This is a genomic window from Virgibacillus sp. Bac332 (assembly GCF_003667785.1).
GTDB lineage: Bacteria > Bacillota > Bacilli > Bacillales > Amphibacillaceae > Virgibacillus > Virgibacillus salarius.
On record NZ_CP033046.1, the window covers coordinates 1,671,399 to 2,132,771 of the forward strand.

The window sequence follows — 461,373 nt, forward strand, 5'->3', positions numbered from 1 at the left end:
TGTAGACTTTTTATCTTTATTCGAATACGGGAAAATGCTTTCGAAAAATTGAAATGCTTGATCCGATATTCTATCCGTATAACGGCGGAGCTCCGTGCATCCCTACTTCTGTTCAGGAGGCCTCTTGTAAGTCCATTCAGCACAGTTCCACATACTAGCATCCCACCACCGCTAGCTCTCTTTAATGCTTTTACAATGCTTACTTCTCTTACGCAACGATTTCCATTCTATTTACTTTTCAACAGCAGTTTTCCATTTTAAATGCAAAAAGTCCCTCATCCGACAAAGGACGAGGGACCGTGGTACCACCTTTATTAGCTGAAATACAGCTCACTTTAGCAATATCAAGCTTTACGTAGCTTCATATATGTATCTCAGATAACGATGAGATTAATTCGCCAAAGCCTACTGCACGTATGGTTCGGTTTGGAAGCTCAGAAGTCCATTCATCTAATGAAGCACACTGATTCTCACCAGCCATCAGCTCTCTCCTGTGTTCGATTAGATTACTACTCTTCATCATTGCTAGTATTCATGGAATTATTTATTGGAATTAATATTAAGAGAAATTAGGTTGGAAGTCAACCCTTATTTTATACAATAGATGAATCGGTGACACTATTTTGTCACCGATTCTGTTGGATGACTAGTTTTTATTAGCCTCCTCCATTACCATTTGGTGGTGTTGGTAGCATAAATGATGGAGGAGTAGCTGTTTTCTCGCAGCGATTAGGATCTACATCACAGAAGTTCCCCTCCGGATCTTTGATGACCTGGCGTGTAACGGTAATCGTTGTACGTAATACAATCTTTACTAATATACCTTCGATAAGTCCTGTACCAGTGGCATCGACAACTTCAACTCCTGGTTGCGTGAAGATGCCTTCGACTTCAAGTGGCGTTTCCTGTAGCATATCCTGTGGACAAGCTCCTGGGAAGTCCGTATGCGCTTGGAATGGGATAGTTGTAGTAAGAACGTCAGGTAAAGCTACACCGGCAATCGAGACAGAAATAGTTGCTGGTACAACGCCAATATTTACTACTTTATCCTTGATTATTCTAGCGTTTTGCGTAATATTATCTAAATCTGGTACAACAGTAATTGACACAATATCACCTATAACAGGTAAGTTAGGGAATAATGTGATCGGAAGTGTTGTCTCTGCTACCTTCTGAACGGTTTTTGAACCTACCAAGGAATTCACTACGAAACAATCACTGTTTAGTTTAGTTACTTTAGGTTCTGGTTTCTTGAAATTACATTTACAAGTTTCACGTTTACAGCATGAATGATGTTTTTGTGGTTTGTGCTTTTTCTTTTTGTCAACCACTACAACGTTTTTGAAACATTTAGAGGACATTACATCCCCCCTCCTTTCACGAATTCTGTTTCGAAAATAAAATATTATTTTCAAGATTATACTATTAGCTAAAGGTGCTTTGTGATTGGACTTTTTAATTATTAAGTCATCTCCCCAGCATACATATAATTCGAGGACTTGGAACATAGGTGGTTGTATGATGTACTGCAGATCTTTTGGTCTATTTATCCCACCTATAACTGGCAGTAAGACCCCCGCTTCAGGCAATAAAGGAAAACCACTATTGGTAAGTGGAGGGTCGACTGCCAGTACATGTCCGATTGGTTCAAAGGCCTTTAGGTCATACCCTTTTGGTACGAACAATCCGTGGGGGATAAATAAAACCCCCACGGATGGAGGGTTCACTTTATTTATCACATTAGCGGTTATGTTAAAGGGGCTGTCCAAAGTTATGATTTCCTGTAATCAACATATGGTCTAACTGGAGAATTCTTTGGAGTCTTGTTAATAATAACCACGGATGTTTTAGTTATGTAGATAAGGAGCGGACTTTTAGACCAGCTCCACTTTTTTAAGCTCATGTTTTCGGAGAGGTATATATAATAGGCATTTGATAAATCTGTCTTTGCTGTTTCAAAAGAGTGATTTGGGTTATGAAAATATAAAGAAGGAGGCTCCTTAGAGAAATAGGGTTATCGTCTAATCGTGTATATAGATAAATAATAAGTAGGTACTATATACATTTCAATGTACTATAACCCTAGTTTCCAATAAGGTAGCCTCTAGAAATAAGTGTTATTTAAATGAGTGTAAAATCTTTATTCTAGACCGTTCTTATAACCTATTCGGAGGATGTAATAGGTTTTCTCGTAAATTTATTTTATTTTACCGCAACAGCCGCCTCTTCGAAACATTCCTCTTTTAATTGATGAAGATGAATTTAATACAATTGGCTTCGTTGGCGTCTTTAATTTTTTATAGCTGCTTTTTGCTTTCTTTATTTCTTTTGCCTTCAACATATCTCAACTCCTTAGGTTTTATAATGTATTATAGTATTATTTTGTGGGAATGGTCGGGCTATCGTGAGGATTCTATGCGAAAAAGGCATTCTTCATAGTTCGTATCACGTATTCGATACCATCTCACAGTGGGAGAACCTCTTTTAAAGGATATAATGATCATTTTTATATCGGTATCGGGGTGGTTAATAATATCTAATGTGGAAGGTATTGGTGCTGTAAAAGGGTGAGAATGATAGATAGCTAAAACATCTTGCTTTTCTTCATTAATTCTGTTCAACGTACGTTCAACATTATGCTTACTTACAAAAAAACGTCTATCAGACTTACATTCATTTTTTAATTGCCAAATAGATTGAACGTTCGTCTGATTTCCTGCTAACAAGCCACATGCCTCATAGGGTAAGGTTGAGACGCCGTGTTCAACCATTTGATTGTGTATGGATAGTGGGATAATGATCTGCTTACAGTTCATCTCACCCTCTTTTGAAAATGGAAAGAAGTGAAGTGAAGTCTGATTTTTTAGTTGATTCGGCTGATTGCTCTGAGTTACTTTTCGTTGCCTCTATTGGCATTTCTTCACTGGATTCTGTAATACTTTCTAGTGGCTCTTTTTCTATTTCCGTACTTGGTATATTTTCTTCTGTTACGTTATTTTCAATGGATAGATTATTTTCAACAGGAGTAGTGTCTTCAGTAGTAGGTAAGGTGCTGTCTGTATCGAGGCTTTCTTCTTTTTGCTCTTGTGATTTATTTTTGGGAGTTACTGTGCGAGTAATAATATTTTTATTTAATTCGTATTGAGCATTTCGGTACGTCTTCTTTGCCTTACTCATGGATATTGTTTCAGATTCCTGTGAGTTAGCATGTGTATAATAAGATTTTTCGTTGTTTGGTTTTGTACGACTATAGTGCTGTCTATTTACTTGGTTATTTTTTTTTTTGTTTAAGGGTTGCTCGACATTGTTGGGGAATTGTAGTATGCCCTGTAATTGTTTGTAGTCTGACCTCTTAGTTGAACGATTATTTTTAGCAGTATTATCCTCCTTAGGCTTCAATAATTCTTTGATTTGCGAGATTTCTTCTTTCAAACGTTCCAGTTCTATTTTCTGTTCCATGGCATTTGTGTTTTGGTTACTTATTAATTGATTTATCTTTTCCGAAAGCTCGACAAATGGCAGTTGTTCAAATTGCTGTTTAATCAGTCGTGCGTCTTGCCTTAATTGCTGTAAGAAATCAGTAATAGATGTAAGCTGGTTAGTGAGATGCTGCTCTTCCATTTGATGATTGGAAATTTCTTCTTGATAATTATTTTCCATAGCCTTCATGTCTCCTTCTAATTCAAAAATTTTCATCTTTAAATCGTAAAAGTCATCTTTCGTTTTAAAATAATCTTCAAATAATTTTCCCTCTGTCATGGCTCTAACTGTTTGTTTGTAGGCATCGAGCTCCTTTTTTAATTGATCAATATCATCAACATTATACAGTTCATATCGATACATTTTCATTCACCCTTTTACAGCACATTAATATACTATTTATGAAACATCAATATGTGACAAATGTGCATTTTTGAAATAGCAGAACATAATTGTTTTGACATACTCATTTTATGCACAACTTTCACGATTTAAGCTAAATACAGTCACATTTGATGTTTAAATTGTACGGATGCCGTTATGATTATGACATTTACCTAAATCCACGATTATCATGACAATTCCGCTATATCACTATACCGTTTGGGGGCTTTATTCATAGGCTACCAGTGAAAGAAATTAATCTTATTCGGAGGTGTTTGCAATAATGCAAGCAAATAATTTATCTGGAGGTCAGGAACTCCTATGTATTAATACAGAGAAGGTATATGACTGGATTCTTAATGAAGCAACATTTGATTTAAACCTAATGGATTTGGAATTGCCGCATAATCCAAATACTGGGGAGCAATTAACATGTGAGGATATCGATATCGATACAGTAACATGTACAGTTACGCCTGCTGCTATGGAGCCAATTGTCATTTTGGATCGAGTAGATCAGGAGTTAGTCATTGATGGCACGGAGGTAACCTTACAACTGGTAAACATTCGTAAAAACTTTGAAGTAACTGTTTTTGTTGATCTAATACCAGAACTTGGAGGAGGGACAGTAGAGGTAACGGAGGCAGAATTCACTCGTTGTGAACAAGTGATTCTTTGTGCACCAGAAGGAACAGATATTGATGTAAGTTACACAGATTTAGATTGCTTTGTATGTACAGCTTGTTGTGACGATACAATGCATCCTAATGAGCTTGATGTCACGCTTACTGTTCGTTTATGTCAAAGCATTCAATCAACATTTGATGTGACACTTGAAATTGTTGCTGAATTCTGTGAACCGAGAGATATGCTTCCAATTCCTCCATGCCCTGCACCAACAATTCCGCCGCAGTGTCCAGTAGTGTTTCCAAACAATGATGATGGTGATAACGATTAAGTTTCCAGCATAGTTATAAAGAGAGGAGCAGCTCCTCTCTTTAACTTTTTTGGAGGTGATCGGATTGGGGAGCATAGAAGAAGTAAGGCAGCTGATTACGGAATGGAAAGAAATGAATCATTCATACATGAAGGAAATAAAATGGTTGGCTTCCGAGGCAAAGAAAAATGTAGACTTGCGCGTTATTAGTTATTTTACCTATTCCTTAAATGTTCAACATGAAATGGGATTCGATAATTTTGCACTTGGGTCGTATCATATTCAAAATGTGGGAGAGAAACCGTTAACTAATCTCTATATTTGTCTAAAGGTATCTCCTAATAATGTGTTTGACTTTTCAGGAAAATATGTATATAAGGACTCAAAGCAGAAAATGAAATTAGCCAATGCATGGGAGCGAATAAATGACCCTACCGATAAACAAGAATTTTGGCTTAAGCCGATTCAATCACAAGCATTAAATCCAACAGAGACGCTGTCATTCGCAAATTTTCAAGTGAAGTGGAATCCGCAATCCTCCTACACAGGAAGTATGATGGGATTCACTTATGGTGATGAAATCGAAGGTGGGATGGAGGCTCTTAACCATATAAATATTAGTGGTAAGGTAGAAGGGGATGATGAAAGTGAATAATCAAGAAATGCATACACATTTTAAACGATTTCTTCAACAGTATATAAAAGAGAACATGGAAGAGTTAAGTGTAAACAGGGAGGATCAGAATAATAGCTTTATTTTTTTAGAAGATCGTACACTTCAATTGATCATAACGTATATGTTCATGAAACTAGATAGTGGCCTGTATAGGGGCGATAGGAATGAGAAAGTTGAATCAGCCAAGATCGATGAGATCATTTCCGAGCTTGATGTAGGATTGGCGGAAAGTAGAGAGGGGTTTGAAGAAGTTATTCGCGTTTTAAGGGAAGGGAGTTCATGAGAATGAGAGAGTTTTGTGTAATGGTAGATTTTACGATGAATACCTAACTTTTCTCCGTAAACGATCATTCATTTATTATATAACTAGCAGTAAAACCCCCACAGATTGAAGTTTCACTTTATTCATCTTCCATTCTACCCCGTGTAGGTAACTACATACTTCAAATAAAGCAAAGCCAATACTATTTTCAATTGAAATACAAAATGCTATGGAATCCAGATCTATAGAGAAGTAATAGCAATGGTGAACAGCTAAAGATGAATTTTAAGCAATCCAATTCTGCAACACTTAAGGAAACGTACTTGTTTAATGAATACGATTAGTAAAGGCATAAACAATAAATCCGTATTGCGATTTAATACAATTTTAGTAGTAAAACTTCTTATCCAAGCTAATTTGTGCTATTTTTATTATATCGCTATAATCCTAGTATATGATAGAATTATTGACCATATCCCTTACCTCCAAAGCAACATTTTGAAATTGAAGGGATAGCTGTCAGTAATTAATTTAGTTTATTCAAGTCTACATGGATTTAGGTTATAAAGGCGTTGCCACCGATGTGGTGAAGTTTTTATCCCGCATATAACTGGCAGTAAGACACCACACTCCAAGCAAAAAGTGAAACCAATATGAGTAGATGTAGGGTCGACTGCCAGTAAATGTCCGATTGGTTCTAGGGCCTTTAGCTCATACCCTTGTGGTACTAACAATCAGTGGGGAATAAACAAAACCCCACAGATTGAAGTTTCACTTTATTTAAAGTTTTGTATGCAGGAAAGGACGGAGGAGAATGGTAAAGAAAAAGGTAGGTATCATATTTGGCGGAAAGTCTGCTGAACATGAAGTATCCCTTCAATCAGCTAAAAATATTGTTGAGGCAATTGATAAAGATAAGTATGACGTAGTGCTAATTGGGATTGATAAAGAAGGGAAATGGCATTTAAATGATCAGTCATCCTATTTACTTCACGAAGAAAATCCAAAGCTTATTCAATTAAATAAATCGAACGATACCGTGGCTATAGTTCCTGGTGAACGAGATAACCAATTGATTCACGCATCAAATGCAATCCAAATTGATCAACTCGATGCAGTTTTTCCAATCGTTCACGGTACTTTAGGTGAAGATGGTAGTCTACAAGGAATGCTGAGATTAGCTAATATTCCTTTTGTTGGTTCCAGTGTATTAGGTTCTTCCGTTTGTATGGACAAGGATATAGCAAAGCGCCTTTTAAAGGCTGTAGGAATAAATGTAGCTAAAGGGCTTGTTTATTCCAAAGCTAAGAAACAGCAAATCTCTTATTCATATGCAGTAGAACAATTGAGTACGCCAATTTTCATCAAACCGGCTAATCAAGGTTCGTCTGTTGGAGTAAGTAAAGTAACAACAGAGGAAGAGTTTTATAAAGGGATCGAAGAAGCCTTCCAGTATGATCATAAAGTGATCTTGGAAGAAAATATTATTGGCAGGGAAATTGAATGCTCTGTCTTAGGAAATGCAGAACCAAAGGCTTCATTGCTAGGAGAAATCTTACCGCAATCCGAATTCTATTCCTATGAATCAAAATATATCGATGAAAAAGGGGCAGAATTAGCCATTCCTGCTGATGTATCTAAGGAAACGACAGAACGTGTGCAGGAAGTGGCGATAAGGGCATTTGAGGCACTGGCTTGTGAAGGATTGGCTAGAGTTGATTTCTTCATAACCGAGGATGAAGAAATTTATGTGAATGAGGTGAATACATTACCAGGTTTCACGAAAATAAGTATGTATCCAAAGCTTTGGGAAGTAAGTGGGCTTCCATATAAGGAGTTAATTCATACATTAATTGAGCTTGCCATTGAACGGCATGAGCAGGATAACCAATTAAAGAGTACGAAATGGGATTAATAGGATGGTAGATGGGGATATCAAAAAAAGATATCTTAATATAGGCACTTCTTGTGGAGAGCAATGTATGAAGACACTGGAATAGCAGGATATTGCTCACGACAAGGGGAGGCTGAACCATTGTCGGTGAAACAAGCTGTATAGAAAAAAGGGCTGTCTTTTGCGACTGCCCTTTTTATGTTAGTATGTGGTGAATTTTTCTGCTATCGGTGTTCGTTCTTTGATAGCTGGTTTTTCATCAAAATAACCTAAATGAAGGAATCCGATGATCTTTTCATTTTCTTTCAGTTTTAATATATCCTTAACAGCTGGATCATAGATATGTGGGTTGGTTTTCCAAACGACGCCGAGCTGTTTTTCCCAAGCTAATAACCAAAAGTTCTGGATCATACAAGCAACGGCACCATAATTCTCTTCCCATTGCTTCTGTATTTCTGCTTCTTCCATGACAACCACCAAAATTGCATTTGGTTCATTCAAATAATCTTCCCGATTTTGTTGTTTTTCTTCAGGATAAGTGGAAGCAACTTTTTTTGCAAAGTCAGGCCGCCTATCTTGTCCAACAAAGATAAAGCGCCATGGCTGCCGCATGCCGTGGTTTGGAGCCCAGATAGCATCTTGGAGCAAAGCAAATACCGTTTCTTCTTTTACTTCTTCATGGTTATAGCCTTTTTTAACTGCGCGACGCTCCCGAATAATTTTGGCAAGCTGCGATTTAGTTGCAGTAAATTCCATGGTTTACATCTCCTTATAGTTGTGTTGCATTATTCTCAGTTAATTGATAATTATTTTCAGTTAAATTGTAGCCGATTAAAAGAAGAAAATCAAATTAGCTCAAAAATTGCAGTATTTTGTTCAGTAATCAGTTTATCCCGCATATAACTGGAGACCTCCACTCCAAGCAAAAGAAACCAATGAAGTTCCACTTTATGAAGCCATCTTTTATACTTCAATGCGAAATAGGGCATGAACAATCATTATCATTTCTATTGATTTTTCTTTAAATAAAACATTTTTGCTCAGTCCTATTAGCTTTGTTTTCTAATCTGTTGTTTCGTTGCTAGAATATTTCTACTTGATACGAGAAACGTTTAACGCAATAATAGATAGTGAATTAAACAGCAAAGCTGTCGTTCATTGGAAAATATGTGAATTAATTCACAAAAATGGGAGGTCAGCATGAAAAATTTTCTGACGCGTAAAGGGGTTTCGCTATCTGGAAAAACGTATTTTATAACAGCGTTAAGTTATATGGCATTAGGTTTGTTTTCGTCTCTAATTATTGGGCTCATTATAAAAACATCAGGAGAAAAGATTATTATTTTGGCTTCTCCTGATTTGGCAAATGCACTAATTGAGATGGGTAATTTTGCAATGGATACGAAAGTAATGGGAGGTGCTATAGGGGTAGCGATCGCCTATGGATTGAAAGCGCCACCGCTTGTTTTGTTCTCAGCATTATTCGCAGGTGCCTTTGGTGCCGAATTAGGAGGACCAGCTGGGAGTTATGTTACTGCGCTAATAGCTACAGAGTTTGGTAAAATGGTATATCAAGAAACGCGTGTAGATATTATAATAACACCTTTGGTAACAATTATATCTGGCTTTGCAGTTGGTACATTTATTGGTCCTGCTATCAATAAATTTATGGTAGGATTTGGCGAGATGATAAACTGGTCCACAGAACAGCAGCCGTTCATTATGGGAATCTTAGTAGCTGTGCTAATGGGACTTGCCTTAACGGCGCCCATATCATCAGCGGCGATTGCAATTATGCTATCTTTGGATGGTGTAGCGGCTGGAGCGGCAACGATTGGTTGCTCTGCCCAGATGGTCGGTTTTGCAATTGCTAGTTATCGGGATAACGGTTTTGGCGGAGTTATAGCTCAAGGAATTGGAACATCGATGCTGCAAGTTGCTAATATTTTAAAAAAACCAATTATCCTGTTGCCACCAACAATTGCTGGGGCAATACTCGCACCATTTGCTACGGTATGGTTAGAATTAACGAATAATCCTTCTGGAGCAGGGATGGGTACAAGCGGCTTTGTAGGTCAGATGATGACTTTTGAATCCATGGGCTTCTCCATGCATGTGGTTTGGAGTGTCATTGTTTTACATATTATAGCCCCAGCTTTTATCAGTCTACTGAGTGCTGAATACCTAAGAAAGAAGGGTTTGATTAAACCTGGTGATATGAAGATTACGTATGAATAGATTCAAAGAATAAATAGGTTTTAGAGGCTAGTTATTGTAATTCAAGCTTGTTTTGGCTATTAAATTTATCGCCACATATGACTGGCAGTAAGCCCCCGGTCAAGCAATAAAGAGAAACCGAAATGGGAAGTGTGGAGCAACTGCCAGTAAATGTCCGATTGGTTCGGGCCTACATGGAAGTAGGTCACAAAGGCGTTGCCACAGGACGTGGCGAATGAAGCCTTTGTACGTATTTGTTTCAGTAAAAACCGGATGGAAGCTTCACTAAACATGAGATTTGATAAATCACATGTTTAGTTTTACACAACGTTTTTGCAAAGGGGGATTACAATGAATCCATTATTGAAAGAGGCAGTGAAACAAGCAGGAGATGAAAGTTCTATCTATAAGATTAAGCGCGTAGCAGGTGGGTCTATCAATGAGAGCTATTTTGTAAAAACAGATCGAAACAACTATTTTATTAAATATCATCCAAATGCCCCAAACCGTTTTTTTGAGCTGGAAGCCAAGGGTCTTCAATTGATAAAGGATACAAATACCATTGATGTACCAAAAGTAATTGCTTATTCCGATCAACAAGAGAGAGCATACTTAGTATTGGAGTGGGTTAGTGGGCAAGAACATAAGGATACGGAAAGACTATTGGGTGAACGATTAGCAAGCATGCATTGTCATAAAGGAGACAAGCATGGGTTCTCTAGTAATACTTATGTGGGAACATTCTCGCAAGTAAATGGCCTTTATACAAGTTGGCAAGCGTATTATCGAGAATGCCGTTTATATAGCCAACTAGAACTGGGGATACAGCGAAATCAAATTACCGGTAAACGAAGAAGACAGTTGAATAAATTAATAGATAAATTAGATTTGTTTGTTCCCGATCATGTTACTCCATCTTATTTACACGGTGATTTATGGGGAGGGAATTGGATTGTAGGAAGTAATGGAGCTCCATTCTTAATTGACCCTTCGTTCTTATTTGGGGACAGGCATTTTGAATTAGCATTTACTGAGCTATTCGGCGGGTTTACGAATTCATTTTACCAAGCTTACGAGGAAAGATTCCCAGTGAGTAGTTATTATGAGGATTGTAAAGCCATTTATCAGCTTTATTATTTACTTGTTCATTTAAATATTTTTGGAGAAATGTATGGTCCTCATGTAGATACGATCTTAAACAAATTCGTTGGTTGATTTGGAGGAGCTGCTTCATGACATTTTATGATGTTCTTGTATTTATTCATGTTTTTCTGCTATTTTAGGTTTAGGTCCTAGTTTTTTTAAAAGTTAAGAAAGTATAAAATCAGTGCAATGACTGCGTTAAGCCAAGTAGTTATTTTGAAATGTTTGATGTCTATTGGCAATGCTCCGACTAATTACTTCGCTTTCCGCGGGCACGGCCTCAACTAACTTTGCAAAGAAGAACACGTTGCAAAATGGATTTTCGGCTCGCGCTAATCCCGCAGGAGTCTACGTAATTCGTCTCCGCTATGAGAAGGTGCAACAATTCTTGTCATAAGTAATAGGTTGACTTTTTTTACAATGGGTAAAGTGAAAATCGTTATCCGTGAGTATAAAAGTAGCTGTGTTACTTCATGCTAGCGTTGTAGAGCCTGATAATAGCGAAGGCCGGCCACTTCAACTCCTGTGGGAAATGTTTGACCTGAAGATCCACTTTTTTGAGCGGGTTTTGCTAAAAAAGTTAGCTGAAGGACAAACCCCACAGAAAGGGAAGTGGGCAGCCGGAGTGGTGGTCAAGCAGTAGCTATTATTCCATAATAGCTACTAGAGGAAGCGTAAATCTGAGCATGTAGTGATAAGGACTGAGCGAATTTTACTCCGTTTTTCTAATGATATCGGTTGTTTCAAGGGCAAAGACCATGGAAGAGCTACGCCATGCCTATGAAATTAGAAGTATGTTGCATCGGTTCGTGATGATAGGCGGTACGCTTTTGTTAATAACAGGCCTCATAATGGGAGTAATTAGGCCATATTTATTTTCGCAAAGCTGGTATGTGTTGAGCCTTGTTCTTTTTATAGTTGGATTAGCATTTGGACCGCTTGTATTATCTCCTTGCTCTAAACCAATTAAAGCATTGCTGGATACATATGTGGGTGTAGCTATACCTCCTGTGTATCAAGAGCTATCGAGAAAGTTATTTTTCTTTGAAAGAATCGAAAATATCTTTTTTCTACTAATCATTGTCCTGATGATTGTAAAACCATTCTAAATCGAACATGGCAACATCAGCTCGGAGAGAGAAACGAATCTTTCTTCTAGAAGAAAAGGATATTTGCTTTCTATGGAAACATTTCAGCTTCCTCAGGAGTAAAACCTGCTCGTTGTGCGAGCTAACGCTGTTGCTGTAACTGGTTTAAGTCGACAGTTCATTCCCACATATAACAGGAAGCAAGACCCCCACTGATTGAAGTTTCAATGTATAGGTGGCTTAACAAGCTTTGATAGGCAAATAATGAAAAAGGCTGAAAATCGTAAAGACCGGGTGAAGCAGGTGTTAAGATATGTTTAAGAATTGAAAAAAAGGGAAATATCTATTGCAAAGTGTAGGTAATTTATGCTATATTCAATAAAATTTATCCTGCATGCTTATTTATAAAAGGTGGGGATAGATTCAAATAAATTTAGAAAGGAGAATGATCTAATGAGAAATGTCACATTAGAAGATGTATTTACACACCCCGTAACACAAAGATATTTAAAACGATCAGGTATCGCTCATGCTATTTCCGTAGCGGAATATGCATTTATGCTTGCTAAAAAACATGATGTGAATCCTGATCACGCAACAAAAGCGGCTTTACTACATGATATTGGTCATTACACGTGGTATCGTGAGGGGAAATGGGATTATGAGCTTTATAAGGAAAATGATATTCATGCTATCAAAGGTGCAAGTCGTGCGCATAAGCTTTTAATTCGAATTGGGGAAGATCGCCAAGCAGCAAAAGAGATTGCTGTAGCTATATTACTTCATACGGATTCGTATCTTCCTAAAGGGGAGTTGCAATTAAAACCACTACAGCAAGTAGTGAACATGGCTGATGAAGCAGATGAAGAAATTGGTGGTAATCATCACTATAAGGTGATAGAGGACCACGTTGCATTAGAACGTATCCGTGTTTTAGATATGCAAATAGATGAATATGTAAATAAAAACCAGACAAAAGAAATTGTCTGATTTTCTCTTTAATTCCTCATTACAATCTTCGTGCAACCCTTCCTTGGGAGTCCTTCCTTCCCCTGCAACCTTGATTAATTTGATAAATATTCCTCTAAAGTTAAGTCATTATTCATTATGTCTTCGGCTGCTTTTTTGCCTACATAACGAATGTGCCATGGCTCGTATTGGTAGTGGGTTATTGCTTCTTTACCTTCTGGATAACGAATAATAAACCCAAAGTGAGCAGCATGTTCTTTTAGCCACTTGCCTTCATCTGTTTCTCCGAATTCGATGATCAATTGATAGTTTACATCAGGACTTGTTACATCCATTGTTAAACCAGTTTGATGTTCACTTTCACCAGGACGAGCACTGAAATTATTAGCAGCTTCTTCACCATGTTCATTCACATTTGCTGTAAAAATCGACACTTGTCTATCATAGGAACGATATCCTGATTGGGCAAATAAATCAAGTCCTGCTTTATCAGCGGCGTGGAATAGCTTCTCTAAAGAAGATGCAGCAATTTCACGCATCTGCTTCTTGGGTAGGTCTTCTGTAAATGGGAATCGAACATCCGGAATCACGAGATCTTCAGGTATATAATCTTCGGGGAGGGCATGTTCTTTATTTACTAATGCCAGTTGTTCATAAGGATTAGCTAATATTTCTGAACCATGCTTTGTTGCTGCAGGCTCTGCTTTAAATGGCAACCCTTCTCCCGGAACATATTCCTTCGAATCTTGCAGAAGCGAATGAACAACTTCAGCTGTATCCTCTGAATAAATACCAGTTATAGGTAATGATTCATGCTGTAATTGGATATCTGTAATTGCCCATATCGTAGATTCATCAAATTTTCCAGTATTTTTAATATCATAGCCGATGGCACTTAAGACTTTTTGTAAAGCTTTAACAGACTCACCGCTGTCTTTCTTTTGCATTTCAGTTTTTGGAACCTGTAAAGTTCCACTATCGGATTTCTTCGGTTGCTCCTTAGCCTGTGTCGCTGTATCTTCTTCATTTGATTTCTCTTTGTCATCATTAGTACATGCTGTAATTACTAACGATATAATTAGCAGTGCACTAATAATTATAAATGTCTTTCGTTTCATGATGCTTTTCTCTCCCTGCATGATAGTTTACTGCTTGTTCTAAAACAAGGCAATAGCCTTGAGGTTGTCTCATAAGGATGGTCTATAGATTAATTACAATAACGCTTTTTATACCGATGGTACGAAAGGAATTATTCCATTTTCATATTGTACAACTTTGCAATTTAACTAACCTATATTTTCTCATAAATGATAAGAAATCGCCAATACAAATAATAATATATTCATAGAATGCAAATAGGCACAATATACAACAGACTTTCATATAAATACATGAGGTGAAGAGGAAAGCGAGCGTACTATCATGAAAGATCTACTTGTTTCAACAGCAACAAGATATTATTTATATACCATGATCTTATTTTGGTGTGCACTGATCGTCGTTTCTAGTGTGTATGTCAGTACCCCACTATCGCATACATTTTCCATGTATTTTCATATTTTATTAAGTGAGGCAGCGTGGATAAGTAGTAGTTTTTCTATGTTTTATGCAATCGGCTTCTTGTTTTTTACACCTTTTACGAATCGAATTGGTGAAAAACAAATGATTGTCTTTGGTTTAGTTATGCTTACAATATGTACAGTATCGATTGGTTATAGCGATAATTTTCAAACACTCTTAGTTCTTAGAGCTTTACAGGGATTCTTTGCAGCTACGTTTGCGCCAACAGCACTTTCTTATGTCTTTGAAGTTTTTCCACCAAGCAAACGGATAATGGTTATTGGTTATATTAGTTTTGGATATGTACTAGCTGGAATTATTGGACAATCGTTATCTGATGTTATTAATCAAACGCTTGATTGGCATGCTGTATTCTATTTTTTTGCTTGTATTTATGGTCTAAGTGCAATACTGGTAGCTTGGTTACTGCCTGCAACGTCTCCATCCAAAAAAGACGGTATGATGAAGAAATATATCAAGCAGCTATCACGTATTTTTAGGCGGAAGCAATTATTATATTGTTACTTGATAACAATTATGCTGCTACTAACATTTCTGGGTATGTATACCGTATTAGGAGACTATTTACGGTCCTCTCCTTATCATCTCACTACTCAGGAGGTATTTTATGTGCGGGTACTTGGTGTGATTGGTATGCTATGCTCTCCATTTGCTGTTAAGGCTGTAAAAATTATTGGGGAACTAGCTATGTTACGCTGTAGCTTAGCAATGGCCAGCTCGGGATTACTGTTGTTGTCTCTTAGTAACCATTTGATAGTAACTATATTAACAAGTATCTGGTATGTTGCTGGAATATCTTTTACCTTCCCTATAATTATGATGATTATCGGGAACCTTGGTGGGAAGGAACGTGCAGCTGCTTCTTCGATGTATGCTTTTATCCTATTTGTAGGTGCTTCGCTAGGTCCCATCATTTCACTAAAGTTATTAGAGATAGGCGGATATATACTTACATTCCTTATACTGTCGTGCTGCTTACTTATTGCATTAGGTGCGGGATTTCTATTGAAAATATCAAGACCAAAAGCGTAAGCACCCGATTAGAAACGTAGCGACTGTCAACGGAGATAAAGGAAGCATGGGCTAATTTTATAATTTCCTAGACTATAAAAAAAGCCAGTTACCATGTAATGGACCTGGCTAATTATCGCTATCGTTTAACGTTGTTCGAAAAGTTTACAGATTTCAATAATCGTTTTTGTTGATTGAACCATATTATCCACTGAAACATATTCAAATTTCCCATGGAAATTCTCTCCTCCAGTAAAGATATTTGGTGTAGGTAAACCCATGTAGGATAGCTGAGATCCATCGGTACCTCCACGGATTGGTTCCACAATTGGTTTAATGTTAAGGTTTTCCATTGCCTGGTAGGCAATATCAACAATTTCTTTGACAGGTTCAATTTTTTCTCGCATATTATAATATTGGTCTTCCATCTCTATAGTAATGCATGCTTGACCATATTTTTTCTTCATTTCCTTCGTGAACGTTCTGACCATATCTTTTCTTTGTTGAAATTTTTCTTTATCAAAATCTCGTATAATATAAGTTACTTCTGCTGCTTCAACATCACCATTGACTGCAATGAGATGAAAGAAGCCTTCATAGTTTTCGGTGTGTTCAGGTGCCTCTGCCTCTGGGAACTTACTTATAAATTCAGCGGCCATTTTTCCGGCGTTTTTCATTTTATCTTTAGCTGTTCCTGGATGAACACTATTGCCTTTGAAGGTAATTCGTGCTTCAGCAGCATGAAAGCTTTCATATTGTAATTCGCCTAAAGGACCACCATCTATCGTATAGGCATAGGTTGCGTCAAATCGTTCAACATCGAATTTTTCTGGTCCCTTGCCAATCTCTTCATCAGGAGTAAACCCTACACGGATTCTACCGTGTTTGATTTCAGGATGTTGAATCAGATAATCCATCGCAGTCATAATTTCTGCAATTCCTGCTTTATTATCAGCACCTAATAACGTAGTACCGTCTGTCGTAATGATAGTATGTCCCTTGTAGTTAGGAAGCTCAGAGAAATCTTTTGCAGATAATACAATATCTAGTTCTGGATTTAATAAAATGTCTTTACCATCAAAGGATTCAATTACTTGTGGGTTCACATTTTTTCCAGTGAAGTCAGTAGCAGTATCTATATGTGCTAGGAAGCCAATCGTAGGAATATCTTTATCAGTGTTTGCTGGTAATGTAGCCATTACATATCCGAAATCATCAACCATTACGTCAACCATTCCGATCTGTCTAAGCTCTTCGACTAATTGTTTTGCAAGTACCAACTGTCCTGGAGTAGAAGGTGTTTGACCCGTCCCCGCTTTAGATTGTGTATCCATTTTTACATAGGTTGTAAAACGTTGTATTAACTCTTCCTTCATCTCGAATTTTCATCTCCTATTTAACAAGATAACCAAAGCTAATGTCGAAATATGGTTGTTCTAATTAGTGTTCTTATTATTATAGCTTATTCAATAATTTTTTCTAAATAAAAACTTTTTTGATTATGTGCTAAAGGAGAGTATATCACCGTTAGAAAGGGATATGGACGATAGTTGCTTTACGGAAATAATGGGTAGGAATACAAAGTAAGATCGTTTAAAATAAAAATAATACGTGGTAATTTATCCCGCATATAACTGGCAGTAAGCTCCCACTTCAAGCAATAAGGTGAAGCCAATATGGATAAGTGGGGCTCAACTGCCAGTAAATGTCCGATTGGTTCGGGCCTACATGGAAGTAGGTCACAAAGGCGTTGCCACAGGACGTGGCGAATGAAGCCTTTGTACGCATTTGTTTTAGTAAAAACGGATGGAAGTTTCACTTTATTCTATGCTTACAATTAAAATACATCTTATTTCAGAATGGAGGGTCTAGAGTTGTCTTATGTAATCAGTATCCAGCGTTTGAAACATCGTTTGAATAATAGTCAGGATAATACCGTAATTATTGACACACGTTTTGATCTAATGAATTCGGATGCAGGTAGAAAAGCTTACTTAACTGATCATATTCCTGAAGCAGTGTATATGGATTTGGAGAAGGATCTATCTGGAAAAAAACAAAAGCATGGTGGAAATCATCCGCTGCCAGATGTTGAGATGTTGTCAGCTAAAATTGGGAAAATTGGTATCGATCATACGACGACAGTTATTATTTATGATCAGAAAAATGATATGTTTGCTGCTAGAGCATGGTGGTTATTTCATTATTTGGGACATGAAAAAGTGTATGTGTTAGATGGTGGTTATGAGCGATGGAAGGAAGAAGGAAATGAGACGACAGATGTTATCCCTCAGTTAACGGAAAAACAGTTTATCCCTAACATTCGATCTGACCAAACAGTTGATATGGAAACGGTGAAAGAAAAAGTGATGAGTAAATCAACCGTGCTTATCGACTCACGTTCTAAAGATCGTTATTTAGGTGATAGTGAACCTCTCTATGCAAGAGCAGGGCATATTCCTGGAGCAGAGAACTATTTTTGGAAGGATGTGCTTTCGGCAGATGGAAAATGGAAAAATAAAGAAAGCTTAGAAAAGCAATTTGCCAATATAGCAAAGGGCGAAGAAGTAATAGTTTCTTGTGGGTCGGGAGTATCCGCTTGTCCAAACATACTTGCCTTGAAATCGCTTGGTTATAAAAATGTAAAATTGTATCCAGGAAGCTTCAGTGATTGGATATCATATGAAAAAAATGAAGTTGCGATAGGAGAAGAATCATGAACAAATGTCGTTGTGAATGGGTAACCGATGATGATATATATATCCACTATCATGATAATGAATGGGGCAAGCCAGTATATGATGATAAAAAATTATTTGAGATGCTTAGTTTAGAGGGGGCACAGGCTGGCTTAAGTTGGATAACTATATTAAAAAGGCGTAAAAATTACTTGGCAGCATTCGATGAGTTTGATCCTGTCAAAGTAAGTGCGTATAATGAATCGAAAATAAATGATTTAATAGAGAATGAAGGCATTATTAGGAATAAGCGAAAAGTTAATTCGGTTGTAACAAATGCCCAAGCTTTTCTTGAAGTGCAAAAAGAGTTTGGAAGTTTTAGTAACTATATTTGGTCATTTGTTCAAGGTGAGCCTTTAATAAATAACTGGAAAGAACATAAAGATGTTCCTGCTACTACGAGGGAATCGGAACAAATGAGTAAAGACTTAAAACGTCGTGGCTTCAGCTTTGTAGGTCCAACTATTTGTTATGCCTTCATGCAAGCAACTGGGATGGTAAATGATCATACGAAGGATTGCTTTCTTTATCAAGGGAAGTAAATAAAATGCAACAAAAAATCGCTTCAACCTTTACTGAAGCGATTTTTTATAGTTTTAGCGTGTTGAGCCGTGTCCAGTTCCAGCACCCAGAAACTAGGCGACTTCACGAATCGCCCTAAGCTAAGTCATCATCGGCTCGCAAGCTCACCGTGATTCCTTTCTCTCGCTCTAGTTGCTACGTTTCTAATCGGGCGCTTGCGCTTTGTTCTAAGTTAAGAAAGTATAAAATCAGTGCAATGACTGCGTTAAGCCAAGTAGTTATTTTGAAATGTTTGATGTCTATTGGCAATGCTCCGACTAATTACTTCGCTTTCCGCGGGCACGGCCCATAGCCGTCAAGCTAAGAAAAAAGAAGTACGGTGCAATGTAAATATAAACATATTTTTCCAGTTTAATCCGTATTCTTTTATGGGTACTTGTTTTTCTTTTTTACACTGTTACTTACGCGGCACGGAAATGTACTTTATACGCAATGTTTAAGACATCAAAAGGACTTTTATGCTGACAACGATGATCTTTCCTTCCATGCCGGTATATGTTCTGGTAAATATTATCGATGAGAGCTTTCAAAGAAGAAAGGTGATAGAGTGAATACCCCTTCGTCTCTACTATTGCGTTTCTCGCATGGTTGATACATTTGTACTCACTTCCTTCTAGTTGATACTTTTCGTAAAGGCAGTAACGGCACTGAAAAGCAATCATCGAAGAAAGAAGAATATGAATTAAAGTCCCATACAAATGACAGTAAAAGCGGTCGGTATTCATTGCCTGCACATCATCAATTTCAAATAACGATTTCCATGTTTTAAAGAGAATCTCCACTTGCCAACGCAAGGAATAGATAGGATACAAGGTTTGCTCATCCATTTCTTCTTGTGTTATATTGGTAGCAAGAATTTGGATATGATTCTTCTTGTTGGCGGATTGGGTATGCCCCCCTTTCCGTCTTCTTTCTTTTAAATAGGTGTCTCTCTGTTTTTGTTGCTCTTCGGTTAATCGTTGTACGACTACACGTGCATGAAATGTATTTTTTCCCTTAACTCCTAATTGAATGAACCCATAATCCTGTATCTCTCCTGGAGCTAGATGCATGGCATCTTCTTCAGGCTTTATTTGGATTCTTCGTTGCTTGTCATCCAATGTCCAATAGGTCATATTGGCAGGAACACGAGTAATATAATAGGCTCCTGCTCGATCTATTTTTTTAAAGTGATCTCCTGAGAAATAGCCGAGGTCACGCAAGATAAGGTCCTCTTCTCCTATTGTATCTGCCAATTCTTCAGCTGCATCGTGATCACTGTCTCTTGGTCCATAGAACAACGTATGCAAAAAATTCCCTTGATACAGCTCATATTCTAATTGTATTTTCACTCCATCCCAATAACTCGCGGTGTTCTTTTTTACTTGAAAGGATGTGCCATCCAAGATACGGATCCGAGAAAAAGGATAATCAGATGGAGATGGTAACGATAACATCTGTTGTTTTTCCGCTAACCGCATAAAAACTTGTTTTAAAAAAGCCACTCCTTTCTCGTCTAATCGTTGATGTAAGGCTTGTTTAGATATGGATATTTCTGATTCACGAGAAAGGGAGGCACAGAGCTGTCCTAGCCCCTCCGTACCAACTTTTTCATGTAAGAAGGCACATATACTTAAGAAATCTTCCGGCATTATCTTCTTCAATCGTTGTACAAAACCTGATTCCCGAGCAACATTGCGAAGTTCAGAAATAGATAAAATATCGTGCACACTCTTTACAAACGAGTCAAAATGATATTGCTTAGCCATACGTAATCCCTCCAAATTATTCCATTTATAATGTCAGAATAACGAATAACTTTATGGTTTTTAAAATATCCTGCTTAACTTGACGGCTATGGGGCACGGCCTCAACTAACTTTGCAAAGAAGAACACGTTGCAAAGTGGATTTTCGGCTCGCGCTATTCCTGCAGGAGTCTACGTAATTAGTCTCCGCTATGAGAAGGTGCAACAATTCTTGTCATAAGAAATAGGTTGACTTTTTTTACAATGGGTAAAGTGAAAATCGCTATCCGTGAGTATAAAAGCAGCTGTGTTACTTCATGCTAGCTTTGTAGAGCCTGATAATAGCGAAGGCCGGCCACTTCAACTCCTGTGGGAAATGTTTGACCTGAAGATCCACTTTTTTGAGCGGGTTTTGCTAAAAAAGTTAGCTGAAGGACAAACCCCACGGAAAGGGAAGTGGGCAGCCGGAGTGGTGGTCAAGCAGTAGCTATTATTCCATAATAGCTACTAGAGGAAGCGTAAATCTGAGCATGTAGTGATAAGGACTGAGCGAATTTTGCTCCGTTTTTCTTAGCTTATCCTTGTCTATCCCGCATATAATTGGCAGTAAAATCCCACTGATTGCTAGTCAAACTTTATAGTTTAAACGTATTTATTTCTTCATTTAATTTTTCAGCTAGTTCTGCTAGCTCATTTGCATTAGAAGATACTTCTTCCATAGAACTAGATGTTTGTTGGGCGGATGCGGCAGCCTGTTCCACGCCAGCAGCAGATTCTTCGGAGACAGAGGCAATCTCTTCAATTAGCTGATTCATATCTACGCTATTTGCTGCAATTTCCTTTAAATTTTCAGAAATTGTATTTATCTTATTTGTCATATCTCTCACTGCATGATTGATGGTAGTAAAGTTCTTACCAGTAGTTTCAATTTGTGTAGTTCCTTCTTTTACTTCATGATAGCCACTATTTAATGACCCAACCACTTGGGTGGTTTCTGATTGGATATTTTGAACAATCGTAGTTATCTCTCCAACTGATGATGCAACTTGCTCGGATAGCCTACGTACCTCATCAGCTACAACTGCGAATCCTTTTCCGTGTTCACCAGCTCTAGCTGCTTCTATGGCAGCGTTTAAGGATAGCAAGTTCGTTTGATCTGCAATATCTTTAATAACAAGAACTAGCTTGGAAATCTCGTTTGACTGATGATCGAGCCCTTGGACTTTTTCTACTGCTTCCGCAACAATCGAGTCTATTTGCTTCATTTGTGATACGGATTGTTTCATCAGTTCTGTACCTTCAGAAGTTAACTGTTGAACTTTCTGAGAGCTTTGCATCACTTCTTGACCATTTGCTTCTGATGATTGAACTTTTCGTACAAAATCATTCATATTTTCCGATAAATCGCCTGCACTTGTTGCCTGTGTCTCCGCACCTGAGGACAGTTCTTCCATTGTGGATGCAATTTGATTACTTCCCTCTCTTACCTCGTTAGCTGATTGAGTCAATTCCTCACTGCGAGATGAGACAGAATTGGAAGCGTTTTGAACTTTGAAAAGGATCCCTTTAATATTGTCCTTCATTTGATTAACTGACTGTGCAAGTTGCCCGATCTCGTCTTTTCCTTGATAATTCATCGATGTGGCTTGGAGGTTTCCATTTGCTACTTCTGAAGTAATTTTTACAACGTTGCTCAAATGGAGGGATGTCTTCTTACTAATTAGAATCATAAGTAAAATTCCAACGATAATAGCTGTTAAATTGGCTATCATTAATACTATTGTACTATAATTCATTGTTTCTGAAGCTTGATTCACAGATGTTTCTTGTTCTTGGCGAACGATCTTGCTTAAATCATTAACGAGCTGGATTGTTTCTGTTCGTAGTCTTGTTGAATAAGAGCGTAATGAATTTGCCATCGTATCTTCTCCACTTTGTACGGAAGCAACCATCTCATTAAAAAACGTATCATTTATACTAGCATCATTTTCTACAATCTTTTTAAATATTTCTTTTTGCTTGTTTGTTTTCATCGTGGGTTTAATTTTCTTAACAAGTGCATCAAATTCCGCTTGGTATTCTTTGAACATGTTTACATATTTATAATCCTCGGAAAGTAAATAGTCCGCAATTTGTACATCTTTTCCTTGGATCAGAGAAGATAGCTGAGTCATCTCGTTCACACGTATACTTTGCTCGCTGATTTGATCCATATTCTTTTGCCCTTTCGTTAATTGTACATAAACGATCGTGGTTGCAGCGATAAACAGAGCCGCTGTTATAAGAAAAATAGCTACATACTTTTGACCTATTTTTACATTTTTCCAGTTAATAGGGCTTTTGTTCTTTTGTTTAATTGTCTTTTCTTTCTTTTGTTTTACTTTAGGTTTTATTTTTTTGACCTTATTTTTCTTCATATATATCCCCCAGTTATATTAAGAAAAGCATTTTCTTTCATTATCGACATAAAAGAACTGAGTATGAAGTACTATTTAAAATTTTTTAACATTTGCTTCATTTAATGCGTATCATGTAAAATGTGAAATTGTGGTTTGAATTGAAATAACTATAAATACAGGTGATATATATGAACTATTCAGCTTTTTTAACCGTGGAGAAGGATAAAAATGAATTAAAGCAAGAGCTAGACTCATTAGAAGTCCAATTATTTCGCATGCAAAATAGTATAAAAGAAATAGCTAAAAAGTCTGACGTTATTAGTATTGACCAAACACAAGATGACAATTGGGTTATCATTTATGCAGATAAACAATCAAATTCTTTCCAAATTATGCTCCATGAATGTACCAAGCCTTTTCGAGGTAATTGGGATTCAGCTATTCAAGCAGAATATAAAAATACAAGTACCCTTCATATTTCAGATATAAAAGGGGAACAGAACAAGGGGTTTGGCTCTGTATTAATGAGGCATTTAAAGGAAATAGCTAGAGATGAGAATAAGCAGTACATCACTGGTGACATTGTTCAGCGGGATTTTGATCATGTAAATCGGCTGAAGCATTTTTATAGTAAACATTATTTTGATGTGAAAATAGATTATCAAGAACAATATGGTGAAATACTTTGGATTAATAATTGATGCTGTTCCGTAAAAACGGAGCAGTTTTTTTGAAATAAACACAGTTTGTAATAACAGGACAAACACCTAATGAATAAGATAGTCAATAGAAACAATGAGACTATATTCATGGGGTCTTGCTAATTTCTATGAATAGTAGTTACTTGAATTGGGAGCGTATATACAAATGCAAATTCATGTGATTAAACGAAATGATACATTATGGAACATTGCGGAGCGTTATGGTTCTGATTATCGACAAATAGCTGTATTAAATCAATTGAATAATCCAAATATATTAGTGATTGGGCAAGCACTTGTCATTCCAGATCCACGTAGAGAATATGTTGTGCAGTCTGGAGATACATTGTGGATGATAGCCCAACGATATCAAATACCTGTACAGGAGATTGCGGCAGTCAATCAAATAACAGACCCTAATTTGTTATTTGTAGGACAGATGTTAGAAATACCTTATTATCCATATATCGTACAGCTTGGAGATTCGTTATGGGAAATAGCCCAACAGACTGGTGTTACAGTTAATGAATTAATGAGGATGAATGCAATTACCAATCCATCGCTTATTTATCCAGGTCAAGTATTAAAAATTCCTCAACCATCCAGGCCGGTTAAAGAAATAAATGCATATGCTACAAAAACGGGAGCACAAGGTGCTCAGGAAATATTGGCCTATGGAAGGCTACTAACGTACGTAACACCATTTACGTATAGTATTCGATCAGATGGTACGATTACCGAGCTAAACGATTTACCTATTCTTGAAGCGGCAGAGGCAACAAATGTGCTGCCACTTTTAGTATTAACAAATTTCGTTGAAGGGGACTTTGACTCTGATTTAGCAGCAACATTATTACGGAGCCCTGAGTTACAAGAGAAGTTAATAACGATTCTATTAGAAGAAATGCAAGAAAAAGGATATCAAGGAGTAAATTTTGATTTTGAATATGTTTATCCTGAGGATCGAGAGAACTATAACAACTTTTTACGGCGTGTTGTAGCTCGCCTTCATCCTAATGGATATCTGGTTACTACGGCTCTTGCTCCCAAAATTAGAAGTGATCAAGAAGGATTGCTCTATGAGGCTCATGATTATAAAACACAGGGAGAAATTGTTGATTTTATTGTGCTCATGACTTATGAATGGGGATGGGCAGGAGGAAGACCATTAGCGATAGCGCCAATTAATGAGGTACGTAAGGTACTAGATTATGCAATTACAGTCATACCTCGTGATAAAATTATGATGGGAATACCGTTGTATGGAAGAGACTGGAGAATTCCGTGGCAAGAAGGTACTGTAGCTCGAACAGTTAGTTCACAAGAAGCCATCCAACTAGCTGCAACTTATGGAGCGGAGATCCAATATAATGATACCTATCAATCACCATACTTCCGTTATACGGATGGAGATGGTCAGCAGCATGAAGTATGGTTTGAGGATGCAAGAAGTATCCAAGCAAAATACGATATACTAAGAGATTATGATATAAGAGGGGCTAGTTACTGGGTATTAGGTATTCCATTTCCCCAAAATTGGCCTGTTTTGCAAAATAACTTTATCGTAAAAAAAGGTGACGTTTAGCATTGACACCTTTCTGAATTTTTAAGTATACTAGACATAATTAAAAAGGAGGTGGGTTAGATGAATCATACTGGTAGTGTAACGAAGATTAAAGAATATCTTTGGTTTCGTTATGCGATTTTTTCCGGAAATGTTGCTTGAGGGATAAGTATGCCCTTTTTTACTACAACATTAGGAAAAATACCAGTAAGAGACATCTACCTACAAGCGGATTCGTATGGAAAATCGTTGGCTTCCTCTGAAGTGGAATAGACTAACGCTTCCATATATCTAGTGAAAAAGGCGTGTAAGGGGAGAACTCTTTGCGTCTTTTTTTGGTGTTTTTAAAAGATTGTTCTTTATGATGTAAAAATTGAATAGCAATCTAATAAAAATACTTCTTTCTATGTGTAGTAAGTGTCTCTTCGGCAAACGGAGGAAGAGAAGATGATTATTAGCAGTTTACAGCAAGTGACGCAAATATTAGGTGCAAATATTATATTTAAGGATATTACAGTTGAAATTAAAGAAGGAGAACGAATTGGGTTAATTGGAAGGAATGGAGAAGGAAAGACAACCTTACTAGATTTATTGGCAAAGAAGTCGGAGCCAGCAGAAGGTACGATTACATGGAAAAAGAATTTATCCGTTGGTTTATTACAGCAAGCCCCATCTTTAGAAGCTGAAGCTGAGGTTGAATCACTGTTATTTCAAGTTTTTACAAAGCTTAATCGACTAAAATCACAAATGCTTGAATTGGAAGCTAGTATGTCTTCGGAAACGGAAGCTGATCAATTAATGCTTCTTATTGAAAAGTACGGAAAGCTTCAAGAGCAATTCCAGGATCAAGGTGGTTACGAAATGGATGCTCAAGTAAGGCGTGTAATGAATGGCTTACAAATGGAGCATTTAGCCAATAAGAAGTGGAAGAACCTAAGTGGTGGAGAAAGAACAAAGGTTGGTTTAGCGCAGCTATTATTAACAGCGCCAGATCTTCTGCTGTTGGATGAGCCGACGAATCATTTGGATTTCCTTGCGATTGAATGGCTAACAAATTTTATAAATCAATACCATGGAACAGTTGTCATTGTTTCTCATGACCGTTATTTTCTAGATGAAACAGTAACTACTATATTAGAGATGGACCAAGGAGAACTGTTGAAATATCATACGAATTATACGGATTATGTAAAAGAAAGAGAAACGCGTTTACTGCAAGAATTCCAGCAATACCAGGATCAACAGAAAAAAATAAAGAAGATGAAGGAAACGATTAAACGTTTAAAAGAGTGGGCAAATCAAGCAAATCCACCAAATGATGGCTTGCATCGTCGAGCCAAAAGTATGGAAAAAGCTTTAGAGAAAATGACTGTCTTGAAACGTCCGATTTTGGAGAAAAAGCGTATTATTTTGGATTTTCAAATGGAAAAACGTAGTGGGAAGGATGTTATTCTGCTGGATAATGTGTATAAGCGTTTTCCGAGTAAACCATTATTTTCGGCAGCCAATATGCATATTCGCTTTCAAGATCGTGTTGCTATTATAGGTGAAAACGGAAGTGGGAAATCAACTCTGTTAAGAATGTTATTAGGGAAAGATGAACCAGATCAGGGTGCGATCCAACTAGGAAGCAATTTATCTATTGGTTTCTTATCACAGCATATGTTAGAAATGGATGGATCTCGATCTGTTCTGGAAGAATTTCGTGATCAAGTACCTGTTACAGAGGGAGAAGCGAGGGGGATTTTAGCAAGGTTTCTTTTCTTTGGTCCGAGTGTTTTCCGTAAGGTTAAGCAATTAAGTGGTGGAGAAAAAATGCGTCTACGTTTGGCGGAACTTGTGTACCAGAATCATAATTTGCTTATTTTAGATGAGCCAACGAATCATCTTGATATTGAATCCAAAGAGGTTCTAGAAGAAGCATTAGAACAATTTGATGGAACAATTATTGCAGTATCACATGATCGATACTTTTTAGATAGACTCTTTCCTGTAACCTATTTAATTGATCAGGAACGCTTATCGAGATATGAAGGAAATTACACGTTCGCTCGGAGAAAATGGAGAGATTAAGGATGGTCATTACGAATGCATATTGATTAAATCCAATAAGCAGCTGTGATAATATAAGAATAATATTCCAAAATGAAAGGGAGTTAAAAGATGCAGTATATAACACTTAACAACGGTTTGAAAATGCCACAATTAGGATTTGGTGTTTGGCAAGTACCGGATGAAGAAGCGACCCCTGCAGTGGAAAAGGCACTAGAAATTGGTTACCGCTCTATTGATACGGCAAAAGTTTATGAAAACGAAAATGGTGTTGGTAAGGCACTAGCAAACAGTAATGTTGCACGTGAAGACCTTTTTATCACTACTAAAGTTTGGAATTCGGATCAAGGCTATGAGAATACGCTACAGGCATTTGACAAAAGCTTAGAACGATTAGGCTTAGATTATGTTGATCTTTACCTTATTCACTGGCCGACGCCTGAGTATGATGACTATGTGGAAACATATAAAGCTTTGGAAAAGCTATATAAGGATGGTCGTGTGAAAGCGATTGGTGTTTGTAACTTTAATGTGGAGCACTTGCAACGATTAATAGATGAATGTGATGTTGTTCCTGCGGTTAATCAAGTAGAGTGTCACCCATACTTGCAGCAAAAAGAAGTAAAGGAATTCTGTGAAAAACACAATATATATCTTGAAGCTTGGAGTCCATTAATGCAAGGTGGCGAAGTATTAAAAAATGATGTAATTACTAGTATTGCTGGTAGTTATAGTAAAACACCTGCTCAGGTAATTCTTCGCTGGCATCTGCAATATAATAATATTGTAATACCTAAATCAGTTACACCATCTAGAATGGAAGAGAATTTTAACGTGTTTGATTTTGAACTAACGACTGATGATATGAAAAGGATCGAAGGATTGGATCGAAATGAGCGTAAAGGCCCGGAGCCGAGCGAAATGAATATTAGATAGGCAGAGAAGCCAGACGTGTTTTTTACGTCTGGCTTTTTGCTGAATTGTACAGAAGAACTTTACTAAGTAAGTAATATAGGGTATAACTATTGTAGGTTAACACCGATAGGTCCATTTTGAAAGGAGTGATGTTTTATGAGTGCAACTGTAAAACGAAATTTATGTACGTACACATCAAACAAAATGGAGGAACGGTCGGTATAATGAGGGTGCTTTCTCCATTATAGGAGGAATTTTCATAGTGAACGATTTGGTAAAGTTAGGATGGGAGGAATCATCTTCACCATCTGTCAATTTGAATACAATTGCACGTGTTATTACGGTGCAACGGAATAGCTATCGCATATCTGATGGTCGATATGAGTATATAGCGCATGTTAGTGGGAAATTCTTTAATGAGGTTAATTCATCAATGGATTTTCCTGCTGTTGGTGATTGGGTGGTTGTGGAGAAACTAATTGATGAGAAAAAAGCAGTAATAAAGGAACTATTACCACGTAAAACTCAATTTGTTCGCCAAGCGGCTGGTGATAAGACAGAAGCGCAGTTAGTTGCTGCAAATTTGGATACTATTTTTATCGTAGGTTCGTTAAATGATGATCTTAATGTACGAAGGATGGAAAGATATATTATCTCAGCCTATGAGAGTGGAGCTTCACCAGTTATAGTGCTTACGAAAAAAGATATGTGTAAAGCTGATGAAATAGCTACGATCATGTCTGAGCTTGAAGAGGTTGCAATTGGGATTCCGATTGTTACATTGAGCAGTATAACGGGAGAAGGTATAACGGAATTTATGTCTTATTTGCCTCCACGTAAAACTGCAGCGCTTTTAGGTTCATCTGGCGTAGGAAAATCAACATTGGTAAATGTGCTACTGGAAGAACAGGTTCAACTTACAAATGCTATACGGGAGAATGATAGTAAAGGTCGTCATACAACAACACATCGTGAAATGTTTTTATTGAAAAATGGTGGATTACTTATTGATACACCTGGTATGCGTGAGCTGCAGCTTTGGGAAGGTGAACATGCTATTGATACGGCATTTGAGGATATTGAAGCCTTCGTTACCGCATGTTATTTTACCGACTGCAAGCATGATACGGAGCCTGGCTGTAGAGTGAAGGATGCCCTTAATTCAGGTGAATTGTCTGAAGCACGTTTCCAGAGCTATCTAAAATTACAGCGTGAGTTAGCTTATGAAAAGAGAAAGCAGGATCAAAAAGCACAACTCGAAGAAAAAAATAAGTGGAAGCAGCTTACCAAAAATATGAAGACAAGATATAAAAATCGTAGATATAAATAAAAGAAAGACAGCCTCCATTCCTCATTGGAAATCGGAGGCTGCTTTATTGTCTATAAAAAATGAAGTGGAAGTCGAGTAATCATCAAGAACAGTACTGTATGCGAGTCAAGGCATATAGTTGATTGCCACTCTTTCCGGAAGATTATAGTATATCCCAGATGTAACAGACAGAAAGAGCCTTACTAAAGCAATGTTTTCCTCAAGAATTCTGTGGAAAAAACACAATGGAATACTACTTTATTATTTTCCTTCAAACACTCTAGCAACAGTTTCTTCATATAATCTAAAGTAATTGGGGATTTCTTCAGAACGTAAACCATAGTACATTACTTCAACTAATGACTGATTGTACCATTTTTGCTTTTCGAAAGGAGCGTTAAAATGGTCCCAAACAATTGCACCTTGACCTCTCAAGTCCTGTTCTAAGCTTAGTAAATTATCTAGTTTATCAGCAATAATTAAATATTTTATCTCCTTTTCCGCAGATTTCAAGTTGTCAATTGTATGCTGTTTTCTTTCCTGCCAACTTAGAGATTTATTTTCTGTATTGGCTGCAACCAAATGAGCTATTGAATCACCAAATTGTTCCTTAATATCCTTAATAGTATAAGAAGTGTCTTCCGCCACATCGTGTAAATATCCAGCACTAATTAATTCATCACGAAAACCAGCTGCTGCTAACCTTGCTGCTACACGGATGGGATGAGTGATATAAGGATCATTGGAACTCTTTCTTCGTTGTCCATCATGTGCCTTTGTTGCGAACGCTTTAGCTTTTTGTCTCATTTATCCAAAACCTCCTGTTTACATAAACTCTTTAGATGATGTTGGATCACAGAGGTCATCATTTCTTTAGACAGGCTATCTGGTTGTAGCAAATGATGAATAGCAAGTCCATCAATGAGTGCATATAACCGTTCAGTTTCAATCTCAGCAGCAAACTGATCAGGTACGAATTGCAGGGAGATAAGATGATCAATAACAGCAATAATAACACGTCGTAAGTCATGATATACCTTTTGATTCAACTGCATTAAATCTGGGTCAACAAGACTTCTTGCTGAAAAACTTAACCATACCTCCATCTCTATTTTTCTGTCTTTATCTAAAGGTATAAATTCAAAAAGAACTTCCTCCATGACTTGTAGTGGTGGACCATCGAACTGTTGACTGGCCATTCTTTCTCGAGCTCTATCGGAGACTAGTTGCATGGAATAAAGCAACAACTCCGATTGGGTTGTGAAATAGTGCCTTAAAGCGCCTACTGATAAATCAGCAGCATGAGCGATATTACGAACGGTTGCTTGCTCTATTCCTTCTTCTACAATTATTTTCCATGTTGCTTCTGCTATTATAATTTTTCTTTTTTCATGATCTACTTTTTTTGGCATGTCATTATTATAACACAGTTGTATTATTTAAATAAGTAACGTATAATTTAATTAATACGATTGTACTAAAAAGAGGTGGATTCTTTGATTGGTTGGTTAATTATTGCTTGTGAGATCGGTTTTTGGATATTTGTTTTAGCTGGTTTAATCGCAAGATATGTATTTAAAAAGAGACGGCTTGGGGCTATATTACTTATCCTTACTCCAGTTGTTGACTTTATCTTGTTAATGGCAACAGTAATTGATTTGAAAAACGGGGCAATTGCCACAACAGTTCACGGTATTGCTGCTATTTATATTGGTGTAAGCATAGGCTATGGTCATAGTATGATCAAATGGGCGGATCAACAATTTGCCTATCGGTTTGCTGATGGTGAGAAGCCGTCTAAAAAGAAAAAGTATGGAAAGGAATTCGCTAAAAGCGAACGAGTTGGTTGGTATCGTCATTTGTTAGCTTGGTGCATAGGGAGTGTATTTTTAGGAGCATTCCTGTAAGGGAGAAATTTGAGGGGATATCGAAGCAGAGTCCGGATGCATAAAAAAAGCCCTCTTGGTACGATAGAGAGTGTCATCACGATGACCTCGAATTAAGTACCGAAGGAGGACTTCTACTATGGATTTTACACAAAATATGCGCATAGCGCAAATCAACGAAAACACACTGATCATTGGTGTCGACGTGGCCAAAAAGAAACATGTAGCACGGGTGATTGATGATCGGGGCAGAGACCTAGCCAAAAGGTTAGTGTTTACTAACTCTCATCAAGGTTTTTTTACGCTTCTCACCTGGGCGAGAGAGCTGGCGAATGAACATAAACGTCCGGACATCATCATCGGCATGGAGCCAACCGGTCATTATGGGCTGAACTTGGCTTATTATTTGAAAGCAGAAGGGATCCATACGGTAGGTGTTAATCCGATGAAGGTAAAACGGTTCAAGGAAATGGACGATGACTCCCCGACCAAAAATGATACGAAGGATGCCAAAGTCATCGCTCAAATCATTAAAGACGGGCGTTTTCATGAACCCACACTACCCGAGGATGTCTATGCCGAATTGAGGGAAGGCATGAAACTACATGACATCATCCAAGAGGACTTGTCTTCCATCAAAGCACAGATGCATAATGCGCTGGATCGCTATTTTCCGGAGTTCCTAGATGTCTTCAAAGACTGGACCGGGAAAGCAGCACTCCACCTACTGGAAAAGGGGTATCTTCCTGATGATATCCGACAGGCTTCGGAAGAAGACTTGATGGCCGAAGTGAAAAACGCTGCCCAACGTGCAGTGGGGATGAAACGTATCCAGGCATTAAAACAGGCAGCCGAAGATAGTATCGGCCTGACGGTCGGTTTAAGCATGGCACGCGAAGAATTCCGTTATCTTATTGACCAATACAAGGCCCTAGAAGAACGACTCGTCGCTCTTGAAGCACAACTCGAAGAACTCGTTCTTCTGGTTCCTGGGGCGGAGCAGATGATAGCCATCAAAGGTGTCAGTACCATGACAGTGGCCGGTTTCTTTGCGGAAGTCGGTGATCTATCGAATTACAGAGATCCACGCCAAATTATCAAATTAGCGGGACTCAATCTGATGATGAATCAATCCGGGAAATTCAAGGGGCAGACAACCATTACGAAACGAGGACGTAAAAGGCTGAGAAAGCTCCTGTATCAGGTGGCACGCCCCCTCTCGTTTCATAATGAAGCTTTCCGAAAGCTTCATGACCATTACCGTCATCGATCCATCAATCCCTTAACTGGGAAGCAATCGTTTATCGCGCTAAGTCGTAAACTTGTGAAAATCTTTTATGTGTTAGGGACACGCAAGTGTACCTTCAGTGAAGAACGCATGATCCGGGATATCCCCGGTGTTTCAGACTTACAGGAAACTGCCTAAACAAAAAAGATCTATTTCGTTTTGAGACCCATTGTTTGAACATTCGAAGCACGGAGAAGCCGGTCGATATTTTCACCGTTAGGGCTTTGACCCGCTTTAGGAGCATTTCCGGCATCCACCATGGTCAGGTTGAACGAAGGAATTTGCGCGCATTGACGCCGAGAGACATGGGAGGGTCCACCGCCATGCGTAACGTGGAGATCCAAGGTGCGATCATACGAACGCAAACCATTTAATGGAAAAAATCCATGGATGTTTAGTTGGTGCCATCCCTTATTTCCATAAATATCATTTATTTACAGATGAAGGAACGATCAATCCCCATTCTCTTTGAATGATATAAAGTAAACGGGAGAAAAACGGAGTAATTCTGAGATAATTTTAATTTATAGAGGGAGGTATCATTTTATATATAAATAATCCGGAACAGACAAATGCGTTATTTGAAACCTTTCGTCTCTGGTCACTAATATTGCTGATTGATTTTGTTATTAGCTTTAGTTATACATTATTTCCAAAGAAGTCTAGTTCTCACGTTTAGCACGATATTATATTTTTTTAGGTTCCTGTTGTTCCACTATATTTACACGATACAAGGATGGTCACATTAGGTAAAATAAATCAGCTATAGGTGTCCTGTTCTAGCGTTTGACAAAGGATTGTTTCATTTGAACTTTAGATATATAAAAAGGGGAGCCCTTTAGCCATTTTCCATAGCTTTTGGAACTCCCTATAATTTATTATTAATGCTTAACTACTTCTTGTCCGCGAACATTCCAAGTTAACGTAAATAATAGAATGGCTAATATGCAAGAACCAGTTAATAAAAGGAAACCTGCATTCCAGCCTGCATGTTGTACAATAAATCCCATAAGTGCATTTGCCATTACAGCACCACCAAGATAGCCAAACAAACCTGTTAGGCCAGCAGCGGTTCCGGCAGCTTTCTTTGGTACAAAGTCTAATGCTTGTAAGCCGATAAGCATAACCGGTCCATATATAAGGAAACCTATTGCTATAAGTGCTAAGTTGTCAATTAAAGGGTTTCCTGCTGGATTAAGCCAATAAACAACAACAGAGAGTAGAACTCCTACCATGAAGATGACACCTGCAGGACCACGACGCCCTTTAAATACCTTATCGGAAATATATCCACATAATAATGTCCCAGGGATTCCAGCCCACTCGTATAAGAAATAGGCTAAACTAGATTCTTCCATATTAAAGGATTTTTCTTCACTTAAATACGTCGGTGCCCAGTCAAGTACACCATAGCGCACAAAGTATACAAACACATTTGCTAATGCAATTGTCCATACCCATTTATTATTTAAAACATATTTAAACAATATTTCTTTTGTAGTTAGTTCTGTTTCGTATGTTTTTTTATCCTTGCTTTGATAATCATTACGGTACTCCTCGATCGGTGGTAAACCGACGGATTGTGGCGTATCTCTCATTAACAAGAACGCAATGATAGCAACCACGATTGCAACAAGAGCTGGTAGAATAAATATTCCTTCGTAGCCGACAAACACAGCACCAAAATAAGTAGTGCAAATGGATACACCTGCTATCGCTAGTGGTGCCATTAACCCGCCACCAACGTTGTGTGCTACATTCCAAATCGAGGTTTTCGTGCCTCTTTCACTAACGCTAAACCAGTGTACTAATATTCTTCCGGAAGGTGGCCACCCCATACCTTGTGCCCATCCATTTAAAAATAGCATTATAAACATGATAGTCACTGTTGAAGTAAAGAATGGCACGAAGCCAATTAGTAAGTTGATAATAGCTGATAATATGAGTCCAATGGTGAGGAAATATCTAGCATTACTGCGATCTGATACAGTCCCCATCACAAACTTACTTACACCATAAGCAATGGAAATTGCTGCTAAAGCAATCCCTAATTCCCCTTTGGTAAAGCCTTCCTCTGTTAAATAAGGTATCGCAAGCGAAAAGTTTTTACGAATTAAATAATATCCTGCATAGCCAATAAATATTCCTAAAAATACTTGCAACCGAAGCTTTTTATAGGAAGAGTCGATTTTTTCTTCTGGCATCCTTTCTTTATGAGGTGCAGGCTTTAAAAATTTGAACATTTGTTCTCCCTTCTTTCCCTATATTTAAGTTAAATGAGTCAAGTTTATAATGGTAGCCTAATCCGAGTGATCTTGAATGTGAATAGTGAATACAGTAAATTTCATCTACAGGCACACGCTTACCGTGAGTCATCTCATCGATTCATGCCAATTAAGTCTCATCTGAGCACTCTTCCTGTAGAGTCACCACCATATGTTACAATCGATGAAATCAGCATCTTTCAATCACGAGTTATTTTAAATTTACCCGAATAAAATCGCTAATATTCCTCCCCTGGTTGAAGCTTCCCTTTTTATAGATTGTTCGGATAAGCACTTATGAAATTGATTCCAATAGGCATGGGTGTAAATTACGAAAAAAAAAGACATGCTTAAACGCCTCTTCTATAAAAGAAAAGAGGAATAAAGCTGTCTCTCCATTATCTCCGACCCATATATTAACTTATTAATTTAATGTAAACTGTAATGCAATCGCTGTCAATATATTTTTGGAAGAAAGCATTTCTTCATGAGCCTCGTATTTGGAATTAACCACTCAGAATAAGCGATTAGCTGAGTCTGCAAAATTATTAAAGAAAGATCATTACAATACGAACAATTGGTCAAGGTATGTTATGATATGGATGGAGTTCTAAAATTGGAGGTCTATAAAATGGAAGAAGGAATTAACCGTAGAAAGACAGAGCATATTCGACTTTGTTTAACCGAAAATGTAGAAGGCATCAATAAATCAACAGGGTTAGAGGGAATTTCATTTATACATAATGCACTTCCAGAAATTAATTTTGATTCTATCGAGACAACTACTACGTTTTTACATAAATCACTGCAGGCCCCATTCTTAGTAAGTTCAATGACTGGAGGGTCTGAGCTAGCAGCACAAATTAATCAAAACTTAGCATTAGCAGCGGAAGAAAAAAAATGGGCGGTGGCACTTGGATCTACAAGGGCACTATTGGAAAGTGACTCGCATAAGGATTCTTTTTTAATACGTAAGCAAGCACCAACTGTTCCATTAATTGCTAATTTAGGTGCTGTTCAATTAAATTATGGGTATGGTGTCGAAGAAGCACAACGAATTGTAGATTTGACGGAGGCGGATTCTCTCGTTCTGCATTTAAATAGCTTACAGGAAGCAGTACAAGATGAAGGGGATCTGAATTTCAATGAACTATTGCCGAAAATCGAGAAGATATGTGAGCGTCTAGACGTTCCAGTTGGAGCGAAAGAAGTAGGATTTGGGATAGATGGTACGGTAGCTAAGCGACTATACGATGCAGGGATTTCGTACATTGATGTAGCTGGAGCTGGTGGCACATCATGGAGTCAAGTCGAAAAGCTAAGATCTCAAGATTCACTTAAGAAGGCTGCAGCAGAAGCATTTAATAACTGGGGAATACCTACAAAGGATTGTATTGTGTCCGTAAAAAGTAAGCTACCGAACATACCACTCGTAGCAAGTGGTGGTATGAAAACAGGCGTAGACGCAGCAAAAGCAATTACGATTGGAGCCGATGTGATTGGATTTGCTAGGCAATTATTGCAAGCTGCAACAGAATCAGTGGAATCTGTAATGCAAACAATGGAACAAATCGAATTGGAATTGAAAATGGTGATGTTTGGAATTGGTGTTACTTCTTTAAACGAGTTAAAAAATACAAAACGTCTAACGATTATGGGGAAATCCTTGCTTGATGAAAGCAGCTAAGCCATTAGGTTTTAGCTGTTTTTATTTTAGTCTAGGAATTATAAAATTAGCCCATGTGGATAAAAATGGGCGAGTTGAGCCGCGTCCAGCCCCAGCGCCCACAAACTGGTCGATTTCACGAATCATCTTACGATAAGTCATTATCGGCTCGCAAGCATACCATGATTCTTTTATCTCCGTTGACTCGCTCCAGTCCTAATCGGGCGCTTACGCTTTTGTTCAAAGATAAGAAAGTATAAAAATTTGGCTATACCAGAGTGTTTCTTACTGTGGTATTTTAAGTATATGGAAAAAAACATCTTGAAACGAATCTTTTTTGATAAACATCAACATTGGGAAGCATTTAAGAAGAAACATGGAGAGCGAATTCGTCCAATTGTCATTAAAGAGGTGGAAAAATTTCGTGACTGTGGAGATCCCAAAAATGGATTCAAACTCTATGTTTGTGAAGGATGCCATAACGTTCGACATGTCCCTTTTCGATGTAAAGGGCGTTTTTGTACAACGTGTTCTGTAGGAGAAAGTGAAGAATGGAGTCGCGTCCTTACAGAAGATATAGTACAAGTGAACCATCGGCATGTAATCTTTACGATAGATGAAAAATTACGGGCTATATTTCTATGGCATCGAGAGCTTTTGAAACCCCTTATGGATGAAGCTGCGAAGCTAATCACGGGTTATTTTCGAAAGAAGGCAAAAGTGAAACCGGGGATAATTGCCGGATTACATACATTTGGGTCAAGAGTGAATTTCAATCCCCATGTTCATATGTTAGTGACAATGGGAGGAGTTACGAAAAAAGGAGAATGGAAAGCGTACGACTATATACCGTTTACGATGCTTCGAAAGCAATGGCAGACGGTGGTGTTAAAATTCATTCGTAACCACTTGTCAAATAAGGAAAAGAAAAGAATTCAACCAAGATTACAACAGGCTTTTTCTAATAATGGGGAAGGCTTCTATGTGTATGCCCCAAAACAAAGAGGAAAGGTGAAGGACCAACTGCGTTATATTGGCCGCTATATTCGTCGACCAGCGATTGGGAACAATCGTATCGAGGAATATGATGGTCAACATGTGACATTCAAATATATGGATAAAGTAGACGGTAAAGAAAAACATGAGACCGTAACGGTAGAAGAATTTATTATTCGATTAATACGTCATATTCCTAATGAACAGTTCAAGACAATTCGTCACTATGGGGTGTATTCTAGAAGGAGTAAGAGCTTAAGCAAAAAGCTATTAGCTACATGGCAACAAGGTACAAGGAAATGGATAGTAAAAGTGAAGAAGACATTACGCCGCCAAACCTGGAGAGAGCGTATTATTTCTAGTGGTCAAAAAGATCCCCTTGTGTGCTCGCATTGCGACAATTACTATGAATACAAGGGAGAAGTGTGTCTAGAGAATGGGAAATTAGAAATAAAGATTGCATTAACAAAAGAAGCAAGGAATAATTTAGAAAGGTTGATTCACTATCGCACAGACCAACAAACGACGCAAAAAAGGGAAGAAGAAAAAAGGAACCGACCACTTACGTCCAAAGAAGACCTACGTCAACTATCATTGTTTCATGTGTCATGAAGAAGAAAAGATACCGTATAACGTAGTAGAAGAGTTTGATTTGATGGATGGCGGAGACCCAACTACGCCACCAAGATTCAGCTGTGAACAATGTGGAGGAGAAATGTATCCGGAGTATTATAAAGGAGTACAAGGACACGAATACAAACTATCGGATGTGCTCTAGCTATGGCAAACAGGAAAGGACCGGGCTGGTTTTTGCCCGGTTTTTCTTATATAAGTTAAGAAAGTATAAAATCAGTGCAATGACTGCGTTAAGCCAAGTAGTTATTTAGAAATGTTTGATGTATATTGGCAATGCTCCGACTAATTACTTCGCTTTCCGCGGGCACGGCCTCAACTAACTTTGCAAAGAAGAACACGTTGCAAAGTGGATTTTCGGCTCGCGCTAATCCCGCAGGAGTCTACGTAATTAGTCTCCGCTATGAGAAGGTGCAACAATTCTTGTCATAAGTAATAGGTTGACTTTTTTTACAATGGGTAAAGTGAAAATCGCTATCCGTGAGTATAAAAGTAGCTGTGTTACTTCATGCTAGCGTTGTAGAGCCTGATAATAGCGAAGGCCGGCTACTTCAACTCCTGTGGGAAATGTTTGACCTGAAGATCCACTTTTTTGAGCGGGTTTTGCTAAAAAAGTTAGCTGAAGGACAAACCCCACGGAAAGGGAAGTGGGCAGCCGGAGTGGTGGTCAAGCAGTAGCTATTATTCCATAATAGCTACTAGAGGAAGCGTAAATCTGAGCATTTAGTGATAAGGACTGAGCGAATTTTGCTCCGTTTTTCTTATTGCTTAGTCAAAAAACATGTAACTCCTGCATGAAGTTTCTAGATATGTTAAATACTATTCTTATTAATTAGCAAAGGAGTCGTGTTTAGATGGATCAAGATTTTCATCAAAAGGAACATCATAAATTCATTCCGATGACATCTATTACAAGTGGTGGTGGTATTCAAGTAAAAAGTGATGTTTATTACTATACAGATCAAATAGTTAATATTGGTTTTATCGGATATCCCGATAAGGGAGAATGGGTGCTTATAGATGCAGGATTACCCAATGCAGCTCCTGAGATAAAATCCGTTGTAGTTGATCGCTTTGGTAAGGGAAGTAAACCAATAGCAATCCTTTTAACACATGGGCATTTTGATCATGTAGGAGGGCTAGCAGATTTAGCAGAAGAGTGGGAGGTACCTATTTATACACATGCAAACGAACTACCTTTTTTACGTGGCGAAAAAAGTTATCCGGAACCAGACACAACAGTTGATAGTGGAATATTAGCCAAGATATCTTCGTTATATCCAAATGAGCCAATTGACTTAGGAGATGTAGTTCAGCCCTTACCTGATAATCATCAAGTTCCCTATTTAGATGGTTGGAGATGGATTCACACGCCAGGACATTCGCCTGGGCATGTATCCTATTTTCGTGAAAGTGATTCCCTTTTATTTTCTGGTGATGCATTCATTACAGTTCGTCAGGAATCTTTCTCTCGTGTATTTATGCAAACAGCAGAGGTGAGTGGTCCACCTAAGTACTTTACGACGGATTGGAAAGCTGCACAAGCATCTGTTGAGAAACTAGCAGCGCTTGATCCACAAGTTGTTATACCTGGACATGGTGTCGCTATGGAAGGTGAAAAACTAACAAAAGGATTACAAAAGCTTGTTGATTATTTTGAAGACATCGCTGTTCCAAATCAGGGAAGATATGTAGATACAGATCGCTCTTCACCTAAACATTAAGACATAGCTGCTACGAAACAAGCACAATTCTTCATTCCTTTAGAATAGCTATGCTACAATGTAAGGAGAAATGAGGTGTAGTTATGAAAATCGAAGTTTGGTCGGATTTTGTATGCCCTTTTTGTTATATTGGAAAAAGAAGACTAGAAAATGCAATGAAAACTTTTCCACATGAAAATCAAATAATACTTGAGTTTAAAAGCTATGAACTGGATCCAAATACCGAAGCAACTCCTAATAAATCAATTCATGAATATCTATCAGAAAAAAAAGGAATGTCGATAGAACAAGCGAAGCAAATGAATGAGAGTGTTGGAAAGCAAGCGGCTGAGGTTGGTTTAACCTATCATTTTGATACGATGCAACATACCAATACTTTTGACGCTCATCGTATTGCAAAATATGCGGAACAACAAGGAAAAGGTATAGAAATGGCAGAACGCTTGATGCATGCTTACTTTACAGAGTCAAAGTTAATTAGTGATTATGAAACATTAATTGCGCTTGCGATTGACGTGGGCTTGGATGAAAATGCGGTTACAACGTTGCTTAAAGTAGATGATTACGCGATTCATGTGCGCGCAGATGAGGAACAAGCCCGACAAATTGGTGTGCAGGGTGTACCCTTTTTTGTGTTTAATGAAAAGTACGCCCTTTCAGGAGCACAGCCACAGGAAGTATTTGCGGAAGTACTTGAACAAGTATGGGAAGAAGAGCAACAAGAAAGCAAATTAAAATCACTAAACCCTAAATCCTCAAAAACGACCTATTGCACAGACGAAGGCTGCGAGACAGAATAAGCCGTTCTCAAAGGATTATTGAGAAGTTCCTTCTTAATAATCCTTTTATCACATTCTCCATACTATAGCACACGAAGATTTTTAAATAAAAAATGTACTTTCCCACATATATAAGAAAGCGCTTCATTCTTTTGGCTTATTTGTGAATAAAATATAAACGAAAGCCTTTTTTTATTGACGTGAAGGGGAAATCTGTTATACTTATAGAAGAATCTAATTGATAATGAATATCATTATTAATTAGAACGATTCAAAAGTAAGAATAATTATTAATATAGGAAAGTTGGAAGAGAAGGTCAGTCTATGAAAATACGTTACTTAGTACTAGCACTTATACTACTTTCCTTTGTATCTTTATTTATTGGTGTTTCTGATATATCTCCATTAGATATATTTGGATTATCAGAGGATCAGGCAAAAGTATTAATGGTATCAAGAGTTCCAAGACTTATTAGTATATTAATAGCTGGAATGAGCATGAGCATATGTGGACTAATTATGCAACAGTTAAGTAGAAACAAATTTGTTTCACCTACAACTGCTGGTACATTAGATGCAGCAAGGCTTGGTATCCTCGTTTCCATGGTTGTATTTACAGCTGCCAATCCATTTCAAAAAATGCTTGTATCATTCGCATTTGCGCTTTTAGGTACATTTGCATTTATGAAGATACTGGAAAAGATAAAATTTAAAGATGCCATATTCATTCCGCTTATTGGACTGATGTTTGGAAATATCATTAGCTCCATGTCCACTTTCATCGCATACAAGTATGATTTAATTCAAAATATATCGTCATGGATGCAGGGCGATTTTTCTATGATTATGAGTGGAAACTACGAGTTAATGTATGTTAGCATTCCGATCCTGCTATTGGCTTTTTTTTATGCCAATAAATTTACCATTGCTGGAATGGGTGAGGACTTCTCCAAAAACTTGGGTTTAAATTATCGACAAGTAGTTAATTTAGGTCTAATTATAGTAGCATTAGTTACTGCATCCGTAGTCTTGGCGGTAGGTGTGATTCCATTCCTTGGTTTGATTATTCCGAATATCGTAACCATCTATCAAGGTGATCATTTAAAGAAGAGCTTGGTACATACAGCATTATTAGGGGCTTTATTCGTTCTTATATGTGATATTATTGGCAGAGTAATTATATATCCATATGAAATACCAATTAGCTTAACCGTTGGCGTGATAGGTAGTGGGTTATTTATCTATCTGCTGTTTAGGAGAAAAAAATATGGGATATAAAAAGAAAACACTCGTACTAGCCATAATTGCTGTTTTATTAACAATGCTCTATATCTTTTATGATCTAAGTGGAAATATTGGCTATATCCTACCAAGGCGAATTATGAAAGTAGTTGCTATATTACTTACAGGTGGTGCTATTGCTTTTGCAACAACCATCTTTATGACCATAACAAATAATCGCATCTTGACACCAAGTGTATTAGGACTGGATTCACTGTACTTACTTATCCAAACGTTAATTATTTTTACCATAGGTTCCAATTCATTAATAATGATGAATAGTAATGTTAACTACCTCGTGTCAATTGGAGGAATGGTTGTTTTCTCTTTATTACTCTACCAAGTACTTTTTAAAGGAGAAAGCAACAATATCTATTTTCTCTTGCTCGTTGGTATGATATTGGGAACGTTCTTTAGCAGTATCACTTCCTTTATGCAAGTTCTGATCGATCCAAATGAATTTATGGTAGCACAGGATCGTATGTTTGCAAGTATTAACAACGTAAATACCAATCTTGTTTATATCTCCATTGTGATATTTGTACTGCTTATTATTTATTTAATGCGGTATTATAAATATTTAGATGTATTGGGGTTAGGGAAGGATAATGCAATTAATTTAGGTGTGCCCTATAATCGTGTTGTTAAACATTTACTAATCATTGTTGCCATATTTATTTCCATGGCAACAGCACTAGTTGGACCCATGACGTTTCTTGGGTTGCTCGTCGTAAACTTAGCTTATGAGTTTTTAAAAACGTTCCGTCATTTTTACATTCTTATTGGTTCGATGCTAATTAGCATTATCGCATTACTAGGTGGTCAATTTATTGTGGAGAAAGTATTTACTTTCCAAACAACTATTAGTGTCATCATTAACTTTATTGGTGGTATTTACTTTATATATCTTTTGTTAAAGGAGAATAAATCATGGTAGACATAAAAAATGTATTTAAGTCGTATAACCAGAAGAAAGTGATTGAAGATGTTTCTTTAAACATTGAAAAAGGGACCATTACTTCTTTCATCGGACCGAATGGTGCTGGGAAAAGTACGTTGATCTCTATGGTTAGTCGTCTTATCGCAAAAGATAATGGAAATATATCCATTGATGGCAAAGACATTATGGAAACTAAAAACAATGAGCTGGCTAAGAAGATATCGATACTAAAACAATCTAATTCGATCAACTTAAAACTAACAGTTCGGGAGCTCGTATCATTTGGACGATTTCCTTACTCTCAAGGTAAGCTCAATAGCTATGATTGGGAAAAAGTGGATGAAGCCATTGATTATATGGAGCTTCGTGAGATGCAGGATAAGTTTTTAGATGAACTAAGTGGTGGTCAACGTCAACGTGCACATATTGCCATGGTAATTGCACAGGATACAGAGTACATTCTTTTGGATGAGCCATTAAATAATCTGGATATGCGCCATTCCGTTCAAATCATGAAGACACTAAGAAATTTAGTAGATGAGCTTGGGAAAACAATATTAATTGTTATTCATGATATTAATTTTGCGTCATGCTACTCAGATAATATTGTGGCTTTGAAGGATGGAAAGGTAGTAAAACAAGGTAAGGCTTGTGATGTCATTGATAAATGTGTCCTAAAAGATATTTATGATATGGACATTGATATTCAAGACATTGATGATAAACGTATATGTGTTTATTTTTAATCATCTACATGGCTTAATACCATTTGAAGTGATTCCAATATAAAAAATCCCCCCATCATGATGTTAGCGAAAACTAAGGTCATGATGAAGGAATGCTGACAATTTTAATTTTATCGTATGTTTTGGCACAGGTAAATAGGTTTAAGAAAAAAAGCTCTTGGAATGCTTTCATATAACGAGCCCGGTACAAAAGAGATTGGGCAAAAATGACACTGGAAATCTACTTTGAATGGTAAGAAGCGGTATGGTTAATATAAAAAATATTAAATTAAAAAGATTGGGGAGTTTATGATGAAGAAATTACTATTGTTACTATTCATGAGCATAATGGTCTTCGCATTGGCTGCTTGTGGTTCAGATGAAGAAAAAAGTAGTGATGAAGGGAATAGCGGAAGTAAGGAAAAGGAAACTGCTGAAACAGAAAATATAAAGATAACGCAAGAACTTGGCGATACAGAAGTACCGCAGAATCCTGAAAAAGTAGTTGTTTTTGATTATGGTGTACTTGATTCATTAGATAAATTAGGAGTAGAAGTAGCGGGTGTTGCCAAAGGTAATATCCCATCGTATTTAGAAAAATATGAAGGGGAAGAATATGAAAATATCGGAAGCTTAAAGGAACCAGATTTTGAGAAAATTGCTGAAATTGATCCGGATGTCATCTTTATCTCAGGGCGTCAGTCATCTGTATATGATCAGCTATCAGAATTAGCTCCTACTGTTTACTTAGGTGTTGATACTACTCGTTACATGGAATCATTTAAAGAAAACATGAGTACACTTGGTAAGATTTTTGATAAACAGTCTGAAGTAGAAGAAGAACTAGCAACAATCGATGAATCGATTGCAGGAATACAAGAAAAAGCAAAACAAGCTGATGAGAATGCATTAATCATTCTAGCAAATGATGATAAGATTAGCGCATATGGTCCTAGTTCACGTTTTGGTATTATTCACGATGTGTTTAATGTGCCTGCAGTAGATAAAGATATCGAAGCATCTACTCATGGTCAAAATGTTTCATTTGAATATGTAGTTGAAAAGAATCCTGATTTACTTTATGTTATTGATCGTAGTGCAGCAATTGGAGAAGAATCTTCTGCAAAGCAAATTGTGGAGAACGAACTAGTTCAAGGCACGAAAGCTTATGAAAATGATAATATCGTGTACCTTGATCCTGAATTCTGGTACTTATCTGGTGGCGGACTTGTATCTGTTCAGGGTATGGTTGATGAAATTCAAGCAAGCTTAGAAAAATAATTACAAAAAGCATGTCTTAGTAAATTGGTAGAGACAGAGACAAAAGAATGAAGAAACAATAAAAGACGAACGATAAGGTGGTTACCCCCAAAAGTTAGAGTTTATACTATGCAGCTGATTGGCTGGATTGCGTTCGGTACTCAACTGGACTCAGCCCAGCCAATTTTTCCTTTATTCGTTCATGATTATACCAGTAGATATATTCTTCAATCCGACTTTTTAATTCTTCATAGCTTACTAATTTTTCACCATAATACATTTCTTGTTTTAAAATGCCAAAGAAATTCTCCATTGGTGCATTGTCTGCACAGGTGGCTTTGCGCGACATGCTTTGGAATATTTTATTTTCTTTTAGTGTCCGCACCCACTGATTGTGTTGGTAATGCCAGCCTTGATCGGAGTGGATCGTAGTGCGGTAGATTGCCCGACTCTTCAGTATCTCTATTAATTCTTTTAAAGGGGTCATGACAAGGTTTAATGTTGGGCGTTTTTTGATGTCATACGTAATAATTTCTCCGTTATAAAGGTCAAGAATCGGATTTAAATATAACTTCTCTTCGCCTAGACATTTGAATTCCGTTATGTCTGTTACTAACTTTTGAAGTGGAATAGATGTGTTAAAACGGCGAGACAATCGGTTTTTTGCCACTTTTCCAACGTTCCCCTTATAGGAATTGTATTTACGGGATTTCCGCATAAATTTCACACATTTTAATCCCAATTCTCGCATAATGCGATACACTTTTTTATGGTTGATAACATATCCTAATTTCTTTAGTTCTCCTGTAATACGTTTATAGCCATAACGTTCATGGAACTTTTTAAATAAATCTGTAATGATTTCTTTTAATACTGTGTCCGAATCTTCTCTTCCAAAATTTTTCACATGATAGTGATAGGTTGCTTCAGGAATACCCACAATAGGAAAAATATCTTTTAATCGGAATCCTTCTTCTTTGAGTTCGAATGCCACCTTTGCCTGTGCTTTTCGTAGAAGGCATTCGGATTCTCCCGAAAAGCTTTTAGCTTTTTTAAGTAGGCATTCTCTAGCCTTAGTAGTTCATTCTCACGTTCTAACTCTTCTTCACGTGTTCTCTTTTTTGCTTTCTGCTTCTTCTGTTTCATGGGTTTTTTAGACATAGAAGGACGCCCCTTTTGTTTTAATTCCAGGCCTTCCTTACCTTGTTTGCGAAATTTTTTCATCCAGAGTTTAACAATGGACGAAGTGCTCAACTTAAATTGAACAGCAGTTTCTGTATAAGAAGCACCTGTCTCTAGCATAAATTGTATCGCATCTAATTTAAATTGAACAGAATACTCTTTCTTTGTATTTCTTCGTTTTAGTCCCGCCATACCGTGACGCTCATAGTTTTTCACCCATTCATATAGTGGTGTAGAGCTACTCATATGATATTTTTTGGCTAAGGAACGATATGAAAGATTTCCATCTATATACTCGGTAACAACCTTCACTTTAAATTCTTCACTATATTTAGCCACAAAAACACCCCCTGAAATTAGATTTTTTACTCTAACTTCAGGGGGTCGGTACCTTAGTAGAAAATAACTATCGTTCGTCTTTTGGTTAGAATCTTTCATTTAGCACCTGAAATAAGTGAGACTCCGGCGGGAACCATGCGTCCGAAGACCCACGTGGTAACGTGTTTTTCTTTACCAAGTTAGCTGAGGCCGTGCCTCATAGCCGTCAAGCTAATAAAAAAGAAGTACGGTGCAATGAAAATATAAACATATTTTTCCAGTTTAGTCCGTATTCTCTTATGGGTACTTGTTTTCTTTTTTACACTTTTACTTACGCGGCACGGAAATGTACTTTATACGCAATGTTTAAGACATCAAAAGGACTTTTATGCTGACAACGATGATCTTTCCTTCCATGCCGGTATATGTTCTGGTAAATATTATCGATGAGAGCTTTCAAAGAAGAAAGGTGATAGAGTGAATACCCCTTCGTCTCTACTATTGCGTTTCTCGCATGGTTGATACATTTGTACTCACTCCCTTCTAGTTGATACCTTTCGTAAAGGCAGTAACGGCACTGAAAAGCAATCATCGAAGAAAGAAGAATATGAATTAAAGTCCCATACAAATGACAGTAAAAGCGGTCGGTATTCATTGCCTGCACATCATCAATTTCAAATAACGATTTCCATGTTTTAAAGAGAATCTCCACTTGCCAACGCAAGGAATAGATAGGATACAAGGTTTGCTCATCCATTTCTTCTTGTGTTATATTGGTAGCAAGAATTTGGATATGATTCTTCTTGTTGGCGGATTGGGTATGCCCCCCTTTCCGTCTTCTTTCTTTTAAATAGGTATCTCTCTGTTTTTGTTGCTCTTCGGTTAATCGTTGTACGACTACACGTGCATGAAATGTATTTTTTCCCTTAACACCTAATTGAATGAACCCATAATCCTGTATCTCTCCTGGAGCTAGATGCATGGCATCTTCTTCAGGCTTTATTTGGATTCTTCGTTGCTTGTCATCCAATGTCCAATAGGTCATATTGGCAGGAACACGAGTAATATAATAGGCTCCTGCTCGATCTATTTTTTTAAAGTGATCTCCTGAGAAATAGCCGAGGTCACGCAAGATAAGGTCCTCTTCTCCTATTGTATCTGCCAATTCTTCAGCTGCATCGTGATCACTGTCTCTTGGTCCATAGAACAACGTATGCAAAAAATTCCCTTGATACAGCTCATATTCTAATTGTATTTTCACTCCATCCCAATAACTCGCGGTGTTCTTTTTTACTTGAAAGGATGTGCCATCCAAGATACGGATCCGAGAAAAAGGATAATCAGATGGAGATGGTAACGATAACATCTGTTGTTTTTCCGCTAACCGCATAAAAACTTGTTTTAAAAAAGCCACTCCTTTCTCGTCTAATCGTTGATGTAAGGCTTGTTTAGATATGGATATTTCTGATTCACGAGAAAGGGAGGCACAGAGCTGTCCTAGTCCCTCCGTACCAACTTTTTCATGTAAGAAGGCACATATACTTAAGAAATCTTCCGGCATTATCTTCTTCAATCGTTGTACAAAACCTGATTCTCGAGCAACATTGCGAAGTTCAGAAATAGATAAAATATCGTGCACACTCTTTACAAACGAGTCAAAATGATATTGCTTAGCCATACGTAATCCCTCCAAATTATTCCATTTATAATGTCAGAATAACGAATAACTTTTTGGTTTTTAAAATATCCTGCTTAACTTGACGGCTATGGGCCGTGCCTGCGGAAAGAGCGTATATTTTTACGGTGCGGCGATACTCCTATTGATAACTTGATTATTCGTATTTTGAGTAAAGAAGTTGTGTTTTGTACCAGCCTCTATTTAATTTCTTTTATATTAACTATTTACTTCATTAATTTGCTATAGTTGTGTTGAATATTTTGTAACGAAAATGGACTCGTTTGAAGATGGTAGCCTGCCTAAACATGAAGACGTTGCCTTCGCCTATCCAGAGTGAGTTAGCTGAAAGGCAGCGAGTACTAGGAGGTGTGGACTGAGATCGCTAATCATTCATGAATTCCATCGGTCACAATGGCAGGTGTAGGGCTTGCGACTTTAGTCTTGGGAATCTCAATCAATCACTCACACATAAATCGTGTCGAATGTGGCATAATTTAGGGAAAGTGCTGTTTATTGTTATACAATTGTAAATAGGGCTTTCATCCCTTGCTATTCTCATGTTTTTGCAGTAAACGGCACATTTGGCACTTGAAAAGGTTGTCCTAAATATGTTTGAATGAAAGGACATTCATTAAGAAATGAGGGGTCTAACGAATGAAAAAAATTATCATGCTAGGATTAGCACTAACCTTAGCAATCGTATTGGCAGCATGTGGAGATGACAATGCTGAAGGTGATAAAAAGAAAGATGAGCAAACGCAGGAAGAAGGTAATACATCAAAAGAGGGTCAGGAGCAGCAAGTAAAAGTGACCGATAAAGAGAAGGTAGAAGAAGGAACAGCTGTAGCTTCTGTCAACGGTGATGAAATAAAAGGTGAACGCTACAACCCGATCTATACACAATTAAAAACCCAAATGGCGCAATATGGACAGGATGTGAGCGATCTAGATAAACTAAAGGAACAAACCATAAACGTTTTGGTTGAGCAGCACTTAATTAGACAGGATGCTGCAAGCAAGGGTATTAAGGTTTCAGATAAAGAGGTTCAATCCGAATTTGATTCGTTAAAAGAAGAGAATGGTGACCAGTTAACTGCAGTTCTTGAACAATTTAATCTTACGGAAGATCAATTTAAACGGCAGTTAGAAGATGATTTAATTACTACCAAGTATATTGATTCACAGTTGGAGGTCAAAGTAACGGATAAAGAGGTTGAAGAATACTACAATCAGTTGAAAGAGCAAAATGAAGAGATTGGTAAATTAAAGGATTTGAAAGACCAAATCAAAAATCAAATTAAACAACAAAAAACGAATGAACAACTTCAAAAAAAAGTTGATAAATTAAAAAAGGATGCAAAGGTTGAAACATTAATCTAAGCAACGCTTAGTATGAAAGCACCCGATCATTTAGAAGCTGTCTAAATATCGGATGCTTTTTTCTTTTGACGTCGATTTCACTTTATCCCGCATATAACTGGCAGTAAGACTTCACATCAAGGTATTGGTAAATGGGTATAAACTATCAGTAAATGTCCGATTGGTTCAGAGGCCTTTAGGTCATACCCTTGTGGTACTAACCATCCGTGGGATAAACAAACTCCCCACGGTTTATGTCGATACTATTTCCTATGTTTACAAGCTCGTATGTCTGCTTAGCAGAGGACGTTTTTCTGCAATAAGGGTATCCAATTTTTCTAAGAATTGCTCCATCATTTGATCCGTACCTATTGAAATCCTTAAATATTGTGTAATTTCGTCTTTATTAAAATGTCTAACAAGAATACCTTCTATTTTTAGCTGTTGATAAAGGGATCGTGCTGCATAGCTAGGATGTGTAGCAAACAAAAAGTTTGTTGCTGATGGCAATACCTTAAATCCACGTTTTTTTAACTCTGCCGTCATCCAGTTGCGTGTGTGAATAATAGAATTTGTTGTTTCTTTAAAATAGGTAGTATCTTCAATAGCAGCCTCAGCTCCTGCAAGTGCTAATCGATCAATGGTGTAGGAGTTAAACGAATTCTTGATTCGCTGGAGTGCTTCAATTAGTTCTGGATTGCCAATAGCAAAGCCTACTCTTAAGCCAGCAAGCGAACGAGATTTTGACATCGTTTGTATGACGAGGAGATTTTCATATTGGTCAATGAGTGAAACTGCTGAAGCCGCAGCAAAGTCAATGTATGCTTCATCTATAATGACAACCCGATTAGGATTATTTTCTACAATAGCTTTTATAACGTCAAGTTCTGCTAGAATACTCGTAGGTGCATTAGGGTTTGGTAAAATAACACCACCATCCGAATCAAAAAAATCAACTTGATTTAGTGTGAAGTTCTTGTTTAAGGATACTTCTTGATACGGTATGTGAAAAAGATTGCAATAAACAGGGTAAAAACTATATGAAATTGCTGGGAAACGGATTTTTTTTTCGGGCAGAAAAAATGCCATGAACGAAAAAGCAAGCACTTCATCAGACCCATTTCCTATGAAAACATACTCTTTATTTAGATGATAGAAGTTGGCAATTTTCTCTCTTAAATTCTCTGCTGTTGGTGTAGGATAATGATTTAACTTGTTCTCTAATGCTCTGTAAATAGCTTCCTTTACTTTTGGTGAGGGAGGATATGGATTCTCATTTGTATTTAATTTTATAATGGTAGGGTCATTTAGCTGTTCACCGGGAACATAGGGCGTGCTCCGTTTAACTGCGTCACTCCAAAATCTATTCATTTCGTACGTCCTTTTTCTGATTATGTCTTTGTTGTAGCTCATTCGTTATATCATGGAAGGAGACATCAAGTAGCTCCATCAATACGAGCGTATGGTAAGTTAAATCAGCTATTTCCCAGGTTACCTCCTGTTTATTCTTATTTTTAGCTCCAATAATGACCTCACTAGCTTCCTCTCCAATTTTTTTTAATACCTTATCAAGCCCTTCTCGAAACAGATAGGCAGTATAGGAACCTACAACAGGAGAATGTTTACGTTTGGTTATTTGCTTCTTAAGCTGTTCAAGAACTTGATAAGGGGGAATAGACTCCTGATACAGCTCATGATGAAAGCAAGTATGCTTGCCTTTGTGGCAGGCTGGACCAAGCGGTCTTACCTGTAATAATAGCGCATCTTGATCACAATCTAAGAAAATCGCATGGACAGCTTGTTTATTTCCAGAAGTTTCCCCCTTGTTCCATAGTGTCTGCCGCTTTCTACTAAAAAACCAAGCTTCCTTTGTTTCGACTGTTTTGGAAAATGCCTCCTTATTCATATAAGCTAATGTTAATATTTTTCCATTCGTTGCATCCTGAACGATTACTGGCAGTAATCCATCGGTACCAAATGTTATAGCGTCCATTTCTATGTTCATATACGCTCACTCCTAATTTCTATACCCTTGTTGTATAAATGCTTCTTTAATTGTGGGATCGGTATATCATTATAATGGAAAACGGATGCTGCTAATGCTGCATCTGCAAGACCAGGTTTTAAAACTTCCAAAAAATCGTTAATACTCCCTGCACCTCCACTTGCTACAATTGGAATACTGACAGAAGAAGCGATTAAATGTATCAGGTTAAGGTCATAGCCTAATTGTTCACCATCTGTATGAATAGCATTGATCACGATCTCTCCTGCACCTAATGCTTCTCCTTGTTTTGCCCATTCTACTGCATCTAGCTTTGTATGTTTTCGTCCTCCGTTCAGATAGACATCCCATTTATACTGTTCCGTCTGTTTTGCATCAATCGATAATACGATACATTGTGATCCAAACTTTAATGCAGACTCCTTAATTAAACTTGGATTTGTGATGGCTGCGCTATTTAGAGAAACTTTGTCAGCACCTGCTCGTAAGACACGATGTATATCCTCGAGAGTTCTAATTCCTCCTCCAACGGTAAAGGGAATAGCAATTTCCGCAGCCACAGACTCAACAACATCAAGAAATATGTCTCTTCCTTCATTAGACGCTGTGATGTCATAAAATACAAGTTCGTCAGCACCAGCTTGATTGTATCGTTTAGCTAATTTTACTGGGTCAGCTACGTCCTGGATGTTTTTAAATTTTTTCCCTTTTACCACGCGCCCTCCAGCTACATCAAGGCAAGGAATAATCCGTTTAGCTAACATTTGTTATTGCCTCCAACCCTTGTTTTAATGTTAAGGATCCGTCGTATAGTGCTTTGCCGATAATTGCACCATGTAGTTTCATTTTGCTTAATGTGGTCACATCCTTCATTGTCGTTACTCCCCCAGAGGCAATAATATTCATTGATGTGGAAGCTTGCATAATTTGGAGTTCTGTAAAATTTGGTCCGCTTAGCATGCCATCTTTAAGAATGTCTGTGTAGATTAGCGTTTGTAAACCTAGTTGCTCCAACTCTTTTGCTAAATCTCTAGCTTTAACCTTGCTTATTTCCGTCCAGCCATTTGTTGCTACAAGTCCATTTCTAGCATCTATCGATACAATGGTTTGGGTAGGGTATTTAGAAATAGCCGCAGCTAAAAACGATTTGTCCTCAATAGCTGCTGTTCCAAGTATCACTTTTTTCATTCCTGCATTAAGGTAGTTCTCCATTGTCGCTAGGCTACGAATTCCACCACCAATCTGTACGGGAATGGAAATGGTATCGGCTATTTTTTTGACAATATCAATATTTTTTGACTGACCTGTTTTAGCTCCGTTAAGATCGACGAGATGTAAGTATTCAGCTCCTTGCGTTTCCCACTGTGAAGCCATATGTACAGGGTTATTACTGTATACTATTTCATTATTATAATTGCCTTGTGTAAGGCGGACACATCTACTGTCTTTAATATCAATTGCCGGAAATAAAATCATGAAATCATCTCCCCAAAATTTGCTAGAAGCTGAAGTCCAACGTTACCGCTTTTTTCTGGATGAAACTGCATGCCAATAATATGATCCTGCTGGACGATTGCTGGGATGGTACCACCATAAGCAGTGCTGGCAACCAGAGAATTATATGCATATTCTTTTACTGCATAGGAGTGGACATAATATACAAAAGCATTATTTGGAATGTTTTGGCATATGGAACTACTTCGCTGCATATGCAGTGTATTCCAACCAATGTGAGGAACTTTAACCGTGTAATTAATTCTACTAACTTTTCCTTTCAATAATCCGAAACCTTCCCATTCTCCATCTTCTTCACTTGTTTCATAGAATAATTGCATACCTAAACAAATACCTAATAAGGGTTTCCCTTTTGTAGTTTCATCTTTTATGGTATTGATTAAGTCTTTTTGCTTTAAGGTAGTCATGGCATCTTGGAAAGCGCCCACCCCTGGAAGTATCATGGCAGTGCTGTTGAGAATCTGTTTTTTTTCAGTGGTGACACAACATTCCAGGCCTTTTCTGTTTAATGCAAACTGAAGGCTTTTCATATTCCCAGCACCATAATCAATGATAGCAATCATCTTATACGTCCTTTCAATAGTACCGATTTTTTGTATACAATTGGATGGTATCATTCCTCTTTTAAAGACTTCCTTTTGTAGAGGGGATACCTATGATACGTTCGCTTTTTTGGCTTGCTTGATCGAGTGCTCGGCCAAAGCCTTTAAATATGGATTCAATCATGTGATGTGAATTTGTACCATAAACGTTATGAATGTGTAAGGTGACTTTGGCATTGCTGGTAAAAGCCTGAAAGAATTCTTCTACTAGCTCTGTATCGAAATCTCCAACTTTATCTTTTAGCCCCTCTACCTTATATACAAGATACGAACGTCCACTAATATCTAGAGATACAGTAGACAGCGCTTCGTCCATCGGTGTAGTTATACTACTGTAGCGCGTAATTCCTTGTTTGTCTCCGAGTGCTTGGTAAAAGGCCTTGCCAAAAGCAATACCAATATCTTCAATAGAATGATGCTGATCAACTTCTAAATCACCCTTACAGCTTACATTTAAATCAAGTAGTCCATGTCTAGACAATAAGGTGAGCATATGATCAAAAAATCCAACTCCTGTTTGAATCGAACTATAACCAGCTCCATCTATATTCAAGGTAAGAGAAATATCTGTTTCTGAAGTTGTTCGGTTAATTGTATGATTTCGCATTGCGGCCATCCTTTCGTAGGTTAATTGATTCTGCATGCGCTGTTAACTTTTCTGTCATTGCTAACTCAATTATTTCATCAGCTGTTTCTAGCAAGGCTGTTTTATCATAATGGATAATGCTTGATTTTTTTACGAAATCATAAACACCTAAAGGTGAAGAGAAAGCAGCAGTACCATTTGTAGGTAACGTATGATTCGGTCCTGCTAGATAGTCTCCTAATGCCTCTGGTGAATAATTGCCTATAAAGATGGCACCGGTATTATTAACGTATCTCAGATTTTCCATCGGTTCCTTTATCATAAGCTGTACATGTTCGGGTGCTAGATCATTCACAATTGTAAATGATTCATTCAAGTGCTTAACAAGAATAATGCGTCCATTTTGTTTTAGGGCTTGCTTGATAATGTGCTTTCTAGATAATAATTCTGTTTGTTTTTCGACTTCTAGTTGGATGGCAGCTGCAAGTGTACGATCCGCCGTGATGCATATCGGCTTTGCCGCCTCATCATGCTCTGCCTGTGATAATAGATCAGCAGCAATGTAAGGTGCTGGTGCTGATTCGTCGGCAACAATACAAATTTCGCTGGGACCAGCTATCATATCTATGGCTACATCCCCATAGACGCATTTTTTTGCACTAGCAACAAATGCATTACCAGGGCCAGTAATTTTTTGGACTTTTGGTACCGTTTCTGTTCCATAAGCGAAAGCAGCTATCGCTTGTGCTCCACCAATCTTATAGATGCTATCTACGCCTGCTTCTTTTGCAGCAACAAGAATATGTGGGTTAACCTTTCCATTGGCCTGTGGAGGGGTAGCTATATGTATCGACTCTACTCCAGCAATCTTGGCAGGAATAACATTCATTAATACAGTTGAAGGATATGCTGCCTTTCCACCAGGCACATAGATTCCAACCTTTTCAAGTGGTGTAATCTTTTGCCCTAATAAAATACCGGAATGACTATTTGTAAACCACGATTGTTGCATTTGTTTTGCATGAAATTGTTGGATGTTGTTTTTTGCTTTTGTAAGTGCACGAAGGAAAGCTGGACTAACCTGTTTATATGCGTCTTTAAACTCCTCTTTAGTAACCTGAAATTTAGGTAATAGTACATCATCCAATTCTTTTGTTAACTGTCTAATTGCTGCATCTCCAGATTGTTTAATCTGATTAATAATATCTAAAACCGTTTGATCAGTATTGTTATCTAATGTTCTCCTTTTTGCGATTTGGTTCTTCTCCGTCCAATATTGCGCACCTGTTATTTGTTTCACGTGTTACTCCTCCAAGCCCAATCGTAATTTTTCAATAAATGGTTGTATACTTGTGCTTTTAATAGCAAAGCTTGCTTTATTAATAATGAGCCGCGTACTAATTGGTTCTACTTCCTCTAAAACTACTAGACCATTTTCTTTTAATGTGTTACCGGTCTCCACGATATCAACGATTGCATCTGCTAATCCGATAAGGGGAGCTAGCTCAACGGAGCCATTCAACTTTACAATATGAATGGCTTTGCCTTTTTTAGAAAAGTAATTGTGAGTAATGGTTGGATACTTCGTTGCAATGGTAATTGGTTTCTCTTTATTTAAATTCTCTCCGGGTTTACCAGCTATGGCAAAAGTACATTGCCCAATTCGTAAATCGAGTATGTCATATACATCTGCCTCGGATTCAAGTACATTGTCCTTTCCTACTATACCGACATCTGCTGCGCCTCTTTCCACATAAGTCGGGACATCTACAGCTTTTACAAATAGTAACCTGATGGTTTTATCTGAATTGTAAAAAACTAATTTTCGACTTGATGATGTAAAGTTATTGAAAATAATTCCAATCTTTTTCATCAGATGTATGGTCTGGTTAGCTGTTCTACCCTTGGCTACCGCTAATGTGAAAGCTTCCAACTAAACCTCCCCCTCTTGCATAACTAATAACTCCTGTACTTCAGTTATGTCATGGAATTGATATGAATTCCCTTTATTTATGAGCGTACAAGAATCCTTCTGATAGTGGATGGTGCATGCTGAAGTAGTCAGGCTGTTTTCTTGATCAGGAAAGCTAAGTACGACATAGCCGCATTTCCGTAAATGTAACGTATCAGTTAGTGCTTTCTTTTGCATAGAGGGATGATAATAAACAATGATGTCTGATATGGTTGTTGGTGTTGCTAATAACTCATGCCGTTGTAAAGCCCTTTCTAATAACTGCAAGTCATATGCAAACCCTATTGCTGGTATAGATGCTCCAAATTGTTTTCCTAATTGATCATATCTACCACCCATGACTACCGGTTCCCCGATAAACTCAATAAACCCTTGAAAGATGATATCTGAGTAATAATCCATATCGTTAATTAAACCAAGGTTAAATATTATATAATCAGTAAGCTGATAGGCTTTTAGAATGTCATAAACATCTATGAGGTGCTGTAATTCCGCTTGCATATTTTCCTGTAATCCGTATTTCTGAATAGCATTGATTACATCACCTGGCAGACCATAAAGAAAAGGAATGTTCCTAATCAATTCTTTCAGCGGATCATCAATCTCAAGCGAATTTAGGTAGGGCTCTAATTCAGCTATATTTTTAGATTGAATAAAGTTTTGTAGATGGATTAATTCTTGCTTAGACAACCCAGCGAGCGATATTAATGCTTTGAACAATCCTGCATGACCTATTTCCATTTTAAAATCAATAAAACCCATATCTTGCAGTGTATGAATTGCCAATGCAATTACTTCTGCATCAGTAGTAGCTGATTTTTTTCCAAAGTGTTCAATTCCTGCTTGTGTTCGTTCGTTTACTTGATTTGCTTGATCATGGTAACGAAATATGTCCATGATATAAAAGTAACGATCATTTTGAGTGGTGGGATGATTGACCATAACCTGTGTAATAGGAATAGTGACGTCTGGTCGTAATACAAGTACCTTTCCTTTAGGATCCATAACTTTAACCATGTCATCTGTATTTACAATTCCATTAATGGAAGCATACATATCATAATACTCAAATGCTGGAATCTTAATTTGACGATACCCATAGGTTTTAAAACGGTGTTTTAATTTGTTTATTAATACTTCTTGCTGCTGAAAATCGTCTATAACGTTGCTATAGGAGCTATTTATTAAAAAAGGCTGCATTGTAAGTTTACTCCTTTTCACTTTATTACTTTATCGCTTTATTTAATTAAAGTTATATAGTATTCTAATAATTATAAAAGGAATTGTCAACCAAAGGGAGGGATATTTTTATGTTCGATTATCATATACATAGTAATTTTTCAGCAGATTGTGATACGCCAATGGAGGAGACAATAGAAGCCGCCTTGAAGAAGGGACTAAAGGAAGTTTGCTTCACTGAGCATATTGATGAGGATTATCCAGATCCTACGATTCATTTTGAGTTAGATTTACCTGCCTATGAAAAAAAAATCAAAGAAATGCAGTGTTTATATAAGGAGCGTATCAACATAAAAAAGGGTTTAGAAATAGGGGTACAGCCCCATTTGTTAGACAATTGCAAGCAAATGATACAGGAGGAAACATTTGATTTTATCATCTGTTCTATGCATACCACTTCTGGAATGGATTTACATTCTGGAGCTTTCTTTCAAGGTAAAACAGTGGATGAGGCATATCAAGCGTATTATCAAGAATTACTAGATTGCATTACTCATTTTAAAGACTTTCAAGTTTTAGGACATATTGATTTGATAAAAAGATATACACAGACAAGAAAAAATGAACATAGCTTTCTGAATCTGATTGAGGAGATATTTCAAGAAATCATACCAGCAGGGAAGGGAATAGAAATAAATACCTCTGGGTTCCGTTATGGTCTTAATAGTGCCATGCCTAGTAAAGATATCCTTAAGTTATACAAGGAGTGTGGTGGGGAAATCATTACAATTGGTTCTGATTCCCATCAAGCGTCTACTGTAGGTTATGGACTAGCAGAGGCGATAGAATTATTGCGATCACTAGGTTTTTCGTATATTACAACTTTTAAGGGAAAACAGCCAGTTTTCCATCATATATAATTGCTTCAACAAATGTCACTATTTCTAAAAGGAAAATACCGATGAGACATGCTATAATGAAGGGCAATAGGGGAAACCTTCTGTATCATTACCAATCCAGATCAACCGGTGATATGGTAATGGTTTAGATCACTGCCAGATAAATGAGGGAGTATTTTTGAAGAAAAAACATCTAATGAGTATTGCGTCCATATGTATAGTGATCCTAGGATTGATAGCCCTTGTATATATGCCCAATAAAACAAAGTCAGATTTTGACAAAATACGACCAACGTTGTTTGTACATGGTTATAAGGGAACTGTGAATTCATTTGGCCATATGCTAAAACGATTTGAGAGTGATTATAACTGGGGTAACAAAGCACTTGTCTATTTTGTGAAAAATAACGGAGCAATTGAAAAATATAACCTTAGTAAAGGTAAAAAAGAGCCTGTATTTGTTCAGGTTATTTTTGAAAATAACCGAGCAAGTTTTGAAGAGACAGCAGGTTGGCTAGCTGCTGTCTTAGCAGATATGAAAGCTGTTTATTCTATTGAAAATGTCAATCTTGTTGGACATTCGATGGGAGGAATCGTCTCCTTGGAGTATATGAAGCAATACCAAGGGGTGAAGTTTCCTACTGTTCGTAAATTTATAGCGATCGGTAGCCCGTTTGATGGGATCTATAGTGAAGAATATTTCCAACTAAATCGTGATCCTGCTGCTACTGATTTGCATCCCGATTCTCCTGCTTTACAATTTTTGAGAGAGCGATCATTTCCAGAATATACACAAGTATTAAGTATTGGAAGTACGGGGGATGCAATTGCTGTGCCAGAAAGTATTAAGTCGTTACGAACGATTATACCAAAGGATCAATTAGAAGAGGTTATTATTGACGATCTGCATTTAAGTCACAGTGGGTTACACGAGAGTAAGCTAGTGGACCAATACATTTATGAGTTTTTGTGGCAAGATCAGATTGAATAGCTTACAATGTAGAAGAGTATCATCAAGTATTTTGGAATAACTATTAAAGGAATGATACGTGTGGGATTGAGTCATCATATATACAATAAATTAATAGAAATTACATCCGAGAGTAATGTGATGGTGGACGAAGAATTAAAGAATCATACGTATACCCGTCTTGGCGGGAAGGCTGATTTTTTAGTAACACCTGAAACATATCATGAAGTACAGGAAATTGTAAGGTTGGCGAACGAAGAAAAGATTGCATTTACATTACTGGGGAATGGTTCTAATTTGATCGTAAAAGATGGGGGAATACGCGGAATTGTTATGAATCTTCATCGATTAACGGATATTTCCACTAACGGCTCTACAATTGTTGCTCAAAGTGGTGCGCGAATTATTGATGTTTCCCGAGAAGCACTAACTAAAACGTTATCCGGGTTGGAATTTGCCTGTGGTATACCAGGGTCAGTAGGTGGTGCATTGTATATGAACGCTGGAGCCTACGGTGGCGAAATAAAAGATGTGTTAGTAAGCACCAAGGTAGTAGATAAGGATGGAAATCTCCAAGTATTAACAGCATCTGATCTGGATCTAGCATACCGTACAAGTAACATTCCAGAAAAGGGATATATTGTTCTTGAAGCAACTTTTTCGTTGGAAAAAGGTAAATATGCAGAAATAAAAGCTATAATGGATGATTTGACGTATAAAAGAGAATCGAAGCAACCATTAGAGTATCCTTCATGTGGAAGTGTATTTAAACGACCACCAGGTTATTTTGCTGGAAAATTGATTCAAGACAGTGAATTGCAAGGAAAGCAAATTGGCGGAGCACAGGTTTCTTTAAAGCATGCTGGCTTTATTGTTAATAAGGATCATGCAACAGCTACAGAATATATTAATCTCATTCGCTATGTTCAAGATACAGTAAATGAAAAGTTTGGAGTGCGATTAGAGAGAGAAGTTAAGATAATTGGTGAAGATCCAGTTCGCTAGGTTATGGCAATCGTATATCTGACAAAAGAGGCTGAGACAAAAGAATGAAGAAACAATAAAAAACGAACGATAATTAGTTGAAAATTAATTATTGTTCGTTTTTTGGTTGGGATTATTCATTTAGCACCTGAAATAAGCGAGACTCCGGCGAGAACAATACGCGTCCGAAGATCCACTTGGTAACGTGTTTTTCTTTACCAAGTTAGCTGAGGCCGTGCCCGCAGAAAGCGAGTATAGTTCCACGGTGCGGCGATGATACTCCTATTGATAACATGATTATTCGTATTTTGAGTAAAGAAAATGGTTAGAGATTTCAATGCTATTGCTAATTCATCTCCGTTGAGGAAGATATTATGTTTTTCATTAGCTTCTAAAACGATGCAGGAAGCTTTGCAATCGTTCGTTTGTAGAATGCTCAATAACCTCGCTAGCTGTTCCCTGCTCAGCAATGACACCTTCATCAAGGAATAATACTTTGTCAGCTACGTCAAGAGCAAAATCCATTTCATGTGTAACGAGAATCATTGCCATTTCTCCCTCTTTGGCAATGTCACGAATAACTTCTAGTACTTCACCAACTAATTCTGGGTCAAGTGCAGATGTTACTTCATCAAATAGCATAACCTTTGGTCGCATCACAAGCGCTCTTGCCATAGCAACACGCTGTTTTTGTCCTCCAGAAAGTTGGCTAGGATAATTGTCCAATTTGTCACCAAGTCCAACTTTTTCAAGCATCTCAATAGAGCGCTGCTTGGCTGTAGATTTATCTTCATTTTTGACGTGGATCGGTGCCGTCATACAGTTTTCCAAAATGGTCATATGTGGGAATAAATTAAAATGTTGGAATACCATACCTATATCTCCCCGGACATTACGCAAATGCTTTTCATTTGCGTCGACCATACTCCCCTTTTTCTCCATCTTCCAAAGGTTTTTACCATCAACAATAATATCTCCTGAAGTTGGTTGCTCTAATGTCATTAGCATTCGTATAATGGTTGTTTTACCAGAACCACTTGGGCCTATGATTGCAACTTTTTCTGCAGGCTTAATATCTAGATCAATTCCTTTTAATACTTTGACATCTCCAAATGATTTATGAACATCATTAAAGGTAACAATCGGCTCTATCATTATGCTGTCGCTCCTTTACTACTATTTAATGCTTCTTTCTTATCAAAGCGGCGATTCATTTTCTTTTCCAGCTTATTAATGAGTAAAGCGGAAGGGTAACTCATTACTAAGAATAGGATAGCTACAATGGTTAATGGCTCAAGATAAGTCCAGTATTGAGCACCATAGCTATTTGCCATGTGGAGAATACCCGCCACACCAATGGTGGATGCTAGTGGAACTTCTTTAAACATAATAATTAAATAGTTACCTAACATTGGAATGGTCGGAGGAATAGCCTGTGGTAATATAATTTTAGTCCATTTTTGTCTAGTGGAAAAGTTTAACGCCCTTGCAGCCTCCCATTGTCCTTTATCTACACCATCAATGCCCGATCGGTATACTTCGCCAATATACGTGCTAAAGTGGATGCCGAGTCCAAGGATTGCACTTGTGAATGGGTCTAATGTCATTCCTACCACAGGTACCATCGGCCATGCATAAAAGATAAAGAATAGCTGAACGAGAGGTGGTGTAGAACGAATAAATTCCATAATCCAAGTTATGACCCAATGAAGCGGCTTGAAAGGAATTCTTCTAAGGAAGGTCCAGAAAAATCCAAATATCAAAGCAAATAAATAACAGGCTATTGTAAGACCTAATGTTATTCCAAGCCCCTGTACAATAACTAAAAACGCGTCAGCAAATACATCCCAGCTCCAAATATTCATTGACTAGCCACCCCTTTCTTCGAGATGTCTTCCATTTTACGAGTCAAGAAAATTAATGGAAGTGCAAGAATAAAGTAGAAGACTAATACTAATAAATAGACTGTCGGTGCTTGTGAAAGATTGGAGCTTCGTAATATATCTCCGTAGTATAAAATATCATGCATACCAATTAAGGATACAAGTGATGTAGCCTTGAGCATTTGAATTAAATAATTCCCAAATTCGGGAAGCATCATTCGTACCGCTTGCGGGAAAATAACCAGGCGCATACGTTGGAAACGTGACATATTTAACGCAGTGGCAGCCTCAGTCTGTCCTTTTGCTACAGCGAGTATAGATCCTCGTACAATTTCTGACATATAAGCCCCATAGTTTAAAGCGATTGCGATGACGCCAACCCACCAATTACTTCCAAGTTCAATTCCAAAAAGCATAGGAACTGCATAGTATAACCAGAATAATTGAACAATTAGAGAGGTTCCACGGAATATTTCTACATAGAATCCGGTGAATTTTCGAAGGATAACATTTTTGGAAAGGCGACAAAGCCCTGCAATAAACGCAAATAAATAACCAAAAAATGCAGAGGCAATTAGTACAGAGATGGTAATGGTTAGCCCCTGCGCTAACATGGGAAAAATATCTATAATTGCTTTAATAGTGATCACTCCTTATTTTTCAGTTAGATGTATGGTTTCTCAAAAAAATTATAGGGTCTGACTCCCCCTAAGGTAAGGGAAGTCGGACCCTATGGAGTCATTGGTTTACTATAGTGTACGTGTTATTTTAATTCTTATAGTTCACCGTTACAGATTTTTTCTGTAGTAATTCCGGGCTCTACCATGTTATTTGCTTCGCTAAATCCATTCTTTTCAAGAAGTTCAGCTACTGTACCATCTTCTTTTAACTCAGCTAGCTTTTCATTATAGGCATCGCGTAGATCTGTATTATCCAAATGGAATGCTGCTGCTCCATAGCTTGGAACACCTTCCACATCTGGTTGTTCAAATCCTTCAACAAATTCCAGCTTATCAGAGTTAGAGGACTCTAGTGCCATTTTAATAGTCATTTCTGTACCAGTAGTTGCATCAGCTCTTCCTGACTCTACTGCAGAAAAGGTTGCCGGGATATCATCTGCAGATTGAATTTGGTCTTCGCTTACACCTTCTGTTTTAAGGAATTCATTTTCGGTTGCTCCTGCCATCACGGAAACTTTTACATCTGGATTATCTGCAATGTCTGTATAGCTCTTTAAATTTAACGGGTTTCCTTTTTGAACAATTAATCCTTCCCCATATTTCATTTCCGGCTCACCAAAAGCTGCATTCTTACAGCGATCAGAGTTAATTGCCATGCCGGCAGTGATAACATCGAACTGACCAGCCTTTAAGCCTGGGATTAGCTGTCCAAAATCAGCAAGCTTGGCATCCATTTCATTTACGCCAAGTTCTTTAAAGACAGCAGCAGCAATATCCACAGCAGCACCTTTTAACTCCCCATTATCATCTTGGTAAGCGTACGGCTCTTCATTAGCAAAGCCTATTGTGACAGTGCCAGCTTCTTTTAATTCTTCTAGTTTACCACCGCTACCTTCAGACTCTCCGTTTCCGCCTTCCTTGCTCTCATTATTGTCAGATGAACCACACGCTGCAAGTGCAATTAGCAAGAAACCTAAAACAAACATAAGTAAAAATTTCTTCATGTAAATAATTTCCTCCCTTTTTATTTGTAAAAGTGAATAAGTAAGTAGCCAGATGACTTTATTCATAGGTGAAAATCACTGGAATAATCTTGAAAAATAGATTAAAAGAATTAGAGGAACTCAAGTTGAAGCACTTATATTAAAATGTTACAGGTTCTAGTTAAGTGACTCAAACGCAGTAAATTTAGATAATTTGGAATTTATTATGATTTAACTGAATGAATGAAGAATAAAGCATGTATACATAAATATACTATCTTATCATCTGCTAAGCTTCCGTATTATCTAAATTTGCAAATAAATCCCAGCTAATGATAAACCGAATAGACATCATTCTATTAAAAAAGTACCATAGGATTAGCGAATAGTATTTAATCATTGGATGATCTACTTTATCCCACATATAACTGGCAGTAAGATCTCCACTTCAAGCAATAAAGTGAAACCAATGTGGATAAGTTGGGGTAACTGCCAGTAAATGTCCGATTGGTTCGCACGCAGGCCTTTAGGTCATCCCCTTGTGGTACTAACCATCCGTGGGGTCTAAACAAAAACTCCCACTGATTGAAGTTTCACTTTATTAAGGATATTATTCAAAGGGGAGGCGAAAATATGCATATCGTTGTTTTAGGTGCTGGTGCGTTAGGAGGTTATTTTGGATTACGTTTTCAAGAGGCAGGAGCTAAGGTAACTTTTCTTGTGCGAGAACAGAAGGCGATACAACTGAAAGAACAAGGTGCAATGATTCATAGTATACATGGGGATTATGAAACCCATGATGCAACGATTGTTACAGATCCACAGCAGATAGAAGATCCAGAAGTAGTTTTGATAAGTGTGAAGGGCTATCACTTACAAGGTGCTATGAAGCAATTACGTGTCCTAGTAAATAAAGGAGCGTATATTCTTCCAGTATTAAATGGAATAGAGCATCTGGCTAAATTACAAAATGAACTTGGAAAAGCATCCATACTTGGGGGACTTTCATTTATCATTGCAACATTAAATGACAAGGGGCATGTGGAGCATTCAAGCGATTTCCACGAGCTCATATATGGAGCACTTGAGCCTGAACAAGAGGCAATTTGTTCTAAATTGGATAAGCTTAGTAATTCTGCTAACATGACTGGGAAGAACAGTAATAACATATTGCTTGAGCTATGGAAGAAATATATGTTTATAAATGCTTTTTCAGGTGTTACAGCTGTAGTAGATTTACCTATTGGTATGATTAGGCAACATAATGAGACCTTTCATATTATGCTACACTTGTTAAGTGAAATGAAGACCTTAGCTAATATCTATGACGTTCCAATTACTGAACAAGATGTTAAAGAAGCTTGGGATAAATTAAATAACTTACATGATCAGGCTACATCTTCGATGCATCAGGATCGTAGAAAAGGACTGACACTAGAATTGGATCACCTCCATGGTGGAGCACTTCGGTTGGCAGGAGCTAAAGGCATTGACCTTCCCTATACAAGGGCTGTTTATGGTATGCTACAACCATTTGAAAATCTAACATAAAAGTGGAGGAATCAAATTGTCTACATTGACTATTGTAATCATCGCTTGCGTTATCGTAGTCGCGATTGTTTTAGTTCTATCATTGGTAACCATTTCAAAAGGGTATGCGTATAAGCATAAGGTTGATCCGTTACCAAATGAGAGAGAGAGCAAGCAAGAATTAGAGAAGCAAAAGGGAGAGTAATAATAAAATGAAGTATGCAACCATCGGCACAAGTTGGATTACAGACGCGTTTATTGAAGCAGCTGATCAATCGAAATCTGCTCAGCTAGCTTCTGTTTATTCGAGGACTGCTTCAGCAGCCAAAGCCTTTGCTCATAAGCATGGGATTGAATGTAGCTATTCATCTATGGAGGAAATGTTAAATTCAGATGCAGACTTTGTTTATGTTGCATCCCCAAATCGTATGCATCCAGAACATATAAAGCTGTGTATAAAAAAGAGGAAGCATGTATTTTGTGAAAAACCAATGGTATATACGGTTAAGCAGTTAGAAGAACTGCAACGATTAGCTAAGGAACATGATGTGTTTATATTTGAAGGATTTCGCCACTTATTTTCCCCCAACTATGATATTTTAAAGAATAAACTCTCACACGTAGGTAAAATACGCAGTGCAATGCTGCAATATGTTAAGTATTCATCACGTTATGATGTTTTTAAAGAAGGTACGATTCCTAATGTGTTTGCAAAAGAGTTTGCAGGTGGGGCTTTGATGGATTTAGGTGTATATCCTTTAAGTATGGCTGTTGATTTATTTGGGCAGCCGAATGATGCCGCTTATTTTCCAGTTTTATTAGCTAATGGAATCGATGGAAGTGGTACGATCGTGCTAACATATGAAGATTTTAATGTAACCATTTTATGCTCTAAGATTGCAGATGCCACTATCCCCTCTGAAATTCATGGGGAAGAGGGAACATTAACAATGAATCAAATTGCACCTATTGAAAAACTACAGTTTTACAATAGAACGAATTCAGAAACAAACGAGCTTGCTGTAGAGCAAATGACTGCTGACATGATATATGAAATCCAAGCATTTATTAAGATGGTTAGTGATAATAACACGGCATTATATGAGAAGTGTTTAGAAAGAAGTCGCTATATTGCCGAAATAACAGAAAAACTAAGGAGAGATTCCGGCATTCACTTTCCTGGTGAATAAAACACATTGTGTCCCGTATATAACTGGCAGTAAGCCCCCCACATTTCAAGCAATAAAGCGAAACCAATATGAATAAGTGGGTGATCAACTGCCAGTAAATGTTCAATTGGTTCAAAGACTATTAGGTCATACCCATTGCTAACAATCAGTGAGAGATAACAAAACTCCCACTGATTGTAGCCCATGCTGTTCTTTTGTCTCAGTTTCGTTATTTTTGAAAGTAAAAAAAGCAGTTGACTACTTATTTGAGTTGGCTGTAACTATTCCATTTATTTCGTTTGTGGCAACGATTTGTTCTTGTTCCTAATCAACCTTTGGTCGAACTCCTTGTTGAAGCTGATTTATACTTAAACCAAAAGTCATTTGCAAGTGTGGATAGTCTTTGAAATTATTCCAGTCACCACCCCATTCAAATCCCAATTCTTTAGCGATTGCTGCTACTTCATACCAATCCGATTGATTGTTACCATTCCCATCGTATTGAATATCCCATATTATTTTTCCTGTATCATTTTCAAGAGCAAAATCAATGGCTAGTCCATAATTGTGATAGGATTCACCACCCTTTGCATAGGTAACAATATTCCCTTTGCGTGTTCGTCCCTGTTCATATAGTCGATTCTGCTCCTTAAAGGAGCGTACTTCCTCCGTAATGACGACATCAATATTTTTTTTCGCAGCTCTTTCAATCAGCCTGTTTTTATTCGCTTCTACTGTTGGATGTAAGTTAGATGGTAAAGGATCACCTTTATCTGATTCAGAATATTTTCCATTGTTATGATGATAGACTTGAAATAATATAACTAGGCATAGAATGATAATTATCCAAGGAAGTAATATTTGTTGTAATTTTTTCATGCTGACTGTACTCCTCATGTTTTAATGCACACAAATCTTAATCGCTATGAACGAAGGACACCAGATTTTAATTTTAGATTATGAATATTTTTTTATCCATTTTTTACGTTATAATGAGTAAAAACCAGAAAGGTGGATTTCATGATTACCGCTCTTGTTTCTATTATTGGCTATCTAGCAGGCTGTCTACATGGTTCGCAGCTTGTAAGCATGTATAAAAAGGTAGATATAAAGAATGCCGGTGTGAAAAATGCTGGAGCCTCTAACACAACCATTTTACTTGGCTGGAAGTATGGTGTTTTAGTTGCACTTATTGATATTTTTAAGGCTACATTTGCCATAGTGCTTGTATTATACATTTTAAATGAAAATGGCATTACTGGTAAAGAACAGACGTTGCTCATATATATATCGGCTTTATTTATTATTCTAGGTCATAATTACCCACTAACAATGAAATTTAGTGGTGGTAAGGGAACGGCATCGTTAGTTGGAATCCTACTCGCCATTGATTGGAAAATAGCTATTATAGGCATTGGAATTTTGCTCATATTTACAATTGCAACAGATTATTTAGTGGTTGGTGTATTATGTATGTATGTTTCCTTTTTAATTACAACATATGTATTTTTTGGTCCAGAACCAACATCTATCGTCGTTTTTTTATCTGTTTTAAGTATAGCGAAACATTTGGATAATTACCGACGTATAATTAATAAGGAAGAAACAAGACTATCAAGTATGTTTTCAAAAAAGTAAATGACGTTGGAGGATGATGGGATGCTAGATATAATTATTTGGATTTTAATTAGTGCATTATTTTTTCTAAGTTTTGTAGGAGTGATATTTCCTATCATTCCTTCTGTACTTGTACTATGGGGTGGGTTTCTTTTATACCAGTTTGTCATAGACCCAAATGAATTAACCATGTCCTTTTGGATAGGAATGGCCTTGATCACCATTGTACTGATCGCTGCAGACATCATTGCAAATAGTTACTTTGTAAAAAAATATGGAGGAAGTAAATGGGGAGAGCGTGGGGCAGCCATAGCAGTTATCGTTGGTTCATTTATTATTCCGCCATTTGGTGTTTTAATCGTTCCATTTCTAACCGTGTTTATTATTGAATCGCTTCAACAAAGGACTACACAAGAAGCCTTCCGTGCTTCGTTTGGTTCACTTATGGGATTCCTTGGCGGGGCTTTTGCTAAAGTAGTTATACAATTTGTAATGATTATTTGGTTCTTCGTTGTTATTTTATTTTAGAGAGGTAGATGTATGTGAAGAAAGCATTAATTAACATTGATTACACGAATGATTTTGTTGCCAATGATGGAAAACTAACGTGTGGTGAGCCAGGTCAAGCGATAGAATCAAAAGTCGTATCACTTACCAATGAATTTATTGAAGCAGGGGATTATGTTGTATTCGCTATCGATGCGCATGAAGCTGCAGACAGTAATCACCCGGAATTTTCCTTATTTCCTACCCATAATATCATAGGGACCTCTGGAAGAGAGCTTTATGGTAGGTTGGCAGAGGTATATCAAAAAAATAAGGAAAAGCACAATGTTTATTTTATTGATAAGACAAGGTATAGTGCCTTTGCTGGCACAGATCTAGAGATAAAGTTACGTGAACGAGCTATTGATGAACTCCATATTATTGGGGTATGTACAGATATATGCGTATTACATACAGCTGTTGATGCTTATAATAAAGGATTTAAGATGGTTATTCATCAGGATGCAGTAGCTAGCTTTAATTCAACAGGCCATGAGTGGGCTTTAGGGCATTTTGAACACACGTTGGGAAGTACGATCATATAAGAACGGAAATAACTTAATAGACAGAGGGGAAAGAGAGAGTTGTGAGATCCCAGAGCCCCATATATAAAAGCAAAATATACGAGCAAGAGGTCCTCCTATTAACACATGTAGTTTAGTAGCTATAGAACCAGTGTTTAGGGGGGAATATTGATTAAAGATAATATCTGTTTCTAGCTTAGCAGGTTATGAACAAAAACTTGCTGGGTATAGCTGATGCCAATTAACATTCCAAACAATAAACTACTCTAGCTTTGAAAATATCCATAGACTCCTTAAAAAGAAGAATGATTTTTTGCTTGAAAGTTAAGAAAGTATAAAATCAGTGCAATGACTGCGTTAAGCCAAGTAGTTATTTTGAAATGTTTGATGTATATTGGCAATGCTCCGACTAATTACTTCGCTTTCCGCGGGCACGGCCTCAACTAACTTTGCAAAGAAGAACACGTTGCAAAGTGGATTTTCGGCTCGCGCTAATCCCGCAGGAGTCTACGTAATTAGTCTCCGCTATGAGAAGGTGCAACAATTCTTGTCATAAGTAATAGGTTGACTTTTTTTACAATGGGTAAAGTGAAAATCGCTATCCGTGAGTATAAAAGCAGCTGTGTTACTTCATGCTAGCGTTGTAGAGCCTGATATAGCGAAGGCCGGCCACTTCAACTCCTGTGGGAAATGTTTGACCTGAAGATCCACTTTTTTGAGCGGGTTTTGCTAAAAAAGTTAGCTGAAGGACAAACCCCACGGAAAGGGAAGTGGGCAGCCGGAGTGGTGGTCAAGCAGTAGCTATTATTCCATAATAGCTACTAGAGGAAGCGTAAATCTGAGCATGTAGTGATAAGGACGGAGCGAATTTTGCTCAGTTTTTCTAATCCTGCTTCTTAGATGAAAAAGCATCAATAGGACTCATCAGACACCTTACCAGTGGGAAGCGAAGTATATTTCCAGAGCTACTTACACGCACAATTATTTCTAGCTGTGCGTTTTTTCTTTGCAACATACGTTTGTCCTCGTATCATTTTATAGCTGTAAGAATATATGTTTGAACGCTATCGAGCTTTTTTATCGTGAACGAGCTGGAAACGATTTGACGTTGGAGCAAACATATTCTCCGTATTTTCCTTATGGTTTATGGTACGTTTACTTTTGTATTTTTTAGCAGTAACCCCGATTTTAGCCTGTTGAACTTCCTTAATACCATTAATGATTAGTTGCATAGCAAAGATGCTTAACATAAAGGCAAGTAGGGGAAAGAGAATAAGCCAATATTGTCCACTTTTAAATGAATGTACAGTATTCCCAATTACTCCAGACCACTCGTTCGTAAGTGATTTAGGAGGCTCATTGAACATTGCCGAGCCCATAATTGTCCCGCCAAAAAATAGATCCAACATACCTAAGTGGATAAAAATAAATAAGACTTGAATAAATTGTTGCCCAAATAGAATCGTTAGTTTAGGAAATAGATGTGGCATCACGTGATGTCGCAATATATGGAATCTGCTTCCACCAAGAACACTCGCACTCGTAATAAATTCTTGCTGGAGTATGTTAGTTATATCTTTCCCTATCAGCACCGTTGTTAATGGAATAACTAGAACGGTCAAAATAATGATTTCGATAAGAATGCGTTCAGAAATCGTGTAGGATGGCTCCATTTCCCACCCTAATTGAAGAATGGGTTTCAACAAAATATAAGCAATTAATGTAAGTGGTAGAAAGTGAATAGAATCTACTATTTTAGATAACCAGCTTTGTTTACGTTTACTTATTGAAAAAGCAAACAAAATTCCACCACATAAACCGATAGCAACTCGAAGAAAAGCAATTAAAAAGCCAAAAACTAGTGTATATTTTGCTCCAATAATTAACTGATCCAGCAAATCAAATCCCTCTTTATCAGAACCCAATAAAAACGGATGACCAGGTGGATGTGGTGGAGTACTTTTTATTGTAGTACCATCTTCCTCGTAAAATATGTTTGCCTGATCAACATGATTATCCGTAATAATGGAATAGCCAATACTACCACCAATGGTTAGAATAAAGAACAGGCACCCTATTGCAAATTTATAGTTTTTTAGTTGCCTCCTTAGTGAAGCTATTGGAATTCGAGGTAGCAGCTTTTTCCAATGGATTATCTTTATATGTTTCATTACACAGCTAATTGGCTGAAAGGAAGGTATTTTTGCTAAGCCATGCGATTCAAATGTCGTTGATTCATCAACCCAAAGGTCAATTAGCTGAAAGGTAATAAAAAAAGGTGTAAATAGCAGGATAAGTGACACAGCTATGGTCATTGGTGAAAAGCTTTCGATAATGTAAAAGGTAAGCCCATTCACATTAAATATTCTCTCAATGATAAACTGACTCGAGAGTGTTGCCCAAATAATTAGCTTGGATTGGTGAAAAGCACTTGGTAGGATGTTTCTAAACACATGACGAATTAGTATAACGGTTTTGGACAGCCCTTTACTTTTTAAAAACCGTACATAGTCCTTTGAAAACTCTTCCTCAATTAAAAATAGTAGAATTTTGAAAAGAAAGATCATCGGTAAGATAGACAAGGTTATAATTGGTCCAGCGTAGGCACGGTCGTCCATGTAGGAGCCTAATGTAAAAAGTGAGACACCAGTCTTGTTATATATATAAATAACTAGCATTTGTAACAGGACAACGAAAACAAGATCAGGGATCGTTTCTAGAAATTCGAGAAACTGCTTAATACCCTGTACAACCTGTTTTGGTAGGGAGTTGACAAAGAAGGCAAGTATAAATGCGATCGCAAAAGCGGTACATATAGCACTAAACAAAATACTCATGGAGTATGTAAATGGGACCCATAACGTCTTTAAAATGGGAAATTCGCCTATGGAACCTTCTATTTGATAAGTCCATGACCCTGGTTGAATAAAATTGCCAAGGAACTTCCATAGATCATGGAAATAGAGAATGATATTAGTAATATCCCCTTTAGCAAAAAACTGTGGAAACACACTAATGCAAAGTATTCCTATAATACCGAGAAGATAAAATAACGTTACTTTTATGACTACTTTCACAATAAAACACATCTCTTCAGAAAATGGTAAGTATTTTAACAATTATGATGATATGTTAAGTATAGGTCGAAAAATTCAGCTTGTAAAGCGTTGAGCTATTCCCTACTAGAAGGGAAAATGAATATAGAATGGCTCACGCTCTAATCATCTCTCTCTTGACTTTATGAACTGCAAACTATATAGTAAAGTTACATATTTGAAGCAAGGATGGAGAATAGTATAATCTAGGTTGTCTTTTTTAGAGAGGAAATGGTTGCTGCAAATTTCTAAAGACAAAGATTAGAACCTGCTCCTGAGTTCGTCACCGGAGAGTGTGTATCACACTGTAAGGTGTACGCGGGTAAGTCCCGTTATCAATGCAGAGTGTGCAATAGTTCCTATTGTAAACAAGGGTGGTACCACCAACCTCGGTCCCTTATTGGATGGAGGATTTTTTGTGTTTTAAAATAGGTATTTGAATATAAATAATTAACTTATATAATGAGGTGTTTGCTTTGGGAAAGAAAAATAAGCAGTTTGTGGAAAAAATCACTGCAATGGAGGACGATTTTGCCCAGTGGTATACTGATGTTGTTAAGCAAGCAGAGCTAGTGGATTATGGTCAAGTACGAGGAACGATGATTATTAAACCATATGGTTATGCTATCTGGGAAAACGTAAAAAATGAGCTAGATAAAAAATTAAAAGAGACAGGTCATACAAATGTTGCTTTCCCATTATTTATTCCGGAAAGCTTACTTCAGAAGGAAAAGGACCATGTTGAAGGCTTTGCACCAGAAGTAGCTTGGGTTACGCATGGCGGAGAAGAAGAATTAGCAGAGCGTTTGGCGGTCCGCCCAACCTCCGAAGTGCTATTCTGTGATTATTACTCAAAAAATATCCATTCCTATCGCGATTTACCCAAACTATATAATCAATGGGGAAATGTGGTGCGTTGGGAAAAGACAACACGACCATTTTTACGTTCGTCGGAATTTCATTGGCAGGAAGGTCATACTGCACATGCGACAGATGAAGATGCTGCTAAAGAAACAAACCAAATGCTAGGCATTTATGCAGATGTAGTAGAGAACTATTTAGCGATCCCTGTACTGCGTGGGAAAAAGACAGACAAAGAAAAATTTGCAGGCGCAAAATATACATTAACGATCGAAAGCATGATGCATGACGGTAAAGCTTTACAATCTGGGACATCACATCATTTCGGCTCTGGTTTCGCTGAAGCCTTTGATATTACCTATCTTGATGAAAATGGGGAAAGCCAATTTGTTCATCAAACTTCATGGGGGCTTTCAACAAGAATTATGGGAGCATTAATTATGGTGCATGGTGATAATCGTGGTTTGGTGATCCCACCACGTATTGCGCCTACGCAAGCAATGATCGTTCCAATTGCTCAACATAAAGAAGGAGTACTAGATAAAGCGTATAATCTTCGAGATCAATTGAAAAATTTGATACGTGTTGAGATTGACGGTAGTGATAAAATGCCTGGCTGGAAATTTAATGAATATGAAATGAAGGGTATTCCGGTACGAATTGAAATGGGGCCTAAGGATATTGAAAAAGAGCAGGTAGTTCTTGTACGTCGTGACACAGGAGAAAAAGAATTTGTTTCATTATCTGAGCTTGAACAGCGATTACCTGCATTATTAGAGGAAATTCAGCTTCATTTATATAATAATGCCAAGAAACATCGAGATGAAAAAACAACAGTAGTGACAAATATGGAAGAGTTCGCAAAAACATTGAACGATAACCCTGGGTTTATCAAAGCAATGTGGTGTGGCGATCAAGCATGTGAAGAGAAAATCAAAGAGGATACACTTGCAACTTCTCGCTGTATTCCTTTTGAACAAGAACAAGTTTCTGATACATGTGTATGTTGTGGAAAAGCAGCAAAAGAATTAGTTTATTGGGCAAAAGCTTATTAATGATAAGCGTTAAAACATAAGTTTTTATCACAAGGGCGCAACTTTGCGCTCTTTTTTGTAAGTTAAGAAAGTATAAAATCAGTGTAATGACTGCGTTAAGCCAAGTAGTATTTTGAAATGTTTGATGTATATTGGCAATGCTCCGACTAATTACTTCGCTTTCCGCGGGCGCGGCCTCAACTAACTTTGCAAAGAAGAACACGTTGCAAAGTGGATTTTCGGCTCGCGCTAATCCCGCAGGAGTCTACGTAATTAGTCTCCGCTATGAGAAGGTGCAACAATTCTTGTCATAAGTAATAGGTTGACTTTTTTTACAATGGGTAAAGTGAAAATCGCTATCCGTGAGTATAAAAGCAGCTGTGTTACTTCATGCTAGCGTTGTAGAGCCTGATAATAGCGAAGGCCGGCCACTTCAACTCCTGTGGGAAATGTTTGACCTGAAGATCCACTTTTTTGAGCGGGTTTTGCTAAAAAAGTTAGCTGAAGGACAAACCCCACGGAAAGGGAAGTGGGCAGCCGGAGTGGCGGTCAAGCAGTAGCTATTATTCCATAATAGCTACTAGAGAAAGCGTAAATCTGAGCATTTAGTGATAAGGACTGAGCGAATTTTGCTCAGTTTTTCTAGTATACATGGGGATTAATAAGAAGCAATTGATGAATAGTGTGTGACAAACGTTTATATGTTAGTGCCCTTTAGATAAAGTAATAGGATTGGCATAAAATAACTATTGCATGAGTATACACAATATGTTATAAATATACATATTAATTAATAAATATGCATACAGGTGGGAAGCAAAATGAATGATCCATTATTTGAAAATATAACTAAAATTCATGGAGATTTATGTGAGATCAGCCGTTATCTATATGAACATCCTGAATTAGGGGACCGAGAGTATAAATCTATGAAACAATTAACAGATTTATTAGTCAGCCATGATTTTACTATTGAGACGGGTACAGCTGGTAGACCAACCGCTTTTAAAGCTGTATTTAATGGTGAGAAGCCTGGACCTGTTATTGCCTACTTAGCAGAGTATGACGCCTTACCAGAGGTAGGACACGGATGTGGTCATAATTTAATTGGAACAATGAGTGTAGGTGCAGGAATTATTCTTAGCAAGCAGGTAGCTGAAATTGGTGGGAGCGTTGTCGTTCTTGGTACACCAGCTGAAGAAACAAACGGAGCAAAGGTTCCTATGAGTGAGCAAGGTATTTTTAATGAGATCGATGTAGCAATGATGGTCCATCCAGGTGATCAATCGTATGAAAGTGGTGATTCACTGGCAATGGATGCTATTCAGTTTGCTTACTTTGGGAAATCCTCCCATGCTGCTGCTTCTCCTGAAAAAGGAATAAATGCTTTAGACAGTGTGATTCAACTATTCAATGGGATTAATGCATTACGTGAACATTTACCTGACGATGTACGAATTCATGGGATTATTGCTGAGGGAGGTAGTGCAGCAAATGTGGTACCAGATAAGGCTGTCGCTCAGTTCTATATTCGAGCAAAAGAGCGAGCTGTATTAAATGATGTCGTAACAAAAGTTATGAACATTGCTAATGCGGCTGCCATGATGACAGGTGCCAGATTAGAATCATCTAATTATGAACTCAGCTACGACAATATGATAACAAACAAGCAATTGTCTAACGTTTTCTCAAAGCATTTACAAGATATATCCGGTGTACCTGTACTTCCAGCGAAGCAGAGTTATGGATCCATTGACATGGGAAATGTTAGTCATGTCGTTCCAGCAATTCATCCTTATATCGGGTTGGATGAGCCTGGCTTAGTTGCACATACGAAGGAATTTGCTGATAAGACAATTACAGCAAAAGGGCAGCAAGTTATTGCGGATGGTGCATTAGCATTGGCTAGGACTGGCTATGAGGTCATTACAGACTCTGTCTTGTTAAAAGCAATACAAACAGAATTTCATAAATAATAACAACAGATAAAGAAAATGGGGCGAAAAACATGAAAAAAACAATAGGTATCATTTTTCTTTCTACAATAATCGTAGGTTTGTTATCAGCTTGTGGTAGTAGTGAAGATTCCACATCAAATAATTCAAAGTCTGCTGATGAGGAGGTATTGAAAATGGCAACCTCAGCTGATTTTCCTCCTTTTGAATCACGAGATCCACAAGGTAATTTTGAAGGATTCGATATTGACTTAGCGCATCTGATTGCTGATGAATTAGGGTATGAATTACAAATCGAAGATATGAAATTTGATGGATTAATTGGTGCATTACAGGCTAATAGAGTAGATATGGTTATGTCAGGGATGAGTGCTACAGAAGAACGTAAAAAAAATGTTGATTTCTCTACAGAATATCATCACTCTGGGGAAAGCTTCTTGACAGGTGCTGAATCCAATATTAAAAGCCTTGATGATTTAAAAGAAAAAACAATTGGTGTGCAGTTAGGTACGATTCAAGAAGAGGGAGCAGAAATCTTAGCAGATAAATACGATTTTGAAGTTAAAAAAGTGGATAATGCTGGTTTACTTGTACAGGAATTGAATTCGAATCGAATTGATGTTGGGTATATGGATAAAACGGTTGCCAAGGGTTATATCAACGAGCAAGGATTAAAAGGGTTTGATGATCCAACGACAAGCTCGCCTGGAATGGGCATTGCTTTCCCGAAAGGAAATGGACTTGTGGATGATGTGAATGATGTATTAAAAAAATTAGAGGAAGATGGAAAAATAAAAGAATTGGAAGAAAAATGGCTGTCAGATATGGAGTAGGCTAACGTCTATTCAATTAACCATAAGTTACAGCAAACGTTTCTATTTTGTACAAGATGCATGTAGGTAGCACGTTAGTAGTATTTGTAATTGGATAAACATCGTGGTTATCTCGATAATCGATTATTAGGATTTGCTGCCAACTACACTCTGTAATAACAACGAGAGAAAAGCGAGGTGATAAGGCATGAATTTGGATTTCAGCCAAATCGTGCCTTATATTCCTTTTATACTAGAAGGAATATGGGCTACATTAAAATTTGTTAGTGTTTCCATTGTGATAGGTTTTATCTTAGGTACAGTATTGTCATTATGTAAAATTACAAACATCCCTGTACTAAAATGGGTAGCGGATGCTTATACATCGATATTCCGCGGAACTCCCCTCATATTACAGCTTATGATTATCTATTATGCTGTACCACAATTAACTGGTTATAATATATCTGCATTTCTATCTGCTGTGTTAGCTTTTGGGCTGAATTCTGCTGCTTATATCTCAGAAATTATTCGTGGTGGTATCCTTGCAATTGATAAAGGACAGACGGAAGCTGCTGAGGCTTTAGGCGTTCCGTATAAGCCAATGATGTTAAATATTATCTTACCACAAGCTTTTAAAAATATACTGCCTGCAATGATGAATGAGTTTATCACGTTAACAAAGGAATCAGCACTTGTTTCTACAATTGGTTACTTAGATATTATGCGAAGAGCACAAATTGCTGGCGCAGATTTATACCGGAATTTTGAAGCATTATTATTTGCTGGACTAATTTATTGGGTAATGGTTTATATACTTACTTTACTAGGTAGATTGATAGAACGGAGGCTTCGTCAAAGTGATTAAAGCAAAGAATCTTACAAAAGTATTTGATAAAAATATAGTCTTAGATCAAATTTCTACAACCATTCATCAAGGAGAAGTTGTAACGATTATTGGTCCATCTGGTTCGGGAAAATCAACATTTTTGCGCTGTCTAAATTTATTGGAAGACCCAACGGAGGGGCAAATATATATAAAAGAAAAAGAGATTACGAAGCTTAAAACAAATAAATTAGAAATTCGTAAAAACATCGGGATGGTTTTTCAACATTTTCATTTATTTCCACATATGACGGTGTTAGATAACGTTAGTTATGCACCGCAAAAGGTGAAGGGTGTAGAAAAACGAGAGGCAGAAGCAGTTGCAAGAAAGTTATTAGCTAAGGTAGGGTTAACAGATAAAGAGAATACCTATCCGAATCGATTATCTGGTGGGCAGAAGCAGCGAGTGGCAATTGCTAGAGCTTTAGCAATGGAGCCAGAAATTATGTTGTTTGATGAACCTACCTCCGCATTAGATCCTGAAATGGTTAAAGAAGTACTAGATGTAATGAAGGATTTAGCAAAGACAGGGATGACGATGGTAATTGTGACACATGAAATGAATTTTGCGAAGGAAGTGGGCGATCGTGTGCTATTTTTAGATAACGGTAAGCTGGTAGAGGAGGCGGTACCGTCCGTTTTCTTTGACAAGCCTACTACAGATCGTGCGAAGGTTTTCCTAGAAAAAGTACTTTAAAAGAAGATATGGACATAAGTGTATGTTAGATAATAAAAGTCGAACAATCATTCGATACGTTTTGGTACCAACCCCGGGGAAGTTAGAGTGAAAAATCTAACTTCTGGGTGTAACCACCAATTCGTTCTTATTCGCCTAGTGAGGTTTCATGTACAATATGCACAGTCTCTGCGGATCTATAAAATATGCTGGGCTAGCTCTGATATTATCAATCCGAAAATGTCATTTAGTCGGATGACGAGGTCGAATTTCCTAATAGAGGGAATCTGGAGCTTGTATCTATTTAAAGTTGTACATAAAAAAAGATGGTTATCCTTGTAAAGCTACCTCAATATCTGTTTTGATCTGTTCTGGTTTTGTTTGTGGAGCATATCGATTAATTACTTCCCCTTGTTTGTTTACTAAGAACTTGGTGAAATTCCATTTGATCTGTTTCGTAAGAAAACCTTTAGCCTCTTCTGTTAAATAGTTAAAAAGGGGATGGGCATTTTCACCTTTAACATCAACCTTACTAAACATTGGAAAGGTAACTCCATAATTAATCTGGCAGAATTCCGAGATTTCTCCTTCTGTTCCTGGATCCTGATTATTAAACTGATTGCAAGGAAATCCAAGTACTTGAAATCCTTGATCCTTGTAAGCATTGTATACGTTTTGTAATCCTTCGAGCTGTGGAGTAAATCCACATTTGCTTGCTGTATTTACAATTAACAATACCTCACCTCGGTAATCGCTTAATGACTTTTCTTTACCACCTATCATTTTAGCTTGAAATTCATAGACACTCATAAAAAAGCCTCCTTTTAAAAAAAGGATAGCAAGTTGATGTGGGCATGTCAAAGCGGGGATTACATAGTTTTCCCCACAAAGAATAGCTTCCTAACACCAAATGTTTCTCTTTAATAGGGGGTGAATCGCTTTTGAAGATAGGAAGATTTTCTTTATTATGGAGAATATCATTATTAAAAAACTTAACAATAAGCACGCCCGATTAGAAAGATAGCGACTGGAGTGAGTCAACGGAGATAAAGGAATCACGGTGAGCTTGTAAACCGATAATGACTTAGATTAGGGCAATTCGTGAAGTCACCTCGTTTCTGGGCGCTGAGTTGGACGTGGCTCAATATGTTCATATTTATCACATAGTCAAATTTTATAATTTCCTAGACTACAAAAAAGCCCCCAATTGTTCATATGACAACAATCAGGGGCTGAATGAAAATGTTAAATTTCTTGCTTTAATGTTTCACCTAGTTTTTGCAAGCGTTCTTCTACCTCTTCTTGTGATAGCTCATGTTCTTTTACATACAAGTTCCGAGGGCTAACACGGCACTCATGCGTACAGCCTCGTAAATATTTGTGCTCATTTTCTTCTGAGCAGAGAATTTGTTTATTACATTCTGGGTTTGCACAGTTTATATATCTTTCGCACGGTTCGCCATCGAAATAATCCACGCCGACTACTACGTGTTCTTTTTGGTTTACTGGTACGGAAATACGTTCATCGAATACATAGCATTTACCATCCCATAATTCACCTTGCACCTCAGGATCCTTACCATACGTAACGATTCCACCGTGTAATTGATTAACATCTTCAAATCCTTCTTCTAACAGCCAACCAGAAAACTTCTCACAGCGGATACCACCGGTACAATAGGTTAGGACCTTTTTATCCTTAAACTGATCCTTGTGTTCACGAATCCACTCTGGTAATTCACGGAAGGTTTTTATATCTGGGCGAACTGCTCCGCGGAAATGTCCTAAATCGTATTCATAATCATTCCGTGCATCAATAACGATTGTGTTTTCATCCTGCATTGCTTCGTAAAATTCTTTCGGAGATAAATGATTACCTGTAGTTTCTAAAGGGTTTATATCATTTTCTAATCGAAATGTCACTAGCTCTTTACGAGGACGAACATGCATTTTTTTGAAGGCGTGATCTGCAGCCTCGTCAATTTTGAATACCATGTCTGCAAAACGAGGGTCCTGATGCATTGCTTCCATGTATGCTTCTGTTTGTTCGATTGTACCTGAAACAGTACCATTGATCCCTTCTTGGGCTACTAAAATTCTACCTTTTAATCCCAATTCCTTACAGAATTTCAGATGTTCCGCAGCATAACCTTCAGGGTCATCAATTTGAACATACTGATAGTACAATAATACTTGATAATTATTGTTTTTCTCCATGTTGTTTACCACCTATCATTTATATTTGCAAGATACAAATGTTTGGTAGTCGATATTCAATTTTTTCTATCTTGCAACAGATATTATACCAATGTTTCATAAGAAATTCAAAATGGGTTTTATTTAGATGCATTTCAGTTTCTTTTTGCTGTTTGAAAAGGGAAGCTCACTAGCACACTTTTGATTAATTTAGATAAATTCTTTAAAAATAGGGTCTGTTTGTAGAATATCAAGAATCTGATTTGTTACAAAAGATGTATTATTCTCCTCATTCCATAAGACGGAGGTAGAGCTGAATAATTCAATATTATTGAGTTTTAATATTTTGATTTTATTATTCTCTAGTAAACTCGTCATATCAGATGGCATTAGGGAAACACCTAAATTATTGGATACAAGATGATAAATAGATAATAATGCTGAACCAGTACATAACTTTTTTGGAGAAAACCCAGCAGTAAGACACGCTTTATCTAGTAGAAATTGTAAAGGATTCGTATGATCATCACTGTAATGAATAAATGTTTCGTTTTTTGCGTCTTGGAGGTCTACAGAATCTCTTTGGGCTAATGGGTGATTTTTTGCTACAACTAGTCGTAATGGATATTTTTTAAATTCGAACAGCCTTAAATCGTTGTTTAGGAACTCTTCTTTATAAATAGGAGTTCGAATGAAGGCAAGATGATAGTGCTTTTGTTTCATAAATTCAATAGCCTTCGCTGACGTAGTTTCATGTGTATAAACGTCGATATCTGGAAAATCGGTTAGCATTTTTATTAATAGTTTAGGGATGAAAATACTTGCTGCTGATGGCACAGCAGCAATTTTTATTTTAGCCTTAGGAATCATTTTTTGTGTAGTCATGAAATCTAATGTCATTTCAATATCGTTGAATGATGTAGATAGCTTGTTGAAGATAAAGGCCCCTTCTTCTGTTAGAGCTACTTTTCTAGTGGTACGATTTAATAGCTTAAACCCTAGTTTACGCTCGAGATCAGAAATTTGTTGGCTTAAGCCAGGTTGGGATATGTGTAAAGCCTTGGATGCCTCGCTAAAACTAAGATGCTTTGCAACTTCTATAAAGTATCGTAATGTTTGTAGACTCATGTAAGGGCTCCTCTTATATGCTTATATAAGTACTGTATTAATAACTGTTAATTATAATATTATAAAAATTATATATTTTTATAATTCTATCGTCAATATTATAATGATTGAAACTAGAGCTCTTAAAACAGGCTTTCTAATCAGGTCAAACATAATCGTATTAAGGAGTGCCAACTATGCATAATAATAAGTGGTCTATTTTTGAATCCTATGTCAATCAGCTCATGTTGGATGGGCATGTGCCGGGTGCAGCTGTCGCTGTCTCGAAAAATGGGGAAACTATATATATGAATGGTTTCGGTTATCGAGATGTGAAAAATAAAAAACCTGTTACTGTAGATACGATTTTTGGTATCGCCTCCATAACGAAATCCTTTACAGCATTAGCAATTATAAAATTGGAGTCGGAAGGAAAGCTATCAGTTGATGATCCCGTGATTAAGTATTTACCAGATTTCCAATTGAAAACGGAAGATATGTCTCAAATAAAGATACACCATTTGCTATCCCATACAGTAGGACTTCCGCCAATTGAGCGTTATCAAGAATTAAACCGCTTTCATGAGCATATCTCCTATTTAGCAACTATTCATGAACGTCCTTTAGGTAAACCGGGAGAATATTTGAGTTACTGTAACGATCTATATTTATTGTTAGGTGCCATCATTGAGAAAGTGACTGGAAGACTATTCCGGAAATACATGATCGAAGAAATTATAGCTCCACTAGAAATGCATCGTACTACATATAGTACCGAAGATATTAAAAAGTTCGGGAATGTAACGGTGCAGTATGACTATGATCCTGTTGCGAAATCATTTCAATCCAATCCTTGGGAAAACCTTGGTAATTATGAAACAAGTGGAGGGCTTCGTTCGACGGTCGTGGATTTGATAAAGTATGGAAATGTCTATGTAGATACACTTGCGTCAGAACAATCAACTTGGCAGCATATAAACTATCAAAAGATGTGGAAGCCAGTTTTTCCAATTGGTAAAAATGAATGTTATGGATATGGGGTAAGAACAGAGCAAGATTATTTTGGATATCAGCTAGTAAAGCATGGTGGGAGTTTGCCCGGTGTTTCTTCATATTTTGGTTTTATACCAGAAGAGAAAATAGTAGTAGCAGTTCTGACAAATGTTTCTGGTGGTCCGAAAATAGACATCTGGAAAGCTGCGCTACATACAGCTTTAGGGATACCAATTAAACAGAAGAAGAAGGAAGCGCCTGACTATCATCTTTCACCTAAGGAACTTCAAGCATTGGTAGGTACTTATGCGACGAACAAGAAGGGAAGCCGATTAGAAATTCGAATCATAAATAATGTACTCGTTGCTGAAACCAACGGTCATTCATCTGTTGTTAAGGCTATTGATTATCAGACTCTAGTAATAAAAGACAGTGGAAAAGTAGTGAAGTTTTTTATAGACGACAATGGTGTTGCTTGGGCAGCATTCATCAATTTAAGAATGTTGCCGCGTGTTGAAGGAGCTGCTGTCTAATACTTGGAGGAGCTAGATATGAATGTTATTGATACACATTGTGATGCATTGGTTAAAATGCAGGTTGCTAAACGGGAGAGAGATCAAATACTGAAATATAAGGATTCCAATCAATTAACTACAAATCTATTGGAGTTGCAAAAAGGAAAGGTAGTTGTACAGTTTTTCGCAATATTTATCAAACCTTATGTACCTGCTGAAAAGAAATGGGAATATGCATTAGAACAGATAGAAATCTTCCATTCCGAAATCATTGGTAAGAACCCGACGATGAAACATATTAAACATTGGCAAGATATTGATACGCTTAAGAAAGGGGAAATTGGTGCAATCCTAACATTAGAAGGCGCAGAGCCCTTTGGAAATAAACTAGATAAATTGGAATATCTGTACAGTGCTGGGATTTTATTAATTGGTTTAACATGGAACCATGCCAATCTCTGTGGAGATGGTGCAGGAGTAGCGAATGCAGGTGGTTTAACTCCGTTAGGAAAAGAAGTTATTAAACGAAATAATAAGAATGGTGTTTTTACAGATGTATCTCACGCTTCTGTAAAGGGATTCTGGGATACAATTGAAATCGCTGATTATCTCATTGCCAGCCATTCCAATGTGCGTAGTATTTGTGATCACCCTCGTAATCTATATGATGACCAAATTAAAAGTATGCTAGATTGCCAAGGGCTTATTCATGTAGTATACAATCCCCCCTTCATAAATAAAAAGCGCGTCACAACTATTGCTGATTTAATCAAGCATATTGACCATCTATGCTCACTAGGGGGTGTGAATAATATCGGGTTTGGTTCTGATTTTGATGGAGTTAAAACGTTTGTGAACAAACTTGAAAGAGCATCCCATTACCAGAATTTAATTAATGAATTGTTGAAATTTTATACAGAAGACGAAGTAAAAGGGTTTGCCTATCAAAACTTCCTACGGCATCGACCTTTACGTACAACCAACAACTTATTTGTTTGATGAATAAATTTTAAGTGAGGTGTTAATTTGTTGGAAGAATTATCGGATTATTTAAAAATAAATGGAGCTGAACAACCAAAGAAAGTACCAAATAGTAATAAAATCACTTATGTGCATCGAGGTAATGGCTTGCCGCAACTATATGAATTCGATCTTGTAACGAGAGAAGAAAGGCCGTTCGTGTTGACGGACGGAAGAGTGCTCTCCGTGAATCATTCCAAGAGCGGAATGTATACGGTTCTAGGCATAGATTATAAAGGAAACGAAAAAAAACAATTATTTCTCTATCATCAGCAAACGAAAAAATTAAAGAGACTCGTATACGCTTTAGACCATTTTCATACTTTTGGAGACTTTTCTCCTAATGAAAAGAAAATAATCTATACTTCTTATCAAGAAGAGGAGCAAGGCTATCACGTCCACATTATAGATGTAGAAACAGAGAAAGGAGATCTTCTTTTTCGTTGTGAAGGTGCATGTACCGTCGTTAAATGGATGAAGGATTGCGATCATGTAGTAGTACAACTACAGGAAACGAATATTGATTCCTCTTATTGGATAATTAATTTACAAGACTTATCTAAGGTAAGAATTGGAGTAAAAGATAAATTAGCTCGTTATCAATCCGTAGTATTTTCAAAAAATCAGGAGAAAGGCTTTTTGCTTTCAGATGTTAATAGCGAATATATGCATTTATATCAATTCTCATTATCTCATCCACAAGAGCTCATTCCTGTTATTCAATCCATTCCATGGGATATAGAGGAGATGAAACTTTCAAAGGACGAAACAAAAATAGCTCTCACTGTTAATCAAGGTGGAGTTTCACTCATCTACGTATATGACATTGCCAATAACAGCTTAAAAAAGATGGAAGAATTACCAATTGGTGTAACATCACATATCACATGGCTGGATAACCGTTCCTTCTTTTTTCTGTTAAAAGGACCACAAATGCCTGGGGAAGTACATATCTACGATCTTCTAAAGAGGACATTGACACGATTGACGGATACTGGTTATTCCGATGCATTACAGCTAAGAAAATACAATCCGGAGATGTGCGCATTTAAATCGTTTGATGAGCTGGAAATTCCCTATTTCTATTACGCAAATAGTAAAAATCCAAAAGGTGCCGTTATTTATGTTCATGGTGGGCCAGAAAATCTATCCAGAGTGGACTTTAATCCAATTCTCCAAGGACTCGTTCATATGGGGATTTCCGTATTTGTTCCAAATATACGAGGGAGTAAGGGTTTTGGGAGGAAATATTTATCCTTGGATGATCGAAGAAAGCGTTTAGATGCAGCGAAAGATATTAAGGCTCTTGCTCAGGTTGCTTTTGATAAACACGGTATTCAGAAAGACAAGCTGGGCATCATGGGAAGAAGCTACGGTGGTTTTATCGTCAATACGGTCATTGGACATTATCCGAACTTATGGTCAGCAGCAGTATCCATTGTTGGTATATCACATATTCGTACATTTTTAGAGAAAACCGGTTCTTATAGACGGTTATTAAGAGAGTACGAATATGGGTTTTTATCAGAGGACAAGTCCTTTTTTGATGAAATATCCCCTCTTTGCCATGCGAAGCAGGTGAGTGTGCCTCTTTTGATGTGTCATGGACAAAATGATAGTCGTGTCCCAGTTGAAGAATCGAAGCAATTTAAAGAGAAATTAACGAAATTGGGTAAGGATGTGACACTAATTATCTCTGAAGAGGATGGCCATCAAATGGGGGGACAGACCAGTAGTATGGCTAGTTATCAATCGATGCAATTTAAGGTGGGAGAATTTTTTGATAGATACTTAAACTAATGGGAAGTAATTTTATGTCAATATAGGGAGGAATGTTATGTACATCATTAGACGTGTCCTTACGATGTTATTAACTGTATGGGTAATTGCGACATTGACATTTATTTTGATGAAGCTGATTCCCGGAGATCCTTTTTCTACAGAAGAAGGAGCGCTACCAGAAGAGGCACTTGAAAATCTATATGCGAAGTATGGCCTTGATGACCCTTTACCAATTCAATATCTTACATATATGAAGAATTTATTGACGTTTGACTTAGGAATCTCTATGGAGGGTAGTGGAAGGTCAGTAAATGATATTATTGCTTCTGGTCTGGGGGCTTCAGCGACACTAGGACTACTAACGCTACTTATCGCCTTAGTATTTGGTGTTACGTTAGGAATTATAGCTGCTTTATACCATAATAGTATTTTTGATTATACAGCAATGGTAATAGCAACAGTTGGAATTTCAGTACCTAACTTTATACTTGCACCACTATTAATGAAATTCTTAGCCGTTGATTTACAAGTATTTCCTGTTGCGAATTGGGGAACGTGGCAGCATGCTGTGCTACCATCGATAGCTTTGGCATCTGGGCCATTAGCAATTATAGCCCGTTTTGTCCGCTCGAGTATGCTTGATGTTATAAATCAAGATTATATGAAAACTGCAGATGCAAAGGGGTTACCAACATATCGTATCCTCTTTTTGCATGGTATCCGTAATGCCATATTACCTGTTGTATCTTTTATTGGACCACTATTTGTATCTTTAATTACAGGCACACTAGTGATAGAACGCATATTCTCTGTACCGGGTATTGGACGGTACTTTGTGGATAGTATATTTAACCGAGACTACACGGTAATCATGGGAACTACTATTTTTTATAGCGTTATTCTAGTTGTTGTCTTATTTTTAATTGATGTTTCCTATCGATTTATCGATCCACGGATTACATTGACTAGTAAAGGAGGATCATAGATGAGTAAGGAAGCAAGGGAATTATTATTTGAGCCAGTTAGGCAACAAGATCGATTATCTGAAAAGATCGTTCGACCAAGCTTATCTATTTGGCAAGAAACGGCTATCAATATATTAAAAAATAAACTAGCGTTACTTGGTATAGCATTACTTCTTATCATCACGTTTTTTGCAATCGCAGGGCCGTCTATGGTTCCTTATTCCGCCTCTGAACAGGAGCTTACCAAGAATAATCTTCCTCCATCTAGTGAGCATTGGTTTGGAACAGATGATTTGGGGCGTGACGTATGGGCGCGTACTTGGCAGGGGGCAAGAGTTTCTCTAACCATAGGTTTAGTGGCTGCTTTATTAGATTTAATTATTGGTGTAACCATTGGTGGCGTATCTGGATACATGGCTGGAAAGGGGAAAAAGGGTGACCGAATAGATAATATATTAATGCGTATCGTTGAGGTGCTATATGGTATTCCATACTTACTCGTTGTTATATTGCTGATGGTAATTATGGAGCCAGGCATGCTAACAATTATTATTGCTTTGTCTGCCACGGGTTGGGTTGGCATGGCTCGAATTGTCCGCGGGCAAATCCTACAATTAAAATCCCAAGACTATGTACTAGCTGCAGAAAAGTTAGGTACGAGTCATGCCAAGATAATTAGAAAACATTTAATTCCGAATACGATGGGGATCATCATTGTTAATCTTACATTTTCAGTTCCATCCGCTATATTTTCTGAATCTTTCCTAAGTTTTCTGGGGCTGGGTGTTCAAGCTCCCTTTGCGAGCTGGGGTACGATGGCTAATGATGCCTTAGGAGTTGTTATTGGTGGACAATGGTGGAGGCTTTTCTTCCCCGCTCTTATGATCTCGTTAACGATGTTTGCATTCAATGCTTTTGGCGATGGATTGCAAGACGCTTTAGATCCAAAGGTACGCAAAAAGGGAGGAAAATAACGGTATGTCTTTATTAGAGGTGAATAATTTAAAGGTTAACTTTAAAACTTATGGTGGCACGGTTGATGCCGTAAGGGGAGTCTCCTTTAATGTTAATCACGGAGAAACAGTAGCTATTGTTGGCGAGAGTGGAAGTGGAAAAAGTGTAACTGTACAAGCAATTATGGGGTTAATAGCTCATCCAGCAGGCAATGTACAAGGAGGAAGTATTCGATTTAAAGGAAAAGAATTATTGAAATTAAATAAAAAACAAATGCGGGAAATAAAGGGAAAGCAGATGAGCATGATTTTTCAAGATTCCATGACATCATTAAACCCAACCATGCAGGTTGGCAAGCAAATTTCGGAAGGATTAATCTATCATCAAAATGTTTCCAAGCGAGAAGCAAAGGTAAGAGCGATTGAAATGCTTAAAGAGGTCGGTATTCCAAATGCTGATAAAAGGTATGAACAATATCCGCATGAGTTCAGTGGAGGAATGCGACAACGTGTAATGATTGCAATCGCGCTCGCTTGTAATCCAGATTTGTTAATAGCAGATGAGCCGACGACGGCATTGGATGTAACAATACAGGCACAAGTTCTCGAATTATTACAAGATATTCAAGAAAAAAAAGATACTTCTATTATCTTAATAACACATGATTTAGGGGTAGTGGCCGAGGGTGCGGATAAGGTGATTGTAATGTATGGTGGGATGATGGTAGAGAAATGCAGTGTCCACGAACTATTTTCCAATCCGAATCACCCTTATACATGGGGCTTATTAGAATCGATTCCAAATGTTTATCATGAAAAAAAAGAAAGACTGAAGCCAATTGAGGGATCTCCACCAGATCTATTTTCACCACCGAAAGGGTGCCCTTTTGCTCCTCGTTGTAAATATGCGATGAATATTTGTATGGAAGAAGTTCCTGATCTTTATGACATTGCCGAAGGTCACTCATCAAGATGCTTTTTAAATGATGAATTGGCTCCGAAGATAGCGGAGTTTTCAGATGCGGAGGAGCTTGTATGAATCAAGGAATTATTCAAACAATCGATATTAAAAAACACTTTGCCATAGGCAGGCAGCAGTTAGTCAAATCAGTTGATGGGATTTCCATAGAGATTTATCAAGGAGAAACATTTGGGTTAGTTGGTGAAAGTGGAAGTGGAAAATCTACATTTGGAAAAACAATTGTTGGTCTGACAAACCCTACTGAGGGAGCTGTCTATTATGAGGGTAGTAATGTAAAGGATCTATCAAAGAAGGAACAGCAACGAGTTAATCGGGAAGTTCAGATTATTTTTCAAGACCCCCAAGCCTCTTTAAATCCACGAATGCAGGTAGGGGATATCATAGCTGAAGGAATAGATGCACATGGCTTAGCAAAGGGCAAACAAAGAAAGGAGCGAATCTATGATTTATTGGAAAGAGTAGGGATGAATCCTGATGTTGTAAAGCGCTATCCCCATGAATTTAGTGGAGGACAAAGGCAGCGTATTGGAATTGCTCGAACACTGGCGGTTAAGCCTAAATTTATTGTTGCAGATGAACCAATATCTGCATTAGATGTTTCCATTCAAGCACAGGTTCTAAATTTGCTTAATGATTTAAAAGATTCTGAAGATCTAACCTACTTATTTATTGCCCATGATTTAAGTATGGTTAAGCACATCAGTGACCGAATAGGTGTTATGTATCTAGGGAGTATGATGGAATTAACAAATAGTCAGAAACTATTTAACGAACCCAAGCATCCCTATACTCAGGCACTTTTATCAGCTGTTCCTGTGCCAGACCCAACAATTTCAAGAAGAGATAGGATCGTGTTACAGGGAGATCCACCAAGTCCAGTGAACCCGCCAAATGGATGTAAATTTCGCACAAGATGCCCACATGCAATGGAAATTTGTTCTTTAAAAGCCCCGGAATGGAAGGAAATACAGTCTGACCACTGGACAGCCTGTCATCTATATTCATAGTATATTGAAGGAGAAAGAATATGATCAACTATTGAAAGAGGTACGAGTAGAACAAAATGCAGATAAACGCTTTAAGCTATTACATCAAGCAGAAGCAATATTAATGGAGGATTTACCTTTTATGCCATATTATTTCCTCTCATCAAATTATTTACATCACCAGAAATAGAGGGAATTGTTTACTATAATCATAAATCACCAGTCTTTAAATGGGCTAAAAAAAATTAATAAATGAAAGTGTCGAGGAAGCATATTAAATATGATGGAGGGGGCAGGAAAATGAAAAACAAGTTGATTGTTATTCTATTTATATGCGTAGCTATGATTATGGCAGCTTGCTCAGAAGGAGAGAATAAATCAGGAGCCGAAGGATCAGTAAAGCAAGAGCTTGTATTAAATGCTGGTTCTGAACCAGCTAGTCTTGATCCGGCACTGAATACATCCGTTACTTCTGGATGGATTTTAGATCATATGTATGAAGGTTTATATACGCGCGATCAAGATGGAAATATCACGCTCGGAGTTGCTGAGGATGTAGAGGTGTCAGAAGATGGCACTGTATATACATTTAAGATTAAAGAAGATGCAAAATGGTCCGATGGATCGGATTTAACGGCTGAAGATTTTAAGTATTCTTGGGAAAGGGTATTAAATCCAAATACAGGAGCACGATTTGCGTACTATTTATTTGTCATAAAGAATGCTGAAGCATATAACAAAGGGGAAGTAAGTGTAGATGATGTAGGAATAAAAGTAATTAATGATAAAACGTTGGAGGTAACTCTTGAGTCTCCTACTGCGTTTTTAGATAGTCTGATGACCATTTGGACTTTTTATCCTGTAAAAAAAGATATTGTTGAAGGGAATGAAAATTGGACGTTAGATGCTAAAAATTTCGTAACAAATGGTGCTTTCTATATGACGGAATGGGAGCATGACAACAAAATTATCTTATCTAAAAATGATGACTATTATAGTCAAGATGACATCACTTTAAAACAAATTACATTTGAAATGGTCGACGATGCAACAACCGCGTATCAATTATATCAAACTGGCGATCTAGATTTTATCAGTTCCATACCTACAGATCAATTATCTGCTGTTAAGGATAGTGATGAATATATTGAATTTCCATATTATTCTACAGCGATGTTCATATTTAATGTAAATAAAGAACCATTTATGAATCGAAAGGTAAGACAGGCGTTTGCCATGGCAGTTGATCGAAAGTCTCTAGTTGAAAATGTTGGACAAACTGGAGAAACACCAGCTTTTGCTATGGTTCCACCTGGGGCTGACACACCTGATGGGGATTTTCGTGAGCTTGGTGGAGATTATTTTAAAGAAGATTATGATCAAGCAAAAAGATTAATAGAGGAAGCAATGGAGGAAGAAGGCTGGTCTGAATTTCCTGAGGTGACATTAATGTTTAGTACCTCAGATAATAATAAGAGGTATGCGGAAGCAGTACAGGAAATGCTCAAGCAGAACCTAAATATAGATCTTAAGTTAGCCAATCAAGAATGGAATACGTATTTAGATACGTTAGGGCGTGGCGATTATCAAATGGGGAGAATGTCTTGGACGGGTCTCTATATTGATCCAGCAGTGAATCTAGAATACTATCTAGGTACTAGTACGAATAACCGGACGGGTTGGGTCAATGATCAATATGATCAGTTATTAAAGGATGCTCAAGTAGAACAGGATATTATGAAGCGCTTTGAACTATTGCATGAAGCTGAGGAAACATTAATGACCGATTTACCTTTTATGCCTTTATACTTCCTAACCAAAAACTATTTAACATCAACAAGCGTCAAGAATGTTGCATACTATGAAAATCGGAGCCCTGTATTTAAATGGGCTAAAAAAACGGAATAAAAGATTGATACAATGTGTGGAGCCAATGACATCCAGTTATAAGTTGATTGGCTCCTAAGGTGGTGTAAGCTTGCTGAAGCATGTTTTCTTTATATTAGCGTGGTTTTTCATTATCATCGTATTAAAGGATATTCTATTTATTACGGACATTGCTTTTATAGTCGGTCTTATTTCTTTACTAATAGTTGCTATCATTCATTTAATAAACAGTGAATTGTTTTATTTGTTTTTTAAAGGTTTTCGAATTATCTGGGAATGGGTAACTCCAGAAAATAGAGGGATGAAAAGAACGGAAGAGATGGTTAAACAAGATTATTCGTTGCAACGATTTAAAAAGAGCTTTCACCAAACGGTTCAAAAATTATTAATATGGACAGGTGTCTATTCGATAGCTATTTCTATCCTTCTTTCTATTCTCCAAGCTTATAACTAGTAAGCGGAGAGCCTAAGAAAACAGTATTGTTAACTTCTGTTTTTTGTAGTTGACAATACTGTTTTTATTGCATACAATTTCACTTATATATAAGAAGATTACAATCTAGGCTATTCAATGCAAAGGGCGGGTATTTATGCATCAGCAAAGCAGAAGGCTCCGAATCATTTTAAATTGTGCTATATTTGCTGCGTTAACAGCTATATTGGCTCAAGTGGAAATTCCATTACCACTCATTCCTATTAGTGGTCAAACGTTGGCAGTCGGTATTACAGCTACTATTCTTGGCAGTCGACAAGGTGCACTAGCAATGATTTGCTATGCGTTACTAGGTGCCTGTGGCCTACCGGTATTTGCAGGCTTTACTCAAGGAATACAGGTTTTGGCAGGTCCAACGGGAGGCTATATTTTTGGATTTATTCTCGCTGCCTATATTACAGGGTGGGTATTAGAAAAAACTAAGTTTAATTTAGCTTATGCCGTCCTTGCAAATACAATAGGTATGCTGATCACATTAATCTGTGGTACGATACAAATCAAGTATTTACTAGCTTTTGATTGGACTACTGCGTTTTTAACTGGAGCACTTCCTTTTATTGTAGTAGGCATGATTAAAGCATTATTAGCTAGTTGGATTGGAATTATAGTAAGGAGACGTTTGATACAAGCAAAGCTTATCTTAGCAAATAAGCAAAGTGCCGCATAAGACATAAACTTTTATCCCACATATAACTGGTTAGTGATCGTTATTTGTGTATAGAAAGAGAAAAATAAATGAAGGAAGAGGACACTGATGAAAGAGAATGATGACGCTCTTTACAATATGAGATAAAATGATGAAACAGCGATGTACCAATTCTTGATTGGATTATAGTACAGTTTTATTTGGAATTATTCCATTTCTAATATATTTTTTTAAAAGATACGAATGAACCTATCCTTTAGTGGAACCTTTTATTATAGAGGCTACTACTAAGGGATTTTTTTAGGTATATAGCATTCTATATGCCCGCACATAACTGGCAGTACCCCCCTCACTTCAAGCAATAAAGAGAAACCAATATGGATAAGTGAGGGAACAACTGCCAGTAAATGTCCGATTGGTTCACCTAACCACCCGTGGGATAAAACAACCCCCACGGATGGAAGCTTCACTTTATATAATTTGATGCATTTCCCTTGCACAAAATACATTAGGGGGGTATAGTATATGTGTAAGGTGAATGTGAAACTACATGTAAGGGGATGAAATAGATGGCAAATCAAAAGCATGAGCATCCAGTAACACCTAGAACAAAAGATGAGAAGTCAGCTGTTACCAATAGGCTCAAACGAATCGAGGGTCAAGTAAGAGGGATACAGAAAATGGTTGAGGAGGATCGGTACTGTATTGACATTTTAGTACAAATAAGTGCTATTAATGCAGCACTAAAAAAAGTTGGATTTTCAATTGCTGAACGACATACTAAGCATTGTGTTACCGATGCGGTTAAATCTGGGGAGGGCAATGAAGCAATTGAAGAGCTAATGGAGGTTTTAAAGCAATTCTCGAAGTGATGGAGGCGTATCCAATGCATGAAAAAGATCATATAACCATTGGGGTAACAGGAATGACCTGTGCAGCCTGTTCTTCAAGGATTGAAAAAGTGTTAAATAAAATAGATGGAGTCGAAGCACAGGTTAATTTGACTACAGAAAAAGCAAATGTGGACTTTGACCCAGAGACCGTAAGCATAGAAGATGTTACAGGGAAAATAGAGAAGCTAGGTTATGGTGTTGAGACAGAAAAATCGGAGCTGGATGTTTTAGGAATGACCTGTGCTGCATGCTCAACAAGAATTGAAAAAGCTTTAAGTAAAAAACAGGGAGTTAGGAGTGCATCCGTTAACCTAGCCAATGAGACAGCTACGATTGAATATAACCCGCTAATAGTTGAAGAACAGGATTTTATAGATGCTGTACAAAAACTTGGCTATAAAGCAAATCCTAAAGCTGGAAACGATATACAACAATCAAAAAAAGAAAAACAGCTCATGAAAATGAGATGGAAATTGATGGTTTCAGCTACATTATCCATTCCACTGTTAATTACCATGCTTGATCATTTATTCGGTTTACAGTTGCCAGCTATCTTTATGAATCCGTGGTTTCAATTTGCTTTAGCAACACCTGTTCAGTTTATAATTGGTTGGCAGTTTTATGCTGGAGCATATAAAAATCTTCGTAATAGATCTGCAAATATGGATGTACTTGTCGCTTTAGGCACAAGCGCTGCATATTTTTATAGTCTTTATGAGGTAATGAAAGCAATGGTCGATCAAAATTATATGCCTCATCTTTATTTTGAAACGAGTGCGATCTTAATTACGTTAATCTTGTTTGGGAAATATTTAGAAACAAAGGCCAAAAGTAGAACAACAATGGCAATTTCTAAATTATTAAATCTTCAAGCAAAACAAGCAAGAGTGGTTAGAAATGGCACTGAAATGATGGTACCGATAGAGGAAGTAATTCAAGGGGATCGATTAATCGTTAAACCAGGTGAAAAAATACCCGTAGACGGTGTTATTATGCGTGGAAGAACATCTGTGGATGAATCGATGCTTACCGGAGAATCACTTCCAGTTGAAAAAGATCGTGACTCAACAGTGATTGGTGCAACCATAAATAAAAATGGCACATTTGAAATGAAGGCGACAAATGTAGGGAAAGAGACTGCACTAGCTTCTATTATTAGGGCTGTAGAGGATGCACAAGGGTCTAAAGCACCGATTCAACGATTAGCTGATATCATCTCAGGTTACTTTGTGCCAATTGTTGTTGGAATTGCCTTGCTTACCTTTTTAGCCTGGATCTTGTTTGTTGTACCTGGTGAACTGGAGCCAGCGTTAGTTGCTGCTATTGCAGTACTTGTTATCGCTTGTCCATGTGCACTGGGTTTAGCTACACCTACGTCCATTATGGTAGGCACAGGAAAAGCAGCGGAACATGGGATATTGTTTAAGGGTGGGGAACACCTTGAGCGAACGCATAAGCTAGATACAATTATTTTTGATAAAACCGGAACGATTACTAAAGGGAAACCAGAAGTAACAGATTTTACTAGCGATGAGCGTGTATTACAATTGGTTGCAAGTGCAGAAAAAGGTTCAGAGCATCCCTTGGCAGAAGCTATTGTAGCTTATGCAACGGAAAAAGGATTAGATATGCTGGATGTAGAAAGCTTCAATGCTATACCCGGTCGAGGTATAGCTGCACAGATAGATGGTAATCAGGTACTTGTTGGTACCAGACTATTAATGAAGGAGAATGATATTAACTATTCAACTGATGTCGAAATGCAGCTTCACACATTTGAAGAGCATGGAAAAACAGCAATGTTGATTGCCGTAGATAAGGAGTATCAAGGCATTATCTCCGTTGCCGATACGATAAAGGATACTGCATTACAGGCAATCAAACAGTTAAAAGATCAAGGGTTGGAAGTCGTTATGTTGACAGGAGATAATGAAAGAACGGCTAAGGCAATTGCAGATCAAGCTGGAATTGACCAAGTAATTGCTGAAGTCCTACCTAAAGAAAAAGCAGCTAAGGTGAAGATGATCCAAGAGGATAAAAGAAAAGTTGCAATGGTAGGAGATGGTATTAACGATGCGCCTGCACTTGCTATTGCAGATATAGGAATTGCGATTGGAACAGGCACCGAGGTGGCCATTGAGGCAGCAGATGTAACGATTTTGGGAGGAGAACTGCTTCTCATTCCAAAAGCAATTAAAATTAGCCAAGCGACGATTAAGAATATCAGGCAAAACCTGTTCTGGGCTTTTGCCTATAATAGTGCTGGAATTCCGATAGCAGCAATGGGATTATTAGCACCCTGGATTGCTGGAGCTGCTATGGCATTTAGTTCTGTAAGTGTCGTTTCTAATTCACTTCGTTTAAAACGAGTTAAGTTATAAAGTAAGAATAGTAGGTATCCAAGATAAAGTAATACTTCAATCAGTTGGGGTTTTACTACGGATAAATAATAGTTATCTAAACAATGAAAGGAGATTTATTTATAATGCAAACAACAATCGACGTAAAAGGAATGAGCTGTGGTCATTGCGAGCAGTCTGTAAAAGGTGCACTAGAAAATTTAACGGGTGTTACAACGGTAGAGGTGCATCTAAATACTGGGAAAGTCGATATAACCTATGATGACACAAAGGTTTCTATAGCTGATATGCAAGAGGTAATTGAAGAACAAGGCTACGATGTTATCGTATAGTGCAATTATGTTAGGTGAAATTGACTAGTGACCTGGCTAATTATCATGCTTCTGACACAATTTGGATATGAAATAGCCTAATTGTGAAAAAAATGTTGCAAATATCAAGGTATCCACTTGCATTTTAACTCATAACAAGGTAAAGTTAAAGGTGCAAAAGGAAATTGAAGTTTGAATAATACTTTACGATCTCTTTATCAAAGTAGGTGTAAAAGTATTTATGATTCAATTACTTTGCACGATATTTGTATAAGGAGGTCATTTTAATGACTGGTAAAGTAAAATGGTTCAACGCTGAAAAAGGCTTCGGTTTCATCGAGCGTGAAGATGGCGACGATGTATTCGTTCATTTCTCTGCTATCCAAGCAGAAGGTTTCAAAACACTTGAAGAAGGTCAAGACGTTGAATTTGAAATCGTAGAAGGTAACCGCGGACCACAAGCAGCTAACGTTACTCGTCTATAATAGATGAAATAAAGGGTTTATCTCATTCCGTGAGGTAAACCCTTTTTTATAGGCTAGAAAATTATAAAATTTGACCTGTGGATAAATTTGGGCGTGTTGAGCCGCGTCCAGTTCCAGCGCCCAGAAACGAGGCGACTTCACGAATCGCCCTACGTTTCTAATCGGGCGCTTGCGCTTTTATGCTACAAATATCTATAATTGGATCAAAAGGAGAGAGCGGATGAAACGCTTTGATTGGAGTAAGGAAGCGGCAGTTCTGTGGGATGATCAGGCAGATTTTTGGAATAAGCGTAGCAAGAATATGTGGGAATCAGGCAGTCGTCATCAAATCGTACCTTTTATCAAAAAGCACAGTAAACCAAATTGCCAACAACTATTAGATATTGGTTGCGGTGATGGATATGGGGCATATAAGCTTTACAAAGAAGGGTACCGAGTTACAGGAATGGATTTATCCAAAAAAATGATCGACTATGCTCAATCACAGCTTCCCGATGAAATTACATTCATTCATGGAGACATAAATCAATTGCCATTTGATGATTCCGCTATGGATGGTATTATGGCAATCAATGTATTAGAGTGGACAGAAAATCCAGACAAGGCATTAGACGAATTAAAACGTGTTGTGCGGGAGGATGGATTCCTATGTGTTGGGATTTTAGGACCTACAGCAGGTCCCAGATTAAATAGCTTTCCGCGATTACATAATCAAAAATCCATTTGTAATACGATGATGCCTTGGGAGTTTCAGAAACTTTGTGAAGAGAAAGGCTTGCAATATATGGATGGATATGGTGTCTATAAACAAGGGGTAAACAAAGTCCATTATAATGACTTACCACTTGAGTTAAAACAGGCATTGTCATTTTCCTGGATATTTTTAATGAGAAATGTTGGTGAATAATGGAGCATAGAGATAAAGAAAATAAAGTTGTCAAACGATATCAGCAAGATGAACAGATGATGATACTTATTTATGCACAATGGTGTGTCAATCATAATCTAAGTCCAACCGCATTGTATAGGCAGGCATATCCTGATCAATGGGAGAATGAAGCATTAGCAGATGCTCTTTCATTAACTGTACCGAAAGAAGATGAACAGGAGATCTCCACAGACACAGTACTTCAAGTTCTGCAGTTATTTGGCAATGATGACCTTGGCTTTATCGTTCAACAGGAGGCAAATAAATTAAAAAACGATAGATCATAAAATTATGATTAAAAAGGATAATGAAAATTTTCTGAAAAACATATCTCCTCCATTAAAGTAATTTGCAAGAAGAGGTGGAGGAAAGTGCGTTTTAATCCAAGTAGAAAATCGAACAAGAAATGATGGTTCATGTAACGGAGTGCTAAGGAAATTTATGCTGCTTTCTTTAGGAGGCTGGTAAGCCTCCTAAAGTTGACCGTACTCTGAGACTTCATCGAAGCTTTCCCTCCCTTAGAAGAAGGAAGGCTTCGCCAGCAATACAGCGCACGCAGAAAAGCGCTCATCTTTTTCAAAGAGTCTACGGATATTTCAGTATCCTATCCTTACTATTCGGTTGGTTATTCAAATAGTTTAATTAGTGCCTGTGTTCCACTATCGGCTTCACCTTTTTCCTCTAGCTCCTCGTATAGTTGGAGTGATAGCTTCAACCCATGCGTTTTAAGTCCAATTTCTTCTGCGGTTTCTAAGGCAATCTTCATGTCTTTAATAAAATGTTTTACAAAGAATCCAGGAGAATAATCCTCTTTTATCATACGTGGTGCTAGGTTAGACAAAGACCAACTACCGGCTGCACCAGTAGTTATACTAGTAAGAACCCTCATTGGATCAAGACCAGCTTTTTTTGTGTATGCGACTGCTTCACATACGCCAATCATATTTGAAGCTATTGTGATTTGATTGGCAAGCTTGGTATGTTGTCCAGCGCCAGCTTTTCCTTGGAGAACTATATTTTCTCCCATAACTTGGAAAAGTTCAAATACTTTATCAAATGCCTCTGTTTCACCGCCAATCATAATAGCAAGCTTCCCATTTTTTGCTCCAATATCACCGCCTGAAACAGGAGCATCTAATGCATGGCAGTCTTTTTCCCTAGCTTCTTCGGCTATTTTTACTGCTAAAGAAGGCTTTGAAGTTGTCATGTCAATCAAGTATGTGCCTTTTGATATATAATTTAAAATGCCTTCTTTTCCAAAGTAAATAGCCTCAACATCTTTAGGATACCCTACCATCGTAATAATGATGTCGGATGATTGAGCTAGTAATGCGGGTGAATCTTGCCAAGTTGCACCAGCCTTTAGTAATTGCTCAGCCTTCGATTTGGTTCTGGTATAGATGGAAAGATTATATCCCGCTTGAATTAGATTAAGCGCCATGCTTTTTCCCATTACACCAATACCAATAAATCCAATATTCATATCTTTTGTATTCAAATTGACTTCTCCCTTCATCTTTTTCTTTATTCATCTCATTCGACAGCAACCATTCAATATCCTCTTTTAAAATACCCCATATAAAATGGAATTACGAAGTGATTTTCTAACTGACTAAAACTGTAAAAACACATTTCTGCATGAAGTATCACTCTATTTTGTGTAAAATAATATCAACCAAATGTCTGCATGATGAGGAGGAACTAGTATGCATTGGCTAAAGCGTACGTTCCATGAACTAACTAACGACGAGCTTTATCAAATCTTGAAAGCGAGAACGGATATATTTGTTGTAGAGCAAGCTTGTGCTTATCCAGAGTTGGATAATTATGATCAACACTGCGTTCATTATTGCTTAAAAACAGACGAAGGAAAGGTTATTGCTTATGCTCGGGTTTTGCCAGCGGGAAGTAAATATGCTGAGACATCCATTGGGCGGGTTCTGGTCGTTGAAGCATATCGTGGAAAAGGATATGGTAATGAGCTAATGGAGTATATAATTGGAGCTTTAGAAGAAGAAAAAACGAAAATAATTAAAATTCAAGCTCAGCTTTATTTAAAAGCATTTTATGAATCATTTAAGTTTAAACAAATATCGTCGCCATATCTTGAGGATGGAATTTGGCATATTGATATGATATGGTCAAACGATTACTAAGATCGTTGATACATAAGCTTTTTAAAGTTCCAGAAAATAGATTTTAGTTAAAAATGTCACATAAAAGTCACGAAATTTTTAAAAAAGCTATTTTTTAGAGCAAATCATCAAATTTTCCTTTGATTTTGTCAGAGGAATTTTCTTTCATCTTTTTAGTAACATGTGTATTCTTTTTTCACCAAATGAGTAATCTGATAAATAATGCAAAAGCGAATGTAAAACCCATGAACATGGGAAGTTGGCCATTTTCATCCCTTTTTCTCGATATAAAGACAGATCCTATAATTGGATGAATTTCAGATAATAGAAATTCCAAGGTTTAAGTAGAGGCTGGGGCAAAAACACAACTTCTTTACTTAAAATACGAATAATTATATTATCAATAGGAGTATCATCGCCGTACCGTGAAAATATACGCGCTTTCCACGGGAACGGCTTCAGCTAACGTGGTAAAGAAAAACACGTTACCACGTGGATCTTCGGTTTCGTGCTGTTCCCGCCGGAGTCTCGCTTATTTTAGGTGCTAAATGAATGATTCTGATCAAAAAACGAACGATAATTAGTTTAAACTAATCATCGTTCGTTTTTGATGTTTCTTCATTCGTTTGTCTCTGCCTCTAAAAGACAGTTATTTGCTTAATTTTTCAGCTGGTATTTTCCAAATTGCTTTACCAGATTTAAAAGGATCAGAAAAATGTAATTCATAACTATCTGATTCAGGAACATCAAAAGGAATTTCACCTCTTAGTGTTCCGCCCGGTTCTATAGTTCCATCAAATTGCGCTTTAACGCCTTCTGTTAATATCGTTGTTGTATATGAATAACCATCCACGTCTTTTAGTTCAACGTTCATCATAGAGGACATGGTTTGTTCTTCGTCAGTATTATTTTCAGCTGTTAGATTAACTACTACAAATTGGTCATTTTCTGGTTCGTCAAAATCTCCACCTGGTTCAATTCTTGCCTCGTTCAGAGTTATTTTCATGCCATCAAATTCAACGGCATCGCCAATTGCTAGTTCTTGTGTCTTTGGTTTTTCTTTTTTGTCTGCGGAATCATCACTAGTTTTTTCTCCGTCATCTGCGCCAGCTTCTTTGATTTCTGCCTCACCACAAGCTACTAACATAAAAATTAATACTAATGGAAACGATAACAATAAAATCTTTTTCAATATAATTGCCCCCTTTTGTTTGCTTATGCAGCCATTTTATTTTCTTTGTCTTTTTTAAATACTCCCATTAATCCGGCGATACCTATCATTATTGCTGAAACTAAATAGAACATAGAGATACTTATCAAACCGCCTATAGCGGAAATCAATAACAATATGCCCCCAACTTTAGCCTTCGATCTAACCACAACTGAACCAACAATAGCTAGTGCAGAAAATAGAAATCCTGCCCAACCTAGACCAATGACTTCGCTTGTACCAGATTCACTAAATGCGGCATCAACTCCACCGATGAATAAAGCCATAATAGATGCAATAAATCCAAAAATACCTCCAATTAGTCCTAGTACAAATTCAGTAGTACGCATGCATACTCCCCCCTTTGAGAATTTAGTTTTATATGTAATCCATACAAATGTATGCTAAATTATATACATTTGCATAGTGATTACCCTATTCATCAAACTCCTTGAATGTTTCCCATATTTTTTTTAATCGTCTTAAATCTTCTTCTTTATTTTTTGGAAGCTGTCTGTACCATCTTTCTAATGATGGGTTGTTACGGAAAGCTTTGAATGATTATCTCTTATCTAATATAACATTATTGCAGAAATAGGAAAATAAATTGCCAAATATGCATAATGTTTATCGGTATTGCGATTAATGCAATGTATATTTTAGTGAATAACTTACGAAAAAAGCAATATAAGAAGGTGTCAAAATAAAAAAATAAACCTTGAGAAAATCAAACTACTTTGTAAAGAAAACAAATTGCCTCAACGTGATATGGCAGAGTTAATCGGATTGAAAACACTATATCTTTACCGATAAGAATCAGGTCATCAATCATTTTTAGAAGAAATACACACCATTACAGAATTTTTCAATTTACCTGTTGGATATTTTTTAGTAATGACATTGCTAAACATGCAATAAAAAATTAATTAGGAGAGAATCAAATGAATTCGTCCATGTTTCTTAATTACTAAAAAAGGTTGTGACATGGTAGTCAACAGTTCTATCAGATAAAGAGCAACTCAAGGCTTTTATCAAACTATCTATTGAACACAATGAAAAGATCGAACAGCCTTATGAGCGCATTACAAACCTTGAAGAAACTATGCGTGCAGACGGAGCGCAAGAACTCACTCTTAACAAAGAAGGCAAACGAGTTGTTATAGAAGCGCTAGGTGGTAAATCATCACCTCCATATAAAAATATGGCTTTCAAAGTATTTTCAGCTAATTTCTCCCTTTTTGGCTAGTATTTACGTTTTTTTAGAAAAGTTTTTGCTTATTCCTAATATTTCAGCTTTCAGCCGTTTCAACAGTAGAAAGTAAATTCCCCAAATAGTTAGAAAGTATTCTTCATCTAGAGTGATATGGAAAAGGTTGAATGCTTAATTAATAATGCTCTATTATATCGATAACCTATGAAAGAAATCATTAGTTATTATTTAAATATTTGATAATTTAAATAATATTTAAATTTCATGGAATTTAATGTATATTTCGTAATTAATGTAATAAATTTCTAAATGAGGGTTAATAAGGTAATTTATTCGAAATAATAAATAGGAGGTAGTAGTATTATGAATAAAAAAACTTTAGAAGGCGTGGATGTAACTTCAGGATTATCAGAAAAAGCATTTGCTGAAAATGCTAATAATGCGAGACAAGGAATCATAGTTGTAGATTTAAATAAAAAATTAGATGACATAGGTTATATTTACTATGATGAACGTTTGGCAGGTACTATTCGTGATAGTATGTATACTCTTTATGACAAACCAACCAGCGTCACTACAAATTTCAATCTTGAAGTTGATCCTAACAGCGTAAGAAGCGACTTCAAATTTGAAGATGTCACCCCGTTGTATTTAGGACATAATGAATTCAACAATACAACAGACACAGAGCAATCGTTTAATACAGCCACCTATACTAAAACAGTAACAGAAACTACTAGTACTTCGATGACAAGAGGATTTTCTATCAATGGAAAAGGAAAAATTTTTAAGTTGCCATTGATTTTAAAAGAAGGTACGGAAGTAACAGGTGTGTTTAACTCTTCTGATACAAAAACTACTACAAATACAGAAACCATAACGTTGACTGCACCAGCACAAAATGTAAAGGTACCAGCTCATAAAAAGTATAAAGCAACTACTTATCTTGAACAACAGAGTTACAAAGGTCCTGTTTACTATAAAGCAGTGGGTAGTAACCTTCGAACAAATATTCACACTAAGGGTATGTGGATAGATTATAAAGGAACACCACATACGAAAAAATATCAGTTTAATGAAGATACGGGATACTGCTGGAATAGCTTATCTGATTCTGGAAAAAGTAAAGTCCAAGACATTACGATTAATGCACAGTCTAATCAGATGCATTTTGAAGGGGTATCTCAAGCAAATGGTGTTTTCGGTAGCAAATTAGTAGTAAATATTTATGATATAACAGATGGAAATAAACTCGTAGAAACCAGAAAAGTAGCATTTTGAGAACATTTAGTTAGATAATATCTTTTTCGCTGAACCAGTACGGAAGAGCTATGTAAAAAATAAACCCTCGCATTTTAGCGAGGGTTTTCCTTCTCTAATCTTCTCAATTGATCCACAAATCCATCTTTCAATTTAAACTTTGTACCGTACATATACTTTTCCATGATGTCCCTTGTCATTTCCCTTAGTTCCTGCGGCGTGAATTCAATTAATCCAGATTCGCCACGGCTTAGCCACTTATAACTTGTATTACCAACTCTTTTCACATCGACATGATACTTCGTATAAAGTTTTTTCTTTGTTTCAATTTGCACTTGTCTTAATCGATCTATCACTGCATCAATCATACTAATGTACAAATTAGCCATAGTAAAATCAGCAGCAATAAGCTTTTTATCTTGTTCATAAACTTTTATAGCCATTGGTATTACAATAAAATCCTGTATTAGCTGTTTTAATTCAGTATTCATTTAATCACCCTTAAGAACATTTGTTCTTATTTTAGCATATGATGTGACACTTTATAATATGTAACGATAATAAATAAAAAACGTAAATAAGCAAAATATATTATTACACTATGTCCGATAAAGTGTTATATATACCCAAAAAATATTGTGAAGAAAGTGAAAAACACCTATTTACTTATTGACATGATTTGGGAGCAAAAATAAAGAATGTCGTTGTCCAATCTTGTGCATAGTATAATTACATATTTATAAAAATGGAGGACGATCTTCATGATTTCGAACCAAGAATTAGCGGCATGCAAGTCGGCCTTATTAAATAGACAAACAGAACTAATTAATCATGTACAAGACCATCTCGGGATGACGTTAGAGACAGCCCAGGAATCAGTTGGGGAGCTGTCTAATTATGATAATCATCCAGGTGATACGGCATCAGAGTTATTCGAAAGATCAAAGGATCTAGCTTTAAATGAACATGCAGAGCGAGAATTAGAAGAAATAAATGCAGCCTTACATGCGATTGAAGAGGGAACATATGGAATTTGTAGCGAATGTGGGGCAGATATACCTTACGAGCGATTGGCTGCTATCCCAACTGCAGATCGTTGTATAGAGCACGCCAATAATAATGTGTTTAAACAGCATCGTACAATAGAAGAAGAGGTGTATAGTCCCAATATTAATCCCGATGATACGTCTGAGGAATTACAGGTTGAATATGACGCAGAAGATGCTTGGCAGGAGGTAAGTGTATACGGTACATCTGAAACGCCTTCTGACTTATATGGAGATAGAGAAAACTATGATGAAATGTATCCGAATAGTGATGGAGCGCCAGGTGCTGTAGAAAGTGTAGAAGAATTTCTAGCAGCTGATATTCATGGTAAGTATACACATCCAGCAGCAAATCATAATAAGTACGAAGAAGATTTGGATTAGGTATATTTGGCATACATGAAGATGTGAAACCTTTTGCTCCTCATTTCGTATTACGATATAAGGAGTGATCGAAATTGAATGAAAATAATGGATGTATTAAATGTGGAAGTACGGATGCGGATCAAAAGGAAGTTGCAATGACTGGAACGGGCTTATCAAAGATGTTTGATATGCAGCATAATCAGTTTATAGTCGTCTATTGCAAGAACTGTGGGTATTCTGAATTCTATAATAAGAAGAGCTCTACCGGTAGTAACATCTTTGATCTCTTCTTCGGATAAGTAAAAACACCCCTATTTCATATGACTTGAAAAAAGGGGTGTTATTTTTATAATTAGAAACCACTAAATATGCTATCCATGAAACCGCCAAAAAATGTTCCGACTACGTTTTGTAGTAAAAGACCGGATAGGATAAACGAAACTAAATATAATCCGATTAACACATATATTCTGTCATAGCCTTTTGCAGGTTTTTCTAACAGGATTAGTGTAGGGATAAATAAAATGGGTCCAAGTAAACTAACGAAAAAGAACGTACCTGCAAATGGTAAATTAATTAAGCTAAGTAATATACCAAGAACATAAATAAACATATATGGAACAGTATATGCACCTGTTTTGGCTAATACATCATAGATGGTTAATGATTGCGCTGTTAGCTTCGAAGCCGCAAATGTTAATCCGGAAACAATCACAAATAAAACAAGAAATTGTAAGAGTGGAAGAATAAATCCATCTAAAAAATTAACGGTCATAAACATACTACCAATTTGCATCATCACCAAATAGGTACCTAAAGCAATCAAGACGGAAAATAAAACCATTGTAATAACACCAGGCACTAATTCATGACCCGTTATGTTTTTGGCTTTGCTAGGAGCCTTTATTAATCGGATAAAAAAGGCTCCAAAATTTGCCGATTCTTTTTTTACAGTGGCTGTGAAATCATTTTCCTTCTTTTGTGATGCACCTGAATGAGCCTGCTCATGATGGATTTCCTGTTCTTTATTTTCCTCTGGCTCCGCAGATGCTGCTGGCTCATCTGCTAAGAGAGCACCACAGTTGGTACAAAACTTTCCTTTCTCTGTTTCTTGTCCACAACTTGGACATAGCATAATTAATCACTCCTTTATATGTATTTGTATGTAGTATAACTCTTCCAGAACTAACTTCGACATAATTAGTAATATTCCTTGTTTTTTCATTACTATTTTTTCATTATAAGTGAAATTAACTTCTTGCTTCAATGGATAATATCGTTTTTTCTCTGTATGCTCGGGTGAAGCATAGCGATATAAACAGTATAGCGCCCTTAATGTGAACGATGGGCTAAGCGTAATCTTTCTTTCCCATAATAAAAAACTGCCGAGAAGAGCATTTCTCGACAGTCTAGGTATGTTCATCAAGCGTTTGTTTGAATACTTATTGGTTTGTTGCGTTTTCTGTATTATTTTCTTGCGCTTGTAAGGTTAATTCTACGGTTTGTTTTTTTCCGCCGCGATAATACTCTATTTCAACTTTTTCTCCAACTGTTGCATCTGAATACAAAAATTGACGTAACTCTAGTATCGAAGTAATTTCGTTTCCATTAATTTTTGTAATGACGTCAAATTGTTGTAGCCCAGCTTTGTCTGCTGCGGAGCCATTTTGCACATCTGCTACTACCATTCCACCTTTTACATCCTCAGGTAATGCAATTTCACTGCGATATTGCGGTGGTACCTGACTAAGAGCAGCTGTACTTATTCCTATTAAAGGTCGTTTAATTTCGCCATCTTTCTCTAATTGCTCCAAAATTGGTAGTGCTGTATCTACTGGAATCGCAAAACCGATACCTTCCACTTCTTGACGGGCAATTTTCATGGAATTTATTCCGATGACCGCACCATTTTCATTTACTAATGCTCCGCCACTATTTCCTGGATTAATTGCCGCGTCTGTTTGAATAACCTCGGTTACCCAATCTGGTTGTCGATCACCATTAGTGTCAATATCGATCGAACGATTTAATCCACTTACGACACCTTTTGTAACTGTATTGGCAAACTCCATACCAAGAGGGTTACCAATAGCCATTACAGTTTCTCCAACCTTTAAATCTTTTGATGATCCCATATTTGCAACAGTCGTAATTTTATCTCCATCTACCTCCAGGACAGCTAAATCAGTTAGTTCATCCGTACCTAATACGGTAGCATTAAGGCGTTCTTCTTCATAATTAAGTGCTATCTCTACTTCCTTAGCTCCTGCAACCACATGTTGATTAGTGATAATATATGCCTTGCCGTTTTCCTTTTTATAAATAATTCCTGATCCAGTTCCGGCTTCTTGGCTTTCTGTCCAAACGCTTTGCTGTTGCATATTGATTACTCCTACCACAGCTTGTGATGTCTCTTCAATATTAGTAGCAACATTTGCATCATCGGAGGCAAGTGTTTTTATAACGTCAGCTGTTTTGTTCCCATTATCGGAAGCAGTGTTGCCATTATTACCTTGTTGATTTAATGGGATTACATTGGTTAATACTAATGCTACTATGAGCACTACAGATACGATACCACCTGACAGTCCTCCAAGGATAAAGTGTAGCGCAGATTTATTTTTAGGAGGTTTATTGCGTTCCTTGGAGGCTATATATGTTTCGGTAGTACCGGTATCTGCATTATTTTGGGATTCATCCCGTATATGTTGATTATCTGATAATGGCTGTTCGTCAATAGATTCCTGCTCATTAGAGTAACCACTAAAATCTTTGTTCTGATTTTCGTCTTTATAATCCATTTTAGCTCACCCTTTATGACAAATTTTAAACACAGGCTATCGAGACAAGCATCTACAAACGTCGAGGGGAGTAGGGGAGACGCTTATAAATACTGTCCCTTAGCCTGAATATAAGTAAACGGTCACTTCCTCACGCAGTCATGCTGCGTATGAATGAAGTTACCATTGATACATTTATTGTAGCCAAGCAGTTTGGGATTCATTTGGTATAAATGTGGAAAAAATGTGTAAAAACATTTAAGTGTTCATCATGCAGGATTTATGTGAAAATAGAAGTAATTAATTTCGGGAAAAGGTGGCAAAACATGAACTATCATATTGGCATCGTTGAAGATGACCCAAATATTCAAAATATCGTTTCTGCTTATCTTAAGAAAGAAGGATTTAACGTAACCTTATCGGAAACAGCAGAAGATGCTTGGGAGATTTGGATGAATGAACCACCAGATATGTGGATCCTAGATATTATGCTTCCTGGTATGGATGGTTACGAGTTTTGCAAAAAGATACGTAATGAAAGTGAAGTACCAATTATTATTATCTCTGCGAAAGATGAGGAAATTGATAAAATTCTTGGATTAGAACTTGGTGGTGATGATTATTTAACAAAGCCATTCAGTCCAAGGGAGCTTGTAGCTAGAGTTAAGCGATTATTTAAACGATCTGTCATCGTACAAGAACAAAAAGATATGACGCAGGAGAAAATAACTGTAGATCATTTGGTGATTGATAAAAATGAACGACGAATATTTTTTAATACGGATGAATTTGAAGTTACGACAAAAGAATTTGATATGTTGCTAATCCTAGCGGAGAATGTAAATAGGGCATTTTCACGAGAGGAACTGTTAATTAAAATTTGGGGAAATAATTATTTTGGTAGTGATCGTGCGGTCGATGACCTTGTTAAACGAATTCGAAAAAAACTACCTGATTTGCCATTGGAGACTGTTTGGGGATACGGTTATCGACTTCGCTATGAGGGAGAAGCAGAATGAAGCTACAATCCCAATTGAATGCTGCCTTTACTGCCTTATTACTCGTAGTAATGACAGTTACAGGCTATTTCATTTATTCATTAATTTTAGATATGCTTATCCAAGACGAGCAACGACAATTAAAACAAAAAGGTGACCTTCTTATTGAAGTATTAAATGAGCAATATGGAAGACCCGATATTCAAAACTTAAATAGCTTCCTTCAGGATCAGGATTTACAACTTTTTCTTTATGACCGCAATCAGAATGCAGTTTTTTATTCTACGCTATCCAATAGTGTAGCAACTGAATTCTTTAAATCCAATGATTTTGCAGATACAAGTAAATCATTATGGGAATATAAAAATGACAAGTATGTAACTTCTCGTATTCTGCTTGTACCGGAAAGTACTGGATTAGAATTAATCTTGCTAACACCATTAAGTGATATTGAGGTAGTTCAACAGAATTTTATATTTCGGTTGTTAATTGTATTTTTGATTGGTGGAGTTGCTGCAACGATCATCAGTTATTTCTTCACACGTAAATTAGTAACACCGCTCTCCCAATTAAAACGACAACTGAAGAAAATCGAAAAGCGACAATTTGATTCGATGGATCGAATTAATGCAACAGGAGAAATCAAGGAAGTGGAACAAAGCGTGTATGAAATGGCAAACGAATTACAACGATACATTAATTCACAGCAAACCTTTTTCCAAAATGCGAGTCATGAGCTCAAAACACCATTAATGACAATACAGGGATATGCAGAAGGCATTAGAGATAAAATTTTTGATGAGAAAGAGGAAGCGAAAGGTCTAGAAGTTATGGTTTCTGAAGTAAACCGGTTGAAAAAGATCATTAATGAAATGATTTTGCTTGCTAAACTAGACAGTGAACCAGATGTTTATAATCCTGAGAAACTCCAACTATCACAAATTATGGAGCAGGTAGTTGATAGAGCATTACCATTAGTAAGTGAAAAAGGAATTGAATTAGAACATGCCATCGATGGTTCTCCAGAATTGTATGCAGATGGAGAGAAACTATTACGTGCTTTAGTAAATCTGGCATTTAATGGGATTCGTCATTCGAAATCGTTAGTTCGGCTTACTATTACAAAACAAAATAAGAAGGTTGTAATTATGATTGAAGATGACGGGGATGGAGTACCAGAAGAATTAATACCGCATATTTTTCATCGATTTGTAAAAGGTAAAGGTGGCGAAACTGGACTGGGTCTAGCAATAGCCCGTGCTATTATAGAGCAATCAGGAGGGAAAATTACGGTTGCGCGTTCCGAATTAGGAGGAGCAAAATTTAAAATTGTTTTTACCGGTTGATTATTTTTAAAACTTTTACTCTATGCTGGTTATTGTGTTATAATTGAATGGTTTGAATCATCTCGTAAAGAATAGAGGAGCGTACGTATGCAATTAAGAAAAGATATTCGCAACATCGCTATTATTGCCCATGTAGACCATGGTAAAACAACATTAGTTGATCAGCTTTTAAAATATTCTGGGACTTTCCGTGAAAATGAACAGGTCAATGAACGTGCTATGGATTCCGGTGATATTGAAAGAGAACGTGGGATTACAATTTTGGCAAAGAATACAGCGATTAAATATAAAGATACAGCCATCAACATTCTAGATACACCAGGGCACGCAGATTTTGGTGGAGAAGTAGAACGTATTATGAAGATGGTGGATGGAGTTGCATTAGTTGTTGATGCTTATGAAGGGACAATGCCACAAACACGATTTGTGTTGAAGAAAGCATTAGAACAAAAACTAACACCAATTGTTGTGCTTAATAAAATTGATCGTCCTAATGCACGCCCACATGAAGTAATTGATGAAGTGCTTGATTTATTTATTGAATTAGGTGCAGATGATGAGCAATTAGAATTTCCTGTTGTATATGCTTCTGCATTAAATGGTACCTCGGGTCTTGAACCTGAGGAACAAGAGGAAACAATGGATCCAGTATTTACGACTATTCTTGAGCATATTCCAGCACCAGTAGATAATCGTGAAGATCCACTACAGTTCCAAATTACGTTACTTGACTATAATGATTACGTTGGAAGAATTGGAGTCGGTAGAGTAGTTAGAGGAAAAATAAGTGTTGGTCAGCAAGTGGTTGTCCTTAAAAAGGATGGTACTCAAAAATCATTCCGCATTACTAAACTGTTTGGATTTATTGGCTTAAAACGAATAGAAATTCAAGAAGCAGTAGCAGGCGATATAGTTGCAGTAGCAGGTATGGAGGACATTAATGTTGGTGAAACGATATGTCCGCAGGATCATCCGGAAGCATTACCTTGGCTACGAATTGATGAGCCAACACTACAAATGACTTTCCTTGTTAATAATAGTCCATTTGCTGGTAGGGAAGGTAAATATATCACTTCACGTAGGATAGAAGAGCGCTTGATGAAGCAATTAGAGACAGATGTCAGTTTACGAGTTGAACCGACAGACTCTCCAGATGCTTGGGTTGTTTCTGGTCGTGGTGAACTCCACTTATCCATTCTAATTGAGAACATGCGGCGGGAAGGCTATGAATTACAGTTGTCTAAACCACAGGTAATCATTAAAGAAATTGATGGCGTTCCGTGTGAGCCAGTAGAACGTGTACAGGTTGATGTTCCAGAAGAATATACGGGTGCAATTATGGAATCACTTGGTGCAAGAAAAGGTGAAATGCTTGATATGGTAAACCAAGGGAATGGACAAGTTCGGTTAGAATTTAAAGTTCCATCTCGTGGGTTATTAGGCTACTCTACTGAATTTATGTCACAAACACGTGGTTATGGGATTCTAAACCATACCTTTGATAATTATGAACCCGTGATTAAAGGTCAAGTTGGTGGTAGAAGAGAAGGAGTACTTGTTGCTCTTGAGAATGGTAAAGCATCTACTTATGGGATTATGCAATTAGAAGATCGTGGCGTTATTTTTGTTAATCCAGGAACAGAAGTTTATGCTGGTATGATTGTTGGTGAACATAATCGTGACAATGATTTAACTGTAAATATTACCAAAGAAAAGCACTTAACAAATGTGCGTTCTGCTACAAAAGACCAAACCGCAACCATTAGAAAAACTCGTGATATGTCTCTAGAAGAAGCTATTGAGTATTTAAATGATGATGAATATTGTGAAGTAACACCTGAGTCGGTAAGATTACGTAAAAAAATCTTAAATAAAAATGAGCGAGAGAAAGCAGCAAAGAAAAATAAGCTAGGCTAAAGGATGAAGGCACCGAAAGTAGATGGATTACTTTTGGTGTTTTTGCTTATCGTTTAGGAAATTATAAAATTTGCCCATGTGGTTAAATATGGGGAGTGTTGAGCTGCATCTAGCTCCAGCGCCCAGAAACGAGGCCACTTCACGAATCGCCCTAATCTAAGTCATCATCGGCTCGCAAGCTCATCGTGCTTCCTTTATCTCCGTTGACAGTCGCTACGTTTCTATTCGGGCGCTTGCGCTTTTGTGCTAAGTTAAGAAAGTATAAAATCAGTGCAATGACTGCGTTAAGCCAAGTAGTTGTTTTGAAATTTGATGTATATTGGCAATGCTCCGACTAATTACTTCGCTTTCCGCGGGCGCGGCCTCAACTAACTTTGCAAAGAAGAACACGTTGCAAAGTGGATTTTCGGCTCGCGCTAAGCCCACAGGAGTCTACGTAATTAGTCTCCGCTATGAGAAGGTGCAACAATTCTTGTCATAAGTAATAGGTTGACTTTTTTTACAATGGTTAAAGTGAAAATCGCTATCCGTGAGTATAAAAGCAGCTGTGTTACTTCATGCTAGCGTTGTAGAGCCTGATAATAGCGAAGGCCGGCCACTTCAACTCCTGTGGGAAATGTTTGACCTGAAGATCCACTTTTTTGAGCGGGTTTTGCTAAAAAAGTTAGCTGAAGGACAAACCCCACGGAAAGGGAAGTGGGCAGCCGGAGTGGCGGTCAAGCAGTAGCTATTATTCCATAATAGCTACTAGAGAAAGCGTAAATCTGAGCATGTAGTGATAAGGACTGAGCGAATTTTGCTCCGTTTTTCTTATATACGAATGGGAATACTAAACAAAAATAATCATATGTTGAGGTGTTAACAATCCGTAACTTCATTTTTTTTCTTATAGTACTTGTTGTAATGGTATTTTTAACGGGCTGTACGGAAGATGAAAGCGATTTTGCAGATCAAAAAAATCAACAACCTGAAAAGGAAAAAGAGAACGTAACTACCTCAAGTGATCAGCGTAGAGTACTAGCAACTAACCTACAAGAGCCATGGGAGATCGAGGTTGTAGATGATCGTATTTATATTAGTGAACGAACAGGTCATATTGTTACAGTAAAGGAAGGAAAGGTACAGCGCAAGCGAGTGGAGTTTGCTGCAGATTTATCTCAGCAATCGGAGGCTGGCTTATTAGGGCTGGCATTTCCAGAAGATTTTTCATCAACACAAACAGCATTTGCTTACTATTCCTACGAAAAAAGTGGAGCTTATTTTCAAAGAGTGGTTAAAATAGAGGAAAAAGAAAGTAACTGGATAGAGACAGAGCGTATGATCGATGAAATACCGGGTGGTGAATATCACCAAGGTGGAAGGTTAGAAATAGGACCAGATAATCGGCTATATATTACAACTGGAGATGCGACGAATCCAGAATTGGCACAAAGTAAAAATAGTTTAGCAGGAAAAATATTACGGATGGAATTAAATGGGACTGTCCCAGAAGATAATCCTTTTGGTAATTCGTATGTGTATTCTTATGGTCATCGTAATCCTCAAGGACTTGCTTGGGATGTGGAGGGGCAATTATACGCTACGGAACATGGCTCCGATGCACATGATGAAATTAATCATATAAAAGCTGGTAACAACTATGGCTGGCCAATTATTCAGGGAGATGAAGCGCAAGATGGGATGGAGCAGCCGATTGTACACTCGAACGAACAGACGTGGGCACCTTCTGGAATGGCTAATTTACATGGAAACTTCTATTTTGCATCATTAAGAGGAGAGGCACTTCGTCAATTTAACCCAATGACTGGAAGTGAAGTGGAGGTTATTTCAGATATCGGAAGAATACGTGATGTGTTTGCAGATCAACATGGGTTATATGTAATTACCAATAATACTGATGGGAGAGGGAGCCCATCACAGGAGGATGACAAGTTGATTTATATAACAATTCCAGAAAATCAGCTTCATCAATAATGGTTTTTGTTTACAATTAGAACCTCTTTGTTTCATCCTGTAGTTTTACAACTGAAATGAATAGGTCATAATGAACATCATAGGAATACAGCCTAGTATATCGTCGGCGCATTAGGAGGACAATATAGAATATATAATAGCTTTTTAAGTACAATCGGTAAATTATCGAAGACATTAGATAGAAAGAAGTGCTTTACTCATGAAAAAGGTATTAAGAAGAATACGTTTCTTATTTACATTTCCTCGTTCTGTCCCGTTTATAAAAGACTTTTTCATTGCTGAGGATATTGCAACAGCAAAGAAATTATTATTTGCAGGCTTTATCATCGGTTATTTTCTTCTACCATTCGATTTAATTCCAGATTTTTTATTAGGATTTGGCTTACTGGATGATGTGACGGTAGCAATTTTCTTACTTCAATGGATGGTGAAAATGGCACCTCAATCGTTAAAGGAGAAATATTCATTTTAATAGCGTTGGAGGGCAAAAGTGTTTAAAAAATGAACGCCTTGACAATGGTGCGTAACTGAAGAACGGGGGTTGATTTAAATAAAGACGGGCTGGTAAATATGTCTCAGCCCGATGGAGTATCTCAAAAAATAAAATGATATTGTTGGATTGTCTAATGCTTGTTACGCTCTTTCTCATTCGGAATATACTTCGTAAAATAAGCTGCAAATAAAAGGAATATAAAGGACAATCCCCAAGAAACAATTCCGTTCCATTGGAAGTTAGTTCTTAGCCCAACAACTAATATAATAGCACTCAATCCAATAAAAAATACTGTAAAGTATCGTTTCACGAAAAACACCCCGATTGCTAAGGTCAATAGTTCAATAGTATGGTATGCATCTATTATAATATGTGTTTCGTAAAATTTATATCATAATGTTTTTTCTTGGTTAGAACGAATTGTTCTAACCAAGAAAAATGGATAGAAAATTGCTGAAAACACTTTTCTATTGTCCTGCTACATCTCGTTTCGTGAAAAATAACCAAGATAAAAGGATGAATACTACATAATAAATAATTAACATTGTGATGGAAAATCCTAATGTCATGCCTTCGACCCATGGTGTTCTACCATCTGCATATTGACTTAAATCTGTATTTGCAAATAAGATATATTTTGCCCATTCCTTATCTTGGAAAAAGCCTACAATCGAATTCCCAGCCATCATGAGGAAAATGGCAGTACCAATTGCTAACGCACTATTACGGAATACGGTAGATATCATAAATGCGAAAGTTGTCATCATTACAAGGTTGACCATACTGTATCCATATTCTGAGAAAATAGTTGGTATTAATGAAATAGTCGTATAACCGCTAGCTTCGTTACTTACTATGGATGGATTCATTCCTTCCACACCAAAGAATACTGCGCCAATAATAAAGGAGAATAGAAAAACAAAAATGGATGTAAATAAGGCAAATAATAAGACAGAAATATATTTAGATAATAATATACCACTACGACTGATTGGTCGTATTAATAATAGTTTAATGGTACCCCAGCGAAATTCATTTGCAACAATTCCAGCTGCAATTATAATTGTCAATAAGCTTACTACGGAAAGTAGCAACATGTTTTCCCTTAGGAACTGCCAAGCACCGTAGGGTGTTGGTTGAATATTATTGTCTAAGTAATAATTGTTCTCCTCGATGATACTTGCGTTTAAGCTACCTACAAATTCGTCCTCTTCTCCTTCTTTCTGCAATTCTTTATTTTCCTGCTGTAGTACTTCCTGCCAATCATCACCTTGATATTGTTCACCTAATTCGCCAAAGCTATTTGTCATAACTGCCAAACCAATAATGATGACGCCTAATATAATGTACATAGCCCATGTTGATTTACGAATATATATTTTTAGTTGTTCATTATAAATAAGTTTTAACATTCTACTCAATGGTATTCTCTCCAATCAGTTCAAAGAATTGATCTTCTAGCGTCCCTTTTGTTACGCTAACTTGATAAATAGAACAATCATTTTCAACAAACGTTTTTATGATTGCAGGTATTTTTTCTTTCTCGCCTTGGAAGGAAAGGCCGTTGTCCATTACAATTGTTTCTATATCATAATGTTCCTTAAGCAAGTTCTTGGCTTTTTCCAGTGGCGTTACTTCCACTTGGATTTTGGTAAGATTATCTACGGATGCTTGTTCACCAACATCTTGAATGGATATTAATTCACCATTTTTTATAACCCCAATCCGATCACACATTTGCTCAATTTCAGATAGTAAGTGACTAGAGATAATAATTGCAACATCTTCTTCTTTTGCCAACTTCCTTATGTATTGACGGATTTCACGAATGCCAGCGGGATCTAATCCGTTTGTTGGTTCATCCAAAATTAATACGGAAGGCTTGTGAAGTAGCGCCTGAGCAATACCAAGTCGTTGTCGCATACCTAAGGAATACTTTCCAACCTTGTCATGGATGGGTTTCTCTAATCCTACTAGATTAATTACCTCATTAATTCTATCTTTTGTAACACCAGGAATCATTCTTGCATAATGCATTAAATTCTGCCATCCACTCATAAATGGGTACATTTCAGGATTTTCAACAATCGCTCCAACTTCACGCACCGCTTTTTTATAATTTGTTTTAATACTGTTACCCAAAATATGAATGTCACCATCTGTCAGTTTCATTAAACCGACCATCATACGAATAGTAGTTGTTTTTCCTGCGCCATTTGGGCCAATGAAACCGAAGACCTCTCCTTTATATATAGAAAAGGATAATCCCTTTATAATTTCTTTGTTACCAATTGACCTTTTCACATCGATTAATTCCATTGCTGCTAAAGTCATCTATACTACCTCCAATAAAATTGCTAATAACTAGTACGAAATAATAATATTATTTGTTTCAATAAAATAAAAAAATCTCCAAAATGTATGGCATATAGCTTGTACATCTTGGAGAACTCTATTTAAGGGGGGAATATGATTAAGAATGTTCAACCTGGATAACAGTCAATCCATCAGCAACCTATGCTATTTCACTAAATCTGGATTTTCATTTTTTGCTTGCTTTACACGAGGCTTACGATATCCACCAGCGATGTCGGCTTGTTTGAAATCCTTGGAATAATGGACTTCTTGTGCATCAGAAAGTTGCTTGTTTTTCGTTGGTTGATATTGTGTATTTCTCATTTAAAAAATCCTTTCTTAAAAATGGTTACATCATTTATCTACCCTGTGTGTATAAAATAAAACATTCATTTTTAATTAATACCAAGAAGTTCCCACCTTGTTAGAAGAGAATCCATTTAACTTAGTATCCCATCGAAAATTCAATTCTTTTTCAAACTTTCAGAATACAAGTTTGAAGGGTTATAATAGAAATATACATTCCAGAAGGGGGAAGGGATATGCGTGAAGTTGTAATCGTAGAGGGATGTAGGACAGCAGTTGGAAGAAGAAAGGGAGCGTTAAAGAATGATCGTTCCGATGAGCTTGCTGCCATTATTCTTGAGGAACTAGTAAAGCGAGCAGGAGTAAAAAAGGATATAATTGAAGATGTAATTTTAGGATGTGTCACTCAATGTAATGAACAAGCAGGTAATATTGCTAGAACTGCAGCTTTGATTGCTGGATTTCCAGTACATGTACCTGGAGTGACGATTGACCGTCAATGTGGTTCAAGCCAGCAGGCAGTTCATTTCGCAGCGCAAGCTATCGCTTCCGGAGACATGGAAGTAGTTATTGCAGGTGGCGTGGAAAGTATGACAAGGGCACCAATGTTTTCTAATGTTGGAGAAACAAAGCCAAGTAACAAGCTAACGGCTAATTATGAAATTGTTAATCAAGGAGTTTCCGCAGAAAAGATTGCACAGCGTTGGCATATATCGAGAAATATGCTGGATGCATACGCTTTAAGGAGTCATAAACATGCAATCCATGCAGTGGATCAGGGGCGGTTTCAAAAGGAAATTGTACCTATACATAGTGAAGAAAAGGATAGTGTGTTTGATACAGATGAAGGTCCTCGTAGGGATACTACATTAGAAGCATTGGCTAAGTTAAAAGCAGTTTTTATGGAGGAAGGAAGAATTACGGCAGGGAACTCGAGTCAAATGAGTGATGGAGCAAGTGCGGTATTACTCATGTCGAAGGAGAAAGCAGCTATGCTCGGTTTGGAACCTAGAGCAAAAATAATTGCGCGCACTGTGATTGGTTCTGATCCAACACTGATGCTGACTGGACCAATTGCTGCTACAAAGCAGGCATTAAATAAAGCAAGCCTCTCCATTGATGACATAGATCGATATGAAGTAAACGAAGCATTTGCGTCTATACCTATCGCATGGTTACATGATTTAAATGCAGATCAACGTAAATTAAATGTAAATGGAGGGGCTATCGCTTTAGGGCATCCATTAGGTGCAACTGGTACAAAGCTACTCGTTTCCCTCCTTCATGAATTAGAGCGTATTCAAGGGCAGTACGGATTAGTAGCTATTTGTGAGGGTATGGGTATGGCGAATGCTACGATTATTGAGCGACTTTAGAATTAGTTGAAAGATAAAATCTGATTCATTTTCATAAATAATAGAACTTATTCTATAAAATGTAGTTAATATTTGATATGATATTTTTATCGTTGGCTAATGATGTCCAAATTTAGCCTTACGTACTTTTTGCTAGTTAAGGAGATTATAATATGGAATGGAAAAATATTTATCGTGGAATACTGATGGGAGCAAGTGATGTTATCCCTGGTGTGAGCGGTGGAACTATTGCTGTATTATTAGGAATATATGATAGATTAATAGCTGCTATTAATGGATTCCTAAGCAAAGATTGGAAAAAACAATTAGGCTTTTTAGTACCATTAGGTATTGGTGTCGCAACAGCTATACTACTCTTAAGTCATGTCATAGAGTGGCTTTTCGAGCATTATCCTGGTCCGACACAATTCTTTTTTTTAGGCTTAATTATTGGTGTGCTGCCGTATTTATTTCGTAAAGCAGAAGCAAGGTCGACATTTAAAGGTAGGCATATTCTGTTGCTGGTTATAGGGATTATCATTGTTGGATCGATGTTTTTCTTAAATGCAGATGAGGGTGCCATTATAACCCAATTAAATACGACCACGTATATATTGTTATTTATATCTGGTTTTATTGCAAGTAGTGCCATGATCTTACCAGGAATAAGTGGTTCATTTATGTTACTGATACTTGGAGTTTATCCAACTGTCATCGGTGCAATTAGTAACTTTCAGTTAGATATTATAGTAGTCACAGGAATTGGGATTGTGATTGGAATTGTTATTATGAGTAAGATTATCAACTATTTCCTAACACATCATAAGACAGCAACATTTGCCGTAATAATTGGTATGGTTATTGGATCTGTATTTGTGGTGTTTCCTGGATGGCCTGAAACTCCGGCGTTAGTGCTTACTAGTATTGTTTCGTTTGCTGGAGGACTTTTCGTTGCTTATATATTAGGAAGAGTAGAATATTAAAATAGAGCAAACAATAAGACAAAGTTCGTAAAAATCGTTACAATGGACGTAGTAGGAAAGAGAGGGATAGACATGGAACCAATTAAATCAGAAGAAGCATTTAATGAAATTATCCAACATGAAGAGCCGGTAATTATTAAGTTTTTTGCAGACTGGTGCCCAGACTGTAAGCGAATGGATATGTTTATCGGTGATATTTTGGAGGAATTCAATAACTATAAATGGTACGAAATTAATAGTGATGAGGTTAAAGGCATCGCAGAAAAATATGATGTTATGGGAATTCCAAGTATTTTAATTTTCCAAAATGGGGAGAAAAAGGCACACCAGCATAGTGCCTATACAAAGACTCCGGAATCAGTTACGGAATTCCTTCATCAACAACTAGGATAAGAACAAAAGCGTAAGCGCCCGATTAGAAACTAGTGACTGGAGCAAGTTAACGGAGATAAAGGAATCATGATGTGCTTGCGAGCCAATGCTGACTTAGATTAGGGCCATTCGTGAAGTCGCCTCGTTTCTGGGCGTTGGAGCTTGACGTAGCATCAACATTCCCGTATTTATCCACATGGGTAAATTTTATAATTCCTAAATTTCCTAGACTATAAAAAACTGTCGAGAAGCTTTTCTCGGCAGTTTTTTGATCGCTTGTTACCGAACAGTAACAACTTAACTAGAGATGGTACCTATGCAACTGACGTCTTCATGACCTATTATAGGTATAAATGAATAATTGAAGGAAAGAGGTGCTCTATGGATAATCATCTATTTCTTTTTGGTAGCGGTCCACCATTCACTAGTAAAATGGCTAGTCTTTTTATGAAACAAAGTAATGTATTTGCCGGTTCTATATCCGTCCTCTTTATCGAGCGAAAAGGTTGGAGAGCTTATATGCCAACATATACAAATTTATTAGAGAAAGCAGGAGCTAGAAATTTTAATTATTTACCGCTTCCGAGTACTCCAGTAGAGACTGTCATAAATACTGTAAAAGAAAGCTCTGGAATTCTAATTGGCGGAGGAAATACAAACCTTTATGCTGATTACATTGTTGATTCACCCATTTCCGATGTAATTAAACATCGGTATGAGCTTGGTGCCCCTGTAGCGGGATTTTCAGCTGGGGCATTAATTAGTCCTAAATTTTGTATTATTTCGCCAAAAGATAATGTGAAAGGTATTTATCAACAAAGAGCTGGTCTAGGATTACTTTCAAAGCTTGTAATCGCCGTTCACTTCTCACAGTGGCAGGATGAGGAACATTTAAAGCAAGCTGTTCAAGCTCATATAGATTCCGATAATTACGGAATAGACGAACGAGCAGGCATTTACCTGCTTAATGGCAAATTAGAAGCAACGGAAGGCTGTGGTATTTATCAAATACAAAATGGAGATGTAGTAAAAATTCAAGCAAATGATAGGATTTCTTTTACTCATACAAAAACGAGGCTGAGACAAAAGAATGAGAAACAATTAAAAATGAATGATGATTAGTTGAAATTAATTATCGTTCGTTTTTTGATCAGAATCATTCTTTAGCACCTGAAATAAGCGAGACTCCGGCGGGAACAGCACGAGTCCGAAGATCCACGTGGTAACGTGTTTTTCTTTGCCAAGTTAGCTGAGGCCGTTGCCCGTGGAAAGCGCGTATATTTTCACGGTGCGGCGATGACCCTCCTATTGATAACATGATTATCCGTATTTTGAGTAAAGAAGTTGTGTTTTGTTCCAGCCTCGTTTGAAATTTATCCCGTATATAGCTTGCAGTAAGATCCACAGATTGAAGCTTCACTATATATTTTCATGTATTTGTGGTACGTTAGAAGGCAATTCTTATTTTGCGGTTTTTTGAAAAAGCATATAGTCAGTAGCCATATTAACGGCACTTGTTGCCTCTATATATCCCCAAAGGTCGTTGAGCACCGGTTTGGAGGTTGTTTGCAAGATACTTTTAATATCATTTGGGCTTAGATTCGGATTTGCTTCTAACATTTGTGCAATTACACCAGCACAGATAGGAGTAGCCATAGATGTTCCAGATAGTTGTAAATAATAATCATTTACAACTTGCTCAGGTACTTGTTGTTCTATTTTAGAGTTGGGTGCTAATAAGGAGATTATATCCGTACCTGGTGCATAGATATCTGGTTTAATTAGTGAGTCAATGGTTGGTCCTCTGCTAGAATAAGTAGCAATATGATCATCAGAACGTTCTTCTGTATTTTGATCCATTGTTGATCCTACGGTAATAATAAAGGGATTGATAGCAGGCGTAGTGATTGTGGTTTGTTCAGGGCCACTATTACCAGCTGCTGCACAAACGACAATCCCCTGATGCCAAGCTTCTTGTACTGCTACGGCCAATGGATCATCTCGATAAGATTCATATGCCTGTGCTCCTAATGAAAGCGAAATAATGCGAATGTTGTAGTTATGTTTATTAGTTACACACCAATCTATTCCCTCAATGATCGTGGATAATCTACCACTACCATTCTCGTCAAGTACTTTTACACCAATGATCGAAGCCTCGGGAGCGGGGCTGGTATATAACCTTTCTGATTGATGTCCATTCCCAGCAGCGTCTCCAGCACAATGGGTGCCATGTCCATTATCATCGTATGGTTCGTTCTGATTATTTATAAAATCTTTGAAGGCGATCACACGATTGGTGGGTTGTGTTAAATCAGCATGTGGATGTACGCCAGTATCAATTACTGCAATGCTAACTCCTTTTCCAGTTAGTCCGCTCTGTTCTTGGATGTCGATAGAGCCAATCTGTTTACTGGCAACATCTAATAAGGCGGTTACGGTACGATTATAAAAAATGCGTTCAACGGCATCGTGATCTTTAATCTGTTTAATCATTTGTGGGGTTAAGTCTCCACAGATTGATCTTCTGCCAATTTCTTTGTCTAATTTACTATGGTTGTCTAGTTGACAACTATGAAATAAATCTTTTTTCTTATTATCATCGGTGTCTCTAGAATAGTATACGATTACTGGTAATTTTTCATTTGTTGTTTCGTAAGGATCTTCTCTGCGTTTTATCCGTAATTGTTCTACTAAACTCGGATCGAGTCTGCGACCAGCCTCTTCAAACCAAACTTTTTTTCTGTTACTCATTTTCTTCCTCCTTGTGATTTTAATTTTTTAAAATCTACAAAATAGAGCTATAAGTAATGAGAACAAACCCGTTGGCATGGTGGATATCTCAATTATTTGGTCATCTTTAAGAAAATAAGTGTCATGTAGCTTGATTTGATAGGATAAGTCCTTGCTAATAGATTAGCATTGGATGATATTGTGAACAATATGCCGAAATTACCAATTTAAACTATTCGAGCAATAAAATATATTCAGAAATAAGAGGCGTGTTTGGGATGAACATAGACGTTGTAAGGTTAACTGTACATGCGCTGTTTGTTTACTAGTATTTTTTCTATAAAAATAGAGGGAGAAAAATAGTTCTGCTCCCTCAAGACGTTTTACTTAATCTGAAAATCAATCTCCTTTTCTTTTCTGAGGTGTAAATATGTGTTCGCTAATATAATTCCATCATTTTTAACCTGTTCTTGGTAAATATTGTTAAAATTGTCGCTTGGAAAGGGGTAAGCTACACTTTTAATTTGCTGTTTATTAAGGAATTGAGCGTTATCCGGTTTATTTATCTGGTTATCCCACTCTATTAAGAAGGGGAGATTGCTTTGCCCTTGTGGAAATAGCATTTTCCATGACAAATTAGTTCCATCAGGTTTTCTTCGATGTCCTGCGACAGGTCCAGTGTATTTCATCGAAGAGGCTTGAAATTGGTCGATAAATTTACCTAAATGATCTGTTCTTAATGCAATTTGAACAGGTAGTTCTTCATTTTGTTGAAGAGTTGTAACGAGTTGTTTAATTAGTGGATTAGACGATTGCTCTGCAACGGGCTTGTCAAAAATCCCAAGCCATTCTACATAACAATCATTTGCAAAATAGGCTAAATAATTATAAGTTCCCCAAAACTCATGTCTTCCTCCTTCCACGATTTTTATACCATGCTGTAAAGCTAATTGATGCGCTGCATGAGCTGGATCCTTACTGGCTATTACAATATGATCTAATGCTAGCATTTGATGACCTCCCTTTAAAACTTCTTTTCATTTCCTTTGTTACTCAGTATAATGGATAAAAATTAAAGATGAAGGGGAAAAGGAGCAATGCAGCAACCAATATTAAAAGAATTCCCACAAGAATTTCACACGAGAAGGCTATTTATTCGCTTACCACTACCAGGAGATGGTACAGCTGTCTATGAAGCAATTCAAGCAAGTAGAAAAGAATTAAAAAAGTGGCTTCCTTTTGCAAAAAGTGAACAGACACTTGAAGAAACAGAAATAAATATAAGAGAATCGCATGTGGATTTTTTAAAGCGGGAGGATTTACGTTTTCTTATTTTCGACCGAGTAAGTGGAGCTTTTATTGGTAGCACAGGTCTACATCGTATCGATTGGGACGTTTCGAAATTTGAAATTGGTTATTGGATTGATTCTAGATGCCAAGGAAAAGGGTATATGACGGAAGCAGTAGCGGGCCTGACTGAATTTGCATTTCAAACATTAGGAGCAAACCGGGTGGAGATCAAATGTGATGAACGAAATGAGCGAAGTAGAGCAATATGCGAGCGTCTAGGCTACACCTTGGAAGGTATTCACAGACAGGATTCTCGAGCTATAGATAGTGATGAGCTCCGTAATACGTGTATATATGCTAGGATAGAATGGTAGGGTATGTATCATTCGTCTAGACGGATAACGATACATGTTTTTAAAATTACAAATAAAGGCTGGATTTGATAGCAAGATAAGTATAAAAAAGCAGGTGATAGCATGAGTCAACCAAATATACTAATTGTTGAGGATGAACAGAAATTAAGTCGAGTTTTACAACTTGAATTAGAATATGAGCAGTATGTGACAGAAGTGGCAGCTAATGGAAAGGATGCACTACAATTAATAGAAGCTAAGGATTGGGATCTTGTACTTCTGGATATTATGCTTCCAGAGCTTAGCGGTTTAGAGGTTTTAAGAAGAGTAAGAAGATCAGATGAGAGGACACCGATTATCTTGTTAACTGCAAGAGATCAGGTGCATGATAAGGTCAGTGGCTTAGATTTAGGTGCGAATGATTATATCACGAAACCATTTCAAATTGAGGAATTACTTGCACGGATTCGCGTGCATTTAAGGACTCCGGTTAAGAAAAATGATAGTAATGGTGATACGCTATCTGTTGGGAATTTGCATATCAATCCACAAAGCAGAGAAGTGAAACGTGAGGATGAACAAATTGAATTAACACCTAGGGAATTTGACTTGCTTGTTTGTCTGTTGAAAAATAAAAACATTGTTTTATCAAGAGAGCAATTAATTGAGCAGGTTTGGGGATTTGATTATTTTGGAGATACCAATGTTGTTGATGTATATATTCGTTATTTACGCCAGAAAGTGGATAAAGGTTATGATCAAGCATACATACAAACTGTGCGAGGTGTTGGTTACACGATAAAGGATCATGTCTCATGAGGTTGCGAACAAAGATTCAATTGTTTTCAAGCTTGTTCATTCTCGTATTAATTGTATTAATTAATACGTCCATTTATGTTTTGTTTTATAAAATTTCTACCGATAGTCAATTGGAGCAGTTGGCAGAACAAACAGATACGTTGGTAAAAACGATTAAAGAACATCCTGATGTTACATCTAAAGAGCTGCTACGTTCATTTTCGCCGCAGCAAGGTATGATCCAAATCGTTGATCGGTCAGAGACAGCAATGAAAAGTTCTTCTCAATCGAGTAATTATAAGTTGGCACCTAAATTTACGAATACAGAAACACAAATGATACAAAAGCAGGCGCATGAACCCGATGTTGCAGTTGTATCTAAACCGATTATTTGGGAAACAGGAAAACATGCAGGTGAGGTAGTTACCTTACAAGTATCCAAGCACCTTGTAACCTTAGATAATACAATGACTACCTTGTTTTACGTACTGCTAGCTGCATCTGGAATCATGCTTATTCCAATTATTATCGCTGGAAATGTACTTAGTCGGTTTTTATTAAATCCAATAAAAGCTTTTATTCATACCATGCGAGAAAATATGAAAGAAGCGAGTTGGAAAAAAATTGATGTAGACAAACGATCTCGGGATGAAATTTATGAGATGGAGAAGACATTTAATGAGATGATTGATCACTTAAAGGATAATTTTGAAAAGCAGGAAATATTTGTATCTGATGCATCTCATGAATTGAAAACTCCTATATCAATAGCAAAAAGTTATGCTCAATTGTTGGAGCGGAGAGGAACGGGCAATCCATCACTAGTTAAGGAATCTATCGAGGCTATTGATTCTGAAGCAGATCGTATGAGCAAACTCGTGGAGCAAATGCTAAGCCTGGCAAAAAATAAGGAGTCAGCTGTCATGAAAAAAGTAGATATAGCTGACTTAGTAGAAGAAACAGTCACTACGTTTCGCGGCGCTTATTCCAGAGAGATACAATTTGATCAAGTACAGCGAAAATTATTGGTAAATGGTAGCCGTGATCAGTTAGAGCAGGTAATCTACATTTTAATAGATAATGCGCTTAAATATAGTAATGAAAAGATAGAAGTTAGGTTAGAAGCGAATAATAATCAGGCTGTTTTTTCGGTAAGGGATTATGGGGCTGGAATTCCTGCACAGGAGCTGGATCGGATCTTTGAAAGGTTTTATCGTGTAGACAAAGCTCGTAGTAGGGATACAGGTGGAACAGGCTTAGGTCTTGCAATAGCAAAGGCAATAGTAAAAGAACATCAAGGGAAAATAGCAGTTATAAGTGAAATGAAAGAAGGTTCAACCTTTACTGTTAGTCTTCCAATTGTTTATTCCGCATAAAAGTGACAGAACGAACACTCTATTCTTAGTAAATTTTAATGTGAATCACCGTAGCTTCTCAGATATGTTTAGTAACTTTGGGAAGTAAGGAGGGGTGAACTTGAATAAGAAAGTAAGTACCATTATAGCTAGTATTGTAGCGATTAGCCTGCTAAGCTTGGGTATATTTTATTTTAGCATTAGATCATCTGGTGCAGAAATTTCTAAATTAGAAGCAGAAAACATAATAACATCACAATATCCGGGAAGTATTCATGGTGAAGTAGAAAAAGATGAAACACATGGTTATTTTCACGCAATTATTGATCATAAAGGTAAAGCCTACGATATTCAAATAGATGAAAATACTGGAAAAGTATTAAATTTAAAAGAGCTGAGTATCTCTGTTGACGATGATTCTACCCATGAGTCTAAAGAGAAGAAAGAAAAGGAACAAAAAGCGGATTCCAATAATGATAAGGAAAATCAGCAGTCAGAAAAAGAAGTTATTATTACTAAAGCTAAAGCGCGAGCACTTGCTTTAGAGCAATTTGAAGGAACCATTGAAGAATTAGAACTTGATGAAGATGATGGTCGGATGGTTTATGAGGTGCAATTAGTTAAAGGAGAAGACGAGGCTGATATTACCATTGATGCATTTACAGGTGAAGTTATTTATAAAGATATAGAAAGAGATAATGATGATTAAGTGGATTCCGCATATAACTGACAGTAAGACCCCACTGATTGAAGTTTCACTTTGAGCTATTCAGAAACTGTCGAGGCGTTGCCTCGGCAGTTATTCTTTAAAACGCCATTACTTTTCATACACCCATGCTTTATTATTTTTGCATGAAAAGGGGAATGGAGAGCATCCTGAATCAGAAAAGACTTTCTCACCATCTTTTGTTTTTCTTAACAGATTAATGATTACATGTAATTATGTGCTACGTTAAAATAGATTTATTTTTTCTCATTAAATTCTAATGTTATTCACACGGTCTTCTTATTCTTAATGGTTATGATATAACTAACAAGAAATGAGGAGGAATAATAAAATGAAAAAAACATTTAGTATTGTAATAGGAACACTTATAGGAGCTACGATTTTTGGAACAGGCATTTATCACTCACAAGCTGATGAAGCAAATCCAAAAATAAATAGTGATCAGGTTCGTCAAATGGTTGAGGAGCAGTATTCTGGAACGATTACTGAATTAGAATTGGAAAAGGATTTGGATAAAGCGGTGTATGAAGTAGAAGTAAAAGAAAAGAATATTGAGCATGATATTAAGCTAGACGCTAACACAGGAGAAGTACTACACGAAAGCTCCACAGAAAGAAAAGACGATGATTTGCAGGATGATTCATCCGTTCAATTAGATAAGGAAGCTATCATTGGTGTTGACAAAGCGAAAGAAATTGCTAAACAAAACTTTGATGGTAACGTAATAAGCATTGAGCTAGATGAGGATGACAATCAGCTAGTATATGAAGTTGAATTAAGAAATGGTAAGAAAGAAGCAGACTTTGAACTTGATGCAAAGAACGGTGATATTATAGAAATGGACATTGATACAGAAGACGATGACGATTAAATAAAGTGAAATTTCCATCCGGCTTTTACTGAAACAAATACGTACAAAGGCTTCATTCGCCACGTCCTGTGGTAACGCCTTTGTGACCTACTTCCATGTAGGCCCGAACCAATCGGACATTTACTGGCAGTTGATTCCCTGTAACCATATAGGTTTCACTTTATTGCATAAAATGGGGATATTACTGCCAGTTATAGGCGGGATAAAAAGGGGCTGGGACAAAACCCAGTAACTGAAAAAAGTGGTACGCCAATTTAGGGCGTATCACTTTTTTTACTTTTTTCAATATTTATATACGCAAAAAGGATACCTTCTGATAAAGTTAAAGTAACTACACAAAAACTTAGAAAAGAGGTATCCTTTATGTTTAAACATTATACCATGAATCAAGTCGTTTTGCCTTTAGATTTTGAAATGAAATTACAAGAAAATGATATCGCCTATGCGGTTAACCATATTGTAGAACATATCCCAGAGGAATCATTTGTGGGATTTTTGCGTGAAACAGGTTGTCCTGCATACCATCCACGCATGATGATGAAGATTATCTTATGTGCCTATACACAGTCTGTTTTTTCTGGCAGAAAAATAGAGGGATTAATCAAAGACAGTGTACGTATGATGTGGTTAGCACAAGGCTATGAACCAAGTTATCGTACCATTAATCGTTTTCGTGTTCATTCCGAAGTAAAAGAATTATTACGTCAGTGTTTTGTCTTATTTCGTTGTCAACTTGTTGAAGAGAAGGCGATTGAAGAAGAGGCTATTTTTATTGATGGTACGAAAATAGAGGCAAATGCCAATAAGTTTACCTTTGTATGGAAAAAATCCATTGAAAAATACAGCACCGATTTAATAGAGAAGTCGAATCAAATGTATGAGGAATTACTGGAAAAAGAAATTATTCCTGAAATAGAAAGGGAAAGTTCCGATGAACTTTCAAAGGAAGAACTCAGTGAAGTGGTTAAAAAGCTAGATGAAAAAGTAGAAAAATATGATAAAGCAATCGAAGAAAGCAAAGAAGCAAAAGAACGCAAACAACTTCGTTCCGAACGAAAAGAACCCAAGCAATACCGTAAACAATTCCAAGATTTTGAAGCTCGTAAACACAAATATCAAAAAGATATGGCAATCTTAGGCGATCGCAATAGTTATTCTAAGACAGATCATGATGCCACTTTTATGCGAATGAAAGATGACTATATGAAAAATGGTCAACTTAAAGCAGGTTATAATGTACAAATTGCGACCGAAGGTCAATACACATTAGCCTACGATGTATTTCCAAATCCTACGGATACTCGCACGTTTATTCCTTTTCTCGATAGTATTGAAGATAGGTACTTTCAATTGCCCGAGCATATTGTCGCCGACGCAGGTTACGGTAGTGAACAAAATTACAGTAATGTACTTCATAGAAAAAGAACGCCACTGATTACTTATAATTCCTATCGGATGGAAAAGAAAAAGAAATATAAAACAAATCCTTTCCATGTATCCAACTGGGACTACGATTCAGACGGAGACTTTTTTACTTGTCCAAATGGAAAGAAAGTACCTTTTCAATATCTATCGAATCGAACAGATAAAGCCGGATTTAAACGAACCTTTCGTGTCTATGAATGTGAAGATTGTTCGGGATGTCCATTACGCGTTCATTGTACCAAAGCAAAAGGGAATCGAAAGATTTATTACAATGCTCAATGGGAACAGCAAAAAGCATATATAAGAGAGCAGCTTTCAAAAGAAGAAACAGGAAAAATCTATGGTAAACGAAAAATAGATGTAGAACCTGTCTTCGGATTTTTGAAGGCCAATTTGCGTTTCACTCGAATGTCGGTGAGAGGCAATTCGAAAGTGGAAAATGAATTAGGATTTGCCTTTATGGCGGTGAACTTAAGAAAGTACACCGCCATAACACAAAATTCATGTATTTATGATAATGAAAAAGATTCCAGCTATCTATTTTTGATAACTGGAATCTCTTTTTTACTTCTCCAGGCTAGTTATGTCCCAGCCCCTTTTTACTGGCTTCACTTTAAAATTATCTGTTTTCGTTGCTTTTACAGTATGATATCTTTCAAAATACTCACGAATAATTTCAACGGCATCTTTTTGAATTTCTTTTATGATCGGTTTATTGGTAAACATCGTATAATCGCCTCCACCAGATGCACGATAGTTATTGAGGACGACTGGATATTTTTTAGTATCCGCTACAGGCTGATTATGATAGGTTAGCCCTTCTATTCTTTGTCCTATAGGCATTGATACATTAATGGTATAATGGATGCCTTCCCACATATCATAGTTATAATGCTGAGGTTTTGGATGTTCAAAAACTGGATTTACAGTAACAATTCCTTGGTCATCGAGAATAAAATATTCTGCGCTTTTTTCTAGCGCTGCTTTAATATCTTTTCCAGTTAATTCTAAAACAACTAATGTATTAGGGTACATATAATTAGAAACGATATCACGCATGGTTACAGTTGATGAAAAGCCAGTGGACTCGTTATTTAATAAAGAGGTTACGGATATGTCTGCTCCACTTGCTTCCATTTGTACCTTTTGAATAAACTCTATAAATGGATGTTTGTTTATCCTAGCATGAAATGGTTCATCAATTGTCATATCACCTTCTATGTAGCCAATTGGCTGATCAAGCCATTTTTGCGTCGACTCCTCGAGAAAAGCCATGTTACTCATAATCTCTTTATCATCACGTATGTGCTCTAGCGGTCTTATAAAGGCTTTTTTATTGCGAATACACCAATGATTTGCTACTTTTTCAAGGTTTATCTCTACTTCACCATAAGCAGCTGCATTATTTCCTGGTTGAACAACAAGTACATCATTTATTCTTCCTGTTATTTTTCGATGTTGATGTCCTGTTAATAAAATATCAATACCTTCAATTTCACACATGTCATAGCCTTGATTCTCTCCTGTTAAGCTTTCAGTAGGTTCGCCAGTCTCCAAATCCTTTTCAAATCCGCCATGATAACATACGATAAGGATATCTGGTTGTTCTTTTTGCTGTATGTAGGGAACCCATTCTTTTAATGTATTAAGTGCATCCTTGAATAAAATACCTTTAATATGATCAGCAGATTCCCAGTTCGGAATATAATGTGTCGTAATTCCTATAATGGCGACTTTGATATCATTAGCAAAAGTCTTTATTGTGTATGGGGGTCCATATTTTGGGCGCCCTGTTTCTTTATCAATAATATTAGCGGAAAGCCAAGGAAAGTTGGATTGATTAATAGCATCTGCCAAGATGTTACTGCCAAAATTAAATTCATGATTGCCGATAACACCCGCATCTATATTAATCGTATTCATCGTTTTTATCATTGGGTTTTCTTTGTCGGTATGTTGTTTAACATAATGCGTCATTAGGGGGGTTCCCTGAATCAAATCGCCATTATCTAATACAATAACGTGATCTGATTTTTTTCGAGTCTGTTTTACGACAGTCGCATATTTAGCAAGTCCAAGATTTGCTTTCTCATTCGTTCCATAATGAATTGGCATAACATGTCCATGTACATCACTTGTATATAAAATGGTGAGTTTCGCTGTGTTGTTTTGCAAAGTGAGCATCCTTTCTCTATTAACTTAATTCAAATGAAAAGAAGCTGTCCCGCAGGATTCCTGAGGGACAAATACGAGCGTTTATACAATTTTTCTACGAATTCTTGCTGAAATAAAATCAATGATGGTAACGACAATGATGATAGCTAGCAAAATTAAGCCCATTTCATTCCAATTTCGATTATTAGCAGCAAAGATGATCATTGTCCCAATCCCACCAGCACCGACTATCCCTAATATGGAAGACGCACGAATATCGATTTCAAATCGATAAATCGCATAGGACAAAAATTCAGGAATAATTTGTGGGAGAACACCATAAAAAAGAATTTGAATTTTATTTGCGCCATTTGCTTCCATTGCTTCAACAACCTTCATATCAATCGCTTCAATTACTTCTGAGTACAGTTTTCCTAACATTCCGGTTGAACCAATTGCAATAGCCAGTACACCAGCAAATGCATTTGGTCCTACGGCTACTACAAACAAGATAGCGAGGATTATATCAGGGAATGCACGTACTGCCGATAGAATCCATTTTCCAATTGTTGCTAGGATTTTACTCCCTGTCATATTTTGCGCTGCTAGAAAGCCTAATGGAATGGCAAGAATTGCGGCCATAAATGATCCAGCAAATGCGATTAGCACAGTTTCCGCTATTTTTACCCCAACTTCACCAACTGCTGTCCAATCGGGGGAAAATAGCTTTGGAATAACACGATCAAAATTACTGATAACCCGTTCCAACGCACGTCCCCAATCAATATCGATCCCTACGAATGTCCAGACATATAGAGCGATGACGAAAAGCGCAATTATGATTCGTTTTAATCGTTTCCATATCGATTTTTCTTGCTTTGGAGGTAATGAATAATTTTCCATTATATCAATGCCTCCCTTAATTTATTACTTATATATTCAATGACAATAACAACAACAAATATTAAGATGATAATTGCCATGGCGTTTTGATAATTATAAAACCCTAACTGCTGATCTAGTACTAGCCCAATCCCACCAGCACCAACTAAACCTAATACTACAGATGCACGGATATTAATCTCGAACACATATAGGACGAATGAAGTGAATTGTGGTAGAACCTGTGGTACTAGTCCAAAAAAGATTACTTGATACACATTGCCTCCAGAAGCCCGCATTGCCTCTAAAGGATTCATATCAACAGATTCAATCGTTTCACTAATTAATTTCGCTAGAATGCCTAAAGAAAAAATAAATAAAGCTAAAATTCCGGGTAATACCCCAATTCCAAATAGGCCAACAAAAATTACTGCAAGTACAAGGTCAGGTATTGTTCTTAAAATATTTAATAATGTCCTAGTTAGATAATATAACGGTTTAAACGTTGTTACATTTTGAGCTGAAAGGATGGCAAGGGGGACAGTTAATATTGCCGCCGCTGTTGTAGCAATAATTGCCATCTGAATCGTTTGTGCCATTTCTCCCCAAACTTTCGGAATGACCTCTAAATTGGGAGGGAAGAATTTTTCGATGACAACAAGCATATTACCTAATGCGTCACCAAGACCACCAACCATTTCCCGTTGTGTCCAAACCATACTAAACAAGTAAAAGCCTAGAACAATAAAGAAAATAATGGTTATTTGCACTTTCGTTTTCACTGGATAAAGCGCTGGTGTCTTACCACCACCTGTTGTATTCTTTGTCACGATTGATCTGCCCCCCCACGCAAGTCATCCTCACGTATAGAGCGACCATAAATTTCTTCGAAGGTCTGCTCAGACACTTCAGAAACGGGTCCGTCAAATACTACTTCACCTGCTCGCATACCAATAATACGATCAGCATATTCCATTGCCATATCAATAAAATGCAGGTTTACAATCGTTGTAATGTTATCTTCTTTATTTATCTTCTTCAAGTATGTCATTACTTGATGAGAAGTGGGTGGATCAAGGGATGCAACAGGTTCATCTGCCAGAATATAATGTGGTTTTTGGGTAAGTACTCGGGCAATACTCACTCGCTGCTGTTGCCCCCCACTTAATTCATCTGCTCGGCTATAAATTTTTTCATCAATGTTAACCCGTTTTAGACTTTCATATGCTAATCCAATATCCTCTTTTTTATAGAGGTTCAAGATCGAACGTAACGTGCCAGTATGGCCTAGTCGACCTGCTAGGACATTTTTAAGCACATTTGTCCGTTTGACCAAGTTATAGTTTTGAAAGATCATGCCAACTTTCGTACGTAGTTGACGTAAGTCACTGCTACGGTAATCTAATATATTTTCATTATCAACCAATAATGAACCGCTAGTGGGTGTGACAAGGCGGTTTATGCTCCTTATAAATGTTGATTTCCCTGCACCTGATAGACCAACAATAACGACGAACTCACCGTCGTTAATGGTTACATTAATATTTTTCAAGCCTTTTGTACCATTTGGGTAGATAAGCCCAACGTCTTTAAATTGAATCATTGTATGTATTTCCCCCATAACAAACTTAGATTGTTCGGTAATCTTCTGAACTAGGAAAAAAAGGGAGAGATTGTGCTCCCCCTTTTTATTATTCAATTTACACTATCAATCTATAGTTCAATATCATCTTTGAATTTTTGGTATGTTTCTTTAACGATTTCATATTCTTCGTCTGTTGCCTCATCAATTGCATCCCAATTATAAACATCATTCATAATTTTTATCATTTCTTTATCTTCATTAAAGGAAAGGAAAGTTTCTTTAATTTCATGTACTAATTCATCATCTAGTTCTTTGGTGACAGAAATCGTATCGTTCGGGATTTCTTCAGTATAGTCAAGTACTTTTAATTTATCCATAACATCTGGATATTCTTCTTCTAGCTCCGTGCGTACATCATCAAAAGTTGTTGCCACATCTGCATCTCCTTCATAAACAGCGATTGCAGCACTATCGTGACCGCCGGCAGAAGTAGTTGCACTAAAGAAATCACTTTCCAGTTCAGGACCAGAAGCATAATCAAATTCTTGCATTAATTGATATGCAGGGAAAAGATATCCAGAAGTAGAGCCTTTATCTGCATATGCCCAAACTTTATTCTCTAAGTCTGCCAATGAGTTGATATCTGAATCAGAACGAACTAGATATTGTGCTTTATATGTACCGGAGCCGTATCGAATAGATTTTAAGATTACTTCCACGTCATATTGTTCATTTGCTAAAACATAGCCAAACGCTGGTATAAAGCCAATATGTACCTGATTTGCACCCATCGCTTCAACCAAAGCGTTGTAATTTGTCATTACTTCACCTTTTACTTCTATACCTAATTCTTCGCTCAAACGCTTTGCTAAAGGTTCAACGGTATCAGCAATCGTATCCGAATCCTGTGATGGAACGAACCCCATTACTAATGTCTCTGGTTTACTGTTACCTTCGCTACTTTTGTCCCCATTACTATCTTTGGATTCATCAGAGCTTCCACATGCTGCTAGTACAATTGCCAAAAATAAGACTAAAAATAGACTAAGCCACTTTTTCATCTTGACCCTCCTAAAAAATTAAAATGTACACTTTAATTAAATACTATTTAGGACAAAAATGCTAGGTTGATTTCAAAAAAATTCTACAAATTTACAAATTCATTACAAAGTGTGGTTTATCGAATGCTGTAAATAAGGATATACTTGTACCGGAATAGGTTTCTTTTATCCTAGAGAAGGTAATAAATAGGTATAGAGGAGTGGAGAAATGTCATGTCAACATTTCAAAAGGCACTATTCTTATATAATGGTAATGCTGGTGGTGATGTAATAGAAGATAAGCTAGCCCAAACCATACCTATACTATCGCAGGCAATTAAGCAGCTTACTGTTATCCAAACCAATTCTGTCGAGGATGCTAAACGCACATGTGAAATGTATGCGAAGCAAGTAGAACTTATTATTATTCTTGGAGGCGATGGTACTGTACACGCATGTATAAATAAGATTGCTTCTTTGAAGGAGCGGCCAATTCTTGCAGTCTTGCCAGGCGGTACGTCAAATGATTTTAGTAGGATGATGCTGATGCCGCAAAGTTTGGAGGAAGCAGCACAAACGATCCCTGAAGGTACAATAATGGATATTGATATCGGAAAGGCAGACGAACGTTACTTTTTGAATTTTTGGGGCGTGGGGCTAGTAACGGAGACATCAAAAAATATTGATCCAAATCAAAAGAAAAATTTTGGTGTTCTTAGTTATTTTATGAGTACAATTAAAACGGTTAGTCAGGCGAAAAGCTTCACATATAATATAACTACGAGACAAGATAGCTATAATGGGGAAGCTGTTATGATATTAGTATTAAATGGCAAGTTTATCGGAACAAGGGAACTTCCAATTACATCGATACATCCTTCTGATGGCTTACTTGATGTCTTAATTGTGAAAAACTCTAACTTAGCTTCATTTCGAGAGTTATTATCGATGAACAATCCAGAAATGGATACAGACAACTTAAGGGAAGTCACATACTTCCAAACGGATTATTTAGAGGTGTATACAGAGGAGGAAAAAGAAGTGGATACCGATGGGGAAATAGCAGCTGGTACTCCTTCAACCATTGAGGTAGTACCATCACACCTGAAAATGATATGTGGATCTGTAAAATAAAAAAATGAATTTGATTTTTACACAATTCCGAATAAGCAATTGTCAGCTTGTAGAGACACCCCTGTTTTCATAAGCTTTTTTTGATTGGGAAATTATGGTATTCGTCGTTTTCATCGAATAGACTCGCACCTAACACAACTTGAATAGGTGCAGGTAATCATCTTTATGTTTTGGCAAGCTACCCCTGAGTAATGCTTGTTCTCACATATTTTCTTCTCCGCACAAACGATAATAACGTAGCATGCAGTTCTTTTGAAAATTTCTCCTAAGAAATTGTGTTTTTTGAATCCTTTTAAGTGGATGATGCGTAGGAATAGGGAAAAATATCCAACAAACCAATCGTTATGGATAGTGTAAGTATTGTAGTGACAAAGACGTTCGCTTAATTTACAAAATGACGAAGGAACTATGCTATCATACGTTTAATTATGGATTCGGAAAGGGAGGAGAGGGAATGATCATAGATCGTACATTAAAAGAAAAAAAGGAAGACACCTCTCTAAAGTTATTCGTTGTATTATCAAAAGCGTATCGAACAATTATGGAACAAGTAGAAGCAGATATTCAACGTAGAGGGCTTAATTTAACAGATTTTGCAGTATTGGAATTACTGTATCATAAGGGAGGGCAACCATTAAAAAATATTGGCGAGAAAATATTGCTAACAAGTGGCAGTATTACATATGTTGTCAATAAATTAGAGAAGAAGAGTTATTTAAAACGAATTCCAAACCCGGATGATCGTCGCGTTACATTTGCAGAGATTACGGAGAAGGGAGCCGATTTATTGCAAACGATCTTTCCAGGACATTGGGAAAGAATCGAAGAGATAACAAATGGACTAAATGTAGCGGAGAAAGAGATAGCAATAGAGCTATTAAAAAAGCTAGGTACGTCCATTCGTACATTATAGGATTACTTTCAAGAAATAACTTATAGGGTGTGATAAATGTCACAGCCTTTAATAGAAAAATATGGTAATATTCAAATGGGATGTGGGATCCCTGCTCTTTAAAATGAATAGACAAGCGATATATGCTTGGCAATGAAGAAGCAAAATATTTATCTCAATAGAAGATATATGTTTTGCTTTTTCCCATATAGGAAACAGTATTGCTGTAACCTATATATTGTATGGATTGAAGGTTTCTAAAAGGAGATGTTGTGCGTGGAGATTAAATTAAAACCTACTACTAGGTATGTTGTAATCCTAGAAGTAGGTTTATTTTATCCCGCCTATAATCGTTTAAAAAGGGTGACTTTCTTCTATTCGAATGACAGTGTAAGAAATAGTACCTAAATTATGTAAATGAATTGTAATGTTTTTAACATAATTCAGTTTGTGTTACTCTATTGCTGGGTATTATACAATTAGAAATCTTAGTTGCTTTAAAGGAGGTTTGTGCTATGGAAGAATCAGATGTGCTCGTTTATATAAGCAGTGACTGTAAAGAATGTGAAAATCTTTTGAAACATTTAAAGGAATGGGATATCTCTTTTCGTACAAAAAATGTTAACGAGAATAGCAATTATATGAAAGAACTGCAAGAGAAGGGTATATACGGTACTCCAGCAACCTTTATTAAAGAAGAAAGTGAACCAATTTTAGGTTTCCAAAAAAATAAAATTAAATATCGTTTGGGTTTAGAAAATACAGGTATATCACATTATAGTTCCTTATTTGAGGGGTATCGAAAGTAGTATCGGTATCAGTCACACACCTTTCGTAATTGCATAAGCTATTGTAAAAGAAGAATTAGAGAAGGTGTGTGTCAAATGTATAATCGGCCTTATTTTGATCATGTATATAATCATTATGATGGCCAGCGTAATTATCCCTATCCTCAACCAACTTCCCACTATATGAACATTGATCCCGAGCAACAAAACTTTCATCAAACGATTCAGCAAAGTTTTCAATCTTATTATCCCCAAACCCCTTATGACTATTTTACTAAACCGCAACAACCTATGAGCTGGCCAGGTATTAAATCCCAAGCATCACAGCCGAATTTTCAACAAGAGATGCATAATATGCATGCTCCAGAAAACAGTGGGCAAGCACAGCAACCAGGTGAAGCAGGGCAACAATTAGACTTAGATAAAATGTTATCAACGGTAGGTCAATTAGCAAACACGTATCATCAAGTATCGCCAATCGTAAAACAGTTCGGTTCATTAATAAAGGCATTTAGATAATTGATGGCTAAAAAGCTGATGTTAGCCACATCAGCTTTTTCTGTCAACCGTTTTAAGGTCAAGCTGTAAGCTATTTTGTAGGAGTAACGAAATTGCTTTTGTTAAAAATTAGAAATCATGGGAGTAAAAATCACACGGTATCTCGAAGAAGTTTGTAATAATCTAACGAATGATCGGGTATACGAAAGGTAGGACTTGAAGAGGAGAATATAAATGATAGCATGTTTGGTTATTCATGGATATACAGGAGGTCCCTATGAGGTTGAACCTTTAGCCAACTATTTGCAAGAAAATACGAATTGGCATGTGGAGGTACCGACGTTACCAGGACATGGAAGAAAATTAAACTTAAAGAATGTTTCACATAAGAAATGGATAAAGGCAGCTGAGAATAGCTTGCTGCAGTTAAAGGCAAAGTTTGAGACGATTTACCTTATTGGTTTTTCTATGGGGGGAATGATAGCTGCTTATTTAGCAGCTAAATATAACGTCAATAAACTTGTCCTTCTAGCTACATCAGGGAAATATTTATCCTTTAAACAAATTGGATTAGACGTTGCTGGTGTATTAACAGATGCTATGAAGGGGAACTTAAGAAAAAACAAATTGTATCAAAATTATCGAAAAAAAATAGGAGCAGTGCCGTTAAAATCGAATATTGAATTTCTTAAATTGGTGAAATTTACACGTCGTTACTTAAGAAAAATTGATTCACCAGTACTTATTGCACAAGGCCAGCAGGATGGGATGGTCCCATATAAAACTGCATATTACTTAAATAAAGAAATTACTTCTAAACGAAAAGAGGTTGTCTTTTTTGAACGATCTAGGCACTTAATATGTCTAGGAGATGATAAGGATACACTGAACCAGATGGTGTTTTCTTTCCTTACGAAAGAACCAGTATCGAATGAATAGGCGGTAGTAATATCATTTTAACACTCAGTTACTTCGGACACTTTATCCACATATAACTGGCAGTAATCCCCCAATTTCAAGCAATAAAGTGAAACCACTATTGGGTAATTAGGGGGGCAACTGCCAGTAAATGTCCGATTGGTTCAAAGACCTTTTGGTCATACTCTTGTGGTACTACCAATCAGTGGCAAATCCCTCATCTTATTTTCTATTATTTATTTGTATTAAAAAAGGAGATAACTAATGCTCCTTCCCCGCCATAAGTTGAAATTAACGGACCGGTATCCATGAGATAAGCATCCTTAAAGGGATATTTACTACGTATGTCGGCAAGTACTTTTTTCGCTCTTTCTTCTGCATTACAATGAGACATAGATATTACTTTATCTTCGAAATTTTTTGTGTATTCTCCGATCTGTTCAATAAAACGTCTAATCGATTTTTTATCGCCTCTAACCTTTTCCGTTACTTCGATTGCTCCTTCTTCACTAGCTTTCATTAACAACTTTATATTAAGAGTTTTGGCAATTGTCCCCTTAACCTTATCTAGACGACCACCTAGTACTAAGTTTTCTAATGTCTTGAGCACAAATAATGTAGTTGTATGCTCGACTAGGTAATGTATGTGATCCACAAGCTCTCCAAACGAGTAATTATCTTCTATTTTATTGATTGCTTCGTGAAGTAGAAGAGCGATACCACAAGAGGCTGTTTTCGTATTAATCACTTCAATGATCCGGTCAGGCTCTTCCTCTAACAGCATATTCATTCCCATAACTGCATTTTCATACGTACTGCTTAATCCTTTAGTAAGACTAAGCATAAGTATAGGAGTTTGTTTACTTACTTGTTTATATGCCTCGTAAAAGTCATTTGGACTAGGAGCAGCAGAACGTGGAAGTTCATTCATTTCCTTTATTTTTTTATGAAAAGTTGGTAAGTCTAAATCGACATCGCTTTTGTATTGACCATCACTAAAGTGCAGGTATAACGGTACTTGAATAATCTCTGTTTTACGAAGCAAACGCTGTGGAATATCAGCTCCGCCATCTGTCATTAATTGTATGTGCATGCCTTCACCCATTTCATATAAATTAATCTTGTTGTTCTTTTTTTGCAATGGTTACCTTCTTTTTCTGGTTTGTACTTAAAATGAATAGGAACAATCCAAATAAAACGATGGTACCACCCAGTAATTGAAAGGCGGTTACCTTCTCTTCTAAAATAATATAGGCAAGTATGGAGGCTCCAACTGGTTCAAATACAATTCCCATTGAGATAGTCGCTGTGCTCAGCCATTTTAACGCCCAATTAAACAGGGTATGACCAAGAAAAGTAGGAATGATAGCTAGTGCTAAGAAAACCCACCAATGGTCTGCTGGATATCCAAAAAAAGGATGTTGAAAAGCTAAATTATATAGTATAAGTGTAATGGCGCTAACACTATATACTACAAATGTATAGCTCATCAAAGAAAGGCTTCTTCTAACTCGTTGTCCAAGTAAAAAGTATGCCGTAACCGTTATAGCACCGCCCAATGCCAATATGTCTCCATATAAAGCCATTCCACTTATTTTAAAGTCACCCCAGCTTATGATAATGCTTCCGATTAATGCAATCAACATACTTATTACTGCTCCAGATGAAAAACGTTCCTGAAAAAAGAAATACGTACCTAAAAATGCAAAAATTGGTTGTAAGGATACTAGTACGACAGAACTAGCTACGGAAGTAAAATTTAAGGATTCGAACCATAATATAAAGTGGAAGGCTAAAAAAACTCCTGCAAGAATAGATAGAAGCCAGTCTTTTCTATTTATTAACTTTAATTCATGACGATATTTTAATAAAATGATGGGAGCCATCAATAATACAGCAAATACTAATCGGTAATTGGCTATTATCGAAGCAGGTGCTTGATCAGCAAGCCTGACAAATATAGCAGACGTCGATACAGAAATTACTCCGATTACAACTGCAATGTATGGATTAAATGGAGGAAGACGCATCCCAAACCTCCTTATTTCTATCTTGTATATCTCATTCATTTTATCATGGTATTACTAAAAAATCATTTATCTAATTAGTATCCTTGTGAAAAATATGTTATGATATTGATTGCATGAGTTTACGATTGAGGCCTCTTACCATATAAGGTGAAGCCTTTTTGTACTTTAGGAAGTATAAAAATACATTCTATTAATAGAATATAAATTTTAAGTGATACGATTTGTGTAGATTCCCTTTAAATAAATTTTATAGTGTGTGTTCTTACAAAAGGGCAAGATTGGATCAAGAAGTACAGCCTTTATATGGTTAGTAATATAATGGTCTGAGGAGCAGAATACGATCTGCATACTATTTCATGGACTTTTTGAAGATCCTCTAATACGATGCTGTGAAAGCGGGGACCATAACAAGGACTAAAGTATAGAAGCAACACGGCCTCTTTTACAATAAAATTTTTACACAAAAAAGGAGTAGAGGAATAGGTGACAACATTTAAAGAACTAGGCATCTCAAATCCCATAATGAAAGCATTGGAGAGAATGGGTTTTGAAGAAGCAACCCCAATTCAAGCAGAAACAATACCATTAGCGATACAGGGTAATGACGTTATTGGACAAGCGCAGACAGGAACAGGTAAAACCGCTGCTTTTGGTATTCCTATGATCGAAAAATTGGATGCCAAAGCACGAAAAATCCAAGGGCTAGTTGTAGCCCCGACAAGAGAATTAGCAATTCAAGTAGCGGAAGAACTTAATCGACTTGGAAAATTAAAAGGGGTACGTGCATTTGCGGTATATGGTGGACAGCATATGGACCGTCAAATTCGTTCACTAAAGGATGGTCCCCAAATTGTAGTTGCAACTCCAGGTAGATTACTTGACCATATGCGTAGAAAAACGATACGTACAAATAATATTCAAACTGCTGTCTTAGATGAAGCAGATGAAATGCTAAACATGGGTTTTATTGATGATATTCGCGATATTCTAAAAGGCATACCTGAAGAAAGACAAACACTTCTATTTTCGGCTACGATGCCAAAAGAAATACGTGATATTGCAACAAATTTAATGAAGCAACCTAAAGAGATTAAGATCAAAGCGAAGGAAATGACAGTTGAAAATATTGACCAATATTTTATAGAAATTCCTGAAAAATATAAGTTTGATACGTTGAATAATCATTTAGATATTCATTCACCTGATCTAGCAATCGTATTTAGTCGTACGAAAAAGCGGGTAGATGAAATAACAGAAGGTTTACAAGCAAGAGGTTATCGCGCAGAAGGAATTCATGGTGATTTAACACAAGGGAAACGGATGTCAGTGTTAAACAAGTTTAAGAATGGGCGTGTCGATGTTTTAGTGGCTACGGATGTGGCTGCTAGAGGTCTTGATATATCCGGTGTTACCCATGTATATAATTTTGATATTCCACAGGATCCAGAGAGCTATGTACACCGTATTGGGCGTACAGGTCGTGCAGGTCGTACAGGTGAGGCTATTTCCTTTATTACTCCACGAGAAATGGCACACTTGCAGTTGATCGAGAAAGTAACGAAGAGTAAAATGAAGCGTTTAGTTCCACCGACTAATCATGATGCTCAAAAAGGTCAACAGCAGGTAGCGCTGAAGAAAATTATGGATACGATAGAGAAGAAAGATCTAAAGGATTATCATCAAACTGCTAATCAATTGTTAGAGGAGCACGATTCTGTCTCTGTAATTGCAGCAGCTCTTAAATTGCTTACAAAGGAACGAAAAGATACACCAGTCAAAATATCTTCTGTAGCCCCTGTTAGCGTGAAGAAGGCGCAGCGTTCTAAGGATAATCGTCGATCAAATAATAAACGGTTCTATGGTAAACGTGGTCAAAGCGGTCGTGGTGGCCAAGGAGGGCGCAATCAAGGTGGACGTAATAGAAAGGGAAATTACCAGAAGCGCAGGAATCGTGATTCCTAATCATATCATTACAACTTCTTCGTTGTAAGAAGCTTCAAGCTGTCGAGAAATTTTTTCTCGGCAGCTTTTTAATAACGTGCTAATTTAAATATGGTTGCCTTACAAAAGGTGATGTTTTAGGTGATGCATATGAATATCTGATTGGTTAATTTGCAATGGGATCAGGTGAAAAGGCAGGGGAATTCTATATACGCCACGTCAAGTAGCTTTATCTTCGTTAACTCGCTCCAGTCGCTACGTTTCTAATCGTGCGCTTGCAGAAGATGGTGCAATGCTTTATTTACAACTATGCTTCCACTATTAATTTTGAATTTTTTCGAAGTTTCCCCACTTATAACTGGCAGTAATACCCTCACTTCAAGCAATAAAGTGAAACCAATAGTGGTAAGTAGGTGACTCACTGCCAGTATATGTCTGATGGCTTCAAAGACCATTAGGTCATACCCTTGTGGTACTAACCATTAGTGGGGAATAAACAAAACCCCCAACTTTTTATGTTCCAGTATTAGTTTCTCTATCACGTATTTTCTAAATAGTCTGCTTACAATTTAATAGTTCATTGGGGGTAGTGAATATATAATTTGCATCTTCAAAGCCTTCTTTGGATTTTGCCCCCCAATAGGCTAACCCGAAATCAACACCAGCGGATTTTGCACATCTTAAATCATATACAGAATCACCTATATAGATTGCCTCACTTGCTTTACAATTCAATATTTTAAGTGCTAATTCTAGTGGTTCTGGATTAGGCTTGTGTTTTTCGGTATCATCTGCACAAATAACGGATTGAAAGTGATGAGCAATATTTAATTTTTCAAATCCGGCTTGCAATTCTTTCTTATTTTGAGAAGTTACGATTGCCGTATTTGGAAGTTTGGCAATGACCTCAATCATACCTTGAAATACAGGTACATGTTTCATGAAAGGTTTTTGCTTTTCTAACCAAGTATTGAGTGTGGTTGGAATATCTGCGATCTCAAGGATTTCCAAAGTTCTTAATCCAGGAATCCCGATGGAAAAACGTAACTCTTCAATATCTTTTAGAATTCCGATTTGTCGTAATGTGGATTGTAATGCCTCAAGCCCAATTCTTTCTGAATCAATAATCGTTCCATCTAAATCAAATATAAAGCTTTTATACATGCCTATTCATCTCCCATCTTATGATACATTTATGGTAGATGATGAAATGGATTTCAGGTCAATAGTCAGATTGAAGATCGCCGAATAATATTATATGGAATTTTTATTTTATCACGGGATTTTCTGATAGCAAGCTCAAAAGCCTGCTCGCCAACATGCATTAAATGATGATCTACAGTAGCTAAACCCAGTGCCACCCCTACTGGTTGGTTTTCCTGTCCGATTATTGCCAAATCTTCAGGTACTTTTAAGCCAGAAGATTGCGCATATTGATAAATTCCACCCGCAACCTCGTCGCCGTTGGCATATATAGCACTTGGTTTATTATTAAGGGCGAAGAACCTTTTGGCTGCCTGAAAGCCGTCCTCTAGACAATAGCATTGCGAAATATACGTGCCGGGTCTAAGTTCTCCGAATACTTCTTTATACGCTTGGCAAGTTTGCTGTGTACTAAGACTTTCTTCTCCCCTAGCAGTCGTAAAAGCAACAGAGGAATGCCCCAATTCCTTTAATGTTTGAAAGGCGTCTATATAGGAAGCATATCTGTCAATATAAGAACAGCCTATTTTCTTGAAGTCTGTATATTCACAAGAGATGATGGATCCATAAGTTGTAAACGGTAAGATTTCATCCCACGCATTTGCTTTTGAGGTTATGATGATACTGTCTAGTAATTTATTTTTTAGCATAGCGAGGTATTCCAATTCTTTCTTTTTATCATATTTGGTAGGAAGAACAATGACAGAAAAGTCCATTTTTACTGATCTATGAAGGATTCCTTGTAACATTTGATCAAAAGCTTGATTATTATTATAAGGTAGGATTACTCCAATTATATTTGTTTCTCCGCGAATTAGATCAATCGCATTTTTATTAGGTGTGTAGTTTAAATCGTTAATGACTTTTTGAACGGCGTTTCTTTTTTCCTCAGAAACGTATTTATAATTATTTAGCACTCTCGAAACCGTTGATACGGATACTCCGGCTATCTTTGCAATATCATTAATATTTGTCATTTTTTTCTCCTGTAATAGGTTTGTATAGTTATGAACGATAATCAGAACAGGCCAACCCGAGTACTGAGCGGGTTAGCCTTTTTTAAGATAATTATAAAATTCTACTCATTAATCCAAGAAAAACTAAAATCGCAAAAATAATCCACCAAATATGATTCTTCCATTTTGCTGGAAAGCGTTTTTTATTCCAGCGATTAGGGTCAAATTGGATCGAGTCATCTGAATGATTTCTTCTTGTGGCAACTGTAGCCCAGGGATTATACATTTTTGCGCCTGTCAGTACGATGGGGGCAATCGCGAATCCACCAATAAAACCAAAAATGTGTCCATAAATATTAATGTTTTGACGGATGAATGTCATAATAAGTCCCACGATTACGATCGTTAGTATTATTTGTGAGCTTGTTTGATCAATGAGATGTTTACGGAATGTAACCATAAATATATAAATCCCAAACAAACCAAAGATAGCACCAGATGCACCGACATGGACAAAGGAGAAATCCAATGAGCCGAAGAGATATGTCCCTAAATTGCCAATAAATCCAGCTGCTAAATAAGCAATTATAAATTTTGTTCTACCAAGCATTTGCTCAAGAGCAGGTCCGAATAATACGAGGGAGAATGAATTGAATAATGCATGTGTCAAGTTTACATGAAGGAAAATTGGTGTTATTAGACGCCAATACTCTCCTTGATGAATATAGTAATTGCTACCTGCTCCGAACTGATAGAGCGTGTCACCGAATGGTAACTGTAAAAGATCAATGATTATCCATAATCCAAGATGAATAATAACTAAAGTAGTTACAATAGGATATGCTTGCCTAAATTCTTTTATACTTCTTTCATTTCGTATAAACATTGGACTCCCCCGACTTATACTTTTTTAGAAATAGAATTACTATGGTATTCCATTCGTTATTGTTATTATTATTATTATTGTAATATACGATCATGTATAGTATGACCAATTTTATCGTACTAAAATAATAATTAAAAACATAGTAATTTGCACGAATAGACTGATGCAATAATAAGAGAAGTAATTCGATTGGATTCTTCAGGTGTATTTAACGACTTTAGCCAGTTTGAAAAGGAGTAAGATGTTCATGATCAGAGGAATAGGAATTGATCTTATTGAGTTATATCGTATAGAAAATAGTATGCAGAGAACTCCACGTATAATAGAAAGAATTTTAACTCCGATCGAAAGGGAGAGATTCTATGCTCTCCATAACAAGAGGAGGCAGGTGGAATTTTTAGCTGGTAGATTTGCAGCGAAAGAAGCATTTGCTAAAGCTGTAGGAATAGGCATCGGACGGCTTAGCTTTCAGGATATAGAGATTCAAATTGGAGAGAATGGTGCTCCAATTTTACATGCTAAAGGGTATGGAAAAGAGAAAATATTTTTGTCCATTACACATACGGCTGATTATGCTGCTGCGCAAATTGTGATTGAAGCTCTATAAGGACATGCATAATCGCTCAGGTTGTCTCATATATTTTAGTGCGGGTAGGAGGGAACACATTGTATATTGTCACCGCAAAGGAAATGTACGATATCGATCACTTTGCAATGACCGAAATTGGTTTAGATGGGAAATTGTTAATGGAGAATGCTGGACGAGCTGTTGCTGATCGTGTGACAGCAATTGTTAAGGATACGGACAAGATTTGCGTGCTTGCTGGTTCAGGTAATAATGGTGGAGATGGTTTTGTTATAGCTAGAACACTTCTAGACAAAGGTTATGCTGTTCAGGTACTACAGGTGGTTGCTAATGATAAAATCCTTGGAGATGCGTATTATCATAAACGACTATTTGAAAGGTGCGGAGGCATCATATCCTTATTTGATGGTAAATGTACATCAATGATAACTAGTAATAATGTAATCATTGATGCAATAATTGGCATTGGTTCGAAGGGGATATTACGTGAACCATTAGCATCGTTGGTTCATTATATTAACCGTGAAGCGAAAAAAGTAATTTCTGTAGATATTCCTTCGGGACTACCGGCAGATGAAGGTAAAGGGGAATTTATTTCTATTCAAGCAGACTATACTTTTGTTATAGGTGCGCCGAAGGTCAGTGCGTTTTTGAATCACACCTCTCCTTATTACGGAAAGTGGGAGCCTGTTTCCATTGGTTTACCTTCCCGTGCTTTCAAAACTAACACATCTAGATTCGTATGGGGAATAGATGATGTTCGGAATAGTTTACCTGATCGGAAACCAGATGATCATAAAGGAGAGCTCGGTAAGGGTCTGGTGATAGGAGGGAGTAAGGAGATGCCGGGTGCGCTAGCTATGAGTTTAAAAGCTTCGCTACGAGCTGGAGCGGGTCTCATTACTGGAGCAACTACCGAAGGCGTCATTCGGATGCTTTCTGCTAATTGTATAGAAGCTACCTATAAAGAATTATCTGAAACAAATGGTTTTCTTGATAACCGAACTGATGTAAGTCTAGAAGGCTATCATGCTGTCGCTATAGGAATGGGCATGGGAAGAAGAACGTGTACCGGTGATTTGGTTCGAAGCTTAGTTCATACAGCTGAATGTCCGATTGTGATAGATGCGGATGGCCTATATCATATAAAAGAGGATCTTTTAGATATAGAAAATAGGCGTTATCCAACAGTAATCACACCGCATCCTGGAGAAATGGCAATGCTTTTAGGGATTACTGTAAATGAGTTACTCCTAGAACCATTTAGGTATTCGCGTGAATTCGCTATTAAAAATAACTCCTATGTCGTTCTCAAGGGAATGATTACCATTATTACATCTCCTGAAGGTGAGCAAGTTGTGAATATGTCTGGTAATCCTGGTCTTGCCAAAGGGGGAAGTGGAGATGTGTTAACAGGCATTATCTTAGCAATGATTATGCAGGGACAAATGATTTTTCAAGCGCTGTGTAATGCTTGTTATATTCATGGAAGGTCCGCAGATGAATTAATAAGTGAAAAGCATTCCTATCATGACCTACTCGCTAGTGATGTGATCGATGGGCTTGCGAAGGTATTTCGTATTATTTCTTGAGAGGTATTAGGTGATAACGTTCCCTTTGTTTTTAACTGAGACAAGGGAGATATGTCCATGAAAAGAAAAATTGGCGGTTGGATCATTGTATTTGGCTTCGTACTATTATTATCAGCCTGTGGAGAAAAATCACAGGAGGATGTTGTTGCAGAATTAAAAGACAATTTGGATGAAATGGATGGTTACAAAGCTAAAGCAGAAATGAGTATGAATACCGGCCAGGAGCAGCAAAAGTTCAATATTGATGTTTGGCATAAAAAGGATGATCTCTATCGCGTTGCCTTATCTAACAATGAAGACGAAAAAGGAAATCAGATTATCCTAAAAAATAAAGATGGTGTATTTGTTTTAACGCCTGCATTAAGCAAAAGCTTTAAATTTCAATCAGAATGGCCAGATAATAGCAGTCAACCATATCTTTATCAATCCTTAGTTAAGGATATTGAAAAAGATAAGGAAGCAGCATTTGAAGTGAGTGACTCCCATTATATCTTTAAAACAAAAACAAATTATCAAAGCAACAATAATTTGCCATATCAAGAAATTTACTTTGATAAGAAAACCTTTCAGCCTGTTCAGGTAAATGTACTAGATAAGGATAAGAATGCATTGGTAGAAGTAAAATTTTCGAGCTTTGACAAAAAAGCTACGTTTAAAGACAATGACTTTACTATGAAGAAGAATATGGCGAGTGGAGCAGTAGCTGAGGAAGAGGTTTCTGGAGATGGTGTGGAAGATACACTTACTGTATTTTATCCTTCTTATATGGCAGGATCTGAATTAACAGAGAAAAAAGAAGCCTCAACGGAAGAAGGGGAACGTGTAATTTTGACCTTTGAGGGTGAAAAAAATTTCACGTTGGTCGAAGAAAAATCAAAGGTACAAACGACAATGATGTCTCCAAATGAAGTGAAGGGAGAAATTGTCAATCTAGGATTTGCTGTTGGAGCAATTTCAGCTAACAAGTTAGAGTGGTCTCATAATGGGGTAGACTTCATGTTAGCAAGTGATGAATTAACGAAGCAAGAACTAATTCAGGTTGCTCAATCTGTGCAAAGTAAAGAAGTGAAGTAACATGAAATTCTAACAAGCAGACTCGCAATTACTTGGGGTCTGCTTTTATTTTTGGTTATTTTTAACATAAGTGATCTGATTAAGCGAATGAATTGTAGCTATACTCAAGACGTTCGATTGTGGTTTTACTTCAGGTTTTGCAATTACTCATTATCATAATATTGACATCAACCTCCCCCCAAGAAATAATAGGGGTATTATTATTTTTATCCCTATATAACTGGCAGTAATACCTCCAATTCAAGCGCGATAAAGAGAATCCACTATTGGTAAGTGGGGGATCGACTGTCAGTAAATGTTCGAGGGTTCAATGTCCTTTAGTTCATATCCTTGTGATACGAACTATCAGTGGGGGCTAAACCAACTCACGAACTGATTGAAGTTTCAATTTATATAACCATTAACGTAAGAAACCTCGCGTTATTTGCGAAAGGAGTTAGAGCTAGTGGAATTACATAGATATACTTGGGTTGAAATAGATTTGGAGGCAATTGCATATAATATAAAACAAATAAAACAAAAGCTCCCGATAACAAGTAAAGTAATTGCTGTTGTAAAAGCGGATGGCTACGGTCATGGGAGTATTCCTGTAGCAAAAAAAGCCCTGACAGCTGGAGCGGAAGCGTTAGCTGTGGCATTGCTTGAGGAGGCAATTGAATTACGAAAGGCTCAAATAACAGCGCCGATCTTGGTATTGGGCTGGGTTCCTCCTGAATCAGCTGTTGTAGCAGCCGAACTTGATATTACATTAACCTTTTTTCAACAGGATTGGCTAGATCAAGTAAATAGTTATACACTTGCTAAACCATTAAAGCTTCATTTAAAAGTCGATTCTGGTATGGGGAGGATCGGCATAAGGTCAGAGAAAGAGCTATATTCTATTCTATATGCATTAAATAAAAATAAAAGCATATATTTAACAGGAGTATACACCCATTTTGCAACAGCAGATGAACCAGAGTCAGCTTACTTTTTACAGCAAAAGGAGCGATTTGAAATACTGTTATCGAAACTGAAGCAGCATTGGGCTGGGGAGCTTGATATTCATATAGGCAATAGTGCGAGTGCTATTCGTTTACCAGAAGATATGTACGATTATATTCGATTTGGTATTGCCATGTATGGATTATATCCTTCTAAAGCAGTAAAAGATAAGGGGGAGATAGACTTAAAGCAGGCTTTTTCGTTATACAGCAATCTAGTGCATGTCAAACAAATTGAATCTGGAGATACTGTAAGTTACGGCTGTACGTATACGGCAAATGAAAAAGAATGGATTGGTACAATACCTATTGGATATGGTGATGGGTGGCTGCGAAAAATGCAGGGTTTTTCAGTATTAATCAATGGAAAACGATTACCAATAGTCGGCAGAATTTGCATGGATCAAACCATGGTTCGACTGGACCGCGCTTACCCTGTCGGAACAAAGGTCACATTTATTGGCAGGCAAGACGACACGTTTATTGCAATGGATGAAATCTCCGAGCATGCAGAGACAATTAATTACGAGATTCCTTGTGTAATTAATAAGCGGATTCCACGAATATATAAAGGCCTTTAAGGAAAAGCTCATCATAATTAACTTAATTACATGATATACCACATTTAGAGAAAGAATAAACGACAAAACAAGATATTTTTTGAAAAAAATTAGGGAACCCTTTGCAAATGGGCGAATTCAATGATATCATTAAAAATGACTTTTACAAAGTTCGTTCAACAGTTGGCGGAGGTGTGATGGTTTTGTCAGAGAGCTTACAAGAAGTATTAGTTAAGATACCGAAAAACCTGTTAAATGAGGTGGATGGTCTAATGAAATATGAGAATAGTGATTTAAGTGATTTCATTTGTCAGGCAACTAGAAGCTATCTTCAACACAAAAGAGATGAGCATATCCAACAATTTCGTGAAACGATGCAACGAGGCTATGAAGAAATGGGCCTCATTAATTTAACAATTGCTTCAGAAGCTTTTCAAGCTGAAGAGGAGGCAAAAAATACCTTGGAACGCTCTGTGATCGGGGTGTAACCATTTGATCGTACAAAGAGGCGAAGTATATTTCGCTGACCTTTCCCCTGTTGTTGGATCAGAGCAGGGAGGCGTGCGCCCGGTATTGATCCTGCAAAATGATATCGGGAATCGTTTCAGTCCTACCGTTATTGTCGCAGCAATTACAGCACAAATTCAGAAAGCGAAGCTCCCAACGCATGTGGAGATTAACGCAAAACGTTATGGATTTGATCGGGATTCCGTTATTTTGCTAGAACAAATTAGAACGCTTGATAAACAACGATTAACAGATAAAATAACAAAGTTAGATAAAGAAATGATGAATAAGATTAACCAAGCATTAGAAATCAGTCTAGGGCTGAAAGATATGTATGGTCAATAAAAACACCCTTGTTTATAGAAGAACAAGGGTGTTTTTGCATGCAGAAATACGACATTATTCTTCATACATAATTTTGATCTGTGTTACAATTAACTTTGACAAGACAGGGTTATAAACAAAAAAATAAGTAGCAATGTCAGATGAAAAATTGTTTTATTGCGGGTTAATAGTCAATAAACGTAACTGACATAATTGTATTTAGTTAGCTATAATAAAAGTTTCGTATATTGCTTAGTAACAGTCACTTTGAAGAGAACTTTCACTTTACACCTATAACAATCATTAACAATCATTTAACCATAAATGGGGGTAATCCAATGGACGAGAAATTTAAGAAGATTGCGATTGAAAACAGTGACTCAATTGTACAAATGTGGATGGAAGAAATCAATTCATTGAAAGATGGGAATTATACTTCAAGTATTTCCGATGAATTATTTGAAAGCACCAATAGAGAGTTTGTTAATGTTATCTTTACAAGTATAAAAAATGCAGGGCCACCGAAGGCAGTTGAGAGCTTTTCCGAAAAGATTATTAATCTTGGTTGGCCATTAAGCTATATCACTGATGGTCTACAAGTATTTCGCCGAGTCACTGTAGATTATATTTTAAGTCAATCTGAACAAGTAGACTCTGCTTTTATCTCTAATGTTCTTAAAAGCGTAGATGCATGGGTGGAGCCGTTAATTAGACAATTGGTAAATGAGTATTCTGGTAGCTGGGAGAATATTGTTTCTTTACAGCGAGTCGCTCTTCAGGAACTATCAGCTCCATTAATTCCTGTTATGGATAGTATTACAATTATGCCATTAATTGGAACGATCGATACAGAGCGAGCAAAGTTAATCATGGAGAATTTGTTAGACGGCGTGATTAAGCATAACTCGGAAGTGGTGCTAATTGATATTACTGGTGTTCCTGTTGTAGATACGATGGTTGCGCATCATATTATTCAAGCTGCGGAAGCCGTTCGTTTAATCGGGTCAACATGTATTCTTGTTGGGATTCGCCCAGAAATTGCCCAAACAATTGTAAATCTTGGTATTGATTTAGGGAAGTTTCCGACAAAGAGCTCGCTGAAAAAAGGTTTTAGAAGCGCATTGGAAATAACAAACCGAAAGATAGTTGATTTAGAAACGAAAGAAGAAAGTATTGAAGAATTAATTCAGTCATTGAAAGGGGAGTGAAGGCATTGCGAATACCAATCTTAAAACTCCATAATTATTTATTGATCTCCATTCAGACAGAGATAGATGATCAAACAGCAATTCAATTTCAGGAGGATCTCTTAGATAAAATTCATAAAAGTGGTTCTTCTGGTGTAGTCATTGATTTAACATCCGTCGAAATCATTGATTCATTTATTGCTAAAGTTTTAGGTGATGTGGTTACAATGTCAGATCTTATGGGGGCGAAGGTAGTTTTAACAGGTATTCAGCCAGCAGTTGCAATGACATTAATTGATTTAGGGATTCATTTAAAAAATGTTCCAACTGCATTAAATTTAGAACAAGGCCTTATCAAACTCTACCAGGAATTGGGGGAATAGAGCCTATGAAACCTCAATCTTGCGTAAATATAAAGAAAGAGTGGGATATAGTAGGTGCCAGGCAATTAGGGAGAGATATTGCGAAGAAGGTTGGTTTCGGTATCGTTGATCAAGCGCGGATTGCTACAACAATATCTGAACTGGCTAGGAATATCTACTTATATGCGGAGCATGGACAGATATGTTTCGAAGTTATTGATAACCTTGAGCATAAAGGAATGTGTATGATAGCCATTGATGTCGGTCCAGGCATTGAAGATATTGGTCAGGTAATGGAGGATGGTTATTCTACTTCAGGTGGACTGGGGGCTGGATTACCGGGAGTAAAGCGATTAATGGACGAGTTTGATTTGCAATCAGAAGTCGGGAAAGGTACAAGAATAAAAGCAATAAAGTGGTTAAGATAGTTTTATCCCACATATAACTGGCAGTAAACCCCCATTTCATGCAATAAAGTGAAATTTATATGGAAAGTGGGAGATCGACTGCAGTAAATGTCCAATTGGTTCAAAGGCCTTGAGGTCATACCCTTAGTGTACTAACCGTCCGTGGGGGATAAGACAAAACCTCCACTAATTGAAGTTTCACTTTAATGGAACCGAGGTGTGTACATGATTAAGAAGTGCACACCCTATCTTTATATATACTGTCAAATGCTCTTGCTTTTTGTTGGATGTTAGGGGGATACGTATGGATGATACCGTTAAAATAGACGTAGAAAATTATAAAGAATTGATGAAGCGTTACATTGAAACAAAGGATGAACAATCACTTTATGAAGTAGAGCAGGTCAGTAAATCCTTTATAAAAAATCATATCCTACCAGATGAGATCGTGAATATGCACATTCAGGCTTTAGCGGAGCTGTATCCTTCTCTAAGTGAAGATATACAGTCTTCCATGAATTTTTTATTAGAAGCTATGATTGCCTATGGTATCGCACATCAGGAATACCAAATGCTACGTGAAAAGCAGTCTGAATTGAAATCCGAAATATCCGTAGCCGCTAGTATGCAGGAAACACTACTTGGAACAATAAAACCAGAAATAGAAGGACTGGATATTGGTGTTATTAGTGTACCTGCGCACCAAATGAATGGTGATTATCATCACTTTGTAAAGGGAAGTGATGGTTCATTAGGTATTGCTATGGCAGATGTTATTGGTAAAGGAATTCCAGCAGCTTTGTGTATGTCTATGATTAAATATGCCATGGATAGTTATCCTGAGGAGGCAATGGAACCAAGGGCAATTTTAAAGAATCTAAATCGTGTAGTCGAAAGAAATGTTGACCCCAGTATGTTTATTACTATGTGTTATGCACAATATATACCTTCCGAACACACACTTCGTTACGCCTCAGCTGGTCATGAGCCTGGGTTTTATTATAACGCTGAGAAGGATATATTTGAAGAGATGGAAACAAAAGGCCTCGTGCTTGGTGTGACCCCTGATGCCGATTATGGTCAATATGAATTAAACATTCATAAAAATGACTTAGTTATCATGCTTACAGATGGAGTTACAGAGTGTAGAGATGGTGATCGTTTTATTGAAAGTGAAGAAGTATTGAGTGTCATCAGACAATATGCGCATCTACCCGCTCAAGAGATGGTAAATCAGGTTTTTAAATACTTCGAACGTCTACAGAATTTTGAACTGCGAGATGACTTTACATTACTTATATTACGACGGGAAGTTTAATCGTGGTGTTATGTGGGTAAATGTTATGGAGGAGTCAAACTATAAGAAGCGATATTATACAATATGTCTTATCGTGAAGATATAGGAGGAAGCAATTATGAATTTAACCATTAATGTAGTGGAAGAGACGAAAAAGTCAATCGTCAATCTTTCGGGTGAAATAGATGCGTATACAGCACCACAATTAAAAGAGATGTTACTTCCGTTAACGCAACAACGTGGAAATATAGTCGAAGTTGATCTTAAAAATGTCACGTATATGGATAGCACTGGTTTAGGGATATTTATTAGTGCATTGAAGTCTACAAAAGAACATGAAAGTATGATGCGGCTAGTAAATATACAAGATCGTGTGCTTCGATTATTTAAAATAACAGGACTAGATGAAATTATGGATATAAATGCTGCGATTCGGGGTGGAAGCGAATAATGGAGAGATTTGATTTTATTGAATTGAAAGTTCCTGCGAAAGCAGAATATGTCGGTGTTGTTCGATTAAGTATCTCAGGCATAGCGAATAGAATGGGTTTTTCTTACGAGGATATTGAGGATTTGAAAGTCGCTATCTCTGAAGCAATTACAAATACTGTGACTCATGCTTATAATGAGCAGGATGATGGCGAAGTAACAATAGGTTTTGGAGTTTATGAGGACCGTTTAGAGGTAATGGTAGCAGACCATGGAGGAAGCTTTAACCTAAATGAAGTCAAAGATGGTATTGGACCATATAAAAATACGGAATCAATTGAAGATCTAAGAGAAGGGGGTTTTGGTCTGTTCTTAATTGATGCACTAATGGATAAAGTACAAATTAACAATAACTATGGTGTCATTGTATTGATGACTAAGTATATACACGAAACTGAGGTGGACTTTGATGACGACCAAATCTCAACCACACAATAGCGGAAGAGATGAGGTTTACCAGCTAATTGAAGCTATCCAACAAGAACCGACTGATGAAGCATTACAAGAGAAGCTAGTTCTTACTTATAAGGATCTAGTCGAGTCGATTGCACGCAAGTACTCAAGAAATAGTGTTATTCATGAAGATCTTGTTCAAGTTGGTATGATCGGGCTATTAGCTGCAGTTAGAAGGTATGATCCGTCATTTGGTAAATCCTTTGAATCTTTCGCAATACCTACTATAATCGGAGAAATTAAACGATTTATTCGCGATAAAACCTGGAGTGTCCATGTACCAAGACGAATAAAAGAACTAGGACCAAAAATAAAAAAAGCAGTAGATACACTAACGACAAACAATCAGAAATCCCCAACAGTGAGAGAAATAGCAGACTATCTAGAAGTATCGGAAGAGGATATTCTTGAGACAATGGAGATGGGAAAAAGCTATAAAGCATTATCTGTAGACAGAAAAATTGAAGCAGATTCCGATGGTAGTACGGTAGCAATTTTAGATTTGGTTGGCAATGAAGAGGCTGGATATAATACAATCGATCAACGAATGCTACTAGAAAAGATACTCCCTATTTTAACTGAGCGTGAACAGCAAATCTTGAAATATACCTATTTTGAAAACATGAGTCAAAAGGAAACTGGAGAGTTACTAGGGATTTCGCAAATGCATGTTTCTAGACTTCAGCGTCGATCCTTGCGTAAGCTAAGAGAGGCCATACAGTCAGAAAGTACGGAGGTTCTTGAATAATTATGAAACGTGTACAGGTATCTGTCTTTCAAAGAGCGAAGAAAGGTAATTATTATTGTGGGGACAGTTACTTTTACAAGGAAACAGATAAAGAATTTATTTGTGCTGTGGCAGATGGACTTGGTAGTGGTGAATTTGCAAAGGAATCGTCCCAAATTGTGATTAATATTATTCAAGATAATGCTCATACGTCAATAGAAGGTATTATAAAAAAATGTAACGAACAGTTATATGGCAAACGTGGTGTTGTAGTTGGTATTCTTAAGCTCGATTTTACTACAGGAATGTACTCTTTTTCTTCGATTGGAAACATTGGTATCCTTACCATCGTGAAAAATCAAAAGAAAAAGCGAAATATACCTAATGCTGGTTATTTGGCAGGCTATCACCGTCCCTTTAAAATCATTCAAGAAAAGCTAGAATCAAATATGATGTTTATCATGTTTTCTGATGGAGTTTCGGATAGAGATCTGTCGGAAAAATATTTTTTAAATGAAGATGTCAAGGCAATTACGCAGACGTTTGAATATGTAAGTGAATCTAATCGCCAGGATGATACTACCTTAATTGCTATGCATTATAAAAAGGACTGACAATCTTTGTCAGTTTTTTTGTTGTCTAGAAAAATTAAATTAGCCCATGTGGATAAAAATGGGCGTGTTGAGCCGTGTCTCAAGCTCCAGCGCCCAGAAACGAGGCGAATTCACGAATCGCCCTAAGCTAAGTCATCATCGGCTCGCAAGCTCACCGTGCTTCCTTTATCTCCGTTGACTCGCTCCGTTTCTATTTGTCGCTTGCGCTTTTGTTCTAAGTTAAGAAAGTATAAAATCAGTGCAATGACTGCGTTAAGCCAAGTAGTTATTTTGAAATGTTAGATGTATATTGGCAATGCTCCGACTAATTACTTCGCTTTCCGTGGGCACGGCCTCAACTAACTTTGCAAAGAAGAACACGTTGCAAAGTGGATTTTCGGCTCGCGCTAATCCCGCAGGAGTCTACGTAATTAGTCTCCGCTATGAGAAGGTGCAACAATTCTTGTCATAAGTAATAGGTTGACTTTTTTTACAATGGGTAAAGTGAAAATCGCTATCCGTGAGTATAAAAGCAGCTGTGTTACTTCATGCTAGCGTTGTAGAGCCTGATAATAGCGAAGGCCGGCCACTTCAACTCCTGTGGGAAATGTTTGACCTGAAGATCCACTTTTTTGAGCGGGTTTTGCTAAAAAAGTTAGCTGAAGGACAAACCCCACGGAAAGGGAAGTGGGCAGCCGGAGTGGTGGTCAAGCAGTAGCTATTATGGAATAATAGCTACTAGAGGGAGCGTAAATCTGAGCATTTAGTGATAAGGACTGAGCGAATTTTGCTCCGTTTTCCTTATGTAAAAAATTGTGAATGAAACCCATTGTTAGGCGCTTTACACGTTGCTTATTCATTGGGAATCGTTCTGTTCTTTGGTAAAATATATAGGAAGGTAAAGGAGGAAAACGTGTGGCAAAAGAAATAAACCAAGATCTAAGCAAATGGGTAGCTAACGAAGCAAAAGTCAATATACAAGTTGTCAATAAAGTAATTTCCTTATTAGAGGAAGGGAATACGGTTCCTTTTATTGCTCGTTATCGTAAAGAAGTGACTGGTGGCTTAGATGAGGTACAGATTAAAGCGGTTCAAGATAAATGGCATTACGCTGTCAATCTTTCGGAGCGGAAGCAAGAGGTATTACGAAGCATTGAAGAACAGGGAAAACTAACAGATGAATTAAAACAAGCTATTACAGAAGCAAAACAGCTACAGCGAGTGGAAGATTTATATCGACCGTATAAGCAAAAGCGACGTACTAGGGCAACGATTGCTAAAGAAAAAGGTTTAGAACCATTAGCATTACTTGTATGGAAGCAGGATATAGAATTAGTAGAAAGTGAAGCGAAGAAATATATTTCAGAAGATCATGAATTACTAACGATAGAAGAAGTACTAGCTGGGGTAAATGATATTATTGCGGAGTGGATTTCCGAAGAGCCAGCTTATCGTGAATTTATGCGACAAGTTACGTATAACCGAGGAAGCATTGAATCTGAGCAGAAAAATGCAGAAAAGGACGAGAAGCACGTTTATGAAATGTACTATGATTTTCATGAACCTGTGCGTTCCTTAGTGTCACATCGAATTCTAGCTTTAAATCGTGGAGAGAAAGAGGATGTTATCAAAGTCTCTATAAAGCCACCTACAGAGCGAATTCATGAGTTCTTGCGACAGCATGTAATTAAAAGTTCTGCATCTAAGCAAGTAGTAGATATTTTAGTGCATGCAATTGAAGATAGTTATAAGCGATTAATTCAACCATCTGTAGAGCGGGAAATTCGCAGTAGTTTAACCGAAAAGGCTGAGCAGCAAGCAATAGATATCTTTTCCAAAAATTTAAAGAATTTATTATTACAGCCACCTTTAAAAGGAAAGACTGTTCTTGGCGTTGATCCGGCTTTTCGTACAGGCTGTAAACTAGCTGTCATCGATGAAACGGGGAAAGTACATAGTATTGGCGTGATCTATCCAACAGCACCAAAGAATGATAAATTAGGTGCAGAAGCAAAGGTACTAGAACTAATGAAGAAATACGATGTTGAATTAATAGCAATTGGTAATGGAACAGCATCACGAGAAACAGAGCAATTTATTTCCGATGTAATTGGAAAAAATAGTCTAAATGTGCCGTATATCATCGTTAATGAGGCTGGTGCAAGTGTGTATTCTGCTTCCAAACTAGCAAGAGAGGAATTTCCTGATCTTCAAGTCGAGGAGAGAAGTGCGGTGTCGATTGCCCGACGGGTACAAGATCCGCTTGCTGAACTTGTCAAAATTGACCCGAAATCTATTGGGGTTGGACAATACCAGCATGATGTAAGTCAGAAGTCATTAAATGAATCATTATCATTTGTTGTAGAAACTGCAGTTAATCAGGTAGGCGTAAATGTAAATACAGCCTCCTCGTCATTGCTACAATATGTATCGGGACTAAGTAAAACGGTGGCAAACAACATTGTTAAGCAACGTGAGGAAGATGGGAAATTTACGAATCGGAAGCAACTAAAGAAAATTCCTCGTTTAGGAGCAAAAACGTATGAACAGGGGATTGGTTTTCTACGCATCGTTGATGGGGATAACCCACTCGATAGAACCCCTATACATCCTGAAAGCTACGCTCATACAGAAAAGCTGTTAACAATGCTGGACTGTGATCTAAGCGATATAGGCTCAGAAAAACTTCGCCAGGCCATTAGCACAATTAAAAACAGGGAGGTTGCAGAAGAGCTGGGCATAGGAGTACCAACCTTAAGTGATATTTTACAAGCACTAAGTAAACCAGAGCGCGATCCTCGTGATGATTTTCCGCAACCATTGTTAAAACAAAACGTAATGACAATGGAAGATATCAAGCCTGGAATGGAGATGCAGGGTACGGTTAGAAATGTAGTTGATTTTGGTGTGTTCGTAGATATCGGTGTGAAGCAAGATGGACTTGTCCATATTTCTAAGATGTCAAATTCATTCGTGAAGCATCCAATGGACATTGCTTCTGTTGGCGATGTAATAACTGTCTGGGTCGAGGATGTTGATATGAATAAAGGAAGAATCGCCTTATCAATGGTGAACAAAGAATATTAATTGAAAAGACATGGCTCTAATAGGAACCATGTCTTTGTTTTAGTCTAGGAAATGATAAATTAGCCAGCTGGATAAATATGGGCGTGTTAAGCGCGTCCTGCTCCGGCGCCCAGAAGCGACCTCACAAATCGCCCTAAGCTAAGTCATCATCGGCTCGCAAACTCACCGTGCTTCCTTTATCTAAGTTGAATCTTTCCAGTCGCTACGTTTCTATTCGGGAGCTTGCGCCATAGTTGTTTATTTTACGCTTTCTGGAACTTTAAGGCCAAGTCCTTCAGCGATACGCTCGCCCCATTCAGGATCTGCTTTATAGAAGTGTTCGATTTGACGTAGCTTAATTTCTTCTTTTGTAACAGGCTTCATGTGATCAACAAATGCTTTAATTAAGCGATCTTTTTCATCTGCAGTCATTAAACGATATAAATCACCGGCCTGTGTATAATGATCATCACTGTCATAGGAAACGCTATTAGCTTCGCCATAAACCTCAAACGGATTAATTTTGGTTGCCTGATCCTCAGTTGGTCCATCTACACTGTTTGGTTCGTAGTTTGGCTTGCTACCACCATTACCACTTACATTCATGAAACCATCACGTTGATAATTATTTACTTCATTTTTTGGACGGTTTACGGGAATTTGATGATGGTTTGCTCCTAAGCGATAACGATGTGCATCTGAATAACCAAATAGACGACCTTGAAGCATTTTATCTGGAGAAGCTTCAATACCAGGTACGAATTGACCAGGTGAGAAGGCAGCTTGCTCAACCTCAGCAAAGTAGTTCTCAGGATTACGGTTTAGTACCATTCGACCTACTTCAATACGTGGATAGTCTTTTTTCGACCAGATTTTTGTAACATCAAATGGATCCCATTTGTAAGTCTTGGCGTCTTCGTAAGGCATAATTTGTACGTAAAGCTTCCAAGCAGGGAAGTCACCTTGATCAATAGCATTAAAGAGATCTTCTGTGTGATAATCAGGATTTTCACCAGCGATCTTGTCAGCAAGCTCTGGATCTAAGTTTTTGACCCCTTGTTCACTTATAAAGTGATATTTAACCCAGAATGCTTCGTCTTTTGCATTTACCCATTTAAAGGTATGGCTTCCATATCCATTCATGTGACGGAACGTAGCCGGGATGCCACGATCACTATGAAGGTACGTAATTTGATGAAGTGATTCTGGTGATAATGACCAGAAGTCCCAAACCATATCTTTATCCTTTAAGTGCGTCTGCGGGTTACGTTTTTGCGTATGAATGAAGTCTGGGAACTTAATTGCATCACGAATGAAGAAAATTGGCGTGTTATTTCCAACTAAGTCATAGTTCCCTTCTTCCGTATAAAATTTAACTGCAAAACCACGTGGGTCACGTACTGTGTCTGCAGAGCCTAGTTCACCAGCAACGGTTGAGAAGCGGATAAACATGTCAGTACGCTTTCCGGCTTCGCTAAGGAAATCAGCTTTTGTGTATTTTGAAATTTCATCATTTGTTACTTCAAAGTATCCGTGTGCACCAGCACCTTTTGCATGTACGACGCGTTCAGGGATACGTTCTCTATTAAAATGAGCAAGTTTTTCTAGTAAATGAAAATCTTGAAGTAATGTAGGTCCATTATGTCCAGCTGTAATGGAGTTTTGATTGTCTCCAACTGGAGCTCCAGCGGCAGTAGTTAAGGTATTTCTTTTATTACTCAATATTAAATCTCCTCTCTTAAACTAAGTATTTATCTATCTACATCTATATTATAATATAATCCAAGTAAAAATCAATATTTATTTACAATAATTTTAAATAACGAGTAAGTTTAATTTATTTATATAATATAGGAAGTAACCCATTTCTGTACAAAGTTAATATTTATATATTAGAATATTAACATCGCTTATTGATAAGGAGATAGGTATAATGGAGCTGCTGGATGATCAGGATTTATTTAATTTGGTCAATAAATTATCTTTAACATATTTTCATAAACCCTTTTTACATGACGTAGCTTTTAATTTTCGTTTACGAACAACAGGTGGAAGATATATTCCTAATAAGAAGTTAATTGAATTGAATCCGAAGTACATGCAGGAAAGTGACATGGAAGAATTTATCGGGATTATTAAACATGAGTTATGTCATTATCATTTACATATAGAAGGAAGAGGATATAGGCATCGTGATCAGGCGTTTAAGCAACTTTTGAAAATCACCGGATCTCCAAGGCATTGTAAGCCACTTCCTTCACAAAAAAAGTATAAATATGTCTATAAGTGTACTAGTTGTAATGATGAGTTTAAACGTATGAGGAGGGTAAACACAGCTAAATTTAGATGTGGAAAATGCAAAGGGAGAATTTATTTACTATAAAAGCAAAAAAATATCGCTATAACCCATTGACGAAATATGTCATCCATGATAAATTAAATAGGCTGTCTCATACAGCACTTCAACTTACATATTTTTCGAATAGATTTTAACGGAAAAATGTTGACAATTACACTGAAATATTGTATTATATTTTTCGTTGCGATTGATTCACACTTTATTCCACAGTAGCTCAGTGGTAGAGCTATCGGCTGTTAACCGATCGGTCGTAGGTTCGAATCCTACCTGTGGAGCCATATGGAGAAGTACTCAAGTGGCTGAAGAGGCGCCCCTGCTAAGGGTGTAGGCCGTGTAAGCGGCGCGAGGGTTCAAATCCCTCCTTCTCCGCCATTTTTTAATGGCCCGTTGGTCAAGTGGTTAAGACACCGCCCTTTCACGGCGGTAACACGGGTTCGAATCCCGTACGGGTCATCTTTTTTTAAAAATAAATAGGCTGGGTCCGGTAGTTCAGTTGGTTAGAATGCCTGCCTGTCACGCAGGAGGTCGCGGGTTCGAGTCCCGTCCGGACCGCCAGATGTTGGGCTATAGCCAAGCGGTAAGGCATCGGGTTTTGATCCCGTGTACCCCAGGTTCGAATCCTGGTAGCCCAGCCATTTTTTTATTTTTCGTTTTTTTACATGAGCCATTAGCTCAGTTGGTAGAGCATCTGACTTTTAATCAGAGGGTCGGAGGTTCGAATCCTCCATGGCTCATCATTTGTATTTTTGCGGGTGTGGCGGAACTGGCAGACGCGCTAGACTTAGGATCTAGTGTCTTCGGACGTGGGGGTTCGACTCCCTCCACCCGCATTGAATTGCTGTGTTAATCCACAGCCTTTTATTTTCTGTCATTTATTGCAAAATGTGCGGTCGTGGCGGAATGGCAGACGCGCTAGGTTGAGGGCCTAGTGGGTGAATAACCCGTGGAGGTTCAAGTCCTCTCGACCGCATCGTATCCATAGAACAAGTCATACCAACACTTTTAGAGGGTTGGTATTTTTTTATACGTTCATTTCCATTAAGGATTTGAGCGTTTTTTTTATGATTTATTCACCATAAATTCACCATTTCTTAAAAGAAGTCGTCTAGCCGATCTGCTGTTTCTCGTTGTTTGTTCGGAAATAGTGACCATACACATCAATTGTAGTTTTAAAAAGAGGTAACTCACAATTTTTCTTCTTTCTAGAATTGACTCTCTCCTGTAATCCGTCAATTTGTCCTTCAAAGCTCTATGTGTCCCTTCTACGGAATTTACACTGTTGTAGTAGTCGTTTGCTCTTATACTTACAGTAATATATGATGGGGGCTATCAAAATGAAAAGATATAGTGTGTTCTTTTATTCGTATTAGGAGGATTATTTATGATCCTGAGTAATAGGATCTTTTTAATGGCGTCAGCAGCTTGGATATTTCCAATTTTATTCTTATTGCGATTGAGAAGATGTCGCTGAAAAAAGCATGTCAAAGTGCTGACAAACAATCGATATTCTTTCATTACAAAATATATTATATCGTCGTCACTTATTTTAGTGATTTATTTGATTGGTAACATATATTTTGTTGGAGTAGATGTTTTGTTCTAATTGGACTATGGCTATGCTCTTGTTGTTATGCTCCTAACTCTTCCATTAATATACTGCTTTAACAAGCGAATAATGCGATTCAATGATTTTTTGCAATTAAAAAATGTATCATGCAGGAAAGATAAATACGAAACTAACATATTGACGGTTACATATAATTGTGCCTATAAATAATTAAGAAGCACTCAAAGAGTAAAGTCACAGATTCAAAATTGCGTCCTGCAATTTAACTATAATATAGAAGTAATAGATGATAAAAATCGTCTTCTGGCTTTCGGTTTAATTGGTTTTATCCATAACATTACAGATATGACCTATGAGCTATGAAGGTAAATAATTATAAGAATTAAAAGAATTTAATTTAGGTATTGAAATAAGAACCATATTAGTGTATTATCTATAATTGTTCGCGTGATTCAGTCATCGTGAATTGAAACAAATGATAAAAATGAACATTCTTTTAAGAAGCGCCCGTAGCTCAATTGGATAGAGCGTTTGACTACGGATCAAGAGGTTAGGGGTTCGACTCCTCTCGGGCGCGCCATAATTTCCGGGAAGTAGCTCAGCTTGGTAGAGCACATGGTTTGGGACCATGGGGTCGCAGGTTCAAATCCTGTCTTCCCGACCATCGACACGAAATATTAAAATATTAATAAACGCGGGTGTAGTTTAATGGTAAAACCTCAGCCTTCCAAGCTGATGACGAGGGTTCGATTCCCTTCACCCGCTCCAATCATTACCTTTAGGGGCCTGTAGCTCAGCTGGTTAGAGCGCACGCCTGATAAGCGTGAGGTCGGTGGTTCGAGTCCACTCAGGCCCATCACTTAAAAAAGTGTTGACAAACAAATTGTCGGTATGATATATTAATAAAGTCGCCAATTTGAACAGCGAAAAAGTTAAGTGAAAAAAGTTATTGACTTGAGTTGATCAAACTGGTATAATGAAAGAGTTGCTGTCGCAAAAAGCAGCAAACTAATTTGCTCTTTGAAAACTGAACAAAACAACCAGTATGTCAAGAGAAAAACATGCAACTGTTTTTTCTTAAAAATAACCAGAAGGAAACTTCTGGAGTAAGCTAAGACATCATAATTAACGGTGTTAATTATGAACAAACTTTTTTGGAGAGTTTGATCTTGGCTCAGGACGAACGCTGGCGGCGTGCCTAATACATGCAAGTCGAGCGCGGGAAGCAGGCAGATCCTCTTCGGAGGTGACGCCTGTGGAACGAGCGGCGGACGGGTGAGTAACACGTGGGCAACCTGCCTGTAAGATTGGGATAACCCCGGGAAACCGGGGCTAATACCGGATAATACTTTTCGTTGCATAACGAGAAGTTGAAAGGCGGCTTTTAGCTGTCACTTACAGATGGGCCCGCGGCGCATTAGCTAGTTGGTAAGGTAACGGCTTACCAAGGCGACGATGCGTAGCCGACCTGAGAGGGTGATCGGCCACACTGGGACTGAGACACGGCCCAGACTCCTACGGGAGGCAGCAGTAGGGAATCTTCCGCAATGGACGAAAGTCTGACGGAGCAACGCCGCGTGAGTGATGAAGGTTTTCGGATCGTAAAACTCTGTTGTCAGGGAAGAACAAGTGCCGTTCAAATAGGGCGGCACCTTGACGGTACCTGACCAGAAAGCCCCGGCTAACTACGTGCCAGCAGCCGCGGTAATACGTAGGGGGCAAGCGTTGTCCGGAATTATTGGGCGTAAAGCGCGCGCAGGCGGTCCTTTAAGTCTGATGTGAAAGCCCACGGCTTAACCGTGGAGGGCCATTGGAAACTGGAGGACTTGAGTACAGAAGAGGAGAGTGGAATTCCACGTGTAGCGGTGAAATGCGTAGAGATGTGGAGGAACACCAGTGGCGAAGGCGACTCTCTGGTCTGTAACTGACGCTGAGGTGCGAAAGCGTGGGGAGCGAACAGGATTAGATACCCTGGTAGTCCACGCCGTAAACGATGAGTGCTAGGTGTTAGGGGGTTTCCGCCCCTTAGTGCTGAAGTTAACGCATTAAGCACTCCGCCTGGGGAGTACGGCCGCAAGGCTGAAACTCAAAAGAATTGACGGGGGCCCGCACAAGCGGTGGAGCATGTGGTTTAATTCGAAGCAACGCGAAGAACCTTACCAGGTCTTGACATCCTCTGCCAATCCTAGAGATAGGATGTTCCCTTCGGGGACAGAGTGACAGGTGGTGCATGGTTGTCGTCAGCTCGTGTCGTGAGATGTTGGGTTAAGTCCCGCAACGAGCGCAACCCTTGATCTTAGTTGCCAGCATTTAGTTGGGCACTCTAAGGTGACTGCCGGTGACAAACCGGAGGAAGGTGGGGATGACGTCAAATCATCATGCCCCTTATGACCTGGGCTACACACGTGCTACAATGGATGGAACAAAGGGCAGCGAAGCCGCGAGGTCAAGCAAATCCCATAAAACCATTCTCAGTTCGGATTGCAGGCTGCAACTCGCCTGCATGAAGCCGGAATCGCTAGTAATCGCGGATCAGCATGCCGCGGTGAATACGTTCCCGGGCCTTGTACACACCGCCCGTCACACCACGAGAGTTGGTAACACCCGAAGTCGGTGAGGTAACCTTTTGGAGCCAGCCGCCGAAGGTGGGACCAATGATTGGGGTGAAGTCGTAACAAGGTAGCCGTATCGGAAGGTGCGGCTGGATCACCTCCTTTCTAAGGATAATTACGGAACGCGAACCATTCTTTACGAATGGTTTGTAAGGACATACTTGGTTGTTTGGTTCAGTTTTGAGAGAGTAAATGATGTCTCTCAAGGGTGAAAGGATCTTCTGTTAAGATCCGTCACGTCCTGTGACGAACGCAGAAGTCACCACATCCTGTGGAAGTTTGTACCTTGAAAACTAAATAAGAGTAACAACGACATCAAACTAAAAGCGGAAGCGAATGTTTAGCGATGTACAGACTGGACTGACTCGCAGAAGATAAAGGAAACACGATAAACGTAAGTGAATCGATGTTGACTTATCGTACGAAGAGGAAGGAAGTCATGCTAATCGCTATGAGCGGAAGCTAGAAAACCAAAAGTTAAGGCGATAAATAAGTACGCTTATTCATAGAAAGCTAGTTAAGTGAATAAGGGCGCACGGTGGATGCCTTGGCACTAGGAGCCGATGAAGGACGGGACTAACACCGATATGTCCCGGGGAGTCGTAAGTAGACGTTGATCCGGGAATTTCCGAATGGGGGAACCCACTGTTCGTAATGGAACAGTACTTCTATCTGAATACATAGGGTAGAGGAGGCATACCCGGGGAACTGAAACATCTCAGTACCCGGAGGAAGAGAAAGCAAACGCGATTTCCTGAGTAGCGGCGAGCGAAACGGAATTAGCCCAAACCAGAAGGCTTGCCTTCTGGGGTTGTAGGACACTCCATTGGAGTTACCAAGAAATTCTTTAGATGAAGCGATCTGGAAAGATCCGCCATAGGAGGTAAGAGCCCTGTAATCGAAAGAGAATTTCCTCCGGAGTGGATCCTGAGTACGGCGGAACACGTGGAATTCCGTCGGAATCCGGGAGGACCATCTCCCAAGGCTAAATACTCCCTAGTGACCGATAGTGAACCAGTACCGTGAGGGAAAGGTGAAAAGCACCCCGGGAGGGGAGTGAAAGAGAACCTGAAACCGTGTGCCTACAAGTAGTCGAAGCCCGTTAATGGGTGACGGCGTACCTTTTGTAGAATGGACCGGCGAGTTACGATCGTATGCAAGGTTAAGTGGAAGACACGGAGCCGCAGCGAAAGCGAGTCTGAATAGGGCGACATAGTATGCGGTCGTAGACCCGAAACCGTGTGATCTACCCATGTCCAGGGTGAAGGTCAGGTAACACTGACTGGAGGCCCGAACCCACGTATGTTGAAAAATGCGGGGATGAGGTGTGGGTAGGGGTGAAATGCCAATCGAACACGGAGATAGCTGGTTCTCTCCGAAATAGCTTTAGGGCTAGCCTCAAGGAACGAGTACTGGAGGTAGAGCACTGATTGGACTAGGGGCCCTCACCGGGTTACCGAATTCAGTCAAACTCCGAATGCCAGCTACTTTGCCTTGGGAGTCAGACTATGGGTGATAAGGTTCATAGTCGAAAGGGAAACAGCCCAGACCGCCAGCTAAGGTCCCAAAGTATACGTTAAGTGGAAAAGGATGTGGAGTTGCTTAGACAACCAGGATGTTGGCTTAGAAGCAGCCACCATTTAAAGAGTGCGTAATAGCTCACTGGTCGAGTGACTCTGCGCCGAAAATGTACCGGGGCTAAACGTATCACCGAAGCTGCGGATTGTTCTTACGAACAATGGTAGGAGAGCGTTCTAAGTGCTGTGAAGTCAGACCGTGAGGACTGGTGGAGCGCTTAGAAGTGAGAATGCCGGTATGAGTAGCGAAAAAAGAGTGAGAATCTCTTTCACCGAATGCCTAAGGTTTCCTGAGGAAGGCTCGTCCTCTCAGGGTTAGTCGGGACCTAAGCCGAGGCCGAAAGGCGTAGGCGATGGACAACAGGTAGATATTCCTGTACCACCTCATGAGCGTTTGAACGATGGGGGGACGCAGAAGGATAAGGAAAGCGCACCGATGGATGTGTGCGCCCAAGCAGTGAGGAAGTCGAATAGGCAAATCCGTTCGACGATTTCAAGCTGTAACGGGGAGGGAAATAGAGTACCGAAGTTCCTGATTTCACACTGCCAAGAAAAGCCTCTAGTGAGTTCATAGGTGCCCGTACCGCAAACCGACACAGGTAGGCGAGGAGAGAATCCTAAGGTGAGCGGGAGAACTCTCGTTAAGGAACTCGGCAAAATGACCCCGTAACTTCGGGAGAAGGGGTGCTCCTCTGCCGAGGAGCCGCAGTGAATAGGCCCAAGCGACTGTTTAGCAAAAACACAGGTCTCTGCGAAGCCGAAAGGCGAAGTATAGGGGCTGACACCTGCCCGGTGCTGGAAGGTTAAGGGGAAGCGTTAGCACTTTTGTGCGAAGCGTAGAACCGAAGCCCCAGTAAACGGCGGCCGTAACTATAACGGTCCTAAGGTAGCGAAATTCCTTGTCGGGTAAGTTCCGACCCGCACGAAAGGTGCAACGACTTGGGCACTGTCTCAACGAGAGACCCGGTGAAATTATACTATGTGTGAAGATGCACATTACCCGCGACAGGACGGAAAGACCCCGTGGAGCTTTACTGTAGCCTGATATTGAATGTTGGTACAGCTTGTACAGGATAGGTGGGAGCCATCGAAGCGTGAGCGCTAGCTTACGTGGAGGCATCCGTGGGATACCACCCTGGCTGTACGAACCTTCTAACCCAGGACCGTGATCCGGTTCGGAGACAGTGTCAGGCGGGCAGTTTGACTGGGGCGGTCGCCTCCCAAAAGGTAACGGAGGCGCCCAAAGGTTCCCTCAGAATGGTTGGAAATCATTCGCAGAGTGTAAAGGCAGAAGGGAGCTTGACTGCGAGACCTACAAGTCGAGCAGGGACGAAAGTCGGGCTTAGTGATCCGGTGGTTCCGCATGGAAGGGCCATCGCTCAACGGATAAAAGCTACCCCGGGGATAACAGGCTTATCTCCCCCAAGAGTTCACATCGACGGGGAGGTTTGGCACCTCGATGTCGGCTCATCGCATCCTGGGGCTGTAGTCGGTCCCAAGGGTTGGGCTGTTCGCCCATTAAAGCGGTACGCGAGCTGGGTTCAGAACGTCGTGAGACAGTTCGGTCCCTATCCGTCGTGGGCGTTGGAAGTTTGAGAGGAGCTGTCCTTAGTACGAGAGGACCGGGATGGACACACCGCTGGTGTACCAGTTGTTCCGCCAGGAGCATAGCTGGGTAGCTACGTGTGGCAGGGATAAGTGCTGAAAGCATCTAAGCATGAAGCCCCCCTCAAGATGAGACTTCCCATCACTTCAAGTGAGTAAGATCCCTCAGAGATGATGAGGTTGATAGGTTCGAGGTGGAAGCGTGGTGACACGTGGAGCTGACGGATACTAATCGATCGAGGACTTAACTAACTTCTTTTGGTTGTCGTTGAATGATCTCTTATTTAGTTTTTAGGGTACAAAAAAATCCTTGCATTTTCTCAGGAAACTGCATATAATATAACTTGTCCTTAAGAAGAAGGACGTTCTGAAACAACACAGAACGATCTACACTTTTAGGTCTGGTAGCAATAGCGGAGAGGTCACACCTGTTCCCATGCCGAACACAGAAGTTAAGCTCTCCAGCGCCGATGGTAGTTGGGGCTTTGCCCCTGCAAGAGTAGGACGCCGCCAGGCCAAGTTATAATCATATCGCGGGATGGAGCAGTCTGGTAGCTCGTTGGGCTCATAACCCAAAGGTCGCAGGTTCAAATCCTGCTCCCGCAACCAAATTACATTATTAACTATATTGGTTAATTGAATATCAATAGTACTGTAAAATGTAACCAAAACGTTTCATCTAACTACACTGAATAACATTATTATAGTTGAATAAATTGGTCCGGTAGTTCAGTTGGTTAGAATGCCTGCCTGTCACGCAGGAGGTCGCGGGTTCGAGTCCCGTCCGGACCGCCACTAATATTATAAAGGTAGACACAGGATTTCATTATTGAAAATCGTGTGTTTTTTATATTTAATAGGAATTTTCATCAAGAAGCTGTCGCCCCGAATCAAGTAAAATATCCATCCTTATCTACTTCATGTTATTTCCAATCTAGTATGGTTTCCTTTTTCATTTTTCAACATTTTTTGCTATCATAAAATATAGCTTAAAAAGAAATTGGTGTGACTTGTAAATGGATGAATTTTCATTAATTGATTCAATAAAACAAACATATTATAGCCAGCCTACTTTAATCAAAGGTATTGGGGATGATGCAGCTGTTATACGTCAATCTGCATCAGATATTGTAACGGCAGTTGATACTTTTGTAGAAGGAGTCCATTTCCGAAGGGATACGATGGAGCCTTTTCATGTAGGCTTTCGGGCTTTAGCAGCAAATTTAAGTGATTTAGCTGCAATGGGAGCAACTCCTGCTTTTTATCTAGCTTCTATTGTTATTCCTAAGACTTGGACCGAAATAGAAATTGCTGAGATCTTTGCTGGCATGAAGAAAATGGCTGGGAAATACCACATGGACTTAATTGGTGGAGACACAGTATCGGGCAAAGAACTATCTTTATCTATTACTGTGATTGGTTATGTTGATCATGATAAAATTCGCTATCGTCATACTGCTAAAGCTGGAGATATTGTATTTGTAACGGGTACATTAGGTGATTCACAAGCAGGCTTTCATATTCTGACAAATCCAAGCTCCTACGATAACGCAGCGTATTTTATTAAAAGGCATCAACTACCCACACCTCAAATCGATTTTGCAGCTCATTTGCAGAAGTTTACTCGAATCACATTAAATGATGTGAGTGATGGCATTGCAAGTGAAGCAGCAGAAATTGCGGAAGCTTCAAGGGTAACTATTCAATTAGAGGATAATCGAATTCCAGTTCATGAGACATATAATCAATTTCCTTCTGATTTACAATATAACTGGAAATATTTTGGAGGGGAAGATTTTGAATTATTAGGTACTGTTCCGTCAGCGGACTGGTCGGAGTTAAAGAGCGTAGCTAAATTATTACCTGTTAGAATAACGAAAATAGGTAAAGTTATAAACGAGGATACAAGTGGAAAGGTATATATCAATAAGGATGGTAGGAATTACACTTTACCAAAGCAGGGGTACACACATTTAAAGTAGGTGGATTTATTGGATACATATCAAATTACAACTCATACAGTAGAAGAAACAATACAGCTTGCTGAAAAACTTGCGATATTACTTAAGCCAGGCGATGTTATTACGCTTGAAGGTGACCTTGGAGCTGGAAAGACAACTTTTACAAAGGGTATTGCAGTTGGACTAGGAGTAAAACGAAATGTGACAAGTCCAACATTTACGATTATTAAAGAGTATGAAGGCGAACTGCCGTTATATCATATGGACGTCTATCGATTAGAACATTCAGATGAGGACATAGGGTTTGATGAATATTTTAATGGAGACGGTATTTGTATCGTTGAATGGGCAAGATTTATTCAAAATTACTTACCACAAAATCGTCTAGAAATAACTATTTCATACATTAATGAACATTCGAGAGAATTAGCATTTACTGCATGGGGTGACCATTTTAAATACGTTCTAAATGAACTACAGTTATAATTTAGCAGAATGAGGAGTTATTTACATGAACATACTTGCTATCGATACTTCGAACCAAGTAATGAGTGTCGCTATTCAACAAAATGAGCAAATCATTGGCGAAATAAATACAAACTTAGCGAAGAATCATTCCGTACGTTTAATGCCAGCAATTGATCAATTAATGAAAGATATTGGATTAATGCCTGATCAATTAGAGCAAATTGTTGTTGCAAAAGGTCCTGGATCATTTACAGGAGTTCGAATTGGGTTGTCTACAGCAAAGACAATGGCCTGGGCACTGAATATACCAATAGTGGGCATTTCTAGTTTGGAAGTCCTTGCATATCAAGGGCGATTTTTTAATGGTCTTATTTGTCCTTTTTTTGATGCTAGAAGGGGAATGGTTTATTCCAGTACCTATCAGTGGCAAGGTACGATTATGGAAGAGATTGTACCTGAATCAAATATCTCCATGGAGGATTTATTAAACAAGCTTAAGGCTTATGACAAGCCTGTTTTGTTTTTAAGTCCTGACATGCATATTCATCAGGAAGCTATTGAACGGATAGTGGGAATAAATGCCATGATTCCAGAACCTACCTATCATCTACCTAGGGCTTCTCATTTGATATTAGCATCTAAAGATAAACCCATTGATTCTACACATACGTTGACTCCAAATTACCTCAGACTTGCAGAAGCAGAAGCGAAATGGCTTGAGCAACAAAGGGAAAAGCAAGCGAATGAGTAACGTAGCAATACGAAAAATGGAAGTAGCTGATGTTCAACAAGTAATGGAAGTGGAAAAGGCATCTTTTACCACTTCATGGACGACAGACATTTTTTATCAGGAGATTACCGATAATCCACATGCATATTATTTTGTGATGGAGCTTGACGATACTATTGTCGGTTATGTAGGTATGTGGATAGTCCTGGATGATGCACAAATTACGAATATTGCTATTATGCCATCTTTTCGAGGGAGAAGATTAGGAGAAAAACTATTCCACTATACTATTCGATATGCGATAATGAAAGGAGTCAGTCGTCTGTCTTTAGAAGTTCGTAAATCGAATATGGTAGCACAAAAATTATATCGTAAATTTGGGTTGGTATCAGGCGGCATTCGTAAAAATTATTATACAGATAATCAGGAAGATGCAATTGTAATGTGGGTGAATTTAACATGAAAAAAGACACAATACTATTAGGAATTGAAACAAGTTGTGATGAAACTGCAGTAGCCATTGTAAAAAATGGAAGAGAAATTCTTGCCAATGTCGTTGCATCACAAATTGATAGTCATAAACGATTTGGCGGAGTAGTTCCAGAAATAGCTTCCCGTCATCATGTGGAACAAATAACGTATGTACTGGAAGAAGCACGACAACAGTCAAATACGGTATGGGAAGATATTGATGGGATTGCAGTTACGGAAGGGCCAGGTTTAGTAGGTGCTTTATTAGTAGGTGTGAATGCTGCTAAAGCATTGGCTTTTGCTAAACAAAAACCGTTGATTGGTGTACATCATATAGCTGGACATATTTATGCAAATCGGTTAGAAAAGGAATTTGAATTCCCTTTGCTTGCATTAATCGTTTCTGGTGGTCATACAGAACTTGTTCTTATGAAATCACATGGAGCATATGAATTAATTGGCGAAACAAGGGATGATGCTGCAGGAGAAGCCTATGATAAAGTTGCACGTATGTTGCAATTGCCTTATCCAGGTGGCCCGCAAATTGACCGGCTGGCAGAACTAGGAGAAGAAGCAATCGATTTTCCTAGAGCTTGGTTAGAGCAAAATAGCTATGATTTTAGCTTTAGTGGGCTGAAGTCTTCTGTTATTAATACCATTCACAATGCAAAACAACGTGGAAAAGAACTTAGAAAAGAGGATATAGCAGCTAGCTTTCAAGCTAGTGTGATTGATGTATTAACTACAAAAACGGTTCGTGCAGCAAAGGAGTTTGACGTTAAACAGGTTATTATTGCAGGCGGTGTAGCAGCTAACAGAGGGTTACGTAATGCGTTGGAAGCGGAATTTGCAAAGACTAGTATTCCGTTATTAATACCTCCTTTAAACCTTTGCACGGATAATGCTGCAATGATTGCTGCTGCAGGGACAATTGCTTTTGAACAAGGTAGACGTTCAGGGCTTGAATTAAATGCAAGACCTTCGTTGCTTTTAAAGTAATCCACAGTTTGTCACAGAAATGTTCATAACTTCTTTGAAGTCTGTCAGATAGTCATGTTGAAAGTGGGTAAAATTGTGGAAAACTGCATAAAAACGTGTGGATAATGTGCATATCTTTTTATTAATAGCAATATAATGCATGTTATTCACTTTTGAGCTTGTGGATAACTATACAACATTTAATGATGTTAGAGAAATTTGGTGATTGAGCAGTGTCTAAGAAACAGTCCTTTTATATACAGAATGATTTAATTATCTTATTTATTTTGTTTGTATGTGTCAGCTTACTTGCTATTTACAACGCCCAGCAATTGGATCAATATGGTAAGAACTTTGTCTTGCAACAAATTGTTTGGTTTACAATAGGTGTTGGTATTGTAGCTGCCATACAGTATTTAGATATTGAGCAAATACAGAAGGCTAGTGTCTTCATATATGGATTTGGTGTACTTGTGCTTGCTGTGTTGTTAATTAGTCCTGAGGCGATAGCAAAGCCTGTCAATAATGCGAAAAGTTGGTTCCAGCTTCCTGGACTTTCGTTACAGCCCGCTGAGTTTACGAAAATAACGACCATTATATACATGGCTGCTGTTATCCACAGCCATAAGCAAAAATTTGAAAGACCGACCGTAAAGTCAGACATACTTATGTTAGTTAAAATTCTTGCAGTAGTTGGAGCTCCCGTCTTTTTAATTATGCAACAGCCTGATTTTGGTACGGCAATGGTGTATCTATTCATTGCAGGAATGATTATTATATTATCGGGAATTGATTGGAAAATTATTACGTTCCTAATTGTTAGTATTTCAGCGATACTTGGCGCTGTATTAGGATTTATTGTAAAGTTCCCGGATCTAGCAAAGAAAATTGTTGGAGACGATCAGGCGTACCAGATTGATCGAATTATGACGTGGTTTGATCCTACGCAACAAACAAGTGATGCTACATGGCATTTTGACCAGGCTTTTATGGCACTTGGTTCAGGGCAATTATTTGGAAAAGGGCTTGGGACACCTCAGGTTAATTTCCCAGAAGCACAAACCGATTTTATCTTTTCCATCATTGGAGAGAGCTTTGGTTTTGTCGGCAGTGCGCTTGTCATTTTTCTATATTTTATGTTGCTATATAAGTTAGTTACGATTGGGCTCGCTATTTATAAGCATTCGCCGTTTGCTGCATATATTTGTTTTGGCTACCTGAGTATGCTGTTAGTCCACGTGTTTCAAAATGTTGGGATGGCAATAGGAATTATGCCGGTTACAGGAATTCCGTTATTGTTGATAAGTTATGGAGGCAGTTCCGTATTATCCACAATGCTTGGCTTTGGCGTGATTTATCGAATAGCTGTGGAAAACTCGATTCAAAATGATTATCTATTCAAATAAATATGGTCATCTAAAAAAGCTACATGATATAAAATTGCGATCATGTAGCTTTTTATTTACAAGCAGATGTGGCATATCATCATCGAAATCTAGGATATGGGACGCTTTATGTAGACTCGAGCAATTTATCCATCTAAGGTTGACTATTCTTTCTATTTCATACTTCGGTAAACCACCTAATCATTGTATTCAAAAAATGATAAAAAACCCGAGCTATTTTTCGAAATATAACTTCGTATATTCGGAATATAGCTCGGATTTGTTTCATCTAGATTACTATGTTGGGGCGCTCTTTTAAATCGATTATTCCTCTTGTAGCTCGGCCCACTCTTCCATTAATCGTTCGATATGCTGTTTTCGATTTTGCGTCTCTTGAGTTAATTCAAGTGCCTTTTCATGATCTTGGAAAATTTCTGGCTGTGTCATTTTATCTTCTATCTGATTGATTTCTAACTCTAGTTTTTCAATTTCTTCCTCGAGTTCAGCAATTCGTCGTTGCTTCTTGCGTCTTTCACTTTTTAATTGCTTTTCTTCCTTGTAGCTCCGCTTTTTTTCAGTTGTTGACTTTTGTTTAACTACTTCAGCTTGCTGTAATCTTTGTATTTCTGCCTCTTCTGCTTTTTTCTCTAGATAATAATCATAATCCCCTAAATAAAGCATCGTATTGGATCTTTGCATTTCGATCACTTGATCAGCAATTTTGTTAATAAAATAGCGATCATGAGAAACAAAAAGTATCGTACCTGGATAATCGATTAAAGCAGCTTCAAGTACTTCCTTACTATCGATATCAAGATGGTTTGTCGGTTCATCGAGTATAAGCAGATTGGCTTTTTGCATCATCAATTTAGATAATGCCAGTCTTGCTTTTTCTCCCCCACTTAATGCATTCACTGGCTTTAAGACATCGTCTCCTGAAAATAAGAAGTTACCAAGAACGGTGCGTATATCTTTTTCATTTATCGTCGGATAATCATCCCAGAGTTCCATCAATACCGTTTTTGAAGAGTTTAAATTTGCCTGCTCTTGATCATAATAACCAATTTGAACATTTGTTCCGAGCTGAATGTTACCTTTTGCAGCCTTCAGTTTACCTAATATAACTTTTAATAACGTAGTTTTACCAACTCCATTAGGTCCTACTAAAGCAACACTTTCACCACGATTTAGGTGCAGATCTACATGGTGAAATAAGTCATTATCTTCACCATCATAACGAAAGGACAGATCATTGATTTTTAAGACATCATTTCCACTTCTTTTGTCGATATGAAATGAAAAGGAAGCAGAAGATTCTTCTCCTAAAGGTCGATCAAGCTTGTCCATTTTTTCTAACTGCTTCCGCCTACTTTGGGCACGCTTGGTTGTAGACGCACGTACAATATTTCGTTGAATAAAATCCTCCATTTTTTTAATTTCAGATTGTTGTTTTTCATATTCTTTTAGGTCTTTTTCAAAATCCAAAGCTTTTTGTTCTAAAAATTTACTATACGTACCATGATATTTTTTCGTTTTATGTCTGGAAATCTCATAAACGATGGATACGGTCTTATCTAGAAAATAACGATCGTGGGAGACGATGATGATAGCTCCAGGATAGCTTATTAGATAGTTTTCTAACCAATTTAATGTATCAATATCCAAGTGGTTTGTTGGTTCATCTAAAATAAGTAACTGTGGCTTCTTTAATAACAGTTTTCCTAGTGCCAATCTAGTTTTTTGACCACCACTTAGTGTTTCAATTGGTGTTTGGTAGTCAAAATGATGAAAATCTAGGCCAGTTAAAACAGCTTTTATATCTGCTTCATAGGTATATCCGCCATTCCTTTGAAAGACCTGTTGTAGTTTATCGTATTGATCCAATAATTTTTCATAGCTGTCAGTTGAATGGTTAGTCGTTTGTTCCATTTGCTTTTCAAGGAGACGTAGCTCTTCTTCCTGTTTTCTTAATTCCGTAAATACAGCGAGCATTTCATCCCAAATGGTTTGATTTGATTCAAGTGACATATGTTGTGATAAGTAACCGATTGTTAAATCCTTAGGCTGGAAAAGCTCACCATCATCATAGCTGAGTTCACCAGCCATTATTTTTAATAGTGTAGACTTTCCAGCTCCATTTCTACCTACAATAGCAATACGATCATTGTCTTTTACTTCCATTTTTATATTCGATAGAATCTCATCAGCACCAAATGCCTTAGAAAGTCCATTCATTTGCATAAGTATCATAGCTTTTCACCTCATCCATACTAGTGTATCTTAATTACATGAACGCAAGCAATATAATTGTGAAAACGATCACGACTTATTTCCATTTTTCTGCTAGAATAGAGATGGAGTTCAAAGCAATGGAGTTGGGCAAATGTCAGATTTTACACACTTTAATCAACAGGGTAGGGCGCATATGGTGGATATTAGTGATAAGCAAGAAACGAATCGTATGGCAATCGCTAGATCCAGTATCCTTATGAACAAACAAGTTTATGAGGCGATTATTGGAAATGCTATAAAAAAAGGGGATGTACTTGCAGTTGCACAAGTTGCAGGTATTATGGCAGCAAAGAAGACACCAGACTTTATTCCAATGTGTCATCCGTTACCATTAACGGGCGTTAATATTTCGTTTCAGTGGGATACGTCACATGATACATATGAATTAATTGTTGATGCCACTGTGAAAACGAAAGGAATTACAGGTGTTGAGATGGAAGCTCTTACTGCTGTGTCTGCTGCTACATTGACAGTATATGATATGTGCAAAGCGATTGATAAAGGGATGACCATCGGCCAGACATTTTTAATCGAAAAACAAGGTGGTAAATCTGGAGATTATTATCGTAAGGAAAGAAGGAATGACCATGGATCAAAATAAAATACCTCAAGCAACTGCTAAACGCTTGCCATTGTATTATCGATTTTTAAATAATTTGAATCACCAGGGCAAAAAAAGGGTGTCCTCCAAGGAATTAAGTGATGCGGTAAAAGTCGATTCTGCTACCATTCGCAGAGATTTTTCTTATTTTGGTGCATTGGGTAAAAAGGGATATGGCTATAATGTCGAATACCTATTGGGATTTTTTCGTAAGACGCTCGATCAGGATGAAACAACGGATGTTGCACTAATTGGCGTAGGTAATCTAGGTACTGCCTTTTTACATTATAATTTTATGAAAAATAATAATATATTAATAAAGATGGCGTTCGATAGTGATCCCGATAAGGTTGGAACTACGATTGGTGATGTACCTGTATATAATATTGCAGATTTAGAAGACAAGATAGCTGGTGTAAAGGTGGCAATCTTAACAATCCCTGCTAGTGAAGCGGATGGAATCACCGATCGACTCGTGGAGCAAGGGATTACGGGGATTTTAAATTTCACTCCAGCGAGGATTACGGTTCCAGAACATATTCGTGTTCATCATATTGATTTAGCGGTTGAGCTACAAGCACTTGTTTACTTCTTAAAACATTATCCTTTAGAAACGAATCGTCTAGAATAAGCGAAGCCTCTTGATGGTAATTAAAGCTACTGAGAAGCGTTTTTGATATGCTCTCCTTTATCTCGCTAATAACTCAGTAAGATCTTAATTCAAGCAATAATACGGATTAAGCGGGGGATCGACTGCCAGTAAATGTCCGATTGGTTTTACGAATAATCCGTGGGGATAAACAAATCCCCCACGGATTGAAGTTTTACTTTGTGTAGACAGATTAAACATTGATTCTGTATTACTTAAGGAGCGTTTTAATAGTGAAATAGCAGTATTTGATGAAGCGTCGTTTTCCATGGGCAACGCTTCAATGTATATTTTCTTTCTTGATTGGAAAAGCAAAAGTAAGTAGTTTTTTGCTCTTAAGGAAAAATGAAATCAGAAACAAGCTGGGAAACCTAGATAGGGTTTCTTTTTTTGTAAGTTAAGAAAGTATAAAATCAGTGCAATGACTGCGTTAAGCCAAGTAGTTATTTTGAAATGTTTGTGTATATTGGCAATGCTCCGACTAATTACTTCGCTTTCCGCGGGCACGGCCTCAACTAACTTTGCAAAGAAGACCACGTTGCAAAGTGGATTTTCGGCTCGCGCTAATCCCGCAGGAGTCTACGTAATTAGTCTCCGCTATGAGAATGTGCAACAATTCTTGTCATAAGTAATAGGTTGACTTTTTTTACAATGGGTAAAGTGAAAATCGTTATCCGTGAGTATAAAAGCAGCTGTGTTACTTCATGCTAGCGTTGTAGAGCCTGATAATAGCGAAGGCCGGCCACTTCAACTCCTGTGGGAAATGTTTGACCTGAAGATCCACTTTTTTGAGCGGGTTTTGCTAAAAAAGTTAGCTGAAGGACAAACCCCACGGAAAGGGAAGTGGGCAGCCGGAGTGATTCCATAATAGCTACTAGAGGAAGCGTAAATCTGAGCATGTAGTGATAAGGACTGAGCGAATTTTGCTCAGTTTTTCTTATAGTTATAAAATTAGCCCATGTAGATATAAGCGTGTTGGGTCGGCGTCTAGTTACAGCGCCCAGAAACGAGGCGACTTCACGAATCGCCCTATGCTAAGTCAACATTGGCTCGCAAGCTCACCATGATTGCTTGCTCCAGTCGTACATTTCTATTTGAACCCACTCATGAGGACAACAATGTCTACTGGTCATTAATTATAATTGTTTTATCCTACCATATAACTAGCAGCAATACCCCACTTCAAGCAATAAAGAGAAACCAATATGGATAAGTCGGGGATCGATTGGCAGTAAATGTCCGATTGATTCAAAGACCTTTAGGTCATACTCTTGTGGTACCGTGGGGAACAAAATTCTCAGTAGATAGAAGTTTCACATGATCTGTAAGGTATTATTTTTTCTTTTTTACGGTGATTTTTAGAGTAATACCCAGAAACTAAACAGGTGTTATGACATATAAATTGCATTATTTTTCCAATTTATTGTATTTTTTTGCGTCTAATTTAGGAATATATTGGTAATACATTAATTTTATAGAACCTTTAGCCTGTATTTTCAGAATATTTTTTGGGTATAAAGACGTCTGTCTTTATACATATGCATGAGCTATGCTAAGTAGGGATTCTTACTTATTACATAAATCAGGAGGTAAAATTGTATGTTGAAGAAGGTGAAATCACTACTATTTATTTTTATATTTAGCCTTATATTCATAGTCGGATGTGGTGCTAAGGACAGTAGTGATAGTGAAAAAGTTGCCAAAGCTAGTGAAGAACCAAAAGCAGAAGCTACTATTCCAGAAGATGATACCTTAAAGGCAGTTCTAGAAGAAAATATTCAAACAATGATGGATAAGGATTTACAAGGCCATATGAAAACCATTCATCCTGAGTCCCCTGGTTATGATACAACAAAGGAGCTAATAAATAGCCTACAAGCATATACATTAGATATTACATTAACGGATGTACATGTAGAAGAAAAGTCAGCAGCTGAAGCAAGGTTAGCTTATACGCAGACGAATATGAAAGTGGAAGGCCCTGATTACCAAAACAATCAAACAACAGGTGTTCATATATTGAAGCCGGATAATGGGGAATGGAAAATCTATAGCAGTGAAATCGGCGAAACGGTTAATTTGGACGAGAATGGAGAAGTAATTGAGGCTGGGGAAGCAGAGCCTGTGATGGAAGGTAACTATGTAGAAGAAATTAGAAGTTTAGAGATGCCATTTAGTGAAGATAAATGGGAGCTTGGAAACTATGCAGAGGAATCAGGGGAGGCTATTGTTGAATTTTTAGTTTCTGGAGAAACCTTTGAGAATTATACTGAATTACTGACGCTTCATTATTATGAAGATGGAAAAGATTTGATCGGAGTTAAAAACTTCATTACAAACATGGAAGGTAACTTGAGTGATATGATTGATGGAGAGCTTCAATTTGAGCAAATGGATGTAACAAACGAAGAAGGGTTCTATGAATTTGCTATTACTAATGACTCACTGCAATATGATCAAGAGGAACTTGCCCGCGTGTTTGTGAAGGATTCCGATATGTTTGTTATCCGCTATACAACGATGGAACAAAAAATAAAACAAAAAGAAGCTTGGTTGGAGAAGTTAAAGGCGGTTAAATAAAAGCACCCATGAAAAAAGAAGGAAAGCAGCATAATACACTGCTATTCCTTCTTTTTATGTTTAAGGCGAAAATGTAAGGACATTAAACGAATACTAACGCCTATTTCAAGTGTAGCAAATATTGCTAATATAATTGTGGTCACATTCCAGATGGTATCATCTGCACTCAGAATGGCAATGTACGTAAAGAATACTCCCATAATAAAATAAATAATCGCCATGGTCTTCGGTGAAATCTTCATTTATAAAGCCTCCATAATAAATCCTTACTCAACATTTCGTATTAATGTAGCATGAAAATGGTTTGTAGTTCTTCTAACTGTCTTTCTAATTCCTCTGGGTCAATGTTATATTGTATAAGTACGACTAATGAGTTCATAGCCATATGAACAATAATTGGTACAATAATACGCTTTGTCTTTACATAAAGATACGCAAACACTAAGCCCATCGAACCGTATACAAGTATATGCTCAGGCTCACCATGAATAACCGCGAAAATGAGCGCGGATAAAAGTGCTGCAATGAAGAAGTTTGTCCGTAAATACAGTCGTCCGAAAATAATTTTACGGAAGATGATTTCTTCCAGGATTGGAGCGGCAAACATAGGAATTATCATAAACAGTGGTGACATACGAGTCACATCCATAATTGCCTGTGTGTTTTCCGAATCTTGTCCAATACCTAACAGCTTCACTTCAATTGATCCGGCGATTCCCTGTGCGAAATATGCCATGAATACACCGAGAATAGACCAAAGAATCACATTTCCAGTAGAAGCAGCATCTCGTTGATTTACTCCTTGTTTCATGTCTGGTTTCATTAATTGTAAGACAATAATTACTCCTGCTATAAAGCTAATCAGCGACCAGTAAACAAACGCGTCTATCTGATTAATCGGTAACAATGCATATAGAAGTGGGATAAAAATAACTCCTGAGAATTGTACAAGTACATATGTTATGATGACCCACCAATATCGTTTTGGCAAAATACAACGACTCCTTTATCTCTAAGTTATTAAGAATGTATCCATTTTTGTTTCTTCCAATTAGTTTATGTTTGCTGAAATAAATCTATTAACGATAAAATACATATACGTGATTTTTTAGACATCATGTAAAAGTGACGTATCAGCAACATAAAAAGGTGTGTTAAGGTGATTCTATGTAAGCTATAGAACCGTATTTATTTATACTTCTCTTATTTTATCATAAAATGAAAAGCTACTTACAATAGAATGAATCATTGGCTTGGTATGACAAATTCATTATCTGTATGTTAATAAGGAAATAAAGTTGGTCTTTTTCGCCATAAGCATTAAAAGTGGGGGGCGACTGCCAGTAAATCCGCTTGGCTCAAATGCTTTAGGTCATACCCTTGTGGTACTAACAAAGCGTGGAGGATAATCAAAACTCCCACGAATTGAAGTTTCACTTTATTGTGTTCAAGGTAAAACATTATCAATGATAATACTTTTCTGTGCAGGCAGTAGACTCATTGAAGTAATTCTTTATGTTATAACAAAGGTTTTGGATATGTTGTGAAGGTAAAGACATACGAATTGATTCGAGTAAGAAAATTTTATAAAAAAATCTATTCTTCATACTTGCATTTTTAACAGGAATTATTTATCATATTAATTGGAATTAGCACTCGGTGATATAGAGTGCTAATAAATAAAATGACATGGAATTAAGGAGGCTTTCTTCATGATTAAACCACTAGGAGAACGCGTTGTTATCGAGCTTGTTGAACAAGAAGAGAAAACTGCAAGCGGTATCGTACTTCCAGACTCTGCAAAAGAAAAACCACAAGAAGGAAATGTGGTAGCTGTTGGTTCTGGAAAAATCGTAAATGGTGAAAAAGTTGCTCTAGAAGTTTCTGAAGGTGACCGCATTATCTTTTCAAAATTTGCTGGTACAGAAGTTAAATACGAAGGCAAAGAGTACTTAATTCTTCGTGAAGATGACATCTTAGCTGTCATAGGCTAATCTTAGATATACAGATACTTAATTAAAGAATTTAAGGAGGGCTTTATCAATGGCTAAAGAAATTAAATTCAGTGAAGACGCACGTCGCGCAATGCTTCGTGGTGTAGATACATTAGCAGACGCAGTTAAAGTAACATTAGGACCAAAAGGCCGTAATGTCGTTTTAGATAAAAAATTTGGTTCCCCATTAATTACAAATGATGGTGTAACCATCGCAAAAGAAATTGAACTAGAAGATCATTTCGAAAACATGGGTGCACAGCTTGTATCAGAAGTTGCATCTAAGACAAATGATGTTGCTGGTGACGGTACAACAACTGCAACTGTATTAGCTCAATCAATGATTCGTGAGGGACTTAAGAACGTTGCTTCAGGTGCTAACCCAGTTGGCGTTCGTCGTGGTATTGAGAAAGCAGTAGAGGTAGCAGTGAATGAACTTAAAACTATTTCAAATCCAATTGAAAGTAAAGAATCTATTGCCCAAGTAGCAGCCGTTTCATCTGGTGACAGTGAAGTTGGAAGCTTGATTTCTGAAGCAATGGAACGCGTTGGAAACGACGGTGTAATTACGATTGAAGAATCTAAAGGCTTTAACACGGAATTAGAAGTTGTTGAAGGTATGCAATTTGATCGTGGATATGCTTCTCCATACATGGTTACTGACCAAGATAAAATGGAAGCAATTCTTGAAGATCCATACATTCTTATTACAGATAAAAAGATTGGTAATATCCAAGAAGTACTACCTGTACTTGAGCAAGTTGTTCAGCAAAGCAAGCCACTATTAATGATCGCTGAAGATGTAGAGGGCGAAGCTCTTGCAACTTTAGTAGTTAACAAGCTTCGTGGTACGTTCAACGCTGTAGCTGTAAAAGCTCCTGGATTCGGTGATCGTCGTAAAGCAATGCTTGAAGATATTGCTACTCTAACAGGTGCAGAAGTAATTACAGAAGATCTTGGCTTAGATCTTAAGAGTGCAACAATTGAGCAATTAGGTCGTGCATCTAAAGTTGTTGTTACAAAAGAAAACACAACGATCGTAGAAGGATCTGGAAATCCTGAAGCAATTTCTTCTCGTGTAGCACAAATTCGTGCACAAGCTGAAGAAACTACTTCTGATTTCGATAAAGAAAAATTACAAGAACGCTTAGCTAAGCTAGCTGGCGGTGTAGCAGTAATTAAAGTCGGTGCTGCAACAGAAACAGAATTAAAAGAACGCAAGCTACGTATTGAAGATGCATTGAACTCTACACGTGCAGCAGTTGAAGAAGGTATTGTTGCTGGTGGAGGTACTGCACTAGTAAATATTTATAACAAAGTAAGCGAACTTAATCTTGAAGGTGACGAAGCAACTGGTGCAAACATTGTACGTCGTGCTATGGAAGAACCAGTACGTCAAATCGCACACAATGCTGGTCTAGAAGGATCTATCATTGTAGAACGTCTAAAAGGTGAAAAAGTTGGCGTTGGTTACAATGCAGCAACTGGCGAATGGGTAAACATGGTTGAAGCAGGAATTGTTGACCCAACAAAAGTTACTCGTTCTGCACTACAAAACGCAGCATCTGTAGCAGCTATGTTCCTAACTACAGAAGCAGTAGTCGCTGACAAACCAGAAGAAGATGGCGGCGCTGCAGGTGGCGGAATGCCTGACATGGGCGGCATGGGTGGAATGGGCGGCATGATGTAATTCATGCTCCAAAACTCTTGATAAATAAGGATTATTGATTTATTTGCTAACAAAATACTAACATGAAGTAACAGAGATTTCTCAATGGGTTTCAACTCTTGAGAAGTCTCTTTTTGTCTATTCACTGCTTTAAGTAGGTTGGATTTATAATTTTCTTAGAAAAAACAGTGAAAAAATTTAGAATTTAGCCGGGAACCCTTGTGACTGTAGTTGTGAAATGAATTGGCTGCGGATACGGTGTACAGATTAGATACTGAAGGTAGATTTCTGTATACCAAGTATCCGACATGATAAAAGTTTGCTAAAAAGGTTTCTTTAATGAGGGTAACTTGCTGTTTTGGTGGTGTATTGCTGAAAAGAAAATATCAAAAAAATTGAAGATGAAAGAAAAACGATATAAAAAAGAATACATGACTTTTATAGATGACTCAAACAAAGTAAAATTAATGTGAAGTCTTGTCACTAAAGAGAACAAAATAGAAGAGGGATTCAAGTAAAAAATACACACAATTATACAGGACTTATGGTAATCCTCAGAAATTATAGAATGATAAAAAGGTGTGGATATGGTGATGGCGACAAAAAAGAATTCACAAGCTTGGGAAGGGGCAAAAACACGATGTCGTTTGAATGAGACTGATATACAAATGGCCAAGGAGTTGAGGATGACACCAAAGAGCTTAATTAAAAATATCCCAGTCCCTAATCAAAAAAGGAAAGCAACTGTTAAAGTATGGATTCGTAATCTTTATGGGGAGATGTTTGGAAGGGTCCTAACAGTTAACCCAGCTCTCAGTAAAGCATTAAGAAAATCTATGAAGCAAGAAGATGCGATTGTATCTAAACGCTGGGTGGATGAGGAGGACTTACCGTTTTGAAGAAATCTAAGATTAATCGATTATCTGAGGAAGAGATAAAAGTTATATTGAGAGCATCTGATGAAATTATTGCAAAAGGAGGAAGAACACTTCTTGCTAAAATCTTAAAGGGTTCACGGGAAAAGAAAGTATTGCAACTGGGGTTGGATAGGTGTCCTGTCTATGGTTATTTTAAGTCAGAGAAACTAGATGAAATTATGAAAAAAATTGATTGGATGATTGATTATGATTTTCTAGAAATTGAGTATGACGGAAAATTTCCAATGATTGTTTTCACAGAGCGGGGTTGGTACATAGAGTCCGATCAATATGCTGATGAACTTTTAAATGAATGGAAGGAATGGGCCAAACAGGGAAAACAAAATCCTGATATGAGCTATTTAAAGGATCGGAATAGGAAAATGATTCTATTATTGCTTGAGAAGATTAAAGAGTCCGGAGATCAAGCGTTTATTCCTTATTTAGAATTATGGGAGAAAGTTGATTATAAAAAGGTAAGAGCTGAGATTCGAACAACTATAAATGTAATAAATAGAAATGAGCCGATTGATCATTCAGTTGTAAAAGAAAGGACAGAATCTATAAATGAAGCACTAGAGGGCTTAGAGCCGCATGACCTGCTTTTAAAATGCTGGATATGTGGAGTAAGATTTACTTTTACAACGGGAGAGCAACGATTTTATGAGAAAAAAGGCTTTTCATACCCGAAAAGATGTAAAAAGTGTCGTAATGAAAAGGATATCTAATTCTCTTATTAACAAGTGAGTTTAGTAAGAAATTTTTAAATGAAGAATATTCGGGTGTAATTAAAAAGTTAACATGAATCTGTTACACCTAATTGGACAAGTTAGTTAAGGGCAGATAGACTTGGCTCAAATAAAAGCCGAGGAGATTTTAAAATGCCCAAACGAGCGAGAAAATATTTTTCCAAAAAATTCAGGTGATGTAATAACGCCTGAAACCCTATGTGAAGGAGTTTGTTTGATAACCCCTGAATAACATACCTTTTGTTATTTAATAAAAAGGATTTACTTTATATTGTAGAGAGCTTCTGATTAGTTTATTGAACTTTTGAGAAGCTCCTTTTTAATTCTATAATTCTACTTATAGTTAAATGATGGAAAGTCCTAACTGTATTGTTGACATGAGTTATCATATGAAATACTATAATATTAAATGAAAATGATTATCATTATCAAAAAAAGGGGAATACATATGCTAAATAACCAATTACATAAAAAATGGGGATTACTTTTATTTGTTGTACTTATGGTTACACTGCTTGTAGCTTGTGGATCGGAAGAAACTTCTTCAGAAAACGCTTCGTCTGAGGAAGGGGAGAAGTCTTCAAGCGAGAATTCAAAAGAGCGGGAAATTGATCACGCTATGGGGACGACAACTATCAAGGGAACCCCTGAAAAAGTTGTGACGCTGTACCAAGGAGCAACGGATACCGCTATTGTATTTGGGGTGGAGCCAGTAGGAATCGTTGAGTCCTGGGTAGAGAAACCTATTTATAAGTATCTTAGAGATGATCTAGAAGGAACGAAATTAGTGGGGGAAGAGACACAGCCAAATTTAGAGGAGATTGCGAAGTTAAAACCGGATGTTATTTTTGCATCGAAACTCCGACATGAGGAAATCTATGAAAAACTAAATAAAATTGCTCCCACTGTAGCCATTGATCAAGTCTATGAATTTAAGGAAACAGTTAAATTAATGGGAGAAACGTTGAATAAGCAAGATAAATCAGATGAAATCTTGACCAATTGGGATGAACGGATTAAAGATTTCAATAAAAAAGCTGCCGAAAAGTTAGGAGATGAGTGGCCGCTAAATGTTTCTATCTTGAACTTCCGAAGTGATCATGCTCGTATTTATTTTGATAGTTTTGCCGGAATGATTCTTAGAGAAGCAGGCTTCACTAGACCAGAGAATCAACAATCAGATGAATGGGGTATGAAGCTAACCGATAAAGAAAGTATTAATGAAATGAACGCTGATGTTTTCTATGTTTTCATGAGTGATGACCCAGCGATTAAAGATAATTATAAAGAATGGACGAACCACCCTCTTTGGCAGAATCTGGACGCTGTAAACAATGACGAGGTTCATATGGTCGATGAAGTTATATGGAACATGTCAGGTGGAATTCAAGCCGCAAACTTAATGCTGGACGATTTGTATGACAGGTTTGATTTAGAAAAATAAATGACGAAAGATAGGAGGATTTCTCCTATCTTTGTTTCTTTGGGGAGAAAAATAATGAACAAATTTATAAACAATCGACATATAAGGTGGATAACGCTTCTTGTTCTATTGCTTTTATTTGTAATTGCATCTTTTTTAAGCATATTTTTAGGAAAAACCTCTATACCTCTCTCTACAGTTTGGGACGCCTTCTTCCATTATGACCCTTCCGACACAAATCAGGTCATTATTCGTACGTCGCGCTTAACCCGAACATTAATTGCTATTACCATAGGAGCAAGTCTATCCATTGCCGGAGCGCTTATGCAAGCATTGACGCGTAACCCATTAGCAGCACCTGACATCTTTGGGGTGAATGCAGGAGCACTATTTTTTATCGTCGCTTCAGCTACCTTCTTTTCAGTAGAATCCTTAAGCGGGTATATGTGGATTGGCTTTATAGGAGCTGGACTTGCGGGGGCGATCGTATATTTACTAGGTTCAATGGGAGAAGATGGCTTGTCTCCGGTTCGCATTGTCTTAGCGGGTGCCGCAATTAGCGCGCTTTTTATCTCATTCACGCAAGGGATGCTCGTTTTGGATGAACAGCGTATACAAAGCGTGTTGTTTTGGCTAGCTGGTTCTGTGGCGGGTCGGGAATTAAGCCTTCTTCTACCGGTTCTTCCTTTTATCTTAGGAGCCATTATTATTTCGTTATTGGTTGGAAAGCCACTGAACATTCTTATGTCTGGTGATGATGTGGCTAAAAATCTTGGGCTAAACACCAGTTTGGTTAAATTGGTAATCGGAATCATTATTGTGTTTTTAGCTGGAGGCTCTGTAGCTATAGCAGGGTCGATAGGGTTTATTGGCCTGGTTGTACCTCACATTGTTAAAGGAATCACAGGACCAAATTATCAATGGATTTTACCGATCAGTGGTATATTCGGGGCTACTTTGCTGTTATGTGCCGATATCGCAGCACGACTCGTCATTGCCCCTCAGGAAATGCCTATAGGAGTTATGACGGCTCTTTTCGGAACGCCATTTTTCATTTATATAGCTAGAAAAGGGGTGAAGAAAAGTGGGTGACTTTTACACAATCAGAAGTAAAAATGATAAAATTTCAATGCAATTTCATAAAAAGTCGTTGTTTATTTTGATTTGCTTATTATTGCTTACGGTAGTTTTCTTTATCATAAGCCTTTCAGCAGGAAGCAGTTATATTCCTGTGGGAGCGGTTTTTCAAGAGCTCTTTAGTGAAAGCGATTATACTTTTATACTTCATGAACTCCGAATGCCCCGTGTAATAATGGGTTTCCTTGTGGGTGCAGGGCTTGGAGTTTCCGGGTTAATTCTACAGGGGATGATTCGTAATCCTCTAGGTTCTCCGGACATTGTAGGAGTAACAGGAGGGGCGTCTGTAGGAGCGGTTTTGTTTATTGTTTTTTTACTGGGTGAGATGAGTGTCAATTGGCTTCCCTTGGCTTCGATTATTGGAGCAGCAGTTACATCAGCTATTATCTATTTATTATCATGGTCAAATGGGGTGACTCCCATGCGATTAATTCTTATTGGAATTGGCATTTCTGCATTGACCAATGCCATAGTGACCATGTTTATGGTATCAAGTGAGTCTGCCATTGCTTCTAAAGTATATCTATGGTTAACCGGAAGTCTATACGGTGCCAATTGGCAGGAAGTAATCATTCTCCTTCCCATTATCCTTACCTTGATCTTTCTCTCGCTATTTTTTACAGGGATTGTGAATGTCAAGCAATTAGGAGACGATATAGCGATCGGTATGGGTGTTCGAGTTCAATTTTTCCGCTTTCTATTACTTGCTTTGAGTGTTGCATTAGCTGGCGCTGCTGTTTCTTTTGCAGGTGGCATAGCTTTTGTTGGGCTAATCGCTCCTCATATCGCTCGGATTATATTGCATAAATCGTTTGCTAATTTAGTAGTTGGTTCTGCGCTTATCGGATCGTTAATAGTGATGGGAGCTGATATCATAGCTCGTACGGCCTTTTTGCCATCGGATATTCCTGCTGGAGTATTTACAGCTGGGATTGGGGCACCATTTTTCATTTATTTACTATATCGCAACAGAAAGGGGTTTCGTTAATGATTCCTGTTCTTGCATTAATGGAAGAGGTAAAATGTATTGAATTTTTAAATCATCAAATGCAGCGAATCTATGCTCCCAACTTAAAGGTTACTGCGTCAATGATGATGAAGAAGTACGCTCAGGTTCTTCCAGCTCAGGTATTGAATTCCATGTTATGGGAAGAACAAGCCAAAATCATTCCCCTTTCCTCTTGCACCATTAGCGAGCAGTTGGATATTAGGGTAGATGCTCTACAGGTCAAATATACTGACTCACGACAGGATTCTTGGGAGGGGCTTTTTGCTTATCATATCCTGCCATTGTTGCAGGCGTTTCACCAGGTGACAAATATTCCTCTTTTTATTTTATGGGAAAATGTAGCGGTTCGGCTCAACTCTTTCTTTAGAAAAGCAGTGGAGAAATATCCCGATCATCGCCAAAGAATTATTGAACTTGCTAGAGAGTTGAATCAATTGGATGGAAGCTATTTTGATTGTATGAATCATCCTATGAGTAGTTATCTGACTAATCCCAATTCTCTTAGTGAACAAAAAATAAGGCGTACGTGCTGCTACTTTCATAAGCTGGAAAAAAAGAAGGAAACACTCACACACTGTCTGGTGTGTCCACTTCATAATAAGAATTGTTCGTCTTAAGAAGAGTGGTGGATCGACGGCAGTAAATGTCCAATTTGTTTAACTACCATCCGTGGAGATAAACAAAAGCCAACGGATTAAAGTTTCATTTTATATAATGTTAGGCTGATTTTCATGTGATTCACCAATAGGCATACAATTTCAGCTTGTTTTTAAAAGCATAGCTAATAGGAATGACAATGGATTATATATCTTATTAATCTAAAAATTTTACAGTGTATTGACTTTGCTTGTAGAGATTACTATAATCGTGAAGTTACATGATGAGGTGTATAAATTAATAGTTGAATTTAGTGGCTTTAGAGGTTAAGAAATAGTTAATTTCTAAAGTCTTTTATTTATCCCGCATATAACTGGCAGTAAGACCCCACATCAAACAATAAAGAGAACCTAATATTGGTGAGTAGGGATCAACTGCCAGTAAATGTCCGATTGGTTCACCTAACAATCCGTGGGGGATAATACGCCACCCCACGGATTGAAGTTTCACTTTATCCCGCATATAACTGGCAGTAAGACCCCACATCAAGCAATAAAGAGAACCTAATATTGGTGAGTAGGGATCAACTGCCAGTAAATGTCCGATTGGTTCACCTAACAATCCGTGGGGGATAATACGCCACCCCACGGATTGAAGTTTCACTTTATCCCGCATATAACTGGCAGTAAGACCCCACATCAAGCAATAAAGAGAACCTAATATTGGTGAGTAGGAATCAACTGCCAGTAAATGTCCGATTGGTTCACCTAACAATCCGTGGGGGATAATACGCCACCCCACGGATTGAAGTTTCACTTTATCCCGCATATAACTGGCAGTAAGACCCCACATCAAGCAATAAAGAGAACCTAATATTGGTGAGTAGGAATCAACTGCCAGTAAATGTCCGATTGGTTCACCTAACAATCCGTGGGGGATAATACGCCACCCCACGGATTGAAGTTTCACTTTATCCCGCATATAACTGGCAGTAAGACCCCACATCAAGCAATAAAGAGAACCTAATATTGGTGAGTAGGAATCAACTGCCAGTAAATGTCCGATTGGTTCTAGGGCCTTTAGGTCATACCCTTGTGGTACTACCAAACCATGGGGATAAACAAAGCTCCCACTGATGGAAGGTTTACATTTAATTTTTTGGCTAGGGAGGTTATTTATATGAAAAACATTATAAAAGATGTGCTTCTAATTATAGTCGGATCTTTTCTGATTGCTGCATCCGTTCAATTTTTTGTTATTCCGAATAGATTAGGTGATGGAAGTACAATTGGTATGTCTCTAATTCTATACTATTTATTTCAGATCCCAACAAGTATAAGTACGTTTATCATCAATCTTATTTTTATAGCGATCGCATATAAGTTCTTAATGAAAAGAACGATATTTTATACCATATTAGGTGTTGCCATGAGTTCTTTATTTCTTGGTATCCTAAGCTTTGTTCCGTTTGGTATTGAAGATATGGTGTTAGGCATTGTATTTGGCGCATTATTACTTGGGACTGGTTTAGGTCTGATTTTCATCGCTGATGGCTCGACCGGTGGAACAACTCTTCTTGCATATTTATTAAATTACACAAAGGGATATAGCTTTTCTAAGAGTCTATTTTATATGGATAGCATCATCATAGCAGCTTTCATATTTATTATTGGAATTAATAATATGTTATATAGCTTTATATTTGTCTATTTGTGTACAAAAATAGCGGATCAAGTAATTGAAGGTTTCCATAATAAGAAAGCGATGACGATTATGTCAGATAAATATGAAGAAATTTCTAACGTAATTACAAACGAATTTGGTAATGCTGCCACGATTTATTATGGATATGGATACTACGTCAATAAAGATAAAAGAATTATCTATACGGTTATTAAAAAGACGGAGCTTTTAAAAATCAAAAAGAAGGTGCAAACCATTGATCCAAGTTCCTTTGTTGTCATTCATGAGGTGAAAGAAGTTGTTGGTGGGAAGCTAGGATTTGTCACTAGTGGAACTCGTACAAATTAAAATAAAACAAGCTTCCACGAGGGGCTTGTTTTACTTATATAATCCTAATCAATATGGTAGGGTTAGAAACTGTAAAAAGGAATTAAACCAAAAGAGAATTTTTTGTTATTAAATGTACATCTGATTTAGTTTTCATTAACAACTATCATGTATAAAAGGGTGAACGACCCACTATCGGTAGTAAAGAAAAAGACGATGGTCTAAATCGCCTTTACATTAGTTTTTTTCTATAGCATTCCATAAGTCGTTTAATCGGATTAATATTCGTTCTATTTTATGGTCCTCATTAAGATTTGCTTGCCCATCAACAACTTCAACGTCTGATTTTTCACTGCCCTCTTTTTGGTACAGTACCTCAACTGAAAAGTTATAAATAATCTCTTTAGAATCTGTTTTTTCAAATTTGATATCTTTTACTTGCAGCGTGTATTCGTTTCGTATAGGAATGATCATTAAAACTGCACCGTAACTATTTACAAATTCCATATAGGCTGTATCATTGGCAAAATATTCTTTAAAACGCTCTTTATCATATTGGATACTGTCTTCTATAGATGTATCACGATTAAATATTTGCTTCAATTCAGCATCTGGACCATTAAGAGCATTCTGTAATACAGTTTCTATTGTCTTTATCTGTTCTTCTTGAGTTGTTACAACGTCACTAGGTGTTGGTTCCGAATTAAAAGGTAATACAGCTAACCCAAGCGGAATTAAGACGGCTACACATGCAAGCGTAGCTATATACGGAAGAACTTTTGAAGGTATTCTTCTCTTCTTACGTACAGGCTGAACCTGTGTCCACATTTCTTCTTTCAATCCTGTTGGCACTCTAATCGAATCTATCTCCTTTGTTACGTGTTCCTTTAACCTTTGTTCATTCTGATTATTCTCCAACACGATTTTCACCTCCTAACGTATACTGTTCGTATAATTTTTGTTTTGCCCGAAATATTCTTGATTTCACAGTTCCTAGTTTAATAGATAGAAGGTTTGCAATTTCTTTCTCTGTTAATTCTTCCATATATTTTAAAATCAATATTTGTTTTTGTTCAGGTGGAATGTTGTCTAAATAATTTTCTAACTCATCAATTTCAACGTTAAACTCATCTGACTTTGATAGATAGTTTTCTTCTTTAAATTCATATGCTATTTGCTTTTTGTTTTTATTATAGATATCAATAGCTGTACGTGTAGCAATAGTAGTTATCCAAGTATTAATTCTTGCATGCTGGTTGATTTTGTTCAAATGTTTGAACGCTTTTATAAAAGTATCGTGTGTGGCATCTTTTGCTAGTTCTTCGTTTTTTAAAATAAAATAAGCTGTTTTGTACACCTTTTCAAAATGGCTTTCATATATTTCCTTTTCATTTAGACGGCTGATTTCAACCACCTCCCTTTATCTCACATATAACTGGCAGTAAGACCCCGATCCCAAGCAATAAAGGGAAACTAATATGGAAGTGGGGAATCGAATGCCGGTAAATGTCCGATTGGTTCCAAAGCCTATAGGTCATACCCTTGAGGTAAGAACAATCAGTGGGGGGATAAATAACTCCCACAATGGATTGAAATTTCCCTTTATATATACAGACTGAATAACATTCCGAAAAGTTCCGCTTCTTAGGAAAAAATAAATTTTAAACTGTCAATATTTTGAGCTTTTCATCCAAAGTCCAGACTAAAACAAGCGATACCTTTGAAGTATCGCTTTAGAAGATGTTCTATAGCTTATCTTCTTATCTCACATATAACTGGCAATAAGACCCCGTTCCCAAGCAATAAAGAGTAACCAATATGGAGAAGTGTGGATAAACAAAACCCCTATGGATTGAAGTTTCACTTTATGGTTAATTATGGGGGATTATAGATGGAGTCATATCTTCTTCCTTCATAAATAGCATTCAAGTTAGTTCTACATCACTAACTTTTAACGAATTAAATTCCGAGAAAAATGGACTGCCTAATAACAGTCCAAAACTCTTTCAATGAGTCTCGCATATTTCAGATGCTAAATCCTTTATTGTTTTCTTATTTACTTTTGTCCAGACTCTTCAAAATAAGACACCACTTAGCTAAGTAATATTTTTAAGCCAAGCTATGATACGAATAACTTGGAATGGTTCAAACCAAGTAATGAGAAATAAGATAATAAAAAACGAAGCGAAAGATATAAATTTCAAACTACCTTTTTCCTTTTTAAGGATAGCAATAAAACTTAACACTCCTCCTAGCAATAAAAAAATAGCTCCTATTAATACAATAGATTCAAAATAGCTCTCCATTATCCAGTTTAATCCAAAGAAAAATAAACCTAAAACGATAAATAGTATTGACCATAAACTGGATGATTTCATAATATCCACCTCGTTCTGATTTTAGCATCACGGTAATCTTGCACCGATAATTAAACGTTTCCACTTATCTCATAAGCGCAAGCTTAAGAGTTATTGTCTAACCTACCTAAAAGATTATAAGGTTTTACTTTCCAAGTTTCATAAGGGATAAAGCTTTTTGCTCTTATACAATCAATTGTACGAGACTTCATATGTGGACGGGTTATGTAATTATCGATGTTATCCTCAGTTAACTTAATGAACCTTGCATCTTTTATTTCTTCTGGTTGAATTTTTAATTCTCCACCAACATATTTTGCTTTAAACACGACTGATAATAAATGTACAGTAGCATTATAGTACACTCCTGTTATTCCAATAGGTGAGATAACTATTCCGGTTTCCTCTAATACTTCCCTACACACAGCATTATCTAAAGGTTCTCCTTCCTCCACCTGACCTCCTGGAGGTTCCCAAGTATCAGAACGCCAGTGTGTCTTAACTAATAAAGCTTCTCCATTTTCATTAGTAACGTAAGCAGAAACTGCTATTATATGCTTAGGATTTTGCATTTCCTTTTCCTTTCTTCTATGTCCTGTTTTTAGTTATAGCATTAATTTTTGATGCAATATTAATTATTTCAAAATTTCCCAATTTGATCAACTGCTTATTAAAAAAGTGTGTCAAGCTTTGATACATATGCATATTCGTAATTTTATCCCACATATAACTGGCAGTAAGACCCCACTTTATAATGAGGTACTAACTATGTATGAAGTTTTAGTAATCCAGATCATTCAAAACAACTGATTAATAAGCGTAGATTGATTATATAAGTTAATAAATGTAAAATAATGGTTAAGGGTTGTGCTTATGAAACAATGAATGTGAGTTAGCCAAGAGCTAAAGAGGAGGGGTTATACCCTTTATTGGCAACCCTGCAGGTAGAATAATAGGAGGAGGGATTGATTATGGAGAAGATCTTACTAAAAACAGGGATGTATGCCTTTATCTTTTCTTTTTTACTATTTTTCGTGGGAATTGATAGAGTAAAAAGCACAACTGATATAAATGGGATGACTTCGGGTGTTGAGATTCCCTATCCTGATTATTTCCTTATGATTACCCGCTATTCCATAATGATTTCACTTATTGCAATAAGCTTTGTGTTTGCTGTACAACGAAAAAAGATAAGAGTGGACGCGTAAGCTAAAAGATGAACTATAGCCTACCAAAGTTGCTAAAGCATCTTATTCTAGTAATTCAAAATGAAATAGCATAAATAGAAGTTGCTTGAAATCTTGATTCACGATCATTTTCCAAAATCTATGTTAAGAACAAACTTGTCGTCGTTATATTTTATAGAATACGATTCAATTAAAAATAAACACTGTTTTCATTTATATTATGTATCATACATATGATCACGATGAATACAGTGTCTTTTATTTGTATTTATGAAAGGATAGGTGAATTACAATGAAAAAGCTATATTATGGTGGAGAAATTATCACGATGGAAAAAGACAAGGAATCAGTCGAAGCTGTATTGGTAGAGAAAGGTGTCATTCAAGACCTTGGTTCGTTAGCTAAGTTTGAATCCCTATTACACAATGGCAACATTGAAAAACATAATTTACAAGGTCATACGTTGTTACCTTCCTTTATTGATCCTCATAGCCATGTTTCGATGGTTGGTCCTGTTGCAGCTTTGTGTGATTTAAGTACATGTAACAATTTCGATGAGATTGTGACCGCATTAAAGTCTTATATAGAAGAGAAGCAATTGAGAGATACCGATCCAGTTATTGGTTTTGGTTACGACCATAATGTATTACAAGAAAAGCAGCATCCAACCAAAGAAATACTTAATCAAGTGTCGATGGATAGAATGGTTATCGTCATGCATACATCTGCTCATATGGGTTGTGTCAATGACATGGCCTTACAGTTTGCTGGAATTGATGAAAATACGAAAGATCATGAAGGCGGTAAGATTGGTAGAGTAAGAGGATCACTAGAGCCCAATGGATATTTAGAAGAAGCAAGTATGATGGCTATCCGAGAAGAGGTAGTAAGTGATATTGGGACAAATTTTGCAGCGATGATGCAGCAAGGTCAAGAAATATATATTAAAAATGGGATTACGACTTGCCAGGACGGTGCTACAAGTAAAGAAATGATGCAGCTTTTCCATACCTTAGCAGATCAGAACAAGCTCATGATAGATATCGTTGCCTATCCATTAGTAATGGAAGCACCAACAGAATTGCTACAACAATACGAAAGGTATGCTAAAAAGTACAGCAATCGGTTTAAACTTGGAGGATATAAGCTTTTTTTGGACGGTTCTCCACAAGGCAAAACAGCTTGGTTAACGGAACCATATGAAGGAGAAACGGATTACAGAGGGTATGCGTGGTTCCAAGATGAAGAGGTAAAGAAATTTGTTTTAACTGCGCTTAATGATGATGTTCAATTACTGACACACTGTAATGGAGATGCCGCATCGGATCAGTTACTACGAAGCTATGAGGAAGCCTTAAAAGACGCAGCTAATCCGAATAAACACAAGCTGCGTCCAGTAATGATTCATTGTCAAACTGTACGTAGTGATCAATTGGACAAAATGGTTGAATTAAATATGATTCCGTCGATTTTCAATGTGCACACCTTCTACTGGGGAGATGTACACCTCAAAAACTTAGGGGAAGAACGAGGTAGCAGAATTAGTCCAGCAAAAACAGCCTTCGATAAAGGATTGGCTGTTAATTTTCATCAGGACTCCCCTGTTGTTAAACCTGACATGCTTCATGCCATTTGGTGTGCTGTGAATCGTAAAACTAGAAGTGGTCGGCGAATTGGAGAAGAGGAATGTGTTACTGTTTACGAAGCGTTACAAGCCGTTACCATCAATGCGGCGTATCAATATTTTGAGGAGGATACAAAAGGGAGCATTGCCGTCGGAAAATATGCAGATTTAGTAATATTGGATCAGAACCCGCTCACGATAGATAAAGAGGCGATTCATAACATTAACGTAGTAGAGACTATTAAGGAAGGAAACACGATTTATCAAAATACTGAGGCAAGCGCCTAACATGTAGGCACTATTTAATATGAGTATTAAATCTCGCAGATAGTTGGCAGTAAGACTCTCACTTCAATATAAGAAAGTGAAACCAATATGGTTAAGTGGGGGCGACTGCTGACTTCATTACTAAACAAAGATATTACCTTTCTATTTTAATATTTTAACTTTGTAGCTATTATAACAAGGTAATCAATATATTCTTTCAGCCATAAGCAGTATACAACAGAATAAGCATTATTAAGTAGTCAAACGGCTAGTCCACACGGGCAAGCCGTTTTTTTAATATAAAAATATTAAGGAGGAGATTTCTTATGCCAAAAATTATTAAAGACTTTATACCTACCTCTCAAAAGGAACAACGTCCTGGATATGCTATGGTTCCGCTCTATTTAACAATTCACAATACTGCTAATACCAGCGAAGGCGCAGATGCAGAAATGCATAATCAATACTTGCATAATGGTGCAGGTGGTCGAACTGTTGGCTGGCATTACACCGTAGATGATAAAGAAATATACCAGCATCTTCCAACGAATGAAAACGGCTGGCATGCTGGTGATGGTGAAAATGGAACTGGTAATAGACGATCCATTGCTATTGAGATTTGTGAAAATAGCGATGGCGACTTCCGTAAAGCAACAAAAAATGCACAGTGGCTAATTAAAAAATTGATGAAAGAGCATAAAATACCGATTTCAAGAATTGTTACCCATAAGCACTGGAGTGGAAAGAACTGCCCTAGAAAATTACTTGATGATTGGAAGGGGTTCATTGATGAAATTAATGGTGCATCTAACCAAGAATTAGACAACTACAACGGTCATTCCATTGTGGATTACCTTAATAGTATTGGCAAGAACGCTAGTTTTCGCGCACGCCGGCGATATGCTGCTCAATATGGCATCCGAGGTTATAGGGGAACAGCCAGTCAGAATCTTACATTGCTTCATAGCATGCGTGGCGATTCACAAAAAGCAAGCTATATCGGCAAACGAGTAGAGTCTAAACATGCAGGTCAATTAAGATTTTATAACAAGCCCAGTTGGTCGGATAAATATGTTGTTGGCTATCTTAAAAAGGGATATGGTTTTCCGACGATTGTAGCTAAGCTCAAAGTAGGCAATGGTTATCAATACAAGGTTAAAAATAGTAAAGGAAACGTTTATTATGTGACAGCTAGTAATCAGTATGTCAGAGTTGAATAAAGAAATAGTGCCTTACTCGCTAAGGAGTGGGGCACGTTCATATTAAAGTAGATATAAAAAGGTTGTTTAAACAAGATTGTTAATGGAATACTTTTCTTTTTTAGGAAGAGGTGTCATAAATCGTTTATACTGCGCTACAATCATGATGCTTATTACTACTAGTAAGTACCAGGAACTAATTTTTCCGATATGCACAAAACTCCATGAAAATTGTTGATTAGGATATTGCCATGCCCCAAAGAAAGTAGCAATATTCTCGGCAACCCAAATGAAGAAGCCGATAAGGATAAATGAGATAGACAACGGCATTTTATATGTTGTGTTCCGTACAATAAATTGTACATGAGTCTGTAAAAAGACAATAAATAATAGCAGTGTTAAAATCCAACGAAAATCTAAAATAAAATGATGCGTAAAAAAGTTTAAATAAATCATCAATCCAAGTGGTATTGTCCATATATTTTTGGGCCATTTATTCATTTTTAAATGAAATCTACGCCATGCCTGACAAATATAACTAGCGACACTTGCATACATAAAACCACTATAAAGTGGTACCCCAAGAACTTTTGACCACGCTTTTTCAGGATAAGACCACGAACCCAAATATACTTTATATACTTCTAGTAGTAATCCGATAACGTGGAAAATACATATCACTTTCCACTCTTTAAATGACTCCAAATTGGTTTTTAACATCAGATATTGCGTAATAAGACAGATTAGTAGAATAAAATCGTAGCGTGGTATGCCAGGTATAGAAATTATCTTGGACAAAGCAAGTGTCGCGAAAATAACCACTGGAAAAATGCATGATAAAGCCTGATGGTAACCGAAATAAAAAAGGTCTATGATATATTTCATGTTCTCCCCTCTTCGTATTCATAAGGGTTATAATAGCCCTTACTTACATTAAACATAAGGACTATGACTATTTGTTCTATAACGTAATGCTAATTGCTAATTCGCTTAATGAAGGAAACGATAGAAATAAGAAATATGGTGAGTACACCACTAAAAACAAATAGATAAGATAAATTAATTAAGAAGAACGGTTCAATTAAAGTACCATCAGGTTCCACACTTGAACCAATTAAGCTATAGATAACGAAACATATAGCACCCAACAAGATTGGTGTAGAAGCTAACAGATATTTCTTTTTCATCAAACATTCTCCTTTGTTATTATTTATTACAAACTAATTCTAAATCAAATATATATGTAAATCAATTAAAATTTATTGATTTACAATAAAAATTTATTATTTAAATAGATTTCTTTCTGATTGCTTAAACATAAAGAAAGGCACCTCTTTTATATTTGGAGATGCCTTTCTTATTTACAGCTTTTTATGGAAAATAGCTCGATTTTGGATGGTAAGTTAGCTAGGAGTCTAAAATAATTTACCCTATTATTATTGAACTTTTGTTGGGGGATTTGTTGTCACATACGTTTGTGCGATAAAGTCGTGAATGGCACGTCTATCTTCTCTCACTCCTACCATGAAGGCGCTTACGATTAATCCTATTCCAAACGTAAGAATGTAAATAATTCCTGCTACAATATTTCTTAATATCATTGTTCCTATGCCAATTTTTCTGCCATCAATTCTTACAATACGGTTTCCCGCCATTCTCCTCCCTAGCGTGTACCCATACCAAACAATAGGTGTTATCAGGCTATATATAAGCCCTAAATAATCAATAGGACGAATGGTTTCATTATCATAGAATACACCGTATAGAAATTGCGAAATAATTCCTGTCACTAAAAAAATAATAATAACATCTAAAACTCTTGCCAAGAATCTGTTTTGAAAACCTGCTGGATTGGTAATGTCGATAAAAACCTCTCCTCTCTATACAATAATCATACGCTTTTTTTCATTAGGATGTTATGGAGAATGACTGTTTTCGTTAAAGCTTTATCTTGTATATAACTGGCAGTAAGACCCTCATTTCAAGCAATAGAGTGAAACCAATATAGAGAAGGGGGAGGTAAATAAGCTCCTCACTGATTGAGGTTTCACTTTATTGCTGCTTTTTTGTTTGAACTTTCTTTACCAGTTAAACCTAATGAATCTGCACTTTCTCCATTTTCAAAATGTAATGGTAGCACACCCATGTTTTTGTGTTCATATCCCAGCATTATAAACCGCGGTTATCTCAGATAAAATAAAATGTCCCTTTATAGATGTAATCATATGATTTCACCCTTTATGCATGTTAGCTGAAGAATGAATCAAAGTCTTATCGCAGAAGTCCATACTTAGTTGTCTGTGTAAAATTTAGACCTTTAGCGAGCCACGGAATCCTCTAGCAGCATAGTAAGAGGATGCACCGTTGTGATACAGAAAGACATGCCCATAGCGATAATCACAAAAAAGGGCACCGCCGAGTTCTCTAATATCTGAGGGTGTTTGCACCCAACTTGACGTTTTCTTATCGAAATGTTCCAGCTGCTGTAACGCTCGATACTGTTCTTCTGTTAAAAGTTCAATGCCCATGGCAGTTGCCATATCAATTGCATTATTCTCTGGTTGATGTTTTTTTCTTGCCTCTAGTGCTTCACGGTCATAGCAAACGCTTCTGCGGCCCTTAGGGCTTTCAGCTGAACAATCATAAAAAATGTATTGGCCCTGCTCATGACCAACAACATCGGGTTCACCGCCAGTGCTTTCCATTTCATGAAGCGACCACAGTTTTTCCGCATTAGCTTCCAGCCTTGCTTGGACGTTAGCCCATTCGACACCTTGGTGACGGTGCATGTTTTTCTCAAACCGTGTTTTCAATGCTTTGAGTAATCCTTCACGTTGTTCTACTGATAACTCTTTTTCATTGCTTTTTGTCATGTTCATTTCCTCCTAACTAAAACGGTTAAGATATGTATATTTGTTTTACAATAAACTGTTTAAAGGATTGTGTAAAGTCAGTTTACATTAAATTACAAGACTAAGTAAATGTATTTCCCTACAATTTGGAATTTTTCTTGAATGACTTTAATTTTCCTACACAAATTTTATCACACATATAACTGGCAGTGAGGTGCCGACTTCAAGTAAAAAATGAAACCAATGTTGGTAAGTGGGGGATCGACTGCCAGTAAGTGTCCGAATGGTTCAAAGACCTTTAGGTCATACCCTTGTGGTACGAACAATCAGTAGAGAATAAACAAATCTCCACTGATTGATGATTCACCTTATTTGTAGCCTCGATAACGAAAGTACTATTCCGAATACTTATAAACATCCGGTCTCAGGTTTTCAAAAATAGGAATGTTTTGCTGTTGTTCTGTTACCTTCTGTATATCGATTTCTGTTGTTAAGATTGTCTCTTGATTGCCTGCTTCTTGAATAATATTTCCATTTGGATCGATGACGATGGAATGTCCTGCGTATGTGTTGCCGACATGTTTTTCGTTATTCACGACACCTACACTATTACATGCAACGACATAGACACAATTTTCTATAGCTCTTGCTTTCAATAATGTTCGCCAATGGTTTAAGTTTTTGGTGGTCCACTGGGCGACATAGAAAATGATTTTTGCTCCTTGAGACGCTGGGTAACGTGTGATTTCTGGGAAACGTAAGTCGTAACATATAATTTGAGTTGCCTTGATATCGTTAATTTCAAATACTTCTGGTGCTTCATTTCCACCTGTTAAATAAAGCTGTTCATCTAACATTGGCACGAGATGTATTTTATCTTTTTGATAAATTAGCTTACCCGTTTTTGATACCACAAAGGCGGTATTATATATATTCTTATTGCGTTTGTTTGAAACGGAACCTGCAATAATATTTACATGATGATTAGTCGCTAAATGTTGGATAAAAGGGAAACTTCTTGTTAAATCGACATCTGCATTTTCTGTTAAATGTTGTAAATCATACCCGTTATTCCACATTTCAGGTAGTATAACAACCTCTGTATCTGTTTCGAGTTTTTCTTCAAATAAGGCTTTGATACGATTTTCATTTTGTTCTACGTTGCCTTCTATAATCTCTAATTGAAATAATTGTATTTTCATTTTTATATCTCCTATTCATATGTAAATTTATAAATGGTATATAACTTGTCATTATATTTAACATCCTCACCATGTGAGGAAGATAGGATAGATGGTTTGATATCATCTATTACTCGCCCGCTATTAATATTTTCTTCCATATTAATTGTGAACTTTTTAATCGGTGGGTGTAGGGTCTTAGCATCAGAAATAAATAAGTCTCCAGTTATCAACACATTGTCATCTTTATGATGGTAAATGACATGACCTGGAGCATGACCAGGTGTTTCATATACATCGAGGGGTAACGTGTTAATGACACTATCTTGAAAAGCCTCAACCTGATGTTCAACACCTGTTGTTTCCTTTTCTACTTTATTTGGATAGGGTATTTTTCCATTAATAAACGGAAGTTCATTCTTGTGTGAGTAAATAGGAATGTTTAATTCAGCTCGTAGATACTTAGCTCCATTGATATGATCCAGATGACCATGTGTTAGTAAAATACTTTTGGGAACACCTAAGGATTTTGCTGCTTTTAGCTGTATATGTGCGTATTCTTCCATCCCGGTATCAATGATGTAAACATCTTCACCATCCACTACGTACCATGTATTAATCTTGACTGGAATACCGACAACGGTTTCGTAGGTAAGTCTATAAATATGTTTAGAAATTTGGACGAATTTCAATTCATACACCTTCTCTTATTTATTTGATATCATAAATTTAACAAGATAAAAAGGTAGTAACAAGAAGGCACAATTTTGTAACTACCCATTGAGGTGAGGAAATGTCAGACTTTAAAAGCAGTCAATATGGTACTTGTACGTTAACTGTAAAGCATGCCTGTCCAATTGAATTAACGATGCATATCATTGGTGGTAAATGGAAAGGTATCATTCTATTTTTACTGTCTCAATCACCAATGAATTACAATGCGATACGCCGTGAAATACCAGGTGTTACTCAACGCATTCTTACACTACAGCTTAGAGATATGGAGAAAGATGGTATTATTGAAAGAGAAGAAACAAGCGATTACCCTAAGAAGGTAATATATTATCTAACAGCTCTTGGTGAGGATCTTATTCCAATAATAAAATCCATAGAGAAGTGGGGGAATGCTTATATGAGGAAGGAATTTGAATGAGGTTAAAAAAACGGGGAGTTGTTATGAATTTACAAAAGCCTCATTCTTATGTACAACTTGAGAAGATACCACACCCTAAATTTAGTGATATGCTCTCTGTCAAGTAGACAATAGATAAAACTAATATTTAGGGTGTTTTTTAAGGAGTATATGAAAATTCGTCAATAACTATTTAACATCTTCGTGCGATTTGGAAACGAATAAAGATATCTATCTCGTTTAGCTTCGATTAATTTGTATGAAAAGGTCCATCTTTTCATAACGTGTATGCATAAAGCTATTAGTTGAAGTAATTTAAAATTTGGCTTTTTTATTTGACTTGATTTTTAAGGTTACAATAATACTAGCTATACTAACTAAAACTCCTAAAATGGCAATAGCGCTTAACCCAAGATTATTAGGAGAAAGAAATCCGACTGGTATAATTCCTAAAAATGAGATCACTATAAATGCTTGATACATTGCCGATATGTTTCGTACAACACGATTACTAAATAGTGATAAAAGCAAAGGCGGTAAAAAGAGTACAATGATTATACCAATAGATATCCACTAACCAGCTGGTTCATCGTATGAAACAGTATTAGGACCTGTTGGATATCTAGCAGCCAATAAAACCGCTCCAACAGCTATTAATAAAGTTAAAAAAACCATATAAAATTTTTTGAGCATAGATAGAGAACTCCTTCTCCCTTAACTAATTTTGGAATAGTAATATATTTAGCAATATGAAAAATGACTAGTTTTAGTTGAAGTCTGCCCTAGGAAACCAAGGTTATATCTAAGTGAAAGAAAGTGAACCAAATCCTGATTTAATTGCTTATCCCGCATATAATTGGCAGTAAAAACTTTTGCATGATACAAGCCCACATAGCAAACGTCCCACTGCGTACTATTGCACAATAAGATAGTTAGCAGAGGATTTTTTGCCCCCACTTCAAGCGGTGATTCCTGTACCATAAATTTGGTCATTATATCTATCTAATGGAAGTCCATTGACATTTTTCTAAGTGTTAAAATGAACTAAAATCAATTCCATTCAGCATATATGTAAGTACGGTCAGTACCAGCAAATATCCCGCCATGGTCCAATACAAATCAAACTTTGGTTTGTTGATATGTACAAGGAAAAGATAAATATGGATGACTCCATACAACATTAGTGCAAAAACGTAGGTAATTACAAACAAGTCTATCATTAGAAATCCAAAAAAGCAGATAACCAAGCAGAAAATAGCAGCAAATGGAATGTTTACGACAGCGTACTTTGTAAGTAATTCGCGGTGAGAGAATTTTGCATTCCCCAGAAACTTCAATAACATAAATAGAGAGACATAGCCTGCTGCAAAAGTAATAATCCAGGAAAGAGTCCCAGTTATTAAAAACATAATTCCAATCTCTGTAAACATACTCAATAAGCCATCGAATCCAAACTTAAAGAATAAAAAGTTACATAAACCTATGATAATTGAAAGTATTAACAGTATGAGGATACTCGTTTCAATTCCAATGATATGATTCGACTTCACTACAGAATGTGGTCTTATAATGGCATCCTTTAGTATACCTTTCGTTTCATTTAAACTCTTACCAAAGTCAAAGTTTATTTTGCTTTTTTGCTCCTCAGGTTCGTCAAAATTTTTGTCATTATCCATCGTTTCACTCCTTCTATTAATTTACATACATTCATATTAAATCAAATTTATAAAACTACCTATCTATGCTCCGCCTCCTTTGCTGCTCATTCTTATATTACGATAATTTATATGAAAGTTTCAATTTATCCCGCATGGGTTTTATGCTGAAAGGCTACTTGGCAACTACCTGTTTGCGGAAGCGCTTTTCTATTATAAATTTCGGATAATCCTTGGGCTGGTGATTAGTGTCTACGCCTCCATTAACGTAAGTTTTCCACCATGATAACAATAGTAATGTTCAGCTTGAAGACTTTTAATTTTATTCAAAGATTGTTCCGCTTTCTCAATATGTAAACAGAAGTGTGGATTAGCGATAACTAATTCTTGATTTTCTTTAACAGCTGCATCACCTGTAATGACACTTTTTAAACTCGGAATATATAATGAAATGTGACCCGAAGTATGCCCTGGCGTTGCTATTATTCGACATTTGTTATCTAAAATCATATCTCCATCCTGGACTTTTTCATCAATTGGAACATGCTTTAAATTCTTTAATTGCTGTATAAACCATTTGCCAAATTCCATCTCTTCTTCTGGCATATTTTCTAGCTTTTGTTCTGCTTGAATCAATCTCTCTGACTTCATTTCACCACTAATATATTTTGCTTCAAGGTCACTAGCTATAATGTTAATCCAAGGATATTTTTCCTTGAAATCGTATAAGGACCCTATATGATCATCATCATAATGTGTAATGATGATACGCTTTAAATGCTTCATTTCATATCCATGTTTTAAAATTTCATTTTCTATTAAACTTAAAAAGCCTGTATACCCTGTATCAATCAAGGTTAATTCATTATTTGATATAAGTAAGCTGGGATAAATATAATTGTTTTGTCCATTAAATTCAAATTTAATTGGTACTTCTTTTATCTTCATCTTTCTACCTCCGTTTGTCTTAAAAATCTAGTGAATGATTATGTTACCAAACGATTTATCCATGCTTTCTTGTTTCAAATGCTTCGGTTACTTGCACGACTGGTTCATCCCAAGGATGATTAGGGTAAATGCCTTCTTCAATTACTTTTAATAATAAATGCTTATCTCTAGGAATAGAAAATTCTAACTTAAACGACGTTACTTGCTTCCTTTCTCCTATATCTCCCTCTGTTGGCATAGAATTTTTTTGAAGAGACAAATTGCTCTATACCATCATTTGAATGCCAAGCTACGTTTTTATAGTTTCCATAAATTAAATCATCAACATGTAACACACCTTCTAATACTCTATCCAAAGATTCTGGAACCACATAAGTATGTATTCTATATATTGGCACTAATTTCACAAATTTCTTCCTCCCAATACCTTTTTTAAAATAGGAAGCTGCGATAATCAATACGCAAATTCATCATTTCTATAATCTGTGTGTATGTTTTGAAACTTTGCTTCTTTTTAGAAATAATCTAAGTCCTGTATAAGAAAAGGGCTGCTAATTACCAGCCCATTACGTCATTTAATATGAAAAATATAGTGGGTTATAGCCACTCTTTACACTCGTCAGCTAATCGCTGTAATTCGTTAAAGAATTGACTAGCGTGATATCCATCGCAAACAGCATGATGGACTTGTATTGAAATAGGTAAAAATAATTTATCTCCCTGATTAAAATACTTACCTCCTGTAATGATTGGTAGTAAGAATGTACCATCATTAAAGATATTTAAGTTAAAACCTGTAAAACTAGTCCAAGGGATGCAAGAAATAGGAATTGCGTTTTTAGGCGTTTGTTTTTTTGCGCTTATCTCCTTTACATTGCCATAAAGCTTCATATCCTGTTGATAGTTTTTATAAAAGGGATAGAAGTTTACTTCGTATGCTGTCCATATAGTAGAAAACGTTTTATCCTCGTTATGAAATATAGTATAGCTTGGTATCATCTGATCCCAAAATCCCAGTCTTCCTTTTTCATCCAAACAGGTTCTAAATTCAACTTGACAATTAACGACCTTAGTAACCATATAGATAAAAACAGGATAAAACTTAATATTCATTTCATGAGTTTTTGCTAATAACCTTGTAATATCTATATTTGCAGTCATGCTGAACGTACATCTAGTATGATTTAAAAAATGTTCAAAATAAGGTTTTCTTTCCCAAGTATTTATATCAATTACATTAAATGTCATAGTTTATATGCCTCCTAAATTTTTTGAATAAATTTAAGAGGCAATCTTCACGGTTCGCTTCATTACTCACTCACCCTTATATAATGTTATTTATTATTGGTAATATATAACAAAATTAAATAAATGTACACCCTCTAAATAAAATAGATTTATACTTTATCATTTGATGGTAGAAAAAATTAAAATAGTGTAGCGTTTGAAGCTGTACGGATACCTAGATACCTAATTTTGTTATATCAGTAAATATTCTATTGGTTTGGTATTAACTCATTCTAATTATGTTTGCTTCGTATAGTAAGTAAGTGTGATCTAACGTTCTTCAACGAATAATCTATTTGTAGAGTAGTTTTTTATTCTGAAATATACACTTAATATAATCTGTATTACTAAATATCGATCAGTTTACATTAAACCCTAAGAGGTCTATGGAAGAAATTAACGGTTAGTAGCTGTTTTTTCTTGTAATAGGCTGCTTTTTTAAAAAAGTTAAATTGATGTAAAATTAACAAAAAATTGCAGGAAAATAAGGATACGTATAGAAGTAGTATGTATATTGAAAAAAAAGGAGGTAACAAGATGTATAAAATTTTATTTTCCCTGCTGCTAGTAACTGTTATATCCGTTGTGGCTTTTGGAAACACGTCACATGCCTCTGAAGCTATTACTAAGGATGATGTAACTCTCTTGAAAACATTCGGACCATACAAGTTTAAAACAAAAGATGGTAAGTGGGACGGAAAAGTAGTAGTACCCTCTGGTGGTGCAGACGTTACGGTAACTGTAAGGAATTTGAATTTTTATGGAGAACCATTGGTGCGTTTATGTAATGCTTCATCGGGAAACTGTACAGGTTTTGGTCCATTAAGGCAGCCACTGCTAACTAGAACTTTTACTAATATGTTACCCGGAACCTATTATGGAGATGTAGTTACTGGTGTGGTAACATCTAGTGGTACCATAAGCTTTGATGTTAGATAAAAGGTGCTTGGATAGATTAAAACAAATGAAAGTTGGTTGCGGATTTATATGATTGATGTGCATTGAATATAGTGCCCTTTCCTTGGTTGGAGGGGGTGTCTTTTTTATCTTGGAATATTTTTTTCATCGTGATGGTAACACTGATATTGAGGTCAACATCTTCCTAAGATCACCAGCTGGTAACGCTCATAAATAAAAAACCCTCCATAAAAAGGAGGATGAAAGGGAAGGAAATAATAAAATGTGGAATAAATAATCTTGTACATTAGTCTACGTAAAAAGCTGAGATTGTGTTTGGGATATATTAATCATTTTTTGCAAAAAAGAATGGATGGTTGAAATGTACCGTTAGCATGGAGGCTTCTGCTTTGTCTCATATATATATGGCAGTAAGACCCCACTTCCAGCAAAAAAGTGAAACCAATATGGATAAGAGGGGATCAACTGCCAGTAAATGTCCGATTGGTTCAAAGGCCTTTAGGTCATACCCTTGTGGCACGAACAATCAGTGGGTTATAAACAAAACCCCCACGGATTGAAGTTTTACTTTATTTCTTCGTTCACCTCTATATCTCTCCAATATGTGTATGGTCCATTACTTGTTAAAATTGCATTTTTCGGTACTTGTTTAAGTATGAGTAAAAGATTAAGAATGTCGACGGACGATGCCATTGCATTTAGGATTATCAGAAATTTTAATGCTGGTGTTAGGAGTCCTAGCATACCTAATAGCAGTGGCGCAATTATGGAAATAGTGATGAACGGAGCAATGGTGATTAGGATATATCTTGATTTTACGATCTCTTCCTCTGTTATTACAAACCCCCCGAATAACGTTAAACCTAGATATGTTTTATCTGATGTAATAAAATGTGGTATGAATATCAAATGAAAGATTTCGTGAAGTATTAAAAGTAGGATTAGCATAAAAATAATAGGAACGTTAATAGTTAGTGAGATTTTGTCTGCTGTCAGTCCAAACTCATGAAAGGATATAGTGGAAAAGATATGTATGACCCCAATAGAGAGAATTGCAGCTACCATCATCAACGGAATAGATAACAAAATAGCATGGCATAAATGTTTAGGTTCTCTCATTGGAACCCATCCCTTTTTTATTAAATCTATGTGTAAATGTGGGTTGCTTTTTGGCAAGTTGTTTCTTATTTTCATTCGATTCCCTCATTTAGAATTCTTTTAATATAATAGAAGGTAAGCTTTTATGTAGCAGGTTTGCAGGAGAGATGACAGTGCTTGTCTAAGAAATATCTTTATCCCGCATATAACAGGCAGTAAGCCCTCACCTCAAGCAATAAAGTGAAACCAATATGGATAAGTGGGGGATCGCCTGCCAGTAATGTCCGATTGGTTCAAAGGCCTTTAGGTCATACTCTTGTGGTACTAACAAGCGGTGGGGGATAAACAAAACCCCCACTGCCTGAAGTTTTACTTTATGCTGTATTACGATTCCGCGGGTAGAGGTGAAGCTTCCTCCTAAGAAAAACGCTCAAAGCAGGATCTACCTTTTCTCCAGCAAGCAAGGAGTGTATAGTTCAGTTTCAGTAGCTAGATGACCTTCTAGGACAGCCCTATTGGTTTTACATGGAATCTGATTTTAGTTTAGAGTATAAATGAAGGTCGATGTACCTTTCATCATACTTTTCATATTGTCTAAGGGTACCCTCTAACGTAAAGTGAAGCTTTTCTACTAGTTTAATAGAATTATGGTTATCAGGTTCAATCTTAGCTTCGATGCGATTAAGATTAAACGAATCGAATCCAACCGTAAGCAATTTAGAGATTGCCTCTGTGGCGTAGCCCTTCCCCCAAGATTCCTTTGCTAATTCGTAGCCAATCTCCGCCTTTTCATTTTCCTGATCTAACGAATTAAAACCACATGAGCCAATAATTTGATTTGTTGCTAATTCAATAATTGTATAGCGAATAGCTTTATTATCCTCATACAGCTTATTTAGAAAATGAATCATATCTTGTGCTTGGCTTTCATCAGTAAAACTAGTTATATTCATGAATTTAGTCACTTCAGGATCGGACCAAATGTTGAATAAACTGGCTGCATCATTTGTTTCCATTTTTCGTAAACATAGTCTATCCGTGATTAAGTTGGTAATCAATACTTACCCCTCCAATTTATTTATACTATGGGCTATAAATATTGATAGCTGCGCATCATTCAGTCCCTTCTTGCGTTGAAATTAATTCGATTATACAAGGTTTAAAAAAGTAAGTAAATAGCAACATTAATATGTTGCTGCTAGATAAAACCTATTCTAGATATTTAAGCTATCGTGAGAAAAGTAAGTGAGGTCGCTTTAGAATGTTGAGGAAGTAGGCAATGGAATTAATGAAAAAAGTAAAAATAGAGTACAGTGCACATCACAACCTTGGCTTGTAAGAACAGAACAATATCCTTCACCTAACTAGGAAATTAGGTGAAAGACATTTTTTTCTAATTGCTACAGAAGGCCATTGACTCCTTAGGAGTTTTGTTGTGTCCTTAGCATACACTAAGATTTTCTCATTAGGTCAAGCGAATGAATTAATTGAATTGGAACTCAATTGCTTCATCATCCATGATGGAGTGGTAAAATAATTCATCCTTATCAAGTAGCCATTTTTTTTCTTTTTCATCATAAATGACAGTTAGCTTTCTCGTTCTAGTATAGTTTTTCTTATCTTCATCTCTGGATAACCAGCCTAAATCACCATTAGGTTCGTGATAGGTGAGCACAGCGTTTATTTGAAATATATATTGGTTTAATTGTTTATCATATTCGGTGTGTAGCAGTGACTTTTTATTGTATACTGCTTTTAATAATTCGCCTGTATACTTTGGTTCCTTGGCCTTTATTTCTTTTATTCTATCGGCTAATTGCTCTTTAAGCTTCTTCGTAGCTCCAGTTTTTAATAGGGATGCATCTTTTTTAGATAACGCTTGTCGATATTGAATCAATGTATCATTTAACTGTTTGAATAATGCTTCTTCATTCTGTTCTGATAATGGATAGATAGTGTCGAACTGAACATAATCTCCATTGATGTAATGCTCTTCACTTTTTGCAGTTCCCCATGGAAATTCTTTTTCAGCGTATAAGGAAACTGATTCATTTGTTGGGAACATACCAATTGACGTCTTGTCTGAACCGACGGTAATATCTGTTTTTTCTCCATTAATATAGAGGGTAGAATCATCATAGATGGAGGAAACTTCCACTTCAGTTGCATCAAGCTCTAATGTATGAATGAGTGTCGAATCATTGGAGTTAAACAATTCCACTTCCTCATCAATACTTGATGATATATAAGAATTCTCGAAGGTAGCAGTTACCTTATGCATACCAGGCATGTATGGTCCAAATTCTTTATGATAGCCTTCTCCAGAAGATGTCCCTACTTTCTCATCGTCAACATACAGGTCAATACCTTCCGTATCCATATATAGGTCGAGATGCATCGGAGAAACCACGATTTTATAATCATCGAAGAACATCCACTTTTTACCATCTTTTACTATATTAACAGTAGCATATGTATTATTTAAAGAAGCTTTGGCCATGGTGCCTGATGATACCGTTTCAACTTGCTCGTTTAAACGATTAATCAGCGTTTCGTGTTTTTTAGGGTGGTTTGCTAGATATTCCAAAAACTGTGAAGCATTCTCCTCTGTTACATTGAATGAGTCATTTACGGGATGAAGAATGCCTTTTAAAGCGTCGACATCTTTCTCGTTGACTGCTGTTTCAAAAGCTTGAATCTCTTTCTCTGGTGTGAATTTACTGTTTCCAACTAAGAAAAATGAAATAATAGCAGCAATCAGGATGATGGTGGAGCATATGATGGCAAGTAATTTTTTGCTATTAGTTTTATTCTTCCCAACTTTCTTCGTTGGTTCTGACAATGGATTGCCACATTCTGGACAAAAAATTTTATTCTGATTCGTTTTATAGCCACAATTTTTACATTTCATGCATGCTTTCCCTACCTTTCTAAACTTATTGCGTGGACGATTACCACAGTATACTAATCGTACCATAATGAATAAAATTGATAATGCCACTTTTTCCCTGTTTTTACCACGAAATTGATAGGACTTTTTGATAGAGGAATGAAATATGAACTATAAACGATAGAAAAATGGATGAATAGTTCCGTCTATAAATGAAGAAAAGTGGCTGTTTTAATATTACAATTTGATTACAATCCGGAAATTCTGCTTCGTCATCATTAGTTATTAAGTAATATTACCTAGTTAAAAAGAAACTTATATATGGAAAAAAATTCCATAGCTATAATATATGGATAATAAAGAATATTTAAATTACGATAGTTTTTTCAGATTATGTTTGAAAAATAGCCATAATTGTTTAATTAGGCGTATTTTATTAAGAATTTATCTATGTAACGTACGAAAAAATATCTTGAATTAAAGCTTTCGACAAAAAATACTTCGAATTTAAAGTAATTCCTGAATAACAATAGGTAAAAATAACCATTTTATGGTTTGCATCTTATTTTTATAATCGGTTTTTAGTAATATTTAGGGAGAATAAATAAAATGGTATTAAATCATTAAGTAAAGGTGATTCTAATGAATAAGATTAGTCTGGTTTTATTAACAAAGGATAGTGATTATGCTAATTATTTCTCGAACTTTCTTATTAGTTCAAATCTTAAAGAGAAATTTTCCTCCAAAATTTTCACGGAAATAGATACGTTTAAAGAGAGTACACGTAACAAGAAGCAGCACATATTACTAACAGATATGATTATTGATCATGAAAGCTCGGTTACTTTTGATAAAATAATCACACTTTCTGAAGAACAGATAAGTAAAACACATGATTCCATTGCATCTATATATAAGTATCAGCCTTTTCATGAGCTTATGTCACAGGTGTTAGCCATGTATTATGAAATGAACGGAAAGCTTGGTTCGGTAATGAATGGGAAAGAAACGGATAGCGTTATTAGCTTCTATAGTGGAAATGGTGGAGTTGGTAAGACGATCTTATCCCTTTGTTTAGCAAAGCATTTAAGTTTTAAAGAGAAGCGCGTCTTCTATCTTAGCCTGGAAGAATTACATAGTACATATTTATACTTCAAACAGGATAAACCATCCTCCGCCGAGGTGTTTTATTATTTAAAAAAAGATAAAGATCAGCTTATTGCTAATATCGAATCGTTAAAGTCAAGAGATGCTTTAACAAACATAGACTACTTCTCATTTCCAGTACTTCCAGAAGAAATGCAATTAGCAACAGAAGAAGATATTGAAACGCTTATACAGGCAATTAGAGATACACAAAATTATGATTATATTATTGTTGATCTTGATAGCTCCATTCATGTACGAAATCGTACTGCTCTCAAGAATAGTGATGAAGTATTCTGGGTTTTGTCTTCGAACGAGACTAGCTTTTCAAGTGCTAATAATGTCATGGAACATGATTTAGTTGGAATTGGGAATGATCGGTCCAATATCCACTTTATTCTAAACAATGTGGGTGAGGAATTGTTTGACGGTTTTGATGCATTTAATTTTAGTATCGAAGCGCATATCCCATTTCATGTCCATTGGCTTAACAAAAGTGAAGAAACAAAGTTACAGGAAGATATCGTTGTCGGTGAACAGCTTTTCAAATTACTAAAAGAAAATACGATTCAATCATCGGAGGTGTCTCCGCAGTGGCAATAAGTGAAACTAAGGATAAGGAATCAGCTCATCAACAGCCCACGAGCAAGGTACCAAAAACGGAGGATGAAATTACGAAGCTGTTAATCGATAAATTAAGGGAAACACTAGACTTCATGCATTCAACTACAAATGACGAGCTACTGGAACTCGTTGAAGAGACAGTGATTGAGTATGCAAGAGAGTCAAAGATTTCCTCAGTTATGATTAAACGAATCGTTGATCGAATGTATCATGCATTTAGAGGACTTGGCGTATTACAGCCAATATTGGATGATCCATCTATAACGGAGATTATGATAAATAATTATGATGAAATTTATATCGAACGAGATGGTCAAGTATCGAATGCAAATGTGAAATTTGAGAATCAACAAAAGCTTGAAGATACGATTCAAGCAATTGTTTCTAAGGTTAACCGAGTTGTTAATGAATCCAGTCCTATTGTAGATGCTAGATTAGAAGATGGCTCTAGGGTAAATGTTGTATTACCACCAGTAGCCTTAAAAGGTCCAGCAATGACAATTCGTAAATTTCCAGAAAAGCCTTTAATGATTGAAGACTTGATCCAGTTTGGTGCATTGGATGAGGACGTTGCTTATTTTCTCGAACAGTTAGTAGAAGCGAAATATAATATTTTCATTAGTGGTGGAACGGGTTCTGGTAAGACGACATTTTTAAATGTATTGTCCAATTTTATACCAACCGAGGAAAGAATTCTTACTATCGAGGATTCGGCAGAGTTACAAATACGCAAAGTTCCAAATCTAGTTAGTCTCGAAACAAGAAATGCCAATACAGAGGGTAAAGGCGAAATTACAATCAGAGATTTAATCAAGGCTTCCTTACGTATGCGACCGAACAGGATTATTGTTGGTGAGGTACGTGGCCAAGAGGCATTAGATATGCTGCAGGCGATGAACACTGGTCATGATGGGTCTCTTTCTACAGGGCACGCGAACTCCGTTTATGATATGCTAAGCCGTTTAGAAACGATGGTTTTAAGTGGTGCTGAATTACCAATTGAAGTTATCCGTAAACAAATAGGATCGGCAATTGATATCATGGTCCATTTATCGAGGCTTAGAGACCATTCGCGTCGAGTAATGGAGATTTCTGAGGTGTGTGGAGTAGAGAATGGTGAAATTATTATTAAACCATTATATGTTTTTGAAGAAACCGGAGAGGACTACAGAGGAAAAATTATCGGTAAGCTTCAAAAGACGGATCATAAGCTGGAAAATACATCAAAGCTAAAACTTACAGGAAAGAACGATGTATTGGAGCAGTTTGCCTAATAGTAGGTGTGCCTGAAGAGGAGGATGATAAATGGACACAAGAGAAATCCTTTCACTTACCGCTATTATTGTTTGTGTAGGAATATTTATTTTCCGTAGAGTCCGAAAGAAAAAGTTGGCAAACATAGAAAAAAAACTGGCAGAAAAGCATGGTGCTGAGGTCAGAAGAAGAAGTATAGAAGCAATTAAAAGAAGGACCATAGGTGGAGAAAATCTTATTGACTATGGAACCTATAAATTGTCGAAAACAGAACGAGTGAAGTATACATTATTAGCAGCTAGTATTATATTTTGTGTAGGAATAATATTTTATGACAGTATCATTGTATCAAGTATCGCTGCATGTCTTGGAATTATTTATCCTAAATTTAAGCGTAAAGATTTAATAAAAATGCGAAAAGATGAATTGGCTTTACAATTTAAGGAAGCAATTAGCTCACTTGCATCATCTCTTGCAGCAGGGCAGTCAATTGAGAATGCATTTCGTGAAACTCAAAAGGACTTAAAATTGCTTTATCCCGATAATGACACGTACATTTTGAAGGAATTAAACTTGATTAACCGGAGAGTTGAAAATGGTGAAATAATTGAACGTGCTATAGATGACTTTGCCAAGCGTTCCGATGTAGATGATATCCGTAATTTTTCAGATGTATTTATTACATGTAAACGAACTGGTGGAGACTTAGTAGAAGTAATCAAACGTACAGCTGATATTATTACAGATAAAATCGAAATACAACAGGATATTAGGGTACTAGTTTCCCAAAAGAAATTTGAGTCTAAGATTATGGCGGTGGCTCCGGTGGGAATTACGGTCATGCTGAAAGTGACTTCCCCTGATTTTGTAGCACCATTATATGAGTTTGGCACATTGGGGCCAATTGTTATGACAGTTGCGCTCGCGTGTATCATTTGTGGACTTTTAATTAGTCAAAAGATTATGGACATAGAGGTATAGGAAGGGTTAATCTATGATACTAAAAAGTATATTGATGGTGATTCTATTAATTATCATTGGCATGAACTTGAAATATAAGAAGGTATATGAATCATTTATTTCTAGTTATAAAGAAGACATTACATTACCTATCATTGCTCCTTACGCATTAGCTATCATTGATAAATTAAACTTGTATAAACGAATGCCGAAATTGATTAATTCTATTCATCAGAAAATGATCATTTTAAAAGGAAGTAAACTATCAGCCGATCATACCAAAATATATTTGGCAAAAATCATCACAACCATAACATTAGCAGTATTCTTTACAATGGTATATGTGGAATTGGACGGTGGAGGTTATACAAATTTAATATATGGATTAATATTGACGGGCATTTTAGGCTTTTACTTAGTGAAGGATTTGGATAAAAAAGTGAGGCAACGAAAGGATTCTATTGTTATTGAATTGCCCGAATTCGTTAATAAAGTCATTCTATTAGTAAATGCAGGAGATACGGTTCAAGGTGCCATAAAAAAATGTGTGGATCAGAATAAACAAAAGGTTTTTGATTCCCCATTATATTTTGAACTAAACGAAGCGGTAAATAAAATGTCAGCAAACACACCCTTTCAGGAGGTGATGAAGGACCTAAATTACAGATGTGGGATTCAGGAGGTTTCCATATTTACGACAACCGTTATGATGAATTATCGCAAAGGTGGAGCTCTCTTAGTTCAATCACTGAAAGAATTATCGGTATCATTATGGGATAAGCGAAAAACGATTACCAGAATTAAAGGGGAAGAAGCATCATCAAAATTGGTATTCCCGATAATCTTTATATTTGGTGCCGTGTTATTAATTGTTATTTACCCAGCAATAGCTATATTTTAATTATTAAATTTATATGCATAGAGGAGAGAGTTTACATGGAAAAAATCACAAATTTTTGGAAGGATTTTTGGAATGATGAAGAGGGATTAGAAACAATTGAAGTGCTTTTAATATTAGCTGTTTTAGTAGCAATTGCCCTCTTATTCAAGGAAAGGATTACAAAATGGGCAAATAATCTATTTGACAATATAGATGAACAGCTTCCAGGTGAGTGATTAGAGAAAGGGAGGGATAATAATGAAATCCTTTTTGAAGGATGACAAAGGAAGCTTTACAATTGAGGCATCTCTAGTATTTCCAGCACTTCTAGTTTTTACACTGCTTGGTGTCTTCTTTTGTATTATTATCTTTCAAATCGGCTCTGCCAATTATACAGCCCAAAAAGCAGCTGCCCAAACAGCCTATGTTTGGAATAATTCAAATAAGGATTTGACAACAGGTGAATTTGGAAAAAAGTATTATGGTGGCTTAGATAAAGGTGGAGATGGACTGTATTGGAGATTGGTAGATAATAGAATATTACAGATATTTGGTATCGATGGAGGATTTCCAGGTGAAAGCTTGAGTGGAAAAAAAACGGGTAAAGCAGAAAATGCGTTTAAAGGATCGGTAGATGTTGATATAACCTTTAACAATAATATTGCGTTTAGCTATGTTGAAGCAAAAGCTAAATCTGCTCTATATATCCCTTCTTTTGTAAAGAGTATTTTAGGGAGTGACAATGTTGAAGCAACTTCAACCCATATTGTTACAGAAAGCCCCGAGCTTATTCGGAATTTTAACTTTGCCAAATATGCATGGACAAAATCAGGAGTCGGACAGTTGTTAAGTGGAGCAATGAGTTCCATTTCCGGATTTTTTGGTGGGAATCCTGCCCCCTAGTATCGTAAGGTGTTGAGATGATGAAAAAACGAATAAAACGATTATTTATTAAAGAAAATGGTTCTGTCTCCATCTACATGATTATTATTATAATGCCAATTTTTTTATTGAATGCATTGCTTATTGATACATTAAGAATCTTGTCCGCTGAGCGGGAAATAGAGAATGCAATGGACACTGCATTGCGATCAACGATGGCAGCATTCAATACAGATTTGGCAAGTGTTGGATTATTCGCTTATGGCGGGGACGGTAATGTTAGTGAAGCATTTAATGGTTATGTGAATGACCAATTCTACGATGGTGGTTTAGGTGGCTATCAGAATCTTACTAGCCCCACAATCGAAAAAGCAACGGCTAATCCTGTCAGTGATCGGAATTTGGTAGATTTGGATGTATTTGAACACCAAATTCTCGAAAGTATGAAGTATCAAGCTCCAGCCCAAATTGGAGAAGAGCTATTTAATTTGATTGGCTCTAGTAAGTTTCAGGATTTAACCACTGAACAGGTGGAAAATGCTAAAGAGCTATCAGAAAATTTTGAGCAGATAATAGAATGGTCTAAAAAAAGGAATGAAAAGATTGATATTGCCATAAAAGAAATTAAGAACTATAGGGAGATTTTTGAGTATGATATCCCAAAAAATATAATAGGAGACCCTGTTAGAGATGATTCAAAAGAAATAAAAATTCCGTCGGGCATAGAAACCTTTGAAGAGCTAATCTTTTATCATGATCGTTTTCAGGAATTAAAGGGAATAGAAGAACGAAGTGATAGCGAACAAACTGAATTTGATAATTATAAGGGGGGAATAAATTACCATATAGCTATTGACAATTATCTACAAGTTCTTGCGGATAAAGAAATTAGAAATGCGCTAGTAGGTATGGGTGGAAGCTTAACTTCGCCAAAAGAGAAATCGGCAAAGTGGTACAATGATAAGATTAGAAAGTTATTTAATAGTACACAAGACCAGTCACTTGATTCATTAAAAACGTTATTTTTAGAACCTAAATTTTTTGAAGATATTATTACTAGTATGGATGAAATTAATAACCAACTTGATATAGAAAATAAAGTGGCATTAAAAGAAGCAACTGAAAGAATGGATTTCTCTGTGTTCACTATTAATCAATTGATTTTTGGATTCTATTTAACAATTGAGGAACATAAAAGTATTGCAAAAAAGATAATGGATACGATTAAAGCCAAAAACCAAGACATTTTTAATACTCAAATATCCGCAATAGATACGCAACTAGATGAATATTATGCTTCTAAAAAACAACTAGACTCAGAAAAATTCAATGAAGCTGAAGATGAAGCAAATACAAGTTTTAGCTCACTATTGGAAATTTTTAGTGACGCTGAAGAGTTTGGTGATGACCAAGGTGTATATGATGACCTAGGTTCAATAATGGAGAAATACGATGCCATATCTAGTGACGGGGATACGTCAGTAAATGATGACCGATTGGGATTCATTTCTGATGCGTTTAATCGTTTTAATGAATTTGTGAATTTCGTTCAAGGATTCCCTGAAAAGTTTCGAAATCAAATGTATATTAATGAATACATTTTGGCAAATTATGGTACTAAAATTTCGTATGAATTAGATGATCCAGATTCTTATCTATTCAGAACAAAGCAAGCTCAATTTATTACCTATGGTCATTTATCAACGGGTACAAATTATTTAATGTTTATAAAAGATATAGTAATTATTCTATTTGTGGTGAACTTAATTGAGCAAATAACAACAAAAGGTGGGTTTGCTGGACCAGTAGGATTTTTAAAGGCTATTAGTGTTGCATTTGGAGATACAGTTCTTCAGATTGGAGATATTACAACTGGAAACTATACATTAAAATGGACCCCGTTTAATATTCCTCCAGTTGATATGACAATGCCAATGTTTATGAGAATTGTTATGTTAATGCGCTCAACAACAGGTGAAACATATAATAACAATAAGTTAAGACGATTACAGGCGGTTGTTACAAAGGAAACAGGTGTCTACTTGAATAAGGCATCAACTTATATAGAAGGGGATATAGATAGTAAAATTAAGCTATGGTTTATCCCTGCATTAACGGAATTGTTACCAAATAATTTTGGAAATGTTAATGGAAGTTATTATGAGATAAACAAAACTAAAGTATATTCTTATTAACAGGAGTGAATTTATATGAAGAAAATATTAATCTCATTTTTATTTTTAGGATTTTTATTCTTAATAGCTGGATGTAGTGATTCCTCAGACAATGAAAATGAAAGTAAAGATACTAAAGAAACACCAAATGAAGATGTGGGAAAAGTTGAAAATAAGGAAAAGAAAATATATCAAATCGGAGAAACAGCTGAAATTAAAAGTGGACTTTATGATTTTCCTTATGAGGTAACTGTTAATAGCTTTGAATTAATTAAAGAAGAAAAAAATGGGATTAATCCTACAGAGCTCTATGGAGGCGAATTGGAACCGGAAGAGTCCATAGCTGTTGCAAATGTGACAATTAAAAATACAAGTGACAAGTCATTTATACCAAGTGAAAAAATATCAGCTCAATTCTTAATAGAAGGTAAAGCATCACAAAACTCTTTTGACCAATTTTTTACGGAAAGAAATAAGGAATTAGCACCTGGTCAAGAGATAACTGGAGATTTAGCATATTTTAATATGTATGAATCTAATAAGGATTTCCAATTAGTTTATGAGTTTAAAGATAGTCAGGAAACAAGATTTATATTACCCAATCCTAATAAATAAAATAAGAAATGAAAAATATAATTTTATTTGCAATATCAGATTGTGTTAGCGGTACACATGCTGTTAATTGAATTCTAGAATTCATTATACTAAAGAGTAAAATGAATAGACCGGAGGTCCTCTTAATGAAAAAATTATTATTTGTATTAATGCTTATTTTTGTTGTAGCAGGCTGTAGCAATTCCGATGATAACAAAGAAACTTCCAATAACAAAGATGATACTGATCAAGAGGTAAGTACTGAAGGCAAAGTATACGATTCTAGCGAAACCGCAGAAATCACAGATTTGGATAGTGGTTCCACATATGAAGTTACCTTCAACAGTGCTGAAGTCAAAGAAAAGTATAATGGTAAAACTATTCAGGAATTTACAGGAATAGAGGAACTTAAATCCAATAAATTTGTAGTGATTAACGCAACATTTAAAAATACAAGTGAAGAAACAATAAATTTAAAAGAACAAATCGATCCGCTGTTTGGTAAAACTGGTCTTGAATTTGGTGTTGTAGATAATTTTGAAGCAGAAATAAACAAAAATATGGAACCTGGTGAATCAATAACGACAGACTTACTATATAGATGGCAAGACTTTGAAGAAAATACCAAATACTATCTTACTTTCGAGAATTTTAAAGAAAATCAAACTCATATAACAGTACCTTATCCAGGATAAGATTTGTGAAAAAGAATATCTAGGGTAGCATTGCTGCCCTTAGGAATGAGATATATCAAAATATCTCATTCCTAAGCACAGCAATGAGGTGGAGGAAATATCACGGTAGATTTTTTGTTAAATGAATAGGGGGATAACGATGAAAAAACTAGTAATCTTACTTTTAATGACAGTATTAATTGCAGTAGCAGGCTGTAGTAACAATGATGAAGGAAGTAAAACAGAGAATACAGATGCTAACAAGAAGCAAACGACAGAAACAATCGATGATAAGAAAGTATACCAGATAGAGGAGACAGCAAAAATTACCAGTGATTTATATGAATTCGACTATGAGATAACCGTTGACGATTTTAAGCTTACTAGAGAGGTGGACGGAACAACTATTGAAGATTATGTCACTGGAGCTCGTGAGGAAGATAGATTCGCGGTTGTTGAATTGACCATCAAAAATATTAGTGATCGGGCCTATGTACCAAACGAAATGTTCTCAGCAAATTTTACAGAAATGGGCGCAGAAGGTGGTCATACATCAAATGATGAATTTTTTACCGTAGGAGACGAAGAATTAGCCCCTGGTGAAGAGTTAAAAGGTCATTTAGTATACCTCACAAGCGTTGATTATGCTGATACATTTGTATTAAAGTATGAAATGATGTCTGACGAAGAAACACACTTTGAATTACCGAACCCTGAAATGTAATGAACATTGCATGTATTTGAAAAGAACTGCATGCTTGATTAAAAAGTAGAAATTCAGACAAGTATCTTTATTTTCTACATAATAAAGGTGTGATGAAATACATGGCCATAGTAAAAAGAGAAAATGGAAGTATAACCCTTGAGGCTGCTATGATTATTCCGTTGTTTTTAACATTGATCTTACTGTTAACATCTTTTGTTAAGATTACAATAGCGGAAATGGCTTTAAAGGAGTCGGTTAGTGAAACGGCTCAAACAGTGGCTCATTATTCATATCTTACATTGACCGTACAGAATGTCATTGATCAAAAGAAAGATGCATTTATTGACTCAATTGCTGATGGAGCTGCGAATAAAGCAGGTAATAATATTATTGCACAGGAACTGATGTCAAAATTGGCTGAAAGTGCAAAGGGCGCTATTCCATCATCAAGTAAACTTTTAGAGGCTGTGGATGAGTCGGTTTACAAAGAAGTAGTAACCGAAAAGTATAAGCAAAAGGTTGGCAGTTCTAGCTTTTATAACGCCAATGGTATTAAAATTGTAGGCGCAAATGTACCTGTATCTACCGATAAGGATGGAGCAATGGCGAAGGTAGAGGCTGAGGTTGAATTAAACCTTGTTATTCCATTTTTTGAAAAAACGGTAAAAATAAAGAAAAAAGCAACAGAGCGTGGCTGGGTAGGGAATTAATTTAGGAAGGAGGGAGAAGAATGCCAACACATTTCTATCTATTAATTGTGTTTTTAGGGGTTGCAGCATTTTATGATATCAAATATTCCAGATTACCAAATTGGTTGAACGTTAGTGGTGCAATGGTAGGTTTATTATTTCATTTATTTTTCAATCAATTGGACGGGTTGTTAAATTCTGTATTTGGGTTATTGGCTGGTGGAGGTATTATGCTAGTCTTGTATATTTTTAAAGCTATAGGTGCTGGTGATGTGAAATTATTTGCAGCAATTGGGGCGATTTCTGGAGTTTTATTTACGCTATATTCCATTATGTATTCCATCATTTTTGCTGGATTCATTGCAATTATTATCTTATTATTTACCAAAACATTTTTAGTTAATATGACGTTAGCTTTCTATCATATTTTTGAATCGATTCGAGATAAATCGTTAACACCACTGGACGACTTTAAGAATAACATTTCTAATCGTTTTCCATTTATTTATGCTGTAATACCAGGTGTTGTAACTTCATTTTATTATATGTATTTGGCTTAAGGGGGAGAATTTCATATGAGTGAACTTTATCAGTTTCATATAACTTATGAACAAGCAAATGGAATGTATATGAAACTACGAAAAACGAAAGAAACAGGGTTTGAACAACGAGATTTTGATAGCCTGCAATTAAAAATGATTCAAGCTAATCATATTCCAAGATTGATTCCGATGAGCTTTGAAGACATCAATGGTCGTAGTACGGTATACTATCGAATTGAAGGCTTGAGAAAGTTACGGCCAATTGTGAAAGAAAAGCCATTAACAATGCAAGAGTACTATGCCTTGTTTATAAATATTATTCAGGCTTTACAAGATTCAAGCAATTATATGCTGAATGATCAGCAGTATGTTTTGCATGAAGATTTTATTTATATTGGCAATGGATATCATCAAGTGTACTTAACATATCTACCAGTGAATGAAATAGCGAATAAGCCATCGATGTATGAGGAATTGAAAAAATTAATCTTGAATATGGCTAGTGAAGTACAGGGGTTAAAAGGTGTTCAATTTAAGATGATTCTCAGCTACATCAAGGATCCCGGCTTTAGCTTGCAAGGACTTAAGCAATTATTAAGTCAATTACAAGGGACACAGCAGCAGCAATCAATAAATAATGAGAATGAAGATGCGAATGTCGAGCAAGATCAGCAGACAACGATCATGAAAAAAGTGAAAAAATTACCACCGCTTACTAGTAAGATGAAAACATATTCCATTTTAATAGGGATCTTAGCCTTGGCAGTTATATGGAAGCTATATGAAAGCAGTCCAAATTCAATTATGTTCGGAGTTTCATCCGTTTTAAGTGTAGGAGTAATTGCGGGTGTGTACGTATATTGGAAAGTTTGGCGTCCAGGTGTAGAGCCTACCATTATAGAGAAGGAAGTAAGAGTCAAAAATAAACAGCGTAAGAATAAGCCGACTATAGCGAAGAAGACGAGTGAAGCTACGTCAGAACATACGAATGATTTACCAGCACAACAAGATAGCGCTATTTCGTACAATCAGGAAGTAGTTAATCAAGTCTTTGCGCAACAGAGTGAAACTGCCTCTACGCTACATACAAATAGTGAAGCGTTAACTACGGATACGTCATCCATATCCTCTAATCAACGAGATCAAACCATGCTATTGGATGAAGAGGAGCTACACGGTAAAAAATTACCGAAAGTAAAGAATTATCTTCTTGTTAAAAGAGAAGAAGCTGAAGAAAGTATTGAATTAGAAAAGGATAACTATATTATTGGTAGAGCTGAAAAAGGTACAGATTATGTGGAAAAAAGTGTAGGTGTCTCTCGTTTACATATTGAGCTTGTTAAACTTTCAGACACGTATGGTATTAAAGATTTAGGATCAAAAAATGGTACGTATATTAATGAAGAAAAGATTATTCCATATAAAATACATGAATTAAAAAATGAAGATGAAATCCAAATTGGTAAGATAATTTATTCGTATAGGGTGTCTAAATAATGAATGCAACGAAGGGTATTGATTTTGGATTATTTACGATGAAGGGTCCAGACAAAAAAATAAATGAAGATTATATTGAATATACTTCGAGCTATCTTAACCAGAATGAAGAAGCGCATATTTTAATTGCTGCTGACGGGATGGGGGGGCATACGTTTGGAGATATAGCAAGCTTCTATGCCGCCAATTATATCTTAAAATGGTGGAGAACTAAGCTGATTAAACATGATAATTCAGAACGTTTTTTAGAAGATTGCCAAGACACAATAGCTGGTATCTTTCATGTAATTAATCAAAAGCTAATCGATATAGGTAAACGAGAAGATCATCATTTAGGAACGACATTAAGTGTGCTAATTATTGTGGATGATCAATATCTTATTTGTCATGTAGGTGATACGAGAATTTATCGAGTGCGAAAACCAATAGCTATTCGTTTAGAGGAAAGTGACGACACTATTGATTTGGAGCAGTCCAAGCGTTTTGTACAGCTTACAAAAGACCATACTTGGGCAAGAATGCAGGTGGAGAATGGGGCCTTGTCGGAAAGAGAAGCAGAGAAGGATGATAAGTCTCACTTATTAACACAGTGTATGGGAGTTAAAGGAGAAATAGATCCATTTGTCTCTATGAACGCATGTTCAGAAGAAGAACATTTTATCTTATGTACGGATGGTCTATACTCTTTGTTTACAAAGGAGGATCTCCATAAGCAATTTCAAGAGGGTTTAGAAAGAGAACATTCCTTACAAAAAATAGCGGAGCATTTTTGTAATATGGCAAGAGATGCGAACTACCATGATGATGTATCTGTTCTTATTTTGGGACGTAAAGGAAGATAGATGAGTCATGAAGGTTATCAAGAATCATCGTATTAATGGCAAATACAGAGTAAAAAGCTTTTTTCGTGAAGGCGGAACATCGCAGCTTTATGAAGTTGTAGGTCCGAAAAAACAAATAGCAGTATTAAAAGTAGTTAAACAACCTACGACATTGTTTACGAATCAAATTACCAATGAAGCGAAAATATTAGCAGCTATCGATCATACGAATGTTCCGACATTATTTGATATTGTAACGATTCAGGATCATTATAAAGCAATTATCATGGAAAAATTCAATGGTACGAATTTAGCTGATTTCATAGAACAAAGGAATAGAAGATTTCAATGGGATGAAGTACTCGAAATTGGCAGGAAGATAGCTGATATCATCCAGGTTTTCCACAGGAAGCATCCGTCTATTGTTATACGAGATATAAAGCCTTCTAATATTTTATTAACGAAGGATAATACCATTCATTTAATAGACTTTGGAACTTCCGTTTTTGAAAATGAATCACAACGGTCATCTGCTTTGGGTACAATAGGATTTGCTGCACCGGAACAATTTGAGAAAGGTGTTATTGATAAACGCTCTGATTTATTTTCTTTAGGTGCTACATTATTTTATCTCATTTCTGATGGAGAAAATATATATACCACAACGAATAAAAGTATATTAAATGAGCGCGCTCCAAAATCCTTTGTAAAGGTTATTTTGAAGTTGACAGAGACGGATGCTGAGAAACGATTTAATTCCATTGAACATGTAATAGCTGCACTAAAAAAAGTAAAATTATCTTGGAGAGAGCGGACGAAAAAGTTTGGCTAATAAGAAATAAGGGGTGATATGGTGACTGACCGATTTGAAATAAAAGATGGAAGCTTAAGGAAGACTATGGATACTGTAACCTTCGAAATAGCGAAGGAAAAGACGAATATTTTAGCAGATGAACAATTAGAAGAGTTAAAAAGAGACAGTGAATTATTTTTAACCTGCAGACAATATAATATTGAAGAATCGATGGTTCAAATCCATTATCAAATTGATCATGGATTCAAGTCCTTAACTAGTTATGTATCATCAAATAGGGAATTTAAATGTAAATTAGCACGTAGTATATTAACGGTGGACAATTTATTTGGAACACAATACACGACCTTAGTTCATCCAGATAATATTTATGCTAATAATGAGGGAAACATAAAATTTGCCCATCGAGGTATACGTTCTGTATTACCACCTGAGGAATATACATCATTCCAATTACTTCAAGATTTAAAAAATGTATTTTTGTATTTATTCACTACTGGTAATACGGCCACACATGCAATTGATCAAGATATAGTCCAGCGTATTCAAGCAGCGGCCTCAATAGAGCAATTAAGAAAGGCACTGGAACCTTCTCAGGTGAATCAACAACCTATTACGAATAAATTTGAAGATAAAGAAAAAATAGCTTCAAAAAAATTACCATCCTTAAATCGTTCTAAACTGAAGGTAGAAAGAAAATCGTTAATTATCGGTGTAACTGTTGGTATTTTATTAGGAATGCTATTTGTCTATGCTGGCAAGGTAGTACCAAGCACGAAGGCTGCTTCCGCTACGACTAGTGAACTTGATGAGCAACAGGATGAGAATAAAACATTACAAAAAGAACTAGAACAGAAAGAAGCAATAATCAAAGGATATCAGTTCGTTATTTCTGGTGAGACGGAAGAAGCCATAGCTGCATTGGAAAGTGTCCAATCACTTGATGAGAATGCTAATAAGGTACTGGCAGGACAATATATCCAATTGAATACATTAGAAAGCTTGTCCAAGGCTTTAGATTTGAACAAGTCTTATGAGGGTGAAGTAGTGGTAAAATTATTAGCCCTTAATAGTGAGGAAGCAAATCAAAAAATTCTTTCTATTAAATCGGATCAACCACAAGTTAAGATAGAGCAAGCGTGGTTAAATAAAGACTATAAGCAGGTATTGGAAATTTATAAGGAAATCGCTGATAATAACCGGGCAAAATCTTTAGCCGCTCATAGTTATATTCAAATAAATAAACCGAAAGAGGCACTTAAAATTGCCAAGGCATTAAAAAATAAAGACCTGCAAATAAAAAGTCTACAAAAAGAAAAAGAGCTGATTAAAGCTAATGACGCTTTAGATAAAGATGAGAAGAAGAGTAAAACCGAAAACATAGATAAGCAAATTAAGAAGCTGAAGTAAAAAGGTTTTATCCCATACATAACTGGCAGTAAGGCCCCATTTCAAGCAAAAAAGTGAAACCAATATGGATAAGTGAGCGATCGACTGTCAGTTAAGTGTCCGATTGTTCAAAAGCCTTTAGGTCATACCCTTGTGGTACGAACAATCAGTGGGGAAACAAAACCCCCACTGATTGAAGTTTCACGTTACGTGGTCATGTTACGGTTATGCAAGCACCAGACGAGAATGTCTTTGTGTTAGTAGGAAAATAATCTTTGCTGTAAAGAAAATAAGAAAAAAGCGTCCTTACATACTATTCTGTAGGGACGCTTTTTTCATTGTCAGTTATTTGTTAATACTTCAATATGCTTCTTCAGCTTATTCGTCATTTCGTTTAATTCCTCCGTCATTTGTGAGAAGGTTTCCGCTTCTCCTTCCTGACTTTGAACTGCTTGAGCTATATCAGATAATTGCTCAGTAGTCTGTTCAATATTTGACATGATCTCTGCTAATACATTGCTGATTTTATCGGTAGCTTCCGAGGAATCCTGAGCCATTTTCCGTATTTCTTTAGCAACGACAGAAAAGGTTTTGCCATGTTCTCCAGCTCTTGCTGCTTCAATCGCAGCGTTAAGCCCGAGTAAATTTGATTGCTCGGAGATTTTATTAATAAATCCAGTAACATCATGAATTTCACCCGAATTTTTTTCCACATTTTCCGAGTGGGCGGCTATTTGTTGGACGGTTGCGGATAATTCTTCTGTTTGTGAAAGCATCGTATGGGCTTTTCCTTGTACATTATCTGCTAGCTCTTCCAATGATTGAATAATCTCAAGAAATTCATATTCTTGATCTAAGCTAATGCCAATACCAATACAGCCAACGATTTCATTGTTATCAAAAATGGGGATACCTACGCCTTTAAATGGTGCCCCATATTCGGGTGGTGTTTTGATAACGGTTCGTTTACGATTTTTAATTACTTGACCAAACAAGTCATGTTCAAAAAAAGGATCACCAATAGCTACTTTGGCATCCAAGGTTGTGCCTGGAGCGTAGTATAAATACTTTTCTAAATCGACGATGCCGATTAGGATGTTTTCGTTTTGCAAAAGCTCTTTGATTAATGGTCCAAGCTCTACTACCTTTTTAAGGATTTCTGAATCAATTTGAATTGATGTTTGCATGATTTCACTCCATTCTATATGTTTTCTGCGATAAAGGATCGCTGCTTATAAAAATCAGAAAGACAAGCTTCTTCAAAAGCGAAGCCTGCACGGATTAATAATGGTTCTTGATGATATTCACTAACCAATTGCAGACCGATTGGTAGGTTATCAGTTGTTGTACCCACAGGAATGGATAAGGCTGGATGTCCTGTCAAACTAAATAATCGTGTAAATCGAGTCATACATGTGAAAATATCTTCCTCCAATCCATCTGTTTCAACATGTTCAATTCCGATTGGTTTAGGGCTTACAGGTAATGTTGGCGTAGCTATCAAATCAATATCCATTAATACATGATCAAGCTGATTAATAGCTTCCTTTTGTATATTTAAAGCCTTGATATAGTCAGTAGCTCCAATTGCTGTGCCATTTAGTAGGTGAGCTTTTACATCATTTCCGTAGTCATCCTGTTGTGTGTGTAGCGTAGTCTCGTGAATCGATGCACCTTCTGCTAAAGCAATGGTAAAAACGCTGTTGCTTGCAGCCTCAGCAAATGGAAGTTCAATATCAATTAAAATAGCACCAAGTTTTTCTAGCTCAAGTAAACTGTTTTGATAGGCTTTTGTAATTTCGGGTTCCACGTGGTCAGTGAAGAAATTAGTAGGTACACCAATGCGCATACCACGAATATCACTTTTACAATGTTCGCTATATCGACGGTCGGTTAATCCTTCCATGATAATGGCTAAGTCAGTTACATCTTGTGTTAATGGACCAACGTGATCCAATGACCAAGAAATACCCTTGATTCCTTTTGTGCTTATGTTATTAACGGTAGGTTTTAAGCCGACTACACCACATGCAGATGCAGGGATACGAATGGACCCACCAGTATCTGTTCCAATCGAAGCAAGACCTAAGTTAGCAGCTACAGCTACTCCTGATCCACCACTTGAACCGCCAGGGATATGATCTGTTTTCCAAGGGTTCTTTACACTGCCGTAGAATGGATTGGAAGAAGTGATACCAAAAGCATATTCGTGTAAGTTATTTTTACCCAAATTAATAGCTCCTGCGGTTTCTAATTTCTGTACAACATAAGCATCCTCTTGGGGAAAGTATGCTTTATCTATATGTGAACCGTTTGTTGTTCTAATTCCTTGTGTATTAATTAAATCTTTATAAGAAATTGGAACCCCCTGCAAAACAGATGATTGATAACCCTTCATCCAGTTTTCTTCCGCAAGTTTAGCCTGTTTTAAAGCATGTTCATCAGAAACAGTAATAAAGGCATTTAATTTCTTATTCACATGTTCGATTCTCTCTAAAAATAGCTTTGTTATTTCAGTAGGTGAGAATTCCTTATTCTTATAACCTATAAGTAATTCTGATATCTTCATTGTTTTTACCATTTAAAATCCTCCCTCGATGTCACTTACTATATCGGATCTCTATGCATAAATGTTAATTAGAAATATCTTTCATAAGCTATATAGGGGAAGCGATTTTATTGTTAAAATGCCCGATTTTATAATGATTCGGTGCAAAGTATAGACAATAGAAATTTTTGTCTTTAGTAAAGAAGGGAATAACACGTAGTGTATTTTTCCAAAAGGAGATTTCTTCCGCATTTAAAAGCCATTTAAAATAGCCATTCATGAAATGAAGGTAAAGGCGACTCGACAAATCAAGCTCAAACCCGAATACTGCCTGATGATCCTCAAGTAACTTAAAGGCATCACAAATGATATTTGTAAAAAAGCATGTTCACATTGGAGGATACTTCTGCATCGTTTAGTAGAGGACTCTGATGTATTGGTCTTTGCAGTTTAAGCAGTTTCGATACACACCCATCTAGATAGGGGATTTAACTTTTTTCTAATACGATTGATTGATCATCGACTGTCCTATCTGTTGGTGGCACCATTGGCCAAATTGCATCAAGCAGGTCTTCTCTTGTAAAGGTCTGTGATGTGTAACTTCAATCAGTGGAGATTTTGTTTATCCTCACTTCCCCATATTGGTTTCTCTTTATTGTTTGAAGTGGGGGTCTTACTGCCAGTTATATGCGGAATAAAAAATATCCCACGGAGAATTGCTCCGTGGGATGGATTGGGATTACTGAGGGTTACTTACAGTTCTCAACTACCTTCCATGGTCCCCAGTCACCAGTTGTTCCTGGTTCATCGCCTTTTGTCCACCATTTGGCTTCATATATATTGCCATTATGTTGTACACGATCTCCGCCAACGTACGTGTCTCCTCCATTCCAAGCAGGATAATCACATGTTCCTCCTTGATCACTTGTAGAGACAGTCAATGGGGCGGCTGAATAAAGCTTTCCATCCGCATCCTTTGAAGAAACGGTAATCGTATAAGAAGTACCTGACTGTAGGTTTTCTAATTTTGTAGATAATGATGCTGTTGATATTTCTTGATTATTAAATTGAATGACATATTCCACAATAGAAGAAGATTCTGTAGGAGCCTCCCATGATAGATCGATGCTAGACGCTGTTACATTACTAGCATTAACATTCTGCGGAGCTAATGCAGGTGGATTTGGATCTCCTCCATCACCTGTAAAATTTAAGTTGTTTGCCAATGTAGTCACTAGCGTTTGATTTACATCTCCACTATAGTCCCAAAACATAGCGCCTGCAAGTCCTTCAGACTTAATGAAATCTGTTTTATATCCAAAGGATTCTTCATCATCATACGTTATAAAATTTCCGTTTGAAGCATTATATAAATAAGGTACCTTTGCTTTGTCATTCCAATATCGTTGGTAACCATTCTTATTTATATAGTTATCTTCTAAATCGCTAAAGTCAAAAGTGCCATTTTCCCAAGTTCCTTCTGTTGCCGGTGAACAATTCTGATATTCTCCATTATTAGCCGCATCACAATCGCTCCAACCTCTACCATAAAACGGTGTTCCTAAAACTAACTTATTAGCTGGAACTCCATCATTTATATGTCGTGTCACAGCGCTTTGTACGTTAAAGGTATCTGCTTTAGGAAGACCTGCAGCTTCTGCGGCTGGATCAAAATAAAGAGGTGCATTATGACCGCTTTGTGTTTGCCATCCACCGTTAAAGTCATACGTCATAATATTAATCCAGTCCACAATGTCTGCAATTTGACCTAGTTCATTGTTTTCAACATATTCATTACTTGCACCCGAAGCAATAGTAAGTAAATACTCTGTTCCATCTTCTGCTTCAGCAGCATCTAATTTCTCACGAACCTCTTGGAGAAGTAATACATAGTTTTGTTTATCTTCTGGACGTGTACTATTTCCAGGTAGCCCACCACTAACAGGATATTCCCAGTCTATATCAACGCCATCAAAACCATAATTTCGAATAAAGTCAACTGCTGAATTGGCAAATTGCTCTCTTGTTACAGGGTCAGCAGCTACATCTGAAAAACGGTTCGACCAAGTCCATCCTCCAATAGAAATTAGAGTTTTTAAATGGGGATTTTGTTCTTTTAGTTTAATAAGTTGCTTGAAATTTCCTTTTAATGGGTCATCCCAATTATCACCTGGATTTGTTTTTTGGGCATCAATCCAAGGATCTCCCATTACAATAGTTCCATTAGGGGCGTCCATATTGCCATTCTCATCCTGACATGCCCATGTTTGTGGATTTGGTCCAGCAGGATCAGGGTTTCCGTGTCGACCATCCCAGCAAATATCTGCAAATGCATAGTTGATATGACTTACCTTCGAAGCATCCATATCCCATACTTGATAGTCTCTACCATATGCTGCCCATGATGGATAGTAGCCAATAATTTTGTAATCGTTTGTCTCTGCTGCTTGAATGAAACTATTCTGTGTGGGCATGCTTGTAAAGACGAGTAAACCAAAGATGAAAAAAATGAAAAACTTGTTTGCTTGTTTTAATAGATTCACTACGATAATCTCCCTCTCTTTTTAAAATACATAATGAGAAGCGCTTTCATAGTTTTGTAAAATCCAACATGCATGTTTTGGTGTATATCTATCATATTTGTTATAACAAATATTTTCAAGTTAATTAACAGAAATATCTAAATTTTGATTCAATAGACCTAAGTTAAGTTTTAACTATGATAATTGAATTAATATTTTGTCATTAACAAATGAAATAGGGGAAACTACTAAGTAAAGAATCCTAGTATTGTAAAACTGGATAATTCATTACGAGTTATTAATTGTAATATCAATTAATAACTTGTAATGATGAATCGTTTTATATATAAATTTTCGCCCTATGTATATATTCCTAAGGCAATTGTGCTATAGTTTAAATATATTGAAAATTATAAAAATAGAGGGGATGAAGTGCAGAAGTTAGGATGTGTAAATGTAAGTAAGGTTTTTAAAGGAGATGGTGTGGAAACATTTGCTCTGGAGAAAATTAATACCTGTTTTGTTGAAGGAGAGCTTGTTGCCATTGTTGGACCGTCAGGCTCTGGGAAATCGACATTACTTAGCTTGATTGGAGCACTGGATGTGCCTTCAGAAGGAGAGATAATCTATAGAAACGAATCTATTCATAAATATAGTCAAAACAGGTTAGCCGATTTTCGGTTTGAGCATATTGGCTTTATCTTTCAACAATTTCACCTATTACCTGCATTAACAGCCCTAGAAAATGTAATGTCTCCATTGTTTTCACGAAAAGTTTCCTGCAACAAAAAAGGAAGAGCAGAGTCTTTATTATCACAAGTGGGTTTAGCTGATAAGCTCCATGCTTTACCTTCACAGCTATCAGGAGGTCAGCAGCAGCGTGTAGCAATTGCCCGTGCATTAGTACATGAACCAAGTTGGTTACTAGCCGATGAACCAACAGGGAATTTAGATACGGATACAGGCGAGTTGATATTTGTTTTCAACGTCTGTGATAACACAACGATAGTTTTTGAGTAAATGCACTTCATCAATATCAATCCATTTAGGAGTTCTAATATCTGTTTGAGCTTCAAGCTCAACTACAAAGTTGTTTCGTACAGCTTTTTCGTCAACGCCTATATCGTCTGCAACATTGGTGAATGTCTTTTCAAAACTGGTTTCTTGAATCCAATTTATTAGTCTATTAGTAACGGAACGAATTACTAGGAATTTATAATCATATTTACTCTCTTTCATATCAAGAATTTTTAAGTTTGGTAGGTTAATTATATTTTCTCCTTTTAGAATACTTCATTTTTACCTATATTATAGAAAGAAATTCAAAAAGAGCTGTCGAAACAGCCCTTGGATTTCGTAAATATCATATCTTTGGTCGAATCAGATGTAAGGGAATCAAAATTTACAAATGAATACCATCCATTTGTGTTATTTGGTATTGGTTCTATTTAATACTTGACAAATAACTAGCTGCTACTTTGTTTAGAAAATAAGTGTAACCCACTTGCCATTTCTCAAGCATATCTCTATGAAAGTCGTCAACGATGAAATGCTCTGTTTGATTTAGAAAGTCTTGCGGTGTTGATGGATGATCTTGTTTTTCTAAAAAGGCTAAATGTTTCTTTACACGATCCAAAACTTTTGAATTATTCGGAGAGAAACCATCTTGTAAGAACTGAATCATATCTTCATTAAATGACTGTGCTTCCATGGCAGAGTCATTCATTGATTCCACATCAATTGTTTTATTCGACAAGTCAAAGTCATATTCTTTTTTCAAGTGTTCATTTTGGTCTTTTAAGACTTCTTGCCATTCTTCTTCAGTTTCAAAACCTTTAAACATAGTTTCCATATCTATATCGACTCCTTCTTTAGCATTTTTAAGAGAGGAATTGATTGTTTTGATTAGACCTTTAAAACGATCAATTTTTTGTTCTAGTAAATATTTTTGCTGAATCAACGTATTTTTCCTGTTGATTCCGCCATCTAATAATTGTTTAATTTCCTTGAGAGGAAAATGCAATTCTTTGTAAAAAAGTATTTGCTGTAATCGTTCTAAATCTTTTTTTTCATATAGGCGATAGCCGGCTTCTGTCGTTTGCTCCGGAATCAAAAGACCTATTTTGTGATAATGGTGTAAAGTCTTTACTGTTGTATGAGCTAGTTTTGCAACTTCATGAACGGTAAACATTTTTTCTTCTCCTTTCAATGCTCTTTATACTAAAGTATCCTCTAAGGTAAGAGTCAACACATTTATTTCACTTTTTTCTTTGAACATCATATGTGAATTTACAAAAGGAAGTAGCTATAACGACACATAAAATAATTAATAAATAGTAGCTGATTGCGGGCGAATGGTTGAAAGTGGATTGTGATGCTCTAACTACCCAGTCAACTGGATTTATTTTTGATAGAATACTTATCCACTTTGGCAATAAATTGGTCGGCATAAAGGCAGAAGACAAGAAAATCAATGGAAAAGAGAAAAACTGCATGACTGTAATCATTGTTGTGTGCTTTTTTGTCAAAGCGGCAATTCCAATTGAAATAGCTCCAATTAAACATGAGAATAATGCTGGTGTAACAAGAAAAAGAATTGGTGGAACTATTCCCATTGGGAGTCTAAATCCCATAAAATAGCTAATAATTATTAGCAAAGTGGATTGGATCAATTGAAACGTGAAAATGTAGACTAAATCACCAATGATGAAAATCAAGTTATTCTTTGGGGCGATTAAATATCGGTTAAATATTCCTTCTCTCATATCATCTAATGTACTCATTCCTAGATATATTCCGCCAAATAGAGCATTCATGATCAAAATTCCTGGTAAAATATACGATACATAATTGGATTCTTCAAACCCACTTACGGAAGATATGCTTGAAAATATCGTGCCAAACAGCACTAGGAAAATCAATGGCTGGAACATTGAAATGATAATTGCTATTGGATTTTTAATTAGCGGTGTTAGCCTCTTTTTTGCTAATAATAAAGCGAATGCCATGTTATTCATAGTTCTGCCTCCTTCTCATTAAAGTTTGCTAAATAAACGTCATTTAACGTTGCCTGCTTCAATTCACTAAATTTAATTTCGACATTACTTTGAATTAAGTATTTCAGTAATTCAGATAAAATTTGTTGTCCATGACTCGTCATAATTGTTAATAATGTTGGTTTTATTTCATGACGAACTATCTCTTTTAGGTTAGAAATATATGCTTCTATTTTATGAATGTTGGCCAAATCCAATTTGCGATAGTGGATTTCTATTTGATCAGCAGCAAGTTTATTGATCAGCTCTTTTGGCGTCCCAATATCAAGTATCTTTCCATTGTTGATTAATGCAATTTCAGTTGCTAGGTGATTAAGTTCCTCTAAATAGTGTGTCGTTACAAAAATTGTCGTTCCTTCATCTTGAGAAATTTTTGTAACTATTTGCCACAGAGTAGTTCTCGACTCTGGATCTAATCCGGCTGTGGGTTCATCTAGTAAAAGGATATCAGGGGTATGAAGTAGACTTATCGCTATATCCAATTTTCTTTTCATACCACCTGAGTAAGTATCAACCAAATCGTTGGATGCCTGAAACAAATCAAATTGCTTTAACAGGTGTTCTCCACGTTCCATTATTTTTGTAGTACTCATGCCATACATTTTTCCGGCAATCCATAAGTTTTCCCAAGCTGTTCCTGTCGAAAATACAGTTGTTTGTTGGAAAGTGACGCCAACTTTTTTTCGAACCTTATTCACCTTGGAAACAACATCTAAATTCGAAATTTCGACAGTACCCTCATTTGGCAAGGTCAAAGTAGCTAATATACTGGTCAAAGTAGATTTCCCTGCACCATTTGGACCAATCAGTCCGAAGATAGAACCTTTTCTCACTTTAAGAGATACATTATTTAAGGCTACCTTTTTGGCAAATGATTTGCTAACATTGTTTACAGTTAGTTCATACATATTCTTCCCTCCTTATTTCTTATAAAAGGAACTATAAGCTATCCTCTTAGGGGAGAGTCAACCATCAAGTATTCCTTTATAAAAGTCGAATTGGAATGAATTTAACCAAGCTGAAGAAATGATCATACCTTATTCTCATTAGTACTGGTCATGTCCAGCGTAAAAACGCCCAAGTGAAAACTTGGACGTGATTCTTTAAATTTGCAGATATTTTAATACAATTATGATTCGATAGTAAAAGGTTTCATAACGAAAACTACATTAAAAGTTAATCAGTTTCATGGATACAGAAAAAATAAATGATATTACATAATTTATGATTTTACACACAATTATCCGATTTACGATGCTATGAACATTAATTTATTTAATAGGGTTGTCAATACTATAATCCGAATACCTTAAATGATTTAATGTTCTTGCAGAAATTTAAATAAATCATCTCTATTGTTAGTTTTATAAACCTTGTCTTTTGTATCAAATACTATAAACGTAGGAGCTTCCTCTATTTCTTCCAATCTTGCATCTTCCATTGTTTTTTCTTGAGTAAAAGTCTTTACGTTATTTATATCATTTTCTTGTAGCTCCTCAAATGTAATTGCGTCATCAGAAACCACATATAAAGCATATTTCCCTTCTTCGTCAGATAAAAAACTAGCATATTCCTTGTTCTCTTCTGACTCATTACAGGCAGCAAATAAAAAGCTGATTAAAATAATTATGAAACAAAACTTTTTCATAAATAACCCCTACCAATTCCATATTAGTCATTTCATGTTTTATTTATATTCATTATTTAGAGATAAATGCCAGGAATTGCTTGGGTCAGTTCTATATATATCTACATGACTGGTTTCTCCGACGTGAGGAGCCCATGCTGAAACACCTTTCGAGTTAACAGGTTCCCAATACGAAGGAGCATCAAAACCATAACTACCTGCATAACTAATGTCACGATTTATTGTTTGATTTTCGTATAGCTCATCCCTACTCTGCTCTACGGTACCTTGGATTGTATAAGGATTTGTTAAGGTAAGACTTGAATCTTGTCTATCCCAACCACCTTCAGACCGAATCAATCTCCAATAGTCGGTACCGGAATAGGTAGATTTCTCAATATATATTGTTGAGGATGCACCAACGCCATATGAGTCATCCCATTTACTATCTCCACGAGAGCCATCGTAACTGGCGATTAAATTAACTGCATAAGTTTCAGAGTTGTCACCATTAGACATAGTTCTTTTTTCTATTAATTGCGCAGTCTTATATTTCGGTAACATCATATTCAATAATATTACCTTTTGATGTTGTAACCTCTTTGGTGTATTTGTTTACACCAATCCCTTCAACATCTAAATCAGTTTCCCCTATAGATGCTCTTTCCGTTATTTTTTCAGCATTTTTAATTTCACTAAACTTTTCTATGCTCTTTGTAGAACTAACTTCTGCACTTCCAGAGGTGGGTAATAAAAAGGTAAAACTCAAAACTAGAGCCCATGACATAATACTAAATGTATTTTTCAAATAAAACCTCTCCTTTAGTTTAGTTAGTGATTGTTCTTTTATAAAATTAGCACAAAAACAACATTTAACAAATAATGTGATATTTATGCAAATTGATGGATGAAATAAATTCCCGTTTCTTAACGTATATTTTCTGCGAAATGTTGGTGGTACCTTATATTATAATTTCCTTAACGTTGTAAATCTGGACAGCTCCTTTATTCTTGCTGCAAATGCTCAATGATTATTTATAATTCAAAAGATATAGATGAATAGAAGGAGTAATTTCCTGAATGGGGGAAAAATATAGGTCTTTTTTATCGGTGTTATTATTAGAATAATTAAAATAGACAGTTTTTTGCTAATGTTCCACTACATTTTTCCCTCTTTTATCGGTAAAACCGACAGTCTATTTCATAGTAATCCCCCGATTTACATGCTAGATTTGCAGGTGTACTCTAAGTAATAAGAAGAGCAACAAGGTGTTTCAGTTATAGAAAAGTCGGGTTAGTGTACGAAAGTATCACATTAGGCTGGAAATATGTTAAAGGTATCCCTGCTTTACAAGTAGTAACTTGTTTATCCCAGATATACTGGCAGTAAGCCTCCCACTTCCAGTAATAAAGAGAAACCAATATGGATAGTGAGGGATCAATTGTCAGTCGGTTCAAGGGCCTTTAGGTGATCCCCTTGTGGTACTACCAATCAGTGGGGCATAAGCAAGATCGAATCAAATGAGAAATAGAACAAAATAAACAACGAATGGCAGAAGTACTACAAACGGTACAAGAATATTTACGATAGTCTTGCCAATTAACTGGGATATACCTACATCGAGCAAGGAGTACAAGCTATACAGAAGTCTCAAACCAATGTGAATCAGGTGGTAGACATCTAGGAAGCTGGTCGACTCATTGAATTAGCTAAAGAAGTAATAAATCAACAAAAAACGAAGAAAAGGCTGCATCTCTCCAAAGATCTCGTGTCAATATCCAAATAATTAGTAAATCAAGGTGGTGAAATACTGTGAAGAAGTTGATACATCTGTTACGTAAATTCATGTCATGTTTGCTAATTGCTATGATCATTATCTTTGCATTTGCGGTTATAACTTCAAAAGTGAAAGGAGAAGAATCGACCATTTTTGGTTATCAAATAAAATCCGTATTATCTGGGTCGATGGAGCCAACCTTTCAAACAGGATCAATTATCGCAATCAAACCAGGAACAGAGCAATCAATGTACAAAAAAGGTGATGTTATCACGTTTAGAACAAAGGAAGAAAAAATGATTACTCACCGTATTGTCGAGGTCAAACAAGCAGAAGAACAGCAGGTATATACGACAAAGGGTGACAATAATGACGGTGTAGATGTGGAGCCTGTATTAACACAAAATATCATCGGAGAGTATACAGGGTTTACTGTTCCTTATGTAGGATATCTTTTAAACTTTGCAAAATCGAAAGTAGGTACAGCGGTATTATTAATTGTACCAGGTGTAATCCTGCTACTCTACGGACTCTTTTCCATGTTCCAAGCAATTAGAGGAATAGAAGATCCAAAGAAGGAGCAATCTACGTAAATGTTTCTCAATATTCGGTTAATACTCTTGTGTTTTACAAGCATGGGGGATTAATAAATAATAAAAGGGGAGGAAGTTTAATGAGTCTGAAGAAAAAGTTAGGCATGAGCGTGGTGACTGCATCATTGGGGCTATCATTAATTGCTGGAGGTACTTACGCATATTTTAGTGACACAGAGGTAACAGATAATACGTTTGCAGCAGGTACACTGGATTTATCTGTTGATCCAACTACGATTATTGATATTACTAATTTAAAGCCAGGAGACACGATGGTAAAGGAATTTGTACTTGGTAATGAAGGATCACTCGATATCAAAACTGTGAATCTATTAACTAATTATGAAGTGGTAGACGCTTCTGGAGATAATGGAGGCGACGATTTCGGTCAGCATATTAAAGTTAACTTTATGTGGAATTGGGATAAAGAGAGCGAGCCAATTTTTGAAACTACCTTGTATGAGTTGAAAAACATGGATCCAGATGTAGTGAAAAAGGATATATGGGATCCATTATGGGAACAGCATGGTGGTCTAGATGTGGGAGACACGAATGAGCTTTGGGTAGAATTTGAGTTTGTTGATAATGGACAGGACCAAAACATCTTCCAAGGTGATCAATTAAACCTTGAATGGACATTTAATGCTACACAAACAGATGGTGAAGAAAAGTAATTATCTTTTCATTCTATTAATCTATTAAAAGAGGAGAGGATTCGTCTTGAAAAGAAAACTGATTTCTTCAACGTTGGCTCTGACAGTTGCTTTTGGAGGATTTACGACAGCGGGAACTAATGTATTCGCACAAGAAAATGTAAAAAGTAAGATAGAATATAATGAACAATATAATACGCCTTCTTATATCATTGAAAACTGGAAAGCGCCGAATACTTTAGCTAAAGCAAAAAAACTATCTGAAAAGGAAGTTGCTTTTGCCTACCTTAAGTATCGTAGCAAGCAATTGAAATTAGAAGGGAATATGAAAGATCACTTTAAAGTGGTCGAGGAAGAGAAAGATAATGAAAATGGTACACATCACATTAAGCTTATTGAACAGCATAACGGGGTTCCAATATATGGATCTGACCATACCATTACCTTAGATGAAAATGACAATGTAAAAGCTTACTTTGGTCAAGTAGTACCTGATTTAGCAGAGAAGGACATTCCTTCAAAGGCTTCGATTTCAGGTGAGGATGCAGTCGAAATTACCAAGCAGGACATTGAGCAGGAGATTGGCAAAGTAGAACATTATGATGGAGAGGTGACAAATGAACAGTTCATTTATGAACATGATGGGAAATTTTATCTTTCGTATCTCGTAAAGGCTTCAACGTCGAAACCAGCTCCTGGATACTGGCACTACTTTATAGATGCAACGAATGGTGAGATTATAAATAAAGCAAATGCAATTGATCATGTAACTGGATTTGGTAAAGGCGTGTTTGGTGATAAGAAGAAGTTTGAGATTGCTTTAGGAGATGACGACCAATACCTTCTTTTTGATGAAACACGAGGGGATGGTGTGCATACATTTGATGCACAAAATATGGACTTCTATCTCTTCCATCTCCTATCCATATTATTAGGGTATACGGGTGAAGAAATAACTAGTGGTCATAAGTACTTTAATGATCCAGCTGCAGTCGATGCTCATGTGAATGCTGGAAAGGTATATGATTACTACTTAGAAACGTTTAGCCGTGACTCTTTTGATGGAGAGGGTGCCAAAATTATTTCCTCTGTTCACGTCGGAGAAGCTTGGAATAATGCAGCCTGGAATGGAAAGCTAATGATGTATGGCGATGGTGATGGTCGTAATTTCTTGCCTCTATCCGGTGGACTTGATGTGATTGCCCATGAGCTAACACATGCAGTTACAGATAGAACTGCTGGCTTAGTGTATGAAAACGAATCCGGTGCATTAAATGAATCTTTATCCGATATAATGGGTGCAATGGTTGATCGAGATGATTGGCAGATTGGTGAGGAAATTTACACACCAGATATTGAAGGGGATGCACTGCGTTCGATGAGTGATCCTACCTCTGTACAAAATGCAATTACTGGCCCTTATCCAGATCATTATAATGACCGTTATACTGGAGAAGAAGACAATGGGGGCGTGCATATTAATTCAAGTATAAATAATAAGGCAGCTTATTTAGTAGCCGAAGGCGGAAACCATTACGATGTAACAGTAGAAGGAATTGGTAGAGAAAAAACAGAACAAATCTACTACCGAGCACTAACGAAATATTTAACTTCTACTTCTGACTTCAGTATGATGCGTCAAGCGGCAATTCAGGCAGCATCTGATCTATATGGAGAAAACTCATCAGCAGTCGAAGCAGTGAATCGGGCTTATGATGCGGTTGGAGTAGAATAAAAGAATAAATACACTAGAAAGCACTGCATCTCTAAAATGAGAGTGTAGTGCTTTTTTACAGTCTAGGAAATTATAAAATTTGCCCATTTGATAAATAGGCGTGTTGAGCCGCGTCCAGCTCCAGCGCCCAGAAACGAGGCGACTTCACGAATTGTCCTAATCTAAGTCATTATCGGCTCGCAGGCTGACCGTGATTCCTTTTTCTCTGTTGACTCGCTCTAGTCGCTACGTTTCTAGTCGGGCGCTTGCGCTTTTGTTGCAGATTTTTAATGCTGATTACTTAACATATGATGTGCTAATTGGACTGCTTTATCTAATTGATTTGTTTTATCGTAATAAAAAAATAGCTCTTTTTCATAGACGTTTACAGAATAGACGTGTCCATAATTTCTGAAAAATGGTAAGGCGTGTTCTTCAAGATAGGAATAATATTGCTCTTGCTTTTCTTGTAATTTGTATAGTAAAAGAGTAAAAAGATAGCTATAGAGTAATTCTTTAAGTTCCTCAGATACAGCTAAACCTTCTTTCGATAATTTCACCAGTTCATCTTTCGTTAATAGATTTCCCTTTATACATGCTTGAATATATCCCTCTAGCGAGTTTAAATATTTTTTTGATTTTACTTTTTTTATTTTCATTGCATCCTTAAACAAGGTGGCAGCTAACTGATAATCCTCCATTCTAAAATAATCATTAGCCAAATTGTGTAAGACAATTGCTTTTCTTGTTACGGTATGACAAAGTTCACAACTCTTAATAAGCGACTCGTATTTTTTTAAGCGAGCTGTGAAATTTGATTGTACATGTTTATTTTGGATAACAAGTAGCAATGTCTCTGTATCTATAACTCGTAGAAAATTATTGGAGCTCTTGAAATAATGTAATGCTTTCTCGGCATAGGAATAGGCCAATAGGTCTGTATTATTAAAGTAATAAGAGATTGCTAAATGATAATAATAATCTGTGTTTTGATATGTATGACTGTTAATAGATTTTAATGCATTAATTGCTTTCAGGTATTCTTGTTTTCGGATATAATAAATGCCCCAAATGTGGTAAAGCAGTCCTGATTCATATGGCGAAAGTTTCTGATTTTGTAATTTTTTGATTATTTTCAATGTACCTGAATCATTTTCTTTGCTAAGTAAGAAACGAGCTTTCAGAAGTTTATATAAATTATTGTAATCGGAGATATAAATTAATTCACTTTCTTCTAGCTCTGCTGCTAAGCTATCTGCCTCTTCCTCTTGCTGCATAATAATAGACTCATGCCATTTCTCTAATTTTTGTTGGATGGCTTTAAATGTGCGAATTTCTTCATGCATAGATATGTTAAGTCGTTTCGCTAATAATTCCGTTATATCTTTTGAGAAATGCGTTTGTCCAAGCTCAATTTTACTAATATGGGTAGCAGAGCAGATATCTCTTCCCAGTTCCTCCTGTGTTAATCCAGTCCTTTCGCGGTAGAACTTAATAATTTTGCCTTCATACATCATACATTTCCCCTTCTTAAAGTAAAGATTATTACTATCTGACTTGTATTCTCCCTTCTTATAAAAATACGTTTATCATCGTGTAATAGTTTCTCGGTTATGAAATAATTAATGTGAAGTATTTTTCTCCCTATTGGCAGTAAACTCCCCCATTTCAAGCAAAGTGAAGCCAATATGGATATGTGGTGATTGACTGCCAGTAAATGTCCGATTGATTCAAACACCTTTAGGTATCCCCTTTTGGTGCTAACAATCAGTGGTGGAATAAACAAAGCTCCCACTGTTTGAAGTTTTACTTTATCCTATTACGTATAACATTACCAAAGCCTGAGCATGTTTTCACGTAGATTTATGGTTTTCGTTTTAATCATAAAAGTTGAAATTCCATTGGTTTCCCCTTATCTTATTATCAATACGTCGTTGAAATAGAAGGAGACGCTGTTAGATGTGTAATTCATTGCGTGAAGAAATACAATTAAAATTACAAAATGGCGAATATCATTGTGAAAAGGAACTGACACTTTCCATTTTAAGTGGGAAATGGAAGGTAGTGATTCTATGGCATTTAGGTGTGGAAGGTCCACATCGATTTAGTGATTTGCAGCGATTGTTTGAAAATATATCTCATAAAACGTTATCCAATCAGCTGAAAGAACTCATAGAGGATGGTATCGTTAGTCGTAAAGTCTATCCAGAAACTCCACCAAAAGTGGAATACTCTATGACAGAACTAGGCTATACCTTATTACCAATTGTAGAATCGATGTATGATTGGGGGAAGAAACGAATCCAACAGTTAAAAGAAGAAGGAATAATAAAATAACATAAAGCTAGGGTATTAGCTTGCTTTCAGTGTGTGATATATACGCTCTTAAATTAGACAATTTATTCCCCATATAATTGATATAACTGGCAGTAAGCCCCCATTTCAAGGAATAAAGTGAAATCAATATGGATAATGTGGGATCAACTGCCAGTAAATGTCCGATTGCTTCAAAGACCTTTAGATCATCCCCTTGTGGTACGAACAATCAGCGAGGATAAACAAAACCCCGCTGATTGAGGTTTCACTTTATACATTAAAAAACCAGTAGTCAGTATAAAAGGCTGGTTATATCAACCTTTCCTAGTAGTCTGTGAAATTATAGGAAATGATTAAATTAGACCATGTGGATAAATAGGCGCGTGTTGAGCTGCGTCCAGCTCCAACGCCCAGAAATGAGGCGACTTCTCAAATCACCCTACTCTAAGTCATCATCGGCTCACAGGCTCATTGTGATTCTTTTACTTCCATTGACTCGCTCCTACTTTTCTATTTGGGCGCTTGCGCTTTTGTTCTAAGTTAAGAAAGTATAAAATCGGTGCAATGACTGCGTTAAGCGAAGTAGTTATTTTGAAATGTTTGATGAATATTGGCAATGCTCCGACTAATTACTTCGCTTTCCGCGGGCACGGCCCATAGCCGTCAAGTTAAGCAGGATATTTTAAAAACCATAAAGTTATTCGTTATTCTGACATTATAAATGGAATAATTTGGAGGGATTACGTATGGCTAAGCAATATCATTTTGACTCGTTTGTAAAGAGTGTGCACGATATTTTATCTATTTCTGAACTTCGCAATGTTGCTCGGGAATCAGGTTTTGTACAACGATTGAAGAAGATAATGCCGGAAGATTTCTTAAGTATATGTGCCTTCTTACATGAAAAAGTTGGTACGGAGGGGCTAGGACAGCTCTGTGCCTCCCTTTCTCGTGAATCAGAAATATCCATATCTAAACAAGCCTTACATCAACGATTAGACGAGAAAGGAGTGGCTTTTTTAAAACAAGTTTTTATGCGGTTAGCGGAAAAACAACAGATGTTATCGTTACCATCTCCATCTGATTATCCTTTTTCTCGGATCCGTATCTTGGATGGCACATCCTTTCAAGTAAAAAAGAACACCGCGAGTTATTGGGATGGAGTGAAAATACAATTAGAATATGAGCTGTATCAAGGGAATTTTTTGCATACGTTGTTCTATGGACCAAGAGACAGTGATCACGATGCAGCTGAAGAATTGGCAGATACAATAGGAGAAGAGGACCTTATCTTGCGTGACCTCGGCTATTTCTCAGGAGATCACTTTAAAAAAATAGATCGAGCAGGAGCCTATTATATTACTCGTGTTCCTGCCAATATGACCTATTGGACATTGGATGACAAGCAACGAAGAATCCAAATAAAGCCTGAAGAAGATGCCATGCATCTAGCTCCAGGAGAGATACAGGATTATGGGTTCATTCAATTAGGAGTTAAGGGAAAAAATACATTTCATGCACGTGTAGTCGTACAACGATTAACCGAAGAGCAACAAAAACAGAGAGACACCTATTTAAAAGAAAGAAGACGGAAAGGGGGGCATACCCAATCCGCCAACAAGAAGAATCATATCCAAATTCTTGCTACCAATATAACACAAGAAGAAATGGATGAGCAAACCTTGTATCCTATCTATTCCTTGCGTTGGCAAGTGGAGATTCTCTTTAAAACATGGAAATCGTTATTTGAAATTGATGATGTGCAGGCAATGAATACCGACCGCTTTTACTGTCATTTGTATGGGACTTTAATTCATATTCTTCTTTCTTCGATGATTGCTTTTCAGTGCCGTTACTGCCTTTACGAAAAGTATCAACTAGAAGGAAGTGAGTACAAATGTATCAACCATGCGAGAAACGCAATAGTAGAGACGAAGGGGTATTCACTCTATCACCTTTCTTCTTTGAAAGCTCTCATCGATAATATTTACCAGAACATATACCGGCATGGAAGGAAAGATCATCGTTGTCAGCATAAAAGTCCTTTTGATGTCTTAAACATTGCGTATAAAGTACATTTCCGTGCCGCGTAAGTAACAGTGTAAAAAAGAAAAACAAGTACCCATAAAAGAATACGGATTAAACTGGAAAAATATGTTTATATTTACATTGCACCGTACTTCTTTTTTCTTAGCTTGACGGCTATGGGGCACGGCCTCAACTAACTTTGCAAAGAAGAACACGTTGCAAAGTGGATTTTCGGCTCACGCTAATCCCGCAGGAGTCTGCGTAATTAGTCTCCGCTATGAGAAGGTGCAACAATTCTTGTCATAAGAAATAGGTTGACTTTTTTTACAATGGGTAAAGTGAAAATCGCTATCCGTGAGTATAAAAACAGCTGTGTTACTTCATGCTAGCGTTGTAGAGCCTGATAATAGCGAAGGGCGGCCACTTCAACTCCTGTGGGAAATGTTTGACCTGAAGATCCACTTTTTTGAGCGGGTTTTGCTAAAAAAGTTAGCTGAAGGACAAACCCCACGGAAAGGGAAGTGGGGCAAGCCGGAGTGGTGGTCAAGCAAGCGGGGCTGGGACATAACTAGCCCTTATGAAGTTAAAAAAGATTCCAGTTATCAAAAAATGATAGCTGGAATCTTTTTTGTTATAATTTAGGCTTGTATTTTGCCTGAAGGCGGTGTACTTTCTTAAATTCACCGCCATAAAGGCGAATCCTAATTCATTTTCCACTTTCGATTTGCCTCTCACTGACATACGAGTGAAACGCAAATTAGCCTTCAAAAATCCGAAGACAGGTTCTACATCTATTTTACGTTTTCCATAGATTTCTCCCGTTTCTTCTTTTGAAAGCTGCTCTCTTATATATGCTTTTTGCTGTTCCCAATGGGCATTGTAGAAAATCTTACGATTTCCTTTTGCTTTGGTACAATGAACGCGTAATGGACATCCCGAACAATCTTCGCATTCATAAACACGAAAGGTTCGTTTAAATCCGGCTTTATCTGTTCGATTCGATAGATATTGAAAAGGTACCTTCTTTCCGTTTGGGCAAGTAAAGAAGTCGCTGTCTGAATCATAGTCCCAGTTTGACACATAAAAAAGATTTTCTTTATATTTCTTTTTCTTTTCTTTCCGATAGGTATTATACGTAATGAGTGGAGTTCTATTTCGGTGTAATACCTCACTATAATTTTGTTCACTACCATAACCGGCGTCAGCGACAATATACTTGGGTAACTTGAAGTACCTTTCTTCAATATTATTGAGAAAAGGAATAAACGTGCGAGTATCCGTAGGATTTGGAAATACATCATAAGCTAATGTGTACTGGCCTTCGGTCGCAATTTGTACATTATAACCCGCCTTAAGTTGGCCATTTTTCATATAGTCATCTTTCATTCTCATAAAAGTGGCATCATGATCCGTCTTAGAATAACTATTGCGGTTGCCAAAGATCTCCATATCATTTTGATATTTCTGTTTACGAATTACATAGTCTTGGAATTGTTTACGGTATTGCTTGGGTTCTTTTCGCATAGAACGGAGTTGTTTGCGATCTTTTGCTTTTTCACTTTCCTCGATTTCTTGATCGTATTTCTTCACTTTTTCATCTAGGTTTTTAACTACTTCATTGAGTTCCTCCGTTGAAATTTCATCAGAACTTTCTCTTTCTATTTCGGGGATAATTTCTTTTTCCAGTAGCTCCTCATACATTTGATTCGACTTCTCTATTAAATCGGAGCTGTATTTTTCAATGGATTTTTTCCATACAAAAGTGAACTTATTGGCATTCGCTTCTAATTTCGTGCCGTCAATAAAAATGGCCTCTTCTTCAATTGCCTTCTCTTCAACAAGTTGACAGCGAAATAGGACAAAACATTGGCGTAGCACCTCTTTTACTTCGGGATGAACACGGAATCGATTGATGGTACGATAGCTCGGCTCATAACCCTGTGCTAACCACATCATCCGTACACTATCTTTAAGTAAGCCTTCTATTTTTCTGCCAGAAAAAACAGATTGGGTATAGGCACATAAGATAATCTTCATCATCATGCGTGGATGGTATGCAGGACAACCTGTTTCACGCAAAAATCCCACAAATGATTCCTCTGGGATATGTTCTACAATATGGTTAACCGCATAGGGGATATCATTTTCTTGTAATTTCATTTCAAAATCTAAAGGCAAAACGACTTGATTCATGGTATAATGTTTAAACATAAAGGATACCTCTTTTCTAAGTTTTTGTGTAGTTACTTTAACTTTATCAGAAGGTATCCTTTTTGCGTATATAAATATTGAAAAAAGTAAAAAAAGTGATACGCCCTAAATTGGCGTACCACTTTTTTCAGTTACTGGGTTTTGTCCCAGCCCCATAGAAGCGTAGATCTGAGCATGTAGTGATAAGGACTGAGCGAATTTTGCTCAATTTTTCTTATAAGTTAAGAAAGTATAAAATCAGTGCAATGACTGCGTTAAGCCAAGTAGTTATTTTGAAATGTTTGATGTATATTGGCAATGCTCCGATTAATTACTTCGCTTTCTGCAGGCACGGCCTCAACTAACTTTGCAAAGAAGAACACGTTGCAAAGTGGATTTTCGGCTCACGCTAATCCCGCAGGAGTCTACGTAATTAGTCTCCGCTATGAGAATGTGCAACAATTCTTGTCATAAGAAATAGGTTGACTTTTTTTACAATGGGTAAAGTGAAAATCGCTATTCGTGAGTATAATAGCAGCTGTGTTACTTCATGCTAGCGTTGTAGAGCCTGATAATAGCGAAGGCCGGCCACTTCAACTCCTGTGGGAAATGTTTGACCTGAAGATCCACTTTTTTGAACGGGTTTTGCTAAAAAAGTTAGCTGAAGGACAAACCCCACGGAAAGGGAAGTGGGCAGCCGGAGTGGTGGTCAAGCAGTAGCTATTATTTCATAATAGCTACTAGAGGAAGCGTAAATCTGAGCATGTAGTGATAAGGACTGAGCGAATTTTGCTCCGTTTTTCTTAAATAACTAAGAACCCATAGTGTGTTAGCGAAGAAAGTAACGGTTCTTTTCTTTAGTTATACAAAAATAACTGCCGAGAAAAGTTCCTCGGCAACTATAAGTGAAGTATTAAGCATGAAGCAGTTTTAATGCTTCACGGTTAAATGCTGGAAGGTCATCGGGAGTTCGGCTAGTAACGATGTTCTGATCAACTACTACTTCTTCATCCTTGAAGTTTGCACCAGCATTTAGCAGGTCCTTACGAATTGACGTAAACCCAGTGATGTCTACATCTTTTAAAAGGTCCGTATCGATTAGAAACTGAGGTCCATGGCAAATGGCGAAGACTGGCTTTTTAGCTTCGATAAAGCTTCGGGCAAACGTGGCATTTCGCTCATCGATTCGCAATAAATCTGGTGAAAATCCACCAGGTACTAAAAGTGCATCATAGTCATCTGGCTTCACTTCATCAATTCCTTTATCTATCGTGAATGTTTTACCATTTTTACCAGTAATCTCTTTGCCAGCTTCTCCTTCGATCAAATCAACGGAATGATTTGCTTCTTTGAAATGTTGTACTGGGTCAGTTAGCTCAATCTCTTCAACCATATTAGTAACTAGTACAGCAATTTTTTTACTCATCAACACACACATCCTTTCTTCCTCTATTCTTTTTCGTTACATGAATTATTTTAAAGGAGCATAAAACAACTGTGAAGTATGCACTTTTTTGTGCGGAGGTTACTTAAAGGTTACTTTTAATGACAAAAGGAATGGTATCGAAATACGGTTCATACATGATAGAATAATAGGAGCGATATAATTTACAAGGAATGATTGGAATTGAAAAAACAAATTTTAAAGAATGATTGGGAAGTGTTGTTACAGGAGGAATTTACAAAGCCTTATTATCAACAGCTTCGAGAATTTCTAAAAAAGGAATATGCTTCTAAAATAATCTATCCAGATATGAACGACATATTTAACGCTCTTCATTATACGTCTTTTGAAAGTGTGAAAGTAGTTATTTTAGGGCAAGATCCGTATCATGGTCCGAACCAAGCGCATGGACTAAGCTTTTCTGTAAATAAAGGAGTTGCTATACCACCTTCCTTAAAGAATATCTTTAAGGAATTGCATACTGATTTAGGTCATCCAATACCAAATCACGGATCATTAGTAAACTGGGCGGAGCAAGGTGTATTATTACTAAATAATGTATTAACGGTTAGACAAGGCGAGGCGCATTCTCATCAAGGTATGGGATGGGAGCAATTTACTGATGAAGTTATTAAATCATTAAATAAAAAGCAGGAGCCTGTAATATATATACTATGGGGAGGGGCCGCCCAGAAAAAGCGTGCTTTGATTGATACGAATAAGCATTATATTATTAAATCCCCGCATCCTAGTCCATTATCTGCATATCGAGGATTTTTTGGTAGCAAGCCATTTTCTAGAGCAAATAATCTATTAAAAGAAATTGGCAGAAAGGAAATCGATTGGCGTGTGAATGATCATATGTAGTGATTTAAATGTAGCTAGGGAAGGAGATAAATAAATGAGTGGGTGGGATCAGCAATTAATTAAAACTTCTCGTGGCACATTTGAGGTGTTTTGTAAGGGGGAAGGAACTCCTTTATGTGTAACGCATTATTATTCCGAATTTAATCATTCAGGGGACTATTTTGCTGATTCTTTTACGCATAACCATAAGGTTTACCTGGTAAACTTAAGGGATGCCGGGAATTCAGTAAAGGCAAGTCTCCCCTATCAGCTTAGTATGCTTTAGATAAGAGCAGGCAGAAACCGGAATGGTGATAGATTGTATCCTTTTCTGGTTTTTATTATATTCTAGGAAATTTTAAAATTTGCTCATGTAGATAAAAATGGTCGTATTGAGCCGCGTCCAGAGCGCAAGCGCCCAGAAACTAGGCGACTTCACGAATCGCCCTAATCTAAGTCATCATCGGCTCGCAAGCCCACCGTGCTTCCTTTATCTCCGTTGACTCGCTCCAGTTACTGCGTTTCTAATCGGGCGCTTGCGCTTTTGTTATATGCACAATGCTCTGAGATGGAGGAGTAATCATAACGAATCTGATACAAAACGTGTTGCTTCAGTGGACTATCAATCTCTAATTTAGGATGTCCAAATGTTTTAATCCTTTGCATTCCAATACGCTCCATCACTTTTTCAGAGGGCTTATTTATCGTGGAGGTAAAAGCACAGATTTCATCCATGCGCAACGTCTGAAAAGCATAATCTAAACAAGTCTTAGCACCCTCAACTGCATACCCTTTTTTCCAAAACTGTTTATCTAATCGCCATGCAATCTCGATGGAAGACGACGTAACATCAGGCATATCTATGTCAGCCAGTCCAATAAAACCGATAAATTGATGATCTTTTAAGCGATCAACTGCCCAAATACCATATCCTTTTCCAGCTAAATCCTGTTCAAATTTATCTATTAACCAATCTGATCGTTCTTTCGTTAATGGTTTAGGGAAGTACTTCATAACTATAGGATCAGCATTCATGGCTGAAAATAAATCTTTGTCTGATTCCTGCCACCTTCTAAAGCCTAGTCGTTCGGATTGGAAAATATACTTGTTTTTCATGAATGATAACCCCCTTCATTTTGCAAATGTATATAGTATATCATTATTCATAAAAAAATAAATAGACATATAATTCAATATATTATCTTAACTAATGTATCTATATTTTTTAGTGGTAAATAGGTTATAGATCAACCTTATTCGAAAATAGCATAGAATAGGTCATTTGCTTTAAAGATGTTAGATATAAGGTTCCTTAGATTAAAGGTTATTGACGGTGGAAAAAAAAGGGGGGTTGATATGGCGCAATTGAATGATAGGGAAATTGATCTGGAACAACCGATATTAGAAACGCCAAGACTCATTCTTAGGAAAATAATGGCCACAGATCTTTCCGCAATTCATGCCTTTACATCATTAGATGTAGTCACGCAGTATCTTCCATTTGATACACATCAATCACACGAACAGACAAAGCTATTTATCAATTTTGTATTGGATCAATATGATAATAATCAATTAGCTCCGTGGGGGATAGAGTTAAAACCTTATAAAAAGTTGATTGGCATGATTGAATACGTTTTTTGGGAACAAGAAAATGATACGGCAGAATTGGCCTTTGTCCTAACAAATACGCATTGGGGGAAGGGGATTGTTACCGAAGCTTGTCAGGAGGTGATTAAATATGGTTTTACAACCATGAAGTTACAGCGAATCCAGGCAAGGAGTTTCGTAGAAAATATTGGCTCCCAAAAAGTATTAGAGAAATGTGGATTAAAATTAGAAGGTATATTGAAAAAACGATTGTTTATAAAAGGAAAACATCGGGATATATGTATGTACGCGATTATTAAAGATGATGATAATCGTAAAACCAACTAATTTAGTAGTCTTTCAGAAGTATCCTTACTTCATAATAAGTACTCTTGCAAGAAGAGGGTGTGATAATAGCCAACCACTATTCCTATTTATTTAGAAAAAGATTACCGATATCCAGGCTGTCTTTCTTTGTAATCAATGAAGAAACATTCATCCATGGACTCTGAGGAATTAAAACAAAGTGCAAAAGGATTAAGTAAGTTAGATGTTATCGAAAGAGTAGGCCTATGATTAGGACAGAGATGCTGTCATCAATCGCAAGCATCATAGAACTGATTATCGTGCACCTCTGTCCCTGTCTACTAGGACACGGAACCGAAATCGTATCATTTGAATCAACCGTGTACCTATCGGTAAGTATGATGGTGGTGTAAAGTTCGGGGACTAGCCATCCCCTCCTACTTGATTTTAGATTTAATTTGGCGGCACAATCATTTGATCATCAAGTCTAATATCATCAATCGCCCAGAACCAATTATTTTTCGCATTATACATTCTCCATTTCAGTTTCATTGAAGAAGCTTCTTCAGGAACGTTAATTGATTTAACTTCATACTTATTTAAAACATGGCTGTTCCCATTGTCAGAAGTGCTTTTGTTGTCATAAATAAGTACTTGCTGTTTTTCACCATTATCAAAAACTGCTGTTACTTCAGCTGTTTGTATTCCTTCTTGTTTATAATGAGAGGCAAATCCTAATGATAGGTTTTGATCACCTTTAACTTTTATAGAAGGTGACGTTAATGTACTATCAAAGTATCCGGTAGATGCTGGTGAACCATTATCATCCCACTCATCTGGGTCAGCAACGGCAATAACACCTTGTCCAAGATCAAAATCTTCACGTTCTTGTGTATCAGCTTTTGTCCAAAAATCTTTTGTAGTAAAGCTCCACCCTTGCCATTCTATTGTCCCAGCAGGCATATGGGAGCTATTGGTAATCGTCCACCCATTTGGAGTTTCGCTAGTCCAACCTAGAATTGAGTCAGGGATATCTTCATTAACTGCAGGTTTTAATGAAGACTGTAAATAATCAAAATTTTGTCCCAGCATCATGTTTACTAGAACTTGGACATCTTTTGATCCGATTTTTTGTTCACCTTCATAAGCTGTAACTGTGAATTCAGATGCACCTGAAATTGCTTCAGATGGGGTAGCTTTAACATTCAACGTCTTTTCTTCATAACCTGTAAGCTCATAAGCGATTTCATGATTTACCAATGTCCAGTCAGTAGGTGCATCAATCTTAATTTTTCCGTTTACACCTTTGCTGCCATAGTTTTTCATCTTTACTTGAATGGATGTTGATTCACCATTCGTTACTAGAGTAGGAGAAGCTTGTGTTGATACCATCTCTAAAGCTTTTGTAGTTCCTTCAGTTTTTAATTTTGTTTTACTTGTGTTTCCAAATGAGTCCAGTGCTTGTATCTCAATTTCATACGTAGTACCTGGTTGAAGACCGTTTATTGGGAATTCTAATTTCTTAGGTATAGGATCATAATAGAAATTGGAAAACGCTTTGAAATCTGCATCATATTCTCCTGATTTTAAATTTTTGGCCTTAATTTGATATGAATGTACTAGCAAGTTATCAGTTGCCTGTGGAAATTCAATAGTTAAACTTCTTAATGTTGATTTTTCTTCTATGATTGATGCATCGGCTTTTGTTGGAAATACCGGATTTATATGGTCACGGTCTTCTGTATAGTTGAATTTATTTTTCTTAGCTGGGTATTTTATCACCCAAGGATCTCCTACCCAATTATCTTTATGGAAATCACGTTTCTTAATCATGACTTCATTATTATAAACCTCTACAACCATACCTTGGCTAATATCTCGATATCCTTGTGGATGAAACCCTTGAAGTTTCCCTGGTTCCAATTCCAAATAGCTGACGGAAGAGGTACCGACAGATGTAAAATCTTTTTGATGAATCGTTCTAGGATCTTCAAGTGGGTAATGAGAATGTCCAGAGAATGTAATTACTTGGGGGTATTCCTTCAATGTATCATATAGAAGTTCTTTATTTTCTTGGGTACCCCACAAATCACTTCCGTAAACTGTGTCTTTAATATGTTGATGTAGGAACACAAAAATCGGTTCTCCCGGGTTGTCCTTTTCTGCTGCCTCCAATTGTTTTTTCAGCCAGTTAATTTGATCAACCGTATACAAACCATGAGTGGTGCTGTCTTCAGGACTTAACGCAATAAAATGATAGCCATTTACTTTTTTGTGATAATAGATCGATTCCATTGCTGTTTTTTCCAAGAAACGAGTTTGTGCATCCTTAATAGATAGACCATTCCAATAATCGTGATTACCCATTGTAAACAAGGAATTGACGCCATCTTGTTTCTTTTCATTATAAATAGAGAAAAATTTATCATACTCTGTTTCATATCCGTAATCAGTCAAATCCCCTACCACAACAAAAGCATCCTGATCAGGGGCAACTTTGTTTAGTTGGTTCATCGCTGCTTTAAATTTCTCATCATCTATTGTTGAACTATTGTCAATATGCACATCACTTATTACAGGAAAAACAAGTTCTGGCTTACGATTGTTGTTTACTAAACTTGAAGATTCCGAGAAAGCTTGTGCACTAGAAAATGAAACTGTTAGTCCTAACGTAAGGGCTGCCAAAATTACCCAAAAATTGCTCTTCGATTTCATGATAACATTCCTCCTATCACTAATTATTTTACTAGCTGGAAAATAAACTTTGCTTTATATAGTTATGATAATAAAAATTTAATAACACAATATAAAACCACTGTAAATTCAATGTAAAATAGCTGAGAGAGTATGTTTTAAGTTCGCTGTATAAGTTGATGTTTATCTCATAATACGTTGGTATTTTCACATGATGATAAAAAAGGTAAATGAAAAAGATAGCCTTATTTAAATCAAGGCTATCTTTTATCTAGTTTCTTAACTACGGGGTCCATGCAAGTTTGCTTTGGATTATACGGTTTTTGCCACTAATCCGAAACAACGCTTATAAATCCACTGATAGTCTTTTTCGGTGAGATCACGTGGATTTCCTACTGTTTGTGGATCCTTCATGGCCTCTTTTGATAAACGCTCGATCATATCAGGTGAAACACCTTGCTCTTCTAAACTAGGAATATCTAAGTCTTCTGCTAAACGATAAACTTCATTGACTGCTGCTTTTGCTGCTTCTTCAGTTGTCATATCGAATGTGTTTGCACCTAGTGCTTGTGCGATACGTGCAAATTTGTCAGGATGTCCTTTCCAATTATATTCCATCACGGGTCCCATCATCGTAGCCACACATTGTCCATGGGCAACGGGAATAATACCGCCTAATGTTTGAGACATAGCATGTGCTGCTCCAGCTGATTCACTTCCATATGAAAGTCCAGCAAGCATGGCAGCTTGTGCCATCCCGTAGCGTGCCTCAATGTCACCACCATCAGCGTATGCCCGACGAATATATTTACCTACGTACTCTATTGCCAATAGTGCAACTGCATCTGTTACCGGCTGTGCAAAATGCATCGTATAGCACTCGATTGCATGAGCAAGTGCGTCAATACCTGTCATAGCTGTTACATGTGGGGGCATGGACACATGTAATTCAGGATCAAGAATGGTTAAATGTGCCGCAATTAATGGGCCACCTGTATTAAACTTAAATTCACGTTCTTCATCTGTTATAACAGCCCATTGTGTAACTTCTGAACCTGTACCTGCAGTTGTTGGAATGGTAGTTAATGGTGGAATACGATTTTCTAAAGGTTTCTTACCTTCGGCAGCTTCGTAATCTAGTACACTACCATCGTGTGTTGCTTCAACACCAATTCCCTTTGCTGTATCCATTGAACTACCGCCACCTACGGCTACGAGTCCATTACATGATTCTTCTGTAAATACCTTAGACCCTTCAGCGATTAAACGTACAGGAGGATTCGGCTCTACTTTATTAAAGACAACAACCTCAATTCCAGCCTCTTTTAGATGTTTCTCAACAGGTTCAGTTACCCCTGCTTTATAGATACCAGGATCAGTTACGAGAAGAACTTTGGTAACACCAAGGTTTTTAACTTCTTCACCAATATGTTTAATTGCTCCGATCCCATGCTTGATCGCTGTTGGGATTTCAAATGTATGGAATTTATGCATATGTTCAACTTTCATATTTAAACTCATCGACGATTCCTCCTAAGATTGAAATTTTATATTTAGAACCAATTTATTGCTTCTGGTTTTAAGTTTTGAAAGATATGCTTCGTTTCTTGATATTCTTCTAATCCAGCTCTGCCAAGTTCTCGGCCAATTCCAGATTGTTTAAATCCGCCCCAAGGTGCATGCGGAAAATATAGATTGTATTCATTAATCCAAACCGTTCCCATGCGCATCTTTGCTACGCAACGCTCCGCCTTAGCAATATCATTTGTCCATATGCCGCCAGACAGACCGTAAATTGAATCATTGGCTAGATGAATAGCTTCTTCTTCTGATTGGAATGTTTCTACGGTAATAACAGGACCAAAACCTTCGTTTTGAACTACCTTCATATCCGTTGTACAATTTGTGAGTACGGTAGGAAGATAAAAGAAACCTTTTTGTAATTGAGGGTCACTTGGGCGATCTCCGCCAACTGCAACGGTTGCTCCCTCCTGTTTACCAGTTTCCACATAATCAATAACTTTATTTAAATGCTCCTCAGAAATTAGCGGTCCCATTTGTGTTGCCTCATTAAAACCGTTACCTAGCTTAATGTCCATAACTCGTGTAACAAGTTTGTCAATAAACGCATCATGAACGCTTTCCTCAACAATTAATCTTGTTCCGGCAGAGCAAATTTGTCCTGCGTGAAAATAGACTGCATTTAGTGCTTGATCTACCGCTGTATCAAAATCAGCATCTGCAAAAACGATATTTGGGTTTTTTCCGCCAAGTTCAAGTGCTAAATTTTTCACGTTGGAACTTGCTGCTTGCACAATTTTCTTACCAGTTGCAATACCTCCAGTAAAGGAAATAAGATCAACTTCTTTATTAGCAGAAAGTTCAGCACCTACGGAATGTCCTGGTCCAAGTACTAAATTAACGACTCCAGCTGGAACACCTGCTTCCTCCATTAATTCAAACACCTTAACGGTAGTTAGTGGTGTAATCTCACTTGGTTTCATAATAAGTGTATTTCCTGCTACTAATGCAGGAGCAAGCTTCCAAGACGCTTGTAAGAGCGGATAATTCCAAGGTGTGATTTGTCCGCATACACCAACAGGTTCATGTACGACCTTACTTATCGAATTTGGAATTGGCGAGTCGATAATTTCTCCGCCATTTTTATCTGCTAGTTCAGCATAATAGTGAAAGACACCAGCAATATCCTCCATATCTCCACGACTTTCTTCAACTGTTTTTCCAGTGTCGAGTGATTCTAGCTTAGCCAATTCCTCTTTATCTCTTTCAATGAATTGAGCAATGGTCCTAACAATTTGCCCTCTTTTTGTTGCTGGTGTTGTTGCCCATTCCCCAGAATCAAATGCCTTTCTTGCAGCTTTAATGGCTGTCTGTGTGTCAACTTCATCACTTTCCGTAACTGTAGCAATGACTTCTTGATTAAAAGGATTAATAATGTCTCGAGTAGCATTTGTCTTTGATGCTACCCATTCACCATCAATATAATTTCGTTTGCAGTCCAAAGGGAAAAACCTCCTTCATTCGTTAAGTTTGTTAAATATTTATTTAACGTTTTGAACAAAACTAATGTAACATGTTGCTTTATTGTTGTCAAAGTGAATACGTATAATTGTTAATATGAGAATTTGGTTATAGAAACTGCTGAAAATAGCAGTAATTGGTTTTTTAATGTATGGGTTTAATTCAAAAAACATTAAACTTTTCTTATTATTATTTGACATATTTCGAGGATACGTTACCATTAAATTTGTAAAATAAATTCTTAACGTATTAAATTTATTAAAAATAGGAGGTGGTGGAATGGCGGCTTCAAATGATGACATGGCTAGGGAGAAGCTGGAAGAGGCAAAGGGATATGTCATTGAAACTATCGCCGAAACGATGGATGTTTATGGTGTAACACCAGCTGCAGGAAAGCTTTATGCAACGATGTATTTTAAGGATCAAATGAATCTCGATGAAATGCGAGAGGAACTTGGGATGAGTAAGCCGAGTATGAGCACAAGTGTAAGAAAGCTACAAGAAAATGAGATGGTAAAAAAGAAATTTCAACGTGGATCTCGTAAACATACGTATGCGGCTGAAAAGAATTTCTTCCATTCGTTTATGTCTTATTTTTGTCAATTATGGGACCGAGAGGCAAAAATGAACATGGAGGCAATTAAACAGGCTGAATTTGAATTAGATCAAATTTTTGAAGATGAAAATGTATCAGCAGAGCTAGTTGATGAAGCACGTAAAATTTATGAGCTGCTTGATCAGTCAAAAATATATTACCGCTGGCTTGAACGGTTGGTAGCAAGCATACGATCAGAAGAGATATATGAGTTTTTACCAAAAGATCCAGACGATAAAAATACGTGATGGGAGAGGATTAGACAATTTATGCGTTTCATTAAAAGTAAACTTCTACTAATAGGATTAGCATTCGTCGTTGTATTAGCAGCATGTGGAGATAGTGCAGAGTCAGATAAAAAAGGTTCCGGAGATGCCAAAGAGGATGGAACTGAGAATAAAGGTACCATTGAAATGGCACAGATCAATTGGGCTGAAAATATCGCTGTAACCAATATGTGGAAAGTTATTTTGGAAGATCAGGGGTATGAAGTTAATTTGAAATTGCTTGATATGGGTACAATTATGAAAGCATTGGCAGAGGATGAATTGGATATTAATCTAGAGGTATGGCTACCAGTTCAGGATCAGGCCTATCTGCAAGAGTATAAAGATGAGGTTTTCTTTTCAGAAGAAACTTGGTATGATAACGCAAAAGTTGGTCTTGTTGTCCCAAAATACTTAGAAAACATGAATAGTATAGAGGATCTAAATAAACATGCAGACATGTTTGAAGGTGAAATTACCGGGTTTGATCCAGGGGCAGGTACGATGGAAGTAACAGAGGATTTAATTAAAGAATACGATCTTGATTATGAATTATTGCCAAGTTCTGAACCAGCTATGATAACGGAAATTGCAGAAGCTATTAAGAATGAAGAACCAATTGTTGCACCGCTTTGGAGTCCGCATCGTGTCTTCTCACAGTATGATTTAAAATACCTGGAAGACCCCAAAGAGGTTTATGGTGGCGTAGAAAAGATTCATCATGCAGCTCGTCAAGGATTTGCAGAAGATTTTCCAAAAGTTAGTAAGTGGATGAAAGATTGGAAAATGGATGATGATTCCATTGGGGAATTAATGACCTATGTCAAGGACGCTGATGAACCGATTGATGGTGCTAGGAAATGGGTCGAAGAAAATCAAGATTTAGTCAATCAATGGATAAAGGAATAGGAATAACATCCAAAGGGAGCACAAGTGTGGCTCCCTTTTTTATAAGTTAAGAAAGTATAAAATCAGTGCAATGACTGCGTTAAGCCAAGTAGTTATTTTGAAATGTTTGATGTATATTGGCAATGCTCCGACGAATTACTTCGCTTTCCGCGGGCACGGCCTCAACTAACTTTGCAAAGAAGAACACGTTGCAAAGTGGATTTTCGGCTCGCGCAATTCCCGCAGGAGTCTACGTAATTAGTCTCCGCTATGAGAAGGTGCACCAATTCTTGTCATAAGTAATAGGTTGACTTTTTTTACACTGGGTAAAGTGAAAATCGCTATCCGTGAGTATAAAAGCAGCTGTGTTACTTCATGCTAGCGTTGTAGAGCCTGATAATAGCGAAGGCCGGCCACTTCAACTCCTGTGGGAAATGTTTGACCTGAAGATCCACTTTTTTGAGCGGGTTTTGCTAAAAAAGTTAGCTGAAGGACAAACCCCACGGAAAGGGAAGTGGGCAGCTGGAGTGGTGGTCAAGCAAGCAGTAGCTATTATTCCATAATAGCTACTAGAGGAAGCGTAAATCTGAGCATGTAGTGATAAGGAATGAGCGAATTTTGCTCCGTTTTTCTTATCTCTGTAGCAGTATATATATCACGTATATAACTGGCAGTAAGCCCTCATTGATTGAAGTTTCACTTTATGGCATCTTGACTTTAAAAACAAGTTGGAATTATTCTATTATTAATTCAATTTGTTGTTTAGTAAAAATCGAGTAGGAGGGAACAGCTAATGAATCAAAAGAAAACGAATTTGCTCCGTGAGCGTTTATTGCATGGATACAATCAGGAATTAGATTATGGAGGGGTATCTGGTGAGCGAATTGCTGATCGTTTAAACGAAATAGCTACTATTGGTCGAACTGAAGATGGTGGGGCCAATCGTCCAGGGTATTCAAAAGAGGAAGTGGCTGCTCAAAATAAAGTTGCCATGTGGATGAAGAACGCAGGACTAGAGGTGAAAGAAGATGGTGCTGGGAATTTAATTGGAAGACTAGAGGGTAAAGAAGCTACACGTCCCGCTATTATGAGTGGTTCCCATGTGGACAGTGTACCAAATGGTGGCCATTTCGATGGAGTGCTTGGTGTGATTGCCGCATTAGAGGTAGTAGAGGCATGGAATACGATAGGATATCAACCAACGAAACCCTTTGAAGTAGTGGTGTTTGCTGATGAGGAGGGGGCGCGGTTTAATGGTGGGCTGAATGGAAGTGAAGCAATGATTGGAAACTTTAATATGGAAGAGAAAAAACAGTTAGTGGATAAGGAAGGATATAGCTTTGAAGAAGTTCTAAAACAGGTTCAATTAAGTGTGGAAGGCTATCAGAATGCGAAACGGGATATGAACGAGATTGAATTATTTGTAGAGGTACATATTGAGCAGGGGAAACAGTTGGAAAAAGAAGGGCTGCCATGTGGTGTTGTGACAGGAATTGCTGGGCCTTGCTGGTTGGAGCTCACATTTTTAGGAGAAGCAGGTCATGCAGGAAATACACCGATGAAAGATCGAAAGGATGCTCTTGTAGCCGCAAGTGAATTTATCTATCAAGTGAATAAGCTACCCAAAGAAATGAATGATACTGCTGTTGCTACCATTGGGAAACAACTCGTAGAACCAAATGGTGTAAATGTTATTCCGGGCAAAGTAACTTTATATGTTGATATTCGAGATATTTATCAGAATACTAGAGATGTATTAGTGGATAATGTTTTAAATCTAGCAGAAGCGATTGCCGATAAGCATCATCTTATGTTTAACTATGTAGAAAAAACGAGGGTGAAGCCAGTACCGATTATGAGTGATAAGCAGGAATTATTAGCAGAAACCATCGAGGAAATGGATATGAAACCTTATAAGTTACCAAGTGGAGCTGGACATGATGCCATGATTATTGGCGAAAAAGTTCCAGTAGCCATGCTATTTGTCCAAAGCAAGAATGGAATTAGCCATAATCCTTTAGAATGGTCTGATTTAAGTGATTGCGTGCAAACCATACATGTGTTGAAAAATTTTGTAGAAAAGATACAGTAAGCATATTTAGTGGATAACCGACAAGGGGGGAGGTAACCTTTTAATTCTGTTTCTGTATCTTCTCTGTCAAAGCGTTCCATATGATAATAATAGGTAGCTTCAGGAATACCCACAACAAGAAGAATACCTTTTAATCGGAATCCTTCTTCTTTGAGTTCGAATGCCACCTTTGCCTGTGCTTTTCGTAGAAGGCATTCGGATTCTCCCGAAAAGCTTTTAGCTTTTTTAAGTAGGCATTCTCTAGCCTTAGTAGTTCGTTCTCACGTTCTAACGCTTCTTCACGTGTTCTCTTTTTTGCTTCCTGCTTCTTCTGATTAATGGGTTTTTTAGGCATAGAAGGATGCCCCTTTCGTTTTAATTCCAGGCCTTCCTTACCTTGTCTGCGAAATTTTTTCATCCAGAGTTTAACAATGGACGAATTGCTCAACTTAAATGGAACAGCAGTTTCTGTATAAAAAGCACCTGTCTCTAACATAAATTGTATCGTATCTAATTTAAATTGAACAGCATACTCCTTCTTTTTATTTCTTCGTTTTAGTCCCGCCATACCGTGACGCTCATAGTTTTTCACCCATTCATATAGTGGTGTAGAGCTACTCATATGATATTTTTTGGCTAAGGAACGATATGAAAGATTTCCATCTATATACTCGGTGACAACCTTCCCTTTAAATTCTTCACTATATTTAGCCACAAAAACACCCCCTGAAATTAGTTTTTCACTCTAACTTCAGGGGGTCGATACCTTATCGTTCGTTTTTTATTGTATCTTCATTCTTTTGTCTCAGCGTCTCATAATAAACCATCTTGTTCGAATAGAAAATTGTATGGGATATCGATAAAAATAAATTGTTGTTCTGAGATAGGATGGGAGTATGTCCTAATTCGCTCGTCTCTCTCTATATCTGTATATAAATCAGAAAGTATTCCTTTTTTCTCCATATTCATACGTACAATATTTTCAAAGAAGTACGGGCGCCAGCTCCAGTTTTTTTGTCGTCCTTCGTTACGCAATTCCCATTCACCATCCAGATTCTTTTCCGCGTTGGAGGATAATTGAAAGCCTGCTTCATTACAAATATATACTCGAAATGTAAATGCATCACAATCCTTAGCAACGGTCAGGATTGTTTCGTCATAAGGGGCATCTGGATTTATTTTTTTCAAAGTTGTTCCTAATTGTTGATTAATTCTATTTGTCAAATCTAACTGCGCTTTCATTTTCTTATGCTCAAACGTTATAAAATGGTGGAAATCTTTCTTAACTTTATCCTTACAGTTGTCTGCTGATATAAATTCAGGGTGTATCTTTTCCAAATAGCTTCCTTGATAATAACGACCACCATTTCGCCATGCATAATTTAATTGTTGGAACGTTGTAATGCCTTTAAAGAGTAAGGTTGCGCCAATTTTACGAGAAAGCATAGATAATAAATGGTGTACATCTTGATACAATTGAGGTAGGTCATCATCTTGTAGAAATGCTACATCTACTTTTATTATATTGGGTTTAATGATAGCTAATTTATCTAGGTTACCATTACGTTGACCAACGTCATCAATTGCGATTTGTAAACCATATGTTTGTATATATGCAAATAAATGCTTTAGTTCATAGATATGATCTGTGACAAATGACTCAGAAAATTGTAGTATTAAATTTTTTAGCATCAGTCCCTTTTCAGCATAAGTATTTAATAATGCCATCATGCTATCGCCATCATCCTTGAGCAATAAATTAGCATCATAATGAATAAATAAAAATTGGGACTGATCCGTACATATATACTTATCTAATACCTTATGAAGCACCGCATTACTTAGCTCTAATCGGAATTCGCTCGGTATCGATTCATCTTTTACAAACCAACAGAGGTTATGTAATTCTTTGTCTTCTCCTTGAAAATAAGGTATAACTTCATAGCCAATAATTAATTGATTTTCTGCACTTATAATCGGATCGAAGTATGGAACGATCTGATCAAGCTTCATCATGATATCTAATGGGTCCATACGTATCAACTCCATAATTGTCCTTTATACCCCATAGTATAGCATGTATGAATACGATTTTCTCCTAACATAGCCTATTATAATAACCAAGTTTTGCTAAATGAAGAAAGTAGAGCTTCTGTATTTTCTGTAAAAATAGAATAACTATCTTAGATTTATTAGTACGATAACTTTTCATTTTCATGCATTACAATATTCTTATAGATATCTAAAAGAGGTTGGAACGAAAGAATATTTAGATATGTAAAACCCAAACTTTATCTGAAATATTTTAGATGAAGTTCGGGTTATTGTTATGGTTATAGGTAGTTCATTCATTGCTAAGTCAAAATGCTTCGCTTTTCGCGGGGACGTATTAGCTTCCTCAGAAAGTAAAGAACGCTTTCCTGTGGGATGTTCAGGCTCACGCTTTTCCCGTAGGATAAGGAAGGCTTCGGTAGCGATACATTGCACGCAGAAAAAGCGTTTTTCTTTTTCAAGGAGTCTACGAAATTTGACTGCGCTTCGTATGAACATTTATTTTATCGTTCAGCTTTGAGTTAACTATTTTAGTTTCGCTTATATATTCTAAATAACTTAAGATAATCTGTGAACTGACCAAATCGTTCCAGTTGCATCTGTACCGCCTAGATCGACATTAATAGTTAATCCATCTGCGACATATTGAATAGCAATGACATCCCCAGCATCTAATTCTACATCTCCTTCTAATGTTACTTGGCCGCTTCCTAGTATGGCCCTTAATGTTAGCAATAGAACAATGTCTACGTTTAGAACGGGAAATAACCCTGTAATTAAGTCTGTAGTAACTGGTGATATTCGTTGGACTACTAAAGCTGGATTTATTCCTGCTCCTAATGAAACAGTAATAGCTGCTGTAGTTGAGTAACTGATAACAGCTTTTATAGAATATCGTCCTGTTGCAGGAATGGTATATGTTCCAGCTACTTCGTCAAATCCTACTGCATCATAAAAAGGACTCACTACAGACCAATTGTCCAGTTGGGTATCGGCAGCTACAGTTGTAGGGACCCTGTTAGCGGAAAAGCCGATATCTGTTACAATATCTCCGGTTGCGCCAGTAACGCCAGTAGCGCCGGTAGGTCCGGTAGCGCCAGTAACGCCAGTAGCACCGGTAGGTCCGGTAGCGCCAGTAACGCCAGTAGCGCCGGTAGGTCCGGTAGCGCCAGTAACGCCAGTAGCGCCAGTAACGCCAGTAGCGCCAGTAGCGCCGGTAGCGCCAGTAACGCCAGTAGCACCGGTAGGTCCGGTAGCGCCAGTAACGCCAGTAGCGCCAGTAACGCCAGTAGCGCCAGTAGCGCCGGTAGCGCCAGTAACGCCAGTAGCGCCGGTAGGTCCGGTAGCGCCAGTAGCACCGGTAGTTCCAGTAGCCCCCGTAACGCCAGTAGCGCCAGTAACGCCAGTAACGCCAGTAGCCCCAGTAGCACCGGTAGCGCCAGTAGCACCGGTAGTTCCAGTAGCCCCCGTAACGCCAGTAGCGCCAGTAGGTCCGGTAGCGCCAGCAACGCCAGTAGGTCCGGTAGCCCCAGTAGCGCCAGTAGGTCCAGTCGGCCCAGTAGCTCCAGTAGGACCATTTTCACAACATGAAGGTAAATTAATTTCATTTATGATGTTTAAGTTACCACATCGACAGTGGTTATAGTGTTTATTACAATTAGTACAGTAGCTATGATTTATATCTTCATCGTAGCTATCAATATACTCCACATGTAATTCTTTGTTTTTGCAATATGAACAGTTATTTTTATTAGCAGGACAATTACATCTTTTATGGTAAAATTGTGGAAATTTACTGCTCGACATCTTGTTCCCTCCTCTAACAAAAGCTGGACTTCTATATTCTATTAAAAGAAAAAAATGACGGTGTAATTCAAAACCCTACTATCCGGTAAAATAATGTAAAAGTTTACATCTTATACAGGTAGGAAATACGTATGTGAGAGAGGAATTTTAGTGGAATTCAAGAAAATTAGTATATTTGTCAGGAGCTTATTATGGCAGTATAATTTCTGAATATTAAGCTTAACACTAATTTATAACAGAGATTATTAGAAAAGGGTCTTTTATAGAATGTAATATTCATTTCCAAAAAAGAAGCTTACACAGATGACCGTGTAAGCTTCTTACTAATTGTTTACATATCTACGTCCAATTTGTTTGCTTTATTTTCCTTTGCTTTTTTAAGAACAAAAAAGTAAGCATCACTGTAAATTGCACCTATTATAAATGATAGACGAAGCTCTAAACGGAAACCAATTTCCGCATTTAAGATATAAACAAAAACCATATAACTCATAAAAAATGGTTGGAATCATCGATTAAATATACATAGTTGCAATTCAAAGTGCGATTTCGGCTGTTGCTTAGTTTGCCCAAGAGAAGTATCTCCAAAGAAGATTAAAGTCAATTTTCGTTAAGGAATAAGAAGTGATAAACAACGGAACGGCTATGGCTAATCGGTTAAACACTTTTTTGTTTAAGGTAGTCAGCAATAACAGAACGAGCGGCACGAAACGCTGTATCTCCTGAGGTTATTGGCAGTACAATGGCTCCAAGAACTGCTATTGTACTAGAATATGCGCTCCTCTATTTCGAATAGATATCACCCTGTTAAATAGTCGTGTGCTGCGCCCGCAAATATGGTTATTATTATTTATTTATTTCTCAAACTAAATTCGATATGATAATATCGTTAATTATTGGATAATTTCATTATAAAGAAGTCCTTCATCAAGTTTCACTAGCTTTAACCTATTGGTTTTTTTAATATAAATTGATTTATATTTTATTTCACCATTCTTTTTAAAAAGGATAACGCGTTTATAAAGATTATCTTTTGTTATATCCCACTCCATTTCTTTCATGTCGACCACATCGCTAATAATGGGATATTCAACTAAATCTTGTAATGGATGATCTGATTGGTGAGAGAGAGGTGCTTGTTCGGTCTTCTTACTCACTAATGATTGATAGCTTCCATTACATGAAGTAAGTAATAGTAAACTAATTACCAGAACACTAATTTTCATTTTTTATCCAACTCCTTTATTAACAAAATAAGGAATTAATCTGAGATTTTGCTAAGTGTTAAATGAGAATTTGCTTAGAATATTCGCGTTCTCGAAAATATCTCTGTATTTTTTCACTAGATTCACTGCAATTAAAGGCAATACAAAGAAGTTGGGAGTGAACTAAAGAAGTTCATAACAGATCCATGTACAAATAGACACGGAACTATTGTTAGGAGTTATCAAACCACTTGTCCTTTTTGCTTTGCTTAAAATTTTTCTGTATTCGTTAGTTGTTTTTATTAATCGTTTATTTAGATATGCTATTAGGGAGCTGCGTTTTTGGACAACTACTTATTTTGCTAGTAACTAAGTAAATAAGAATGGATAATATCATTAAACAAAAGGTAATATTTTGTGATATACCAATAATGTTATTCCAACTACTCATACCATTTATATATAATTGAAAAAGCAAGCCTGCAAGTAAGATTAATAATACAAATGGTGTTTTTCTTAGGAAGAACCCAATAACACCACCAATAATCCCTCCTAGCGCAGAAGCTCCATACCACTCTACATATGTAGTAATAGGCGTTGAGATTGCATTATCATCATAAAAATAGCCAATTACAAAATAAAATGTAATTGCAACAATTGTATAAATGACTGCAAATAAAGCTGCTTCCTTCAAGCTTTTTGAAAATGTATAGCCTACAAACATTGCTAATATAAACCACATTGGCAAGGAGTTAATCATAATGGATAAATAGGAAATAACAAATTTAGTAAATGATATGTCACCAAGCAAAAATAAGTTATCAGATATAACAGAGGCAGTTCCTACAATCAAGCCTACAATGATAGTGAAAATAGTGAAATGTTTCCAGCCTCTTTTTTGAACTTGTTTGTCTACCAACAATAACTCCCCCTTTTATCATTTTATGCTTCCTTTATTCTATTATAGAAGGATTATGTGAATTATTACAATTGTTCCTATAAATTTCCTTGATCAGTACACTTTATCCCACTTCGGTATAGGAATCATCGTCTATCTATGGGTTTTAATGGCTGACTTATATTTTTTCATAACTCTAAACTTGTCTTGCACATTAGCATGTATGGTATGTTAGTATTTTAGTGAAAAGGGAGGATGGGTAATGAATATAGAACAATGGCAGAAATGGGTAAAGGATTATTATAATCATCGAGGATGGTCTAATTTAAATGTATTTATTCGAATCGGTTTTCTAGCGGAGGAAACTGGGGAAGTAGCGAGAGCGATAAGGTCACTAGAAATCGGTCGTGATCGTCCCGATGAAGCAAATAATACTTTCGAGGAAAATAAGCAAGAATTAATAGAAGAACTTGGGGATGTACTGGGCAATGTTACAGTGATTGCAAACAAATATAATATTTCGTTAGAAGAAGTATTTCAAGTACATAAGGAGAAATTGTCTAATCGCTATCTAGACGATGAAGAATAGTATATTTGTCATTACATAAAAAGTAGCTGCAGCGTTGTGGCTACTTTTTGTATTTATTCATCATACAACAAGACATGATGCAGGACGCATTTCAGTATTATTGTACATGGATTTTTTATAAGAAAGGGTAGCAGCGATAAATTTGAAAAATTTAATATGAAAGGCTAAATGAAGGGAACAGGCTATTTTCACTTGTTGGTATCACATACTGTAAAGCATCATATATTCACTCATAGTCAACTATTGATTGTCCATCTCCTCTTTTTTGAATAATTCTATTTTTAGAGAATAGAATCTATTGTAGAATCATGTGCTTTTTCAAGCATCGAAAGAGGAGGTTTACATCGTGGGAAAAGAAAGTGAACGGAAACATGAGAATAAAAAGCAAGAGCAGTTGAATGAATTTGTAAGGGATAACTATGGAAAGATTATGACTACAGAAGAAAGTGTTAAAGTTTCCAATGATGAGGATACGTTAAAAGCAGGGATTAGGGGACCGCAGCTTTTAGAAGATTTTATGATGCGTGAAAAGATGACTCACTTTGATCGCGAGCGTATACCAGAGCGTGTTGTTCATGCTCGCGGTTATGCAGCCCATGGTTATTTTCAGGTATATGAGTCTCAAGAAAAGCTAACAACGGCAAAGTTCTTGCAGGACCCATCTGTAAAGACACCTGTTTTTCTTCGTTTTTCTCAAGTAGCGGGTTCAAGAGGTGTGAATGAAACCAATCGTGATGTACGAGGGTTTGCTACAAAGTTCTACACAGAAGAGGGGAATTTTGATTTAGTAGGAAATAATATTCCTGTCTTTTTTATTCAAGATGGTATTAAGTTTCCAGATCTCATACATGCTGTAAAACCAGAGCCTCATAATGAAATACCACAAGGACAAACGGCACACGATACATTTTGGGATTTCATTGCAAATAATCAAGAATCAGCACATATGATGATGTGGATTATGTCTGATCGTACGATACCTAGAAGCTTTCGAATGATGGAAGGGTTTGGTGTACATACCTTTCGCTTCGTAAATAAAGAGGGAACATCACGGTTTGTAAAGTTTCATTGGAAACCGAAGCTAGGGGTTCATTCTTTAATTTGGGATGAAGCACAAAAGCTTGGAGGGGCTGATGCTGATTATCATAGACGAGATTTATGGGAGAACATTGAAGCAGGCAATTACCCAGAATGGGAACTAGGGATTCAAGTACTTGAAGAAGAGGATGAATTTAATTTTGATTTCGATATTTTAGATTCAACGAAAATTTGGCCAGAAGAAGATGTTCCTGTTCAAATCATTGGAAAGATGACGCTAAATAAAAATGTTGATAATGTATTTGCAGAAACGGAGCAACTAGCACTTCATCCAGGTAATATTGTTCGAGGTATTGATTTTACGAATGATCCATTGCTGCAAGGGCGTTTGTTTTCTTATACAGATACGCAGTTTTACAGAGTAGGAACCAATTTTAAAGAACTGCCAATAAATCGACCCATTTGTCCTGTTCATAATAACCAGAGAGATGGTGCTGCTAGAATTACTATCGATAAAGGGCAGGTTGCTTATCATAATAATTCCCTTGCGAATAATACACCTTATACTGTACCAGGTAGTAAAGGCGGTTATGTAACCTATCCTTCCGCAGTCGAAGGCATAAAAATTAGGGCAACAGCAAGGAGCTTTATGGATCATTTCTCACAGGCTCGTCTGTTCTGGAATAGTATGACAAAGGTTGAACGAGAGCACATCATTGATGCATTTAGTTTTGAATTAGGGAAAGTCAATAGTATATCTGTAAGACAACAGGTAGTAAATATGTTAGGACGTATCAGTAGTAAATTGGCAGCTAGTGTGGCTCGAAATGTTGGTGCAGAGATTCCAGATGTTGAAGCGTCGACGGTAACCAAGAAATCACCAGCTGTGAGCATGGCAAATACAATATTTCGTCCTGATACGTTGCGTGTAGGTGTAATTATTGGCCAAGGATTTAACGAGAGCGTAACGAGGGCAATATTGAATCAATGGAAAGCAGTAGGACTTCAGCCAGTAATGATTGCTAAAGATTTAGGAACGGTCACAGGGGAGAACGGGGAAAAGTGGAAGGTGGATAATAGCTTTTTGACGGGTTCTCCTCTTTTATATGATGGATTGTATGTTGTAGGTGGAGATCATATGGGAAATGATTTTATTTGGAAAACAAAATCCTATGTTGTAGAATCTTATAATCACTATAAACCCATTGGTGCTTCTGAGGAAGCTTCTACCATTATTGAATCTTTAGGCATAGATGGTCAGCCTGGTGTGCTAATAGAGCAGACATCAGAATTGTTTGCAGATGAATTTATTAAAGCAATGACGAAACAGCGCTTTTGGGCAAGAGGTTAGATAAAAGTCCTATTGAAAAGGATACTATAAAGTTGTGCGTGACTAAGCACCATTAATATTTGTATGATCATATGAACAAAGCTCTCCTTCAATAGAGGAAGGGTTGGACTATAATACGCCTACGGAAGAAGGACGTTCGTACACGAAAAACAAATAGTTGTAGCGTAAAAAAGAGCTTGTAGATAACCAAGAGGTTCCTCCTATAAGCTCTTTTAGTTATAAAAAAATGAATACTAGTCATCCTTTCTATACGGAACTAATGAAGCGTTCTTCCTATAGGATAAAAACGACATCTTTTAATAATTTACACCAAGTAAATTATTTGTCAATTAAACAACTTAAATGATATACTTCATCTGTAAAACAAATTCTTTTCTAAGAAGGGATGAGGAACATGGGTCGATTAGATAATAAGGTAGCGTTAATTACCGGAGCTGCCAATGGCATGGGGGCAATGGAAGCAAAGCTATTTGCTGAAGAAGGAGCAAAAATTATTGCAACTGATATTCAAACAGATCTATTAAATAAAGTAATAGATGATATAAAGGATAATGGTGGAGATGCAATAGCCTTTCAACATAATGTTACGTCAGAGGAAGAGTGGAAGCAGGTCATTGCTGAAGCGCTGAAAGCATATGGAAAAATTGATATTTTGGTAAATAACGCTGGTGTATCTAGCCCAGAGACCATTGCAACAATGGAAATGAATGAATGGAATAAAGTAATGGATATTAATTTGAATGGCTGTGTTATAGGGATGAAGTATGTCATTCCAGAAATGCAAAAACAAGGTGGAGGATCTGTCATTAATATTTCTTCTATCGGGGGAATTGTTGGAATGGCTGGGACAAGCCCATATACTGCAGCGAAAGGTGCACTTCGATCCTTATCTAAGTCAGCAGCAGTAGATTATGCAAAAGATCATATTCGCGTTAACTCATTGCATCCAGGAATTATTGAAACACCGATGACAGCACCTTCTATGAAAGATGCGATGCAATACTATCAAACATTTACACAGCTTCCTTATTTAGGCAAGCCAGAAGATGTGGCATATGGCGCGTTATTCCTTGCATCTGATGAATCTCGCTTCATGACGGGAGCTGAGTTAGTTATCGATGGTGGTTGGACCGCTTTATAGAAGTGTAGTCAATGCTTTCTAACATAAATAAAAATAACCCAGTTAGCACATTGCTGGGTTATTTTTATTTATAAGGACCTTTAACAGATAAGTGAAGTAAGATTTGTGCCATTTTTTCTTTCGAATAAGGATAGTTGTTATTTATCCACCAAACGATGACTTCAAAATAGGCAGCTGTTGTATATACAATAATAACTTCTCTTGGTGCTGCTATTGTTTCATCGTTAGGAGAGACCATCGAAAGCCCTGCTTCAATAAAATGATAGAGTTCTTTTTTGAAGCCTGTAGCGAAGGGAGATCCTGTATTTTTAGCAAGTAGTGATTCATAAAAAGCTTGATTATCGAGGATATGCTCAAACAGGCGGATAAAGATCGTATAATTATCTAGATTCATATCTTTTAGCTCTGTCTGCGATTCGTTAACCTCTAACTTCTCATGAAAGTCCTCAAGTATTAAATTAGAAACATAGTGAACAAATTGATCAAGATCATCGAATCGGAGATAGAATGTTTGTCTTGTTACTCCAGCTTTTTCACAAAGATCTTTAATGGTTATTTCATGTAACTGTTTTTCTTTCATTAAAAGAATAAGGGATTTTTTTAAAAACGCGATGGTTCTTCTTATTCTGGGATCGCCAGTTTTTTTCTTCTTCAAATTCACCCAACCTCAAATCCTAAACTGCAAAAATTCCTATAATTAGTATACTTGTTCAAGCAACATAGATCAAAGAAACAACTTGTTTAATAAACTGAATTATACAAAAATTAAAAAGGATATACATTTACCTAAAAATAATTCCGATAAAACACATATAGAGGTTGTGAAGTATCTTATTTGAAAAGGGGTTTGGGTAGATGGAAAAAATAATGAATTTTAAGCATATAAAAAATAAGCTATATGTAAGCTTTTCAATTGTTATTATTTCAAGCTGTCTCTTAGGTATATATAACTTTATTTTCGTAGGCAAAACAAATCATCAAGTGGAAGAGATGATTGAGCAAGATCTACCGTATGTTAGCGTTGCTGAAGAAATAAACGCAAATTTGGCACAGCAAACGGGGCTAGCTAGAGGATATTTACTATATAATGCAGCTGATTATAAACAGCGATATGAAGCAATAAAGGAAGAAAACAAAACGTTAGAAGAACAGCTTGCCAAAAATGGTAACAATGAAGAGATTAAAGAACTAATACATATGAAAAACCAATGGGAAGAATCGGTAGAGTCAGTATTTTCTATTTATGACGCTGGAAATAGAGAACAAGCAATGACGAAGATGACAAGCGAGGTAGAACCATTAGAAAGTGAATTTCGGTCAAGGCTAGAAGAGTCTCTTACAGTAACGAAGGAAGAAATTACGGATGACGGGCAATCGATTATAGACGATGGGAAATCTACTCATATCGTTATAATTGTAGTTACCGTGTTAGTAGCCATCATAAGTATAGCTATAGAACTATTTATTGTTCGTATTATTTCGAGGCCAATCTTTAACCTAACAAAACGAATGAAATTAATCGCAAAAGGTGAGCTTCATCATGAGCCTTTACAAACATCATTAAAGGACGAATTAGGGCAGTTAATAAATGCTACCAATGAAATGAATCAAAATACGAATCAACTTCTGGGAAGAATTGGTTCCGTTTCTGAGACGGTAGGTAATCATAGCGAGTCATTGTCACAAACAGCGAATGACGTAAAAGCTGGATCAGAGCAAGTAGCAACTACGATGCAAGAGTTGTCAGCTGGATCGGAAACACAAGCAAACAACGCGAGTGACCTTGCCTTGAACATGGATAACTTTACAACAAAGGTCCGGGAAACAAATGATAAAGGAGCACTTATACAACAAGCATCAAATGAGATTTTAACAATGACTGAAGAAGGAGATTCAATGATGAAATCTTCTTCTGCCCAAATGGTCAAAATCGATGAAATTGTTAAAGATGCTGTTCATAAAGTGAAGGATCTAGACGTACAATCACAGGAAATATCTAGTCTAGTAAATGTAATAAGAGACATTGCGGATCAGACAAATTTATTAGCATTAAATGCTGCCATCGAAGCTGCACGAGCTGGAGAACATGGTAAAGGATTTGCTGTAGTGGCAGATGAGGTAAGGAAGCTTGCTGAGCAGGTAGGGGAATCTGTAACAGATATTACCAAAATCGTTTCCAATATCCAACAGAATTCAACGCTAGTAACAGAATCTTTACAAGGAAGTTATACAGAGGTAGAAGAAGGGACATCACAGATTAAATCAACTCAAGAAACATTCAATGGAATTTCTATGTTTGTTACGGAGATGGTTCATACAATAAATAGCATGGCTGACAATTTAGCAGAAATGACTTCAAATAGTAATAAAATGAATGAATCTATTCAAGAGATTGCTTCTATTACGGAAGAGTCGTCTGCAGGTATTGAACAGACATCTGCAGCAGCTCAGCAGTCTAGTAGTTCAATGGAGGAAGTAGTGGATAGTTCACAGCAATTAGCAAAGCTTGCTGAAGACTTAAATGAACTTGTAAAAAAATTTAAACTACGATAATAGAATATATTTAATCGTCTAAAGCTCTCGAGTTATTTCTTATCACGAGAGCTTTTTAGGCATTTGCATCCGTTTTATTTTTAAGTACTTTTAGGAGTATCCATTGAATAATTCCTCCAATACCTAAGCCAATTGGTAAAAATAAGATTGGCAACCACATAGGACCGATTAAGTTCCCAAATAATGTAAGATTAGATGAAAATATTAAACCTACTGTTACAAAATATGCCGAGAACACAAGAGGAAGATATGCAAACGGCCTTTTTCCACCACCAGCATCTCGATAGGCATCCCAAATACTAAAAAAATATAGACAAGGATAGAACATCAGCCATAGATAATTCGTTGCCTCGATTGCTTCTTCGATTCTAAAGTGAAAGCTTAAAATAATAATCTGGTTAAAGTTCCCCATGATATTAATGATAAATTCTAGTCCGACTAACAATAAACCTTTTACGTACTTTTGGTTTAATAACTGGCCAAAACCTGGTAATGCAATACTCCACAGCAGCACTTCTAATTTTCTACTCTTCTTTGATAATTTCTGCTCCATACAAAGCCCTATTTCGCTAATTCTTTACGATTAGCTGCCATTGGTGGTTGCTCTAACCAACCATTTTCAATCAGGATTTTCGTTCCATCATCTGCATATTTGGCAACTTCAGCGATTAAACGGGTATATTGTACGCTCAGGTCATGACGTGGACTAGTAGAAAGTGCAACTCCATATTGTCCTATACTAGATGCGATGAGGGTGGAAACAAAGGTCATCATTAATCGATCAGAAAATGGTGGCTTTGTTGAATCCATTACTTCGGAAGTCAATAGAAGTGCTCCATCAGATAAAAATTCTTCATGTAGAATAGATGTAAATACTTCTAAATGCTTCCCTGAAATATCCCTACCTCTTTCAAAGAACTTTCTAACTTCTTTTGATTGTGCTACTTGGCTAAAACCAGTAATTACTGCATGTCCTAATGCGTTTCGCTTAGCATGAAAGACTAAATTAGTTATTTCCATACCAAGTAATGGCCTGCGGTCACCGAACCATCCGGAAATAAAGTTTTTCTTTTGGATAAATTCTATATTCGATTGTATTGGAATACGTGGAGTACGAATGTATATACCTTTTTCCTTTTCTAATTCTTTTGTTCGTTTATGGAGATCTTTAGCTAATTCAAGATTCGTCGAATAATAGTCAATAACATCATCGCGATCTGCAACGGATAGAGCCATACTATAAGAGCTCAGCATTAGAATGGTCATGTTATGTGTATATTCTAAATAAAGGTGATCAGAGAAGAGACGTGGTGCGTGAATATCAACATCCTCATCCATGAACCCATGTGGGATTGGTATACCCTCTAAATGAAATATTTCTTCAATATGAGCAATATGCTTTTCTACTAAAGTATGTGCCTCTTCGAGTATCTGTTGAATATCTGTACCCTCTACATGATTTAGAAAATATTGAAGTCCACACCTTGTTACGGTATCGCTTTGGTATGTAGTCCAAAGTGAAGATATATCAGCAGCAGAGAGAGCAATAGATTGATGATTTCCCAAAATTAAAACCCCTTCCTATCTATACATATTGAATAACTATCTTTTGTAGTTTCTGTGGAAAATGAATTATTATACAGTATTTAGGAAAAAAACAATGGGTATAAATTTGTAGGAAGTAGGGCAAAAAAAGAGGAGAAATACTCTATATTGAAGGTGATGCTGTGGCTGCTCGCTCCATATTTAAAAGGAAAAGTAAAAAAGGGATAACCGCTAATGATGAGAATTTTTCCCGGTATTTAGATGCGAAGATTGACGATAACTTGAAAAGTATAAAAGAGATGCTTGATTCTCCAAATGATTTAGTTATGAGGAGATTCCATTTAGGAGAACATAAGTGCGCGATTGTTTACATAGATGGCCTTAGTGATAAGGCTACGATAGAAGAAAATGTTCTAAAAAATTTAGAGATTATCGAAAGAAATAAAGAGCTGACAAACACAGATAAGCCAAATTTGCTTGCGATTATTCATGAAGAGCTAATCAGTTTAACAAGTATTCAAAATGTGAATACCATGGATGAACTAATGCTTTCGCTACTCTCAGGTGGTTCTGTGTTTGTCCTCGATGGCGTTGATCGTGTTTTATTATTGGATACAAAGATGTGGGAAAATCGCTCGATAGAAGAACCAGTGTCAGAATCATTAATACGAGGTCCCAGAGAGGGATTTGTTGAAAATTTACGGACAAATATGGTACTTCTTCGTCGACAAATTCGGGATCCGAATTTGCATTTTAAGACACACGAAATTGGGAGGAGATCGAAAAAGAAGCTTGTAGTGGCTTATATATCAGGGATTATTCATCCAGATATCTTAAAGGAAGTGAATCGTCGGTTAGAAGCGATTGATACAGATGATGCACTGGAATCTGGCTATATTGAACAATGGATTGAGGATAGTTTTTTATCGCCTTTTCCACAGGTAGATAATACGGAAAGACCAGATAAAGCGGCTGCTGGGTTAACACAGGGGAAATTTGTCATCCTTTTAGATGGTACGCCATTTGTATTAATTGCACCTACAACGATAGGCAATACATTTCAATCTCCGGAAGATTATTATGAGCGCTGGCTGATCGGGACATTATTGAGATGTCTGCGTTATTTAGCAGCTTTTATTACGATGTTTCTTCCGGCATTATATATTGCACTAGTATCCTTCCATCAAGGAATGATACCATCAGAGCTTGCCTTTTCCATAGCAGCTACAAGACAAGGTGTACCGTTTCCAGCTTTTATTGAAGCTGTATTGATGGGATTTACTATGGAGTTATTACGGGAAGCAGGAGCACGATTACCGAAGACAATTGGACAAACAATCGGAATTGTAGGTGGTTTGGTAATTGGTGAAGCAGCAGTTTCGGCAGGAGTGGTCAGCCCGATTATGGTAATTGTAGTTGCGTTAACGGCAGTAGCTTCGTTTACACTCCCATTGTATAGTGTAGCGATATCCTTTCGGTTAATCCGGTTTGCGTTTATGATAGCAGCTGCCTTTTTAGGATTATACGGTATTGTACTTGCGTATATTATGATTAATATTCATATTGTAAATCTGAAGAGTTTTGGTGTTCCATATTCAGCACCATTTGCGCCAACCTTCTTTAGAGATTGGGATGATCTAATCCTGCGTGTGCCGATACCTATGCTAACGAAGCGTCCGGAATATTTACAGCCTACCGATTCGAAGGCTGGAGATAAGGAGGGGAAAAAGGTTTGAAGTGGTTCGAATATGGCGATGAAACGATTAGTGATAAAGAATTATTGATAGCCGTTCCTTCTACTATTATTGGTGTTGCCATCCTTTCACTACCTAGAGAAATAGCAAAAAATACAGTTTCAGCGGATGGCTGGCTAACTATTCTTATAGTTGGCGTTTTATTTATTGGTTTTGCTTGGCTAATTGCTAAGCTTGCTTCAACGTATCCACATCAATCCTTTTTTAGCTATGCATCATCACTCGTAACACGACCGATTGCTACCGTGCTTACCATTCTACTTGCGCTGCATGGGTTTGTATTAACGGCATTTATGATACGAATTATTTCTGATATTGCGAAGGAATACTTATTTGATCAGACTCCGGTAGAAGTTATTGCGTTAACTTTTTTGTTGGTTGTTGTTTATGCAATAGCCGGATCTAGAGCAGGGCTCTTTCGGTTAAACATGATGTTTTTCCCGATTATTATCTTTATTACTATGCTTGTTGGCGGATTCGCAGTCGCTTGGTTTAGTGTGGACAATTATCTGCCTGTGTTTAAAACGGATCTATCTGGACATTTGCAGGCAATGCAAACAACTTCATTTTCTTTCACCGGTTTGTCCATATTATTTTTTTATATTTCCATCGTTCGCAAGCCCAAAAAAGCTCCGAAGATGGCGGCGATCGGCATGTCCATCGTACCTGTTCTCTACATCTTTATCTACCTACTATGTTTAGGTATGTTTGGCAATTTAACAACCGCAAACTTAAACTATCCTATTATTGAATTGGCTAAAGAAATCGAGGTTCCTGGTGGTTTTTTTGAACGTTTTGACTCGATTTTCTTTGTGATGTGGATTATGTCAATTTTTAATACAACTGCTATGTCCTTTGATGTAACCGTATTTGCCTTAGAATCTATTTCGAAATTAAAAAAGATTCAACTAGTATATATTCTGACTCCATTAATATATCTTATTGGCATGTTCCCTCAAGATCTAATAACGGTAGTTCAGCTTGGTGAATTTGTTAGTTATTACGGTATTTTAATCACCTTATTTGTTACCGTTCTGTTAGTTATCATGTCGCTTATTAAAAGGAGAAGATCAAATGCCTAAAAAAAAGCTGGTATTTCTCCTCTGTTATTGTTTGTTGACATTAGTATTAACGGGCTGCTGGGATCGGGTAGAGATTGAAGATCGAGGCTTCGCAGTTGGATCGGCTATCGATTTAGTCGAAAAGAAAGCAGATGGTTCCTATGAGTTAATGCTGACAAGTCAATTCGTTGTTCCTTCAGGCTTAGGTGCTCCGATGCAAGGAAGGGGAGGGGAACAAAAGGCGTATCTAAATATATCTGCTACAGGAGAAAGTCTTTTTCAAGCCAATCGTGAAATGGCTACATTAACTAGTCAAGTACCGTTTTATCAGCATTTAAAGGTTTTAATTGTATCTGAGGATGTAGTGAAGGAACCCCATCTGTTTGGCAGTATTATGGACTTATTTATCCGCGACCATGAAATGCGGAGAGGAATCCGTATCGTAATTGCTGAGGGGGAAGCAAGAAAGATACTAGATATTAAGCCTGACAATGAGAAAATACCTGCACTGTATTTGGATTCCTTGATGGAAAATAATTATAAGAATGCTGGATCATTAAAACCCGTTCATATTGGAGAATTACAAGAGCTACTATTAAGCGAACGGGGCTATAGCATCCCAGAGGTACATTTTGTTGCCGATAAATTTATCCAATATAAAGGAGCAGCAGTTTTTAATGGTGTGACAAACGAGATGGTTGATTCCTTAATGGGTGAGGAAGCTAAAGGTCTAGCGTTTTTAACAGAAACGAGTACAGATGGGTCCATTAAAGTAAACGTAAATGGCGAAATGGTTACAGTGGAATTAAAGAGTGTAGATCGAGGTATCCATGTGACCCCAAAAGATAAAACTGACATTGATGCAAAAATTGATATTCATGTAAATGGAAATGTAGCGGAACGGTTTGGTAAGGCAAGCGTACGTATGGATTCGTATATAAAGAAAGTGGAAAAGGCTGTAGAAGATAAAATAAAAAAAATGACTACTCAAACAAAAGATAAATTACAAAAAGAGCTAAAAGTTGATGTGATCGGTGTTGGTGATAATTTATATCAGAAACACTATTCATTTTGGAATACAGTGAAGGATGATTGGGATAAAGGAGAAAATTATTATTCTCAAAGCAAGATTAATATCAATGTGACAGTAAAGGTACAAATGGTTGGTTCATCAGATAAAGTGAAGACGACGGGAGACGATTAGCAAATGTGGCATAATCTTGTAAACAATTTACCGAGCTTCAAAACGTATATATACATGGCTTTCGCATTTCTAGTCCCGTTCGCAATTGCAAAAATGAATATGAAATTTCATAAATTAGGCGATCCGCCATGGAAGAAAAAAGACGATGCAAGCAATTATGAAAAAGAATAGATTAGATTTGGTAACTTGAACATTCAGTGATACACTAATGGCATCATGGAGAAAAGAGGTATAGCAGTGAATGTTCAAGAATACATAAAAATGGATGCTACCGCTTTAGCTGAATTAATTAGGAAAAAGGAAGTAACTCCCAAAGAATTACTAGAGGTAAGCTTTCAACAACTTGATCGTGTAAATCCTGACTTAAATGCGGTTGTTCAACATAGAAGAGAGAAGGCGCTTTCTGAAGTACAAAAAGAAATATCCTTCCAACGGCCATTTGCTGGAGTTCCAGTACTATTAAAGAATATATCACAGCGATTAGCTGGAGAAAAAATCACCTCAGGCTCCAGATTATTACAAACGTCTATTGCTAATGAGGATGCGCATTTTGTTACAGCTTTTCGAGATGCAGGTTTCCAGTTCATGGGCCATACGAATACACCCGAATTTGGGTTGAAAAATATAACAGAACCAGAGGTTGATGGGCCAACAAAGAATCCATGGGATCAAAACTACTCTCCTGGTGGATCAAGTGGTGGATCGGCAGCGGCTATCGCTTCAGGTATTGTCCCGCTTGCTGGTGCAAGCGATGGTGGTGGATCCATTCGCATCCCTGCATCATTTACGGGATTATTTGGTTTAAAACCAACGAGGGGACGAACTCCGGTAGGTCCTGGGGTTGGTCGGCAATGGCATGGTGCAGCGATAGATTTTGTACTAACTCGTTCGGTTAGAGATAGTGCGAGTATGCTGGATATATTACAAACGATCCAACCAGAAGCTGCATTTCAAGCGCAACTATTTTCAGAAGAATATAAGCTATTTATACAGCAACATTTACCGAAACAGTTGCGGATTGCTTTTACGACGAAATCGCCAGTTGGTACCCCTGTTTCACACGATGCAAAGATTGCCGTTATGGATACTGTAAATTGGTTGGAGGAACAAGGGTTTCATGTAGAGGAAGCAGAGCCCAAGGTTGATGGGAAGCAATTAATGCAAAACTATTATCTAATGAACAGTGGCGAAATAGCAACTATGATAAACAGTGTCGAGCAATCAATTGGTCGCCCGATTGATACGGATGATGTAGAGGTGGAGACATGGTTACTGAATTTTGCTGGTCAATCCGTTTCAGCAGCTGCCTTTTCTGCTAGCCTTGCATCATGGGATACTGCCGCTGAACAGATGGCTACCTTTCATCAAAGGTACGATTTTTTTATTACACCTGCATCTGCGTATACGGCACCGAAGGTAGGAGAACTCACTTGGAGCAGTGCTGAGAAGGATCGGCTAATTGAACAGATGCAATTAGCTAGAATCGAAGAGCAGCAGGACATTATTTATGATATGTTTTTACCTAGTTTAACCTATACTCCATTTACACAACTGGCTAATTTAACTGGACAGCCGGCAATGTCGATACCTGTTTATGTATCAGATAATGGTTTACCACTTGGCGTTCAAGTGATGGCTGGAAAAGGAGAGGAGCACCGCTTGTTGCAACTTGCCTATCATATGGAAAAATCCGATTTATGGATCGGACAGAAGGGAAATCCTTATTTTAAACGGTAGCTAGAGTAATGATGTGAATAGAAAAAGGGGAGAAATAGCCTCGGTGTATAGATAGGTATGTCTCAGAAGTCATCCTGTCTTAAAAGATAACCAAACTACACCGGTATTTCTTCCTTTTTTCATAAGTTAAGAAAGTATAAAATCAGTGCAATGACTGCGTTAAGCCAAGTAGTTATTTTGAAATGTTTGATGGATATTGGCAATGCTCCGACGAATTACTTCGCTTTCCGCGGGCGCGGCCTCAACTAACTTTGCAAAGAAGAACACGTTGCAAAGTGGATTTTCGGCTCGCGCTAATCCCGCAGGAGTCTACGTAATTAGTCTCCGCTATGAGAAGGTGCAACAATTCTTGTCATAAGTAATAGGTTGACTTTTTTTCCAATGGGTAAAGTGAAAATCGTTATCCGTGATTATAAAAGCAGCTGTGTTACTTCATGCTAGCGTTGTAGAGCCTGATAATAACGAAGGCCAGCCACTTCAACTCCTGTGGGAAATGTTTGACCTGAAGATCCACTTTTTTGAGCGGGTTTTGCTAAAAAAGTTAGCTGAAGGGCAAACCCCACGGAAAGGGAAGTGGACAGCCGGAGTGGTGGTCAAGCAGTAGCTATTATTCCATAATAGCTACTAGAGGGAGCGTAAATCTGAGCATTTAGTGATAAGGACTGAGCGAATTTTGCTCCGTTTTTTTTTAATCTGTCTTAAGTCTATTTATGGAGCATATATGTATCAATTGGTGAAGGTGATCATAGCGATATTAGCCTTCATGTAGTAGTATTGGCACAAATATCTTTTTTAATTGGAATAATATTGGGAAAAATATTATTATTTTTACTTATTTTGTTTCTATTTCCATTTATGGATATGCCTTATATAATGGATTACATGCGCTTACATTTTAGGTTTATTTTCAGAATATTACCCATTTGACAACAAGAGAAAGGAGAAATGATATGGGGAAGAAGAAAGGTGTATTCCAACGCTCGTTGGATGGCATTGAAGTAGTTGGAAATAAGTTACCACACCCAGTTACATTATTCGCAATATTGGCATTAATTGTATTGCTATTATCAGCAGCTCTTTCTCCTCTAGGAATTAGTGTAGAGCATCCTGGAGAAGAGGGGAAGATGGTAGAAATTAAAAATTTGCTAAATGCGGAAGGGATACAATATATTTTCACTAGCATGACGGATAACTTCATTGGGTTTGCCCCACTTGGAGTAGTATTAGTTACCATGTTAGGTATTGGAATTGCAGAACGCTCTGGTCTCATTAGTGCATTGCTTCGTGGGTTTGTCCTGTCCGTACCGAATCGTTTTATAACATTAGGTTTGGTGTTTGCTGGGATCATGTCAAGCGTAGCATCGGATGCTGGATATGTCGTATTACCACCGCTTGGTGCATTATTATTTGCGGCAATTGGTCGTCATCCATTAGCCGGTCTGGCAGCAGCTTTCGCGGGAGTATCTGGCGGATTTAGTGCAAATTTATTTTTATCGGGAACAGATGCTTTACTCGGAGAGTTAACGATAGCCGGTGCTGCTGTCATTGATCCAGCTTATGCAGAGTCAATGAGTATTGCCATGAACTGGTGGTTTATCATTGTATCCGTTTTTGTGCTTACCATTATTGGTACATGGGTTACGGAACGTGTTGTAGAGCCCCGTTTAGGAGAATACAAAGGGGAGTATCGAGAGAAGATTGAGAAGCTAACCAGTATAGAGAAAAAAGGATTAATTTGGTCTGTTGTATCGATTATTATTGCTGTCATTTTAACCGCCTTACTCATCGTACCTGAAGGAGCTCCTATGCGTGGAACAGGTGATCAGCCAATTATTGATTCACCATTTATGGATTCATTGGTACCAATTATTGCTATTCTCTTCTTTATTCCTGGTCTCGTGTACGGGAAGGTAACAAAAGCAATTAAAAATGATAAAGATGTAGCTGGGCAATTGTCAGATACAATGGCTTCCATGGGTATGTTTATCGTATTAGCTTTTACCGCGGGACAGTTTGTTGCATATTTTAATGAATCTAACATGGGGTTAGTGCTAGGCGTATATGGTGCAGAGTTTTTACAAAATATTAATTTAACAGGAATACCATTGGTGCTCGTATTTATCGTATTGGCAGCCTTTATTAATATCTTTATTGGTAGTGCCTCGGCAAAATGGGCGATGATGGCTCCGATCTTCGTACCGATTATGATGCAACTAGGCTATTCTCCAGAGTTAACACAAATGGCGTATCGGATTGCAGATTCTTCAACGAATATTATTTCTCCACTGATGACTTACTTTGCAATTATTATTGCGTTCGCACAAAAATATGATAAAAAAATGGGAATTGGTACGTTAATTTCAACGATGCTACCGTATTCCATTTTCTTCCTTATCGGATGGACGATTATGCTTGTCGTGTGGATGCTGCTTGGTATCGAGCTTGGACCAGGTGCACCAATATTGTATAACTAAGGTCTTTAAAATCGAGTATAGCCTGTTAAAGGTATATACTCGATTTTTTTATAGTTTAGGAAATTGCAAAATTTGCCCATGTGGATAAATATGCGCTTGTTGAGCTGCGTGCAACTCCAGTCGCTACGCTTCTAATCGGGCGTTTGCGCTCTTTTCTAGGTAAAAAATAGTTTTGTAAATTGGCTCTTTGTCAAATGACGTTGGTCATGAATGTTATCCTGTATAAATTTAGTGCCGACTAACTAAGAAATAGTATTCAATAGGGATGAAAAACGGCGAGCGGTATGCCCTTGTTATCTTGCGCTTCAGGCGGTACGCTTACCGCGGGCACGGTCTCAGTCTCCGCACTCGCAAAGTGCGCTCGCTTACGGGGTCTTCACCTCGTGCTTTTCCCGCTGGTGTCGACCGCCTTCCATTCCAGATAACGAAAACAGTGTCCTTTATGAATAATCTTTTTTACACGTTACTCGCACATCCAAAAGCCTTTATGCTGTTTTTGGGTGTGTTGGCGTTCGAAATTTATCCCGCATATAACTGGCAGTAAGCCCCCCTCAAGCAGTGAAGAGAAACCATTATAGCTAATTGTGGGTTCAACTGCCAGTAAATGTCCGATTGGTTCACCTAACCATCCGTGGGGGATAAACACACTCCTCACGGATGGAAGTTTCACTTTATCCCGCATATAACTGGCAGTAAGCCCCCACCTCAAGCAATGAAGAGAAACCATTATAGCTAATTGTGGGTTCAACTGCCAGTAAATGTCCGATTGGTTCACCTAACCATCCGTGGGGGATAAACACACTCCTCACGGATGGAAGTTTCACTTTATCCCGCATATAACTGGCAGTAAATCCTCACTGATTGAAGTTTCACTTTATACTAAATCGCAGCAATAGCATCCTTTAGGATGGTTACTAGATAATTAATTTCATCTCTTGATATAGAAAGCGGTGGTGACATCGTTATAATATTGTTATAGCCTGCAACCGTATCGCTTGTTTTGCCAATTATGATGCCTCTTTTTCTGCAATAGTTCACGACGCCTGCAGCTATGGTTTCATCAATTGGTTCCTTTGTTTGTTTATCTTTTACAAGCTCAATACCAGCTAATAGTCCTTTACCACGAATATCACCAACATTAGGGTGCGTATACAGTTCTTGTAATTCTGCGAGCAAATATTCCCCCAGGTTCGCAGCGTTAGTGACTAAATGTTCCTCTTCCATAATCTCTAAATTTCGTATAGCAACAGCACAAGCTGCTGGGCTGCCGCCAAATGTGTTAACATGACGGAAATGATCGTATTCCTTCGTTGAGGTTTTGAATTTTTCATATATGTCACGTTTTACAGCAGTTGCTGCTAGTGGCATATATCCACTTGTTAGTCCTTTAGCCATCGTAATTATATCTGGTTTTACATCATAATGCATAAATCCGAAGGGCTTCCCTGTTCTGCCAAACCCGTTGATAACTTCATCAGCAATTAATAAGACACCGTGCTTATCACAAATCTCACGAACTTTTTTCATATAACTATCGTGGGGAACTAATATTCCGCCGCCAGTAATAATTGGCTCCATAATAAATCCAGCAATTGTTTCTTTGATCTCCCAAGTAATTGTGCGATCTAACTCATCAGCAGCTTGGTGACAGCATTGTTCATTTTCATGCGTAAAAGGGCTCCTATAGCAATCCGGCGGTGTGATATGGACGAAGCCTGATGCTAATGGTTCGTATTTATAGGCCCGTTGATTTTGTCCACCGGCTGCTAATGTAGCTAAAGTGCTACCATGATACGAGCGATAGCGTGAAATAAATTTATAGCGATTAGGTGCATCAGTCTGTTGGTAATATTGGCGGGCAATTTTGAAGGCTGTCTCATTAGCTTCCGATCCACTATTGGAATAAAAAATAACATAATCGTCGCCTAGCCATTCATTTAATTTTTCACTTAATTTTATTCCTGGTATATGACTTTGTGTTAATGGATAATAAGGCATCTCCTTTAATTGCTGTGCACAGACGTCAGCTAGTTCATCTCGACCATAACCTACATTAACGCACCATAATCCTGCCTGTGCATCAAGAAATTTATTACCGTCGATATCCGTGATCCAGATACCATCAGCTTTGGTGCTAATCATTGTACTGCTAGGGTTATATCTTTTCATGCCATGCCAAAGATACTTCTCATCTTTTTCCAACAGGTCCTCTTTTTTTATAGTTGGTTCCAATATAACAAACTCCTTTCTATAATCGGATCAAATAAAAAAGCTGAAAGTGAAAGAAGGGAAAAGTAGCAAATGTGATATATGATGAATGAGGAATAGTTACTGTAGTGATTTCAGGTTGGCTCTCTTTGTCGTTTGTCGACAAATTCAAGTTACCAATAATTAAACACAATTAAAGAAAATAGTCAATAAATTTATAAAATACAGAAAAATAATATAGACGATTAAACATTCAATTGCTATACTATTCTCAAGTGTAGTCTGTGACAAAATAAATGGGTAGAGGCAGAGATTGCTCTGTCTGCGCCCATTTTTAAATAGCATTTTCATCATTTATTGTGTTATTACATATATTTATAGTACACATTAGAAGAAAATATAACGTATTCCATACTTTTTAATTTGTGTGCATTATTTTGTATTTAATGCCGACAATCGACAGGCATGTTCTATTAATCCCACCCTTTTACCTCGCATATAACTGGCAGTAAGCGCCCCCAATAAAGTGAACCCAATATTGGTAAGAGGGGGCACTGCTAGTAAATGTCCGATTGGTTCGGGCCTACATTAGGCCACAAAGGCGTTGCCACAGGACGTGGCGAATGAAGCCTTTGTACGTGTTTGTTTTAGTAAAAACCTAATTGAGGTTTCACTTTATTTCTAATGCCTACTGTAACTGTCTTTTCAAACGCATGGGCAGTGAAAAGTTCCTCGCCCATGATTGTTAAACTTTTCCAATCATCAAAGAAATTACAATTAACAACAATATTAATTCTTGTGATATTTATATGATCTACTTTGATGTTGGTGTTGTTCACTCAAGCAGCTTCACTTTAAATGAATGGAGGGGTTTGTATGGTGTTTTTTTCTATTTCTGAATATTATGAAAGGTTAACGAAAACAAAACACCGTATGGCTAATGAAGGAATTGAGGTTTTACTTGTCACAGATCCAGCTAATATGAATTATTTAAGTGGATATGATGCATGGTCATTCTACGTACATCAATTGCTTGTCATTTTTATTGATGAGGATCAACCTTATTGGATTGGCAGAGGGCAAGATGCTAGTGCGGCTTTCCACACATCTTGGTTAGAAGCGGATCATGTATATCCATATACAGATGATTATATCCAGTCTTCCGAAAAACATCCGATGGAGTTTGTCAGTGATTTTATTAAAGCTAAAAAGTATGACAAGAAAACGATTGCAGCTGAGTTTGATGCCTACTATTTCACAGCAAAAAATTTTATGAAGCTAAAAGAAAATCTGCCTAATGCTGTATTTAAGGACGGAACAAATTTAGTAAATTGGATACGAATTATTAAGTCTGATCAGGAAATAGAATGTATTAAAATTGCATCAAAAATCGCTGAAGGGGCGATGCAGGCTGCTTTTGATTCCATTGATGCTGGAGTAAGGCAATCCGATGCTGCTGCAGCAATTGCTCATGCCCAGATCCGGGGAACAGATGATTTTGGCGGAGATTACCCTGCAATTGTACCATTATTACCAACTGGTGATCGAACTTCAGCTTGTCATCTTACGTGGACAGATGAGCTATTCCGACAAGGTGATCCGGTAATTATTGAATTATCTGGTTGCTATAAACGATATCACTCACCTTTAGCTAGAACAATCTTTCTTGGTATGCCAGATGAAAATATTCAATATATCGCAGACGTCGTAGTAGAGGGGATAAATATAACGTTAGATGCCATTCGTCCAGGTATTACTTGTGAAGAGGTAGAGGCTGTGTGGCGCAGAGTTATAGAGAAAAGTGGAATAAAAAAAGATTCGAGGCTTGGTTACTCAATGGGATTAAACTATCCCCCAGACTGGGGAGAGCATACTGCTAGTCTAAGAGCTGGCGATCATACAATCCTTAGAGAGAACATGACTTTTCATATGATACCTGGAATATGGCTTGACCATATGGGGGTTGAAATAAGTGAATCTTTTCGCATAACAGATAAAGGCTGTGAAGTGTTAGCAGATTTTCCTCGTGAATTATTAGTAAAACCTAATATTCGTTTAGCCTAAATATAGCAAAACGGTTCGTTTAAGGCAGAACGTAAGTGACTGCCTTGAACGAAGGTGGAAATAATATCCGTACTAATTTATCCCGCATATAACTGGCAGTAAGCCCCCCTCAAGCAATGAAGAGAAATCAATATAGTTAAGTGTGGGATCAACTGCCAGTAAATGTCCGATTGGTTTAAGGGCCTTTAGGTCATACCCTTGTGGTACTAACCATCCGAGGGGATAACAGCTCCCATGGATGGAAGTTTCACTTTATTTCCATACCGTATCATTAATTAAGTTTGGTGGTTTTTGTCCACGTAAACCTGCAAGCAAATTTTCGGCAGCTAATGCTGACATTTTTAATTCCGTCTCGTGAGTCGATGAACCAATATGGGGTAAGGTGACTACATTATCCATTTTCAATAAATCATTTTTAGGATCGACAGGTTCTTGTTCAAATACGTCAAGGCCTGCACCTGCGATATTGCCGTTTTTTAACGCTTGAATTAAATCCTGTTCGACAATTGTCTTTCCGCGAGAACCGTTAATGAAAATAGCTGTTTTCTTCATCAAGTTAAATTCCCGTTGACCAATCAAATGTTTTGTTTCTTTAGTTAATGGTGTAATCAGACAAACGAAATCAGAACGTTGTAATAATTGATCTAAGCTAGCGTAGGTTGCCTGAAATTTCTCTTCAGCTTCGGGCTTTCGGGTGCGGCTATGGTAGAGAATGTTCATATCAAAACCATGATGAGCTCGTTGGGCAATGGCAAAGCCGATTCTCCCCATACCAATAATACCTACTGTTTTATGATGTACATCAGTACCATAATGTCTACTATCCAGTGATTCAACCCAATTACCTGATTTTACGAGTTGATTGAGTTCGGGGAGCCTTCTAGCTGTTGATAGTATTAAGCCAAAGACCATATCAGCGACTGTATCGGTCAGAATGCCAGGAGTATTAGTTGCCATAATCTTTCTATTAGTCAATGCTTCTAAATCTAAGTTATTGTACCCAACTGAAACATTACTAACAATTTTTAAGTTTGGAGCACGATCCAATAATTGACGATCAATCTTTAAATCGAGTCCAATAATACCATCTGCTTGTTGAAGAAAAGCTAAGAAAGCTTGATCTGAATTTGTATCCACATTCTTAAAAAATTGAACGTCATGGTTTTTTTGTAAATCATCAAGCACAGGCTTTTCGACGCGTTGATAGGCAAGAATTTTCATAATAAGCTTCCCCCATTCTGTACTATCTTAAAATTAAATTACTTTCAACATAGTAGGTTCTAATAAATAAGTCAAGGTCCATTTATCCCGCATATAACTGGCAGTAAGCCCCCTCAAGCAATGAGGAGAAACCAATATAGCTAAGTGTGGGATCAACTGCCAGTAAATGTCCGATTGGTTCGTCTAACCATCCGTGGGGATAAATAAACTTCCCCACGGATGGAAGTCTCACTTTATCCCGCATATAACTGGCAGTAAGCCCCCTCAAGCAATGAGGAGAAACCAATATAGCTAAGTGTGGGTCAACTGCCAGTAAATGTCCGATTGGTTCGGGCCTACATGGAAGTAGGTCACAAAGGCGTTACCACAGACGTGGCGAATGAAGCCTTTGTACGTATTTCTTTCAGTAAAAACCGGATGGAAGTTTCACTCTATTCCCCCTCTAACTAAATACTAATGTACTTGTCGACACATTTCTAAGAGGTAAAAAAAGGAGTTAATATCAATGAATGATAATGGCGTATTACTAAAAAAGTCTTTAGGTGAATTGATTGCTGAACAACTTTGCCAAGATATTTTAATACGGAAAATTGGATTTGGTGATCGGCTGATTGAGACGGATATTGCAGAGCGATTTGATGTCAGTCGAAGTACTGTGCGAGAGGCATTGAAGATTCTTGAACAGGAGGAGTTAGTGGTTAACAGAGCTCGTAAAGGTACATTTGTCTCTATGTTTACCAATCGTGATTTAGATGAGATGACTGAATTGCGTTTAATGATTGAAACAAACGCTTTTGTGAAAGCATTAAAACACTTGGAAAAAAAGCATTTTATACAATTGCTGTCCATTATTGAAGAAATGGAGTTGGAAGCACAAAAAGAAAATTGGGACCAGTTGTTTGGTCTAGATTTAAAATTTCATCAATATGTAATTAATAGGTGTGGTAATTCACGACTCATTAAAATATATGAATCGATAGCAGTTCAGATTCGGGTATACGTTGCTCATCTGGACAAATATTATTCAAGTCCAATCTCATATTATAAAGAACATAAGCAATTATATGAGGCATTGCTTACAAAGAACGCTAAATTAGTACAAAAACAAGTGGAACAGCATATTGCATATGTGGAAGATCAACTCTTAAGAAATAGTGACTAATAGTGAATTAAGGAAAGGGTGCGATATGAGAAAGGTTGACCTGTTGGATATTTGGAAAGCTCGCAAACGGATCGCTTCTATTGCTCAGCCTACCTCACTTGTCTATTCAAATGATTTATCGGACGTAACTGGAAAATCCGTGTATTTAAAGATGGAAAATTGGAATATAACGAATTCTTTTAAAATAAGAGGTGCAGCAAATAAGATCCTTAGTTTAACTCCAATGGAAAGAGCAAAGGGGATTACTACATTTTCCACTGGGAATTTTGGAGTTAGTGTTGGTTATGTTGCAAAACAGCTTGATATCAATGCTGTTATTTGTATTTCCAATAGAGTACCCAAAGCAAAAGTTGATGTATTAAGATCTACCGGTGCTTGTGTGGAAGTAATTGGTACATCACAGGATGACGCTGAAAAATATAGTTATCAATTGCAGCGAGAACATGGATTTACTGTTATCCATCCGTTTGATGATCCGTATGTGATAGCAGGCTATGGAACAATGGGGCTAGAATTGCTAGAAACTCTGCCTGAAGTAGATACCGTACTTGCTGGCTTATCAGGAGGTGGTATGCATTCTGGTCTTGGAGTAGCATTAAAGCAAATCAATCCGAAGCTACATCTTATTGGCGTTTCTACAGAAAGAGGAGCGGCTATGTATGAGAGTATGCAGGCGGGCAAGCCAATGGAAGTTACGGAAAATAATACGCTAGCAGATAGCCTTCTTGGTGGTATTGGTTTAAATAATCAATATACATTTTCCATGGTTCAACAATATGTAAATGACATTTTATTAGTAAACGAACAGCAAATTGCTAAAGGGATGGCTTTTATGCTCGATAAGCATCATCAAGTTATTGAAGGTGCTGCAGCGGCAAGTATTGGAGCTATACTAGAAAATAAAGCTACTCTCATTGGGTCCAACGTCGTACTTATCATTAGTGGAAATCGTGTAGATACATCGGTGGTGTTAGATCTGGCAAAGAGGTATTCTCAATAACCATTAGGAGGTCTGGCGATGAATAAAATGTTATACAATCAAACGATTATGGATAGAAGTAGACTTATTGATATAGAGGATCGAGGATATCAGTTTGGTGACGGAGTCTATGAAGTTATTGGTGTGTATGATGGGGATTTTTTTCTATTGGATGATCACTTAAGAAGATTAAAAAGAAGTGCTGAAGCAATTCAAATGATGTTACCTTGTCCTATCGACACGTTGAAGGACAACTTAAAACAACTTGTAACGATGAACCAATTAAAGGAAGGTGTTGTCTATTTACAAATATCAAGAGGAGTAGCTGAAAGATGGCATCAATATCCAAGTAACGTTTCTCCTGTATTAGTTGCTTATACAAAAGTAGAAGAAACAATGAAGGAAGAAGCGAAAAATGGAGCAAAGGCAATTATAACGGAGGATATACGTTGGTTACGTTGTGACATAAAGACATTAAACTTACTACCGAATGTTATGGCCAAACAAAAGGCAGTAGAGAATAATGCGGTAGAGGCTATTCTCCATCGAGAGGGTATTATTACAGAGGCAAGTGCTTCTAATGTGTTCATTGTAAAAGATAATTGTGTAATGACACACCCAGCGAATCATTTCATTTTAAACGGTATTACAAGAATGAAAATACTTGAATTATGCTATGAAACTGGCATTCTAGTTCGTGAGTGTGCCTTTACTATAGATGATTTACGGATGGCTGATGAAGTTTTTATTTCAGCAACCAAATTAGATATTGTACCAATTGTATTTGTAAATGATCATAAGATTGGAACAGGAGAGCCTGGTGAAATCACTCGGGAGATTATCAATTGTTTTGCTGCAGCTATTCAAGACTTAAGTGAACGGTAGCTTCATTGTAAATGGGGGTAGAAAATGTTCCAATTTGTAAATACATTAGCTGCTAGTCATACAATCGCGGAAGTTAATCTTACTGCATTTCGTCATAATATAATAATGGTAAAGAAACAATTAAAAAATTGTATGATGATGGCTGTCGTGAAAACAAATGCCTATGGTCATGGGATTGTTCCCATCGCTCAGGAAGCAATCCAAGCTGGCGCAGATCGGATAGGAGTGACCAGTGTTGAAGAAGGGTCTCTACTCCGTCAATGTGGTATCCATGTCCCAATACATATTCTACCACCTATAACCTCCTCACAAGCAAAGGATGTTGTATATCATCATTTGACAGCAACGATCAGTTCAGTAGATATAGCAGAATCGATTAGTAAGATGGCTGTTAGACAGCAAAAACGCATGCCTGTTCATCTAAAATTAAATACAGGTCTGCAACGATTTGGGATCGAACCAAATGATGCACTCTCCTTTTGTAAGGCTTGTTATCATTTACCCGGGCTGTCCTGGGAAGGGATATTCACACATTTTTCTAGTGCGGATGAAGGGGACTGGGCGACAACAGAAAACCAATTTCATTTGTTTACGCAGACGACAAAGAAGCTCCATGAAGCTGGATATTCCTTTCCCGTACACCATGTAGGTGCTTCGACAATCGCGATTGAAAGAGAGGATATGCATCTTGATATGGTACGAACTGGGATTGCCCTTTATGGATATACTCCAGATCGTAGACAGGATAAGCTGATTTCGTTAAATAGAGTATTGTCTTTAAAATCAAAGCTAATTCATATAAGGTCCTTACCGCCTGGTTCTAGTGTAGGATATGGTGGAGAATATGTAACGAAAGCGAATGAGAAGATCGGCGTTCTTCCTATCGGTCATGGTGATGGCTTTAAAAGATTACTTTCTAATAATGGCCTGGTGTTGGTAAAAGGCCAATGTGTACCGATAATTGGTACAATATCCTTGGATCAAACATTTGTAAACCTGACCGCTATTCCTAATGTTCATGAAGGAGATGAAGTTGTTATTATCGGAAGCCAGCATGAGCAGATTATCTCAGCGAGAGACATTGCCGATTGGATACATAGTAATATAGATGAAGTACTTGCTAGCTTAATGAGTCGGATTAAAAGGGTGTATGTAAACGATGGATAGAAGTAAGCTGGAGCTTTTCTAAGATACATAGAAAAGATAGAAAAAGAGTATCTACTTTTTTCTCCATCTCCTATTTCATTCGCAAAATAATGAACTAGTCTATTACTCGCTATTATCCTACATATAATTGGCAGTAACCCCCGCGAATTGAATTTTCACCTTTGTAGGTATAAGTATTGTCATAAACGTTTATATTAGTAAGGAAAACTATTTAATTGTCTGCCTTTCACTAGTAGGGCTTTTTTAGTATAGTAATAGTAGGCTAATTAGAAATAGATGTTTATTTAATTAGGTTTATCCCACATATAACTGGCAGTAACACTCTCGCTTCAAATAAAGTGAAACCAATATTGGTAAGAGAGGATCGACTGTCAGTACATGTCTGATTGGTTCAAAGGCCTTTAGGTCATCCCCTTGTGGTACTCTACCAATCAGCGGGGGATAAACCAAACTTCACGGATGGAAGTTTCACTTTATAGACTAGTTAATCTCAACTTTTAGGTGTAAATATTATAAATGTGCTTTAGCAAAATTTCGCCCAATTCTTTTTAAGTCATGACAAAGGGACTAGCAAGATATGCATGATAGTAAAGAGATAAAGGGATGGATAGTAAAGGGAATTTGCATAAAATAGGTATAAATTGAACTGAAAGAATATTTAAATTACATGAAAACAACAGTTTGGCAGAGAGGGGTAAGGGTATGCAGGGTACGGCAGTATATAACGTAAAGATTGAAAAGGTATTAACTAATATAAATAAAGTAATGATTGGAAAAGAGGATGCGGCTGTTCTTAGTTTAGTAGCACTACTAGCTCAAGGGCATGTTCTCTTGGAGGATGTACCAGGTGTTGGGAAAACAATGCTCGTAAAGACAATAGCTAAATCATTAGATTGTGATTTTCGTAGAATTCAATTTACACCAGATTTGCTCCCTTCTGATGTCACAGGAGTTTCTATTTATAATCCGAAAACATTAGAGTTCGAATTTCGTGGCGGACCTATTTTGGGCAATATTATCTTAGCTGATGAAATTAATCGTACTTCCCCTAAGACACAATCTTCCCTCCTAGAATCAATGGAAGAAAAAAATGTTACCGTAGATGGAAAAACGATTGCTCTAGCTAGTCCATTCTTTGTAATGGCAACACAGAATCCAATTGAGTATGAAGGCACGTATCCACTTCCAGAAGCACAATTAGACCGATTTATTTTAAAATTAAAGATGGGTTATCCAACGTTTGGAGAGGAGCTTGAAATGCTAGAACGGAATGCTCGTGAACAACCCATTGAATCTATTGAAGCTGTACTTACTAGAGAAGAGTTAAAAGGGATACAAGAAGAAGTAACAAATGTTTATGTGGACAAAAATGTCCAGCACTATATTATCAATTTAATTTCTAGTACACGATCTAACCCGTCTATTTATTTAGGAGTTAGTCCAAGAGGATCCATCGCCCTAATGAAAGCAGCAAAAGCATATGCATACATTATGGAGCGTGATTACGTATTACCAGATGATGTTAAATTTCTTGCTCCATATGTTTTAGCACACCGAATTATATTAACCTCAGAGGCGAAATATGATGGCGTAACAGCTGATGATATCATTTCATCCATTGTTAAAAGTACTCATGTACCTATTCGGAAGGAATTTAGTTAATGAACGCTCATGTGCGAATGATACTAAATGGGCTGTTTGTTGTCTTTTTATTCCTATTATTATTCTCTTATGCAATGTTTCAGGGTGGATTCGTAAGTTGGTTCTTATTCTTTGGATTTATTCCGATTTTTTGTTATCAGATAGGGTTTCTATTACATCCCATAAAAAATTGGAAGGTGACAAGGAAGTTTTCTAGGTCGGTTGTTGGGGCAGGTGAGAGTGTGTCCGTGACCATAACGATTCGTAGGAAATTGGCTTTCCCTTTGTACTATTGCATATGTGAAGAAGTGATTCCAAGTTCGTTACGAAAATTGGATAACAAAAATGACAAGTATCGGTATATGGATAATCCTGATAAGCTAACTATTAGTCGTACTTTAAAAAAAGTCATTTTTCCTGCATTTAGACGGGAGTTTAGTTTTACTTATCAATTGGAACATGTCCCTAGAGGTGAGCATTATTTAAATGCTGTTCGCATACGTACTGGTGATTTTTTTGGTCTCGTAAAAAAGGAGCATGTGTTTCAACTTGCTGATGTATTAGTAGTGTACCCAAATGCTCGTCCAATGGTATTTAAAGAACAGATAATTAGCTTTGAGCAAGGCGCGACTACTTCTTCCGCGCTACAATTAAATAACACAAATGTGGCAACAGGAATACGAGAATACATGCCTGGAGATCGATTTTCGTGGATTGATTGGAAGCAGACAGCTAGGAAGAACACGGTTATGACAAAGGAATTTGAGCAAGAGAAGAGTATGGATATCTTACTAGTATTAGATGGCTGCTCCGATGAGCATCTTAATGATGTTACGTTTGAGGGAATGGTAGAAGTCACCTTTTCTTTAATGGAACATGTGAAAAAGCAATCTACTCAAATAGGCTTGTTAACAGTAGGAGCTAGTACAGTATATTTTCCGATACATCATGACCCATTAAAATCAGATATGGTAAGACAGCATCTTACTAGAATGAAGCCTGGTGGCAATCAATCCTTTTCGCTACAGATGCAGCGTGAACGAATGAAGATAGCTAGTGGGAGCGTTATTTTAATTATTACTAGCCATATTGATAATAACTTTAATGAAATGACTAAAAAAGTAAACCAGCGTTCAAAGCGAGTCATTGTTTTGCTCATTCAATCGCCGAAAGAAATGTCTCTTAATCAGCATTATATTCATCAACTACAGTTTGAAGGTATTCGTATTCATGTATTGTCACAACAACAGTTGATGAAAAATCCAATAGAGGTGAAAGGAAAATGATGAATCAGGAACAACGTAATTCGATATTTTACACCTCTATTTTGTATATTTGTGGCTTCATGCTATTTCTAGAATGGTTATACCCTTTACAGGAAATAACAGATACAAATAATATCATGATATTTATACTTTATGGTATCTTTTGTTTTAGTCTTTCCTTATTTCAAATAAAATGGTGGATTTCATTTATATTGAAGGGTACTGCTTTATTTATTATTATTGACAGCTTGTTTCTAGATCCGACTTTTTTAAGCCCGATGTGGTTTGAACAGTTATTTCTTGATATCTCATATAATGTACAAGCGTTATTTGCGCAAACCTGGTACGATTTGACGCCACTTTTTAGAAGTGTTCTTTTTCTTCTATTAATTTGGCTAATGAGCTACCTGCTACATTACTGGTTTGTAGTGATGAAACGAATACTGCTATTTGTTTTACTAACATTTATTTACTTAACGATATTAGACACCTTCACGGCCTATAATGGCGGATTTGCTATATTTAGAACCTTCATTGTTGCCTTTATTGCGTTAGGTATTGCTAATTTTATGAAGGAGTTGGATCGAGAATCCATTCCATTTACTTGGGTGAAGAAATCGCCTGTTTGGATATTGCCATTAATCTTAACCGTATTATTTTCTTCTGTTGTAGGATTCGCTGCTCCAAAGTTTGATCCACAATGGCCGGACCCTGTACCATTTATTACAAGCACTGCAGAGAATGCTGGTAGCTCTGGAAATAATTCGCTCATCCAAAAAGTTGGTTATGGCGAAGATGATTCACGTTTGGGTGGATCATTTGTCCAGGATTATACACCGGTTTTTCAAGCAACGGCAGAGCAAAATCATTACTGGCGAATCGAGACAAAGGATGTTTATACGGGAAAAGGGTGGGAGTTTTCTGGTAGTCCACACTATATACCATTTGAAAAGATACCACCAATGTACGATGATTCGGTAGATTCTCAGAAGTTGCAGGCAACTGTCAAGTTTCTTGGTAATCATTCGTTTGATAAATTATTACAGCCATATGGTTTTAAAGAACTCGATCCAAAAATTGCAGAGGCTTTTGTGGACGCACGTTCCGAAGCCATTCAGCTACGTAATGATGATTATGAGCTGATGGATAACATGGAAACCTATACGATTAATTATGATTATCCAACATTTGATATTACCGCATTACGAGAAGCTTCCGGTCAAGCTGATCCTTATGATTCATATTTACAGCTCCCTGATAGCCTTCCGGAACGGGTTGGCGAACTAGCGCAAGAAATTACTGCAGATAAAGAGAATCGTTATGATAAGGCAAAGGCAATTGAACAGTATTTCTCCAGTAATGGATTTACCTATCAAACGACAGAAGTTCCTGTTCCGGAGAAACACCAAGATTATGTTGATCAATTTTTATTTGAATCGCAAGCAGGCTATTGCGATAATTTTTCTACATCGATGGTAGTGCTTCTGCGAACGCTTGATATCCCAGCGAGGTGGGCAAAGGGCTTTACTGGCGGAGAATTAATTGATAAACAGTCAGGAAATAATTTATACGAAGTGACGAATGCAAATGCACATTCATGGGTAGAGGTGTATTTCCCAGAAATAGGTTGGGTGCCTTTTGAGCCGACCCAAGGATTTTCTAACCTAGCGGATTTTCAAACGTCTATTGATAATACTGGTATGCAAACAGATGATGAACAGGAACAGCAGCAACAAGAGGAGCAGGAGCTGCCTGAACAAGAAGAGCAAGCAAAGGAGCAGCCAGAGGTAGAACCTGCAGGAGCTTCACCAGAAGAAATTAAGGTTTCGATGAGGTGGGAATATATTATTATTCCAATTCTTTTGGTTGTGATTATGGTGTATATTGGATATCGTACTAGATACCATTGGCAAACTTGGTTCTTAAAGCGAAAAGTATCAAGTAATTGGAATGCAAGGAACTATCAAATTGCCTATCATTATTTATTAAAATTATTAGCACATAATGGAAATGGCAAACTTCCAGATGAAACCTTACGAGAATATGCAATGAAAATCGATCGTAAATATGAAACAAATGAAATGCGTAAGCTGACCTATCATTATGAAGAATTGCTCTATCGAGAACAAAACGAGCAAGCTCCTAAACAAGAACTTGCGCAATTATGGAAAAATTTAATCAAACGGATATTGGCTTGACCTCCGTCATGATGGTTAGTAGAATAGGAACATAATTATAGTAATATCAATATCGCCGTTCGTATATCCTCGATAATATGGTTCGAAAGTTTCTACCGGAGCGCCGTAAATGCTCTGACTATGAAGGCAGAAGATCGGAATAATGTATATTTCTGGATTTCTGTCTTTTTGCAGATAAGGGATAGTAGTTATTAAAAGCTATCCTTTTCCGCTATTTGTAGCTGTGCGCCTCTACGTAGTATCGAATCGGATACAGCGTACAAAGCTAGCTACTGGTAGTTTTTATTTGCATGGGGTAGGAATCCAGTTTTCATTATATGGTAAAAATGTATATTTTTGCACATGGGTGTAGGCAAAGTTATAGAATAGCCTTAAAAGCTTCTTTCACTTTTTTATATTCATGTATTCCATCATAAAATCAGGAGACAACTAGTAGGCGAGCGGAGAAAAAATATAGATAGGAGCTATGCACATGGACAACAGCGAAATGATTTTAGTATTGGATTTTGGCAGTCAATATAATCAGCTCATTACTAGACGAATTAGAGAGTTAGGCGTATATAGTGAATTACATTCACATAAGCTTACAGCGGCAGAAATCAAGGAAATGAACCCAAAAGGAATTATTCTTTCTGGGGGACCGCATAGTGTGTATGATGAAAACAGTTTCCGATGTGATCCGGAATTATTTGAATTAGATATTCCTATCTTAGGAATTTGCTATGGAATGCAGCTAATGGCTCTACACTTTGGTGGTCAAGTGGAAAAGGCAGTTAATCGTGAGTATGGAAAAGCACTTATCGACTTAAATGGCGACCCTATTCTATTTAAAGATTCACCAAAGCAACAAACAGTTTGGATGAGTCATGGAGATAAAGTCAAGCAAGTGCCTGAGCAATTCACTGTTGATGCAACGAGTTCTTCTACACCAATTGCAGCAATGAGTCATCCAGAGAAGGCATTATACGGTGTTCAGTATCATCCGGAGGTACGCCATTCTGAATACGGCAATCATTTACTAAAGCAGTTTGTTTTTGATGTGTGTCAAAGTACAGGCAACTGGACAATTGAAAACTTTATTGAAATGGAAGTAGAAAAAATCCAAGAAATAGTTGGAGATCGCAATGTCTTATGTGCGTTAAGTGGTGGGGTTGATTCATCAGTCGTAGCTGCTTTAATTCACAAAGCAATTGGTGACCAGCTGACGTGTATTTTTGTAGATCATGGTCTACTTCGGAAAAATGAAGCGGATGATGTGATGAAAGTATTTGCTGATGATTTTCATATGAATATTATTAAAGTGGATGCGAAAGATCGATTCCTATCGAAGCTTGAGGGTGTAGATGATCCTGAAAAGAAACGTAAAATTATTGGTAATGAATTCATCTATGTATTTGATGATGAAGCCGCCAAGTTAAAGGATATGGACTTCCTTGCTCAAGGTACGCTTTATACAGATATTATTGAAAGTGGTACGGAAACCGCACAAACGATTAAATCACACCATAATGTTGGTGGATTACCAGAAAATATGCAATTCGAACTAATTGAGCCATTAAATACATTATTTAAAGACGAAGTTAGAGAACTAGGCTCTCAACTGGGAATTCCTGATCGTATTATTTGGCGTCAGCCTTTCCCAGGACCTGGATTAGCTATCCGTGTTTTAGGAGCAATTACAGAAGAAAAGCTAGAGATCGTCCGTGAATCAGATGCCATTCTACGAGAAGAAATTGCTAAAGCTGGATTAGATCGTGATATTTGGCAATATTTCACTGTCCTTCCTAACATCCGTAGTGTAGGTGTTATGGGTGACGCAAGAACGTATGATTACACTATTGGTATTCGTGCTGTAACCTCAATAGATGGTATGACATCTGATTGGGCACGTATTCCTTGGGACGTTCTAGAAAAAGTTTCAACAAGACTGGTTAATGATGTACAGCACATTAATCGCGTTGTGTATGATATTACTTCTAAGCCACCAGCAACCATTGAGTGGGAATAATTTTAGGAGAGCTAGAAACCTTTGTCTAACAAGGGTTTTTGGCTCTTTATATTTTATGGCACACTTTGAAAAGTGGTATTTATCTATTGGTTGCTGCTGGAATGTTCAATTTATGTATCATTGCTTGTCTTTAGATTAATAATGTTGCTTAGTTTGAGTATAGGCCTTTATGCAATTTCTTAGTTAGGGTAATATTTATGAATCTTTTTTTGCTGTGTCATTTAAGGAACCTTTTTAGTTGGAAAAACAAAGGATACATGGGTACTTATTTTATTGCAGTGTAACTAGTTGTAAGACTTCCACCTCAAGAAATAAGGAAACACTTCATTTCTAAGTGAGAGATTTAACAGCCGGTAACAGCCTATTCGATATTTGCTCGAACCTACCCAGCTACTTAAAATGGTCATTTCCAGTACTTCTTATTTAGGATTAGGTATGCATGTTATATTAGAGCATCTCCATAATGTGGAAAAAGGAAGCATAAAATTATGCTTCCTTGAATTACTACTTAGCAACAATTATTATTATTTTTCTCTTTTTTAGCTTCTGATTCATGCTCGTTTTCTTTACTGTCTTCAATTTGCACAGAGCAACATTCTTGTTGTTTCGGCTTTAATTTAGAGATTGCTTTTTTAAAGCTGCTTTTTTCCAATCTTATCACCTCCTTCTAAAGAGATTAACAATTACAAGTGGATGCACAACATTCATCATCATTGCTGATGTGGTGTTTATCTCCATCTATAAAATCAAAAAGTTGTGAGTATGGTTCCTTTTTCAATATATTAAAAGTTTTTTCACATACATAAGTTCTTTCACCTCTTTGATAAATGTGATCATCGTCATCTTCGATATGTTTAAATGGCCCTTTATAAATGACAGATTGCCCCTTATCAAGACAAGCTCCGTCTTTTCCTTTGTATGCTGTAACTGTCATGCTTCTAAAATCTATGTCTTTAATTGTTGTCCATGTTTCCATGCGTTTATCAATGGTAATACCATAAAACCCTGCATTTTCGAATGCAGTTATAAATTTCTTTTCTTCCATTGCTCCCGAATAGCAAGCACTCCATAGATTTTCATCCTCTCTCAATTCCTGTGGAACTTCCGTATTTGAAACAATATCCGATATGACAGCTTTGCCACCTTTCTTTAAAACTCTATATATTTCATTAAATAATTGCTCTTTTTCTTTAGTTGAAACAAGGTTTAACACACAATTGGAAATAACAACATCTATGCTATTATCTTTAATCATTGGAAAGCTTTCTTCTAAATGAAAGATGTAATCGTTAATTGAATTAAAATCAGTTAGACTAGCTACTGGATTTTCTTTTATATACTCATCTACCTTATTTAAGTCTAATTTCAAGTTTTGAATCTTCCCTTTATGAAAAATGACATTGTCATAACCTAGAGTATCAATTATTTCCCGTTGATATTTTTTAGCAAGGGAAAGCATATCATCATTCATATCTACACCAATGACTTTTCCAGTTTTCCCAACAATTTGAGATACGATATAAGGAACTTTTCCACCTCCACTACCTAAATCTAAAACGGTGTCTCCTTCTTTAATTTTCCCTAAAGGATCTCCACAACCATAATCTTTTCTATAATTTCCTCTGGTATAATCTTGAGGTACTTCGTATCGTATTCTACAGGACAGCAAAGATTTTGTTCATGATTAATAGCAGCATTACCATAGCGCTTTATAACTGAAAATTCCATACTCATATACTGATCACCTCTCCTTTAAAAAATTAGATTTACGATGAGACCAGTTGCCATAGCTACAATTAAAATAGCTGCTATAAATGCAACTAATAGTTTCTTTTTAAATAACTTAGATAATAAGGCAACTTCTGGGATGCTAGCCCCTGCTCCTCCAATAACTAAAGCAATAACTGTACCCATTGACATTCCTTTTGAAACAAGAGCTTCTGCTATAGGTAACATCGTTTCTGGTCTGATATACATTGGTATGCCAATAAGCGAGGCGATGAAAACAGAGAAAATGCCGTCACCACTTGCATACTTCGTAATGAACTCAGTTGGTATGAACCCATAAATAAAGGCACCTATGAAAACACCAATGAATAGATAAGGAAGCATTGGGTAAAGAAATGCCCATGCGTCATTTAATGCTTGCTTTATTCTAGATCCTTGTTTATTACTAAAGAACCCATCACCTTTTACTGTTACTCCTTTATATGAATCTAATAAATGTAATTTTGAAAATATAAATCCAGTTAATATGCTAAAAATACTTAGAACAACAATATACACAATTGTGATTTGCCATCCTATAAGAGCCCATAACATAAATACAACTACTGGATTCATTAAAGGGGACGCGATAAGGAAACTCATAGCAGGCCCAAATGGAACGCTTGCATTTAATAATCCTGCCAAAATAGGTATCGTTGAACATGAACAAAATGGTGTTATTGCACCAAAGAATGTTCCTAACACATAATTAACGGCATTGTTTGGACGATTTAATAATCTTTTTATTTTTTCTTCTGATACTACTTGTTGGATTAAACTAACAATAAAACTGACAGCTATAAACAACGCAAGCAATTCAAAGAATAGCATGAAAAATGTTTGGATAAACTCTAAAATTGTATCTGACATTCGTATAACTCCTCACTTTTATAAATCAAATAATTTTGATTAATAAATCAATAAAATTTGATTTATTGAGTAGATAAGTAAGACACTTGTTAAAAGATCTTACAACAAGTATCTTCGGTTAAAACAAGCTGTATTTGTTCTTCATTAATTCTATAATAATTCCATGTTCCATGCTTTTCTGAAATCAGTATATTGGCATTTACTAATTTTTTTAGGTGATAAGAAAGTTTAGATTGTTTTAAATCTAATTTTTCTTCTAAATCACAAACACATAAGTTTTTATGAGGACTTTTATTAATTTCGTTTAAAATCTTAAGTCTTATTCGATCAGCTAAGGCGTTAAACATATTCTCATAAAAGTCGAGAGCTTCATCATTGCTTAATTCTTTTACATTTTTAATTCGTTCCATATTTTTCACCTCGCTTATAAATCAATTTTTTTTGATGTATAAAATGTAAATCAAACTTACAAATTTGTCAATACTTAATCCTTAAAGTATTCCTAAAGCTAGTACAAGATTAGCTTTAGGAGGGGAGATTAGAGATGAAAAGACAAGAGTTAACGAAAATCATAGATTATAAATTATACTTTACATCCAACAGCAAGTAAGTCAGACATGGAGAGCTTTTTGCAACCAAACGGTTAATGGGACATCAGTTGTAATTTGGAGAGCAGCATACTTTCTGATTAAAAATAAGAAGAATCGGAGCAACGTTCAAGCAACTAGCTACGATATCATTTCCATAAAATGGTACGCAATGAATTGCGCGTTCTTGGATCATGGAATGCTCTATAAGCGCCTTTTCCAGGAAAAGAATGGAATGCAGCCTTACACTATATGAGTACAGGTCAACTAAATGTAAAACCGTTGATCTCTCATAGACTCGAACTGGAAGACGGTCCTGAAACCTTTCATCAAATAATAAATAGACTGGTTGACTTGGTAAAGGTAATCATTCAACTAGGAAAAGGCAATTGTAAATGGGGAAGTGCTAGGGAAAAAAGAGTTCAAAACTATTTCAGCTATCATTTTTTAAATACGAATGTGTATTGTATTCAAACGAAGAATGAGGCATTTACATGTTTTCTATTTCATTAACGATTTAGTTCAAATTTTCGTTTTGATTTTTCGAAGTATATGGGACATTCCACCCCAACCACGGATTAGGAGATACAAGCCTTCGTTTTATTGATATTGCTAAATATGAAAGAATACATTTATAATAGAGTGTATTAGAAGAATAAGGAATAATTAGGAAATAATGTTCGTGATAGGAGGGAAGTATTTTTAAATACAACATTGGATTTCCAATACTTTTGTTTGTTACTATAACATTAAAGCAATTCTTCTTTAATAATTATATTAATTGGATAGATAATATTGGCCTTTCCATTTTAGTATTTTTATTTTATAACTTTTGGGAATGGTCAAAAAAATCATATCAATGGCATAAAGATAAAAACTAGAATAGTAGCTTAGCTTTTAGCAAATACGTACTGGTGCAAACAGAATTGTGTCTGTATTATTTAAACTGTCCATTACACTTAATAAGTAGTATCAATGAGGTGGTAATATGAAAAATAATAGGTTAAAGAAGTTTATCTTTTTAGGTTCATTTTTAGGAATTATTGGGTTATTATTAATTTTTTTTAGTAATAGTATGGGAATGGCTTTCGGGGATGGTTGGCTGGTAAAGTCTGATTATGCTGACTCCTCTATATATAATTTTCAAGTAAAAGCAAATACAAATAAGTTTTTAGTAATAGGTGGTATCCTTTTTGGAATTGGCCTTACTACAGTTCTACCTAGTTATTACAAGGAATTACATAATAAAGAATAGAAGAAATGCTGTTTTTTTAGTACCACTATGCAGCGATCGGGCGCTTTTCAGAACACGGAAGGCGTTTTTTATAGTCTTGGAAATTATAAAATTTGCCCGTGTAGTGTTGAGTCGCGTCCAGCTCCAGGGAATCGCCCTAATCTAAGTCATCATCGGCTCGCAAGCTACCGAGATTCCTTTATTTCCGTTGACTCGCCCTAGTCACTACGTTTCTAATCGAGCGCTTACGCTTTTGTTCCTTTTTTGGTTATTTTATCGAAACATGAAACATGGATCCAAGTTAATACGTATTGTATGATGCATGCAAAAATATAAATAGCAAGGATTGATTTTATGTTATGGATAATTACACAAAATAAACAAAGCTTGATGAATGTAAAAGAAGTTACTGTCAATGGAAAAAAGATAGAAGGGATCATTGGCAGTGCGAGTTTGGATGAATGGAGTAAAGTTTTGGGGAAATATGAATCAAACGAAAGAGCTGTAGAAGTTCTTGATCAAATAGTTAGGAAACTAGAAGAAAGTAATGGTATCTCAGTGACATTTACGATGCCTAAAAATTAAACACGTATTCAAATAAAAGAGCGTAATTCTTGAAGTGAGAATAGTGCTCTTTGTGTTATGAGGACCATATTGTTAATCAAGCTTGTTAAATACTATTGGTTTTCATAATCGAATATTAGCTGAATGCGTATTCTCTAGTTAAATGTCTGATTGGTTTAAGGGCCTTGGGTCATACCCTTGTGGTACTAACAATCAGTGGGGAAAACAAAACCCCCACTGATTGAAGTTTCACTCTATATTTTAGGAGAAACTACCCTTTATACGCATTGCGATATACTTCAGTTAACTCCTTAACAAGTGGCAATTTAGGGTTAGTTATTGTACATTGATCTTCGAAAGCACGGTCTGCAAGATAGTTTACTTTTGCTTCGAAAGCATTTTTATCTACGCCATTTTCTGCGATACTCATTGGAATGTCCAATTCTTTTGCCAATTTATAAATAGCTTGAACTAGGCTTTCAACGCCTTCTTCTGTTGTGCTTGCAGGCAATCCTAATATTTTAGCAATTTCGGCATAACGTTTGTCAGCAATAAAGTATTCGTATTTAGGAAATGACACAAACTTCGTTGGTTTTTTCGCATTATAGCGAATAACATGCGGCAAAAGTATCGCATTGGCACGACCATGCGCAATATGGAATTCTGCCCCTAGTTTGTGTGCAAGACTATGGTTAATACCTAAGAATGCATTTGCAAATGCCATTCCAGCAATGGTAGAAGCGTTGTGCACTTTTTCTCTTGCTAATGCATTGTTACCATCTCGATAAGCTTGTGGTAAATAATCAAAGACAAGCTGAATGGCTTTAATTGCGAGCCCATCTGTGTAGTCATTTGCCATATTAGAAACGTAAGCTTCGATCGCGTGTGTTAAAACGTCCATCCCAGTGTCAGCTGTTACTGTTTTAGGAACAGTCATCACAAATTGTGGATCAACAATGGCTACGTCTGGTGTTAATTCATAATCTGCTAACGGATATTTTACATTGTTTTCTTTATCTGTAATAACAGAGAAAGAGGTGACTTCAGATCCAGTACCAGAAGTGGTAGGAATTGCAACAAATTGTGCACGTTGACCTAGTTCTGGATATTTGTATGCACGTTTACGGATATCTAAGAACTTTTGTTTTAAACCATTAAAGTCTGTTTCTGGATATTCATGGAATAACCACATTCCTTTGGCCGCATCCATTGCTGATCCACCACCAAGCGCAATAATTACATCTGGTTGGAAGTTATCCATTGCAGTAGCACCACGTATAACCGTGTCTTTTGATGGATCTGGTTCTACATCAGAGAAAATTTCGCAGTGTACATAATCTGAACGTTTACGTAAGTGATATAGGACTTTATCAACATATCCTAATTTAACCATCATGGGATCTGTTACGATAAATGCTTTAGAGATCCCAGGCATTTTTGCTAAATACTGTACTGCATTCTTTTCAAAATAAACTTTTGGTGGAATTTTGAACCATTGCATATTAACATTCCTTCTCGCCATTTTTTTTATGTTAATTAAATGCGTTGCCCCTACGTTTGTCGATACAGAGTTTCCGCCATAAGAACCACATCCAAGTGTTAAAGATGGCAAATAAGCATTGTAGATGTCACCAATTGCACCTTGAGAAGAAGGAGCATTGACAATAATACGTCCTGCTTTCATTCTTCTCCCAAACGCATCTATGGTTTCTTTATTTTCAGAATGAATAACTGCAGAGTGTCCTAAACCACCAAATTCAAGCATTTCTTCTGCACGTTTAAATCCTTCTTCGTTATTGTTTACTTTATAAGCTGCGAGTACTGGACTTAATTTTTCATGAGAAAGTGGATGGTCCGGTCCAACACCTGTTAATTCAGCTACAAGAATTTTTGTATCTTCAGGTACTTTAACGCCTGCCATTTCAGCAATTTTTACAGGCTCCATACCAACAATGGAAGGGTTAACGGTGCATGTGTCGTTAATAACAAGTTTTTCTACTTTTGCTTTTTCGGTAGGGCTTAAAAAGTAAACCTTGTTATCAATCATTTCTTGTTTTACTTGATTGTAGATTTCTTTATCAACAATAATTGCTTGTTCTGATGCACAAATCATACCATTGTCAAATGTTTTGGAAAGAATAACATCATTTACAGCACGTTTAACATTAACGGACTTTTCGATATAGCAAGGAACGTTACCAGGACCTACACCTAAAGCAGGTTTACCAGAGCTGTATGCTGATTTAACCATTCCAGGCCCACCTGTTGCCAAAATAGTTGCTATACCATCATGCTTCATTAATGTTTGTGTCCCCTCAATAGATGGATTTTCAACCCATTGAATACAATTTTGGGGTGCACCAGCTTTTACTGCTGCATCATACACAACCTTAGCTGCAGTGGAGCTGCATTTTTGTGCAGATGGGTGGAAAGCAAAAATAATAGGATTTCCTGTTTTAATAGAAATAATGGATTTAAATAATGTTGTTGAAGTTGGGTTAGTTACTGGTGTTATCCCAGCAATAACACCAATTGGTTCAGCGATTTCTACTATACCTTCATGGTCGTTCTCGCTAATTACACCAACTGTTTTATCATATTTTATATTATGATACACATATTCGGTTGCGAAAATATTTTTAATGATTTTATCTTCATATATACCACGTCCAGTTTCTTCAACAGCTAATTTCGCAAGTTGCATATGTTGGTCTAATCCTGCAAGCGCCATTTCCTTAACGATGTTATCAATTCGTTTTTGATCTAGATTTTTCATTTCTGTTAGTGCTTCTTGTGCATTTTTTACTAATTTGTCAATGCTCTCTGTAACAGTTGTTGCTTGTTTTTCTTCTAATGTTGTAACCATTAGAATACCTCCTAATTTTATATGTGAAATACTGAGCATGTTATCTCAAAAAAAATTAATGCATTACTGACGGATTACGGGGTACTTTGACAAAAGAAATATCTTTAAAAATACGCGTGTTTGGCTTGATTACCACAACATAATGCTTCGTCCAAATATAATTTGGTGTGTCTTGATTTTCTTCAAAACACATAGCTTCAAATGCATCACCGACTTGTTGTTCAAAGCGTTCTTGTGTGTAAGATTCAGCGTCTGTGCTAAACTCTTTCCACTCGTTTAGAATCATATTTTATCCCCCCTTCGCATTTTCTGATTTCATCATAACATCTATTTAGGATTACAAAATAACGGATTTGTGATAAAAATGTGAAAAAATCACATATAGACAGAAGGATTCTTTTTGGAAGAGGAATACAAACATGATTATGTGACATCTTTAATCGCTTCCCAGTAAAAGAATCAGTTATATTGATCCCGCATGTAACTGGCAGTAAGTCCCCACCTCAAGCAATGAGGAGAAACCAAGTATGGATAAGTGGTGGGTCCAGCTGTCAGTAAATGTCCGATTGATTCGGGCCTACACGGAAGTAGGTCACAAAGGCGTTGCTACAGGACGTGGTGAATCAAGCCTTTGTACGTATATATTTCAGTAAAAACCGGATGGAAGTTTCTCTCTATCTGTATTAGTTTTAAAGTGAGAAATATTTAAACAGTGTATTTCAGTCAATCTGCACATTAATATAAATCCTTTTGTAATTAGATTGAATCATTACTATATCAATATTTTATAGGTGTACTTATCATGTATTTTATTGGCATATTTGCTTATGCTAGAATTTGAACATTTTTAGAACTTTGATTATAACAGGTCAAAAATGTGATGTTTTTCACTTTTTTTTATGTACGAAAAGGTATAAACTTAAATTAAGATATATTTGTGAAATATTTCACAAATAGAATCAATGAGGAGGTATAGGAAATGAAAGTAGCAGAAGAAGTTACACAAAGAGTTCCTTGGGATGGCTTCCGTGAAGGTAGATGGCAAAAGGAAATTGATGTCAGAGATTTTATTTTGAAGAATTTTACGTTGTATGAAGGAAATGAAGCATTTTTAGCAGCTCCTACTGATGCTACAAAAGCATTATGGGACAAAGTAATGGAATTAACCAAAAAAGAACGCGAAAACGGGGGAGTATATGATTTAGATACGAAGATCGTATCTACCATTATTTCACATGGCGCAGGGTATCTGGACAGAGACCAAGAAAAAATAGTTGGTGTCCAAACAGATGAACCCTTCAAACGTTCTTTACAACCCTTTGGTGGTATTCGTATGGCAGTAGCTGCTGCAGAATCGTATGGATATAAAATTGATGATGAAGTAGTAAAAACATTTACCGATTACCGAAAAACGCATAATCAAGGTGTATTCGATGCATATACACCAGAAATTAGAACAGCAAGAAAAGCTGGAATTGTAACTGGTTTGCCTGATGCATATGGACGTGGACGTATCATCGGTGACTATCGTCGTGTTGCATTATATGGTGTGGATCACTTAATTGCGGAGAAGAAAAAAGAACTTGATTTAATTGGTAATGGAACCATGACAGATGATGTTATCCGTGATCGTGAAGAAACTTCAGAGCAAATTCGCGCCTTACAGGAATTAAAACAACTTGGTAAAGCATACGGTTTTGATATTGCAAAACCGGCAATAACTGCACAAGAAGCTTTCCAATGGTTATATTTTGGTTATCTTGCTGCTATTAAAGAACAGAATGGTGCTGCTATGAGTCTTGGTCGTGTATCTACATTCCTAGATATTTATATAGAGAGAGATATTAAAAATGGTGTTATAACAGAAGAAGAAGCTCAAGAATTGGTAGATCATTTTGTTATGAAGCTACGCCTGGTGAAATTTGCAAGAACACCTGAATATAATGAATTGTTCAGTGGAGATCCAACTTGGGTCACAGAGTCATTAGCAGGTATCGCGGAAGACGGTCGCCCGCTAGTTACAAAGAACTCTTATCGATTTTTACACACATTAGATAATTTAGGACCAGCACCAGAACCAAATTTAACTGTACTATGGTCTACTAAATTACCTGATAACTACAAAAAATACTGTGCTAATATGTCTATCAAAACGAGTTCCATTCAGTATGAAAATGATGATTTAATGCGCGAACATTATGGTGATGATTATGGTATAGCATGCTGTGTATCTGCTATGCGTATCGGTAAGCAAATGCAGTTTTTTGGTGCACGTGCAAATCTTGCAAAAGCACTGCTTTATGCCATTAACGGCGGAGTGGATGAAAAATTAAAAATACAAGTAGCTCCAAACTATGCACCAATCACTTCAGATTATCTTGACTATGAGGAAGTAAGAGAAAAATATGATACCATCTTAGATTGGTTATCAGGGCTATATGTAAATGCGTTAAATATCATTCACTATATGCACGATAGATATAGCTATGAACGAATTGAGATGGCACTACATGATCGCGAGGTATTACGTACGATGGCATGTGGTATTGCCGGACTTTCAGTTGTTGCTGATTCATTAAGTGCGATTAAATATGCACAAGTGAGAGCGATTCGCGATCAAGATGGTATTGTCGTTGATTACGAAATCGAAGGAGACTTCCCTAAATATGGTAACAATGATGATCGCGTAGACGAAATTGCGGTAGATGTAGTGAAAACATTTATGAACAAAATCAAAAAACATCACACCTACCGAAATTCTGTTCATACGCAGTCTATTCTTACGATTACTTCTAATGTTGTATATGGTAAGAAAACTGGAAATACACCAGATGGACGTAAAGCAGGTGAACCATTTGCGCCAGGTGCTAACCCACTTCACGGTCGCGATAAAAACGGGTCTCTCGCTTCTTTAAGCTCAGTCGCTAAAATGCCATATGAATATTCCATGGATGGAATTTCTAATACATTCTCGATCGTGCCAAAAGCATTAGGTAAAGATGAAGAAACTAGAAAAGCAAACTTAGTTGGTATGTTAGATGGTTATGCTGTAAAGCATGGTCACCACTTAAATGTTAACGTGTTTGATCGAGAAACATTACTGGCTGCAATGGAACATCCAGAAGAATATCCACAGTTAACTATCCGTGTATCTGGATACGCAGTTAACTTCATTAAATTAACAAGAGAACAACAAATGGATGTAATTCATCGTACGTTCCATGAAAGTATGTAAAATAAAGTGAGCTTCCATTATTGTAGGATTACGGATGATGGGGCTGTGGTAAAGAGGTTGGGACATAGCTGAAATGGTTCCTTAAAAGACGATCATCCAGAATATACGTAGACATCTCCGTTTGGTGAACCACTCCGTGTGATTTGCCGCCCACGGAAAGTGGCGTATATTTCTGGAGCAGTGTCGTTGCATCGAGCATCATTTCTAATTGTTCGTTCCCCCCTTCATGCGAACTTTTTGTCCCAGCCCCTTTAAAATCTAGCAAGGAGGGCGAGTAAGATGAACGGACGAATTCATTCAATAGAAACGTGTGGTACCGTTGATGGACCTGGTCTACGATATGTAATATTTACACAAGGGTGCTTATTACGTTGTAAATTTTGTCATAACCCTGACACGTGGAAAATGGGAGATGGAAAAGAAATGTCAGTAGAAGAATTAGTAAAAGACATTAAAGATTATCTCCCATTCTTCCAAGCTACTAATGGCGGAGTAACTGTAAGTGGTGGAGAGCCGTTAATTCAAGCTGACTTTTTAGTTGAATTATTTACGGAGCTAAAAAAGCTAGGAATACACACTACTATTGATAGTTCCGCTGGCTGCTTTAGTCGCTCTCCACGCTTTATAGAGACTTTAGATAAATTATTAGAGGTAACAGACTTAATTTTATTAGATTTAAAGCATATTGATCCAGTCGAGCATAAAGAATTGACTGGCATGTCAAATGAACACATTATTGATATGGCCAGATATTTAGATCAAAAGAATATTCCTGTCTGGATTCGTCATGTTTTGGTACCTGGTGGTAGTGATAATGATGAATATTTGCAGCGGTTGTCTGATTTTATTGCCACTTTAAATAATGTGGAAAAAATTGAAGTATTGCCTTACCATAAGTTAGGTGTATACAAATGGGAAAACCTTGGTCTTGCTTATCCGCTTGAAGGTGTCGAACCACCGACAGCAGAGCGGGTGAAGCATGCAGAAGATATATTAAATCGATCTTATTTAATGGTAACCAAGCAATAAAAAATAAGTTCTATCAATCTAATAGTAATAGTAGATGAGAAAATTGACATGATAGTGTTTTAACATCATCTGCATGCTTGAATTTGAATAATCGAACGAAAGATGTCTGGAATTTATTAACGTTCGCATTTTGTTGACATTTATTGAAATTGATCGTATGATTATCCTAGGTTTTAATGATAAATGCGTATAATTTCGGGGATATGGCCCAGAGTTTCTACCAGACCGCCGTAAATGGTCTGACTACGCAAAATGTTTATGAATGAAGAACTTATTCTATGATTATTTTTGTTATTTTACGAAAAACATTCATCTCATTTTGCATAGTAAAAGAGCGCTCATTTGGTCATATGACGATAGAGCGCTCTTTTGTTGTCTTCACCTTTTCATGAAACGTGTATGGTGATTGCAGGAGTGGTCTTCCCCGAATAATGTGTCAGTATATGAAGGGGGAAGAATTGTGAAGAAGTTTTTTCGTTTTGAGGAGTTACGTACGAATTATCGTACAGAATTTATGGCAGGATTAACGACTTTCTTGGCCATGGCGTATATCCTCTTTGTAAATCCCTCTACGTTAGCTCTTGTTGGGATTGAAGAATTACCTGATGGCGTAACACGTATGGATCAGGATGCTGTGTTTGCTGCTACTGCAATTGCAGCGGCAGTAGGATCGTTGTTTATGGGAATTATAGCTAAATATCCAATAGCATTAGCGCCTGGAATGGGCTTAAATGCATTCTTTGCGTATACAGTTGTTCTTGGTTATGGGGTTCCATGGGAAACTGCACTTGCGGGAGTGCTGGCATCTGGACTTATTTTTATTGTACTTACGTTAACAGGACTCCGCGAAAAAATTATTAATGCCATCCCGGCGAACTTAAAATTAGCTGTTGGAGCTGGTATAGGTTTTTTCATTGCTTTTATCGGTTTTCAAAACTCAGGTATTATAGTTGGTAATGAGGCAACCTTACTAGCATTAGGTGATTTAACTTCTCCAACCGTCTTACTGGCTGTATTTGGGATTGTCGTATCTGTAATCCTAATGGCTATTGGTATAAGAGGTGGGATCTTCTATGGAATGATTATTACAGCTATTGCTGGGATGGTTGTTGGACTGATTGCACCTCCGACGGGAATTGATGGTATCGTTGGTCATGTGCCAAGCCTTGCCCCAACGTTTGGTCAAGCCTTTGCACATTTCGGGGATATTTTTACACTACAGATGCTAGTTGTGATTTTAACGTTTCTATTTGTTGACTTTTTTGATACTGCTGGAACTTTAGTTGCTGTAGCAAATCAAGCTGGATTAATGAAGGATAATAAATTGCCACGTGCTGGTAAGGCGTTATTTGCAGATTCAGCAGCGACGGTTGTAGGAGCCACAGTTGGTACTTCAACGACTACATCTTATGTTGAGTCAACAGCAGGAGTAGGAGCTGGGGGTCGCTCTGGTTTCACAGCTGTTGTGACGGCATTATTTTTCCTATTGGCATTGTTTTTTTCGCCTTTACTAAGTGTCGTTACATCAGAGGTTACAGCACCAGCATTAATCATCGTTGGTGTGCTCATGTCTTCTGCGTTAAAGGATATTGAATGGGATCAATTTGAAATTGCAGTACCGGCATTCCTCATTGTGATTGCAATGCCGCTAACGTATAGTATCGCAACTGGTATAGCTATTGGCTTTATTTTCTATCCGATTACGATGCTTCTTAAAGGGCGTGCCAAAGAAATACATCCAGTTATGTACTTCCTATTTATTATTTTTATTCTGTATTTTATTTTCTTAAGCTAATTTATAATAAGGATAGGATTATTCAAATAAAAAATTGGAATACAAGTGAATGCTGTGGGAAGTGTAATAGCGTGAATTCGGTGTTTCTGTACGTATTTGTACAGACGGATTTTTCCACGAGGAGCGCGGGTGTATTCCAGATGTAGCTAAGGAGCTGTTCGTTTGGGACAGCTCCTTAGCTTGTAGAGAAACTCTTGTGTTTACAAGCATTACTCACTACTCACGGGTAGGTTGAGCCTGAGACAAAAGAATGAAGAAATGATAAAAAACGAATGCTAATTAGTTGTAATTAATTATCGTTCGTTTTTTGGTCGGAATCATTCGTTTAGCACCTGAAATAAGCGAGATTCCGGCGGGAACAGCACGTGTCCGAAGATCCACTTGGTAACGTGTTTTTCTTTACCAAGTTAGCTGAGGTGTGCCCGCGGAAAGTGCGTATAGTTTCACGGTGCGGCGATATTACTCCTATTGATAACATGATTATTCGTATTTTGAGTAAAGAAGTTGTGTTTTGTCCCAGTCTCAGTCTTTGTGATGAAAGATGGAGAATGATTCCTGTTGGAAAAATGGGCGATCCGATTCTCATAAGCTGTTAGTACTTTCTGTATGAACGTAAAACTATGTGTTTTTTTGCATAGAAAAGCTCCTCTTAAGACAGATTATATTTTTTATACTGTCTAAAGGGGAGCGTATCATTTCTCCAAAGCTTCTTTTTTGATTTTCAGCACAGTTCATGTAAACGTAGCATTGTGTAATGCTAACGATCTTGTTGATGAACATAGGCTTCTTTTCCAAATGGCATGATATGATAAAGTGTAATGAGAATAGTACCTATTAATGCTAGACAGCCCATTCCGAAATATAATGTTCCACCGCCTGAAGAATCGATGATGGCACCCCCAAGTAGTGAACCGATAATTCCTGATAACCCAAAGAAAGTTGCAAAAAAGACAAGGTGACCTGTAGATTGTAATAATTTTGGTATGAGCCTAGAGATATAATTAAAGGATGCTAAGTAAAAGGTACCGAACGTTAATCCATGCAAAAATTGTAGGCTGATAATCTGGATCGGGCTGTCAGCAGCACCGTAAATAAACCAACGAATGCTATATAAGATTCCTGCAATGATAACAAATACAAGTGGATGATACTTTCGGAACCAGAAGCCAGCAGTTGCGAAGACAATGGCTTCTGTCACTACTCCAACAAACCATGCTACACCAACTAATCCTTCACTACCGCCTAGCTGTTCTATATATAAACCAATGAAGCTATCATTGGAACGGTGTGTAATGCTCAAAAACATAATAAATAGAAGGAAGATAACAAAAGGCTTACTTTTGACTATTTCGCTAACATCCTTCAGTTGGATTGGATCAGATTCAACCTTTACATCAGTTAGTTTAAACGTAACGATTAATGCAACCATTCCAAAAAATAAATAAGGAATAATCATGTATTGAATTCCAACTCTAGTGAGAATTTCTCCAATAATAAGAGAAGAAGTAGCAAAACCAACTGAGCCCCACCAGCGGATCGTACCAAAGGACACTCCGAGTTCATCTGCTCTGCGCTGGGCTAAGCTATCGCCGAGCGCACCAATTGGTGTAACGAAAAAATAAAAGATTGCACCCATTAATAGAATGGCTAGTAACGTATCCATTTGAAAGAATAGAATACTGGTAACGAGCAGGCCAATAATGCAAATCTGGATAATTCGTTTAACGGTTTTGTGTTTATCACTCATATATCCCCAAAATGGCTGAGCAAAGATAGATGCTAGTGGTCCAACAGCTAATACATAACCAATTTCAGTACCGTTTAATCCCTTGTATTTTAGATATAAAGGTAAGTAACTCAAAATAATTGTATTTGTCGCATGAAAGGCAAACAATAACATTTTTAATGGTGTTAACGAATGTGAATTAGACAACGATCTCTCTCCTGACTTGAATAAAGCATAATGAATCATTTACAACGTGGACGAATTTGTTGGGGAATAAAACAATTACTTTCTCCAAACATGCTCTATAAATTCATCTCTTCCTGATTTTAAACGGTCTTCCTTATATGCAGTCTCATTTTTCCGGTTATAATCTTGGTGGTAATCTTCCGCTGCGTAAAAGCTAGATGCAGGAAGTAATTTGGTTACAATCGGTTTATTAAATTTCCCACTTTTAGATAGCTTTTGTTTCGACGCCTCCGCAGCCTTCTTTTGTTCTTCATTATGATAAAAGATAGCTGTACGATAGGAATCTCCACGATCATGAAATTGTCCTCCATCATCAGTGGGGTCAATTTGCTGCCAGTATACATCTAAAATGGTTTGATAGCTAATAATAGATGGGTCAAACGTTATTTGTACTGCTTCATAATGACCGGAATCTCCTGCCTTTACATCTTCGTATGTAGGATTAGGAAGATGACCACCTGTATAACCGGAAATTACTTGGTCAACACCTTTCCATTGATCGAATGGCTTTACCATACACCAGAAGCATCCTCCTGCAAAAGTCGCCTGTTGTTTGTTTGACATCTATATCCCTCTTTCATCATTTCTATTCCCAAGTGGACGTATTTTAAGTAGAATAAAGTTACTATACCATATTTAACAAGTGGGTGATAGAATGGAAGAACCATATATTCATAAACTTTTTACTGGAAAAGTAAGGGAGCTTGGTACCGCTGATGCTAGTAATTGGGCGGAACGATCTTGGCAGAGCGGTATGTTTAAGGAACCCATCGATCAGAAGATTTGGTTAGGAAAGACGGGATTAGCAGGAGATGAAGTCGCTGATAAGAAAAATCATGGAGGACCTGAAAAAGCTGTTTTTGCTTATCCAATTAAACATTACCAATTTTGGCAAGAGGATTTACAAATAAATACAATCGAAGCAGGTGCGATGGGAGAGAATTTTTCGGTATTGGAAATGGATGAATTTTCCGTATTTATTGGCGATACATATAAAGTAGGAGATGTTATTCTGCAAGTATCACAGCCACGTCAACCTTGCTGGAAGCCGGCGCGTCGCTTTCAAGTTAAAGATTTTGCCTTGCGAATTCAACATAGTGGGCGAACAGGCTGGTACTTTCGAGTATTGCAAGAGGGCTTTATCCAGGCTGGTAGTGATATGGAATTAATAGAACGACCATATCCACAATGGTCTATTGCAGCTTGTAATGAAATTATGCATGTATATAAAGAAGATCTACGAGCTGCGGATGATCTTGCTCAATGTGATTTACTTGCGGAAAATTGGAAGAAAACATTATATAAGCGATTAAGGGGAATACCTTCTTCCGTTGATAAACGAGTATTTGGTCCGAATCAGTAATTCATGTTGAAATGCCACACTTTTATCGGTGACTTTAATGATAAAAGTGTGGCATTTTCATGCTAAATTAGTAGAGGTAATCTTTCATTATGTGATCTAATTATCTTCCAGCACATGGACATTTACTCTGTTTTTCCTACTTGTCTCGGAAATAAGCCGATGTAGTTGGATGAATACGAGACCGTTTTTATACGTTGCTTTTATTTTATCTGAACGAACTGGAAAAGGAAGAGAGATTCTTCTTTCAAAAACGCCCTGCAGTATTTCCTCTTTTATTTTAATACCAAAGGAATTATCAATATCAATTGTTCCTCGAAGCTCTAATGTGGAGTAATCAACATAAACATCAAGCTTATCTAAGTCAACTAGCCCTGGGATGTTAGCAACACAAAATAATTCATGATCCGTTTGATAAAGGTTAATTTGTGGAATAGTAGGTTTTATAATACCTTCAAATTCATTCCAAAAGTTTTCGCCAAAAAAGTGATCCATGTTCTTTTTCCAATCCGTCATTTGTTGAAAAGGATCCATAACTTCACCTCGCTTCATGGTTAAAAAGTATGTGTAATGAAATGTCTAGCTACGTCCCAAATTACTATGCAGACGCAGCGCCCATGTTCTTACATTAGCCTATGCGGAATAATATAAATGAGTGAAACAAACATGAATGATAAAGAATGTCATATGATAAGAAAATAAGGTATGCTTAGGATATAGGTTTAGGAGGGTTTTATTTGATTAGCAATGCACTCGTAATGGTTGGAATTATATTAGTTATCAATATTGTGTATGTATCGCTTTCCACAATACGAATGATTCTAACGTTAAAAGGCAGAAGGTATATTGCTGCATTTGTAAGCATGTTTGAAGTGGTTATTTATGTATTTGGCTTGGGTCTTGTTTTAGATAATTTAAACGAAATTCAAAATCTGTTAGCCTATGCCATTGGTTTTGGGATTGGTGTAGTCTGCGGGTCAAGAATTGAAGAAAAACTAGCACTTGGATATATTACAGTCAATGTGATATCCTCCGATCCAGATATTCAATTTACGAAGCAATTAAGAGATAAAGGCTATGGGGTAACAAGCTGGTATGCTTATGGTATGGATGGAGACAGATTATCAATGCAAATCTTAACACCAAGAAAATATGAATTAAGATTGTATGAAACCATTAAACAAATAGATCCGAAAGCTTTTATCATTGCATATGAACCAAAGCAAATCTATGGTGGATTCTGGGTGAAACAGGTGCGTAAAGGTAGACTTATGAATCCGAAGAAAAAAGCAGAGAGTAGCAATGGTACTACGAAGCAAGCTACGGAAACATCCAAACCAACAGAATCAATGAGGAAAGAGTAGATCTTAAGAATAACGTATGATGTATCGTGGCGCACACATAGCATTTTTCCTTTTGGGTTGGATCGTCTATTAATAAGTCGCATAGAATAGTTGATGACAGAAGTAAAACCTCAATAACTAAGCTCACATGTCCATGTTTGAGTATAAATGAATCGTATTGTTTTAGGGAATATACTAAAAACCGAACATTAATTTAAATTATTTAATAATCGTTCGTTATTTTGTTGACATTTCCGTTTTTCCTTGTTATTCTTAAACCGACAAATCAATATCGGTTCCTCATATATACCTGAGAATAAGGCTCAGAAGTTTCTACCCAGCACCGTAAATGACTGGACTATGAGGGAAGTTGAATCGTTGTGTAAGCAATGATCTGTTTGAATGGTTGAAATTACAGGTCTATTCTTCTTCTCTCATTGGCTTGAGATGAAGATGAATAGACTTTTTTCGTAGTCAAGGAAGTTATAAAAGTTGAGCCTGTGGGTAAATCTTGGTGTGTTGAGTCGCGTCCAGCTCCAACTTCCAGAAACGAGGCGACTTTACGAATCGTCCTACGGATAAGCTGTCATCGGCTCGCGAGCTCACCTGTTCCTTTATCACCGTTGACTCGCTTCAGTCGCTTTGTTTCTAATTGGGCGCTTGCGCTTTTGTTCTAAGTTAAGAAAGTATAAAATCAGTGTAATGACTGCGTTAAGCCAAGTAGTTATTTTGAAATGTTTGATGTATATTGGCAATGCTCCGACTAATTGCTTCGCTTTCCGCGGGCACGGCCTCAACTAACTTTGCAAAGAAGAACACGTTGCAAAGTTAGCTGAAGGACAAACCCCACGGAAAGGGAAGTGGGCAGCCGGAGTGGTGGTCAAGCAAGCAGTAGCTATTATTCCATAATAGCTACTAGAGGAAGCGTAAATCTGAGCATGTAGTGATAAGGACTGAGCGAATTTTGCTCAATTTTTCTTATTAATTAGCAAAGGGTAAACTTAAACTAGGAGATAATTTGATAAACGAGGGGGATTTCACAGTAATGGTTGGCGTAATCATGGGCAGTATATCGGATTGGGAAACAATGAAGCATGCTTGTGCTATTCTAGATGAACTACAAATTCCGTATAGCAAAGATATTATTTCTGCACATCGTACACCTGATGAAATGTTTGCATATGCAAAATCAGCCAGAGAACGTGGACTAAAAGTTATTATTGCCGGCGCAGGAGGAGCAGCCCATTTACCTGGAATGGTGGCAGCTCAGACGACACTTCCTGTAATTGGTGTTCCTGTTCAAAGTAAAGCGTTGAACGGATTGGATTCACTTCTTTCGATCGTACAAATGCCAAGCGGAGTGCCTACTGCAACTGTAGCGATTGGGAAGGCAGGAGCAAAAAATGCCGGGATTCTTGCAGCACAAATCTTAGGTACATTCGATGCATACGTTGCAGCGAAGTTAGAAACGTACCGTGACCAAATGAAGGATAACGTTGGAGAAATGAGGGAAGACCTTGCGAAAAAATAACAGCATTGTGTTACCCGGACAAACAATTGGGATTATTGGTGGAGGTCAGCTAGGACGTATGATGGCAATTGCAGCAAAGTATATAGGTTATCGTGTGAATGTATTAGATCCTACCGTAGACTGTCCGGCTGCACAGGTCGCAGACCATCAAATTATTGCACCATATGAGGATATGAATGCTATCCAACAATTGACAGCTCTTAGCGATGTGGTCACATATGAATTTGAAAATGTTGATTTACAAGCTGCAGCTTACATAGAGAAAGAAGGAAAGCTGCCACAGGGTGCGTTTGCTCTCGAAATTACTCAAAATCGGGAGAAAGAGAAAAAGCTAATAAAGGCAGCTGATTTACCTGTTCCCGAATTTGCTATTGTAAACAGTGGAGCCGAATGTGAAGAAATACTAAGAGATTTTCCATTACCCGCTGTAATCAAGACGTGTCGCGGTGGTTATGACGGAAAAGGCCAACTTAAAATAGATGCTCGTTCAGACATAGCTACAGCCGTTCAATTTGCCCAGGATCATTCCCATTGCATCGTAGAAGAATGGATTACCTTTGATAAAGAAGTATCGGTTATCTTTACACGTGCACAATCTGGCGAAATTACATTTTTCCCAGTTGCTGAGAATGAACATAAAGACCATGTTTTATTCAAAACAATGGTTCCAGCGAGCATTAATGAACTACTGGAAAAAGAAGCTTTTCGGGCAGTAGAGAAGCTTGCTGAACATATGAAGATAGTAGGTACCTTTGCGGTGGAACTGTTTGTGAAAGGAGATCGTATCTATCTAAATGAAATGGCTCCTCGTCCTCATAATTCTGGGCATTATACGATTGAGGCTTGTAATGTTTCACAATTTACACAGCATATTCGTGCCATATGTGGCCTTCCTTTAATGGAAGTAAATTTACTAGAGCCAGCGGTCATGATCAATGTATTAGGTGAAGACTTGGAATCTGTTTTACAAGCGATGACAAAAAATACCTCTGGTTTTGTTCATTTATATGGAAAAGCGGAAGCTAAAACGAAACGAAAAATGGGACATATTACATTTATTGGGGCTACAATGGATAAAGTAAACAAACATATTCAGACATTTGAGGAGGCCAAACAATGATTGAGCGTTATACAAGGGAAGAAATGGGATCGATTTGGACAGAGGAAAATAAATTTAAAGCATGGCTTGAAGTTGAAATCCTAGCATGTGAGGCATGGAGTGAGCTAGGTGTTATTCCTAAAGAAGATGTGAAAAAGCTACGGGACAATGCATCCTTTGATATCCATCGAATTTATGAAATTGAAAAGGATACAAGACACGATGTTGTCGCTTTTACACGTGCTGTATCGGAAACGCTGGGTGAGGAAAGAAAATGGGTGCACTATGGACTGACATCAACGGATGTTGTTGATACAGCACTTTCGTATATCGTAAAACAGGCCAATGAAATTATTCGGAAGGACTTGCATCGGTTTATTGAGATCTTGAAAAATAAGGCTATGGAACATAAGCATACGGTGATGATGGGAAGAACCCATGGCGTACATGCAGAACCAACAACATTTGGTTTGAAGCTTGCGCTTTGGTACGAAGAAATGAAACGTAATTTAGAACGTTTCGAAGCAGCTGCTCACAATATTGAATTTGGAAAGCTATCAGGAGCAGTAGGAACATATGCAAATATTGATCCATTTGTGGAGCGATATGTTTGTGAGAAGTTAGGAATTACGCCAGCACCCGTCTCTACTCAAACATTGCAACGTGACCGTCATGCAGCTTATTTATCTGCACTTGCGCTTATCGCGACATCGGTAGAGAAATTCGCAACCGAAATTCGTGGATTGCAAAAAACAGAAACACGAGAAGTAGAAGAATTCTTCGCGAAAGGGCAAAAGGGATCATCGGCTATGCCGCATAAACGTAATCCAATCGGGTCAGAGAATATGACAGGAATGGCAAGAGTCGTACGTGGCTACATGATGACAGCCTATGAAAATGTATCATTATGGCATGAGCGAGATATTTCTCATTCTTCAGCAGAACGTGTCATTCTACCAGATGCAACAATTGCGTTAAACTATATGCTTAATCGTTTTGCAAACATCGTTAAGAATCTAACGGTGTTCCCTGAAAATATGAAACGAAACATCGATAAAACCTATGGCGTTATTTTCTCTCAACGGGTTCTCCTAGCTCTAATTGACAAAGGAATGGCGCGCGAAACTGCTTATGATATAGTACAGCCGAAGGCGATGCAGGCTTGGGAAACAGCGACTCACTTTAAACAGTTAGTAGAGGCAGATGAACAAATTACGGACGCATTATCACAAGCAGAAATTGATGATTGCTTTGACTATACGTACCATTTAAAAAATGTCGATGTTATCTTTGACCGAATCGGCTTAGCGTGAGGTGGAATTTATATGAAGGAAGCATTGTTATATGAAGGTAAGGCGAAGAAGGTTTATCAAGCAAAAGATAGAACTGGCAAGTTAGTTTTAGCCTACAAGAATGATGCTACAGCGTTTAATGGTGAAAAAAAATCGAGTTTTTCTGGTAAGGGAAGACTAAATAATGAAATTTCCTCACGAATATTTTCTTTACTTCATGATAAGGGTGTGGAGACGCACTTTATTGAACGGTTAACGGAGACAGAACAGTTGGTTCATCAAACAGAAATTATCCCATTAGAAGTAGTTGTTCGTAATGTTGCTGCAGGCAGCATTACGAAACGACTAGGGATAGAGGAAAAAACGACATTTGCTCGACCTCTTGTTGAATTGTTTTATAAGAACGACGAATTAAATGATCCATTAATCAATGATGAGCATGCCTTTATTTTATCAGATGTAACACGGACAGAGCTGCAAGAAATAAAAGAGAAGGTATTGAAAATTAATGAGGAACTAAGAAAGATATTTCGTGATATTCATATTACATTAGTGGATTTTAAAGTTGAGTTTGGAAGATTAGCGAGTGGCTGTATCGTCCTAGCTGATGAGATTTCTCCAGATACATGTCGCCTATGGGATATTACAACGCAGGAAAAGCTTGATAAGGATGTTTTTCGCCAAGGAACAGGCGATTTAATTGAGGTCTATGAAGAGATTTTACGACGACTGGAGGATAAACAATGAAAAACGTAAAGGTCCATATTACATTAAAGTCAGGGGTATTAGATCCTCAAGGAAAGGCTATACAGGAATCATTACATGCACTAGGATATCAAGAAATAGAAGAAGCTCGTGTTGGTAAAGTAATTGAATTACAGGTTCAAGATGAAGCAGATATCGAGGCACGTGTTACAGAAATGTGCGAAAAGTTGCTAGCTAATCCAGTTATTGAAGACTACCGATTTGAAGTGGAGGGGGCTGTTCAGTCGTGAATTTCGCTGTAATTATGTTTCCGGGTTCTAACTGTGATCATGATATGTATCATGCCGTTAAAGATGTACTTCAAGAAGAGGCAGATCTCGTTTGGTATGAAAATAGTGATCTAACAAACTATGATGCTATTCTACTTCCTGGTGGTTTTTCGTATGGCGATTATTTACGCTCAGGAGCTGTAGCTTCTACTTCCAATGTAATGAAGCAAATCAAAGAGCATGCTGCAAAAGGAAAACCTGTATTAGGAGTCTGTAATGGATTTCAAATATTAACAGAAGCTGGGTTATTACCAGGAGCATTACTTCGTAACAAAAAACTTTCCTTTATGTGCCATCAGGAGGAGCTACAGGTTGTTAACAATCGGACGCTATTCACTACAGAATATACGTCAGGGGAAGTAGTGCGCTTTCCGATTGCGCATGGAGAAGGAAATTACTTTTGTGATGACGCTACATTACAAGCAATGAAGGCGAATGGTCAAATTGTATTTACCTATCAAGATAATCCAAATGGTTCCGTCGCCGATATTGCTGGGATTAGTAACAAAGAAGGTAATGTATTAGGAATGATGCCACATCCGGAACGAGCTGTAGAAGCATTATTGGGTAGTGATGACGGCTTACGTTTATTCAAATCAATGGTGCTGAATTGGAGGGAATCCTATGTTGCAAACGCATGAAATTAGTCCAGAAGTGATTGAAAGCGACAAACTGTATAAAGAAACGGGATTAAGTGATGAAGAGTTCCAATTGGTTAAAACCATTTTAGGTCGACGCCCAAATTTTACAGAAACGGGCATATTTTCAGTAATGTGGTCAGAGCACTGTAGCTATAAAACATCGAAGCCATTACTAAAAAAGTTCCCGACAAAATCACCGCATGTATTACAAGGACCAGGTGAGGGGGCTGGAATCATCGATATTGGTGATAATCAGGCAGTCGTGTTTAAGATCGAAAGCCATAATCACCCTTCTGCAGTTGAACCATATCAAGGAGCTGCGACAGGTGTCGGTGGAATTATTCGTGATGTTTTTTCCATGGGAGCACGTCCAATTGCTTTATTAAATTCATTACGTTTTGGGAATCTGACTTCGGAACGCGTAAAGTATTTATTCTCCGAAGTAGTTAATGGCATCGCTGGGTATGGGAATTGTGTCGGTGTTCCAACGGTTGGTGGAGAAGTTCAATTTGATACAAGCTATGAGGACAATCCGCTCGTTAATGCAATGTGTGTAGGATTAATTAATCATGATGATATCCAAAAGGGAATAGCAAAAGGGATTGGTAATACAGTATTGTACGCCGGCGCTCCAACAGGTCGAGATGGTATTCACGGTGCCACTTTTGCTTCAGACGATTTAGGAGAAGATGCAGCAAAGGATCGTCCTGCGGTACAAGTTGGGGATCCATTTATGGAAAAATTATTAATAGAAGCTTGCTTAGAAGTCATTCATTCAGATGCACTTATTGGAATGCAGGACATGGGCGCAGCTGGTTTAACTTCTTCTGCGAGTGAAATGGCAAGTAAGGCTGGAACAGGATTAGAAATGAACTTGGATTTAGTTCCGCAGCGAGAACAGCATATGTCAGCATATGAGTTAATGCTATCTGAATCACAGGAGCGTATGCTACTAGTGGTTAAACAGGGACGTGAACAGGAAATTATCGAAGTATTCCAAAAATACGGATTGCAGGCAGTGGCTGTTGGAAAGGTAATAGAGGAAAAAATATTTCGTATTAAGCAGCACGGAGAAGTGATGGCAGACATTCCAGTGGATGCGCTTGCAGAGGAAGCCCCGGTCTACCATTTACCAGCAAAAGAAGCTAGCTACTATCAAGCATTTCAACAAATGGAAAATGCGATACCATCGATAGAAAACCATGCAGAAGTGCTGAGAAAACTATTACAGCAGCCAACAATTGCATCAAAAGAATGGGTATATGACCAGTATGATTCCATGGTTCAAACAAATACGGTTGTCACTCCAGGATCAGATGCTGCTGTTATTCGGATCAAAGGAACAAAAAAAGCATTGGCGATGACGACAGACTGTAATTCCCGTTATATTTATTTAGACCCAGAAGTGGGTGGGAAGATTGCAGTAGCAGAAGCTGCTCGAAATATTGTTTGTTCTGGTGCCAAACCCTTAGGTCTTACAGATGGGTTGAATTTTGGCAACCCAACAAACCCGGAAGTATTCTGGCAAATGGAGAAGAGTGTGGAAGGTATGAGCGAGGCTTGTCGTATCTTGAATACCCCAGTAATTAGTGGAAATGTATCGCTATATAATCAGTCCAAAGGAAAGGCTGTTTTTCCAACGCCGGTTGTCGGTATGGTCGGCTTACACGAATCTTTAGAGGATATTACGCCAAGTCATTTCCAGTCACCTGGGGACACGATTTATATGATTGGCGAAACGGATATTGCCTTCGGAGGTAGTGAACTTCAACAGCTTGTTAAAGGAACATATGAAGGAAAAGCTCCAGCCATTGACTTACAGGTGGAGGCAAGAAGACAGGAGCAATTATTAACAGCAATTCAAGAAGGGGTCATTGTATCCGCACACGATTTGACAGAAGGTGGTTTAGCTGTCGGTTTAGCTGAAAGTCTATTTAATAATACCTTTTTAGGTGCTGATATTGAGTTGACAGGGGATGCCACCGTTGCATTATTTAGTGAAACACAGTCACGCTTTATCGTGACGGTCAAGGAAGAAAATAAAGCAAGATTTCTAGACTTGGTTGAGGATGCACGAGCCATCGGTACGGTAACAGATAAGCAAACATTATCTATTTCTGTGAATGAAAAGAACGTTATAGAAGAGGAAATTCATCAATTACGAGATTTATGGAAGGGAGCTATTCCATGCTTGCTGAAATCAAAGGCATAAATGAGGAATGTGGTGTATTCGGAATTTGGGGTCATGAAAAAGCAGCAGAGCTTACCTATTATGGTTTGCATTCGATGCAGCATCGTGGTCAGGAAGGTGCTGGCGTAGTAGTAAGTGATGGCAAGAACCTTAAGGCTCATAAAGAGATGGGGCTCGTAAACGATGTATTTAAACATGCTGATTTTTCCGCTTTATCTGGAAGCGTAGCAGTAGGACATGTTCGTTATTCCACGCAAGGTGGAAAAGTCCTTGAAAATGTGCAGCCCCTATTATTTCGTTCACAAACAGAAAGTATGGCGTTAGCACATAATGGGAATATCATGAATGCCTATAAGTTACGAGGAGAGCTGGAGGCAGAGGGAAGTATTTTGCAAACCTCTTCGGATTCCGAGGTTCTTGCTCATTTAATTAAACGAAGCGGCAATAAAATAACCGAGGAAACAATCTCGAAAGCACTTAATCAAGTAGTTGGTGCATATGCCTATATTATTTTAAAGGAAGACAAAATGTTTGTAGCTTTAGATCCGACAGGTATTCGCCCGTTATCTATCGGAAGATTAGGTGATGCCTATGTTGTTGCTTCTGAAACCTGTGCATTTGGGCAAATAGGGGCTACATTTGAGCGGGAAGTGTTACCTGGCGAATTAATAACCATTAGCAATGATGGGTTATCATCTATAAGATTTGCTATGCGTCAGCAACGTAAGATGTGTGCAATGGAGTATGTTTATCTTTCCAGACCAGATAGTGATGTTAATCATGTCAATGTCCATGCTTCTCGTAAAAACATGGGAATGGAACTGGCTAAAGAGTCGCCGGTAGAAGCAGATATTGTCGTAGGTGTGCCGGACTCTAGTATTTCTGCCGCAATTGGTTATGCAGAGGAGAGCGGGCTGCCCTATGAAATGGGGATTATTAAGAATCGCTATGTTGGTAGAACATTTATTCAACCATCACAGGAACTGAGAGAGCAAGGGGTAAAAATGAAGCTTTCTCCGGTTCGCAGCATTATTGAAGGAAAGCGGGTAATTATGATTGATGATTCGATAGTTAGGGGGACCACTAGTAAACGAATTGTGCAAATGTTGAAACAAGCTGGTGCTAAAGAAGTTCATGTACGAATCGCTTCCCCGTCGATTCAAAACCCTTGCTATTACGGTATTGATATGTCGACGAGAGCTGAGCTAATTGCAGCCAATCATTCTGTTCCTGAAATTAGCAATATAATCGGCGCAGATAGTGTTGCTTATTTATCAGAAGCGGGATTAGAAAAGGCAGTTCTTAAGGATAAAACGATCCATCAAGGAATTTGTACCGCATGTATGACAGGAAAATACCCAGTTAAAGAAGAAGGGGAAAAAGAAATTGCCTATACCAGTTGTTAACTTAAACTATAGAGGAAGTGGCGTTCATGTCAGAAGTATATAAAGATGCAGGGGTAGATGTAGAAAAGGGCTATGAAGCCGTAGAAAGAATGAAAAAACATATTCAACGTACGACTCGCCCCGAGGTACTTGGTGGTATTGGTTCGTTTGGGGGTTTGTTTGACCTTACTTCTTTTGCTTACGAGGAGCCAGTTTTAGTATCAGGTACAGATGGTGTTGGAACAAAGCTAAAGCTAGCATTTGAATTAAATAAGCATGATTCTGTAGGAATAGATCTTGTCGCTATGTGTGTAAATGATATTATTGCTCAGGGTGCAAAGCCGTTATTTTTTCTTGACTATATTGCTTGTGGCAAAAACGAACCAGTTCAGATGGAACAAATAGTATCGGGGATTGCCGAAGGCTGTGTTCAGGCGAATGCTTCCTTAATTGGCGGTGAGACTGCTGAAATGCCTGGGATGTATCAAGATGGTGAGTATGACTTGGCGGGATTTGCTGTTGGTATTGCTGAAAAGTCCAAGCTCGTAACTGGAGAAGCAATTCAAGCAGATGATGTCATCATAGGTCTTCCCTCTAGCGGCATTCATTCGAATGGCTACTCATTAGTCCGTAAGCTTGTAGCCGATCTTGATTTTCATAACACCTACGGGTTGAGTTGCTCCCTAGGAGAATCATTACTGACACCAACGAGGATTTATGCTACATCAATGAAAAACGTGCTAGATTCTGGAAGGATAAAGGGTATTTCTCATATAACGGGCGGTGGTTTCTATGAAAACCTCCCACGTATGCTACCGACTGGTTTAGGTGCAGAGATAGACCGTAACACTTGGGAGCCGCCAGAAATCTTCCCATTTTTACAAGCGCAAGGGAAGATCAACGAAGAAGACATGTACGGGATATTTAATATGGGAATAGGTATGGCTATTGTTGTTGCAGCAGAGAATGTCCGTGATGTGCTCCGTTTATTGGAAATACAAGGAGAACTACCAACAGTGATTGGAAAAGTTATTCCGGAAGAAGGAGTGCATTTTTGTTCATGAGCCGTATTAAAGTAGCTGTATTTGCATCAGGTACAGGTAGTAATTTTCAAGCATTGATGGAGACAAAAAGCTTAGCCTGTGACATTGTACTTCTCGTTTGCGATAAGCATGATGCTCCAGTCATACAGAAGGCAAAGGCGAATGGAGTTGCGACATTCATTTTTGACCCAAAATCCTATTCTTCGAAGCAGGCATATGAGCAAGAAATTACGGATAGGCTAAAGGCGGCTTCTGTTAGTTGGGTATTTCTAGCTGGCTATATGCGAATTGTTGGTTCTGAGCTGCTCACTGCTTATCGTGACAAAATCGTTAATATACATCCATCGTTATTGCCGGCTTTTCCAGGTAAGGATGCTATCAAGCAAGCATTTGAAGCTGGCGTAACAAAAACAGGGGTAACGATTCATTTTGTTGATGAAGGCATTGATACAGGACCAATGATTCAACAGCAGGAAGTATATATCGATGCTACAGCTACATTAGAGGAGTTAGAAGAACGTATTCATCAGGTGGAACATCAATTATATCCACAGGTCATTAATCAACTTTTACAGAATGAGGGGTAATTATGAAAAAACGTGCATTAATTAGTGTATCGAATAAAGAAGGCATTATTGAATTTGCTAAAGGACTTCATGAAGCTGGAGTAGAAACCGTTTCTACAGGTGGGACACTTCGAGCTTTACAAGAGGCAGGCGTGCCAACAATTGCTGTAGAGCAGATTACTGGCTTCCCTGAAATATTAAATGGACGTGTTAAAACATTGCATCCGTTTATCCATGGAGGATTACTGGCAAAACGAGATAATGAAGAGCATCAAAACCAGCTGGAAGAAAACAAGATTTCTCCAATAGATTACGTCATTGTTAATCTGTATCCATTTAAACAAACATTAGAAAAACAAGGCGTAACCAAGGAAGAGATCATTGAAAATATCGATATCGGTGGTCCTACCATGCTAAGATCCGCTGCTAAAAATTATAAGGATGTGGCGGTAGTTGTTGATCCAAGTGATTATAATCAAGTATTACAGGCCATTAAACAGGATACGTTGACGGTTGACCAAAGGCAACAATTGGCTGCAAAGGTTTTCCGACACACAGCAAATTATGATGCACTTATTGCGCGTTATTTTACAGAAGAAACAGGTGAGGATTTTCCAGAAACCTATACGATTACGTATGAAAAGGCTCAGACGCTTCGTTATGGGGAAAATCCACATCAATCCGCTGCATTTTATAAACGATCGATTCCTGTTAAGGGAAGTTTAGCAACCGCAGAACAGCTTCATGGCAAGGAATTATCTTATAATAATATTCAAGATGCGAATGCCGCATTAGAAATACTTGCAGAATATACGGAACCAGCGGCAGTAGCTGTAAAACATATGAACCCCTGTGGAATAGGAGTAGCTCATACGATTGATACTGCCTTTCAACGTGCATACGACGCAGACCCAATCTCCATTTTTGGAGGAATCGTGGCATGTAACCAAGTCATCGATCAACTTACAGCAGAAAAGCTGAGCAAAATTTTCTTAGAAATTGTAATTGCTCCAGGATATACAGAGGAAGCACTTGCTTTATTAACCGTGAAAAAAAATATCCGATTGCTAAAACTCCATGTGGAGCCAGCGGAGGAAGTAGGTCATACATTTACATCTGTAAACGGTGGCATGCTTATCCAAACGAAGGATAACGGTCGTATTAATCCGGATGAACTAACGATTGCTACTACTCGTGAACCGACAGAGAAGGAGCTGGCAGACTTATTATTTGCTTGGAAGGCTGTTAAGCATGTGAAATCGAATGCGATTGTTTTAGCGAAGGAAAAACGAACAGTGGGAGTTGGAGCTGGTCAAATGAATCGAATTGGTGCAGCCAGCATTGCTATCGAACAGGCTGCTGAACATGCGCAAGGTGCAGTGATGGCTTCAGATGCATTCTTTCCAATGCCGGATACGGTGGAGGCTGCAGCAAAAGCTGGAATAACTGCAATTATTCAGCCTGGTGGTTCTAAGCGTGATCAGGACTCCATTGATGTGTGTAATGAGTACGGTATTGCAATGGTATATACAGGGATGCGCCATTTTAAACATTAAATGGAAGGGGATATTTCATGAAGATTTTAGTAGTTGGTCGAGGTGGACGTGAACATAGCATCATTATGAAAGTGGCTGAAAGTGAACGTGTTTCCGCGATTTATGCAGCCCCTGGAAACGGTGGGATTGCTGAGCAAGCAACGTGTATACCAATTGATGAGTTAGATATAGATGGACTTCTAGCATTTGCAAAAGAGGAAGCGATTGATTTAACAATCATTGGACCAGAAAATCCATTGAATGCGGGAATTGCTAACAAATTTAATGAAGCTGGTTTAGCTATTTTTGCACCGACGAAAGAAGCGGCATTATTAGAGGGAAGTAAGCAATTTGCAAAACAATTTATGCAAGCATACGACATACCAACTGCTGCCTATCAGTCCTTTACATCTGTTGAACAAGCAAAAGCCTATATCGCAGAAAAGGGAGCGCCAATTGTTATAAAGGCAGACGGCTTGGCTGCAGGGAAAGGCGTTATTGTTGCCGAAACAAAGGAGCAAGCGTTTACTGCTGTAGAAGAGATGCTTGTAGAAAAAACCTTTGATGAGGCGGGATCTACCATTGTGATAGAGGAGTTTCTTCAAGGGGAAGAATTTTCCCTAATGGCGTTTGTCCATGAAAATCAGGTATATCCAATGGTACCTGCAAGAGATCATAAGCGGGCATATGATCAGGATCACGGCCCAAATACAGGGGGGATGGGGGCTTTTTCACCAGTACCAGACCTCACTCAAGCAGATATTGATTTTTCATATACGCATATTTTACAGAAAACAGTGGACGGTTTAATAGAAGAAGGTAGAGCCTTTACGGGAATTCTTTATGCGGGTTTAATGAATACAGAAGATGGACCTAAAGTAATTGAGTTTAATACCCGGTTTGGTGATCCGGAAACACAGGTTGTACTACCATTATTAAAAAATGATCTTGTTCAAGTAGTTCTCGATGTCCTAGCAGGTAGAAACCCAGAGCTTCAATGGCATAACAAAGCTTGCGTTGGAGTTGTTTTAGCCTCTGAAGGATATCCAGGTGCTTACCAAAAAGGGGTTGAATTACCTACGCTGCATACAGAACGTGCTTTTATCGCTCATGCAGGGACAAAACAAGCAGACGGCGTGTTTGTCTCGGATGGAGGGCGTGTGCTGTTGGCTGGATCAACTGCAGCCTCGATAGAAGAAGCAGCGAGAAATGCATATACCGCATTTGCTAGCGTAAAGAAGGATGGTGGATTCTTTTATCGAACCGATATTGCAAAAATTGAAATGAAGCAAGCATAAAAACGGTACTTCCCTATATTTTTGGAGAGTATTCAGCTAGTGGATAGAAATATTGTTTGTTAAACAGCTACTCAATTGTTAGATCAAACAATTGAGGAAACCAATATGGGTAAAGTGTGGGATTGTCTGCCAGTAAATGTCCGATAGGTTTAAAGGCCTTTAGGTCATATCCGTGGTACTAAATTGGGGGATAAACAACCCCCAAACGGATTGAAGTTTCATTTTATATGACAGATGATAATATTAGGAAAACCAGCTACTCTCCTTATAGGATGGTAGCTGTTTTTTTATAGTCCGGGAAATTAAGGAAATTATAAAATTTGCCCATCTTGATAAATCTGGACGTGTGGACCCACCGTCCAGCGCCCAGAAACAAGGCGACTTCACGAATCGCCCTAATCAAAGCCATTATGGCTCCGAACCACATCGAGATTCCTTTATCTCCGTTGACTCGATCCAGTCGCTACGCTTCTAATCGGGCGCTTGCACTTTTGCTCTTGAATCCCCTTTTATCTTGGAAGGGCATGCAAGGATGCTTTTATATATGACTTACCATGAAATATTTAGTGATTATAAAAAGGTGGAACAATGAGCAATCTGAAGCAAATTAATAGTAATTGTGTTTTATGATAGCACGTGTAAAATATAAAGAAAGATAAATTGGTTTAAGGGTAATGCTAGAAGGAAAGTGGTGAATCTGACATGAACGATGCCTCAATTGTCGTTGCAGACGACGAAAAAGAGATAGCTGATTTATTAGCTATTCATTTAGAGAAGGAAGGATATAAAGTCCATAAAGTTTATAACGGAAAAGAAGCTATGAAAGTGATTGATCAGCAATCTATCGATTTAGTGATTCTAGATATTATGATGCCAGAAATGGATGGGTATGAAGTAACAAGGCTGATAAGAGAGAAACATAATATGCCTATTATTTTTTTGAGTGCCAAGACCTCTGAATTCGATAAAGTGCAGGGGCTTGTTATTGGTGGTGACGACTATATGATTAAACCATTCTCCCCAATGGAGCTTATGGCACGCGTTCAAGCACAGTTAAGAAGATACAAAAAATTAAATGAAACCAAATTAATGTCAACAGCCAATATGGAGTTTGGTGAACTAACTATTTCTAAGGAAGAGCATGTAGTTTATCTATTAAATGAAAAAGTTGAATTAACCCGTAAAGAATTTGAGATTCTATATTTATTAGCAAAGCATCCGAGAAAGGTTTATAGTGTTGACAAGATTATGCAAATCGTTTGGGGAGATACCTATTATGATGGTGCGAATACAGTGATGGTTCATATAAGAACATTACGAAAAAAGTTAAAAGAAGATAAAAGAAAGAATAAGTTTATAAAAACGGTATGGGGGGTTGGCTACACATTTGATGGTTAAATGGTTGAGAAGTTTTCGCGCAAAAATAATTGGTATGTTTGCTTTAAGTAGTTTATTATCAGGTCTTTTAACATATCTCATTATCATGCTTGCGAAGCAGTATTATTCTACAGTTGATTATGGTAGCACTGGGCATGCTATTCGTGAATTTATTCGAACGATTGGTGATGTATATGTCTTTCTTTTCATATTCATTGTGTTTTCCTTTTTGTTTTTCTATATGTTAATGAAGCCATATACAACGTATTTCAATAAAATCTCAAAAGGTATTCGGCAATTAGCTCAAGGTGATTTTGATTACCAGGTCAAGCTATCGTCTAAAGATGAATTTAATGATATAGCAAACGATATTAATCGGACTAGTGCTAGACTGAAAGAAGCAATTGAAAAGGGGGAGTTCTTAGAAAGTAGTAAGGATCATTTAATTGTGAATTTAGCACATGATCTACGAACACCGCTCACCTCTGTTTTAGGATATATAGAAATTATCTTAAAGGATAAAACACTTGGTGAAGAAGAAAAGATGCATTTCTTAAAAATTGCATTTAATAAATCGCAACGCTTAGAGAGACTGTTAGATGAATTATTTGAGATAACAAAAATGAATGACCATATGTATTCTATTGAAAAAACAAAAATTAATATATCTGCTTTACTTTATCAATTAGCAGAAGAAATGTATCCAATTTTTGAAAAAAGTTCTCTACATTTACGACAGGATATCCAATCTAATTTGATGACTTTAGGGGATGGTGATTTACTAGCTCGTGTATTTGAAAATTTACTAACAAATGCCAATCGGTATGGGTCCGATGGGGAATTTATTGATATTCGTGCTTTTCAAGAAAATCAGGAAGCTATTATCCAAGTTATTAATTATGGAAGTATCATAGCAGATGAAGATTTACCACATATATTTGATATGTTTTATACAGGAGATAAATCACGAACGATGCAAAAAAATAAAAGCGGACTGGGCTTATTTATAGCAAAGAATATAATAGAGCAACATAACGGCACAATCACTGCAAAGAGTAATTTGAAGCAAACCGTATTTGAAGTTCGTCTTACTAGCAGTGATGATGAGTAAGAAACAGAATTAGTTAAGAAATATTTAAGATTTTACCCACTTTTTTATTAAAGATATTTTCCTAAGATGTGTATAGAGAGAAGAAATCAAGGAGGGAAAGTTCTACATGAAGAAGTGGTTTTTCATATTGTTGTTTTTATCTATTGTAATAGGCATGGTATATATTACCCCTGTATCCGTATTAAATGAAGATAAACCAAATATGGTTCCAAAGGAAAATATCAATTTGGAACAATTTGATTTACAAGAAAAAGAAATAAATAAGGAAGAAATGTATCAGGGTGAATTATTATTAGTTAATGATGAATTTCCTGTAAAGGAACGATATATTAAAAAAGATATGATCCAATTAATTAACCATCGAGAATTAATCGCAAATTATGGATTGCTCCATCAAGATCTACGTTTATCCGAAAAAGTAGCTAGAAAATTCTCGGACATGGTTGAAGCTGCCCAAAAGGATAATGTGCATAACTTTTTATTAAGTAGTGCTTTTAGAGACCAAGAGGAACAAAAAGTGTTATACGAGGAAAAGGGAAAAGATTATGCTTTACCACCAGGTTATAGTGAGCATAATTTAGGATTGGCTCTAGATGTTGGATCTACGAAGGAAAGTATTAAATATGCAGCGGAGGGAGCTTGGATACAAAAAAACGCTTGGAAATTTGGGTTTGTACTTCGCTATCCTAAAGCTAAAGTGCATATTACAGGTATTGAATATGAGCCATGGCATTTACGTTATGTTGGTCTACCTCATAGTGCAATTATGTATGAAAAGAATCTCGTATTGGAAGAGTATTTAACTTATTTAAAGAAAGAAAAGCAAATAGCAACAACATACCAAGGGGAGAAATTCCTAATTTGCTTCTTTCCTGTTTCAGAAGACCATCCAAAAATATTGGTACCAGCCGATAGTGAATATACTATCTCAGGTAATAATATGGATGGAGTAATTGTGACAATAAAGCAGAATATGGATAGCGGTACTCAAATATAGCAGAATGGATAGAGATAAATTTGATACAATGGCTAAATCTAGTGTTGGTTTAGTCTTTTTAATATCCTGAAAGAATCAGTTAAACTCGAATTATATCCCGCATATAACTATTAATGAAGAATCCCTACTGAAAATTTATCTATTACTGTTTACTGTGATCGTTACCTAGAGTTAGTAACACTTGAAAAGTGCCATTCCTGTCTTCACAAAAATTTCACTTTAGTTTACAAAAACATTACAGTGAGAAAGCAAAAAATATGGTAAAATAAAGGAAAATATCGGCTTAGATCTTTTTTGTCCGCAGTAAGCCTCCCACTTTATTCAAGTAAGCTAGAGGTTTGTAAGTCATGAGTTCACTTATGCTTCCCTGCCGAACAGGGTTTAGCTAAGCAACTACGAAGGGATTTGGTTGTTACGGATAAAGTTAGCTGTTAACAGTATTTATATCTTTACAGAAGGTATACGGTTAGGAAATGAAAAAGAAATATTAAGATGGAGAGAGTTGTTTAACCATGCAAAATAACGGATATCACTGGAGAAATAGAGAAATTAGGCAACATGTTCGAGTGATTGATGAAGCGTCGTCACCGACATTAGTTTTAACAAATTGCACGTATTTAAATGCGTATACAAAACAATGGTTACAAGCGAACATTTGGATCGATGAGGATCGGATCGTATATGTTGGAGACAAAACTCCTAAAAATATGAACCGTACGGAAGTTTATGACTGTCAGGGAAAGTATGCAGTGCCAGGTTATATCGAGCCACACGCACATCCATTCCAACTGTATAATCCAGAACAATTGGCAAAACATGCTGGAAGGACTGGTACAACGACATTAGTAAATGATAACCTGTTATGGCTTTTTTTGTTGCAAAAAAAGAAAGCGTTTTCTATATTGGATGAATTTCGTAAGCTACCTGTGTCAATGTATTGGTGGGCAAGGTTTGACGCTCAAACTGAAATGCAGCAGCAAGATGATATCTTTCATACGGAAGACGTCTTAGAATGGATTAAGCATCCAGCCGTTTTACAGGGTGGCGAATTAACCGCATGGCCAGAACTATTAGCTGGGGATGATCGGCTACTTTACTGGATACAAGAGACGAAGCGACATGGAAAGCCGGTTGAAGGGCATTTTCCGGGTGCGTCTAAACGGACATTAACGAAAATGAAATTATTAGGAATTAATGCAGACCATGAATCGATGACAGGAGAAGAAGTAATCCGGCGTTTACAGCTAGGGTATCAAGTTGGTTTACGCTACTCCTCCATTCGACCAGACTTGCCAAGGATACTAGCAGAGCTGATTGCGCTTGACCTAAAGTCATTTGATCATTTAACGATGACAACGGATGGAGCTACACCTGGATTTTATGAAGATGGCTTAATGAATGTCTGTATTGATATTGCTATCAAAAAAGGTATTCCATTGGAGGAGGCATATCTGATGGGGAGCTTTAACGCTGCTAAGCATCTTCGCATGGAAGAACAATTGGGAAGTATTGCGCCTGGTCGGCTTGCTCATATTAATATCTTATATGCAAAGGATAATCCGCATCCAGAAAGTGTCCTTGCTAAAGGAAAATGGATTGTAAAAAATGGAGCGGAAGAAACCGTTCACCAAAAAATTGATTGGCAAGCATACGGACTTAAACCGTTGAATTTAGATTGGGAACTAGGAAAAAATGAACTGCAATTTTCCGTTCCAATTGGTTTAGAAATGGTGAATGATGTCATTATGAAGCCTTATCCAATTGAAATCGATATAACGGTCGATAGACTTCCTGAGCAAACAAATGAGGCCTTTTTATTAATGCTGGACAGAAAAGGAAAGTGGCGAGTTAATACAACATTACGCGGATTTACTAGTAAATTAGGTGCCCTTGCCAGCTCGTATTCAACAACTGGAGACTTTGTGTTCATTGGTAAGGATAAACAAGATATTATACTTGCGGGGAAACGGATAAAAGAAATGGGTGGAGGTATTGTCCTCGTCCATCAAGGGAAGATTCTTTTAGAAATTCCGCTTTCTCTAAGTGGTATGATGTTTGATGGAGATATGAAAGAGCTTATTGAAAAGGAGAAAGAATTAAAGGATTATTTACAGGATTTTGGCTATCCATTTCAAGATCCGGTATATTCCATCTTCTTTCTTGCGTCAACACATCTACCTTATATACGAATTACACAACAAGGAATTATCGATGTGAAGAAAAAAGAAGTTCTATTCCCGGCAACGATGTGTTAGCGTATAATATAATACTATACTAACTTTTCAAAGGTGTTGTGGAATATGAAAAAATTATTATGTATCGTTTTTCTAGCTTTTATATTTCTTGCAGCGTGTAATGATGAAAAGGAAGCTCGTGATAATGAATCGAAGGATTCTGGCTTGGAACAGAAGTCCGATTCGTTCCAAGTCCCGGAAGAATATGAAAATATGTATCCACTTACAGGAATAGGTACAGATGAAGTCGTTAATAATAGAATGGTAGGTGTAATGGTTAATAATCACACAAAAGCTAGACCACAGACAGGATTATCGAAAGCAGATATCGTATTTGAAATGCTAGCAGAAGGTAAAATCACTCGGTTTTTAGCACTCTTCCAAAGTGAAATGCCAGATGTTGTAGGACCTGTACGAAGTGCGAGAGAATACTATTTCGAACTAGCAAATGATTATAATGCAATCTATGTTTATCATGGGGCTGCTGGATTTGTAAATGATAGGATAGAACAGCGGGGAATTGACCATTTGAATGGTTCGTTTTATGATAATGATGGTGTATTATTTAAACGTGAACCTTTTAGAAAGGCACCGCATAATTCGTATTTACAGCTTGGATCTGTCTATGAAAAAGCAGAAGCGAAAGGCTATGATACGAAAGCAACGTATGAGCCCTTGCCTTTCTTATCAGAAGGTGAGCAGGTAGCTGGTGAACCTGGTAACCATGTGAAAATTGTATATTCCGATACGCCTACGGAGATTGTTGAATTTGATTATAATAAACGTTCGCAAGCATATACAAGATACAGTGATCAGGAAAAGACAATAGAGTTAGAATCCGAGGAAGCTATTCAGGCTAGTAATGTATTTATAATAGAGACTCATCATGAAGTAATTGATGATGCTGGTCGTCGGGCTATCGATTTACAATCAGGTGGAGATGCTTATCTCTTGCAAAAAGGTGTAGTTCAAGAACTTCGCTGGGAAAATAGAAATGGAAGAATTGTTCCAATGAAAGACGGGAAAGAAGTTGCATTTGCTCCAGGAAAAACGTGGATTAATGTGATTCCGACCGAACCTGGTATAAAGAGAGCCGTAACGATATCAAATGAGTAATGGAAGCAGGAGGGCTTTGGTGTGCAAATAGATAAACTACGTGGGAAACAATTGGATCAATTATTTGATGCAATCCTTTCATTAAAAGACCGGGAAGAATGCTATCGTTTTTTTGATGATATTGCAACGATGTCAGAAATCCATTCTATTTCCCAACGATTACAAGTAGCAAAAATGCTAATGGATGGAAGTACGTATAATGCAATTGAACAGGAGACAAATGCATCAACTGCTACGATATCACGAGTAAGACGGTGCATTAATTTTGGAAGTGAAGGGTATCAATTAGTACTTGATCGCATCATAGAGGACAAAGACGATTAAACAAAAAACTAGAAATGTCATCATCGACATTTCTAGTTTTTGTTTTTGAACCTCTCGAGCTATGCCAAGGGTTCTGGGAAGCTTTAATGTGGGTCAAAAAACTTCTTGGTAAGATAACGCTGGTTTCCCGACCACTATATGTGCTCTAGGAAGCTGTCCTATGAAGATCAAGAATAGATTAGCACATACAGCAAGAAACGATGAAGTTAACTTTTTGCTTAACAGTTGATAATAAATCCACTTGTTTGCAGTGTACAGCGTTTTCGTTAAAATATATGGACTCACGCATGTTTTACGTAAAAAGATTATCCTTATCTCTAAATTCCTAGAATGTTTTTTGATATAATAAACTAATGGATTATAATGATGGAGGACTATTATTTTGGATAAAACAATGAATGCTTGGCAGCATATTTTTAAGCTTGATCCTGCCAAAGAAATCTCAGATGAACATTTAGAAATGGTTTGTGAGTCAGGGACAGATGCCATAATTGTAGGTGGGACAGATAACATAACATTAGATGGCGTGCTTGATCTACTCTCAAGAATACGTAGATATACAGTACCTTGTATTTTAGAGATTTCATCCATGGATGCAATAACTCCAGGCTTTGATTATTACTATATTCCTATGGTGCTTAATTCGAAGGAAAAAAAGTGGATGATGGATATTCAACATCAAGCTATTAAAGAATTTGTTGATATGCTTGAGTATAGTGAGATATTATTTGAAGGATATTGTATATTGAATAAGGACGCAAAAGCTTTCATACATACGAACAGCTATTTACCGGATGAAGATGATGTGATTGCGTATGCTTATATGGCAGATAAGGTTTTTCACTTGCCTGTCTTTTATATGGAGTATAGTGGAACCTACGGGGACCCAGTGCTGGTCGAAAAAGTAAAAGCTCAATTGGAACATTCACTATTGTTTTACGGTGGTGGTATTGAAACAGTCCAACAGGCACGGGAAATGAAAGAACACGCGGATGTAATTATCGTTGGCAATCGTATATATACAGATATCAAGCAAGCATTAAAAACGGTAAAAGCGGTAAAAGATAGTTAATAGTTAGGCGGTGTAAAAATGAGTCAAACAAAAGATGACTTATTAAAAGGATTAAATAAACAGCAAAAAGAAGCTGTTACACATACAGACGGCCCTTTACTTATTATGGCCGGTGCAGGAAGTGGAAAGACAAGAGTATTAACCCATCGGATTGCTTACTTATTAGGAGAAAAGGACGTTTCTCCTCGTAATATTTTAGCAATTACATTTACGAATAAAGCTGCACGTGAGATGAAAGAACGCGTGCGTAAATTAGTTGGACCTGAGAGTGATCAAATGTGGGTTTCGACCTTTCACTCCATGTGTGTACGAATTTTACGAAGAGATATTGACCGAATTGGTTATAACAGTAACTTTACTATCTTGGACAGCAGTGACCAGTTGTCTGCGATTAAACAAATTTTAAAAAACCTTAATATGGATCCAAAGAAATTTGAGCCACGAGCAATGCTAGGACAAATTAGTGCTGCGAAAAATGAATTAGTTACTGCTGAAGAATTTAATAAAAAGGTAGGTAACTTCTTTGATCGTCAAGTAGGTCAAGTATATGAGGCTTATCAAAAGATGCTACAAAAAAATCAATCTCTGGACTTCGATGATTTAATTATGCAGACGATACATCTTTTTCAACGAGTACCAGAGGTATTGGAATATTATCAAAGGAGATTTCAATACATTCATGTTGATGAGTATCAAGATACAAACCATGCACAATATGCACTTGTGAAACAACTTGCAAGCAGGTATCAAAACCTTTGTGTTGTTGGTGACTCGGATCAATCGATCTATCGTTGGCGGGGAGCTGATATTACCAATATCCTTACTTTTGAGAAGGATTATCCAACATCACGGACAATTTTGTTGGAGCAGAATTACCGATCAACGAAATCAATTTTACAAGCCGCTAATAAAGTTATCGAACGCAATAGTGGAAGAAAACCAAAGAAGCTGTGGACAGAAAATCCAGAAGGTAAAAATATTCATTACTTTCAAGGTGCTACAGAACAAGAAGAGGCATTGTTTGTAACTGAAAAGATTCAAGAATTAACGCGTAGTCAAGGATATTCACCAAGTGAAGTGGCAATACTGTACAGAACAAATGCACAGTCACGTGCGATTGAGGACACATTAGTGAAGTCAAATATTTCCTATCAAATGGTAGGTGGTACTAAGTTCTATGATCGTAAGGAAATTAAAGATATGGTAGCTTACCTTCGACTTATAGCTAATCCCGATGACGACCTTAGCTTTGAACGCGTTGTTAATGTTCCAAAAAGAGGAATCGGAAAAACATCCATTGATCGATTACGTGAATATGCAGCACTCCATGATATATCCTTTCATGAAGCAGTTAAAGAGGTTGATTTTACCGGTGTTTCGAAAAAGGCCGCAAATGCTCTAGCGGAATTTGGTAATCTTATTCGTACATTATCGCAGCAGCAAGAGTTTCTTACTGCAACCGATATGGTAGAAGCCGTTTTAGAACGGACAGGCTATGAAACAATGCTGAAAAATGAACGAACGATCGAGGCGCAAAGTCGCTTGGAAAACTTGGAAGAATTTATGACTGTAACAAAGGATTTTGAAGAAACCAGTGAGGACAAGACACTTGTTGCTTTTTTAACAGATCTCGCTTTAATTGCTGACATTGATCAAGTAGATGAAGAAGAGACAGAGGCAGAGGAAAAAATTACATTAATGACATTACACGCGGCCAAAGGACTAGAATTTCCGGTTGTCTTCTTAATCGGTTTAGAAGAAAATGTTTTCCCGCACAGTCGTTCGATGTTAGATGAAGAAGAAATGGAAGAAGAACGAAGACTAGCTTATGTAGGTATTACGAGAGCGGAGAAAGAGCTTTATATGACGCATGCTAAAATGCGTACACTTTTCGGCCGGACGAACATGAACCCCGTTAGTCGATTTATTAATGAAATTCCAGAAGAATTAATTGATGGAATGGAAGAAGCGAAAATGTCTATGTTTGGTGGAAGTATCGGACAGAAATCTAAGCCAGCTCCTGCACCTATGAAACGTAAAGCGGAGCGTATGCAAAAAACGACAGGTGCAGAGAATGAGACGTGGGGACCTGGTGAGAAGGCACGCCATAAAAAATGGGGTGTTGGTACAGTTGTTAAAGTTCAAGGAGAAGGAGAGGCAATGGAGTTAGATATTGCTTTTCCAGCGCCAGTAGGTATAAAACGAGTCTTGGCTAAATTTGCGCCAATCACGAAGGAGTAAGGGAGGTGCTTGCATGGATCGACAACAGGCACAAGATAAGGTTAAGCAATTAACCGAAATTTTAAATCACTATAATTATGAATATCACGTGCTGGATAACCCTTCCGTTCCAGATGTGGTCTATGACCAGAAAATGCAGGAACTGCGAAAACTTGAAGAGGCTTTTCCAGACCTGGTAACTGCCGAATCTCCAACGCAAAGAGTGGGCGGAGAACCGTTAGACGCATTTCAAAAAGTTCAGCATAAGATTCCGATGTTAAGCTTGGGAAATGCGTTTAATGAACAGGATTTGCGAGATTTTGCACGACGCGCAAGTCAGGGAACAGATGAACCAGTTCAATTTGTCTGTGAATTAAAAATTGATGGTTTAGCTGTTTCGCTGACGTATGAAAATGGAAAATTGGTACGTGGAGCTACGCGTGGGGATGGTACGACAGGTGAGGATATTACTAGTAATCTGCGAACCATTCGTAGTATCCCACTATCCATTAAAGAAACGGAAACCATTGAAGTTCGTGGTGAAGCATTTATGCCTCATCAATCGTTTTTAGCCTTAAATAAGGAAAAAGAAGCAAATGAGGAAGAGCCCTTTGCGAATCCTCGTAATGCGGCAGCAGGTTCTTTACGGCAGCTTGACCCAAAGATTGCTGCTAAGCGAAATTTGGACATCTTTCTCTATGGGGTTGGTGTGTGGGAAAATAGTAAACTAACCACACATAGTGAGCGTTTGGAACGACTGAAGGAGTTAGGGCTGAAAACAAACCCAGAGTGGAAAAAATGCGATACCATTGATGAAGTTTTAGAGTATGTTTCCTATTGGATGAATGAACGTCCAAATTTAAATTATGAAATCGATGGGATAGTTATAAAAGTAAATAATCTCAAGCAACAAGAGGAGTTAGGTTTTACTGCGAAAAGTCCACGCTGGGCAATTGCTTATAAATTTCCAGCAGAAGAAGCAGTAACAAAATTAACGGATATTGAATTAAGTGTAGGGAGAACTGGCGTTGTCACACCAACGGCTATTCTCAACCCTGTAAAAGTAGCTGGAACTACCGTACAACGAGCTTCCTTGCACAATGAGGATCTTATCCGAGAACAGGATATCCGTATTGGCGATACCGTAGTGATTAAAAAAGCTGGTGATATTATCCCGAAAGTGGTACGAGCGATGGTCGAAGCGCGTACTGGCTCAGAGCAGGAATTCCATATGCCAGCTGAATGTCCAGCCTGTGGGAGTGAATTAGTTAGATTAGAAGAGGAAGTTGCCTTACGTTGTATTAATCCTAGTTGTCCTGCGCAATTAAAGGAAGGGCTTATTCACTTTGTTTCACGTAATGCTATGAATATTGATGGTTTAGGAGAGAAAGTAATTATTCAACTTTTTCAGGAGAACCTTGTGCATACAATAGCTGATATTTACCGTCTGAAAAAAGAAGAATTGCTTGAGTTAGAACGTATGGGCGAAAAGTCAGTTGATAATTTATTACGTGCTATTGAAGTATCAAAGGAGAATTCACTGGAGCGCCTGCTGTTTGGATTAGGTATTCGATTTGTCGGATCAAAGGCTGCAAAGACATTAGCAATGGAATTTGAAACGATGGATAACCTGCAAAAAGTAACATATGAAGACCTATTAGAAATAAATGAAATTGGAGATAAAATGGCTGATTCAATCGCGCAATATTTTCAAGAGCAGCAAGTTATTGATCTCTTAAATGAGCTAAGAGATCTGGGAATTAACATGACGTATTTAGGGACGAAGCCTTCTACACAAACAGAGGAAAGCATATTTCATGGGAAGACGATTGTATTAACAGGGAAAATGGAGTATTTTACTCGGCCTCAAGCAAAGGAAATTATTGAGGGGTTAGGTGGGTCTGTTACTGGCAGTGTTAGTAAAAAGACGGATATCCTAATCGCGGGAGAAGATGCCGGATCGAAGCTGGTGAAAGCCCAGAAGCTTGAAGTTGACGTATGGAATGAAGAACAATTTCAGCAAGCTATTGAAAATGGAGGAGTGTAAGTCATGAAAAAATTAAGTATTTGGTTACTGGGCGTGCTTTTATTCGTGACAAGCTGTGCTCCCGATGTCAATGAAGAAGAAGTTGTTCAAAACGATGAGTCTGATTCGAAGCAGGAAACAGCAATCGTACCAAGCTATCAATTATCGGAGGAAAATTATAAAATGATTCTTCCCTTTGAACCGGGGAAAGCTAGGGGAGTCATCGTTGGACAAGTGGCCAATCGACTAGATATTGATGAGATGGAGGAAGGATTACGTCGTCAATCCAAGGAAGTGTATGATCCGAAGAAATATTTATTTCAGGAAGGTCAGTATATTGATGAAGATACTGTGCTTAAGTGGATTGATAAGTTAAACCCGCCTAAAAAGGAAAAGGCCAAGAAAAAATACTTTGAGGATAATCCACGTTATCTTTCTCATATTTTAGAGCAAAATTACTTGGTAAAAAAAGAGGATAAATCTGTAGAATTAGCCGGAATATCGATTGGAATTGCAATGAAGTCCGTCTATCGCTTCCAAACGGAGCCCGGTGGTCCCTACTATTATGAATCGATTTCCAAGTCTGAAATGCTAAAGGAAGGAAATAAGATTGCCCAGAAGGTCATAAAAAGTATTCGAGAAATCGAGGGCTTAGAAAAAGTACCCGTGATGATGGCTTTATATAGGGAGGAAGATCAATCTTCCCCAGTTCCAGGAAATTTTATTGCAAAGACTAATGTTCCTAGTAATAGTGCATCCATTGGTGATTGGGATACGATTGATGAAGAATATGTTTTATTCCCTTCCGACGAGGGGAAGAAAAAATATTATGAGGATCAAGAGATCGTTACTAGCTTTGGAAAAGAAATTGCTTCATATTTTCCAAACTATGTAGGAGTCATTGGGGAAGGATTCTATATGAATGAAGAATTGCAAAAGATGACAATTGAAATCCCGATTGAATTCTACGGAAAAGGTGAAGTGGTTGGCTTCACACAGTATGCCTATGGATTAGTACAGGATATGTTTAAGGATTACTATGATTTAGAGATTAAAATTACTTCCAGTGATAAACTAGAAAGTATGATATACCGTGAGGCAGGAGCCGATAAGCCGACGGTGCATATTTTCCATTAATAAAGAAAGTAATAAGTAAAAGGATGGAGATCGTCTCCATCCTTTTACTTTATTTGGTTAGGAAAGTCAGGAAAACAAACGAGAACTAAACAATAATGTACAATTTTTCGTAAATTCTTATACGAAAGAGACAGACCAGATTACCTAAAAGTGACTTGTGTTTTTCGAAGACTTCCGAAAAGTTGTAAATTCATAATAAAATAGTCATATAAATAATTCAGGTTTCTTACCATGATTCATGTCGAACAAGGACTAATTTTCCTCTGTGAGGAAAATTGGAAAGTTTTTTTGCCTGTTTCGCCTATAAATAGTGTTCATTTCTCTATTATTTTCCCAATATGAATTATCTGAAATTATGTTATAATATGACTATACAAAATAAAGTAGCATAATAAAAAGTAGATGGTAGGTGGGAAGGTTGATAGAAATAGGTCCCTTTATCAAACTGCAGCGTACGAAGCAAGAGATGACACAAGGAGAGTTAGCAGAAGGCATCGTTTCACTATCCTATTTATCCAAGATCGAAAATAAAAAAACAGACGCGAGCCCTGAAATAATTCAATTACTATGTAATCGACTTGGTATCGAATTGAATGATGGAATTGATGAAAACATTCAGGAAAAATGCAAGCAATGGTATGCAATGCTTTATGATGTAAACGACAAAGATGAAATGGTTAGTACATACAAAGAATTACAGACAGTGATGGATAAGAGTCTTAATGATAGTTTGTTAATGTTTGAAATTCACAAGATCCGCTACTATTTGGTATTACGGCAAATTGATAAAGCGCTATCCAAAATAAATGAGCTCAGTGAAATGGTTGGTTCATTTAATAGTATTCATCATTATTACTGGTGTAAGTTTAAAGGGAATTATTATTCGCATACAGGTGAGTTTAATCAAGCCATGCGTTTATATAAAATCGCAGAGGATAAACTTAACCAAGTAGATATCGAGGAGACGGAAGTAGCTGATTTACATTATACGATTTCTGTCACAAATAGTAAGTTACGAAATACGTTGGAAGTTATTGATTATGCCAATAAAGCGATGGATGTCTTTCAACGAAACTATAATTTTATCCGTTGTGCCCAATGCCATGTACTGTTAGGGATCTCCTATCGACGAATTAAAATGTATGATAAGGCAATTAAGAATTATAATCTAGCAAAGCATTTAGGTGAGCTTAATAAAAATAACCAAGTGATCCAATTAACAAATCAAAACTTAGGATATTTATATTCAACAGTAGGTAATACAAAAGAAGCAATAAAGTTCTATCTATACGTGGTTGAAGATGAAGCAGTACATCTAAATGGAAGGCTTACCGCTATTACTTCCTTAATTCAAGAATATTATAATATTCAAAACTATGATAAAACAAAGGAAATGTTAGCTAAAGCAAGAGAGATATTGGACCTAGCTAAAGATAATCATTATTATCAACTATATTACTATATTATTCATACGTACACCTATGCATTAAATAATGAAGATGAAAAATTTAAATCATTAGTAACAGATGAATTTATACCTTATCTAAAGGAGCATGGCGATTATGGCAATTTGGTTGTCTATGCCAAAATGCTTGGTAAACACTTTGAAGAGAAAGGTAAGTATAAAGAATCTGTTAAATATTATAAGCTAGCAAATTCAACCTATAATGAATTGATTAATTTATAAAGGGGGGATGATGATGAAAAAAGTATTTGTAGCCACTGCTTTTGGTACACTTCTTTTAGCCGGATTTTTCTTCGTAAATGATCAGCCAACAGATTTAGCCATGGATTTGGAGCCAGAGGTTACGGCTATTGAACAACCAAGTTACCAATTTTAGTTATTTTTGATTTTTTCGCAAACTGGTTTTTAAATTTTTTTACCCTATTACTATATGATGGATTTTCCTGGGATGGCGTGGAACCCATTCCGGGACTTTTTTTGTAGTCTAGGAGAATATAAAATTTGAGCCTATGGAGAAATAGGGGCGTGTTGAGCCACGTCCAGCTCTAGCGCCCAGATAGGCTACTTCACGAATCGCTCTAGGATAAGTTATCATTGGCTCGCAAGCTCACCGTGATTCCTTTATCTTCGTTGATTCGCTCCAGTCGCTACGTTTCTAATCTGGCGCTTGCGCTTATGTTTCGATAAAGTGAAACTTCATTCCGTAGGAGTTTTCCACCTATTACCTACAGAATGTTCGTACCACAAGAGTATGACCCAAAGGTTCTGAACAAATTGGGTATTTAGGTGTCGTTTTCTCCCACTTAGTCCCTTTTGTACCAACACAGGCTCTTAAAGTGGAAGTCTTCCAGCACTTTAGCGGAATAATCTACAGCATATGGCTCAGATTGAAAAATTTATTGAAAAAAATTTTTATATAGAAATTTTGAGTTATTAGGAGTTATTTAAAAGGATTTGGACTATATTTACATATACGGAACTCTTATCTCTTTCATGTATGAAAATGATTATTCTTCATAACATATCACTGTATATGATAGTTCTATTTAGTAGGAAGCTTGATAGGGCGCCATTTGTGAGCCCTATGTAACTTGAAAAATAATTAATTATATGAAATCATAGTCGATGTGCTTATTTGAGAAATGAATCTCAAAATAATAATGCTATATTTTTAGAGAGAGGGGCATTGTTTGTATGGAATATGCGATTCGAGGTGCTACCTGGTTTTGGTTATTTGTTCCAATGCCAATTGTACTTTTATTATCGATCATTACTTTATTTACTGAGAGGAGAAAATAGTACGTGGATCTTACAACATTAATAACCTTTATTGTATATTTACTTGGGATGCTGGCTATCGGCGTCGTCATGTATTATCGTACCAATAACTTATCCGATTATGTCCTCGGTGGGCGAGACCTAGGACCAGGCGTTGCAGCATTAAGTGCTGGGGCATCTGATATGAGTGGATGGCTGTTACTAGGTTTACCAGGCGCAATCTATGCATCTGGAATGTCAGAAGCTTGGATGGGAATTGGTCTTGCAACAGGTGCTTATTTAAATTGGCAGTTTGTTGCCAAACGTTTACGTATTTACACCGAAGTATCAAATAACTCGATTACAATCCCTGATTTCCTTGAAAATAGATTTAAGGATAGATCACATATTCTCCGTGTTATATCTGCTTTAGTAATTTTATTATTCTTCACCTTTTACACATCTTCAGGATTAGTTGCAGGTGCAAAATTATTTGAGGCATCTTTTGGTCTTGACTATATGACAGCACTTTGGATCGGTGCGATCGTTGTTGTATCATATACGTTACTTGGAGGATTTTTGGCAGTATCTTGGACTGATTTTATACAAGGTATTCTTATGTTTCTTGCACTCATTATTGTACCAATTGTCGCGTTAAACCAAATGGGTGGATGGAGTGACGCTGTACAAGCAGTCGGAGAAATCAATCCATCACATCTTAATATGGTTCAAGGTGTTGGAATAATGGCAATTATTTCTTCACTAGCATGGGGACTTGGTTATTTTGGTCAGCCGCATATTTTAGTCCGTTTTATGGCATTGCGTTCAGCGAAAGATGTACCAAAAGCGAAATTTATTGGTACGGCGTGGATGATTTTAGGACTTTACGGTGCCATATTTACTGGTTTTATTGGATTAGCATTTATAAGTACACAAGAAGTACCGATTCTAAGCCAATTTGGAATTGAAGTGGCTAATCAAGATGGACTTCAAGTGTTGGCTGATCCAGAAAAAATCTTTATTGCATTTTCACAGATTTTATTCCACCCTGTAGTAGCTGGTGTGCTGTTAGCTGCTATTTTATCAGCAATTATGAGTACAGTAGATTCACAATTGCTCGTATCTTCATCAGCAGTAGCGGAGGATTTCTATAAAGCGATTTTCCGTAAAAAAGCATCTGCGAAGGAATTAGTGTGGGTTGGAAGAATAGCAACGGTATTGATTGCGATTGTAGCATTAATTATTGCCATGAACCCGGAAAGCTCTGTTCTTGATCTCGTTGGTTATGCATGGGCTGGTTTTGGTGCAGCGTTTGGTCCAATCATTATCCTGTCACTATTCTGGAAAGGCATTACTCGAAATGGTGCACTAGCAGGTATTATCGTTGGTGCAGTTACTGTTATTATCTGGGGAGATCTACTTTCTGGTGGAATCTTTGATTTATATGAAATTGTTCCCGGCTTCATTATGAATATGATTGTAGCAATCGTTGTGAGTCTTCTCGGCAAACCAGATCCTGAGCTAAAATCAGACTTTGACGAGACCCTAGAAAAATTGAAAGAGTAAATCACAAGTAATAAGATGTGGCTTAAACGCTGCTTCTAGTAACGAAAGAACAATAGAAAAAAGTATAAACGAATTCAAGGACTTTATCAAAGCCGCAACAAATTTTAGAACCAGCAACGCCGAACAGATTCGAATGTTAAGGTAGGTATCGCTCCCAGAAGTTAGCGTGAAAAATCTATCTTCTGGGGCAACCATTAATTCGAATAATAGTTCGGCTTTTTCTTTATTAAAATAATTTGCCTTTTTTTATCCCGCATATAACTGGCAGTAACCCCCCCATTTAAGCAATAAGGTGAATCCAATAAGGAAAAGTGTGGGGACAACTGCCAGTAAATGTCCGATTGGCTCAGAGGCCTTTAGGTCATACCCTTGTGGTACTAACCATCCGTGGAGATAAACAGCCCCCATGAATGGAAGTTTTACTTTATAAATTGTGGATGCCCTATAGAAGCATAAACGGCAAATTGCCATTTTGAATAACACTGCTTCGTACGTAAGGCATGGATGCAGTTCCTGCACCGTAAATCAAACACCTTCGCTTTTCTTTCATAGTTGATTATTGTTGGGTCGTTCTGCTATTATCAATAGTGTTACCAAAGTTTATGGATAAGCAATAGATGTATATAATATAGAAGAAACAGATTTGGAGGGAAAGCTAGTGGCAGATATATCGAAGGATCAAGTAAAGCATGTTGCTCATTTGGCTCGTTTGGAAGTTAGCGAGGAAGAAGTAGAAATGTTTACAGAGCAATTAAGCTCGATCATTACATATGCGGAGCAGCTTAACGAATTAGATACATCAGATGTTGAGCCAACGACGCACGTGTTAGACATTAAGAATGTGCTTCGTAAGGATGAGCCAAAGAAGTGGATAACGCAGGAGGAAGCAATGAAAAATGCTCCTGATCAGCAAGATGGACAGTATCGTGTACCATCTATTTTGGAGTAGGAGGGAAAAGCATGTCATTATTTGATCATACGATTAAAGAATTAGAACAAAAACTACATAATCATGAAATTACCGTTCAAGATTTAGTAGCAGCTTCTCATCAACGGATTAAAGAAGTCGATGACAAGGTTCATGCATTTCTTACATTAAATGAAGAAAATGCTAATGCCTATGCGAAAGAATTGGACGAGGCAGCAGATAAACATACCGCATTATTTGGAATGCCTAGTGGTATTAAGGATAACATTGTCACAAAGGCGTTACGCACCACATGTGCAAGTCAATTCCTCGACAATTTTAATGACCCTTTGTATAACGCTACTGTAGTTAACAAATTAAATCACCAGCAAGCAGTTACGATTGGAAAGTTGAACATGGATGAGTTTGCAATGGGTTCTTCAAATGAAAATTCCAGTTACGAACCAACTCGTAACCCTTGGAATACCGATTATGTACCAGGTGGATCTAGTGGTGGATCAGCAGCAGCCGTAGCAGCAGGAGAAGTATTATTCTCTTTAGGTTCAGATACGGGCGGCTCAATTCGTCAACCAGCTGCATTCTGTGGAGTAGTAGGCTTAAAGCCGACATATGGACGCGTATCACGTTTTGGTTTGGTTGCCTTTGCTTCATCCTTAGATCAAATCGGACCAATTACACGTAATGTAGAAGATAATGCACGTGTTCTGGAAGTAATCGCTGGACATGATCCAATGGATTCTACAAGCGCAGCTGTAGAAGTACCAGCTTATACGGAGGCACTAACCGGTGATGTGAAAGGATTGAAAATTGCCGTACCAAAGGAATACCTTGCTGAAGGTGTAGCACCAGAGGTCAAGGAATCGGTTCTGCAAGCACTTAAGGTATATGAATCATTAGGTGCAACGTGGGAGGAAGTGTCGTTACCACATTCCAAATATGCAGTGGCAACTTATTATTTACTTTCATCATCTGAAGCTTCTGCGAACCTAGCTCGGTTTGACGGTGTCCGTTATGGCGTGCGTTCGGAAAATGCTAATAATATGATTGATATGTTTAAAAAATCACGTAGTGAAGGCTTTGGAGAAGAGGTTAAGCGTCGTATTATGTTAGGAACCTTTGCGCTTAGTTCTGGCTACTATGATGCTTATTATAAAAAGGCTCAAAAAGTACGGACATTAATTAAAAATGATTTTGATAAAATCTTTGAAGACTATGATGTTGTTATTGGACCTACTACGCCTACGCCAGCATTTAAAGTTGGGGAAAAGGTGGATGATCCATTAACGATGTATGCAAATGATATCTTAACCATTCCAGTCAACCTTGCAGGCGTTCCAGGAATTTCTGTTCCTTGCGGTTTTTCTGATCAAGGCTTACCAATCGGACTGCAAATTATTGGGAAGCATTTTGATGAAAACACCGTATTCCGTGCAGCCCATGCATATGAACAAGCGACAGATCATCATAAACAACGCCCTCAATTAGGAGGTGCCAACGCATGAATTTCGAAACAATTATTGGCTTAGAGGTACATGTTGAATTAAAAACACAATCCAAAATATTCAGTCCAAGTACGAATGAATTTGGTACAGATCCAAATACCAACGTAAACCCAATTGATCTGGGATACCCTGGTGTATTACCAGTATTAAATGAGGAAGCTGTTAATTTCGCAATGAAGGCAGCGATGGCTCTTAATTGTGACATTGCTACAAATACAAAATTTGACCGTAAGAACTATTTTTATCCAGATAATCCAAAGGCGTATCAGATTTCCCAATTTGATCAGCCAATTGGCGAAAATGGCTGGATTGAAATAGAAGTAAATGGCAAGAAAAAACGGATCGGAATTACACGTCTACATTTAGAGGAAGACGCTGGTAAGCTTACCCATGGTGATGATGGATATTCGCTTGTAGACTTCAATCGTCAAGGTACGCCATTGATAGAGATTGTTTCTGAGCCAGATATGCGTTCCCCAGAGGAAGCATATGCCTACTTAGAAAAATTAAAAAATATTATTCAATATACTGGTGTATCGGATGTGAAAATGGAGGAAGGTTCGCTACGCTGTGATGCAAATATCTCTCTACGTCCACTTGGCCAAGAGGAATTTGGCACCAAAGCAGAATTGAAAAATTTAAACTCCTTTAGCTTTGTACAGAAGGGCTTAGAGTTTGAAGAAACGCGTCAGGAAAAAGTATTGCTTTCCGGAGGAGAAATCCTCCAAGAAACGCGACGCTATGATGAAAAATCAAAAGAAACGATTCTAATGCGAGTGAAGGAAGGATCAGACGATTATCGATATTTCCCTGAACCTGATTTAGTACCTCTATATATTGATGAGACGTGGAAAGAGCGAATTCGTCAAGAAATTCCTGAACTTCCGGATGCACGTAAAAAACGTTATATGGAAGAACTTGGTTTACCAGAATATGATGCTGCCGTATTGACCAATTCCAAGCAAATGGCTGATTTCTTTGAAGAAGCAATAGCTCATGATGCGGATATGAAGCAGGTGTCGAACTGGCTAATGGGAGAAATCTCTGCTTATATGAATAAGCATTACAAGGAATTGCATGAATTAGCAATTACACCAGAAGCATTAGCTAAGATGATCCAATTAATTGAAGATGGTACCATCTCTTCGAAAATTGCAAAGAAAGTCTTTGCTGAATTAGTGGAAAAGGGTGGAGACCCAGAAAAGATAGTAAAAGAAAAAGGGCTTGTGCAGATTTCCGATGAAGGGCAATTACGCGAAATTATAGCGGGTGTGCTAGATCAAAACGAACAATCGATTATCGATTATCAGAATGGTAAAAATAAAGCAGTCGGCTTCTTAGTCGGTCAAGTAATGAAGGCAACAAAAGGACAAGCAAATCCACCTATGGTAAATAAACTCCTATTAGAGGAAATAAATAAAAAATAGTGTGGAGGCAAGACTACCAATGAAAAGCATTGGTAGTCTCGTATTTGCAGTCAGTTACACATTGGAAAATAATGCATATTCACGAAACAATTCAACAATTCCCCTTTTCAAAATGATGGAAAAGGTCTATGATAGATGTTGGACTGAAAAATAAACCATGAGACCTAGTGACTTAAATAGTTGAAGGACCCTGCATATTTCATGCAATGCGGAGGGAATGAAATGAAGAAAGCACGTATTATTTATAATCCCACATCTGGCAGAGAAGCCTTTAAAAAAGAATTACCGGCAGTTCTAGAAAAGCTCGAAATCGCTGGATATGAAACATCAACCCACGCAACCACCTGTGAAGGAGATGCGATAACAGCTGCAAGGACAGCGGTTGACCGAGGATATGATCTCGTTATTGCTGCTGGAGGCGACGGCACCATTAATGAAGTGATTAATGGAATTGCCGAACAGGAACATCGGCCAAGGCTGGGGATTATACCAGTTGGTACAACCAATGATTTTGCTAGAGCATTACGCATTCCAAGAGATATAAAAAAAGCGGTTGATGTTATTGTAGATGGTCAATCGATGCTTTTAGATATCGGCAAAGTAAATGATCATTATTTTATAAATATTGCCGGTGGTGGAAAGTTAACGGAGCTAACCTACGAGGTTCCGAGTAAGCTAAAAACAATGCTTGGACAGTTAGCTTATTATATGAAGGGAATCGAGATGCTTCCGTCCTTAAAGCCAACTCGAGCAAAAATAGAGTATGATGGCAATGTTATTGATGAGGATATTATGTTATTTCTTATTTCCAATTCGAATTCTGTTGGTGGCTTTGAGAAGTTAGCACCTGAAGCAAATATGCAAGACGGATATTTTGACTTAATTATTTTGCGCAAAACGAACTTAGCAGAGTTTATTCGTATTGCCACGCTTGCATTGCGGGGAGCTCATTTAGAAGACAAGCATGTCATTTATGAAAAAGCGAAGCATGTGACAGTTACGACAGATGAGAAGATGCAATTAAATATTGATGGGGAATTTGGTGGATTGTTGCCCGGAGAATTTATAAATTTGCAGCAACATATCGACTTTTGTGTTCCAACTGAATTTATCGATAAAGAAGGGGAAGATTACTGAATGCAGTAGTCTTCTTTTTGTTCATACTATTGGTTAGAGTTATGTTAAGATAAGACCACAGACTAGCACGTAAAGGAAGATATACATGGCGAAACAAACAGCACCAGTAAAAAAGAATCAAACCATCACGCTCACTTTCGAAGATCTTACCCATGAAGGAAATGGTGTAGGCAAAATTGATGGGTATCCACTATTTGTACCTTATGGGCTACCAGGGGAGGAAGCCGAGGTAAAAGTTGTTAAAGTAAACAAAAACTTTGGATTCGGCAAACTAGTAGAGGTGAGACAAGCAAGCTCAGAGCGTGTCGAGCCCCCATGTGATGTGTATTATAAATGCGGCGGCTGTCAGCTGCAGCATATGAGCTATGCTATGCAGTTGGATATGAAACAGAATCAAGTAAAGAATGTTATGCGAAAAATAGCACATATGGAACAAGTTCCCGTACATCCTACCATTGGTATGAAGGACCCTTGGAGATATCGTAATAAAGTACAAATTCCGGTAGGGGATAAGCATGGTGAATTAATAACAGGTTTTTATCAAAAACGAAGTCACCAGATTATTGATGATATGGATACGTGCGTCATTCAGGATGATAGTAATGACCGACTTGTAGAAGCTGTTCGCAAAATTGCCGATCGATTAGGGATTAAAGCTTATGATGAAAAGCAAAACCGTGGAGTATTACGACATATTATGGTCCGAACTGGTAGAGAAACAAATGATGCGATGATCGTTATCGTTACACGAACGGAAAAGCTGCCGTATCAGGACAAGCTAATAAAGGAATTAACGGAAACGTACCCACATATAAAATCGATTGTTCACAATGTGAATAGCCAACGGACAAATGTTATCTTGGGAAAGAAAACAAAGGTAATTTGGGGCGAAACCTATATATACGATACGATAGGTGATATTCGCTTTGCTATTTCCGCTAAATCCTTTTATCAGGTGAATCCACCTCAAACAAAGGTGTTATACGATAAAGCGTTGGAATATGCAAAACTTGGAGCAAATGATATTGTTGTTGATGCCTATTGCGGAATAGGAACGATATCTTTATTTTTAGCTCAGCAGGCGAAGAAGGTGTACGGTATTGAAGTCGTTCCAGAAGCAATAAGTGATGCAAAAATGAATGCCAAATTAAACGGCATTACGAACACTGAATTTGTTGTAGGTGAAGCTGAGAAAATTATGCCGTGGTGGAAGGCTCAAGGACTTCGACCAGATGTTATTGTCGTTGATCCGCCTCGAAAAGGCTGTGAAGTAGAATTCCTTCAAGCTATGATTGAAATGGAGCCAAAGCGAATTGTCTACGTCTCTTGCAATCCTTCTACCTTAGCTCGTGATTTAAAAATATTAGATGAAGGTGGCTATGAAACGAAGGAAGTGCAGCCAGTTGATATGTTTCCACAGACCAATCATGTGGAGTGTGTTACTTGGTTGGAAAGGAAAGTGTCTAATTAAAAAGTAAATCACCTAACCAAAATAAACATTTGCGATTTCGAGGTCTTTTTCATGTTCATCCCTTGTCCTGACTCGGTTTTCTCTTCTTTCCATTACGCAACCTTTTAAAAGAACTTTAGTTTAAAACGGGAAAAAGATGAAAAAACTGACATATTAGAGGGATCTCAATCATAAAGATAGGAGAGGAGTGTGTTTGGTTTAGCTTGATCATCCGAAGCTTATAAACCACATATCGTTCCACATAAGAGGGGGGGACGGCGTGTTTTTTCACCAATCAGTCGATAAATTTGCTCTTTTTCCTATTAAATTACCTCAAGAAAGGTTAAGATACAGTTTTGCCCTTTTTTGCCCTTTGATTACACATAATACATGTGCAATCTATAAAATATATGATAAAAGAAAAACTTACTCTACTCACACATACAAGAACCACCAGAAACTATTTCAACATAAGTTTTCGGTGGTTCTTGTTTTAATAACTTTTAATTCACACACCACACCCGACACATGATCTTTTATATCTTGTGGTAGTCCCTAAATATTTATTTGAACCTTTATATACTGCATAGTCCTTTGATACTACCTTATAGTCGGTTAGAGGACTCTTACCGCTTTTGTAGATGTACAAATGCGATTTACCTACATTGGTTGGATATTGAGATGCAGCTACAAAGTTGTAGGCCATTCCAACACCCAAACTCGCCCCTACACCGGCAAGAGTTCCTCCACTAAGAGCACTAGCCATGATGGTTCCCAAAATACCGCCTAAAGCACTCGCTGTATAGGTTGAGAAGTTTCGCCTTGCATTTACATTTACCCACTTTGATGATGATAGTCTCCAAGATTTCGTTATTTGTGCTTCACCAGATTGAATAGTTTCACCATTGGATTCATTAATAGAAAGTGTTTGGTCATCCTCTGAGACATCACTTATAGTAACACCGAAGTGATTTAATTCTCCATTGATTAAGAAGTCATATTCGCCAACTTGTTCCACTACTTCAATTGTTTTGTTCGTAATAGCTACAAATGTGTTTTTATTATCCGTACTTAATATTATATTTTTTTCACCATCTTTAACATCTGCATAAACAAGATTTTTCTCCATGTTTTTTAAAGACTTAGTGGCGATTTGTTTGTTTTCTTTAGATAATTCCTTGCTGTTTTCTGTTGACTCCTTGTTGAGTTTTTTAAGGTGATTTGTGATGGACCGTTTATCGGTAGTGCTTAAATTATTCATTTTATCTGCAAGTCCATTTCCCGATTCTTGAGCAAATGCGGGTGTAGTGATATTGAATAAAAACATTACAATTGAACTCAAAACAATAGTTTTAAGTAATCTACTCACCTTCCACAACTCCTTTTATTGTACATTTCTCTTTCGAAATTAAAAACATTTAACAAGAAATTTAGCGAAAACCTCCTATTCATCATCTTTGTAAACGTTTACTAAACTTATATTATCATTTTTTTCTGTTTATTAGCAATATTTTTTTAATTATTAATTTAGCTAATTAGTTCTGATTTTCGGACATAGTAGAGATTATATTAATTATCACTTGAAAAAAATGAATATTTTGTTATTATTAAGAATAATGACAAAATATTCATTTTAATTGTAGTGGTAAATATTTTAGGTATGTATACTTCTTACCGGAGAAAGGAGAAAATTTGATGTCATCAAAAAAACTATCGAGGTGGTACCTTACTATAGCAAGTACAGGTGCCTTTGTTGTGGCAGCTGTTTTAACCTTATTATTTGATCTTAATGTATACACCACTCTAGGCTTTTTAACCGCTGCAATAATATTATTTATTACGGATGCTGTTCGTGTGATTTATACAAAAAAGAAGTCAACATAGGAAAATAAATAAAAACTATGTTTCCAATGGATATAAATAGCTTAATCTCTATATTCATTGCTCAACGAATATTCTATGAGATTTTATGGTTGAAAACTGATGGATAACAAGCAGAAAAATTAGAAAAAAGAGCGTTACATTAGAGGCCTCTGAAAAAGTTCAAAAAAGAGAGGATTCCCATCATAAACTCGGGAATCCTCTCTTTCTTTCATTACAATAAACGTATCAAGTATAAGCGGGTGGCTAAAATGATTCAAAAACAAGAGTCAATGATGTTAAGTGCATATTCGGAAATTTATGATTTAGTGGTGCCAAAGATAATTTCTTACGAAAACTTAATGAGTTAGTGGACTTTTCTTTCGTGTACGATGAATTACATGATAAATACTGTCATACAAATGGCTGGAATGCGATTAATCCGATTCGTATGTTTAAATATTTACTCCTTAAAACTATCTTTGAACTTTCAGATGTAGAAATTGTGGAACGTTCTAAATATGATATGTCTTTTAAATATTTTCTTGGTATGACTCCAGAAGAATCCGTGATGGAACCAAGTTCGTTAACCAAGTTTTGTAAATTACGGTTAAAAGACGTCAATCTGTTAGATATGTTAATCCATAAAACAGTGGAAATTGCCATAGAAAAGGAAATTATAAAAATAATTCTATCATTGTGGATGCCACCCATACGAAAGCATGTTATAATCAAAAATCACCAAAAGAAACGTACTATTCATTGTTAAGTATGGATTTTCCACAATATGAAATCTTTTTAAAAGAACCCGCTATAATGATAAGTTCATATGGAAGAAAAAATATGTTAAAACTGTTGTATTCAGGACTGACGATCCAATAAACATGGATAAGGAGATAAATTCTAATATTAAAGATTTAAGTGATGGATAAAAAGATAATTGTTCAATTAACGGGTATGTATCTTAATTAATTGGGCAGGTTAATTCAACAATTAGAAGCTAATTTACTGTGATATTAAACAGAGTAATATGGTTATAAAATGAGGGGGAGTATTATGTCAAATTTTACAGTAGACGTACTTCAAATTAGAGATAGCTCTTTTAATATTGGGTTAAAGATGGGAAGGTATATCCGAAATAAACCAATTTTGAAAGTCTTGGAATCAATAACAAAACCGAAAATTGATTTTGGAATTATGAAATCTATCTATTCAACATTCGCTCCTCATTTACTTGAGGAGATAGAGGGGTTATCTCAAGGTTTGGAGATTCCATTAAACAAAGCAAAATCTTTGTTTAGTGGTTATGATGTGCCAAAGACTGAAGCAATGGGTTGTTCAGCAATAATTACAAAAGAATTTTATGTTAGAAATTATGATTTTTCACCTGATCTGTATGATGGTCTTTTTAGTTTAGTTCAACCTATTACAGCTTTTGCAACAGCAGGATATAATCTTCAAATACTAGGGAGACACGATGGAGTTAATCAAGAAGGTCTAGTAGCAGGATTGCATTTTGTAAGTAATAATGATTATTCAAAAGGTGTCTCTGCGTGGACTGCTATAAGGATGGTATTGGATAGTTGCTCTACTACTGATGATGCAATAAATATGTTAAAAGAAATACCACATTCAGCTTGCTATAACTTTTCACTTGGAGATAAACAAGGAAATAGTGCAGTAGTTGAAGCAAGCCCAGGTAAAGTAATGGTAAGGCGTGGATCATCGCCTTTATCTTGTGTAAATCACTTTCATGATAATATGCTTAAAAATAAAAATAGAATGTCAATTGAAAACTCTGTTAAGCGAAATAACTATCTATTAAATTTCAAAGATAAAAATTATACACATAGTGAAATGTTCAATAATTTTAAAGACATAAATTCACCGGTTTTCTTTACTGATTACGATAATCTATTTGGTACTCTTCACACTATTTCATATTCCTACCAAGACTCAAGAATTCTAACCGCTATCGCTCGTAGTAATCAGGTCTTAGATATAAACTTTCAAGATTGGGTAATAGGGGAAAATATAAATGACTATATTCTCCAAGGAGTAATAGAAGAAAGTTCATAAATAGTGTTTTATTAAACTAAACTTGTTTGTGGAAGGATGTACTTAAAGTAAAGAGTGAAATACTTTAAATGCAGTGGCTAGTCCTTATTGTGCTAACGTGGCAGATTTGCTAAATATGCGAAGGAATTATCAGGATTGCAAATAAAGCCTATTATACGAGGAGGAGATTAACATAGTAGCAAAAAGTGAAAAAGAAACTTTGATACTGAATAGCGACGAAAATTTCAAATTATTGTTTAAAATAATTGAATCAGTACCAAGCAAAAAAAGAAAGATTTCTATTGAAACTCAGGACAGAGATAAGAATTTTCGTGATGTATTAGTGCACCTTTATGAATAATGGCACGCAATGCTGGAAAGATGGTATAGAGAAGGTATGGATGGGGATATTCCTTTGATGCCAGCACCTGGTTATAATTGGAGGGCTATCAAGTTACTTAATATGCAAATTTGGGAAAACTATCAAGATGTAACATTAAACCAAGCTATAAAAAAACTGAAGTTAAGCCATGAAAGAGTAATGGATCTAATTAAATTACATACAAATGAAGAAATCATGACAAAAAAATACTATAAGTGGACAAAAACAAGTAATTTATACGGATATTTTGCGGCAAACACTTCCAAGCATTATATTTGGGCTATAAAAAAATGTGAAATTATTGCAAAGTCTATAAAAGAACGGGAAAAAAGTAGTTTGTGAATTAATGTACTTAAAGTAACTTTTGCTTTAGTTGAAGGAGCCAATAATAAAAAGAGATTCCAATAAGCGGAAGAGGAGGAGAGAAGAATAGGCAAAATAATAGTATTCAGATAGTTATTCAATCGATTTTTATTTCTATATGTATTGGACACATTAATAGTGATAGTTCAAGCTCAATAGTTCACACATTCTTCTACTCTCCTTAGTAGTGCGAGAGATAATAGACTTTTATTTATCCAAATTACATGTGGGTCAGGAAGAACTCAAAAACAGAAGCAATTATTGTATAAAGAGCTATCTAATCAACTGTCTATGAAATGTAATGTTTCTACAGAAGATGTATTTGTTGTTTTGATTGAGACTGGTTTGAAAAATTGGTTTTTTGGTGAGGGACTTGCTCAGATGGTTAAATAACCGATGATATCCTTTGAAGATGGGTTGTTTACAGAGTAAGCGTCTACACTTTATTTTAGACTAAGGAAAATTTATGCACCAAATAAAATGTTGATGGATTACCATAAATAGGTTATGATGAATAATATAAAGCTATCTTGTTGTGCAAGGTAGCTTTATTAAGATAAGGTAACTTGTATTGCAATATAGTGATAAGGATGAAAATTAATGTCTTTGAGAAGTCAATTATTAAAAGGAATTTTAGAGGGATGCATTTTATCAATTATTGATAAAGAAACAGTTTATGGTTATGAATTATCACAAAAACTTCAACATTTTGGTCTGAATGAGGTTAGTGAAGGGTCTATTTATCCTATCTTGGTTCGTCTTCAAAAGGATGGATTAATCAAAGGTGAAATGCGAGCTTCTCCAACAGGTCCTAAACGAAAATACTACCAACTTACCAATTTAGGGGAAAAGGCATTATTTGAGATTCAAGAGGAATGGAAAAATATTCAGAAACCTGTTGATAAATTGTTGAATAGGAGTGTTGCTGATGAACGCTAAAGAGCTGATTCAATTAAATAACAAAAAACGTAAATTACTTACAAAAGAAAATGAAGAATATTATGATAAAATGCTAGTTTATATTCGAACCAGTTTAGCAATTTCGGAACAACAATCAGAGGAGTTATTGATGGAGATATTAGATCATATTATTGAGGCACAGAATGAAGGAAAACGTGCAGAAGATGTGTTTGGAGAGCCCCCCGCTGCTTACTGTAATGAAATAATCAAGCAGTTACCAAAAGAACCAGGGAAAAGTACAGCATTTTTTATAGGCTTTCTATTACTACAGCTAGCAGGCCTGATAGCAGTAATACATGGGATAGGAGATGTCATTATACACTATTTCAAAGATAGCAATCAGACAGTTTATATAGGAACAGCATTTGTTACTTTTTTTATAGTTGCTGTTATTATTTTCCTCGACGTTTTTCTGATCTTAAAATGGTTACAACAATCTGTATACAAGGTATCAAATAAAGTTAAAGATTTTTTCTCAATCTTTTTCATTGTGATTATCTCACTTCTAGGTATGATTCTTCTACCTAGATTTATCCCTCCCTTTGGATATGCAATCGAAGTTGGAGGTTTCGTATACCTAATACTTGGTGTAGCAACACTCATCATTTCAAAATGGTTAGATCGCAAATATCGTTTTACAAAATAGTGTTTAAAGAATAGCAAGGATGTATTATTCTATTCCAGAAAAGGGTCAGATTGTAGAGTAAAGAAATTGCAAAATGAATAGGACTAAAAAAGGAAGGAAGCCTCATTAGCTTCCTTTTTATGCTTTCACTTTTTTATTAGACCTAAATCTTCTAAATCTGCCACCTTTTTGTTAACTTTATCTGCTACTTTCCAAGTTTGGGTTGATTTATTATTAGATAGAATATAAAGGGTGTTCATTTCATTTAACTTTTTCTCTAAAACATATCCTTTGCTATGTGAGTGTTTAATATCATTTGTTATGGTTTGAATGAATTCTTTTTCTTCTTTCATTATATAGCCTGCGACACTAGTTGTGTATCCTGTCAAAGAACACACTGCTACTACTATCAAAAGGACTACTTTCTTCATATTTATCTTTTATTTTTTTAGCATTTCGCAGAGTTCGTTTTTAATACATATTGCAAAAAGCAGTAAGTAATGTCGCTGTCGATTTGAAATAAGTTTTGATAGATTATGTTAATATGCTGGAGTATTAAATTTAGCAATAGGTGGCTTTCTACAGTATCAGCAACAAAATGTTGATGTGATATACTTGTGTACATATATCCATAGATTAGCGTTTAAGGGCTAATCTATGGGCATGATTGGTCTTGAAAGGCTGAAAGGGTTGTTTAAGTGATCGTACAAGCTGATCTAATTCATACCTACCACTCCAAGTAAAGTCCTATTGTTGTAAACGTTGAAAACTATAATTACCTACTGTAGATAAGCCCAGTTTTTGAATAAAAAACCTTTAAAATATCAATTCCCATGTTCGCTCGCTGAAGTTCTTTGCGTAACTGTAATATCTCTTTTTGTTCTGGCGTACGGTTGTCTTCTTCTTTAAAAGAACCGGAATTTCGATATTGGTTAACCCAACGATCATAGGACGAAGGGTTCAGTTCCTACTCCTGGATGATTTCTTTTCGTGGCTTTCCGTTGGTCGTAAAGCTGAACGATCTGATTCTTAAATCCTTCGGTATATGTACGACGGTTTCGTTTAGTCATTTTTAGTCTCCTTAAGCGAGCATAGTTTAGTAAAGTCTAACGGACCTTAACGAAACTGTCCAACCAAGTGTAGCCTATCCATGAAAAACATACTAAGATTAGTGGGTAAGATCATCGACGAGTGATCTTACCCACTATTTCTTTTTTTAAGTTATAGTGAGGAGTGAAAGAAAACCCAGTCAAAAGCCTCAGTGATTACGAATCCGAATCATACTCTTCTCCATAAATCCCTTATATTTCCAATAGTGAAATAACTAACAATCTTATAATATTCACCGATATATGTAATGAGTATTTAGTAATGGTTCTTTAGTATGAATTTAAAAATAAACTTGTAAGGGAGGAAAAGAAATAGAGGATTATAAAAATAATTATATGTAAGCTGAAGATCCATATTTCTGTATTAATTGTGTATCAAATCCTATCTATCCAAGGTTTTAAAAGTAACTAATAGTCATTTGTAAATCATTCGATTTGCCAAATAGCATTATAATTTTACGAATAATAGCATATTCATTTTGGTTGGAAAAAGAGATTGATAAAACAAAATAGAACAGAAGAAAATCGTATTTTTAATTGTAGGCATAGATAATGATAACGTTAGTTTTCTATTCGTTGCAGCTACAAGCGTGGTAGATAGTGAAGAAATAGAGATTAAACCTGCATCAAATATTGGTGGGGTTTAAAAGGATGTGCAAGTATTAAACTTGATTACAAATGATGTCATTCGGTTTGGTTGCAATTAATCTTATACCATTATATAAACTGACAGGGGATACTAGCATGAAAAAACTACTCAAATTTAAAAGAATTAAAACAAAATTGTTATTCGGTTTTGGGTTACTTATAGCATTAGCATTTATAGTAGGAACGGTAAGCTATATTGCTATTGAAAAGTTAAATAATAATACAAAGCAAATTGTTGAAAAGGACGTTCCATACCTAATTATTAATGAAAATTTTTCTTATAATATGTCACAGAGTGCATCAATGGTTCGTGGCTATTTCCTATATAATGATAAGGAGATAAAGAAACAATTAGAGGCTAATTTGGAAAAAGGTAAAGAAATAGAGAAAGAAATGTTGACTTTAAGTGATTCAGAAAATATTAAATCCATTATAGACAAAAAAGCTAAATGGACAGATATGGTAACTAATTCAATCACCGAATATGAATCGGGTAATCGTGATAAGGCTGTTGAGATATTATTGGAAGCTAAGTCACTTTCCAATGAAATAATGGATAGTAATGAAAAATTATCTTCAAGAAGTCAAAATGATGTCAATAAACAAGGAAAACAAATTATATTGTATGGTGATTCAACAGTGTTCTTTATTTTAATCATATCAGGTTTAGTTTTAATAATTGGTATTATTATAGCTTTAATAACTGCAAAGTCTCTTACTAATCCAATCTTAATAATTATGAAACGAATGAATGATTTGGCAAAAGGCGATTTAAGTCAAGAACCGTTGAAAACCAACAACAAAGATGAGGTTGCGCAACTTGTTAAAGCAACGAATATAATGAGTGATAATAATCGGAATCTATTAAATAGAATTTCTGAAGTATCCGAATCTGTTTCAAGTCAAAGCGAAGAGCTAACGCAGGCAGCCAGTGAGGTTAAAGCAGGAGCAGACCAAGTTGCAATAACAATGGAAGAGCTTGCAACTGGGGCAGAAACACAGGCGAATAGTGCCAGTGAGTTAGCATCCATTATGGGAACGTTCACTAACAGAGCTGAAGAAGCAAATGAAAGTGGAGAACGTATTCACGAGAATTCAGGAAAAGTATTAGAGCTGACAACAAAAGGAAGTCAACTAATGAATGCTTCAACTGAGCAAATGATTAAAATTGATCGGATTGTAAAAGATGCAGTAGAAAAGATGCAAAATTTGGATAACCAATCGCAAGAAATCTCAAAACTTGTTTCGGTGATTAAAGATGTTGCAGAGCAAACAAATCTATTGGCTTTAAATGCTGCCATTGAAGCTGCAAGAGCGGGTGAGCATGGTAAGGGCTTTGCAGTTGTGGCAGATGAAGTAAGAAAGCTGGCGGAGCAGGTTGCTCTATCCGTAAATGATATTACGACAATTGTAACCACCATACAAACTGAATCCAGTGTTGTAGCTGACTCATTAAGAGATGGATATTCAGAGGTAGAACAAGGAACATCTCAAATAGAAACCACAGGTAAAACGTTTAATAATATAAGTTCTGCAGTTACAGATATGGTTCAAAGTATTCAGGCTGTATCTGAACACTTATCTGAAATTGCGGCTAATAGTCAAGAAATGAATGGTTCTATAGAGGAAATAGCCTCAGTTTCTGAAGAAGCTGCAGCGGGTGTAGAACAAACATCAGCATCAGCACAGCAATCAAGTGGATCCATGGAAGAAGTAGCAGGAAGCTCTGAGCATCTTGCTAAATTGGCTGAGGAATTAAATGAATTGGTAGGGCGGTTTAAGTTGTAATGTTACAAATCAATTTTGTATAAGTAGCAGAGTGGTCATTAATGTTTTGAATAAAGGTAAAAATGTATAACATGTTTAACAACCGATATTTCATATTGGAATTCAATTTATAGTTGTGAAATGTTACTTAGAAATAATATTTCCCCCCATAATATGATAAGAGAATAAGCTTTTCTATTAAATTGGACATGCATTCAATAGAAAACTATATAAATTAGATTTCTCCTTTTCGGTCAAGCAATATTATTCATTAACATACTCATTCACCTGAATTCACTGAAAGAATGAGGAAATTATAAAAGGATTTACGGGCTAAACTAGGTTCTATAGCATTTGAAATGAATAAGGCAGAAAAGAATGTTGAATTATAGTGAGAAGCTATTAAAGTTAATGATAGATAGTTAATGGCATTTGTTAAATTTGAAAAGTTTAATTCAATGTTAGAGTTGAGGAAGCAAATAATAATATGCAATTTTTTGCTTCATAGAATGACATACTTTACTATTCAATATTTGCGTTTTCAGAGAGTAGCGGACATGATAGCCTATTGTGAGCGGCTTATTGGAGAAGTGCCTTGAAGATAGATCGTGTCCGTAATGGGCTCTATGACAAATGATTTTAATAATGACAATGACCCCGTTTTTCGTGAAAATAATCTTTTCCGATTTTCGGGTCTTTTTCATACCTCTTGTTCATTGCTGACTTTACTCTTTTCTGGGGCTCCTTTTTTATAATTATATTTTTTATCCCTCTTTTCAAAAATAGAAATAGAATTGTCTTCACTGGCTGTTGTTTCTCTATTTTGGGACTAATTCGTCTGTAAAGTGTGAATTTGATAGGTCAATTTTTTTAACCTTGTAATGCGATGTACTATTGTGTTACGATGTAAATATAATTCGTTTGAAAGTGAGGTGTCGTTTATGGACAAAGAGATAATGAAGGGTAGTATTGATATTTTATTTTTATCTCTATTAAATAAAAGGGACATGTATGGTTATGAAATAGTAAAAACATTAAAAGAAAATAGTAATGAACTATACAACATGAGTGAAGGGACGTTATATCCCGCTTTGAAGCGATTAGAAAACAAAGAATGGCTCCAATCTTATTGGGGCAGTTCAGAGAATGGCGGGAGAAGGAAGTACTATAGGATCACACAAGATGGGAAGAAAGAGTTAGATAAGAAATTAAAGGAATGGAATCAAATAAGTAATTTAATTAAAGTATGTTCGGAGGGGATCGCATGGATAAAAAAATCGAAAATTATATTGATAAAGTTGTGAATCAATTACATTGTGACGAGGAAGAAAAGAGAGAAATAATTGATGAAATGAGAGATCATTTACATTTATTAAAAAATGAATATATAGATCAAGGTTTTACTAAGGAAGAATCAACAAAAAAGGCGTTAGAGAGTTTTGGAGAACAAAAACAATTAACGAAAGGTTTACAGGAGTCACTGTTTCCATTCTATAAAGCAACTAAGATAGGAACATGGATTTTATTTGGTCTTTACTCATTTATTATTCTATTTAAGTTACTCTTTCAACGTATCATTTTCCGAATCAACGATTACTACGTAACTGGAGGTACATTTAACAGATATGTTTTTACTCCAATGAATTCAGAAGGCTATGTTGAATTTATAAAGGTCAATTCGAATTTCATTCCGTTTAAAAATACCATCGAATACATATCTGGAGCTGACCGTTTTAATATGGATATCATCATCAATAACACATTAGGAAACATTTTAATTTTTCTGCCACTGGGAATTTTTCTTCCTTTATTAATTAAAAAATACAGTAGATTTACTAGGGTAATTGTTGCTTCAACCGTTATTAGTTTTTCAATTGAAACTTTGCAGCTGGCTTTAAAAATTGGGCAATTCGATATTGATGATGTCATTTTGAATACAATTGGCAGTATCATTGGTTTTCTGATTTTAAAGATAGCCAAAAGTGTCATCACTTTTCCAAAGGGAAGTTTCGTTCGAAGAACAACAAATTGATTCGCTTAACATTCCATACAAAGTGCAATAGATTTTTTAAAAGGTTTGTAGAAATATCGAGAATTAGGGGAATAGTGATTATGAAAATTTTATTGAAAGTAGGATTAACAGTTGTATTATGCTGTTATTTGTTCATTCTTTCAAAACTAATTCTATTCAAACACCTTGCCATTCCAGACATTATGAGCCATTTTACATTTAATTTTGATGGCTATTACTGGAATAACCACAATTTTATTCCATTTAAGACGATTACGTATTATTTGTTCTTGGCGAATGATATAAACATCAACATACGGGTTGAAAATCTAACTGGAAATATTATTGGGTTTATGCCATTCGGATTTATTCTTCCACTGTTATCAAGCAAGTTCCATAGGTTTAAAAAGATTACAATTGCAGCTCTTTCTTTAAGTTTAACATTCGAACTAATTCAACTTATTTTCGGCTTTGGTAGTTTTGATGTTGATGATGTTATTTTGAATACACTCGGAGGAATATTAGGGTATCTACCCATTAGCATATACACTAACCGCAGGCAGGGACAACAAAAGAGTGTAATGGATTAAATGAAGAAATTTATGGTAAGTTGCACGGCTTATGGGAAACCCAACCGTGCTTGTTGAAGTGTATGTAATACTTAGGTGTAGAGTGGTACAGCATGTACATCGGTTGATTTCACAGCTTACAGGCAAATTATTAGTGAAATGAGGCAAGCATTTTGAAAATGGACGTTCATCAATTAGCAGAGTATCTCGCAGACAATCCTTTTCAAGTAGAAGGAATATATCGTTATGCTAAAAACCCAGGTGTACCTGACGCTGATTATACAGACTCTTTTCCTGGATTTGTCTTTCCACTTGCAGGGAGGACACAATTTCAATTTAATGGTACACCTTATATCCTTTCCCCAGGGAAAATTATCCATGGGGGTGCAAAAATGGAACTGGCTCAAAAAATGTTTGGTGACACAAACTGGGAATATATTCTAGTTCTATATCGGATAGGTAACTCAAAACTAGAAGACACTAGCTTTTCTCAACAGCATTTTGAATTATCAACAGGGCAATCCCCTCGACTTGTCGAATTACTTATGCGCCTGTGGCAAGTATATAATCAGCGTGGAGGCATTTCAATGTTTCAGACCGAAATGCTGTTTCGCGAAGCACTGAATGAAGCCTTATTATCTGTTATTAATAGGCAAAATAGCTGTGAATCACATACTTTATTCGAACGGGTATCTAATTATATTCATGAAAACTATTATCAAAGCCTTACAATAGCATCGCTTGAAGAACAATATAACGTTAATCGAAATCGACTTTCTTACGTATTTAGAAGACATGCAGGGATGGGACCGGCAGAATATCTATTAAACTATCGAATAAAGATGGCACAAAAAATGTTATTTACAAGAAATGTGTCTATACAACAAATTGCACAAGCTGTTGGAATCACTGACCCCTTCTATTTTAGTAGAGTGTTCAAGAAGCAAGTTGGCATTTCTCCTACTAAATATCGCGAGAAGTTCATCAATAATCCATGCTAATTTCAACTAGCATCCATTCTTAACTGAAAATGAATGTACTATACTAATGGAAATCCACAGGCAACATGGTATAGGGGGAAATTAATATGCAAAAAATGAAAGGACTTCTGTTCTTAATAATATTAGTAGGCATACTAGCTGGTTGTAATAAAACGCCTACTGAAAATAATAATGGATCAGTCTCAGAAGTTGAATCTGAAACAGAAGTTAATATAGATGAAACGGAATGGCCGAGAACGTTTAAGGATGCATCTGGTAAAGAAATTATGATGGAGAAGAAACCTGAAAAATTGGCCACGCTATGGTATTTTTATCCTGAAATATTAGTTGCACTAGGTGAACCACCTACTGCTTCTACAGAAAAAGAATATCTATCTTCTCTATCTTATTTAAAAGGAAAGCTGGATTCAACTGAAGAATTAGGAGATAAACTGTCCCCTAATATTGAAAAGATTCTATCTACTGAGCCTGATTATATTATAGCCACAGAACATCATAAAGAGATACATGACTCTTTAGAAAAAATTGCGCCTGTCATTACACTAAACTCCAATGACATCTATGAAGATTGGCAATACGGTCTTCGTACAGTAGCCGAGATTATTGGAAAGGAAGACGAAGCGGAAAAAGTAATCGATCATATGATGAAAGCGATTGAAACGGGTCGTGAAGCATTAAAGGCAATTGAAGGAGAGTCAGTAGCATTTATAGTATCTTGGGATGGAAAAACGTTTAATGTTCTAGGTGAAGAAAACTCTGTCTATACACTAGCGTTTGATAAAAGTAGGGGGCTGGGGCTTACACCAGATAAGACATTTAAAGGTACTAATAATGAGTTTATTACGTTTGAAGGAATTTCAACGATTCAAGCAGATCATATTTTCCTTATAGGCGACATTACAAAAGAGGATAAATTGATGAACGAATTAGAACAAAGTAATGTATGGAACAACCTGAATGCTGTGAAGAAAAGCAATGTCTATTTAATGGATACTTCCGCTATTACTGGTGGTCCATTGGCTATCGAATATGCGTTACAAAATATAATAAATTCTTTACGTTAGTTCTAAAAGGTGGAGATAAAAGTTATTGAAATCACTCAGTTGTAACAACCGAACGACAAGGTTTGGCCTGAGCATCTTCTTTTTAAACGTAAAGAGCTTTACTAATGCATACTATTTTTTTACTCATTACTGTAACGGTATAGTGGAAGTCAAAATAAGGAGGGATTATTATCCATTACCAACCTATAAAACTAAAGGACGAGTTATCTAAAATTAACGATTATTGGTCCCCACAAGTTATTGGTGAAATGAATGACGATCAAATTGAGCTTGTTAAAATTGATGGAGATTTTATATGGCACGAGCATCCTGATACAGATAAGCTATTTATCGTGCTTGAAGGGGAGATGTTCATCGATTTTCGTGATGGGGAAGTAAAAATTTCTAAAGGCGAGATGTGTATTGTCCCAGGAGGCGTCGAGCATAAGCCTTTCGCCGAAAAGGAATCACACATCATGCTGGTGGAGCCTAAAAGGAAAATAGACTGATAATAAGCATCTAATGTCTGTTGGCAGTTAAAATAAGCGTCGAGTACTTACGTAATTCAGAATTGCGTGAGCACTTGACGCTTTTTAATAAAAAACCCTTTGTTTCGCTAAATGATGGCATACTTAAATTACTCCAATAAGAGCTTGATTACCCAGAGTACGCTTATTCCAATCTCCTAAACGCTTCTTTCTACTATTATGTAAAAAAGCAGCGGTGACGAAATAATAGGTACTCAACTCAATTATGATGCAATATAATATCCATTCTAATCCGGGGCTGGATCCAAGTGATCCAGTTTCTTTTCATAGACTAGGAAATGATGAAATTTGGCCTATATAATTATGGGCGTATTGGGCCGCGTCCAGCTCCAGCACCCAGAAACAAGGCGACTTCACGACCCCCTACGAAAAGTCATCATCGGCTCACAAGCACACCGTAATTTCGTTGTCTCCGTTGACTCGCTCTGTTTCTAATCGGGTGCTTACTTTTGTTATTCCCTAATACCCCCTCAATCCTTATCAATAGTGTTTTGGGCAGTATCCACCCATTCCAATTGCAGTCCTCACTATATCAATCTGCACGATTTTTTCAATTTATACGCAGTGTAATTCCCAACTGTAACATCATCCTAAAACTTCTACATTTAACATAATAATCTTTCTTCTTTCGTTTTCTAAGTGAAAACTTAGTACACTGACTTTAGGTTAACAATAGGGGGAATCTCTGATTAAGGAGAGATGTAGGACGATTTAGTCTGGGAAGGATCTTTTATAGTTTCCTATATCGAGACATCATTTTAATCGTAAAAGTATAATTGTCGTAAAAGTACATTGACAATCATAGTAATATGATGTATATTATAATTATAAGGAAGTGGGGCGATGATCAACGATACAACTGCCAATACACTGAAGTTAGAAGTATTGTAGGTATGGTATAGGAGGTGTGAATATGGTAAATAAGAAAGTTTCCTCGGATCTACTAAGAGGACATACCGATACAATAATTTTGAACCTGTTGATGACTGGAGATAAATATGGGTATAAAATAACCAAATTAATAGTAGAGAACTCAGCTGGGGAATATGAATTAAAAGAGGCTACCATGTATTCAAGTCTGAAAAGGCTTGAAAAAGATGGCCATATCGTGTCCTACTGGGGAGATGAGACCTCTGGTGGAAGAAGGAAATATTATAAAATTACAGAAAAAGGGAAAGACACGTATATCGAAAATATAAAGAACTGGGAGAACACTAAACGGATTTTAGATCAATTATTAGAGAAAGGTGGATATGGAAATGAATGAAAAGTTAAGTAAATATCTGGATAATGAGTTTTCACCTTATGTGGAGACAAACTCAGTTAAGGAATTAAAAGAAGAAATAATGAATAATTTGCAAGAGAAATTAAATGATTTAAGAGAACAGGGACATGATGATGAAACTGCTTTTAGCATGACGATAAAATCTATTGGGAATATATCCGAAATGTTGGATTCTAATGCAGAAAAGCAAACTATGCTCCAGCAGCAGGAAAAGGAAATGGATTTCACTAAAATGGATCTTCGTGAAGCTGATTTTAAAGGGGTAAGTTTAAAAAAAGCAGAGTTTAGCAAAAGCGATCTAAGAGATGCCGATTTTACTGAAGCCGATTTATCTTATAGCTCATTTATCGTTTGTGATTTAAGGAATGTAATATTCGATGGTGCAAATCTTACAGGAGCTAAATTATCAAAGTCGGATTTATCCAAGACAAGTTTTAAACATGCCAAGTTGAATAATACAGATTTAAGCTATTCTGATTTATCGGGTGTTCCATTCGAAAATCAAATTTTCAATGGCACGAATTTTTATAGTTCGGGATTAAAGGGTACGAATTTTAAAAATGCTGTATTTAAAAATGCTTCGTTCAAGTATGCATACGCTTGTAACAAAGCGAATTTTGATGGTGCAACAATGGATAAGGTAACATATGCAGTACTGAAGAAGAATAAAGCAGATTTGACCAATGTTACAGTAATTTAAACTAAATAAAGCATTATTAGTTGGAACGGAGTTCATTAGACCTCGTTCCTTTTCTAATGGTTGGGGATCATAAAGTGGTTACCTTATTGTTATAAACTTATCGTTGGTCTTTCATCTAGTTTTTTCTGTTAAAAAGTTGGTATAGTCTAAAGAAGAAAGAGGGAGGAAAAAGAAGAGAGTGAGCAATAGTACTTATTTAGATTCAATCCTAAAATCAATATCAATCCAAGTTGAATTTAATTGAAATGAGAAGTGTAAGGATAGATCTAGATCATAAGTAATTTTAAAATATGATAAAATAAAAAAACATAACGAAGATTGTTAAATAGTGATAACCAGATACTTCAGTAATAGGATTTAATATGTGACGGGGGTTAAATAATGGAAGCCATTGAATTAGTAGAGTTGAACAAAATAAACCAAATTCAATAGGTTACAAAAACAAAAATGAATGGCTTTCGGGAAAGTTTTAGGTAGGTTAATTTAAGAAGAGCATCTTTTTTGATAAATTAAATGTAGTCACGAGGAAGAATAATGAGAAGAAAGGTAGTATTTCAATGAAACGCAAATTCTTATTAGGCATGTTAACAGTAGTTTTAGTAATATTGACTGCTTGTGGAACCTCATCTGACGAGTCTACATTGGAAAATCAGTCACCAAATAAAAACTCTAGTCAAAATACAAATGACGATTCTGCAAGTGCAGCTTCGACAGATAATGACACAAATACCAACAATACGAACACAGATACTGGAAGTAATGGTACCGATGAAAAGGGAGATACGACAAACAATGTACCAGCAAAAGATACAGCTAGTTTGAAGGATCAGTACCTTAAGAAATTAAATGATACGAAGAATGAAGTGGAGGAGATGCGAAAAAATCCGATAGACGATACAACATATGCGTTGAAAAAAGTTGAAGGAGATGCATACGATATTTGGGATGAATTGTTAAATGAAATTTATGGAGCCCTAAAGGAGCAACTACCTAAAGAAGAGATGGATCAACTAAGGAAGGAACAGCGTGAATGGATAGCGTACCGAGATCATACTGCAAAAGAGGCATCGCTAAAATATAAAGGTGGCACGATGGAACAGTTAGAATATGTAACGGTCCAGAACAATCTTACCGAAGAAAAGTGTTTTGAATTAGTTGAAGACTATATGAAATAACCCTTCATTATTACCGTGAAGGGGAATACGTTGAAAATTATGATAATTTAAAAAATATTGTTTATTATAAAATAAATAGTTAATACTATTTATACAGAACATTAAAATGATTGAAAGAATAAAATGATATACCATAGAAAGGTTCTCAAAAATATGTAATGTGTCTGTTAAAATATTACGGTATTATGATGAAATTGACTTATTAAAGCCTTCGTAAATAGAAGTTGAAACGAATTATCGTTATTATGATTATGACAAAATTGAAGCAATTAAAATAATCTTGTTTTTAAAGCGTCTACATATTGATCGACTGTCAGTAAATGTCCTCAAAAAAAGTTATATGGAGCAATTGAAAAGAAGTTTGCCGGTTGTTGTTATGCTAACCTAGTAGTAATTTGCTAGAAGGAGGATAATTATGATAAAAAAGGCGATTCAACTGACATTGTTCGTCCATGATTTAAAAGAAGCGAAAGATTTTTACGTGAACAAGTTAGGATTTGTAGTACGGGAAGAAGAGGAGTTCGAACCAGGGTGGCGTTATCTTGCTGTTTCCCCTGAGAATGGTAACGAAACCATGATTGAACTAGCTGAAGCTAAAACTCCTAAACAAGAACAATTGATAGGCAAACAAGGCGGCGATACGGTCATGCTAATGTTTGAATCCGATCATATTGAAAGAGATGTTAGTGATTTGCAGGAGCGAGGAGTAGTTTTTCAAGGAGAGATACAAGGGGTACCAGGAGGTAAAGGGGTAGTATTTAAAGATTTATATGGGAATAATCTTGATTTATTCGAACCTAGAAAAGAATAACAAATAGACCTTTACCTTTAGTGAAAATTTGAGCTCCCCTTAATTGTTACTAAAAAACAACGAATATATCCTTGTTTACTTAGTTCAGATTAGAGACGCAAAGCCCTCTCAGCGAAAAACGAAACTAGTTAATCCTGGGGGGCTTTTTCTAATTAGACGGCGTGATTTTTTGCTGAAGAATCTTTATGTAAAGCTACTATTAAAATCATGATAATGATACAAGCTGTACCAACCCATTGGTAAATGCCAAAGGGTTGTTTTAACCAGAAAACAGTTGTTAAAACAGCTGCTAGGGGTTCAATACTACCTATAAGACTCGTTTCTTTAGGTGACAGGCTCTGTAAACTTTCTATATAAAACCAAAATGCAATCATCGTTCCGAAAATGATAACGAAGACTATATATAAATATGCTTCTAGCGTTAAGCTGCTATTGTTAAGTTCCCAAGGTGGGTGGATAAAGCTTAATGCAGTACCTCCGATAATCATAGCCCAGCCAACAATGACAAGCGAATCGTATTGCTTTAGCAAAGGAATGGCATACAACGTATAAAATGCTAAAGCTATCCCAGATAAAACACCCCAAACGATTGCTAGTAACGGTACAGATAGTTGTGAGAATGAGCCATTGGTTAATAAGAAGAAGCATCCAACGAAAGCTAGCAAAATAGTTAACACATCTTTTTTTGTTAGAACAGATTGTCTGCTTAAAATGAGATAAAGAATAATCATTACTGGTGCTAAATATTGTAATAGTGTTGCTACCGCAGCATTGCCATGTTCAATCGAAGCCATATATGTGTACTGAACAGCAAGCATACCAAGTAACCCGAAAATAAGTAAATGAATAGCGATCCTTCTGTTTTTCCAAACAGCAATTATTTGGGAACGGTCTTTTTCAAAAAATTGAACTGCTAATAGTAATAAACCAGCCAGTAGTAACCTGGTCGCAACAAGCCAATCTACATCAATAGAGAATTCTTGAAATAGCTTTTTTGCAACTGTGCCACCAATCCCCCAAAACGTTGCTCCCGTTATTACAAGAAACATTCCTTTCCCTCTATTCATGATGAATTCTCCACCTTTATGATAAAAATAGTGTTATCATATGGATAATAATAAGAGGAGAATTCTTGGAATAATACGTAAATCGAATCAAAAAGTATAATTATATTGAGGTTTTGCTATGCAAATAAAAAATTTTATCGTTGACCAAAATTTAAAAGAATTAACGGAACATCGCACGGTTGTATTACCGCTTGCATGTTACGAAACGATGATTACTAAAAACATACATGGCTTTATACCACTGCACTGGCATGATGAAATTCAATTTGTTCTCATTATAAAAGGAGAAGCAATCTTCCAAGTTAATGAAGAAAAAATAACTGTTCGAGAGGGCGAGGGACTGTTTATAAATAGTGGGTGTTTGCACATGGCAACAGATGAAAATGATTCGGGCTGTATTTATATTTGTTTAAATGTATCTCCACATTTTATTTTATCTCAAGAGCTTTATACAACCCATGTAAGTCCGTATACGCAAGCCACTAATTTGCCTTACCTTAACTTGGATACAGAGGAAGTTTGGGAGAAAAATATTTTAGCTGCTATTGTAAACATCAATCAACTGATACAACAAAAGCCCTCATGTTATGAAATCGATATTAGCATGCAGCTAACGATAATTTGGAAAAATTTAATCATAAATGGTTTTGATTTAGAGTACGAACAGGTAGAAAAGCTAAAGAGTCATCGAATGAAGCAAATGTTAAATTGGATACACACACATTATGCGGAAAAAATTCTTTTAGACGATATTGCACGTGCTGGTCAATTGAGTCGATCCGAATGTTGTAGATATTTCAAACGAATTTTAACGAAAACACCATTGAATTATGTAACCGATTATCGAATTCAAAAAAGCTTAATTTTACTACAACAAATAGAATTCAATGTCACGGATGTTGCCTATGAAGTAGGCTTTAATAGCACAAGCTATTTCATTGCTCAGTTTCGCAGATCGATGAACATGACACCATTAGCATATAAAAAATATAAAAATAGCTATTAATGACCGCGAGTGTTGAAGAACATTGATATCTTGTGTGAACGGCACTATATACCTTTTAGCAAAAATGATTGATTATCATCTTAATCTAGTATCTGAAAATGTTAATACGTGGAGGTATTTGTTATGAAAATAGCAGCAATTTATGATATTCACGGTAATAACGTTGCATTAGGAGCTGTCTTAACTGAAGTGGCAAATGAAAAGGCTGAAAAAGTTATAGTTGGTGGGGACTTAGTCTGGGGACCGCAGCCTAGAGAAGTCATGGAAACTTTAATGAGATATAAGGATACATTTTTATTTATAATGGGTAATGCAGATAGAGAGGTAGCGCATCGATATAGCATAGAAGATGGCTGTCAGGATTTTGTAGCAGAAATAAATTACTGGTGTGCAGATCAATTAACAAGGGAGCACTTGAGTTTTTTGAAAGAATTGCCTGAGAGACAACGGATGGCTATTAACGGGTTAGGCGATGTATTGTTTGTACACGGTTCTCCAAGGAATGACGAAGAAGCAATAAGAGCTGATACCGATGAACGAGAAATTAATGAGATGGTAAAGGATACTGAAGCGAATATTATAGTATGCGGCCATACGCATATTCAGTTTGACAGATTAGTAGCTGGTAGGCGAATAGTCAATGCTGGTAGTGTTGGTCTACAGAGTAAAGCTAAGGGGGCTTGTTGGCTATTTATTCATGATGATGAAATAGAACATAAGGAAACGCAGTATGACATAGAAAAAGCTGTGAAGGAAATACTCCAAGGTACCTGTCCATATAAAGAAGATTTTGCTGAACATATACGAAACCCTCCAAATATTGGTCCATAATTCAATAAGTTATTACTTTTAATTCATCTAAAATACTCAAGATGTAACTTCTCCTTATTAAAATTACAGAGGCAGAAGAGAAAAAATTCTTAACACCACTATAGAAAATGGGGAGTTTAGAAGAGATGATTAAAAAATTATTAACCTAAAGATAATCCAGTTAAAATATTTTGAATTTATGGTAAAATGTATATTTTTATTTCAAAAAGGAGCAATAATTGATATGGCAAAAACTTCAGGCTGTTTTACCATCGTTTTTAATAAAAAGGGTTACATATTGTTAGTGAAGAGAAAGGATTATCCTGTCTGGGATTTACCTGGGGGAATGTTAGAAAAAGATGAACACTTAGAGAATTGTGCTATACGAGAAGCTAAAGAGGAAACGGGGTATATCATTTCGATTAAACGAAAAATAGGAGAATATTATCAACCTCAATTTGATGATTTACAACACATATTTTTAGGGGAATTGCTAGGTGGTACGCTAATTAAAAATGGTCCTGAAACAGATAAAGTGGATTGGTTTCATCCAAAAAAATTACCTATGTTTATGATTCCCAATAGAAGAAAGCAAATTAAAAATTTTCTTAGACATAAAAATACAGTAATAAAAGATTCAATAACCGTTTCTCGATTTAAAATTTCACTATTTAAAGTGTTTTTTAAGGTGTTTGGTTAAGTTTCTGCAATTCTTAAATAAGCATGTGGATGAACGTATTAATTTTACTATTAAAATAAATTGTTTTTATTGTAAGATGCTGAAGGATGTATAAAATATATTTTATTAAAAGAGTAATTGAAGTTTACATGCTAAATATGAGATTTGCATATATACAGTGGCCGTGAAATGCTGTTGGGTGGAATATTGAGGAGAGGTTAAATTGTACCGTTGATCAAAGTAGAAATATAATTTCCTATTGTGTTTATGAATATGAAATGTAATAATAAGTTAAATATAAAAGCAATGATGAGAAGAGTAAATCATTTTTATTCCGTTACAGAGAGCTTCGTTGGCTGAAAAGAAGCATGGAATTATTTGATTGAATATGGTCTCTGAGCTGCATAGTTGAACGTTCTATTGAGCGTAAGGCTATGACGAGATTTGGCACTCGTTATAAATGTCAGGGTATAAGAACTTTATCGTTCCGTACTTATTGAGGCTAATCATGTGAGTGGTTAGCAAATTAAGGTGGTAACACGAGAATAATCTCGTCCTTAGACAGTTGTTTTGTCTTTGGACGAGGTTTTTTATTTTCAAGAGATGAAAATAGTAAGGGAGGAAATAAGATGAATGTATTTATCGGAGGAGCATGGCCTTATGCCAATGGTTCACTACATTTAGGCCACATATCTAGTTTATTATCAGGTGACGTTTTAGCCCGGTATTATAGAATGAAAGGAGAAAATGTTCTTTATGTATCAGGAAGTGATTGCAATGGAACTCCAATTACGATTAGAGCAAAGCAAGAAGATGTAACACCTAAGGAGATTGCTGATAGGTATCATAAAGAGTTTTGTGCGTGTTTTGAAAAGTTGGGTTTTACTTATGATTGCTATACAAGGACAGATAGTGCCCATCATCATAGAATTGTGCAAAATATATTTTTGCAGCTATTTGATAATGGAAAAATCTATAAAAAGGAAATTGAACAGGCGTATTGCAATAGGTGTGAACAATTTTTACCCGACCGGTTTGTCGAAGGAACTTGTCCACAATGTGGACAGGATGCTCGTGGTGACCAATGTGACCACTGCTCAAAAATATTAGAACCACTAGACCTTATAAATAAGAAATGTAAGATTTGTGGTGATTCTCCAACTACGAAACAGACAGAACATTTCTATTTTAAGTTAAGTGCATTCCAAAAAGAACTACAGCAGTACGTAACTAATGCGAAAGTGAAGAACTTATGGAGAGAAAATGCGATTCAATTATCGGAAAGATATTTAATGGAAGGATTGCCCGATCGAGGAGTTTCAAGAGATTTACCAATAGGTGTTCCAGTTCCAGTAAAGGGATATGAGGAGAAGAAGATTTATGTATGGATCGAAGCTGTTTCCGGATATTATGCAGCCAGTAAAAAAAGTTTATAAAATTTTATGTTGTATTTAACTTTAATTCGATTTATTCGATTAATTTTATCAATACAAATATTCTGAATAATGATTTATGATATAAGTAGTAGGAGAAAGGAGGGTTACATATGAAAAAAATAGCTGAATTTGTACTAGAAGGCGATGCGAAAAATGGTTCTTGCTAACTATTTTGGCAGAGAAAATGGGCACACCAAATTTATGTGGTGTGCTCATTTTATAAGGAGGACAAATGAGTTGAAGAATATATATCCAATGATCAAATCTAGTGTAGGTGTTTTTAAAGAAAAAAATACTAAAAGAATTCACTTTGTTTTTTATTCTACTTCTTGTCATAAAGTTTTTGAAATCGAGAATGAATGTATTTTGAAATCTATATTATTAATGGATGGGACTAAGCCACTTTTGGATATTTTTTTAAAGATTAATCTCAATTTTCAGCAATTTACATATAAAGAATTAGAGGAGTGTACAGAACTGTTATTAAAAGAAGGAATTATCGAAAATACCAATGATCCAATAAGAGAACAGTTTACTACTGAAGAATTAGAAAGATATTCAAGGCAAGTGGACTTATGGAGTGATTACTGTGATTTAAGTTCTCCTTGGGAATTACAAAAGAATATAAAGGAATCTACTGTAGCAATTATTGGAATTGGAGGCATAGGTAGTTGGATGGCTACTTCACTAGTAATGGCCGGAATTGGAAATATTAAATTAGTAGACTATGATCGAGTAGAGCGACATAATATAACAAGACAATTACTTTACACTACTGAAGATATAGGTAGAGAAAAAATAAAAGTTATGGAGATGAAGTTAAGAAGTATTAATCCAAACGTAAACATATTCCCTGCTCATATGGAGATAGATGAAGGTACAGATTTGTCCCATATAGTAGAAAGTTGTGATTTGGTAATTAATTGTGCAGACAATCCAGATATTAATACTACAGCTCAATGGGTATCAAAGGTGTGTTTAAAGTATAAAGTACCCCATATAGTTGGGGGCGGTTATATAGGCCATTTGGGATTAATTGGTCCCACAATTATTCCAGGAAGAACTAAATGTTGGGATTGTTACCAAATTAATTATAAAAAAAGGAGGAAAGAAGGTAAATTATTAACTAATTTATTTCCAGATAGAAAGAGACATACTGGTGCAACAGCGTCCATTTCTTCTATAGTAGCCAATTTTCAAGTTTGGGATGCAATACGTCTTCTAGGAAGAATTGGGGATCCAAATATTATAAATAAAACTGGAGAAATAGATTTAAATAATTTATCCATACGTTGGAATAACTTAAGTGAAGATGATCTATGTGAGGTTTGTTCAGAGTACTATATATAAAAAATGGGAGGAAATTAAAATGGCAGATGGTATTATGGATTTTGATATTGTAGAAAGTAATCCAACGATCTATCAAATTTTGAGAGACTATCCTTTTGAGTTTTTGTATGACTTTCTTAAAAAAGGAATGAGTTACGAGAAAAATACGAAAATGGCAGAAAGATGGAGAAAATACAATAAAGAAATGGTAGAAATAATGAGAGTATTAAAAAGGGACTCAACAGATTGTGAAATAGAAGAATTTTCTAACCGTTGGACAGATTATTTGTTCTACCGAAATTTAGATATAAATCTTATTTCAATGTATGCTACACAACAAGACTTCCTTGAAAAACATGTTAGGTTTAAAGGCCTGCATAATTTAGATCATAGCTTAAAAAAAGGGAACCCTCCTGTATTAGTATCTTTGCATATGAATGCTTACCAAGCGATCGTTCCGTTACTTGCAGCCAAAGGTTATAGATTAAGTTATTTTATGGATAAACAAACTTTGAATGTATGGAATAGGATAGGTGAATCCTTTTTAGGTGAAGTAATGAATAAACTATCACCAATTGGATTACCACAAAACTCAGCAATTAAACAAGCTCTAAGAAATTTAAAAGAAGGTAAACCTTTGCTTATGTTTCCCGATTTCACTCTAGGAGATATGCCAAATGTTGAGACTAAATTCTTAGGATATGATGTTTTTGTACCCATTGGACCAGCAAAGATTGCTACTTTACTTGAAAGTCCTATTATTCCAATCATATTAGAAAAAAGTAATAGATATCAATATACATTAAGAATTGAAGAACCACTTTTTGAACCAACAGATGTTAAAAATGTTGAGGAAATATCAATATCTATTTTTAAATGGATTGAGAAAGAAGTAAAACAGTGTCCGGAAAATTGGTGGTGTTGGTATATTTTCCGAGATAAGATACTTAAAACTAAGCAAGAGGTATGAGGCAAATAAAAGGGAAGTGACTATATGATAAAGGTTTTGAAAAACATAGAGTTTGTGAAATTATTAATTGGTAGACTTTTCTCCAATGCAGGTGACAGCTTATATGCCATAGCTTCTATGTGGTTAGTACAAGAACTAACTCACTCTACTTTTTATACTGGCTTAGTTGGTTTTTTAACATTATTTCCTCAAGCTTTAACTTTTTTGATAGGGCCCTTGGTTGACAAACTAAATTTAAAAAAAATCCTTGTTTATACTCAATTATTTCAATCTATATTAATTTCAATTATCCCTATTGCTTATTATGGAGATTTTTTGAGCGTTACTCTAGTGCTAATTATCATGCCAGTTGTTTCATTTACAAATCAATTTTTTTACCCTACACAAAATGTAGTTTTACCATATATGGTATCGAAAGATAACTTAGTACATGCTAATTCATTGTTCACTTTTACTTATCAGGGTACGGATCTTACCTTAAAAGCAGTAGGGGGGGTCCTTATTGGAATGTTTGGTGCTATTTCTATTTACATAATAGATTCAATTGCATTTTTAATTACCGCATTATTACTGTTAACTATTAAAATTCCAGAGAGGTCAATTCAGAAATCTGCTAAAAGTAGTTTTAAAGTAGAAGTAAAACATTATTTTTTATTATTAAAAGAAGGCTTTGCTTTTGTTATAAAATCTGTATTAATATGGCTCTTTGTAATATCATCCTTAGGAAATCTGATTATCGGGATGGTATTTGCTATTTTACCTTCATTTGCTGATAGATTTTCTGGTCCAGAAACTTATGGATTTATTTTAGCTTCTATGTCTTCAGGACTATTAATAGGTGCTTTAGCTGCATCTTGGCTATCTAAATACCCAATGGGATTACTTACAGTTTTTTTGTTTTTTATTGGTGGCACTTCTTGGATTATATCTGGTTTCATAAAAGATAGTGTATTAGTAATTATATTATTTGGTATAGCTTGGGTTCCTATGGGGGCTACAAATATATTACTTTTTACTTTTATTCAAAGTAACGTTCCAGAGTTGATGATTGGAAGGGTGGTTTCTTTAATAACAAGTATAAGTATGTCTTTAATGCCCCTAGGAGCTTTTTTGGGAGGGATTATTGGTGAAATTCAAAGCAGTCAATTCGTTTATACTATTAGTGGAACAAGCCTACTAATAATATCTTTATATTGTTTATTTCATCCAACAATAAGAAAAATACCAAAGATAAGCAATATTCAGCCTGAAAGATATGGATTAAATAACGTATTAAAAGAGAATGGGTAGAGTATGATTATTATTTTAATATCTGAATCAATTTCATAATTGCTGTTTTTAAAAATGCATAGAGTTGTTCCTTGATGATTTTCAAGTTTTTTTAATAAAGATCAATTTTATTTATGCAGCTTTTAGCGTCTTATGTTTCATTTCTAGTCTAATCCGATCCGCGGCTAATCTCGAGGCATTATAAACAAGCGTCACTAAATGGAAGTGAAGCCTTGATTTTTTCCCGGTTCGGTGACGGACATTATTCAGTCCAAAGAATTCTTTCAAATAGGCATTAACACGTTCGACAGCGGTACGTTCTTTGTATAGTTCATCCCATTTTTTCGATCCCCTTGCGGGATTGGTGTACTTTCGGATATCTGTAGATTGTCTGATTTTAAAGGTCTTTTGACAAAGTGAGTCGTGTTACAATGGGCACGTTGCACATTCCTTCGGACGTGTATATTTCAATGTCTTGTATTTTGGATCGAAGCTGTCGTAGCGATAGGAATGCTCTAGGACACAAGTCGGTGCGAAGTACTCGTCATAACCAACCGTCTCTCCTTCGTTACGTCGGTTATATGGAATGACAGCTTGTAGATCCTGATCGATTAATTGTTGATAGATTGGTTCATAATCGTAACCGGCATCGAAAAGGCCAGCAGTAAATAAAGACGGAAGATCGCGATTAATTTTCTTTAATAAAGGGATGGCTGCCTTTCCATCATTGAGGCTACCGGACGTCATCATCCCCGCAAGAATGTACTGGCTTTTTATGCTAACGGCTAAGTGACCTTTGTAGCCAAACTAGAAGATGTTTTTTCCATCACTGTTTTTCTTGACTCCCCATTTTGGTTCGATGGGGGCTTCATTCAACAACACTTCCACTGATTCAGAAAGCTGATGAACAATTTCTTTTTCATAAATCGGACGCGCTTCTTCCCGGCCTGTTTTTCTTTGAGCCATTGTTCACGCTCAGCTTTTGGTTTGCGTCCGCGCTTTTTCGGTGTTGTCCTTTCTTTCTTATCGGATGTATGAGCGCGATCTCTTGCCTCGAAATGAGTAGCGTCAATAGCGATGTTTTCTTCGCCGATATGCCCTTCATCGATGGCAAGAAAAATAAGCTCATCATGGATATGTTCCATCTCATCTGATTCACTGATGATAGTAACCATTCTTGAATAAGAAGCTTCAGATGGAATTTGGTCAGAGTGAAGAAATCCACAGTCATATCGAAAAATAGGATCACGTTTTAAACGCCTAATCAGGTCTTTGATTGTTACAATTCGCTCCACCACACGAGCGATTAATGAGTAGATCATGGCACCGTAATTCAGTTCTCTTGGGGCACCAACTTTATTAGGTTTATCAAATAAATTCAAGATAGGATCCAAATTGATTGTTGAAAAAACAGCTTCAAAATGATGGGTAGGTTCCATCTCATATAATTCGTGTATGTCAAACAAGCTTTGTTGTCGTATAATAGACATAGGGGCATCTCACCTCTCTGTTTATGTTTGTGTGGTAACTAACATTATACAGGGTTTGGGGAGGTGCTCTAATTTTTATGTCTTTAAAGTCTTGAGCCCCAAGGGCTCTATATTATGAAATTAACTCATCTACTTAATATTAACTTTAATAGGTGTTGAGATGTTATCTGGATAGTCAGCTTCATTTTGCTGTGTTATATATACTAGATTATTTTTAGGAAGATATATAATACTTTGTGTAAATATTATAAATAACATTAGGGAAAATATATACTTATTAATTAAATTCATGATTAAACTCCTTCCCAATTTCTAAAGCTAATTTATAGTAGTAGACTGCTTTTTTATAAAATCCTTTACTCTCAAAAATAGTAGCAGCCATTTTTAAATAAAATTTGTAGTCATCACGATCTCCATTTTTATTAAAAAATGGGATCGCTTTTTTTAATAAAAATGTAAGATTGTCTTCACTATAGAATCCGTTTTCACTGTTGATAATCAATGTTTTAAACTTTATTATATATTCTTCATTTCTTGATTTAATTGCCATATCATAAGCCATTTTAATATCTTTAGTAATTTCCATACCTAAATGTTTATAGCGTATTAAGTATAGTAAATATATAGTGTTTATAGAACTATAGTTTTTTCCTTTAATATTTAAACATCTATTCAAATAACTCACCGCTGTATTCCAATTTTTCTCTTTATACTCTAGGTAACCAAGATTATGAAGTATCCTTGCTTCATTTTTTTTATCACCCTGATTAAGTACTTCTTTTAATGAAATATTAAGGTATTCTTTAGCTAAAGTCATTTCTTTTACAAGCATATAATTGATTCCAAGTAATATATGGCAATTCATTATTTTTATTAGATCTAATTGTTCAATATATATTGCTTTTGCTTTATTTAACATTTCTATAGATCTGCAATAACATTCCATTTTACTCGATGCAATTGCAAAGAAATAGTAGAAGTCACCATCAGGTTGATACTGTTCCACATTTTTTACAGCTAATTCGAATAGTTCCATGCTTGCCGGTATCTTATTTTGCTTTAATAGAAGAATTGCCTTGTTTTTATAATAATGATAAGAATGTTTAGTTATAATAATGTCTAAGTTGTTTTCTATTTCTATTAATAATTTATTTGCCTTATATAAGTCCTTTCTTAATATGGTTAAATCAAGCAACTGATTGAGTAAAAATATGTTTTTTTGATCTTGGTTAAGAGCAAAATACTGATCAATGATTTGTTTATAGGAAATAATGGCTGATTCGGAGTTCTTATTAGTAATAGCATTAAAGTAAGTAATTAATAATTCATCTATGTATGGGTCTTTGCTTTTTTCTAATTTTTCATAAGGTATCTTTAGTTTTTTGCAAAGTAGTAATAGAATTTCTTTACTTGCAGTAATGCTATTATTTTCAACCTTACTAAGGTATGGAATAGAACATATGCCTAGACATACTTCTTCTTGAGTTAGATTAAGTCGCTTACGTTTATTTTTTATATATAGTCCTATACTCATATTACTATCCCCTTCAAATTGATCAGGTATAATGGCTTATATACATATTCTATAATGGTAGCCTAAATTCCTTCTTAATTGGAATAAAAATTTTAATATTACGAAGCAAGATAGAACCTCTTGATAAATAGATGGGTGTTTTATAAGCTAAAGTCTTTCGATCTCCGAGTCTTTTTTTATGTCAAGCTTTTTTACTATCGGTTTTAGGTAGGTTGGAAGTAGAAAAACCGCAAAATTAATCAAAACATACGGATTTCTTTTTGATATTTTAATAAAGAAAGGAGGAACATGCTATCAAATATGAGGATGTCATTAATCAAACGATTACCTATATTGAAGAACATTTGCATGAATTGTTAACAATGGAAGATATTGCGGATTGGGCAGGCTTTTCTAAATATCATTTTCATCGAATTTTTCAAACAACTGTTGGTATGACGATAACGGAATATATTCGAATGCGAAGATTAGCAAATGCATCAGTGGATCTGTTATACACAGACGAACGGATTCTAGATATCGCACTTTATTATCATTTTGAATCATAGGAGGCTTTTTCTAGGGTCTTTAAAAAGGCTTATCATTTGCCTCCTGGGAAGTATCGAAAATTAATGTCGGATGTACTGAAAAATAAGGAGGAATCTTATATGGATAATCAAGTGAAAGGTTGGTTTTTAAGTGGGTCGGACCCGTTTAATTATGAGATGGGAATGGATCGGGAGGTCGTACATTGTGGAAAATCATCAGGCTATTTAAAAGCTAAAACGGTGATTGATTCTTCAAACTTTGCTACGATGATGCAGCAATTCAAAGCAGATAAATTTATCGGAAAACGAATGAGACTATCTTGTTTTTTAAAAACAAAAGATGTAGACACTTTTTCTGGTATGTGGATGAGAGTAGATAATGCTTTTGATGATGTTTTACAGTTTGATAATATGAGTAATCGCCCTATCAAAGGGACTACGCAATGGAACCGATATACGATTGTTTTGGATGTTCCTTCTGAAAGCTCGGTCATATCATTTGGAGTTATATTAACGGGTCAAGGCATTATATGGGCAGACCAATTTCGTTTTGAAGAAGTGGATAAAAATGTGGCAACAACTAATTTGGAAATACAAACAGAATTATTGGATGAGCCAGTAAACCTATCATTCGAGGAGGAAATTAGTTAAAGCGGATGTTTTTTCTAATCGAATTCTTGGGTTCTAAACTTGACAAAAATGTGTATCAATTATAAACTATTGGAAATTTCATAAAAGGAAACACGATGATAGGGAGTATTAAGGATTATTATTGTTAAGAGAGCTGCCGGTTGGTGTAAGGTAGTCAATATAACCCCAACTCGCCCTGGAGTGGTAAGGCTGATATGTAGGTCTTAACGGTTAACTCAGTAATTGGTTAATGAAGTGGATTTGTTTTGTAAATGAATCAAAAAGAGTGGTACCACGAAAGTAAAGCCTGTCGTCTCTTATGGGATGATGGGCTTTTTTATATGATAAGGAGGGAGTACAATTGAAAATACAATATCCAACTCCCCTACAAAAAGGGGATAAAATTGCTGTTACTGCTATTTCAAGTGGTGTAGAAAGACCGTTACATATTTTATTAGAGGAAGCAAAAAGTAATATGGAATCCCTTGGGTATCAAGTGGAATTGGCAGAAACCGTATGGACTGAAGAAAAAGCAAGAAGTGCAACAAAAGAAAAAAGAGCAAAAGAATTTATGGATCTCTATATGGACCCGACAGTTAAAGCAATTATTCCACCGTGGGGTGGACAATTTTCATTAGAAATTTTTCCATTGTTAGATTGGGAGAAAATCAAGAAGATGCCTCCAAAGTGGATACTAGGATATTCCGATATTAGTACAATGAACTTTGTGTATACAACAATTACTGGCAATGCATCAGCCCATGGAATAAATTTTGTGGAGATGTCTGCACCAACTTTAGATGAAACAAGTAGTGGTTGGGAGCGTGTATTAACAGCTAATCAGAAAGAAATTGTTACACAGCAATCATCTTCTAAATTTCAGTCTTCATGGGAGAAGGTGTTTAAAAACCCGGCAACTGGCTTCTATTTGGATAGCCAAACGGAATGGAAAAGTCTCAATACGAAGGAAACTTTCTCTGGAAGATTGTTAGGTGGTGTCATTAATACACTTCAAAATATTCATGGTACACCATTTGATCAAGTGGAAAATTACCTAGATACGTATACAGAAAATGAAGGGACGATTTGGTATCTTGAAAGTGTTGATATGAGTGCAGCTGAGATTTATCGTGCTTTGTGGCAAATGAAAGCGAATGGATGGTTTAAAAATACAAATGGTGTCCTAATCGGTAGATTAAGTGGATATACTCCTACAAAGGATTATCAACTAAAGGATGTATTGATCGATATTTTCTCTAAGGAGAATATCTCATTTATTTACGATGTAGATACAGGTCTTACCTCCACAACTCACCTTAGTCAATGGTGCTTTGGCACAGGTATTCTATGAAAAAGGTGCTGGGAAAATAGATATACATTTTAAATAAAAATAAACTGGAAGCGATGACGGTAAGAGAAATGAAGGAAGGAGGAGGGAATGGGGATGAAGAGCTTATCGAGGTTCTGGCTACCTTGGGTGCTAGGTGTAATCGTAGCAGTAGTTGCAATAAGTTTGTGGAATAAAAAAGAGATAGATTGGGATCATATTATGACAATGAGTATCGCTGGATTAATTGGTATGTTGATTGCAACAGGAATAAAGATGGCTATAAAAATGGCTAATAGCAAATCTAGTGAATAGTTGTTTGCAGGCTATATTGGAATGCAAAAAGTTGTACACTATAGTTAGTAAAGAAAATGGTGCTTTTAAAGTAAAATGATTAAGATTTTGACTATCGCCAATGGTATAGCCTATTTATTAAGCTATATTGGTGATAATCATGCGGTCCTTTAGGAGGGATCGCTTTTTTATGTAACTAATCGGCTTAGGTTGACTTCTTTTAAATTACAATGTAATATATAAATTGCAAAAGTAATATATAATTTACATTGCGTAGGTGAATGTATGAAAAACAATGTGAAAATAGCAAGAATAAAATTATCGATGACGCAAGCACAATTAGCCAAAAAAGTAGGTGTAACAAGGCAGACAATAGGACTAATCGAGAAGGGAGTATATAATCCGAGTCTCCAACTTTGCATTGCCATAGCAAAAGAACTTCATAAAACGTTAGATGAATTATTCTGGGAGGTGGAAATGTAATGAAGTCATGGCTATCGTTTTTATTACCAAATGACGAATATAAAGAAAAAAAGATTCTTTACTTTTTATCAGAAGGATCCATTGTTCTACTGATAGCGTTATTTAGTATATTTATCAGTAGTCGGTACGTATTCAATTTTCAGCTCGATATAGAATTTGCTTTGTTTGCTTCTATATTCATTTTTTTAGGATATGTTCTATTAAGGTATATTATATCTGGTATGGAATATACAGATGTTGCTACAGAACATGCCTACAAGAAAGAGCTAAAGCATATTTTTAGCAGGACATGTAGTTTTGGGATTATTTATATGTTGCTCTATTTCATTTTTGTCGGTATCCCAAGTAAGCAAAATGAATGGGGAGAGCTTTTGGGATTACTTTTAAGTATTTGCCTCATTTGGTTTATTATAAATTTTATTTCCTTAAAGATCTCCTATAAAAAGAATAAAGAATTGTTATAATTCTTTACAGACTAAAAAAGAGCGAGCAGCCTACCAGTACAAAAAAAGCTTGTAGAAAACATAGGGGTTTATTTACAAGCTGGCGATTCTTCAACAGAGGAATCGTTATTTTTTTGTCTTTACCTTATTATTTGATAGCTGTTATTTTTGTAATCATTTCTCATAAGGTGAAACGTCATCCCCAATATGAGGAAGTGGGGGATCGACTGTCAGTAAATGTCCGATTAGTTCGAAGGCTTTTAGGTCATACCCTTGTGGTACGAACAATCTGTGTGGGATAAAACAAACCCCCACTGTTTGAGGTTTCACTTTAATGAGGGATGTCATTTTTTCTCTTTTATATCCAGATTTTAAAATGGGTAACATGCTATTCTATGCCTTTCTATAATTCATTTATAAATGAGAAGAAGGAAATTAGTAATAATCTATCGAATTCTAAATTATCAGCATGAAAATTTAGAAGGGGAATGTGCTATTGAAAAGATTAGTAATTATTACAGTTGGTAAAACACATAGCGGGAAAACTACATTTGCTAAAGCCCTTGAGCAACAGCTACATCATTCATTGGTGATCGACCAAGATAACCATGCTGAATTCATCAACACCTATTACAAACCCTTACTACCAAAACAAGGGCCCAATGCTATTAAATACACGATCACACAATCAATTGTTGGTTATGCTGTTCAACAAACTAAATCTCATTCTTTGTAACTCAAATCGTTCTCGCAAAGATCGTTTAGAACTGCTTTCGTATTTTCAACGTAACGGTTTTACTAGCATTCTTGTTAATTTTGATATCCCTGATCCTATTCTGCAAGAGCGAGTGATTAAAAGTCAGCGCAGTACAGCTATATTTAGGTTTGTTTCCAATTTTGAAGAAGTGCTTACGCGACAACAAGCGGAAACGGATAAGGAGGATATAAAAGCACCATTGATAGACGAAGCAGATCATTTATTTGTAATCAAAAAAGAGCCAGAAGTTCAGTCTGTTATTCAAAGAATAGTAACTTTGGAAGCAAACGTATAACCTATGTATTACCGACTTGGATTGTAGATAATTTAATCAATAATCGAGTTACGGAATCCAATTTAATAAAAACATCGGAGCTGAAAATGATGAAAAGAGAATTAGAAAAAGCGATTCACTTACGTAAAAATGGAAACCATAAAGAATCGAATGAATTGCTCATCAAACTGGTACAGCAATTTCCTGAAAATGCATCGATAAATTATCAATGTGCTTGGAGTTTTGACTTACTAGGAGTAGAAATACAAGCTGTACCTTATTATCAAAAAGCGATTCATTTAGGGTTATCGTCAGAGGAGTTGGAAGACGCATTATTGGGGCTAGGGAGTACGTATAGAACATTAGGCGAATATGAAAAGTCAAAAGATACATTTCTAAAGGCTATCGAGTTATTTCCTGATAATCGAGCCATTCAAACGTTCTATTCAATGACGTTATATAATCTAAGTGAACATAGTAAAGCAATGGAGATATTACTAAACTGTCTAGTAGATACGACAACTGACGAAAAGATAGAACGCTACAAAAAAGCAATTAATTTCTATGCTAATCAATTAGATAACATTTGGAAGTAGATTAGAACATGTAGGTTTGGAGTGATTACATGGTAATTAGGACATACGAAGATAATGATGAGAAAGGCTGGTTGCGATGTCGAGTATTATCATTCCTGGATACTGCTTATTTTGATGATGTACGAAGAGAGAAGGAAAATTATGCTCATCCATCTGTTGAACTAGTTGCAGAAGAGGGTAACCAGATTATAGGTATCATGGATATTGAATGTGAGCAGAAACCAAATACAATCTGTTCTAATGAAAATATAATTAGCGGAATGATTTGGCATATTGCAGTTCATCCAGACTTTCAAAGAAAGGGAGTTGCTACAGCACTATTAGACAAAGCCATTAAATATCTTAGAGATATGGGGATTCGTCGAATCGAAGCATGGACACGGGATGATAGATGGGTGAACAGCTGGTATGAATCAAATCATTTTATAAAAAAGGATGCTTATTTTCATGTTTATATAGAGGGGAAAGAGGTAGAAAGCACGCTGAAATCAGAAGTATTACAATTAAGGCCAGTTTCCGCATGCGCCCACTATACAGGTAACAACGAAGAAATCTTGAATAGATTTAACAGAGTCCATGAATGTAGCATGTATGAGCTAATATTAAATCATGAGCAACGCAATAATCATTAATTTTTGGTTCTATAAAGGTCGAAATTCATCAATGCCTATAAAAGTGCCAGTTCAAGACTTATCAAGAGGGATTTTCCTCCTGTTCGTAAAAAGTTATGGAAAGAAATGTTTTGGTCAAGGAGTTTTTGTTTGTTGACGACTGGCGATTCGTCAGCTACCAAAAGTGGCGATTACCCGAGAAACCCCCACTTCAAGCAACCCGTAAGGGTGGTTAGTGGTGGGAGTAGTTCACGCTTGCGAGTCATTATTGTAGGTTGGTGGAAGGGATTTCACCTTATGGGCGTATAAGACTCGTTTAACAATGGTAAAGGTGAGGGATATTTCAGATGAAACATAAAAAGGCGAAATTAAATGAGGGATATACTATATTTAAACCAATAGGAGTGAAGGTAGAATATCCTATTGTCGATTTAGAGAAAAAACAAGTAACTGGAACTGTATCATCTCATGACAAAATTTATTTAACCGTGCTTGTAGATTTAAAGGCAAATAGAGTCCATGTAAAGGGGAATGTGGAAGGATTAGAAAATAATACGATGGACAACAACGCTTATACAAGCATGATTAAAGCCGAAGCTAGATTTTTTGTTGAGAACCATATTTCTAATCCGAAAGAGTACTATAATCAGTTCAAATAATTGAAATTTCACTTTATCCCGCATATAACTTGCAGTAAGCTCCCACTTCAAGCAATAAAGTGAACCAATATGGATAAGAGGGGGGCAACTGCCAGTAAATGTCGAATTGGTTTTAGGACCTTTAGTTCATACCCTTGTGGCACGAACAATCAGTGGGGATAAACCAAACCCTTTAACTGATTGATGTTTCACTTTATCGGGTTTCTTATTGTTAATGAATTTAAGCTTGAAAATATGCTATGACTAAAACGCATAAAAAGATGACCACGAATTTATGTCGTAATCATCTTTTGAAAGTCTTGGTTTATCTGTATTTGAAAACTGAACGAAATGATGTGTGTTTTTCCGTACGTTATAGATCAAGAGTTTTGATCTATTCCATTAATGGCAATGCTGTTAATGATTTGGGCAATTTGCTGAGGTGTTTTATCCATGTTGTTGGCAAGCCAATGTTTAATGACGTGAATACTTCCGCTTATAATAAATGTACTTATGTATTCAGATACAGCCGCATCATTTTCCTGACAATCCATCCACGTAGTAATGAGAAAGCTACGTGCTACTTCCATTACTCTTCGCTCAAAAGAAGTATCCCCATTTTCATTTAAGAGGACGTTACAGATATCAGACTTTGAAACGATATACTCCAATAGTCTTTCTGTTGTTTGTAACGACTTCTCGATTTCACTAAAATTATGTTGACTTAAATAGGTGTTCATATCTGCAATGATTTCTTCTTCTATTTGTCTAAGTAAATCAAATTGATCTTTGTAGTGTGTGTAAAAGGTAGAACGGTTAATATCGGCTTGCTCACAAATTTCTTTAACGGTAATTGCTGCGATTTGCTTCGTGCTTAACAAACTAATTAAACTATCCTTCAATACCATGCGTGTATATTTCTTTCGTCGATCTAATTTCGGGTTCATACATTGTTCACACTTTCTTTACATTGATATCCAACATTTCAAAAAAATCTGTTGCTTTTTATACGTATGTTTATAAACTGTTTGTTGTTAATCCAACACGGTGTATATTATAATAATAAAAGATTTGAATTAACGATGCAAGAGAGGATGAACACTGATTGAATGGACAGCGCAGATACTAAGGCATAAAAAATCGGTTGTACTTACATTTGTGATATTGGCAGCTATTTGTGTTGTTGCCCAGTTTGCCGTATCAGTTAACTACAATATGGTAGATTATCTCCCGGAGGATGCACCGTCTACCGTTGCCATGGAAACGATGGATGCAGAATTTGATGGGGCGGTTGCAAATACCCGTGTGATGATGAAAAATGTTAGTATTCAAGAGGCTTTAGCAGTAAAAAAAGATCTAGAAGCCATTGATGGCGTCTCAGAAGTAACGTGGCTGGATGATGTAATCGATATAAAAACACCAGTAGAAATGGCAGACGAAGATACGGTGGAATCCTATTACAAGAACGGGAATGCACTGTTTTCTTTTCATATTGCTGAAGGAAAAGAAGTAGATACGACAGATGCAATCTACCAATTAATTGGTAAAGACAACGCGATGTCTGGTGAGGCACTTGATACAGCAACATCACAGAAAATGACTGGGAAAGAGACGATGTATGCTGCAGCATTGCTAATACCAATTATTATTTTAATTCTTATCCTATCCACAAGATCATGGGCTGAGCCGGTATTCTTTTTAACAGCAATTGGAGTTTCTGTACTTATTAACTTGGGTACCAATGTATTTATTTCTGAAATATCCTTTGTTACACAATCTGTTGCACCAATTTTGCAACTTGCCGTATCGCTCGATTATGCTATATTTCTGCTGCATAGTTTTTCTGATCACCGAAGGGAAGTAAATAGTCCAGAAAAAGCGATGCAACTAGCGATGAAGCAATCTTTCCCTGCAATTGCAGCAAGTGCTTCTACAACGTTCTTTGGATTTATTGCATTGACCTTTATGGATTTCGAAATCGGTGCAGATTTAGGTCTCAATTTAGTAAAAGGTATCTTACTTAGCTTCATTAGTGTAATGGTCTTTTTACCAGCACTAACCGTAATGTTTTATAAATGGATTGACAGAACACAGCATAAACAATTATTGCCGAGCATTCCTAATGTCGGGAAGTCGCTGATAAGACTACGTATTCCAGCGCTAATTATTGTCATGGTTTTGATTATCCCAGCTTTCTTAGGACAAAGTCAGACTAATTTCATGTATGGAGTTGGTGATCAGCCAGAATCGACCCGTGCGGGGAGTGATTCGATAAAAATTGAAGACAATTTTGGCAAACATACACCAATGGTTCTATTAGTTCCGAAAGGAGATCTTGCCAAAGAGGAAAAGCTGGTAGATGATTTAAATGAATTACATGCTGTAAAAAGTACTGTATCCTATGTTGATTCAGTTAGTGCTGCTATACCACCTGAATATTTAGATGAATCGGTAACAGATCAGTTCTACTCAGAAAACTATAGCCGGATTATCTTAAATTCGACTATTGATGCTGAAGGTGAAGAAACATTTGATTTTATTGATGAAGTAAAAGCAACGGCAGCAGACTATTATGGTGATGATTATCATGTGCTAGGAGAAAGTGTAACTCTGTATGACATGAAGCATATCGTAGAAAAAGATAATACAGTCGTAAACGTACTGACGGTTATGATGATAGCAATTGTCTTACTGGTTACGTTCCGGTCGATTTCACTTCCAGTAGTATTATTAGTAACGATTCAGTCGGCTGTATGGATTAATTTATCCATTCCATACTTTACAAATACATCTCTCGTATACGTAGGGTACTTGATTATTAGTACGGTACAGCTTGCGGCAACAGTTGATTACGCTATTTTATTAACGGAAGCATATAAAGAAAACCGCAAGCAAATGACCGCTAAGGATGCCATCCGAAAGACCATTAATGAAAAGATATTTTCCATTGGAGTTTCTGCTTCCATTCTTTCCAGTGTTGGATTCATTTTATGGCTTACGTCAACGAATCCGATCGTATCGTCCATTGGACTATTGCTGGGACGAGGTGCGTTATTAGCATTTGTAATGGTTGTCTTACTCCTTCCGGCATTGTTACTCGTTTTTGACCGAATAATTGAAAAAACCATATGGAAACCAAATTTTTATAAGGGGAAGTGATGAAGTGCGAACAAAAAAAGTAAGTCTTGTGATATGGAGCGCAATTCTTGTATTAGCTTCCTTTCCGCCAGTTACGCTCGCCACTGAAAAGTCAGATAAGGAAGATGCTACTACTCAAAACGATGGAGCGTTCTCTTCCAAGGATGAAGTCATATATGGAAATATGGATGCAAATGGAATGATGCAGGATTTGTATGTAGTGAATACATTTCGTGTAACAGAGCCAGGAAAAATGATAGATCATGGGGATTATACAGCTATCAGGAATTTAAGTAATTTGCACGAAATGGAAAAAAAACAGAATAATACCGTGCATTTTCAAGCAGATGAAGAAGAATTTTATTATCAGGGAAAAATGGAAAACCAGCCATTGCCATGGGATGTTTCTATCACCTATTTGCTGGATGGAAAAGAAATCGAACCAAATGATTTAGCTGGAAAAAGTGGATCTTTGGAAATCCAATTATCGACATCAAAAAATGAAGAGGTAGATCCTGTATTCTTTGAGAATTATATACTACAAATTGCCATTACACTTGATCCGGCAAAAGCGAATAACATCCAAGCTCCAGAGGGAACGGAAGCTAATGCTGGTAAAAATAAGCAAATTACCTTTTCGGTAATGCCTGAACAAGAAGAAGAGGTAATTGTATCAGCAGATGTCACCAATTTTGAAATGCAGCCAATTGAAATAAACGCAGCGCCTTATTCCATGTCTATTGAAAGTCCAGATATCGGTGGCATGACTGGGAAAATGCAGGATTTAGCTGGAGCGATTAGTGAAGTTAATTCAGGTGTTGGTGAGTTAAGTCTTGGAATTGATGAACTCAATCAAGGGGCAAAGGAAATAAGTAATGGTTCAAGTGAATATCGAAGCGGTATCAAAGAGCTAGATCAATCCTCTAGCGTATTAGTTAATGGGTCTTCTTCCATTCAGGATGCAATAAAAAAGATAAATAAATCTGTTCAAGCGAGTACTGGGAATTTAGATCTTAGTCAGCTTCAAGAATTACCAGCAGGGCTCCGTCAAGTTGCTGGAGGCTTGAAAAAAAACGCTCAAGGTATTGACACGTTAAAAGAAAACTATAGCAAAGCATATCATAAGTTGGATGAAGCAATCGCCAATGTTCCTTCCTATAATATTAGTGAAGCACAGATAAACAAGTTATATGAAAGTAATGCAAATAAGGAAGTAGTTAATCAATTAGTAGAGACATATAGAGCAGCAAATGCTGCAAAACAAACATATAATGCAGTTAAAGGCGCATTTGGAAGTGTGACAGATTCACTAAATCAATCTGCTAGCGGCACAAGGGAAATGGCAGCTAATTTAGAAGCGATGGCATCAGAATTAGAGAAGGCTCTTAAAAACATGGATGGAATGGATGCCATGGCTCAGCTTCAAGAAGGATTTTCTTCTCTATCTTCCGAATACCAATCTTTCCATAATGGGCTATTAAGCTATACAGATGGTGTAAGTAAGCTGGCATCTTCGTACGGAAAGCTAGATACTGGTATACAAGAACTGGAAAAAGGAACCGCTGCAACCAGTGATGGTGCAAATGAACTGCATAAAGGCACCAACGAGTTACAGGAGGCGACGAATGATTTACCAGGACAAATTAAACAAGAGACAGATGAGATGATGGAGGAATATGATAACTCCGATTTTGAGCCAAAGTCTTTTGTATCTGACCAAAATAAGAATGTCGAAGTTGTTCAATTTGTCTTGCAAACAGAAAGCATTAAAATTCCAGAACCTGAAACAACCGAGGCACCGGTAAAAGAGGAAAAGGGGATTTGGGAACGATTTTTAGATCTTTTTAGATAAAAGAAAATAAGCCTCCTTACTTGGAAAAGTGGGGAGGCTATTGTATCTACTGCTCTGTTCTAACATTTATCTCTCCATTAATGAAATAGTTAAGAAAAAATATACATAAAAATGACAGAGGGTTCTGCAATCTGACTGTAGAAATATATAAGAACACTAGATATAGGAGTGTTAAAATGAAAATTGCTGCTCTTTATGATATTCATGGGAATTTACCAGCACTCAATGCAGTGCTGAACGAGCTTAAAGAGGTACAACCGGATTTGATTTTCATTGGAGGAGATATTGTTTCTGGTCCTATGCCAGAAAAAACGTTAGAACGCTTGATTCAGTTGGGTGATAAGGCTCGCTACATTCGTGGGAATGGCGATCGAGAAGTGGTGATGGCCTTTGACGGTGAGTCGCTCGAACATATGTCTGAAAAAGGTAGTGAGAAGCAACAATGGGTCGCCAATCAACTAACTAGCTCCCAACGCGATTTTTTATCTAAAATGCCAACAAAGAAAACGCTTTATATTAAGGGGTTAGGTAATATTTTATTCTGTCATGCTACCCCAACTAGCGATGAAGAGATATTTACACCCCATACATCAAAGGAACGCCTCGAAGCCATTTTTAATGATGTGAACGAACCAATTGTAGTATGTGGACACACACATATACAATTTAAGGCAGAGGTTGGGGATCTATGTATTCTTAACGCGGGAAGTGTAGGAATGCCATTTGCAGATGAACGTGGTGCTTATTGGCTCTTACTCAGTTCTCAGGGATATGAATTTCGACGTACGCCATATGACGAGGAAGCAGCTGCCAAAGAGATAGGTGCTAGTAATGATCCGCAGGCTCAAGCGTTTGTTAACACATATGTTCAGAATGTAATGACAAAGAGTAAGGGAATGGAAATCTTAGAAAGCTTGGTAAAGAAACGCTGATTTTCATGCTTAGTTAAGTATGATCGTCAATGTGGTCGGCATTTCAGTAGATACAAACTGGATCTTATGGTACCTAGCTTTTTTTTAAAAAGTTAAGAAAGTATAAAATCAGTGCAATGACTGCGTTAAGCCAAGTAGTTATTTTGAAATGGTTGATGTATATTGGCAATGCTCCGACTAATTACTTCGCTTTCCGCGGGCACGGCCTCAACTAACTTTGCAAAGAAGAACACGTTGCAAAGTGGATTTTCGGCTCGCGCAATTCCCGCAGGAGTCTACGTAATTAGTCTCCGCTATGAGAAGGTGCACCAATTCTTGTCATAAGTAATAGGTTGACTTTTTTTACACTGGGTAAAGTGAAAATCGCTATCCGTGAGTATAAAAGCAGCTGTGTTACTTCATGCTAGCGTTGTAGAGCCTGATAATAGCGAAGGCCGGCCACTTCAACTCCTGTGGGAAATGTTTGACCTGAAGATCCACTTTTTTGAGCGGGTTTTGCTAAAAAAGTTAGCTGAAGGACAAACCCCACGGAAAGGGAAGTGGGTAGCCGGAGTGGTGGTCAAGCAAGCAGTAGCTATTATTCCATAATAGCTACTAGAGGAAGCGTAAATCTGAGCATTTAGTGATAAGGACTGAGCGAATTTTGCTCAGTTTTTCTTATAAGTTAAGAAAGTATAAAATCAGTGCAATGATTGCGTTAAGCCAAGTAGTTATTTTGAAATGTTTGATGTATATTGGCAATGCTCCGACTAATTACTTCGCTTTCCGCGGGCACGGCCTCAACTAACTTTGCAAAGAAGAACACGTTGCAAAGTGGACTTTTGGCTCGCGCAATTCCCGCAGGAGTCTACGTAATTAGTCTCCGCTATGAGAAGGTGCAACAATTCTTGTCATAAGTAATAGGTTGACTTTTTTTACAATGGGTAAAGTGAAAATCGCTATCCGTGAGTATAAAAGCAGCTGTGTTACTTCATGCTAGCGTTGTAGAGCCTGATAATAGCGAAGGGCGGCCACTTCAACTCCTGTGGGAAATGTTTGACCTGAAGATCCACTTTTTTGAGCGGGTTTTGCTAAAAAAGTTAGCTGAAGGACAAACCCCACGGAAAGGGAAGTGGGCAGCCGGAGTGGTGGTCAAGCAAGCAGTAGCTATTATTCCATAATAGCTACTAGAGGAAGCGTAAATCTGAGCATTTAGTGATAAGGACTGAGCGAATTTTGCTCCGTTTTTCTTAGGTATTTATGAATCAGATTGTTAAGTTTGGTTTGGGCAAAAGTAGCGGGCACCTAACCAGTTAGTAATGAGGAGGATGTTACCATCAATGATAGAGTGGTAAGTAAGTTTTTTGGCTTGATGTTAGTGGATGTATTTACTTTTGGCATTCCTTTGTACTTTCTTCATGTATTCAAAAGACCTAAAGTAACGATGATAGCATCCATGTTTATGTTTCCGATAATCTTTTTGTGTTTATGGTTGATCCTTGAACTAATGTAAAGCAGCTTCACTTGTTTTTCTAAATGATAGAGCTTCAATGGAAAATGGATATACCAAGTAGCTTGTAGCATTTCTAGTCAATTAGGAATGCTTTTATATTTATTCCATTAAATTATCCAAAATGATAAGTATTTATTGAATTACAATAAATTTTGCATTATTATGTTGTTAATGATAAATAAGTGAGGTGCTTTCATGAAGATTAAGAAAGGTACAACCATTTTTTTAAAAATAGCTGTTATCCTTATTGGAATTATTGTACTTACATTATGTGTATTTTGGCTACCTTCGTTGGCAAGTAATACCGCAGAGCAATTTCCAGCATTTCGTCATTTGCAATACCCCATTTTAGTAGGTTTGTATAGTACGGCAATACCTTTTTATTTTGCTTTGTATCAAGCTATAAAAATTTTAAACTACATTGAAATTCATCATGCCTTCTCGAAGGCATCAGTGATTTCCTTACGCTATATAAAATATTGTGCAGTGGTAATTAGTATTTTATATGTAATAGGCGCCCTATACCTTATGTCACAGCATGCTTTTCACCCTGGAGTAGCACTTATCGCATTTACAATTATTTTTGCATCCATTGTTGTATCCGTTTTTGCAGCGGTCCTGCAGCAATTATTAAGTAGTGCATTAGCGATCAAAACAGAAAATGATTTAACAGTATGAGGTGGAAATATGGCAATTATAATTAATATTGATGTGATGTTAGCGAAAAGAAAAATGAGTGTAACAGAGCTATCTAATCGAGTAGGAATTACAATGGCTAACCTTTCGATATTGAAAAATGGGAAAGCAAAAGCGATTCGTATATCCACGTTAGATGCGATTTGTAAAGCATTAGATTGTCAACCTGGTGACATTCTGGAGTATAAAATAGAGGATAGTGACCGATAAGTAAGCAATCTGGTTTGGTATTCGGTGAAACCTCTGTACCTACTATTCGTATAAGGTATAAAATGCTTTTTGCAGCATAAGGAGGTTATCGATTTGGAAAAGTGGGAGTATGCAGTTGAAACATGGACCTTAGGAATTACATCTGCAGATTGTGAGGAGTTGGAAGAGAAGTTAAATAAGTTTGGTAATGAAGGCTGGGAGCTAGTGAATATCATTCCTCAAGTGGGTGGATTCGGTGGAGAAGTATCGGTTAACTTTAACCAAATCGTATTTAAGCGAAGGGCGTAAAATTTATTAATATCGCCTTCTGTCAAAAAATCCCTGAGCATAGTAGGGGATTTTACAGTGGAAATTAAAATATTTTGATTGGTGTTTTAAAAATTCTTGGAATAACCAAGATTGAATTTGTCATTATGCATATTTTGTAAATCAAAAAAGAACAAATTGGGGGATAAATGAACTCGTATCAGATAGTATCTCCTTTTGTATTAGCTGGTGTACCCACATTTTTGGATTATCACATGATCAAGCGGAAATAGGAGCTCTTGTCTAAGGTTTTTATCATGAAATAGATATGTAAAACAATGTAAGGTATTTTTGTAGTCGATGTATTAATCCTATACACCTTAATTGATATGGTCGTTATTTCCCCTACTTATTCCAATCGTCTTTAGTAGCATGTATATCAAATATATGCCAAGGTAAGCACCAGTAATTAAAAAGAAGGGGTTTAATAAAATGGCGTGAATATCTGTCATTAATACAGTGTTATTTTTTATTACGTTATAAATAGACAATGCAAGGATATTTCCAAAAACAACTAGAGACAGCAACGCACAAAGATTAAATACAATTTCGAACCGTTTATTAGATTTTTGAGAAAAGTACAAAATAGTTGGTAAGATAGCGCTACCTAATAGAATTAGTATTTTCACAATACTACCACCTTCTTACAGTTTGTATCTTCAGTATTTACGGAAATACGAGACCCATACATATTTTTCTAACTATTACCGTTCTTTTTACTCTGGGTAAGATGAGGGGTAAATCGATAGGAAGAGAAATTCCGATGAAGGTTTCTTCCTGGAGATAGTTATTACGTTATTAGACGCTATAGAGAATGAAACATATCATTGGCTTTGGATTGGGATGGATTTTGTACAAAGAGACGTTTGAAATTAGTTAATGATCTTATGCATCAAGCCGTTTTGGGAGAAAATGAATTTACTCCAGATAAGTCTGTTCTGCTAACTACACATTGGGATAGTCATTTTCAATAATTTGTTCCAATGATAAGCATAAACTCGACAGGATTGTAAATGAATGCTGTCTAGAAAGCTTTATTGTGACAATCAAACAGATATTTATTGGAGTCTCCGACATTACCAAGAGACTGAGACAAAGAAATTAATTATCGTTCGTTTTTTGATCAGAATCATTCATTTAATAGCTGAAATAAGCGAGACTCCTTGAAAAAGAAGAATGCTTTTTCTACGTGCGATGTATTGCTGCCGAAGCCTTCCTTATCCAGCGGGAACAGCACGAGTCCGAAGACCCACGTGGTAACGTGTTTTTCTTTACCAAGTTAGCTGATGCCGCGCCCCATAGCCGTCAAGTTAAGCAGGATATTTTAAAAACCATAAAGTTATTCGTTATTCTGACATTATAAATGGAATAATTTGGAGGGATTACGTATGGCTAAGCAATATCATTTTGACTCGTTTGTAAAGAGTGTGCACGATATTTTATCTATTTCTGAACTTCGCAATGTTGCTCGGGAATCAGGTTTTGTACAACGATTGAAGAAGATAATGCCGGAAGATTTCTTAAGTATATGTGCCTTCTTACATGAAAAAGTTGGTACGGAGGGGCTAGGACAGCTCTGTGCCTCCCTTTCTCGTGAATCAGAAATATCCATATCTAAACAAGCCTTACATCAACGATTAGACGAGAAAGGAGTGGCTTTTTTAAAACAAGTTTTTATGCGGTTAGCGGAAAAACAACAGATGTTATCGTTACCATCTCCATCTGATTATCCTTTTTCTCGGATCCGTATCTTGGATGGCACATCCTTTCAAGTAAAAAAGAACACCGCGAGTTATTGGGATGGAGTGAAAATACAATTAGAATATGAGCTGTATCAAGGGAATTTTTTGCATACGTTGTTCTATGGACCAAGAGACAGTGATCACGATGCAGCTGAAGAATTGGCAGATACAATAGGAGAAGAGGACCTTATCTTGCGTGACCTCGGCTATTTCTCAGGAGATCACTTTAAAAAAATAGATCGAGCAGGAGCCTATTATATTACTCGTGTTCCTGCCAATATGACCTATTGGACATTGGATGACAAGCAACGAAGAATCCAAATAAAGCCTGAAGAAGATGCCATGCATCTAGCTCCAGGAGAGATACAGGATTATGGGTTCATTCAATTAGGAGTTAAGGGAAAAAATACATTTCATGCACGTGTAGTCGTACAACGATTAACCGAAGAGCAACAAAAACAGAGAGATACCTATTTAAAAGAAAGAAGACGGAAAGGGGGGCATACCCAATCCGCCAACAAGAAGAATCATATCCAAATTCTTGCTACCAATATAACACAAGAAGAAATGGATGAGCAAACCTTGTATCCTATCTATTCCTTGCGTTGGCAAGTGGAGATACTCTTTAAAACATGGAAATCGTTATTTGAAATTGATGATGTGCAGGCAATGAATACCGACCGCTTTTACTGTCATTTGTATGGGACTTTAATTCATATTCTTCTTTCTTTGATGATTGCTTTTCAGTGCCGTTACTGCCTTTACGAAAGGTATCAACTAGAAGGAAGTGAGTACAAATGTATCAATCATGCGAGAAACGCAATAGTAGAGACGAAAGGGTATTCACTCTATCACCTTTCTTCCTTGAAAGCTCTCATCGATAATATTTACCAGAACATATACCGGCATGGAAGGAAAGATCATCGTTGTCAGCATAAAAGTCCTTTTGATGTCTTAAACATTGCGTATAAAGTACATTTCCGTGCCGCGTAAGTAACAGTGTAAAAAAGAAAACAAGTACCCATAAAAGAATACGGATTAAACTGGAAAAATATGTTTATATTTTCATTGCACCATACTACTTTTTTATTAGCTTGACGGCTATGTGCCGTGCCCGCGGAAAGCACGTATATTTTCACGGTGCGGCGATGATACTCCTATTAATAAACCTGATCATTCGTATTTTGAGTAAAGAAGTTGTGTTTTGCCCCAGCCTCGTCGAATTTTCATCTGTTTTATTAGTAAATAAAGTTTTCCGACATAGCAATAAACTCTCTGACGGCGTAGGGCAAATATTTATGCTTTTTCCAAATCATCCCTAGCTCTAGGTGTACGATAGGGTTTGTGAAAGGAATTGCAGTAATACTACGACTATTTATTTGACCGCATATTTTACTTGGTAACAGCGCAACTCCTAATTTCGCTTCTACCATTTCAATCATGAAGTCTTTTTGTGAGCTCTCACAGACGATTGTTGGTTGAAAGCCGTGGTTACTACACGCTTCCATAATCCTGTCATGGAGAGAAAAATCATTTCGATATAAGATAAAGGGTTCTTTTTCAATAGCGGCAAAATCAATCGACGCTTCATTTGCTATTGGATTATCAGTATGAACAATAAGCATTAACGGATCCTTTAGTAGCTGAATGATTTCAAAGCTTTCATTTTTAATAGGGATATTACAAATTAAGCCAATATCAAGCTCTCCCTCTCTAACTCCTTGTTTAATGCTGTTACTGCCAACCTCATGCAACGTCATATCAAAGGTTGGGTGTGCTTCCTTATAGTTGCTAATTAGTTTGGAAAAGAAAGCAGCACCTATAATCGGAGGTATTCCAATTTTGATTTCTCCCTTTTTTAAATGAATAACGTCATTAAGTTCTGCAGTTAAGTTATCAAATGCATCAAGTACATTCATTGCATTAACAAGAAAAGCACGTCCTGCATCTGTTAGCTCAAGCTGCTTTGCCCCGCGGTCGAATAATGGAGCGCCCAGTTCATTTTCCAAATTTTTAATGGTTTTACTTAATGAAGGCTGAGATATATGAAGTACAGTAGCGGCTTTCGTGAAGTTTCGTTGTTTCGCAACCTCTGCAAAGTATTCGACATGCCTTATGTCCATCTTATCTCCCCCTTTAACCAAGAGAATGTGTTACTGTTTTTTATTATACTGCAAGCTATAGCCAAAAGGAATAATGCTCATGCAAAACATATATTTTTGTTTCTACGCTACTCCGATTAAAATAATAGCAAGGAAGAATGGAAGAGGAGGAATAGCTATGACAGAATATGTGAAAGTAGGAACCCTACAAATTTCCAAGGAACTTTATGAGTTTGTTCAATCAGAAGCGTTGCCAGAAACAGGACTTAGTGAACCAACATTTTGGAAGGACTTCGCACAACTCGTTACTGATTTAGCTCCAAAGAATAAAGCATTATTAGCGGATCGTGATGCGTTCCAAGAAAAGATCAATGCTTGGCATAAAGCTAATGATGTAGTTGACTTTCAGGCATATCAAGCGTTTTTAAAGGGAATTGAATATATAGAGAGTCCAGTTGCTGATTTTACAATTGGAACTAAAAATATCGATGATGTAATTACAAAGCAAGCTGGACCGCAGCTTGTCGTTCCAATTGATAACGCTCGTTATGCTATTAATGCAGCTAATGCCCGTTGGGGATCTCTCTATGATGCTTTATATGGAACCGATGTGATAAATGAAGAAAATGGAGCAGATCGTATAGGGGCATATAATCCGATACGTGGAGAAAAGGTAATTGCTTTTGCCAAAGATTTTTTAGATAAACAAACACCGCTTATGGATGCCTCACATAAATCAGCAACGAAATACGCTATTGTGAATGGGAAATTAAACGTATCACTTGATGACGGAACGACAACTAGCCTAAAAGACGCTACGAAGTTTGTCGGTTATCAAGGCTTTACAGAAAATCCACATGCGCTGTTATTTTGTAATAATGGCTTACATTTCGAAATTCAAATTGACCGTACACATGCTATCGGTACAGTGGATAAAGCAGGGGTGAAGGATGTACTTATCGAATCTGCAACCTCCTGTATTATGGACTGTGAAGATTCTGTTGCGGCTGTTGATGCAACAGATAAAACACTTGTTTACAGGAATTGGCTAGGATTGAATCGTGGTAACTTATCATCGACCTTCACAAAGAATGGTAAGAAAGTAACACGTACATTACATGCAGATCGTAATTATATTGGATTGAATGGAGAGGAAATTACACTTTCTGGTCGCGTACTTATGTTTGTCCGAAATGTTGGACATCTAATGACAACGAATGCAATTATTGATGAATTTGGAAAAGAAATTCCAGAGGGAATCATGGATTGCGTGTTCACAAGCTTGATGGCGAAGCATGATCTATTGGGTAATAGTCCATACCAAAACTCGCAAAAAGGGTCCGTGTATATTGTGAAGCCGAAAATGCATGGTTCCAAAGAAGTAGCATTTGCGAATGAACTATTCAATCGAGTAGAAGATATGCTTGATATGCCCCGGTATACACTAAAAATCGGTATCATGGATGAAGAACGCCGGACAACGCTTAATTTAAAAAATTGCATTTATGAAGTTAAAGATAGAATTGTGTTTATTAATACCGGCTTTCTAGATCGTACTGGAGATGAAATCCATACGTCCATGGAAGCCGGCCCCATGATTCGAAAAGGAGAAATGAAGACTTCTTCATGGTTAAATGGTTATGAAAAAAATAATGTCCATACTGGTTTAAGAACTGGAATGAAAGGAAGAGCACAAATTGGTAAAGGTATGTGGGCAATGCCAGATTTGATGGCAGATATGCTAGCGCAGAAAATTGAACATCTACAGGCTGGCGGGAATACTGCTTGGGTTCCATCACCAACGGCTGCAACGCTTCACGCGCTACATTATCATGAAATAAACGTCACGGACGTGCAGGCGGAAATTGAAAAAGAGACAAAGGATTACCAAGCTGATATTTTACAGATACCAATTGCTAAACATGAAAATTGGTCAGCTGAAGAAATACAGGAGGAGCTTGATAATAGTGCCCAAACATTACTTGGCTATGTTGTTCGTTGGGTAGAACAAGGAGTTGGCTGCTCGAAGGTTCCAGATATTAATGATGTTGCATTGATGGAAGATCGTGCAACACTCCGCATATCTAGTCAAATGCTGACGAACTGGCTTCATCATGGAATTTGCAGCAAAGAGCAACTAATTAATACGTTAAAGCGAATGGCAAGAATTGTTGATAAGCAAAATGCGAGTGATCCTGCATATCGCAATATGGCTCCTAACTTTAACGAGTCCGTTGCTTTTCAAGCAGCATGCGATCTTGTATTGCAGGGGAAATCACAGCCAAGTGGATATACAGAACCAATTCTTCATCGACGCCGACTAGAAGCAAAAGAAAAGTACCATGTGAAAAGTTGACAAGAAATGATCGATTTCCAGTTATGTTGATAGAAGGTAAACCATTGTTAGTTAACAGGAGCACCTCTGCTTGAGGTTTATCAAGTAGCAAATAGTTAATGTGATAATTACTGATATTGCTTCATTTCTATGATTGTTTAAAACCATACATTTTGGGAAAGCTATTCCTATACCTAGAAACAAAACATCTTTAGGAGGAAATCAATATGGGTTTTATTTGGTCATTAATTATTGGTGGTATTCTTGGCTGGCTGGCAAGTCTTATTGTTGGTCGTGATATCCCGGGAGGGGTTATTGGAAATATTATAGCAGGATTTATTGGCGCATGGCTTGGTTCACTAATCCTAGGTGAGTGGGGGCCAGAAATGGGCGGATTTTTCATCATCCCTGCTTTAATTGGAGCGATTGTTTTAATCTTAATCGTAAGCTTCATTATGAAAAGTATGCGACAAACATAAAAATGAATAAATATAGTAGGATAACCAAATGTTCATGTAGATAACTAATGTAACAGGAGAATAAAAGCCATCTATGAAGACTTTATAATAAGATTACGGAATCGTCTGGGTGAGGAGTATTACGTGGAAGAATACTGAGTTGTTCTTGTAATTGCAGTAAAGTTATAATGGTGGCGAGACAAAAAATGGAATACCAAACTATAATCCAAGCATACAAAGCTATGTCCGGATCGTAGTTTGGTTTTTTATCGTTCACATTTAGAACTGATGATGATTCCAACGGGAATGGATAAATACAATGCTAGTAGAAGAATCATGCGGGAATAACATGAGTCCGAGGATTTACTCTGCTAAGCCAATGTTGATTTGCAGCGTACTTGTATGATAAAAGTATTTTATATTTCATAATGGATAAAGAATTACATAATTATTTAGCTTTTGATATGATCATTCGTTTAACCTCTTTATTCTCGTTATTTGTTAGGTGTGGAATAAAAAAGTAGAAGATTAAGAAAATAGACCCATCTCCTTCATGCTATAATACGGACAAGAAATCTTACTAACCAAGGGGAATAAGAAATGAGAAAAAAACAAAGAATGAATACGCTTCAGCTTCTCCCTCTGCTCTTTTTTGCCATCATAATCGTTCTAGCTGGCTGTGGGAGTAGTGCAGATAAGGGAGAAGCAGGTAATGGCAAGGGAAGCAGTGACTATCCAAATGATGTGGAAGAAAATCCGATTGTAACGATAACGATGGAAAATGATCAAAAGATAAAGCTTGAATTATATCCTGAGATCGCGCCAAATACGGTAGCGAATTTCATAGCGTTAACAGAGGAAGGGTTTTATGATGGATTGATATTTCATCGGGTCATGCCTGATTTTATGATTCAAGGCGGCGATCCAGAAGGAACGGGAGCTGGTGGTCCAGGTTATTCCATAGAGGGAGAATTTAGTTCCAATGATTTTAAAAATGAGCTTAAACATGAGCGTGGCGTAATTTCTATGGCTAGATCGGTTGATCCTAACTCAGCAGGCTCACAATTCTTTATTACGGTTGCCGATTCGCCACATTTGGATGGTGAGTATGCAGCATTCGGTAAAGTAACAGAAGGATTGGAGGTAACAGACGAGATTGTGTCTGCAGCTGAAGAACAAAAAATGCAGAAGGTAGAAGTTGATACGAAAGGGTATGAATATCCAAAACCTGATAAAGTTGAATAATCATTTTTTGAGCTTCATCCCACATATAACTGGAAGTTAACCCCCCCACTTCTAGCAATGAAGAGAAACCAATATAGGTGAGTGTGGGATTGATTGTCAGTAAATGTCCAATTGGTTCAAAGGCCTTTAAAATCATACCCTTGTGGTACGTACAATTAGTGGAGGATACAAAGACTAGTACAATGTGATTGGGTAGGAGAAGTTCTCAAGCGCAACTACAGTTTTTATTAGCATGTTAAAAATATATTGTGATCCCCACTAATGTGTGATATGCTGATTTCAACCCTATATAAAGAGGAGATAATTACATGGTAACAGGTGTGTTCAACTAATTCAGTAACTTAATAAGGTTTTAGAGTTCAAAAATGGTCATTTGTAGACAATACGAATGTTTATTTGAAATGGGCTTCTCTAACCTTCTGAATTAGTAATGAACAACGGTTAATCATGTCTTTAGAATCCTACGTGAAGAAGTGTAAAAACCCGTGCTGTTCAAGTGCGGGTTTTTTTAATCGCTTCAATCGTGCTAGGTGATTCGTAGAATGGACTTTTATTGGAAGTTCTTATGAATCATGCTTCTTTGGTATAGGGCTAGTAGACGGCAAATGACCATGTTCATTTGCCGTCTTTTTTTTACACTGAAAAAATCTAGAAATCAGTGTGAATGCTAGCGAGGGCTATCGCCGTTAGATCTTGACGATTAGCTAAGCTTTCTAAATGAAAAGGGAGGAATAAGTAATGAATGTTTTTAAGAGTTATTTGAAGAGGAGTGAAAATAGAATGGAAATATGGAGGTATTATTATAATGGATATTATCGAACAGGTAGGTGCCAAACTTGATTTAGAAGAAGGTACAGCTGTTATCGAACAAGTAATCAGAGAATGTTATGTAGCGCCGGGGATTTCTACAAAGAATTTAGCGAGAAGGGTTCACCTTCCAGTACCAGTAACTGTCGCCGTAAAAAAAGAATTGATGAAGAAGGAAATATTAAAGCAAGATCGTGGTGTACGCTGTACAGTGAAAGGAAATATATTGGTAGAACAGGAGCTGGATTTTCAGGGATTAAACAAAACGTTATATCATAAACTTATATCGATCGAAGCTAATTGGTTAGACGAATGTCAGGACGTCCTTGCTGTGTTAAATCAATTATTTGCTGAGCGTCCGCAGGTTGACGTACAGTTAGATCAATCACAATGTACAGCTGAAACTAGTTTACGTCGAGCCATTCTCTGTCTAAAAGAGCATGCTTTAATTGGTAAACGTATCTTATGTATTGGAGATGATGATTTAGTTAGTATATCAATTGGCTTGCTATTAAAGAAATTATTTCCTGCGAAGCAAAGATTTAGAACGGTTATTCATGTAATGGATATTGATTGTCGCTTTCTTCAATTCATCAGTGATTTCACAGAAAAAGAAGGCTTACCAATCACATGTATAGAGCATGATATGCGGTACCCGTTAGGCAAAACGTATGTAGCGTCATACGATTGCTTTTTTACAGATCCACCTTATACGCTAAACGGACTGGGGTTATTCCTAGCTAGAGGTATCCAAGCATTGAAAAGTAACCAAGGACGGCAAATCTTTTTATCTTTTGCACATAAGTCACCCGAATTTATGTTAGAAATGAATCGTTTGTTTGTTCAAATGGGATTGAGTATTGTTGCCACATATCCAAATTTTAATTCCTATGTGGGTGCTCAAATGATAGCAAACCAGAGCCAAATGCTTATTTTAAAAACGACAGCAGCTACACATATTGCAGATAACTGGCGTACTTTTTATACAGATCCCATCTATACTGGAGAGTTGAAGCAGTCAGAACGTATCTATAGCTGCAAGCATTGTGGAGAAAAATATCGTGTAGGGTATACAGGGAGATACAAAACAATTGAACAGCTAAAACAGGAAGGTTGTCCGAACTGTAATTCTAGCAACGGAATATTTATTTTAAAAGGAAAGGTGACGAAGAAAAGGTAATTATGATGGGGCTGGGACAAAACCCAGTAACTGAAAAAAGTGGTACGCCAATTTAGGGCGTATCACTTTTTTTACTTTTTTCAATATTTATATACGCAAAAAGGATACCTTCTGATAAAGTTAAAGTAACTACACAAAAACTTAGAAAAGAGGTATCCTTTATGTTTAAACATTATACCATGAATCAAGTCGTTTTGCCTTTAGATTTTGAAATGAAATTACAAGAAAATGATATCGCCTATGCGGTTAACCATATTGTAGAACATATCCCAGAGGAATCATTTGTGGGATTTTTGCGTGAAACAGGTTGTCCTGCATACCATCCACGCATGATGATGAAGATTATCTTATGTGCCTATACACAGTCTGTTTTTTCTGGCAGAAAAATAGAGGGATTAATCAAAGACAGTGTACGTATGATGTGGTTAGCACAAGGCTATGAACCAAGTTATCGTACCATTAATCGTTTTCGTGTTCATTCCGAAGTAAAAGAATTATTACGTCAGTGTTTTGTCTTATTTCGTTGTCAACTTGTTGAAGAGAAGGCGATTGAAGAAGAGGCTATTTTTATTGATGGTACGAAAATAGAGGCAAATGCCAATAAGTTTACCTTTGTATGGAAAAAATCCATTGAAAAATACAGCACCGATTTAATAGAGAAGTCGAATCAAATGTATGAGGAATTACTGGAAAAAGAAATTATTCCTGAAATAGAAAGGGAAAGTTCCGATGAACTTTCAAAGGAAGAACTCAGTGAAGTGGTTAAAAAGCTAGATGAAAAAGTAGAAAAATATGATAAAGCAATCGAAGAAAGCAAAGAAGCAAAAGAACGCAAACAACTTCGTTCCGAACGAAAAGAACCCAAGCAATACCGTAAACAATTCCAAGATTTTGAAGCTCGTAAACACAAATATCAAAAAGATATGGCAATCTTAGGCGATCGCAATAGTTATTCTAAGACAGATCATGATGCCACTTTTATGCGAATGAAAGATGACTATATGAAAAATGGTCAACTTAAAGCAGGTTATAATGTACAAATTGCGACCGAAGGTCAATACACATTAGCCTACGATGTATTTCCAAATCCTACGGATACTCGCACGTTTATTCCTTTTCTCGATAGTATTGAAGATAGGTACTTTCAATTGCCCGAGCATATTGTCGCCGACGCAGGTTACGGTAGTGAACAAAATTACAGTAATGTACTTCATAGAAAAAGAACGCCACTGATTACTTATAATTCCTATCGGATGGAAAAGAAAAAGAAATATAAAACAAATCCTTTCCATGTATTCAACTGGGACTACGATTCAGACGGAGACTTTTTTACTTGTCCAAATGGAAAGAAAGTACCTTTTCAATATCTATCGAATCGAACAGATAAAGCCGGATTTAAACGAACCTTTCGTGTCTATGAATGTGAAGATTGTTCGGGATGTCCATTACGCGTTCATTGTACCAAAGCAAAAGGGAATCGAAAGATTTATTACAATGCTCAATGGGAACAGCAAAAAGCATATATAAGAGAGCAGCTTTCAAAAGAAGAAACAGGAAAAATCTATGGTAAACGAAAAATAGATGTAGAACCTGTCTTCGGATTTTTGAAGGCCAATTTGCGTTTCACTCGAATGTCGGTGAGAGGCAATTCGAAAGTGGAAAATGAATTAGGATTTGCCTTTATGGCGGTGAACTTAAGAAAGTACACCGCTATAACACAAAATTCATGTATTTATGATAATGAAAAAGATTCCAGCTATCTATTTTTGATAACTGGAATCTCTTTTTTACTTCTCCAGGCTAGTTATGTCCCAGCCCCATTCTTTTTTTGCAGATGCTTGCTACATAGAATATGATACACTAATGATAAATCAAAATACAAAAACCTGTGATTAGCTAGAATATGGGATTACAAAAATGATGAATGCAAGCAAGTTAGCACTCGATAAAAATAGGAGAATGATCGTTATATCAGATATTCACGGGAATTTACAGTTGTTGCAGAAATTATTAGATAAAATAGCATATACGCCAGAAGATTATCTGTTTATTAATGGAGATATGTGTGAAAAGGGAGCAGACAGTCTAGGCGTAATCGATTTTCTCACTTCCTTAACGGCTCAATTGGAACGTGTATATGTAACAAAAGGTAATTGTGATATATTAATAAACTATGTATTTAATGAAGTCGAAGGCATTAAAAATTATATGAAGAAGCAACCAAATTCAATCTTAAACGAAATGCTGAAAAAACAAGATAAATCACTAGCTGATTTTCATAGTCTTAAGGATCTGAGTAAATTTTATCGTACGCATTATAAAAATGAAATTGATTGGTTAGAAGCTCTTCCCATCGCTTATGAAACAGAGCATTTTATCATTATTCATGCTGGGATTGAGGATATTCCCAATTGGCAGTCTACGACTATAGAAAATGCTTTGTCTATGCCTGCTTTTTATGAAAAGGGACACCGTGCGGATAAAACAGTTATTGTTGGACATTGGCCAGTCGTGAATCACACAACGCAATCGATATGTTCAAATAATCCATTAATTGATTTAGATAAACGAATCATAGCTATTGATGGTGGGAATCAAATTAAACGCGAAGGACAGCTTAATGCTTTAGTGGTGGATGGAGAGCAAATTTCTTTTACATTTGTAGATGAACTACAAGAAATGGCAATGATTCAACAATCTCATCAAGACACAACGGCTAGAGTAGGCACTGTTACATATCCGAATTATGAGCTTGAAATAATTAAAGAGGAGCCATTCTTTACACATTGCAAAAATATAGAACTTGGAATAACACAGTGGGTAAAGAATGAGTTCATTACGAGAAATAACAATCAACTAATAAGTAATAATGATATAAGTACAACTTTTTTATCTGTTCAGCAAGGTGAAATCATAAAGGTTATCAATAATGATTGTTCAGGCTATACCTTAATTAAAAACGATAATGGAGAAATTGGCTGGATACCGAAGCAATGTTTATATTCCTGAAACGGTAAAATGAAAAAGGTTGAGGTGGGGGGGGAACGGTGTTTGAAACACAGAAAAAACCGAACCCTGTTATCGAGGAAGTATAACCTTATAGGAATCCGCTATTGGTTATGAAAAACAATCGATATAAAAGGGATGGTGACTGTAATTACTAGCTTTCATGGTATAAAAGAAGAGCTGGAAGAATCTGAGGTACTAGAAATATTGAAGGAAAGTGTATACATGCCTACCCAGGAAAAGCTAGCCGCTAGAGTACGTCGATATATAAATGAACCTACGATACTAGCATTTGGCTATAGAGACGATCGGCACATGGTGGGAGTCATTATTGTAAGCTATGATGAAGATACATGTCACGCAGTTATTAAAGATATAGCAGTTCGAGCAAATCTGCAAAAGTCTGGTATTGGCAGTACAATGATTGCTTACATGATGGAGGAATTAAAGCCGTCCATTATCACTGTAGAAACGGATGATGATGCTCTAGGCTTTTACCTCAAAAATGGTTTTGCGATTGTTAATCAGCAACAAAAATTTGCAAATATAACCAGATATAATTGCCACTATGATGTACGTAGTTAATTGGGGAAGATAGCTTAATACCTAAAGAAGTGGAACAAAAGTGTGTTCCACTTCTTTTATAGGAATATTCTTTTTTTGAAAATGTTATCGCTTAATCCATTAAATCAAACATATCCTTTACTGCTTGTGAATTTGGAGTTGCATACAAACGAGGTGTTCCAGAGGTAGATCTTCGTGATGTGACTGCGAAAACATATCCGAGGTCCTCATCTATGATTTCTCTTAACCATGGGCCACCACTTGCACCACCATTCATATCACAATTCATATAAGCATCACTACTAAACAGGCGTTTATATGTGTCACCATCACAATAATATGGTCTTTCACCATCATACGGATCCTCTGCTGGCCAGCCGAAAATACGAACATTCTGTTGTTCTGGACTATAGCCATAAGAAAGACCATTTCCTCCGACTACATGGATTAGGTTTTCTCCGTTACTCGGTCTAACAGTAACAAATGCTTGATCATAACTAAAGTTACTATCGTTTATCCAACCATTGAAAGTGCGTGCCTCTTGCCAATTCCATAGTCCATACGGTAAATCCCCATCATAATAAGCTGGAGCAAAAGCAATATTAGAATGCCAACCTTCCCCACTTCCGCCATGAACACAGTGTCCAGCAGTAATGATAAGGTTCTTGGCATCGCTATTGATTGCTGAAGCGGAACATACATAATCATTTCCTTGATAGGAAAAAAATACTTTGCCAGCTGTCGAGGGAACGACTACATTTATAGTCGCATGCTTTGGTCCAACTGGATCGGATGCATTACCAGGTTTCTCGCTTTCAGTATTATCATATTCGTTTGGGGCTGGTTTGTTTTCTTTAGGAAGCTTTTCATCTGCAGGAGTAGCATTTTTCATTTTTTCCTCTGTCCAATATCCAGCAGGATCAATTTCTGTAGATTCTTGAGTAGATGGTAAATCAGGAGCCTTTTTTGATGTAGTGTCTTTTGAAGACGTTTCATTCGAATTAGCAAATATAGTTGTAGTTCCGAGGCAAAGAACAATCACGATGCTTGTGATAAGACAAAACAGTACCCACTTCAGATTCTTCATTTTTTCATCTCCTTTTATTTACTGTAACATGAAACAGAATAGTGTAGAATCCTATGTTGAATCTTTTTCTATCTTTGGTTTTATCCCACATATAACTGGTAGTAAAATCCCTGATTCAAGCAATAAAAAACAACTATTGTTACCTGCTAGTAAATGGCTGATTGGTTCAAAGGCCTTTAGGTCATACATTTGTGGTAAGAATCATTCGTGTGAGATAAACAAAACCCCCAAGGATTGAAATTTTACTTTATTAGATAGAATGGGACAACTTTTTTCATTTCTCTAACTGTTTTTATTTCACACACTCTATACACTATGCAATATATATTGATTTAGAACAAAGAGTTTTTTACCATTCCAGGAAGAGATGGTATCATGTATAAATCTATCTCACATATAACTGGCAGCAAGCCCCCGCTCCAAGCAATATGGATAAGTGGTGGATCGACTGTCAGTAAATGTCCGATTGGTTCAAAGGCTTTTAGGTCATACCCTTGTGGTACGAACTATACGTGTGGGATAAACAAAAACCCACACGGATTAAAGTTTCACTTTATTATTCACCATTTGTTTAGGATTAGCTCCTTCTTCTGTTAATTTTATCCAGTAATTTGATAACTTCAGATAGTCCGATAAAGATGAAGCCTATGACAATAGCAGGAATAACCCGCTGTACGAAATTCCCCCAATCAATTGCATAATCACGTTTCCCGTTAGAATAGAAGGAAACGATGTGGTATGTATCCTTAAATGCCTGAAAACTTAAGAAAAAGCTGACTATAATACCTGTAGAAAATAACAGCACTCCTATCCAATTTTTTTGCTTCATGGTTACATCCTCCTTTGAGAGCTGCTTATAGTAATCGTACACGAATTGATAGTGATTTGTAAGTAGTTACTTTGTAAATGAAAATAGCTATTAAAATGGGGGGGCATCCAGAATATTTTGTAAACGCTTGAAGTATTTACATTTCATCTGTATAATAAAGTTAACTTAAATGAACGGAGGTTTTCCTTGTGTATATTATCAGACTACGTTTCCAAGCTTTGAACCGTTAACTGAATATGGTCAAAGACTCTGCTTGTGTGTGGAGTAAATGGAATGGGTCTGTCTATTTTTAAGGAAGCCTTTGTTATACGGTGTTTTTGCCAAAGAGGGGACGATTCAACCCTCTTTTTGTTGTATTAAAAAATAGTCAGTACATGCAAATTAAATAGCTTTCTTGACCTTGACTGTTCATACAATATTTACTATTGTGGGTGAATTGTATTTTTTGTGTGAAACGAGCCAATAAGGATTTATGCATTTTTTGATTCCATCCATTTACTTTTCCATCACAGGTAGAAGACCTGTGATTTTTAATTTTAAGAGAGAATGGAAGGGAATGTTAATATGAAAAAAGCAATTAATGTAGGTGTAGATATTAAAAATCAATCGGAGGGTTTTGCGTATTCTATGGAGGAATTAGCAGGACTGGCCGCTGCACGTCATATCGAAGTAGTGGGAGAGCTAACGCAGAAGTTAGCTCGTATTCATAAAGCGCATTATCTTGGGAAAGGAAAAATCGAAGAATTGCATGAACTGATCCAGAGGAAGGATGCAGAGGTGATTATTGTTAATGATGAGTTGACAGCATCTCAAATACGTGTTCTTGAGGAAAAGCTGGGAATAGTCGTTAGTGACCGTACGATGTTAATTCTAGATATTTTTGCAGAACGGGCCAAAACAAGAGAAGCACAGCTACAAGTGGAAGTGGCAAGACTTGAGTACATGCTCCCACGCCTAATTGGTCAGAATGAAGATTTAGGTAGACAAGGTGGCGGAGTGGGATTAAATAATAGAGGGTCTGGAGAAACAAAGCTTGAGCTTGACCGTCGTAAGATTGAAGAGAAAATTGCAGTGTTAAATAAAGAGCTAGAGGAGTTAGTGGCTCAGCGAGGCATACAGCGGAGGAAGCGTCAACAAAGTGGTCTTCCAGTTGTGTCCTTAGTCGGCTATACGAACGCTGGAAAATCAACTATTATGAATGCTATGGTTGAACAGTTTAACCCCTCTTCAAATAAACAGGTTTTTGAAAAAGATATGCTATTTGCGACATTGGAAACATCGGTAAGGAAGATTCCTATGCCTGCTAACAAATCCTTTCTGCTGACAGATACAGTAGGTTTTGTTAGTAAACTCCCTCATCATTTGGTAAAGGCATTCCGTTCTACTTTAGAGGAAGTGGTAGAAGCTGATTTAATTATTCATGTCGTTGATTATTCCGAACCGAATCATGAAAATTTAATGGAGGTTACGAAGCAAACACTATTGAGCTTAGGTGTTGAAAACGTTCCGATTATTTATGCTTTAAATAAAGGAGATATAATCGACGTAGACATACCAGTAGTAGAGGAGAATAAGGTATCTCTTTCAGCAAAGCAAAGGGTTGGTATTCATGAATTAATAGAAGTAATTAATCGGGAGATCTTTAAAGATTTAATCCAATGCGAGATGCTTATTCCATTTGATCAGGGGCAGGTCGTAGCAAATCTAAACGAACAGGCAAATGTGATCACTACGAACTATGAAGAAAATGGCACACGCTTAACAGTAGAATGTACGCAGGCTTATATCACGCGGTACCAGCAGTATATTATCTCGCAAAACGGTAATCCCGAACGTGTTTAAGAGAAACATATTAAGATTAAAGATGGGTAAAGTCATTTGACGATGACTTTACCTATTAATCGTAGGAAGTGGAGTAGGTTCTAGAGAACAACGAACTACGCTATCTATGGAAGTAACGCAGAATCCTTTGGTGAGATCCGATAGTGCTAGCAAGAGGAACGAACCAATCCTAAACCATAGTTAGAGCTTCCTAACTTCATTTATCGAGCATATAACTGGCAATAATACCCTCGACTTCAAGCAATAAAGTGAAACCAATATGGATAAGTGGGAGGTCGACTGCCAGTAAATGTCTAATCAATGGGTTCCGTTAACAATCGTCGGGATAAACAATATCCCCAATTGATTGAAGGTTTACTTTATTTATGGTTGCAAAATTATTTATTAGCTCGTTCATTTATATAACGAACCATTTCATCATTTGCTTTATTGGCAATATCAATGAGGTACGTTTGGTCTAATTCGCTATTCATGTTTTGTTCTGCTTTCATCATCACATTTTCGATTAGACAATCTTCTTGATGATTTAACGAGCAATGAAATAGACTTGAATGACCTTCAATTGTTCTAATGACATCGAGAAATGAGATTTCGTTTTTTGGCTTAGAAATTTTATATCCACCATTGACACCTGGAGTTGACTCGATGAGCCCACCTTTAGCAAGCTTGGTTAAGATCTTCGAAAGATAGCTCGGAGAAAGCTTTTGTATTTCTGCTAAGGGCTGAACGCCGATTGTGCTACCCCTAGGTAAGAGGAGTAAATATACGATTGTGTGTAATGCATAATTTGTAGCCTTCGAATATTTCATTGTTTCCTCCTGTGCATATTGTAGTTATTATAGAGTTTCATTATCTACAAGTGATTTTAATCGTACCATTAAAATGGATGCTCCTCAACATGCACTATTCCAAATTTATGTCACATATAACTGGCGGTAAGCCTAATAAAGTCAACCAATAAGGATAAGTGCGGGTTCGACTGCCAATAAATGTCTGATTGGTTCAAAGACCTTTAGGTCATACCCTTGTGGTACGAATAATCAGTGGAGAGATATACAAAACTCCAGCTGACTGGAGTTCCACTTTATTCTAAACATCTTTAAGATTTTAATGTTGTAGCCAAGCATTTGTTTATATAGAAAAGTAGGAATGTGTGTACCATCTTATAAAACTGAATTTTTTTGCTCAGACATTACAATATTTGTAGATGGTGTCCCATATGTCATAGATTGATCAATAAATTTTTCAAGGGTTTCTACTGATTGTGTTGCTACTTTAGCAATATAGCTGATTTCACCGGCAACTCGGTAGCATTCCAGTACATCAGGATGGTTGTAGCAAAATTGTGCCAGCCTCTTACAGTCGTTGGATTTAAATAATACAAGCGCAATAATGGAACGATTAAGCTTGTTTACATCAATCGATGTTTGATAGCCTGTAATAATTTGTTGATCTTCGAGTTTTTTAATGCGCTCAGCTACTGCAGGTGCAGATAGATGTACATGAGCAGCGACTTGTTTTGTGGTCATTTTTGCATTCTGCTCGAGCTGCTTTAAAATTTCATAATCGATGTGGTCCATAAATTCTCCTAATTATATAAAGTATTTAATTAAATTATCCACTAAAACAAAGGAAAATTCAACTAAATACCGTTCAATATCTATTTAAGTAGTCATGGAAATTAATTAAACTTAAGTGAAGAAATAAAGGAGGGACTTCTTATGAAAAAGGTATTATTATTACTTGCAGATGGCTTTGAGGCTTACGAAGCAAGTGTTTTTACAGATGTACTTGGTTGGAATCAATTAGAAGGTGATGGATCGACAGCCGTTACTTCAGTCGGGCTTCATCCAACGCTGCAAGCAACATGGAATTTTCAGGTTACACCAGAAAAGCTAGTTGAAGAAATTGATTTAACTGAATTTGATGCATTAGCAATTCCTGGAGGCTTTGAAGAAGCGAATTTTTATGTCGATGCTTTTAGTAAAACATTTCAAGAAATAATACAACATTTTAATGCACATCAAAAACCCATTGCCGCTATTTGTGTAGCTTCTTTAGCACTTGCGCATAGTGGGATTTTACACAATCGTCAGGCTACTACGTATAATTTTCCAACTAGCAAACGATTAGCGCAATTAGCTACATATGGTGTACAGGTATCCAAGGATCGAATTGTCGTTAATGAAAATATAATTACTTCATCTAATCCAGGAACTGCCATAGAGGTGGCGTTCATATTATTAGAGATGTTGACCTCTAAATCTAATGCAGCGAGAATTAAAGAACGAATGGGTTATTAATCTCTCCAGTATACAGAGAAACATATCTTTCGGGAACAGTGTATTAACATCAAGAAGCTTCTTTTCAGTTTAGGGCAGCGAATAATAGAAAACTTCTGCGGAAAAACGGGCGATTCCAGCCCCCACAGTGTGGTTTGCACGAGAAGACTTGGGCGTTCGCCTGCTCATATACAAAAAAGATTGTAGTAAACCAAGGTTTTATTTACAAGTTGAAGAGGCTGAGACAAAAGAACGAAGAAACAATAAAAAACGAAAAGATAATTTAGTTGAAATTAATTATCTTTTCGTTTTTTGATTAGAATCATTCCTTTAGCACCTGAAATAAGCGAAACTCCCGCGGGAACAGTACGAGTCCGAAGATTCACGTGGTAACGTGTTTTTCTTTACCAAGTTAGCTGTGGCCGTGCTCGTGGAAAGAGCTTTCTTTCCGGGGCACGGTTTTAGGTTCTTGGGAAAGCAAAGATCATTTCTGCGAGATCTTCAACTGGACTTTTCCCGTAGGATAAGGAAGGCCTTGAGAAGCGATCTTCTTTGTCAAAAAGTCTACGTATTTTGACTGCACCTCGTATGAACATTTATTTTATTATTCGGCTTTGGGGATAACGATTTTAATTTCATCCTAGATGAAAAATTCGTTTGCGTTTCATTTAATGGCGTGCTAGTATATAATACAAATTATAGATATTATATATCTATAATAGGTTTAATGGAGGGGGTAAAAGAAGCTGTGAACTACACAGCTAATGATCAGAAGAATTAAAGCTAAATTCGTAGCTATTTGTTTGTTGGTCAAGAAATAATCATAAAAAGGGAATGGGGATGATTTAGATGCTGTTAGACTGTATTGTTATCGGCGGAGGTCCAGCTGGGCTTAATGCCTCACTGATGCTTGGAAGGTCTAAGCGCAAAACGATTTTATTTGATGATAATAAACCGAGAAACGCCGTTACGAACGAGTCCCATGGCTTTATCACACGGGACGGTATTCATCCGTTAGAGTTCAAACAAATTGCACGAGAGGAATTAAGTAAGTATCCAAATGTTATCATCAAAAAACAACGTGTTTTACAGGTGGATAAAGATAAACAGGTATTCACAATCAAAGCAGATGACGGCGAGGTTTACAAAGCTAAAAAGATTATTTTAGCGACTGGACTGAAAGAAACCTTACCCAATATAGCTCAAGTAAATCAGTTTTATGGCACCAGTATATTTAGTTGTCCATTTTGTGATGGTTGGGAATTAAGGGATCGACCATTGGCTCTAATAGCTGAAAATAACAGAGCTTTCCATATGGCTAAAGTGGTCTTTAATTGGAGTAAAGATCTGATTGTATGTACAAATGGCAAGCAAATCCTTTCGGTGGAACAAAAAAATCAATTAAACAGCAAGGGCATTATCATATATGAGCAAGAAATTACCTCATTGCAAGGGGATCATGGGTATTTAAAAGGGATTACCTTTGCTGGTGGTGAGAGCATTACACGAGAAGGAGGATTTGTTACACCAGAATGGGAACAAGCGTCATCCATTGGTCGAGACTTAGACTGTGAATTCAACGATCAAGGAGGGATAAAAGTAGATCGCTTTGGAAGAACAAATGTGGAAGGTGTATATGCAAGCGGGGACACGTTATTAGCTGGGGCAACTCAATTAATTATTGCTGCAGCAGAAGGTAGTAAAGCTGCATTAGGAGTCAATGCAGCGTTAATGGAAGAAGACTTCTAAAGCAGCATTGTCAGCAAATTAGTTTTCTTTCACATATAACTAGCAGTAATACCCCAAAGAGAATCCAAAATTGGTAAGCGGGGGATAAACAAAAAACCAACTGGTTGACATTTCACTTTATAAGCTTTGTCAATATGGGATTGCTGATGATTTTGTATTAAGTGTTATATAAAGGAGGCTATGAATGAAGGAACACAAATGTAATTCGAAAGAAAAGGAAAATTTCACAAGAAAAATAGAATTTTTAGATGGATCTAAAAGGAGGGAGGACCTACCTCCAGAAAAGCTGTTGAATTTACTCCCAATGACGAGAACGGATACAATATTAGATTTAGGTGCAGGAACTGGATATTTAACAATTCCAGCAGCTAAAGCGGTTGACAGCCCTGTATACGCACTAGATAGAGATCCAAATATGCTAGAAATTATAAATACTAAAGCGCAAGAGGAGAACCTTACAAATATTAAGCCTATGCAAGCGGACATTGATCATATTCGACTATCAAATGATTCTATAGGCATTGTCCTTGCTTCATTAGTATTACATGAGACGAAAACGATATCCAAAACGTTGCAGGAAATAAAACGTGTCCTTAAAGAATCTGGTTATTTTGTATGTGTTGAAATAGAGAAGCTAGATCATGTTAATGATGGTCCACCGAGAATTTCCTCATCAATAATGGAACAAGAAATAACAAATGCTGGAATGGATATAATACAAAAATTCTTTCCAACAGACTCTTTATATGTCTTTATTGCCAGAAAATAACCTGCTTATATATTTTTTTGGATTAATTATAGATATTAAAGATATTTAAAGTATTTAAATAAGACATGTCCGTTAAATCGCGTCGCGTATTATGGAAGTGTGATCATTAAGTATAAATGTTCGATAGATCTTTACACGCTGATAGTAATCTTCAAAAAATCTGCCCATGGGAAAGCTTGCTTCTAGGGCAGATTTTTGTTTGGAATTTGTAAAGTATTAGGTTTGCACGCTTTGGGAATAGAGTGATGCCTTTAGGTCATACCTTTGTGGTACTACCAATCAGCGGGTAAACAAAACCCCTGCGGATTGAAGTTTCAATTTATCAGGATTCATCGTTATATAAATTTCTTTAATTGTACGATGAAGAATATAGAAACTGACCGTACTATGAATGGTACCATTCATATAATTGATGAGAGAGGGCTGGCCATTAACGCTTCTGATTTCGTAGTAATAGTCTTCTGCGGTCTTTTTTCTTATACCAATTAAAAATGCTAAAACCTTCGTACGTGTTCGAATTGGACGAACAGCGGCTTTGACTTTCCCTCCACCATCTGAATACAAGGTAACTTTATCCGATACTAGCTCAAGCAGTTCACTCGTATTTTGTATGTGGAAGGCTTTGAGAAAACGGTTGACAACGTCTTTATTTCTCTCATAATGTAAGCTTTCGTTCTCTACAATTGAGATTTTTTGCTTTGAACGGCTATATAGTTTTCTGCAGTTATCCTCCGTCTTTTCTACGATGGTAGAAATCTCTCGATAAGAAAAGTCAAATACCTCACGCAATAGTAAAACGGCTCGTTCGTGAGGAGACAGCTGTTCCATCATTCGTAAATAAGCAATACTTAATCCTTCTTTTTGTAGTAGAGCTTCTGAGGGGTGATCGTGCATGTCACTAAAAAAGAATAAAGGCTCAGGGTTCCATGGCCCAATATACACTTCTCGTCTTTTTTTTGCAGATTTTAAAAAATCCAGACAACGGTTGGTCATCATTTTACAAAGATAAGCTTTTTTGTTTTCAATCTTCTGATCTTTGATTTGATAGGCACGTAGGAAGGTTTCCTGTACAATGTCCTCCGTATCTACAACTGAACCTAGCATTCGGTAACCTAATGAAAATAACAAAGGTTGATAGAGTCGATACGCTTCATTATTAAGTTGCATGAGATGACCTTCCTTCTTTTTGCATAATTTCAATGGCTGCTTGTTTTCCACTCTCAACAGCACCCTCTGATAGTATAGAATCTGGTGATGCCCAGTCACCAGCAATAAATAACCCGGAAATATGAGTTTCAGATTGGCAGAAATTTTTCCTTTCCCCAACTTGAGGTAGACGGTAATTCACGGTTATTTGCGGTAGAAACCTACGTGCCACTTCATATTCTTGCCAGCCTGGTTGTATTTTGTTTAAGAACGCTTCAAGGTGAGTTTGCTCTTGTCTCCCAAATAACCTTTCATCTGGATGATGGTATTTAAGAACGTGAAGGATTGTACACTGTCCACTTTGGGAAAGCCTAGCATATTTTGAATGAACAGAATAATAGTAGGGGGTTGTTATTCCCATAGCAAATAATTGTTTTGGCTTAGGGAGTTTCTCTAATGCAACATCTAAAGTTGCAGCTTTTACGGGTACGATTTCTTCTAGGAAATTTCTTTGGAGATAGGGGAATGATTCGGCTATTACGTTGTTTAAATTATCTGGTGCTCCTGTATAGAGTACGTGTTTCGTTTGAAGACAATCCCCATTGGACAGCGTTAACTGAAATTGATCAGATTTATTTTTGACAATTTGCTTCATGTTTGACTTTGTTTGGATTTCCACTCCTGAGATAACTGCTTGATTATGAAGTTGATCAATCATTGTTTGCCATCCGCCATCTAAATAAGTGACACCTCCTATAGCATACTGGATATGAGAGATAACAACATATGCGCTAACTTTATGAGGAGCATGGCAGTATGTTGCTAATCTGCCTATAATATAAAGTAATGAGCGGACTTTCTCTGAATTGGTAGATTGGTGAACCCATTCGTGGAAAGTCTTGGTGTCTAATTCATCACGGTTGGAATTTTTTATTTTTATCAATATAGACACCCATTCCTTGCGCTCTTTCCAATTCAAAAAAGTGGTCTTGAAGAGTCCAAGTGGGGAGAATGGCGCTACATATTTCGTATTATTTTCAATTAAGATACCACCTAGTTTTGGCGTGTTTCCTTCAAGCGTAATGTTTAATTCCTCTAATATAGTTCGGGCCATTCCTTTTTTATAAAGAGCATGAGGGCCTAAATTAAATAATTGATGATTGATTATATCTGTTCTTGCACGTCCTCCAACCTGCTTTGCTTTCTCTAACAGTAACACGTTCAAAGGTGTTTTAGCTAAAAAATTGGCCGCTACGTAGCCTGCTAATCCTCCTCCAACAATAACAACATCCCATTTTTGAACCATGAAATAACCTCCTATTATCTCTTTTTATCCCGCATATAACTGGCAGTAAGCCTTTACTTTCAAGCAATAAAGTGAAACCAATATGGATAAGTGTGGGAACAGCTGCCAGCTAAATGTCCGATTAGTTCTAGGGCCTTTAGGCCATACCCTTGTGGTACTAACCATTCGTAGGAGATAAAAAAATTCCCACGGATTGAAGTATCACCTTATAATTCAAGACGATAATGAAGAGATATTTGTGACAGAGAGTAATTTGTTGTTTTATTCGTAAGCGGATTAGAATGATACTGCGTAGTGACAAAAAACAGATTGATTTTAAGTGTTGCAATGTAATATGGTATGAATAAGTAGTATTTAAGTAATCCATTCAAATGCTTTTTAGCTACGATGTTTGATAGCTTATCTGACTTATAATGCTTTTACATCCAGTGTTTGAATAAAACGAACAAAGGCATGAACGATGTTCAACTGTAATGTATCCTCATGATAATACATCCATGTTTTTCGAGTGATTGCTTTACCTGAAGGATGCTGTAACGGTTTGATAATTAGTTCTGGGTAGGGGCGGACAACTAAATTAGCTAAAATCGCATAGCCTAATCCATTAATAATCATTTCTTTACATGTTTCGACTTGACTAACTTGAATATTTATATTTGGCGTTTGTTTGTAATTGCTATACCACCATTGATCTACAATGCTTCTCATTTTTTCATCTGTATAATAGTCAATTCGTGGTAAATCAGGGAGATCTTTCCATGTAAAATCCCATGGTGAGGCAATACAAATTTCTTCCTCATAAAGCAGGTCTTTGTTTTCGTTCCACACATAATCACCTTTGATAAAACCAATGTGGACATCATTATTGAGGATCAGCCGATGCATTTCGCTACTCCAGCCAGTGACTACTTGAAATTCAACATTCGGATAGCTTTGCTTAAATAATCGTAGTAATTTTGGCATTTTATTTAAAGCAAAAAAGTTAGAAACGCCAACTCTAATCGTACCAGCTACTTGTTCCTTCATATTATGTAGCCGCTCTTCAATTTTTCGCTGTTCATAAAGCATTTTCTTGGCATGCTGTGCTAATTGCTCCCCTTCAGGTGTAAAGGTGATTCCTCTTTGCTTTCGAATAATTAGTTGCACACCATAATAGTTTTCGAGTTTTTTTAATCGAGATGTTAGCGTAGGCTGTGATAAGAACAGGCGATGTGCCGCTTGAGTAATATTTTCTGTAGCATATAAGGTTGCAAGCATTTCCCAATCCTGTATTTTCATTTCAGAATCTCTCCTAATTTTATGCTTGATATAGAAAAAAATTATGGCTAATAATTAAAATTATATATTTTTCTAATTTTCATTTCAATTTTATAATAGAACTATAGAATATAATGAAATTACTGAACTATTAAACAATGAATTATCTTAAAGGAGGATGTATATGAGTACGAAAGAAAAGTATGTTCCGGGTTTAGATGGGGTAATAGCTTCAGAAACTGCTATTTCCTTCCTTGATACAGAACAGGAAAAAATAATTATTCGTGGCCATGAACTGATAGAACTATCTAAGAGTAATGATTACATTGATATTGTGCATCTCCTGCTTAATGGTACGCTTCCCGATTCAACAGAGAAGTTAGTATTGGAAAAGGAATTAACAACGAATTACGATATACCGACTGATGTGATGAAGCTATTAGCTTTATTACCAAAACAAACACATCCAATGGATGGATTACGGACAGGTTTGTCAGCGCTTTCTGGGTATGATGAGGATATAGAAAATCGGTCCCTAGAAGCAAATAAGCGTAGGGCATATGCGTTATTAGGTAATCTTCCTGCGATTACTGTAAATAGTTACCGGCTAATCCATGGCCAAGAAGCAGTTCAGCCGAACCAAGAGCTTTCGTATAGTGCTAACTTCTTGTATATGATTACAGGGGAAGAACCAGAAGCTTGGGAGGCAGAGATTTTTGATCGCTCGCTTCTATTATATAGTGAGCATGAAATGCCTAATTCAACATTTACTGCAAGGGTTATAGCCTCAACAAATTCTGATTTATATGGTGCATTGACTGGTGGCGTTGCTTCTTTGAAGGGAAATCTTCACGGAGGGGCAAATGAAGCAGTTATGTACATGTTAAATGAGGCAAAGTCTGTTGGAGAATTCGAAGAACTACTACAGAAAAAGCTGATGAAAAAAGAAAAGATTATGGGATTTGGACATCGAGTATATATGAAAAAAATGGACCCAAGAGCATTAGTAATGAAGGAATCTCTAAAACAGTTATGCGATAAAAAAGGGGATTCATTGCTACTTGAAATGTGTGAAGCTGGTGAGAAGGTAATGCGAGAAGAAAAAGGGCTATACCCTAATTTGGATTACTATGCTGCCCCAGTGTATTGGATGTTAGGAATACCTATAGGGTTATATACTCCGATTTTCTTTAGTGCGCGGACGGCTGGCTTAGCTGCACATGTTATTGAACAGCATAATAATAATCGTTTATTCCGTCCTCGTGTAAATTATATTGGAGAAAGTTATTAAGAAGGTTATCGATTAATACTAGCTATCAGTGAGAGAAAGGGAGAAAATTTATGTTGAAAGTTGATGAACAGAAGAAAACGGATGCACTTTTAGAGGAAATTGCTGAATATGTATTAAATAAAGAGATTACGAGCGAGGAAGCTTATTCAACCGCTCATTATGTATTCATTGATACGATTGGTTGTGGGATCCTTGCGTTAAACTACCCAGAATGCACCAAGCATTTAGGACCTATCGTACCTGGAACAGTTGTTCCAAATGGCACAAGGGTACCAGGAACCTCTCATGTCCTTGATCCGGTTCAAGGCGCATTCAATATTGGAGCGATCATTCGTTGGTTAGATTATAATGATACATGGTTAGCAGCAGAATGGGGGCATCCTTCTGACAACTTAGGTGGAATACTTGCAGTTGCAGACTTTGTAAGTCAAGAGCGACTAGCTAAAGGACAGGAACCATTAAACGTTCATGATGTATTGGAAGCAATGATTAAAGCTCATGAAATTCAAGGCGTACTGGCATTAGAAAACAGCTTGAACCGCGTTGGACTTGACCACGTAATGTTTGTAAAGATTGCCACAACAGCGGTTGTCACGAAGATGCTTGGTGGAAATCGTGAAGAGATCATTAATGCATTATCTAATGCATGGATTGACAATTCAAGCTTACGTACTTATCGCCATGCGCCAAATACTGGTTCTCGGAAATCTTGGGCTGCAGGGGATGCAACCAGTCGAGCAGTTCGTCTAGCAATGATGGCTGTAAAGGGAGAAATGGGATATAAGACTGCTCTCAGTGCTCCTGGTTGGGGCTTTCAAGATGTGCTGTTTAATAAGCAAGAGCTAACTGTTAAACAACCATTCGATAGCTATGTGATGGAAAATGTATTATTTAAAGTATCGTATCCCGCTGAATTTCATGCCCAAACGGCGGCTGAAGCAGCTGTAAAGCTACATCCAGAAGTGAAGGGGCGCATCGACGAGATTGATCACATTACTATTACGACCCATGAATCTGCAATTCGTATAATTGACAAAAAAGGTCCTTTAAACAACCCGGCTGACCGTGACCATTGCCTTCAATATATAACTGCCATCGGTTTATTAAAAGGGAATATTGTTGCAGAAGACTATGAAGATGACGTTGCAGCTGATCCTCGAGTAGATATGTTACGTGAAAAAATGGTAGTTTCCGAGAACGAAAATTATACTAAAGATTATTTAGATCCTAACAAGCGATCCATAGCAAATGCTGTTCAAGTACATTTTAAGGATGGAACTTCGACAGAACAAGTGGATTGTGAATACCCATTAGGACATCGTTTCCGTAGAGAAGAAGCGGTGCCAAAGATTCTCGAAAAATATGCCCAAAACATGGCAACACAATATGCTAGCAAGCAATTAAAGCAGATTGAAGCTGTGAGCTATGATTATAAAAAGCTTACTGCCATGAATGTTAATGAATTTATGGAATTATTGGTGAAGTAAGAAGGAGGACATCACGTATGGCATGGATTGTCGATCAACCAAAAACACAGATAGAACTTGCTAATCAATTCAAGGAATTGATGCAAGCAGAATCGATTTTACAAATTCCTGGAGCACATGATGCAATGGCAGCACTTGTTGCTAAAGATGCTGGCTTCTCTGCCTTATACTTATCAGGAGGAGCATATACAGCAAGTAAAGGATTACCTGATCTTGGTATGGTTACTTCCACAGAGATAGCGGATAGGGCACGAGACCTCATCCGTGCTACGAATTTACCTGTACTCGTTGATATTGATACAGGATTTGGTGGTGTGTTGAATGTTGCGCGAACTGCACAAGAAATGTTTGAGGCAAATGTAGCTGCAGTTCAAATTGAAGATCAACAGTTACCCAAAAAGTGTGGTCATTTAAATGGAAAACAGCTAGTAACCAAGGAAGAAATGGAACAGAAAATACAAGCGATTAAAAAGGTAGCACCATCTTTAGTAATTGTTGCAAGGACAGATGCGCGAGCAAATGAAGGATTGGATGCAGCAATTGAAAGAGCAGAGGCTTATATTCATGCAGGTGCAGATGCGATTTTCCCTGAGGCACTACAAACAGATGAAGAATTCCGCTTGTTTGCTGAAAGAATAAGTGTACCTTTATTAGCGAATATGACCGAGTTTGGGAAAACGCCTTATATAACAGCTGATGAGTTTCAGCGTATGGGCTTTAAGATGGTGATATATCCAGTTACTTCTTTAAGGGTGGCAGCAAAGGCATATGAACGTATCTTTCAATTAATTAAAGAAGAAGGAACACAAAAAGATGGTGTGAACGACATGCAAACAAGAAAGGAATTATATGAAACCATTTCATATCATGACTTTGAAGATTTAGATAAGAAAATCGCTAAAACTGTATTAGGAGAATAATGAAACAATAGAAAAGGCTATTTGACGTGTAATAATTACTCGTTGGATAGCCTTTCATTTTTAAAATATTGTATAGCTTATATGGGTAAATATAGGTTCTGTAATTATATAAAGCAATAGAGAATGATAGCTCGTCATACAAACACTAAGGGGATTTATCCCACATATAACTGGCAGTAATCCCCCCATTTTCAGCAATAAAATGAAGCCAATATGGGTAAGTGTCAATGGACTGCCAGTAAATATCCGATTGGTTCAAAGGCCTTTAGGTCATACCTTTGTGGTACGAACAATCAGTATGGGATAAGCAAACCACTAACTGATTGAAGTTTTACTTTATATACGTAGGTATGAATTTTTTAATGTATTGCAGTATTTGCAAGCTATTTCTACTATACATACGCATTTTCTGACTATTATCACGAGATGTTACATGAGGCGATTTCTTTCGACGTTATCCCTAAATTTAGAATTTTTTAAAAAATCTTATCTTTGATACTATGAACAAGTGGCAGTCATTTTTTACTAACTGAGGGGGATTATTCATGAATAGTAGCAGACTGAAGCAACTTAGCATCCTTTTCGTAATGCTAGGGATTATTAGTTTATTAGTAGCCTGTGGCTCTTCTGAAGGAGATGCAGAAAAAGAAGGCGATAGTTCTAAAAATGCTGATGAGAGTGGTTTAAAAGATACATATACAGTAGCAAGTGATACTTCGTTCGTGCCATTTGAATTTAAGGAAGATGGTGAATATGTAGGTTTTGATATTGAACTAATTAAGGCAATTGCTGATGAAGTTGGATTTGAAATAGAATTAGAAACAACCAATTTCGATGGTATTATCCCTGGTCTACAAACTGGTTCCTTTGATATTGCAGTCGCTGGTATTAGTATAAAGGAAGACCGAAAAAAGAAGGTTGACTTTAGTGATCCATACTATCAGTCAGGTTTAGCAATTGGGGTCAGCAGTGATAATGATTCCATAAAAAGTATGGAAGACCTTGAGGGGAAAACTATAGCAACTAGACTTGGTTCTACTAGTGCTACGTATATTAATGAAAATATTAAAAATGCGAAGGCAAGTCAATTTGAACAGTTAGACCAAGCATATTTGGCGGTAGAAAATGGTAGTGCGGATGCTATTTTATATGATGCACCAAATGTTAATTATTATATCAAGACAAAGGGAGATAACCTAAAGGTTGTAGGTGATCTTTACCAAGCAGAAGATTATGGTATAGCTATTTCTAAAGGACAGGGAGAGTTAGTTACAGCGATTAATGATGCACTTGCAACGCTGAAGGAAAATGGGAAATACGATGAAATTTATGAAAAATGGTTCGGTAAAAAGCCAGAATAACTAAACAAAGAAGTAGAGAAAAACTAAGGCTTATACTTCGCTGTAGGTCTTAGTTTTTCTCTGACAGTGAGGTGAGACGAAGGTGGCAGTTGAATTTAATTGGCTTCAAGTAATCGACTTTCTCCCGGAATTAGTTACAGGGTTATATTATACATTATTGATTTCTGTTGTTGGCTTAGCCATTGGTTTTATATTGGGTGGGGTATTCGGTCTAGGTAGAATAGCTAATAATAAGGTTATAAAGGGGATATCTACTGTATATGTGGAAATCATTCGAGGTACGCCGGTATTAGTACAGGCTATTTGGATTTATTTTGCGCTTCCACTAATTATCGGATTTGAAATTGAATCTATCATTGCCGGTATTATTGTAATTGCCCTAAATTCAGGTGCATATATTGCAGAAATTGTCAGAGGTGCTGTGCAATCAATTGATAGAGGGCAGGCAGAGGCAGGACGTTCTCTCGGCTTAAATCATAGTCAAACAATGCGTTATATTATCTGGCCTCAGGCTTTCAAACGAATGATCCCACCATTAGGAAACCAATTTATTATTAGTATAAAGGATACGTCGCTCCTATCCGTCATTCTAGTTCCAGAATTAATTTTTCAAGGGAGACTGATCGCTGCGAATCATTTTAATGCCGTAGAGATATACACTACAGTTGCTGTATTTTATCTTGCTATTACACTTACATTATCCTTTATTCTAAGAGTCATTGAAAGGAGACTAGATATTCAATGATTGAGGTAAAAGATTTGCATAAAAGCTTTGGCAAAAACAAAGTATTAAAAGGGATCAATTGTGAAATCCAACCATCTGAGGTCGTCTGTGTAATTGGACCAAGTGGATCAGGAAAAAGCACCTTCCTTCGTTGTCTAAATATGCTTGAGTCAATAACGAAAGGGGACGTTATCGTTGATGGTAACCACTTAAATGACCCAAAGGTAAACATAAATCTGGTACGTACGGAAGTAGGAATGGTTTTCCAGCAATTTAATCTATTCCCTCATAAAAAAGTTATTGAGAACTTAATGCTTGCTCCTTGTAAAGTACGGCATTTAAGTACAAAAGAAGCAAGGAATCGAGCAATGAAGCTATTAGAGAAGGTTGGTTTAGCTGATAAGGCTGACCAATATCCACAGCAGTTATCTGGTGGGCAGCAACAGCGGGTTGCGATTGCTCGGGCACTAGCAATGGAGCCAAAAATGATGCTATTTGACGAACCAACTTCTGCATTAGACCCTGAATTGGTGGGAGAAGTACTAGAAGTTATGAAACAACTTGCCAAAGAAGGAATGACGATGTTCGTCGTAACACATGAAATGGGATTCGCTAGAGAAGTTGGTGATCGTGTTATCTTTATGGATGATGGTGTTATTGTCGAAGAAGGAGAACCAGACCAAATCTTTACCAATCCTCAATCTGATCGAACGAAGGAATTTTTAAATAAAATATTGTAGCATGAAAAACGTATTGAGTATTACTCAGTACGTTTTTCTCGTAGTCTAGGAAAAATTATAAAATTATCCCATGTAGATAAATATGAGCGTGTAAAGCCGCGTCAAGCGCAAGCGCCCAGAAGCTAGGCGACTTCACAGATCGCCCTAAGCTAAATTATCATCGGCTCGCAAGCTCACCGTAATTCCTTTATCTTCGTTGACTCGCTCCAGTCGCTCCGTTTCTAATCAGGCGCTTGCGCTTTTGTTCTAAGTTAAGAAAGTATAAAATCAGTGCAATGACTGCGTTAAGCCAAGTAGTTATTTTGAAATGTTTGATGTGTATTGGCAATGCTCCGACTAATTACTTCGCTTTCCGCGGGCACGGCCTCAACTAACTTTGCAAAGAAGAACACGTTGCAAAGTGGATTTTCGGCTCGCGCTAATCCCGCAGGAGTCTACGTAATTAGTCTCCGCTATGAGAATGTGCAACAATTCTTGTCATAAGTAATAGGTTGACTTTTTTTACAATGGGTAAAGTGAAAATCGTTATCCGTGAGTATAAAAGCAGCTGTGTTACTTCATGCTAGCGTTGTAGAGCCTGATAATAGCGAAGGCCGGCCACTTCAACTCCTGTGGGAAATGTTTGACCTGAAGATCCACTTTTTTGAGCGGGTTTTGCTAAAAAAGTTAGCTGAAGGACAAACCCCACGGAAAGGGAAGTGGGCAGCCGGAGTGATTCCATAATAGCTACTAGAGGAAGCGTAAATCTGAGCATGTAGTGATAAGGACTGAGCGAATTTTGCTCAGTTTTTCTTATTAATAAATAATTTGACTCCGGCAGGAACAGCACGAGTCCGAAGCTCCCTTGGTAACGTGTTTTTATTTATCGAGTTAGCTGAGACCGTGCCCGCTGAAAGCGCGTATATTTTCACGGTGCGGCGATGATCCCCCTATTGATAACATGATTATTCGTATTTTGAGTAAAGAAGTTGTGTTTTGTCCTATCCTCTCTATCTCACAGATAACTGGTAGTAATATCCCTACTTCAAGCAATTAAGTGAAATCAATATTGATAAGTGGGGGATAACAATCCCCCAACTGATTGAAGCTTTAGTTTATCACACCAAGATAGGACGCAATGCTTAACTCAAGCTCTAGAGCATATATTTATGTGAATCGGATAAGCTAAAAGAAATATCTAAGTGGAGTTGATAAATTTGAAGTTTACTGGTCAGCTTATTTCTGGTGATTTAGATCTAGAAACAAATGAATTTGAGTGGAAGCAGTTTAAACAGTTATCTACGGAATCTGTTCTCACCGAATATCAATTGAACAAGCTGCATGATTATTTGAATCAAACCAATAATGAAACTGGTCAAGTATTAACGCTATATGATCAAATGCCAATCTATTTAAAACAAGAGGATGTTAACCAGATTTTAGATGATTTAGAAAAGATTCGATCTATGTATACTACAGGGAATGAATGAAAAGTCATTCAGTTCATTCCTACAACTAACCCGACAAGATATAATTTTTTCATGCTTGTTTGCATATTTAAAAGGGAATCGAGCTGTTGGCTGCAACGGATGGTTCTGCTATCTGTTAATCCATACTTTAAACCAAGCTCAATCATCTCTCTTTTCTTACTATCAATTCTCTTACTTAAATTAGTAGATTTTGATTCAATAATTTCCATCTTCTTAAATCTTCCTTTCATCATTAACAAATTGTTAGGGCGTAAGTCTCAAACACACAAAAATAAGTATGATTATTTCCGTGATAAAATGCAATAGATTCAACAAAGAAAGTCAAAAGGTTGTGAAATTCGACAGTGTTTACACGCATTTTGGCCCACAGCAAATGAAAAATAGTTAAGAAAACAAAGGGTATTATGTACCATAATTACAATAAAATACCTTATATAGAAATAATAGGAGTATATTTTAAATGTAAGAGTATATTTTTAAAAAATAAAAATGATGGTCCGTACAACTAAGCTCTCTGTAGTGGCTGGTAAGCCCCCTCGCGTTGACACTATCTGGGTTTAACAATGTCTTTTTATGATAGGATAAGGTAACCTTCGGCAGCGATAATATCGTACGCAGAAAAAAGTGTTCTTTTTTAAAAGGAGGCTACGTATATTACCGGAGATAGCGAAGTGTATTGTTCTCCATCAGAATGGACAGAGTTTTTAGTTTATGTCCTCTATACCATCTTCTAGATTTATATATAGATGACATGATTTAGATAAGATCTTTTCAACTGTTTACGTTCCCCCTTTTTATCCCACATATAAATGGAGCTGTTTTGTTTATTGATGGACAAAACAGCTCCACGTTCCGATCGTAATTGAGTTTATCTTTATTTAGCTTCTCCTACTACTGTAAAACGCTCATTTTCATGTTGAGGATTTTCGATTTCATCCACTACACTAATGGCATAGTCTGCATAGCTAATGTAACTTTCGCCTTTATTATTTAGCATCAGCGTGTCTTTCCCTAATCGGTATGAACCAGTCCGTTGACCTTCTGGATCAAAGATGGCAGCAGGGCTAATATAGGTCCATTGAATCCCCGCTGTATTTTGTAGTTCTTTAAGGTTTTCTCCCATATTTGAAGCAGTAGGAAGGTATGCTTTCGGAAAATCAGGGGTATCTAATAAGAGCGTACTTTTATTTTCATCAGCAAATAAGCTTCCAGCTCCCCCAACCACTATTAATCGTGTATGTGGTGCTTGCTTTAGTGCGTTTATTAATACTCTACCAGCATCAATATGCTGGTGCTCCTCACCATGAGGTGCATTAAATGCATTAACTATGACATCATAAGGCTTTATATCTTCCGTTTTTATATCAAAAATATTTTTCTCGATTACGTTCACTGTATCATTCGATACTTTTTTAGCATCTCTTACGATTGCTGTTACATCGTGGTTTCTTTTTACGGCCTCCTTTAAAATAAGGCTTCCGGATTTACCGCTAGCACCAATAATTCCAATCTTCATTTATAACAACCTCCAGGAATGATTATTTGTAACTATTTATGTTACATGTAATAATATAAGTTACAAGTTTATTGTTGTCAAGCGTTAATAGCTTATTTTAATTATTTTTCCTATTAGGTTTAACGATTGTAACTCTTTTTATTACAACTTTGATCATATATAATTATAATAAATATCTATTAAAGGAATGAAACACTATGTCTATTAGTAGTCGCTTTGCTGTTGGTATTCATATATTATCTCTACTTGGAATTAACCAGGAAGATGTTAATACATCTGAATATATAGCTAAAAGTGTGAATACGAATCCCGTCGTTATAAGAAAAATTATAGGTATGCTTAAGAAAGCTCAGTTAGTAAACGTTCGCCCAGGTGTGGCTGGTGCCGAACTAGCCAAGGATTTATCTGATATCACCTTACTTGATGTATACAAGGCGGTTAATGTAGTCCAAGAAAAAGATTTATTTGGAAGACATGAAAGTCCAAACCCTTCCTGTCTTGTTGGAAGAAATATTCAAACGGCTATTGAGCCATTATTTTCATCCGCGCAGCGTGCATTAGAAAAGTCATTGGAAAATGTTACGATTCAGGATGTAGTTTCAGATATTTTAAAGCAGGAAGAATCCGTTGCTGGTCAAAATCAACGTGAGTGCTAACCAATAATCAGGTTACATTAAGGGTGAACATAGCAACGAGGAGGCGTAGAAAATGTCTCCCATATATAACTGGCAGTAAGCCCCCTGCCAGTTATATGTCCGATTGTTCAAAGGTCTCTTTAGGTCATATCCTTGTGGCATGAACAATAAGTGGGGGATAAACATGGTTATGCCACTCAAGCTGCACGATCTGTTCTGAACTACGTATTTGAAAAGCTGAAATTATAAAGAATTACCGCGACCTATCAGCCAGAAAATATGACGTCATGTACAGTGATGGAAAAGCTGGATATGCGAAGAGTAAGATTCTTTAATGCTTGTATCCCTCATGTTGATGAATGGTGAGATGAGTATTATTATGTACTTTTGAAGACAGAATGGTAAAAACCATCAAATCAAAATTGACAGTAAGCAGTAATTTAGGTATGATAACGAAAATAATAATTAATTCTGTGAAGAAGAGAGTAATTATGATAGTAACTAAAGCGAGTTAGGATATGGTGCGAGCCTAATAGTTACGTTGTAATGAACCGGACTTCTGAGAAGCCATCTTGAACATGAGTAGGGATGGACGGGTAATGATCGTTATACATTAAAGTCAGATTCTTAGGAATAATCAGGGTGGTACCGCGGGTAAATCTCGTCTCTATATGGAGGCGAGATTTTTTATTTAGATAAAAGGAGAGAGAGAAATGGAATTAAAACAAGTGTTTGCTAATGAAATTGTGAAACATTCTAATGAATTATTAACCCTATTAGACGTAAAGAAGCAAATTGAAATCCCTAAATATAATAAGCAAGGCGACTTAGCATTTCCATGTTTCGTTCTTGCCAAACATGTGAAAGAGAATCCCGCTAATACTGCTAAAAAAATCGCTATTAAAATGAAACATCCGCTTTTTGAACAAGTGGTTGCAAATGGACCTTATCTCAATTGCTTCCTAAATAAAACGGTAGTTAGTAAAAATGTAATGAATACTATATTACAGCAAGGAAGTAGATTTGGATCATTAAAAATAGGTAATGGCGAGAATATTACAATTGATTTTTCTTCTCCAAATATTGCAAAGCCTTTTTCTATGGGACATTTGCGCTCAACCGTGATAGGTAATTCCTATGCAAACATTTTAGAAAAATGTGGTTATAACCCGGTAAGAATTAATCATCTTGGTGACTGGGGTACGCAATTTGGAAAACTAATTGCTGCTTATTATTACTGGGGAGATGATGAGCAAATTGAGGTAAATCCAATTCAGGAGTTACTAAATCTTTATGTGAATTTTCATAAAGAAGCTAATAACGATCAATCCTTAGAGACTGAAGCAAGAAAGTGGTTTTTAAAATTGGAAAAAAGGGATGTTAAAGCAACAAAGTTATGGAATTGGTTTAAGGAAGAATCATTAAAAGAATTTAAAAAGATATATGACTTGCTTGACGTATACTTTGATTCCTATGATGGAGAAGCATTTTATAATGATAAAATGGATGAAACAGTAAATATATTAAAGTCTAAAGGTTTGTTAACTAAGTCCGATGGAGCAGATGTTGTTCGTCTTGATGAACATGATTTGCCACCCTGTCTTATCAAAAAATCAGATGGTGCAACACTTTATGCTACGAGAGACTTAACTGCTGCAATTTATCGTTATAACAAGTATCAATTTGCAAAATCTATTTATGTCGTAGGACACGAACAAAGCTTGCATTTTCAACAAGTGTTCCTAGTACTTAAGAAACTAGGATTAAATTGGGCAGGGAATATGCAACATTTACCTTTTGGATTTATTCTAAAAGATGGTAAGAAAATGTCTACTAGAAAAGGAAAAGTGGTTTTATTAGAGAAAGTGTTGGAAGAAGCAGTGATGTTAGCAGCAGAAAAAATAAAAGATAGAAATCCCAACCTAGAGAACCAATCAGAAATTGCCAAAGATGTTGGTATCGGTGCTGTTATATTTCATGATTTGAAAACAGATCGACAACATAATGTAGAGTTTTCTCTTGAAGAAATGCTTCGGTTTGAAGGAGCAACAGGGCCATACATTCAGTATACACATGCACGAGCATGCTCAATATTACGTAAGAGTGAAAAAGTTATGGCGGGAAATATTATAGGGTTAGAGGAAGAAAATAGCTGGTCGGTAATCAAACAGTTATATAATTTTCCATTTAATATTCAACATTGTCTTGATCAAGGAAAGCCATCTATATTAGCAAGTTATTTATTAGACCTTTGTAGAGAATTCAACAAATATTATGCTAATCAACAAATATTAACTGAAGATGAACAACAAGAGCAGAGAATTGCACTTGTCCACTGTACTGCGGTCGTAATTAAAGAAGGATTGCGCCTATTGGGAATAAAAGCACCAGAACAGATGTGACTTCTTCCATTATTAATGGTTTAGAAAACAGTTTGCTATGCCGAGGGTTCTGAGAGTTATAGTCTGGTAATGGTAAGTATCACATATCGGAGCCTATCGAGTATTTTCCTGCAGTCTACGTGTATACCCAATGATTTGCCGATACGGACCATTTCTCTAAATTCTGGATTTTTATCCCACATATCATTGGCAGTAAGATCCCCTCTTCAAGCAATAAAGAGAAACCAATATATGCATAAGAGGGGGATCGGATGTCAGTAAATGTCCGATTGGTTCAAAGGCGGCCTTTAGCTCATACCCTTGCGATACTTACAATCAGTGGGGGATAAACAAAACCCCCAACTGATTGAAGTTTCACTATATATCCAAACAGAACGGTTATTAATCCGTGTTTTTTGACAGGAAGACTGGCAAGCTGTTTACGCATATACTTCAAATGAGCAGGTTATGAAAAATATTTAACTGAAGGCGTTTTTAAGTAAAGGATTCGAAAGTGGTGTCGCGGGTAAAGAGGCTAAGACAAAAGAATGAAGAAACAATAAAAAACGAACGGTAAGTTTAAATTGGAATAATTAATTTAGTACCTGAAATAGGCGAGACTCCGGCAGGAACAGCACGAGTCCAAAGATCCACTTGGTAACGTGTTTTTCTTTACCAAGTTAGCTGACTGAGGCCGTACCCACGGAAAGCGAGTATAGTTTCACGGTGCGGCGATAATACTCCTATTGATAATATGATTATTCATTTTGAGTAAAGACGTTGTGTTTTGTCCCAGCCTTTTTTTATTACTTCTTTAAAATCCAAAGGCTCTGCCTGAGTAAAAATGAACTTTGTAGGGTTGTAAAAGAAAAATCTCCAAAGGTTATAATAGAAAATGGTCGCTAACGAGAGGAGATCAACTCTTGTTGAGTAACATTATTTATCACAACACAATGTGAAATGGTAAGTACCGTATCGTGTTTATTCTAAAGTATAGACAAAAAGTTATATACGGAAAGTTACGAAGAGATATAAGTCCAATTTTACGAAGATTATGTGAAATGAAAGATGTAGAAATTCGATCATCGATCATTTATCTCACCTTCCTGTGTATTGAATTATATAGAAGATTAAAAGAAAATACAGACTAATATTGAAATTATTAAAATGTTATAATGAAGATGAACAAGCTATCTTACATGTAATAAAATCAGAAAAATACTAATTTACACAAAATTATTTTAGGGATTAGAGATTGTGTAGAAGCATCGTTCTGTTATTTATATAAGGAAAGGAATGAGGTTATTGATCGAACTATCGGAAAGTTATCAAAAAAGGCCAATTCGTTTTCTAGAATTATGGGAGATCAACGATTGGAAAATTAAAATGTATGGCATTTCCTATAAAAATGATCTCCCGAGTCATGACTTAATTAGCAAGGCTAAAGAAATAGCACAGCAAAGCTTGCCTGTTCCTGCAATTACTGAAAATCGGTATGGAGCTGGTTTTGTCGGCGTTCACGATGGCAAGGATGCTAATTTTATATTTGTCGATTGGTGGTCAAATGAAAATGAGCTTCAACATCATGTATACATATCTACCAAGGAGGAGCCAAATATGTTTAAAGAATATACTAATACAAGCTTAATTGCATGCTGTTGGGATCTTAAGCTAATGAGCTTTGAGAGGGATAGCTGGGTGGATACGGTTCTGAATCATCCATCAGGTCAACCTAGTGTGGAGGAATATTTACAGAAGCAATTAAATGTTGATATATAAAAAAGTCTCGTGCAGCAATACATACGAAAGGTAACTCTCTCAGAAAAGTCAGGGTGGTGGTTTTATGTTAAAAAAGCCAGAAATGTTAAAAAAGGGAGATCGTATTGCTACTATAAGTCCGAGTTGGGGAGGTGCTGGTGATCCAGAATTAAGACGCCGTTATGAGCAGGGAGTCAAACGTTTGGAAGATGTATTTGGTTTAGAAGTGGTGGCTATGCCTAATAGCCTAAAAGGTTCAGATTATGTATATAAAAATCCCCAAGCCCGTGCTAATGATATAATGACAGCATTTAAGGATAAGTCAATTAAAGCAATTATTGCCAACATTGGTGGAGATGATAGTATTCGATTGCTTCCCTTTATTGATTTTGACGTAATGAAAAATAATCCAAAGATTTTACTAGGATATTCAGATGTTACAATCCCACATTTGTTCTGTTATAAAGCAGGAATAACATCATTCTATGGTCCAGCGATTTTAACTGATTTTGCCGAAAATGTAGAAATGCACGCGTATACTGTTGAATCTATTAAACAAACGTTATTTTCACGAGAGCCTATAGGTGAAATTAAGCCAGCTAAAGCATGGACGAGTGAATATTTAGATTGGGCAGTTGAATCCAATAATCAGATACAAAGAACAATGCAACATAATAATGGATATGAATTGCTTCAAGGCTCTGAAGTGGTGTCTGGTAGATTAATTGGAGGGTGTATAGAAGTTTTGGAGATTGCAAAAGGAACAGAGCTCTGGCCTGCTAAGAAGGACTGGGAAGATAGTATTATATTCTTCGAAACTTCTGAGGTCAAGTCATCCCCAGATCTCTTGAAATCTTGGTTACGCAACTATGCGGCACAGGGTATTTTGCAGGCTGCTAACGGAATCGTTTTTGGGAAACCAAAAGATGAAGCTTATTTTGCAGAATATAAAGAAGTTATTCAGTTAGTCATGCAAGAGTATCAATTAGAAGATTTACCTATCCTTTATAACTTGAATTTTGGTCATACGGAACCCAAAATCGTTCTACCATATGGGGCGATGGCTGAAATTAATTGTGATCGTCAAATATTCACCATTCTGGAAAGTGGTGTGAAATAGCATCTTTAAGAGTAACGTAAAACAAGTTCAAGATGTAATAAAAATTGATGAACGGCATTTCTTCGTCCCATTTATTACAGAAAATCAAACGTATTCAGGAAGTTACTGGGAATGGAAAAGAAATCAATGGAAATTGAATTGGGTTAAGATTAATCTCCGACCACGTGTGTTAAAAATAGAGGAGAATAATCCCGAAACGTATTATTTTGTATGGAATTTAGATCCTCGTGACCAAGTGGCAGCATTGGATTTTTTTCTGAAGAAAAAACGAGGCTATTCTGGAACTAATTATCATCCAGCCATACAGATGAAGGATAAAATATCGCTTGATACGTCTTCTTATGGTATACGTAAATTGCCAAATGATTGGAAAAGCATGATTGAGGAAATAAAAACATTCGAAGCGACTAAAGCGACGAATACATTTAATAGATTTATTTTCGAGCATCATCTAAGATTTGGCTGGGTTCCATATGATAATCATCATAAAGTGACAGATATTACTTATTCGCTCAATGGATCTGGATAATCTGTAAATAATGAAGAAAATTTTGAGCGTATGTTTCATTTTTCGTTAACAGATTTAGAAATTGCCCACTAAAAGACTCGTCATTGCTGGACTGGTAGTAACTAGTATGTAAAATAGAAACGGCACTGGCCCTTAGACTAATCCATACTATAATTGGCGTGTGAAACTCATATGGAAGTCTGACATAGCTAGTTGTGCTTTTAAAGCAGTTATTGGGACAGGTCGTTTCTATGAATATTCTACTAAAGCATTGTTAACATTACGCTTTATGTTTATTTTTAGCTTATTGCGCAGTATAGCCACCGTCTACTAATAGAGTTGTTCCAGCAATAAATGAGGCATCGTCACTTGCTAAAAACAACACGGATTTAGCAACTTCTTCTGCTTTACCCAGTCTTCCCATTGGATGGAGACTAACAAGATGGTCCTTTACTTCTGGCGAAGATTTGGCGATTAATGGAGTATCAATGTACCCTGGGCAAATAGCATTAACACGTATGCCTTCTTTGGCGTAAGCAATACCTAATGTTTGGGTAAGTAGTTTTACACCACCTTTTGCTGCGGAATAGGCGGTTACACTATCCTTCCCTACGAAGCTGTGAATGGACCCGCTATTTACAATAACTCCACCATCCTCCTGCTGCCGCATTTGCTCAATGGCGTATTTATCGGAAAGATAAACGCCTGATAAATTAATATCAATTGTTTTTTTCCACTTATCGTAGGATAGCTCATGGATATTTGCGTCATTCGCAATTCCAGCATTTGCAAACATAATGTCCACTCTGCCAAAATGTCGTACCGTTTGATTAATCATATTTTTTGTATGTTCCTCGTTGGAAACATCGGTTTTTATAAAGATGGTTTCATATCCTTTTTGATTCAGCTCATCCGAGATTTCTTGACCATGGTCTGAAAAGTCCGCTATTGCTACTTTAGCACCTTCCTGTACAAATAATCGCACAGTTGCTTCTCCAATACCGCTAGCGCCACCAGTAATAATTGCTATTTTTTCTGCTAATTTCATTTGAAAAACTCCTTTTAGTTTACTGTTGCTCCACCATCAATTACAAACTCAGCTCCTGTTGAGAAGGAAGCATCATCTGAAGCAAGAAATAGCACCATTTTAGCTACTTCTTCAGGCTTTCCCATTCTTCCAAGTGGATAGGTTTTGTCTAATTCTTCTTTGGAATGACCAGTTTGTTCAGTTGCATAGTTAGCCATTGCTGTCTCAATATAACCGGGATGGATAGAATTTACGCGCACTCCAGTATTTGCATACTCCATAGCAATATCCTTCGTCATTATACGTACAGCACCTTTGCTAGCTCCATATAGAACATGGCCTGGCGCACCGTTAAGCCCTGCTACAGAGGAAGCATTAATGACAGACCCACTTTTTTGTTTTGCCATTACTGGAACAGCATGTTTCATACCCAAGAATACACCAGTAACGTTAATCGACATAAGACGGTTCCATTCTTCTAATTCAGTTTCTACAAGTGGTTTAATAATATAGATGCCAGCATTATTAAATAACACATCAATTGTGCTGAAATGGTTTATAGTTTCATTAATTACTTGCTTCCAATCCTCTTCATTACTTACATCATGCTTAATGAAAATCCCTTCCGAACCTAACGCTTTTATTTCGTCTACTGTTTTTCTACCAGATTCTTCGTTAATATCTGTGATGACTAATTTCGCCCCTTCGTTAGCAAACAATAGGGCTGTCTTCTTACCAATTCCAGTTCCTCCTCCTGTAATGATGGCTACTTTATTCTCTAGCTTCATCACGATCGTCCTTTCTAGTTATATGAATAGGGTTTTATTATTGTTAGTAATGTATACATTACTAGTTATCTAAAGACACCTCCTTAAGAAGGGATACAAATAAAACTATAGGATGATTAGTTTAAAATTTGTACTTTCTAAATTATTTTTCTTATAATAATGGTGATTCCGTAACTCCATGATGATGTATTACGGCATTCAAGTTTTGTGACTATTTCTCGTAATTCTTTTCTTAGTATAGATAATCGACTGGTGTTCATGCGTATTTATCGAAAATGGTATACGTACGTTATATAAATTGTATATGGCATATGAAAAAAGGAATATCCTATGAATAGAGGGAAAATAGTCATAAAATACCGTTCAAATATAGGAAGTTTTGGTATAAAGGGGGTTAGAATAGAATTGACACAGCATGCTCATTTCATTCCAGAAATATCCAATGAGGATTTTAAACGATTTATCAGGACACATAAGCAACAATTGCAGGGGAATATGAACATTCATCTTCAATTAGATTCATTACTTACCAATTACGAACAAGAAGTAATAGGAATACTTGCAAATTCTTTCTTTGAAACAATTACAGGTTCCGATCAATTAAAAACAAAACTGGCGTTTCATCAATTATTAAGCATCTGGATACAACGTCATATTTCTGTATTATCTGTAAAACGGCTACATGCATTTTATTTCATTTTGGAGAAGGCATTTGTAAATTTATACGATGAAACGAAAGATGAACAGTTATTATCGGGAATATTATTCTTATCATCAACCTTTTCTAAGTTATTTCAAATATATGCCTCTGCAAACAACCGTAGTCGTGATAGACGTGGCCTAATCCCACATGATTTTCAAATATTAATAACATCTTATTTAGCAAGTTATCCTATTGGTGAACTATATTTACTACAAAATCAACAAGCCGTTTCACCGATTGTGAGCAGCTGGAAGCGGTCTGAAGTTGATGGTAGTCTTCATTTTGTACCAGACGCTTTTCAAACATCATTAAGCCCAGGTTTTCTCGATCAATTGCCGTGCTTTCCATTAGCTGATGGAGCATTGTATATAAAAGGGTCACTCGGGCTCACTATTCAAGAACAATCGTCAATTGCTAATTATATTTCCCAAATAAGTAATTTGATTACAAAGTATGATCGACAGGAGAAAGCAATTACGAAAAAATTACTTACATTAGATAGATTTAATACGATTTTATTAGATTGTGTAGGTGTAGATGATCTCGCTTATATCATGAAGCAATGTGAAGAATTACTACACTATAATCGATGTGTATTATATGCCTATATCCCTTGGTCTAAAGAATTTAAGGGGATAGTCGGTTCAGAATTATCAAAGGTTCAAGGATTTAAAGGCCCACTTTATCCGAATCAACTATTTGATCAGATACGTATTACCAAGAAACCAATGTTTATTAAAGACCCTGCTCTTTCCATTAATAAAGAAACCATTGAACTGTTTGAGCTTTCATCTTTAATTATTGTGCCAGTGTACTACGAGCATGAAATGTTAGGCTGGATTACCCTCGATCAGATGGGAAAAGAATTTGAAGTAGCTAAAGATGAGCTTGAGCTACTTGAAGAAATAGGAAAGCGAATTGGGCATTTTATTCAAAAGCACGAGGGCCAGGTACATCCACTTTACGGCATTCAACTAACAAAACGTGAATTAAACATTTTAACCCTATTAGCTGAGGGCTATGACAATAGACAAATGGGGGAAAACTTACATCTTAGTGAACACACAGTTAGAGACTATGTCAGTAGTCTTATGGGGAAACTAAAGGCAAGGAATCGCACCCAAGTTGTTTCAACTGGCTTCCGTCTAGGTCTCTTAAAATAATACAAGGAATAATATGATTTAGGGAAGAGGGTAGGATGGTAATGCGAATGACAGATAGAATGCAAATGATAATAGAATGTGCAGAAGAAGAAGCGGCAAAAACGGATAAACAAACAGTGTCCATTCTTCATTTATTAATCGCTTTTTTGAAGCAAGACGCTAGTTTTTTGGCTGAGCTTTCCTATTGGAGCTCCATTAGTATTGAAGAATTGCGTTGTGTGGATAAAAACGTTCAAACCTTTGATTATAGGCAAATGTCAAGTCCATACTTTTCTATACCTGTTGAAAAAGATGTAACAATTGTTTTTGCTTCCGCTATTGGATATATGCAAAAATTCAATCAAATATATTTGAACGAGGGTCATTTACTCAAAGCTTTGTTAAGAACAGATCAAGTGGACAAGCTACTGACGGATGATGATAAGTTTATGATGATAAGCTTAGGAGCTACAGCAAGAGATATGATTACCCATCTTGGTAATTATTCATTTCCAAATATTCCATCTTCATTCGGGATTCGACGTGTATATCATACAGATAGGAATAAGCTTGTATCATTTGTCTATGATCACTTTTCGCGGGAATGGTCATTAACAATTGAAAGGGCTTTCGTTGAAGGGAAAGATACGATCTATGTTGCTACTGATTCGCAACGTAACTATGTGGGATTTGCTGCCTTTGACATCTTTCAAAATAAAAAGAACTATTTTGGTCCAATGGGAGTAAAGTTAGACTTAAGAGGAAACGGAATTGGATTTGGTTTATTACACCATTGCTTACGAGATATGAAAGAAATTGGTTATGAATATGCAATACTTGGTGGGGCAGGCCCGATTGAATTTTATGAAAAGGCATGTAAAGCAGTCATTATTCCCATATTTTAAAGAAGATTACTCCAAACTGAATAGTTTTTTTAGTTATTATTAAAACTATCTTTACAAATTCATTTTAGAGGAGCGGTTGAATAATGGCAGCTGTAAAAAAAGGAGATCATAAATTTTATATTGGAGATGATGAACAAAATCCAGAAGCCGAAATTACGTTTGATACTTCCGATGAAGGGCATATAATCATTACTCATACCAAAGTATCGGAAGAATTACGTGGCCAAGGCGTTGCAGGGAAATTAGTTGATGAAGTGGTTAAATTTGCACGGAGAGAAGAAAAAAAGATTAAACCTGCTTGCTCCTATGCGAAAAACAAAATGGAAAGAACTCCAGAATATCGTGATATCTTGGTATAATAATCGGGGATGGGTTTAATAGTACGTGTTAGAGGTGAGTTACGTTTCCAAAATGATGAAGAAAGGAATGGAGGATGATGTATCTAACCATACCGGAAACGGCGGAGTTTTTGTCTATGGAGGAAACAAAGATTAACGCGCTTGTTCTACAAGGTAGAATACGTGCTGTTCATGATGGTGAACAGTTTCTGATTAATAAAGAGCAATTTCATACACATTTAGAGCAGGTGGAAAAATACCGTAAAATGATTTTAGATTATTTGAATGAGCCAATTCCTGAAGATATAGATGTTAAGGATGAGGATTAGAAAAAAAGCGATAAAAAAACCCGTATTACACATTTAAAGTGATACGGGTTTTTTATATGTGGATTGATCCACTAACCATCAGTGGGGGATAAAGAAAACGCTCACCAACTGATGGAAAGTTCACTCTATGCTTAACATGAAACTTATGAACTAATCTGAGTCATTTTGTCTAAAATTGTAGATTTTGGTAGACAAAGCACATAAAATAAATTAATATGAAGATAATAATTTTAGTATATTCAGATTATTAGGTAAATAGTCCTTATTTAACTAAGTCATTTGCTTCAGTAACGATACGACTCTAGCCTAAGGAATCTATTTACAAATAAGTAGGGAGGTTAGAGAGTGAAGACAACGTAGAAATAAGCTATAAACAGTAAATGTCTTCCTTTAGCACACACGTAAATTCTTTTTAATTTCTAGTAAATTTTGGCGGATGATGTTGTATCTTTGCTATAATCTAGTAATGAAAACTAACTACAGGAAAAATGAAGGAGGCTTTTTATTTAATGAAGCGGCTCATAACAGTGAGTATAAGTATGGTAATCATTCTTTTTATTAATTTATTCGAATTACCTGTTAGCGCCCAAGATGCCGAGATGTATGAGGTAGGATCAGCTAATTTAAATGTAAGGTCGTCTCCTAATCATCAAGCACCAATAATAGGTAAGCTAGATAAAGGTGATAGAGTAAAAGTTTATAAGGAGTCTTTTGGTTGGGTACAAACGTATTATGGTGGTCAAGAGGCATGGGTTGCTTCACAATATTTATTTAAACCAAGCTCGTCAGCGAAAGCGGCAGGCTATACGCAAAAAAATCTACCGAAAGCACAGAATGCAGCAACTTTAACGAGTAAAGATAAGGTATTTGCTGCAGGGACATCTAATCTAAATGTAAGATCTGGTCCTTCTCACGATGCACCGATAATAGGGCAATTACAAAACGGCGATAAAGTTAGAGTATACAAGGAATTCTTTGGCTGGGTACAAACGTATTATGATGGACAAGAAGCATGGGTAGCTTCACAATATTTATTTGAGGTCAACGAAACAAATCAAACGCAGGTGTCTAAGAAAACTAGCAAAAAAAATACAGAAAATACCCAAGCGGAAAAAGTGGAATCCACGAAGAAAGATGAACAGAAGAAAAGAGAAGCTAATACTGCTAGTACTGGATCCCTTCAAGGATATAATATTGTAATTGACCCTGGACATGGAGGGAAAGATCCGGGTTCCCTAGGCGTAAACGGTGTGTTCGAAAAAGATATAATTATGCGCACTGCCGATCACGTGGAGCAAAAGCTGCGTCAAGCCGGTGCTACGGTTATTCTGACACGCAATAGTGATTATTACATTTCTCTGAACGAGCGAGTGAGATTAAGTAATTTATATCATACACATGCATTTATTAGTCTACATTACAATGCCCATCCCTTAATGAGAATGAATGGAATTGAAACATACTACCATTCGGGTGAAAAAAACCGTGATTTAGCTAGCAATATTCAAGGTTCGCTGGAGCAAAATGTATCTTTGCAAGGTCGTGGAATTAAAGAAAGTAACTTCTATGTTTTACGTAAAAATCGTTTTCCAAGCGTATTAGTAGAATTAGGGTTCATTACTAATCCAGGTGATTTATCTATGGCACAATCTGAAGACTATCAAAATACGGTTGCAAACAGTATCGTAGAAGGCTTGATGAATTACTTTAATTAAAGAAAGAGACTAAGATAAAAGAATGAAAAAACAATAAAAAACGAATGATAATTAGGTGAAATTAATTATCGTTCGTTTTTTGATTAGAATCATTCATTTAGCACCTGAAATAAGCGAGACTCCGGCGGGAACAGCACAAGTCCGAAGATCCACGTGGTAACGTGTTTTTCTTTGCCAAGTTAGCTGAGGCCTTGCCTGCGGAAAGCGAATATATTTTCACGGTGCGGCGATGATCCTCCTATTGATAACATGATTATTCGTATTTTGAGTAAAGAAGTTGTGTTTTTTCCCAGCCTCTTTCATGTTAACAAGTTAATTCGTGAAGCTAATTAAATCAGTAATTAAATTTCTATTAACATACCAGCGCTGAAATAAATTTATCGCTAGCAAGTACTAGCTTAGAAAGGTGCCTTTTCAATGACCCTTCCTTTTCTTCCTTTCGTAGTATCTGCTTTTTTTAATGAACGAATAACACCTTCCTCAATCACTTCGACTACTGCTTGAAATAACTGATTCATAATAGGATGATCATCACGGAGATACGTCATGGCGTCGTTCATCGTACTTCGTTTATGCTCATATGTATGTGCTGTGGAAAAGGCGATTGCAATGTCGCCACTACCATTATCCAAATGACTACCAGTTCTTCCTAGTCCTGCAGCACATCGTTTGGCTAGCCGTTTCAGTTGCCTATGATACATAGGAGCATCCGTTGCAATCACCATCATAATCGATCCATCTGGTGTGTCTAAGTATATTTTATCCCAAGCAGCAAATAAAGCATCTTCTCGCTTTCCAAAATTACTTACAACAAGACAGCCGACAGTATACTTTTCATTCAGGTGGGTAACGATTCGCGATGCAGTGCCGATACCGCCTTTATAGCCGAAACATACCATTCCTTTTCCAGCACCTACTGCGCCCTCTTTTACTGGATGTATAGTTGCATTTCTAATGGCTTGGATGGCATGTTCTGGTTGAATTGCCGGGTATCGTGCTGTATGTAAATAACTATCATTGCATTCGCCAACGACCAGATTAATGGAACTAGTAGTATCTCCTATTTCTTTTGTTGTTTCAAGCATATATTGCAGCGTTCCTTGCCAAACAGAACCGACACTAAACGTATTTGTTAGCATAATTGGTGATTCTAATAAACCGAGCTCCTCCAGTTGAACAAGACCAGTTGTTTTACCAAAACCATTTAATACAGCGCTGCCAGCATGTGTTTTTTTTCGAAATAGATTACCACTGTGTGGCAATATAGCGGTTACACCAGTACAAATGGTTTGCTCCTCATTTAATTTTTCATATCGTGTTACATGGCCTACATGAACATCATGTACATCGGTAATACAGTTGTTTATCCCTTTTTGTAGTTTCATGAATAATTACTCCTTTTTTAAAGTATTATAGCAAAGTATGTTCTCCTAGCGTATGTGGAATAATAGTCCTAAATAGTATGTCAAGGAGGGCATTTATGAAGCGAGTGACGCTATACCTACCATTGTTGGTAGCTATAATTACCATTATTTATATGCTGTATATTATCGTAGAACAACCATCTACTACCAACGATACAAAGCAGGAAAGTGTGTCTGTTAGTAGTGATAACAGTCCAAGTGATATCGATGAAGGGCTTCAAGTAGGGAAACTAGCACCAGATTTTACGTTAAAAGGTCTAGATGGTAAGAAATATCGTTTATCAGATTTTCGTGGAAAAAAAGTAATGTTAAATTTCTGGGCATCATGGTGTCCACCATGTCGTGATGAAATGCCAGCAATGCAACGCTTCTATCAAGACAAAGATGTCGTATTACTTGCTGTTAATTTAACAAGTACAGAGCGGAAAAAAAGTGATGTTACTAACTTTATAAAGCAATATAAGCTGACGTTTCCAATCTTATTGGATGAAGCAGCAGAAGTCAGTGACAGATATCAAATCAAACCAATACCGACTACGTACTTAATTGATTCCAAAGGGCATATTCAATATAAAGCCTTCGGAGCAATGAGCTATGAGTTAATGATTCAGGAATTTCAGAAGTTAGAATAACATTTGGTGTTCTATAATCCAATCCGTTTACATGCCATACCGGTGAAAACCAACATTTATCGTTGTTCTGTTTTTCGTTGATTTAAACACTTTTGTCACCGTCTCGTAAATGAGTATTTCTTTTCTATGCGATCATAATAGTGATAGAATAGATGAAATAACTAAGCGAATTAGTAGGTGAAGCTATTGGACAATGTTCTATTTCATACAGATCAAATATATAATGCGATCGTACGAGAAATTAATCGTTTAATAGATGAACAGGTTATATTGACAAATGAGCAAGGTGTAATCGTTGCAAGTACAAACTCGGATCGTATTGGTAGTTTTCATGAGGGCTCCTATCTTGCTATGAAAAACAAGGAAAAGATGATTATGACAGATGACGATGTAAAGCGACTACGAGGAGTCCGCCCTGGTGTTGTACTACCTATTATTATTGAAGATAAACCGATGGGAGTTTTAGGAATAACTGGCGAACCTAGTGTTGTAGAACCATATGCAATGCTCGTACAAAAGGTTACTGAATTATTTATTCATGACTCCGTTGCTCGAATTAATCAGGAAAGTAAAACACGTGATTTGGAATTTTTTATTTTTGATTGGCTTAACCATACAGGGGATTTTTCACAATTATTAGAGCGAAGCGACTTTCTTCATATTGATATGTTTTCCTATGATCAGGTTGTTGTTTTTAAGTGTGATTATCTAAAAATAAATCTGACGTATAACCAACTTGAAATGGTAAAGAAATTATGGAGTTCAACGATAAACGCATTATTTATTCGCTGGGGACAAGAAAAAATTGTTATGCTGCTGGAAGCGGTAGAAAAGGATAGGCTAACTGAAAAGCTGCTCTCATTTATTACTCATATAAAAAAGGAAATGGATATTCAGCTATATGCAGGCGTTGGCAATAAAAACGATTCAAAAAGATTATCTTACTCGTTCCAGCAGGCGAATAAATCTAGTGAATATGCTAATTCTAAACATCCCGTTGTTTTTGAAGCAGATCTACGTTTTGAGATGTTGACACATGAATTATCCGCAGAGACAAAAGATCAGTTTGTCCTACGTTCAATAGGAGCGTTAATTCAAGAGGAAGAATTAATGCAAACACTATCAAGTTGGTTCGAGAATAATATGGCAGTGCAATTAACAGCAGATAAATTACATATTCATAAAAACACACTGCACTATCGTTTAAATCGAATTGCGGATGTAACAAAATTAAATGTGAGAAATGTAGACGATTTAATGCTTTTATATATAAGTCATCGATTTTATAATGAAAAAAGGAAAACATAACTAAAATGTGTTAAACTTTTTGTTCATATGTATAAAGGAATTCGCTTACTAAGAAAAATATTTGTGCAATCGCACATATATTTTTCTTTTATTATTTCATAAAATAGAAGTATGATGACAAATTAGGAGAATGTATATGTTACATATGAATGTAAAAGAAAAACTGGTTTCCATTGTTGGAGTGGAAAATGTGGAAGATAATAATGCTAGCTTATTAGCTTATTCCTACGATTCTACTGCAAGATATCAAGCACTTCCTGATGCTATGGTCGCTCCGCGTAATAAACAGGAGGTAGCGGCAGTTGTCAAGCTCTGTAACGAGTATAAAATCCCAATTGTACCACGTGGTTCAGGAACGAATTTATGTGCAGGTACAACCCCAACAGAGGGCGGAATCGTTTTGATATTCAAGCACATGAATCAGATCTTAGAGATTGATCAAGAAAATTTAACGATGACCGTTCAACCAGGTGTTTATACAAAAGAAATTTTGGAGGCAGCCATAGAAGTTGGATTGTTTTATCCACCCGATCCTGGTTCGATGCATATTTCTCAGATTGGTGGCAATATTAGTGAGAATTCCGGTGGTCTTCGTGGACTCAAATATGGGGTAACGAGAGATTATGTTCTTGGTCTAGAGGTTGTGCTCCCTAACGGTGAAATCATTCGAACAGGTGGAAAGCTAGCTAAGGATGTTGCTGGCTATGACTTAACCAGATTATATATAGGTGCTGAAGGAACGCTTGGTGTCATTACGGAAGCGATCCTGAAATTAATACCACAACCCGAGACAAAAAAGACAATGCTTGCACTTTATGAGGATTTAGAAGCTGCTGCAGAAACGGTTTCCGCGATTATTGCTAACCGAATTATTCCTGCAACGTTGGAATTTCTTGATCAAGCAACAGTTCAGGTAGTTGAGGATTTTGCAAAAATTGGGTTACCAACAGAAGCAAAAGCCGTTTTGTTAATTGAACAAGATGGTGCAGCAGAAGTAGTTGCTCGCGACATGGAGAAAATAGAAGCGTTATGTAAGGAAAATCGAGCGTTTGATGTTCAGGTAGCAAGGACTAATGAGGAAGCAGATCAATTAACTGCTGCAAGGAGATCAGCTTTATCAGCTTTGTCACGATTAAAGCCAACCACCATATTAGAGGATGCAACAGTCCCGCGTTCAGAAATTGCAGAAATGGTAAAAGCAATCGGTAAAATAGCAGAAAAATATCAATTAAACATCTGTACATTCGGTCACGCAGGAGATGGGAATTTACACCCGACGTGCTTAACGGATGCTCGAAATGAAGAAGAAATCGAATTAGTTGAAAAAGCATTTGCGGAAATCTTTCAAAAAGCAGTGGATCTTGGTGGGACAATTACTGGTGAGCATGGAGTAGGTATGATGAAGCTTCCATATTTACATTTGAAGGCTGGTGAGCATGGAGTGGAAGCGATGCGTAGCATTAAAAAAGCGATTGATCCAAATATGATTATGAATCCGGGTAAAATGTTTGAGGCCACTGAAAGAAAAAGAGTGGTGGTTGAACAATGATGGATAAACAGGAAAAAAAGCAAATTCAGTCAGCATTCAAAGAAAAAATGGATTACGATGAATTAATGAATTGTACCAGGTGTGGTTTCTGTTTACCAACTTGTCCAACGTATATTGAAACGGGAAGAAATGAGGTCCATTCACCTAGAGGTAGGATTGCATTAATGAAGGGGCTTGTAGATGGTGTTATTGAGCCGAGTGAAGAAGTAAAGCAATCCATTGATATGTGTCTTGGTTGTAGGGCATGTGAACCAGTTTGTCCTTCTGGTGTGAATTTTGGTAGATTGTTAGAGCAAGCTAGGGATGCGATTTATCAAAATAAAAAACAAACCGTACCTGAAAAAGTTATGAAGGGTATCTTTTTTAAAGGTATTTTTCCACATCAAAATCGAATGGTAGGGCTAACGGGATTATTGAGTTTTTATCAGAGGTCAGGTGCGCAGAAGCTAGCACAGGCAACAGGTATAATGAAGCTGTTTCCTGAAAGCATGCGTACAATGGAAAAGGTGTTGCCAAAAGTTCCGAAAAAAAGTGAAATGAAGGCTCGACCACGCCACTTACAGCCACTAGTAAAGGAACGAAAGAAGAAAGTTGCCTTTTTCTCTGGTTGTTTAATGGATACAATGTTTATGCGCACAAATGATGCCACCGTAAAATTGTTACAGTATGCAGGTTGTGAAATTGTCGTTCCTGATACGCAAGCATGCTGTGGTGCTCTACATGGTCATAGTGGGGAATTGAAACAAGCAAAAGAAATGGCAAAACGTAATATTCAGGCATTTGAAGTAGCGGGTGTTGATTTTATTATTACCAATGCGGGAGGCTGTGGTGCCTTTTTAGTAGAATATGATCATCTCCTAAAGGATGATCCTGTATGGAGTGAACGTGCGAAAAGTTTTTGTGCTAAGATTAAAGATATAACAAGTATATTAATTGAATTAGATTTTCATAAACAACCGCTTGCGCTTGAGAAAAAAATTATTACCTATCAAGACTCTTGCCATCTGAAAAATGGACAAAAGACGTTTATGGAGCCTAGACAATTACTTGAGTCTATCGAAGGTGTTCGGTATGTAGAAATGAAGGATGCAAGCCGATGCTGCGGTTCAGCAGGTATCTACAATATTGTACAATCGGAAATGTCTATGCAAATTTTAGATTACAAAATGGAGCAGGTACAGAAAACAGAGGCAAAAATGATTGTTA

The 461,373-nt window shown here is 36.8% G+C and carries 426 protein-coding genes, 14 tRNA genes, 3 rRNA genes, 14 pseudogenes, 3 riboswitches and 6 other annotated features (2 of these 466 running past the window's edge); of the genes and pseudogenes, 317 read left to right on the forward strand and 140 right to left on the reverse strand.

What is annotated here, in order from left to right:
* Positions 1–225: a binding site (T-box leader), on the reverse strand (it extends 43 nt beyond the left edge of the window).
* Between the two features lie 57 nt (positions 226–282).
* Positions 283–532: a binding site (T-box leader), on the reverse strand.
* A 124-nt stretch (positions 533–656) separates the two neighbouring features.
* The 4 genes from D9782_RS07985 to D9782_RS08000 form a co-directional block, all read right to left on the reverse strand.
* Positions 657–1,361: a hypothetical protein gene (locus D9782_RS07985; protein WP_121604462.1), complete on the reverse strand. Its 705-nt coding sequence runs from the start codon at positions 1,359–1,361 to the stop codon at positions 657–659.
* A gap of 836 nt (positions 1,362–2,197) precedes the next feature.
* Positions 2,198–2,341, reverse strand: a complete 144-nt coding sequence (locus D9782_RS22815; RefSeq protein ID WP_161629283.1) for a hypothetical protein — start codon at positions 2,339–2,341, stop codon at positions 2,198–2,200.
* A 58-nt stretch (positions 2,342–2,399) separates the two neighbouring features.
* On the reverse strand, positions 2,400–2,816 hold the full coding sequence (locus tag D9782_RS07995; RefSeq protein WP_121604464.1) for a M67 family metallopeptidase: 417 nt from the start codon (positions 2,814–2,816) through the stop codon (positions 2,400–2,402).
* 1 nt (position 2,817) lies between these two features.
* Complete coding sequence (locus D9782_RS08000; RefSeq protein WP_121604465.1) at positions 2,818–3,843, reverse strand: AAA family ATPase; 1,026 nt, start codon at positions 3,841–3,843, stop codon at positions 2,818–2,820.
* Positions 3,844–4,147: 304 nt separating this feature from the next.
* Between D9782_RS08000 and D9782_RS08005 the strand changes: the two genes are divergently transcribed.
* From D9782_RS08005 to ddlA, 4 genes are all read left to right on the forward strand, one after another.
* Positions 4,148–4,822, forward strand: coding sequence for a BMQ_0737 family morphogenetic spore coat protein (locus D9782_RS08005; RefSeq protein ID WP_121604466.1), 675 nt, complete (start codon positions 4,148–4,150; stop codon positions 4,820–4,822).
* Positions 4,823–4,886: 64 nt separating this feature from the next.
* On the forward strand, positions 4,887–5,456 hold the full coding sequence (locus D9782_RS08010; protein ID WP_121604467.1) for a hypothetical protein: 570 nt from the start codon (positions 4,887–4,889) through the stop codon (positions 5,454–5,456).
* Positions 5,449–5,760 carry a hypothetical protein gene (locus D9782_RS08015; RefSeq protein ID WP_162986353.1) on the forward strand — a complete coding sequence of 104 codons (312 nt, stop codon included), beginning with the start codon at positions 5,449–5,451 and terminating at the stop codon, positions 5,758–5,760. Before D9782_RS08010 ends, D9782_RS08015 begins: the two co-directional genes overlap by 8 nt.
* Positions 5,761–6,553: 793 nt before the next feature.
* Positions 6,554–7,654, forward strand: a complete 1,101-nt coding sequence (gene ddlA, locus D9782_RS08020; protein ID WP_121604469.1) for a D-alanine--D-alanine ligase — start codon at positions 6,554–6,556, stop codon at positions 7,652–7,654.
* 180 nt (positions 7,655–7,834) lie between these two features.
* On the opposite strand, the gene D9782_RS08025 is transcribed toward ddlA, so the two are convergent.
* The gene (locus tag D9782_RS08025; protein WP_121604470.1) at positions 7,835–8,389 is read right to left on the reverse strand and encodes a nitroreductase family protein; all 555 of its coding nucleotides are present in this window, start codon (positions 8,387–8,389) and stop codon (positions 7,835–7,837) included.
* A gap of 444 nt (positions 8,390–8,833) precedes the next feature.
* On the opposite strand from D9782_RS08025, the gene D9782_RS08030 reads away from it, so the two are divergent.
* The 5 genes from D9782_RS08030 (at position 8,834) to D9782_RS08050 (ending at position 13,071) form a co-directional block, all read left to right on the forward strand.
* Positions 8,834–9,871 carry a PTS sugar transporter subunit IIC gene (locus D9782_RS08030; RefSeq protein ID WP_121604471.1) on the forward strand — a complete coding sequence of 346 codons (1,038 nt, stop codon included), beginning with the start codon at positions 8,834–8,836 and terminating at the stop codon, positions 9,869–9,871.
* 330 nt (positions 9,872–10,201) lie between these two features.
* Positions 10,202–11,065 carry a fructosamine kinase family protein gene (locus tag D9782_RS08035; protein WP_026682404.1) on the forward strand — a complete coding sequence of 288 codons (864 nt, stop codon included), beginning with the start codon at positions 10,202–10,204 and terminating at the stop codon, positions 11,063–11,065.
* Between the two features lie 373 nt (positions 11,066–11,438).
* Positions 11,439–11,636, forward strand: coding sequence for a hypothetical protein (locus D9782_RS08040; protein WP_121604472.1), 198 nt, complete (start codon positions 11,439–11,441; stop codon positions 11,634–11,636).
* A gap of 115 nt (positions 11,637–11,751) precedes the next feature.
* Positions 11,752–12,102, forward strand: a complete 351-nt coding sequence (locus D9782_RS08045) for a DUF2269 family protein (RefSeq protein WP_240455826.1) — start codon at positions 11,752–11,754, stop codon at positions 12,100–12,102.
* A gap of 432 nt (positions 12,103–12,534) precedes the next feature.
* Complete coding sequence (locus tag D9782_RS08050) at positions 12,535–13,071, forward strand: HD domain-containing protein (RefSeq protein WP_026682405.1); 537 nt, start codon at positions 12,535–12,537, stop codon at positions 13,069–13,071.
* Positions 13,072–13,145: 74 nt separating this feature from the next.
* On the opposite strand, the gene D9782_RS08055 is transcribed toward D9782_RS08050, so the two are convergent.
* Positions 13,146–14,168 (reverse strand): D-alanyl-D-alanine carboxypeptidase family protein, encoded by a 1,023-nt coding sequence (locus D9782_RS08055; RefSeq protein WP_121604474.1) that lies wholly within the window; start codon positions 14,166–14,168, stop codon positions 13,146–13,148.
* Between the two features lie 304 nt (positions 14,169–14,472).
* On the opposite strand from D9782_RS08055, the gene D9782_RS08060 reads away from it, so the two are divergent.
* Positions 14,473–15,663 (forward strand): MFS transporter, encoded by a 1,191-nt coding sequence (locus tag D9782_RS08060; RefSeq protein WP_121604475.1) that lies wholly within the window; start codon positions 14,473–14,475, stop codon positions 15,661–15,663.
* Positions 15,664–15,788: 125 nt separating this feature from the next.
* Here the strand turns inward: D9782_RS08060 and pepT are convergent, their stop codons facing one another.
* Positions 15,789–17,018 (reverse strand): peptidase T, encoded by a 1,230-nt coding sequence (pepT, locus tag D9782_RS08065; protein WP_121604476.1) that lies wholly within the window; start codon positions 17,016–17,018, stop codon positions 15,789–15,791.
* Between the two features lie 498 nt (positions 17,019–17,516).
* On the opposite strand from pepT, the gene D9782_RS08070 reads away from it, so the two are divergent.
* Together D9782_RS08070 and D9782_RS08075 are read left to right on the forward strand one after the other, a co-directional pair.
* On the forward strand, positions 17,517–18,362 hold the full coding sequence (locus D9782_RS08070; protein ID WP_205601752.1) for a sulfurtransferase: 846 nt from the start codon (positions 17,517–17,519) through the stop codon (positions 18,360–18,362).
* Positions 18,359–18,922 (forward strand): DNA-3-methyladenine glycosylase I, encoded by a 564-nt coding sequence (locus tag D9782_RS08075; RefSeq protein ID WP_121604478.1) that lies wholly within the window; start codon positions 18,359–18,361, stop codon positions 18,920–18,922. Before D9782_RS08070 ends, D9782_RS08075 begins: the two co-directional genes overlap by 4 nt.
* A gap of 441 nt (positions 18,923–19,363) precedes the next feature.
* Here D9782_RS08075 and D9782_RS08080 read toward each other — a convergent pair whose 3' ends face one another.
* Positions 19,364–20,710 carry an IS4 family transposase gene (locus D9782_RS08080; protein ID WP_121603725.1) on the reverse strand — a complete coding sequence of 449 codons (1,347 nt, stop codon included), beginning with the start codon at positions 20,708–20,710 and terminating at the stop codon, positions 19,364–19,366.
* A 266-nt stretch (positions 20,711–20,976) separates the two neighbouring features.
* Here D9782_RS08080 and D9782_RS08085 point away from each other — a divergent pair, with 266 nt between their 5' ends.
* The gene (locus D9782_RS08085; protein WP_121603965.1) at positions 20,977–21,174 is read left to right on the forward strand and encodes a hypothetical protein; all 198 of its coding nucleotides are present in this window, start codon (positions 20,977–20,979) and stop codon (positions 21,172–21,174) included.
* 148 nt (positions 21,175–21,322) lie between these two features.
* Here the strand turns inward: D9782_RS08085 and D9782_RS08090 are convergent, their stop codons facing one another.
* Complete coding sequence (locus D9782_RS08090; RefSeq protein WP_121604479.1) at positions 21,323–23,104, reverse strand: methyl-accepting chemotaxis protein; 1,782 nt, start codon at positions 23,102–23,104, stop codon at positions 21,323–21,325.
* Between the two features lie 170 nt (positions 23,105–23,274).
* Here D9782_RS08090 and D9782_RS08095 point away from each other — a divergent pair, with 170 nt between their 5' ends.
* The 5 genes from D9782_RS08095 to rsgA all read left to right on the forward strand — a co-directional run bounded on the left by D9782_RS08095 (position 23,275) and on the right by rsgA (position 29,648).
* On the forward strand, positions 23,275–23,787 hold the full coding sequence (locus tag D9782_RS08095; protein WP_121604480.1) for a GNAT family N-acetyltransferase: 513 nt from the start codon (positions 23,275–23,277) through the stop codon (positions 23,785–23,787).
* Positions 23,788–23,953: 166 nt separating this feature from the next.
* Positions 23,954–25,372: a glycoside hydrolase family 18 protein gene (locus D9782_RS08100; RefSeq protein ID WP_121604481.1), complete on the forward strand. Its 1,419-nt coding sequence runs from the start codon at positions 23,954–23,956 to the stop codon at positions 25,370–25,372.
* Between the two features lie 426 nt (positions 25,373–25,798).
* The gene (gene abc-f, locus D9782_RS08105; protein WP_121604482.1) at positions 25,799–27,424 is read left to right on the forward strand and encodes a ribosomal protection-like ABC-F family protein; all 1,626 of its coding nucleotides are present in this window, start codon (positions 25,799–25,801) and stop codon (positions 27,422–27,424) included.
* A 90-nt stretch (positions 27,425–27,514) separates the two neighbouring features.
* A complete protein-coding gene (locus D9782_RS08110; protein WP_026680695.1) occupies positions 27,515–28,339 on the forward strand; it encodes an aldo/keto reductase in 825 nt (274 codons plus the stop codon).
* 241 nt (positions 28,340–28,580) lie between these two features.
* Positions 28,581–29,648 (forward strand): ribosome small subunit-dependent GTPase A, encoded by a 1,068-nt coding sequence (rsgA, locus tag D9782_RS08115; protein ID WP_121604483.1) that lies wholly within the window; start codon positions 28,581–28,583, stop codon positions 29,646–29,648.
* Positions 29,649–29,888: 240 nt separating this feature from the next.
* Here rsgA and D9782_RS08120 read toward each other — a convergent pair whose 3' ends face one another.
* Together D9782_RS08120 and D9782_RS08125 are read right to left on the reverse strand one after the other, a co-directional pair.
* Positions 29,889–30,434, reverse strand: coding sequence for an HD domain-containing protein (locus D9782_RS08120; protein WP_026680697.1), 546 nt, complete (start codon positions 30,432–30,434; stop codon positions 29,889–29,891).
* Positions 30,431–31,039, reverse strand: a complete 609-nt coding sequence (locus D9782_RS08125; protein WP_121604484.1) for a TetR/AcrR family transcriptional regulator — start codon at positions 31,037–31,039, stop codon at positions 30,431–30,433. The genes D9782_RS08120 and D9782_RS08125 overlap by 4 nt, the downstream gene beginning before the upstream one ends.
* 84 nt (positions 31,040–31,123) lie before the next feature.
* Between D9782_RS08125 and D9782_RS08130 the strand changes: the two genes are divergently transcribed.
* Together D9782_RS08130 and D9782_RS08135 are read left to right on the forward strand one after the other, a co-directional pair.
* Entirely contained in the window at positions 31,124–31,534 is a 411-nt protein-coding gene (locus tag D9782_RS08130) for a hypothetical protein (RefSeq protein WP_205601753.1), read from the forward strand.
* 118 nt (positions 31,535–31,652) lie between these two features.
* A complete protein-coding gene (locus tag D9782_RS08135) occupies positions 31,653–32,939 on the forward strand; it encodes an IS110 family RNA-guided transposase (RefSeq protein ID WP_121604485.1) in 1,287 nt (428 codons plus the stop codon).
* 743 nt (positions 32,940–33,682) lie between these two features.
* Here D9782_RS08135 and glpT read toward each other — a convergent pair.
* Positions 33,683–35,044: a glycerol-3-phosphate transporter gene (glpT, locus tag D9782_RS08140; RefSeq protein ID WP_026680700.1), complete on the reverse strand. Its 1,362-nt coding sequence runs from the start codon at positions 35,042–35,044 to the stop codon at positions 33,683–33,685.
* 652 nt (positions 35,045–35,696) lie between these two features.
* On the opposite strand from glpT, the gene fni reads away from it, so the two are divergent.
* The 10 genes from fni (at position 35,697) to D9782_RS08185 (ending at position 45,090) form a co-directional block, all read left to right on the forward strand.
* Positions 35,697–36,752 carry a type 2 isopentenyl-diphosphate Delta-isomerase gene (gene fni, locus D9782_RS08145; protein WP_121604486.1) on the forward strand — a complete coding sequence of 352 codons (1,056 nt, stop codon included), beginning with the start codon at positions 35,697–35,699 and terminating at the stop codon, positions 36,750–36,752.
* A 285-nt stretch (positions 36,753–37,037) separates the two neighbouring features.
* On the forward strand, positions 37,038–38,339 hold the full coding sequence (locus D9782_RS08150) for an IS91 family transposase (RefSeq protein WP_121604459.1): 1,302 nt from the start codon (positions 37,038–37,040) through the stop codon (positions 38,337–38,339).
* Positions 38,329–38,505: a hypothetical protein gene (locus D9782_RS23325; RefSeq protein WP_205388397.1), complete on the forward strand. Its 177-nt coding sequence runs from the start codon at positions 38,329–38,331 to the stop codon at positions 38,503–38,505. The genes D9782_RS08150 and D9782_RS23325 overlap by 11 nt, the downstream gene beginning before the upstream one ends.
* Positions 38,506–38,840: 335 nt before the next feature.
* A complete protein-coding gene (locus D9782_RS08155) occupies positions 38,841–39,038 on the forward strand; it encodes a hypothetical protein (RefSeq protein WP_121604487.1) in 198 nt (65 codons plus the stop codon).
* Positions 39,039–39,214: 176 nt separating this feature from the next.
* Entirely contained in the window at positions 39,215–40,084 is an 870-nt protein-coding gene (locus D9782_RS08160; protein ID WP_026683094.1) for an MBL fold metallo-hydrolase, read from the forward strand.
* Positions 40,085–40,167: 83 nt separating this feature from the next.
* Complete coding sequence (locus tag D9782_RS08165; RefSeq protein WP_026683095.1) at positions 40,168–40,884, forward strand: DsbA family oxidoreductase; 717 nt, start codon at positions 40,168–40,170, stop codon at positions 40,882–40,884.
* Between the two features lie 303 nt (positions 40,885–41,187).
* Positions 41,188–42,141: an ABC transporter permease gene (locus D9782_RS08170; protein WP_026683096.1), complete on the forward strand. Its 954-nt coding sequence runs from the start codon at positions 41,188–41,190 to the stop codon at positions 42,139–42,141.
* Positions 42,131–43,081 carry an iron chelate uptake ABC transporter family permease subunit gene (locus D9782_RS08175; RefSeq protein WP_121604488.1) on the forward strand — a complete coding sequence of 317 codons (951 nt, stop codon included), beginning with the start codon at positions 42,131–42,133 and terminating at the stop codon, positions 43,079–43,081. The genes D9782_RS08170 and D9782_RS08175 overlap by 11 nt, the downstream gene beginning before the upstream one ends.
* Entirely contained in the window at positions 43,075–43,830 is a 756-nt protein-coding gene (locus D9782_RS08180) for an iron ABC transporter ATP-binding protein (protein WP_026683098.1), read from the forward strand. The genes D9782_RS08175 and D9782_RS08180 overlap by 7 nt, the downstream gene beginning before the upstream one ends.
* 291 nt (positions 43,831–44,121) lie before the next feature.
* Complete coding sequence (locus D9782_RS08185; RefSeq protein ID WP_121604489.1) at positions 44,122–45,090, forward strand: siderophore ABC transporter substrate-binding protein; 969 nt, start codon at positions 44,122–44,124, stop codon at positions 45,088–45,090.
* A 106-nt stretch (positions 45,091–45,196) separates the two neighbouring features.
* Here D9782_RS08185 and D9782_RS08190 read toward each other — a convergent pair.
* From D9782_RS08190 to D9782_RS08200, 3 genes and pseudogenes are all read right to left on the reverse strand, one after another.
* Positions 45,197–46,069 (reverse strand): annotated as a pseudogene (locus tag D9782_RS08190) (IS3 family transposase); the annotation flags it as partial.
* A complete protein-coding gene (locus D9782_RS08195) occupies positions 46,027–46,689 on the reverse strand; it encodes a helix-turn-helix domain-containing protein (protein WP_121604491.1) in 663 nt (220 codons plus the stop codon). The gene D9782_RS08195 and the pseudogene D9782_RS08190, both read right to left, overlap by 43 nt.
* A 211-nt stretch (positions 46,690–46,900) precedes the next feature.
* The gene (locus D9782_RS08200) at positions 46,901–48,247 is read right to left on the reverse strand and encodes an IS4 family transposase (RefSeq protein ID WP_121604492.1); all 1,347 of its coding nucleotides are present in this window, start codon (positions 48,245–48,247) and stop codon (positions 46,901–46,903) included.
* A 654-nt stretch (positions 48,248–48,901) separates the two neighbouring features.
* Here D9782_RS08200 and D9782_RS08205 point away from each other — a divergent pair.
* On the forward strand, positions 48,902–49,627 hold the full coding sequence (locus D9782_RS08205; protein WP_121604493.1) for a SurA N-terminal domain-containing protein: 726 nt from the start codon (positions 48,902–48,904) through the stop codon (positions 49,625–49,627).
* 255 nt (positions 49,628–49,882) lie between these two features.
* Here D9782_RS08205 and hisC read toward each other — a convergent pair whose 3' ends face one another.
* The 9 genes from hisC to hisZ form a co-directional block, all read right to left on the reverse strand.
* Positions 49,883–50,977, reverse strand: coding sequence for a histidinol-phosphate transaminase (gene hisC / locus D9782_RS08210; RefSeq protein ID WP_121604494.1), 1,095 nt, complete (start codon positions 50,975–50,977; stop codon positions 49,883–49,885).
* Positions 50,970–51,611 carry a bifunctional phosphoribosyl-AMP cyclohydrolase/phosphoribosyl-ATP diphosphatase HisIE gene (gene hisIE / locus D9782_RS08215; protein WP_121604495.1) on the reverse strand — a complete coding sequence of 214 codons (642 nt, stop codon included), beginning with the start codon at positions 51,609–51,611 and terminating at the stop codon, positions 50,970–50,972. The genes hisC and hisIE overlap by 8 nt, the downstream gene beginning before the upstream one ends.
* On the reverse strand, positions 51,608–52,375 hold the full coding sequence (gene hisF, locus D9782_RS08220) for an imidazole glycerol phosphate synthase subunit HisF (protein ID WP_121604496.1): 768 nt from the start codon (positions 52,373–52,375) through the stop codon (positions 51,608–51,610). The genes hisIE and hisF overlap by 4 nt, the downstream gene beginning before the upstream one ends.
* Positions 52,365–53,087, reverse strand: a complete 723-nt coding sequence (gene hisA / locus D9782_RS08225) for a 1-(5-phosphoribosyl)-5-[(5-phosphoribosylamino)methylideneamino]imidazole-4-carboxamide isomerase (RefSeq protein ID WP_026683104.1) — start codon at positions 53,085–53,087, stop codon at positions 52,365–52,367. Before hisA ends, hisF begins: the two co-directional genes overlap by 11 nt.
* On the reverse strand, positions 53,084–53,689 hold the full coding sequence (hisH, locus tag D9782_RS08230) for an imidazole glycerol phosphate synthase subunit HisH (RefSeq protein ID WP_026683105.1): 606 nt from the start codon (positions 53,687–53,689) through the stop codon (positions 53,084–53,086). Before hisH ends, hisA begins: the two co-directional genes overlap by 4 nt.
* A gap of 61 nt (positions 53,690–53,750) precedes the next feature.
* On the reverse strand, positions 53,751–54,335 hold the full coding sequence (gene hisB, locus D9782_RS08235; RefSeq protein WP_121604497.1) for an imidazoleglycerol-phosphate dehydratase HisB: 585 nt from the start codon (positions 54,333–54,335) through the stop codon (positions 53,751–53,753).
* Positions 54,316–55,614, reverse strand: a complete 1,299-nt coding sequence (gene hisD, locus D9782_RS08240; RefSeq protein WP_240455827.1) for a histidinol dehydrogenase — start codon at positions 55,612–55,614, stop codon at positions 54,316–54,318. Before hisD ends, hisB begins: the two co-directional genes overlap by 20 nt.
* Before the next feature lie 3 nt (positions 55,615–55,617).
* Positions 55,618–56,247: an ATP phosphoribosyltransferase gene (gene hisG, locus D9782_RS08245; RefSeq protein WP_026683108.1), complete on the reverse strand. Its 630-nt coding sequence runs from the start codon at positions 56,245–56,247 to the stop codon at positions 55,618–55,620.
* Positions 56,248–57,486 carry an ATP phosphoribosyltransferase regulatory subunit gene (hisZ, locus tag D9782_RS08250; protein WP_121604498.1) on the reverse strand — a complete coding sequence of 413 codons (1,239 nt, stop codon included), beginning with the start codon at positions 57,484–57,486 and terminating at the stop codon, positions 56,248–56,250.
* Between the two features lie 110 nt (positions 57,487–57,596).
* Between hisZ and D9782_RS08255 the strand changes: the two genes are divergently transcribed.
* The 3 genes from D9782_RS08255 to murB all read left to right on the forward strand — a co-directional run bounded on the left by D9782_RS08255 (position 57,597) and on the right by murB (position 60,339).
* The gene (locus D9782_RS08255; RefSeq protein WP_026683110.1) at positions 57,597–58,385 is read left to right on the forward strand and encodes a histidinol-phosphatase HisJ family protein; all 789 of its coding nucleotides are present in this window, start codon (positions 57,597–57,599) and stop codon (positions 58,383–58,385) included.
* Positions 58,386–58,614: 229 nt separating this feature from the next.
* Positions 58,615–59,355 (forward strand): alpha/beta fold hydrolase, encoded by a 741-nt coding sequence (locus tag D9782_RS08260; protein ID WP_240455828.1) that lies wholly within the window; start codon positions 58,615–58,617, stop codon positions 59,353–59,355.
* Positions 59,356–59,406: 51 nt separating this feature from the next.
* The gene (murB, locus tag D9782_RS08265; protein WP_200862600.1) at positions 59,407–60,339 is read left to right on the forward strand and encodes a UDP-N-acetylmuramate dehydrogenase; all 933 of its coding nucleotides are present in this window, start codon (positions 59,407–59,409) and stop codon (positions 60,337–60,339) included.
* Between the two features lie 363 nt (positions 60,340–60,702).
* On the opposite strand, the gene ehuA is transcribed toward murB, so the two are convergent.
* The 5 genes from ehuA to D9782_RS23785 all read right to left on the reverse strand — a co-directional run bounded on the left by ehuA (position 60,703) and on the right by D9782_RS23785 (position 64,288).
* A complete protein-coding gene (ehuA, locus tag D9782_RS08270; RefSeq protein WP_026683113.1) occupies positions 60,703–61,473 on the reverse strand; it encodes an ectoine/hydroxyectoine ABC transporter ATP-binding protein EhuA in 771 nt (256 codons plus the stop codon).
* Positions 61,473–62,183 carry an ectoine/hydroxyectoine ABC transporter permease subunit EhuD gene (gene ehuD, locus D9782_RS08275; protein WP_026683114.1) on the reverse strand — a complete coding sequence of 237 codons (711 nt, stop codon included), beginning with the start codon at positions 62,181–62,183 and terminating at the stop codon, positions 61,473–61,475. The genes ehuA and ehuD overlap by 1 nt, the downstream gene beginning before the upstream one ends.
* Complete coding sequence (locus D9782_RS08280) at positions 62,180–62,815, reverse strand: amino acid ABC transporter permease (RefSeq protein WP_026683115.1); 636 nt, start codon at positions 62,813–62,815, stop codon at positions 62,180–62,182. Before D9782_RS08280 ends, ehuD begins: the two co-directional genes overlap by 4 nt.
* A gap of 161 nt (positions 62,816–62,976) precedes the next feature.
* On the reverse strand, positions 62,977–63,885 hold the full coding sequence (gene ehuB / locus D9782_RS08285) for an ectoine/hydroxyectoine ABC transporter substrate-binding protein EhuB (protein ID WP_121604500.1): 909 nt from the start codon (positions 63,883–63,885) through the stop codon (positions 62,977–62,979).
* 268 nt (positions 63,886–64,153) lie between these two features.
* Positions 64,154–64,288: a hypothetical protein gene (locus tag D9782_RS23785; protein ID WP_256365768.1), complete on the reverse strand. Its 135-nt coding sequence runs from the start codon at positions 64,286–64,288 to the stop codon at positions 64,154–64,156.
* A 209-nt stretch (positions 64,289–64,497) separates the two neighbouring features.
* Between D9782_RS23785 and D9782_RS08290 the strand changes: the two genes are divergently transcribed.
* From D9782_RS08290 to D9782_RS08300, 3 genes are read left to right on the forward strand one after another with little or no spacing between them, the layout of a single operon-like run.
* Positions 64,498–65,415 (forward strand): ketopantoate reductase family protein, encoded by a 918-nt coding sequence (locus D9782_RS08290; protein WP_121604501.1) that lies wholly within the window; start codon positions 64,498–64,500, stop codon positions 65,413–65,415.
* A 16-nt stretch (positions 65,416–65,431) separates the two neighbouring features.
* Complete coding sequence (gene ytzI / locus D9782_RS08295; protein ID WP_121604502.1) at positions 65,432–65,599, forward strand: YtzI protein; 168 nt, start codon at positions 65,432–65,434, stop codon at positions 65,597–65,599.
* Between the two features lie 7 nt (positions 65,600–65,606).
* Complete coding sequence (locus tag D9782_RS08300; protein ID WP_026683118.1) at positions 65,607–66,584, forward strand: Gfo/Idh/MocA family protein; 978 nt, start codon at positions 65,607–65,609, stop codon at positions 66,582–66,584.
* On the opposite strand, the gene D9782_RS22825 is transcribed toward D9782_RS08300, so the two are convergent.
* Positions 66,566–66,769 carry a hypothetical protein gene (locus tag D9782_RS22825; RefSeq protein ID WP_162986354.1) on the reverse strand — a complete coding sequence of 68 codons (204 nt, stop codon included), beginning with the start codon at positions 66,767–66,769 and terminating at the stop codon, positions 66,566–66,568. The genes D9782_RS08300 and D9782_RS22825 overlap by 19 nt on opposite strands.
* Before the next feature lie 118 nt (positions 66,770–66,887).
* Positions 66,888–67,442, reverse strand: coding sequence for a M15 family metallopeptidase (locus D9782_RS08305; protein ID WP_026683119.1), 555 nt, complete (start codon positions 67,440–67,442; stop codon positions 66,888–66,890).
* A gap of 141 nt (positions 67,443–67,583) precedes the next feature.
* Here D9782_RS08305 and D9782_RS08310 point away from each other — a divergent pair, with 141 nt between their 5' ends.
* Genes D9782_RS08310 through D9782_RS08320 form a run of 3 tightly spaced genes read left to right on the forward strand, consistent with a single transcriptional unit; the run spans position 67,584 to position 69,271 of the window.
* Positions 67,584–68,201: a glycerol-3-phosphate acyltransferase gene (locus D9782_RS08310; protein WP_026683120.1), complete on the forward strand. Its 618-nt coding sequence runs from the start codon at positions 67,584–67,586 to the stop codon at positions 68,199–68,201.
* Between the two features lie 21 nt (positions 68,202–68,222).
* Entirely contained in the window at positions 68,223–68,708 is a 486-nt protein-coding gene (locus D9782_RS08315; protein ID WP_026683121.1) for a DUF456 domain-containing protein, read from the forward strand.
* 8 nt (positions 68,709–68,716) lie between these two features.
* Positions 68,717–69,271 carry a cysteine hydrolase family protein gene (locus D9782_RS08320; protein ID WP_200862601.1) on the forward strand — a complete coding sequence of 185 codons (555 nt, stop codon included), beginning with the start codon at positions 68,717–68,719 and terminating at the stop codon, positions 69,269–69,271.
* Between the two features lie 1,043 nt (positions 69,272–70,314).
* On the opposite strand, the gene D9782_RS08325 is transcribed toward D9782_RS08320, so the two are convergent.
* Positions 70,315–72,327, reverse strand: a complete 2,013-nt coding sequence (locus D9782_RS08325) for an ABC transporter permease subunit (protein WP_162986355.1) — start codon at positions 72,325–72,327, stop codon at positions 70,315–70,317.
* 195 nt (positions 72,328–72,522) lie between these two features.
* Positions 72,523–72,746 (forward strand) — a binding site (T-box leader).
* 75 nt (positions 72,747–72,821) lie between these two features.
* Here D9782_RS08325 and proS point away from each other — a divergent pair.
* The 6 genes from proS (at position 72,822) to D9782_RS08355 (ending at position 78,590) form a co-directional block, all read left to right on the forward strand.
* Positions 72,822–74,261 (forward strand): proline--tRNA ligase, encoded by a 1,440-nt coding sequence (gene proS / locus D9782_RS08330; RefSeq protein ID WP_121604504.1) that lies wholly within the window; start codon positions 72,822–72,824, stop codon positions 74,259–74,261.
* Positions 74,262–74,602: 341 nt separating this feature from the next.
* The gene (locus D9782_RS08335; RefSeq protein ID WP_121604505.1) at positions 74,603–74,800 is read left to right on the forward strand and encodes a hypothetical protein; all 198 of its coding nucleotides are present in this window, start codon (positions 74,603–74,605) and stop codon (positions 74,798–74,800) included.
* Between the two features lie 261 nt (positions 74,801–75,061).
* Positions 75,062–76,216: a M20 family metallopeptidase gene (locus D9782_RS08340; protein ID WP_121604506.1), complete on the forward strand. Its 1,155-nt coding sequence runs from the start codon at positions 75,062–75,064 to the stop codon at positions 76,214–76,216.
* A 32-nt stretch (positions 76,217–76,248) separates the two neighbouring features.
* The gene (locus tag D9782_RS08345; protein WP_121604507.1) at positions 76,249–77,028 is read left to right on the forward strand and encodes an ABC transporter substrate-binding protein; all 780 of its coding nucleotides are present in this window, start codon (positions 76,249–76,251) and stop codon (positions 77,026–77,028) included.
* Between the two features lie 187 nt (positions 77,029–77,215).
* Positions 77,216–77,875, forward strand: coding sequence for an amino acid ABC transporter permease (locus D9782_RS08350; RefSeq protein WP_026682732.1), 660 nt, complete (start codon positions 77,216–77,218; stop codon positions 77,873–77,875).
* Positions 77,868–78,590, forward strand: a complete 723-nt coding sequence (locus D9782_RS08355) for an amino acid ABC transporter ATP-binding protein (protein ID WP_121604508.1) — start codon at positions 77,868–77,870, stop codon at positions 78,588–78,590. Before D9782_RS08350 ends, D9782_RS08355 begins: the two co-directional genes overlap by 8 nt.
* Before the next feature lie 309 nt (positions 78,591–78,899).
* Here D9782_RS08355 and D9782_RS08360 read toward each other — a convergent pair whose 3' ends face one another.
* The 3 genes from D9782_RS08360 to D9782_RS08370 all read right to left on the reverse strand — a co-directional run bounded on the left by D9782_RS08360 (position 78,900) and on the right by D9782_RS08370 (position 81,893).
* Entirely contained in the window at positions 78,900–79,379 is a 480-nt protein-coding gene (locus tag D9782_RS08360) for a glutathione peroxidase (protein ID WP_026682730.1), read from the reverse strand.
* A 435-nt stretch (positions 79,380–79,814) separates the two neighbouring features.
* The gene (locus D9782_RS08365) at positions 79,815–80,786 is read right to left on the reverse strand and encodes an oxygen-dependent tRNA uridine(34) hydroxylase TrhO (RefSeq protein ID WP_026682729.1); all 972 of its coding nucleotides are present in this window, start codon (positions 80,784–80,786) and stop codon (positions 79,815–79,817) included.
* Positions 80,787–80,975: 189 nt separating this feature from the next.
* A complete protein-coding gene (locus tag D9782_RS08370) occupies positions 80,976–81,893 on the reverse strand; it encodes a LysR family transcriptional regulator (RefSeq protein ID WP_051388442.1) in 918 nt (305 codons plus the stop codon).
* Between the two features lie 176 nt (positions 81,894–82,069).
* Here D9782_RS08370 and D9782_RS08375 point away from each other — a divergent pair, with 176 nt between their 5' ends.
* From D9782_RS08375 to D9782_RS08450, 17 genes are all read left to right on the forward strand, one after another.
* Positions 82,070–83,398 carry a serine hydrolase domain-containing protein gene (locus D9782_RS08375; protein ID WP_121604509.1) on the forward strand — a complete coding sequence of 443 codons (1,329 nt, stop codon included), beginning with the start codon at positions 82,070–82,072 and terminating at the stop codon, positions 83,396–83,398.
* Between the two features lie 18 nt (positions 83,399–83,416).
* The gene (locus D9782_RS08380) at positions 83,417–84,379 is read left to right on the forward strand and encodes a dipeptidase (protein WP_121604510.1); all 963 of its coding nucleotides are present in this window, start codon (positions 83,417–83,419) and stop codon (positions 84,377–84,379) included.
* A gap of 30 nt (positions 84,380–84,409) precedes the next feature.
* Entirely contained in the window at positions 84,410–86,200 is a 1,791-nt protein-coding gene (locus D9782_RS08385; protein WP_121604511.1) for a S9 family peptidase, read from the forward strand.
* Positions 86,201–86,237: 37 nt separating this feature from the next.
* Positions 86,238–87,167 carry an ABC transporter permease gene (locus D9782_RS08390; RefSeq protein WP_026682725.1) on the forward strand — a complete coding sequence of 310 codons (930 nt, stop codon included), beginning with the start codon at positions 86,238–86,240 and terminating at the stop codon, positions 87,165–87,167.
* Positions 87,168–88,121 (forward strand): ABC transporter permease, encoded by a 954-nt coding sequence (locus D9782_RS08395; protein WP_121604512.1) that lies wholly within the window; start codon positions 87,168–87,170, stop codon positions 88,119–88,121.
* A gap of 4 nt (positions 88,122–88,125) precedes the next feature.
* Positions 88,126–89,139, forward strand: a complete 1,014-nt coding sequence (locus D9782_RS08400) for an ABC transporter ATP-binding protein (protein WP_026682723.1) — start codon at positions 88,126–88,128, stop codon at positions 89,137–89,139.
* Positions 89,136–90,089, forward strand: coding sequence for an ABC transporter ATP-binding protein (locus D9782_RS08405; RefSeq protein ID WP_026682722.1), 954 nt, complete (start codon positions 89,136–89,138; stop codon positions 90,087–90,089). The genes D9782_RS08400 and D9782_RS08405 overlap by 4 nt, the downstream gene beginning before the upstream one ends.
* Before the next feature lie 4 nt (positions 90,090–90,093).
* A complete protein-coding gene (locus tag D9782_RS22830) occupies positions 90,094–90,258 on the forward strand; it encodes a hypothetical protein (protein WP_162986356.1) in 165 nt (54 codons plus the stop codon).
* Positions 90,259–90,368: 110 nt separating this feature from the next.
* Complete coding sequence (locus D9782_RS08410) at positions 90,369–91,976, forward strand: peptide ABC transporter substrate-binding protein (protein WP_121604513.1); 1,608 nt, start codon at positions 90,369–90,371, stop codon at positions 91,974–91,976.
* Between the two features lie 70 nt (positions 91,977–92,046).
* Complete coding sequence (locus tag D9782_RS08415) at positions 92,047–92,409, forward strand: DUF3899 domain-containing protein (protein WP_121604514.1); 363 nt, start codon at positions 92,047–92,049, stop codon at positions 92,407–92,409.
* A gap of 136 nt (positions 92,410–92,545) precedes the next feature.
* Entirely contained in the window at positions 92,546–93,115 is a 570-nt protein-coding gene (locus D9782_RS08420) for a biotin transporter BioY (RefSeq protein WP_026682719.1), read from the forward strand.
* A gap of 548 nt (positions 93,116–93,663) precedes the next feature.
* Positions 93,664–93,966, forward strand: coding sequence for a metal-sensing transcriptional repressor (locus tag D9782_RS08425; protein ID WP_026682718.1), 303 nt, complete (start codon positions 93,664–93,666; stop codon positions 93,964–93,966).
* A gap of 14 nt (positions 93,967–93,980) precedes the next feature.
* A complete protein-coding gene (locus D9782_RS08430) occupies positions 93,981–96,368 on the forward strand; it encodes a heavy metal translocating P-type ATPase (RefSeq protein ID WP_026682717.1) in 2,388 nt (795 codons plus the stop codon).
* Positions 96,369–96,472: 104 nt separating this feature from the next.
* Complete coding sequence (gene copZ / locus D9782_RS08435) at positions 96,473–96,679, forward strand: copper chaperone CopZ (protein WP_026682716.1); 207 nt, start codon at positions 96,473–96,475, stop codon at positions 96,677–96,679.
* A 266-nt stretch (positions 96,680–96,945) separates the two neighbouring features.
* Entirely contained in the window at positions 96,946–97,143 is a 198-nt protein-coding gene (locus D9782_RS08440) for a cold shock domain-containing protein (RefSeq protein WP_021288643.1), read from the forward strand.
* A gap of 220 nt (positions 97,144–97,363) precedes the next feature.
* Positions 97,364–98,050 carry a class I SAM-dependent methyltransferase gene (locus D9782_RS08445; RefSeq protein ID WP_121604515.1) on the forward strand — a complete coding sequence of 229 codons (687 nt, stop codon included), beginning with the start codon at positions 97,364–97,366 and terminating at the stop codon, positions 98,048–98,050.
* Positions 98,050–98,358, forward strand: coding sequence for a hypothetical protein (locus D9782_RS08450; protein ID WP_121604516.1), 309 nt, complete (start codon positions 98,050–98,052; stop codon positions 98,356–98,358). The genes D9782_RS08445 and D9782_RS08450 overlap by 1 nt, the downstream gene beginning before the upstream one ends.
* Positions 98,359–98,696: 338 nt before the next feature.
* On the opposite strand, the gene D9782_RS08455 is transcribed toward D9782_RS08450, so the two are convergent.
* On the reverse strand, positions 98,697–99,587 hold the full coding sequence (locus tag D9782_RS08455) for an NAD(P)-dependent oxidoreductase (protein WP_121604517.1): 891 nt from the start codon (positions 99,585–99,587) through the stop codon (positions 98,697–98,699).
* A gap of 190 nt (positions 99,588–99,777) precedes the next feature.
* Between D9782_RS08455 and D9782_RS08460 the strand changes: the two genes are divergently transcribed.
* Positions 99,778–100,227: a GNAT family N-acetyltransferase gene (locus tag D9782_RS08460; protein ID WP_121604518.1), complete on the forward strand. Its 450-nt coding sequence runs from the start codon at positions 99,778–99,780 to the stop codon at positions 100,225–100,227.
* A gap of 628 nt (positions 100,228–100,855) precedes the next feature.
* Here D9782_RS08460 and D9782_RS08465 read toward each other — a convergent pair.
* Complete coding sequence (locus D9782_RS08465; protein ID WP_026682711.1) at positions 100,856–101,398, reverse strand: DUF4352 domain-containing protein; 543 nt, start codon at positions 101,396–101,398, stop codon at positions 100,856–100,858.
* A 23-nt stretch (positions 101,399–101,421) separates the two neighbouring features.
* The gene (locus D9782_RS08470; RefSeq protein WP_026682710.1) at positions 101,422–101,766 is read right to left on the reverse strand and encodes a DUF4064 domain-containing protein; all 345 of its coding nucleotides are present in this window, start codon (positions 101,764–101,766) and stop codon (positions 101,422–101,424) included.
* 710 nt (positions 101,767–102,476) lie between these two features.
* On the opposite strand from D9782_RS08470, the gene D9782_RS23945 reads away from it, so the two are divergent.
* The gene (locus D9782_RS23945) at positions 102,477–102,662 is read left to right on the forward strand and encodes an ORF6C domain-containing protein (protein WP_371414011.1); all 186 of its coding nucleotides are present in this window, start codon (positions 102,477–102,479) and stop codon (positions 102,660–102,662) included.
* A 327-nt stretch (positions 102,663–102,989) separates the two neighbouring features.
* The gene (locus D9782_RS08480; RefSeq protein ID WP_051388441.1) at positions 102,990–103,907 is read left to right on the forward strand and encodes an ETX/MTX2 family pore-forming toxin; all 918 of its coding nucleotides are present in this window, start codon (positions 102,990–102,992) and stop codon (positions 103,905–103,907) included.
* Between the two features lie 74 nt (positions 103,908–103,981).
* Here D9782_RS08480 and D9782_RS08485 read toward each other — a convergent pair whose 3' ends face one another.
* On the reverse strand, positions 103,982–104,377 hold the full coding sequence (locus D9782_RS08485) for a YhjD family protein (RefSeq protein WP_026682709.1): 396 nt from the start codon (positions 104,375–104,377) through the stop codon (positions 103,982–103,984).
* Positions 104,378–104,647: 270 nt separating this feature from the next.
* Here D9782_RS08485 and D9782_RS08490 point away from each other — a divergent pair, with 270 nt between their 5' ends.
* Both D9782_RS08490 and D9782_RS08495 read left to right on the forward strand, forming a co-directional pair.
* Positions 104,648–105,316, forward strand: a complete 669-nt coding sequence (locus D9782_RS08490; RefSeq protein ID WP_026682708.1) for a TraR/DksA C4-type zinc finger protein — start codon at positions 104,648–104,650, stop codon at positions 105,314–105,316.
* Between the two features lie 137 nt (positions 105,317–105,453).
* On the forward strand, positions 105,454–105,597 hold the full coding sequence (locus D9782_RS08495; protein WP_240455849.1) for a zinc ribbon domain-containing protein: 144 nt from the start codon (positions 105,454–105,456) through the stop codon (positions 105,595–105,597).
* A gap of 53 nt (positions 105,598–105,650) precedes the next feature.
* Here the strand turns inward: D9782_RS08495 and D9782_RS08500 are convergent, their stop codons facing one another.
* Positions 105,651–106,433: a hypothetical protein gene (locus tag D9782_RS08500; RefSeq protein ID WP_121604520.1), complete on the reverse strand. Its 783-nt coding sequence runs from the start codon at positions 106,431–106,433 to the stop codon at positions 105,651–105,653.
* A 307-nt stretch (positions 106,434–106,740) separates the two neighbouring features.
* Positions 106,741–108,099: a S1C family serine protease gene (locus D9782_RS08505; protein WP_026682705.1), complete on the reverse strand. Its 1,359-nt coding sequence runs from the start codon at positions 108,097–108,099 to the stop codon at positions 106,741–106,743.
* Positions 108,100–108,404: 305 nt separating this feature from the next.
* On the opposite strand from D9782_RS08505, the gene D9782_RS08510 reads away from it, so the two are divergent.
* From D9782_RS08510 to D9782_RS08535, 6 genes are all read left to right on the forward strand, one after another.
* The gene (locus D9782_RS08510) at positions 108,405–109,097 is read left to right on the forward strand and encodes a response regulator transcription factor (protein ID WP_121604521.1); all 693 of its coding nucleotides are present in this window, start codon (positions 108,405–108,407) and stop codon (positions 109,095–109,097) included.
* Positions 109,094–110,422 carry a sensor histidine kinase gene (locus D9782_RS08515; RefSeq protein ID WP_121604522.1) on the forward strand — a complete coding sequence of 443 codons (1,329 nt, stop codon included), beginning with the start codon at positions 109,094–109,096 and terminating at the stop codon, positions 110,420–110,422. The genes D9782_RS08510 and D9782_RS08515 overlap by 4 nt, the downstream gene beginning before the upstream one ends.
* A gap of 87 nt (positions 110,423–110,509) precedes the next feature.
* Complete coding sequence (gene typA / locus D9782_RS08520) at positions 110,510–112,339, forward strand: translational GTPase TypA (RefSeq protein WP_026682702.1); 1,830 nt, start codon at positions 110,510–110,512, stop codon at positions 112,337–112,339.
* Positions 112,340–112,868: 529 nt separating this feature from the next.
* Entirely contained in the window at positions 112,869–113,066 is a 198-nt protein-coding gene (locus D9782_RS08525; protein ID WP_121604505.1) for a hypothetical protein, read from the forward strand.
* A gap of 128 nt (positions 113,067–113,194) precedes the next feature.
* Positions 113,195–114,313 carry a PQQ-dependent sugar dehydrogenase gene (locus tag D9782_RS08530; RefSeq protein ID WP_240455829.1) on the forward strand — a complete coding sequence of 373 codons (1,119 nt, stop codon included), beginning with the start codon at positions 113,195–113,197 and terminating at the stop codon, positions 114,311–114,313.
* A gap of 199 nt (positions 114,314–114,512) precedes the next feature.
* Entirely contained in the window at positions 114,513–114,785 is a 273-nt protein-coding gene (locus D9782_RS08535; protein WP_026680325.1) for a YkvA family protein, read from the forward strand.
* Between the two features lie 151 nt (positions 114,786–114,936).
* On the opposite strand, the gene D9782_RS08540 is transcribed toward D9782_RS08535, so the two are convergent.
* From D9782_RS08540 to D9782_RS08555, 4 genes are all read right to left on the reverse strand, one after another.
* A complete protein-coding gene (locus D9782_RS08540; protein WP_121604523.1) occupies positions 114,937–115,116 on the reverse strand; it encodes a hypothetical protein in 180 nt (59 codons plus the stop codon).
* Between the two features lie 157 nt (positions 115,117–115,273).
* Positions 115,274–116,218: an ABC transporter permease gene (locus D9782_RS08545; protein WP_309299800.1), complete on the reverse strand. Its 945-nt coding sequence runs from the start codon at positions 116,216–116,218 to the stop codon at positions 115,274–115,276.
* Position 116,219: 1 nt separating this feature from the next.
* Complete coding sequence (locus D9782_RS08550; RefSeq protein ID WP_026680328.1) at positions 116,220–117,140, reverse strand: ABC transporter ATP-binding protein; 921 nt, start codon at positions 117,138–117,140, stop codon at positions 116,220–116,222.
* 186 nt (positions 117,141–117,326) lie between these two features.
* Entirely contained in the window at positions 117,327–117,485 is a 159-nt protein-coding gene (locus D9782_RS08555) for a YfhE family protein (protein WP_080668632.1), read from the reverse strand.
* Positions 117,486–117,703: 218 nt separating this feature from the next.
* Between D9782_RS08555 and D9782_RS08560 the strand changes: the two genes are divergently transcribed.
* From D9782_RS08560 to D9782_RS08575, 4 genes are all read left to right on the forward strand, one after another.
* The gene (locus D9782_RS08560) at positions 117,704–118,843 is read left to right on the forward strand and encodes a thiolase family protein (protein ID WP_026680329.1); all 1,140 of its coding nucleotides are present in this window, start codon (positions 117,704–117,706) and stop codon (positions 118,841–118,843) included.
* Positions 118,844–118,995: 152 nt separating this feature from the next.
* Positions 118,996–119,805: a DUF368 domain-containing protein gene (locus tag D9782_RS08565; RefSeq protein ID WP_026680330.1), complete on the forward strand. Its 810-nt coding sequence runs from the start codon at positions 118,996–118,998 to the stop codon at positions 119,803–119,805.
* Positions 119,806–119,877: 72 nt separating this feature from the next.
* On the forward strand, positions 119,878–120,198 hold the full coding sequence (locus tag D9782_RS08570; RefSeq protein WP_026680331.1) for a thioredoxin family protein: 321 nt from the start codon (positions 119,878–119,880) through the stop codon (positions 120,196–120,198).
* A gap of 360 nt (positions 120,199–120,558) precedes the next feature.
* A complete protein-coding gene (locus D9782_RS08575) occupies positions 120,559–121,299 on the forward strand; it encodes a Type 1 glutamine amidotransferase-like domain-containing protein (RefSeq protein WP_121604524.1) in 741 nt (246 codons plus the stop codon).
* 339 nt (positions 121,300–121,638) lie between these two features.
* On the opposite strand, the gene D9782_RS08580 is transcribed toward D9782_RS08575, so the two are convergent.
* Complete coding sequence (locus tag D9782_RS08580; RefSeq protein WP_121604525.1) at positions 121,639–122,931, reverse strand: S8 family peptidase; 1,293 nt, start codon at positions 122,929–122,931, stop codon at positions 121,639–121,641.
* Positions 122,932–123,293: 362 nt separating this feature from the next.
* Positions 123,294–123,920 (reverse strand): VOC family protein, encoded by a 627-nt coding sequence (locus D9782_RS08585; RefSeq protein ID WP_121604526.1) that lies wholly within the window; start codon positions 123,918–123,920, stop codon positions 123,294–123,296.
* An 87-nt stretch (positions 123,921–124,007) separates the two neighbouring features.
* On the opposite strand from D9782_RS08585, the gene D9782_RS08590 reads away from it, so the two are divergent.
* The 6 genes from D9782_RS08590 (at position 124,008) to D9782_RS08615 (ending at position 130,545) form a co-directional block, all read left to right on the forward strand.
* Positions 124,008–124,574 carry a GNAT family N-acetyltransferase gene (locus tag D9782_RS08590; protein WP_026680333.1) on the forward strand — a complete coding sequence of 189 codons (567 nt, stop codon included), beginning with the start codon at positions 124,008–124,010 and terminating at the stop codon, positions 124,572–124,574.
* Between the two features lie 102 nt (positions 124,575–124,676).
* Complete coding sequence (locus D9782_RS08595; RefSeq protein ID WP_121604527.1) at positions 124,677–125,372, forward strand: response regulator transcription factor; 696 nt, start codon at positions 124,677–124,679, stop codon at positions 125,370–125,372.
* Positions 125,369–126,727 (forward strand): sensor histidine kinase, encoded by a 1,359-nt coding sequence (locus D9782_RS08600; protein WP_121604528.1) that lies wholly within the window; start codon positions 125,369–125,371, stop codon positions 126,725–126,727. The genes D9782_RS08595 and D9782_RS08600 overlap by 4 nt, the downstream gene beginning before the upstream one ends.
* 100 nt (positions 126,728–126,827) lie before the next feature.
* Positions 126,828–127,415 carry a PepSY domain-containing protein gene (locus tag D9782_RS08605; RefSeq protein ID WP_026680336.1) on the forward strand — a complete coding sequence of 196 codons (588 nt, stop codon included), beginning with the start codon at positions 126,828–126,830 and terminating at the stop codon, positions 127,413–127,415.
* Positions 127,416–127,764: 349 nt separating this feature from the next.
* A complete protein-coding gene (locus D9782_RS08610; protein WP_026680337.1) occupies positions 127,765–128,304 on the forward strand; it encodes a PepSY domain-containing protein in 540 nt (179 codons plus the stop codon).
* Between the two features lie 363 nt (positions 128,305–128,667).
* On the forward strand, positions 128,668–130,545 hold the full coding sequence (locus D9782_RS08615) for an IS1182 family transposase (RefSeq protein ID WP_240455830.1): 1,878 nt from the start codon (positions 128,668–128,670) through the stop codon (positions 130,543–130,545).
* Here the strand turns inward: D9782_RS08615 and D9782_RS08620 are convergent.
* The 5 genes and pseudogenes from D9782_RS08620 to phnD all read right to left on the reverse strand — a co-directional run.
* Positions 130,507–131,913 (reverse strand): annotated as a pseudogene (locus tag D9782_RS08620) (bifunctional UDP-sugar hydrolase/5'-nucleotidase); the annotation flags it as partial. The gene D9782_RS08615 and the pseudogene D9782_RS08620 overlap by 39 nt on opposite strands.
* A gap of 72 nt (positions 131,914–131,985) precedes the next feature.
* A complete protein-coding gene (gene phnE / locus D9782_RS08625) occupies positions 131,986–132,786 on the reverse strand; it encodes a phosphonate ABC transporter, permease protein PhnE (protein ID WP_121604530.1) in 801 nt (266 codons plus the stop codon).
* Positions 132,786–133,595 (reverse strand): phosphonate ABC transporter, permease protein PhnE, encoded by an 810-nt coding sequence (gene phnE, locus D9782_RS08630; protein WP_026680340.1) that lies wholly within the window; start codon positions 133,593–133,595, stop codon positions 132,786–132,788. The genes phnE (D9782_RS08625) and phnE (D9782_RS08630) overlap by 1 nt, the downstream gene beginning before the upstream one ends.
* A complete protein-coding gene (gene phnC, locus D9782_RS08635) occupies positions 133,592–134,368 on the reverse strand; it encodes a phosphonate ABC transporter ATP-binding protein (RefSeq protein ID WP_121604531.1) in 777 nt (258 codons plus the stop codon). Before phnC ends, phnE (D9782_RS08630) begins: the two co-directional genes overlap by 4 nt.
* A 110-nt stretch (positions 134,369–134,478) precedes the next feature.
* Positions 134,479–135,411 carry a phosphate/phosphite/phosphonate ABC transporter substrate-binding protein gene (phnD, locus tag D9782_RS08640; protein WP_121604532.1) on the reverse strand — a complete coding sequence of 311 codons (933 nt, stop codon included), beginning with the start codon at positions 135,409–135,411 and terminating at the stop codon, positions 134,479–134,481.
* 213 nt (positions 135,412–135,624) lie between these two features.
* Between phnD and D9782_RS08645 the strand changes: the two genes are divergently transcribed.
* The 5 genes from D9782_RS08645 (at position 135,625) to D9782_RS08665 (ending at position 139,641) form a co-directional block, all read left to right on the forward strand.
* Entirely contained in the window at positions 135,625–136,524 is a 900-nt protein-coding gene (locus tag D9782_RS08645; protein WP_121604533.1) for a diacylglycerol/lipid kinase family protein, read from the forward strand.
* A 454-nt stretch (positions 136,525–136,978) separates the two neighbouring features.
* Entirely contained in the window at positions 136,979–137,437 is a 459-nt protein-coding gene (locus tag D9782_RS08650; RefSeq protein ID WP_026680344.1) for a MarR family winged helix-turn-helix transcriptional regulator, read from the forward strand.
* A 494-nt stretch (positions 137,438–137,931) separates the two neighbouring features.
* The gene (locus tag D9782_RS08655) at positions 137,932–138,225 is read left to right on the forward strand and encodes a glutaredoxin domain-containing protein (RefSeq protein WP_026680345.1); all 294 of its coding nucleotides are present in this window, start codon (positions 137,932–137,934) and stop codon (positions 138,223–138,225) included.
* Between the two features lie 75 nt (positions 138,226–138,300).
* A complete protein-coding gene (locus tag D9782_RS08660) occupies positions 138,301–138,723 on the forward strand; it encodes a YppG family protein (protein ID WP_051388271.1) in 423 nt (140 codons plus the stop codon).
* Positions 138,724–138,936: 213 nt separating this feature from the next.
* A complete protein-coding gene (locus tag D9782_RS08665; protein WP_026680346.1) occupies positions 138,937–139,641 on the forward strand; it encodes an alpha/beta hydrolase in 705 nt (234 codons plus the stop codon).
* A 211-nt stretch (positions 139,642–139,852) separates the two neighbouring features.
* On the opposite strand, the gene D9782_RS08670 is transcribed toward D9782_RS08665, so the two are convergent.
* Both D9782_RS08670 and D9782_RS08675 read right to left on the reverse strand, forming a co-directional pair.
* Positions 139,853–140,713, reverse strand: a complete 861-nt coding sequence (locus D9782_RS08670; RefSeq protein ID WP_026680347.1) for a DegV family protein — start codon at positions 140,711–140,713, stop codon at positions 139,853–139,855.
* A 22-nt stretch (positions 140,714–140,735) separates the two neighbouring features.
* On the reverse strand, positions 140,736–141,650 hold the full coding sequence (locus tag D9782_RS08675) for a DMT family transporter (protein ID WP_026680348.1): 915 nt from the start codon (positions 141,648–141,650) through the stop codon (positions 140,736–140,738).
* 483 nt (positions 141,651–142,133) lie between these two features.
* On the opposite strand from D9782_RS08675, the gene D9782_RS08680 reads away from it, so the two are divergent.
* Entirely contained in the window at positions 142,134–143,612 is a 1,479-nt protein-coding gene (locus tag D9782_RS08680) for a degradosome RNA helicase CshA (protein WP_026680349.1), read from the forward strand.
* 528 nt (positions 143,613–144,140) lie between these two features.
* Here the strand turns inward: D9782_RS08680 and D9782_RS08690 are convergent.
* The 3 genes from D9782_RS08690 to D9782_RS08700 form a co-directional block, all read right to left on the reverse strand.
* The gene (locus D9782_RS08690; RefSeq protein ID WP_026680351.1) at positions 144,141–144,755 is read right to left on the reverse strand and encodes an HAD family hydrolase; all 615 of its coding nucleotides are present in this window, start codon (positions 144,753–144,755) and stop codon (positions 144,141–144,143) included.
* A gap of 65 nt (positions 144,756–144,820) precedes the next feature.
* The gene (locus D9782_RS08695) at positions 144,821–145,771 is read right to left on the reverse strand and encodes a LacI family DNA-binding transcriptional regulator (RefSeq protein WP_121604535.1); all 951 of its coding nucleotides are present in this window, start codon (positions 145,769–145,771) and stop codon (positions 144,821–144,823) included.
* 91 nt (positions 145,772–145,862) lie between these two features.
* Complete coding sequence (locus D9782_RS08700; protein WP_121604536.1) at positions 145,863–146,636, reverse strand: rhomboid family intramembrane serine protease; 774 nt, start codon at positions 146,634–146,636, stop codon at positions 145,863–145,865.
* A 247-nt stretch (positions 146,637–146,883) separates the two neighbouring features.
* On the opposite strand from D9782_RS08700, the gene acpS reads away from it, so the two are divergent.
* The 16 genes from acpS to D9782_RS08780 all read left to right on the forward strand — a co-directional run bounded on the left by acpS (position 146,884) and on the right by D9782_RS08780 (position 160,864).
* Entirely contained in the window at positions 146,884–147,243 is a 360-nt protein-coding gene (gene acpS, locus D9782_RS08705; protein ID WP_026680354.1) for a holo-ACP synthase, read from the forward strand.
* Positions 147,244–147,302: 59 nt separating this feature from the next.
* On the forward strand, positions 147,303–148,814 hold the full coding sequence (locus D9782_RS08710; protein WP_121604537.1) for an NAD(P)H-hydrate dehydratase: 1,512 nt from the start codon (positions 147,303–147,305) through the stop codon (positions 148,812–148,814).
* Positions 148,815–148,871: 57 nt separating this feature from the next.
* On the forward strand, positions 148,872–149,888 hold the full coding sequence (locus tag D9782_RS08715) for a LolA family protein (RefSeq protein ID WP_026680356.1): 1,017 nt from the start codon (positions 148,872–148,874) through the stop codon (positions 149,886–149,888).
* A gap of 445 nt (positions 149,889–150,333) precedes the next feature.
* Entirely contained in the window at positions 150,334–151,452 is a 1,119-nt protein-coding gene (gene alr, locus D9782_RS08720; protein WP_121604538.1) for an alanine racemase, read from the forward strand.
* Positions 151,453–151,634: 182 nt separating this feature from the next.
* On the forward strand, positions 151,635–151,919 hold the full coding sequence (locus D9782_RS08725; protein WP_121605854.1) for a CopG family ribbon-helix-helix protein: 285 nt from the start codon (positions 151,635–151,637) through the stop codon (positions 151,917–151,919).
* Between the two features lie 4 nt (positions 151,920–151,923).
* Positions 151,924–152,283: a type II toxin-antitoxin system PemK/MazF family toxin gene (locus D9782_RS08730; protein WP_026680359.1), complete on the forward strand. Its 360-nt coding sequence runs from the start codon at positions 151,924–151,926 to the stop codon at positions 152,281–152,283.
* A 317-nt stretch (positions 152,284–152,600) separates the two neighbouring features.
* Complete coding sequence (locus tag D9782_RS08735) at positions 152,601–153,470, forward strand: RsbT co-antagonist protein RsbRA (protein ID WP_026680360.1); 870 nt, start codon at positions 152,601–152,603, stop codon at positions 153,468–153,470.
* 5 nt (positions 153,471–153,475) lie between these two features.
* Complete coding sequence (locus D9782_RS08740) at positions 153,476–153,832, forward strand: STAS domain-containing protein (protein WP_026680361.1); 357 nt, start codon at positions 153,476–153,478, stop codon at positions 153,830–153,832.
* A 5-nt stretch (positions 153,833–153,837) separates the two neighbouring features.
* Positions 153,838–154,239 (forward strand): anti-sigma regulatory factor, encoded by a 402-nt coding sequence (locus tag D9782_RS08745; protein WP_026680362.1) that lies wholly within the window; start codon positions 153,838–153,840, stop codon positions 154,237–154,239.
* 283 nt (positions 154,240–154,522) lie between these two features.
* On the forward strand, positions 154,523–155,536 hold the full coding sequence (locus D9782_RS08750) for a PP2C family protein-serine/threonine phosphatase (protein ID WP_026680363.1): 1,014 nt from the start codon (positions 154,523–154,525) through the stop codon (positions 155,534–155,536).
* Between the two features lie 97 nt (positions 155,537–155,633).
* Entirely contained in the window at positions 155,634–155,966 is a 333-nt protein-coding gene (locus D9782_RS08755; protein WP_026680364.1) for an STAS domain-containing protein, read from the forward strand.
* Entirely contained in the window at positions 155,966–156,442 is a 477-nt protein-coding gene (rsbW, locus tag D9782_RS08760) for an anti-sigma B factor RsbW (RefSeq protein WP_121604539.1), read from the forward strand. Before D9782_RS08755 ends, rsbW begins: the two co-directional genes overlap by 1 nt.
* A complete protein-coding gene (gene sigB, locus D9782_RS08765) occupies positions 156,414–157,205 on the forward strand; it encodes an RNA polymerase sigma factor SigB (RefSeq protein WP_026680366.1) in 792 nt (263 codons plus the stop codon). The genes rsbW and sigB overlap by 29 nt, the downstream gene beginning before the upstream one ends.
* A 2-nt stretch (positions 157,206–157,207) precedes the next feature.
* Positions 157,208–157,798 carry a protein phosphatase 2C domain-containing protein gene (locus D9782_RS08770; protein ID WP_026680367.1) on the forward strand — a complete coding sequence of 197 codons (591 nt, stop codon included), beginning with the start codon at positions 157,208–157,210 and terminating at the stop codon, positions 157,796–157,798.
* A 499-nt stretch (positions 157,799–158,297) separates the two neighbouring features.
* Complete coding sequence (locus D9782_RS08775) at positions 158,298–158,495, forward strand: hypothetical protein (RefSeq protein ID WP_121603754.1); 198 nt, start codon at positions 158,298–158,300, stop codon at positions 158,493–158,495.
* A 197-nt stretch (positions 158,496–158,692) separates the two neighbouring features.
* On the forward strand, positions 158,693–160,864 hold the full coding sequence (locus D9782_RS08780) for a Tex family protein (RefSeq protein WP_121604540.1): 2,172 nt from the start codon (positions 158,693–158,695) through the stop codon (positions 160,862–160,864).
* A 237-nt stretch (positions 160,865–161,101) separates the two neighbouring features.
* Here the strand turns inward: D9782_RS08780 and D9782_RS08785 are convergent, their stop codons facing one another.
* Entirely contained in the window at positions 161,102–162,565 is a 1,464-nt protein-coding gene (locus D9782_RS08785; protein WP_026682895.1) for a catalase, read from the reverse strand.
* 211 nt (positions 162,566–162,776) lie between these two features.
* Here D9782_RS08785 and D9782_RS08790 point away from each other — a divergent pair, with 211 nt between their 5' ends.
* The 24 genes from D9782_RS08790 (at position 162,777) to D9782_RS08905 (ending at position 176,577) form a co-directional block, all read left to right on the forward strand.
* Positions 162,777–163,226, forward strand: coding sequence for a SprT family protein (locus D9782_RS08790; protein ID WP_121604541.1), 450 nt, complete (start codon positions 162,777–162,779; stop codon positions 163,224–163,226).
* Between the two features lie 179 nt (positions 163,227–163,405).
* A tRNA-Asn gene (locus D9782_RS08795) sits at positions 163,406–163,480 on the forward strand.
* 3 nt (positions 163,481–163,483) lie between these two features.
* Positions 163,484–163,574: transfer RNA gene (locus D9782_RS08800), tRNA-Ser, on the forward strand.
* A gap of 9 nt (positions 163,575–163,583) precedes the next feature.
* Positions 163,584–163,655: transfer RNA gene (locus D9782_RS08805), tRNA-Glu, on the forward strand.
* Between the two features lie 25 nt (positions 163,656–163,680).
* Positions 163,681–163,757: transfer RNA gene (locus D9782_RS08810), tRNA-Asp, on the forward strand.
* Positions 163,758–163,762: 5 nt separating this feature from the next.
* Positions 163,763–163,837: transfer RNA gene (locus D9782_RS08815), tRNA-Gln, on the forward strand.
* A gap of 26 nt (positions 163,838–163,863) precedes the next feature.
* Positions 163,864–163,936, forward strand: a tRNA-Lys gene (locus D9782_RS08820).
* Positions 163,937–163,950: 14 nt separating this feature from the next.
* A tRNA-Leu gene (locus tag D9782_RS08825) sits at positions 163,951–164,032 on the forward strand.
* A gap of 56 nt (positions 164,033–164,088) precedes the next feature.
* A tRNA-Leu gene (locus tag D9782_RS08830) sits at positions 164,089–164,172 on the forward strand.
* A gap of 1,100 nt (positions 164,173–165,272) precedes the next feature.
* Positions 165,273–165,349 (forward strand) — tRNA-Arg (locus tag D9782_RS08835).
* A 7-nt stretch (positions 165,350–165,356) separates the two neighbouring features.
* A tRNA-Pro gene (locus D9782_RS08840) sits at positions 165,357–165,433 on the forward strand.
* Positions 165,434–165,463: 30 nt separating this feature from the next.
* Positions 165,464–165,537, forward strand: a tRNA-Gly gene (locus D9782_RS08845).
* 14 nt (positions 165,538–165,551) lie between these two features.
* Positions 165,552–165,625 (forward strand) — tRNA-Ile (locus tag D9782_RS08850).
* 295 nt (positions 165,626–165,920) lie between these two features.
* Positions 165,921–167,486, forward strand: a 16S ribosomal RNA gene (locus D9782_RS08855).
* 410 nt (positions 167,487–167,896) lie between these two features.
* Positions 167,897–170,815: ribosomal RNA gene (locus tag D9782_RS08860) — 23S ribosomal RNA — on the forward strand.
* Between the two features lie 148 nt (positions 170,816–170,963).
* Positions 170,964–171,079 (forward strand): 5S ribosomal RNA (gene rrf, locus D9782_RS08865).
* Together the 16S, 23S and 5S rRNA genes with 6 tRNA genes alongside form the textbook arrangement of a ribosomal RNA operon.
* 16 nt (positions 171,080–171,095) lie before the next feature.
* Positions 171,096–171,172 (forward strand) — tRNA-Met (locus D9782_RS08870).
* A 109-nt stretch (positions 171,173–171,281) separates the two neighbouring features.
* Positions 171,282–171,358: transfer RNA gene (locus tag D9782_RS08875), tRNA-Asp, on the forward strand.
* 221 nt (positions 171,359–171,579) lie between these two features.
* On the forward strand, positions 171,580–172,545 hold the full coding sequence (gene thiL / locus D9782_RS08880) for a thiamine-phosphate kinase (RefSeq protein ID WP_121604542.1): 966 nt from the start codon (positions 171,580–171,582) through the stop codon (positions 172,543–172,545).
* A gap of 9 nt (positions 172,546–172,554) precedes the next feature.
* Positions 172,555–173,010, forward strand: coding sequence for a tRNA (adenosine(37)-N6)-threonylcarbamoyltransferase complex ATPase subunit type 1 TsaE (gene tsaE / locus D9782_RS08885; protein ID WP_121604543.1), 456 nt, complete (start codon positions 172,555–172,557; stop codon positions 173,008–173,010).
* A gap of 25 nt (positions 173,011–173,035) precedes the next feature.
* Complete coding sequence (gene tsaB, locus D9782_RS08890; protein WP_026680370.1) at positions 173,036–173,743, forward strand: tRNA (adenosine(37)-N6)-threonylcarbamoyltransferase complex dimerization subunit type 1 TsaB; 708 nt, start codon at positions 173,036–173,038, stop codon at positions 173,741–173,743.
* Positions 173,736–174,185, forward strand: coding sequence for a ribosomal protein S18-alanine N-acetyltransferase (gene rimI / locus D9782_RS08895; RefSeq protein ID WP_026680371.1), 450 nt, complete (start codon positions 173,736–173,738; stop codon positions 174,183–174,185). The genes tsaB and rimI overlap by 8 nt, the downstream gene beginning before the upstream one ends.
* The gene (gene tsaD / locus D9782_RS08900) at positions 174,182–175,192 is read left to right on the forward strand and encodes a tRNA (adenosine(37)-N6)-threonylcarbamoyltransferase complex transferase subunit TsaD (RefSeq protein WP_121604544.1); all 1,011 of its coding nucleotides are present in this window, start codon (positions 174,182–174,184) and stop codon (positions 175,190–175,192) included. The genes rimI and tsaD overlap by 4 nt, the downstream gene beginning before the upstream one ends.
* A gap of 212 nt (positions 175,193–175,404) precedes the next feature.
* A complete protein-coding gene (locus tag D9782_RS08905) occupies positions 175,405–176,577 on the forward strand; it encodes an FtsW/RodA/SpoVE family cell cycle protein (RefSeq protein ID WP_026680373.1) in 1,173 nt (390 codons plus the stop codon).
* A 303-nt stretch (positions 176,578–176,880) separates the two neighbouring features.
* On the opposite strand, the gene abc-f (D9782_RS08910) is transcribed toward D9782_RS08905, so the two are convergent.
* Complete coding sequence (gene abc-f, locus D9782_RS08910) at positions 176,881–178,806, reverse strand: ribosomal protection-like ABC-F family protein (protein WP_026680374.1); 1,926 nt, start codon at positions 178,804–178,806, stop codon at positions 176,881–176,883.
* Positions 178,807–178,939: 133 nt separating this feature from the next.
* On the opposite strand from abc-f (D9782_RS08910), the gene moaC reads away from it, so the two are divergent.
* The 4 genes from moaC (at position 178,940) to D9782_RS08930 (ending at position 182,678) form a co-directional block, all read left to right on the forward strand.
* Positions 178,940–179,449, forward strand: coding sequence for a cyclic pyranopterin monophosphate synthase MoaC (gene moaC, locus D9782_RS08915; RefSeq protein ID WP_121604545.1), 510 nt, complete (start codon positions 178,940–178,942; stop codon positions 179,447–179,449).
* A complete protein-coding gene (locus D9782_RS08920) occupies positions 179,430–180,080 on the forward strand; it encodes a redox-sensing transcriptional repressor Rex (protein ID WP_026680376.1) in 651 nt (216 codons plus the stop codon). The genes moaC and D9782_RS08920 overlap by 20 nt, the downstream gene beginning before the upstream one ends.
* 694 nt (positions 180,081–180,774) lie before the next feature.
* A complete protein-coding gene (locus D9782_RS08925; RefSeq protein ID WP_121604546.1) occupies positions 180,775–180,966 on the forward strand; it encodes a hypothetical protein in 192 nt (63 codons plus the stop codon).
* Positions 180,967–181,697: 731 nt separating this feature from the next.
* Entirely contained in the window at positions 181,698–182,678 is a 981-nt protein-coding gene (locus D9782_RS08930; RefSeq protein WP_026680377.1) for a hypothetical protein, read from the forward strand.
* Positions 182,679–182,719: 41 nt separating this feature from the next.
* On the opposite strand, the gene D9782_RS08935 is transcribed toward D9782_RS08930, so the two are convergent.
* Together D9782_RS08935 and D9782_RS08940 are read right to left on the reverse strand one after the other, a co-directional pair.
* Positions 182,720–182,920, reverse strand: coding sequence for a YdiK family protein (locus D9782_RS08935; RefSeq protein ID WP_026680378.1), 201 nt, complete (start codon positions 182,918–182,920; stop codon positions 182,720–182,722).
* A gap of 41 nt (positions 182,921–182,961) precedes the next feature.
* Complete coding sequence (locus D9782_RS08940; RefSeq protein ID WP_121604547.1) at positions 182,962–183,669, reverse strand: CPBP family intramembrane glutamic endopeptidase; 708 nt, start codon at positions 183,667–183,669, stop codon at positions 182,962–182,964.
* Between the two features lie 721 nt (positions 183,670–184,390).
* Here D9782_RS08940 and groES point away from each other — a divergent pair.
* The 8 genes from groES (at position 184,391) to D9782_RS08980 (ending at position 192,193) form a co-directional block, all read left to right on the forward strand.
* Positions 184,391–184,672 carry a co-chaperone GroES gene (gene groES, locus D9782_RS08945; RefSeq protein WP_026680380.1) on the forward strand — a complete coding sequence of 94 codons (282 nt, stop codon included), beginning with the start codon at positions 184,391–184,393 and terminating at the stop codon, positions 184,670–184,672.
* A gap of 49 nt (positions 184,673–184,721) precedes the next feature.
* Positions 184,722–186,362, forward strand: a complete 1,641-nt coding sequence (groL, locus tag D9782_RS08950) for a chaperonin GroEL (protein ID WP_026680381.1) — start codon at positions 184,722–184,724, stop codon at positions 186,360–186,362.
* A 572-nt stretch (positions 186,363–186,934) separates the two neighbouring features.
* A complete protein-coding gene (locus D9782_RS08955) occupies positions 186,935–187,240 on the forward strand; it encodes a hypothetical protein (protein WP_121605855.1) in 306 nt (101 codons plus the stop codon).
* Positions 187,237–187,986: an RQC-minor-1 family DNA-binding protein gene (locus tag D9782_RS08960; RefSeq protein ID WP_121604548.1), complete on the forward strand. Its 750-nt coding sequence runs from the start codon at positions 187,237–187,239 to the stop codon at positions 187,984–187,986. The genes D9782_RS08955 and D9782_RS08960 overlap by 4 nt, the downstream gene beginning before the upstream one ends.
* Before the next feature lie 469 nt (positions 187,987–188,455).
* Positions 188,456–189,451: an ABC transporter substrate-binding protein gene (locus D9782_RS08965; RefSeq protein WP_121604549.1), complete on the forward strand. Its 996-nt coding sequence runs from the start codon at positions 188,456–188,458 to the stop codon at positions 189,449–189,451.
* 54 nt (positions 189,452–189,505) lie between these two features.
* On the forward strand, positions 189,506–190,522 hold the full coding sequence (locus D9782_RS08970) for a FecCD family ABC transporter permease (RefSeq protein WP_121604550.1): 1,017 nt from the start codon (positions 189,506–189,508) through the stop codon (positions 190,520–190,522).
* Positions 190,523–190,559: 37 nt separating this feature from the next.
* Positions 190,560–191,555 carry a FecCD family ABC transporter permease gene (locus D9782_RS08975; protein ID WP_051388274.1) on the forward strand — a complete coding sequence of 332 codons (996 nt, stop codon included), beginning with the start codon at positions 190,560–190,562 and terminating at the stop codon, positions 191,553–191,555.
* Complete coding sequence (locus tag D9782_RS08980) at positions 191,555–192,193, forward strand: hypothetical protein (protein WP_121604551.1); 639 nt, start codon at positions 191,555–191,557, stop codon at positions 192,191–192,193. The genes D9782_RS08975 and D9782_RS08980 overlap by 1 nt, the downstream gene beginning before the upstream one ends.
* Positions 192,194–192,527: 334 nt before the next feature.
* Here the strand turns inward: D9782_RS08980 and D9782_RS08985 are convergent, their stop codons facing one another.
* Positions 192,528–193,280: a hypothetical protein gene (locus D9782_RS08985; RefSeq protein WP_121604552.1), complete on the reverse strand. Its 753-nt coding sequence runs from the start codon at positions 193,278–193,280 to the stop codon at positions 192,528–192,530.
* Positions 193,281–193,352: 72 nt separating this feature from the next.
* Here D9782_RS08985 and D9782_RS08990 point away from each other — a divergent pair, with 72 nt between their 5' ends.
* Complete coding sequence (locus D9782_RS08990) at positions 193,353–194,204, forward strand: YitT family protein (protein ID WP_026679786.1); 852 nt, start codon at positions 193,353–193,355, stop codon at positions 194,202–194,204.
* Between the two features lie 216 nt (positions 194,205–194,420).
* Here the strand turns inward: D9782_RS08990 and D9782_RS08995 are convergent, their stop codons facing one another.
* The 4 genes from D9782_RS08995 to D9782_RS09010 form a co-directional block, all read right to left on the reverse strand.
* Positions 194,421–195,104, reverse strand: a complete 684-nt coding sequence (locus tag D9782_RS08995) for a hypothetical protein (protein WP_026679787.1) — start codon at positions 195,102–195,104, stop codon at positions 194,421–194,423.
* Complete coding sequence (locus D9782_RS09000) at positions 195,091–195,597, reverse strand: RNA polymerase sigma factor (RefSeq protein WP_121604553.1); 507 nt, start codon at positions 195,595–195,597, stop codon at positions 195,091–195,093. The genes D9782_RS08995 and D9782_RS09000 overlap by 14 nt, the downstream gene beginning before the upstream one ends.
* A 682-nt stretch (positions 195,598–196,279) precedes the next feature.
* A complete protein-coding gene (locus D9782_RS09005; RefSeq protein WP_121604554.1) occupies positions 196,280–196,561 on the reverse strand; it encodes a hypothetical protein in 282 nt (93 codons plus the stop codon).
* Positions 196,562–196,644: 83 nt separating this feature from the next.
* A complete protein-coding gene (locus D9782_RS09010) occupies positions 196,645–197,112 on the reverse strand; it encodes an NUDIX hydrolase (protein ID WP_121604555.1) in 468 nt (155 codons plus the stop codon).
* A 399-nt stretch (positions 197,113–197,511) separates the two neighbouring features.
* Between D9782_RS09010 and D9782_RS09015 the strand changes: the two genes are divergently transcribed.
* The 3 genes from D9782_RS09015 to D9782_RS23875 all read left to right on the forward strand — a co-directional run bounded on the left by D9782_RS09015 (position 197,512) and on the right by D9782_RS23875 (position 200,838).
* Positions 197,512–197,748, forward strand: a complete 237-nt coding sequence (locus D9782_RS09015; protein WP_121604556.1) for a hypothetical protein — start codon at positions 197,512–197,514, stop codon at positions 197,746–197,748.
* Between the two features lie 271 nt (positions 197,749–198,019).
* Entirely contained in the window at positions 198,020–199,639 is a 1,620-nt protein-coding gene (locus D9782_RS09020) for an amidohydrolase (RefSeq protein ID WP_121604557.1), read from the forward strand.
* Between the two features lie 305 nt (positions 199,640–199,944).
* Positions 199,945–200,838, forward strand: a complete 894-nt coding sequence (locus D9782_RS23875) for a peptidoglycan recognition protein family protein (protein ID WP_121604558.1) — start codon at positions 199,945–199,947, stop codon at positions 200,836–200,838.
* Positions 200,839–200,904: 66 nt separating this feature from the next.
* On the opposite strand, the gene D9782_RS09030 is transcribed toward D9782_RS23875, so the two are convergent.
* The 7 genes from D9782_RS09030 to D9782_RS09055 all read right to left on the reverse strand — a co-directional run bounded on the left by D9782_RS09030 (position 200,905) and on the right by D9782_RS09055 (position 205,542).
* Entirely contained in the window at positions 200,905–201,702 is a 798-nt protein-coding gene (locus D9782_RS09030) for a DUF817 domain-containing protein (protein WP_121604559.1), read from the reverse strand.
* 89 nt (positions 201,703–201,791) lie between these two features.
* Entirely contained in the window at positions 201,792–202,004 is a 213-nt protein-coding gene (locus tag D9782_RS09035) for a DUF3955 domain-containing protein (RefSeq protein WP_026679791.1), read from the reverse strand.
* Between the two features lie 249 nt (positions 202,005–202,253).
* Positions 202,254–202,682: an RDD family protein gene (locus D9782_RS09040; protein ID WP_026679792.1), complete on the reverse strand. Its 429-nt coding sequence runs from the start codon at positions 202,680–202,682 to the stop codon at positions 202,254–202,256.
* A 182-nt stretch (positions 202,683–202,864) separates the two neighbouring features.
* Positions 202,865–202,987 carry a hypothetical protein gene (locus D9782_RS23790; protein ID WP_256365769.1) on the reverse strand — a complete coding sequence of 41 codons (123 nt, stop codon included), beginning with the start codon at positions 202,985–202,987 and terminating at the stop codon, positions 202,865–202,867.
* A gap of 139 nt (positions 202,988–203,126) precedes the next feature.
* Entirely contained in the window at positions 203,127–203,690 is a 564-nt protein-coding gene (locus D9782_RS09045; protein WP_121604560.1) for a DUF4256 domain-containing protein, read from the reverse strand.
* 374 nt (positions 203,691–204,064) lie between these two features.
* The gene (locus D9782_RS09050) at positions 204,065–204,871 is read right to left on the reverse strand and encodes a carbon-nitrogen family hydrolase (protein WP_026679794.1); all 807 of its coding nucleotides are present in this window, start codon (positions 204,869–204,871) and stop codon (positions 204,065–204,067) included.
* 11 nt (positions 204,872–204,882) lie between these two features.
* Positions 204,883–205,542: an MBL fold metallo-hydrolase gene (locus D9782_RS09055; RefSeq protein ID WP_026679795.1), complete on the reverse strand. Its 660-nt coding sequence runs from the start codon at positions 205,540–205,542 to the stop codon at positions 204,883–204,885.
* A 101-nt stretch (positions 205,543–205,643) separates the two neighbouring features.
* Here D9782_RS09055 and D9782_RS09060 point away from each other — a divergent pair, with 101 nt between their 5' ends.
* A complete protein-coding gene (locus tag D9782_RS09060; RefSeq protein ID WP_026679796.1) occupies positions 205,644–206,003 on the forward strand; it encodes a winged helix-turn-helix transcriptional regulator in 360 nt (119 codons plus the stop codon).
* 294 nt (positions 206,004–206,297) lie between these two features.
* Here D9782_RS09060 and D9782_RS09065 read toward each other — a convergent pair.
* The 5 genes and pseudogenes from D9782_RS09065 to catA form a co-directional block, all read right to left on the reverse strand.
* Positions 206,298–206,675 (reverse strand): annotated as a pseudogene (locus D9782_RS09065) (hypothetical protein).
* A 341-nt stretch (positions 206,676–207,016) separates the two neighbouring features.
* Positions 207,017–207,658 carry a hypothetical protein gene (locus tag D9782_RS09070; protein ID WP_026679797.1) on the reverse strand — a complete coding sequence of 214 codons (642 nt, stop codon included), beginning with the start codon at positions 207,656–207,658 and terminating at the stop codon, positions 207,017–207,019.
* Positions 207,659–207,889: 231 nt separating this feature from the next.
* On the reverse strand, positions 207,890–208,585 hold the full coding sequence (locus D9782_RS09075; RefSeq protein WP_121604561.1) for an MBL fold metallo-hydrolase: 696 nt from the start codon (positions 208,583–208,585) through the stop codon (positions 207,890–207,892).
* A 55-nt stretch (positions 208,586–208,640) separates the two neighbouring features.
* Positions 208,641–208,823 carry a hypothetical protein gene (locus D9782_RS09080; protein WP_162986357.1) on the reverse strand — a complete coding sequence of 61 codons (183 nt, stop codon included), beginning with the start codon at positions 208,821–208,823 and terminating at the stop codon, positions 208,641–208,643.
* 359 nt (positions 208,824–209,182) lie between these two features.
* Positions 209,183–209,833 carry a type A chloramphenicol O-acetyltransferase gene (gene catA, locus D9782_RS09085; protein WP_026683185.1) on the reverse strand — a complete coding sequence of 217 codons (651 nt, stop codon included), beginning with the start codon at positions 209,831–209,833 and terminating at the stop codon, positions 209,183–209,185.
* Between the two features lie 576 nt (positions 209,834–210,409).
* Between catA and D9782_RS09090 the strand changes: the two genes are divergently transcribed.
* Positions 210,410–210,811 carry a hypothetical protein gene (locus tag D9782_RS09090; protein ID WP_051388478.1) on the forward strand — a complete coding sequence of 134 codons (402 nt, stop codon included), beginning with the start codon at positions 210,410–210,412 and terminating at the stop codon, positions 210,809–210,811.
* A gap of 543 nt (positions 210,812–211,354) precedes the next feature.
* Here D9782_RS09090 and D9782_RS09095 read toward each other — a convergent pair.
* The 3 genes from D9782_RS09095 to D9782_RS09105 all read right to left on the reverse strand — a co-directional run bounded on the left by D9782_RS09095 (position 211,355) and on the right by D9782_RS09105 (position 214,799).
* The gene (locus tag D9782_RS09095) at positions 211,355–211,909 is read right to left on the reverse strand and encodes a DUF3267 domain-containing protein (protein ID WP_309299830.1); all 555 of its coding nucleotides are present in this window, start codon (positions 211,907–211,909) and stop codon (positions 211,355–211,357) included.
* Between the two features lie 500 nt (positions 211,910–212,409).
* Complete coding sequence (locus D9782_RS09100) at positions 212,410–212,946, reverse strand: GNAT family N-acetyltransferase (protein ID WP_026683187.1); 537 nt, start codon at positions 212,944–212,946, stop codon at positions 212,410–212,412.
* A 425-nt stretch (positions 212,947–213,371) separates the two neighbouring features.
* Complete coding sequence (locus D9782_RS09105; RefSeq protein ID WP_121604563.1) at positions 213,372–214,799, reverse strand: zinc ribbon domain-containing protein; 1,428 nt, start codon at positions 214,797–214,799, stop codon at positions 213,372–213,374.
* A gap of 621 nt (positions 214,800–215,420) precedes the next feature.
* Here D9782_RS09105 and D9782_RS09110 point away from each other — a divergent pair.
* The 16 genes from D9782_RS09110 (at position 215,421) to D9782_RS09185 (ending at position 230,445) form a co-directional block, all read left to right on the forward strand.
* On the forward strand, positions 215,421–216,527 hold the full coding sequence (locus D9782_RS09110) for an AAA family ATPase (protein WP_121604564.1): 1,107 nt from the start codon (positions 215,421–215,423) through the stop codon (positions 216,525–216,527).
* 113 nt (positions 216,528–216,640) lie between these two features.
* Positions 216,641–217,822, forward strand: a complete 1,182-nt coding sequence (locus D9782_RS09115) for a TadA family conjugal transfer-associated ATPase (protein WP_051388483.1) — start codon at positions 216,641–216,643, stop codon at positions 217,820–217,822.
* A 31-nt stretch (positions 217,823–217,853) separates the two neighbouring features.
* Positions 217,854–218,783: a type II secretion system F family protein gene (locus tag D9782_RS09120; protein ID WP_051388479.1), complete on the forward strand. Its 930-nt coding sequence runs from the start codon at positions 217,854–217,856 to the stop codon at positions 218,781–218,783.
* A 13-nt stretch (positions 218,784–218,796) separates the two neighbouring features.
* Positions 218,797–219,663 (forward strand): type II secretion system F family protein, encoded by an 867-nt coding sequence (locus tag D9782_RS09125; protein ID WP_051388480.1) that lies wholly within the window; start codon positions 218,797–218,799, stop codon positions 219,661–219,663.
* Between the two features lie 35 nt (positions 219,664–219,698).
* Positions 219,699–219,878, forward strand: a complete 180-nt coding sequence (locus tag D9782_RS09130; protein ID WP_026683192.1) for a Flp1 family type IVb pilin — start codon at positions 219,699–219,701, stop codon at positions 219,876–219,878.
* A gap of 22 nt (positions 219,879–219,900) precedes the next feature.
* A complete protein-coding gene (locus tag D9782_RS09135) occupies positions 219,901–220,545 on the forward strand; it encodes a TadE/TadG family type IV pilus assembly protein (RefSeq protein WP_121604566.1) in 645 nt (214 codons plus the stop codon).
* A gap of 20 nt (positions 220,546–220,565) precedes the next feature.
* Positions 220,566–222,719 carry a hypothetical protein gene (locus D9782_RS09140; protein WP_121604567.1) on the forward strand — a complete coding sequence of 718 codons (2,154 nt, stop codon included), beginning with the start codon at positions 220,566–220,568 and terminating at the stop codon, positions 222,717–222,719.
* A gap of 15 nt (positions 222,720–222,734) precedes the next feature.
* Positions 222,735–223,313, forward strand: coding sequence for a DUF4352 domain-containing protein (locus D9782_RS09145; RefSeq protein ID WP_121604568.1), 579 nt, complete (start codon positions 222,735–222,737; stop codon positions 223,311–223,313).
* A 125-nt stretch (positions 223,314–223,438) separates the two neighbouring features.
* Positions 223,439–223,987: a membrane lipoprotein lipid attachment site-containing protein gene (locus D9782_RS09150; protein WP_121604569.1), complete on the forward strand. Its 549-nt coding sequence runs from the start codon at positions 223,439–223,441 to the stop codon at positions 223,985–223,987.
* 139 nt (positions 223,988–224,126) lie between these two features.
* Positions 224,127–224,690, forward strand: coding sequence for a DUF4352 domain-containing protein (locus tag D9782_RS09155; RefSeq protein WP_162986358.1), 564 nt, complete (start codon positions 224,127–224,129; stop codon positions 224,688–224,690).
* Between the two features lie 101 nt (positions 224,691–224,791).
* Positions 224,792–225,382, forward strand: coding sequence for a TadE/TadG family type IV pilus assembly protein (locus tag D9782_RS09160; protein WP_162986359.1), 591 nt, complete (start codon positions 224,792–224,794; stop codon positions 225,380–225,382).
* A gap of 20 nt (positions 225,383–225,402) precedes the next feature.
* Positions 225,403–225,921 (forward strand): A24 family peptidase, encoded by a 519-nt coding sequence (locus D9782_RS09165; protein ID WP_026683201.1) that lies wholly within the window; start codon positions 225,403–225,405, stop codon positions 225,919–225,921.
* A 15-nt stretch (positions 225,922–225,936) separates the two neighbouring features.
* The gene (locus D9782_RS09170; RefSeq protein ID WP_121604572.1) at positions 225,937–227,400 is read left to right on the forward strand and encodes a DUF6382 domain-containing protein; all 1,464 of its coding nucleotides are present in this window, start codon (positions 225,937–225,939) and stop codon (positions 227,398–227,400) included.
* A complete protein-coding gene (locus tag D9782_RS09175; RefSeq protein ID WP_121604573.1) occupies positions 227,400–228,242 on the forward strand; it encodes a PP2C family protein-serine/threonine phosphatase in 843 nt (280 codons plus the stop codon). The genes D9782_RS09170 and D9782_RS09175 overlap by 1 nt, the downstream gene beginning before the upstream one ends.
* Positions 228,243–228,249: 7 nt before the next feature.
* Positions 228,250–229,053 carry a serine/threonine-protein kinase gene (locus D9782_RS09180; RefSeq protein WP_026683204.1) on the forward strand — a complete coding sequence of 268 codons (804 nt, stop codon included), beginning with the start codon at positions 228,250–228,252 and terminating at the stop codon, positions 229,051–229,053.
* Positions 229,054–229,074: 21 nt separating this feature from the next.
* Entirely contained in the window at positions 229,075–230,445 is a 1,371-nt protein-coding gene (locus D9782_RS09185; protein ID WP_162986360.1) for a type VII secretion protein EssB/YukC, read from the forward strand.
* Between the two features lie 320 nt (positions 230,446–230,765).
* On the opposite strand, the gene D9782_RS09190 is transcribed toward D9782_RS09185, so the two are convergent.
* From D9782_RS09190 to D9782_RS09200, 3 genes are all read right to left on the reverse strand, one after another.
* A complete protein-coding gene (locus D9782_RS09190; RefSeq protein WP_026683206.1) occupies positions 230,766–231,611 on the reverse strand; it encodes a methyl-accepting chemotaxis protein in 846 nt (281 codons plus the stop codon).
* A gap of 14 nt (positions 231,612–231,625) precedes the next feature.
* Positions 231,626–233,005 (reverse strand): amidase, encoded by a 1,380-nt coding sequence (locus D9782_RS09195; protein ID WP_240455831.1) that lies wholly within the window; start codon positions 233,003–233,005, stop codon positions 231,626–231,628.
* Between the two features lie 716 nt (positions 233,006–233,721).
* Positions 233,722–235,446: a glycosyl hydrolase family 18 protein gene (locus D9782_RS09200; protein WP_121605857.1), complete on the reverse strand. Its 1,725-nt coding sequence runs from the start codon at positions 235,444–235,446 to the stop codon at positions 233,722–233,724.
* 480 nt (positions 235,447–235,926) lie between these two features.
* Here D9782_RS09200 and D9782_RS09205 point away from each other — a divergent pair, with 480 nt between their 5' ends.
* Entirely contained in the window at positions 235,927–236,514 is a 588-nt protein-coding gene (locus tag D9782_RS09205) for an ABC transporter ATP-binding protein (protein ID WP_121604575.1), read from the forward strand.
* A gap of 424 nt (positions 236,515–236,938) precedes the next feature.
* Here the strand turns inward: D9782_RS09205 and D9782_RS09215 are convergent, their stop codons facing one another.
* The 6 genes from D9782_RS09215 to D9782_RS09240 all read right to left on the reverse strand — a co-directional run bounded on the left by D9782_RS09215 (position 236,939) and on the right by D9782_RS09240 (position 240,985).
* Entirely contained in the window at positions 236,939–237,703 is a 765-nt protein-coding gene (locus D9782_RS09215) for a MerR family transcriptional regulator (protein ID WP_240455832.1), read from the reverse strand.
* A gap of 49 nt (positions 237,704–237,752) precedes the next feature.
* On the reverse strand, positions 237,753–238,511 hold the full coding sequence (locus D9782_RS09220) for an ABC transporter permease (RefSeq protein WP_026683210.1): 759 nt from the start codon (positions 238,509–238,511) through the stop codon (positions 237,753–237,755).
* Complete coding sequence (locus D9782_RS09225; RefSeq protein WP_121604577.1) at positions 238,508–239,458, reverse strand: ABC transporter ATP-binding protein; 951 nt, start codon at positions 239,456–239,458, stop codon at positions 238,508–238,510. Before D9782_RS09225 ends, D9782_RS09220 begins: the two co-directional genes overlap by 4 nt.
* Before the next feature lie 410 nt (positions 239,459–239,868).
* Entirely contained in the window at positions 239,869–240,198 is a 330-nt protein-coding gene (locus D9782_RS09230) for a hypothetical protein (RefSeq protein ID WP_026683212.1), read from the reverse strand.
* A 39-nt stretch (positions 240,199–240,237) separates the two neighbouring features.
* Positions 240,238–240,741 (reverse strand): hypothetical protein, encoded by a 504-nt coding sequence (locus tag D9782_RS09235; protein ID WP_121604578.1) that lies wholly within the window; start codon positions 240,739–240,741, stop codon positions 240,238–240,240.
* Positions 240,725–240,985: a hypothetical protein gene (locus tag D9782_RS09240; protein WP_121604579.1), complete on the reverse strand. Its 261-nt coding sequence runs from the start codon at positions 240,983–240,985 to the stop codon at positions 240,725–240,727. The genes D9782_RS09235 and D9782_RS09240 overlap by 17 nt, the downstream gene beginning before the upstream one ends.
* 1,005 nt (positions 240,986–241,990) lie before the next feature.
* Here D9782_RS09240 and sipW point away from each other — a divergent pair.
* The 3 genes from sipW to D9782_RS09255 all read left to right on the forward strand — a co-directional run bounded on the left by sipW (position 241,991) and on the right by D9782_RS09255 (position 244,936).
* Positions 241,991–242,548: a signal peptidase I SipW gene (gene sipW / locus D9782_RS09245; RefSeq protein ID WP_318279823.1), complete on the forward strand. Its 558-nt coding sequence runs from the start codon at positions 241,991–241,993 to the stop codon at positions 242,546–242,548.
* 80 nt (positions 242,549–242,628) lie between these two features.
* Positions 242,629–243,222 (forward strand): CalY family protein, encoded by a 594-nt coding sequence (locus tag D9782_RS09250; RefSeq protein ID WP_026683215.1) that lies wholly within the window; start codon positions 242,629–242,631, stop codon positions 243,220–243,222.
* 46 nt (positions 243,223–243,268) lie between these two features.
* Positions 243,269–244,936, forward strand: coding sequence for a M4 family metallopeptidase (locus D9782_RS09255; RefSeq protein ID WP_121604580.1), 1,668 nt, complete (start codon positions 243,269–243,271; stop codon positions 244,934–244,936).
* A gap of 266 nt (positions 244,937–245,202) precedes the next feature.
* Here D9782_RS09255 and D9782_RS09260 read toward each other — a convergent pair whose 3' ends face one another.
* A complete protein-coding gene (locus tag D9782_RS09260; RefSeq protein WP_162986361.1) occupies positions 245,203–246,429 on the reverse strand; it encodes a helix-turn-helix domain-containing protein in 1,227 nt (408 codons plus the stop codon).
* 445 nt (positions 246,430–246,874) lie between these two features.
* On the opposite strand from D9782_RS09260, the gene D9782_RS09270 reads away from it, so the two are divergent.
* From D9782_RS09270 to D9782_RS22840, 3 genes are all read left to right on the forward strand, one after another.
* Positions 246,875–247,252, forward strand: a complete 378-nt coding sequence (locus D9782_RS09270) for a winged helix-turn-helix transcriptional regulator (protein ID WP_121604583.1) — start codon at positions 246,875–246,877, stop codon at positions 247,250–247,252.
* Between the two features lie 725 nt (positions 247,253–247,977).
* Positions 247,978–249,324: an IS4 family transposase gene (locus tag D9782_RS09275; RefSeq protein ID WP_121603725.1), complete on the forward strand. Its 1,347-nt coding sequence runs from the start codon at positions 247,978–247,980 to the stop codon at positions 249,322–249,324.
* 289 nt (positions 249,325–249,613) lie between these two features.
* The gene (locus D9782_RS22840; protein WP_162986362.1) at positions 249,614–249,901 is read left to right on the forward strand and encodes a hypothetical protein; all 288 of its coding nucleotides are present in this window, start codon (positions 249,614–249,616) and stop codon (positions 249,899–249,901) included.
* Here the strand turns inward: D9782_RS22840 and D9782_RS09280 are convergent.
* Positions 249,803–251,470, reverse strand: a complete 1,668-nt coding sequence (locus D9782_RS09280; protein WP_121604584.1) for an IS1182 family transposase — start codon at positions 251,468–251,470, stop codon at positions 249,803–249,805. The genes D9782_RS22840 and D9782_RS09280 overlap by 99 nt on opposite strands.
* A gap of 501 nt (positions 251,471–251,971) precedes the next feature.
* Between D9782_RS09280 and D9782_RS09285 the strand changes: the two genes are divergently transcribed.
* Positions 251,972–252,169, forward strand: coding sequence for a hypothetical protein (locus D9782_RS09285; protein ID WP_121604585.1), 198 nt, complete (start codon positions 251,972–251,974; stop codon positions 252,167–252,169).
* Between the two features lie 193 nt (positions 252,170–252,362).
* Here the strand turns inward: D9782_RS09285 and D9782_RS09290 are convergent, their stop codons facing one another.
* Positions 252,363–252,875 (reverse strand): type 1 glutamine amidotransferase domain-containing protein, encoded by a 513-nt coding sequence (locus tag D9782_RS09290; RefSeq protein WP_026679724.1) that lies wholly within the window; start codon positions 252,873–252,875, stop codon positions 252,363–252,365.
* A 201-nt stretch (positions 252,876–253,076) separates the two neighbouring features.
* On the opposite strand from D9782_RS09290, the gene D9782_RS09295 reads away from it, so the two are divergent.
* Both D9782_RS09295 and D9782_RS09300 read left to right on the forward strand, forming a co-directional pair.
* Positions 253,077–253,760 carry a uracil-DNA glycosylase gene (locus D9782_RS09295; protein ID WP_121604586.1) on the forward strand — a complete coding sequence of 228 codons (684 nt, stop codon included), beginning with the start codon at positions 253,077–253,079 and terminating at the stop codon, positions 253,758–253,760.
* Between the two features lie 34 nt (positions 253,761–253,794).
* Positions 253,795–254,022, forward strand: a pseudogene (locus D9782_RS09300) (alpha/beta hydrolase); the annotation flags it as partial.
* 230 nt (positions 254,023–254,252) lie between these two features.
* Here the strand turns inward: D9782_RS09300 and D9782_RS09305 are convergent.
* The gene (locus D9782_RS09305) at positions 254,253–254,855 is read right to left on the reverse strand and encodes a GNAT family N-acetyltransferase (protein WP_121604587.1); all 603 of its coding nucleotides are present in this window, start codon (positions 254,853–254,855) and stop codon (positions 254,253–254,255) included.
* Between the two features lie 240 nt (positions 254,856–255,095).
* Here D9782_RS09305 and D9782_RS09310 point away from each other — a divergent pair, with 240 nt between their 5' ends.
* The gene (locus D9782_RS09310; protein ID WP_051388227.1) at positions 255,096–255,677 is read left to right on the forward strand and encodes a GNAT family N-acetyltransferase; all 582 of its coding nucleotides are present in this window, start codon (positions 255,096–255,098) and stop codon (positions 255,675–255,677) included.
* A 411-nt stretch (positions 255,678–256,088) separates the two neighbouring features.
* Here the strand turns inward: D9782_RS09310 and D9782_RS09315 are convergent, their stop codons facing one another.
* The 3 genes from D9782_RS09315 to betB all read right to left on the reverse strand — a co-directional run bounded on the left by D9782_RS09315 (position 256,089) and on the right by betB (position 261,352).
* Positions 256,089–258,350 (reverse strand): metallophosphoesterase, encoded by a 2,262-nt coding sequence (locus tag D9782_RS09315; protein WP_121604589.1) that lies wholly within the window; start codon positions 258,348–258,350, stop codon positions 256,089–256,091.
* 291 nt (positions 258,351–258,641) lie between these two features.
* Complete coding sequence (locus tag D9782_RS09320; RefSeq protein WP_026679728.1) at positions 258,642–259,850, reverse strand: choline dehydrogenase; 1,209 nt, start codon at positions 259,848–259,850, stop codon at positions 258,642–258,644.
* A gap of 32 nt (positions 259,851–259,882) precedes the next feature.
* Positions 259,883–261,352: a betaine-aldehyde dehydrogenase gene (gene betB / locus D9782_RS09325; RefSeq protein ID WP_121604590.1), complete on the reverse strand. Its 1,470-nt coding sequence runs from the start codon at positions 261,350–261,352 to the stop codon at positions 259,883–259,885.
* Positions 261,353–261,650: 298 nt separating this feature from the next.
* On the opposite strand from betB, the gene D9782_RS09330 reads away from it, so the two are divergent.
* The 4 genes from D9782_RS09330 to D9782_RS09345 all read left to right on the forward strand — a co-directional run bounded on the left by D9782_RS09330 (position 261,651) and on the right by D9782_RS09345 (position 265,212).
* Positions 261,651–262,214, forward strand: a complete 564-nt coding sequence (locus D9782_RS09330; RefSeq protein WP_026679730.1) for a choline uptake/conversion transcriptional regulator CudC — start codon at positions 261,651–261,653, stop codon at positions 262,212–262,214.
* A 21-nt stretch (positions 262,215–262,235) separates the two neighbouring features.
* Positions 262,236–263,141 carry a glycine betaine ABC transporter substrate-binding protein gene (locus D9782_RS09335; protein WP_121604591.1) on the forward strand — a complete coding sequence of 302 codons (906 nt, stop codon included), beginning with the start codon at positions 262,236–262,238 and terminating at the stop codon, positions 263,139–263,141.
* 326 nt (positions 263,142–263,467) lie between these two features.
* On the forward strand, positions 263,468–263,683 hold the full coding sequence (locus D9782_RS09340) for a hypothetical protein (RefSeq protein ID WP_121603973.1): 216 nt from the start codon (positions 263,468–263,470) through the stop codon (positions 263,681–263,683).
* Positions 263,684–263,913: 230 nt separating this feature from the next.
* On the forward strand, positions 263,914–265,212 hold the full coding sequence (locus D9782_RS09345) for a Zn-dependent hydrolase (RefSeq protein ID WP_121604592.1): 1,299 nt from the start codon (positions 263,914–263,916) through the stop codon (positions 265,210–265,212).
* A gap of 130 nt (positions 265,213–265,342) precedes the next feature.
* Here the strand turns inward: D9782_RS09345 and D9782_RS09350 are convergent, their stop codons facing one another.
* From D9782_RS09350 to D9782_RS09370, 6 genes and pseudogenes are all read right to left on the reverse strand, one after another.
* The gene (locus D9782_RS09350; RefSeq protein WP_162986363.1) at positions 265,343–265,906 is read right to left on the reverse strand and encodes a helix-turn-helix domain-containing protein; all 564 of its coding nucleotides are present in this window, start codon (positions 265,904–265,906) and stop codon (positions 265,343–265,345) included.
* Positions 265,907–266,004: 98 nt separating this feature from the next.
* Positions 266,005–267,225, reverse strand: coding sequence for an EAL domain-containing protein (locus D9782_RS09355; RefSeq protein ID WP_121604594.1), 1,221 nt, complete (start codon positions 267,223–267,225; stop codon positions 266,005–266,007).
* A 576-nt stretch (positions 267,226–267,801) separates the two neighbouring features.
* A complete protein-coding gene (locus D9782_RS09360) occupies positions 267,802–269,049 on the reverse strand; it encodes a collagen-like triple helix repeat-containing protein (protein ID WP_371413993.1) in 1,248 nt (415 codons plus the stop codon).
* 331 nt (positions 269,050–269,380) lie between these two features.
* Positions 269,381–269,826 (reverse strand): annotated as a pseudogene (locus tag D9782_RS23545) (carbon starvation protein A); the annotation flags it as partial.
* Positions 269,827–269,942: 116 nt separating this feature from the next.
* Positions 269,943–270,275, reverse strand: coding sequence for a hypothetical protein (locus D9782_RS09365; RefSeq protein WP_121604595.1), 333 nt, complete (start codon positions 270,273–270,275; stop codon positions 269,943–269,945).
* Positions 270,276–270,564: 289 nt separating this feature from the next.
* Positions 270,565–271,173 (reverse strand): hypothetical protein, encoded by a 609-nt coding sequence (locus tag D9782_RS09370; protein ID WP_121604596.1) that lies wholly within the window; start codon positions 271,171–271,173, stop codon positions 270,565–270,567.
* A 241-nt stretch (positions 271,174–271,414) separates the two neighbouring features.
* Between D9782_RS09370 and D9782_RS09375 the strand changes: the two genes are divergently transcribed.
* From D9782_RS09375 to D9782_RS09385, 3 genes are all read left to right on the forward strand, one after another.
* On the forward strand, positions 271,415–271,741 hold the full coding sequence (locus D9782_RS09375) for a MazG nucleotide pyrophosphohydrolase domain-containing protein (protein WP_121604597.1): 327 nt from the start codon (positions 271,415–271,417) through the stop codon (positions 271,739–271,741).
* A 346-nt stretch (positions 271,742–272,087) separates the two neighbouring features.
* Positions 272,088–274,130, forward strand: coding sequence for a catalase (locus D9782_RS09380; RefSeq protein WP_240455833.1), 2,043 nt, complete (start codon positions 272,088–272,090; stop codon positions 274,128–274,130).
* 394 nt (positions 274,131–274,524) lie between these two features.
* Positions 274,525–275,271 carry an SDR family NAD(P)-dependent oxidoreductase gene (locus tag D9782_RS09385; RefSeq protein ID WP_026681851.1) on the forward strand — a complete coding sequence of 249 codons (747 nt, stop codon included), beginning with the start codon at positions 274,525–274,527 and terminating at the stop codon, positions 275,269–275,271.
* Positions 275,272–275,335: 64 nt separating this feature from the next.
* Here D9782_RS09385 and D9782_RS09390 read toward each other — a convergent pair whose 3' ends face one another.
* Entirely contained in the window at positions 275,336–275,926 is a 591-nt protein-coding gene (locus D9782_RS09390; protein ID WP_121604598.1) for a TetR/AcrR family transcriptional regulator, read from the reverse strand.
* A 200-nt stretch (positions 275,927–276,126) separates the two neighbouring features.
* On the opposite strand from D9782_RS09390, the gene D9782_RS09395 reads away from it, so the two are divergent.
* Positions 276,127–277,824 (forward strand): methyl-accepting chemotaxis protein, encoded by a 1,698-nt coding sequence (locus D9782_RS09395; protein ID WP_121604599.1) that lies wholly within the window; start codon positions 276,127–276,129, stop codon positions 277,822–277,824.
* A gap of 55 nt (positions 277,825–277,879) precedes the next feature.
* Here the strand turns inward: D9782_RS09395 and D9782_RS09400 are convergent, their stop codons facing one another.
* Both D9782_RS09400 and D9782_RS09405 read right to left on the reverse strand, forming a co-directional pair.
* Entirely contained in the window at positions 277,880–278,377 is a 498-nt protein-coding gene (locus D9782_RS09400; protein WP_121604600.1) for a hypothetical protein, read from the reverse strand.
* Positions 278,378–278,385: 8 nt separating this feature from the next.
* Positions 278,386–279,390, reverse strand: a complete 1,005-nt coding sequence (locus D9782_RS09405) for a DUF3231 family protein (protein WP_121604601.1) — start codon at positions 279,388–279,390, stop codon at positions 278,386–278,388.
* A gap of 278 nt (positions 279,391–279,668) precedes the next feature.
* Between D9782_RS09405 and D9782_RS09410 the strand changes: the two genes are divergently transcribed.
* From D9782_RS09410 to D9782_RS09435, 7 genes are all read left to right on the forward strand, one after another.
* Positions 279,669–281,105 (forward strand): spore germination protein, encoded by a 1,437-nt coding sequence (locus D9782_RS09410; RefSeq protein WP_121605861.1) that lies wholly within the window; start codon positions 279,669–279,671, stop codon positions 281,103–281,105.
* Positions 281,102–282,205, forward strand: a complete 1,104-nt coding sequence (locus D9782_RS09415) for a GerAB/ArcD/ProY family transporter (protein WP_121604602.1) — start codon at positions 281,102–281,104, stop codon at positions 282,203–282,205. The genes D9782_RS09410 and D9782_RS09415 overlap by 4 nt, the downstream gene beginning before the upstream one ends.
* A complete protein-coding gene (locus tag D9782_RS09420; protein ID WP_121604603.1) occupies positions 282,198–283,388 on the forward strand; it encodes a Ger(x)C family spore germination protein in 1,191 nt (396 codons plus the stop codon). The genes D9782_RS09415 and D9782_RS09420 overlap by 8 nt, the downstream gene beginning before the upstream one ends.
* Before the next feature lie 3 nt (positions 283,389–283,391).
* Positions 283,392–283,559: a hypothetical protein gene (locus tag D9782_RS22850; protein WP_162986287.1), complete on the forward strand. Its 168-nt coding sequence runs from the start codon at positions 283,392–283,394 to the stop codon at positions 283,557–283,559.
* Positions 283,560–283,625: 66 nt separating this feature from the next.
* Positions 283,626–285,125, forward strand: a complete 1,500-nt coding sequence (locus tag D9782_RS09425) for an amidase (RefSeq protein WP_026681859.1) — start codon at positions 283,626–283,628, stop codon at positions 285,123–285,125.
* 406 nt (positions 285,126–285,531) lie between these two features.
* Positions 285,532–285,729: a hypothetical protein gene (locus tag D9782_RS09430; RefSeq protein WP_121604604.1), complete on the forward strand. Its 198-nt coding sequence runs from the start codon at positions 285,532–285,534 to the stop codon at positions 285,727–285,729.
* Positions 285,730–286,075: 346 nt separating this feature from the next.
* The gene (locus tag D9782_RS09435; RefSeq protein ID WP_026681860.1) at positions 286,076–287,599 is read left to right on the forward strand and encodes an AbgT family transporter; all 1,524 of its coding nucleotides are present in this window, start codon (positions 286,076–286,078) and stop codon (positions 287,597–287,599) included.
* An 879-nt stretch (positions 287,600–288,478) separates the two neighbouring features.
* Here the strand turns inward: D9782_RS09435 and D9782_RS09445 are convergent.
* A complete protein-coding gene (locus D9782_RS09445; protein WP_121604606.1) occupies positions 288,479–289,831 on the reverse strand; it encodes an aspartate aminotransferase family protein in 1,353 nt (450 codons plus the stop codon).
* An 852-nt stretch (positions 289,832–290,683) separates the two neighbouring features.
* Here D9782_RS09445 and D9782_RS09450 point away from each other — a divergent pair.
* Positions 290,684–291,871 carry a M24 family metallopeptidase gene (locus tag D9782_RS09450; RefSeq protein WP_205601754.1) on the forward strand — a complete coding sequence of 396 codons (1,188 nt, stop codon included), beginning with the start codon at positions 290,684–290,686 and terminating at the stop codon, positions 291,869–291,871.
* 252 nt (positions 291,872–292,123) lie between these two features.
* On the opposite strand, the gene D9782_RS09455 is transcribed toward D9782_RS09450, so the two are convergent.
* The gene (locus D9782_RS09455) at positions 292,124–293,092 is read right to left on the reverse strand and encodes a 2-hydroxyacid dehydrogenase (protein ID WP_034678054.1); all 969 of its coding nucleotides are present in this window, start codon (positions 293,090–293,092) and stop codon (positions 292,124–292,126) included.
* A gap of 505 nt (positions 293,093–293,597) precedes the next feature.
* Here D9782_RS09455 and D9782_RS09460 point away from each other — a divergent pair.
* The 8 genes from D9782_RS09460 to guaA all read left to right on the forward strand — a co-directional run bounded on the left by D9782_RS09460 (position 293,598) and on the right by guaA (position 304,397).
* On the forward strand, positions 293,598–294,254 hold the full coding sequence (locus tag D9782_RS09460; protein ID WP_121604607.1) for a GntR family transcriptional regulator: 657 nt from the start codon (positions 293,598–293,600) through the stop codon (positions 294,252–294,254).
* Positions 294,255–294,279: 25 nt separating this feature from the next.
* The gene (locus tag D9782_RS09465) at positions 294,280–295,254 is read left to right on the forward strand and encodes a pyridoxal-phosphate dependent enzyme (protein WP_121604608.1); all 975 of its coding nucleotides are present in this window, start codon (positions 294,280–294,282) and stop codon (positions 295,252–295,254) included.
* A gap of 18 nt (positions 295,255–295,272) precedes the next feature.
* On the forward strand, positions 295,273–296,118 hold the full coding sequence (gene dat, locus D9782_RS09470; RefSeq protein WP_121604609.1) for a D-amino-acid transaminase: 846 nt from the start codon (positions 295,273–295,275) through the stop codon (positions 296,116–296,118).
* A 24-nt stretch (positions 296,119–296,142) separates the two neighbouring features.
* Positions 296,143–297,285, forward strand: a complete 1,143-nt coding sequence (alr, locus tag D9782_RS09475; protein ID WP_121604610.1) for an alanine racemase — start codon at positions 296,143–296,145, stop codon at positions 297,283–297,285.
* Between the two features lie 702 nt (positions 297,286–297,987).
* Positions 297,988–298,947 carry an AAA family ATPase gene (locus tag D9782_RS09480; RefSeq protein ID WP_026679859.1) on the forward strand — a complete coding sequence of 320 codons (960 nt, stop codon included), beginning with the start codon at positions 297,988–297,990 and terminating at the stop codon, positions 298,945–298,947.
* 17 nt (positions 298,948–298,964) lie between these two features.
* Complete coding sequence (locus D9782_RS09485) at positions 298,965–300,212, forward strand: DUF58 domain-containing protein (RefSeq protein ID WP_240455834.1); 1,248 nt, start codon at positions 298,965–298,967, stop codon at positions 300,210–300,212.
* A complete protein-coding gene (locus D9782_RS09490) occupies positions 300,209–302,389 on the forward strand; it encodes a transglutaminase TgpA family protein (RefSeq protein ID WP_121604612.1) in 2,181 nt (726 codons plus the stop codon). The genes D9782_RS09485 and D9782_RS09490 overlap by 4 nt, the downstream gene beginning before the upstream one ends.
* 39 nt (positions 302,390–302,428) lie before the next feature.
* Positions 302,429–302,530: riboswitch (purine riboswitch) on the forward strand.
* A 331-nt stretch (positions 302,531–302,861) separates the two neighbouring features.
* The gene (gene guaA, locus D9782_RS09495) at positions 302,862–304,397 is read left to right on the forward strand and encodes a glutamine-hydrolyzing GMP synthase (protein ID WP_121604613.1); all 1,536 of its coding nucleotides are present in this window, start codon (positions 302,862–302,864) and stop codon (positions 304,395–304,397) included.
* A 508-nt stretch (positions 304,398–304,905) separates the two neighbouring features.
* Here the strand turns inward: guaA and D9782_RS22855 are convergent.
* The 5 genes from D9782_RS22855 to D9782_RS09510 form a co-directional block, all read right to left on the reverse strand.
* The gene (locus tag D9782_RS22855; protein WP_162986365.1) at positions 304,906–305,049 is read right to left on the reverse strand and encodes a hypothetical protein; all 144 of its coding nucleotides are present in this window, start codon (positions 305,047–305,049) and stop codon (positions 304,906–304,908) included.
* A gap of 24 nt (positions 305,050–305,073) precedes the next feature.
* A complete protein-coding gene (locus D9782_RS09500) occupies positions 305,074–306,051 on the reverse strand; it encodes a methyltransferase domain-containing protein (protein WP_240455852.1) in 978 nt (325 codons plus the stop codon).
* The gene (locus D9782_RS23550; protein ID WP_240455870.1) at positions 305,979–306,131 is read right to left on the reverse strand and encodes a hypothetical protein; all 153 of its coding nucleotides are present in this window, start codon (positions 306,129–306,131) and stop codon (positions 305,979–305,981) included. The genes D9782_RS09500 and D9782_RS23550 overlap by 73 nt, the downstream gene beginning before the upstream one ends.
* A gap of 18 nt (positions 306,132–306,149) precedes the next feature.
* Positions 306,150–307,034: a permease gene (locus D9782_RS09505; RefSeq protein ID WP_026679871.1), complete on the reverse strand. Its 885-nt coding sequence runs from the start codon at positions 307,032–307,034 to the stop codon at positions 306,150–306,152.
* 89 nt (positions 307,035–307,123) lie between these two features.
* Positions 307,124–307,444, reverse strand: coding sequence for an ArsR/SmtB family transcription factor (locus tag D9782_RS09510; RefSeq protein WP_026679872.1), 321 nt, complete (start codon positions 307,442–307,444; stop codon positions 307,124–307,126).
* A 429-nt stretch (positions 307,445–307,873) separates the two neighbouring features.
* Here D9782_RS09510 and D9782_RS23950 point away from each other — a divergent pair, with 429 nt between their 5' ends.
* From D9782_RS23950 to D9782_RS09525, 3 genes are all read left to right on the forward strand, one after another.
* The gene (locus D9782_RS23950) at positions 307,874–308,134 is read left to right on the forward strand and encodes a hypothetical protein (protein WP_026682869.1); all 261 of its coding nucleotides are present in this window, start codon (positions 307,874–307,876) and stop codon (positions 308,132–308,134) included.
* Between the two features lie 475 nt (positions 308,135–308,609).
* Positions 308,610–308,876, forward strand: a complete 267-nt coding sequence (locus tag D9782_RS09520; RefSeq protein WP_121604614.1) for a hypothetical protein — start codon at positions 308,610–308,612, stop codon at positions 308,874–308,876.
* A 333-nt stretch (positions 308,877–309,209) separates the two neighbouring features.
* Positions 309,210–309,440 (forward strand): hypothetical protein, encoded by a 231-nt coding sequence (locus D9782_RS09525; RefSeq protein WP_026682866.1) that lies wholly within the window; start codon positions 309,210–309,212, stop codon positions 309,438–309,440.
* Positions 309,441–309,690: 250 nt separating this feature from the next.
* Here D9782_RS09525 and adhE read toward each other — a convergent pair whose 3' ends face one another.
* A complete protein-coding gene (adhE, locus tag D9782_RS09530) occupies positions 309,691–312,285 on the reverse strand; it encodes a bifunctional acetaldehyde-CoA/alcohol dehydrogenase (protein WP_121604615.1) in 2,595 nt (864 codons plus the stop codon).
* A 55-nt stretch (positions 312,286–312,340) separates the two neighbouring features.
* Positions 312,341–312,571: a hypothetical protein gene (locus tag D9782_RS09535; RefSeq protein WP_121604616.1), complete on the reverse strand. Its 231-nt coding sequence runs from the start codon at positions 312,569–312,571 to the stop codon at positions 312,341–312,343.
* 241 nt (positions 312,572–312,812) lie between these two features.
* On the opposite strand from D9782_RS09535, the gene D9782_RS23795 reads away from it, so the two are divergent.
* From D9782_RS23795 to D9782_RS09550, 4 genes are all read left to right on the forward strand, one after another.
* Positions 312,813–312,938, forward strand: coding sequence for a hypothetical protein (locus D9782_RS23795; RefSeq protein WP_255637608.1), 126 nt, complete (start codon positions 312,813–312,815; stop codon positions 312,936–312,938).
* Between the two features lie 326 nt (positions 312,939–313,264).
* Positions 313,265–315,520 (forward strand): formate C-acetyltransferase, encoded by a 2,256-nt coding sequence (gene pflB, locus D9782_RS09540; RefSeq protein WP_121604617.1) that lies wholly within the window; start codon positions 313,265–313,267, stop codon positions 315,518–315,520.
* 279 nt (positions 315,521–315,799) lie between these two features.
* The gene (gene pflA / locus D9782_RS09545; RefSeq protein WP_121604618.1) at positions 315,800–316,549 is read left to right on the forward strand and encodes a pyruvate formate-lyase-activating protein; all 750 of its coding nucleotides are present in this window, start codon (positions 315,800–315,802) and stop codon (positions 316,547–316,549) included.
* A gap of 165 nt (positions 316,550–316,714) precedes the next feature.
* Positions 316,715–316,815: riboswitch (purine riboswitch) on the forward strand.
* Positions 316,816–317,009: 194 nt separating this feature from the next.
* Positions 317,010–318,344: an NCS2 family permease gene (locus D9782_RS09550; RefSeq protein ID WP_026682861.1), complete on the forward strand. Its 1,335-nt coding sequence runs from the start codon at positions 317,010–317,012 to the stop codon at positions 318,342–318,344.
* Between the two features lie 757 nt (positions 318,345–319,101).
* On the opposite strand, the gene D9782_RS09555 is transcribed toward D9782_RS09550, so the two are convergent.
* Positions 319,102–320,277, reverse strand: coding sequence for an MFS transporter (locus D9782_RS09555; protein ID WP_121604619.1), 1,176 nt, complete (start codon positions 320,275–320,277; stop codon positions 319,102–319,104).
* 75 nt (positions 320,278–320,352) lie between these two features.
* Complete coding sequence (gene msrA, locus D9782_RS09560) at positions 320,353–320,880, reverse strand: peptide-methionine (S)-S-oxide reductase MsrA (RefSeq protein WP_121604620.1); 528 nt, start codon at positions 320,878–320,880, stop codon at positions 320,353–320,355.
* Positions 320,881–320,971: 91 nt separating this feature from the next.
* On the opposite strand from msrA, the gene D9782_RS09565 reads away from it, so the two are divergent.
* Positions 320,972–321,679, forward strand: a complete 708-nt coding sequence (locus D9782_RS09565; protein ID WP_121604621.1) for an MOSC domain-containing protein — start codon at positions 320,972–320,974, stop codon at positions 321,677–321,679.
* 96 nt (positions 321,680–321,775) lie between these two features.
* On the opposite strand, the gene D9782_RS09570 is transcribed toward D9782_RS09565, so the two are convergent.
* Positions 321,776–322,228 carry an Hsp20/alpha crystallin family protein gene (locus D9782_RS09570; protein WP_240455835.1) on the reverse strand — a complete coding sequence of 151 codons (453 nt, stop codon included), beginning with the start codon at positions 322,226–322,228 and terminating at the stop codon, positions 321,776–321,778.
* 185 nt (positions 322,229–322,413) lie between these two features.
* Here D9782_RS09570 and D9782_RS09575 point away from each other — a divergent pair, with 185 nt between their 5' ends.
* The 31 genes from D9782_RS09575 to rlmD all read left to right on the forward strand — a co-directional run bounded on the left by D9782_RS09575 (position 322,414) and on the right by rlmD (position 361,001).
* Positions 322,414–323,040, forward strand: a complete 627-nt coding sequence (locus D9782_RS09575) for a DUF2179 domain-containing protein (protein WP_026682856.1) — start codon at positions 322,414–322,416, stop codon at positions 323,038–323,040.
* 259 nt (positions 323,041–323,299) lie between these two features.
* Positions 323,300–323,400, forward strand: a riboswitch (purine riboswitch).
* 664 nt (positions 323,401–324,064) lie between these two features.
* The gene (gene purE, locus D9782_RS09580; RefSeq protein ID WP_121604622.1) at positions 324,065–324,550 is read left to right on the forward strand and encodes a 5-(carboxyamino)imidazole ribonucleotide mutase; all 486 of its coding nucleotides are present in this window, start codon (positions 324,065–324,067) and stop codon (positions 324,548–324,550) included.
* Entirely contained in the window at positions 324,537–325,670 is a 1,134-nt protein-coding gene (gene purK / locus D9782_RS09585; RefSeq protein WP_121604623.1) for a 5-(carboxyamino)imidazole ribonucleotide synthase, read from the forward strand. Before purE ends, purK begins: the two co-directional genes overlap by 14 nt.
* A complete protein-coding gene (purB, locus tag D9782_RS09590; RefSeq protein WP_121604624.1) occupies positions 325,667–326,962 on the forward strand; it encodes an adenylosuccinate lyase in 1,296 nt (431 codons plus the stop codon). The genes purK and purB overlap by 4 nt, the downstream gene beginning before the upstream one ends.
* A 12-nt stretch (positions 326,963–326,974) precedes the next feature.
* A complete protein-coding gene (gene purC / locus D9782_RS09595) occupies positions 326,975–327,688 on the forward strand; it encodes a phosphoribosylaminoimidazolesuccinocarboxamide synthase (RefSeq protein ID WP_026682852.1) in 714 nt (237 codons plus the stop codon).
* Entirely contained in the window at positions 327,685–327,936 is a 252-nt protein-coding gene (gene purS / locus D9782_RS09600; protein WP_026682851.1) for a phosphoribosylformylglycinamidine synthase subunit PurS, read from the forward strand. The genes purC and purS overlap by 4 nt, the downstream gene beginning before the upstream one ends.
* Positions 327,933–328,616 (forward strand): phosphoribosylformylglycinamidine synthase subunit PurQ, encoded by a 684-nt coding sequence (gene purQ, locus D9782_RS09605; RefSeq protein WP_026682850.1) that lies wholly within the window; start codon positions 327,933–327,935, stop codon positions 328,614–328,616. The genes purS and purQ overlap by 4 nt, the downstream gene beginning before the upstream one ends.
* Positions 328,600–330,828 (forward strand): phosphoribosylformylglycinamidine synthase subunit PurL, encoded by a 2,229-nt coding sequence (gene purL / locus D9782_RS09610; RefSeq protein WP_121604625.1) that lies wholly within the window; start codon positions 328,600–328,602, stop codon positions 330,826–330,828. The genes purQ and purL overlap by 17 nt, the downstream gene beginning before the upstream one ends.
* On the forward strand, positions 330,804–332,213 hold the full coding sequence (gene purF, locus D9782_RS09615; protein WP_121604626.1) for an amidophosphoribosyltransferase: 1,410 nt from the start codon (positions 330,804–330,806) through the stop codon (positions 332,211–332,213). The genes purL and purF overlap by 25 nt, the downstream gene beginning before the upstream one ends.
* 26 nt (positions 332,214–332,239) lie before the next feature.
* Entirely contained in the window at positions 332,240–333,256 is a 1,017-nt protein-coding gene (purM, locus tag D9782_RS09620) for a phosphoribosylformylglycinamidine cyclo-ligase (RefSeq protein WP_121604627.1), read from the forward strand.
* On the forward strand, positions 333,253–333,822 hold the full coding sequence (gene purN / locus D9782_RS09625; protein WP_121604628.1) for a phosphoribosylglycinamide formyltransferase: 570 nt from the start codon (positions 333,253–333,255) through the stop codon (positions 333,820–333,822). Before purM ends, purN begins: the two co-directional genes overlap by 4 nt.
* A gap of 2 nt (positions 333,823–333,824) precedes the next feature.
* Positions 333,825–335,357: a bifunctional phosphoribosylaminoimidazolecarboxamide formyltransferase/IMP cyclohydrolase gene (gene purH / locus D9782_RS09630; protein WP_121604629.1), complete on the forward strand. Its 1,533-nt coding sequence runs from the start codon at positions 333,825–333,827 to the stop codon at positions 335,355–335,357.
* A 17-nt stretch (positions 335,358–335,374) separates the two neighbouring features.
* On the forward strand, positions 335,375–336,634 hold the full coding sequence (gene purD, locus D9782_RS09635; protein WP_121604630.1) for a phosphoribosylamine--glycine ligase: 1,260 nt from the start codon (positions 335,375–335,377) through the stop codon (positions 336,632–336,634).
* A gap of 702 nt (positions 336,635–337,336) precedes the next feature.
* Positions 337,337–338,032, forward strand: a complete 696-nt coding sequence (locus tag D9782_RS09640) for a response regulator transcription factor (RefSeq protein WP_026682843.1) — start codon at positions 337,337–337,339, stop codon at positions 338,030–338,032.
* Positions 338,025–339,122 carry a sensor histidine kinase gene (locus tag D9782_RS09645; RefSeq protein WP_121604631.1) on the forward strand — a complete coding sequence of 366 codons (1,098 nt, stop codon included), beginning with the start codon at positions 338,025–338,027 and terminating at the stop codon, positions 339,120–339,122. Before D9782_RS09640 ends, D9782_RS09645 begins: the two co-directional genes overlap by 8 nt.
* 106 nt (positions 339,123–339,228) lie before the next feature.
* Complete coding sequence (locus D9782_RS09650; protein ID WP_121604632.1) at positions 339,229–340,119, forward strand: M15 family metallopeptidase; 891 nt, start codon at positions 339,229–339,231, stop codon at positions 340,117–340,119.
* Between the two features lie 512 nt (positions 340,120–340,631).
* The gene (locus D9782_RS09655) at positions 340,632–342,374 is read left to right on the forward strand and encodes an adenine deaminase C-terminal domain-containing protein (protein WP_121604633.1); all 1,743 of its coding nucleotides are present in this window, start codon (positions 340,632–340,634) and stop codon (positions 342,372–342,374) included.
* Between the two features lie 45 nt (positions 342,375–342,419).
* Positions 342,420–343,469 (forward strand): DUF3048 domain-containing protein, encoded by a 1,050-nt coding sequence (locus D9782_RS09660; RefSeq protein WP_121604634.1) that lies wholly within the window; start codon positions 342,420–342,422, stop codon positions 343,467–343,469.
* A 21-nt stretch (positions 343,470–343,490) separates the two neighbouring features.
* Positions 343,491–343,793: a YerC/YecD family TrpR-related protein gene (locus D9782_RS09665; protein ID WP_121604635.1), complete on the forward strand. Its 303-nt coding sequence runs from the start codon at positions 343,491–343,493 to the stop codon at positions 343,791–343,793.
* A gap of 394 nt (positions 343,794–344,187) precedes the next feature.
* Complete coding sequence (locus D9782_RS09670) at positions 344,188–344,865, forward strand: heptaprenylglyceryl phosphate synthase (RefSeq protein WP_121605863.1); 678 nt, start codon at positions 344,188–344,190, stop codon at positions 344,863–344,865.
* Positions 344,866–344,883: 18 nt separating this feature from the next.
* A complete protein-coding gene (pcrA, locus tag D9782_RS09675; RefSeq protein WP_121604636.1) occupies positions 344,884–347,106 on the forward strand; it encodes a DNA helicase PcrA in 2,223 nt (740 codons plus the stop codon).
* A 13-nt stretch (positions 347,107–347,119) separates the two neighbouring features.
* Positions 347,120–349,132 carry an NAD-dependent DNA ligase LigA gene (gene ligA, locus D9782_RS09680; protein ID WP_121604637.1) on the forward strand — a complete coding sequence of 671 codons (2,013 nt, stop codon included), beginning with the start codon at positions 347,120–347,122 and terminating at the stop codon, positions 349,130–349,132.
* A gap of 3 nt (positions 349,133–349,135) precedes the next feature.
* Positions 349,136–350,248 carry a CamS family sex pheromone protein gene (locus tag D9782_RS09685; protein WP_026682834.1) on the forward strand — a complete coding sequence of 371 codons (1,113 nt, stop codon included), beginning with the start codon at positions 349,136–349,138 and terminating at the stop codon, positions 350,246–350,248.
* Positions 350,249–350,657: 409 nt separating this feature from the next.
* Complete coding sequence (locus tag D9782_RS09690; RefSeq protein ID WP_371413994.1) at positions 350,658–351,935, forward strand: helix-turn-helix domain-containing protein; 1,278 nt, start codon at positions 350,658–350,660, stop codon at positions 351,933–351,935.
* A 13-nt stretch (positions 351,936–351,948) separates the two neighbouring features.
* A complete protein-coding gene (locus tag D9782_RS22860; protein WP_162986367.1) occupies positions 351,949–352,089 on the forward strand; it encodes a hypothetical protein in 141 nt (46 codons plus the stop codon).
* Positions 352,090–353,015: 926 nt separating this feature from the next.
* Positions 353,016–354,536, forward strand: a complete 1,521-nt coding sequence (gene putP, locus D9782_RS09695; RefSeq protein ID WP_121604638.1) for a sodium/proline symporter PutP — start codon at positions 353,016–353,018, stop codon at positions 354,534–354,536.
* Positions 354,537–355,194: 658 nt separating this feature from the next.
* Positions 355,195–355,485, forward strand: coding sequence for an Asp-tRNA(Asn)/Glu-tRNA(Gln) amidotransferase subunit GatC (gene gatC / locus D9782_RS09705; protein WP_121604640.1), 291 nt, complete (start codon positions 355,195–355,197; stop codon positions 355,483–355,485).
* A gap of 11 nt (positions 355,486–355,496) precedes the next feature.
* Positions 355,497–356,966 (forward strand): Asp-tRNA(Asn)/Glu-tRNA(Gln) amidotransferase subunit GatA, encoded by a 1,470-nt coding sequence (gene gatA, locus D9782_RS09710; protein WP_121604641.1) that lies wholly within the window; start codon positions 355,497–355,499, stop codon positions 356,964–356,966.
* Entirely contained in the window at positions 356,963–358,393 is a 1,431-nt protein-coding gene (gene gatB, locus D9782_RS09715; protein WP_121604642.1) for an Asp-tRNA(Asn)/Glu-tRNA(Gln) amidotransferase subunit GatB, read from the forward strand. Before gatA ends, gatB begins: the two co-directional genes overlap by 4 nt.
* 222 nt (positions 358,394–358,615) lie before the next feature.
* Positions 358,616–359,530 (forward strand): diacylglycerol kinase, encoded by a 915-nt coding sequence (locus D9782_RS09720; protein ID WP_026682827.1) that lies wholly within the window; start codon positions 358,616–358,618, stop codon positions 359,528–359,530.
* Between the two features lie 85 nt (positions 359,531–359,615).
* On the forward strand, positions 359,616–361,001 hold the full coding sequence (gene rlmD / locus D9782_RS09725) for a 23S rRNA (uracil(1939)-C(5))-methyltransferase RlmD (RefSeq protein ID WP_121604643.1): 1,386 nt from the start codon (positions 359,616–359,618) through the stop codon (positions 360,999–361,001).
* A gap of 487 nt (positions 361,002–361,488) precedes the next feature.
* Here rlmD and D9782_RS09730 read toward each other — a convergent pair whose 3' ends face one another.
* A complete protein-coding gene (locus D9782_RS09730) occupies positions 361,489–362,349 on the reverse strand; it encodes a hypothetical protein (protein WP_121604644.1) in 861 nt (286 codons plus the stop codon).
* Between the two features lie 326 nt (positions 362,350–362,675).
* Between D9782_RS09730 and D9782_RS09735 the strand changes: the two genes are divergently transcribed.
* The 7 genes and pseudogenes from D9782_RS09735 (at position 362,676) to D9782_RS09765 (ending at position 367,249) form a co-directional block, all read left to right on the forward strand.
* Positions 362,676–362,864, forward strand: a complete 189-nt coding sequence (locus D9782_RS09735) for a hypothetical protein (RefSeq protein ID WP_121604645.1) — start codon at positions 362,676–362,678, stop codon at positions 362,862–362,864.
* Positions 362,865–363,112: 248 nt separating this feature from the next.
* Positions 363,113–363,590: pseudogene (locus D9782_RS09740) on the forward strand (transposase); the annotation flags it as partial.
* Between the two features lie 306 nt (positions 363,591–363,896).
* Positions 363,897–364,919, forward strand: a complete 1,023-nt coding sequence (locus D9782_RS09745) for a C45 family autoproteolytic acyltransferase/hydrolase (protein ID WP_121604646.1) — start codon at positions 363,897–363,899, stop codon at positions 364,917–364,919.
* A 232-nt stretch (positions 364,920–365,151) separates the two neighbouring features.
* Positions 365,152–365,622, forward strand: a pseudogene (locus D9782_RS09750) (ClbS/DfsB family four-helix bundle protein).
* Positions 365,623–365,862: 240 nt separating this feature from the next.
* Positions 365,863–366,036, forward strand: a complete 174-nt coding sequence (locus D9782_RS09755) for a tautomerase family protein (RefSeq protein WP_240455853.1) — start codon at positions 365,863–365,865, stop codon at positions 366,034–366,036.
* A 207-nt stretch (positions 366,037–366,243) separates the two neighbouring features.
* Positions 366,244–366,582, forward strand: a complete 339-nt coding sequence (locus D9782_RS09760) for a PadR family transcriptional regulator (protein WP_121604648.1) — start codon at positions 366,244–366,246, stop codon at positions 366,580–366,582.
* Positions 366,572–367,249, forward strand: coding sequence for a DUF1129 family protein (locus tag D9782_RS09765; protein WP_121604649.1), 678 nt, complete (start codon positions 366,572–366,574; stop codon positions 367,247–367,249). The genes D9782_RS09760 and D9782_RS09765 overlap by 11 nt, the downstream gene beginning before the upstream one ends.
* 125 nt (positions 367,250–367,374) lie before the next feature.
* Here the strand turns inward: D9782_RS09765 and D9782_RS09770 are convergent, their stop codons facing one another.
* Both D9782_RS09770 and D9782_RS23555 read right to left on the reverse strand, forming a co-directional pair.
* Positions 367,375–367,659, reverse strand: a complete 285-nt coding sequence (locus D9782_RS09770; protein WP_121604650.1) for a hypothetical protein — start codon at positions 367,657–367,659, stop codon at positions 367,375–367,377.
* Between the two features lie 383 nt (positions 367,660–368,042).
* Positions 368,043–368,298, reverse strand: a pseudogene (locus D9782_RS23555) (transposase); the annotation flags it as partial.
* A gap of 783 nt (positions 368,299–369,081) precedes the next feature.
* Here D9782_RS23555 and D9782_RS09780 point away from each other — a divergent pair.
* From D9782_RS09780 to D9782_RS09835, 12 genes are all read left to right on the forward strand, one after another.
* Positions 369,082–370,773: a methyl-accepting chemotaxis protein gene (locus D9782_RS09780; protein WP_121604651.1), complete on the forward strand. Its 1,692-nt coding sequence runs from the start codon at positions 369,082–369,084 to the stop codon at positions 370,771–370,773.
* 920 nt (positions 370,774–371,693) lie between these two features.
* Positions 371,694–372,056 carry a PadR family transcriptional regulator gene (locus D9782_RS09785; protein WP_121604652.1) on the forward strand — a complete coding sequence of 121 codons (363 nt, stop codon included), beginning with the start codon at positions 371,694–371,696 and terminating at the stop codon, positions 372,054–372,056.
* Positions 372,017–372,784, forward strand: a complete 768-nt coding sequence (locus tag D9782_RS09790) for a VanZ family protein (RefSeq protein WP_121604653.1) — start codon at positions 372,017–372,019, stop codon at positions 372,782–372,784. The genes D9782_RS09785 and D9782_RS09790 overlap by 40 nt, the downstream gene beginning before the upstream one ends.
* 80 nt (positions 372,785–372,864) lie before the next feature.
* Positions 372,865–373,353 (forward strand): VanZ family protein, encoded by a 489-nt coding sequence (locus D9782_RS09795; RefSeq protein ID WP_121604654.1) that lies wholly within the window; start codon positions 372,865–372,867, stop codon positions 373,351–373,353.
* A gap of 152 nt (positions 373,354–373,505) precedes the next feature.
* The gene (locus D9782_RS09800; protein ID WP_121604655.1) at positions 373,506–374,333 is read left to right on the forward strand and encodes a helix-turn-helix transcriptional regulator; all 828 of its coding nucleotides are present in this window, start codon (positions 373,506–373,508) and stop codon (positions 374,331–374,333) included.
* An 86-nt stretch (positions 374,334–374,419) separates the two neighbouring features.
* Entirely contained in the window at positions 374,420–375,397 is a 978-nt protein-coding gene (locus D9782_RS09805) for an iron-siderophore ABC transporter substrate-binding protein (protein WP_121604656.1), read from the forward strand.
* A gap of 170 nt (positions 375,398–375,567) precedes the next feature.
* Positions 375,568–375,885 carry a cupin domain-containing protein gene (locus tag D9782_RS09810; protein ID WP_121604657.1) on the forward strand — a complete coding sequence of 106 codons (318 nt, stop codon included), beginning with the start codon at positions 375,568–375,570 and terminating at the stop codon, positions 375,883–375,885.
* 952 nt (positions 375,886–376,837) lie between these two features.
* A complete protein-coding gene (locus D9782_RS09815) occupies positions 376,838–377,191 on the forward strand; it encodes a PadR family transcriptional regulator (RefSeq protein ID WP_121604658.1) in 354 nt (117 codons plus the stop codon).
* Positions 377,184–377,909 (forward strand): pentapeptide repeat-containing protein, encoded by a 726-nt coding sequence (locus tag D9782_RS09820; protein ID WP_121604659.1) that lies wholly within the window; start codon positions 377,184–377,186, stop codon positions 377,907–377,909. The genes D9782_RS09815 and D9782_RS09820 overlap by 8 nt, the downstream gene beginning before the upstream one ends.
* 557 nt (positions 377,910–378,466) lie before the next feature.
* Positions 378,467–379,084, forward strand: a complete 618-nt coding sequence (locus D9782_RS09825) for a lysozyme inhibitor LprI family protein (protein WP_121604660.1) — start codon at positions 378,467–378,469, stop codon at positions 379,082–379,084.
* Between the two features lie 160 nt (positions 379,085–379,244).
* Positions 379,245–379,301: a hypothetical protein gene (locus tag D9782_RS23880; protein WP_305847194.1), complete on the forward strand. Its 57-nt coding sequence runs from the start codon at positions 379,245–379,247 to the stop codon at positions 379,299–379,301.
* A gap of 198 nt (positions 379,302–379,499) precedes the next feature.
* Positions 379,500–379,895: a VOC family protein gene (locus D9782_RS09835; RefSeq protein WP_026682809.1), complete on the forward strand. Its 396-nt coding sequence runs from the start codon at positions 379,500–379,502 to the stop codon at positions 379,893–379,895.
* A 152-nt stretch (positions 379,896–380,047) separates the two neighbouring features.
* Here the strand turns inward: D9782_RS09835 and D9782_RS09840 are convergent, their stop codons facing one another.
* Entirely contained in the window at positions 380,048–380,962 is a 915-nt protein-coding gene (locus D9782_RS09840) for a DMT family transporter (RefSeq protein ID WP_121604661.1), read from the reverse strand.
* A gap of 118 nt (positions 380,963–381,080) precedes the next feature.
* Here D9782_RS09840 and D9782_RS09845 point away from each other — a divergent pair, with 118 nt between their 5' ends.
* The 7 genes and pseudogenes from D9782_RS09845 (at position 381,081) to D9782_RS09875 (ending at position 388,482) form a co-directional block, all read left to right on the forward strand.
* A complete protein-coding gene (locus D9782_RS09845) occupies positions 381,081–381,968 on the forward strand; it encodes an AraC family transcriptional regulator (protein ID WP_121604662.1) in 888 nt (295 codons plus the stop codon).
* Between the two features lie 123 nt (positions 381,969–382,091).
* The gene (locus D9782_RS09850) at positions 382,092–382,799 is read left to right on the forward strand and encodes a metallophosphoesterase family protein (RefSeq protein WP_121604663.1); all 708 of its coding nucleotides are present in this window, start codon (positions 382,092–382,094) and stop codon (positions 382,797–382,799) included.
* A gap of 178 nt (positions 382,800–382,977) precedes the next feature.
* A complete protein-coding gene (locus D9782_RS09855; RefSeq protein WP_371413995.1) occupies positions 382,978–383,478 on the forward strand; it encodes an NUDIX hydrolase in 501 nt (166 codons plus the stop codon).
* 276 nt (positions 383,479–383,754) lie between these two features.
* Positions 383,755–384,019 (forward strand) — a binding site (T-box leader).
* Positions 384,020–384,086: 67 nt separating this feature from the next.
* Positions 384,087–384,881: pseudogene (locus D9782_RS09860) on the forward strand (methionine--tRNA ligase); the annotation flags it as partial.
* Between the two features lie 249 nt (positions 384,882–385,130).
* A complete protein-coding gene (locus D9782_RS09865) occupies positions 385,131–386,243 on the forward strand; it encodes a HesA/MoeB/ThiF family protein (RefSeq protein ID WP_162986368.1) in 1,113 nt (370 codons plus the stop codon).
* Between the two features lie 19 nt (positions 386,244–386,262).
* Positions 386,263–387,192 (forward strand): lysophospholipid acyltransferase family protein, encoded by a 930-nt coding sequence (locus D9782_RS09870; protein ID WP_162986369.1) that lies wholly within the window; start codon positions 386,263–386,265, stop codon positions 387,190–387,192.
* Between the two features lie 24 nt (positions 387,193–387,216).
* Positions 387,217–388,482 carry an MFS transporter gene (locus D9782_RS09875; protein WP_121604668.1) on the forward strand — a complete coding sequence of 422 codons (1,266 nt, stop codon included), beginning with the start codon at positions 387,217–387,219 and terminating at the stop codon, positions 388,480–388,482.
* A 111-nt stretch (positions 388,483–388,593) separates the two neighbouring features.
* Here the strand turns inward: D9782_RS09875 and D9782_RS09880 are convergent.
* A pseudogene (locus D9782_RS09880) lies at positions 388,594–389,951 on the reverse strand (transposase).
* 277 nt (positions 389,952–390,228) lie between these two features.
* On the reverse strand, positions 390,229–391,485 hold the full coding sequence (locus tag D9782_RS09885; RefSeq protein WP_026679732.1) for a tetratricopeptide repeat protein: 1,257 nt from the start codon (positions 391,483–391,485) through the stop codon (positions 390,229–390,231).
* 293 nt (positions 391,486–391,778) lie between these two features.
* Here D9782_RS09885 and D9782_RS09890 point away from each other — a divergent pair.
* The 10 genes and pseudogenes from D9782_RS09890 to D9782_RS09940 all read left to right on the forward strand — a co-directional run bounded on the left by D9782_RS09890 (position 391,779) and on the right by D9782_RS09940 (position 398,086).
* A pseudogene (locus tag D9782_RS09890) lies at positions 391,779–392,663 on the forward strand (helix-turn-helix transcriptional regulator).
* 86 nt (positions 392,664–392,749) lie between these two features.
* Positions 392,750–392,963: a binding site (T-box leader), on the forward strand.
* Between the two features lie 40 nt (positions 392,964–393,003).
* Positions 393,004–393,993: a S66 family peptidase gene (locus tag D9782_RS09895; protein WP_240455836.1), complete on the forward strand. Its 990-nt coding sequence runs from the start codon at positions 393,004–393,006 to the stop codon at positions 393,991–393,993.
* 93 nt (positions 393,994–394,086) lie between these two features.
* Positions 394,087–394,284, forward strand: coding sequence for a hypothetical protein (locus D9782_RS09900; protein WP_121604669.1), 198 nt, complete (start codon positions 394,087–394,089; stop codon positions 394,282–394,284).
* A gap of 264 nt (positions 394,285–394,548) precedes the next feature.
* A complete protein-coding gene (locus tag D9782_RS09905) occupies positions 394,549–394,746 on the forward strand; it encodes a helix-turn-helix transcriptional regulator (protein ID WP_026679735.1) in 198 nt (65 codons plus the stop codon).
* Positions 394,746–395,210: a DUF3278 domain-containing protein gene (locus D9782_RS09910; RefSeq protein ID WP_121604670.1), complete on the forward strand. Its 465-nt coding sequence runs from the start codon at positions 394,746–394,748 to the stop codon at positions 395,208–395,210. The genes D9782_RS09905 and D9782_RS09910 overlap by 1 nt, the downstream gene beginning before the upstream one ends.
* Positions 395,211–395,685: 475 nt before the next feature.
* Positions 395,686–396,241: pseudogene (locus D9782_RS09920) on the forward strand (ATP-binding protein).
* Positions 396,242–396,330: 89 nt separating this feature from the next.
* Positions 396,331–396,816: a tetratricopeptide repeat protein gene (locus tag D9782_RS09925; protein ID WP_121604671.1), complete on the forward strand. Its 486-nt coding sequence runs from the start codon at positions 396,331–396,333 to the stop codon at positions 396,814–396,816.
* Positions 396,817–396,845: 29 nt separating this feature from the next.
* Positions 396,846–397,448: a GNAT family N-acetyltransferase gene (locus D9782_RS09930; protein ID WP_121604672.1), complete on the forward strand. Its 603-nt coding sequence runs from the start codon at positions 396,846–396,848 to the stop codon at positions 397,446–397,448.
* A gap of 18 nt (positions 397,449–397,466) precedes the next feature.
* Positions 397,467–397,598: pseudogene (locus D9782_RS23955) on the forward strand (transposase); the annotation flags it as partial.
* 176 nt (positions 397,599–397,774) lie between these two features.
* Entirely contained in the window at positions 397,775–398,086 is a 312-nt protein-coding gene (locus D9782_RS09940) for a hypothetical protein (protein WP_121604673.1), read from the forward strand.
* A 359-nt stretch (positions 398,087–398,445) separates the two neighbouring features.
* On the opposite strand, the gene D9782_RS09945 is transcribed toward D9782_RS09940, so the two are convergent.
* Positions 398,446–399,012 carry a TetR/AcrR family transcriptional regulator gene (locus tag D9782_RS09945; protein WP_026679742.1) on the reverse strand — a complete coding sequence of 189 codons (567 nt, stop codon included), beginning with the start codon at positions 399,010–399,012 and terminating at the stop codon, positions 398,446–398,448.
* Between the two features lie 268 nt (positions 399,013–399,280).
* On the opposite strand from D9782_RS09945, the gene D9782_RS09950 reads away from it, so the two are divergent.
* From D9782_RS09950 to D9782_RS09985, 8 genes are all read left to right on the forward strand, one after another.
* Positions 399,281–401,224, forward strand: a complete 1,944-nt coding sequence (locus tag D9782_RS09950; RefSeq protein WP_240455854.1) for an efflux RND transporter permease subunit — start codon at positions 399,281–399,283, stop codon at positions 401,222–401,224.
* 4 nt (positions 401,225–401,228) lie between these two features.
* Positions 401,229–403,055 carry a YhgE/Pip domain-containing protein gene (locus tag D9782_RS09955; RefSeq protein WP_121604675.1) on the forward strand — a complete coding sequence of 609 codons (1,827 nt, stop codon included), beginning with the start codon at positions 401,229–401,231 and terminating at the stop codon, positions 403,053–403,055.
* 176 nt (positions 403,056–403,231) lie between these two features.
* Entirely contained in the window at positions 403,232–403,987 is a 756-nt protein-coding gene (locus tag D9782_RS09960; RefSeq protein WP_121604676.1) for a metallophosphoesterase family protein, read from the forward strand.
* A gap of 372 nt (positions 403,988–404,359) precedes the next feature.
* Positions 404,360–404,575, forward strand: coding sequence for a hypothetical protein (locus tag D9782_RS09965; protein WP_121604677.1), 216 nt, complete (start codon positions 404,360–404,362; stop codon positions 404,573–404,575).
* Between the two features lie 356 nt (positions 404,576–404,931).
* Positions 404,932–405,147: a hypothetical protein gene (locus D9782_RS09970; RefSeq protein WP_121603973.1), complete on the forward strand. Its 216-nt coding sequence runs from the start codon at positions 404,932–404,934 to the stop codon at positions 405,145–405,147.
* Between the two features lie 533 nt (positions 405,148–405,680).
* Complete coding sequence (locus tag D9782_RS09975; protein WP_026679991.1) at positions 405,681–406,157, forward strand: DUF2975 domain-containing protein; 477 nt, start codon at positions 405,681–405,683, stop codon at positions 406,155–406,157.
* A 9-nt stretch (positions 406,158–406,166) separates the two neighbouring features.
* Complete coding sequence (locus D9782_RS09980; protein WP_026679990.1) at positions 406,167–406,385, forward strand: helix-turn-helix domain-containing protein; 219 nt, start codon at positions 406,167–406,169, stop codon at positions 406,383–406,385.
* 93 nt (positions 406,386–406,478) lie between these two features.
* On the forward strand, positions 406,479–406,673 hold the full coding sequence (locus tag D9782_RS09985; RefSeq protein ID WP_026679989.1) for a DUF4177 domain-containing protein: 195 nt from the start codon (positions 406,479–406,481) through the stop codon (positions 406,671–406,673).
* A 338-nt stretch (positions 406,674–407,011) separates the two neighbouring features.
* Here the strand turns inward: D9782_RS09985 and D9782_RS09990 are convergent, their stop codons facing one another.
* On the reverse strand, positions 407,012–407,320 hold the full coding sequence (locus D9782_RS09990) for a hypothetical protein (protein ID WP_051388252.1): 309 nt from the start codon (positions 407,318–407,320) through the stop codon (positions 407,012–407,014).
* Positions 407,321–408,079: 759 nt separating this feature from the next.
* Here D9782_RS09990 and D9782_RS09995 point away from each other — a divergent pair.
* Complete coding sequence (locus D9782_RS09995; RefSeq protein ID WP_121604678.1) at positions 408,080–409,426, forward strand: IS4 family transposase; 1,347 nt, start codon at positions 408,080–408,082, stop codon at positions 409,424–409,426.
* A 245-nt stretch (positions 409,427–409,671) separates the two neighbouring features.
* Here the strand turns inward: D9782_RS09995 and D9782_RS10000 are convergent, their stop codons facing one another.
* On the reverse strand, positions 409,672–410,556 hold the full coding sequence (locus tag D9782_RS10000) for a LysR family transcriptional regulator (RefSeq protein WP_026679987.1): 885 nt from the start codon (positions 410,554–410,556) through the stop codon (positions 409,672–409,674).
* Between the two features lie 157 nt (positions 410,557–410,713).
* Here D9782_RS10000 and D9782_RS10005 point away from each other — a divergent pair, with 157 nt between their 5' ends.
* The 7 genes from D9782_RS10005 (at position 410,714) to D9782_RS10035 (ending at position 420,151) form a co-directional block, all read left to right on the forward strand.
* Complete coding sequence (locus D9782_RS10005; protein WP_121604679.1) at positions 410,714–412,891, forward strand: malate synthase G; 2,178 nt, start codon at positions 410,714–410,716, stop codon at positions 412,889–412,891.
* A 206-nt stretch (positions 412,892–413,097) separates the two neighbouring features.
* Entirely contained in the window at positions 413,098–413,349 is a 252-nt protein-coding gene (locus D9782_RS10010) for a GlsB/YeaQ/YmgE family stress response membrane protein (RefSeq protein ID WP_026679985.1), read from the forward strand.
* Between the two features lie 579 nt (positions 413,350–413,928).
* Positions 413,929–414,573 (forward strand): peptidylprolyl isomerase, encoded by a 645-nt coding sequence (locus tag D9782_RS10015; protein WP_026679984.1) that lies wholly within the window; start codon positions 413,929–413,931, stop codon positions 414,571–414,573.
* A gap of 805 nt (positions 414,574–415,378) precedes the next feature.
* Positions 415,379–416,560: a bis-aminopropyl spermidine synthase family protein gene (locus D9782_RS10020; protein WP_121604680.1), complete on the forward strand. Its 1,182-nt coding sequence runs from the start codon at positions 415,379–415,381 to the stop codon at positions 416,558–416,560.
* Positions 416,561–416,721: 161 nt separating this feature from the next.
* Positions 416,722–418,416, forward strand: coding sequence for an IS1182 family transposase (locus D9782_RS10025; protein ID WP_121604681.1), 1,695 nt, complete (start codon positions 416,722–416,724; stop codon positions 418,414–418,416).
* 61 nt (positions 418,417–418,477) lie between these two features.
* Positions 418,478–419,569, forward strand: coding sequence for a metallophosphoesterase (locus D9782_RS10030; RefSeq protein WP_121604682.1), 1,092 nt, complete (start codon positions 418,478–418,480; stop codon positions 419,567–419,569).
* Between the two features lie 138 nt (positions 419,570–419,707).
* Entirely contained in the window at positions 419,708–420,151 is a 444-nt protein-coding gene (locus tag D9782_RS10035; RefSeq protein ID WP_162986370.1) for a GNAT family N-acetyltransferase, read from the forward strand.
* A 91-nt stretch (positions 420,152–420,242) separates the two neighbouring features.
* On the opposite strand, the gene D9782_RS10040 is transcribed toward D9782_RS10035, so the two are convergent.
* The 3 genes from D9782_RS10040 to D9782_RS10045 all read right to left on the reverse strand — a co-directional run bounded on the left by D9782_RS10040 (position 420,243) and on the right by D9782_RS10045 (position 422,046).
* Positions 420,243–421,217 (reverse strand): trypsin-like serine peptidase, encoded by a 975-nt coding sequence (locus tag D9782_RS10040; protein ID WP_026679981.1) that lies wholly within the window; start codon positions 421,215–421,217, stop codon positions 420,243–420,245.
* A gap of 51 nt (positions 421,218–421,268) precedes the next feature.
* Positions 421,269–421,406, reverse strand: a complete 138-nt coding sequence (locus D9782_RS22865; RefSeq protein ID WP_162986371.1) for a hypothetical protein — start codon at positions 421,404–421,406, stop codon at positions 421,269–421,271.
* A gap of 388 nt (positions 421,407–421,794) precedes the next feature.
* Positions 421,795–422,046: a hypothetical protein gene (locus tag D9782_RS10045; RefSeq protein ID WP_121604684.1), complete on the reverse strand. Its 252-nt coding sequence runs from the start codon at positions 422,044–422,046 to the stop codon at positions 421,795–421,797.
* A gap of 564 nt (positions 422,047–422,610) precedes the next feature.
* Between D9782_RS10045 and hflX the strand changes: the two genes are divergently transcribed.
* Complete coding sequence (hflX, locus tag D9782_RS10050; RefSeq protein WP_371413996.1) at positions 422,611–423,888, forward strand: GTPase HflX; 1,278 nt, start codon at positions 422,611–422,613, stop codon at positions 423,886–423,888.
* 377 nt (positions 423,889–424,265) lie between these two features.
* Here the strand turns inward: hflX and D9782_RS10055 are convergent, their stop codons facing one another.
* On the reverse strand, positions 424,266–424,697 hold the full coding sequence (locus D9782_RS10055; protein WP_121604686.1) for an Rrf2 family transcriptional regulator: 432 nt from the start codon (positions 424,695–424,697) through the stop codon (positions 424,266–424,268).
* Positions 424,698–425,051: 354 nt separating this feature from the next.
* Positions 425,052–425,468 carry an Lrp/AsnC family transcriptional regulator gene (locus tag D9782_RS10060; protein WP_026679977.1) on the reverse strand — a complete coding sequence of 139 codons (417 nt, stop codon included), beginning with the start codon at positions 425,466–425,468 and terminating at the stop codon, positions 425,052–425,054.
* Between the two features lie 141 nt (positions 425,469–425,609).
* Between D9782_RS10060 and D9782_RS10065 the strand changes: the two genes are divergently transcribed.
* The 3 genes from D9782_RS10065 (at position 425,610) to D9782_RS10075 (ending at position 428,688) form a co-directional block, all read left to right on the forward strand.
* On the forward strand, positions 425,610–426,191 hold the full coding sequence (locus D9782_RS10065) for a DJ-1/PfpI family protein (RefSeq protein WP_026679976.1): 582 nt from the start codon (positions 425,610–425,612) through the stop codon (positions 426,189–426,191).
* 828 nt (positions 426,192–427,019) lie between these two features.
* A complete protein-coding gene (locus tag D9782_RS10070) occupies positions 427,020–427,919 on the forward strand; it encodes an NAD(P)/FAD-dependent oxidoreductase (RefSeq protein WP_121604687.1) in 900 nt (299 codons plus the stop codon).
* 184 nt (positions 427,920–428,103) lie between these two features.
* On the forward strand, positions 428,104–428,688 hold the full coding sequence (locus D9782_RS10075; RefSeq protein WP_121604688.1) for a class I SAM-dependent methyltransferase: 585 nt from the start codon (positions 428,104–428,106) through the stop codon (positions 428,686–428,688).
* Between the two features lie 279 nt (positions 428,689–428,967).
* Here D9782_RS10075 and D9782_RS10080 read toward each other — a convergent pair whose 3' ends face one another.
* The 3 genes from D9782_RS10080 to D9782_RS10090 all read right to left on the reverse strand — a co-directional run bounded on the left by D9782_RS10080 (position 428,968) and on the right by D9782_RS10090 (position 432,418).
* The gene (locus D9782_RS10080; protein WP_121604689.1) at positions 428,968–429,855 is read right to left on the reverse strand and encodes an RNA polymerase sigma-70 factor; all 888 of its coding nucleotides are present in this window, start codon (positions 429,853–429,855) and stop codon (positions 428,968–428,970) included.
* Positions 429,845–431,140 (reverse strand): phytoene desaturase family protein, encoded by a 1,296-nt coding sequence (locus D9782_RS10085; protein ID WP_121604690.1) that lies wholly within the window; start codon positions 431,138–431,140, stop codon positions 429,845–429,847. Before D9782_RS10085 ends, D9782_RS10080 begins: the two co-directional genes overlap by 11 nt.
* Positions 431,141–431,548: 408 nt before the next feature.
* Positions 431,549–432,418 (reverse strand): LysR family transcriptional regulator, encoded by an 870-nt coding sequence (locus tag D9782_RS10090; protein ID WP_026679971.1) that lies wholly within the window; start codon positions 432,416–432,418, stop codon positions 431,549–431,551.
* A gap of 163 nt (positions 432,419–432,581) precedes the next feature.
* On the opposite strand from D9782_RS10090, the gene mmgD reads away from it, so the two are divergent.
* The 8 genes from mmgD (at position 432,582) to D9782_RS10130 (ending at position 440,389) form a co-directional block, all read left to right on the forward strand.
* Entirely contained in the window at positions 432,582–433,688 is a 1,107-nt protein-coding gene (gene mmgD / locus D9782_RS10095; protein WP_121604691.1) for a citrate synthase, read from the forward strand.
* Between the two features lie 50 nt (positions 433,689–433,738).
* On the forward strand, positions 433,739–435,175 hold the full coding sequence (prpD, locus tag D9782_RS10100) for a 2-methylcitrate dehydratase (protein ID WP_121604692.1): 1,437 nt from the start codon (positions 433,739–433,741) through the stop codon (positions 435,173–435,175).
* Between the two features lie 17 nt (positions 435,176–435,192).
* Entirely contained in the window at positions 435,193–436,095 is a 903-nt protein-coding gene (gene prpB / locus D9782_RS10105; protein ID WP_026679968.1) for a methylisocitrate lyase, read from the forward strand.
* Between the two features lie 545 nt (positions 436,096–436,640).
* Entirely contained in the window at positions 436,641–437,456 is an 816-nt protein-coding gene (locus tag D9782_RS10110; RefSeq protein ID WP_051388250.1) for a glutamine ABC transporter substrate-binding protein, read from the forward strand.
* An 82-nt stretch (positions 437,457–437,538) separates the two neighbouring features.
* Positions 437,539–438,201, forward strand: a complete 663-nt coding sequence (locus D9782_RS10115; RefSeq protein ID WP_026679966.1) for an amino acid ABC transporter permease — start codon at positions 437,539–437,541, stop codon at positions 438,199–438,201.
* Positions 438,198–438,920 carry an amino acid ABC transporter ATP-binding protein gene (locus D9782_RS10120; RefSeq protein WP_121604693.1) on the forward strand — a complete coding sequence of 241 codons (723 nt, stop codon included), beginning with the start codon at positions 438,198–438,200 and terminating at the stop codon, positions 438,918–438,920. Before D9782_RS10115 ends, D9782_RS10120 begins: the two co-directional genes overlap by 4 nt.
* Positions 438,921–439,451: 531 nt before the next feature.
* Entirely contained in the window at positions 439,452–439,643 is a 192-nt protein-coding gene (locus D9782_RS10125; protein ID WP_121604546.1) for a hypothetical protein, read from the forward strand.
* Positions 439,644–440,116: 473 nt separating this feature from the next.
* Positions 440,117–440,389 carry a hypothetical protein gene (locus tag D9782_RS10130; RefSeq protein ID WP_121604694.1) on the forward strand — a complete coding sequence of 91 codons (273 nt, stop codon included), beginning with the start codon at positions 440,117–440,119 and terminating at the stop codon, positions 440,387–440,389.
* Between the two features lie 8 nt (positions 440,390–440,397).
* On the opposite strand, the gene D9782_RS10135 is transcribed toward D9782_RS10130, so the two are convergent.
* Together D9782_RS10135 and D9782_RS10140 are read right to left on the reverse strand one after the other, a co-directional pair.
* Entirely contained in the window at positions 440,398–440,622 is a 225-nt protein-coding gene (locus tag D9782_RS10135) for an aspartyl-phosphate phosphatase Spo0E family protein (protein WP_080668696.1), read from the reverse strand.
* A gap of 641 nt (positions 440,623–441,263) precedes the next feature.
* Positions 441,264–441,905 (reverse strand): NAD(P)-dependent oxidoreductase, encoded by a 642-nt coding sequence (locus D9782_RS10140; RefSeq protein WP_121604695.1) that lies wholly within the window; start codon positions 441,903–441,905, stop codon positions 441,264–441,266.
* Between the two features lie 197 nt (positions 441,906–442,102).
* Between D9782_RS10140 and D9782_RS10145 the strand changes: the two genes are divergently transcribed.
* The 6 genes and pseudogenes from D9782_RS10145 (at position 442,103) to D9782_RS10170 (ending at position 448,328) form a co-directional block, all read left to right on the forward strand.
* The gene (locus tag D9782_RS10145) at positions 442,103–442,561 is read left to right on the forward strand and encodes an Rrf2 family transcriptional regulator (protein WP_026681739.1); all 459 of its coding nucleotides are present in this window, start codon (positions 442,103–442,105) and stop codon (positions 442,559–442,561) included.
* 443 nt (positions 442,562–443,004) lie between these two features.
* Positions 443,005–443,212, forward strand: a binding site (T-box leader).
* 41 nt (positions 443,213–443,253) lie between these two features.
* Positions 443,254–444,942, forward strand: a complete 1,689-nt coding sequence (argS, locus tag D9782_RS10150; protein WP_121604696.1) for an arginine--tRNA ligase — start codon at positions 443,254–443,256, stop codon at positions 444,940–444,942.
* Between the two features lie 953 nt (positions 444,943–445,895).
* A pseudogene (locus D9782_RS10155) lies at positions 445,896–446,000 on the forward strand (IS200/IS605 family transposase); the annotation flags it as partial.
* Between the two features lie 217 nt (positions 446,001–446,217).
* Positions 446,218–446,700 (forward strand): isochorismatase, encoded by a 483-nt coding sequence (locus D9782_RS10160; protein ID WP_240455837.1) that lies wholly within the window; start codon positions 446,218–446,220, stop codon positions 446,698–446,700.
* Positions 446,701–446,764: 64 nt separating this feature from the next.
* On the forward strand, positions 446,765–447,799 hold the full coding sequence (locus D9782_RS10165) for a S66 family peptidase (protein ID WP_121604698.1): 1,035 nt from the start codon (positions 446,765–446,767) through the stop codon (positions 447,797–447,799).
* A gap of 133 nt (positions 447,800–447,932) precedes the next feature.
* The gene (locus D9782_RS10170; protein WP_121604699.1) at positions 447,933–448,328 is read left to right on the forward strand and encodes a hypothetical protein; all 396 of its coding nucleotides are present in this window, start codon (positions 447,933–447,935) and stop codon (positions 448,326–448,328) included.
* A 283-nt stretch (positions 448,329–448,611) separates the two neighbouring features.
* On the opposite strand, the gene D9782_RS10175 is transcribed toward D9782_RS10170, so the two are convergent.
* Positions 448,612–449,355: an SDR family NAD(P)-dependent oxidoreductase gene (locus D9782_RS10175; protein ID WP_026681734.1), complete on the reverse strand. Its 744-nt coding sequence runs from the start codon at positions 449,353–449,355 to the stop codon at positions 448,612–448,614.
* Positions 449,356–449,369: 14 nt separating this feature from the next.
* Positions 449,370–450,122, reverse strand: a complete 753-nt coding sequence (locus D9782_RS10180) for an SDR family NAD(P)-dependent oxidoreductase (protein WP_121604700.1) — start codon at positions 450,120–450,122, stop codon at positions 449,370–449,372.
* 405 nt (positions 450,123–450,527) lie between these two features.
* On the opposite strand from D9782_RS10180, the gene D9782_RS10185 reads away from it, so the two are divergent.
* The 5 genes from D9782_RS10185 (at position 450,528) to D9782_RS10205 (ending at position 455,254) form a co-directional block, all read left to right on the forward strand.
* Positions 450,528–451,988, forward strand: coding sequence for a LuxR C-terminal-related transcriptional regulator (locus D9782_RS10185; RefSeq protein WP_162986372.1), 1,461 nt, complete (start codon positions 450,528–450,530; stop codon positions 451,986–451,988).
* Between the two features lie 47 nt (positions 451,989–452,035).
* On the forward strand, positions 452,036–452,872 hold the full coding sequence (locus D9782_RS10190; RefSeq protein WP_161629275.1) for a GNAT family N-acetyltransferase: 837 nt from the start codon (positions 452,036–452,038) through the stop codon (positions 452,870–452,872).
* 83 nt (positions 452,873–452,955) lie between these two features.
* Positions 452,956–453,231, forward strand: a complete 276-nt coding sequence (locus D9782_RS10195) for a GNAT family N-acetyltransferase (RefSeq protein ID WP_026682787.1) — start codon at positions 452,956–452,958, stop codon at positions 453,229–453,231.
* Positions 453,232–453,308: 77 nt separating this feature from the next.
* On the forward strand, positions 453,309–453,539 hold the full coding sequence (locus tag D9782_RS10200) for an excisionase family DNA-binding protein (RefSeq protein ID WP_026682786.1): 231 nt from the start codon (positions 453,309–453,311) through the stop codon (positions 453,537–453,539).
* A 527-nt stretch (positions 453,540–454,066) separates the two neighbouring features.
* The gene (locus D9782_RS10205; protein ID WP_162986373.1) at positions 454,067–455,254 is read left to right on the forward strand and encodes an N-acetylmuramoyl-L-alanine amidase family protein; all 1,188 of its coding nucleotides are present in this window, start codon (positions 454,067–454,069) and stop codon (positions 455,252–455,254) included.
* Positions 455,255–455,652: 398 nt separating this feature from the next.
* On the opposite strand, the gene D9782_RS10210 is transcribed toward D9782_RS10205, so the two are convergent.
* Positions 455,653–456,639: a P1 family peptidase gene (locus D9782_RS10210; RefSeq protein WP_026682784.1), complete on the reverse strand. Its 987-nt coding sequence runs from the start codon at positions 456,637–456,639 to the stop codon at positions 455,653–455,655.
* A gap of 95 nt (positions 456,640–456,734) precedes the next feature.
* On the opposite strand from D9782_RS10210, the gene D9782_RS10215 reads away from it, so the two are divergent.
* The 4 genes from D9782_RS10215 to D9782_RS10230 form a co-directional block, all read left to right on the forward strand.
* Positions 456,735–457,310: a peroxiredoxin family protein gene (locus D9782_RS10215; protein ID WP_026682783.1), complete on the forward strand. Its 576-nt coding sequence runs from the start codon at positions 456,735–456,737 to the stop codon at positions 457,308–457,310.
* A 186-nt stretch (positions 457,311–457,496) separates the two neighbouring features.
* On the forward strand, positions 457,497–458,618 hold the full coding sequence (locus D9782_RS10220) for a CdaR family transcriptional regulator (RefSeq protein WP_026682782.1): 1,122 nt from the start codon (positions 457,497–457,499) through the stop codon (positions 458,616–458,618).
* Positions 458,619–458,754: 136 nt separating this feature from the next.
* On the forward strand, positions 458,755–460,167 hold the full coding sequence (gene glcD / locus D9782_RS10225) for a glycolate oxidase subunit GlcD (RefSeq protein ID WP_121604703.1): 1,413 nt from the start codon (positions 458,755–458,757) through the stop codon (positions 460,165–460,167).
* On the forward strand, positions 460,167–461,373 hold the 5' portion of the coding sequence (locus D9782_RS10230) for a (Fe-S)-binding protein (RefSeq protein WP_051388448.1). Its footprint extends 167 nt past the window's final position; only the first 1,207 of its 1,374 coding nucleotides appear in the window; its start codon is at positions 460,167–460,169; its stop codon lies beyond the right edge, outside the window. Before glcD ends, D9782_RS10230 begins: the two co-directional genes overlap by 1 nt.

Coding starts and splice junctions, on each gene's coding strand:
- D9782_RS09400 (WP_121604600.1), bottom strand. CDS start 278,377: ATGGAGCAGAAATTATCAAAGAAGAGTAGAAAATTAGAAGTGCTGCTG.
- D9782_RS08120 (WP_026680697.1), bottom strand. CDS start 30,434: ATGAGACAAAAAGCTAAAGCGTTCGCAACAAAGGCACATGATGGACAA.
- D9782_RS08770 (WP_026680367.1), top strand. CDS start 157,208: ATGAAACGTGTACAGGTATCTGTCTTTCAAAGAGCGAAGAAAGGTAAT.
- D9782_RS22850 (WP_162986287.1), top strand. CDS start 283,392: ATGTGGCATAATCTTGTAAACAATTTACCGAGCTTCAAAACGTATATA.
- D9782_RS08375 (WP_121604509.1), top strand. CDS start 82,070: ATGCATAATAATAAGTGGTCTATTTTTGAATCCTATGTCAATCAGCTC.
- D9782_RS09795 (WP_121604654.1), top strand. CDS start 372,865: ATGAAAATTTTATTGAAAGTAGGATTAACAGTTGTATTATGCTGTTAT.
- D9782_RS09510 (WP_026679872.1), bottom strand. CDS start 307,444: ATGGAACGAATTAAAAATGTAAAAGAATTAAGCAATGATGAAGCTCTC.
- D9782_RS09275 (WP_121603725.1), top strand. CDS start 247,978: ATGGCTAAGCAATATCATTTTGACTCGTTTGTAAAGAGTGTGCACGAT.
- purB (WP_121604624.1), top strand. CDS start 325,667: ATGATTGAGCGTTATACAAGGGAAGAAATGGGATCGATTTGGACAGAG.
- D9782_RS10195 (WP_026682787.1), top strand. CDS start 452,956: ATGGCAGCTGTAAAAAAAGGAGATCATAAATTTTATATTGGAGATGAT.
- D9782_RS09410 (WP_121605861.1), top strand. CDS start 279,669: ATGCTTGATTCTCCAAATGATTTAGTTATGAGGAGATTCCATTTAGGA.
- D9782_RS08790 (WP_121604541.1), top strand. CDS start 162,777: ATGGAGCTGCTGGATGATCAGGATTTATTTAATTTGGTCAATAAATTA.
- D9782_RS08170 (WP_026683096.1), top strand. CDS start 41,188: ATGAAAATACGTTACTTAGTACTAGCACTTATACTACTTTCCTTTGTA.
- hisIE (WP_121604495.1), bottom strand. CDS start 51,611: ATGAACATAGAAATGGACGCTATAACATTTGGTACCGATGGATTACTG.
- pcrA (WP_121604636.1), top strand. CDS start 344,884: ATGAGTCAAACAAAAGATGACTTATTAAAAGGATTAAATAAACAGCAA.
- D9782_RS08125 (WP_121604484.1), bottom strand. CDS start 31,039: ATGCCAAAAAAAGTAGATCATGAAAAAAGAAAAATTATAATAGCAGAA.
- D9782_RS08745 (WP_026680362.1), top strand. CDS start 153,838: ATGAAACCTCAATCTTGCGTAAATATAAAGAAAGAGTGGGATATAGTA.
- msrA (WP_121604620.1), bottom strand. CDS start 320,880: ATGTCAAACAAACAACAGGCGACTTTTGCAGGAGGATGCTTCTGGTGT.
- D9782_RS09520 (WP_121604614.1), top strand. CDS start 308,610: ATGAAAAATAATAGGTTAAAGAAGTTTATCTTTTTAGGTTCATTTTTA.
- D9782_RS10040 (WP_026679981.1), bottom strand. CDS start 421,217: ATGAAGAATCTGAAGTGGGTACTGTTTTGTCTTATCACAAGCATCGTG.
- D9782_RS09080 (WP_162986357.1), bottom strand. CDS start 208,823: ATGCCAACAGAGGGAGATATAGGAGAAAGGAAGCAAGTAACGTCGTTT.
- D9782_RS09200 (WP_121605857.1), bottom strand. CDS start 235,446: ATGCCCACACAGAATAGTTTCATTCAAGCAGCAGAGACAAACGATTAC.
- D9782_RS08750 (WP_026680363.1), top strand. CDS start 154,523: ATGGATGATACCGTTAAAATAGACGTAGAAAATTATAAAGAATTGATG.
- D9782_RS09485 (WP_240455834.1), top strand. CDS start 298,965: ATGATACTAAATGGGCTGTTTGTTGTCTTTTTATTCCTATTATTATTC.
- D9782_RS08320 (WP_200862601.1), top strand. CDS start 68,717: ATGTATGTGAAGAAAGCATTAATTAACATTGATTACACGAATGATTTT.
- D9782_RS10200 (WP_026682786.1), top strand. CDS start 453,309: ATGTATCTAACCATACCGGAAACGGCGGAGTTTTTGTCTATGGAGGAA.
- D9782_RS09925 (WP_121604671.1), top strand. CDS start 396,331: ATGAAAAGAGAATTAGAAAAAGCGATTCACTTACGTAAAAATGGAAAC.
- D9782_RS09885 (WP_026679732.1), bottom strand. CDS start 391,485: ATGAGTATAGGACTATATATAAAAAATAAACGTAAGCGACTTAATCTA.
- D9782_RS08920 (WP_026680376.1), top strand. CDS start 179,430: ATGACCATGGATCAAAATAAAATACCTCAAGCAACTGCTAAACGCTTG.
- D9782_RS09845 (WP_121604662.1), top strand. CDS start 381,081: ATGCAAATAAAAAATTTTATCGTTGACCAAAATTTAAAAGAATTAACG.
- D9782_RS09460 (WP_121604607.1), top strand. CDS start 293,598: ATGAATGATAATGGCGTATTACTAAAAAAGTCTTTAGGTGAATTGATT.
- purD (WP_121604630.1), top strand. CDS start 335,375: ATGAAGATTTTAGTAGTTGGTCGAGGTGGACGTGAACATAGCATCATT.
- D9782_RS09940 (WP_121604673.1), top strand. CDS start 397,775: ATGAAACATAAAAAGGCGAAATTAAATGAGGGATATACTATATTTAAA.
- D9782_RS10010 (WP_026679985.1), top strand. CDS start 413,098: ATGGGTTTTATTTGGTCATTAATTATTGGTGGTATTCTTGGCTGGCTG.
- D9782_RS08560 (WP_026680329.1), top strand. CDS start 117,704: ATGCGTGAAGTTGTAATCGTAGAGGGATGTAGGACAGCAGTTGGAAGA.
- D9782_RS08205 (WP_121604493.1), top strand. CDS start 48,902: ATGAAAAAAATTATCATGCTAGGATTAGCACTAACCTTAGCAATCGTA.
- D9782_RS08460 (WP_121604518.1), top strand. CDS start 99,778: ATGCATTGGCTAAAGCGTACGTTCCATGAACTAACTAACGACGAGCTT.
- D9782_RS09645 (WP_121604631.1), top strand. CDS start 338,025: ATGGTTAAATGGTTGAGAAGTTTTCGCGCAAAAATAATTGGTATGTTT.
- D9782_RS09835 (WP_026682809.1), top strand. CDS start 379,500: ATGATAAAAAAGGCGATTCAACTGACATTGTTCGTCCATGATTTAAAA.
- D9782_RS22860 (WP_162986367.1), top strand. CDS start 351,949: ATGAAAAAAGTATTTGTAGCCACTGCTTTTGGTACACTTCTTTTAGCC.
- D9782_RS08485 (WP_026682709.1), bottom strand. CDS start 104,377: ATGAATACTGAATTAAAACAGCTAATACAGGATTTTATTGTAATACCA.
- D9782_RS08300 (WP_026683118.1), top strand. CDS start 65,607: ATGAAGTATGCAACCATCGGCACAAGTTGGATTACAGACGCGTTTATT.
- D9782_RS09535 (WP_121604616.1), bottom strand. CDS start 312,571: ATGATTCTAAACGAGTGGAAAGAGTTTAGCACAGACGCTGAATCTTAC.
- D9782_RS09790 (WP_121604653.1), top strand. CDS start 372,017: ATGGATAAAAAAATCGAAAATTATATTGATAAAGTTGTGAATCAATTA.
- phnC (WP_121604531.1), bottom strand. CDS start 134,368: ATGATTCAATTTAAAGACGTTGGGCTTATCTACCCAAATGGTACAAAA.
- D9782_RS09720 (WP_026682827.1), top strand. CDS start 358,616: ATGAAGAAAGCACGTATTATTTATAATCCCACATCTGGCAGAGAAGCC.
- D9782_RS08095 (WP_121604480.1), top strand. CDS start 23,275: ATGAACTATTCAGCTTTTTTAACCGTGGAGAAGGATAAAAATGAATTA.
- D9782_RS09505 (WP_026679871.1), bottom strand. CDS start 307,034: ATGTCAGATACAATTTTAGAGTTTATCCAAACATTTTTCATGCTATTC.
- moaC (WP_121604545.1), top strand. CDS start 178,940: ATGTCAGATTTTACACACTTTAATCAACAGGGTAGGGCGCATATGGTG.
- D9782_RS09760 (WP_121604648.1), top strand. CDS start 366,244: ATGTCTTTGAGAAGTCAATTATTAAAAGGAATTTTAGAGGGATGCATT.
- D9782_RS08160 (WP_026683094.1), top strand. CDS start 39,215: ATGGATCAAGATTTTCATCAAAAGGAACATCATAAATTCATTCCGATG.
- purM (WP_121604627.1), top strand. CDS start 332,240: ATGTCAGAAGTATATAAAGATGCAGGGGTAGATGTAGAAAAGGGCTAT.
- prpB (WP_026679968.1), top strand. CDS start 435,193: ATGGCATGGATTGTCGATCAACCAAAAACACAGATAGAACTTGCTAAT.
- D9782_RS09345 (WP_121604592.1), top strand. CDS start 263,914: ATGAATCAAAAGAAAACGAATTTGCTCCGTGAGCGTTTATTGCATGGA.
- phnE (WP_121604530.1), bottom strand. CDS start 132,786: ATGGAAAATTATTCATTACCTCCAAAGCAAGAAAAATCGATATGGAAA.
- D9782_RS08715 (WP_026680356.1), top strand. CDS start 148,872: ATGAAAAGAAAAATTGGCGGTTGGATCATTGTATTTGGCTTCGTACTA.
- tsaD (WP_121604544.1), top strand. CDS start 174,182: ATGAAAAAAGACACAATACTATTAGGAATTGAAACAAGTTGTGATGAA.
- D9782_RS23550 (WP_240455870.1), bottom strand. CDS start 306,131: ATGAGTATGGAATTTTCAGTTATAAAGCGCTATGGTAATGCTGCTATT.
- D9782_RS08655 (WP_026680345.1), top strand. CDS start 137,932: ATGGAAGAATCAGATGTGCTCGTTTATATAAGCAGTGACTGTAAAGAA.
- D9782_RS08585 (WP_121604526.1), bottom strand. CDS start 123,920: ATGCTAGCATTAGATCATATTGTAATAGCCAGTAAGGATCCAGCTCAT.
- D9782_RS10070 (WP_121604687.1), top strand. CDS start 427,020: ATGCTGTTAGACTGTATTGTTATCGGCGGAGGTCCAGCTGGGCTTAAT.
- D9782_RS08700 (WP_121604536.1), bottom strand. CDS start 146,636: ATGTTTATACGAAATGAAAGAAGTATAAAAGAATTTAGGCAAGCATAT.
- purH (WP_121604629.1), top strand. CDS start 333,825: ATGAAAAAACGTGCATTAATTAGTGTATCGAATAAAGAAGGCATTATT.
- abc-f (WP_026680374.1), bottom strand. CDS start 178,806: ATGATACTTATGCAAATGAATGGACTTTCTAAGGCATTTGGTGCTGAT.
- D9782_RS09305 (WP_121604587.1), bottom strand. CDS start 254,855: ATGAAAAACAAGTATATTTTCCAATCCGAACGACTAGGCTTTAGAAGG.
- D9782_RS08165 (WP_026683095.1), top strand. CDS start 40,168: ATGAAAATCGAAGTTTGGTCGGATTTTGTATGCCCTTTTTGTTATATT.
- D9782_RS08980 (WP_121604551.1), top strand. CDS start 191,555: ATGATTCCTGTTCTTGCATTAATGGAAGAGGTAAAATGTATTGAATTT.
- D9782_RS08570 (WP_026680331.1), top strand. CDS start 119,878: ATGGAACCAATTAAATCAGAAGAAGCATTTAATGAAATTATCCAACAT.
- D9782_RS08735 (WP_026680360.1), top strand. CDS start 152,601: ATGGACGAGAAATTTAAGAAGATTGCGATTGAAAACAGTGACTCAATT.
- D9782_RS09225 (WP_121604577.1), bottom strand. CDS start 239,458: ATGTATGAACTAACTGTAAACAATGTTAGCAAATCATTTGCCAAAAAG.
- D9782_RS08565 (WP_026680330.1), top strand. CDS start 118,996: ATGGAATGGAAAAATATTTATCGTGGAATACTGATGGGAGCAAGTGAT.
- groL (WP_026680381.1), top strand. CDS start 184,722: ATGGCTAAAGAAATTAAATTCAGTGAAGACGCACGTCGCGCAATGCTT.
- D9782_RS08305 (WP_026683119.1), bottom strand. CDS start 67,442: ATGAAAAAATTACAACAAATATTACTTCCTTGGATAATTATCATTCTA.
- D9782_RS10180 (WP_121604700.1), bottom strand. CDS start 450,122: ATGAAGCTAGAGAATAAAGTAGCCATCATTACAGGAGGAGGAACTGGA.
- copZ (WP_026682716.1), top strand. CDS start 96,473: ATGCAAACAACAATCGACGTAAAAGGAATGAGCTGTGGTCATTGCGAG.
- D9782_RS08180 (WP_026683098.1), top strand. CDS start 43,075: ATGGTAGACATAAAAAATGTATTTAAGTCGTATAACCAGAAGAAAGTG.
- D9782_RS08645 (WP_121604533.1), top strand. CDS start 135,625: ATGTCAACATTTCAAAAGGCACTATTCTTATATAATGGTAATGCTGGT.
- D9782_RS09640 (WP_026682843.1), top strand. CDS start 337,337: ATGAACGATGCCTCAATTGTCGTTGCAGACGACGAAAAAGAGATAGCT.
- rsbW (WP_121604539.1), top strand. CDS start 155,966: ATGGAGAGATTTGATTTTATTGAATTGAAAGTTCCTGCGAAAGCAGAA.
- D9782_RS08370 (WP_051388442.1), bottom strand. CDS start 81,893: ATGAGTCTACAAACATTACGATACTTTATAGAAGTTGCAAAGCATCTT.
- D9782_RS08055 (WP_121604474.1), bottom strand. CDS start 14,168: ATGAAACGAAAGACATTTATAATTATTAGTGCACTGCTAATTATATCG.
- D9782_RS09135 (WP_121604566.1), top strand. CDS start 219,901: ATGAAATCCTTTTTGAAGGATGACAAAGGAAGCTTTACAATTGAGGCA.
- D9782_RS09770 (WP_121604650.1), bottom strand. CDS start 367,659: ATGAAGAAAGTAGTCCTTTTGATAGTAGTAGCAGTGTGTTCTTTGACA.
- guaA (WP_121604613.1), top strand. CDS start 302,862: ATGGACAACAGCGAAATGATTTTAGTATTGGATTTTGGCAGTCAATAT.
- D9782_RS09420 (WP_121604603.1), top strand. CDS start 282,198: ATGCCTAAAAAAAAGCTGGTATTTCTCCTCTGTTATTGTTTGTTGACA.
- fni (WP_121604486.1), top strand. CDS start 35,697: ATGGAAGAAGGAATTAACCGTAGAAAGACAGAGCATATTCGACTTTGT.
- D9782_RS08195 (WP_121604491.1), bottom strand. CDS start 46,689: ATGAAAGATTCTAACCAAAAGACGAACGATAGTTATTTTCTACTAAGG.
- D9782_RS09670 (WP_121605863.1), top strand. CDS start 344,188: ATGAATGCTTGGCAGCATATTTTTAAGCTTGATCCTGCCAAAGAAATC.
- D9782_RS09335 (WP_121604591.1), top strand. CDS start 262,236: ATGCGTTTCATTAAAAGTAAACTTCTACTAATAGGATTAGCATTCGTC.
- gatB (WP_121604642.1), top strand. CDS start 356,963: ATGAATTTCGAAACAATTATTGGCTTAGAGGTACATGTTGAATTAAAA.
- acpS (WP_026680354.1), top strand. CDS start 146,884: ATGATCAGAGGAATAGGAATTGATCTTATTGAGTTATATCGTATAGAA.
- D9782_RS08090 (WP_121604479.1), bottom strand. CDS start 23,104: ATGAAGAAAAATAAGGTCAAAAAAATAAAACCTAAAGTAAAACAAAAG.
- thiL (WP_121604542.1), top strand. CDS start 171,580: ATGGATGAATTTTCATTAATTGATTCAATAAAACAAACATATTATAGC.
- D9782_RS08100 (WP_121604481.1), top strand. CDS start 23,954: ATGCAAATTCATGTGATTAAACGAAATGATACATTATGGAACATTGCG.
- D9782_RS10215 (WP_026682783.1), top strand. CDS start 456,735: ATGAAGCGAGTGACGCTATACCTACCATTGTTGGTAGCTATAATTACC.
- D9782_RS09840 (WP_121604661.1), bottom strand. CDS start 380,962: ATGAATAGAGGGAAAGGAATGTTTCTTGTAATAACGGGAGCAACGTTT.
- purN (WP_121604628.1), top strand. CDS start 333,253: ATGAGCCGTATTAAAGTAGCTGTATTTGCATCAGGTACAGGTAGTAAT.
- D9782_RS09805 (WP_121604656.1), top strand. CDS start 374,420: ATGCAAAAAATGAAAGGACTTCTGTTCTTAATAATATTAGTAGGCATA.
- D9782_RS08695 (WP_121604535.1), bottom strand. CDS start 145,771: ATGACAAATATTAATGATATTGCAAAGATAGCCGGAGTATCCGTATCA.
- D9782_RS09175 (WP_121604573.1), top strand. CDS start 227,400: ATGAATGCAACGAAGGGTATTGATTTTGGATTATTTACGATGAAGGGT.
- D9782_RS08310 (WP_026683120.1), top strand. CDS start 67,584: ATGATTACCGCTCTTGTTTCTATTATTGGCTATCTAGCAGGCTGTCTA.
- D9782_RS09650 (WP_121604632.1), top strand. CDS start 339,229: ATGAAGAAGTGGTTTTTCATATTGTTGTTTTTATCTATTGTAATAGGC.
- pflA (WP_121604618.1), top strand. CDS start 315,800: ATGAACGGACGAATTCATTCAATAGAAACGTGTGGTACCGTTGATGGA.
- D9782_RS08350 (WP_026682732.1), top strand. CDS start 77,216: ATGAATTTGGATTTCAGCCAAATCGTGCCTTATATTCCTTTTATACTA.
- purF (WP_121604626.1), top strand. CDS start 330,804: ATGCTTGCTGAAATCAAAGGCATAAATGAGGAATGTGGTGTATTCGGA.
- D9782_RS23950 (WP_026682869.1), top strand. CDS start 307,874: ATGAGTACAGGTCAACTAAATGTAAAACCGTTGATCTCTCATAGACTC.
- D9782_RS09480 (WP_026679859.1), top strand. CDS start 297,988: ATGCAGGGTACGGCAGTATATAACGTAAAGATTGAAAAGGTATTAACT.
- D9782_RS09045 (WP_121604560.1), bottom strand. CDS start 203,690: ATGACAAAAAGCAATGAAAAAGAGTTATCAGTAGAACAACGTGAAGGA.
- D9782_RS10210 (WP_026682784.1), bottom strand. CDS start 456,639: ATGAAACTACAAAAAGGGATAAACAACTGTATTACCGATGTACATGAT.
- D9782_RS09820 (WP_121604659.1), top strand. CDS start 377,184: ATGAATGAAAAGTTAAGTAAATATCTGGATAATGAGTTTTCACCTTAT.
- D9782_RS10145 (WP_026681739.1), top strand. CDS start 442,103: ATGTCTATTAGTAGTCGCTTTGCTGTTGGTATTCATATATTATCTCTA.
- D9782_RS08555 (WP_080668632.1), bottom strand. CDS start 117,485: ATGAGAAATACACAATATCAACCAACGAAAAACAAGCAACTTTCTGAT.
- D9782_RS09120 (WP_051388479.1), top strand. CDS start 217,854: ATGGACACAAGAGAAATCCTTTCACTTACCGCTATTATTGTTTGTGTA.
- D9782_RS10065 (WP_026679976.1), top strand. CDS start 425,610: ATGAAAAAGGTATTATTATTACTTGCAGATGGCTTTGAGGCTTACGAA.
- D9782_RS08670 (WP_026680347.1), bottom strand. CDS start 140,713: ATGCACATACAATTAATGACAGATGGCGGAGCTGATATTCCACAGCGT.
- D9782_RS09375 (WP_121604597.1), top strand. CDS start 271,415: ATGAATATAGAACAATGGCAGAAATGGGTAAAGGATTATTATAATCAT.
- D9782_RS08185 (WP_121604489.1), top strand. CDS start 44,122: ATGAAGAAATTACTATTGTTACTATTCATGAGCATAATGGTCTTCGCA.
- D9782_RS09315 (WP_121604589.1), bottom strand. CDS start 258,350: ATGAAATCGAAGAGCAATTTTTGGGTAATTTTGGCAGCCCTTACGTTA.
- D9782_RS08955 (WP_121605855.1), top strand. CDS start 186,935: ATGGCGACAAAAAAGAATTCACAAGCTTGGGAAGGGGCAAAAACACGA.
- D9782_RS08340 (WP_121604506.1), top strand. CDS start 75,062: ATGAATGATCCATTATTTGAAAATATAACTAAAATTCATGGAGATTTA.
- D9782_RS08200 (WP_121604492.1), bottom strand. CDS start 48,247: ATGGCTAAGCAATATCATTTTGACTCGTTTGTAAAGAGTGTGCACGAT.
- sigB (WP_026680366.1), top strand. CDS start 156,414: ATGACGACCAAATCTCAACCACACAATAGCGGAAGAGATGAGGTTTAC.
- D9782_RS08650 (WP_026680344.1), top strand. CDS start 136,979: ATGATCATAGATCGTACATTAAAAGAAAAAAAGGAAGACACCTCTCTA.
- pepT (WP_121604476.1), bottom strand. CDS start 17,018: ATGAAGGAAGAGTTAATACAACGTTTTACAACCTATGTAAAAATGGAT.
- D9782_RS09855 (WP_371413995.1), top strand. CDS start 382,978: ATGGTAAAATGTATATTTTTATTTCAAAAAGGAGCAATAATTGATATG.
- D9782_RS09960 (WP_121604676.1), top strand. CDS start 403,232: ATGAAAATTGCTGCTCTTTATGATATTCATGGGAATTTACCAGCACTC.
- D9782_RS09395 (WP_121604599.1), top strand. CDS start 276,127: ATGGAAAAAATAATGAATTTTAAGCATATAAAAAATAAGCTATATGTA.
- hisC (WP_121604494.1), bottom strand. CDS start 50,977: ATGAATAGATTTTGGAGTGACGCAGTTAAACGGAGCACGCCCTATGTT.
- D9782_RS23785 (WP_256365768.1), bottom strand. CDS start 64,288: ATGTGGGATAAAGTAGATCATCCAATGATTAAATACTATTCGCTAATC.
- tsaB (WP_026680370.1), top strand. CDS start 173,036: ATGAACATACTTGCTATCGATACTTCGAACCAAGTAATGAGTGTCGCT.
- D9782_RS08045 (WP_240455826.1), top strand. CDS start 11,752: ATGGAAGAGCTACGCCATGCCTATGAAATTAGAAGTATGTTGCATCGG.
- rlmD (WP_121604643.1), top strand. CDS start 359,616: ATGGCGAAACAAACAGCACCAGTAAAAAAGAATCAAACCATCACGCTC.
- D9782_RS10090 (WP_026679971.1), bottom strand. CDS start 432,418: ATGAAAATACAGGATTGGGAAATGCTTGCAACCTTATATGCTACAGAA.
- D9782_RS08135 (WP_121604485.1), top strand. CDS start 31,653: ATGGATTTTACACAAAATATGCGCATAGCGCAAATCAACGAAAACACA.
- D9782_RS09005 (WP_121604554.1), bottom strand. CDS start 196,561: ATGAAATCATCCAGTTTATGGTCAATACTATTTATCGTTTTAGGTTTA.
- D9782_RS08970 (WP_121604550.1), top strand. CDS start 189,506: ATGAACAAATTTATAAACAATCGACATATAAGGTGGATAACGCTTCTT.
- D9782_RS09995 (WP_121604678.1), top strand. CDS start 408,080: ATGGCTAAGCAATATCATTTTGACTCGTTTGTAAAGAGTGTGCACGAT.
- D9782_RS08755 (WP_026680364.1), top strand. CDS start 155,634: ATGAATTTAACCATTAATGTAGTGGAAGAGACGAAAAAGTCAATCGTC.
- D9782_RS08550 (WP_026680328.1), bottom strand. CDS start 117,140: ATGACTTTAGCAGCAATGGAATTAATCGATGTGAAAAGGTCAATTGGT.
- D9782_RS09365 (WP_121604595.1), bottom strand. CDS start 270,275: ATGAAAATTAGTGTTCTGGTAATTAGTTTACTATTACTTACTTCATGT.
- D9782_RS22825 (WP_162986354.1), bottom strand. CDS start 66,769: ATGGGCTACAATCAGTGGGAGTTTTGTTATCTCTCACTGATTGTTAGC.
- D9782_RS08150 (WP_121604459.1), top strand. CDS start 37,038: ATGGAAAAAAACATCTTGAAACGAATCTTTTTTGATAAACATCAACAT.
- D9782_RS09330 (WP_026679730.1), top strand. CDS start 261,651: ATGGCGGCTTCAAATGATGACATGGCTAGGGAGAAGCTGGAAGAGGCA.
- D9782_RS10025 (WP_121604681.1), top strand. CDS start 416,722: ATGTTTAAACATTATACCATGAATCAAGTCGTTTTGCCTTTAGATTTT.
- D9782_RS10135 (WP_080668696.1), bottom strand. CDS start 440,622: ATGATGAAAGGAAGATTTAAGAAGATGGAAATTATTGAATCAAAATCT.
- D9782_RS09435 (WP_026681860.1), top strand. CDS start 286,076: ATGGGGAAGAAGAAAGGTGTATTCCAACGCTCGTTGGATGGCATTGAA.
- D9782_RS09250 (WP_026683215.1), top strand. CDS start 242,629: ATGAGTCTGAAGAAAAAGTTAGGCATGAGCGTGGTGACTGCATCATTG.
- D9782_RS08315 (WP_026683121.1), top strand. CDS start 68,223: ATGCTAGATATAATTATTTGGATTTTAATTAGTGCATTATTTTTTCTA.
- D9782_RS08490 (WP_026682708.1), top strand. CDS start 104,648: ATGATTTCGAACCAAGAATTAGCGGCATGCAAGTCGGCCTTATTAAAT.
- D9782_RS08000 (WP_121604465.1), bottom strand. CDS start 3,843: ATGTATCGATATGAACTGTATAATGTTGATGATATTGATCAATTAAAA.
- D9782_RS08450 (WP_121604516.1), top strand. CDS start 98,050: ATGGAGCATAGAGATAAAGAAAATAAAGTTGTCAAACGATATCAGCAA.
- hisH (WP_026683105.1), bottom strand. CDS start 53,689: ATGATTGCTATCATTGATTATGGTGCTGGGAATATGAAAAGCCTTCAG.
- D9782_RS08965 (WP_121604549.1), top strand. CDS start 188,456: ATGCTAAATAACCAATTACATAAAAAATGGGGATTACTTTTATTTGTT.
- D9782_RS09765 (WP_121604649.1), top strand. CDS start 366,572: ATGAACGCTAAAGAGCTGATTCAATTAAATAACAAAAAACGTAAATTA.
- D9782_RS08430 (WP_026682717.1), top strand. CDS start 93,981: ATGCATGAAAAAGATCATATAACCATTGGGGTAACAGGAATGACCTGT.
- D9782_RS10030 (WP_121604682.1), top strand. CDS start 418,478: ATGATGAATGCAAGCAAGTTAGCACTCGATAAAAATAGGAGAATGATC.
- D9782_RS09095 (WP_309299830.1), bottom strand. CDS start 211,909: ATGAGAGAACCTAAACATTTATGCCATGCTATTTTGTTATCTATTCCG.
- hisB (WP_121604497.1), bottom strand. CDS start 54,335: ATGCGAAATCATACAATTAACCGAACAACTTCAGAAACAGATATTTCT.
- D9782_RS08260 (WP_240455828.1), top strand. CDS start 58,615: ATGCCCAATAAAACAAAGTCAGATTTTGACAAAATACGACCAACGTTG.
- D9782_RS22815 (WP_161629283.1), bottom strand. CDS start 2,341: ATGTTGAAGGCAAAAGAAATAAAGAAAGCAAAAAGCAGCTATAAAAAA.
- D9782_RS10020 (WP_121604680.1), top strand. CDS start 415,379: ATGGATATTATCGAACAGGTAGGTGCCAAACTTGATTTAGAAGAAGGT.
- D9782_RS08380 (WP_121604510.1), top strand. CDS start 83,417: ATGAATGTTATTGATACACATTGTGATGCATTGGTTAAAATGCAGGTT.
- D9782_RS09570 (WP_240455835.1), bottom strand. CDS start 322,228: ATGAAGCGAGGTGAAGTTATGGATCCTTTTCAACAAATGACGGATTGG.
- ligA (WP_121604637.1), top strand. CDS start 347,120: ATGGATCGACAACAGGCACAAGATAAGGTTAAGCAATTAACCGAAATT.
- D9782_RS09945 (WP_026679742.1), bottom strand. CDS start 399,012: ATGAACCCGAAATTAGATCGACGAAAGAAATATACACGCATGGTATTG.
- D9782_RS09850 (WP_121604663.1), top strand. CDS start 382,092: ATGAAAATAGCAGCAATTTATGATATTCACGGTAATAACGTTGCATTA.
- D9782_RS10160 (WP_240455837.1), top strand. CDS start 446,218: ATGAGGTTATTGATCGAACTATCGGAAAGTTATCAAAAAAGGCCAATT.
- D9782_RS10175 (WP_026681734.1), bottom strand. CDS start 449,355: ATGAAATTAGCAGAAAAAATAGCAATTATTACTGGTGGCGCTAGCGGT.
- dat (WP_121604609.1), top strand. CDS start 295,273: ATGAATAAAATGTTATACAATCAAACGATTATGGATAGAAGTAGACTT.
- D9782_RS08425 (WP_026682718.1), top strand. CDS start 93,664: ATGGCAAATCAAAAGCATGAGCATCCAGTAACACCTAGAACAAAAGAT.
- D9782_RS09190 (WP_026683206.1), bottom strand. CDS start 231,611: ATGCAAACATCAATTCAAATTGATTCAGAAATCCTTAAAAAGGTAGTA.
- D9782_RS09155 (WP_162986358.1), top strand. CDS start 224,127: ATGAAAAAACTAGTAATCTTACTTTTAATGACAGTATTAATTGCAGTA.
- D9782_RS08690 (WP_026680351.1), bottom strand. CDS start 144,755: ATGTATAAAAGCTTTATATTTGATTTAGATGGAACGATTATTGATTCA.
- D9782_RS23875 (WP_121604558.1), top strand. CDS start 199,945: ATGCCAAAAATTATTAAAGACTTTATACCTACCTCTCAAAAGGAACAA.
- D9782_RS08515 (WP_121604522.1), top strand. CDS start 109,094: ATGAAGCTACAATCCCAATTGAATGCTGCCTTTACTGCCTTATTACTC.
- D9782_RS09145 (WP_121604568.1), top strand. CDS start 222,735: ATGAAGAAAATATTAATCTCATTTTTATTTTTAGGATTTTTATTCTTA.
- D9782_RS08110 (WP_026680695.1), top strand. CDS start 27,515: ATGCAGTATATAACACTTAACAACGGTTTGAAAATGCCACAATTAGGA.
- D9782_RS23795 (WP_255637608.1), top strand. CDS start 312,813: ATGGATAAGTGGTGGGTCCAGCTGTCAGTAAATGTCCGATTGATTCGG.
- D9782_RS09870 (WP_162986369.1), top strand. CDS start 386,263: ATGGCAGATGGTATTATGGATTTTGATATTGTAGAAAGTAATCCAACG.
- D9782_RS09140 (WP_121604567.1), top strand. CDS start 220,566: ATGAAAAAACGAATAAAACGATTATTTATTAAAGAAAATGGTTCTGTC.
- D9782_RS09780 (WP_121604651.1), top strand. CDS start 369,082: ATGAAAAAACTACTCAAATTTAAAAGAATTAAAACAAAATTGTTATTC.
- D9782_RS22865 (WP_162986371.1), bottom strand. CDS start 421,406: ATGTATGACCTAAAGGCCTTTGAACCAATCAGCCATTTACTAGCAGGT.
- D9782_RS09160 (WP_162986359.1), top strand. CDS start 224,792: ATGGCCATAGTAAAAAGAGAAAATGGAAGTATAACCCTTGAGGCTGCT.
- D9782_RS09465 (WP_121604608.1), top strand. CDS start 294,280: ATGAGAAAGGTTGACCTGTTGGATATTTGGAAAGCTCGCAAACGGATC.
- D9782_RS09010 (WP_121604555.1), bottom strand. CDS start 197,112: ATGCAAAATCCTAAGCATATAATAGCAGTTTCTGCTTACGTTACTAAT.
- D9782_RS10110 (WP_051388250.1), top strand. CDS start 436,641: ATGAATAGTAGCAGACTGAAGCAACTTAGCATCCTTTTCGTAATGCTA.
- D9782_RS09815 (WP_121604658.1), top strand. CDS start 376,838: ATGGTAAATAAGAAAGTTTCCTCGGATCTACTAAGAGGACATACCGAT.
- D9782_RS08445 (WP_121604515.1), top strand. CDS start 97,364: ATGAAACGCTTTGATTGGAGTAAGGAAGCGGCAGTTCTGTGGGATGAT.
- D9782_RS08030 (WP_121604471.1), top strand. CDS start 8,834: ATGAAAAATTTTCTGACGCGTAAAGGGGTTTCGCTATCTGGAAAAACG.
- D9782_RS09115 (WP_051388483.1), top strand. CDS start 216,641: ATGCATTCAACTACAAATGACGAGCTACTGGAACTCGTTGAAGAGACA.
- D9782_RS08935 (WP_026680378.1), bottom strand. CDS start 182,920: ATGAAGATTTCACCGAAGACCATGGCGATTATTTATTTTATTATGGGA.
- D9782_RS23325 (WP_205388397.1), top strand. CDS start 38,329: ATGTGTCATGAAGAAGAAAAGATACCGTATAACGTAGTAGAAGAGTTT.
- D9782_RS08510 (WP_121604521.1), top strand. CDS start 108,405: ATGAACTATCATATTGGCATCGTTGAAGATGACCCAAATATTCAAAAT.
- D9782_RS08025 (WP_121604470.1), bottom strand. CDS start 8,389: ATGGAATTTACTGCAACTAAATCGCAGCTTGCCAAAATTATTCGGGAG.
- D9782_RS08400 (WP_026682723.1), top strand. CDS start 88,126: ATGTCTTTATTAGAGGTGAATAATTTAAAGGTTAACTTTAAAACTTAT.
- D9782_RS09180 (WP_026683204.1), top strand. CDS start 228,250: ATGAAGGTTATCAAGAATCATCGTATTAATGGCAAATACAGAGTAAAA.
- D9782_RS08060 (WP_121604475.1), top strand. CDS start 14,473: ATGAAAGATCTACTTGTTTCAACAGCAACAAGATATTATTTATATACC.
- adhE (WP_121604615.1), bottom strand. CDS start 312,285: ATGGTTACAACATTAGAAGAAAAACAAGCAACAACTGTTACAGAGAGC.
- D9782_RS10055 (WP_121604686.1), bottom strand. CDS start 424,697: ATGAAATATTCGAAGGCTACAAATTATGCATTACACACAATCGTATAT.
- purL (WP_121604625.1), top strand. CDS start 328,600: ATGTTGCAAACGCATGAAATTAGTCCAGAAGTGATTGAAAGCGACAAA.
- D9782_RS09070 (WP_026679797.1), bottom strand. CDS start 207,658: ATGGATAATGACAAAAATTTTGACGAACCTGAGGAGCAAAAAAGCAAA.
- ehuD (WP_026683114.1), bottom strand. CDS start 62,183: ATGAATATTTGGAGCTGGGATGTATTTGCTGACGCGTTTTTAGTTATT.
- hisZ (WP_121604498.1), bottom strand. CDS start 57,486: ATGCAGCCTTTTTTAATAAATAGCTCCTATAGCAACGTTATAGACGAT.
- D9782_RS09020 (WP_121604557.1), top strand. CDS start 198,020: ATGAAAAAGCTATATTATGGTGGAGAAATTATCACGATGGAAAAAGAC.
- D9782_RS09360 (WP_371413993.1), bottom strand. CDS start 269,049: ATGTCGAGCAGTAAATTTCCACAATTTTACCATAAAAGATGTAATTGT.
- D9782_RS10085 (WP_121604690.1), bottom strand. CDS start 431,140: ATGGTTCAAAAATGGGATGTTGTTATTGTTGGAGGAGGATTAGCAGGC.
- D9782_RS08600 (WP_121604528.1), top strand. CDS start 125,369: ATGAGGTTGCGAACAAAGATTCAATTGTTTTCAAGCTTGTTCATTCTC.
- purC (WP_026682852.1), top strand. CDS start 326,975: ATGAAGGAAGCATTGTTATATGAAGGTAAGGCGAAGAAGGTTTATCAA.
- catA (WP_026683185.1), bottom strand. CDS start 209,833: ATGACATTTAATGTAATTGATATAAATACTTGGGAAAGAAAACCTTAT.
- D9782_RS10015 (WP_026679984.1), top strand. CDS start 413,929: ATGAGAAAAAAACAAAGAATGAATACGCTTCAGCTTCTCCCTCTGCTC.
- rimI (WP_026680371.1), top strand. CDS start 173,736: ATGAGTAACGTAGCAATACGAAAAATGGAAGTAGCTGATGTTCAACAA.
- D9782_RS09170 (WP_121604572.1), top strand. CDS start 225,937: ATGAGTGAACTTTATCAGTTTCATATAACTTATGAACAAGCAAATGGA.
- D9782_RS08255 (WP_026683110.1), top strand. CDS start 57,597: ATGTTCGATTATCATATACATAGTAATTTTTCAGCAGATTGTGATACG.
- gatA (WP_121604641.1), top strand. CDS start 355,497: ATGTCATTATTTGATCATACGATTAAAGAATTAGAACAAAAACTACAT.
- D9782_RS09220 (WP_026683210.1), bottom strand. CDS start 238,511: ATGAATAACATGGCATTCGCTTTATTATTAGCAAAAAAGAGGCTAACA.
- D9782_RS09105 (WP_121604563.1), bottom strand. CDS start 214,799: ATGAAATGTAAAAATTGTGGCTATAAAACGAATCAGAATAAAATTTTT.
- D9782_RS07985 (WP_121604462.1), bottom strand. CDS start 1,361: ATGTCCTCTAAATGTTTCAAAAACGTTGTAGTGGTTGACAAAAAGAAA.
- D9782_RS09980 (WP_026679990.1), top strand. CDS start 406,167: ATGGCAATTATAATTAATATTGATGTGATGTTAGCGAAAAGAAAAATG.
- typA (WP_026682702.1), top strand. CDS start 110,510: ATGCAATTAAGAAAAGATATTCGCAACATCGCTATTATTGCCCATGTA.
- D9782_RS08665 (WP_026680346.1), top strand. CDS start 138,937: ATGATAGCATGTTTGGTTATTCATGGATATACAGGAGGTCCCTATGAG.
- D9782_RS07995 (WP_121604464.1), bottom strand. CDS start 2,816: ATGAACTGTAAGCAGATCATTATCCCACTATCCATACACAATCAAATG.
- alr (WP_121604610.1), top strand. CDS start 296,143: ATGTTCCAATTTGTAAATACATTAGCTGCTAGTCATACAATCGCGGAA.
- D9782_RS10060 (WP_026679977.1), bottom strand. CDS start 425,468: ATGGACCACATCGATTATGAAATTTTAAAGCAGCTCGAGCAGAATGCA.
- purS (WP_026682851.1), top strand. CDS start 327,685: ATGAAAAACGTAAAGGTCCATATTACATTAAAGTCAGGGGTATTAGAT.
- D9782_RS09230 (WP_026683212.1), bottom strand. CDS start 240,198: ATGAAAAAGTTTTGTTTCATAATTATTTTAATCAGCTTTTTATTTGCT.
- hflX (WP_371413996.1), top strand. CDS start 422,611: ATGAAAAAAGCAATTAATGTAGGTGTAGATATTAAAAATCAATCGGAG.
- D9782_RS09150 (WP_121604569.1), top strand. CDS start 223,439: ATGAAAAAATTATTATTTGTATTAATGCTTATTTTTGTTGTAGCAGGC.
- hisA (WP_026683104.1), bottom strand. CDS start 53,087: ATGATTTTATTTCCGGCAATTGATATTAAAGACAGTAGATGTGTCCGC.
- D9782_RS10075 (WP_121604688.1), top strand. CDS start 428,104: ATGAAGGAACACAAATGTAATTCGAAAGAAAAGGAAAATTTCACAAGA.
- D9782_RS09455 (WP_034678054.1), bottom strand. CDS start 293,092: ATGAAAATTCTTGCCTATCAACGCGTCGAAAAGCCTGTGCTTGATGAT.
- D9782_RS09910 (WP_121604670.1), top strand. CDS start 394,746: ATGAAGTCATGGCTATCGTTTTTATTACCAAATGACGAATATAAAGAA.
- groES (WP_026680380.1), top strand. CDS start 184,391: ATGATTAAACCACTAGGAGAACGCGTTGTTATCGAGCTTGTTGAACAA.
- D9782_RS09125 (WP_051388480.1), top strand. CDS start 218,797: ATGATACTAAAAAGTATATTGATGGTGATTCTATTAATTATCATTGGC.
- purE (WP_121604622.1), top strand. CDS start 324,065: ATGGTTGGCGTAATCATGGGCAGTATATCGGATTGGGAAACAATGAAG.
- glcD (WP_121604703.1), top strand. CDS start 458,755: ATGTTACATATGAATGTAAAAGAAAAACTGGTTTCCATTGTTGGAGTG.
- D9782_RS09050 (WP_026679794.1), bottom strand. CDS start 204,871: ATGAAAATACAATTATTTCAATTAGAGATTATAGAAGGCAACGTAGAA.
- D9782_RS08545 (WP_309299800.1), bottom strand. CDS start 116,218: ATGTTAAAACTTATTTATAATGAACAACTAAAAATATATATTCGTAAA.
- D9782_RS09310 (WP_051388227.1), top strand. CDS start 255,096: ATGGCGCAATTGAATGATAGGGAAATTGATCTGGAACAACCGATATTA.
- D9782_RS09290 (WP_026679724.1), bottom strand. CDS start 252,875: ATGAGTAAAAAAATTGCTGTACTAGTTACTAATATGGTTGAAGAGATT.
- mmgD (WP_121604691.1), top strand. CDS start 432,582: ATGAGTACGAAAGAAAAGTATGTTCCGGGTTTAGATGGGGTAATAGCT.
- D9782_RS08280 (WP_026683115.1), bottom strand. CDS start 62,815: ATGTTAGCGCAGGGGCTAACCATTACCATCTCTGTACTAATTGCCTCT.
- D9782_RS10005 (WP_121604679.1), top strand. CDS start 410,714: ATGACAGAATATGTGAAAGTAGGAACCCTACAAATTTCCAAGGAACTT.
- D9782_RS09270 (WP_121604583.1), top strand. CDS start 246,875: ATGTGTAATTCATTGCGTGAAGAAATACAATTAAAATTACAAAATGGC.
- D9782_RS08580 (WP_121604525.1), bottom strand. CDS start 122,931: ATGAGTAACAGAAAAAAAGTTTGGTTTGAAGAGGCTGGTCGCAGACTC.
- D9782_RS09655 (WP_121604633.1), top strand. CDS start 340,632: ATGCAAAATAACGGATATCACTGGAGAAATAGAGAAATTAGGCAACAT.
- murB (WP_200862600.1), top strand. CDS start 59,407: ATGATACGTGTGGGATTGAGTCATCATATATACAATAAATTAATAGAA.
- D9782_RS08290 (WP_121604501.1), top strand. CDS start 64,498: ATGCATATCGTTGTTTTAGGTGCTGGTGCGTTAGGAGGTTATTTTGGA.
- D9782_RS08575 (WP_121604524.1), top strand. CDS start 120,559: ATGGATAATCATCTATTTCTTTTTGGTAGCGGTCCACCATTCACTAGT.
- argS (WP_121604696.1), top strand. CDS start 443,254: ATGGAATTAAAACAAGTGTTTGCTAATGAAATTGTGAAACATTCTAAT.
- D9782_RS09015 (WP_121604556.1), top strand. CDS start 197,512: ATGGAGAAGATCTTACTAAAAACAGGGATGTATGCCTTTATCTTTTCT.
- D9782_RS08390 (WP_026682725.1), top strand. CDS start 86,238: ATGTACATCATTAGACGTGTCCTTACGATGTTATTAACTGTATGGGTA.
- D9782_RS09385 (WP_026681851.1), top strand. CDS start 274,525: ATGGGTCGATTAGATAATAAGGTAGCGTTAATTACCGGAGCTGCCAAT.
- D9782_RS10140 (WP_121604695.1), bottom strand. CDS start 441,905: ATGAAGATTGGAATTATTGGTGCTAGCGGTAAATCCGGAAGCCTTATT.
- D9782_RS09060 (WP_026679796.1), top strand. CDS start 205,644: ATGTCAGACTTTAAAAGCAGTCAATATGGTACTTGTACGTTAACTGTA.
- D9782_RS09110 (WP_121604564.1), top strand. CDS start 215,421: ATGAATAAGATTAGTCTGGTTTTATTAACAAAGGATAGTGATTATGCT.
- D9782_RS08395 (WP_121604512.1), top strand. CDS start 87,168: ATGAGTAAGGAAGCAAGGGAATTATTATTTGAGCCAGTTAGGCAACAA.
- D9782_RS08080 (WP_121603725.1), bottom strand. CDS start 20,710: ATGGCTAAGCAATATCATTTTGACTCGTTTGTAAAGAGTGTGCACGAT.
- D9782_RS10080 (WP_121604689.1), bottom strand. CDS start 429,855: ATGCAACTTAATAATGAAGCGTATCGACTCTATCAACCTTTGTTATTT.
- D9782_RS08175 (WP_121604488.1), top strand. CDS start 42,131: ATGGGATATAAAAAGAAAACACTCGTACTAGCCATAATTGCTGTTTTA.
- D9782_RS08480 (WP_051388441.1), top strand. CDS start 102,990: ATGAATAAAAAAACTTTAGAAGGCGTGGATGTAACTTCAGGATTATCA.
- D9782_RS09030 (WP_121604559.1), bottom strand. CDS start 201,702: ATGAAATATATCATAGACCTTTTTTATTTCGGTTACCATCAGGCTTTA.
- D9782_RS08365 (WP_026682729.1), bottom strand. CDS start 80,786: ATGGAGAAAAACAATAATTATCAAGTATTATTGTACTATCAGTATGTT.
- D9782_RS09195 (WP_240455831.1), bottom strand. CDS start 233,005: ATGGTAAAAACAATGAAGATATCAGAATTACTTATAGGTTATAAGAAT.
- D9782_RS08440 (WP_021288643.1), top strand. CDS start 96,946: ATGACTGGTAAAGTAAAATGGTTCAACGCTGAAAAAGGCTTCGGTTTC.
- D9782_RS08005 (WP_121604466.1), top strand. CDS start 4,148: ATGCAAGCAAATAATTTATCTGGAGGTCAGGAACTCCTATGTATTAAT.
- D9782_RS08610 (WP_026680337.1), top strand. CDS start 127,765: ATGAAAAAAACATTTAGTATTGTAATAGGAACACTTATAGGAGCTACG.
- D9782_RS09565 (WP_121604621.1), top strand. CDS start 320,972: ATGGAAGAACCATATATTCATAAACTTTTTACTGGAAAAGTAAGGGAG.
- D9782_RS08455 (WP_121604517.1), bottom strand. CDS start 99,587: ATGAAGGGAGAAGTCAATTTGAATACAAAAGATATGAATATTGGATTT.
- hisF (WP_121604496.1), bottom strand. CDS start 52,375: ATGTTAGCTAAACGGATTATTCCTTGCCTTGATGTAGCTGGAGGGCGC.
- ehuB (WP_121604500.1), bottom strand. CDS start 63,885: ATGAAGAAATTTTTACTTATGTTTGTTTTAGGTTTCTTGCTAATTGCA.
- D9782_RS08930 (WP_026680377.1), top strand. CDS start 181,698: ATGTTGAAGAAGGTGAAATCACTACTATTTATTTTTATATTTAGCCTT.
- D9782_RS09355 (WP_121604594.1), bottom strand. CDS start 267,225: ATGGACCCATTAGATATCATGATGAAGCTTGATCAGATCGTTCCATAC.
- D9782_RS08410 (WP_121604513.1), top strand. CDS start 90,369: ATGAAAAACAAGTTGATTGTTATTCTATTTATATGCGTAGCTATGATT.
- D9782_RS09090 (WP_051388478.1), top strand. CDS start 210,410: ATGTATAAAATTTTATTTTCCCTGCTGCTAGTAACTGTTATATCCGTT.
- D9782_RS09235 (WP_121604578.1), bottom strand. CDS start 240,741: ATGTTACCGAAATATAAGACTGCGCAATTAATAGAAAAAAGAACTATG.
- D9782_RS10000 (WP_026679987.1), bottom strand. CDS start 410,556: ATGGACATAAGGCATGTCGAATACTTTGCAGAGGTTGCGAAACAACGA.
- D9782_RS08405 (WP_026682722.1), top strand. CDS start 89,136: ATGAATCAAGGAATTATTCAAACAATCGATATTAAAAAACACTTTGCC.
- D9782_RS09900 (WP_121604669.1), top strand. CDS start 394,087: ATGAAGAGCTTATCGAGGTTCTGGCTACCTTGGGTGCTAGGTGTAATC.
- D9782_RS09930 (WP_121604672.1), top strand. CDS start 396,846: ATGGTAATTAGGACATACGAAGATAATGATGAGAAAGGCTGGTTGCGA.
- D9782_RS09260 (WP_162986361.1), bottom strand. CDS start 246,429: ATGTATGAAGGCAAAATTATTAAGTTCTACCGCGAAAGGACTGGATTA.
- D9782_RS08050 (WP_026682405.1), top strand. CDS start 12,535: ATGAGAAATGTCACATTAGAAGATGTATTTACACACCCCGTAACACAA.
- D9782_RS08470 (WP_026682710.1), bottom strand. CDS start 101,766: ATGCGTACTACTGAATTTGTACTAGGACTAATTGGAGGTATTTTTGGA.
- D9782_RS09450 (WP_205601754.1), top strand. CDS start 290,684: ATGGTGTTTTTTTCTATTTCTGAATATTATGAAAGGTTAACGAAAACA.
- D9782_RS10190 (WP_161629275.1), top strand. CDS start 452,036: ATGACAGATAGAATGCAAATGATAATAGAATGTGCAGAAGAAGAAGCG.
- abc-f (WP_121604482.1), top strand. CDS start 25,799: ATGATTATTAGCAGTTTACAGCAAGTGACGCAAATATTAGGTGCAAAT.
- D9782_RS08360 (WP_026682730.1), bottom strand. CDS start 79,379: ATGAGTGTCTATGAATTTCAAGCTAAAATGATAGGTGGTAAAGAAAAG.
- D9782_RS08500 (WP_121604520.1), bottom strand. CDS start 106,433: ATGCTATGTCCAAGTTGTGGACAAGAAACAGAGAAAGGAAAGTTTTGT.
- D9782_RS23790 (WP_256365769.1), bottom strand. CDS start 202,987: ATGCTGGGATATGAACACAAAAACATGGGTGTGCTACCATTACATTTT.
- D9782_RS09075 (WP_121604561.1), bottom strand. CDS start 208,585: ATGAAGATAAAAGAAGTACCAATTAAATTTGAATTTAATGGACAAAAC.
- D9782_RS08420 (WP_026682719.1), top strand. CDS start 92,546: ATGCATCAGCAAAGCAGAAGGCTCCGAATCATTTTAAATTGTGCTATA.
- D9782_RS08495 (WP_240455849.1), top strand. CDS start 105,454: ATGACTGGAACGGGCTTATCAAAGATGTTTGATATGCAGCATAATCAG.
- prpD (WP_121604692.1), top strand. CDS start 433,739: ATGTTGAAAGTTGATGAACAGAAGAAAACGGATGCACTTTTAGAGGAA.
- D9782_RS09735 (WP_121604645.1), top strand. CDS start 362,676: ATGTCATCAAAAAAACTATCGAGGTGGTACCTTACTATAGCAAGTACA.
- D9782_RS09035 (WP_026679791.1), bottom strand. CDS start 202,004: ATGAAAAAGAAATATCTGTTAGCTTCTACACCAATCTTGTTGGGTGCT.
- D9782_RS09785 (WP_121604652.1), top strand. CDS start 371,694: ATGGACAAAGAGATAATGAAGGGTAGTATTGATATTTTATTTTTATCT.
- D9782_RS09490 (WP_121604612.1), top strand. CDS start 300,209: ATGATGAATCAGGAACAACGTAATTCGATATTTTACACCTCTATTTTG.
- D9782_RS08990 (WP_026679786.1), top strand. CDS start 193,353: ATGAAAAACATTATAAAAGATGTGCTTCTAATTATAGTCGGATCTTTT.
- D9782_RS09875 (WP_121604668.1), top strand. CDS start 387,217: ATGATAAAGGTTTTGAAAAACATAGAGTTTGTGAAATTATTAATTGGT.
- D9782_RS10120 (WP_121604693.1), top strand. CDS start 438,198: ATGATTGAGGTAAAAGATTTGCATAAAAGCTTTGGCAAAAACAAAGTA.
- ehuA (WP_026683113.1), bottom strand. CDS start 61,473: ATGATAGAGCCGATTGTTACCTTTAATGATGTTCATAAATCATTTGGA.
- D9782_RS08035 (WP_026682404.1), top strand. CDS start 10,202: ATGAATCCATTATTGAAAGAGGCAGTGAAACAAGCAGGAGATGAAAGT.
- D9782_RS10045 (WP_121604684.1), bottom strand. CDS start 422,046: ATGAAGCAAAAAAATTGGATAGGAGTGCTGTTATTTTCTACAGGTATT.
- D9782_RS09525 (WP_026682866.1), top strand. CDS start 309,210: ATGTTATGGATAATTACACAAAATAAACAAAGCTTGATGAATGTAAAA.
- D9782_RS09280 (WP_121604584.1), bottom strand. CDS start 251,470: ATGTTTAAACATTATACCATGAATCAAGTCGTTTTGCCTTTAGATTTT.
- D9782_RS08535 (WP_026680325.1), top strand. CDS start 114,513: ATGAAAAAGGTATTAAGAAGAATACGTTTCTTATTTACATTTCCTCGT.
- D9782_RS08590 (WP_026680333.1), top strand. CDS start 124,008: ATGCAGCAACCAATATTAAAAGAATTCCCACAAGAATTTCACACGAGA.
- D9782_RS08660 (WP_051388271.1), top strand. CDS start 138,301: ATGTATAATCGGCCTTATTTTGATCATGTATATAATCATTATGATGGC.
- D9782_RS09905 (WP_026679735.1), top strand. CDS start 394,549: ATGAAAAACAATGTGAAAATAGCAAGAATAAAATTATCGATGACGCAA.
- phnD (WP_121604532.1), bottom strand. CDS start 135,411: ATGAAAAAGTGGCTTAGTCTATTTTTAGTCTTATTTTTGGCAATTGTA.
- D9782_RS08615 (WP_240455830.1), top strand. CDS start 128,668: ATGTTTAAACATTATACCATGAATCAAGTCGTTTTGCCTTTAGATTTT.
- D9782_RS08975 (WP_051388274.1), top strand. CDS start 190,560: ATGCAATTTCATAAAAAGTCGTTGTTTATTTTGATTTGCTTATTATTG.
- D9782_RS08505 (WP_026682705.1), bottom strand. CDS start 108,099: ATGGATTATAAAGACGAAAATCAGAACAAAGATTTTAGTGGTTACTCT.
- D9782_RS09685 (WP_026682834.1), top strand. CDS start 349,136: ATGAAAAAATTAAGTATTTGGTTACTGGGCGTGCTTTTATTCGTGACA.
- D9782_RS08345 (WP_121604507.1), top strand. CDS start 76,249: ATGAAAAAAACAATAGGTATCATTTTTCTTTCTACAATAATCGTAGGT.
- D9782_RS09660 (WP_121604634.1), top strand. CDS start 342,420: ATGAAAAAATTATTATGTATCGTTTTTCTAGCTTTTATATTTCTTGCA.
- D9782_RS08675 (WP_026680348.1), bottom strand. CDS start 141,650: ATGCGTCTTCCTCCATTTAATCCATACATTGCAGTTGTAATCGGAGTA.
- D9782_RS09320 (WP_026679728.1), bottom strand. CDS start 259,850: ATGAGTTTAAATATGAAAGTTGAACATATGCATAAATTCCATACATTT.
- D9782_RS10165 (WP_121604698.1), top strand. CDS start 446,765: ATGTTAAAAAAGCCAGAAATGTTAAAAAAGGGAGATCGTATTGCTACT.
- D9782_RS08075 (WP_121604478.1), top strand. CDS start 18,359: ATGAACAAATGTCGTTGTGAATGGGTAACCGATGATGATATATATATC.
- D9782_RS09825 (WP_121604660.1), top strand. CDS start 378,467: ATGAAACGCAAATTCTTATTAGGCATGTTAACAGTAGTTTTAGTAATA.
- ddlA (WP_121604469.1), top strand. CDS start 6,554: ATGGTAAAGAAAAAGGTAGGTATCATATTTGGCGGAAAGTCTGCTGAA.
- D9782_RS09130 (WP_026683192.1), top strand. CDS start 219,699: ATGGAAAAAATCACAAATTTTTGGAAGGATTTTTGGAATGATGAAGAG.
- glpT (WP_026680700.1), bottom strand. CDS start 35,044: ATGTTCAAATTTTTAAAGCCTGCACCTCATAAAGAAAGGATGCCAGAA.
- D9782_RS09950 (WP_240455854.1), top strand. CDS start 399,281: ATGGTAGATTATCTCCCGGAGGATGCACCGTCTACCGTTGCCATGGAA.
- pflB (WP_121604617.1), top strand. CDS start 313,265: ATGAAAGTAGCAGAAGAAGTTACACAAAGAGTTCCTTGGGATGGCTTC.
- D9782_RS09165 (WP_026683201.1), top strand. CDS start 225,403: ATGCCAACACATTTCTATCTATTAATTGTGTTTTTAGGGGTTGCAGCA.
- D9782_RS08595 (WP_121604527.1), top strand. CDS start 124,677: ATGAGTCAACCAAATATACTAATTGTTGAGGATGAACAGAAATTAAGT.
- D9782_RS09745 (WP_121604646.1), top strand. CDS start 363,897: ATGTCAAATTTTACAGTAGACGTACTTCAAATTAGAGATAGCTCTTTT.